The following is a 461,373-nucleotide window of genomic DNA, read 5'->3' on the forward strand; positions in this document are numbered from 1 at the left end:
GGACGGGTCGAGGCTTCTGCAGGGGCCACCACGGCGAACTCCTCCAGGGAGTCGCCTGGAGCCCACGCCGATCCGAGAACGTGCCCGCGCTCGTGACGATTCCCCTGCCCCGCCATGGATCCTTTGCCGTCTTCCGTCCCCACCGAACCCGCGACGGAGTGCGCTCGGCCGGTGCCCGCAGCAAGTCTGTGAGGGCCGCGGAGATCGTGCTTCGAACCTGCGACGACCATGGCCTTCCTCGGCCGCCGGGCGGCACCCTGCACCTGCGCAGCGACCTTCCGCCGGGATGTGGGATGGGGTCCTCGACCGCCGACGTCGTCGCGACCATTCGATCGGTCTGCGACTGTTGCGGACTGCCCCTGGACGATCTGCATATCAGCGCGATAGCGGTCCAGGCGGAGACGGCCTCGGACCCGTTGGCCTTCGACACCGTGCCCGTTCTCTTCGCCCAACGCCACGGCGAGGTGCTTCGCCGGTGGAACCGCCCGCTGCCGCCCGTTCGCCTGGTGGGATGCCGACTGCCCGGGCAGGCGGTGGACACACTCGGGGTGAGCCCGCCGGCCTATACGTCCGACGAGCATGCCGAATTCGCTCATTTGACGAGCGCGCTGGAGACGGCCGTGCGCACCGGCAATGCGAGGACTCTGGGCAGAGTCGCGACTGGCTCCGCGTTGATCAATCAGAGGTACCTGCCCAAGCCGGACCTACCGCGTGTGCTCGAGATCTGCGAGCGTACCGGCGGGGTGGGGGTTCAGGTCGCCCACAGCGGCACCGTCTGCTCCATCATGTACGACCCCACCGATGCGGCGGTTGACCAGCGAACCGTACGGGCTCGGCGGGCATTGGACGCCGCCGGTTTCTCCTCGACCGCGCGCTATCTTCGGGAGGACCCTTGAGCAACGACATCACGACCCCGACCTCCGATCTTCCGCAGGCGATAGCCTCTCACGCCGGCGTGGCCCTGGGCGCCCCTGATGTCATCGAGCTGGCCCCCGATCTCTTCGCCCTCCGGTTCGAGGTCATGAAAGCGCGGTCCGCCCGGGGTGCGCTGCTCGAGCTCATGCGTCGCGGCACCATTCGGCGAGGCGGCACGGTCATCGATTCGTCGAGCGGAATCTACGCCTGCGCTTTGGCCATGGCCTGCCACGAATTGGGGCTCCGCTGCCACATCATCGGCTCGACGACGATCGACCGCACCCTCCGCGCACAATTGGATCTGTTGGGCGTCGAACTCGAACAGATGCCACCCAGCACCTCCCTGCGGGCCGATCAGGACCGACGCGTCGCCCGGGTCCGCGAGCTCCTCGAGGCCCATCCGGACTGGCATTGGATGCGTCAGTACCACGACGCCATCCACTACGCGGGCTATCAACCCATTGCGACTCGGTGCGGCGACCTGCTGCGGGGTCGTGGGTACCGTTCCGTGGACCTCGTGGCTCCGGTGGGATCAGGGGTTTCCAGTGGGGCGCTCGGTCTCGGGTTGGCAGCCTCGGGACTGAAGGTGCGTCTCGTGGGAGTCCAGCCCTTCGGGTCGGTGACCTTCGGCTCGGAAGAGGTGGAGGACCCGGACATGCTGATCGCGGGCATTGGCAGCTCGATTCCCTTCGAGAACGTCCGCCACGATCTCTACGACTCCGTCCACTGGGTGTCCTACGAGGTGGGACGCGCGGGTACCCTCGCTCTGTGCAGGAGACATGCGCTCTTTGCCGGGCTCAGCTCCGGGGCGGCCTACGCGGTGGCCGACTACCTCGACCGAGATCGCGTTTCCTCGGCGCACTGCACCCTGCTGACGTGCCCCGACACGGGTCATCGTTATCTCGAAGACGTCTACGAGGACGCCGATGACGTGCCGGAGGTGTCCGTTTTCGAGCCCCAGGTGCTGGGCTCCCCGAGCGAATCACCGCGGTTGCCCTGGTCGGCCGTTCGCTGGGGAGGATCGGTCACTCGCGAGGCAGGACCATCCCCATCGAGTGGGGCATCGCGTCCCTGAAGCCCACGCTGCGATACAGGGGACGGCCGGGTTCGTCCGCCATCAACGTGATGTAGGGGTCTTCCGGGGCATGCGCCCGGATCCTGTCGATCAGCGAGGTGATGACGGCGCGCCCGATGCCTCTCCCCTGGTGCGCGGGGAGGGTCGCCATGTCAGCGATGTGGAAGTACCACCCACCGTCGCCGAGGACTCGTCCCATCCCCACCACCTCAAGGGTGACGCGGTGCTCGATGTGCGCCCAGGCCCACGACCCGGTCAGCGCCGGGCCCGCCTGCGCCTTCGTCTTCGGTGAGAGTCCGGCCTCGGCCCGTAGCCGCACGTAGTCCTCCACCGTCGGTGCCGCCGGGATCAGCCGGTAGTCCTCGTGCATGCGTTGCTCCTCACTCGCGGACATTGTCGCCTGATCGCACGTCACGGGCCCGCAACCGCTGATAACTACTGGTCAATCTTTCCATCCACCAGTCGCGGCGCCCACCGTCCGCCCGGAATTCTTCGAGTCGCCCCGGGTCGGGACTGACCCGGCGCACCGGAAGGCAGCCGTCCTCGGGAATCAACGGCTCGGCGGTCAGGTCCCCTGCCAGGAGTGAGGCCGTGCCCAGACCGCATCCGTGTTCCAACCGTGGCAGGGCTGCCGCCAGCGCGAGGCCGCTGTACATGCCCACGGACGTCTCCAGCGCCGAGCTGACGACGGCCGGGAGCCCGGCGTTCTCGATGATGTCCAGAGCGTTCCGCGGTCCGCCCAGGGGCGCAGCCTTGACCACGATCAGATCGGCGGCCCCGAGACGAGCGACTCTCAACGGGTCGGATTCCTTGCGGACGGATTCGTCGGCTGCGACAGGCACTCGCAACCCTTCCTTGTCGGCCGCCTCGCGCAGACGAGCCAGCCCTTCGATATCGGCAACCGGCTGTTCCACGTACGCAGGTTCGAACTCGGCCAGAGCGCGGAGCGCCTCGAGGGCTTCCCGATGGTTCCAGCCTCCATTCGCGTCCATCTTCACCACGGCATCGGGTGCAACCCTGCGGACCGCACGCACGCGGGCGACGTCGTCGGCCAGGCTCTGCCCCTTCTCGGCGACCTTGATCTTGACCTCACGTACCGCCCCGCGGGAGCGCCCCAGCACCTCCGGGACCTTCTCGGGACCCACGGCGGGCACGGTCGCATTGACCGGAATACGGTCACGATGAGCTTCCGGAGAGGCCTCCCACGCGGTCTCGATCGCGCAGGCCAACCACCGGGCGGATTCGTCGGGTCCGTATTCGAGGAAAGGACAGAATTCTCCCCACCCCTGGGGGCCTCGGAACAAGAGCGCTTCCCGATGTTCGACCCCTCGGAACCGCACGTTGAGGGGCACGGAAACCACCACCGCGGTGTCTTCAAGCTGTTCCAGGAGGGGCAGTTCTCGCAAGCTCATGGATCCACTGTGCACCTTCGGGAGGGCCGAGGCCATTCGAGCACGGACCGCCCAGGAAATGCTCAGGAAAATTCCGACGAACGGGCAGGTCGCACTGGCATGCTGAACTGCAATGGGTGGATTGACACGACGTACAGGGGGTCCTGGGCCAATGAGTACCGAGCCAACGCGAGATCAGGGCGAGACGCCCGTACGCGATTGGCCTTCCACGAGGCGCGGAACCTTCCACCCGCCGACGGTCGGGGTCGTGATCAAGCACTTGGTCGTGATCGGCATCATGATCTTCGGTCTGTGGGGCACGGTCTGGACGTTCCTCTACAGCTATTCCGGGCAGTGGATCGACCAGACCGCAACCTCCGAGGTGAGCAACAACCTGCGCCGGTACAGCAGGGACTCGGATCACCTGCTCAACGCACTCCCGGCCATAGCCGGCGTACTGGCAGTCATCGGAATCCTTTTCGTCCTCGTTCGCAGGCACCGGTTCCTGCCCGCCCTGATCGGGCTGGCCATGGCCGCAGGGGCCAACGGGACGGCCCAGGCGCTCAAGTACCTGATCCTGGCCAAGCCGAACTACGGCGTCCAGGAAGCGACCATGAATTCCCTGCCGTCGGGCCACACGACCTTCGCCGCGGCGGCCGGAGCGGCATTGTTCATTGCGGCGCCCAAGAAGTGGCGTCCGTTCATGTCCCTGGTCATGCTCATGTTCGGGACTCTCGCGGGGGTGGCCACCGTGATCAACGAATGGCACCGGCCGGCGGACGTCGTCGCCGCGCTGTTCGTGGTCGCGGCCTGGACGGCCTTGGCATTGCTTGTGCTTCGGTTCGTTCCGGCCGAGGACCAGGACACCGCAAGCACCCGTCACACCGGGATGCTCCTGATTCCGCTGATGGTCATCACCGGGCTCTTCCTGGCCTTCTGCGCGGTGGCCACGTACATGATCGCGGCCCAGCAGCACTTCGCTGGGGCCGCCCTCCTGGGCAGCCTGTGCCTGATTTTCGCCGTCGGACTCCTGTCCACGGCCCTGCTCGTCTGGCTCCTCCGCCGCAAGCAGCCGACCGAAGAACGGCCCTACACGAAGGTGTGGTCGTACTGACCCACCGGGGCGGGCCGTCTAGGCGTGCTCGCCCGTGGTGATGGGGCCGGTCACGCCGGTCGGGGTGTCCTCCACGGACAGGTCCTCACCCATCATGCCCTTTTCCTCGAGGTAGGCCAGGCGGTCCAGCAGAATGCGGGTCACCCCGGCGTCGTAGGGAAGTTTGTACATCGCCGCGGTCGTGGGTCCGGCCTCCGGATTCGAGGTCGACGCCGCAATCCTGTCGATCGCTTCCCTCATGGTTTCGGACTGGCGCTGCACGAAGGTCCGCTCCACGGGTGTCCCGTGTCCCGGGACGAAGACGTGGTAACGGTCCAGGCCGGCGACCGTGGCCAGGGTCTGGACCCAGACTTCCGGGAAGGAATCGTCGAAAGCGGGGTCGGCCCCCTGCTCCACGATGTCTCCGGTGAACAGCACTTCGTCGACACCCGCGAGGACGTCGTTGTCGGTGTGTCCGAGACCCAGGTAGAACAGCGTCACGGCCCGATCTCCCAAGTCGACGCGGGTGAATGAGGCGCGTCCGCCGTCCCCCGGCAGGAGGCGAGTCGGCGGGATGATGTCGGTGTTCGGCCCCTGGTGATGAGCCATTTCCGGCTCCAAGGTCTCCACGTAGCCGCGCTGGCGGTCGGCGTAGCGCTCCATCGCACGCTCGGCGTTGGGGTGGGCCCAGAAATCCGTGGTGCCGTCCGCCGCGAAGACGGCATTGCCGAAGAAGTGGTCGTAGTGCGCGTGGGTATTCACGACCACGAAGGGAAGGTCCGTGATCTTGCGCGCGGCGCGGAAAATTTCGGCGCCCTGGCGGGGGCCGGCACCCGTGTCGATGACCATGGCCTTGTCCGCGCCAAGGATCAATCCGGTGTTCAAACGGTAGTCATCGGTCGCGATGACATAGATCCCGTCGGCAATTTCTTGTGTTCGAGCCATATGCCTACGGTACTTGATCGGAACGGATCACAGGGCGACCGCCTCCGAAAACCCTCGTTCGCCCGATGCGATCGGGTCTTGCCCGCCTCGTTACTATGGGACCATGCCCACCCCCTCCGATGTGTCTGCCTCCCCCTCTGGTGCGGGCCGTTACGCCCCGTCGCCGTCGGGAGACCTTCACCTCGGAAACCTGCGCACCGCTCTTTACGCGTGGCTGTTCGCTCGGTCCACGGGGCGCGCCTTCCGGCTCAGGATCGAAGACCTCGATCGCGTCAGAGAAGGCTCCGCCCAACGCCACATGGACGACCTCGCGGCACTCGGCATCGATTGGGACGGCGAACCGTTGATCCAGTCGACGCGCACCGTCGCGTACGAGGACGCCGTCTCCCGTCTCCGCGAACGCGGAATGGTCTACGAGTGCTTCTGCACCCGAAGAGAAATCCAGGAGGCCTCCTCCGCCCCGCACGGAGCCCCCGGCGCCTACCCCGGCACGTGCCGAAATCTGAGCTCCGACGAACGGGCCGAACGCGCACGGTCACGTCCGGCGGCTCTCCGCCTGCGCAGCGAAACCCACGAATGGACGGTTCTGGACCGCTACGCCGGCCACTACACCGGGATGGTTGATGACATGGTCCTGGTCCGCAATGACGGACGCGCGGCCTATAACCTGGCCGTCGTCGTCGACGACCATTTTCAAGGCATCGACCAGGTGGTTCGCGGCGATGATCTGCTCTCCTCCGCTCCGCGGCAGTCTTGTCTCGCCTCCCTGTTGGGGCTCGACCGCGTGGAGTACGTCCATGTTCCGCTTGCCCTGAACCGAGAGGGCAAGCGACTGGCCAAGCGCGACGGGGCAGTGACCCTGGCCGAGCTCCGGGAAACCGGGATGGCTCCGGCCGAGGTCGCGCGCATGATTGCCTCCTCGATGCCGCTCACAACCGTTCGGACCGATGGGGCCGAGTCTCTTCCCGCGTCGGCCTCGCAGATGCTGGAGGTCTTCGACCCGGACACGATCTCCCTCGACCCCTGGACGGTCCCTGATCCCGCGGCGGAGGTGCCCCGTGTCTCTGTCTGAACGGATTCCGCGGCGCCATCGGGGAACCACCGCTCTGATCGCCGTGCTCATCGGCTCCACCGGCATCCAGACCACGTCCGCGGTGGCGACGACGCTTTTCGAGAAGTTCAACCCCGTCTCGGTGTCCGGCCTGCGGATGACGACGGCCGCCGTCGTTCTGTTGCTCATTGCTCGGCCAAAATTCTGGCGATTCACCCGCAAGGACTGGCTCTCCGTGGTCTCCTACGGCGTCGTTTCCTCCCTGATGAACGTGTTCTTCTACCTCGCGGTGGACCGTATCCCCCTGGGCGTGGCCGTGACGATCGAGTACCTCGGTGCCTTCGCTGTGGCCATGTTCGGCGTACGCAAGGTCAAGGACGGCGTGTTTGCTGTGGGGGCCTTGGGGGGCGTCGTCCTCATCGCCGGGCCGACCTTCGGGAGCACGGACCTTCTGGGCTACGTCTTCGCCCTCATGGCCGCCGCTTCCATGACGGGTTACACGCTGTTGTCCGGCAAAATCGGCAGCGGGACGGAAGCGACCGCGGGCATCCGCGGACTTGCCGTGTCGATTGCGATCGGTGCCATCATGTGGTCCCCGGCGACGGCACTGGCCCTTCCCCACATGACCGTGGGCGACTGGGGCATCGCCGTGTTCATCGGCGCCGTGGGCCTCGCTCTGGCCTTTTCCTGCGACGCGTTCGCGGCGACCATGACCAACCCTGCGGTCGTGGGAGTTTTCTTCTCACTGGATCCCGTGGTCTCCTCCCTGGTCGGACTCGCCCTCCTCGGTGAACTGCTCTCAACCCCGGCCTATATCGGCATCGCGCTGATCGTCCTGTCCGGTGCGGCCGTCACGTGGCGAGCCAACCGTTCGGCGGCCATCATCACCACGCACACCGAGGCGCTGCAGGTCATCCGCACCGCCCAGATGCCGCAGACGCGGCGGGAATGACTGCTGCACGTTCCTTCAGATTCTCCCCATCCTTCGCGTGATCTGGCATACTCGGGTGCTGAGCTCGTGGTTCCCATCACGCCCGAGACCTACACTCGTCAATCGACGCACCGGAGAATATGACAATGTCCGACCAGACATTCCAGTACATCGCCCTGGGAATCTATTTCCTGGGGATGATCGCCATTGGCCTATGGGCCAGCACCAAGAACACTGACAACGAGGACTACATGCTCGGAGGCAGATCCCTCCGACCCGGAGTCGCGGCCCTTTCCGCGGGCGCTTCCGATATGTCCGGCTGGCTCGTCATGGGCCTCCCCGGCGCCATCTACGTCTCCGGGCTCCTCGACGCCTGGATCGCCATCGGCCTGACCATCGGCGCGTGGGTCAACTGGAAGGTGGTGGCCCCGCGCCTGCGCGCCTATTCCGAAGTCTCAGGCAATGCGATCACGATCCCCTCCTTCTTCGACAACCGTCTCAAAGCCGATGGCCTCTCGAGTCGGGTCCTGCGCGTGACCTGCGGGCTCATTATTCTGATCTTTTTCATCTTCTACGTTTCCTCAGGCATGGTCGCCGGCGGCAAGTTCTACCAGACCACCTTCGACGGCAATTACCACGTGGGCATGATCATGATCGCCGCGATCACGGTGCTCTACACGTTCTTCGGCGGCTTCCTGGGCGCAACCTTCACGGACGTGGCGCAGGGAATCCTGATGCTCGTCGCACTGATCATGGTTCCCGTCGTCGCCGTCATCCAGTTCGGCGGCCCCGGCCATGTCCTGAACGCCGTGTCCGAGGCCAATCCGGACGCCCTCTCACTGGTCAGCGGGGCCACCGCCATCGGCGTGATCTCGTCGCTGGCATGGGGGCTCGGATACTTCGGCCAACCGCACATCGTGGTTCGCTTCATGGCCCTCCGCTCCCCCCAGGACGCCCCGGCCGGACGCCGCATCGGCATCTCGTGGATGGTCCTGTCCGTGGTCGGCACGATTGCCACGGCTCTGACCGGCATCGCCTATTTCTCGACCCACCCCGAGGCCAGCCTGACCGACTCGAAATCCGCGGAGACAGTCTTCCTGGACCTCTCCCAGATCCTGTTCCATCCGCTCGCCGCCGGTTTCGTGCTGGCCGCTGTGCTCGCGGCGATCATGTCCACGGTTTCCTCACAGCTAGTGGTTTCTTCTTCGGCCGCGGTCGAAGACTTGGCCATGCTGCTCATCAAGCGGCGGCCCACCCCCAAGGTCCAGCTCTGGATGTCGCGCGGTGCGGTCCTGACCGTGTCCGTGATCGCGGCCTTGATTGCCCTGGACTCGGACTCCGCAGTTCTCGAGCTCGTGGCCTTTGCATGGGCTGGTTTCGGCGCGGCCTTCGGTCCACTGATGCTGATGTCGTTGTTCTGGAGGAAACTCACGGCCTCGGGAGGACTCTCCTCGATGATTGTCGGAGCCGTGGTCACCATCGTGTGGCGATACGTGATCCAGGACCCGGAGTCGACAGGGATCCTCGCGCTCTACGAGATCGTCCCCGGCTTCGCTGCCGCGCTCGTGGTCGGCGTCGTCGTCTCACTGATGACGCACCGCCCCTCGGAACGCGTGGAACGCGAGTTCGCCGAGGCCAAGGAACTGGCCACGGCCCGCTGACCCGAATCCCTCTCTTCACGTGACCTGCCCGCTCGGTGACACCCGAGCGGGCAGGTCTTTCCGTCCCGGCTAGAATCGCACTGATGACTACGACTGAGAACTCCGTGTTGCCCGATTCCGTATCCGACGTCTTCGACCCCCACCGCTGGAGAAAGGTCGAAGGCTTCGAGGATCTCGAGGACATCACCTATCACCGTCAGGTCGAAAGGGACCAGGCGGGACGCATCGTGAGGGACCTGCCGTGCGTCCGGGTCGCCTTCGACCGCCCCGAAGTGCGCAATGCTTTTCGTCCGGGAACCGTGGACGAGTTGTACCGGGTCCTGGACCACGCCCGGATGACCAGTGACGTCGGCACCGTATTGCTGACCGGCAACGGGCCTTCCCCGAAGGACGGCGGGTGGGCCTTCTGCTCCGGTGGGGACCAGCGCATTCGCGGGAGGGACGGATACCGGTATGCCGAATCCGAAACCGCAGACTCCATCGATCCGGCACGGGCCGGCCGCCTGCACATTCTTGAGGTGCAGCGTCTGATTCGCACCATGCCGAAGGTGGTCATTGCCGTAGTCTCCGGCTGGGCCGCCGGCGGCGGACACTCCCTCCACGTGGTCTGCGACCTGACGATCGCATCCCGCGAATTCGGCAAGTTCAAGCAGACCGACGCCACCGTGGGCTCCTTCGACGCGGGGTACGGATCGGCTCTTCTGGCGCGTCAGGTCGGCCAGAAGGCCGCGCGCGAGATCTTCTTCCTGGCCAGGGAGTACGACGCCCAGCGCATGCACGAGATGGGTGCCGTGAATCAGGTTGTGCCCCATGCTGAGCTCGAGACAACCGCCCTGGAGTACGCCGCCGACATCGCACGCCAGTCCCCGCAGGCCATCCGCATGTTGAAATTCGCCTTCAATCTTCCCGACGACGGCATGGTCGGGCAACAGGTCTTTGCCGGTGAGGCCACGCGCATGGGGTACATGACGGACGAGGCCGTGGAAGGCCGCGACGCCTTTCTGCAGAAACGGGATCCCGATTGGAGCGCGTTCCCCTACTACTTCTGACGAGTGCAGGCCGCGGTCGAGCGACCCGAGACCGGGACTAGGCTGGAAGCGACATGGATTTTTCTCAGCTCTCTCCCGTTTCTCCCGCTCCCGAGGCTTCCGAGTCTGCGGTCTTTCTTGAAGGGCCGGGGTCCGTCGACGTCGATCGCCTCCGCGACGCCCTCTCCCGAACGATCACGCGCGAGACCAGAATCGGCGAAGACGTGGCGGCGCTCGTGGTGAGCACCTCGGGATCCACGGGGCGGCCGAAGCGGACGGTTCTTTCCGCGGGAGCGCTCAGGGCCTCGGGCCTGGCTACCGAGACGGCGACGGGTACCGACGGCGGCGCCCACTGGCTGCTCGCGCTGCCCGTGCACTACGTCGCCGGGGCGCAAGTCGTGGCCCGCTCGGTTCTCGCCGCGACCCGACCTGCGGTGACCGCATCCGTTCAGGACGGCGGCCGCTTTACCGCGCGCGATTTTCTCGACGCCGCGAACCGCCTGCCCTCCGGGCACAGGATGACCTCACTCGTGCCGACTCAGCTCCACACCCTCATGGAGGACGCGGAGGCCGACGCCGCAGCCCTCGGGAACGAGATACTCGAGGCACTGAGGAGTTTCGACGCGATTCTACTGGGCGGAGCGCCGGCCTCGGCGGCACTCCTGCGCCATTGCGAGGAGCTGGGCATCCCCCTGGTACAGACCTACGGCAGCGCGGAGACTGCGGGAGGATGCGTGTATGACAACCGTCCCTTGCCAGGGACCCGTGTCGCTGTGGAGCCCGGCACAGATCCGTCGGCCCCAGGACGCATTTGGTTGGGCGGGTCGACCGTTGCCTCGGGCTATCTGGGCGACCCCGAGCGGACGGCCAGCTCCTTCCGACGGAGTCCTGACGGCACCTGGTGGTATCGGACCGATGATCTCGGCACGTTCTCCGGCCATGACGGGCTCTCCGTGGCCGGGCGGACGGACGACGTCATCCTCACCGGCGGGATCAAGGTTTCGGCTCGTGCCGTGGCTGCCGTCCTGGAGCAGGACCCGTCCGTGCGGGAGGCCGTCGTCGTCGGCGTCGAGAGTCCACGATGGGGCCAGGAGGTTCGGGCGGCCGTCTCGCGCAGACCGCACCGTGAGCCCGACGTGACCAGCCTGGTCGATCGTGTCCGTCAGGACCTCGGCCGGGCCGCTGCGCCCAAGACGATCCGGGTCCTGGACCGACTGCCTCAGACCAGCACGGGGAAGCCGGATCGAGCCGAGGTGCACCGGTTGCTCGCCCCGGACGACGTGAAGTGAACGCGTGCGACTGGCGCGATTCGGCCGAAGTGAGACAATGAATTGTCATCCCAAGCTTTCCGCCCGGCACGAGCGTGCCCGGCACACCCGAGAGGAGCGCTCGTGGCAACAGTTGCACAGTGGGTGGAAGGGGCACGCTTGCGCACGCTGCCCATGGCCGTCGCTCCCGTCATCGCCGGCACCGGAGCCGCCATCCAACTGTGGCAGTTCCGACCGGTCTGCGCCGTTCTTGCGCTTGTGGTGGCCCTGTTCCTCCAGATCGGTGTGAACTACGCCAACGACTACTCGGACGGGATCAAGGGCACAGACGATTCGCGTGTCGGCCCGATGCGCCTGACTGGATCGGGCGTGGCTCCCGCGCGGCACGTGAAGTTCGCGGCTTTCGCTTGTTTTGGTCTCGCCATGCTCTCGGGGCTCGCGCTGGTGATCATCACCGGCCAATGGTGGTTCCTGCTCATTGGGCTCTCAGCGGTGTTCGCCGCGTGGGGCTACACCGGAGGACGCCGCCCGTACGGCTACATGGGTTTGGGAGACCTTTTCGTCTTTCTCTACTTCGGGCTCGTCGCGACGATGGGCACGACCTTCACCCAGGCCTCGCAATTGTCGCTCACCGCCGTGGTGTCCTCCGTTTCCCTGGGTCTCATCGCCTGCGCACTCCTGATGGCGAACAACCTGCGCGACATCCCCACGGACACGGAAGCGGGAAAGTTCACGTTGGCGGTCCGGCTGGGCGGTTCCCGCGCCCGTCTGGCCTACGCGGCAGAGGTCGGCCTCGCTTTCGCGCTGATGCTCTTCACGGTCCCGGAGAATCCGTGGAATCTTCTGGTCCTCCTGGCACTGCCGCTGGCCTGGCCCGCCGTCCGGACCGTTCTGTCCGCCACGGACATGAGAAGGCTCATTCCCGTCCTCAAACAGACCGGTTTGCTGAGTTTGCTGTTCGCTCTCCTGCTTCTGGTCGCGTCAATCATTGGAGCATAACCAGGTGACCGATACTCCCGAGAATTCCCCATCGGATCGCCCCCGGAACCCTGACCTCCCCACCTCGGACGGCCCCGGGACCACCTCAGGCGCCCGCCAGGTCACGGCCGCGTGGTGCATCGTCGTCCTGCTCATCGCTTCATGCCTCAGGCCGGCGCTGACCACGGTCGGACCGGTTCTCCACTTGATCGGCCACGACACAGGCCTGGGATCCGGCGGACTCGGGCTGGTCGGGGCTTTGCCGCTCCTGGCCTTCGCGATCCTCTCCCCCATCGTGGCCATTCCCGCCCAACGCATCGGGATCGAGCGGGTGGTCCTGGTGGCTCTCGCGGTCCTCGGTTTGGGCATCCTTCTGAGATCGACCCCGGGCATCGGCTGGCTGTGGGTCGGAACGCTGCTGATCGGCGTCGGAATCGCTACAGGGAACGTCCTGGTTCCGGTGATCGTCAAACGTGATTTCTCGAAGCACGTGTCCCTCATGACCGGCCTCTACACGGCCGTGCTCTCGGTCGGTGCCGCGACCGCCTCAGGTATTACGGCGCCTTTGTCCCACACCCTGCCGGGGTCGTGGCGCTCGGCCCTGGCCCTCTGGGCCGCCGTGCCAATCGTGAGTGCCGTGTGGTGGTTCTTCCTGACGCGCTCGACCCGGCGCCGCGAGTACGAACGCTCGGGGTCATTCGCCAAGGCCATGACCGGTTCCATGCCGACGATCCCTTCGCCCGCCGAACCGAACGCCTCGCGCAAGGTCTCGCTGCTCAAGTCCCCGCTGGCCTGGCAGGTCACGATATTCATGGGACTCCAGTCGCTGATCTTCTACACGGCCGCCAACTGGTTGCCGACGGTGGAAGCCAGCGTCGGGATGGATCCCGCGACGGGCGGATTCCACCTGTTCCTGTTGCAGTTGCTGGGCATCCTCGGGAATCTGAGCGTGAGCTTCCTTGCCGAACGGCGGGCCTCGCAGAGTTGGCTCGCCATGATCATGGCGGGGTTCCTGATCGTCGCCCTGGGTGGGGCCCTCGTTCTGCCTCAGGCCGCGGCGCTGTGGGCCGCTTTCATCGGTATCGGTTGCGGTGGCAGCTTCTCGCTCTCCCTCGCCATGATCGGTCTCAGGACGATGAGCTCCGCCCAAACGATGAAGCTCTCCGGCATGTCGCAATGCCTCGGCTACCTGATGGCGGCTCTTGGCCCGCTGCTTGCTGGATGGTTCGCCGACGTTCTCGGTGGTTGGGTCATGGTCATCGTGATCCTGCTGGTCCTGATGGTGGTCCACCTGGTCGCAGGCGCTCTGGCCGGCCGCAACCGCAAGATCGGTGCGACAGCCTAGCCTCCGATTCGATGCCGGCCCGATGGGCTCGCGCCGGAACCGGGGCAGTCAGGCTACACGTGGGTCAGACGTCGCGGCCTTCACGACGAAGCTGTTCGTCGACGTACTGGTCCTCGACCTCGATGTTCTCGTCCTCGACGGTCCTCTTGGTCTTCTTGCCGCGCAGCTTGCGCCAAAAGCGTCCGAAGTCCCTGCTGGCTTGCTCGTGGAGTCCAGGAAAGCCCAGGTACGCGACGGCGAACGCGATGAGGATGGCGAACACCCCGGCCAGGATCGCACCTGTCCCCAGGTAGACGCAGGCTACGAAGACGACGGCCATCAGGCCGAAGCGGAGCAGGGTGTAGTACAAGAATTTCACGGTCACCGAGTCTACTCTCCGGACCTGGGGATCCGCTCAGTGACCTGGCCCTCGCGACACCGGTAAGCTGATATACATGCGAGCAGTACTGATCATCGTCGCGGCCGCCGTCGTCGTCGGCATGACCATCTATGCCCTTCTCGACATCGCCCGCACGGAAAAGCGCCACATCGTGGCCCTGCCCAAGGCGTTGTGGTTCATGATCGCGCTGATATTCCCTGTGCTCGGACCGGTGCTGTGGTTGGTCTTCGGTTTCCGACGGTACAGGCCAGGGCGACGAACCGCCGCCGGCCAAGGCCAGCCGTCGGGGGGCGCTCCCGACGACGACGAGGCCTACCTCAAATTCCTGGACCACCAAGCGGAACGCAGGAAGCGAGACGAAGAGCGACGCCGTCGGGAAGAGGACCACGACGATACAGACCCCGATGTATCCTGACCGGCCTGTCGTGGCCCGGCCAGCGGAGCCGAGGACCGGCCCTTACAGGCCGGAGTAGGAATGCAGTCCGTTGAAGACCACGTTCACTGCGGTGAAGTTGAAGATGATGCAACCGTAACCAATGATCGACAACCATGCGGAACGGGGCCCGGTCCAACCGCGCGTGGCACGAGCGTGCAGGTACGCCGCATAGACGACCCAGATCACGAAGGTCCACACTTCCTTGGTGTCCCAGCCCCAGTATCGCCCCCAGGCCTTATTGGCCCAGATTGCGCCCATGGCCAGGGTGAAGGTCCACATCACGAAGCCCACCGTGTTGAGACGGAAGGCGAAGTTCTCGAGCGCCTGGGATGACGGGACCAGCCGCATGAAGCCCAGTCCGGCCTTTTCCCCCTCGATCAGCTTCCGTTCGCGCCGGGACTGGAGCAGTTGGAGCACGGCCATTGCGAAGGTAATGGTGAAGACGCCCGAGGCCATGACCGCCACTGATACGTGGATCACGAGCCAGTAGGACTGGAGAGCGGGTTTGAGGTGGCCTACCGGCGTGGGGAACCCGATCGTGGCGGCGACCATCATGATCAGGGAAAGCCCGGTGACCAGTGCACCGACAAAACGCAGGTCGCGGAAGATCAGCGCGACGAGGAAGACCACGGAGACCACGAGTGCACCCGTGGTGCAGAACTCGTACATGTTGCCCCAGGGGACACGGCCCGCGGCCAGACCACGGGTCACGACGCCGATCACGTGGATCGCGCACGCAATGATCATGACGGCGACGGCGACGCTTGCGGCCGCCCGCCGTTCACCCGTATAGGTCATCGAATCGTCGGCGACGTAGTTGTTCAGCTTCGCCCTGGTTCGGGCGTTGTAGGCGCGCCCTCGGCTGCCGCCTCCCCCACCCTCCAGGAGGGCCGTCGAGACACCGGACCCGGATTTCTCGCGGTTCCGAGCGACCGAGCTCGCCCCGACCGTGGCCGGTACGCCGGTTTCATCGGCAGAGCCGGAAGCCGCCTCCGCCTTGCGCGTGGCGCGGGAATGGGACGCCAGGTCCCAGGTGAAGGCGACGAAGGACACCAGGTAGGTCACCGCGGCCAGCAGCATGAAGGTTTCGCTCCACTGGCCCAGGTTCTCGTTGATGGTCATGCTTCCCTTTCTGGAAAGACGAGGCGAGGGAGGCTCGGATGGGGCACTCCCGCGACCAGTCGGTCCGATGCGAGGAAATTATCCCTCGCTGAATTCTAGTCCCCATTCCTGGGCGAAGATTTCGGTCAGTTTGTCGGCCTCTGCCGCAAGTCTCGGGTCCTCCCCGCGCGCCAGCAACCCGTATTCCACGACGACGGCCTTGGTCCCCCCGTCGAGGGTCGTCTCGCGGGCCTTGACCCACAGTCGACGACGGGCCACGAAGAGCGAGATGATCAGGCCTCCGAAGGCGAGCAGGAAGGAGACCAGGACCACGGGCTTGCCCGGGTCGTAATGAATATCCAGGCCGGCGTACCGTTTGACTCCTTCGAACTCGATACTTCCCTTGTTGTCGGGCAGGTCGAGTTTGTTGTTCTCCTCGGTCAGCACGATTCCGCCGTTCTCCGACTTCATCGAATTGAGCTCGTTGAGCTTGTCCGTGTCGAGCACGTACACGTTCTGCGGCTTGCCGTCGTCGAGACCGAGATCCCCGGAGTACGAGGACAGGACCAGAGCCGGATTCGCCGGAGCCGCGTCTGCCGAGTACGGCATCTGTCCGGGTTGGATCACCGCGGTCGGGAGGAACATCCCGACGAAACCGAGCTGATCCGGCCCGGCGTCGGGGACCTTGAGGACCATGGACGAGGTGAAGACCTTGTCCGTCGGGAGGGAGACGACCGGGCCCTCGTAGGCCACCTTCCCGTCGCCGCCGGTGACCTTCACGATCGGCGCATAGCCATTGCCCTGGAGGTAAACGTTGTTGCCATCGATATTCAGCGGCTCGTTGACCTTGAGGGATTCCTTCTTTGCTTTCGCCCCGGGGCTGTCCTTGACCGTCATCTGTGCGTCGTAGCTGAGGTCCTGACCGTACGTCGAGGATGTTTTGTCCCGGTCGTAGGTGACATTCAGTTTGTCCAACGTGACCGAGAAATTGCGCAGCCAATCCGGGTTGTAATTGGTCCCGGGTTTGAAGGAGTCGTAGCTGATGAGGGTGTTCACATGCGATTCGCCCTCGGCCACGATCTTCTGCCCGCTGTAGCCGAATTGGCCGCCGATCGCCACGCCGACCAGCACGCCGATCATGGACGCGTGGAACAACAGGTTTCCGATCTCCCGAATGTAACCGCGTTCCGCACCGACGCTCGGTGCCGTGGAATCCTCACGGACCTCCGTCCGGTAATGACGCTTGCGCAAGATCTTGTTGGCGGCACGAACCGCACCGTCGGCCGTGAGGCCCCCCTCGACCGAGTCGACGGGGATCGTCAGAACGCGATGCTGGGGCAACCGTTTGAGGTTACTGGGTGTTCGGGGCGGCTTGGCCCTGAAGGCCTTGGCGTGCTTGATAGTCCGCGGGACGACGCACCCGATGAGAGAGATGAACAGCAGAATGTAAATGGCCGAGAACCAGGCCGAGGAGAACACGTCGAAGAGCTGCAGTTTGTCAGCGATCGGGCCCCACGTGGTGTGGGAATCCTTGTACTCCTGGACCTTCTGGGGGTCCTGAATGTTCTGGGGGAACATGGATCCCGGGACCGCGGCGACCGCGAGCAGCAGCAAGAGGAACAGCGCGGTGTTCATCTTGGTCAGTTGGGTCCAGGCCCACCTGAGCATGCCAATGGGCCCCAGGACCGGAGCGTCTTTCTTGGCTGCCTTCTTCTTGTTACTCATGCCATCCATCTTCGGTAGCGGATTTCTGCCGTGGTGGTTCGGGGACCTTCCTGGTCTCGATCACACCGGTAGCTCGTACCCCGGGCTCGATGCTTGGAGCCAGGACATCATTGCCGCCCAGAGCCCGGTCGCCATCAGCACGCCGACGACGACGAGTGCGATTCCCCCGACGATTTGCAGTGCCCGACGGTGCTTCCTGAGGAAGTCGAACATTTCTGCCGATTTCCTGAACCCGAGGGCGATCAGGAGAAACGGAACGCCCAGACCGAGGCAGTAGGCCAGTGTCAGGCCGATGGCCTTGAGACTGTTGGGGCCCTCGATGAAGACCAGCGCTTGTACCGCCGCGAAGGTCGGTCCGATGCAGGGTGCCCACCCGAGCCCGAAAGTGATGCCCAGGATCGGTGCGCCCCACAGCCCGGCGGGTGGTTTGGAGTGGATTTTCCTGTCCTTCTGGAACCATGACAGGCCGCCCATGAAGACGACGCCGAGCAGGATCACCACAAGTCCCAGAACCACTTGGATCCAGGTCTGTCCGCGCACCCACGGTGCGGCCCCGATCTGCGCGAGCACCACGGACATCAGGACGAACACGACCGAAAAACCGAGGATGAAGAGGGCCGTGCCGGCGAACATGCGTCCGCGACGCTTTCGCTGGAGATCGTTGCCGGTCAGTCCCGTGACATAGGCCAGGTAGCCCGGCACGAGGGGAAGAACACAAGGCGACGCGAAGGAGATGAGTCCCGCGAGCGCCGCCAGGGGAATGGAGGCCCAGAGCGAGCCTTCCAGCACGACGGAACCGAAGGAAGAATCTGCGGCTAGATCCAAAGCTCAACCTACGAATTCTTCGACGAGGAGTCTTTGCCCTCGACCTGGTCCTGCAGAAGCGTACGAACCACCGACTCATCGATCTGCCCGAGGACGCGTGCGGCCACACGCCCCTGGGAGTCCAGCACGAGCGTGGTCGGTACGGCCTGGGCGGGGACGTATTCGGAGAGATCCATCAGCACTCCACCCGCACGGTCTTCCACGGAGGGGTACTGGATCCCGAAGTTGCGTTCGAAGGCCTCCGCCGTTCCCTGCTCGTCCCGGAGATTGATTCCGTAGAAGTTGGCGGCATCGCCGAACTCCCCGAAGAGCTTCTGCAAGTGCGGGGCTTCGGCACGGCACGGGGCACACCCTGCGTACCAGAAATTCAGCAGACTCGGTTTGCCGGGCAGATCCGAGCCCTTCAGGGGGGTTCCGTCGAACAGCTTCCCCTCGAAGTCCACGGGCTCGCCGCGGTCCTTCTCCTTGAATTCGGTCACGGATCCGTCCCCCGAGACGTACCCTTTGCCATCTGCTGAGTTCGCCTGGTCGGCCAGCTCCGAGTTGTCCTTGTCGGAGCAAGCGGTCAAGGCGGCCAGTCCGAGCACCGAGGCCGCCGACAGCAGGCCTCGGCGCGTCATCGGCTTGGAATAAGAACTGGGCATGGGTGACTCTCTGGAAGATTTCACGATGTTGGTTCGGGGTCCGACGGCACGTTCCTCGGAAAGGTTGCCTCGAAGTCATTGTCCTCAGGCGGGGCTGGGATCGACCACGGACCCACGTATCGAATTATGAGCCCGGAAGCTGAATGACCCCTGAGTAGAGCTCGGCCGCCGGTTCACAATATTCGATCCGAGGGCGCGTTCCGGCGCTGATGTCGTCGAAGTGCAACGAAGTCAGTGACGCAAGATTGCATTGGCGCGTCCGCGGATCGTGAGGGAGGGGACGACCTTCGATGCTCGACCGAGCCATCCAGATGGGCAACTGGTGAGAGACGATCACGGCCTCGGCGCCGTCGCCTCCCCTTTCAACCGCCTCGGCCACGGCGGACTTGATCGCCTCGGCCATGCGATCGACCTGATCGCGATACGGTTCGCCCCAGGACGGACGCAGAGGGTTGACCAATTTGGGCCAGTGGCGTGGGTTGCGCAACAGTTCAGATCTGTTCACGTGCATTCCCTCGAAGTGGTTTCCCGCTTCGATGACACGCCCGTCCGAGGCGACGGGAAGCCCGAGCTTCTCGGAGATCGGGGCAGCAGTCTCCTGGGTACGCGTCAGCGGCGAGGCCGCCAGATAGGTGATGTTCGCGCCGTCGGCGGCCCTGCGCTCAAGCTCGCGGGCCGCCAGTTCGGCCATCGCCCGGCCGGTCTCGGACAGATGAAAATTGGGGAGGCAACCATAGACGATGCGATCCGGATTGTGGACCTCACCGTGCCTCAGGAGGTGAACAGTTGCACGTTGACTCATGTTTTCAGTCTCCCAGATCGGCCGACCAGCGGCCATTCGAGGAGGGCCGTGCGCAACGAGCGATGTCTCATAGTTCTTCCGGGTCGCGGCCTGCCATCATCCCCTGAAGAATCCGCCGGAGGCGAGACTTGTCGACCCGCCAGAAGTCCCGCGGAACTCCGTTGACCCGGACGACCGGAATGTCCTCGGCATGCTGCTTGAGCAGATCCAGGTGGTCCTCGACGTTGATCTCTGTCCATTCCAGGCCCAGAGGACCTGTCACCTCGTCGAGGTCTCTTTTGGCGTCCGCGCAGAGATGGCATCCGGGGCTGGTCAGCAGTTCCACGGAAATGCTCTGCTCGAAATCGCTCTCTCGCGTCATATCGGGCCCTCCGCCCGGTAAATATTGGTGCCCGATACGCATTCGGCCGCCCCTCGCTCGGTGGAGGCGGCGGCCGAAGATGCTGGGCACAAAAAGTGTCTACTTCTTGTTGCGGCGCTGGTGACGGGTCTTGCGAAGCAGCTTGCGGTGCTTCTTCTTCGCCATGCGCTTGCGGCGCTTCTTAATAACTGAACCCATAGGATCCCTACCTTGATAGTCGGACATCGATGGACGACGCGCTCTCGCACGCTCGCACCACCGGATGGCGTCCCTGCCGTCCCGTACCGAGGACAGCGGAGGCTTGCGGTCAAAACGTTCGCTCACGAAGTCTCTGGCGGGGAAAGACAAGCCCCACAGTGAGAACGTTCCTCCAATACCCTACAAGGTCGGGTCAACGATCCTCGAATCGAAGGGCAGGGGTTCCACGGCGCCGATCATTGGGCCCGCGACGAGCCGCCATGCGCACCGGATTCGTCCGCCGGTTCCATGGAGTTCAGAGTCTCCGCAACCTCCGGGGCGGAGTCCGGCATATCGGCGTCGCGCTCCTTGGTGTCCGCCACGCTGTGCGCGAGGGTCGAGGACGGCTCCAGGGGGTGGACCTCGCCGTCGGCATCTGCTTCGGGCTGGACGAAGACCGACCCCGAGGACCGTTGCTTGCGGTCAGGGTCCACGCCCGCTTCCAGGTAATGGCCTTCGATGTGTTCGGCCACCATCCGTGCCGCGAGCTCGTTGTCTCCGGCTTCGAGCGCGGCGTAGATGGCCCGGTGCTCCGCGCACAAACGCGTCGCGGTGGTCGACCACAACGGGACGTAGCCCACGAGCGAGAGGGTGTACTCGTAGATCGAGTCACGCAACCCGGTCATCAGCCCGGTCACGAGCGAATTCCCCGCCAGCCTGGTCAGGGCCACGTGGAAGGAAACCTCGAGATGATGGAAATCCTTCAGGGAAAGATCATCACGGGCCATTTCGTCCATGATCTTCGTGAGCTCGCGCATCGCCGGGTGTTCCCGGTCGGCGCGGCGCAACGCCCAAGTCTCGAGGAGCACACGGGTGTGGACGATGTCCCTCAGGGGGTACTCGGCCGTTGCCATGTGGAGCTTGAGGGCCGGGCCGGCACTCGCGGCGGGTTCGCGCACGAGCTGCGCAATCATCTGGTGCCTCTTGCCCTCATACAGCCTGAGGATTCCCATCGACTCAAGGGTCTTCAACGCCTCGTGAGTTGCGCTGCGGGAGGCCCCGACGGCCTCGGAGATTCTGCGTTCGCTCGGAAGCTCTTGTCCGAGGACGAGGTTTCCGTCGAACAGCTCGTTCTCCAGCCATTGGAGGATCTTACGGTCGGTAGCCATACGGTGGTGTGTCTTTCACTCTCGTCAACGATGAAGGTACCAGGCCGGAGGGGACTCCCCTCCTATCGCCCACGCTTCCTGGAAAACAGGTTAGCCAAAAATCCTGATTGTTTGGTCTCTCCCGCCACGTGCTGGGCTCCCGCGTACTCCCTAGTGCGGCGCACCTCCGGGTCGAGAGGCTCCCACTCCGTGGACCGCGTCTGTTCTTCGCTTTGGGGCAGGTGGGCGACGTCCTCCCGTGCGGATGCCTCGTCCGAGGCCTGCTCGCCGGGCACGACCGCCGGCGCCAGGTCCGAGGTGAGCTCCTTGATCTCGTCGGCTTCCGTTGGTTCACGAGCACTCAAGGGAGCGAGCGGGGCGAAGACCACGCCCTGGCGGACACGCCGGTGTGCGGGTCCGGGCTCCTGCACCGTCGAGGGCGCAGATGCCGGTTCAGCCCCCGAGGGCGACGCCGGCACGTCGTCGGTCCGAACGACATCGGGGGCTTCGACCTCCGGGGGCTGGGACGCCGCGACCTCGGGGGCACCCGTCTCTGGGTCGCCCGTCTCGGCGGTTTCGGCCTCGGTTCCTGCCAGTTCTGTCGCTTCCGCATCCGGGGTTTCCGAGACCAATTGGTCGGCCCATTCTCGAACCGATTCCAACGGCACGGGGTTCAGCGAGTAGAGCCGTCTCTGGCCCTGTGCCTTCATGGTCACCAAGCCGGCTTCGCGCAGCACCTTGAGATGCTTGGACACGGTCGGCTGGCTCACTCCCAGCTCGGTCACGACGTCGTTGACCGGACGGGGCCCGTCCTTCACGACGGTCAGGATCCGACGACGGGTGGGGTCTGCCACCACAGCAAACACGTCATTGCTCATGCATCCACCATAACGGTGTATTCCGTACCAAGTATGCGCACACGCCCGCCCGTTCCCTCCATGAATGTTCCGAACTCAGCGGATGGGATCCTCAGTCGAACCAGGGGTCGAGGCCCCAGAGAGGGAAAACTTCCTTGCGGGTTGCCATGACCGACCTGTCCAACACATTTCCGGGGTCGAAGCCGATCTCCCAGGACCGCCACCAGATGTCGGCCTCGTCCCCCATCAGCCGGGGCGCCCGGACCCCGTATTTTTCGGTGATGTAGCGGCGCCACGACTCCGGGGTCGGCGTCGCGACCTCGATGGGCCGATTGGCCACGATGCCGATCAGGTGCGTCCACGCACGGGGCACCGCATCCAAGCAGTTGTACCCGCCCCCTCCGGTCGCGATCCACCGGTCTTCGCAGAGTTCGTTCGCCAGGTCGGCGATCGACAGAGCCGCTTCACGCTGCGCGTCCACGCTCAAGCGCATGTGGGTCATGTCGTCTTTGAAATGTGAGTCGCACCCGTGCTGCGAGACGATGATCTCCGGCTCGAAGGCCCTGGCCAGCTGTGGCACGACCGCGTGGAAGGCCCTGAGCCAATCGGCATCCGCGACCGTCGTCGGGAGCGCCACGTTCACGGCGGTTCCGTCCGCGGCCCCCTCCGGTCCGGTCTCCGCCGCGAAACCGGTCCCGGGGAAGAGAGACATGCCCGTCTCGTGGAGGGAAATCGTCAGTACCCGAGGATCGTCCCAGAAGATGCTCTGTGTGCCGTCGCCGTGATGGGCGTCGATGTCAATGTACAGAACCTTCTCGACCCCGTGGTCCAGCAAGTACTGAATTCCGACCGCACAATCGTTGTACACGCAGAATCCGCTCGCGTGATCCCTGTGGGCGTGGTGCATGCCTCCGCCGAAGTTGATCGCGCGAGCGACCTCCTGGTCTCTGACCGCGGCTGCCGCGCGCAATGTCCCACCGGCGAGTTTGGACGCCGCCTCGTGGACCCCTGCGAATCCGGGGGTCTCCTCGCCGTCCAAACCACTGCCCGGAACCTTCAGGGCAGGGTTCTCGCTGACGGCCTTGACGATGTCCACGTACTGTTGCGAATGCGCGGTCAGCAGAGCAGCCTCGTCGGCGGCCTCGGGCTTCTCCACGGTGACGTGGCTAAGGCCGAAGAGTCCCAAGTCCTGCGCGAGATGCGCCGTCGCATCGAGGCGTCCTGGGTGCATGGGGTGGTAGTCGCCGAAGAAATATGCGGTCATCGCCGGATCCCACGTCACCAGCGAGGTCGGATCCGCACCCTGCCCACTTCCGCGAAAGTTTGTAAGTGACGTCACAGGGCTATTGTGGCACGCGTTCCGGCTCCATGCGTATTCGGGCCAGTCGGAGAGCGGGTCAGCCGCTACGCTAGGGAAGGTCAGACTGTCGTCGTCAGGAGTGTGCGTGTTGAGCAAGGACACCACCCTGACCGCGGAGCCCCGCCGCCCCGTGGATCAGGTCAGGGACCTGGTCAATCGCATCTTCGGGACCACTCCCTCACGCATTTCCATCACGTTGTTCTTCCTCGTGATCGTGCTGTGCTCGCTCATGCTCATGCTTCCTGTGGCCAGCCGATCCGGACATCCACCGGCCCTGGAGCAGGCCACATTCACGGCGACGTCAGCCGTGACCGTCACCGGCCTCACCACGCTGACCACGTCGACCCAGTGGTCCCTGTTCGGGCAGTTCGTGATTCTTCTGGGCGTCCAGATCGGCGGTCTGGGAACCCTGACCATGACGTCGTTGCTGTCCATGGCGCTCGGACGGAAGCTGGGTTTGCGGACCAAGCTCTTCGCGCAGGAAGGCCTCAACATCACCAGCCGACAGGGCAAACTCGGCGAGGTCGGCTCTCTGTTGCGCACCGTCGTGCTGACCTCCGCGAGCATCGAGGGTATCATTGCGGCCATTCTGGCTCTACGTCTCATGACGCTCGGCGAAGATCTCCCCCAGGCTCTGTGGCACGGAGTGTTCTACGGGATCTCTTCCTTCAACAACGCTGGATTCACTCCGCACACGGACGGCCTGGTTCCTTACGGCAACGACTGGTGGATTCTCTTGCCGTTGTGCGCAGGCGTCTGGGTCGGTTCCCTCGGTTTTCCCGTGATCCTCGTGGTCAGGATGTTCGGGCTCCGGCTCCGGCATTGGAACCTGAATGCACGCATCACCGTATTCGGGTCCCTGTTGTTGGTGGTTCTGGGATCATTCCTCTGGGGTGCCGCCGAGTGGAACAACCGGGACACGATCGGCAACGAGGGCATCGTGGAACGATTGCTCCATTCGGTCTTCGCTTCGGTCATGACACGGTCGGGCGGGTTCAATCTCGTGGACATGGATCAGACGAACTCGATCACCAAACTCCTGACCGACTTGCTGATGTTCGTGGGAGGAGGTTCGGGCTCAACCGCGGGTGGCGTCAAGATCACGACGATGGCGGTCATCTTCATCGCCATCGTGGCGGAGGCCCGGGGCGACCAGTACGTGATCGCCTTCCGCCGCACCATCCCGGACACCGTGTTGCGCATCGCCATCTCGGTGGTCATGATGAGCGCGACTATTGTCGTGCTCGGCACCGCGGCCCTCATGCTGATCACGCATCACCCGTTGGACGAGATCTTGTTCGAAGTCATCTCGGCCTACGCAACGTGCGGTCTGTCCGTAGGACTGTCCGCCGAGCTTCCCGCGACCGGCCTGTACGTCCTGTCCGTCATGATGTTCATCGGTCGTCTCGGAACCATCACCGTGGCCACGGGTTTGGCCCTGAGGACCCGCAGTCGCCTGTACAAGTACCCGGAAGAGAGGCCCATCATTGGCTGATCGTTCACCCCACAATGCGCCGGTTCTGGTCATCGGTCTGGGCCGTTTCGGCGCAGCGACCGCCCAGCAACTGCGCCGCCAGAACAAGGAAGTCCTGGCCATCGAGCGCGACCCGGACATGGTCCAGAAATGGTCGGGTCTCCTCACGCACGTGATCCAAGCCGATGCTTCCGACATCGATGCGTTGCGCCAGGTCGGGGCGGGCGACTTCACCTCCGCGGTGGTCGGGGTCGGCACCTCGATCGAGTCGAGCGTACTGATCACGGCGAATCTGGTGGACCTGGGGATCGAGAGAATATGGGCCAAGGCGATCACGCCGGCTCACGGCAAGATCCTCTCCCGGATCGGAGCCCATTACGTGATCTTCCCGGAAGCCGACGCCGGACGGCGCACCGCTCACCTGGTCTCGGGACGGCTCCTGGACTACATCGAATTCGACGACGACTTTGCCATCGTCAAGATGTACCCGCCCAAGGAGACGCATGGGTTCACCCTGCAGGAATCGGACGTCCGGAACCGCTACGGGGTCACGATTGTCGGCGTGAAGTCACCCGGTGAGGAATTCACCTACGCCACGGCGCGCACCAAGGTCACATCCCGCGACGTGCTGATCGTGTCAGGGCAGGTCGATCTCATCGAACGGTTCGCTGCTCGGCCATAAGGCCGTGGAGACCGCCGACCGCGCCATCTGCGGGCGTGGCCGGCGGGTTCCGGTCCGGCGAAGTTCTCAGCGGCGGAATTCCTCGACCATTTCGGCGCCCCGGCTGGCTGAGGCCTTGGCGGCCTTCTCCGTGAGTTCGATCAGGCCGCCTTCGGCGAACACGTTGATCGCACGTTCCGTGGTCCCGTTCGGGCTCGAAACCGCCTTGCGGAGGGCTTCCGGGTCGGCGTCACCCGCATGGAGCAGTTCACCGGCCCCTGACACGGTCTCCTTCGCCAAAAGGCGGGCCGTCTCGCTGTCGAGCCCCATGGCTTCCCCCGCCTTCTGCATGGCTTCGGCGAGGAAGAATGCATAGGCCGGACCGGACCCGGAGACACCGGTCACGGCGTTGATCTGGTTTTCCTCCACGTCCAGGACGGTCCCCGAATTGGCCAGGACCTCGTGCGCCAGCTGCAGCTGCTCAGAAGTGCAGTGCGACCCCGCCGCGAGGGCGATCACGCCTCGACCGACACGAGACGGAGTGTTGGGCATGGACCGGATGACCGGCTGGCCTTCGCGCAGCTCACCTTCCAGCATCGCCAGGTCAATGCCCGCGGCCACCGAAATGACCAGAGCATCCTCCTTGAGGGCGTCCTTGATCTCCGCGGCCAGGTCCAGAATTCCCTTGGGTTTGACCCCGAGGAGGACGACGTCGGCGTCCTTCACTGCCTCGAGGTTGGCCGATTCGTTGTCCTCCCCCGAGTACACGGTCACGTCCCGCTGGTCTTCCGGTAGAGATTCCTTCAGCTTGCGAGCGCTGGCTGCCGAACGGGTCGTGGCGCGGACCCGTTCCGGGGCCGTCCCGCCGGCGAGCAGGCCGGACATGATCGAGCCGTTCATGGACCCCGTTCCCAGGAACGTGATGATGGGTTCGGACATAGTTCCTCCTCTAGAGTTTCTTGCGCGGTCTGCTCCTACGTTATCGAAGGTGGCGTCGGGCGAATTCGAGGGATTCGGCCAACCACTCGTCGATCTGCCCGGTGTCCTTGGCCTTACGGGTCGAGACCTCAACCGCAACAACGCCTTTCCAGTCGGTCTCGACGAGATGGTGAAGCGTTTCTGCGACGGGTTGGGTCCCCATCCCCGGGCGGGCGTGTTCGTCCATGACGGATTGCCCGGAACCGTCGGTCAAGTGGACGTGGCCCAACCGATCGCCAAGCTGACGGACGGCGTCCAAAGAGTTCGTTCCGGAGGCGGCTGCGTGGGAGAAATCCCACGTGACCCACTCGTAGTCTTGGCCCAGCGGTGACCAGTGGGGTGCGTACATGAGAACTTCCCGTCCGGCTACACGCCACGGGTACATGTTCTCGACCGCGATCTTCACGCCTTCTTCGTCCGAAATGCGCCGCACCCCGTCCGGGAATGTTTTTGCATATTTCCGCTGCCACACGAACGGCGGGTGGGCGACCATGACGTCTGCCCCGACCCGGTGCACCATTTTTGCCGCAAGGCGTATCTTGTTCCAGGCATCGCCCCACACGTGTTGGGTCAGCAAGAGGGTTGGGGCGTGGATCGCGGCAATCGGCAGCTGATACTCCTGCACGTAGTCCAGCAACTCGTCCGGATCACGGCTGAGGGGGTTGCCCGTGATCATGACCTCCACGGCGTCGTACCCCAGGTCCCGGGCGACGGCGAACGTGTCCTTGACCCCCATCGGGAACACCGAGGACGTCGAGAGAGCAACGGGCCTCGAGGGCGACTCGGACCCCTGGGGGGCTACCGTTTCCGGAACAGATTCCTCCACCGTGATTACTCCTTGGCGATCGATGTCAGTGTTTTTGGATCGACCGTGGCCATCGAATCCTGTGAATTGAGTCGGTCCATGCGCCGGAGGATGAGCCCTTCCCTGAGTGCCCAGGGCACAGACCGCATGATCGTGATGCCGTACAGATCCATCGCGGTCTCGGCGACGATCCCTCCCGCGAGGATCTGGGCCGCTCGCTTGGAGGACACGCCGGGAAGATCGGCGCGTTCCTTCGGCGTCATCGCCTCCATCCGTCGCGTCCACAGTCGAAGGTCTTCCAGATGGAACTCACGTTTGACGTATGGACCGGCCGCGTAGGGCGCGGCCCCGCAGATGCGTGCCAAGGAACGGAACGTCTTGGACGTGCCGACCACCATGTTCGGGGACCCCGCTTTCTTCACGGTGTCGACGGCCGGCTTGAGCGTCTCCTTGACGTGCTTGCGCAGAGCCTTGATCTCCTTGGGCTTCGCCTGTTCATGGTGGATGAATTGCCGCGTGAGGCGGCCTGCACCCAGCGGAGTCGAGACGGCCACATCAGGCAACGCGTCGTCGCCTATGGCCATTTCGAAGGAACCACCGCCGATGTCCAAGTCGAGAATCGTTCCTGCACCCCAGCCTTGCCATCGTCGGACGGCGAAATAGGTGATGGCAGCTTCCTGGTCTCCGGAAATCTCGGTGAGCTTGACCCCACTGGTCGATTTGACGAAGTCCAGGACCTCCGCGCCATTGCCCGCTTCCCGGATGGCAGAGGTCGCGAAGGCCAGCAAGTCCTCCGCGTCATGCTCCGCTGCGAAGTCTCGCGCTTCGGTAACGAATGTCGTCAAGGCGTCCCGGCCGGCGTCCGAGATGTTTCCGTCCTGGTCAAGGTACTGGACCAGTTGCAACGGCATCTTGTGCGATGCATACGGTTCCGGTCGGGAACCCGGTTGCACGTCCAGCAGGAGCAGATGAACCGTGTTGGAGCCAACGTCCAGGACAGACAGCCTCATCCTATTGGTCCTTGGTTGCCGTGGACTTCGACGCCGCGGATTTCGACGCCGACTTCGAAGTCGCGGACTTAGTCCCGGAAGACTTCGCGGCCGTGGATTTGGCCGCGGATGTCTTCTTGGTTCCGGACGCAGACGAAGACTTCGTGGTCGAGGTCTTCTTGGTCGAGGCTGAGGTCTTCTTTGCCGCGGTCTTCTTGGTCGTGCCGTTCTTCTTCTTGGCCGGGCCCTTGGCTCGTTTGTCGGCAAGCAACTCCACTGCCCGGGTGTGAGTCATGGACTCAACGGTCTCGGACCTGGGAACCGTGACGTTTGTTTCCCCATCCGTCACGTACGGCCCGAAGCGCCCGTCCTTGATCACAATCGGTTTGTCGTTGCTCGGATCCTTTCCGAGTTCGGCCAGGGGCGGCTTGGCGGCTGCCCTCCCCCTCTGCTTGGGCTGAGCGTAGATCGCCAACGCCTCGTCCACGGTGATCGAAAAGATCTGCTCCTCCGAACTCAGCGAGCGCGAGTCCGTCCCCTTCTTGAGATAGGGGCCGTACCTGCCGTTCTGGGCCGTGATCTCCGTGCCTTCCTCGTCGGTGCCAACGACGCGTGGCAGTGACAGCAGTTTGAGAGCGTCCTCGAGCGTCACGGTCTGGAGCGACATCGACTTCAGAAGCGAGGCCGTTCGCGGCTTCTCCTTCTTGGGCTTCTTCGGCGGCTTGGGCTTGCCGTTCTTGTAGTACTCGACTGGTTGATTCGCCAGTTCCTCTTCGGTGAGCTCGGGAACCACTTCGGTCACGTAGGGCCCGAAACGGCCGTCCTTGGCCAGAATCGTGCGACCGTTCTCCGGGTTGGTTCCCAGCTCCCTGCCGTCCGCCTTGCCCTGCTCGATGAGTTCGGCAGCTTTTTCGGCCGTGAGCTCGTCAGGTGCGAGATCGCTGGGCACGTTCGCCCGGATCGGGTCCTTGATCTCCCCGGTCTCCTCGTCCACCGTTCCACCGGTCTCGAGGTAGGGGCCGTATCGTCCGACCCTGAGCGTCACGCCATCCGCGATCTCGATGGAGTTCACGGCCCGAGCGTCTATCTCGCCCAGGTTCTCCACGATCGGCTTCAGCCCGTTCCTGGACGCATTTCCGAAGTAGAAACCGGTCAACCAGTCGGTTCGTTGCTCTTCGCCCCGCGCGATCCTGTCGAGGTCCTCCTCCATTTCCGCGGTGAACTCGTAGTCGACGTAGCGGGAGAAGTGTTCCTCCAGGAGCCGGACCACGGAGAAAGCGGTCCAGGAAGGCACCAATGAGCCCGAGCGGTTGTTGACGTATCCGCGATCCATGATCGTCGAAATGACCGCTGCATACGTGGACGGACGTCCGATCCCCAAGTCGTCCATGGCCTTCACGAGGGAGGCCTCGGTGTAGCGGGGAGGCGGGGACGTCTCGTGGGCGTTCGCCTCGATGTCGCGGCCGGTGAGCCGGTCGCCCTCGACCATGTTCGGGAGTCGTTTGTCGTCGCCGTCCTTGGTGTCGTCCGCATCCCGAGCAGCGTCCTTGCCTTCCTCGTAGGCGGCCATGAATCCCCGGAAGGTGATGACGGTACCCGATGCCGAGAACTCCGCCGTCCGGGAATCGCTGGTCTGCGCTGCGAGCTTGATGGACGCCGTCTGCCCCTTGGCGTCGGCCATCTGCGAGGCCACGGTGCGCTTCCAAATCAATTCGTAGAGCCGGAATTCGTCCGAAGACAGCCTGGACTTGACCGCGGCCGGTGTGCGAAAGGAGTCACCTGCGGGACGAATTGCCTCGTGGGCCTCCTGGGCATTCTTCGACTTCGAGGCATAGAGCCGCGGCTTGGAGGGGACGTGATCGGCGCCGTAGAGCTCGGTCGCCTGCGCACGCGCAGCGTTCACGGCCTGGTCCGAGAGCGCGACCGAGTCCGTACGCATGTAGGTGATGTAACCGTTCTCGTACAGACGCTGAGCGACCTGCATGGTCGATCGGGAGGAAAACCGCAGCTTTCGGGCGGACTCCTGCTGCAGAGTCGAGGTCGTGAACGGCGCGGCCGGACGACGGGTATACGGCTTGGTCTCCACCGAGGAGACCGAGAACTCCGAGCCCTCCAGGGCAGAAACCAGGCCGCGGGCCGTCTCTTCGTCGAGGTGCGCGACCTTGGATCGAGCGCTCTGCTTGAGCTCCCCGGAATCCGCGAAGTCCTTGCCGGACGCCACGCGCATCCCGTCCAGTGCCGAGAGCTTGGCCTTGAAGCTCTCCGACGCCTTCGTCTCGAAGACTCCCGCCAGGTCCCAGTACTGCGCCGACCGGAATTTCATGCGTTCCCGCTCGCGCTCGACGACCAGGCGGGTTGCGACCGATTGCACGCGGCCCGCGGAAAGGCCCTGGGACACCTTGCGCCACAGAACCGGCGACAGCTCGTAACCGTAGATCCTGTCAAGCACGCGCCGAGTTTCCTGCGCGTCGACGAGAGAATCGTCAATCGATCGCACGTTCTCGAATCCGCGCTCGACAGCTTCCTTGGTGATTTCGGGGAAGGTCACGCGGTGAACTGGCACTTTGGGCTTGAGGACCTCGAGAAGATGCCACGCAATGGCCTCGCCCTCGCGGTCCGCATCGGTGGCCAGATACAAGGCGTCACATTCTTTGAGCAGACGCTTGAGTTCGGTGACCTTCTTCTTCTTGTCAGGGTTGACCACGTAGTACGGCTCGAACCCTTGGTCGATGTCCACAGCGAACTTGCCGACGGGGGTCTTCTTGAGCTCGGTGGGCAATTCCGAGGGCTGGGGAAGGTCCCGGATGTGGCCCATGGACGACTCGACGACATACGCGTCCCCCAAGTAACCCCCGATGGTTTTGACCTTCGAAGGAGACTCCACAATGAGGAGGCTCTTGCCGGTCGTCTTGCCCTTGCCCTGTGTTGGCACGTCGCTCCTTGTGTCCGTACTGGTCGATACGCCCCCACAATAGCCGAGGATCAGAAGGCTCTCGTCATGTATCCACAGACTCGAAGGAACGAGCCTGTTTCGACCTGAAGGGGTTCGGGCCCAGGCTACCGCGCACTCGGAACTCGCAACTGCGGGGGCCCAGCGGTTCGCTCACCGCGTGCAATGGTCCGGATAGGCCCTACTCGTCGATGTCGAGGAACCCACCCTCGGTCAAGGCGCGGACGCGGGCAAACAGCTCGGAACGTTGTTCCTCGTCATTCCATTCGAGCAGGGCAGCCAAGGCATCCGCAATCTGGCCGATACTGAGCTGTCCATCACATGCGGAGACGAAACCGGCGGCTTCCGTGGTCATCACCTCGGTGCGACGCAGCCCCGCCCCCTGTCGGAGCAGAATGACTCCGGGATGTTCGGCGCCCGGACGCTGATGCCTCTCCTCCGTCACGTCCTCGGACACCGTCAGATGCAAGGTAGCAAGGTCGTCATCGCTGATACCCGCCAGAGCATCGTGGGCGTCGACCGCGCTCGAGAGGAACGGCGCAATGGGTTGCTGGATGGGGTGCTCGATCGTTTCGAACCTGCGCATCGAGGGGGATCCCGGCGCACGCCTAAGCCACACCATTCCGAAGCCGATGGCTGCGATGCCGCGGTTCGAGAAGTCGGCCATGTAGTCCAGATAGGCCGTCTCGTAGGATTCCCGGTCCCTGTTCTGGCTCGCATCCCGCAACCACGTTTCCGCATACTGCTCAGGTGATGTCTCTTCGCGCTGGATGAACCAGGCGTCGCTGTCATCGGACAACCATGCGCGCGGCCGGCGGTCCCAGGACTCGCGCCCCTGCTCCGCTTCGGGGTCCGAAAGAATCTCCCAGTTCCCCAGCATCTGTGCGCGCCCGCCCGGGTTCAATACTTCGGGAACGCGGCGCACCAGGGTCGAGACGATCTCATCGCCGGGCAGACCCCCGTCCCGATACGTGTAGAGGTCTGTCTCACCTGTTCTCCGTGGGGTGATGACGAACGGTGGGTTCGAGACCACCAAGTCGAAGGTTTCCCCTTGGACCGGCTCCAGGAGACTTCCCAGCCGCAGGCTCACCCGATCATCGATCGCGGCCGGGTCCAGGCCCAGGGCGGATGCGTTGAGCACCAGGTTGAAACGGGTCATGGCGAGTGCGCGAGCGGAGATATCGGTTGCCGTCACGTGGTCGCAGTGCGCCAGCAAGTGAAATACCTGGATTCCGCATCCGGTCCCCAGGTCCAGGGCCCTCTTCACGGCTCGACGCTCCGTGAGCTGAGCCAGGGTCAGTGATGCCTGTCCGATTCCCAGCACGTAGTCCCTCGGCAGGGCGCCGTCCGTCTGGTGCGACCCCAGATCCGAGACGACCCAGAGATCCGTTCCGTCGTCGGCCGAGTGGGGCCGGAGGTCGAAGGCCGCACGGAATCTTCCCCGACCTGCGTCGTCGTGCGTCTCCGCCGGCAAGAGCATGTTGAGTCGCTCAAGGACACCGGAGGCGCCTTCGCCCAGGGTCGCATCCAGAGCTTCGGCGGTCATCACGCCGCCCAGCATGAAGAATTCGACGACGCCGGCGAGTCGTCGCTGCCCGGCCCGCGCCGTCGCACGCCCGCTGAGAAGCTCGTCGATCCTGTGCTGGGCGGGAACCATCTGTTCCCTGGCCATGGCCTCGAACGGACCGTCCCCGAGGGGTCGCAGCACCCCCTCGTGGGAATAGTCGACGGCGGCCAACGCCTCGGCCAGGCTTTCCACGGCGTCGGCGTCGTCGCTGAACGGGGTCGCGGATACACGGGAGAATTCGGGTGCGGAAGTCACGGTCCCAGTCTACGAGGTCCTTAATTGGTTTACGTCGCAATCAACTCGGGGCATAGTTGGGGGCATGAACGGGAATCAGGAAAGCCACACGACTCGCGGCGCGTACGTGACCCAGGGGAAAGAATTCACACGGGACACCCAATACATCGAGGACCGCGTCGTCTCGGATTCCGGGCTCGAGCCCGGCGCCGACCAGAGAGAACAGGGGATCTGGCCCGTCGAAGCCGGCAGGTATCGGCTCGTTGCGGCACGGGCGTGCCCGTGGGCCAATCGCACGATCATCGTCCGTAGGCTCCTGGGCCTGGAGAACGCCATCTCGATCGGTATGCCCGGACCGACTCACGACGTCCGTTCTTGGACATTTGATCTGGACCCGCAGGGGAAGGACCCGGTGCTGGGCATCGAGCGGCTTCAGGAAGCCTACTTCCGCCGTTTCCCCGAGTACCCTCGCGGCATCACCGTTCCGGCGATCGTGGACATTCCCTCGGGAGAAGTGGTCACGAACAACTTCCCCCAGATCACTGAGGACTTCGCCAAGCAGTGGAGGGCGTTCCACCGCCAGGGAGCTCCGAATCTGTGGCCGGAGGACCAGGAAGAAGAGATGAGGGACGCCATGCACCGCGTCTTCACGGAGGTCAACAACGGGGTGTACCGATGTGGTTTCGCGGGGTCCCAAGAAGCCTACGAGAACGCGTACCGGAGGCTCTGGACCGCCCTCGACTGGCTGGAGGAGCGCTTGTCCGACCGCCGCTTCCTCATGGGCGATCACATCACCGAAGCAGACATTCGACTGTTCACGACCCTGGCACGGTTTGACGTCGTCTATTTCTCCCATTTCAAGGCAAATCGACAGTTGCTCGCGACCCTGCCCCATCTCTGGGGATACGCCCGCGACCTGTTCCAGACCCCCGGCTTCGGGGACACCATAGACTTCGTGCAGATCAAGGAGCATTACTACGGGGTGCAGAAAGACATCAATCCGACGGGAATCGTGCCGGTCGGACCGGACGTCTCCGGCTGGCTGACCGACCCTGGCCGTGACCACCTGGGCGGCAGCCCCTTCGACGCCGCAGCCGGTGCGACGGCACCCGGTCCGGTCCGTCCCGAAGAACGTGTCGAACCGGGACACAATCCGCTGTACCCGACAACCTCTTAGGCCACGGTCTCATCGCTCGAGGGTTCCACGGTCGCGACGTCGCCCGATGCGCACCCACTCGGGCAGGTGGGGCTCCCCTGCCGACAATCCGGGCACAACAGGATCAGGTCTCGACACTGTTGATTGCTGCAGTTCTCGAACCGGTTGGCTCCTGCACCGCAGGACTCGCATTCGCCGATGGTCACGGCGTCGGGGGTGAACTCCATGTGCATTCGCCGGTCGAAGACATAAAGGGATCCTTCCCAGAGCCCGGCATCCCCGTATTCCTCCCCGTATCGGACGATCCCGCCGTCGATCTGGTAGACATCCTCGAAACCGCGGTTCTTCATGAGCGCGGACAGGATCTCGCACCGAATTCCGCCGGTGCAGTAGGTCACGACCTTCTTGGACTTGAGGTCGTCATACTTGCCCGATTCGAGTTCGTCCAGGAAATCGTGCGTGGTCCTGGTGCTCGGGACGATCGCGTTCTTGAATCGACCGATTTGGGCTTCGAAAGCGTTCCGGCCGTCGAAGAAGACGACGTCGTCGCCCTCGCGTTCGACGAGTTCGTTGACTTGTTCCGGGCTCAGGTGGGTTCCGCCGCCGACCACCCCGTTCTCGTCCACGGCAAGTTCGTCCGCTGCGCCGAAGGCCACGATCTCGTCCCGCGCCTTGACGGACAGTCGTGGAAAGTCCTCGGCTCCGCCGTCCGACCACTTGAATTCCATGGTGCGGAACCCGGAGTACTGGCGCGTGGTTCGCGCGTACTGCTTGACGGCATTGATCTCGCCCCCGACGGTCCCGTTGATGCCGTGCTCGGAGACCAGGATCCGGCCCCGCAAGCCCAGCTTTTCGCATAGGGCCCGCTGCCACAGCACCACGGCCTCTGGATCCGCGATCGGGACGAACTGGTAATAGAGAACGATTCGAGAAATTGCCACGACAGCAGTTTAGGCGAGGCGGTGTACTGGACCGAGGCCTTTTCCCGCCACTCGGATGCATCTCACACGGCCCTCATGGCCAGGCGCTGAAGGCAGAGGACCGAAGGCCGAGGGACCGCAGGTCTGCATCAGTCGCCCAGGCGGAAGCGACGTCCGGTAATCCTCTGCGGCGTGATCTCCACGAAGTCGAGCTTGTCCGTGTGGACCCACGGGGACAGCGGGAGGGACGCGACCCTGTCCGTTTCGTCCGGATCCGTCAGCAGTCGGGCACTTCCACGGACGACGACGCTGTGGGCCACGGCCCCCTCGATCTTGTCCGTTTCCAGTGCCACGTTCGGGTTCAACTGGAGCTTCGTGAGTTTGTTGCCGGGAGCCGTTCTGAAGTAAACCCGCCCGTCCGTGGCGAAGATGTTCAGCGGAGTGATATCGATCTCCCCCTCGTCGACGGTGACGCACCGCGCCACACGGGCCTCGGAGAGAATCTGCCAGCTCTCCTCTTCGGTCAGGTCCCGGATCCGGGGCTCGTGGTCCTCCGGGCGCTTTTCCCCCTTGATGTTCATCGGCATGCTCATGCCTCCATTGTGCCACGAATCACCCCCGAACGACCGGTCCGGAGACGTCCTGTGCTCCAGCACTGCGGGGCGGATCGAAGGGTGCCACAATGGTCTGGTGTCGGAACCGAACCATTTGCTGAGGGCGCTCCATCGGGGCGACGATCTCCCCGAGATCGTGCATGCCCGCGTGCTGCCCGAGCGGGAAGCGGTCGCCGCACCGTGGCCGACTTGGGCCCACCCGAGCGTCGTCGAAGCATTCCAGGGACTCGGGGTACCCGAGCCCTACCGTCACCAGGTTCTGGCCGCGGACGCCGCACATTCTGCCCAGGCGGAATCCCTCGACGAAGCAATGCAATGCCGCGCCGCCGGACGAGCCGTCTCTCCGGCACGGGGAAATCACGTCATCATCGCCACCGGCACCGCTTCAGGCAAGTCGCTGGCATACCACTTGCCCACGCTGGATGCGATCGTCCGAGGCTCCACGGAGCAGGGGTCGAGTCTGCATTCGCGCGAAGCAACAGTCCTGTATCTGGCCCCGACCAAGGCCCTTGCCGCGGATCAGTTGTCTGCCCTGCGCGCACTCGGGATTCCTCAACTCCGGGCGGACACCTATGACGGCGACACCGAATTCGGAGAGCGTTCGTGGATCCGTGACCACTCGAATTTCGTGCTCTGCAATCCGGATATGCTTCACGCCGGTGTGTTGCCGAATCACGAACGATGGGCACGTTTCCTCCGACAATTGCGTTACGTGATCGTGGACGAAGCGCACGGGTATCGCGGCGTGTTCGGCGCTCACGTCTCGATGATTCTGAGGCGGTTGCGCCGCATTTGCGCACTGCACGGTTCCTCGCCCACTTTCATCGGCGCTTCCGCGACGTCCGCGGATCCGCAGCACTCGTTCGCCAAATTGCTCGGCGTCGAGGCTCCTCGTGTCTCGGCCTGCTCTCAGGACGATTCCCCGCATGGTTCGGTGACCGTGCTTCTGTGGGAGCCTCTGTTGGAGGATTCGCTGCCGCAGGACGACTTGGCCGCAAAGACACGGGACAACGGTGAGGCGCCCGGTCTGCCGGAGGCTTCCTCGCCGACCGCACCCTTGCCTTCACGGGGGTTCGGCGGCGCGGGCGAGAACGGGGCCCCGCGGCGACGCTCGGCCCTCTCAGAGGCCGCCGGGATGCTCACGGACCTGGTTGCGGAGCGGATCCGGACCATTGCCTTCATCAAGTCCCGTCGCGGCGCCGAGACCATGGCGGGACAGGCCCAGGACTATCTTCAGGACATCGACCCTGCGGTCGCTCACCGGGTCTGTGCCTATAGGTCGGGCTATCTCCCCGAGGAGAGGCGCGAGCTCGAACGTCAGGTCCGGTCGGGCGAAATGCTGGGGGTTGCCTCGACTCCGGCTCTCGAACTCGGTATCGACGTCGCCGGTTTGGACGCCGTACTCGTGGCCGGCTGGCCGGGCACTCGCGCATCCTTCTTCCAGCAGATTGGGCGAGCGGGTCGGGCGGGCCAGGAGTCCCTGGCGGTGTTCGTGGCCAGCGACGATCCCCTCGACACCTATTTGGCGCACCATCCCAGGGACATCTTCGACACCGTGGTGGAGTCCACGGTGTTCGACCCCGGCAATCCCTACGTTCTCGCGCCCCATCTCTGCTCTGCTGCCGCCGAGAGGCCGATACGTCCAGAGGAATTGGGCCTCTTCGGCCCGGGCACGGAGGCCGTTCTGGAAACGCTGGTCCGAGACGGGTATTTGCGCAGACGCCCGACGGGCTGGTTCTGGACCCACCCCGAATCGGCCGCCGACCTCGTCGACATTCGGAGCGGAGGCGGGCACCGACTCGACATCATCGAAGCCGAGACCGGCGGAATCATCGGGACGATGGAATCCGGTCAGGTCCACTACCAGGCCCATCCCGGAGCCATCTACGTGCACCAGGGCAGAACATGGCATGTCGAGGAGCTAGACGAAGAGGGCCGGGCCGTCGTCGTCAGTCGTGCCCACCCCAACTTCTATACCCAGGCGCGGGATGTGACCGAGGTCAGCGTGCTCGAGATCGAGTCCAGTTGCGTTTGGGGACCAGTCACGCTGCACCGGGGCATGGTCCGCGTGCGCACGCAGGTCGTGTCCTTCCAACGCAAGGCGGTCATGAGCAATGAGCTGATCGATGAGGAACCCCTCGATCTGGAGGCTCAGGAGCTCGTGACTCGGGCGGTCTGGTGGACCATCCCCCAGGAACTCATGAACTCGGCCGGCGTCACAGAGCCGCAGGTTCCGGGTGCGCTCCACGCGGCCGAGCATGCCGCCATCGGTCTCCTTCCCCTGATGGCCACGTGTGACCGTTGGGACATCGGCGGCCTGTCCACAGCGCTTCACGTGGACACCGAGTTGCCGACGATTTTCGTGTACGACGGTTACCCAGGTGGCGCGGGTTTCGCCGAACGTGGTTTCGACGTCGCACGATCCTGGCTCGAAGCCACTCTGGAGGCCATCCTGTCCTGCGAATGCGATCACGGGTGTCCCTCGTGCGTACAGTCCCCCAAATGCGGCAACAAGAACAATCCTCTGAGCAAGCAGGGAGCCATCGCCCTGCTCCGGGGAATGCTCAGGGAGGCCACCGCGGATCCCGGCAGATAGGCCTCAGCGGGGTTCGCTCGACGACTCAGCAGGCGGACCAGCGCGAGCCATGCCACGGGCCGGTCCGAGAACCTTGACCCAGGAATTCAGGTCAACTTCCACATCGACGTCGATCGCCCCGGCCAGACCGGGGACCTCGGTGCAGGAGACGAGTCGCGCCCCATTGCCTCGGGCGACGCTGGTGGCGACGTCGCAGGGATCCCCCGTTGTCAGGCCCCTTGCGGCATCGGCGGCAGACAGCGCCGCCAGGTCGGCCGCCGTGGCCGCGCGGCAATTCATGACGGCCACGTGCGCAATCCCCGCCACGACAGCCACGGCGGCTACGGCCGACATCATGAGCATCGCACCGACCACGCTCGCTGAGCCGCGATCGTCCTCGCCCGCGGGACATGAGGCAACCCGGGGGTCCTTCACCTGCGGCCCCCTGATTCAGGGCCCGTTTCAGCCTGTCCGGTCAGGACGATGCCTCCCCATTCTCCGATCGGTCCAGGAGCAGGCGATGTAACGGTCACCTGAATGCGATGACCGCCGTGCAGGATGCCCACGCGGGCATGCTGTCCAGCGATGTCCCGTGCAATTCTCACGGCCTCGGTCTTGCTGTCTCCCCGGGCAAGCGACCGCGCGGCCAAGCGCGCCGCCTCCTCCGTACGCACTGACATCGTGCCGACCGCCGCGACGCCGACGACCAACGAGACCACCACGGCAATGACCGGCATGATCACAGCGAACTCTGCCGTCACCGCGCCGAGATCGTCGTCATGCAGTCGCGCCGCGCTGGGCCCCGGAGTCGCCGAGCGCGACCGCCGCGCCGGCCCTCGGCGTGAGGTCGATTCGCTCCGTCCAACGACACCATGACCCGCTCTCATGGCCAACACCCCGTGTGCTCCGCAATGTTCATTGTCTTCCTTCCTCGACCTTCCCCGGGCAGTGCCGGAGGCCCCGACCAAGGCCTCCGGCGCCGCCACCGACCCGTCACATCGATCCGTCAACCTGTCGAGAGCGCGGTCCGGATAACGCCGAGAAGGAGTTCCTTGACTTCTCCGCTTTTGAGTATCGCCACCAGTAACCCGGCGAATCCCACGGCCGCGAGCATGACGATTCCGTACTCTGCGGTCGTAGCCCCGAGCTCGGGGTGATCGTCCTCTGGTTCCACTCGCTCAAGCGGTTTGGTGGCGGGCAATGTGTGCGGACCCGTGCTTGGCGGTTCCGCGGGAACATCTTGGGTGATGTCCGTGGTTTCCATCGATCTTTCCTTTCCCAACCGGCATGTCCGATGCCGGAGCTCTGGTCGCATCGCCGGTCACGACCACACGCGTGGCATGAAGCCGATGAGTATCGGGACCACTCCCAAACAGACGAACGAAGGAAGTGAGCACAGGCCCAGCGGAACAACAAGCTTCACACCGAGGGCGGCTGCCATTTTCTCCGCCTCCCGATGCTCGGACCGCCGCAACTGCATGGCTCTGGCTCTCAGCATCGACGCCGTTGGTGCGCCGGTCCGGACGGCCAGGGTCAAAACCTCGCGAAGAATCCGCATGGCTTGCTGTTCGTCCGAGTCGCCACCCCCAGCATTCGCCTCAATCGGCCACGCGTTGTCCCAGGGCAGTCCAAGACGGAGCCGATGCGCCACCCCCTGAAGTGCAGAAGATCCGGCCGATTCCGCCACGATGCGCAATGCCTCGGCGAGTGGAACACCTGACTCGAGCACGGTGGCCGTCAGCTCGAGCCACACTCGGATGCTCAGGTGCGTGCTTCCGGTCCGACCCGCCTCGCGCCCCAGCATGCGCCGTCGCGTTCCGCGATGACCGCCCCATCCGTTCAACGGGTCGCGGGGGGACGTCTTGGGCTTCACGATTGCCACCGCCGCCTTCGCTTTTTCATGCCGCGGGACCGAAGGAAGGACATCTCCTGCGATAACGAAGCCCCCATTGATTCGGTCGGGCGGTTGTCCCGTGCCGATGCGATCAGACGTCGGGTCCACAGTGCTCCCGCCGCACCCAGCACCGTCCCGAGTCCGAGCGCGACGCGTCCCCAGAGACTCCCCACGAGTACGCCGATGGGGTCGGCATCGAGGATTAGTCCGATGGCCAAACCCACCAGTGGCAGGGCCGAGAGCAGCCTGGCCGTGGCGCGTGGACCGGACATCGCCGCCTCCCGCGCGGCGTGGGCGTCGAGGTCGTCCTCGACCGCCTCCGCGATCCTGACCAGCGCTTCCGAGATCGAGGAGCCGGTCTGTTTCGAAACCGACCACGTGGCGATCAGGGCATCGATGACCGCCTGGGACGAGAACAATTGGGGCCTGGCCGCTTCCAGGGCCCGGACGGCATCCATTCCCGCTTCGGACACGCGGGCGGCCTGACCGATCGTTCTCACGACGTCTCGCGCCACGCGGTCGCCCGAGGACATCGGATATGGCCCTCGATTCGACGTCCATGCCTGCTCCAGTTCCGACCACACGCGATTCTGCGGTATTCCTGCCGCTGTCAGAGCAGAGAGCTGCCTGATGGCTTCGGGCCAGCATCCGAGGCTCACCGCATCCGCGCGAACCCGCAACGACCGGACCGCCGAAAAGGCCCGGAACAACAGACGTTTCGTCGCGGATGAGTCCGAAGATCCCACACGAGGTGCCAGAATTGCCCCGGCCCCCATCAGAATGATTCCGCAAACGCCACAAGCCGTCAGCCAGATCGTCACGGCCTTACACCACCCGTCAACGGTCCTGAATCTTGCGTCGAAGGTGGCAACGAAACTGGGCGTCCCCCATCCAGGCCGGCCAGAGCCGCAAGGGATGACCAGGCCCGAGTGTGCGTCGCATCGCCGTCGACACCGAATTCGACCGCGAGGACAACCACCAGGTCGTTGCCTTCGATGCTGAGCAGCCCCATCTGGCTGACCCACCGACGTACGCCTGACCGTCGCACATGGACAACGACGTCGACAGCATTCGCGGCTTGGTGGGCCACCGCATCACGTCCCAAACCGGCCAGGGCACCGAGGGCCAAGAGTCGCGATGGTACGGACGAAGCAGAATTGGCGTGCAATGTCACGCCACCGCCTTCGTGGCCGGTGTTCATGGCCAGGAAGAAATCCTTGACCTCTGCACCCCTGCATTCCCCGAGGATCAGCCGGTCTGGGCCCATTCTCAGCGCCTGGCGTATCAAGGAGGTCAGTGTCACCTCCCCAGCCCCTTCAGCATTCGCGTGTCTGGAACGCAAAGAGACCACGTGGGGGTGATCAGGTTCGAGCTCTGGCGAATCCTCGATCAGGACCAGACGCTCCGTCGGCGGACAGAGTCCCAGAACTGCATTCAGCAGGGTCGTTTTGCCAGTGCCCGTCCCGCCACTGATCAACAATGACCGTTTCCTGCGGACCAATGAACGAATCAACGCTCCGGTTTCCTCGGAGAACATGCCCGACTTCTGCAAAGCGAAAAAATCCGGCCTCAGAGCGGGCTGGAGCCGGATCGACAGGTGCGTCTGCCGTGCGGCCACAGGTGGGAGCACGGCATGGAGCCGGTAGCCGTCCGGAGTCTGCACATCAGCGCAGGGACGGCTTACGTCCAGGCGTTGGCCTTCGGAGGCGATGATGCGTGTCGCAAGATCGCGCACGGCGGCGTCGTCGGGAAAACAAAGACCGGTCCGTTGCATCCCCTGTGCGCCGTCCGTCCAGATCTCACGAGGACCGTTGACATAAATGTCCGTGATTCCGGGGCTCTCCAGCAACGGCTCAAGTATTCCCAGCCCTTGAAAGCGTGCCCGTCGTGCTTCCCAGGCGGCCAAACGTTCGGCAGCTGGGGACACCGGACTCATTCGGCGCCCCATCCGGCCGAAATGTCGTACCCACCCCGAACATCCGAGCACGAAGGCCCTGTCGTTACCTGGCCCTCCGACACATCGCCGGCCGGTCTCCGGTGCTGCGGCGACATCCTCGCAAATTGTTGGCCCGCAGAGTACCCGCGGCCACGCCCGCGTCCGGCGCGACTCTCGACGGCCGCGCCGACGGCATCGACGATCTCGCCGAGGGCCCGACGCAGCGGTCGCTTGTAGGCAACGTCCAGGACCCGACCGGCCTCATAGGAGTCATGCACCGGCACGACGTGCGGGATGGTGGCGGCCAACGGCATCCCTATGGCCTGAGCAACGTCCTGGTCGGAGACGTCGCACCATCTGGGGCCCGTTCCGACGGGGACGACGGGCAGGACCCCAGACCATCGATGGCATGCTGCTCTCGCCTGGCACAAGCCGCGGAGGGTGAACGGAACCAACAAGAGCAGCGCCGAACACCGGGCCACGGAGGTCGAGTTCATGGTTGACCATGTCAGCGGGATCGCGCCGAGATCGACAACGGGCAGGGCCTCACGGCTCAGGGCGTCGATGGTCGCCCAGAGGGTTGTCCCCGAATCCTGGGTCTGACCGGTCGTGTCAGGATCAGAGGAGAGGATGGGCAGCCCGTGCGGGGCCGGAACAGCGGAGACGATGTGGGCAGGCTCCGGCCTGTACGGCAATCGAGCGATGTCTTCCCATCTGAGCCCGCTCATCGGTTCGCCGGCGACGCAGCTTTCGAGGGCGGTGCTTCCCGGAACGGCATCGACGACGATCGGAGGCTTGCCGTCTTCGAGGAGTCTTGAGGCAACCCAGAGCGCCGTCGTCGTCGTTCCGACGCCACCGCACACGCCGAGCACACCGATCGTTGGGTGCACGTGTTCGGTTCCCGGGCTCCCGGCGATCCGGTCGGCCAGCCAGCCCCTCCCCTGCGGGAGCATCACGACGTCGGGTTGGTGCCAGAAGGCCGCGAGCCTCCGCGCGGCGACCCACGGATCAGCACCGCCCGCGAACCCGCAGACAATCACGGGCCCTCTCGGGCTCGGCGTCGACCTCAGATAGGCGTCCGGGCAACGGGCAGAATCTTCGGCCCGTTCCGCTTCCATCACCAAAGCGTCGCGCGGACCGATGATCGGCTGACCGTTTTCCGGCACCCGGCGCAGGCCTGTGCCCACCGCCCTGGCAACGTCCTCGGTGACGCGCAAGAAACTGCGCCGATCACCCCAGGCCAGGAGGGAGCCCGAAGCTCCGTTCGCGAGTTCCTCGGAAGGCGCTCGATCGATCAGTTCTCGGACGAAATCTTCCGCCTCCGAAACGGAGGGCTCAGTGACATGTCGGCGTGAATCGGTATCCATGCCGACATCGTGACGCCCGTAGGGTTCCGGCCCATCGGAATCCTGGCTCCGGGAATCTCCAGTGTGGAGAATTCGCAATGGCCCACGAGAACAATTCTCCTGTGGACGGGCCATGCTGGTCCATGCCCGGAGCTAGTCCACGTCGAAATACAGGTCGTAGTGAAGAGAACACCGTTCGTTGAACATGATCGCGCACCGAGGGCAACGGGAAGCGGCCATGTACTCCCTGATCGGAAGCTCGCTTCCGCATCCCCCGCACAGGATGGCCCGCGTCTCCCGTTCGTCGATGGGCCACTGGCGGGCCTCATGGTCCTCGGCCTCGGCGTGGCACAGATGGCACGGGTAGTACCTGTTGCAGCATTTGAAACGGATTGCTACGACGTCCTCGGGCTGGTGGTAATGAACGCACCGGGTCATGTCATCGACGGTGTCGCCCCACACCCGCGGAAGACCCGGGTTCCGAGAAATTGGCATTTCCTTGTCCACAGGGACAAATCTACGGGCTGCATGGGCCTGGATAATAGAGGCATGGTGATCGTGATCGGCCCCCAGGACCCTGGCTCGTCTGCGCAAGGCAACGACGCCGTCTGGCGCGCCGTCACGGTCGAGAACGGCGTGGCGGGTTCAACCCGCAGTTTCGCGCAGAATCAGTTGTCCGACTTCGTGAGCGCGGTGCAACGGACCTCACACGATTCCGACCTCATCCGGTGGGTTTGGTCGTCCACCAACGCGGTCTACCCGTCACTCCTGAAAGCAGGAGTCTCGGTCTCCCGTTGCTGGGACCTCGCGCTGAATCAGACCATCCTTCGGAACGCCGCAACGCTACCGAGCAATCACGTCCGGTACAGCCCGGCCGTGGACCTGGTGTCCTCAGAGTCGGCCCCCGCAGGCCACATACCTCCTCGCCATGATCCTCAGCAGGTTTCGTTGTTCGACCCGCCGTCTCGGCCCGGGTCGCGTGCCGGACCCGGCATCGACCAACTCGTGGAGGAGTTCACGGTCCAGAAGCGCGCCGTGGACGAGTCCCCGGGGCGCAAGCGCCTGACCCTGCTGCTGGCCGCTGAATCCCAAGGCGCGTTGATAGCCGCCGAGATGTACCACGAAGGGCTCCCCTGGAACGCGGACATCCACCAACGGATTCTTCAAGAGCTTCTCGGTCCCCGGCCCGCAGAGGGACACCGCCCTGTCCTGATGCAGAAATTGGCCGAGGACATCGGACGAATCCTGGGGTCGAACCGGCTCAATCCCGATTCGCCCCAGGACCTTCTCCGTGCGCTCCACTCGGCCGGAATCGAGGTTTCTTCTACACGAAAATGGGACCTGATGGCGTGGGCGGATCGTGGAGGCTCGAGTTCGGACCAACGCAGAGCGATGGTCGGCCCCGTCCTGCGGTACAAGCAGCTGTATCGGCTCTGGACCGCCAACGGGTGGCACTGGCTGGACGAGTGGGTCCGGGACGGAAGATTTCACGCGGCGTACGTGGTCGGCGGCGTCGTGACCGGTCGGTGGGCCGCACACGGAGGAGGTGCGATGCAGATCCCTCAAACGGTACGCGACGCCGTGCGCGCAGACCCAGGGAACGTCCTGACGGTCGCCGACGCTTCGCAGGTCGAACCTCGCATCCTCGCAGCGATGTCGTCGGACCGGGCCCTGACCGTGGCCGGGCAGGGCAAGGATCTGTACGTCGGCATCGCAGAAATCGGGCAACGAACTGGTTCCGCGTTGAAGGACAGGCCCGCGGCCAAAGTCGCTCTTCTCGGGGCGATGTACGGGGCCACATCCGGGGAGGCCGGATCGCTGGCCCCACACCTCAAGAGATTGTTCCCCGAGGCCATCGGCGTCGTCGAGAATGCTGCGGCTCTTGGCGAGCGAGGTGGTCAAGTCACCACGTGGCTCGGCCGGACCTCCCCGCCCCCGGAGCAACGGTGGTTCGACACGGTGAAAGACGTCAGCACGGCCGCTGCGGAAGCCCGTTCGAACACGATGTCCCGTTCTCAGGGTCGCTTCACCCGAAATTTCGTGGTTCAGGGAACCGCCGCAGAGTGGGCGCTGTGCTGGATGGGAGAAATTCGCAGGCGCCTGCGATCCGGTGGAGAAAACGGCGGACCGATGAGCACGTCGTTGGTCTTCTTCGTGCACGATGAGGTCGTGCTCCACGGCCCTGAGTCCGAGGCACAGGTTGTCGCCGGTATTGTCAGGGACTCTGCGGCATCGGCCGGCCGGTTGTTGTTCGGGGACTCTCCAGTGGATTTCCCGCTGACGGTCGAGACGGTGAACTCCTACGCCGAGGCCAAATAGTTTCCTTCGACGATGTGGCGGGGTGCGCTGGGCCGAGCATCCCGCCGAGGACGCAGTTCAGCGAGGAGCCGGTTTCGCGCGGGTGCGGTCCCATTCCTGATCCCATCCGAGCTCGTGGAGGACCCGGTCAAGAACGACGCCCGTGAATCCCCAGATCGTGACCCGCCCCGTGGATTCCACAATGTCGAAGGCGGGAGACTTGTAGGTCAGCCGGCCGCGGGTCACCGTGGCGTAGTGGCGGCTGCTCGGATCGATCAGATCGCGTACCGGCACCCGGAAGACCCTGGACGACTCTGCGCTGTCGACGACGGCGACCCGTGAGGGATCCTTCCACCACCCGATCACGGGGGTGACCATGAAGTTGCTGACCGGGAGAGGCACAGGCGCGAGCTTCCCCACAACCTCGACGCCGTCCCGATCGAGACCGGTCTCTTCGACGGCCTCGCGGAGCGCCGCCTCGACAAACGGGTCCTCGGCCTGGTGGTCCTCCGGGTCCACTTTGCCGCCGGGGAAGGCCGGCTGACCGGCATGCTGCCGCAGCGTTCCCGCCCGGACCACTATCAGCACGTCCAAGTCAGCACCCACTCCTGCTTCGGCACCGCTCGACGAGGCCGCGAGGGCGTCGTCGAGTACACCGAACAGGATGAGGACCGCCGCGTCTTTGGTCGACTCCGGATCCATGGCACCGATCCGCCACGGCTCGCGATCGTCCATGACAATAGTGCTCCCCCGCCGGCCAAGGTCCCTGAGGTCCTCGAGGGCGGTCGTCGTTGTATCGATCTGACGTTCATCGACCAAGGCTGTACCCCTCCTCGCGCAGCTCGCGGCGAGTCGCGCCTTCCAGATACCGGCGGTGCAGCTCCTCACGTCCGGGGGCGAACTCGTACTGGAGGAGCTTTGCCGCCGCCCGCTCGTCGGTCTCCCCGGATCCGTAGGACGGGCAGAGGTCGGCCACAGGACATACTCCGCACGCAGGAACCTTGGCGTGGCAAATTCTGCGCCCGTGATAGATGAGTCGGTGCGACAGCATCGTCCAATCTCCGGGCGGGAACAAGCCGGCGACATCCTTCTCGACTTTGACGGGGTCCTGCTCCTCGGTGAATCCGAGCCGGCGAGACAGGCGGCCGAAATGAGTGTCAACGGTGAGCCCGGGCAGGCCGAAGGCATTTCCCATCACCACGAACGCGGTCTTTCGGCCGACCCCTGCCAGGGCCGTCAGTTCCTCGAGAGTCTCGGGCACGCGGCCATCGTGCTCGTCGACGAGCTGTCCGGCCAACGTAATGATCGATTTGGCCTTCGAACGGTAGAACCCCAGAGGGCGCACGATCTCCTCGACCGCCGAACGATCGGCCGTCGACAATGCCTGTGCATCCGGAAAGGCCGAGAACAACGTGGGGGTGACCATGTTGACCTTGGTGTCCGTGGTCTGCGCGGAGAGAACCGTCGCCACGACGAGTTCAAAGGCGTTGTCGAAATCGAGCTCCGCCACCGCATAAGGATAGGTCTCGCCAAGAATCCGGTTGATCTTTCGCGCACGCCGCACGGTTCCGAGATGGGTTTCCGCTGTCCCGGAGCGACGCCGCCGTGCGGCACCCGCACGCGCCTTCTCCTCGGGAACGTGCCGTATCTCCGGACCGACGCCCTCTTGCCCTACTGCACTCGTCATATCGACCCAGCCTACCCAGGGATGCGCGCACGGGCGACGTCGGCCCCACGAGCCGTTGATGGGCTGACCTGGGGATTTTCCTGCCTGCGAAACCCCTGCAGCCAGTGATTCGAGTCACGAGATGTCTATTACAGTAGAACTGAACGATCTCGCGGTCCGTCGACCGCATCCACCAGAAAGGACGCACAGTGAGCGAGACTTACCACACGTTCGACCCGCCCCAGGAGTTCGCCGCCCAGGCGAACGCCGGGAGCGACCTCTACGAACAGGCTTCTTCCCAAGGAACCGAGTTCTGGGCCGAACAGGCCAAGCGGTTCCTCCACTGGGACAAGGAATTCACACAGACTCTCGACTGGACCAATCCCCCTTTCGCCAAATGGTTCGAGGACGGCGAGCTCAACGCCGCATATAACGCCGTTGACCGCCATGTCGAGGCAGGCAACGGCGACCGGGTGGCCATTTACTTCGAGGGCGAGCCGGGAGACAGCCGGACGTACACCTACCGAGACCTCAAGGACGAGGTGTCGAAGGCGGCCAACGCGTTCCAGGAACTCGGAGTCGAGAAGGGGGACCGCGTTGCGGTCTACCTCCCCATGATCCCGGAGGCTGTCATCACGATGCTGGCCTGCGCACGCATCGGCGCGGTCCACTCCGTGATCTTCGGAGGATTCTCGGCGGAAGCGATTCGGTCCCGTGTCGAGGACGGCACGGCCAAGCTGATCGTGACCGCAGACGGCTCCTACCGGCGTGGTCAGCCGACTCAGCTCAAGCCCACCGTGGACAAGGCGCTGTCGAAGGGTGCAGAGAGCATCGAGCACGTCCTCGTGGTCAAGCGCAACGGTGAGGATGTTGCTTGGACCGAGGAACGAGACGTCTGGTGGCACGAATCGGTCGACAAGGCGTCCGCGGAGCACACTCCCCAGCCGAACAACGCCGAGGATCCGCTGTTCATCCTCTACACGTCCGGCACCACGGGCAAGCCCAAGGGAATCCTTCACACGACGGGCGGTTACCTGACTCATGCCGCCTACACTCACTACAACGTCTTCGACATCAAGCCGGATACGGACGTGTACTGGTGCACCGCCGACGTCGGATGGGTCACGGGACACACGTACATCACCTACGGTCCCCTGCTCAACGGCTCGAGCCAGGTCATCTACGAAGGAACTCCGAATTCCCCGCACCGCGGCCGTTTCTGGGAGATCGTCGACAAGTACGGCGTGACGATCATGTACACCTCTCCCACCGCCATCAGGACCATGATGAAGTGGGGCGAGGACATCCCGGCACAGTACAAGCTGGACTCGCTCCGACTCCTCGGCACAGTCGGCGAGGCCATCAACCCCGAGGCCTGGCTGTGGTTCCATCGGGTGATCGGCAAGGAGCGTTGCCCCATTGTCGATACGTGGTGGCAGACCGAGACCGGCGGCATCATGATCTCCCAGTTGCCAGGGGTCACGGTGGCCAAGCCCGGCTCCGCCCAGCACGCTTTGCCCGGGATCCACGCTGAGGTCGTGGACGACTCCGGGAAGAAACTCCCCAACGGGGAGTCCGGACTGCTGGTGCTGAGTCAGCCGTGGCCGTCCATGCTGCGCACCATTTGGGGAGACGATCAGCGTTTCGTCGATACCTACTGGTCGCGATTCGACGAGAAGACCTACTTCGCGGGCGACGGTGCAAAAAGGGACGAGGACGGCGACATCTGGGTACTCGGCAGAGTCGACGACGTCATGAACGTCTCCGGCCACCGCCTATCCACCCCGGAAATCGAGTCGGCGCTTGTCTCCCACGATTCGGTGGCCGAGGCCGCGGTGGTTGGCGCAACCGACGAGACCACCGGCCAAGCTGTGATCGCTTTCGTGATCCTGTCCGATGACGCGACCGCGGAGGGACGTGACCAGGAGGATCTGGCCGCAGAAATCCGTGCCCACGTCGGCGAGGAGATCTCTCCCATCGCCAAGCCGAAGAAGGTCCTGATCGTTCCGGAGTTGCCGAAGACCAGATCCGGCAAGATCATGCGCCGTCTGCTGAAGGATGTCGCAGAGGATCGTCCCGTTGGCGACGTCTCGACCTTGGCGGACCAGACCGTCATGGACCAGATCACCGAGTCGCTCGGTCGATAACCGATCACGTCGGCGCCCGGGCGGCCGGGTTCCCTGCGCAGGGAACCCGGCCGCCCGGGCGCCGAGCTGTCTCGTGGAAGAATGATCTTATGACCAAACCTATTTTTGTGTTGAATGGCCCCAACCTGAATATGCTCGGGGTTCGCAAACCGGAGGTCTACGGAACGACGACGCTCCGTGACATCGAGTCCTCTGTCCGGTCCCACGCCGAAAAGCTTGGTCTGGACATCGAGTTCATGCAATCGAATCACGAAGGCGATCTGGTCGACGTCATCCAACGCGCCCGTTCCGAGGCGTCGGCGATCATGATCAACCCGGCCGCCTTCACGCACTACTCCATTGCTATTCATGACGCTCTCGAGGCGGCCGAATTGCCCGTCGTCGAAATCCATCTTTCGAACGTCCATCGCCGGGAAGAGTTCCGTCACCGGTCTTTCGTGTCCCTGCAGGCCGAGACGGTCATCGCCGGTGCCGGCGCCTTCGGATACATCATGGCGCTGGATTATCTGGCCCAGCGCTGACGGAGCGGTGGTGAGTCCCCTCGATCAGCCCGAGGTGCACTCGCCGCTGGGGACAGGCTGGTTCATGGATCCGATGTCCTGGAGCACGGGTTCGAGCTCGGTCATCGACAGGGCGTAACCTGTCTCCCCCTGCGTGGCCTTCGCAAAAATCAGACCGATGAACTGCCCTTGGTCATTCAGCAAGGGACCGCCGGAGTTCCCCTGCTGGACGTCTGCCGCCAGCTGGTAAATCTCTCGTGGCTGGGTCGTTGCCCCATTTTCGGAGGTCGTCGAGTTGTAGCCGAGGCCCTGGATCGAGGCCGAACGCGAGGTGAAAGGCCCGCCCAGGGGATACCCCATGAAATTGGCCAGGTCGCCAGCTTTTCCGTTTTCCCCAGCCTTCAGTGGCGAAGCGTCGAGTCCGGGGACGTCGAGGACCGCAATGTCCTTGTCGGCATCGAAGTAAACGATATTTCCCTCATAGCTCTTGCCCTGACGGGTTTGGACCAACGGGCTGTCCACGCCCGAGACCACGTGGGCATTGGTGATGACCTTGTGCGAGGCGGCAACGAAACCAGAACCGGACTGGTTCTGGGAACAGGCTTCCGCGGTGCCATTGATCTTCAGCACGGAGTCTTCGGCCGCTCGCAACGAATCCGAGTCGGAGGTCTCGGTGGGAGCCGCTTCCTGGGGGAAGAGTCGCTCGTCCAACCGAGGAATCCCCGACTGCTCGAGGACGGCAGCCCTGGCCTCAGCGATTCCCCTTTGTACGGGTTGCGGAGTCGCCGCTTGGAGACCGGTGATCACCGTCGACTTGTTCACGGCGGAGGAAATCGCCGCGACCCCCAGCTGCGAGGCCGAAAAGCTGAGCACCACGATCACGAAAGCGCAGGTCAGGGTGTTCAGCAACGCCCCGCCGATGCGGTCGACGATCCCAAGCCCCGTCCTTTCGGTGATTCTTCTCAAAGGCCGCCCAATGGCCACGCCCAGTGCCTGACCGATCAGGATCAGTATGCCGATGCTCACAATGGCCACTACGATCCACCAACCGCCCTCGGCCCTTTCGACCAGCCATGGCGTCACGTAGAAGGCGGCGACGGCCCCCAGAACGAATCCGACCACCGATCCCAGGGTCAGAAAAAACCCGCGTGCATAGCCAGATACGAAGTACGCCAGCAGAATCAGGATGAGGATCCAGTCCAGCAGTGTGAAGTCTGTCAGCATGATCACCAATCGTCGCGGTCATCTCCCGACAACGCAGGCAGTCGGGAAGACTCTCCATATTAGGTGCGGCACCTGATAAGAACCTTAGTCAATTCGACGTTCAGGAACCTTTATGCAAGGATATGGGCTCGTCTGTGGCGGATTCGACACACAACTTATACAGTGGATTTCAGATAGGTTGAATTTGTCACACGATCAGCCGGCGTCGCGCCCATCCCGAGTCAATACCTGAGATGGTGTGGACGCGTGCGGCGGGCATCGAAGTCCCGGATCACTGAGGAGAATTATGGATATCGAGGTTCTGCGTAGGGCTCCCCTCTTCGCAACCCTGGACGACGAAGCATTTGGCGCGCTCACCGAGGAATTGACCGAGGTGGACCTCTCGCGCGGTGCAACGTTGTTCTACGAGGGCGACCCGGGGGACCAGCTGTATTTCGTGGTCTCCGGCAAGATCAAACTCGGCCGCACCGCGTCGGACGGACGCGAGAATCTGGTCGCGATCATGGGACCCGGCGAAATCTTCGGTGAAATGGCGCTCTTCGACCCGGGCCCCCGCTCGACCTCGGCGACAGCGGTGTCGGAATCCCGCCTGGCCGGAGTCAAGCACTCCAGCCTCAAGAAGGCCATGGACCGCAGCCCCTCGATTTCCGGACAGGTCCTCCAGGCCCTGGCGCGTCGTCTCCGCCGGACCAACGAGAACCTTGCCGATCTGGTCTTTTCCGACGTCCCCGGGCGCGTCTCCAAGGCACTCCTTGACCTGGCGGACCGTTTCGGCCGCCCTGCCACGGACGGCATCCTGGTTGCCCACGAGCTCACCCAGGAGGAACTCGCGCAACTCGTGGGTGCTTCTCGCGAGACCGTCAACAAGGCCCTCGCCGAGTTCGTCCAGCGCGGCTGGATTCGGCTCGAAGCCCGGGCCGTCGTCATCCTCGATCTGCAGCGGTTGCGACAGAGGAGCCGCTGATCGGTGTTTCGGGCGCTCTCGCGTCGTGACTTGAGAAGGAGCCGGGTGCTTGCGCACCCGGCTCCTTCTTTTATACGGACCGTCGCCCGACCTTGCGCTAAGCTCCTTTGGCTCTGGTCCTGACGGCGTCCTTCGGGGGCGTGAAGGCCAGCATGAGCTCCCCGTTCTTCTCCACGAGCTCCGGCTTCTTGACGTGAACCTGACGCTTTTTGGTCAGAAAAGCGATCGTCGTCTGGCACGTGGCCAAAGACTCCAGCACGGACAGTGTTCCCGGCGTCATGAGTTCTTCGAGAGCACGTCCTACCGTGTCCTCTCGACCGATTTCGTCACCCAAAGCTGTGGAAGAACGGTCCGCGACCACGTCGCGCGCGGGAACCCATCTGCCCCAGACACCCTTGGAGGACAGAAGCTTGGGACGTTGGCCCACGGGAACCACCGACGCGAAGAAGTGGGTATCGAAGCGTCGGTGCGAGAAATCAGGGGTCTGCCACCGGCCAAGAGGTTTGAGAAGGTCTGTGCGGAGCTTGAGTCCTCCGCGTTTGAGGTAGGCGATGAAGCCCAGGTCGTGCCCGGCAATCGCTTCCCGCGAAGCCATCGTCTCGCTCGCCTCGGTGTATTCGACCGTGTCCTGCTCGTTGGGACCAGACAGCAGGACGCCGACCTCTTCAAAACTCTCCCGCACGGCAGCCACCACGGCGCTGCGTGCCACCACGACGTCGTCGTGCCCCAGCTTCTGAGCCCACTGCGCGGGAGTCGGGCCATACCACCCCACCGGCTCGTGATCGTCCTGTTCGACGACGCCGCCCGGGAAGCAGATGCGACCCATCGGCGACTCGGGGGTCGGGCGGTACGTGAGAAAAGTCTCGAGCCCTTGGGCACCCTCACGGATGTACACCACGGCGGCCGCCGTCTTCATCTGGCAGCAGGCTGTCTTGTCTTCCTCTGCCATCCATGCCCGGGCGGCCGTCGCCTCGCGCGGAGTCAACGGATAGTACGAAGCACCGCCAGCCCGCGGATCGGCAGCCGGACCACTTTTCGCGGTGACCCGGTGAATAGGCAGCGTCAGAGGGTTAGGCAAATTCAACGATGAGTTCCACTTCAACGGGCACGTCGAGGGGAAGGACCGCAACTCCCACAGCCGATCGGGCATGGACGCCAGCGTCTCCGAACGCCTTGCCGTAGAGCTCGGACGCCCCATTGAGAACCTGGGCTTGGCCTGTGAAGTCGGGGGCCGAGCTGACGAAGCCCGTGACCTTGACGATCCTGGACACACGGTCCAGGTCTCCGATCACGGATTTGACGGCCGCCAAGGTATTCAGCGCGCACACTCGGGCCTGCCCCTGGGCATCCTCCAACCCGACGGTTCCTGGCTCGCCGCCATCCGACACCTTGCCCTTGAAAGCAAAATCACCGTTCTGCACCGGGATCTGTCCAGAGGTGTAAACATAGTTGCCGGAAATCACAGCCGGAACATACGAAGCAACCGGTACGGCAACGTCAGGGACCTGCAGACCTTCGGCGGCCAGCCGTTCCTCAACCTTGGAATCTGCCACGATCTCAGCCCTCCTTGGGACGCTTGAAGTAGGCAATCGGGTTCGACTGTGTTGGGGCGACCATGTTTCCCGAAGGGGCGTCGCCCGCGGGAGCCGCACCGGGAAGGACCGTGACGAGCTCCCATCCGTCCTGTCCCCAGTTGTCGAGGATCTGCTTGGTCGCATGGATCATGAGCGGAACTGTTGCGTATTCCCATTGAGTCATGGCCCCAGCCTATCCACCGCCGCAAGACCGCGCTATTCCAGTCGGCGACACCACGGATGCTTGGTCGATTCACGTCTCACACAGTGCGGTTTCCGGGCACGCGTCCAGGGGGCTCTCAGCGCGGTCCGTGACACGCCCAGTTTTGTCCACAGTGGGACCGTTGACGCGCACGTTTTGTCTCATCGACTTGTATGCTGTTGGAATGGCTTCACCCAAGAAATCAGCTCGGCGGCGTGAACGGCGAGCCCCGAGCGACTTCATCCAGTTCATTGCCCTCAGTATCGTTGCGGGGTTCGTGACTGCCGGCATCCTCATCCCGCCGGCGGCCACAGCCGGTCTGACGGCGAGTGCCTCGATCAACTGGTTCAAGGGACTCCCCGACGACCTCTCCGCGGGTCCGCTGTCCAAGCCGTCCACCATTCTGACGAGCGACGGACAGAAGCTGGCAACGTTCTACTCGGAGAACCGCACGGAAGTATCGTTCGACCAGATCTCCGACAGCATGAAGGATGCGCAGCTGTCCATCGAAGACGACACCTTCTATGACCACGGCGGTGTCGATGCCTTTGGTATAGGACGAGCCTTGCTGAACAACTTGGTGCACCCCGGAGCACGTCAGGGCGCCTCGACGATCACCCAGCAGTACGTCAACAACCTGCTGATCGATCAGGCCACCCAGAGTGGTGCCGACGCGACCACCACCATGGGGTCCAACAAGGGCATGCTGGACAAGATCAAAGAAATGAAGCTTGCCATTTCGATGGAGCAGAACAAGTCGAAGGACGACATCCTCAACGGCTATCTGAACCTCGTGAACTACGGCGGCAGCAATTACGGTGTCCAGGCCGCCGCCCACTATTACTGGGGCATTGATGCGAAGGACCTGAACGTCCAGCAGTCGGCTCTGCTGGCCGGCATGGTCCAGTCCCCTTCCTATTACGATCCTCAAGCGAACCCCAAGGCAGCGACGGACCGGCGCAATACGGTGCTCCACACCATGTTGCAGCACGGGAAGATCAATCAGGAACAGTTCGACCAGGCTTCGGACGCTCCGCTGGACTTGGACATCCACACCACGGATTCGGGCTGTGAAGCTGCAACCGATGCCCCATATTTCTGTGATTACGTGCGTAACGAGTTCCTTCAGGACAAGCGCTTCGGGGACAACAGCGACGAGCGTCGGGCTCTGCTGACCCGCGGTGGACTGACCATCAAGACGACGCTGAAGAGCAAGGACCAGGGAACCGCCCAGGACCAGGTGAACCAGACCCAGCCGACCGACGACAACCCCGACTCAGTCAGCTCCTCTATGGTCTCTGTCGAACCCGGTACCGGCAATATCCTCTCGATGGCCCAGAACTCGAATTACAACAACGGCGAGGGTGTCGGAAACACGGTCTACAACTACAACGTGGACTCCGGCATGGGCGGGACCCCCGGTTTCCAGCCCGGTTCAACGTTCAAGCCCTTCTCTCTGACCCAATGGATCAAGGAAGGCAACGGCGTCGACGCCAACATCGACGCGTCTCCGCTGAGCTATCCGGCCGGAACCAAATGGCGAGCAAGTTGCAAGCCCGGCGGCACGGTGGAGAATCCCGGCGCGAACGGCGCCTGGTCCTTCCAGAACGCCGAAGAGGGCTACAACCGGCCCATGACAGTCAACGAGGGTATCTACAACTCGATCAACTCCGCGCTGTACGCGATGGACAACTACCTGGACCTGTGCGGTATCGGAAAGACTGCGCAGGACCTTGGCATCGTCAAGGGAGATGGCACAGGGGATCAGATCAAGACCCAGGATTCCCTCGCATCCCTGATCGGTACGGAGAACGTTGCTCCCATGGCCATGGCCAACGCCTTCGCAACCTACGCCTCGGAGGGCAAGTACTGCTCCCCGCGCTCGATCGAGTCGATTACCGATCGCCGAGGTCAGCCCATGGACGTGGCACCGGTCAACTGCCATCAGGCCATTGACACGGATGTGGCTCGGGGCGTCAACTACGTCCTGAAGAACGTTCTGACCAAGGGTTCGGCCCACGACCGAGGAATCGGGTTGGAGAACGCGTCGGCCGCCAAGACGGGTACCACTGACGATTCGACCCAGACCTGGACCGTCGGTTACACCCGGGGCGTCTCCACGGCTTCCTGGGTCGGCAACGTGGACCTGGGTTCCCGCTCCCTGAACGGGCTGCGCATCGGTGGCCAGACCAAGGACTACGTCGATGGTGCAACCTACGCAGGCCGCCAGTGGCAGGACTACATGAAGGCCGTGTCCCGCGACTACAACACGGACCCGTTCACGGATCCTTCGGACAGCGTCAAGGGCGACGAGATCAAGTCGCAAAAGGCGAAGTAGTCCACGGTGAACACCACTCACCGACCGGCGGCCCCCGCAACGTCGATCGTCTCATTGGCTCTGAGGAGCATGGGACTTTCGGCCGCTGCGGGGGCCGCCGTGCTTGCGTACGGGCACTTCGTCGAGTTGAACCGCTTCCATGTGCGGGAGGAAACCCTCCCGATCCTGCCTCCCGGAAGTCCATCCCTGTCCGTATTGCACATTTCGGATGTGCACATGATTCCGGGGCAACGGCGCAAGACGCAGTTCATGCACTCCCTCGCGGACTTGGACCCGGACTTGGTCGTCTCCACGGGAGACAACTTCAGCCATACCGAGGCCCTAGCCCCTTTGCTGGATGCCCTGGATCCGTTGCTGGACCTGCCCGGTGTCTACGTGCCGGGATCCAATTGCTACTTTGCGCCCAAACTCAAGAACCCCGCCCGATACCTGTGGAAACACACCGGTGACGAGAAGAGGGACCGCGATGCCCCGGACATCCTTCCGTTCCGGCGCATGCACCAAGCCTTCGACGAACGCGGTTGGATCGGACTGGTCAACCGGGCGGACAGCATGGAGATCGGAGGCGTCCGCCTCGACTTCTCCGGCGTGGATGACCCTCACCTCGGCTACGATCGCCATCCAGGATTTCCGCAGGCGGATATCGGACTGGCCGGCGACGAGGCCGCGGCCGGCCCGAGGGCGCCCAAACCGTCATTGCGCGTCGGAGTCATGCATGCGCCCTACAAACGAACCATTGACCGGTTCGTCGCAGACGGCGCCGACGTCATGTTCGCCGGCCACACGCACGGTGGACAGATTTGCCTTCCGGGAGGGCACGCAGTGGTTTCCAACTGCGATCTCGACCCCGCCAGGGCTCACGGGATTTCCTACGACGAAGGTATCCCGTTGGAGGTGACCGCGGGCCTGGGAACGTCTCGATTTGCTGCTGTCCGGCTGTTCTGCCCGCCCGAGGCCGTCCTCCTCCGCCTGACCGCCCGGGAACGGGGAAGCCGCGACCGGTAAGGCCCGCATCCGCCACGCGCGGGACGGACCGCGCCATGCCATATACCGGCCCTTGCCGTTCTCTCCGTTGCCCTGTCTTGCCTTGGTCGTTCTTGAGGAATGGTAAACCTCCGTGGCACGCCGAACGTCATGATCCTAGGATGGAAACATGACCTCCACCACATCGTTGCCCTCTTCCCCGCCTTCCGCGCTCACGGTGCCAACGGCCCCGCCGAGCCCCGCATTCGACGCCATGGCTGCGGGAATGGACTCGAGCCACGCCGGCACGGCGTCGTCCAAGGAAATCGACCGCTTGGCGATGGCCCACGATGCGTCTCACTACCTTCTCGTCCCGCAGGGCATCGTGCGCCCCGAATCCGCGGACGGGGTAGCAGCCGTGATGGCCGCGGCCTCTCGGGCCGGACTGCCGGTGACTTTTCGATCAGGGGGCACAAGCCTTTCCGGCCAGGCCGTATCGGACGGTGTCATGGTGGACACCCGTCGGGCCTTCCGCGGCATCGAAGTCCTGGACGGCGGGAACAAGGTGCGGGTCCAGCCCGGTGCGACGGTCGGGGCCGTCAACGGGGCCCTCCGTCGTTGGGGGCGCAAGATCGGTCCGGACCCGGCGTCGTCGTCCGCCTGCACGATCGGCGGAGTCATCGCCAACAATTCTTCGGGCATGTCCTGCGGAACTGAGTTCAACACGTACCGCACCTTGGACTCCATGGTCCTGATTCTGCCGTCGGGGACGACCCTGGACACCTCTGAACCGGACGCAGACTCCCGTTTGCGCGACCAGGAGCCGGAGCTCCACGAGGGTCTGTTGCGTCTGCGCCGTCGGGTCGTCGAGAACCCGGAATCACGACGGACCATCGAGCATCAGTATTCGATGAAGAACACGATGGGGTACGGAATCAATGCCTTCCTGGATTTCCGCGATCCCGTCCGCATTCTGGAGCACTTGGTGATCGGTTCCGAAGGCACCTTGGGTTTCGTCGCCTCGGCCACTTTCCGCACGGTGGAGATCCTGCCGGCCGCTTCGACCGGCCTCCTCGTCTTCCCGGACCTGATCTCCGCGACGTCAACGGTCCCGAGCCTCGTCGAAGCCGACATGGCGACCGTCGAGCTTCTGGATTCGACGTCGATCCGCGTCGCCCAACGATCGGGGAAGGTCGCGGACTCGCTCGCTCGAATCGACGTTGACCAACATGCTGCACTCCTCGTCGAGTTCCAGGCCAAGACCTCGCAAGAGGTGGCCGAGCGTCACGAGGCCGCGCGTTCCATGTTGGAAGGGCTCAAGCTGTCCTCCCCCGCCGAAATGACGACGGACCCGTCCCAGCGCGCCCTCCTGTGGTCCGCGAGGAACAACCTGTACGCGACGGTGGCGGGGAATCGCCCGTCCGGAACCAATGCGTTGCTCGAGGACGTTGTGGTCCCGGTCGATGCGCTGGGCGAGACGTGCCGCGACCTCGGCACCACGTTCGACACCCACGGATATCAGGATTCCGTGATTTTCGGCCATGCCAAGGACGGCAACATCCATTTCATGCTCAACGAGCGTTTTTCCGAGACACAAAAACTCGACCGTTACCGTGACTTCACGGAGGACATGGTCTCCCTCGTGCTGGGCAACCGGGGGTCTCTCAAAGCGGAACACGGCACCGGCCGGATCATGGCCCCGTACGTGCGTCGCCAATTCGGGGACGAGCTCTACGAGGTCATGTGCGAGGTCAAGCGGCTCGTGGACCCGGGGGCCATGCTGAATCCCGGGGTCGTGATCAACGACGATCCTGACTCCTACGTCAAGAACCTCAAGGTCGCCGAGACGGTTGAGGAAGAGGTTGATCGCTGCGTGGAGTGCGGCTACTGCGAACCGGTCTGCCCGTCCAAAGACTTGACGCTGACCCCTCGGCAACGAATCGTGATGCGCCGGGAGCTCGAGGCAGCGCGCGCCCGCGGAGACCACGATCTGGTCGAGAAGATCGAAGCCGACTGGGACTATCAGGGAGAACAAACCTGCGCGGTGGACGGTATGTGCGTGACCCGGTGCCCCGTCGACATCAATACGGGTGACCTGATTCGTCGATTGCGTTCCGAGCACCAGCGCCCCGCCGAGAGCTCGGGCTGGAAGATCGCGGCGCAGCACTGGGAGGCCGCGAATAATCTGGCCAACTATGGCCTGAGGACCGCGAAAATGCTTCCTTGGCCCGTGCCGAGAGCCGCGACCGACGTCGGTCGCACCGTCGTGGGCGAGGACGTCGTGCCCCGATACAACAAGCATCTGCCCTCGGGCGGAAGACGCCGCGCCGGGAGAACCGATCCTGCTGCGGACTTCGTGTTTTTCCCGGCCTGTGTGAACTCGATGTTCGGCGCGGTTGATTCCTCCGGGTCAGCGGCTGATCAGAGCGCGGGCTCGTCGCTGATGAGCGTGGCTCATCGCGTCGGGTTGCGATGGAACACCCCGGAAGGGATCGGTTCCATGTGCTGCGGTACCCCTTGGAAGTCCAAGGGGTTCACGGAGGGGTACTCCGTCATGTCCGACCGTGTCCTCGACGGTCTGTGGACCGCCTCGGACGGCGGACGGTTGCCCGTGGTCTGCGATGCCTCCTCATGTACAGAAGGTCTCGAAACCATGAAAGCCAAGGTGCTCGACGCCGCGGCCGCCGGTCCGCAGCACGCATCCGACGGGGAAACTCGGGATTTCTCCCGGATCCGTTTCGTGGACTCCGTGGAATTCGTGGCGACGACGGTCCTTCCGATGCTGACGATCCGGCGCAAGGTCGAGTCTCTGGTACTTCATCCCACGTGCTCGCTGACTCATTTGGGACTCGGACCGCACCTCGAGGAACTCGGTAACGCCGTGGCCGAGAAATGCGATGTCCCACTCGCGTGGGGATGCTGTGCCTACGCCGGGGACCGCGGAATGTTGCATCCTGAGCTCACTCAATCGGCCACGCGCGACGAAGCACGCGAGGTCAACCAACGACGGTACGCGGCCTACGCCTCGTCGAACCGAACGTGCGAGCAGGGAATGACCGAAGCCACGGGGCACACGTACCAGAACATTCTCCAACTGGTGGAGTGGGCCAGTCGGTGACCCGTGATGCCGGCGTGTCCGTCGCCACGAACCACTGGTTTGCCGCGATATAGCCGATCCGCTATTCTAGAGAAGTTGCTTGACGCGATACCGGGTTTCCCGAGCGGACAAGTCAACATCGGGATGTGGCGCAGCTTGGTAGCGCGCGTCGTTCGGGACGACGAGGTCGCAGGTTCAAATCCTGTCATCCCGACCCTCGCTGAGTCGCGGCACCGTTCGTACGGTTCCGCGACTCAGGTTTTTAAGCGGGCACTGGCCATGTGCCCCCGCGCCGCGGCTCCGTCGATGACGGACCCGCGGCTTTCTTGTCGGCGCTGCTAGCGCCCCGCCCGGAACGTCCGGCGTCCGGGCCGTGCCTTTTCGAGACCCGGTTGGCGCTCTTCACCCGGACGACGTGGTGGGGGTCCAGTCGTCCTGCGTTAAGCCGCGTGGGCCTCGCGTCGGCTCGTCACGACGTCGCGCACACCGATGATTCCCGCCAGGATCACGACGACGGCGATGACCAGCAACCCCACGACCATGGCCGTAGGCCAGCTGGAGTGGGCGACGATCGCGAAGACGATGCCCGTGATAGCGGCGATTCCGATCGAGGTGCCGACTCGTTGACCGGTCTGCAACACGCCTCCCGCCGAACCGGCATAGCGCATCGGCACGTCGGCAAGGGTCAGGGTCTGGTTGGGGCTCACGACGAGCCCCTGTCCCCCGCCGACGAAGGTCAGGCTGAGAAGCATCCACCATTCACTGAGACCGACCTGCCCGTGGAGGTACACCAGGAGAGCGGTGGTCAGGAGGCCGAACAAGACCGAACCCATACCGATCAGCACGAGCGGTCGTCCCATGCGTACGATGTGCCGGCCGGCGAGCGGCGCGCTGATGGCGCTGGCGGCCGCCGCGGGCAATCCCATGAGCCCAGAGGCGAGCGCGGTATGCCCCAGGCCGGACTGCATGTAGAGCGCCACGAGCACCCAGATGCTGGTCACACCGACGAAGTAGAGTCCGATGAGCATGGTCCCGTTCGCGAAAGAGCGAGTCCTGAACAGCTCCATGTCGATCATGGGCTCGCCGCCACGTTGACGGTATTTCTTCTCCCAGAACGCCCAGAAGACGAACAGGGCCGCGGCCACCACGATGGAACCCCAGATCCAGCGGCCGACCGAGGACTCGACGAACGGAAGCATGACGAGCAGGACCGCCAGGCCGAAGGAGACGAGCCCGACCGGGTCGAGGTCAGCCTTGGGACGCGGGGCCGATCCGTTCTTCGACACGACGGGCATCGACGAGGTCGAGTGCTCCGCGGGTACGGGTTCCCACGCAGAATCGGGCAACCACGCCTTGGCCAGCAGAATCGCGACCACGCAGATCGGAACGTTGACGAGGAAGGCGGCCCGCCAACCGATTTCCTGGCCGAACAGGCTGATGAGCACACCGCCCAGCACCGGCCCGATAGCCACCGAAGCGCCGACGACGCCGCCGAAGAGGCCGAAGGCTTTGCCTCTCTGGGCTCCCTTGAAGTACTGCTGAATGAGGCCGATGGCCTGGGGGTTCAGAAATCCGGAGCCGAGACCCATGGCCACGCGAGCAATGTTCAGAACGATCGGCGTGGGCGCCAGCCCGGAGACGAGGGCTCCCAGACCGAACAAGCTCACGCCGAGGATAAACAGTCTGCCGCGGCCGTACACGTCGCCGGCACGTCCGGCAGCAACGAGCAGCACGCCGAAAGCGAGGGCGTACCCGGAGAGAACCCACTGCAACTCGGAACTCCCGGCATGGATCGATTCCTGAACGGCGGGCAGAACCACGTTGACGATGGAGACGCTGAGCAGGGACATGAAGAGCGGCACCAGCGTAAGGGCCAGTATCCTCTTCTGCTCCGCGTCGAATTTTCCGGGCAAATCTGTAGGCATATCTCCTACTTGTACTCGCACCTCAAGGATGCGTCCATGAGCCCATCCACATCGGGGGTCACAATCCTGAGCAAGATCACAGCCGATAATGCGCATGGCGAACTTTCCGGACATGGCTCAGATATAGCCGTACATTTATACATATCCCATCAGCACGACGTCAGGAGGCATTCATATGCCCATTGCAGTCAAAGCACTTCAGAAGACCGGACCGGACGCACCGTTCAAGGTCGCCACCATTCACCGCCGGGATCCGCGGCCCGACGACGTCCTGATCGATATCAAGGCCGCAGGCATTTGCCACAGCGACATCCACACGATTCGCAACGAATGGGGCGAGGCTCACTTCCCGCTGACCGTGGGTCACGAGATCGCCGGCGTCGTCGAAGCCGTGGGCTCCGAGGTCACCAAGTACAAGGTCGGCGACCGCGTGGGCGTCGGATGCATGGTCAACTCCTGCGGAGAGTGCGAGGAGTGCCGCGACGGGCAGGAACAGAACTGCACGCGTGGCGCCATGGTCGGCACGTATGATTCCGAAGACGTCGACGGCAGCATCACTCAGGGTGGCTACGCCGAGAAGGTCGTCGTCAACCAGGACTTCGTTCTGCGGATCCCCGATGCTCTGGACTTCGACGTCGCCGCTCCCCTTCTCTGCGCAGGAATCACCACGTATTCGCCTCTGGCCACGTGGGATGCCGCACCGGGCAAGAAGGTTGCGGTGCTTGGTCTGGGTGGTCTCGGACACATGGGCGTCCAGATCGCTGCGGCCAAGGGCGCTGAGGTGACCGTCCTTTCCCGTTCCCTCAAGAAGGAGCAGGAGGCCAAGGAGCTTGGCGCGACCCGTACGTTGGCCACGTCCGAAGAGGACTTCTTCAAGAATCACCGCGGTGAGTTCGACCTGATCCTGAACACCATCTCCGCATCCATCCCGGTGGACAAGTACATGAGTTTGCTCAAGCCGCGCGGTGTCATGGCAGTAGTCGGTTTGCCGCCCGAGAAGCAGGAGTTCAGCTTCGCCTCGGTCATCGGCGGCCGCAAGGCGATTGCCGGTTCGAACATCGGCGGTATCCCCGAGACCCAGGAGATGCTGGACTTCTGCGCCGAGCACGGGTTCGGTGCGAAGATCGAGACGGTTTCGGTTCAGGAGGTGGACGACGCTTACGATCGCGTCGTCGCCGGTGATGTGAAGTTCCGTTGCGTCATCGACACGTCCACATTCGCCGATGTTGAGGTCGAGGCCTGATCACCGAAACTTGAGGCACTGACGGTGCCTGCTTTGCGGACGATCACGTGAGAGCGCCGCGTGAACGGGACAGCCCTATGGGCGGTCCCGTTCACGCGGCGCTCCTTTGCGTGCCGAGACCTTCTGCCGACTGTGTTGGGCGGTAATCGGCGAAGGCACGGTCTTGCCCGACCAGCGTTGTTGTGTGGTCGGGCAAGCACCCATCGAAGCACCGTTTTGGATATACATGGCCTCTGCTTGCGGCAGAATGGAGCAGGACAAATCGAGCATCGGGAGCAGTTCACGCATGAAACCACTGGTCATCGGCATCGCCGGAGGCACCGGATCCGGTAAGACAACCTTGACCCGCGAGCTGGCTTCCAGCTTCGACGAACACGTCTCCGTGGTGTATCACGACAACTATTACAAGCGCCGCGACGATCTGTCCTACGAGGAGCGGTGCCAGCTCAATTACGATGCCCCGGAAGCCTTCGACAACGAGCTCCTGATCCACCATGTGGATCAATTGGTTGCCGGAAAGAGCATCGAGTGCCCGATGTACGATTATGCGACGCACAACCGGGCCGAAGAAACCATGCTCATCCGCTCCCAACCGATCGTGATCCTCGAGGGAATTCTCATATTCGCCGAGCCCGAGGTCTGCGAGCGCTGTGACATCAAATTGTTCGTGGACACGGATGCCGACGTCCGCATCCTTCGCCGCATCAAGAGGGACGTCTTGGAACGCGGCCGTTCGGTGGAATCGGTGGAGAGCCAGTACCTTTCAACCGTGAAACCCATGCATGAGCTGTACGTCGAACCGTCCAAGAGGCGTGCGGACCTGATTATTCCTGAGGGAGGCGGAAATCTGGTTGCCTTGGACATGCTGATTCACCGGATCAACCGCCAGCTGGAGACCAGCCGCTGAACCTGTGAAGGATGCGGGCCCACGCCCTGCACCGAGATCAGCACATGGCCAGACCCGTCATCGGACCTTCGAACGCAGCGACTGTTCGTTCCTCCTCGTTCGATCCGGGGAGCGGGACCAGTCGGATGGTCCCGGACAAGTCTGAGACGAACACCGCCTCGCGTTCCACGTCAACGGCGAGGCCGATCGCCTCCTTGAACCCGTGGGCCAGGATCTCACGTCCCGCGCCTTTCGTGGCCGGCTCGGGGATCGCACCGCGGTTGAGGGTGTTGCCCTCCGGCCCTGCTCCCCTGTCGGTCCAGTAGATGTATCCATCGCTGAGCTCGAGATCAATGGGTTCCGGCAGGTCTTCCCACAGCGTCTCGACGTCGGGCAGATCTGCTCGGCTGTCGGTCCGGTCCCATGGTGCACGCAGGATGCGCCCGAGGCCTCCCTTGGAAGGACCTTTCTGCGTCCAGTAGATCCATCCGTGCTGCTCGTCGACGGCCACGCCGACGCATTCATCGAGTGGATCCCCGGGCTCTTTCGAGACCAGATCCGCCCGTGCGGTCCCATCCGTCCGGCAACTCGTGACGCGGCATCCCTCGCGGTCGGACCAGTAGAGTCGGTGGCCGTGTCCTGTGAGTTGTTTTCCGGTGGTCATGCTCCCTTCGGGAACGAGGTCCCGGAATCCGGTTCCATCCGGACGGATGGCGTGGAGACCGCCGTTGCTCCGTGAAAAGTCGAGGCCGGCCTCGCCGGCGAGGGTGAAGTCCCCGACGGGATCACCCATCGTCGTCCAATACACCATGCCGTCCACAACGATGATGCCGTCCGGGAACGGTCCTGCGTCCTCGACGAGAACTTCCGCCTGGCCGGTCGACGTGTCAATGCGGTAGATCCTGGAGGGCACAAGCTGAAGGGCCAGGAGATACGTCATTTTGCGTTGCCTCCGAGCCACTGCGGTTTGTGCGATCCCCGTGGGACCAACGGGTGCGCGTAGGCTCCCGGCGTCCGGGACATACTGACTTGTTCGGCGACGCCTTGGTACCGCCCGAGAGGTGTCTCCTCCGTGAAGGTTTCCGGAGGCAGGTACTCGTGGCCCGGCGCCTTTCCCGCGGTCGCCCGGGCGTAGTCCTTGTCGAAGATCCCGAGACTGCGCATCCAGAGGGCCGTACGGGTCAGGGAGACGGACACCTTGTAAGAGCCTCCGTGCTCGGCTCGCAGCATGAGCGCACGCAGGATCCCGAGTTCCAGGAACCACGAGGTGATGTAGTCATTGACCACCGGCACCTGAGGAAGCGATGGCACCCCGTCCTGGCCTTCATCGATCAGGACACCGGCCAGCGCCCCGGCTGTCTGGTCGAAACCGACGCGGTCCGCCCAGGGGCCGGTCTCACCGTTGAGGTTGACACTTGCGTGGATAATCCCGGGCCGAACGGCTGACGCGTTCTCGGCGTCCAAGTTGTGTCGACCCAAGTACCCTGGTCGGCGGTTGGCAAAGAAGATGTCGGCGCCGCGAAGAAGTTCCTGCATGGTTGCCTCATCGTCCTCGCGTTTGAGGTCCAACGTGGTCGAGCGCATGCCGACATTGGACGTTCCGTAGAGCAACGGGAGCTCGTATTCGTTCGGATCCCATACGTTCAGGACATCTGCCCCGTGAAGGGCAAGGGCGCGTCCGGCTCCGGCGCCCGCGATGATGTGGGCCCGGCCCAGGGCACGCACACCTTCGAGGGGATGTTCGACGCCACCGGGGAGGGGCTCAGGGTCGCTGTCCCCGATCTTCTCCACCACGACGGGAGGCATACTGGACAGGACCTGCTCGTACTGTTGGGTTGCAATCAGCTCGTCCGTGGTCCTGCACATCGGCATGATCACTCCGGCCTTTTCACCGGCCTCCTCGAGATCGAGGGCCTTCCACTGTGATATCGCTTGTGCCACACGGTCCCGATGCTCCGGTACATCCAGAAGCTCCGCGGTATCGTGGCGAAGTTTCGGATAGGGCCCCATGGGGTGCATCCAGCGTCCGTCCGCGGTCCGGTAGAAGCTCGATGTCGAGAATGCGTCGCTGACGGCCACCGGGTCACCCATAGGGTATCCATTGAGCAGTTCCCACCGTTTCTCGTAGAACGGGCACAACCGGCGAGGCGCGGTACGCAGATCCATCGAAATATCTTGGCCTCGGCCGCCCCTCATGCGCCATAGTGCCGCAACAGCGACCGATTTGGCGACGAGAGCTATCGAGGTTCCGCCTGCCAGGCGCAAAACGTCGGGAAGCACGGGATCGCTTCCCACGAAGTCGATCGTTCCGCCGGAGTCTTTCGGGGAGAGTCCCACACTTCCGAGGAGATCCGCCAGAGCGGCGTGCGGGTCGAAATCATCTCCTGTTGCCGGGGCGCTTCGCAGGCTGGCTGTCAGTTCGTTGGGGTTTGTCTGGCTCATCGGGTCTCCTTCTCGTTGTCCGCCTTGGTCAGTGCGTCCAGCACGGCTCTGGTCCGGCGGTCCCGCCTTTCCGCCAATTGGGCGTACGCGGCCTCACCGACCCCGTAGGCATCTTCGACGGCTTCGTGTAGTTCGTCTTTGCGCGTCGGGTCCGGATGTCCGTCGCTGAAATCCATCTGGGCTCCGACGTGCGCGTCCAGATGTCGGATGCCTCCCGGTCCGCCGCCAAGATGACGGGATTCGAACGGCCCGATGGTCGACCACCTCAAACCGAGTGAATTTCGTACCAGGGTGTCCAGCTCGTCGGGAGCGATGATGTCCTCCTGGACCAGGTAGGCTGCCTCGTCGTTGAAGGCCTTCTGCAGCCGGTTCCCGACGAATCCACGAATTTCCCGTTTGAGACGCACGGGTTGGCGTCCGAGTTCGCTGTATACCTCGACGGCTCGTTGGACCGATTCCGCGGATGTGCTCGCCGAGGGGACGACCTCGACCAGAGGCATGAGCTGCGGCGGGTTGAAAGGATGTCCGACAAGGATTCGTTCGGCGGCCGGATTGCCCTCACTCATGGCCGAGGGCAAGAGAGAAGATGAGGACGATGCGAGAATCGCGTGCGGCGCCGCATGCTCGGCGGCCGCTCCGAAGAGCTCTTTCTTGACCTCGATCCGCTCGGGTCCATTCTCTTGAACGAAGTCAGCGCCCTCCAACGCACGGGCCAGATCCGGCTCAGCTGTCGCGTGGATTCCGGTCAGGACCTCTTCCAGGTCGGGTCGCGGATCGGTGACCCGCACTTCCCAGCCGGCGTCCGAGAACAAGCGTGCCCAGGACTGGCCGATAACCCCGGCCCCGATAATCGTGACAATTGACAATTCTTTGCGCTCCTTCCAGCGATGGGAGCAGAGGCGCCGACCGGGTCCGTCATAGGGGGCGGGCACTGCGTTTCCTCTCGCTTCCGGTACTGAATCTAGGCCGCCGGCGTGTGGGAGGGAATGACCAAGTTTGCGGTTCGATTATGATCAATGCGATAACAATGATGTGGACGTCAAACATTTGCGCTATTTCTTGGCCGTCGCTCGCGAGCTGAATTTCACCCGAGCGGCCCGTTCTCTCTACATCTCGGTGCCTCCGTTGTCCCAGCGAATCCGTGAGCTGGAAGCCGAGCTGGGAAGCAGCCTGTTCGAACGCAACACACGCCACACCAGCCTCACCCCCGAGGGAGAGCGATTGTTGCCCTTGGCCGCACGTATCGTCGCGGACATGGATCGCGTTCCCGAAACCGCGCAGGGCACGGATCGGCGTGTGCACGTGAGTCTTGGAATACCCGACCTCCTGGGCATGCCCCAGCGGAAACGGCTCGGGGAGCTGATGGACAGAACATCACGCGACTTCGAAGTCGGAGTGCGTCACACCGCTTCGCTCGATATCGACAGAGCGCTGATAACCCGCACCATCGACGCGGGGCTTTCCAGGGTCCGCTCGACCCACCCCGATCTCAGCGAGGAAGTGATTCTTACCGAGCGTTTGTCGATCGTCTGCGATGCCGCGCATTTCCCCGAGATCCGCACCATCCGCCCGCAGGACCTGACCGGTTTCACTGTGGTGGAGGGACCTCCGTACTGGGACCTGAGAACGGAAGTCGAACGCGCCCCTCTCCGCAATGCCGGCATCCGATTCGACCCGTCCCTCACGTACACGGATCTGGGCGGAATGCTGTTGTTGCTGCGGAAACATCCGCGGTTCAGCATCGTCCCGACGGACGCCGACATGATCCGAGGTCTGGACCCGAACGAGTTTTCCGTGCATCCGCTGAGCGGGGATGTTCCTCCGATGACGCTGAGCCTCGTACGACGCAGGGCGGACGGCTGGATCCAGGACTTTGCGAGACAATGCGTGATCATGCTCGGTGAGGACGAAGGCTGAGAGCCGGTACTCGGGGCATTCCCCCAAGACCTTGAGAATCGCTTCTTTCTCCTCGGGCGTTACGCTCAGGCTGTACCGCGCCTTGATCTTGAGCTGCCGCATCACATACGAGCAGTGAAATTCTCGACGGGGCGGAAGCCAGCGAGAGGCATCGCTCCCGCCCTTGTCCTGATTCGCGCGGCCGTCCACGGCCAGGAGATTGTCGGGGTCGTTGGCGAAAGTCCGTCGCTTCTCGTCCGTCCACTCCGATGCCCCGGAGGCCCAGGCATTCGAGAGGGCCACCACGTGATCGATCTGGACTTTTCGCGATTCTTTCCCTGCGACGAATTCGATCGACTGACCCGTGTATGGATCCTCAAGCGTGCCTTTCGCGACAACGCACAGCCCACGATCGCGAAAAGTCGCTCTGGCCAGGCCCCTGGCCAGAATGTCATTTCGCGTGTCGCAACCGTTCCGGTCCTCATCCGACCAGGCTCGTCCGAAGGATTCTCTGTCGTATGCATCCTGGGCACCCTGGTTTTTGACGGACAGGGCAGCCAAGTATCCGGCCGATTCCTCCGAGAGGATGACATGTCCCGCACCACCCTGGATCCATGTGCGGATCCGTTTCCCGGGCCGCTCTCCATCTGGGCCGATGAGAAGCCCTAGGCACGCCGGCACCACAAGGGCCAGAGCAACGACCACGGACCAGACCGATCCCCGGACAATTCGACCGCGAGACTTCACCTTTTTCGACCTCATGGACAAAAAATTTGCACGATTCCGGGAATCCGGCCTCTAGATCACGCTGATATAACCGCTTCCTGTGTCTACGTTGCACCGATCGCCAATTTCTGAGGGCCTGTGGAGGCAATGTGGGCAAGAACCGCCCCCGACTCGCCGCAGCTGCTGAGCTGCCGGGAACCGGGGGCGGTGCTCTATCTTTTCAGGGGAGACGTACCCGCGCCTGACCTATCGATCGAGAATGATCACGTCCAGGGTCCTGGGCCCGTGAACCCCTTCGACGCGCTGGAGCTCAATATCCGAGGTTGCCGACGGTCCGGAGATCATCGTGATCGGGCGCTCGGGATCCACGCGCCGCACCGATTCGGGAATCAATTCCACGATCGACTCCGCCGGAACGATGCAGATGTGATGATCCGGGACCAGGGTGATCGCCCGTCGCCCCTCTTCGTCGGACGCGTTGAGGAAGATCGTTCCGGTCTCGGCGCAGGACACGGTCGACGAGGTGACGACGGCGTCGACGGCGTCCAGTTCGCGGTCGGTCAAGGACCCCGCTCTCTGACCATTGCCCGAATCCACCAGGTGACGCCGCGCAGCGCTGTCCTCGGGCAACCAGTCGAGGTTCAGACCCTTGGGAATCACGTACCGGGCGGACTTGCCGAGAAGTTTCTCGATGCGCTCGGCCACACTGTCCGTGGTCTCCTCGTAGACGTTCGCCTTGTAGTCGAGCAATCGATCGATCAACATGGCCCGCACGTCCTGCGCCGATTTCTCCGATTCCGTCCTGTACGCGCGCGTGACCTCAGGAGCTTCCGGGCTGTCGGCCAGGGAGGCCCTGACTCGTCTGAGTATCTCTGCCTTTGCTTCTGACATGGTCAGTCGTTCCCCTCCTGGGACGAGGTCCCCTCGCCGGTGGTGCCTTGGGAGGAACCGTCCTGCCCCTTGAGCAGGTCCTCTTCGCGCCGAACCATATCGGGCTCCCGGCGCTGCTCCTTCTTGAGCTCAGCGGCCTGCTCCTGGGCCCCCTCACGCTCTTCCTGGGCCTCGCCCGCATGCCGACGATGGAGCTCTTCGGCCAAACCGGAGTTCTTGGCGATCAAGGCGTCGACGTCGACCCGGTCGGAAACGGCCCTTTGCTTGGGGCCGTTCTTCTTGTTCTTCTTCCACCAGTGCCGAAAAGCTTGTTTCGGAGGCTCCGGGATGTCCCGGTATTTGGTCCATCCCCCGATCAGGCCCGGCAACCAACTGATCTTGTGATCCCGGCCTGCCGCGAGGCCCCCCGCGGGCAGACCCCGCTCGGCGATGCTGAGCAATGTCGAATTGGAGAACATCGCTTTGGCACCACCCATGATCGCGTCCATCTGGTCCGGGGCCTGGCGCTTGGTTCCCTCGTCACCCTTGCCGTGTTTGGCGTCCACGTCCTTGCCGCGCAGGTGAACCAGGACGTCCGGGATGTTGATCTTCACCGGGCAGGCCTCGTAGCACGCCCCGCACAACGACGATGCATAGGGCAGAGAGTTGTTCTCTTCGGCCTCCACGCCCGTGAGCAGCGGCGAGAGAATCGCGCCGATCGGTCCCGGGTAGACCGATCCGTAGGCGTGGCCGCCGGCCCGCTCGTAGACGGGGCACACGTTCATGCATGCCGAGCAACGAATGCAGTGCAGTGCCTGGCGGCCCACCTGGTCCGCGAGAGCGGCGGTGCGGCCATTGTCCATGAGGATCACGTGCAGGTTCTGGGGCCCGTCTCCCGGCGTCGCGCCCGACCACATCGAGGTGTACGGGTTCATCCGCTCTCCGGTCGAGGACCGCGGCAACAACTGCAGGAAGACCTCCAGATCCTGGAACGTCGGCACCAATTTCTCGATTCCCATGAAGGAGATGAGGGTATCCGGGAGGGTCAGGCACATCCGGCCGTTGCCCTCGGATTCGACGATGCTGAGCGTGCCCGAATCGGCGACGCCGAAGTTGGCCCCCGAAATCGCGACCTTGTTCCGGAAGAACTTCTCGCGCAGGTGGTGCCGCGACGCCTCGGCGAGCTCGGCGGGGTTGTCCGAAATGTCCTTGTCGATGTGCGGCATCTTCTTCAGGAAGATGTCGCGGATCTCCGAGCGATTGCGGTGAATTGCGGGCACCAGAATGTGCGAGGGCTTGTCCTCGCCCAACTGCACGATCTCCTCCGCAAGGTCGGTCTCCACGGCCGAGACGCCGTTTTCCTCGAGGTACTCGTTGAGGCCGGTTTCCTGGGTCGCCATCGACTTGATCTTGATGACTTCTTCGGCCTGCTGTTCGCGGATGATGTCCAGAGCGATCTGGTTCGCTTCATCGGCGTCGCGCGCCCAGTGGACCTTCCCTCCGCGCTCGGTGAAGTTCTTCTCGAACTGTTCGAGCAATTCGGGCAGGCGTGCCATGACGTCCTGTTTGATCTCGGATCCGGCGGTGCGGAGGAGCTCCCAATCCGGCAATTCCCCGACGACCTGTGCACGCTTGTCGCGGATCGTGTGCGTGGCGAAACCAAGGTTCGCACGCAACTGTTCGTTCTTGAGCTCTCGCCCGGCGAAGGACGTGAACGACTCCTCGGCGGCGATATTGCCGGTACCGTGAAAGACCTTGGGCATCCCCAACTGTGTGACGGTCATGCTTATTTCCCTCCCGTGGTGGTGGTCAGGGCCACCGGTCCGGAGACTTCGAGCGGATTGTCTTTGGTGCTGGCGAGGATCTCGGCGAAGTGCAGGGTCGTCACGTCCGAACCCTTGCGCGAGAGGGCACCGCCAATGTTCATCAGGCAGGAGACGTCTCCCCCGGCGCACATCTCCGCGCCGGTCGATTCGATGTTCTTGACCTTGTCGGCGGTCATGGCCCCCGAGGTGTCAGCATTCTTGAATGAGAAGGTGCCGCCGAAGCCACAGCACTGGTCAAGGTCGGGCAGCTCCGCGAATTCGAGGCCCTCAACGGTTCGCACCAAATCGGACTGGCGGCTGCCCAACTGCATGATCCTCATGCCGTGACAGCTCGAATGGAATGTGACTTTGTGGGGGAAATACGAGCCGAGCTGCTCGGCCGCATCGGTGATGCCCAGGACGTCGATCAGAAGTTTCGACAGTTCGAAGGTCCTGCCCGCAACGTCCTCGGCCGCGATTGCGGTTCCTTCGTCGCCCGCGTGTCGCGCAATCATGGGCTGCTGGTGCCCGAGGGAGACGACGCAAGAAGCGGAGGGGGCCACGGCGACGTCGTAGTCCCAGTCTGAGAACGCATCCACGTGGTTCTTGACGATCGAATACGCATCATCGAAGTACCCGCTGTTGACGTGCATTTGGGAACAACACGTCTGACCGGGTGGGAAAACAACGTCGTGACCGAGGCGTTCCAGGATGTCCACGGTCGCTCGAGCGACCCGCGGGTACATCGCGTCGACGATGCACGTTGAGAAAAGTGCGATCCGCATGGCGTCTCCATTCCGATTAGTGCGGGCCCGCTCCCGGAGTGGGGCGGGAGGATGCCCACCAGTCGTTCCCACCTTAGTGACAATTTATTAACCACCTCCAATAAGGAGCCCCTAACTCACCCCGATCGAGGCAGTTTATGAGTGTCCGGCGCGTAATTTCAGGCAACACGGCCGAATTAGCGCATCTTTTCCTTACCTAAAAACCATCTTGTTGTGTGCCGCGCCATGGCCGCGTCCAACCACCCTCGCACCCTGTTTTGATTTCCTCTCGCCCATCGGTATGGTATTGGTCTGACCACACTGTAATGCGGGACACATAGCACCAGAATAAGTCTCACAGACGTGGTCACCTCACTCATTGCATCAGCGTTGATGCTCGTTCCAGGACGCGCGTCAACCCATCACAAGGAGACCGCGTGGATACATTCACAGCCACCACCACCGCCGTCGGCGGCTCGGTCGGGCTCTCGGCGCTCGTCGCTATCCTTCCGCTGCTGACGTTCTTCATCATGTTGCTCGGGGTCAAAGCCAAGGCCCACACGTCGGCGCTCAGCGCGTTGCTGGTGTCGATCATCGTCGCGGTGATCGGCTTCAAGATGCCCCTGGGACTCACCCTGATGTCCGGAACACAGGGCTTGGCCTATGGGGCCTTCCCCATCGTCTGGATCATCGTCACGGCCCTGTGGTTCTACCAGGTCACCGTCGAGTCGGGCAGATTCGAGGATTTGCGGCTGACCTTCGACCGCATCGGAGGAGGTGACATCCGCATCCAGGCGATTCTGATTGCCTTTTGCTTCGGAGGTCTCCTCGAGGCCCTGGCCGGCTTCGGGGCGCCCGTAGCCATCACGGCGACTATGATCCTCGCCCTCGGGGTCAAGCCGTTGCGCGCGGCCGTGACTGTTCTGGTCGCCAACACGGCTCCCGTGGCCTTCGGAGCCCTGGCCATTCCGATTACGACCGCGGGAACGCTGACCGGCGAGGACCCCGCCCACATCGGGGCGATCGTGGGGCATCAGGCTCCGTTCGTGGCCGTGTTCGTGCCCTTCGTCCTGCTCTTCCTCCTCGACGGTTTCAAAGGCGTCCGCGACGCGTGGCCCGCGGCTCTCGTCATCGGACTTTCCTTCGGTATCGCCCAGTGGTGGTCGGCGACCCATTTCTCCTACGAGCTGACCGATATCGTCGCTTGCCTCGTCTCCCTGGGAGTCGCGGTGCTGTTCCTCAAGGTGTGGAAGCCCCGCGGAACCGAAGCATTTCGTGAGCGCTTCGGAATCGAGACTCCTCGGGCCACGGAGGGACTGCGTCCGGTCCGGGTCTGGATGGCCCTCTTGCCGTACCTCGTGGTCGTTGGCGTGTTCGCCGTCGGGAAGCTCTGGAAAGCGGGTATCGATGTTCCCCTCGCACTGAAGAAGACGGACATCAAGATCCCCTGGCCGGTCACGTCCGGCCACATTGTCACCTCGTCGGGCAAGCCCATTTCGGGCACGACCTTCAATTTCCAATGGCTCTCCAACCCGGGCACCATGCTTTTGATTGCCGGACTGATCGTGACCGTGCTCTACATGATCTTCCACGAGAACGGCAGGTACAGGCTCGGTTTCGGTCAGTCCGTTGCCCAGCTCTGGCACTGCTTCTACAGGATGCGCTGGTCGGCCCTGACCATCGTGTCGGTCCTGGCCCTCGCCTACGTCATGAACTTCTCGGGGCAGACCGTATCCATCGGTACGTACCTCGCATCCCTGGGTGGCGTCTTCGCCTTCCTGGCTCCTACCCTCGGCTGGCTCGGTACCGCCGTGACCGGATCGGATACTTCGGCCAACGCGTTGTTCTCCAACCTGCAGCACACGGCCGCAACCAACGCCGGGCTCAATCCGGATCTGATGCTGGCGGCCAACACGAGCGGAGGCGTGGTCGGCAAGATGATTTCCCCACAATCCCTGGCGATCGCCGCGACCGCCGTGGACATGGAGGGCAAGGAGTCCGAGATCTTCAAGCGCGTGATCCCGTGGTCCCTTGCCATGCTCGTGATCATCTGCACGTTGGTGTTCCTGCAATCGAACCTGCTCTCCTGGATGCTCCCCTGACCGACGACGCTTTGCGCAGCTAAGGTTGTGTTCTGTGGAGAAGAAGACCTACACCATCGTCCTGCAGAACATCGAGGATCGACTGCGCAACGGGGAACTCGCCGTGGGCGACAGACTTCCGGCGGAGCGCGCCCTCGCAGAGGAATTCGGGATATCCCGTGCCTCGGTCCGTGAAGCCATCCGGGTCCTTGACGCGATGGGACTCGTACGTTCGGGAGTCGGATCAGGTCCCAGCGCGGGGGCGGTCGTGGTCTCGGAACCATCGGCCGCCCTCGGCTGGGGCCTTCGCATGCACCTGGCGTCGAATTTCCTGCCCGTGGGAGATGTGGTTGCGACCCGTGAACAACTCGAGTCGCAAGCCGCCGCCGACGCGGCAGCTCGGTGGTCGACGACCCAGGACAAAATAGCCCTGACCAGGGCCAAGAGGTATCTGGATGAGATGGATGATCCGATGCTTCCCGATATGCGCTTCCACGAGCTGGATGCACACTTCCACCTGGTGGTCTCGGGGCTCGGTGGCAACGTCGTCGTCACCACGATCCTGGACTCGTTGCGCCAGGCTACGGTCGGTTATGTTCAGGAGGGCGTACCCCGCCTCGGGGACTGGCCCTCGGTTCGTCGAACCCTGCAGGAGCAGCACCGCGGAATCCTCGAATCGGTCCAGGGGCGCAGCCCCGAAGAGGCTTCACAGAGGGTCCGGGAGCACATCCGGTGGTTCTACGGAGTGGCCTATGAGGAAAATTCCGTTCCGGTGAGTTTCTCGTAGGCCTCGACGTACCGTGCACGGGTCCTATCCACGATTTCAGAAGGAAGTTCGGGTGGTGGCGTCGCCCTGTCCCACCCCGCGGCGTCGGACAGCAACCAGTCGCGCACGAACTGTTTGTCGAAACTCGCCTGTGCGCGCCCCGGGGCCCACTGGGCCCCGTCCCAGAATCTCGACGAATCGGGGGTCAGGACCTCATCACCCAGCGTGACCTCCCCGCGGTACGAGTCGAGACCGAATTCGACCTTGGTATCGGCGACAATGATTCCTTGTTCCCGGGCGATTCTTTCGGCAGTGCCGTAGATGTAGAGGGTCAGCTCACGGATGCGCTCCCCCATCGCGCGACCGACGGCGTCGGTCATCTCCTCGTACGTGATGGCTTCGTCGTGCTCACCGACCTCGGCCTTGCCCGTCGGCGTGAAGATCGGAGCTTCGAGCCTGGAGCCGTCGACCAGGCCTTCCGGTAGTTCGATGCCGCACACCGTGCCGGACCGCTGGTACTCCTTGAGGCCGGTACCGGTCAGGTACCCCCGGGCGATGCACTCGACCGGGAACATCGACAAGGACTTGCAGATCATGGCGCGTCCGGAGACTTCTTCCGGGACGTCGGTCGAGAGCACATGATTGGGAACCTGGTCGAGCTGCTCGAACCACCACAGGCTGAGCTGGGTCAGGATCTTGCCCTTGTCCGGAATGGGGGTGGGCAGGACGTGGTCGAATGCGCTGATCCGATCGGTGGCCACGACCATCACGGATCCCGCACGGGCCTCGGCGTTGTCCGCGAAGGAGCAACCGATGACGTCGTTGCCCTCCTCCGGGACGTAGAGGTCCCTGACTTTTCCCGAATAGATGTGCTTCCAGCCCGGAATGTCGGTGGGCTCTGGGGACATGCGCTGCGCTCCTGTGTGTGAGTGATGTGCGGGCCCCACGCCGCACGCGCGAGGCCGACAATGTGTGGTCTAGGGGCAGGGAACCTTGACCTGGCCTGCTGCGGCTTTCTCCGCAATATCCCGGCGATACTGTGCGCCGTCCCAGGAAATCTTGTTAACGCCTCGGTAGACCTTTGCCCTCGCGTCGTCCAGATCATCTCCGAGCGCGACGACGGCGAGCACTCGGCCCCCGGAGGTCACCACCGAGTCCGTCCCGGACAGCGTCCGCTTGTTGCTGGTCCCGGCGTGCAGAACGGAGACGTCCTCGAGGGCCTCGGCGTCGGCGATACCGGTGATGACGTCGCCCTTGCGCGGGGACTCCGGGTAGTTCTCAGCAGCCATGACGACCCCCACGGCGGTCCGGAGATCCCATCGCAGAGATTCTCGACCGTCGAGCCCGCCCTGGGCGGCCCCCAAGAGAAGTTGGCCGAGCGGGGTTTTCAATCGGGCCAGTACTGCCTGGGTTTCCGGATCGCCGAAGCGGGCGTTGAATTCGATGACTCGAATGCCGCGGCTCGTCAGCGCGAGTCCGCAGTAGAGGACGCCCACGAAGGGGGTTCCGCGATCGGCCATCACGTCAATCGTCGGCTGGGCCACGCGCCGGACGACTTCATCGGTGAAGTTCTCGGGCAACCACGGCAACGGGGTGTACGCCCCCATGCCGCCCGTGTTCGGTCCCTCGTCGTTGTCGTAAATCCTCTTGAAGTCCTGGGCCGGGGTGAGGGGCACGGTGCGGCGCCCATCGCTGATCACGAAGAGCGAGACCTCCGGGCCGTCCAGGAATTCCTCGATGACCACGGAAGAGCCTGCGTCGAAGCAGGCCTCGGCGTGGGCCAGTGCGGCGTCGCGGTCCTCGGTGACGACGACACCTTTGCCCGCCGCCAGACCATCGTCCTTGACGACGTACAGTGCCCCAAAGGAATCGAGGCATTCCTCGACCGTCGAGAGGTCGTGAGCGACGCGGGCCATCGCGGTCGGGACGTTGGCGGCGGCCATGATCTCTTTGGCGAATGCTTTGGAGCCCTCCAGTTGGGCGGCGTCGGCGTTGGGGCCGAAGACCGGGAACCCAGCCTCTCGCAGAGCGTCCGCAACGCCAGATACCAGGGGAGCCTCCGGACCGATCACGATCAAGTCCGCATCCAGGCGTTCGGCGAGAGCAGTGGTTTCCTCCGGACTGTTCGCGTCCACGGCATGGGTCCGAACAATCTCGGCGATCCCGGCGTTCCCGGGTGCCGCGTGGACCTCCGTGACCGCCGGATCGCGCAGGAGCGCGGTGATGATCGCGTGTTCGCGCCCGCCCGGGCCCAGCACCAAAATCTTCATGGAGCAACCATAGCTAATCGGCAACGATGAGTACGCATCGTTTCCGACTTCCCGGACGATGTTGCGCGTTCAACCCTGTCGGGCAGGTTTACAGGAGCCCTTCGTTCTCAAGGAGCGGACGTACGCCTTCGCCGAACCAGTAAGCCTCTTCAAGGCACGGATACCCGGAGAGCACGAATTCGTCGAACCCGACCGCAATGTATTCCTTGATGAGGTCGGCAACTTCACGGTGGGACCCGACGAGCGCTGTGCCGGCTCCCCCGCGCACGAGCCCCACTCCTGCCCAGAGCCCAGGGTAGATTTCAAGGTCCGAGACCGACCCACGGTTCAGGTCCAGCATCCTCCGTTGGCCTTCCGATTCGGACCGGCGCAACGCATCCTGTTGCTTCCGAATCAGCTCCGGAGCGAGCCCGTCCAGCATCTTCTCGGCGACCGCCCAAGCTTCCTCCGAGGTGTCCCGCGAGATGGTGTGCAACCGGATTCCGAACCTGACGTTGCGTCCCTGCTCGTTGGCCAGCCCCCGGATCCAGTCGATCTTTTCCTTGGCTTGCTGCGGGGGTTCACCCCAAGTGAGGTAGACGTCCGAGTGGGCGGCGGCAATTCGGCCCGCGGCCGGGGAGGAACCACCGAAATAGATCTCGGGACGCGGCTCGGGAGCATGGGCCAGTCGTGCCTGTCCGACCCGGATGTGATCGCCCTCGTAGTCGAACGGTTCGCCGTGGTCCCACAAACGGCCGACGACGTCGAGGAATTCACCCGTCTGCGCGTATCTCGCGTCCTTGTCGTTGAAGTCGCCGAATGCTTGCTGTTCCGCGGACTCCCCTCCGGTCACGATGTTGACGTTCAATCGCCCACCGGTAATGTCCTGGTAAGTCGCGGCCATCTGCGCCCCAAGAGTCGGCGAAATGGCGGCAGGGCGGAACGCGACGAGGAATTTGAGGGTCTCGGTGTGCTGGGCGATTGCGGCCGTGGTCAGCCACGAGTCCTGGCACCACAGACCGGTCGGAGTCAGCACGGATTCGAAGCCGTTGTATTCGGCTGCCTGGGCAACTTGAGTCAGGTACCGAAGGTCGGGCCGCCTGGTTGCCGCGGTTCCCACGACGTCGGCGCCGTGACCTCCCCCGACGATGCCCCGGGAGTCGGAGCTCGTCGGCAGGAACCAGTGAAGTTTGAGCGCGTTCATATCATTCCCCCGGAGTCGTTGTCTGGACGTTCTCGTCACGGTACTGCCCCGCTCACGGCGAGGCATCGGGGCCGACATTCGGGGCAAAAATACGTCATACATGACCTGCCGCCAGGCTGTCTCCCTCCCCTGGACGACCGTCGGGGCGACGGTCGACTCGGGAAGAACACGGTCGAGTGGTGCGTGGGTCAGGACCTCGACGCCGGCCCGTTGTCGAGCGCGGAAAGACTGACGTTACGTAGCGGTGCTGTCATGGCCGCCGCGATACTCCGAGGGCCCGAATGGGGACGCCCCAGTCGTGCTATTGGCCCCGAGGGGGCGCCACCGATCCCCTCTCCACCAGCGGCATCGGACGCTCAAGGCGATCATTGACTGGGTTCAGGGCCTCCTTGACCCCGGCCATGCCCATGTCGCGGTAGGGAAGGCGCATGGTTGTCAACCCGGGGCGCACGTAGTCCGCCAAAGCCTCGTCGTCGAAAGACATGACCGAGACATCGTCGGCGATCGCGAGTCCCAGCTCTGCCGCCGCTTGGTAGACGCCGAAAGCCACGCGGTCGTTCGCCGCAAGGATGGCGGTAGGGCGGGACGGCGACTCAAGCACGGAGATGGCGGCCTCGCGGGCTGGACCTGGCTCCCACTCGGGCAGGTCACAGGTCGTGGTGAAATGTAGCCCTGCGTCCGCCATGGCACGGTCAATACCTTGGTAGCGGCGCCCAACCGTTGCCGAGACCACGGGATCCAGCATGCGTTCAGACCGACCGACGAACGCGATGCGACGGTGCCCCGCTCGAATCACATATTCGGCGGCGGCTCGTCCCGCCGCGAATTCGTCCGGAAGCACGCTCGGGAGCCCGCCCGAAAGACCGTTGACGATCACCGCCGACATCCCGGCAGGCATAGGCGGCAATTCGATCTTGCGGGCGACCATGAGACCGATGACGATGGCGTCGACTTTGCGGTCCGAGAGGTCGACAACGGCCCTCTCCCAACGGTCCGGATGGTCGTCCACCTCGGCCATCATGACGCTCTGCCCCTTCGATTCGGCCGCGTCCAAGACTCCACGGATCATCGCTGAGGCATATCGGGTGACCGTGACGCCGTCGGAGACGAAGCCGAGGGTCTTGGTCCGTCCCGTGCGCAGACTCAGAGCGGTCGGATCCGGGGAATAGCCGAGCGCGTCCGCGGCGGCCCGTACCCGGCGTGCGGCGTCGTCGGAGATCCTCGTTCCGGTCCTGCCGTTGAGCACGAAGCTCACGGTGGTCGGAGACACCCCCGCACTGCGGGCGACGTCGGCCTGAGTAGGGCGCTTGCTCATGGATCTCCTCATTGCCACCGGCTCTCGCCCGTCCGGGCACGACCGTAGCCCATCCTACGTGAGACGTGGACCACGCGAGAGATCGGTGATACCGTTCTGCTAAATCGATTTAGCATGACAACCGACATGCCCGACGACGAATCACAAGGAAGTGGCAGCGTGGCCGACTCCTCCAGAATCAAGCAGCAGCTCACGAATCCCGCGTACCAGCAGAGCTCCCTGGCTCTCCTCCTCTTCTTCGCCTCGTGGGGCGTCTGGTGGTCGTTCTTTCAGATATGGCTGACGGACGAGAGCTCGGGGCTGGGACTCAGCGGCGGGGCGGTCGGAACCGTCTACTCGATCAATTCCGTCGGAACCCTGGTCATCATGCTCGCCTACGGCGCCGTCCAGGACCGACTGGGCATCCGACGTCACCTGGTGATCGGGGCCTCGATCATCATGTCGTTGATCGGCCCCTTCATGATCTGGGTGTACCGGCCGTTGTTGGAGAACGCGTTCATAGTGGGGACCATCGTGGGTGCGGTCGTGCTCTCGGCGGGTTTCGTCGCCGCGGCGGGGCTGATGGAGGCGTTCTCCGAACGCCTGTCGCGCACCTACAACTACGAGTACGGCCAGGCTCGCATGTGGGGCTCTTTCGGATACGCGGTGGTGGCCCTGATTGCCGGGTTCCTCTTCACGGTCAACCCGAATCTGAACTTCTGGCTCGGATCCGTGTTCGGCATTCTGTGCCTCTTCGTCCTGACGTTGTGGAAGGCACCGGCCACCCCACCGCGGGAAGAGATGACCACCACCATGGATCCCACCAGAGCGGACACCACACCGGGGCTCCGCGAGTTGCTCGGCGTACTGCGCCTCCCCTCGCTGTGGGCGATGGTCGTGTTCGTTCTGCTCTCCTGGACCTTCTACACGGTATTCGACCAGCAGATGTTCCCGGATTTCTACACCAAGCTCTTCGACACCCCGAGCCAGGGTCAACAGGTCTACGGAGTGCTGAATTCCGTGCAGGTTTTCCTGGAAGCCATCATGTTGGGCCTGGTACCCATCCTGATGCGGAAAATCGGGGTCAAGAACACTCTGATGCTGGGGATGATGGTCATGTTCCTGCGGATCCTTGGGTGTGCCGTCTTCCACGACCCGGTGATGATCTCTTTCGTCAAGATGTTCCACGCGCCCGAAGTCGCCCTCTGCATCCTGCCCGTCTTCCGGTACTTCACGGTTCACTTCAACCCTGCCCTGTCCGCAACCATGTACATGGTCGGTTTCCAGCTGGCATCCCAGATCGGGAACATCCTCCTCTCCCCTGTTCTGGGAAACCTGCGCGACGCGATCGGATACCAACCGACGTTCTACGTCATCGCCGGCATTGTTCTGGTCGCCGCCGCGTACGGATTCCTGGTCCTCAAGAGGGACGACCAGGACGTACAGGGCGACCCCTTCCTCCGCGATGCCCCACGAGAATCCCAGAAAGCGTAATCTCTCATGCCCGACTCCACTTTGATGACCCGTATCGACGCCGCACAGTCCGCGAACCGTGCTTTGGCGGAACAACGCAACGACCGGTGGTATCCGCAGTTCCACATCGCGGCCCCCGCAGGATGGATCAACGATCCCAACGGCCTGTGCTTCTACCAAGGTCGGTACCACGCCTACTTCCAGCATCACCCCTATTCGACCCAGTGGGGACCCATGCATTGGGGGCACGTTTCCAGCGAGGACCTCGTCACCTGGACCAGGGAACCGATCGCCCTGGCGCCTTCCCTCGAAGAGGACCGTGACGGCGTATTCTCCGGTTCGGCGGTGGAGGGCGACGATGGCCGCCTCTATGCCTTTTACACGGGCCATCGTTGGCGCAACGGGATCAACGAGGATGAAGGCAACCTTCAAGTCCAGTGCATGGCGGTTTCCTCGGACGGGGTGACCTTCGAGAAGCACGGCGTCGTCGTCGAAGGCCCCGCGGATCTGCTCCACTTTCGTGACCCCAAGGTCTGGCGCGCGGAGGGAACCTGGTGGATGGTCTTCGGCGCATGTTCGGCCCGGAACCGTGGCGAGGTCTGGTTGTACCGGTCCGACAACCTGACCGACTGGGTGTTCGACCGGATCCTCTACCGGGATCCGAACCGGGACTCGTTCATGCTGGAGTGCCCAGATTTCTTCCCGCTGGGCGATCACTGGGTCCTCCTCATCTGCCCCATGGGCCACAAACCGCGCGGGCACACCGGGCGCAATGGTCACCACGCCGGGTACGTGGTCGGCGAGTGGACACCCGGAGGCGACTTCTCGCCGCTGACCGAATACCGCCACCTCGACTGGGGCCACAATTTCTATGCCCCGCAGACCTTTGCGGCTCCCGACGGCAGAAGGATCCTGTTCGCGTGGATGGGTGCGTTCGACCGGGAACTGCCGACACAGGCCGACGCCTGGGCGGGTCAGCTGACCGTTCCGCGAGTCCTCTCCTTGGACGACCGCCTGCATCTGCACAACCGACCGGCAGCCGAGATCGCGCTCCTGCGAAAAGATTCCCACGCTTTCGGGGCCTTCACTGCCCCGGAGGGAATGCGCGATGTGATTGCCGGAATCGACACGGCCGAAATCGAACTCGTGCTGGACCTGCGCGCCACGACGGCCGAACGAGCGGGGCTGTCCATTGGTCGTACCGGTGACGGGGCGGAAGCAGCGTTCGTGGCCTATGACGACCAAATCGAACGCGTTGTCCTGGACCGTCGCGGGTCAGCAACTCCCGACCGCGGAATACGTTCCGCTCCTGCCCGGGCGACGGAGGACGGCAACCTCAAGCTGCGTGTCCTGGTGGATCGCGGATCGGTCGAGGTGTTCGTGAATGAGGGCGAGGAATCGATCTCATCCTTCGTTTTCCCCGGTGCTGGCGAGCGCCGCGTAGCCCTCACCGTGGAGTCAGGAGACGCCGCCGTGAAGGAACTGACGATTCGACCGATGAGTGGGCACTGGGGCTAGTCCGGAACCCGGCTCAGGGCCTCAGCGCCCGAACATTCTGTGATCGCGGCTTCCTGCCCTGATGGGGCCTCACGCGAGACGCCATGTCCCTGGCGTCCCATGATGGGAATACCGTCGGCACAGTTCGGCACCGGGAAGCCGAGAGAGTCACGCGACCTCGGGGTGTGCGATGAGCCGTCTCCGGCGAGCCAGGCATTCACGATAGACCTCCGCCGGGGCCGCTCCGGGCCGTTGGCTGACCGACTCTCCCCAGACCATCCAGGCCGTGCGCCATCCAGTCAGTGCCAATTCGGCGACGAGAAGTGCGTCAGGTTCCGACCAATCGGACGCGGTTGCCCGGATGCGTCCCAACAATTTCTCGAGGACCGCCCTTTCCTGCCCGGTGGCCGCCATATCAAATTCGGCATCAGTGGCGAACAAGCGAGAGATGCGGCGATGATCCTGGGCCTCGGGAGACGAGTCCTCCGACATGATCTCGACCATGGCGTCCTCGATCTTCCCGAGCGCGTCACCCGGGGAAGTATCGGAAAAGTCCAGGCTGTCGATCGCGCGTATCAGCCTGCGTTGCACCGGCATGGCGGCCTCTTCCTTCGAGGAAAAATATCGGAAGAAGGTTCGGGAGGAAATGCCTGCCAGGTCGGCGATGTGGCGAACCGTCGTCGCTCGCACCCCCTGGTCCTCGAATAGACTCAGGGCCGCCCGGTGGACTTCGCGTTCGGTCTGCAGCCTGCGGCGGGTTCTCAAATCCGTCGACTCTTCCATGGTGGCCTCCTTGATCCTCGCGACCGTGCCGGACATCACACATTCATGGCACTTACGCCAAAGTGGCACACTGTGACAATATCGAGGGCTCCACCCCTCACAGAAATCAGGTACGTGCATGTCCTCAGACGCCTCGCACACGAATTCCCGGACCCGGCCCGTCCAGCAGGACGAGGCCACGCCGCGGCCGGAGTCGGACTCGGATCGCCCTCCCGAGGTACTGACGACAAGGCACATCGTGAGTGTCCTGGCAGTCCTGGTCGTTTCGGCGCTCATCATGATCCTCAACGAAACGGTTCTGTCCGTGGCGATCCCGGACATCATGAACGACTTCGGGATCAGCGCGGCCACGGCTCAATGGCTCACCACGGGCTTCCTCCTGACCATGGCCTGCATTATTCCGACCACAGGGTGGATGCTCGAGCGGTTCACGATCAAACGGCTTTTCGTCGTCGCGCTCAGCCTCTTTGTGGTGGGGACGGCGCTTGCGACTTTTGCTCAGAACTTCCCGACGATTCTCGCCGGACGCATCATCCAGGCCGGAGGCACGGGAATCGTTCTTCCCCTGCTCATGACCTCGACCCTCATCATGGTCCCTCCCGCACGCCGCGGAACGGTCATGGGCCTCAACTCCGTGGTCATCGCGGTCGCACCGGCCATCGGCCCCACACTGTCGGGCATCATCGTGAATGCGCTGAGCTGGCATTGGGTCTTCGGCCTCATGCTCCCCATGGGCGTGCTCGTTCTCCTCATCGGCAGCTTGGTCCTCAAACCCACCGGGCAGACTCGTGCTCTCCCCCTGGACGTGCCCTCCGTATTTCTGGCGGTCGTCGGCTTCGGGGGCGTCGTCTATGCGCTCGGCTCCGTGAGCACAATCGTCGCAGGAAACCTGACGCCTTTGATCGGGCTCGTCCTCGGCGTCATCGGGCTCAGTCTTTTCGTGTCGCGGCAACGCCGGTTCCAGAGGAATTCCGAATCGGCGTTCCTCGACCTGCGCCCCTTCGGTGTCCGCAATTTCCGCCTCGGGGTGTGCGTTCTCATGATCGCCATGGCCGTGATGCTGGGGTCGGTCATGGTCCTGTCGATTCTCCTGCAATCGGGCATGGGCTTCAGCGTGCTGACCGTCGGCCTGGTCATGCTGCCGGGCGGTCTGATCCAGGGCCTTCTTTCACCGCTGATCGGCCGAGCCTACGACAAGTTCGGCCCCCGGCCGGTGGTGATTCCCGGGACGATCCTGCTCGCGGCGGGCGAATGGCTGTTTTTCCTGGTCGCCCCGGGCACGGGAATTGCCTACATCGTGGGCGTCCACATCGTGTTCAGTCTCGGCATGGCCATGATCATGACGCCGATGATGACAGTTGCCCTCGGTTCCTTGCCGCACCATCTGTACGGCCACGGTTCGGCCATCATGAACACTCTCCAACAGCTGGGCGGCGCCACCGGTACAGCGCTGCTGACCGCAGCGCTGAGCCTCGGCGCAGCCGTCGCGGTCGTCGGGGGCGCGTCTGCAGACGATGCCCAGATCAGCGGAGCTCATGTTGCCTTCTGCTTCGGGGGCGTCCTCGGCCTTGTCGCCATGGTCATCGCGCCCTTCATCAGCAAGGTCAAGGAGGCGAACGACGTCGCACGGTAGTCCACGGGCGTTCCCCGACCGTGGAACAATGTCCCGTATGCAGACTTTCAGCTGGGACAACGCGGTCGAGTTGGCCGTCATCGAACGGAGCGGTTTTGTGGAGTCCCGCCACATCGGGGCCGCGTCGGTCGTCTCGCCCGAGGGCGAAGTCGTCGACTCCCTCGGCGACACATCGGCCCCGATCTTCCCTCGGTCGACCCTCAAACCGTTCCAAGCGATCGCATCCCTCAAGGCCGGGGCTCCCCTGCGCGGTGCCGAAATAGCCATTGCGGCCGGATCCCATGAGGGCTCTTTCGAGCAGATGCAGGTCGTCGCGAACATGCTCGAAGCCGCGGGTCTCTCCCCGAGCGATCTGCAGTGCCCGGAGGCCTACCCCAAGGACGAGCGGGCACACTCGTATCTTCTGGCCCATGGCAAGGGAAAACAACGAATCGCTTTCAACTGTTCCGGGAAGCACGCGGCCTTCCTCTCCGCGTCGGCGGAGAACGGCTGGGACCCGGCGACGTATTTGGACCCGGATCATCCCGTTCAGCGGATCGTCATGGAGATCGTCGAGGAGCTCACGGGCGAGTCCGCGGGACTCGTCGGCGTCGACGGTTGCGGGGCCCCCGTGCCGACCATCAGCCTCAACGGGCTGGCCACGGGCTACGGCAAACTGGGCGCCGGCATCCGCAACATCGGCGCCGACGCCCGGCTTGCGACCGTGGCCACCGCGATGGCGGATTACCCGGAGATGGTGCAGAACCACGGCAAGCCGAACACCGTGGTCATGGAAGAGCTCGACGTCGTCGCCAAATTCGGTGCCGAAGGCGTGCTGAGCGTGGGAACCCGCGACGGAGCCGCAGTAGCGGTCAAGTGCTTGGACGGCTCCTTCAGGGCCGCAACCCTGGTGGCCCTGACCCTCCTGGACAGAAACGGATACGTGCCGCACGACGTCGTCGAGTCGCTCTTGCCGCGCGTGATCCTACCGATCACGGGCGGAGGGCGCACGGTCGGCGGCGTACGACTGGGATCGGCGTTCGAGGAGGCCTGACGTGGCACGGCGCAAGATTTCGGACGATGTCGGCCTCGCCGCTCTTCGGTCCTGGGAGGCGGATCCGGACGCCGCCGGCCGCAAGACCACGGCAACCGCGGTCCGCTATGCCCTCGAGGAACTCGCGCATCGCGCCCCCGGCAATTCGGTCGAAGTCCGAGTTCCGCCCTTCGGCGTGACTCAAGCGATCGAGGGGCCACGACACACGCGCGGCACGCCGCCCAATGTGGTCGAGACGACGGCCCAGACGTGGCTCGGACTCGTCACAGGGCGCCTGACGTGGGAGGAAGCACGAGCGAGTGGGTCGGTCGATGCATCCGGCAATCGGAGCGACCTGTCGGTGCTTCTCCCGCTCTTTGCAACACGGACGTCGATGAAGCGCACCGCCCAGAACAGGTAACCTTGAGCCATGACCGAACCCCCTACTTCGCCCGGCGGCCCCGACGAGTCCGAGGTCCCCGCAACGTCCCCCGATCCAGACCGTCACGAGCCTGAGAACGGTCCGGCAGAAGACCAGTCGACCGACCGCGGTCCCGCCGAACGAGAGGTCGTCGTGCGCCGGGCTCCCTCGGTCATCGCGTTCCTGATCACCGGACTCGTCATCGGCCTCATCGTCGCCGTCCTCTCGACCGTTCTCGGTCCGGCCGACCAGAAATACACGACCGGCGCCATCTTCGGGATGATGGCGGTGATCTTCGGAACCGCCGGGGCCGTCCTCGGTGCCCTCGTCGGCCTGATCGCCGACCGCAGGTCCCGCAAGAAGGCCACCCGATTCCGCGCGGTCCGGATCGATGATGACGTCGAAAAATAGTCGGCCTCCGCGGACTGGGCAGTTGCGGCTAGACTTGCTTTCGTCCCCGTTGTTCCGCACCGGCGGCAACGGCCCGATCCTCCAGACCGCACATTCAGGAAGTAGCTTTCGTGGTTCGACCCGACGGTAAACTCACACACGATATCGACCCCGGAGAGAGAGCCCCCCAGGACGAATGCGGCGTCTTCGGCGTCTGGGCTCCGGGCGAGGACGTCGCGACCCTCACTTATTTCGGCCTCTATGCCCTGCAACATCGTGGCCAGGAATCGGCCGGGATCGCGACGAGCAACGGCGAGCGCCTCTCGGTGTACAAGGACATGGGCCTGGTGTCCCAGGTCTTCGACGAAACCATTTTGGGGACCTTGGGCGGCCACATGGCGATTGGCCACTGCCGCTATGCGACCACGGGAGCGACCACCTGGTCGAATGCCCAACCGACCCTGGGATCGACGCCTCACGGCACGGTCTCACTCGCCCACAACGGCAACCTGACCAACTCGGCGGATCTCTACGACCGGCTGATCGACAAGTCCGGGTTCCCGTCGGCCGGTGAAGTCGCCCAGGGGAACACCACCGACACTGCTCTGGTCACGGCTTTGCTGGCCGAGCATCCTCATGACTCCCTCGAGGAAGCGGCAATGGAGCTGCTTCCGACGCTCCAAGGCGCTTTCTGCCTGACCCTGATCGACGAGAACACGCTCTACGCGGCCCGCGATGCTTATGGTGTCCGCCCACTGGTCCTCGGAAGGTTGGACCGGGGCTGGGTCGTCGCCTCGGAATCGGCCGCCCTCGATATCGTTGGAGCGACGTACGTCCGCGACGTCGAGCCCGGTGAATTCATCGCGATCGACGAGGACGGGGTACGCTCCCGCCGCTTCGCGGAACCGACTCCGGCCGGGTGCGTTTTCGAACACGTGTATCTCTCCCGTCCTGACGCGGTGATCAACGGCCGAGCTGTCTACGAGTCTCGGGTCGAGATGGGGCGGCAACTGGCCCGCGAGCATGCGGTCGACGCCGATCTGGTCATGCCGACTCCCGAGTCCGGGGTCCCTGCGGCCATCGGCTACGCGGAAGAATCCGGGGTTCCGTACGGGAACGGGTTGGTCAAGAATTCCTATGTTGGCCGCACGTTTATCCAGCCGACGCAGACCATGCGCCAGATGGGCATCAAACTCAAGCTGAATCCTCTGCGCACCGTCGTCGAGGGAAAAAGACTGGTGGTTGTGGACGATTCGATTGTCCGGGGAAACACCCAGAGGGCACTGGTGCGGATGCTGAGGGAAGCCGGCGCCGCCGAAGTCCACGTGCGGATTTCGTCCCCGCCGGTCAAGTGGCCCTGCTTCTACGGCATCGATTTCGCTTCTCGCGCGGAGCTGATTGCGAATGGGATGTCGATCGAGGAAATCGGACAGTCGCTCGGTGCCGATTCTCTCGGATACATTTCCGAGGACGGCATGATCGAGGCGACCGAGCAACCCCGGGAGCGCCTCTGCACGGCCTGCTTCACCGGAAATTACCCCATCGATCTTCCGGATGCCGATCGTCTCGGCAAGAACCTCTTTGACGTCCACCGTTCCTCCTCGGCGGGGACCTCCCGCCCGGGCCGGGCTTCGAGGGCGTCGTCGGCACCGAAGAGCTCCTCCGATGCTCAGACCGAGGCGACGACGGCGAAGAACTCTTCGTGCGAGCCCGGACCGGATTCGGACCTGGAACCCCTGGTTCTGCCGCAGGACCGCGGGTCCAGCACCAAGTAACAGCACACCACCGATCCAGAAGGACCAGAGATGGCTCAACCCCACCAGACCACCGCGGGCCTGACGTACGCGAGTGCCGGCGTCGACGTCGAGGCCGGCGATCGCGCCGTCGAGCTTATGAAGGAAGCCGTCCGGGAGACGCACAAGCAGGGTGTCGTCGGCGGCGTGGGCGGTTTCGCCGGGCTCTTCGACGTCTCGGCGCTGACTGCTTATTCGAAGCCGTACCTCGCGACCTCGACGGACGGTGTGGGAACAAAGGTGGCCATCGCCCAGGCCCTGGACGTGCACGAGACCATCGGATTCGACCTGGTGGGCATGGTCGTGGACGACATCGTCGTCGTTGGCGCCGAGCCCTTGTACATGACCGACTACATCGCGTGCGGGCGCGTCGTGCCCGAACGGATCGCGGACATCGTCCGCGGCATCGCCTCGGCCTGCTCCGCGGCCGGGACCGCCCTGGTCGGCGGGGAAACGGCCGAGCACCCGGGTTTGCTGGGCGAGCACGAGTACGACGTCGCGGGTGCCGCAACCGGCATCGTGGAGGCCGACCAGTTGCTGGGGCCGGACCGTGTCCGCGAAGGCGACGTGGTGATCGGCATGGCGTCCTCCGGGATCCACTCGAACGGCTATTCGCTGGTCCGCAAGGTGATCAACATGGCGGGTTGGTCCTTGGACCGTGAGGTCTCGGAATTCGGGCGCACGCTCGGCGAGGAACTCCTGGAGCCTACCCGCGTCTACGCAGCCGACGTCCTCGACCTCGCCCGGACGTTCCCGGTCCTCGGTGACGACGGCGCACAAGGTCACGGTGTCCGTGGATTCTCTCATGTCACCGGCGGAGGCCTCGCCGCGAACCTCGCCCGCGTCCTGCCACAGGGCCTCGAGGCCCGGATCGACCGTTCGTCCTGGGAGATTCCGGCGATCTTCCGTGTGATCGGCGAGCTGGGCAAGGTCCCGGAAGCGGATATGGAGCGCACTCTGAACCTGGGGGTCGGCATGGTCGCGATCGTCGATCCTTCGGTCGCCGACGCCGCGGTGCGCCATCTCAACGACCGCGGCTCCAACGCGTGGGTTCTTGGCACGGTGGCCAGGGCCGATGCGCCCGCCGACCAGGACCCCGATTATGTCCAGGGCGCCAAGGGAGTCGACGGCGGCGCCGTGCGCATGGTGGGTTCCTACGCCTGAGTGACCCCTCTCCCAGAGACACCCCCGGAAGTTATAGGCCACAAGTGCGCCTGCCAGGTGCCCGGATCCCTGGGGCAACGTGCGACCAGCCCGGCCTGCAAGCTCCAGACTTACGCCTCCCGGAGTTCGTACGACCGTTGCAGCTATCCGACACCAGTCTGACCTGCGACGCTGGAGTGGATAGCACCGGCATTCCGGCACCGGAGACACGTGAACCCGGTCCGCGCGCCTGACGCCGGCAGCCCACCACACCCCCGATCCGCCTCTCGCAAACCAACGGTTCACCGCGGTTGTTGCCCCCTCGGCTGGCCGAACCTCTGTCGAGAGGCGGTAGCCCGATTCGGAGGCGGTTGCCCGATTCAGTGGCGGTTGCCCGATTCAGTGGCCGTTGCCCGGCGTGAACGGGCCGATTCCACGGCTGTCAGGCCCCCGGTTGGGAGGCGGTTACCCGACTCAGTGGCGGTTACCGGCGTGAACGGGCCGATCCCCCGGATGCCTGACGGCCTATTGGGAGGCGGTTACCCGGTTCAGTGGCGGTTACCCGCAAGAACGGGCCAATTCCACGGCTGTCAGGCCCCAGTTGGGAGGCTCTTACCCGATTCGGAGGCGTTTTCCCACGTTAGGTGGCATTTGAACCGCCACCTAACAACGCCAATCGCCACCCAATCGGGTAACCGCCACGCAGACGGCGAGAGCCCCATGCACAGGGGGCAAGACCACCCAGGGGGGGGGACAAGCACGACGGCCAGGGAGGGCAAGACCGCGCAGTGGCAAGACCGCGCACGCGCGGCGGAACCGCACACGAGCAACGACGGCGCCCGGCCCCAATCGCGGGCGTCACGGCCGATCGAGGGGGCGGGTGATAGGCAACGACCGGCCACGCCCTTTTATCCGATGCCCCCGAGATATCCGATGCCCCGAGGTACTCGATGCCCTGACCGACCATCCTCGCTCACGTCGCGCACATACAGAAGCGCACCGGTTGATGGATCAACCGGTGCGCTTCCGACGTCAAGACGGCAGGTGTCACTGCCGAGCGGCTTTATCGCTCCCCAGCGGGATCGTCGTACTCGTCCGCGTAGTCCGAGTACTCGTCCTCTTCAGGATGGACGTCTTCTCGTTCGGCTCGCCGACCCTTCGCCGCACTGAGTTCTCGTTCGAGCGCCGAATAATCGGTTTGCGGGCTGAAGTATTTGATCTCCCGCGCCTGCCTCGTTGCCTTAGCCTTCTGACGGCCGCGCCCCATGGCGTGACCCCCTTTAATCGCTCGCTCCGTTGGCGGCACTGTGATGGGCACACAGTACGACCCCGGAATGTCCGTCAATCTTCCGTGCATTAAGGGTACATGGTTTGGAAGTAGTATGCCCACCGAGGAACGTACGTGACACGGGGATACGGTTCAGCCCTCAAAGAAAGGCGCCTACACATCCAGTTCGTCGAGAAGATCGAGAAAAGCCGGTTCCACCTCGCTCCTCCAGAGATACGTGGCACGAGTATCGGCCCGTCCCGGTCCCCCGTTGATGACGGCGAGTGGCTTCCCCTGGCGCAGTCCGTCGAGGATGATCCTCAGGCCGCTCATGACGGCCAACGAGGACCCTGCCACGAGCACCGAGGCGCAGTCCTCGAGCATCGAACGCGCCCGCTCCTTCCGCTCGACCGGCACCGGCTCCCCGAAGTACACGACGTCGGGCTTGAGCAGGGTCGACCCGCACACGGTGCAACCGACCATTCGAAATCGATCGACCCATTCCGAGGAGAGCTCGACGTCGCCGTCCGGATTGACCAGACTCGGATCCAGACTGACCGATTCCAAGTAGCCAGGATTCGCGGCCCGGAGCCTCCGGTCGAATGAGGTCCGGTCTTCGACGTGCCCGCACACGAGGCATGCCACCGAGCTGAGGTCTCCGTGCAGGGCCACGAGATTCCGACTCCCTGCCCGGGCATGGAGGCCGTCAACGTTCTGCGTCACGACGCCGCCCACCATTCCCTCTTGCTCGAGCTCGGCCAGCGCATAGTGGACCACGTTCGGCGCTGCACGGTTCATGAGCCGCCAGCCGACGAAGGATCTCGCCCAGTAACGATGAGAGGCCTCCCGATCGTTCCGGAACTCCTGGTAGGTCATCGGTCGATGACGTCGCAACGAACCCTGCGGCCCCCGGTAGTCCGGAATGCCGGATCCCGTGGACACACCCGCACCGGTGACGACCAGCGCGGGTCCCCGGCGCAGCAGTCCCGCAATCCCCCGGCGGGCTTCGCCGTGTGGGGTCGGCGTCGCGGTCTCGTCCACGACTCTCGCGATGGACCTCAGCGCAGCCTGGTGTGCATCGCCGAGTCCGGCGCCGAGCCCGGAGCCGGTTCCCTGCACAGGGTCCGGCCCGAGCGCCGCGCCGGACCCTGAAGAGCTGTCTTCCATACCGGTTCCTAGCGGGTCGCGGTGACGGTCAGCCCGTCGGCCGCTACGTCCGGGTTGACGTCCACGTGGACGACGTCGCCATCGTGGATGTCGCCCGAGAGGATTCCCTTGGCGAGCCGGTCGCCGATCTCCCTCTGGACGAGCCGGCGCAACGGCCGGGCACCATAGGCGGGATCGTATCCCGTCATGCCGAGCCACTCCGTCGCCGCCGGGGTGACGTCCAACGAGAGCCTCTTGTCCCCCAGGCGCTTGCCCATCGCCTGAACCTGCAGGTTCACGATCTTGGACAGGTCCTCGGTCGAGAGCGGGTCGAACATGATGATCTCGTCCAACCGGTTCAGGAACTCTGGCTTGAAGGACGCGTTGACCACGTTCATCACGGCCTCGTTCTTCTCCTTGTCGTCCAGCTGCTGGTCGACCAGGAACTGGCTCCCCAAGTTGGACGTCAGAATCAGGATCACGTTGCGGAAGTCCACGGTCCGGCCCTGGCCGTCGGTCAGGCGACCGTCGTCGAGCACCTGGAGCAGGATGTCGAAGACCTCAGGATGCGCCTTTTCCACCTCGTCCAGAAGGACCACGGAATAGGGACGGCGCCGCACGGCCTCGGTCAGCTGGCCTCCTTCCTCGTACCCCACGTATCCGGGAGGAGCACCGACCAGGCGGGACACGGAGTGTTTCTCCGAGTACTCGCTCATGTCGATGCGCAGGAGCGCGTGCTCGTCGTCGAACTGGAATTCAGCGAGGGACTTCGCCAGCTCCGTCTTCCCCACACCGGTCGGCCCCAGGAACAGGAACGAGCCGATCGGGCGGTCCGGGTCGGCGACCCCGGCTCGCGAGCGACGCACTGCGTCCGCCACGGCGCCAACCGCGGTCTTCTGCCCGATGAGTCGCTTGCCGAGTTCCGATTCCATGTTGAGCAGCTTCTCGGACTCGCCCTGAAGCATCCTGCCGGCCGGGATCCCGGTCCAATTGGAGATGACCTCGGCGATGTCGTCGGCGGTGACCTCCTCCGAGACCATCGTTTCCCTGGTCGTCTGCTCGTTCTCTTCCTTCTGTGCGGCGTCCAGCTCCTGCTGCTTGGCAGGGATCTCTCCGTACAGAAGGCGGGACGCCTCGGCCAGGTTGCCGTCCCGCTGAGCCACTTCGGCCTGCGAGCGCATCTCGTCGATCTGCGACTTGATGTCACCTACTCGGTTGAGCCCGGCCTTCTCCGCCTCCCACCGCGCGTTCAGTGCAGCCAGTTCCTCACGCTTGTCCGCGAGGTCGGAACGAAGAGCCTCGAGCCTCTCGATCGAGGCTGGATCCTTCTCACTCGTCAGGGCCAGCTCCTCCATGGTCATACGGTCGACGACCCGACGGAGCTCATCGATCTCCTCGGGGGCAGAGTCAATTTCCATGCGCAGACGGGAGGCGGCTTCGTCGACGAGGTCGATGGCTTTGTCGGGCAGCTGGCGACCGGTGATGTACCGGTTGGACAGGGCTGCCGCCGCGACCATCGCGGAGTCGGCGATCTGAACCTTGTGGTGGGCCTCGTACCGTTCCTTGAGGCCGCGCAGGATCCCAACGGTGTCCTCAACCGTCGGTTCACCCACGTAGACCTGCTGGAAGCGCCGTTCGAGGGCGGCGTCCTTCTCGATGTTCTCGCGGTATTCGTCCAAGGTGGTGGCGCCGATGAGCCGCAATTCGCCGCGCGCCAGCATCGGCTTGAGCATGTTGCCCGCATCCATCGAGCCCTCGCTCGCCCCCGCGCCGACGAGGGTGTGCAGCTCATCGATGAAGGTGACGATCTGACCTTCGGACTTCTTGATCTCGTCCAAGACGGCCTTGAGCCGTTCCTCGAATTCGCCGCGGTACTTCGCGCCGGCGATCATGGATCCGAGATCGAGGGCAATCAGGGTCTTGCCGCGCAGGGATTCCGGGACGTCGCCCGAGACCATTCTTTGCGCAAGGCCCTCGACGACCGAGGTCTTTCCCACGCCGGGCTCCCCGATGAGGACCGGGTTGTTCTTGGTCCGACGAGACAGGACCTGGACCACGCGGCGGATTTCGGAATCGCGCCCGATCACGGGGTCGAGCTTCCCGGAACGGGCGACGGCGGTGAGGTCGGTCCCGTACTTCTCGAGGGACTGGAAGGTTCCTTCCGGGTCCGGGGAGGAGACAGTCTGATCGCCGCGCACGGACGGAAGGGTCTTCTCGATCGCATCCGCAGTGGCCCCTGCGGATGCGAGTGCTCGGGCGGCGTCACTGTCCTCGGCCTCGGCCAGACCGAGGAGCAGAACCTCGGTGGAAATGTAGTCATCACCCAGCTTGGTCCCGGCTTCCTGGGAATTCTGAATGACCATGAGCGACTGCCGAGAGAACTGGGCCTGCGAAACCGACGTCCCAGAGGAGGACGGCAGCTTCTTGATGAGGGTACTGGCTTCGGTGGACAGAGAGTCGATGTCGACGCCGAGAGACTTGAGCACCGCGACGGCGACGCCCTCGCGCTGATCGAGCAGCGCCTTGAGGATGTGCGCCGGCTCGATGTGTGGATTGCCCGCGGTCTGGGCGTTCATGTTCGCGGCGTTCAGAGCCTCTTGGCTCTTGGTGGTGAATTTGGTGTCCAAGATGGGCTCCTTTGCTATGTACGTAAGTTTGCGTCGATCTTTTGCAGTTAACTTGAGTCTACTACGCTCAAGTCTATGTGTATAGGCATGGGGTGAAGTTTTCCACAGGTTTTTCGGCGAATCGGCGGTGATCGGGGAGGTCACGCATCCGACGTCGCACCCCTCAGTACTGGCCGTCGTTGTAGTTCAGCGCATCCAGGATTTCGTCCTCGGTCGCCGGTCGGCCGGACGACTTACGATCGCTGAACCTTTCCTGGCCAATGGCGATGATGAGCGTCGCGAACGCCCCAACGAACGTCAGGATCGCGAAGGTGTTACCGAAGCCCGCCGAGAGCCCCACGAGATCCTGTCCGAAGACCTGGGACAGGCCGGAGACTGTCTTCCCGTCCACGCGATCGGGGATGAGGAAACCGAAGATGCCGGCGAGGACCCACGTGAGCGTCTGCACCACGGAGAGGAGCGCCGACGTCGTTCTCGTCTCGTACCGCCGTGCATCCTTACGCATCCTCCATGAGGCGATCAGCATGACAACGAGAAACAACGGCCCGACACTGACCAGGAATGTCGGGACCAGGGAGCCGCCGGCGCCGAAGAGAGACCGCCCGAAGCAGATCCACAGGGCCCCCACGCATGCCATGGGAAATCCCAGCCACGCCGAAGCGCGCAACCAAGCGCTCGCTCGCCTGCCGGGCAGATGCCCCGCAGTGAAGGTCCGGTCGTCGGAAGTTCTGGGTTCGGCGGAGTTCACCCTTCCAGTGTAGGAGAGCCGGCATGCAATCGCTCACGGGCTCTCGCCCGTGCGGGGCCAGTGGGTTCAATGTTCCCGACTCCCAGTAGGGTGTACAGCATGACGATTCCCTTCCCCGCAGCAGTATTTTTCGACCACGATGGCACCCTGGTGGACACGGAGCCCCTCTGGGCCCGAGCCAAAACGGAGATTGCTGCCGAATTCGGCCTGACGTGGTCCGAAGAGGACACGCTCGCGTGCCTGGGTCGCCCCATGGTGGAGACCCTCATCCGGCTCCAGGAGCTGGGCATTCCGCTGTCGCGGGAGGAGCTGCTATCGCGCCTGACCACCGACGCGAGGAATCTCGTTTCCCGCACGGACGTCCCGTTCCTCCCCGGAGTCCAGAACGTTCTCGATGAGCTGGCACGGGGAGGCATCCCCGCGGCCATCGTCACCAACGCGACCGCAGAAATCGCCACCATGACGGCAGGCCGCGCGCCGGAAGGGCTGGTCCGCACCGTGATCGGCAACGAAGACGTCACCGAGCCCAAGCCCGACCCCCAGCCGTACCTGATGGCCGCACATCGCCTCGGCGTGGATCCGACCGAGTGCGTTGCCGTCGAGGACTCCCCCTCCGGCGTCACGAGCGCAGTGGCGGCCGGAATGAAAACCGTCGTCGTCCCAGGTATGCAGACGGTCGACGACGACCAGGGAACCGTTCACCTGGACCACGAGCAACTGAGCCTGGAGAAGTTCCGAGACCTGTTCGCCGCGCGCCCGTCCTGACCCCTGCCCGTTGCGAGTGTGACGCGCACCTGACGGGCATCCGGCGCACGGTATAGGGTTGTGCCCAGGTGGACCGCCTGGGTATCGACCCAGGTCGGACCGGACCTGCAACCCTTGACGAAAGGAAACGACCATGGCCTTTTCTCTCTCCAACCTGGCCCTCCGCGCCATCCCCGGTGCTTTCATCCTGAATTCGGGCTACGGCAAGCTCAACCTCGACGAGCAGACCGCCGGACAGTTGCAGTCCATGGCCGCGAATGCATTCCCCGCGGTCAAGGACCTCGACGCCGAGACCTTCGGCAAGGCTCTCGCCTACTCCGAGTTCGTCGTCGGCGGCGCCCTGGTCATCCCCGTGGTCCCCAGCCGCGTTGCGGGTCTCGCGCTCGGCGCGTTCGCCGGCGGCCTGCTGACCATGTACTTCAAGACCGACGAGATGACCGAGGAAGACGGCATCCGCCCGTCCCAGGCCGGTACCGCCGTGGCCAAGGACTCGTGGATCGCGGCCATCACTCTCGCTCTGATCCTCCAGAGCAAGGGCAAGAAGAAGAACAAGAAGAAGTAGTCTTCGACCCACGCCGACGACGCCGCTCGCGCGCCCCCGCACCAGGTGCGGTGGTTCCGCGAGCGGCGTTTTCGTTGCCGCCAGGACCCGCCGAGCCGCGGCTCGGCGGAACGGGCCAGTAAATATTGCTACTCTCAGTAGACTTTTCTGGATCCGGAAAGGGCCGCTGACCAGCGGCGATATTAAATACGTTGCGGGGAACGAGGAATTCCAGTGGAGCACATCAGTTCCATCATCGACACGGCAGACAGTTTCGTCTGGGGCCCGTGGCTGTTGCTGCCGCTCCTTCTCGGAACCGGCCTGTTCCTGACCTTCCGGTTGTCGGGCATCCAATTCCGGTACTTCGGCAAGGCCATGTCCTTGGCCTTCGGACGCCGCAGCCGCCAAACCGGGGAAAAGGGAGAGATCTCTTCCTACCAGGCGATGTCGACCGCCCTGGGCGCGACGGTCGGGACCGGAAACATCGTCGGCGTCGCCCTGTCGATTCACATGGGCGGCCCCGGCTCCCTGTTGTGGATGTGGGTCACCGCCTTGGTCGGGATGGCGTCGAAGTACAGCGAATGCTTTCTCGGCGTCCGTTTCCGGACCCGGGACAAGAAGGGTGAGTTGACGGGCGGGCCCCAGGTCTACCTCATTCGGGGCATTCCGAACAGATTCGGGTGGCTCCTGTCCGTGACCTTCGCCGCCTGCGCGGTCGTCGCCACATTCGGAGTCGGCAATATGACCCAGTCGAATGCGATTTCGGCGAACTTGGAGAACACCTTCTCGGTGGCGCCGTGGGTTACCGCCGTCGTCATTGGCGTGATGACCCTGATCGCACTGCTCGGCGGCATCAAGTCCATCTCAAAAATCACGGTCTTCTGTGTGCCGCTCATGATCGGGCTGTACGTGTTCGGGGGCCTGTACATCATCGGGGTCAACTACGAATCGTTGCCGCACGCGATCTCCCTGATCTTCGGCAACGCCCTGACCCCGCACGGCGCCGGCGGCGGACTCGTGGGCTCGCTGCTCATGACGGTCCAGATCGGTGTGTCCCGGTCTCTGTTCTCCAACGAGTCGGGAATGGGGACGGCGTCCATCCCGTCGTCGATCGCCCAGACGTCGCACCCAGTCCGCCAGGGGCTTGTTTCCATGACCCAAACATTCGTGGACACCCTGGTGGTCATCTCGATCACCGGATTCGTGATCATCACGACCGGAGTCTGGGAGAAGGACGACCCGGACGTCATGACCTCTCATGCGTTCGCGACCGGGCTGCCAGGGAACTGGGGCGGCATCGTCGTAACGATCTGCCTGGTGCTTCTCGGATATTCCACCGTTCTGGGCTGGGCCTACTACGGCGAACGGTGCATCGAGAGGCTCGGCGGCGGAACCTTCGGCATCACGACGTATCGCGCCGTATTCGCGGTGGCCTGCGGCATGGGTGCGGTCGCGCCCCTGACCCTCGTGTGGCAGTTCTCGGACGTCATGAACGGCATCATGGCGATCCCCAATTTGATCGGGCTGCTCATCCTGTCAGGTTTCGTGGTGAGGGAAACGCGTCGATATTTGAGAGAGGACCCATCCTTCGACGCCACGACCGAGGAGATCGACCGGTTCATGGGGTCACATCCCGGAGCCCTCGACGCTCAGATCGACCATCAGGTCGACCTGTCGAGCGATCACCCGGCGCTCGAGGCCGTCGAGGAATCAGGTGACCCGCAGTGGCCGGACGACCCCAACAAGGTGAGGGCCGGCACCCCGGGGCACTGACCCGCCGTGCGATAAGCTGTTCCGGCAACCAGACCTCCGGCGGAGCCGCCCCAGTGCCCAGTGGGGGTGTCTCGCCCCGTCCTGGTTCGCCACCCAGACGCTTTCACAGATCACCGGAGCATCCTTGAGCGACGTACCCCAGAAGTTCCATCGACAACCGTATTCGTTCGTTCGTCGCGGCGACCGGCTCACCGCCAGGCGCCAGAAAGCTTGGGACACGTACGCCCCGACGCACGTGATCGATGTCCCCCGCGAGGTCACGGACACGTCGGTCGCGGAGACCGCTGAGTTCGACCCCGAGGCGGTGTACGGGAGACAGGCCCCGCTCGTCGTGGAGATCGGTTCCGGACTGGGAGAGGCCATCGTCCACGCCGCGGCAGAACATCCCGAGAACAATTACCTTGCCGTGGAGGTCTACAAACCCGGCATCGCGGACCTGCTGCTCAAGATGGGCCAGGCCGAAGTCACCAATGTGCGGTGCGTCCAGGCCAATGCCCCCGAGGTGCTGGACAATCTGCTGACACCGGCGTCCGTGGACGAGCTCTGGGTTTTCTTCCCCGACCCCTGGCACAAGTCAAGGCATCACAAGCGACGGTTGGTCTCGCCAGGGTTCGCAGAGAAGGCCGCCCGCGTGCTCAAGCCTGGAGGTATTTGGCGGCTGGCCACCGACTGGGAGGAATACGCCCTGGTCATGCGTGAGGTCATGGAATCGGCGCCCGACTTCGAGAATCTTCATCCCGGAGAAGGCGCCACCGAGGAGGATCCGCAGGGCGGTTGGGCCCCGAGGTGGGAAGGCCGTATCCTCACGAGCTTCGAGAGAAAGGCCGGCGAGGCCGGGCGCCGCGCGCACGACCTCGCCTTTCGACGCCGCTGATCAGTTCCACCGACCAGCTCCCCCGCCGGCCGGTGGATTGGCGCGCGCGGGCAACTGGGGCCTGCTGATGACCAGCGCCTTGCCCTGCGGCTGACGACTGGGCCTCTGCCCCCGGCCCAATTTCACGACGTCGCCACCGATGGTCGCGGCAAAAACACGGGAGGACTCCTCGAGACGGTCCCGGGCTTCCTGCAATTCATCGGTCAGCTCACGAACCCGCGATTGCAACGCATCGACCTGGTTCTCGAGCTGGAGGACCCGTTTGATGCCTTCGAGAGACACGCCTTCCTGCGAGAGCTGCTGGATCTGTCGCAGGCGTGTGACGTCCTTCTGCGAGTAGCGACGGGCCCGTCCGGGCAATCGCGACGGTGTCACCAGTCCGAGCCGGTCATACTGCCTGAGCGTCTGGGGGTGCATCTCCGCGAGCTCGGCTGCCACCGAAATCACGAAGAGCGGCTGGTTCACGTCGCTGAATTGCATGGATTACACGACCTTTGCCTTCTCTGCCAGACCCTCCCGCGGATCTCCTTGGGAGGCCAGCTCTGTGAATTTCTTCAGGGCATCCTCCGCCTCGGCGGACAGGTCCTGAGGTACCTGGATCTCCGGAATCACGTAGAGATCTCCTGCATGCTTCTTGGTCTTCACGCCTCGGCCTTTGACTCGCATCCTGGTTCCCGGTTCCTGACCCGCTTTGAGACGCAAACGTACCACCGAACCATCGGTCGTGGGCACAGCCAGGACGGTTCCGAGGGCAGCTTCCTCGTAGGTGACGGGGACACGAATCGTGAGATTGTCGCCGTCCCTCTCGTAGACTTCGTGCGGCCTCACGTGGACGGTCACGATCAGGTCCGATTTCCCGCCGGGGCCGATGCTGCCCTTGCCCCGGAGCCGGACCTTCTGGCCGTCCCGAACACCTTCCGGAAGTCGGATCGTGGTACTTCGCTGGTCGGGCCGATTGACCTTGACCTTGGCCCCTTCCAAGGACTGGCCGAAATCGATCGTCACGCTCGCCTCGACATCCGGGTTGCGAGGCTGTTGCTGGGCGCCGAACGGGTTCTGGCCTCCGAAGCCGCCCCCGCCGAACAGGTCCGCGAAAGGATCCCCGCCGGATGAGCCGTACTGCATGCGGGGTCCGCCCCCGTACGGGTTGCCTCCGTACGTGGTCCTGGTGCGACCGCCGAACATGTCACCGAACATGTCCTCGAAGCCCCCAGCGCCGCCGGCGCCTCCCGGCCCACCCGGGCCGCCCGCACCGGCGCTGAACCGGGCACCCGATCCCATGGCACGGATTGCATCGTACTGCTTCCGTTGTTCCGGGTCGGCGAGAACAGTATTGGCCTCCGAGACCTCTTTGAACTTCTTCTCTGCGGCCTCGTCCCCGGGGTTCTGGTCCGGGTGGTACTTCCGTGCCAGCTTTCGGTAGGCCTTCTTGATATCGGCCTCGCTGGCGTCCTTGGAGACGCCCAGAACCTTGTAGAAGTCTTTCTCCAACCAATTCTCGCTAGCCATTGACGCCTCCTTTCAAAGCGTTGGGTATGTCTTCGTCGTGGCTTTCGTCGTTGTTCCCGCTCTCCACGGGATTGGCTTCAGGAACGAACGACGCCGGGCCGCTCCCCCACCGCTGGAGCGGAGGAGCGTCGTCCCGGCGTCGTCATCGCGCTGGGCAGGGCCAGGTTTCCCCAAGCCGCCCTCAATTTCCTTGATCAGTCCTCGGCAACGGCCACGGCCACCTGGGCTGGACGCAACACCCGGTCCTGAACCCGGTATCCGCTGCGGAACACCATGGACACCTGGTCCGGCTCGACCTCACTGGTCGGCTGCTGCATCACGGCCTCATGGACCTTGGGGTCGAACTGGTCGCCGGTATCGCCGTACCGCTCCAGGCCGTGCTTGGTCAGCGCGTCCTCGAACTTGGTGGCGATGGCGGCGAACGGCCCGTCGTCGAGGTCACCCGCCTTGCGGGCAGCGTCGATGTCATCGATCACGGGCAACAACGAGCTGACCACGTCGGCGACAACGAACTCCCGAAGCTGGTCCCGTTCCTTCTGGGACCGGTTCTTGAAGTTCATGAACTCTGCCTGGAGGCGGCGAAGGTCCTCGAGTCGCTCGTTGGCGAGCTTCTCGGCCTCCGTGGTGGGGTCCTCGATGGGCTCCCCCTCGGAGGGGTCCGCGGCGGCTTCCGCCGCGGACCCACCCTGACCGTCGGCCTCAGCACCTACACCCTCGGCGTCTTCCGCCTGGGGAGCTCCTTCCGCGTCGGGAGCGTTGAAGGCGTCCTCCAGCGGGTCGTTCCCTTCAGGGTTATTGGTGTTGTTCGGCTCAGTCATCAGTTCTTCTTCTCATCCTCATCGTCTACGACCTCGGCGTCGACGACGTCTTCCTCATTGGCATCGGCGTTGGCCTCGGAGGTGTCCTCCGTGTCGGCCCCGGCCTGCGCCTGCGAGTAGATCGCCTCGCCGAGCTTGGTCTGGGAAGCCTGAAGCTTCTCGTACGCGGACTTCACCGCGTCGTCGTCATCGCCCTCGAGAGCCTTCTTGACCTCGTCAACGTCGCCCTGGACCTCGGTCTTGATGTCCTCGGAGACCTTGTCGTCGTTGTCCTTGAGCAGCTTCTCGATCTGGTAGGCGCTGGACTCCGCGTTGTTGCGCAGGTCCGCGGCCTCACGGCGAGCCTTGTCCGACTCGGCGTTGGCCTCGGCGTCCTTGACCATGCGGTCGATGTCGTCCTGGGACAGCGAGGTACCGCCGGTAATGGTCATCGACTGCTCCGTACCGGTGCCCTTGTCCTTCGCGGAAACGTTCACGATGCCGTTGGCGTCGATGTCGAACGTCACCTCGACCTGGGGCACTCCGCGGGGAGCCGGTGCGATACCGGTGAGCTCGAAGGTGCCGAGCGACTTGTTGTCGCGGGTGAATTCGCGCTCGCCCTGGAAGACCTGGATCGACACGGAGGGCTGGTTGTCCTCCGCGGTCGTGAAGGTCTCGGACCGACGGGTCGGGATCGCGGTGTTGCGCTCGATGAGCTTGGTCATCACGCCACCCTTGGTCTCAATACCCAGCGACAGCGGGGTCACGTCGATCAGAAGGACGTCCTTGCGATCGCCCTTGAGGACGCCGGCCTGCAAGGCCGCACCCATGGCGACGACCTCGTCCGGGTTGACGCCCTTGTTGGGCTCCTGACCACCGGCGAGGTTCTTGACCTCTTCGACGACGGCCGGCATGCGAGTCGAACCACCGACGAGCACGATGTGCGCGATGTCGCTGACCTTGATGCCGGCTTCCTTGATGACGTCGTTGAAGGGCTTCTTCACGCGATCCAGAAGATCCTGCGTCAGATCCTGGAACTTCGCGCGGGAGAGCTTTTCGTCCAGGTGGACCGGGCCGTCCTGGGTCACCGACAGGTACTGCAGGGAAATGTTGGTCGAGGTAGCCGAGGAGAGTTCCTTCTTGGCCTGCTCGGCCGACTCGCGCAGACGCTGGAGAGCGATCTTGTCCTTGGAGAGGTCGGCACCGGTCTTGGACTTGACCTGCTCGAGCAGCCAGTCCACGACGCGCTGGTCCCAGTCGTCGCCGCCGAGGCGGTTGTCGCCGGAGGTGGCACGGACCTGAATGGTCGAGAAGCCGTCCTCGTCCTTGCCGACTTCCAGCAGGGAGACGTCGAAGGTACCGCCACCGAGGTCGAAGACCAGAATGTGCTCGTCCTCGTTGCCCTTGTCCAGGCCGTAGGCCAAGGCTGCCGCGGTGGGCTCGTTGACAATGCGCAGCACGTTGAGGCCGGCGATCTCTCCGGCTTCCTTGGTCGCCTGGCGCTCGGCATCGTTGAAGTACGCGGGGACGGTGATGACGGCGTCGGTCACCGTGTCGTTCAGGAAGGCTTCGGCGTCGCCCTTGAGCTTCTGCAGGGTACGGGCCGAGATCTCCTGCGGCGTGTACTTCTTGCCGTCAATCTCGGTATTCCAGTCGGTGCCCATGTGGCGCTTGACCGATGCGATCGTGCGATCCACGTTGGTAACGGCCTGGCGCTTGGCAATGTCACCGACCAGGGTTTCGCCGTCCTTGCCGAAAGCGACGACGGAGGGAGTGGTGCGAGCGCCTTCGGCGTTCGCGATGACGACGGGCTCGCCGCCTTCGAGAACGGCAACCACAGAGTTGGTGGTGCCGAGGTCAATGCCTACTGCACGTGACATACGGGGTTCTCCTTAATTTGTCCGAAAACCGGGGCGCATTCGGGTCCTCACCGCGAGGATCTGCGGCGTGGGCACTCCATCTTGCACACCCGGAGGTCTCACTTCTTGAGTTGTCCTGACTCAAGTCTGCCACAGCCAGGACATATGTCAAGAGAGTTGAGTGAACCAAACTCAACTTTCTATCGGCAGCTCGGCCCAAGATCCCTCGTCAGCGGGATTACCAGGCGTCTCCTCCCAAGGCCTTCTTGGCCTCGCGGGAGGTGCCGACGTTTCCGACCACGGCCCAATGATTCGATTCCAGGGCCCAGGATTGGCTCTGACCATCCGCTGACACCGTGTCCACCGTCTGACTCATGGGCGATTTCATGTCGGACTCCTCTCGGGAGTACGCGCCCACCAGGAGCTTCGTGTCCTCGTCCGCGGAAGAGACCGCCGCAGGATCGGTCAGATCAACGTCCGAGCAGAGATAGATCTCGGTATCCTCGGGAAAAGCCGCGGACGAGAAAGAGGAGGCAAGGACCGTGTCGTCGACATCGCTGCACTGCTCGGCGTCGTGCTCCTCGCCCACCTGCTTGACCTTGGCACGGAAGTCTGCCGCGTCGTCGACCTTGCCACCGCTCAGCAGTCCGGTGACGACGAATGCCCCAGCGATCACCAGCGCCAGGAGCACTGCACCACCGATCGAGAGGGTCACGATCAGGCCGGTGCGAGGTTTGCGCGCCCCCTCGCCATAGACCTGGCGCCCAAGGTGCAGGTCTCCGCGGGCGTCTCCAGGACGCGCCCCATTCGGCTCCGGGGCAGGACTATGGCTCATGGGATTCGCCTTCCCTGATTCTGCACTTTCGGGTGCTCGGGTCTCGACAGCAGGTCTACGTTCCAGGGTACGTTCACCCGGGCGCCTCCCACAGCTCCCCACGGGGGCGTCGGCCCGGTAACGTGGACGGCATGTATCGCATCGTGACCGTTTGCACAGGAAACATCTGCCGTTCCCCCATGGCCGAATACCTCGTCCGTGAGGCCGCCCGCGAGGCCGACCTGGACGACGTCGTCGTCACCTCCGCCGGAGTCAGCGACGAGGAGCAGGGCAACCCCATCGATCCACGGGCCCGGAAAGTCATGGACAGGCTGGGGATCGACACCAGCGGTCACCGCGCCCGGCAGGTCACCAGGGAAGATCTCGAGAACAACGATCTGGTTCTCGCACTCGACGTGCCCCACTATCGCGCTCTCAGAACCATGGCCGCGAACGAGAATCAGGCAGACAAGATCCACCTGATGCGCGAGTACGATCCCTCCGCGGCGGGAGAAGCGCTCGAGGACATCGGGATCTACGACCCCTGGTACGGAGACGCGTCGGATTTCGACCGAACCTTCGGCATGATCGAGGACTCGGTCCAGGGCGTGATCGAGGACGTCTCTCGGCACACGGGATCTCGGCGCGAGGAACCGTGACGGCAGCAGCCAGGAGCTCAGCGCTCGCGCACCAGCCCATTTGGGTCATGCCCTCCCATACCATCGATACCCGGCGCGAGGACGACCTGTGGCGGGCCATCGGGCTGGCTCGATCCCTGGCCGCGGGGCCCGAGCCCTTCGTCATAGCCATCGACGGTCGCTCGGGCGCGGGCAAGTCGAGCCTTGCCACCCGGCTCTTGGAGCGCATCACCTCGGAGGAGGGCAAGGACGCGGCCGAGCTGTTCCGCCTCGAGGATCTCTACCCGGGGTGGGAAGGTCTGGAATCCGGAGTGGACGAATACGCCGCGATCCTCGGGCGGGTTCTGCGCAATGAGGACGCCACGTGGCACGCCTGGGACTGGGCCAGAAACCGACGGGAACCGAGGGGACGGACGCTGAGCGCGGGCGCGAACGTCATCATCGCCGAGGGCGTCGGGGCCATCGCCCCCGGCCACCAGGAAGTTCGGCCCCATTTCGGCATCTGGCTCCACCTGGAATCAACCATCCGCAGGTACCGGGCACTGACCCGGGACGGAGATCTCTACCGGCCCTACTGGCAGGTCTGGGCCGAGCAGGAGGAAAGACTCTTCGCGCGGTAACCTGCGGAGGTCCCACTCTTGTCCCTCCTGCACGCCCCTGCATCACCCGTCGTCGAGAATCCTGAGGTCAACTTGCACTCCGCCGCTTCGCGCATATCGGTGCCCCTTGTCATCCTGTTGGGGACCCTGACCGGCATAGCCCCCTTGGGCACCGACATGTACCTGGCGGCTTTCCCACAGATGACTCACGACCTCGGGACGACGGCGTCGCAAGTCCAACTCACCCTCTCGGCCTTCATGGCGGGGCTCGCAATCGGGCAGATCGTCGTCGGGCCCCTCTCGGACCAGTGGGGACGACGCCTTCCCCTCGTTGTCTGCTCGCTGGTCTGCGTCCTGGCCACGGCGGGGTGCGCCGTCGCCCCGACGGTGCACCTGCTCATCGCCCTACGGTTCCTCATGGGTTTCTCCGGGGCGGCCGGAGTGGTCCTGGCCAGGTCCGCCGTCACGGATCTGACCGAGGGGCACCAGACGACCAGATACATGAACTTCATGATGATGGTCAACGGCATCTCGCCCGTCCTGGCCCCGACCCTCGGTGGCATCATCCTCGGGTTCGCGCCGTGGCGGACGGTGTTCTGGGTTCTCACCGCCATGACGCTTGCCATGGCCCTGGGGGTTCTCTTCCTCTTTCCCGAATCCCTGCCGCGGGAACGTCGTCACGGCGGCGGCCTCAGGGCCTCCGGCCACGGGATCGCCCGGATACTCCGGCGCCCTGCATACGTCACGTACATGCTCGCCTTCGTCTTCTCGTTCGGAACCCTGTTCTCCTACATTTCAGGGTCTACCTACGTGCTGCAGAACAACCTGGGCATGTCCGCGACGGAGTACGCGTTGGTCTTCGCGGTCAACTCCTTCGGGATCCTGGCGTTCTCCTGGGTGTCCAATGTCCTGCTCCGGAAATACCGGCCTCAGGGCATCGGCTTGGCCGGAATTCTGGTATCGAATGCGGCCACGCTCGTGTTCTTGGCCCTCGCGTGCTTCGGATTGTCCCTGGTGCTCACGCTCCTCTGCCTCTTCGCCACCGCCGCCGCCCAGGGCCTTGTTTTCGGCAATGCGACCTCGTTGGCACTGCAACAAGGCCGCGAATACGCGGGCGCGAGTTCCGCGCTGCTCGGCGGCCTGCAAGCCCTGATGGGGGGCCTCGTGTCACCGCTCGTGAGCTCCGCCGGCGAACACGCCGTGTTGCCCATGGCCGGGATGATGGTCGGGTGCAGCGGCGTCGCCCTCATCCTCTTTCTCCTCGCTTCCCGGGTTTTCGAACCACGGACATGATCTGCGCCCCTCGTGCGACCGGCGAAGATGACGTTTAATGAGACGCATGGCACCCACGGTTGTACGCATTGACCACAATTTCCCCACGGGAACCCTCCTCGACGCCTCGGCGCCGCTGATCAGGATCGACGACGAAGGCTACACGCGGGGAGACGGAGTCTTCGAGACCATGCTCGCCGTGGACTCGCAGGTGCGGAAATTCGACCTCCACCTCACTCGGCTGGCCAATTCCGCCAGGCTCCTGAAAATATCCGACCCGGACGACGCCGCGTGGCGGCAGGCCACGGCCCTCGCCCTGGAATCCGCAGGGCCGGGCACCAGGACGGAACTCGGCGTCGAACATACGGTAAAACTCCTCATCAGCCGGGGCACGTCGGATGAAGGTCCCTACGGACTCGTGATCGTCAGCGGGGTACCGGCCTCAACGATCGAGCAGCGGGAGAACGGGGTCAGAGCGATGCTGCTTCCGCGAGGCCATGACCCCGCCGAGGACACGTCGTACCCCTGGCTCCTGGCGGGAGCCAAAACCCTCTCCTACGCGGTCAACATGGCCGTACTGAGACACGTGAAATCACTCGGTGCGCAGGAAGCGATCTTCACGGCGTCGGACCGGCGGATCCTCGAGGGGGCGACGAGCTCGGTCGTGGTCGCGAGGAGAGACCAGGGCAGGCTGACGCTGTTCACCCCGGAGCCGAATCACGGGATCCTTCCCGGCACCACGCAAGGGGCGCTCTTCGAAGGTGCCAGAGACTCGGGGTGGGACGTGGGGTTCGGTCCGCTCTATCCGAAAGACCTCATGGAGTCCGACGGCGTCTGGCTGACTTCCTCGGTCCGATTGCTTGCCCCGGTCACTCATCTCAACAACCAGGCGCTCGCCACGAGCCCCGACATCACCGAGACACTCATGGGTTTCCTGCGCTCCCGCTGAACCTCACGGCTCCGTCGTTGACCGGACATGGCGCCGGGCGTAATCTCGAAGCACGAAGTGCTTGATATCACTCATCATTCTTGAGGTGCGAATGCCCCTGTACGAATTCCGATGCCCGCACTGTGGAGTCTTCGAAGCCATGCATCGCATGTCGGAGGTTCCCGGATCGAGGACGTGCCGCAACTGCTCCGAGACGGCAGTACGGGTCTTCTCCCCCATCGGGCTGTCCGCCCTCGCCTCCGACCGCGCGAAGGCCATCGGGGACGCCGAGCGCTCCGCGCACGAGCCTGAGATCGTCACGCGCGTCCCCAACCATCCCGGCGGCTCTCAGCCAAGGACAACCCAGGACCCACGGCACCTCAACCTTCCGCGACCCTGACCTCTCGCGGAAGGCGCGGGCCGACCGCCCCGCCGGCGCGAGCTCCATCGAGTTACCCCCACCGAAAGGAATCTCATGCCGGACGTCATTTTCCCCCTCGACTCGAACAAGCCCTTCTCCGACCAGGAGAAGATAGGCCACAACCGCTGGCACCCCGAGATCCCGCCCATCGAAACGCTGAAGCCTGGAGACTCATTCAGGGTTGATTGCCGGGAGTGGTTCGACGGCGCCATCAAGAACGACGACTCGGCCGACGACGTCAGGGACGCACCGATCGACGTCGTTCACGCGCTCTCCGGGCCGTTCGCCGTCGAAGGCGCGGAACCCGGCGATTTGCTCGTCGTGGACATCCTCGATCTCGGGCCGATCCCCCAGGAAACGGGCCCCCTGGCGGGACAAGGGTGGGGCTATACGGGGATTTTTCCCAAGAACAACGGAGGCAGTTTCCTGGTCGACCAGTTCCCGGACGCTTACAAAGCCGTCTGGGACTTCTCGGGCGATACGGCGACGTCGCGCCACATCCCCGGCGTCAGTTTCACCGGTATCACCCACCCAGGGTTGATGGGCACGGCCCCGTCCGCGGACTTGCTGGCTTCGTGGAACAAACGTGAAGGAGATCTGATTGCCACAGATCCCCACCGCCTTCCGCCACTGGCCCTGCCTCCCGAACCCGACAGCGCCATCCTGGGCACGCTGGAAGGCGAGGACTACCGACGTGTGGCCTCGGAGGCCGCACGCACCGCTCCCCCTCGGGAGAACGGAGGCAACCAGGACATCAAGAACTTCACCAAGGGTTCCAGGGTCTTCTACCCCGTGTTCGTCAAGGGTGGAAACCTCTCCGTCGGAGATCTCCACTTCTCGCAGGGGGACGGGGAGATCACGTTCTGCGGCGCCATCGAGATGGGCGGGTACATCGATCTGCGTGTCGACGTGATCAAGGGCGGCATGGAGACCTATGGGGTCAGCGAGAACGCGATCTTCATGCCCGGCAGAACGGCCCCACAGTATTCCGAGTGGCTCGCCTTTTCCGGGACCTCCGTGACCCTCGACGGCGAACAGCGCTACTTGGATTCGCAGCTGGCCTACCAGCGTGCCATTCTCCACGCGATCGACTACCTGACGACCTTCGGCTGGTCCCGCGAGCAGGCTTTTCTCCTGCTGGGCGCGGCACCCATCGAGGGCAGGTTCTCCGGCGTCGTCGACGTCCCGAATTCCTGTGCCACGGTCTACCTCCCCACGGAAATTTTCGACATCGACATCGCCCCGTCGGCCTCCGGCCCCGGACGCATCGACCCCGGAATGGGAGCACCGCGCTCGGCGAACCCGGCATAGCGTGACGGGCGTTCCACCTGCCCCGAGGTCGGAAACTACAGCCAGCTCTACCCCGATCTAGCTCCAGCTCCACTGTCCGTGACGACCGCACGCGGAACAGTAGAGGTTGTACCAAGAAGCAAACCTCATGGAGTTGCAATGTCACACCCGAACCTCACCCACCAGGCTCCCGGCGGGGCACCCCGAGCGGTCATGCCCATCGCCCGCGCCGAGAGCGTCAGCAAGTCCTACGGCGAGGGCGGGAACGCGGTTGCCGCCGTCCGCGACGTCGACCTGGAGGTGGCCCCCGGAGAATTCGTCGCGGTCATGGGTCCCTCAGGGTCCGGCAAGTCCACGCTGATGCACCTGATGGCGGGACTCGAGACCGCCACGGGCGGCAGAATGTGGATCGGCGAGCAGGAAATCACGCACCTGGACGACAACGAACTGACCGAGGTGCGACGCCGCCGCGTGGGGTTCGTCTTCCAGGCATTCAACCTGATGCCCACGATGAACGTGCGGGAAAACATTCTTCTCCCCTTCGACCTGGACGGCCGTTCACCGAATAAGCAGGAACAGGCATGGATCGATCAGCTCCTCGACCGGTTGGGCCTCGCCGAACGCGTGGAGCACCGGCCGAGTGAGCTCTCGGGCGGACAGCAACAACGCGTCGCGATCGCCAGAGCGCTGGCAACCCGCCCCGCCCTGATTCTGGCGGACGAGCCCACCGGCAATCTCGACTCCCGTTCCGCTCTGGAAGTGCTTCAACTCCTGCGGGTCGCGGCGCAGGAACTAGGACAGTCGATCGTCATGGTCACCCACGACCCGAAAGCAGCGGCCCACGCCCAGCGCGTCGTGTACCTCGCGGACGGCAAAATCGTCCACCAGAGCGAAGGCTCGCCCCGCGCCGAGGACATCGCACAGATGATGCTGTCTCTGGAGGTGAACTGAAGTGCAGAACGCACTCCTCGAACTGGCCCGCCGACCGGGCCAGCACGTCTCGACCCTCCTCGTGGTCACGATCGGTTCGCTCTTCGGTTCCGGTCTGATCGGGGCCGTCGGCCTCCTGGACAAGCTCCTGGACCCGGATGGCCAGGCCGGCGGAAGTCTCCTTGCCATGCTGGTCCTGACGTCGATGACCTTCTTCGCGGTCGCCCTCTTCGTCGCAGGGACGGTCGTCGTCAATACCTTCTCGATCGTCGTCGCCGGACGGACCCAGCAGCTGGCGATGATGCGACTGATCGGTGCCAAGGCATCGGCCCTCCGTCGCGGCGTCGCTGCCGAGGGTCTCGTCATCGGGATCCTGGGTTCCGTGGTCGGTCTCGCCCTCGGTGCACTGACCACATGGATCCTCGCGTTGGTCGCGGAGGCAAAGGACGCAGGCACGAGCTTGCAGTCCACAGCGCTCAACCCGTGGATGCTGGTTGCGGCTGTCCTGGTCGCGCTGACCAGTTGGATCGCCGCCTGGAATGGGGCGCGCCCCGTTCTGTCGGTCTCGCCTCTCGAAGGGGTCCGGCGCAGCGGTGAACCCGCGTCGAAGGCTCTCCGGAACCGAAAGCTCACGCTGGCCGCCTCGATCGCGTTCGTCGTTGTGGGTCTTCTGTTCCTGATCGGTGGCCTGGTCCTGGGAATCGGCAGCCCGGTCGGAATCCTGCCTGCCGTCCTGGGAGGGTTCCTGAGCTTCACCGGTATCGCCCTGGGGTCCGCCTGGGTCATGCCCCCGTTCTTCGCCCTCTCAGGTTCCGTGGTCGGGCACAGGACCCCCGGTCGCATGGCGGTGGCGAACTCGAGGCGCTACCCGCTCAGGTCGGCACGCACATCCATGGGGCTGGTTATCGGCATCACGCTCGTGGTGATGTTCGGGACCCTCGGATCCACTCTCAAGTCGGCGGTGCACGGCATGGCCGAGAGCGGTGAGTACGAATTCGGCCAGGTGGCCATGATCAACGTGATGATCGACAACACCTTGCTGTTCGTCTACGGCATGGTCGCCTTCTCCGTGGCCATCGCCGTGATCGGCGTCGCCAACAACATGAAATCCTCCATCATGCAGCGCCGGAGGGAACTGGGCATGCTGCGGACGGTCGGCCTCTCGACCCGGCAGATGTGGCAGATGATCTTTGGGGAGACTGCCCAGCTGACCGTGTCGGCGGCGTGCGTCGGTATCCCGCTGGGCATCTTCTACGGTTGGGCGGGCACCTTCTGCATGTTCGCCTCGGTCAAGGGCGCGGGCATTTTCGGCCCGACCCCTCCCTGGGGCGTTCTGCTGATGGTGGTCATCGGATGCCTGGCGATCACGGGCCTGGCCACGGCCTTGCCCGCCCGGCAGACGGCCAAGGAGCCGCCGGTCCGTGCGCTGGCCATGGACTAGGGAATCGAGACGACGCCCGGTGGGACATCCACCGGGCGTCGTTGTCTCCCGGGACAGGAGCCGGGCCGTCTAGTGGAAGAACCGGTAGGTTCCCAGGACCACGGACAGGCCGATGGCGACCACCGGTATCCCAAGGCCGATGACCAGGGCGGCCGCGTCACGCCACGAGTACTCCGGCTGATGGACCCACGTCCGCGGTCCCGCGCCGAAACCCCGGGCCTCCATCGTCACGGCAAGACGGCTCGCCCTGCGCAGTGCCTGGACAATCAGGGAGAAGGCCTGCGTTGCGAAGCCCCCAACGTTACCGAGGATGCCTCGGTCCGGCCCCAGGCCACGGGCCCGCCTGGCCGCCGCGAGAGTCTCCCATTCCGTGATCATGATCCCGACCAGACGAAATGCGGCGACTGCGGATAGCACGAACCGCGAGGGAAGCCGAAAGGTCTGGGCGAGACTGTCCCCGATTTCTCGCGCATCGGTGGTCAGCAGCAACAGCACCGAGATCATCGCGAGTGCACATCCACGCAGCGCAATGGCAACCCCCGCGTCCACGGAATCAGTGGTGAACAGGAACGGGCCGACGTCGAGCAGAACATCCCCCGTCTTGGACGACAGGAGCGCCGTGGCCCATCCGCTGAAAACCGCGGCGGTGAAGACCGGCCAGAGTCGGACCAGTACGTTTCGCGGGTCGATGCGGCACCCGATCATCACAAGCACCAGGAAGAGCACGCCGGAACCTGAGGTCACCCAGTCGGCGCTCGCCAGAAACGCGACAGTGAGGACAACGAGCAGGAGAATCTTGACCGCTGGATTGACGCGGCCCAGACCTGAATCGGCCGCCGTGGCATTGTTCAAGAGGTCCATGCCTCACCTCCTGCCACCGCGTCGACCGGCTCTGCCTCGGGCTCATGGGGGTGGTCCCCCAGACGCAGTTCCTCCCCGCCGAGGGCCTCGAGGAACGCGCGATCATGCGTCACGGACACGACCGCCGATCCCGCCGCCAGAACCTCTCGAAGCAGATCGACGAGATTCGCCCACGTGCTGGCGTCCTGGCCGAACGTGGGTTCGTCGAGAACCAGAATCCGTGGCCTGGCGGCGAGAGCCGTTCCGACCGAGAGGCGACGTTTCTCACCCCCGGAGAGCGTGAAGGGATTCGCGTCCCTCACATGCTCCAGGCCGAGACGTTCCAGGAGCTCCTGTGCGCGCACTTCCGGGTCTTCGCCGTCGTGCGGCGGCCCGTTCCTGGACAGCCGACGTCCGGCGCCGTCTGCGAGCCGCGCCCCCAGCGCCAGTTCTTCCCCGACCGTGGCCCTCACGAATTGGTGCTCGGGTTCTTGGAAAACCGTGCCGATACGGGCAATCAGCTGTCCGGAGGTCCACGCCCAAGGGTCCCATGATGGGGACCGATCTACTCCGGTGGGATCACGGAGGTACCTCAGTTCCTCCGACGCGGCGACATATCCCGCCGCCGGCGGAATCAGACCCGCGAGGGTCAGGGCGAGCGTGGATTTTCCGGCACCGTTCGGCCCAGTCACTGCCAGGTGCTGGCCTCGATGCACCCGAAGACCGATGTTCTCCGATGCTCGGAGGGCATCCCTCGCGGCCGGAATCGGCGTGGCCGGAGATTTCCTGACCGCACGACGTCGACCCCTGCTCCACGACCGGGAAGGCTGCTGTCTGGTCACCGCGAGACCGCATGCCTGGAGAAGCGGCCCCTCCCGATCCACGGGAATATTGCCGCCCGTGGAAGCCATGGGCCGTCGCGGAACATGGTCAGGGACCCAAACGCCGGCGTCGAGCAATTCTTCGCGCGCTCTTCCGAGAACTTCGGAGGGAGCGCCGTCGTGGCTGATCCCGCCATTCGGTGACAGGACGATGATCCGGTCGACGAGGTCCGCCCACACGGCAACGCGGTGTTCGACGACCACCAGGGTCGATCCGTATTCCTGTGCGGCCGTGATCACGGCGTCCCGGACCTCGACGACGCCGTCCGGATCGAGGTTCGCCGTCGGCTCATCGAGCAGAAGGAGACCGGGTTCCATCGCGAGGATCCCGGCCAGCCCAAGACGTTGTTTCTGTCCGCCGGACAGCGCCGACGTGGGATGCTCCCACGGAAGATCGAGTCCGACCGATTGCAAGGCGCGCCGGCATCTCCCGACGATCTCGTCCCGTGGCACCCCGAGGTTCTCCGGCCCGAACGCGAGGTCATCGCCGACCCGAGACAAAACGATCGAGGATTCCGGGTCCTGCTGCATCAGACCGACCGATGCCCTCGCGTCCCGGGGGTCCATGCCGTTGACGGTCACCCTCCCGAGGGCGGCTTCGCCGTCGTCGTCGTCGAGCACCCCGGCCAGGGCATGGAGAAGGGTCGATTTGCCCGCGCCGGACGGGCCGAGCAGGAGAACCTTCTCTCCGGACGCGATATCCAGGTCCACGCCGTTGAACGCGGGCTCATCCCGTCCCGCATGGTGCCATCCGAAGCCTCGGGCACTGATGGACGCACCGCCGGCGCTCACGCACGCCGCCGCATCTGCCGGGCATCGCGACCTGCCGCGACCGATCCGAGGACACCGGTCGAGATCAGGGCGCGCATCAGGGCCCACGAGAGGAAACCGGCGATGAGGAGCCCGGAGACCACGGCGCACATCACGTAGACGACCTGGTACTGGGGTTCCCAGAATGCGTAGTACATGACGACTTCGCTGACTCCCATGAACAGACCCGAGACGGCGCCGGACAGGAGCGCCGTGGGCAGTCCGAAGCGACGGTACAGCAACGCGGCGAACACGATTTCGGCGCCAATGCCCTGAATCGCGCCCGAGAGCAGGACCCCGGCGCTGTAATGCGTGCCGAGGAGGGCCTCAATCACCGCAGCGACCATTTCGCAGTAGATCGCAGCGCCCGGTTTCCTGATCACGAGTCCACCGATGACGCCGGCGAGGAGCCAACCACCGCCGATCAAGCCTGACAAGGGCGGAAACCCGACGGTCGCAGTCTGCGTCGCCGGTGAGACGGCATTGGACCAGATCCAGAAGATGACGCCGCAAACCACCGCCAAAACGGATGCGATGACGATGTCGATCACGCGCCACGATGCTCGCCGTCGGTGTGATGCCGCCCCGGTTCCTGCGGGTCCCCGGTCCAGAGATTCGGATGAGGGTGTGGTGTTCATTGGTCTTCCTCCTGCACAGATCAGGAGGGGAGGTCGCACGCCGTTCTTCTTTCGGGTACGCCCGAGATCTCGACTCCCTACGTCGGTGCTAACCGCATCAGGTCGAGGGTCTGCTTTCGCACTCTCAGCCTCGTTCGAGGCTCCCCTGTCGTTCGTGAACGCCGCCCAGTCTATCCGATCATTTCACTTCGGGTGAATCTCCAGCCCGTTGCGGACAAAGGCAAACCAGTGCGATTAGGCTGTAAGAAGCTGTACGTGACCGGCCGCACCGCCGGTGCGAATGAAGAGGAGAGATGCATGAGCAACCCCGCAATCAAGATCGGTTCCACGGTGGCTTCCTTGGCGGGAGTCTTTGCCGCCAACAAGGTCATGACTCTCGGGTGGAAGAAGGTCACGGGCAATGAACCGCCGTCGAACAACCCTGATCCCGAGGAGAGCGTGCGGGACATCGTCATCTGGACCGCGATCAGCGGTGTCGTGGCGACTCTGATCAAACTCGGTGTTACTCGCCTGGCCAACAGGATGGAACACAAGGAAGAGATCGAGACGGGCGGTCAGGCCGAGGTCTAGCTCCACGGAGGTTGCCTGCGTGCGCGGGCGATGAGCCGATACGGTGCCGAGAGTCGTTCTGCGGCGGGACGTGGTTCCCGCTGCGAACGACAATCGGCACCGTCGTCTTTAACAGCCACTATGGGTGCCGCACGAAGCGACGGCCGGCGAGGCCCGGCCGCGTCACCGGTCGTGGCCGTCCGATCCTTTGGCCGGCCGTTCCTGTCCGTCCTCCTCGAGGCCGGCGGCTTCGGCGTCGATGTCCTTGGGTTCGTCCGTCGCCTGCACAGGCGCCTCTTCCTGTTCCTCCTCGCGGTTCATTTGCTCCACGAGGTCAGCCAGTTCGTTGACGGTCAGGGCCGAGGCGGTGAAGTGCCGGTTGCGGAAACCGGACCGGCCGACCATGTGCGAGGAAACGGGAACGGCCAGAATCTGGAGGGTCCAGGCGAGAATGAGCGCCGGGACCAGTGCCCAGGACCGCGAAGCGATGCCGAGCGCCACCAGGAGCAGGAACAAGCCGAAGACCTGAGGCTTCGCGCCGGGGTGGAGACGCGAGAGCACGTCCGGGAACCGTACGATGCCGACGGCGGCGCCCAGCGACATCAGGCACCCGCCGATGAGGCAAATACCGGTCACCGTATCGAGTACGAGGTCCATCTACCGATCACCCCGCCGTGCCGTCGGCCTCGATCCGACGGTCTTGCCGGATTTGCGGGAGCGTCCGTGCCCGTACGGACGCTCGGGCGAGGTGGTCGCCGCCGAGGACTCGGTCTTTTCGAGTTGGTCCTTGCGTTCGCGCTTGTTGTTGGCAAAGCGTGCGACCGTCACGGAACCCAGGAAACCGACGAGCGAGATCACGATCAGCATGGTGACGTTCTCGTAACTGTCCCTGTACACCATGTCCACGACGAGTCCGGCCCCGACGATCGCCAGCAGTACATCGGAGGCGATCACTCGATCCAGCAGAGACGGCCCCTTGGCCAAGCGGACAATGGTTCCGATGGCGGCCAGAACGAGCACCACACCGCAGACGACCATGACGATATTCACGATGTTCCCTCCCCCAGGTGACCGGATTTCAGGGCGCGATGGCTTTCTTTGGTCCCCATCACGCGAATCACCAGGTCCTCGATCTTCCGCACACCGTCCTGGAACTTGCGGACTTCCGCTTCGTCGTTGACGTCGATGACGTGGAAGTAGATGGTCGCGGTTCTCCGGTCCACCTCGACCACCAAGGATCCTGGGATCAGGGAGACGATGTGACCGACCACGGTGATAAGCAGGTCGCTGTTGATACGGAGTCGCACCGACACCACGGCCGAACGTGGGGCACCTTGGGGCCTGACGGTGAACCAGAGGATCTCGAAACTCGCGTGGGCGATCCACCACACGAATTTCGTCATCAGCACGGCCGCCCAGAACACGTTGAACCTACCGGACAGCTGCACCGGGGGCAGATAGAAGATGCGTACGATCACCAACGCGATGATCAGTCCGAAGACCAGGTTCCCGATCGAGAAGTCCTGCCACAGAGCGCCCCACACCAGGACCAACCAAATGATCAGCGGCAACTCGGTGCGCAAAGTGTTCTTGGGCCGGACGCGCGGGGCCCGGTGCGCCGAAGGACTCATGTCAGTGGCTCCCTTCCGCAGAGGCTCCGTGGTCCGAGCCGAGAACGGCATCGATGTAGACCTGCGGGTTGCTCAGGTTCTCAGAGGCCTGATCGGACAGGTCGAACAGGGGTCCCGCGAAGACCGTGATGGCGACGCCGACCACCACCAGGCCGATGGTCGAAGCCATCATCGGTCGGGGCAGGAGAGTGACGTCCTTGCCCTTGTAGCGCCTCGATTCGACGTCGAGTCCGCCCGAAGTCCTGACGCCGTACTTGCCGTCCTGGTCCTTGGCCAACAGGATCGGATCCGGGAATTCGGCGTCCTCCGGTTTGCGCCAGAATGCGCGGTTCCAGATTCGCGTGAGGGTCAACAGGGTCAGCAAGGACACGAAGACTCCGACACCGGCCAGCACGTAACCCTGCCACGTTCCGGCCTGAACGCTCGCGTCGATCAGGCCGACCTTGCCGAGGAATCCTGAGAACGGCGGGATACCGCCCAAGTTGATCGCCGGGATGAAGTAGAGGACGCCCAGGATCGGGGCGATCTTCGCGAGTCCCGCGAGTCGGTCCGTATTGGCTGATCCGCCGCGTCGCTCGATGAGACCGACGACCATGAACAAGCTCGTCTGGATCACGATGTGGTGTGCGATGTAGAAGACCACGGCCATCAGGCCTTCGGGCGTGGCCAAGGAGATGCCCCAGATCATGTAGCCGATGTGGCTGATGAGGATGAAAGACAGGGTTCTCTTGATATCGCTCTGCGTGAGCGCGCCCAGGATTCCGACGACGAGCGTGGCCCCGGCCACGAGGGCCAACAAATTGTCCACTCGACTCTCGGGAAAGAGGAGGGTTTCGGTGCGGATGATGGCGTACACGCCGACCTTGGTCAGCAAACCCGCGAACACCGCCGTGACGGGCGCGGGAGCCGTCGGATAGGAGTCCGGGAGCCACAGCGACAGGGGGAAGACTGCAGCCTTGATCCCGAAGGCCACCAACAGCATCAGGTGCAACTGCACTTGGGTCCCCACCGGTAGATGCCCCGCCTTGACCGCGATATCGGCCATGTTGACCGTACCAACGGCCCCGTAGATCATGCCGATCGAGATCAGGAACAACATCGACGAGATGACCGAGACGACGGTGTACGTGATACCCGCGCGGATCCTCGGCGCGGAACCGGACATGGTCATCAGCACGTAACTGGCGGTCAGAAGAATCTCGAAACCGACATAGAGATTGAACAGGTCACCGGCGAGGAACGCGTTCGAGACCCCGGCGAGCAGAACGAGGTAGGTCGGGTAGAAAACGGAGATGGGCGCGTCCGAATCTCCGTCCGCGAGGCCCTGTCCCGTCGCGTAAATCATGACCGCAAAGGAAACGAGCGTGGAGACCACGAGCATCAGTGAGGACAGCTGATCCACGACCATCACGATGCCGAAGGGCGCGGCCCATGCTCCCAAGGTGACCGATTGGGGTTCGCCACCCCAGGTGGAAACGAGAAGGACTGACTCGAGGCACAGGGTGGCCAACATGGCCACGACCGAAAGGAGTCGTTGCGCATTGGGGTGCTTGTACAGGGTGAAGCTCGCGCCGGCCGCCATGAGGGGCAGGACGACCGCGGCCGGGGCAATGTCAACGATGCTCATGCGTGCCACTCCCCTCTGTCGCGGTCGCCTTGGTCGAGATGGGGGTGATGTTCACCCGAGAAGCCGGGCATCTCGTCGGGAGCCTGCGGCCGTGTGCCCTCCTTCTTCGCTCGCTCGGCCTGTTTACGCTGACGATAGGCTTCCTCTCGTTGTTCCTCGGATCCCTCGAATTCGGAAGGCTCGATCGGCGCGGCGTCGTCGTCCTCCGGATCGTAATCCGGCTGGGCAGCGACGCGACGGTCCTCGGCGTCGTCCTGGATGTCATCCCTGCGAGAGAGGACCCAGCTGCGATAGATCATTCCGAGCATCAGCGCCGTCACGGAGAAAGAGATCACGATCGCGGTCAGCACGAGCGCCTGAGGCAGTGGATCGAAGTAGTCGTCCGCGGCGACCTCCGAATCGAAGAATGCGGGAAGTCCCGAAGCCCCGCCGGTGTGGAGGATCAGGATGTTGGTCGCGTTGGTGATGAGCATCAGACCCAGAAGCACCTTGGTCAGCGACTTTTCCAGGATCAGGTAGACCCCCACGGCATAGAGGACTCCCATGACCAACAACAGGGCTGCATCGATCATCGGTTGTCCTCCCCTGCGCTGTCGGAGAGCACCGTGTCCGGCCGATTCCTCGCGCGGTCCTGGTTCTCGTCCGTCGGCTCGTCTTCGCTGGTTGCCATGACCGGGCCAGAGGGGATGACCGAGGTCTGTGGTCCGCCGGAACGGCGAACCTTGATGCGACGACGTTTGCGTCCGCTGATCTTGGCCTTCTCGCGCTCTTTCTCCCGCTCCTCTTCGAGCACCGAGTCGATGCGTCCTCCGAGGCTGCGGATCACGTCAAGAACCAGTCCGATCACGATCAGATAGACGCCGACATCGAAGATCGTGGATGTCACGAAGTGCACTTCGCCGAACAGCCACATCTCGAGATCGACGTTGTAGGACGTGAACACGGTTCCGCCCCAGGCCAGCGGGAGGAGGGCGTAGAGGGCGGCGACAATCATTCCGATACCGAGCAGGACCCCCGCGTTCAGCGGCGTGGCTTCCTCAAGCTCGTATCGGCCTCCCGCAAGGTATCGGAGTCCGAGCGCCAGACCGGCGAGAAGACCACCCGCGAACCCTCCACCCGGCAGGTTGTGCCCCGCAAGCAACAGATAGACCGAGGTCAGCATGATGGTGTGGAAGAGCAACCGCGTGATGACCTCGAGCATGAGCGACCGGTTCTCCGGTGCCAACGTCCGCCCGGCGACCAGGAACGGGTCCCGTTTGACGTTCATGAAACGCCCGGCGACGCGAGCCCCGGCGCTCAGGCCGGTGCGTCCCGCATACCGTTTGCTCACGGCACGGATGCGTCCAGTGTCCAAGTTCTGGCTGCTGGCTCCTCCGTCCTGCCTCCCCGCGATGAAGATCAGGCTGGCCACGCCCGTGGCCGCGAGGGCCAGAACCGAGATTTCGCCGTAGGTGTCCCAGGCACGCATGTCGACCAGGGTCACGTTCACGACGTTCTTGCCGTGCCCTACTTCGTATGCCAATCGCGGCATATCCAACGAGATCGGCGATTCCGTCCGAGAAGAGATGGAAAAGGCCGTCAGCGCCATCATGAACAGTCCGAACCCCGCGGCAATGGCAATGCGAACCGGTTTCCTGGTGGTCTTCCGCTGCCCCATTCCGGACGGGAGCATTCGCAGGGCCAGGACGAACGCGATCAACGAAATCGTCTCGACCAGCAACTGTGTGAGCGCGAGATCCGGTGCTCCACGGAGCGCGAAAATCAGAGCAAGTCCGTAACCGGTCACCGAGACCATGAGGATCGCCAAAAACCTCTTGGACGCCCGGACGGCCACCAGGGCCGCGCCGACCATCACGACGGCGATGGCCCACTGCGCCGGGGAATCGGACCAGTTGAACGAATTCAGTGGAGGTGTCTCGACCAGGAACAGCCCGACGGTGGGAACCACCACGGCAGTGACCAGAATGACCGCGAGGTAGAAGCTCAGCGAACCTCGTTGCGTGAAGCCCGTGACGCGGACGGCGACGTAGTCGATGGCGCCGATGACGGCGCGGTACACGGTGTCCGCCGTCGGCAGGCTCGGAAGAGCGGTTTGGAATCTTTCTACCGGAGACCGGAGCGCGAAAAGGAGGAATCCGAGAAGGACGATGACCGCAGACAGGCCCAGGGCGGGTGTCAGCCCGTGCCACAGGGCCAAATGCTGCTCAACGTGTCCGGCGGCGCGTGCAGCGTCGTACACCATCACGTGAAGCGGCTCGGGGAACAATCCCAAGGCAACCGTGAGCACGGTGATCAGCCCGGGTGCAAGAGCGAAGTTGAACGGGATGACGTGGAAGTCAGTCGAATGGACCGATCCCCCTTGGACCAGGTCCGGATGGGCGTCCGCGACGCGCTTGGTTGCGAAGGCGCCCCAGATGAACCGGGCGCTGTAGGCGAGGGTCAGGACCGAGCCGAGAGCAATGCAGATGAGGACAACCAGTCCTTGCGTCGCATCCAGATCGCCGACGCCGTGTTTCACGGCGCCGAGACCGAGCTCGAGAATTCCTTCCTTGCTCACGAAACCCACGAGCGGAGGGATACCAGCCATCGAGGCCGCCGAAAGAACGGCCATGACGAACAGGCCGGGGGCCTTGTGCCAGATTCCGGAGAGCCGGGTGATCTCACGGGTTCCGGCCTGGTGGTCGATGATTCCGGTCGCCAGGAACAGGACCGATTTGAACAGGGAGTGGGCCACCATCATCGCCAGTCCGGCATACATCGCATCGGGAGTGCCGATACCCACCACGGTCATGATGAAACCGAGCTGACTCACGGTGCCATAGGCGAGAATCAGTTTGAGATCGAACTGCTTGAGGGCCTGGTAGCCGCCGAAGAGCATCGTGAACAAGCCGAAGCAGACCACCAGCGCGGTCCATGGAGCGACGTCAGCGAACCCGGGGGCGAGACGGGCCACGAGATAGATCCCCGCCTTGACCATGGCCGCTGCGTGCAGGAAGGCCGAGACGGGGGTGGGCGCGGCCATCGCGCCGGGCAACCAGAAGTGGAGGGGAAACAACGCGGACTTCGACATTGCTCCGACCAGGATCAGGACGAGCGCGGCCCCTACTGCGACTCCGCCTCCCGGGCTTGCCACTGTCTCCGGTGCCCTGGCCACAACGTCCGACAGGAGGTAAGAATCGCTGGCCACGCCCAGCATGATGATGCCGATGAACATGGCCAGTCCCCCGGCCGTGGTGACGATCAGCGCTTGGAGCGCGGCGCGTCGGGCGAAGAACCGGACGTGGGCGTAACCGATGAGGACGTAGGAGAGAATGCTCGTGATCTCCCAGAACACGAACATCACGATCATGTCGTCGGCAGTGACGAGCCCGAACATCACGCCGGCGAAGAGAACCAGTTGAGCACCGAATGTACCGGAATACTGGTTGGTGTGCTTGAAATAGGAGGCACAGTAGAAAAGGATCGGGGCCCCGATGCCGAGGATCATTGCGGAAAGAATCCAGGCCAGCGGATCCATCCTGAAGGTCAGGCTGATGCCCAACTGTTGGATCCACGGGTAGCTCTCCGCCAGGTCGGTTCCGCCAAAAACCGCTGGGGCCTGCGCACACAGCCACACGAAGGAAACCGCGGGAACGACCGCCAGTCCGTAGAAGCACGTACGACCCCACCGACGAAAACATGCTGGGGCGACGAGAGCCGCAAGGCAATGGACCAGGATCACGAAGCTCACGCGGTGGGACCTCCTCATTGGGCCTCGGGGTCTGGTCTTTCACAAGAATACCAGCGCCGGCATGTGCACATGTCCGCGCATGCTGAGAGCTGACAATTACGTCTGACTATTCACATACCCAGAATGTCGTAGGATTCCGCCGGCGAAGGCCCGCGCCGTGATCGGGTTCACCTGGGGCCGCTTGTATCCTGAGCCCATGAGCTATGCGCCGCCCTCGCAGTCGTCGCTCCGGTCCGAGGAGCACAAGCCGGTGATCCCGTGGGCGCTCTGGGATGCGGGTGCCTCGAGCTTCCACGCCGTGATGACGACGTTCGTGTTCAACGTGTACCTCACCAGCGAGCTATTCGGCAGCAAGAACCAGACATCCCAGGCACTGTCCATCGGACTAGCCGCAGCAGGGCTGATCATTGCCGTAACGGCCCCCGTCACCGGCCAGAGAGCGGACCGGGGCGGGTCCCGTCGCACAGCATTGGCCGTGACCACCGCCGCGGTGGCCGTCTGTGTGGCCCTGTGCTTCTTCGTCCGTCCGGACCCGGCTTTCTTGTGGCTCGGCGTCGGACTGATTGCCATGGCCAACGTCTTCAGCGAGATCGCGACCGTGCATTACAACGCCGTCCTTCCCTCCATCTCGACCCCCCGCACGGTGGGACGGGTCTCCGGCCTGGGGTGGTCCTTCGGCTACTTCGGAGGCATCGTCGCCTTGGTCATTGTGCTCTTCGGATTCGTCTCTCCCGGCCTCCTCGGAATCCCCGAGGACGATTCGCTGAACCTTCGCGCCGTGGCGCTGTTCTCCGCGATCTGGTTGGCCTGTCTCTCCCTCCCGATTCTGCTCCGTTTTCCGGGAGCCACCGCGCCCGAGAGCGGCTACGGTTCGGCCACGGGCCGGACAGTCTCCGACCACAAGGAATCATGGGTCGACTCGTACCGACGCCTCGGACGCACCATTCGACGTCTGTATCGCTATGAACCCGTGACCCTGAGGTTTCTCATCGCTTCGGCGGTCTTCAGAGACGGGCTCGCGGGCGTGTTCACCTACGGAGGTGTGCTGGCTGCCGGGACTTTCGGTTTCTCCACGAGCCAGGTCATCGTGTTCGCGATCGCGGGGAACGTCGTCGCCGGTCTCGGCGCGGTGATCGGAGGCCGCCTCGACGACGCGCTGGGACCCAAGCGAGTGATCATCGGTTCGCTGTCTGGGCTGCTGATCGCGGCGGCACCATTGTTGTTGGTGCAGGGCCCAGGACTCTTCTGGGTCTGCGGTCTTGCGTTGTGCGCATTCGTCGGACCCGCCCAGTCCGCCTCGCGCACCTACCTGTCCAGACTGACCGAGCCAGGCGACGAGGGAGAATACTTCGGCCTCTACTCCACCACGGGACGTGCCATGAGTTTCCTGGCCCCCGCACTGTTTGCCCTGTTCGTGGGCCTCCTCGGGGACCAGGTGTGGGGCATTCTCGGAATCATGATCGTTCTGGCCGCAGGTCTGGCCCTTGCGGTGCGGCTTCCAGCTCGGCCTTGATGTCCTTGACGAAGGCAGAAATGTCCTCCGGTCCCCGGACCGGGCCTCCGGCCAGCAATCGGTCTGCTCCGAGCAGTACCCCCGATGGTGTCGCCCGCATGCCCATCAGGTCATCCAGGAAGTGCTCGACGTCGTACAGCACCGAGTCCCACAGTTCCTCGTCCACCACGCTCTCCAAGGCTTCTTGACGGGCGAAGGTCACCAGGTGGACTTCGACCGCGGGAGACAACTCATCGCGCCATCTCCGGGCCGAACGGATCACCTCCGTGCAGGACCCGCATCCGGGTGAAACGAGGAGAAGAAGCCGCGCCCGGGTCGCTGCCAGACGTGTCAGAGCCACCCATTCCCCGTGGGAGTCCTTGAGCACGATTCCTGGGATGGGACGGCGCACGTAGTCGTCGTTTTCCGGATTCGGGAGGTCGACGTCGCCATGAGGGCTGGATGCCGTCACCGGCCCGGGAGCGACGCCTTCCTGGCCCGGGTGCCGGGATTCGTGAGCAGCCCGGCGTGCTTCTGCGGCGCGGCGCGCTCCCGGCGCGATCGAGAGGAACAGGGTTCCACTCGCTGCCGCGATTCCCAGAATCCAGAGAAGGTCCGACCCGGAGAGGGACGCCACGAGTTCAGGCACGGAGACCCGGAACGAGGCAGCCAACCAGAGAACAGCGAGCAACAGGAACGCGGTATTGCGCCAGAGGGTCCAATGGGTCACCGGCTCGGCGTTGGCTCTGCCGAAACAATTGCACGAGACGGGTTCGTCAAATCCCAGCGCACGGTAGATCAGAGCCCAGTAACTCACGAACAAGGCGAACACGACCAGCGCCGCGATCGGAGCGGTCCGTCCCGGAGAACACAGGAGAACAAGACCCAGGACGACTTCACCCCAGGGGAACATGCGTTTGATCCAGCCCCGGTCCAGCAACGGTGGAACACCCAACTGCTCGAAGGCCGCGGACACACTGCCTCGGGCACGCAATTTCGAAATCCCCGATATCCCGAGCACGACGGCCAGGATGATCGGCGGAGCAAGAAAAGCTGTCATGGTTGCTCCTTCGGGTCACTGAGTCGGGTTGCGGTACTGGACGGGTTCGAAGCGACGAGGCCGCCGTCCTCGAGAATCGTGTCGAGAACGGCGTCGAAAGCCCCCGGCGGTGGGGGCCCGTAGATTTCGGACAGCCTTTCTTCGAGGTGATGCCTGCTTCGGCCGGCTCCGGCTTCGATCCACAGATCCGCGCCGAGCTGCGAATAGATCACCGTACGCTCCGGGTGCATGAGGAGCATCCCGTGGTCGGTGACGATTCCGCAGGTCCCGACGCTCCGCGAATACAATCGCTCCGATCCTGATGGCTCCCGAACGACCATGTCGGGCCGGTCGGAGCGCGGGAGATCGTGCCGCGCCGGTTCCACGGGCGCGGACCCCGCGATGTATTTCCAGGGCTCGGCACCGGCGTCCCGTCGGGTTTCGAGAAGGTCTGCGAGGAGCTCGGGCAACTGCGAGGAATCCGTGTAGGTCACGGCGTCGATTCCGCCGAACCGATCCGCCAATTCGGCGAGCCTCAGCAGGCCGTCTCTCGTCCGCGCCAGCCCGGAGGACTGTTCCGCGAGAACCTGCAACGCTTCCAGCAGTGGCAGACGGCGCAGCCCTGCCGCCGCCGCGTCCTCGTGCGGTCGGCTCTCGGCGTCGACGCGGTCGAGAACGACGACTCGCGCGAGCTCCGGGCTCAGGGATGAGGCCGGGTCGTGGTGCCGCAGCCCAAGCGCCGACGCAGCAGTTTGGGTTTTGGGCTCCCCTGGTTTCTCGATGATCGACAACGGTTTCGGATACGGCAGAACGACCAGAGTCTCCGGGTCGATCGCGCATGTTTCGTCGCTGAGGTACACCCATCCCGCCCGGGCAAGGGCACGCGAGGCTGTTGTCTTACCGCGCCCGGAAGGGCCGACGAGGGCGATCACCTGGCCGGTTTCGGGCCGCATCAGGGCCGCGGCGTGAAAGAGGTGCATCCGGCCGATGTGTCGGCGGATCAGTTCGAGCGTGACCAGAGAGGTGAATTCCTGGGCGACACGGGGAACGTCGGCGTCGACCGTCAAAACAGGCACCTCACGACCCCCAACGGCCGTCGCGGGCACGGGATTCTTCCGGGCCGCGAGAACAATGCTCACGTGCTCGGGGTCCCGCACAGATGAAGGCTCCGGGGCCGGGCACACTTCACAATCGGTCCAGGCGGATACCAAGGTCTCGATCAGCCTTGGGGACACCCCCGGACCCGCGAAAACATCGACGACCGCCCCCATAGCCCTCATGGTGAACACGAGGGTTTCGGTCATTGTCCGTATCTACTTCTCGAAAACGTCTGTCGTATGGAAGTTCTGGTAGCTGCGGGACGCCGTCGGGCCTCGCTGACCCTGGTAACGGTTGCCGTAGGTCCCGGAGCCATAGGGATGGTCAGTGGGCGAGCTGAGGCGGAAGAAGCACAGTTGGCCGACCTTCGACCCCGGCCACAGCAGAATCGGCAAAGTCGCCATGTTCGACAGTTCCAGAGTCACGTGTCCCGAGAAACCGGGATCGATGAAACCCGCGGTGGAATGGGTCAGCAGGCCGAGACGGCCCAAGGACGATTTCCCTTCCAGGCGGGCGGCGACGTCGTCGGGAAGGGTGACCTGCTCGTAGGTCGAGCCCAGCACGAACTCCCCCGGGTGCAGGATGAACGGCTCGTCCGGTTTGGTCTCGATCAATCGAGTCAGCTCGGGCTGGTCCTCACGAGGATCAATGTACGGATACTTGTGGTTGTCGAACAGCCGGAAGTACCTGTCCAAGCGCACGTCAATACTCGCGGGTTGCATCATCGCCGGATCATAGGGATCCAGCTGAATGCGTCCGCGGTCGATGTCCTGGCGTATATCGTGATCTGAAATCAGCACGGTTAAAGAATAAGACATGCTCGGAGTGAACCTGCCACCGGTTCGCACCGCTTCCGATGATGCGCTACGATAATTTCTGGTCCTTTGAGGATCATGCGGCTGTAGCTCAATGGTAGAGCGCACGCTTCCCAAGCCTGATACGCGGGTTCGATTCCCGTCAGCCGCTCCCATTCCGCCGATCCAATTCCACAAGGTCAATTGATCCCGTGCCACACGGCCGGTGAGTGATCGGCAACGACGACGGGCCGCAGAGGTTTCTGCGGCCCGTCGTCGTTTTCCATGGGCCCGGCCCTGGAAGAACATGCCGAAGCGCTCAGTGCCCCTTGCCCAGGAGCCTGGACCCAGGCCCCAAACCTGGGACTCGCCGTTCAGCCGAGCAGGTTGGTCCTGGCACCTGGTTGCTGGGCAGGGTCTTCTGGCTTGCGGAGCAGGGCCACCAGGAAGTTGGAGTCCGGGCCCAACGGTTCGAGCTCCCAGGTCGACAACCTGAGGTCCACGTCCAGCCCGGCGCTCTCCACGTCCCGGAAGAAGTCGTCGAAGAGATATCCTCGGCCAGCGCCGAACCCGACCGCTGCACGTCCGCCCGGCGTGAGGGCGCGCCCGAAGCCTTCCAAAACCGCCCGGCGTGTGGACGGAGCAAGAAAAGTCATCACATTGCCCGCGCAGACCACGGTATCGACCGCGCCCAGGAATTCGGCCGGCATCGCCGTTTCCAGGTCGGCGAGGTCACCGGTCAGCCAAGTCGCCTCCGGGTGGTCGATGCGGGCTTGGTCGATGAGTTCGGGATCGACGTCGATCCCGATCACCTGGTGTCCGCGGCGTGCGAGTTCGCCGCCCACACGGCCCGGTCCGCACCCTGCGTCGAGAATGGTCGAGCCTCGCGATGACATGGCGTCGATCGTCCGGGCTTCCCCGTCCAGGTCGGCTCCCTGCGCGCGCATCGTCTCGAACCGTTCGATGTACCACCGGGAGTGACCGGGGTTGTTCTTCTTCTGGACTTCCCACAGTGAAGGTTCGCGCATGCGTCGAGTCTAGCCTGCCCCGTGGGTCAGTCCTTCGCTGGCCCCGAAGACCTCGGGCCAGACACCCAGGACCACAATCAGTGCCAGGAACACCAGGCCCATGACCGCGATCAGGGTCGACCGGAAGGCCGGGTGCAATTCGTGCCACGAGACGAGGCCCTTGTGCTTCGCGGCCAACTCCGTGACGTTGATCGACGAATACACGGTGGTCTGGGGCGTGACCTTTCCGGACAGGGCCCGGAGCGTCTTGGCGTCCCAGACACGTCCGTCAAAACGCATCAGGGATTTTCCTTTGGGGCCCGTGAACCACAGTCCGGGGATCCCCCTGTACCTCAGCCGTGCCCATGCGCCGTCCCCAGCCGAGAGGGCGGCCTTGGGCCTCAGCCTTTCCACGAATATCGTGTGCTCGATGCTGTCTCTGGCCACGGCTTTCCACCCGAAGAGCCGCCCTCTCAGGACGTGAGTTTCGGTGATGACGGCGACGGCGGGTTTCAGGATCGAGTACACGGCAGCGGCGGCCACGACTTCCATGACCAGAACCACGATCACGAAGGCCGCTGCCGGGCGCTTGAAGTACAGGATCGCGAGCAGAGCCACGGCCAGCAGGACGGTGGGCAGCACGGCAAGGATCCTGCGCCCGTAGGAGTGAATGCGCGGATAGAAACCTTCCTCGAGCCGACCGTACTTCGCGGGAACATCCCTTACGTTTTCTGCCATGATCCCCAGCCTATTCGATGCCTGCTCCGTGGCTTCCGACACCCTATATGCTGGTACCCATGTTCCCCCGCTCTCCCGTAAACCGAGCACTGGCGACATTTTGCGTCGGGTTGCTGGCGACGGCGGGTTTGGCCGTGGCTGCCATGGCCCTGATTTCGCACTATGCGTTCGGACCCACGGCCCCGGTCAGAAGCTACATGCAGGCCATCCAGAACGGGGACGGCGGCAAGGCCATGGACCTGATGAACGCCGATGTTCCCGATTCGAATGGGGCCATGCTGAACGGACGGTCGCTCTCCGAGGCGACACGCACCCTGGACCATCTCAGCTACAGCGTTCACCAGGGGTCGGAGGATTCCGCGGTCGTCACGGTCGAGTACAGGCTGAACGGGGCGACGTCGAGCACCGAATTCCCCGTTCACCGGACAGGGGTCCACGCGGGGTTCTTGGAGGACTGGTCCATCGATTCGCGCACTCTGCCCACCGTCAAGGTTTCGACACCCGGGGTGGAAACCGCCACGGTCAACCGGCAGAAGGTTGGCGTGCAGGGCGGAGACCAGAACTTCGCCGTCTTCTACCCCGGCGTCTATACCGCGGAATACACATCGTCCCTGGTGACAGCGCCCGAGACGACAACCACCGTGACGGATCCCGAACCCGGCCACGACGATTCGAACAAGGCGTCGCTGTCGCTTAAACCCGCGCCGAGCCAACACGCCAAGGACTCCATCAAGTCCCAGGTCTCCGGGAAGCTCGACGAATGCGCCCGACAGAACACCCTGTATCCGAAGGGATGCCCCTTCGAATATGAATTCCCCGGCCGCGTCCAGGGCGACGTGCACTGGAACATCAGTGAGTACCCGGATTCCTCGGCCACCGTGGATCAGCAGGGGCGATGGAAACTGACAAACCCCAAGGGCAAGGCCCAGATCGAGTTCCAGTCCCTCGATCTCTACACGGGAAAGGTCAGCACCGTGAAAAAGACGGTGCCCTTCCAACTGAAGGCCGCGTTACAGGTCAAAGGTGACCAAGTCGTCGTCAACACCCACTGAACCCGTACTGGCTCAGTTCACGCCTCGCAGGTCCAGGGTCATGGTGTGTTCATCTTCCTCGTTGCCCGTCACGCGAACCGGTATCCCCCAGTCCTGCTGGTAGAGGTGGCACGCCGCGTGATCGGGGATTTCCCCGCCGGGTTCGCCGTCACAGGCTGCCGCGCGAGCGGTGACGTGCAGGACGGCGTCGGTGATGTCTGGGTTCAACGTCAACGTTCGTGTGAGGCCCTGTTGCGCGCCGGATCCCTCGACGATGAATTCGGGAGGAGTCGCCGAGACTTTCAACTGCGTGGGATCGCCCCAGCGATCGTCCAGTTTCTGGCCGGTCGGGGCTGAGAACCGAGAGACGATCTCGAGCGTGTCCCCCGCCAGCAAGGACGGCGGACGCTGCGTCTGAGACGCTCCTTCGTCGACCCTCTGGGCCTCCTTCGGGGTCGGGAGCCGAACGACTTGGTGCGCGTTGGCCTCGACCACGAGCAACAACGGATCGTTGCCTTCTCCGCGGTCTTCGAGCAGAACATCGGACGGTTCCGCGAGGTCGCGGGCCAAGGTCGTCAGTTCTTTCGCTACGGGATCCCAACGGCGGACCGCGCCGTTGTAGGTGTCAGCAATGGCCACGGACTGGTCGGGCAGAACCGCGACTCCCAGACAGTGCTGCAACCGGGCTTCCTCGGACGAACCATCGCGGAAGCCGAAGTCGAACAGTCCTTGTCCCACGACCGAGGTCACGGTGGGTCCGCCCTCGTCGAAGGCGATCTTCCGCACGGCCGACGTCTCGGAATCGGCGACCCATACGGTTCCGTCCGGCGCCTGCGCCAGACCGGAGGACTGCGCGAACCACGCGTCGGCGGCGGAACCGTCGAGGAGGCCTTCTGCACCGGTTCCGGCCAGCACCTGGACGGTTCCCGTCACGGGGTCGAAGGAGAAGATCTGGTGGGTGCCGGCCATGGCGATGACGAACGCTTCGATGGCATCCGACCAGAGAATGTCCCACGGTGAGGACAGCGAAACAGTCAGGGGGTCGGCCGCAGGGTCGATGACATTGGGGTCGCCGGTGCGAGCACCCTCGGCGTCGAGCAACCTTTGGACACCGTTGCCGGCGACAGTCGAGACCTTGCCGGAGCCGAGCTCGATTCCGCGCAGACGGTGGTTGACGGAATCGGCCACCACGACGTCGTACCCAACGCTTTCCCGGAGCTTTTCCGGAACGATCGCGAGGCCCTGTGGTTCGTTGAACCGGGCGTCGTCCGAGCTTCCGTCCTGATAACCCTTGACGTTGCCGCCCCAAGTCCGCAGGACCTTCTCGAGGGACGAATCGAGCTCGACCACGCGGTGCCGGCCAGTGTCCGTCACCAGGTAGGTCTGGTCCTCGGCGTCCGGCGACCTCAGCTCGGCCGGGAGAGCATTGATCTTCCCGGGAAACGACAGCACGCCCTCTTGCTTGGGTCGCGGAACATAGGGGCCGCTCCCCCGGTGCAGTGTGCCTTTGGCCTCGTGTTCCTCGGCGAGCTCGTGAACCAGCGACACCAGCCCTTGAACGTGTCCCTCGCCGGAAAGGTGCGCGACGACATAGCCCTCCGGGTCCACGACGACGAGGGTCGGCCATGCTCGCGCCGTGTAGGCCTGCCACGTGCCCAGTTCTGGGTCGTCCAGAACCGGGTGGCGCAGGTCGTAACGGTCCACGGCTGCGGCGAGCGCCTCAGGATCGGCCTCATGCTCGAACTTCGGGGAATGGACTCCCACTGTGACGAGGATGTCCGAGAACTCGTCCTCGAGCGGACGCAGTTCGTCCAGAACGTGGAGGCAGTTGATGCAGCAGAAGGACCAGAAGTCGAGGATGACGATCTTTCCGCGGAGGTCGGACCACGTCAGTTCTTTCCCACCGGTGTTCAGCCAATTGCGGCCGGTCAGCTCCGAGGCGCGTACACGGGGCGCGCGTTCAACCATCGAATCCTCATTTCTGTGTGGGCGCGGCCCGCTGGGGCCGACTGCGCGGATGCTTGCGGAAAGAGTAACAACCGGCGGGACGGAGATGTTCCTTGTGTCGCCGTCGCGTCATTCACCTGTGTGCAGACGTCATATTCGAACACATCAGGGTTCATTGTGGATGGAACTAGCGACGATCTCTCGACGAGGAAGTGCCGTCTTCGTTGAGGCGTTCGAACATCTCGTTGTACGCCTCCAGTTCGGCGTCGCCATCTCGGTCGGCCTGGCGGTCGATGCGTTTGGCCAGGCGACCGTCGGCAATGGACCACTGCACACCAACGACCACGGCGATCAACATGGTCGGGATCTCGCCCATACCCCACATGATCGAACCGCCGAGCTTCTGGTCCCCGAGCGCGGAGAGGCCCCACGGACGCCCGACGTTGCCGAACCACGAAGCCTGCAACAGCGCATTGGAGCTCATCAGCGCGATACCCACGAAAGCGTGATATCCCAAGGTCGCGATGAGGACGACGAGGCGAATCGCGTACTGCGGACGACGCGGGATCGGATCGATTCCGATCAGAACCAAGAGGAACATGTACCCGGTCATCAGGAAGTGGGCCATCATGAATTCGTGGCCCACGTGGAAACGCAGGGCGACCCCGAACAAGGGGGTGAAGTAGAAGATCACGATCGATCCCGCGAAGTTCACGGCCGCAACGATCGGGTTGGTGACAATCTTCGCCCAGGTCGAATGCGTGAACCACAGGATCCACTCGCGCGGCCCGCGAGTACCGTCCTGTCGCGGTTCCAACGCTCTCAGGAACAAGGTCACTGGGGCCCCCAGCACCAGGAAGATCGGGATGATCATCGTCAGCAGCATGTGCTCGACCATGTGCGCGGAGAAGAGAACCCGCGAGTAGACGGGCAGTGAGCCCGACGTCGCGAAGGTCAGGAATGCGAGGCCCACGATCCAGGAGACCAGTCGCAACGGGTTCCAGTTGCCGCCTCGGGACCTGACTTTGAGAAAGGCCCAAGCGTAGAACCACACGGCCAGAACCGCGACGGCGACCCACAGCCAGTCCCAACGCCACGTGGTGAACCATGTGGCCGTCGTGGGTTCACCCGGCATTTCGTACCAGGTGATGATGCGTGCGGGGGACGCGTCAGGTTTCAGCTCCTCCGGAACGGGCGGTGCGCTCCGGGAGAGTGTCACGGCAACACCGGACACGGTTCCCATGATCACCAGCTCGGCCAGGATCACCTGCCAGATGCCGCGGAAGGCACTCACCGCCCCCGACTCGATCCGCGGAATCAGATACAGGCGGTGTGCGGCCCCGGCGATACCCAACAGGAGGGTGAGCACCGCCTTGGTCACGATCAGGGCCCCGTACGTGGTTCCGAGATCGGAGAGACCGTAAATGCGGATGTCGGCGTTGATGATTCCCGAGAACAGAACCATCACGAATCCGGCCAGTGCGACGGCCGAGTATCGCCTGAGCACGACCACGGCCATGGGGGCTCGGCGGTCACGTGCGCTGAGAGCGCCGCGTTTCTTCTGCGGTACCGTGCCCGTCCCGGCGTCGGGCCCTGAGAGCTGACGGGACAGGTAGGTCAGGACGACGAGGCCCCCGAACCACAGGCTCACACCCAACAGGTGAAGACCGAGCGAGTTGACGGCCCCCATGTGGTCGTCACCGCCCGAGGAGTGACCGCTGAGGGCAAGAGCCACGAGCGCGACCATGGACAGCCCGAGGGTCAGCAGAAGACCGAGCAATTGCCGCACCGCGAAGATCAAGGTGGTCACCACGGCCGCAACAACGATGATCGTCGTCTGCTCCTGGCCGCCCGCGATGCTCTGCATGTAGCTGAGCAACTGACTCGTGAAGGCCTTGTCGCTGCTCACGGCGGTTCCGGCGACATCGGCGTAGGAAAGAATCAGCACCGCAACTGCTGCGATGGTCCAGGTCATGGACGCGACGGCGCCGAAATTCAGCGCGGCAACGAACGGAGGGTACTCATCGGTCGCGGAAGCCTCTCTGTCCCGGATGCCCTGCGCTTCGTCCGCGGTGGCGTGGGCCAGGTCCTCGCTGGTGGAATACTCCGAATCGGCTATCATTCGGCCACTGCTTCGCCGGCGACCCGTGCTCTTTGCGTCGGCAGCGTAGCGGGGAATGAAGAACACCGTGAACACCAGCGCACCCATGGTCGCTGCCATGGAGATGTTGTGGATCGACGTCGCGACAGGCAGAGCCCACCGTACGAATGGCCCGGGGTCGTTCAGGCTCGTTCCTGCCGCGGTACCCGAGAGAATCAGCGACACGACGAGGAACACGAGGGTCGCGCCCGGCACCACGAGCAACCACGGGCGGTGGAGTCCTCTCGCGAGTCCCTGTGGTACCTCCCGCCTCGGCGCGGTTTTCCGACCGCCGGCCTTCGGCTTGCTGCTCGTCATCAAATCCTCGGTTCGAAAAGTGGGTGAAGTCGTTGCCTTGCCCCTCCCTCCGGGGCAGGGACAAGGCAGTTTCGAGCGCTACGTCTCGAAAAGGAAGTCCCCGATGAATCCGCTCTGGTCGCATCCCGGAGGAATCGCGAAGACTGCGGAACCGATGGGGACGGTCCACGTGTTGAGCATGTCCAGTTCGGCCAGTCGTTCCTGGATGGGCACGAATTGTTTGACCGGGTCAGCCTGGTAGGACGCGAAGATGAGCCCTGTTCGGCTCACCCCACCCTCGGACGATCCGGACTGGGACAACCCGGACGCATTCGAGACCGGCAGGTCATAATTGTACGGCCGTCTCAGGATGCGTTCGACCGGACTTTGGGCCGTCGCCCGGCGAACGTGCGCGTAATCCGCGACCACGGGGAAACCCACCGGGGTCTTGGCCGTCAGGTCCACCGGGTCGGTCTCCTTCGTGCCGGTCAGGGGTGCGCCGTTGGAAAGTTTTCTTCCGACGGCGTCCTCCCGCCCAGGATTGTCGACTTCGTCCCACGTGTCCAGGTTCATGTGTATTCGCCGGATCACCAGCGAGGTTCCACCCTCGATCCAGGGTTCCAGTCCGTCCGCCGATCCGTAGACGACGTCGTCCATGCTCGAGTCCTCGGTGCTGGGGTTGATCGTTCCGTCGACCTGACCGAAGAGGTTCCGCATGGTAGTCCCCTTCTTCAGGGATCCCGCCGCATTGCGAAAACCTTCCTGGACCCAGTGGACTCGCCCGAAGCTGCGGATTTCCTTGAGCAGCATGCGCTGGGCGTGCGCCAACGTCATTCTGTCGTCGCAGCAGATCTGCAGAAGAAGATCGGCCGGCCCGTATTCGTCGGTCAGCCGGTCGATCTTGTCAAAAGCCGGAAGCGGTTTGAGCCAGGACGGTTTGGCCCCGGGATTGGCCAGGTCGAAGATTTTTTCCCCGAACCCGAAGGTAATCGTGAGATTGGCAGAGATGCTCGCCAATTCGGGTTCCTGGTCGTTGATCGGCCCTTTCCCGGACGTCAGAGACGCGGCGTCGTCGGTGAGGATCCGAAGCATGCGCCGGACGTCCGACGACGTCGTCCCCTCCCTGAGACGAAGCCCGATGAAGTTGCCGTACGCGGGAGCCGGCGTCGCGACGCCGGCCTGACGCTTGCCGTGGAACGCCACAGTCGAGGCCGCAAGCGAGGTACCTCCCGAAGCGGCCTGGGGGTTTCCTGAGTCGTCCGAGGCGTCCGAAGAGCCGTGGTGGCCGCCGCGGCGGGCGAGCGAGACGCTCGCCCCCGCGGCGGCACCGACGGATGCAGTCGCCCCGCCGACGAGCAGATTCCTACGGCTCCACAACCCACGGCGTGGAGCCGGATCCTTCGTGCTGTCGATCATGGGCTCGTTCCCCTACGATGAGCAGCTGGGCAGCTTGCTCGAACTCTCGCTCATTCCGCCCATATCGTGGTCGGAGTGCTCACCCATGTCGTGACTGGAATGCTCACTCATGTCGTGACCGGAGTGATCGTCCGGAGCCTGGCTCGAGTCCTGTCCGGCCGACGATCCGGATCCTTCCGCCGGGTCGTAGTTCTCCTTCGCACCGCTGTAATCCCGGATCGGGGCATCGATGTCCATGCTCTTCCCGTCCGCGGTCTTTACGGTGACCTTGATGCTGTCGCCGGCAAGCAAGGAGCACTTCAGATCCATGAGCATGATGTGGTTGCCCCCGGGCTTGAGCTCGATCGACTTGCCCTTACCGATCGTGAACCCGTCTTCCTTCTCCTTCATGGACGAAGCCCCGGTCTTCGGGTCGGTCACGGTTTCGTGCAGCTGGGTCTTGCCGGCCGCCTTCGTCTCGGCGGACACCACAGTGACGTCGTGGTCGGACGTGTTCTCCAGCGTCCCGAACACCGCAGTCATGCCGGAATCAGCCGCCTTGGCCCAGGGATCCTTGACGGACAGCCCGGCCCCGGAGCCCTTCGCTTCGGAGGAGGCCGAGGCCGAACTCGTGCTGCTGGCGTCCTGAGAGCCCCCGCATCCGGTGAGGGCCAGGGTCGCACTGGCGGCGAGAACAGCAGGCGCCAGGAGAATGCGTGTCTTCTTGAAAATCGACATTGTTCCTACCGCCCTTCGTCGTTCTTCTTCGCGCGGACCCGTGCGATCAGGAGCGCAACGACGGCCAGCACGCCCACGGCGATGACCGCGCCGATGAGGGCGCTCACCCACACAGGAAGTCCGGAATCCTTGGTCTCCGAATCGCTCGAGCCGGCATCCGAAGAATCGGAACCACCGCTCGAATCGGAAGAAGCTTCGTTGCTGGGCTTCGCCTGGTCGCCGGAGCCTCCGTCGCCCACGGTGAAGTTGTAGACACCTTCGATCGGGTGGCCGTCCTGGGAGACAACACGCCAGGCCACCTTGTAGGTCTCGTTATCGGCGTCCGACGAGATCTTCTGGGTGACGTCCTTCCCCTCGACGGTCGTCTCTCCGTTGCTCACGGTCTTGCCGTGCGAATCCGTGACAACGACCTTATTGCCGTTGTCGACCTGGGTGATGTTCCCGGAGAAGGTCAGGGTGACGTGATCCGGGGCTGTGCTGACCGAGGTGTCCTGGGCGGGATCGGACTGCACGAGCTGGTCGTGGGCCTGGGCGGCCGTGGGGCTCATCAGGAGCGCGAAGGCCGCCAGGGCGATCATGGTGGGAATGGTCATGGCGCGTCGGAGCGCCACGGCACGGGTCGTTGTCTTTTTCTTGATGGGTTCGGCAATAGCCATGGTCTTCTCTCTTGTGTCGCTGAGTGCTCCGGGCACGGCAGGGCTCAGCGCCCCCGGCAGGACCCGGAGTGATTGGTTTCAGACGGAAGCGAGGAGAGAAGGCGGACCGCGCAGAGGCACCGGTCCGGCGTAGGCCTTCCTGACGAGCACACGGACCGTGCGACCGACCGGCAGCGGCCGGAAGACCGGAGCGATTGACTTCGCTCGGGGAATCGAGGAAACGACTCGGTCCAGGCCGAGGCGGATGGCTTGTGACAGCGCCGCCAGTGCGGCATCGCCCCGGCGTATCGCGAGGTAGGTCAGCCAGGCCGCCGCGAGGTGTGTCGTCACCATGGTGAAGGACATCCCGGGCGCGTGCCCACTGACGGTCGCTGTCAGGGACCCGGTGCCGTGCATCATGTGATGACTGTGCGCGGGCATCGCTTCCCCGCCGGTGGGCGCCATGACGACGCCGTGGCCCGTCTGCGCGAAGAGCCAGTGGAGGATCCCCTGGGAAGAGACGACGCTCAGGATCGTGGAGAAGGCCGAACGCCGGACTCCACACAGGAGTACGCACGCCAGGCCGGACAGCGCCCAGCACACGGCGACGAGTGACGCCGGTGGGACGTGCCCCATCGCGAGAACGTGTGAGACCACGCCGGAAAAAGTGGAGATGGTAGCCAGGGACCAGCCCCGGACGAGACGCGGGATACGGTGCGACGCAGCGCGAGAAGCCACAACGTCCACCCCCTGAGCCCCTCCGTGCGAGGCAGTCGACCGGGACGACGCGGTCGCGTCGCCCCGACCAGTCTACCAACGGTTCTGTTCATCCCGACCTGCCTGTCAGCGCAATCACTCGGCTCACACGGACGAGGCCCGACCCCTGAAAAGAGAAAGGCCCCGCATCCCTGGTTAGGGATGCGGGGCCTTCAAGCGTCTGCAGTCGGATGACTACTTCTTGGCAACAGCTGCCTTCAGCTTGGAACCAGCGCTCAGCTTGACTCCGTGGCCGGCGGGGATCTTGATGGCCTCGCCGGTCTGGGGGTTACGACCGGTGCGTGCTGCACGATCGGTGCGCTCCACGGACAACCAACCGGGAATGGTGATCTTCTCGCCCTTGGAAACCGAGGATTCGAAAACCTGGAAAACAGCATCCAGAACGCCGTTGACGGCGGCCTGGCTCATGCCCGACTTCTCGGCAACCTCGGAAACGAGTTCGCTACGGTTCTTAGCCATATCTGTGTCCCTCCTGAGACTTGAATTTTCTTGGCTCCAGCCGACTATACCGGCCTACACCCGAAAAATTACCAGCTTGACTTGGTAATTCCCGGCAATTCGCCCCGATGCGCCATCTGGCGGAAGCGGACGCGGGAGATACCGAACTTCTGGAAGGTACCGCGCGGACGACCATCGATCTGATCGCGGTTACGGATACGGATGGGGGAAGCATTGCGGGGAAGCTTCTGCAGACCCAGGCGGGCCTCCTCGCGCTCCTCCGGGGTTGCGTTCTCGTCCACAAGGGTCTTCTTGAGGGCGGCACGCTTTTCCGCGTAGCGCTCAACGATGACCTTGCGCTGCTCGTTACGAGCGATCTTGGACTTCTTGGCCATAGCTCTTAGCGCTCCTCTCGGAAATCGACGTGCTTGCGGACGACCGGGTCGTACTTCTTCATGACCAGGCGGTCCGGGTTGTTGCGGCGGTTCTTGCGGGTCACGTAGGTGTAACCGGTGCCGGCGGTGGACTTGAGCTTGATGATCGGACGAACGTCCTTGGTATTCGATGCCATGCTTAAATCTTCTCCCCGCGTGCAAGGATGTCGGCTACGACGGCGTCGATCCCGCGGCTGTCGATGACCTTGATGCCCTTGGCGGACACGTTCAGCGTGACATTGCGGCGAAGGGACGGGACCCAGTAGCGCTTCTTCTGAATGTTCGGATCGAACCGACGCTTGGTGCGGCGGTGCGAGTGCGAAATGCTGTGTCCAAAGCCGGGAACAGCTCCGGTCACCTGGCAGACGGCTGCCATAGTTTCTCCTCCAAATGTTGACACGATGACGGTGCGCAGTTGTGGCTTCCACGAGGGCTGCCTTCCGAGCGCTCCGTCACCTACTTAGAGCACCGGGTTATTCGCCGGGACAGAGTGTGGAACAGGCGCCTGCGTGAGATTTTCAGGCCCTGCCCCCGCCGCGGGATAACGGTGAAGCTTTATTCGGTGCCGAGAGGTGGACTCACCACTACGACAGCGTTAAATACTATGGAATTGGCGCACCAATCGCAACCTGCGGTCCGCGGAACATGGCCTTAATCACCGGATTCTGACGCCGCGCCCGGCTCGGATTCGGTCACCGTCATGCTCTGCAATTCCGGGTATCTGGGTGACATCGAGTCCCCCGACGACGTTCCTCGCAGCCTCCGCCCGACCCAAGGAAGAGCGAATTCTCGGACCCATTCGACGTTCGCTCTGGTGGTCTGGACGCGCGAAACCTGTCGCATCTGCGGCAAGGGCTCCAGCCCCAGGTCCACCGCCGGAGTCACCTCGAGGGCCTCCAGGACCTTGCCCGCCAGTTTCCTGTGACCGCGGGTGTTCATGTGCAGGCGGTCCGGAGCCCAATACCGGGAGTCCGAGAATTCCTTGCTCATGCGCCAGTAGTCGACCAGGATCAGCCCATGACGATCCACGATTTCCCGGAGCAACTCGTTGTATATTGCGGCGCGCCCACGGGTGCCCTTGAAGACTCCGTAGAAGTTCTTGGCGTCGAATCCGGTGAACGTCAGCACGTGCGCGCCGCTCGAACGCAACCTTGAGATGGCGTCCTCATAGCCGACCATCATGTCGTCGATGTCCACGCTGGGTCGCAGAATGTCATTGCCGCCCGCGTAGATGCTCACGAGGGTCGGCTCGAGCGCGAGGGCGGCATCGATCTGCTCATCCAGGATCGGCGCCATGGTGCGCCCCCTGATGGCGAGGTTCGCGTACGTCGTCCGGGGGAAGCGGAGCGTGAGCTGTTCGGCCACCCGGTCGGCCCACCCACGGACGCCGTTGGGACGGTCGGCGTCGACGTCCCCGACGCCTTCGGTGAAGGAGTCGCCGACGGCCACGTACCGAATGGGGGCCCTTTCTGTGCGGTCCTCGGACCCCTCCCGGTTGGCGTCGGACATAATTCTCCCTACGATGCGACCTACGTTGTTTCCGGACCTTTCCTCATGTCGGAAAGCCCCTCGTCATTGACGTTATGCCTGCGTGCAACGCATCGCAATACGGACGGTTCCGACGCCGTCGGGATCAGGACTCGGCGTGGCCCGCCTTCCAATAGCCCATGAAGGAGATGCTCGACTTCGGGATTCCGGCTTCGTTGGCGCAGACGCGCCGGGCCGCGCGCACGACCGAGGCCTCCCCGGCGAGATATACGTATGTGCTTCCGGGGTGGTCGGCCGTCTGCCACACGAATTCCTCCGCGGGGAGCCTGACCCCGAGAGGACTGTCGGCGTCCTCCTCCTTGGGCTCGAGCTCCAGGATTTCGCGCAGGGCCTGAAGAGTCAGTGCCCCACGGACGCGGTTTTCTCCCCGCTCCAGCCAGTGGAGTTCGACGTCGCTGTTCTCACGTGCGCGAGACAGGAGCGGCTCGGCGTGCTCGACCAAATCGCCGTTGCCTTCCGGAACTTCGAGCAGAAAACGGGCTTTGCAGCCCGTGGGGAGCGTGCGCAGAACCGACATGGCCGCGGGAACGGCCGTTTCGTCCGCGCACACGATGACGGTATCGGCCTGCTCCGGCTTCCACATGGCCCAGAGCTGCCCGTCCCGGGGCGGACCGATGAAGCTCAGGCCGTCTCCGACCCGAGCGGACGAGGCCCACGACGCTCCGGGCCCCATGGCCGGCGGTTGGCCCTCTTCGCCCGCGCCCTCGGGGGGATGAAGGACGAAGTCGACATCGATTTCCACACCGTTCTTGCCCTCGGCCGAGATCCAGGGTCGCGAATCCCGCAACGTATAGGTTCGAATCCACCCACCGCGCTCCTCGGGCGACGCCGCGAACCACTCTTTCCGCCACGCGTCGTGAAGATCCGGGACCACGGGGTCCGTGCGGTCCGGGTGCGGGATAAAGAGCTTGATGTACGAGTCCAGGACCTGCTCGTTGCCGTCGCCGGCGGGAGCCGCGAGCCGGCTCAGTTGCTCGGAGGCCAGGCTGATTCGCACGAAGTCGCGGCTCAGCTTCTTCGCGGAGGTGACCTCCACTTGGAAGAGCTCCATGGGAATTCTGCTCACGACATTTCCTTCCTTGGGCTGGGGACGACGACGGGTGAGCCGCTCGCATCCGGTGACACGACGGCGTCAAGGCCGAAGACCTCCGCCAGGTTGTCCCGGGTGAGGACCTCTGACGGCGCACCGGACATCATGATCTGCCCCTCCTTCATGGCCACCAGGTGATCCGCACACCGCGCGGCGAGATTGAGTTCGTGGAGGACGAGCAGCATGGTCGTGCCGCGCGACCGGTTGAGACGGACCACCAAGTCCAACAGGTCCACCTGGTGAGCGAGGTCCAGGTACGTGGTCGGCTCGTCGAGGAGCAACACGTCAGTTTCCTGGGCCAGTGACATCGCGATCCAGACGCGTTGACGCTGACCACCCGAGAGCTCGGCCACCGGCTGGTCGGCCAGTTGCTCGGTGTGCGTCGCCTCGAGTGCCCAGGCGACGGCGGCGTCGTCCTCGCGCGACGCCTTGGAGAACATTCCCTGATAGGGATATCTCCCGCGAGAGACCAGATCCGCGACCGTGATGCCGTCCGGGGCGATCGGGTGCTGAGGCAGGAGGCCGACCCTCCGGGCGAAGTCGCGGGAACCGTATTTGGAGACGTCCTTCGAGTCCAGGCGGACTCGACCGCCCGCAGGCTTGAGCAGCCTCGAGAAGCCGCGCAGGAGCGTGGACTTGCCGCACCCATTGGGACCAATGATCGCGGTCACCTGCCCCGAAGGAACCTCGAAGTCCAAGTTCTCGACGATGTTCCTGCCCCCGTAATTCAGGGTCAGGGATTCGGCGCACAGGCGGAGGCTCTGGGCCGGTTTGGACGTACTGGTCATGATGGGAGCCTGGGTCGCGGTCATGGGATCAAGACCTCTCTTTCTGGGCTGCGGCGACAAGCCAGAGCAGGATGGGCGCACCCACGATGCCTGTCACGACGCCGACGGGGAGTCGACCGCCCGGAATCAAGTTGGCGGCCACGAAGTCTGCGAGCACCACGATGATCGCGCCAATCAGCGCGGACGCGGTGAGGGAATGCTTGCCGCCAACGCATTTCCGGGCGATCGGACCGGACACGAAAGCGACGAAAGTGATGGGACCCGTCATGGCGACGGCGAAGGCCACGAGCAGGACGGCCAGGACGACGTAGAGCCACCGGGTGCTCGCCACAGGGACGCCCAAGCCCGACGCCATCTCGTCCCCCACTTCGAGCGCATGGAGGTTCCTGGAAAACAGCGCGATCAGCGGCAGCACGATCACCAGGACGAGACCGAGGACGGAGATCCGTTGCCAGGAGGATGATCCGAGGGACCCGGTCAACCAGATCGCGGCGTCGGCGGCCTTGTAGATGTTGACTCGGGACAACAGATAATTGGTCAGGGCGACGGCCAGAACGGAAATTCCCAGACCGATCAGGATGAACCTGTTTCCGACCATGCTCTCCCGCTGCACCGAAAGCCCGAAGATCACCGCAACACATGCGACGGCTCCGATGAGGCCGCCTGCCGCCATGCCCGTTCCGGCAGCGCCGAACATCGAGACGGCCACCACGGCCCCGAGGCTCGCCGAGGTGTTGATCCCAATGATGTCCGGGCTAGCGAGCGGGTTGCGGAGGAGGAGCTGGAAGACCGCGCCGGAGCAACCGAAGGCCAAGCCCGCCAGAGTTCCGAGGACGGCGTGAGGCAGTTTGTCCTGCAAGACGCTGAATTTCGCGCCGGCCGCCCCAGGAATGGAGTGACCGGCAAGAATCGAGAAGAAGTCGGGGATCGCGACCGTGTAGGTTCCGAGAAGAACGCGGATCGCGAAGACCCCCACCAGCCCGATGGCGAGGGCGACGACAATGGCCACCGGACGAACGCTCCTCCGCCGACGCAGGAATCCGACCTCGCGTCGGACGGCTTCTGCCGCCGGGGCATCCGGTCGCTGATCGGTTGCGGTGCTCACAAGTTCACCGCCTTCCGGGTACGGATGAGGTAGATGAAGATCGGGACGCCGACGATCGCCATGGTCACGCCGACCTCGATCTCCGTGGGAGGCAGGAGCACACGCCCGACCACGTCGGCCCACAGCAGGATCACGGGGCCGGCCCCAAGACTGAGCGGCATGATCCACCGGTAGTCGGGCCCGAGGACGGCACGCAGAGCATGAGGAATCATGAGGCCGAGGAATGCGATCGGTCCGGCCAGAGCGACGGCCGCTCCGCAAAGGAGGGTGATGCCCACGAAGATCACGAATCTCTTGAGGGCAACCTTTTCTCCGAGGGACTGAGCCATATCGTCGCCCAGGGCGAAGTTGTTGATCGAGGAAGCGAGACCCACCGTCAGCACGACGCCGATGACAACCAGTGGCAGAACGGACACGAGGTCCCCGTAGGTCGAACGGGACAGCGAACCGATCTGCCAGTGGCGGAACTCGTCGAGAGTGTCCTGGCCCTGCAGGATCATGGCGTTGGTGATGGACATCGCTCCCGCGCTGAATGCGGCCCCGACCAGGGCGAGCTTGACCGGCGTCGCCCCTGATCGCCCGATGCTTGCGATCGAGTACACCAGAACGGCTGCGAGGGCGGCACCGATGACCGCCCACACCGCGTAGGTTCCGGCGCCGGAGGCGCCGACGGTCGCGATACCGACCACGACCAAGCAGGTCGCACCGGAATTGATACCGAGAATCGCCGGATCACCGAGGGGGTTCCTGGTGACACCCTGCATCGCCGCACCGGCGGCGGCGAGCACCGCGCCGATCACGATTCCGATGACCGTGCGGCTCAGGCGGTTGGCCATGAGGACGGATTCGGAGGAACCTGCATCCGGGTGCAAGAGGGCGCGTCCAGCGGTGACCGGGTCGACCGGTTTGGACCCGATGAGCAGGGACCCGATTACGGCGACGACGAAGAGTGCAAGCACGCCGACCAGGACCAATCCCCTCCGGGACCGGCGCCTGACCGGCGTACTCTGCCGAACGGATTCGACGGCTACGGACATCAACCCTCGGAACTACTTCTTGCCGTTCGACACGGCGTCGGCAATCTTGTCGATGAAGTCGGTGTTGTCCACCAACCATTCGATACCCAAGGGGGTATTTCCCATGCCGAGCCCGTTCTTCTGGTCGTAGTCCAGAACTGCCGCGTCCTTCGCGATCGCGGGGATCTGCTTGAGGACGTCGTTGGACTTGATCTTCTCGACGTCGTCCTTGGACTCGACCCAGGAGTAGATCATGTCGGAGGTCAGCTCGGAGGCGCGTTCGTTGGACCACGTTCCGTAAAAGGTGTCGGCCTTGACGGACTCGGCGGCCTCCGAGTTCTTCATGCCGAGGCTCTCGAGGAAGTTCACCCGCCCGTCACCCTGGGTGTACACGGAGATGGTCGGCTGGGCCTCGGAGACGGACAGGTTCGAAGCGACGAACGTGGCGTCCTTGATCTGACTGTGCTTTTCGCCGGCCTCGCTCAACTTGGACTCGACCTTCTTAACGACGTCATCGGCTGTGGACGAGCGGCCGAGGGCCTTGCCGATGGTCCTGGTCGAGTCCTGCCACGGAACCGCCCAGCCGTCCTTGTGGTCCTTGGAGTAGACCACGACGGGAGCGATCTCCTTGAGCTTGTCGAAGGTTTCCTGGTCCATGCTGCCGACCGCTGCGAGGATCAGGTCCGGGGAGAGCTTGGCAATCTCCTCGAAATTGGTCCCATCGGTCTCCGAGAACCGGGTCGGCTGATCGCCGCCGAGCTCCTTGACCTTGTCATCGAACCAGTCGGTCGAATGGTTCTTGTTCTCGCCCCACCCGACGTACCCGGAACCGATGGGAATGACGCCCAGCGAGAGCGCGATCTCTGCGTTGATCCAGCCGAGACCAACGACCTTCTTCGGCTCGGAGTCGATCTTCGTCTCGCCGAACTGGGATTCAAGGGTCACGGGGAACGCATCGGGATCTGCCGACGAGCTGCCGCCGGCCGCGGACGAATCCTTTCCGTCATTGGAGCCCGTCGAGCATCCGGCCAGGGCGAGCGCCGCGGCGGACGCGGCGGCTGCTTTCAAGAAGGTGCCACGGGAAATGGAAACCATAATGTGATGTATCTCCTAAAAAGGTGGGGCTGCGGCAGATCGGGGGAATCGATCGCCTGTCCCCCTGGGGTGCGGGTGTTCGTGACCGTCGGGTGCGAACTCGCCCCCAACATAAGGCAAGCCTCATCATACTATGGCCCCGCCCGAATTAGGACAGTCATTTGTGAGTGAATCCATGCCATCAGTCGTGACGGCCCCGTCCTCGCCGCAGGTACGCGGGGAATCCCGAGCACGGCCACGAGGCTCGCGGTGAGGAAATCATCTGAAATGATGGCTTCATGACTTTCTCTCGACGCTCCACACCGCTGGGCTCTTCCGTTTTCCCCTCTGACTGGGCTCCCACCGCGGTGGTCTTCGACTGCGACGGCGTCCTCATGGACACGGAGAAATCGTGGGTCACCACTATCGCCCGCGTGAGCCATGACCTGGGTCTGGCGAGCCCCGAGCATCTCGCCGACCGGCTGACCGCCCTTCCGGCCGCGACCATCGCCGAAGCCCTGGCGGCCGAGGAGCTGCCCAAGAACGCCCCGAAAGCGGAGATCGAGGGGCGCGGTCAGGAAATCCTGTCGATGCTCTCCGACCTGGACGTTCAACGCATCGAGCGAGGCGTCGACCTCATCCCCGGCGCCATGGACCTGGTCCGCGAGTTCTCAGAGGCCCTGCCGGTCGGCGTCGCGTCGAATTCGACGCGAATGATCCTCGACGCCAAGTTGGAGACCACAGGATTCAAGAAGTATCTCGGGACCTGGGTTTCCTGCGACGACGTCGCCCAGGGAAAGCCCGAGCCGGACATGTACATCCAGGCTGTCGACAACCTGGGAGGCGCGTGCGACCGGGCACTGACCTTCGAGGACTCCGCGCCGGGTGCCGCGGCGGCCGTGGCAGCCGGGACGAGAGTCACGGTGCTCGCGGAGGATGTCGAATCCGCACCTCCGGCCCACTTCGCGGTCTCGAGCTTCGAGGACCCCGAATTCCGCCAGATGGTCCGCGCCTGGCTCGGGACCGGATCCTAGAGGCTCCGCTCTTCGGGCAGCGTCGGGACATGGTGGGTGCACGACGCAAGGCAACACCCGGCGTTGCGGGGCTCGCACTTCCTCGCATCACCGGGTGTTGCCTAGTCAGGTTATCCAACGGAGCTGACAGTTCGGTGCATTGGGCCTGAACCTATCCTGAAAATTGCTGATCTCCGACGTATCCACAGGCCGTTCCACGCGGCGCTCGGGGCGCCTACCATGGAAGAAGCAGTCGAGCCCGAGCACGAGGTGCCACGGGGCCTGAGGGGAGGCACGGAATGAGCAGCACCAGAGGCGCCGGCGGAATGCATGCCGGCGACGAGGAGCCACCCGCCTACGGGATCAGGGTCAACGGCCCCGATGGTCCTGGCGCGGACCACGAGACCTCTGGTTCCCGTGGACCTGCCGCGAGCATGCACAATGGCTCGACCGCGCCCCACACCATTCGCCCACGCGCGAGCGCCTATCGCCGTATGGTCGGCGGACTTTCCTTCGCGAGTTGCATGCTGGGGATCCTGGTGGTCTTCGGCCTCGCGGCGGCCGCGCACCCCCGGTGGGCCGTTCTCGGGGCCCTGCCCCTGTTGGTGGGGTCCGCCGGGCTGATATCGGTCCGCTGGCGGCTGGCCCCGGCCTTTCGGGATCGCGAAGGTCGGCAACAAGCCCGTCGCGGCACACGATGGTTCTGGCTCCCCGCGGGCTTGGTTGCGCTCAGCATCGTTTTCTTCGTGATCGGGTACATGGTTCCCCACTGGATGCACGGATCCAACGACGTCCTCGTGCGGAATCACGTCGTGATGTGGACCGAGTTGGGGTTCTTGTTCCTTCTCATGGCGAGCCTCGCCGCCGGCCTCGTCGCCCTCGGCCTGTGGAGCACTCCCGACGACGACGATGCGATCCTGCGCCGCACGGACTATGCCGAGCGCGACAGGCAGAAGCGGGGCGGATCGACCGGGGATCTCTACGATTCGGACTGGATCCAGGGACACGGCTGAGGACTCTCAGGCCACCCTGTATGGCCCCGAGCTGTGATCTGTACCAATATGGTTCCCATGGCAACCAGCGCATTCTTCGGTCTCGATGTCGGCACTTCCAGCACCAAAGCGGTCTTGGTGAGCCACGACGGTTCGGTCCTCGACTCCCGAACCCGGGAACACGAGGTCGAGCGTCTCGCTCACGGTGTCGTCCAGATGGACATGACCATCTGGTGGAAAGAATTTCAGGAACTCTACGGCGACCTGGTGCGCAGCAATTCCGTGCGGATCGGGGGCATCGGAGTTTCCGGGATGGGGCCCTGCATCGGCGTCGCGAGCGAAGGCCGACCCATCGCACCTGCTGCACTCTACGGCGTGGATTACCGGGCCCGGACCGAGATCGAGGAGCTCGCCGCGGAGCTGGGGCAGCTGGAACTCCTCAAGCGGTACGATTCGCAGCTCACGTCCCAGGCGGGCGGGCCCAAATTGCTGTGGTTCGCCAAGAGGTATCCGGAAGCATTCGCGAGGGGCGTCCGCTTCTATATGCCCTCGAGCTGGATCATCCAGCATCTCACCGGTGAATACGTTCTGGATCGTCATTCGGCGAGCCAGTGCACTCCTTTGTACGATCCCCAGACCCAGGAGTGGGACACCGACATGGCGGAGCGCCTCGCTCACGGCACCGAACTGCCGCGCCTCGGCTGGAGCAACGAGGTCTGCGCCCGGACGCAGGAACTCTCCGACCTGCCGGAGCTCGAGGCCGGCATACCGGTGATCTTCGGAAGCATCGACGCCTGGGCCGAACAGGAATCCGTGGGAGCGACCGAGATCGGCGAGTTGTTCCTGATGTACGGGACCACGCTGTTCCTCATCGCGAACTCCGGGGACAGGTTGCGGCACGCCTCGATGTGGGGAACCACCGGAACCCGCCGAGGCACCCGCAATCTCGCCGGCGGGCTCGCCACCTCCGGCGCGCTGACCCAGTGGTTCCGGGAAATCTCCGGGGTGCGCGAATACACGGCCCTCATCGAAGCGGCCGAACAGGTCGCCCCCGGGTCGGACGGCCTGCTGACCCTGCCCTACTTCGCCGGAGAGCGGACACCGATCCAGGACCCGGATGCGCGCGGCGTGATGATCGGACTCACCCTCGAGCACGGCCGGGGACACCTCTACAGGTCTCTCCTGGAGGCAACCGCCTTCGCCGTTCGGCACAACATCGAGGTCATGGAGAGGGCAGGCGCTTCCATCCACTCGATCACCGCCGCGGGCGGCGGTGTCGGTTCGGACCTGTGGCCGCAGATCGTTTCCGACGTCACCGGCCGGCCACAGCACATCCACCGCTACTCCGTGGGCGCGGCCTACGGGGATGCGTTCATGATCGCGGAGGCCCTCGGTGTCGTCGACGACCTGGATGAATGGAACCCCGTCGAAAAGACCATCGAGCCCCGCGAGACCCCTGTGTACGACGCGCTGTACGAGGACTACCGGAGCCTGTACGAGGCAACCGCAGAAATCCAGCACCACATGGCGGGGGTCGCCGAGAGAACCGGCCACACGCCCGACCAGCCGGAGCACATCACTTCCCCCAACACCACGACCGAGGAGCAAGCATGAGTGAGCAACCGTTCGCTGACAGGATCGCCGTCGTCACGGGCGCGGCAAGCGGTATCGGCGCGGCCATCGCCGAACACCTGGCCGCAAAGGGCGCACGGATCGCCGGAGTCGACGTCTCACCAGCACTCGAGGAAGCCCTCGACTCTTTGCCGGGAAGCGGTCACCACGGCATTCGTGCAGACCTGTCCGATCCGGCAGAAGCCGGCAAGGTGGCCGACGACGTCGCCTCGAGCCTGGGGACACCGCAGATTCTCGTCAATTCCGCCGGGGTGGTCTTCCTTGATCCGGCCACCGAACTCAGCGCCGGGGACTGGAAGAAGACCATCGACATCAACCTCAGCGGCTCCTTCTACATGGCCCAGGCCATCGGACGGCTCATGACGGACGCCGGGTACGGCCGCATCGTCAACCTCGCGTCCCAGGGCGCGGTGGTCGGGTTGGACCAGCATGCCGCATACTGCGCTTCCAAGGCCGGCATTGTCGGCCTGACCAGGGTCCTCTCCCTCGAGTGGGCCCCGAAGGGAGTCACGGTCAACGCGGTCTCGCCGACCATCGTCGAAACTCCCCTCGGCAAGAAAGCATGGGCTGGGGAAAAGGGAGAGGCGGCCAAGCGGCAGATTCCCGCCGGCCGCTTCGCCCAGCCCGAGGAGGTCGCGGCCATGGTCGGGTACTTGGTGTCTGACGAGGCTGCCATGGTCACGGGCACCAATATGGTCATCGACGGCGGCTACACGAGCGTATGAACAGCCTTGACGGCTCGACCGCGATCGTCACGGGGGCGGGACGCGGCATAGGCCTCGCCATTGCGCGTCACCTGGCCTCGCGCGGCGCGTGCGTCGTCGGCGTCGGGTCCTCGCAGCAGGTCGAGGACTCCGTGGCCGACCTTCCCGGGAACGACCATGTGGCCGTGCGTGCCGACCTGTCGGACCCGAACGCCGCTCGCCATGTCATGGATCGGGTGGTCGCCGAGCGAGGAACGCCCCAGATTCTGGTGAACTCCGCGGGGATCTCCAGGGTCGGTCCGGCTGCGGAGGTTCCTTCCGAGGACTGGCGCGCCGTCATGGATGTGAACCTCGGCGGCACATTCTTCATGGCGCGTGAAGCCGCACGGGCCATGTTGGGGGTCGGGTACGGCCGCATCGTGAACCTGGGTTCCCAGGCGGGCGCCGTCGGGCTCGAGGACCACGCGACGTATTGTGCGTCGAAGGCCGCGGTAGCGGGACTGACCAGGGTTCTGGCCGCCGAATGGGGGCCGCACGGGATCACCGTCAACACCGTCTCCCCCACCATCGTCGCAACCGACATGGGCGCAATGGCCTGGTCCGGCGCAAAGGGCGACGAAGCCAGAAGCAAGATTCCCGCAGGGCGCTTCGCGGATCCGGAAGAGGTCGCGGCCATGGTCGGATACGTCGTATCCCCCGAAGCCGGAATGATCAACGGGGCGGACCTGCTGATCGACGGCGGCTACAGCAACGTCTGACCGCCTCTCAGGCCGTCTCCGGGTAGATCCGGTCGCGGTATTCGACGTATCGATCGAGGAGCCACGGCGTCGGGTCGGACGTGACCTCCTCGGTGTCCGCGGCCTCCCAGCGAGGAGGCTCGCTCGCGCCGGACAACGCCCACGCGGCTTGCCGAGCCGCTCCGAGGGCCACGAATTCCCGAGTTTCGGGCAGGAGCACTGGGCCCCCGATCACACCGGACAATATCTGTTGGAAGGCCCGTGACTGGGCGCCCCCTCCGATCAGGAGGACACGTTGAGCCCGGGTCCCGGTCTGTTGCTCGACCTTCCTCAGGCTCTCGGCCATGGAGCAAGCAAGCCCCTCGATCATCGCCCGGGCCATCGTCTCCCGTGAGAAGTCGGCACCGATGTCCAAGAACTGGCCCCTGGCCTCCGGGAGGTTGGGGGTCCGCTCGCCCGCGAAGTAGGGGACGAACACGGAACCGCCGGACCCGGGCTCGGCGGACAGCGCCATATCCGAGAGCTCCTCGTGGGAGACGCCCAGCAGGTCCGCGGCTTTGTCGAAGACCTGGGCCCCGTTGAGCGTGGTCGCCAACGGCAAGTACCGCCCGGACGCATCGGCGAACCCCGAGATGGATCCTGTCGAGTCCTGCGACGGAACGTCGCTGACCACGGCGACCACTCCCGAGGTCCCGATCGACATGCTGACGTCGCCCGGTCCCATACCGAGACCCAACGCAGCAGCGGCGTTGTCCCCCGTTCCCGGGGCGATCAGCGCACCCGTGGAGGTCTGCCCCACGGCCTGATTCGGCGAAGCCAGGCGGGGCAGCTCGACCGCGTGGCCGGCCGCCCATTCCACGACGTCGCTCAACCACTGTTTGGACTCGGGATCGTAGTACGCCGTCCCCGATGCCTCTCCGTGATCCGTCCAGAGTTCCCCGGAGGCGTTGAGGGTCCAGGTCAGGTAGTCGTGCGGCAACGCGATCCGGTGAATTCTTTCGGCGTTCTGCGGCTCGTTCTCCCGTACCCACCGGACCTTGGTCGCGGTGTAGGAGGCCACCGGGACGCTACCGATGCGGCGTGCGGCCTCGGCGGGGCCGCCCAACCATTCGATCAGCTCCTCCGCCTGGGGCGCCGATCGGGTGTCGTTCCACAGGAGGGCGGGGCGGATCACGTCGTCGTTCTCGTCCAGGAGAACCATGCCGTGCTGCTGGCCGCCGACCGCCACCGCCGAAGCCCGGGGAAGAAGTTCTTCGGTCACCGTCCTGAGCGCGGCAACCCACTCCCTGGGGTCCACTTCCGTCCCGGCGGGGTGAGCGGCCCGGCGTTCCTCGACGACCTCTCCGGTGGCGGCGTCGACCAGCACCGCTTTGCAAGATTGCGTGGAGGAATCCACACCCACGACGTACGTACTCATGCCGAACGCTCCTTCACGACTCTTACTGGCACCACGAGTCCCCCGGCGCAGACCGATGGAACCCGCCGGGGACGCGCACATCCACGCTATATCAATCGGCCAGGAGCTTCTCCAGGGTCTTGAGGCTGCCGACCTCGTGCAATGACCGCAGGACCGCGACGTACGCCTCCGTGAACCGGGGCTGATCGACCAAGTCTCCGAAGAAGTCCTTGTCCCTCAGGAACGCGAGTTCGTCCTCCTTCTGGGCCTGGGCGGCGGCTCGGACCTTCTCCTCCGCATTGTCCACGATCGTGATCGGGTTGCCCTGCTCGTCGATGCCTTCGGCGTAGCGCGCCCAACTGGCCACGATGGCCGCCGCCATGCGCACCTCGCCACCACTTCTCAAGTTGTCCTGCACCACCGGAATGAGCCACTTCGGTATGCGATCCGAGGACTCGGCACAGAGCCGGGGCACGGTGTCCTTGACGTACTTGTTGGTGAACCGGCTGATGAGCGTGCGGGCGTATTCGTCCACGTCGATTCCCTCCACGGGATCGAGTGTCGGTTTTGCCTCGCGCATCATGTAGGCCATGAGGAAGTCGGCGATCAGAGGGTTCGACACGGCTTCGTCCACCTTGTGGTATCCCGCGAGGTGGGCGAAATAGCACAGGCCCTGGTGCGAGGAATTCAGCATCCGGAGCTTGAGCTTTTCGTACGGCTCGACGTCGTCGACCATCTGGACATCGACGTCTTCGTAGGGCGGACGACCGTTGACGAAATCGTCCTCCATGACCCACTGGATGAAGTCTTCGGTGACGACCGGCCAGCCGTCCTCGTATCCGAACTCGTCTCGGACGTACTGCCTGTCCTCGTCCGTGGTCGCCGGGGTGATCCGGTCGACCATAGAGTTCGGGAAGCTGACGTTCTCCTCGATCCAGGAGGCCAGCTCCGGGTCGACGGCCCGGGCATGAGCCGTGAAAACACGCTTGGCCATGTCACCGTTGGCCTGGATGTTGTCACAGCTCCGGACGGTGAACGGGGTGATGCCCCGTTCGCGGCGCACCTTCAGCGCCTGAGCGACCAGCCCGAAGACCGTACGCGGATGCTCCGGATCGGCCAGATCCGCGGCCACCAGCGGATTCTCGAGATCGTATTCGTGCGTGACCTGGTTGAAGTTGTATCCGCCCTCCGTCACGGTCAGGGACACGATCTTGATGTTCTCCTGGGCGAGGTACTCGACCGCGCCGGCCGGGTCTTCCGGGGCCCAGATGTAGTCAACGATCGATCCGATGACCCGGATGTCCTCATGTCCGTCCGGGAAACGGGCGACCAGGGTGTACAGGTAGTCCTGCTCGGCCAGGGTGTCACGCATGAATTTGTCATTGGGCAGAACACCCATGCCACAGATCGCGAAGTCCTTCGCCTCACCCTGCGACAAGAGTTCGTCCAAGTACCTCGCCTGGTGAGCACGGTGGAAACCACCGACCCCGAAGTGGACCACGCCGACGTCGAGCTCGCTGCGGTCGTACGACGGAACACGCAAGGTGCTGCCTTCGGGAAGTCGTGACGTCGCAGACCGTTCGATGTCCTGGAGCGTCGAATTCTTGAGTCTGACCATGATGTCGGCCTTTCGGTAGGCTGCGATCTGTTCCGACCGCTGGACGTCGTTCCGATGAATCGGAATGGAATTACAAGGATTTGCCGAGCAGTTCCAAGATCATCGCCATCGAAATGGCTCCTGGGTCCGGGTGACCAACCGACTTCTCCGCCAGGGGCCGTGCCCTTCCCTTCTGCGGCCGGAGTTCGGAGGTCTTCTCCGCGCTCTCCTTGGCATCCGCGACGGCGGCCGCCCATGCCTCGTGCAACGAACCACCGTGTGCCTCGAGGCTGTCCGCAAAAGGAAGCAACGCGTCCAAAAGGGTCTTGTCACCGACCGAGGCACCACCGAGGGTGACCATGGAGTCCGCGAAGGCCCTGACGGCACGAATGAGGTCGGCGTCCGCGAAGTCCTCCGCGGCGTCGTCGATCGTGTTCGCCGCCGCCTCCAACGACGCTCCCCACAGCACACCCGACGTGCCACCGGCCTGCATGGCCCAGGAACGTCCCGCAGACTTCACGAGCGACGCCGGACCTGCCTTCTCCGGCGACTCCTCGATGGCGTTCAGGGCCGCATCGCTCCCCCGGACCATGCCGCGCCCGTGGTCACCGTCTCCCGCGTAGGCATCGATCTCCCCGAGGTACGCCTCCTGCTCGTGCATCAGGTCGGCCACGGCCGAGGCCGCGGTTCTGACGCGCTGGGCAATCTCGAGCGCTCTGGCGCTGGCCTCCACGAGGGAGTCCTCGTCCACGGCAGTCGTTTTGCCTTCGTACGTCTCGTCGATGGTTCCCAGCGGGGCACCCTGCTTGCGGTAGGCCGCGGCGTAGGCATCCGCGGTCCACAACGGCTCCAGCTCGTCGTCGAGCCAGAACACGGTCAGGGACACTCCCCCCATGTCCAGACTGGTCACGAGCTCACCGACCTCGGGGTGGACGATCTCGTACCCGGCATCGCGCAGCAGGGGTGCAATGGTCCTGTAGAGGAGGAACAGCTCTTCGTACTTCGTGGTGCCCAGGCCGTTGACGATCACGCCGATCCGACCACCGGGTTCCTCCGGAGCGTCCTTGAGGACCGTGCGAACCAGGAGCCTGCCCAGCTCCTGCGCCGAGGGCCGGACATCGTCACGGATCCCCGGCTCCCCATGAATCCCGAGCCCAACGCCCATCTGGCCGGTCTTGACCTCGAAAAGAGGGGTCTTCGCGCCCGGCATCGTGCACCCCGAGAAGGCGACACCGAGGGTCCGGGTACGGCGGTTGGCCAGGTTGCCCAGGCGTTCGACGTCGTCGAGGCTCTTGCCCGCGGCGGCCGCCGCACCCATCGCCTTGAAAACGGTGAAGTCGCCGGCGATCCCGCGGCGGTTGTCGAATTGGGGGTCGGAGGCGATGTCGTCCTTGACGACGACGATGCGGGTGTCGATCCCCTCGGCACGCAGCATCTTCGCGGCGATGCCGAAGTTCATGTTGTCCCCGGCGTAATTGCCGAACGTCAGCACGACACCCTTGCCCTGGTCTGCGGCCTTGGCCACGGAGTAGACGTGGGCGGCGGAGGGTGACGTGAAGATATTGCCGACCACGGCACCGGAGGCGAATCCCGGGCCGACGAGACCGGCGAAAGCCGGATAGTGCCCCGAGCCGCCGCCGACGATCACGGCGACCTGCGGGGTCTTGGGCGGAAGCGAGATCACGCCACCGGGCACTTGGGCCAACCGGTCCGAATACAGGTCGACGAACCCTTCGAGCTGCTCATCGGAGAATTCGGCGGGATCGTTGTAGAGCTTGGTCATGGGAGCGGTCTCCTCCTGGTGGTCGCCGAACTGCGCGCGAGCCGTCGACCTGGTCGTCCGGTGCAGGGGCCTGATGTTCGTGCCCCAAGGGGTGGCCGAAGGGTGCGGCCCGTGGTGAACCGGGTCGCACCCGATGGCGGTTACTGCTGGGGGAAGATCGAGACCTTGATGGACGAGCCTGCCGAGTCGGCAACGCTGTCCAGGGCCTCCTGGAACTTCTCCAGCGGGAACTGATGGGTGCACACTTCGTCGAGGGGCAGCTTGCCCGACTCGATGAGGCTGATGGCCTTGGGCCAGGTGTACGGCCCGAGGTGCGCGCCGAGGACGCTGAGTTCCTTGTCGTCCGAAATGATGGACCAGTCGACGGAGACGTCCTGGCCGAAGACGGAGTACTCGACGTAGGTTCCGAGCTTGCGCAGGAGGTTGAGGCCCTGACCGACCGCGGAGGGGTGACCGGTGCACTCGATGTAGACGTCGGCGCCGTAGCCGTCCGTCATCTCCTTGATCTTGGCGATCGCGTCTTCCTCGGCGATATTGATCGTGATGTCCGCGCCGCACTTCTTGGCGAGATCGAGCTTGGCGTCGTCCATATCCAGGGCGACGATCGTGAGCGGGTTCTTCTCCCGCGTACCCATGATTGCGCCCAGGCCGATGGGGCCGGCCCCGGCGATCACGACGACGTCCTCGAACTTGATGTTGGCCCGCTCGACGGCGTGCAGCGAGCAGGCCAGGGGCTCGGCAAAGGCTGCATGCTGGGGCTTCACGTCCGAAGAAATTTTGTGCACCCGCGCGCGCTTGGGAACGAGCATGTACTCGGCCATGCCACCGTCGAAATTGCGGAATCCGAACATGTCATGTGGGCCGCACATCCAGTACTCGCCGCGGAGACAGAAACGGCATTCCTCACAGGGAACGATCTGCTCGATGACGATGCGGTCTCCCTCATGGACACCGTGGTAATTGAACGCTTGGTCCGTACCGGAGACGATCGTGCCGGTGATCTCGTGCCCGGGGATGGTGTCTTCCTTGGCCCACTGGGGTCGGTTCTCGTCACCCCAGAACTTGACGGCCCCGTGGTAGCACTTCAGGTCCGACGCGCAGACACCCACGGCTTCCACCTGGATGATCATGTCGTCGGAACCGAGTTGCGGTACCGGACGCGTCTCGAGGGTGTAGTCCTCTGGCTTGTTGCAGACGATGGCTCGCATCTCGGTCGGTAGAGCGGTGGTGCTCATGGTCACTCCTTCGTGTCGCACGCGATGTCACGCACAACACATTGTTTTAGACCTCAGCACACATGTCAAGCACAAATGTTCACACTGCGAGTGATCGGCGTTACGATGTAGCGAAACCTGAAACCCGTCAAGCGAGTACCCATGGACGAGAAGAAGAATCTCAAAGACCTCTACGACGCCGACCGCCTCTACGCCGTCGCGCGGATGTACTACGAAGAGGGCAAGGGCCAATCCGCGATCGCGGAAGCCTTCAAGGTCTCGCGCCCCACCGTCAGCCGCATGCTGACCCACGCACGGACCAGCGGGATGGTCCAGATACGCATCATCCATCCCGATGCGGAGGGCCGGTCGGACCTGGCCGAAAGGCTTCGTTCGGCCCTGCACCTGGAAGAGGTGTACCTCGCCCGCGGCATGCAGCCGTCGACCATGGGGCAGGGAATGCTTCCCCCGGTCCAGCGGGCCGTGGACGCGATGCGACTGACCTCGGGGGACGCGCTCGTGATCTCCTCCGGGATGGCCCTCTACGGCATCGCGCAGATGAGGCTCTCCCGCATGGACGGGGTCAAGCTGGTGCCGTCGGTGGGCGGCGTGTCCGAGCCGGAGGCCTGGCACCAGACCAATGAAATCGTGCGGATGCTCTCCCAGAACACGGGGAGCACCCACACCCCATTGTTCGCGAGCGCGATTCCTTCGAAAAGCATCTACCAGGCACTGCAGAAGGACGAGTCTTTCGCGGAAGTGCGCAGGCTGTGGCGCTCCGCCAAGGGAGCCATCGTCGGCATCGGGTCCCCCACCACGGGACGCACCTCGCTGTCCTCGGCGATTCCGAAGGACAGCCTCCCCGAGTCGATCGGAGACGTCTGTCTGCACTTCTTCAATCGCGACGGGCGGGAGCTGACGTTTCCCGGTTCGGACCGCATTGTGCGCATCCCGACCGAAGATCTGTCCACGATCCCCTATTCCACGGCCGTGGCCGTGGGCGAAGAAAAGTGCTGGTCGATTGTCACTGCGGCGTCGATGAAGTTTTTCCGCCGCCTGGTCACGGACGAGGCGACCGCAACCCACATTCTGCGGGCGTTACGGGTCTAGGTGGACTCGGTATTCGGCCCCATTCGGGCCGCATGCGATCCAGCACGTTCTGCGGCAGGGTCACGACGACGTCGCCCGACCGGGCCTCCCGCCCACCCCCGAACCAGGGCAGTCCAACGGATCACGGGGAGGGCCCACGGGGTTCGTCGCCGGTCCAGCCCGGCAGGACGGTCCGGAAACCCCGAGGAATGCGGAGCAGCCCGCGCCTTTCTCTGCTCTGCGGACGCCGGGTACCTCACGGGCCAGAACCTTCTTCTCGATGGGGGACGCCTACCCGGGCACGTTCTGAGGGCACACCAACGACGCCCCCGCAACAACCGAAGAGGTTGCGCGGGGGCGTCGTTGGCGAACGTCACCGGGACCGCTCAAGCGCGGCCCGAGCAGTCAGTCTCGGCTGGCCGAGTCCTGAATGGTCACGTGATTCTCATTGGCCTCCTGGATCGCAAGGGCCTGAGTATCCGCTTCCTTGATCTTGCGGCGGTGCTCCGGGTCGTCCTGCTCGGTACGCAGGTGGCCGACCATGATGAACGCGCAGCCGTACAGGGCGACGAACGCCCAGATCACGGTCGAGTTCTGGGCGAAAGTGCTCATGCCCATGGCTCCCGTGATATTGAGGACCACGGCAACCACGGCCGTGCCGAGGAACGTCGCGCCACCGGCAGCCGTCGTGTACATCGCCATGGCCGCACCTCGGTGTTCGGGGGCGTTCGCCGGCATGATCGCCCCCATGGGCACGAACCCGGCCAGGAAGATGCCGTAGCAAATACCGGCGATCACGGAGAGGATGTAACCCCAGTTCGATCCCGCGGGCACCATATGGGGCACATACCACCAGGCCAGCAGCGAGACGGCCGATGCGAACACACCGAACCAGCGCACCGTCGTGACCCAACCGAGCCGGTCGCCCAGGTTGCCGAAGAACGCGTTGAACAGAATGTTGCCCGCGTAGACGCACACCGTCATCGCGAGCCACCGGGACTGTCCCCACCCCAGCGACGTGCTGATGACCGCCGGCATGATGATGAACATGCCGAACTCCGGCGCGGTGTTGATCAGACGGACCAGGAAGCCCTGGAGAACCTTGGAGTTGGTGAAGGTCAGACGCAGGCCCGAGAAGATCACCTGGGAAGCGGTTTCACCCTCGGGGGCGATGCGACGCTTGCCCTTCGAGTCGTGGCAACCGAACCAGACCAGAAGGAAGCCGATGACGTTGAGGAGGCACGAGAAGATGATCGCACCGGTCTCACCGACGGTGCTCCCACCGAAGGCGGGGATGGCGCCAATTGCCACCAGCGAGCCAAGGGTCGGCAGACCACCGGTGAACATGACGTAGAACCAACCGATCGCCGTACCCGCCTTGGACTTGAGCGCCGTGATGTTCACCCACACCAGGAACGAGAAGGTGAAGAGAGGCATCCCGAACCCACGCAGGAAATAGGTGACCGCAACGAGCCAGAAAATCCCGCTGGCCATCGCCAAGATGAATCCGACCTGGAAAACAGCCCAGACCAGGAAGCCGATGAGCATGACCCTCTTGGGTCCAATGAGGTCGGACAGCGCACCCGAGAGGTAACTGCCCACGGCCACGGCCAGTGAATACGACGCGATAATGCCCGCGACTGCACTCTCGGGGCTGTGCAGGACTTCGACGAGGTGAGGGGTGAGGATGTTCGACTCGACACCCAAACCGGTCATGAACAGAAGGACTCCGAGGAAGCCCCATTTGAGGACCGAAGGTATGCCGATACGGTCGAGGTAATGGCCCTCGACCTTGAGAGGTACCGAAGAATCGGCAGTGGAAGACATAAGGTGCTCCTTCTTGGGGGCTCGACGCTCGTCCCCGTTGACAAACTCCGCGGTGAGTCACCCGTCATTCACGAAGAACCGAACGACGTGAGACGTCCCACACGCATGCGGTTAGCCTAAACGCGAATCGCGGCATCGCACAACCGTTCTGAACACATGTTCACGGCGCCGAGGCGCCCAACGCGTCGACCCAACGAAAAATTCACACGCCGCCTCGGGCATCATCCCGGGAGCCAGCTCCATCCTGAACCAAATATTTCCTATTGTGACGTGAAGTGTAAGGCGGCGCTACACATCCCCACGACTCGTGGCACTGGGGGCGACGCGTGATGTAATTGGGGCTGACAGGCGGGCCCTCCGGGCCACCGGTCGTGCCCCCGTCGAATCACCCCGCAGATCATCGCACCGAGCAGAGAGTTTCATAGCCGTGAAGAAAAAACTTGGCGCCCTCCTGGCGATCGTTCCCCTGGCCCTCGGGCTTGCCGCGTGCGGCGGCAATGACACTCCCAGCGGCCCGGAGACCAAAGACGGAAAGACGGTCGTGAAGATCGCCATCGCGAAGGAGATGGAGGTCAACAAGGTCCTGAAGGAAGAAGCCGCCAAACAGGACATCGACATCGAGTACAAGGAACTGGACAACTACACCGAGGCCAACCCCCAGCTGACGCAGGGGCAGGTGGACCTCAACTGGTTCCAGCACATCTCCTACCTGGCGAACTACAACGTGGACAACGACGACGACCTCCAGATCGTCGGCCCCACGGCGATCTTCCCGATGGGTCTCTACTCCAAGAACCACAAGTCGGTCGATGAAATCCCCGAAGGCGGCAAGATCGCCATTCCGAATGACGCCGTCAACGAGGCCCGTGCCATCAACGTTCTCAAGTCGGCCGGCCTTCTGAAGCTCAAGAGTGATACCCTGCAGCCGACCGAGAACGACATCGACAAGGACAATTCCAAGGTCAACGTCACCGCGGTCGAGGCCAACCAGACCGTCACATCGATGTCGTCGGTCGATGGCTCCGTGGTCAACAACGACTTCCTCGACGACGCCAACTTGGACCCGAAGAATGCCCTGTTCCAGGACGACGCTTCCCAGGATTCCGCTCTTCCGTACGTCAACCTGTTCGTCGCCCAGAAGGGCCAGGAGGACAACGAGACGTACAAGAAGATCATCGACATCTACCGCAGCCAGCCCGTTCAGGACGCACAGCAGAAGTCGTCCAAGAACACCGCCGTGGTCGTCGACACCGACGTCCAGAAACTGCGCGATGTCCAGAAGAAGCTCGAGGACGAGAACAAGGACAAGGAAAAGGACAAGTAGTCGACCCTTCGTCCCAGGATTCCTCCTCCGCGTTCGACGCCGGTCAGGCAGCGCCACTGCCGACCGGCGTCGAACGCGCTCACGGCACCGCAACCACGCAGGCCGAAACCACCGACAAGCAAGGAAAGCACATGACCGAGCACACGAGTCCCGTGTCCGAGGCGCACTCCTCGGACATGGTGGTCCTCGATCACGTCACCAAAGTGTTCAGGACCGGGAAGACCCCCGTCAGAGCCGTGGACGACGTCTCGCTCAGGATCGGACGAGGACAGATCTACGCGATTATCGGCTATTCGGGGGCGGGGAAGTCCACCCTGGTCCGCCTGATCAACGGCCTGGAATCGACAACATCCGGGACCCTGACCGTGGAGGACACCACGATCTCGGGAGCCACAGAACCCGAGTTGCGCAAGGCCCGAACGAACATCGGCATGATCTTCCAACAGTTCAATCTGATGAATTCCAAGACGGTCGCCGGCAATGTCGAGTTCCCGCTCAAGGTCGCCGGGTGGCCTGCTGCCCGGCGCAGGAAACGGGTCCAGGAACTGCTGGAATTCGTGGGGTTGGGTTCACGGGCCAAAAGCTATTCCGAACAGCTCTCGGGCGGTCAGAAGCAGAGGGTCGGCATCGCTCGTTCGCTCGCGAACGAGCCGTCACTCCTGCTCGCCGACGAGTCGACGTCCGCCTTGGACCCGGAGACCACCGAGGAAGTCCTGGGACTGCTCAAGAAGGTCAATGACGAACTCGGGATCACGGTCGTCGTGATCACGCACGAAATGGACGTGGTCGCATCCATCGCCGATCGGGTGGCAGTCATGGAGAACGGGAAGGTCGTGGAGGAGGGAAACGTCTACGACGTCTTCTCGAACCCGCAGACCGCCCCGGCACGCCGCTTCGTCTCGACCACGGTCAAACCCACACCGTCGGGCGACCGGGCGGCGGAACTGATCGAACGGCACAAGGGGTACCTCGTCAGCGTCGAGGTCACGGACCAGACCGATCTCGGCAACGTCCTGTCGAAACTCGGTGACCGCAAGGTGCGTTTCAACATTGTCGAAGGCGGGCTCGAAACCCTTCAGGGCCGCACCTACGGCAAACTCACTCTCGAGCTGCTGGGCGAAATCTCCGCCGTGGACGCCGCCGTCGAACAGCTCAAACTCGTGACCAACGTCCAGGAGGTGCGCGCCTGATGACGCTGAATTCCCACTCCCTCATCGCGGCCACGCTCGAGGCGAAGCCCAAGACCGACTGGGCGGAAGTCCGCCCGGACCTGGTCCAGGCCACGCTCGAGACCATCCAGATGGTCGCCATCACGATGGTCATCGCCGGCATCGGAGGCTTCCTGATCGGGCTGCTTCTGTACACGACCCGGCGCGGCAACATTCTCCAGAATCGGCCGTTGAATTTCGTGCTGAACCTCGTGGTCAATTTCGTTCGCCCGATCCCCTTCATCATCCTGCTGGTCGCGCTGGGTCCGGTCATGCTGGCCACGATCGGGACGACCATCGAAATGAAGGCCGCGGTCTTCGGCATGGTCGTCGCGGCCGTCTTCGCGGTGGCCCGCATCGTCGAGCAGAACCTCGTCTCGATCGACCCCGGTGTGATCGAGGCGGCCAGGGCCATGGGCGCATCCAAGACGCGCATCATGTACTCGGTGATTCTTCCGGAAGCTCTCGGCCCCCTCGTGCTGGGCTACACGTTCCTGCTGATCGGCGTCGTGGACATGTCCGCCATGGCCGGTTACATCGGTGCCGGCGGACTCGGTGACTACGCCCTGTCCAAGGGGTACCAGCGGTTCAACTGGGACATCACGATGGCGTCCGTGCTGATCATCATCGTGATGGTCCAGTTCGTGCAGCTCTTCGGCAACTGGCTCGCCCGCAAGATCATGCGCCGATAGATCTACCAGGGGACGCCCTCCGCCACAGAATGAGGCCCGCAGCACTTCCCGAGGAAGGTGCTGCGGGCCTCATTCCATTCCGGGCGTCTGCCACCGGATCAGAGCCTGTCCAGGACCAGCTGCCTGACTTCCCGCCGCAGGGTCTTGCCGAGCATCGAGCGCGGGAAGTCCTCGACCTCGACGATGCGCCGGGGAACCTTGTAGCGGGTCACCTTGGTGTAGCAGTGCTGACGCAACGCATCGACGTCGAGGGCGTGTCCGGGCGCCATGATGACGGCCGCGACGACTTCTTCGCCTCCGCCGTCGGCCGGGATGCCCACCACGGCGGCGTCCTTGACCGTGTCGAAAGTCTTCAGGGCTGTCTCGACCTCGCTCGGTGCCACATTGAACCCACCAGTGATGATGATTTCTTTGAGACGGTCGACGACGAACAGGAAGCCGTCCTCATCCATGGTCACGACGTCGCCGGTCCGCAACCAGCCGTCCTCCGTGACGGTCAAGCGGGTGGATTCTTCGTTTTTCCAGTAGCCGCGGAACCTCTGCGGGCCCTTGACCCACAGCTCCCCCGATTCCCCATGGGCGACGTCCTGGAGCGATTCCGGGTCGACGATGCGGATCTCGGTCGAGGGGAAAGGGGTACCGATCGATCCGGTCCGGCGGGTGTCGTTGAGCGGGTTGCACGCCACGAGCGGTGCGCACTCCGTCAGGCCATAGCCTTCGACCAGGTATCCGCCCGTCTTCGCTTCCCAGTCCGCGACGAGCTGGGGCGGCAGATTCATGGCCCCGGAGACCGAGTAGCGGATCCCGGACAGGTCTGTCCCTTTCTCGTTGGCCATGTCCAGCATGCGTTGGTACACCGGGGGCACGGCCGGGAGGATTGTGGGCTTGGACTTCTTCAGGGCGGCGAACACCAGGTCCAGGTCCACGGTCGGGAACAGCACGAGCTTGGCACGCACCGCGATGGCAATACCCAGGCCGAGAGTCATGCCGTAGGCGTGGAAGAGCGGCAGGAGACCGTAGATGACCTCGTCGTCGTCCGGGCTGATCCATTCCTCCCCCATGCGGGCATTGGACTCCAGATTCCGGTGGGTCAGCATCACCCCCTTGGGATCCCCAGAGGTCCCGGATGTGTAAAGAAGAAGCGCCGTGTCGTGGGCGGTGGGCCGGTGGTGGTCCTCTGCGATCGGATCGTTCTTGAGGAAGGTCTTCCACGGTGTGGTGCGCGGGGCCGAACCCGACAGCTTCCCGCGGGACGCACGGGATTTTTTGAGGGGCAGTTTGAGAGCAAGCCGGAGGCGACCGGGCATGGCCTCGATCAGGTTGACGGAAACAATCTCGCGCGGGCGCAGGTCATCGGGCTGATTCGTGATCTTGTCCGCGATCTTGTCCCAGACGAACGCGACCTTCGCCCCGTGGTCCTCGAATTGGTGGCGGAGCTCGCCCTCCGTGTACAGGGGGTTGTGCTCGACGACGACGGCGCCCAACCTCAGCGTCGCGTAGAAGGCGACGACGTGTTGCGGGCAATTGGGCAGGATCAGCGCGACACGGTCACCGGCCTGAACTCCCATGAGCCGCAACCCTTCGGCCACGCGTGAGACCTGGTCTCCGAGGTTCGTGTAGCTCGTGGTCGCACCGAAGAATTCCAGGGCCGTACGGTTTCCGGCCTCCCTCACGGATTTCTCCAGGACGTGGACCAGAGAGGTTTCCGGGAGATCGAGAGTTGCGGAGGTGCACGAGTTGTAGTTCTTCAGCCACGGCCGCTGCATCGTCTGGGGCTCGTGGGCCTGCTCCTGAGGTTCTGCCATGTACGAGATTCTGCCATGCCGCCTTCTGACCTGGAATACTGGCCATCATGAGTGCACGCCGCAAATCACAATGGACGGAAGAAGAAGTTCGCGAGGTACTGAGAGAGATCAACAAGAGGATGCTGATCGGCGTCGGCATCGCCGTGCTGGTCGGGGTGATCGTCATCGGACTCGTCGCGATCTTCTCCTGAGCGCCGCTCCATTGCCCCTTCCCCACTCGGGCGCACCTCGTGCGGCCGGGAAAGGTTCGACCGAATGAATGAGACCGTGAACAGCCAGGACGACCTGACCATGCGGGAACGCATGCACGCCGGGCTCCCGTACCACGGATCGGGGACGGCGAACGAGACCAACAACGAGCCTTCCGGCACGTACCGGACGTCGGCCGAAGCGGCGCGCATGACGGATCGATACCGGCGCCTGGACCTGGACGGCGACCCCGCTGCCCAAGAGGTCCTCGGAAACCTCCTGGGCAGCATGGGCGAGGAAGTTCGCATCCGACCCCCGTTCTACGTCGACTACGGGTACAACATCCACATCGGCGACAGGCTCTTCGCGAACTTCGGCCTCACGATCCTCGATGTCTGCGAAGTCCGGATCGGCAACGACGTCCAGATCGGGCCCCACGTGCAGATGCTGGGTCCGACCCACCCGCTGAACCCCGTCGACCGCGCCCGGGGTTGGGAAGGCGGCTACCCCATCACGATCGAGGACAATGTTTGGCTGGGAGGCGGGGCCATTGTTCTTCCCGGAGTCACCGTCGGTCACGGCTCCGTGATCGGCGCGGGTTCGGTGGTCAGCAAGGACGTTCCGCCCTTGTCCGTGGCGGTCGGATCGCCAGCGAAGGTGGTTAGGACCCTGCACCCGGACGAGCGCTCAGGCCAGTATGCTGTCGAGAACTTCCCCGAGGAATACCGACAACAGATCGCAAAGGAATCGCATCCTAGGGAGAACGACCGCACGAGGACGAGCGAGGAGCTTTCATGACGCAACGACCAACGGAACCCTGGGAGGACCCGTACGGCGAGGATTCGGCCGCGAATCGAACGATGCCTCTGGACGGGGACGCGACCGAAGTGCTCGACGATCGTGGAGCACACGGACTCGATGAAGACCGTACCGAAGTCCTGGACGGAGGCAGGACGGAAGTCCTCGACGACCGCACGGACATCCTGTCCGCCTCGGACCAACGCACGCAGGTCCTGGACCACGGGTCCTGGGGGTCCGCGACGCAGGACTCGAATGCTACCCGGCCGCTGCCGTCCTACGGCGAAGGTTCTTCTGCCCCGAGCGCGCAGAAGCGTTCGGGCCTTGAGTACGACGAAGAGACCGAACGCACCGGGGGACCCCGCAGCTTCCGGCCGACGTCGCCGGAGGACGCCCCCAACGCGCCAGCAGGAAGGCCCGGCTACGCCAACGGTCCTGCGGGCCAAGCCCCGGCACCGTCCGGCTCCGACCTGCGCGGCATGGTCATCAGACGGCAGAAGGCGGAGTACGGACGGCTGCAGCTACTTCCCGGTCTGCTCGGGTGGCTCGTCGCGACGGCGTTGGTCGGCTTCCTGACGTGGGCGCTCGGTGTCCTCGCCCCCATTGCGGGCGCGTCGGACCTGCCGATGCACTTGGGGAATTCGGTGAGGGACCTGGCCGATGGTTCGGGGCCCGGGGCGTTGTGGTGCGGCGTCTTCGGCGTCGTGTTCTTCGTGTCCTACGTCGTCGGCGGTTACGCGGCGGGCCGAGCCGGACGCTTCTCCGGCGCCAAACAGGGCGTGGCCGTGTGGCTGTGGCAGCTCATGGGCACAGCCGTCACCACCGTGCTGACCTTGTTCTTCGCGGACAGGATGGGCGAGAGCCTTCCGCTCGGCTCGGTCCAGTCCCTGGGCGGCCCCTCTTTCGTGTGGGGGCTGGTCGCGGCGGTCTGCGTGCTCGTGATCGGGCTTCTCGGCGCGATCCTCGGTGGGCTCTGGGGAACACGGTTCCACCGGAGCGTCGACCGTTGGGGCTTCGAGGGGCGCTGAACCCACGAAGAGTCGAGGCCTCGATCGCGGGGCCTCAAGTGTAGGCACGCTGGTCTCGGGGCGCCTCTGGCGGCGGCTGGGTCCTGCGGGTACGACTGCGCCCTCTTAGGCCCTCCGCTGGTGGCCGCTGCCGCCCTCCTGGGCAACGGACACGGCCACCACCGGTGAAGGGCCGCCAGGGTTTGCCTACATGTCCAGCAGGAGCGCGGGCTCCTCGAGGACGGAGGCCACATCGGCCATGAACCTGGCCGAAAGGTCGCCGTCGACGATGCGATGGTCGAAAGACCCTCCCAGCGTGGTGACCCACCGGGGGATGACTTCGCCGTCGACGACCCAGGGCTTCTGTTTGATGGTGCCGAACGCGAGGATTGCTGCTTCCCCGGGGTTGATGATGGGGGTGCCCGTGTCTATGCCGAGGGCGCCGATGTTCGTGATGGTCAGCGTTCCACCAGACATGTCGCCGGGCTGGGTCTTTCCTTCACGCGCCGTCTTGGTCAGCGCATTCAGGGCCACGGCCAGTTCGCGCAGGGAGAGGTCCTGGGCGTCCTTGATGTTCGGGACCATCAGGCCTCGCGGAGTCGCCGCGGCGATGCCGAGGTTGATGAACCTCTTGATCAGGATCTCGGAATCCGTCCACTGCGAATTGACCTGGGGGTTCCGTGCCGTCGCCCAGATCACGGCCTTGGCCAGGATCAGCAGTGGCGTGACTTTGACACCCTCGAAGGTCGGCGAGGATTTGAGCCTCTTGACGAATTCCATGGTGCGCGAAGCGTCCACGTCCACGAAGATCGACACGTGCGGTGCCTCGAACGCGGACTTGACCATGGCCTTGGCCGTCGCCTTGCGCACGCCCTTGACCGGAACCCGTTCGATCCGATCTGCCGGGCTGCCCTGTTCGACCCAGAAGTTCGAGGGCTTGTGGCTCTCGACATCCTGCGCGTGGGCGGCGTAATTGACCAAGTCCTTCTGGGTCACTTGGCCGTTGGAGCCGGTGGCCGGCACGTCCGCGAGGTCGATCCCGAGGTCCTTGGCTGCTTTCCGTACGGGAGGCTTGGCCAGGGCGGGGCGACGAGGCGGCTCCGAACCGACGGTTCGGTGCGCTTCCGCCTGCGCCATGGGTTGGTCCGCGGCGCGGCCCGGGAAACGCTTGAGCGCACCACGGCCTTCCTCTGCCAGCTTTCTGGCGCGTTCCGCGATCCCTGAGCCAAAGGTTCCGCCCTGAAGCGGCGCACGGTTCAGGATCTGGGTCAGGAGTTTCTCCGACGGCTGGGTGGTACTTCCCGGGACGGGATCGCTCTCTTCGATGCCACCCGGTGCGGCGCCCCCGGAGGACCGTCGCTTACGAGCCCGCCTCTTGACGGGGTCGGCCTTCGGTCCCGAACCCACGAGCGCGGCCGTCTGCTCGTCGGATCCCTCGCCCTCGGACGTGTTACCGGAGGCGGCCGCCTTGTCGGCGTCGCCCTTGGCCGGAGCCGCCTGCGCAGCGAGGCCGTCGGCTTCCTTCTCCGCAACGGTGGTCGTGGAGTCGGCATCGTCGGCGGGCAAGTCCCGTCCCGGCGCCGCCCCGGTGGTGTCCGCTTCCGGTTCGGGTTCCGCGCCGTCGGCCGAGGCCGTAATGGTCACGGAAACCAGTGGGGCACCGACTTCGACCGTGGCCCCCTCTTCGGCGATGATCTTCTCCACGGTGCCGGCGAACGGTGAAGGCAACTCGACCACGGATTTCGCGGTCTCGATCTCGACCAGCACGTCATTGATCTGGACCGGGCTTCCCGGGCCGACCTTCCATGACAGGATCTCTGCTTCCGTCAGGCCTTCGCCGACGTCCGGGAGGTTGAAAATCGAAGACATAAGGGCTCCTGAGTTCCGGGCTGATTAGTAGGCCAGCGAACGGTCAATGGCCTCGAGCATGCGGTCGATGCTCGGGAGGTAGTCCTCCTCGACTCCGGCCACGGGGTAAGGCATGTGGTACCCACCGACTCTGAGAACGGGGGCTTCCAAGCTGTAGAAGCATCGTTCGGTGATGACGGAGGCCAGTTCGCCACCGATGCCGCCGAAGGTCGGCGCCTCGTGCGTGACGACCAGGCGGCCGGTCTTCCGCACGGAAGCCTCGACCGCGTCGAAATCGAGCGGGGAAATAGATCGCAGATCCACGACTTCAACGCTCATTCCGTCCTCGCGTGCCGCGTCCGACGCCGCGAGGGCGACGGGGACCAGGGGGCCGTACGCGGCGAGAGTCACGTCGCGCCCTTCCCGAACGATCTGCGCGCGCTGCGTGGAGGGGGCGGATACCGAGCGGTCGACGTCGCCCTTGAGCCAGTAGCGGCGTTTCGGCTCGAGGAAGATCACCGGATCGTCGGATGCGATGGCTTCCCGCAACATCGTGTAGGCATCCTGGGCATTGGACGGGGACATGACCCTGAGGCCCGCGGTATGGGCGAACAGGGCCTCCGGGGATTCCGAATGGTGTTCGATGGAGCCGATGTTGCCGCCATACGGGATGCGGATGACCACGGGCAGTTTGACGTCGCCCCGAGTCCTGGCGTGGATCTTCGCCAGTTGCGATGTGATCTGGTTGAACGACGGGTATACGAATCCGTCGAACTGGATTTCGCAGACGGGCCGGTACCCGCGCATGGCCAGGCCGATGGCGCTACCCACGATTCCGGCCTCCCCGAGAGGGGTGTCCATCACGCGTTCGGGGCCGTATTCCTCCTTGAGCCCTTGGGTCACGCGGAAGACACCGCCCAAGGTTCCAATGTCCTCACCCATGAGCAGGACGGCCTTGTCTTCGCCCATGGCATCGGACATGGCCGCGTTGAGAGCCTTGGCCATGGGCATCGATTCGACCGGCATTGCGCTGTGTTGTGAAACGTCGCTCATGATCAGCGACCGCCCTCCTGCGTCTCGGCATCTTCGAAGCCGGCTTCGTACTCGTGGAACCAGGCTCGCTCTTCTTCGACGAGCGAGTTCTCTTCGGCGTACACGTGGTCGAAGACGCCGTCGAAGGTCGGTGCTTCCATGGCGAGGACGGCTTCGCGGATTTCCGCACCGTACTCCTTGGCCCGCTGATTGGCTTCTTCGAAGAAGTCCTCCCCAACCCCTTCCAGCCGCAGGTGCTTCTCAAGCCGGACGAGAGGATCCTTGGTGGTCCATTCGTCTTCTTCGTCCCGCGTCCGGTACTTGGTCGGGTCGTCGGCGGTAGTGTGCGCGCCCAGGCGGTAGGTCTCGGCCTCGATCAGGACGGGTCCTTCGCCCCGATGGATCTTATCCATGGCGTAGGCGGTGACCGCCTGGACACCCAGCAGGTCATTGCCGTCCACACGGATGCCCTCGAAGCCGTACCCCGCGGCCCGCTCTGCCAATGGGAGGCGCGACTGCGTCGAGAACGGCACGGAGATCGCCCACTTGTTGTTCTGGACGAAGAACAGGACCGGAGCGTCGTAGGAAGCGGCAAAGACCATGGATTCGTGCGCTTCGCCCTCGGTCGAGGCGCCGTCACCGAAGTAGACGACTGTCGCCTCGGTGTCGCCGGCCTCGGCGTCGCCTGAATTCTCTTCCTGTACAACGCCCAGTTGCCGGTCCAGCTTCTGCCCCATGGCGTAGCCCACGGCGTGAGGAATCTGGGATGCCAGCACGAAGGAGTAGAGGTTGAAGCGGTGTTCCCTGGGGTCCCATCCTCCCGGCGCATAGCCGCGGAATACCCTCATCATGTCCTTGAGATCGACGCCCCGCTCGTACGCGAGCGCGTGCTCGCGGTAGGAGGGGAAGATGTAGTCGTTCTTCGGGATGGCGCGAGCGGATCCGACCTGCGCGGCTTCCTGCCCCTTGGAAGGGACCCAGAGGGCAAGTTTTCCCTGGCGTTGCAACGACGTGGCTTCGTCGTCGAACCGCCGAACCGTCAGCATGGTGGCGTACGAGCTCTTGAGGTCGTCGAGGGTGACGTGCTCGATGTAGGGGTCGAAGTCCGGGTCCGATCCACGGTGACCGTTCTCGTCCAGTATGGTCACCCGGTTCAGACGGCCCTCGGTAGCCCCGGGGTGTGGGGTTTCCGCGGTTTCCATGAGTCCTCCCATGTGGCTAGGTTGTCCGGCACCCGGTTGGTCCGCCGGAGCACGGTATGCAGAGGTGCCCGCGGATCAAAAAATACACCCCTACCCTACCTTCCCGAGCCATCCAGGAATTCGCCGGCGATCCTGATGAATCGCGTGTTGGCTTCGTCCTCCCCGATGCTGACTCTGACTCCTTCGGGGTGGAACGCGCGCACCGAGAGGGCGTTCTCATCCGCCAATCGGGCGAAGTCCTGGGTCTTCTCCCCCAGCGGCAACCACACGAAGTTGGCTCGCGTGGCCGGGATGTCCCAGCCTTGGTTGGTCAGGGCCTCGACAACTCGTGTTCGCTCCGAGACGAGGTGCCGCACCTGGTCCGCGATCTCCTCGGAGTGTTCGAGCGAGGCGATCGCGGCTTCTTCGGCCACTTTCGTGACGGCGAAGGTCGTCGCGGAGACCCGCAGGTACTGGGTGATCTCCGGGTGGGAGATCGAATATCCGACGCGCAGCCCCGCGAGACCTGCGGCCTTGGAGAAGGTTCGGAGGATCACGAGGTTGTTGTACTCGCCGTAGAGATCGATTCCCTCCGCGAGGCCGCCTTCTGCGCGCTCCTCGTCGGTGATCTCGGAGGCCAGACAGAACTCGAGGTAAGCCTCGTCCAGGACCACCACGATGTCGGAGGGCACCTTGGCCATGAAGTCCTGGACCTTCTTCTTGGTCAACGCTGGCCCCGTGGGATTGTTGGGGGTGCACAGGATCACGACCTTGGTCCTGTCGGTGATCGCCGCGGCCATCGCGTCCAGATCGTGTTCTCCGTTGGAGAGGTTGGGCACGCGCACCTCCTTCGCCCCGGCCAGGCCGGTCACGATGGGATACGCCTCGAAGGACCGCCAAGGATAGATCACCTCATCCTGGCTTCCGTCCTGATTTCCCCCGGCAAAAGCGGCCAGGATCTGGCTGAGCGCCCCCAGGCTTCCGCCGCCGGTCACGATGTCCTCAGGATCGACCCCGAGTTTTCTTCCCAGGGCGTCCCGAAGATCCGTGCACAGCGGGTCCGGGTACCTGTTCGACGCCGAGAATTTCTGGATCACCGATTGCACCGCCGGAACCGGACCGAGAGGGTTCTCATTCGAGGACAGCTTGTACTGTTGCAACCCTTCGACCTTCTGCGGGGGTTTGCCCGCCGCGTATTTCGGGAGGTTGCCGAACACGTGGCGTGGAGTGATTTTCTGCGAGTCGGGGGTCAGATTCTCAGTCATGGATTCCACTCTATCCTTTCAATCGAGGCCAAAGTGTCAGGAATCACGTCGGTGACGTGCTGCTTGTTCAGAGCCTCGTTCGGCGGCAGATCTGCGGTCGTATGTCTCCGACGAAGCCTCGAAGGTCAGGGTGCGCACGGTGGACCCGGCCGGAACGGCTTCCTGGATCATGCGCAGGTGGGCTCGGCCCTCTGCGGTCCGGCCCAGTTCCCGATCCGCGGCGGTTGCTGCCTCAATGTAGGTTTCGGCTGAATGGGTCATCGGCACCGGCCCCTTGTTTCGTCCGGTGTTCCCGATGACGACGACCGCGTGGTCGTTCCCGGGATCGATTCCTCCCCCGGTCAGGGATGGCACGGGGTCGTCGATGTCCCTGAGGTGAAGAACCTTGGTTCTGGGATCGACGCCGCGGAAAGTCGACGTCGGGCTCCCTGTGGTCACGACGCCGCGCACGGCGTACCTGCGCCCGAAATCCCGGTTCGTCGCGAGCCCCATCGCGGCCATGCCACCCTGGCTGAACCCCGAGAGAATCACGGGGTCCTCGGCACCGGCCCCGGCTTCACGGAGGGCTCGGTCGACGAGCTGCATGAGACCTGAAGCCTCCTCCAGAGGGGTCTCCGGCGAGACGGTCATAGCGTCCAGGATGCTGCGGGCGCTGTTGGGATCCGTCCGGCTCGTGAGGTTGTCGAAGTCCGTGCCCGGTATGGATACGAGGTACGACCTCGTGCCGTCTGGCTTGTCCACGACCTGCACATCGATGTGCGCGAGAGACACCTGGTTCTGGGGCCCACGTTCGGCGTCGTGCACTTCATCGTGCTCCCCCGCGGACTTCAGGCTCTTCACGACCGTCGCGACACCGGCAGGTCCGCTGGTCATCCTGGGCTCCGAGGCCTCGACGGTACGGAAGCCCTTCAGCCGCACCAGGCCAAACCCCATGCCGCGTCGATACCGCACAGCCCGACCTACGCCCCGACGGAGGTTCTCGAGTGGCACGCCGCTTCCGGCGATCGTCGACCGGGTGGCGGCGCCGGATCCTCGTAGCGTCGCGTCCGCGACGAATACTGAGCCACCGACAACCGCGAAACTGCCGGCCGCGAGCATCAGACCCAGCGGGTTGCCGCCCGAATGCAAGGCGGTGCCGTACAGCAACCGGTAGGGAACCGAATGGACCGCGTTGAAGCCACCCACCAGGGTCTCGGCGAGGTGTTCGGCCTGCTCGTAGGACGTATGGGCAACGCGAAGTTTCGCCGCATCGTCCACTGCCGAGACACCCAGGGAAACCAGAAGCTCGCGGGCGTCGTCCAGGGCATGAGCGGCAGCTGCGGCCTCCGCCGCCACGTGGGCCCAGAAATGCTGGACTTCCGCGAGGAGTGGGGCCGTGGCCAACCAGACCTCCCCCAGGGTCTCGCCCACGGCGGCAATCTCCGTCTCGAGGCGATGGATCTCCTCGGTGTCTATTTTCTGCTGCGCCGACGAAGCGCGGACCGTGACCGTTCCCTCGGGCACCGTGCCGAAGTCAATCGAGAACGCACCGGTCGACCGGGCGGGGGCCATGGCAAAGGTTGCCCACGCCCTGAGCTCGGGCCCCAGTACACCGCTCACCGAGGACCACCCGGCCTCACACCGCCGATGGCCTCGACCGCCGCACGGTAGATGGAGTCGTTCACGACATTCGCGTATGCACCACGCGCGGATCGAAGCTCCTCTGAGGATTGAATTCCGAGGGTTCCGCGAGCGACTGCTTCCACGGCCTCGTGGATTCCGGTTTCGGCCCTCAATGCGACGCGGGCAACGGATTCCGTCACCCGATGTTCGAGTACGTCCAGCTCACCAGCAAGATCTTCCAGCTTCCGCCTGATTTCCGCTCCCGCTCTGCGCAGGTGGTGCTCAGCCCGGGTCAGGGCTTCCTCCGCGGTCAGGACCCGAGCGGTCTCGCGGCGAACCTTGGTCCTGAAGAGCTCGGCCGCGGGCGATTCCCACGATGTTCCGCTCGTACCGGCCCACCGTTCTCCCGCCGATCCGAGGTCCACCCGGCGCCTGGCCACGCCGTTCGCAAGCTCGGCGAGCCTGTGCTCCGCCGCGACTGCCACGCCCCGCACCGCCGCGGGGGCCACCAACCCCAAGGTCGCCACCATGTCCATGCTTCCACCTCCCCGAGAATCGACCCCGCGCTTCTCGCGGTCCCGATGGCGCTTATTCTGACCGGCGGCGGAACGCGGCGTTCACGTCGCCGAGCGGAATCGCTCGCGGTGTGGACGAGGCGAAAGCCAAGGGCCTTTCGGAAGCCCTGTGGACGAAACCGGTGCGGCCCTACGGCCATGCCACAATAAGGACATGGCCAATTCTTCGCAGAACACCAGTCCGTCCGATTCGTCGCTTCCGAACGGGCGCAACAGCTTGACCCAGGTTGACCCTCCGATCGCGCTCGGCCCCTTGGACGGTCGTTACCAGCCCCAGACGGCACCGCTGACCGATTATCTTTCGGAAGCCGCGCTCAACCGCGATCGTGTGCACGTCGAGGTCGAATGGTTCATCTACCTGTGCCGGAATGAAGTTCTGCCCGGACTGGAGCCGCTGAGCGGCGCCCAAGAGGCCAGCCTGCGGGCCATCGTCACGGATTTCGACGGCGAATCGATCAACGAATTGGCCGAGATCGAGGCCGTGACGGTTCACGACGTCAAAGCGGTCGAATACTTCATCGGCAATCGGCTCGAAGCCCTGGGCCTCACGCGCCTGAAACCCCTCGTGCACTTCGGGTGCACTTCGGAAGACATCAATAATCTTTCCTACGCGGTCGGGATTCGTGACGCGGTCACCAACGTGTGGTTGCCCGCCGCCCGGGAGCTCGTGGACGGTGTCTCGGATCTGGCGTCCTCGGCACGGGACATACCCATGATGTCCAGGACGCACGGCCAGCCCGCAACGCCGACGACGCTCGGCAAAGAGATGGCAGTCCTCGCTTTCCGTCTCCAGCGGCAGATCAAGCACGTGGAGAACCAGGAGTTCCTCGGCAAGATCAACGGGGCGACCGGGACATATGCTGCCCACTATGCCTCCGCACCCCAGGTCGACTGGCAGGAGGTCTCCCGCGGTTTCGTGGAGCACCTCGGGCTCACGTGGAATCCCCTGACCACACAGATCGAGTCCCACGACTGGCAGGCGGAGCTCTACTCGAGCATCGCCCACTTCAACAGGATCCTGCACAACCTCTGCACGGACATCTGGTCCTACATCTCCATCGGATACTTCCGCCAGATCCCGGTCGTGGGGGCGACGGGCTCCTCGACCATGCCGCACAAGATCAATCCGATCCGTTTCGAGAACGCCGAGGCCAACCTCGAGATCTCCTGTTCCCTCCTGGACACCCTGGGAGAGACGCTGGTGACTTCTCGCTGGCAACGCGACCTGACGGATTCGTCGTCGCAACGGAATATCGGGGTCGCATTCGGGCACTCGATCCTGGCCATCTCCAACGTCACCAAAGGCCTGGCGCGGCTCGACGTCGCCGAGGACGCACTCGCCGAAGACCTGGACCGCAACTGGGAAGTGCTCGCCGAGGCGATTCAAATGGTCATGCGCGCGGAATCGATCGCGGGCGTGGACGGCATGGACAATCCCTACGAACGGCTCAAGGATCTGACCCGCGGCCACCGCGTGGACCAGGCCAGGCTCATCGAATTCGTGTCGGAATTGGGCCTCTCGCCCGAAGCCGAAGAGCGTCTGAAGAACCTGACGCCGGCCACGTACAACGGCATCGCGAGCCGTCTGGTGGACTACATCCGGTAGCTCCGGGCGTTCCCGCCTCGGACATCCGAACGGTCAGCGCGGACACGGCGCGGGCCCGTTCCCTCGGGAGGGAACGGGCCCGCGCCGTGCGCATACCTGGAAGGACGTGGGTCAGCCCTTGGCGTCGGTGTCTCCCGAGGCATTATCGGAAGGTCCATTCACGGAATCACCGTGACCGCCGCCCTTCTTCGGAGAGTCTTCCTCCTTGTCAGCCCCCGCAGGCAGGTCGCCGGCGAGGACCTGGGCCTTCTTCTCCTCCTCGGGATCCTCGAACTTCGGGGCGCGCCCGTCCAGCTGGAGTGAATCGGGGAAGAGCTTGGGTGCTTGTCCGAAGGCTTCCTTCGTCGAATGGATGACCTGGCGCCCCAAGGCCAGGTTCGCTCCCCCGCCGACGACGGCGCCGAGACCGAAAGGCAGGGCACGGCCGAGCAGCGCCCCGGACTGTCGGGCCAGGAAGCGCTTGACGAACATGTTGCGGATCGTTTTGGAGACGCTGAATCCCTTGTCGTCTCCCTTGCCCATCATGAGGCCCCATTTGTTGGAGATCCCCGACGCCCGACCGGACTGGCCGAGAATCTGCTGCATGAGCACCTTGCCGTCGTCGCCCAGCATGAGGGCCATGACCATGGTCCGTGCCTTCTCGGGATCCTCGATGTGGGCCCCGTAGAGTTCGGCCACGGACTGGGCATAAATAGCCGTGCGCTCCAGGTAGCCGCCGACGGCGACGACCGACAGCCCGACCGACGTGGCCGTGCCGATCCCAGGGATGAACGCCGAGGCGCCGACCGCGCCGCCCCCGACGGTCACGTCCCTCAAGTAGAGGCGCTCGAGGCGGCGAGCGATCTGTTCCGGAGTCTCGTCCGGGTGCTTCTTCCGAAGCTTCTTGATCGAGGTGACGACCATGGGCCGCTGGACACGCAGAACCGTGTCCAGGGCCTTGTTGAGAGCGGGCTTCGGTTGCCCGTTGTCATCGAATGCATTCTTCATTGCGGAATCAAAGGGAAACTTCGGTGCCATGTTCACATCTAACCACGTGCTCATCGGGGGTCCACAGGTCTTAGCCGAGAGCGGAGAATCCCGGGCTCAGCGCGCCGAACCACTCAAGTTCCCAATTCTCGCACGAATTCCTGCGTCTGCAGAGGGTCCAGGACCTCGGCTGGGTGTGGCCCGGCGTCGAGCCACCGACGCTCGAATCCGAGTGCCCGGTCAACCAGGCCGGGCCCTGCCGCAAGGATCAGGTTTCCTTCGCCCTTCCTCCTGATGAGGCCGGCATCGGCCAGCGTCCACGCTCCCGAGGCGACGCCGACGCGTGGATCAGAGCTCGCGGCGTCGGCCAGGAACCCTGCCTGTCGGGCGAAGAAGTGCAGGCCGGCGTCGTCGCCCACGTTGATCACCAGTGCACCCCTGGGCGACAAGAGGTCGAGGCACTCCGCGTAGAACTCGCGGCAGGCGAGATGTTCCGGGGAGTCCTTGCCGGCGAAGATGTCGACGACGACCAGGTCGAACCATTTCCCGCCGTCGAGGCCCGCGGCGGAGGCGAGATGCGGCAGGGAATCCCGTGCATCATCGGTCAGGAGACCCAACCGTGTGCCCTCCGGAAGTGGCAGTCGGTCCACAACCAGCGAAGGCAGCTCTCGCTCGATATCGACCGCCACTTGGCGCGATCCCGGCCGTGTGGCTTGAATGTACCGGGGAAGAGTCAGTCCGCCCGCGCCGAGGTGGGCCGCGGTCACCGGCTCGCCGGGCGCCGCGATCGTGTCCACGACGTTTCCGACGCGGCGCAGGTACTCGTAGAAGATGTTTTCGGGGTGGTCCAGGTCCACGTGGGACTGCTCCGCGCCGCCGATCTCGAGCACAAACCCGCGGTCGCTGAAACCGTCCGGCAGGATTTCCGCTTGCAGACCCGAGAAACCGAGGTGAACCCGGTGGCCGCCGCTCATACGATGAATTCTCCCGCCTCGTGCCGGTAGTGGCTCTTGGGCTCAAGCTGGATCGTCGAGTGGGCGATCGACACCTCGAAATGCTCGGAAATGCAGTTCTGGAGGTCGCAGAGCTTCTGGGCGCTCTTCCCGTCCTCAAAGCACCGATCGTCCAGGACGATGTGTGCGCTCAGAACGGGGAGGTCGGTCGAGATGCGGCTCGCGTGAAGATCGTGGACCTTCACGACCTGTGGGTGGGATTCGAGATGGCGCCGGACCGCGTCCATGTCGAGCCCGGGAGGGGCGCTTTCCAGGAGCACGCTGACCGATTCGCGGAGAATGAAGACGGCTCGAGGAATGATCAGGACTCCGATGAGCAGAGCGACGACGGCGTCGGCCTGCATCCACCCGGTCCACGCGATCACGAGGGCCGAGACGATCACGGCGACGGAACCGAGCGCATCGTTGACGACCTCCAGGAATGCCGCCCGCAGGTTGAGGTTCTTCTCGCCCCCGAACAGCACGGCCATCGCGACGATATTTCCGAGCAGCCCGATCGCGCCGAATACGATCAGTTCACGATCGGCCACCGGTTGCGGGTCTGAGAAGCGTTGGATCGCTTCGATGACCACCATGATCCCGACGACGATCAGGACTGTCGCCTGAACGGCGGCGACCAGGATCTCGACCCTCTTCCACCCCCAGGTCCGGTGCTCCGTGGCAGGCCTGGCGGAGAGCACCGCGGCGCCCAGGGCCATGCCCAGGCCCGCGGCGTCGGTCAGGACGTGGACGGTGTCGAAGAGCAGCGCGAGGGAACCGGTGAGGACCGCGCCCAGCGCCTGGGCGAGGAAGATCGCGATGGAAATTCCGAACGCGACGGCGAGCCGACGCCGCCCTGCACCGGCCCCGTGCTGGTGACCGTGGTCGTGGTGGTTGCCCATCGGAACCCACACCCCCATTCATAAGCATTTGCTTATATTTTAGCCGAGGGCCCATGGCCGGTGGAAGGGTGTGGCCGTGCTGTTATCTCACATCGAACGCGCGGAATTCACCCGTGGGATCGGCGTCCCACCGCTCGACGTCGCTGACGTGACCCGCCGTGTCTCCCGACGTCAGCGCCGCGTAGAAAGCTTGGACTCCCTCCGAGGGGCCCTCGACGACGACTTCGACGCGCCCGTCCGCCAGGTTTTCCGCGTATCCGAGCACGTCGTGCTCTTTGGCGACGCCGCGGGCCCACCACCGGAATCCGACACCCTGGACCCTCCCGGAGACCAGCGCCTCGAGGCGCGCCTCCGGGAGATCGACGGCGGCGTCGTCCTCATCCTCTGACTGGCGTCTGCCACGGATGGAGTCCCAAAGTCCCATGGTGCAACTCCTAGGCCAGCTGGTCCGTGGCCGGGGCCTCCGCGATGGCTTGGGCGATCGGGGTGTCGCCATCCGTGAAGGGCAGGGCCTTGCGAATGGTCGAGTCGTCGGCCAGCACCGCAACCAGAACCCGTGCGACGTTGGCCCGGGAGGCCTTCGCGTCCGAGCGTTCGGTCGTGATGGTGATCTTCCCCGTCGGCTCGTCGAGGGACAGGGCGGTCGGGCCGACCAGGGTCCAGTCCAGATCGCTTTCGCGCAGGTGCTGGTCCGATTCCGCCTTGGACTGGGCGTAGGCGTAGAAGTCCTCGCTCTCGGGGACGCCGTGATCGAAGGACGCGCCCAGGTAGGAGACCATGAGGTAACGCTTGACCCCCGCGGTCTCGGCGGCATCCATCGAACGGTTCGCGGCGTCGCGATCGACCTCCCACGTGCGCTGAGGGTCTCCGCCGCCGGCACCGGCCGACCAGATGACCGCGTCGATGTTCTGATCCTTGAAGACCTCGGTCATCTGCTCCGTCGACAAGTTGGAGATGTCCTTGACCAAAGCGTTGGCGCCGGTTTCCTCGACGTCGGCGACCTGGTCCTGCGAACGGATGATCGACGTGACGGTGTGCCCGGCCTCGGTCAGCAGGGGTGCGGCCAGGAGCGCGACCTTGCCGTGTCCACCGATGATTCCTACATGTGCCATCTTCGTTCTCCTTCGCTCTGACGAGTGTCCTTGCTTCTGGTTCAACTGTTCCACACGCCGATCTATGCCCGAAAGGGTCCGTCGGGCGGAATGCCGGGGGTGGTGGTTACCCGATTGAGAGGTGGTTCCCGTCGTGGGGCGGCGGGAGACCCAGCGCACCAGCCGCACCACCAGCCGTCCGGATCACTCATCGCCCGGGCCATGAAGATGCCGTATTCAACCCGTCCGCACCGGATTGGAAGCCCCCGCTCCCCTCTGCTAAAGTGGCTCTCGCGCTGATCGGCGGCCAGGTGCCGCTGTGCTGATGCGCAGGCCTCCTTAGCTCAGTCGGTAGAGCGTTTCCTTCGTAACGAAAAGGTCGCCGGTTCGATTCCGGCAGGGGGCTCTCGTTGTGAAGGCCCCGGAACTACTAGGTTCCGGGGCCTTCATGCGTTCCGGCCCTGCACCGGTGGCGCAGCTCGCGCGGCGCTGTGGGATGGGCCGCGTCGGCGTCATCAGCGGAACAACAGGCCGCACCAAGGCGTTGGGGAGATGAGAGAACAATGTTGTCGAGACAGAGCGAGGTAATCAGTGTCCACAGACTTCCACCGCAATGAACGTGCCGCCAATCTCCCTGCGCGACTTTCCCGTTCGTGGTTGCTGACATCCGCCATCTCGTTGGAGTCCTACAAGACGAACTACGAGTCCGAAGCCGATTCCGTCATCCTCGACATGGAGGACGCCGTCCCGGCCGACCAGAAGGAACAGGCACGCAAGAACGTCGTCGAGGCGTTGGACAACGGAATGCGGGCCTGGGTCCGCATCAACGACATCAACACCGAGTTCTGGGAGGACGACCTCGCCGCCCTCTCCAAGGCCGAGGGCCTCCGCGGCATCGTGCTCGCCAAGACCGAGCACCCGCACCACGTGACCCGCACGGCCATGATGTCGCGCGCCGGTACGCCGGTCATCGCCCTGATCGAATCGGCGATCGGCATCGTCAACGCGGTCGACATCGCCAAGGCACCGGGTACGTTCCGTCTGGCCTTCGGCATGGGCGACTACCGCAAGGACACCGGCATCAGCAATGACCCGATGGCCCTCGCGTACCCGCGCTCCACGCTCGTGGTTGCATCCCGCGTGGGAGAACTGCCCGGCCCGATCGACGGACCAGCCAACGGTCTCGACGGCCAGGAGCTCCTCGACGCGAGCCGCCAGAGCGCCTCAATGGGCATGACGGGCAAGCTCACCCTCAACCCTGCCCAGACCGACACGATCAACCACGGCCTGGCGCCCTCCGAGGAAGAAATCTCGTGGGCCCGCGAAATGCTCGAGAGGGAAGAGGGCGGTGCCGTGCCCAAGGACGGCTCCTATCTCCCCCGTCTGGCGCGCGCCCGCAAGGTGTCCGAGCTCGCCCAGACCTACGGTATGTGGGGTCGCTGATCGAACGACGAGCCGCCCGGCCCGCTCCGGACGACGCCACACCAATGCCCCGGCTCCGAACTTCGGAGCCGGGGCATTGCGTTTTCCCTGACGTACGCCGCGCCGGGAGTTGGGTGAGTGCCGCGCCGGGTGGGGCGTTGGGCGTCCGGGCGAGGCGGTGGTTCCGGATGAGGTGGTGGTTCCGAGCGCGCCGGCAAATTCGGGTGGGGTTCGCGACGATCGCTCTGCGAGCCACCTGCGCTGCCCCCAGATCCCGCTTCAGACCCGCCTCAGATCCCGCGTTGCGAGGTGGTTGCCCGATGGGGTGCCGGATTCCCGCATGTGCGCGCCGTTGGCACCCCTGATTTCGCCCACGTGAGGTGGCGGTTACCCGATTGGGAGTCATTGGCCGGCCTCAGGTGGGGGTTAGAGAACCACGTATTGGGGGCAGATGCCTCTCAATCAGGCAACCGCCACCCAACAGCAGCTCGATACCGGCGGCGTCGTCGACAATCCCCTCCGGATCAGCACGAAACCGCCACCTCGATCCCGCGCCCCCTCGGCCGAACCGTTCAGGAGAGCCGGCCGTCCCGCATCGTGACGGTAGCGTCGACCGAGTCCAGCAGGCCGGTCTCGTGCGTAACCATCACGGTCGCGACGTCGAACTCCCGCGTGACCTCCCGCAGAAGGTCGACGATTTCTTGGGAGCGCTCGTGGTCCAGGGCGGAGGTGGGTTCGTCGGCCAGGAGCAGGGCCGGATCGCCCATGAGCGCCCGTGCGATGTTGACCCGCTGGCGCTGACCGCCCGAGAGCTGGTGGGGTCGCCGGTCCCCCACGCCCCCCAGGCCTACTCGCTCCAGGAGCGCGTCGGCGGCACGGGCCTTCTCCTTGAGCCGCGCGCCGCGCAGTCCGCGAATGTGCTCCGCGACCAGCAGCTGCTCCCGGGCCGTGAGCGAGGGAATGAGATTCGGCTGTTGGAAGACGACGCCGATCTGTTCCCTCCGCAACCCGGCCCGCGTCTTCTCCGACTGCCCCACGGCCTCGATCCCGTTGATCCGGACCGAACCGCTGGTCGGCTCGACGAGGGCGCCGGCGACCGCCAGAAGCGACGACTTTCCGGATCCGGATTCTCCGACGAGCGCGGTCATGGTTCCACGCTCCGCACGGAAGTCCACGGAATCCAGTGCCGTCACCGTCCGGGGCTTGCCGTCGGCGGTGGTTCCATCCGGGTACTCGAGAACGACCTCCCGAATTTCGAGAGCCGGACCCGTGCCACGGCCTGAGCGGCTTGATGTGGTTGCGTGTTCTGCGACGTGACTCATCATGATCAGTTGCCTCCTAGAGCAATGAGGGGATCGATTTTTGCGACCTTGCGTACTGCGACGAGGGAGCCGAGCATCCCGAGCACCCAGATCCCGGCGGCGGGCAAGAGGGTTGTTCCCGCGCTGAGCTCGAAGGGGACCCCATTCTGGGCCAACCAGCCGAGTCCGGCGCCGAGCCCGAGCCCGAGGACCGCTCCGACGGCAAGCACGATGCCCGCCTGACCGACCGCGTCCTTGACCAGGTACCGTCCGCCGGCGCCGAGGGCTCGAAGGATCGCGATGTCACGCGTCCGCTGAATGGTCCACACCGTCAGGAACGAGACGGTGACCAGGGCGGAGATGCCGTAGAGGAAGGCCTGCATGGTCAGCAACGACGAGTGCTCCGACGAATAGGCAGGCAGACCAGAGAAGGAGTCCTTGACCTTCGAGACCACGGTCCCGGATGTCTTGGCGGCGTCGTTCCAGGCATTCTTGTCCAGGTCTCCATTGAGGGCCATCGCGGTGCCGACGACGGCGTCGTCGCCCGTGGAGGGAACGTGCGCGATGCTCTGCCAGGCAGAGGTGTCGACCCAAGCGACCGGGCTGTGGCTGTAGTACTCGTCGGGGACCACGCCGCTGACCGTGAACTTCTGGCCCGAGATGCTCACCTCATCGCCGACACCGGCACCTTGGTCGTCAGCGATCGATTGGGACACGACGACGTCGCCCTGCCCGGGATCGGCCGAGCCCTCGATGGCCTCGCCGGCTGCGTGTCCCACGACGTCCGACTCGTCCGGGACACCGACGACGGCCACGCCCGCGGAGCTGTCCGCGGCGAGCTGGGTCTGGGTGAATCCGACCGGGACGGCGGAATCGACACCGTCGGTTTGCTTCCACTTCGAGGCCTGGGACTCGGTGATCTGCGAAGCGGCGAAATCGACTTTGGCGTCCTTGCCGGCATCTCCGGAGCTCTCGGAGTCTCCGGAGGCGGGGGCGCCGAAGGCGAACCGGTCGGGATTGATCGAGGTGAGGGCCGAGGTGTTCTGGGATGCCAGACCACCTGTGAGACCCGTGAGCATGACCAGGAGGAGCGTGATCAGACCGACCACGGACCCGATCAGGGCGAACCTCCCCTTGGCGTAGAAAACGTCTCTGATACCGACGAACATCGCGGTTCCTTTCCTGTGAATTTCGTTGGTACCAACTCTTCCGGGCCTGCCTCGCGCGCACATCGCAAGGATGGATGAACCTTCGATCAACCATTCGGTTGATGCCCCTCGACCGACTCGCCGCTAGGCTGATTCCTGTGAGTTCAGCCCAAACCCTCGAGCCTCGAGACGCCCCGAGCCGCGTTCTGCAGACTCTGCGCATCGCCTTGCACGTGATGTTCGCGTTCCTTCTGGGCTTCGGCCTGATTCGCTATCTCGTCGGCAGCTCCGACACCCCGAACCCGGCCCCCAAGATCTGCGCGGTGGCCACCGTGCTCCTGATGGGGGCGGTGTATCTCATCGGCACCGTCTGGGAGAACCGATACGCCCGGGCGCTGCGCTCGGGACGAGTTACCACGGCGTCGAACCCCCGACGATTCGCGGGCTGGTGGCTGACCTGCGTGACGCTCGCCTGGATCGCGCTCCTCCTCATTTCGGCAAACTTCGTGTGGGTCGTCTTTCCCCTGATGTTCCTGTACCTCCACTTGCTCCGGCTGTGGCGTGGGGTGATTGCGGTCGGGATCCTGTGGGTCCTCTCCTCGTTCGTACCCCTGTGGCAGCTCGCGAGCGCGGATCAGCTGGACCGCTTTTCCCCGGGGTCCTTCCTCGGCCCCCTCCTGGGTGCTGGCCTCGCGATCGTGATTTCGACGGCGTACCGCGCACTGCACCACGAGGCGCTCCACCACCAGCGTGTCGCGGAGGCACTGCGCATGGCCCAGGCCGAACTCGCCGAGAAGGAACACCAGGCCGGACGCATGGAGGAGCGGGACAGGCTTGCCCGCGAAATCCACGACACGGTCGCACAAGGTCTGTCCTCGATCGTCCTCATGTCACGAGCAGCCTCCGCGAGTCTCACCGGTGGACGACTCGACGAGGTCGGCTCCCGGATCAGCACGATTCAGGAAACCGCCTCGGACAATCTCGAGGAGGCAAGGCGCTTTGTGAGGGACTTGTCCTCTCCCGCGTTGGGACGGTCCTTGGTCTCTGCGCTCGGATCCGCGTGCGAACGGACGCAGGGACGGGCGGCTGCCGAAGGCGGAGAGTTGCGTTGCACCCTGCGCACGGAGGGCGCCGACCCTTCCGGACTTCCCGAGACGGTGGCCTCGGCCCTGTTGCGCGCGGCCCAGGAGGCCCTGGCCAACGTGGTCAAGCACTCCCGGGCGGACATTGCCGTGGTCACCCTGGCGGTATGGGACGCCGAAGTCGCTCTGGACGTCTACGACGACGGCCGCGGTTTCGACACCGCCTCCTCCGCATCTTCCGCGTCCTCCGCCTCCGGGGCGGACAACGCAAAAACCGAGGGCGGCGTCGGCGGCGGTTACGGTCTCCTGGGTCTGCGCCGTCGCCTCGAAACGCTGGGCGGGAGCCTCTCCGTCGATTCGGCGCCGGGCGAAGGAACCGTGGTGGGTGTCCGCATCCCGCTGACCTCGGCCCCAACCACCTCGACCCCAACGGCCTCGGCCCCAACCACCTCGGATGAGGGAGGAGAGCAATGACATCCCAGATCAAGGTTCTTTTGGTGGACGACCACCCGGTGGTCCGGGCCGGATTGCGTGCTCTTCTGGACGGATTCGAGGAGGTCGTGGTCGTGGCCGAGGCCGGCGACGGCGGGTCCGCGCTGCGGATCGCCGAATCCCACGCCGGGACCGAGAGCTCGATCGACCTGGTGGTGATGGACATTCAGATGCCGGACATGGACGGCATCACCGCCACGGCAAAATTCAAGGAGAAGCAGGGGCCTCCCGTACTGATTCTGACCACGTACGACACTCAGGCCGATATCGTCGCGGCCGTCCGCGCCGGAGCACTGGGGTATCTCCTCAAGGATGCGCCCCCGGAAACCCTGCGACGCGCCGTCGTCGATACTGCGGCCGGCAAGAGCACTCTGGCCCCGGAGGTCAGCGCGGCCCTCCTGGCCAGCATGCAGAAGCCCGAGCAGAGGCTCTCCGACCGAGAGACCGAGATTCTGCGCCTGTTGGCCACGGGGCTGAGCAACCGAGAACTCTCCAAGAAGCTGTTCATCTCGGAGGCGACGGTCAAGACCCACTTGGTGCACATCTACGACAAGCTCGAGGTCGAAAACCGCACCGCCGCAATTTCGAAGGCGCGCCAGAACAAACTGATCTAGACCCTCGCGGATGCGCGTTGCGGAAGATGGCGGGCCGTCGCCGCCGCGGCTTCAGGCCGGATTCCTCGGGGCTCCCGCAGGGCGACTCCCCGTGGGGCTACTCCCCGTCGTGGTCGCCGCCGTGCGCCTCGTTACTCGGCGCACCATCCTGCCCGTCGTTCTGTCGCTGCTCATGGAGGGCCTTCCTTCGTTCGTATTCCCTCTTGAGACGCTGACGCGGATCGCTCTGCGAGCTGCCCTGGGCCGGACCGACGAAGATCAGGAGAGTCCTGACAGCCCGGTTCTTGAGACGGAACATGAACGTGAACTCGTCATCGCGCGAAGAATCGGTCATCGGAACCCCTCCATTAGTTTGTACACAAATTCATTGTACGCAAACTATATGCTGGGTCGGAACCGCTTAGAATTTATTTCGGCCGACATGGAACCGGTCGTCATCAGAACAGGGAGCGCGAGGAATGGATCAAGAAGAATTTCCGGCCGAGGAGGACCCGCTAGCCCTCGAAAGCCAGGTCTGCTTCGCCATTTCCTTGGCGTCACGGAGCGTGATCGCGGCATACCGACCCGTGCTCGAACCGTTGAATCTGACTCACCCGCAGTACCTGGTCATGCTCGCCCTCTGGCAGCGCTCCCCGGCGTCGGTCAAGGATCTGGGCGAGCGGCTGAGCATCGACTCGGGGACCCTGTCGCCTCTGCTCAAACGCTTGCAGGCCCAGGGGTACATCACCCGCGAACGCAACGGGTCGGACAACCGTTCGCTGGATATCGCGCTGACCCCGAGTGGGCGGAGCCTACGCCGCGAAGCGGAGAAGATACCGGGCATCATGATGGAAAGACTCGGGATGGACAAGCAAGAGCTCCAGGCACTGCACGCGTCGATGATGAAGGTCGTAGACCACGTGCGCCATCAGCAGTAACCCACCGGCTCGGCCCGCCGAACGACGACGCTGGGCCGCCGCGGGACGACAGCACTCCCGCACGCCTCAATCTCCCGGGCCGCTCCCCACAGAGACCGCGAGCGATCACCGGCGTCCTCAGAAACTTCCCGTGGCTCCCCCACCGCTGAATCCGGCGCCCCCACCGAAGGATGTCCCGCTCGACACACTCCCACTCGAGGGGTGCGTTCCTGATCCCGAATAGAGTGTCGGCGACGCCGCATAGAGAGGCAACCACGCGCCAAAGGAGGACGCGTATTGGGTGAAAACCTGGGGGTCGTCCTTCGGGTCGAGCTCTTCGCCGTTCTTCCTCGCCTCTTCGCGGCGACGTTCCCGTTCGTCTTCGTCCCCGGGTCGCCGCGGATGGTTGAACCTGTACGTCCGAAACGCTTTGCGGGTCTCCGGGTCGACCTCCGCGCCAGGATTCTCCCTCAAGTATTCGCTGATTTCGCGGTCAGCCTTCCGATACATCCTGCGTTTGCTGTACCGATAGAGCAGGGCGACGATGAGGAGCAGGAAGAGGATCGTTCCCAGAGCAAGGTATATCGCATTCTTTTCCCAGAACCCTTGCTCCTTGCCCGGGGAAGAGATCCCCTGGACGTCGTCGTAGATGGCCCGGGTCGCATCCGAAAGGCCCTGAACGTAGTGGTCATCCTCGAGGGCAGGCTCCAGGACGTCTTCGGTGACGGTCGAGGCGTCGTCGTCCGTGAAGGTTTCGCGAGCGCCGTCGGCAACCTCGATGCGTGTGACCCTGTCATCGGTATCGACCGCAATGAGAATACCGTTGTCCTTGTCCTTGTCCCCGATTCCCCATTGTTCGGCGGCGTCTCTCGTCCAGTCCTCCCAATCGCCGTCGACACCGTCGATCGTCAGGATCGCCACACGGGCGCCGTCAGTGTGCGCATTGCGTTCGTCGATCCGTTGGTTCAGAGCCCGTTCATCATCGTCGTTGAGCACGTCCGCCTGGTCGAGAACATTGCCGTGGGCGGGCGGATCCGGTATTGCCGTCCTGTCCCCGCCGCACGCGGACAGACAAAAGGTGGCAAGAGACAGAAAGACGGCGCCGATGAGCGCACGAGACCTTGTCATGGTGGTTCCCTCGAGGTCGATGCGGAATGGGCGACACCAATTTTAGGCGATATCCCGCCTCAACCAGGCGTTATCCACAGCAACCCGGAGAGGTGGCTAGGCGGCAGAGATGCCGCCGTCGCTCGACCATTTCTCCGGTGGGGCGCCCGAACCCTGGGCCAGGCGGAGAATCCTTGCAGCCTCGGCCACCTGTTCCTCAACGGTGACGACGCGCCGCTCCACGGACTCCGTCTTGGAACAACCACCCGCGCAAGCGCCGTCGCACCGCATCATGGCAAGGGCTTCCGCGCAGAGGGCGAGGGAGTTTCCGGCCTTGGACAAGGCGCGATGGAGATCCGCGTAATGGCCGTCCGGCGAGGCGGGCACGTCGGTCGACTCGCTCGGCGCAAGACGGTGCGCCCCGGCCGCGACGGCGCGGACCTCGGGAAGAAGATCGGCGAGTCTGTTGGCGGAAGGAATCAGGGATTCGAGCGAGGTCTCGTCGTCCACACGCTCGAGAATCTGGTGGAAGCGATCGAGGCCACGGCGGAAACGATCATGGGCACGGCGCCAGACGCCCTGCCCCATGTCGGCAGAATCGCGTCTTCCTTGGACGAAGTCCTTGAGTCCCACGGCCCCTCCTCTCGCGCGCCTCAGTCACCGGGTTAGGTGTACCTCACCAGAATACAGGACCGGCGACTTATTGACACCCTGTCACTTCAAGGAGTGATATCCAATCCCTCGCCGCACATGCCCAGACCATTCACAGACCACCTCGCTATAACGCGCGCTGCCACGCAATCCGTGCAGGCCGGATGCGGGGGATTCCCAGTGAAACGCAACGCGGCGTCATACAGCGAACCTTCTTCATCCCTCAAGGAATTTTCCAGCACTGCCCGGTCGTTGAGCTGTCAGACCAATGGCTCCCCAGACCCCGAAAGGTGTGCACGACTATGGCTGGTTTCACGACCCGCACCATTCATGCGCTCGAAGGCATCCATCAGGGTGCCGTGACGCCGCCGATCCACGCGGCGTCGACGTTCCTCCAGCCCACCGAGGGCGGCGAGGGAGAATACGAGTACCAACGCGGCGGGAACCCCACGCGCGACGATGCCCAGCGGACGCTCGCGACCCTCGAGAACGCAGGACACAGCTACTTGTTTGCGACCGGTATGGCCGCGACCGCCGCGGCCCTGGGAACCCTCCACGCGGGCGATACCGTGCTCATGTCCCTGCCGGTCTATGGCGGAAACTACCGTTTCGCGACCATCGAATTGCCGAAGCGCGGGGTGGAACACCGTTTCGTCCCGGATCCCAACGCGCTCACCGACGAGGACTTCGACGACTCTGTGGCCATGGTCTTCCTCGAGACGCCCGCGAACCCGACCCTGCGCGTGGCCGATATCCGTCGCGCGGCCGATCTGGCGCACCGGCATGGGGCACTGCTGGTCGTCGACAACACGTTCCTGACCCCTTACCTGCAGCGTCCGCTCGAACTCGGTGCCGACATCACGGTGCAGTCGGCCACCAAGTACCTGGCCGGACACGGTGACCTGTTGGGTGGTGTCGCCTCGACCGACGACGACGCCCTCGCCGAGGAGCTGTTCAAAGCCCAGCTGATTTCGGGCGGGGTCCTCTCCCCGATCGACTCGTACCGCCTGATCCAGAACGTCAAGACCTTGGCCCTGCGCATGGATCGGCAGCAGGACAATGCCCGCCGCATCATTGATGCATTGCACGACCACCCGGCGGTGTCCCGGATCCATACACCCGGTTCGTTCAGCACCGAAGAATCCGAGATCCAGGAGAAGCAGGCGGACGGCCCCGGCGCTGTCTTCTCGATGGAAATCGCGGAAGGCAAGGACATCCGTGCGTTCCTGGGTGCGCTCCGAGTTTTCGGCTTCGCCGTGAGCCTTGGTGGAATCGAATCCTTGCTGTGCCTCCCCGCGAGCATGACTCAGGGCGCATACTCGGAGGAAGACCTCGCGACGGCGGAGATTCCGGATCATCTGGTTCGCGTTGCGGTGGGCATCGAGGACCCGGAGGACCTGGTCTCCGATCTCATCGGCGCCCTGGATGCCGCGTGAGGCCGGAAGGAAGACGATGACTGCTCTACCCACTCGTCGCCACGCGCTGGGGCTCGTCGGCCTGGGCGCTTTCGGAGCGCTCGTGGCCGCGTGCTCCTCGGATGAGTCGAGCGATGACGCCGCGACGTCAGGAACCGGCCTCCAGAGCATCCAGGACAAGGGCAAGCTTCGAATAGGCATGGAAGGGACCTTCCGCCCGTACGGCTACCACGACGGCGGACAGCTCGTCGGCTTCGAGAAGGAGATCGGGGACCTGATCGCCGCCGACCTCGGCGTCGAGCCCCAGTACGTCGAGACGCAGTGGGACTCGCTCATCGCGGGCGTGGACGCCGGTCGCTACGACATCATCATCAACAACATCTCGGCGACGAGCGAGCGCAAGAAGAAATTCGACTTCTCGGTCCCCTATGCCGAGAGTCGAGGCAAGGTCGGCGTCGCGAAGGACTCGAAGCTCACGTCCACCGACGAGATCCGCGGACACTCCGCCGCGCAGACAGAGACCTCGAATTTCGGCCAGCAGATGGCCGGTGAGGGCGCGACCCTGGTACCCGTGACCAGTTTCGACGAAGCCGCCATGTTGGTCTCCTTCGGGCGCGTGGACATGACCGGGAACGATTTCGTGACCTTCCAGGCGTTCTTCGACCAGCGCCCGGACCACAACCTTCGCCTTCTGGATGGCGACCTGGGCGAACCGTCCCAGGCCGCCGTCCTGATGGGCAAGGGCCAGACGCAGCTCAAACAGGCCATCGATGATTCTCTGAAGAAACACATCGACGCCGGCGACCTCAAGAAGATCTACGAGAAGTACGTCCGAACCGACCTGACTCCCCAGCCCTCCACCTCGTGAGCGAAGCGAAATCATGAACGAAACTCTGAATCTCTGGGCACAGTCACTGCCCCAGTTGCTGATGGCGACGATCAAGGTCACCATCCCGCTGAGCATCATCGCCTTCGTCCTGGCCCTCGTCGTCGCTGTCATCGCGACCGCGATGCGCATGGGCCGGATAAGGGTCCTGCAGTGGATCTCTCGGTTCTACGTCTGGCTGTTCCGCGGGACGCCGATCCTCGTGCAACTGTTCATCATCTTCTACGGCCTGCCCGCGATCGGAATCACGCTCTCGGCCTGGACCTCCGCGATCATCGCCTTCACCTTCAATACGGGTGCCTACGCGGCCGAGACGCTCCGTGCCTCGGTCCAGTCCATCCCACGGGGTCAGCTCGAGGCGGCCAAGACCTTGAACCTGACCAGCTGGCAGACCCTGCGCCACGTCGTCGCCCCACAGGCGATGAGGATCGCGCTCCCGCCCCTCGGCAATGACCTGATCGACCTGGTCAAGGGCACGTCGCTGGTCATGGTCATCACCCTGTCCGATGTTTTCCAGGTCGGCCGCCAGATCGCGGCAACGAATTTCCAGCCGCTGACGCTCTACATCGAGGTTGCGGTGATTTACCTCGTGATTTTCACGGTTCTGTCCCTGATTCAGGGCAGGGTCGAGAAGGCCTCGTCGCGCTACATCAGGAGCACCAATGCTTGAGTTGAAGAATGTGTCCAAGTCCTTCGGGGACAACACCGTGCTGGACGGCGTGGACCTGCAAGTCCGCGAGGGAGAGACGACCGTGATCCTCGGCCCCTCGGGGTCGGGCAAATCGACCCTTCTGCGCGTGATGGACCTGCTCGAGGTGCCCGAATCGGGATCGCTGCGCATCAATGAGGACGAGGCCGAATTCGGGTCGACCTTGCCTGATTCCCGGATCCGGTCGATCCGCAAGCATTCGGCCATGGTGTTCCAGGGCTACAACCTGTTCCCCAATCAGTCGGTGCTGAAGAATGTCTCCCTGCCGCCGGTTCTGAATGGGAAACTCTCCGCCGCCGAGGCCGAGTCCCGGGCCAAGGAATTGCTCGGGAAGGTCGGGTTGGGCGATCGGCTCAACGAGTACCCGGACAACCTCTCGGGCGGCCAGCAACAGCGTGTCGCGATCGCCCGGGTCCTGGCCATCGCGCCCGACTACCTCCTGTTCGACGAACCGACCTCGGCTCTCGACCCGGAGCTGGAGGCGGAGGTCATCAGGGTTCTGGTTGATCTGGCGGAGGAAAAGCGCTCACTCGTGGTGGTCACGCACAACATCCAGTTCGCGAAGAAGGTCGCGGATCGCGTCCTGTTCCTCGACGACGGTTCCATCGGTTTCGACGGCTCCCCCGACGAATTCTTCGGATCCTCCAACGAGCGGATCCGGCGGTACCTCACGACCTTCGAGGTCGGCTAGCCTCTCGAGGCGTCCGGCCAGCCGGACGCCTCGAGAGACCGCTCAGGCCGCCATCCGAGGAGCGCCTAGCAACACCTGGCGCCGGGGTTGGCCTCCTGGTGATCCGTCAACGAACGCCAATATTCCTTCTCCGACATGGGCGGTTCCGAGCACCCGTGCCGGCGCTGGTAGTCGAGATAGCGCTCGTACTTGTCCGCCCCCAGGACGCCGGATGCAAACCGTACGAACCCGGACCGACGAATCCTCGTGACCAGGTGATGTGCTGCGGACATGGTGTTCGCTCCTTTCCGCGGGCTATCGCTCGGACGCCCCGGCCGATGCTGGCTCCTTGGACCGGGACCGGTAATCCGACCATTCCTTCTCGAGCGCCCGTTCCGCCGGTGTCGCCACGAGCCCTGCAGGGGCGTAGAACGCCGACTCGACGAAGGGGTCTTCGTGGTCCCGGCCTCGTGTGCCGTTGATGGCCCGGATCGTGACGATCAGGGCGGTCACGACGACGATCAGCGTCAGCACCACGAACAACACGGACAAGGTCCCCTGAACGAACGTATTGCGGACGACCGCCTCGATCTCGGCGGGAGACTTGGCGGTGCCGAACTTCTCGGCCCCCGAGTCCAAGGCGTTCTTCGCCGCGGAGTAGTTGGCCCAGTAGCCGACCTTCGGGTCGCTCGAGAAGATCTTCATCCAGGAACCGGTCACAGTCACGACGACGTCGAAGGCCAACGGCAGGGCGATGATCCACAGGTATTTGAATCGACCCTTCTGCGCGGCGATGGCCAGGCAGACGGCGAGACCGACCGCGGCCAGCAACTGGTTCGCGATGCCGAACAACGGGTAGAAGGTGTTGATGCCGCCCAGCGGGTCCGTGACACCGAGAATCAGGATCGATCCCCAACCCGCGACCATGATCGCCGTCGTCAACCACGCGCCGACCCTCCAATGGGGGTCACGAAACTTCGGAATGAAGTTGCCCAGGGTGTCCGAGAGCATGAAACGCGAGACTCGGGTGCCGGCGTCGACCGCGGTCAGAATGAACAGGGCCTCGAACATGATCGCGAAGTGGTACCAGAAGCTCATGAGGTTGAGCGATGGGATCATCGAGTGCATGATGCCGGCCATGCCGACAGCAAGCGTGGGGGCACCGCCGGTCCGAGAAACGATCGTGTGCTCTCCCACCCCTTGGGCGGTCGCCGAAAGCTGATCCGGGGAAACATCCACACCGGTGAGACCCAACGAATTCACGAAGGCCGCCGCGCCTTCCACGGTTCCGCCGGTCGATCCGGGGCCCGCGTTCATCGCGAAGTAGATCCCCCGGTCCACGGTGATGGCTGCCACGAGGGCCATGATCGCCACGAAGGACTCCATGCACATGCCGCCGTAGCCGATGAATCGGGTCTGGCGTTCTTTCTCGACCATCTTCGGCGTCGTGCCGGATGCGATCAGGGCGTGGAACCCGGAGAGGGCACCACAGGCGATCGTCACAAACAGGAACGGGAACAGCGAGCCTGAAAACACCGGACCGTCAGACCGGGAGGCGAACTCGCTGAAGGCCGGCACGGAGATCTCCGGGCGAACCACGATGATTCCGACAGCGAGCAGAATGATCGTCCCTACCTTCATGAAAGTCGAGAGGTAGTCACGCGGCGCGAGCAACAACCAGACCGGCAGGATCGCCGCGATGAAACCGTAGACGATGACGAACCATGCCAGGCTCACGCGGTCGAGGGTGAAGAGCTGAATTCCGAGCTCGGTGTGCCCGACCCAGCCACCGACGATGATCGAGGCGAGCAGCAGCACGAACCCGATCACGGAGACCTCCATGACCTTCCCCGGCCTGATGTAGCGCAGGTAGACGCCCATGAAGAGAGCAATCGGGATGGTCATTCCGACCGAGAACACGCCCCAGGGAGACTCGCCCAGAGCGTTCACCACCACGAGCGCCAGGATCGCGGTAATGATGATCATGATGGCCAACGTGGCCACGATCGCCGCATAGCCGCCGACGACGCCGAGTTCCTCCCGAGCCATTTGGCCCAGGGACCGGCCGCCACGACGCATCGAGAAGAACAGCACCAGGTAGTCCTGGACGGCACCGGCGAGAATCACGCCGGCAATGATCCAAATGGTTCCCGGCAGGTACCCCATCTGCGCGGCAAGAACCGGACCGACCAGGGGGCCGGCACCCGCGATGGCCGCGAAGTGGTGTCCGTAGAGGACCCGGCGGTCGGTCGGCATGTAGTCCTTGCCGTCCTCGTTGTACTCCGCTGGGGTCGCGCGCCTGTCATTGGGTTTGAGGAGCTTGTTCTCGATGTATTTCGAGTAGAAGCGGTAGCCGATGAAGTAGCTGCACACCGCCGCGAAGACGAACCAGATTCCGTTGACCGTCTCGCCCCTGACCAGAGCGACCATGACCCAGCTGAACCCGCCGACGAGGGCGATCAGCACCCACACCACGATCTTCTTCCACGTCCAGGTCGAATGTTCCTTCTCCAGGACGTCCGGGTCCACGTGGTTGGCCGGGTGTTCGTCGGCGGGTTCCGGGGGTCTTTCGACCGACTGAGCAGATGCGCTGCTACCCATCGTGAGCCTCCATTGCCTCGATGTCTGAGTGATGTATGCGACTCAGATCATCATGGCACATGGCTGAGGCCACAATTTATTTATTTCAATTCATCACCAAGACGGTTTTGCCGAGCTGTTCTCCCGAGTCGAAGTACTCGTGCGCGGCCTGGACATCGTCGAGCGCAAAGCGGCGCTCGACGACCGGGTCGATGAGGCCGTCCGCGATCATCCGCCACACCGTGCCGGCCATGTCGCGCAGGATCTCCCCTTTTCGCTCCGAGGTACGACCACGCAACGTGGTTCCCCGAACCGTGGCACGCTTCGACATGAGGGTCGCCAGATTCAACTCGCCGGACGGTCCGCCCTGGACGGCGATCACGGTCAGCAGACCGTTGAGGCCGAGCGAGGCCACGTTGTCCTCCAGGTACTTGCCGCCGACGACGTCGAGGATCGCCCGCACCCCTTCGCCGTCTGTCTCCTTCTCGATGATCTCCGCGAAATTCTGCTCGCGGTAGTTGATGATCTCGAGGTTTCCCAGGCGGCGGGGCTTGGTCTTCTGGGCGTTGGCTTCCTCCTGCCGGGAGGCCAGGTCGCGAACCCAGTCCGCCTTGGCCTCGCTCCCGACCGTGGTGAACACGTGGTAGCCGAGGGCGCGGCACAGCTGCACGGCATGGGCCCCGATGCCGCCGGTTCCCCCGTGGACGAGCACCGACTGCTCGCCGTCCTTCTGCTCCGGACCGTTCGCTTTGAGGCCTCCGGGCCCGAACAGGTTGGACCAGACGGTCGCGCCGACCTCCGGGAGGGCCGCGGCGTCGGCCAGGTCGACTCCCGCGGGGGCGGGGAGAACCTGTGCGTGGTTGACCACGACCCGGGTCGAGTACCCTCCCCCGGCCAACAGCGCGACAACCTTGTGGCCTTCCTTGAGGAAGGAGGTTCGGGCGGCCTCATCGCCCAGCTGGACAACCGTCCCGGACACCTCCAGTCCGTAAACGTTCGAGGCACCCTCTGGCGGCGGGTACTTGCCCTTCCGCTGTATGGTGTCGGCCCTGTTCAGCCCGGCACCGCTCACATCGATCAACACATCGTCCGGGCCCACCTCTGGCGTCGGCTCCTCGGTGATGCGGAGCGCCTCCGGTCCACCGTGTTCGTTCTCGACGACGGCCTTCATCCTGTACCTGCCTTCCAACGGAGTCGAAACCTTGGACATGCCACAACGGCGATGTAGTATTGGCAATCGCGTCGCGGATCGCTCGCCAGTCTAGGCGGGCAACCTGAACGCAGGGAAGCTTGTCCGAGCGGCCTAAGGAGCCGGTCTTGAAAACCGGTGTGCGGCAACCCCGCACCATGGGTTCAAATCCCATAGCTTCCGCAGTACAAGGACCCCCCCCCGGTTCGTTGCACAAGCAGCGGTCCGGGGGCTTCCTCGCTCGAATACCGATGCCGGCGCAGGTCGAGAGGCGCAGCAACGTAGTCGTTGCCCTCTCTCCGACGCGGCCAGGGTCTCAAGAAAGTGCCGAGCGGGTTCGACAATCGTCCTTGCGTCACCGAGATCCCGGCCCTTCAGCCGCTTTCCGTTTCATGAGGCACGGCAGCGTACGTCCGCAGTCGAAGAGGAATCGCTTATGAGTCAGATAGCGCCTGACCGCATCTCGAAGGCGGATCGAATCCTCGTCCTGGGCCTCTCTGGATGCGGCAAATCCACCGCGACACGTCGGCTGGCTTGTGTGATCTCCGCACGACCTTTCGACTTTGACGACCATGTCCTCTGGGCACCGGCCTGCGACGGAGCCTGGACTCACCGGAGTCCGGCAGAACAGCGGCAACGGGCCCGATCCATCGCCACTCATCGTCGCTGGGTTCTGGCGGGTTTGGGGAGCGAATGCGCAGATGTGCTCCTGCCTCGAACAGACCTCATTGTCTATCTCGCCTATCCTCACCGGGTGACGCTGAGTCGTTTACTCCGGCGCACTCTGCGTCGCGTGCTCTTCCAGGAGGAAGCCTGCAACGGCAACCGGGAGTCCTTGTGGCGGCTGTTCACCCGGGACTCAATCATCGGCTGGTGGTGGCAGACTCGGAACAGATCCCGAACCGAAATCCCTCAGTACGACGCCGACCCAGCGGCCCCAGCAATGGTCGTGGTACATCATCCCCGAGAATTGAATCGCTTGGCAGAGGTCCTCGCCGCGACCTCACCCAACGAAGCAACCATGTCCGACGAATCCTGACCCTACGAAAGTCAGTTCATCATGAGCACCAGCCCCACCAACCCGGCACATGACCATCTGCTCCAGACAACGTGCGCTATCGTCGGCGGTGGCCCGGCGGGCATGGTCCTGGGGCTCTTGTTGGCCCGCGCAGGCATTGAGGTCACGGTGTTGGAAAAGCACGCGGATTTTCTGCGTGATTTCCGGGGCGACACGGTCCATCCGACCACCCTGACCCTCTTGGACGACCTCGGGCTCTTCGACCGTTTCGATCGCCTCCCCCAGTCGCATATCTCCCAGGTGAAGGTCCCAGCCGAGGACGGTGCCGAGGTTGTGGTCGGGGACTTGACGAGACTGCCCGTGCGTCACCGCTATATAGCTATGGTCCCGCAATGGGATCTGCTCAACCTCATTTCCGAAGCCGCCTCGCACGAACCGCGGTTCACCCTGCTCACCGAGCACGAGGTCACGGGAACCGTACGCGAGGGAGAACGCGTCATAGGAGTCGATTTCACCGAGCCGCAAGGCAACGGTCGACTACTGGCAGACCTGACTGTCGCCTGTGACGGCCGATGGTCCGCTGTTCGTGCGTCGGTCGACCTTCCGACCAAAGAGTTGCCCGTGGATTTCGACGTCTGGTGGTACCGCATCACGACGGAACGGAACATCGGGGAAGCTCTTCTGCCACGCACCCACAACGGACACGCGGTGATTGCAATCCCCCGCCGCGGATACGTCCAAGTCGCACAATTGGGCCGCAAGGGAACCGACAGCAGCATCCGTGCAAGGGGCATAGAGGTTTTCCGCGCCGAAACTGCGGATCTGCTGTCCGATGTCACGGGAGACGTCTCCAGCATCGAGTCGATGGACGACGTGAAGCATCTCGATGTGCGCGTGGATCGTCTTCGACGGTGGCATGCCCCGGGCGTCTTGTGCATCGGCGACGCTGCTCACGCCATGTCTCCGGTCGGTGGAGTCGGCATCAATCTCGCCGTACAGGATGCGGTGGCCGCGGCCCGGCTGCTCGCCGGGCCACTTCGCCAGGGGAAACTTCTGCGGGTTCACGGAGACCGAATACTCGCGCGCGTTCGCCGGAGAAGGCTGGTGGCCACGGTGCTCACCCAGAATGTGCAACGACTCATGCACGCCAAGATCGTCATGCCGGTGCTGAACGGAATGGAAATCCGGGTTCCGAAGTTCCTCAAGGTCCTCCTCAGACGTTTCCCGTCCGTGACGGCTCTCCCGGCCTACATCGTCGGGATAGGCGTCCGCCCCGAGAAGGTACCTACCTGGGCTCGGCGAGAGGACTTCTGAACCGAGGGCAGCTGCAATGACCGGGGAATCGATGGTTGTACCACCGGATACTCACCAGGCACAGATCCCACGCTCTCTCAGAAGGCTTCGACCCGCGCGTCACCAGCACATCGTCACCACCTCATCACCGTAGGGCCCGCCGGTCCGCCGTCTGACCCTGGCTGACGAATCAGAACCCTTGGGCCACGCGGTAGTAAACGGAGTTCCAGCGAAGAGTCTCCTCGAACCTGTTCACGGTAGTGTCCGCATCGATCTCCGCGAGTTCAACCTGAGCGATTTTGGCAAAATCTCGCCAAGCATCCAGGTCAACCTGCGTCGAAAGCACCGTGTGGTGGGCCGCACCGGCCTCCAACCAGCAGCTGACCGACGTCGGGAAATCCGGTTGGGGCTGCCATACCGCGCTGGCCACGGGCAAGTTCGGCATCTCTTCGTCGGGCTGGATGACATCGACGACATTGGCAGTGAGCCTGAACCGATCCCGAAGGTTGGACATCGGACGTTCGAGCGGGGTCGCCTCGTCGTTCAACTGGATCGGCTCCTTTGCGGTTGGTTTGCTCTTCCCGATCATGACGGCATCCATGCCACAAGAAGCCGTGTTCGCGATTTTCGGAGTCGTCTGCATCCTCGGGGTGCTGTTCGTGAAGTTCTTCGTCCCGGAGACACGAGGCCGCACATTGGAAGACATCGAGACCAACTCGATGCCGGTCCAACAGATCCGTCAGGAACAGGCGACGTTGATCAACGACTTCGACAGGACGGAAGAGACCGCCTCGGACCAGTCTCGTCCGTGACGTTCTTCGGCCGAGTAAGGACCGAGAGCGCGCCATGGCAGCATCCCGCTCCCGGTCCTTGCTCAGACCATCGTCGCGCAGGACAGGCGCGCAACGTGCAGAACGACTGTCCGGGGTCAGTTGGTCTGGACAAGCCCCATACCGCGGCCGGTTCACCGCCGCGAGGAAGACTTCTCTGAGCGTTCAGGAACGCTCAAGCAAGTTCGCGGATCAGACGCCTCGAAGTCGAGAGCCCCATTTCGATGGCCCCGTCCACGACGACGCCGCGCCACCCCTTGGCCCAGTCGGCTCCGGCGAAACGCAAGCGGGTCCCGGTCTCGCGGAAATGATGCCACCCATGGGTGAATTGTCCTTTCTTGAGTGTCGCCCACGCCTGTCCGCTCCAGGTGTCTGCGACCCAGTCGTGCCCGGTGCAGTCGACGACCTCGAGATCCGGCCTCCATTGGTCGACAATCCTCTGACCTGATTCTGGGTCCCCCAGCTCGACCCGGTCGTGCTGGGACCCGAAGCACACGCAGATCGTGTCCCCGTCCGGCAGGAAGTATTCGCTGCGTAGGAGAGCTCCCGTCGAGGGCGTCGGTGCGTACCCGAAAATATTGTGGTGGCCCTTGATCTTGATCCACATCTTGAATCCGGTCGAGTTCCACTTTTCCTCGAGCACGGACCTCATTCCGGCCGGGAGAGCGGGCTCGAAATCGATGTTCCCCAGTGCCCCCACCGGCACGGTGACGATCACGGCATCGCACGAGATGGTCTCCCCGTTCTCCAGAGTCACCGTGGCCCCCGATTCGTTGTGGCGGATCGCGCTGACCGGCGTGTTCATCCGCACCGGGCAGAACAGGTCGTCGGCGATGTTCTGGTAGATGCCCTTCATCCCGTTCGTGAGCTTGAATCGGAGCGTCTGGTCGTCCATGAGTGACTGGCGGTGATCCGAGAGAGCAGCCCATTGCTTGGCCATGAGCGAGGACCCTCGATTCGGATCACCGATGTACCCGGCCGACCAGTAGGAGTCGCACAGATCTATCTCTTCCTGAGTGAAGTCCCCCTCCCGAAGGATGTCCAGGACGCTGGTCCGATCCGCGGCGAGGAACCGTTCGCGCACCTCATCGGGCCCGGCGAAGTCGTCGGACAGCACGTGCAACGGATCGTGGGGATTGGGGAAGAATTCCCTGGACCCCTCGAAGATCGTGCTCATGGCTCGCGTCATCAGGCCATCGATATCCTCCTCTGTGCCCGAACGGACTTCGCCACCGGTGACCCAGTAGGCCTGATCTGCGAACGGACTCGGGTAGATGCCTTGGTCGTACCGCGTGATCTCGCTCCACACGTGCGGTTGCATCCAATGGACCCAGGTCGCGCCCATTTCGAGGGTGTGCCCCATGCGTTCGTCGGTCCAGGCTCGCCCGCCGACGCGGTCGCGTGCCTCCACGACGTCGACGTCGAACCCCACGGTTTGGAGCTCGCGGGCCGCCACCAAACCGGAGAAACCGGCCCCGACGACGACGATATGCGGGTTGCTCATGAGAGTGTCCTATCCTGCGATGTGTTGGTGTGAGAAGGATGGGGGTCGGCGGGACGCTGCGGGACGGCGTCGATGCCCTTGGTCGCGAGCCCCGCGTCGGGGCGCCGACGGAGGAGGATTTCGCCCCAGACGAGCCCGAAGACGCCCGACGCGATGATGATTCCCGGCATGACGAACACCAGTGCCGAAGGCTGGTCCGATCCGATCATCAGGTCGAAGTTGAGCAGGATGAGCGCCGCCACCGTGCCCAGCCCGACGGCGGCAAGGGCAGGGGCGACCCAGCGCGTGATCACGCCGTGGCCCTTGGGGTGGCGCACGAACCAGGCGAGAATCGCGACGGAGGTGACGGCCAAGAGGAAGACGAGACCGAAGGCGGCCGCGTTGGTCAGCCAGGTGAAGAGCGTGACGATGGGGAACATTTTTCCGAGTGAAGACCCCGCACCGACCGAGGCGAAGCCGACGACGACGATCAGCGCCAGGACCGATTGCGTCACGGACCCGGCCACCGGCGCACCGGTGGCCCCCGAGGAGGCCAGTTTGTGCGGCAGGACCCCCGACCGGCCGAGCGCGAAGAAGTACCTCGCCGCGGCGTTGTGGAAAGCAATGAGGGCGGCCAAGATGCTGGTGATGAAAAGGAGGTTCGCGCATTCGGATAGCGCGGGCGAGATGCTTGCCAACCACACGAACAACAGGTCGGGGCCGAGCTCCGAGGACTGCTCGTTGATTGCACCGGGACCCACGCCCATGGCCAGGGTCCACGCAGAGAAGGCATAGAACACCGCGATCACGCCGACCGCGATGAAGGTGGCCCGGGAGACGGTTCGGCGCGGATCCTTGGCCTCTTCCGAGTAGATCGCCCCGGATTCGAATCCCATGAATGCGGCGACGCCGAAGGCCAGGAGGACGCCGACCCCTTGGGTGAAGAAGTCGCCCGGACGCAGGGCCTCGAGGGACACGCCGTCCGGAGCCGTCCGGAGCCCGAGCACACCCACCACGATCACGATCAGGAATTCCAGGCTGACCAGCACACCCAGCACTTTTGCCGAGAGGTCCACGCTGTGAGTGCCCAACACCCCCCACGAGGACCCAGCCCAGGAGTGCGGCAACCCACCAAGGCACCGACACTCCGATCCATGCACTGAGAACGGTCGCCAGCGAGAACCCGAACAAACCGTACAAACCGATCTGCATCATGTTGTAGGCCACGAGTGCCAGGACGGCGGCGCCGATACCCTGCCTCCCGCCCAGCCCCTCGGTGATGTAGGCGTAGAACGCACCGGCGTTCTGGATGTGTCCGCTCATGGCGCCGTAACCGATGGCGAAGAGCATCAGGAGGATTCCGAGCACCACGTAGGTCACGGGAACACCGAGCCGACCGGACACGGCGAAGCTCGTCGGGACGCCGCCGGCCAGAACGGTCAGCGGCGCCGAGGCCGCGATGATCATGAAGACCAGGGAGCCGGTGGACAGGTGACGGGCGCTGAGCCCCGAGGTTTTCTCCGACATGAGAACCTTCCCAGGTGGTGAAAGCTGCACCATCCACTGTGCTCCACAACACACGCTGGGGATTGTGTGAGAGTGCTGGAAGGTTGGCCGTCAGCGCCTCTCGGCGAGGAGGCTTGGCCGGAGGAGAACGCTAATCCTCGTCATCCGGTTCGTCGTCTGCGTCCTGCGACGTGCGCACGCTGACCACACCGGGCAATTCGGTCAAGGTCGCCACGAGGGACTGTAGGGGCGGGCGACCCCTGAACCTCGCGCTGACCATGACCTTGTCCGCTTCCCTCTCGGTGGACTCGATCTGCGCGGTGTATCCCATCGACGTCGTCTCAGAGAGGATGTCGCGCAAAACGCCTTGCCCATCGACGTAGACGACCCTGAGCACTTTGCGGTCCGAGGCGCCCGGAAGACGGGTGACGATGGGCGTAAGGACCGTCGTCGCGATCAGATAGAGAAGAGTTCCCTCGGCAGCGATCCAGGGCATCCCGGCTCCCGCGGCCATACCCACCGCGGCGGTGACCCAGATCGACGCCGCCGTGGTCAGCCCCCGCACCAGATTCTTGCGGGTGAAGATCACCCCGGCGCCGAGGAAACCGATCCCCGAGGCGATCTGGGCCGCGATACGGGAGGGGTCCAGATCCACATCGGACCCGAGGACCGTGGCAAATCCGTACCCGGAGACGATGGTGAACAGCCCGGACCCGGTGCCGACCAGCACGATCATCCGCAGACCGGCTTGCTTCTGCCTCACTTGGCGTTCCAGCCCGATGATGCTCGACAGGATGAACGAGGTCAGGAGCAAACTCGATGTCACGCCGATATTCGCTTCCGCCCCGAAGCCCCAGATCTCCGACAGTGCGGCCATTGCGCCCAAACCCCGTCCCTTCCCCGAGACACGCTCGACCTCATACGGTGGCGTGTGCGGGTCGTCGTCCTAGTTGTTGATGGTAGCCGCTCTGCGGGCAGCCGAGGCGACGTCCTGGTTGGTCGACAGCTCCGGATGGTGCAGGTCCAGGGCCGGACGCTCGGAGCGGATCCTGGGGAGGGCCGTGAAATTGTGTCGTGGCGGCGGGCACGACGTCGCCCACTCGAGTCCGCTGCCGAAGCCCCACGGGTCGTCGACCTCGACCTTCTTGCCATTGCGGGTGGTGATGTAGACGTTCCAGAAGAACGGCAACATCGACAGCGCCAGGATCATGGCACCCACGGTCGAGAACTGATTCATCCAGGTGAATCCGTCCTCGGGCATGTAGTCCGCGTAACGGCGGGGCATACCGTCCACACCCAGCCAGTGCTGAATCAGGAAGGTGGTGTGGAAACCGATGAACAGCATCCAGAAGTGGATCTTGCCCAGACGCTCATTGAGCATCTTGCCGGTGAATTTCGGCCACCAATAATAGAGGCCGCCGAACATGCAGAACACGACCGTGCCGAAGACCGTGTAGTGGAAGTGGGCCACCACGAAGTAGGAATCGGAGAGCTGAAAATCCAGCGGGGGAACCGCGAGGATGATCCCGGTGACGCCGCCGAACAGGAAGGTCAGCAGAAAGCCGAAGATCCACAGCAGGGGCGTCTCGAAGGTGATGGATCCTTGCCACATCGTGCCGATCCAGTTGAAGAACTTCACGCCCGTGGGGACCGCGATCATCATGGACATGAAAGCGAAGAACGGGAGCATGACAGAGCCTGTGACGTACATGTGGTGGGCCCACACGGTCACGGACAACGCCCCGATCGCGATGGTCGCGTAGACGAGACCCTTGTACCCGAAGATCGGTTTCCGGGAAAAAGCGGGGATGATTTCGGAGGCGATGCCGAACATGGGCAGGGCCAGAATGTAGACCTCTGGGTGTCCGAAGAACCAGAAGAGGTGTTGCCACAGCATCGCACCACCGTTTTCGGCGTCGAAGATGTGGCCGCCGAGCCTGCGGTCCATACCGAGGGCGAACAGCGCCGCCGCGAGCGGCGGGAAGGCCATGATGATCAGGATTGCCGTGACCAGAGCCGTCCAAGTAAATGGGGGAACCCGCCACATCGTGAGCCCGGGTGCACGCATGCACAGGATCGTGGTGATGAAGTTGAGACCGCCCATGATGGTGCCGAAGCCCTGGAGCGCGAGACCGAAGACCCACAAGTCCCCTCCCACGCTCGGGGAGTAGGTGGCGGAACTCAGCGGTGAGTAGGCGAACCACCCAAAGGCCGCCGCGCCCTGTGGGGTGATGAATCCGGCGAGCGCAACCAGCGAGCCGAAGAGGAAGAACCAGAAGGCCAGGGCATTGAGCCGCGGGAAGGCGACGTCGGGGGCACCGATCTGCAGAGGAACGATGACATTCGCCATCCCCACGAACAACGGTGTGCCGAACATCAGCAGCATGAGGGTGCCGTGCATCGTGAACAGCTGGTTGAACTGTTCCTTGGTCTCCAGGATCTGCATCCCCGGCTCGAAAAGCTCCATGCGCATGATCAACGCCATGATTCCCGCCAGCAGGAAGAACGTGAAGGACGTAATGATGTACATGTAGCCGATGGTCTTGTGGTCCGTGGACGTGAGCCAGCTGACCACGATCCTGCCCCGAGTGCGCGGGACCTCCCTCGTGGAGGACCGACTGTCGGATGCTGTGTATTCGAGAGTGGACATCACAGAACCTTCCTGACGTTCGCGGCTTGAATCGTCCACGACGCTCCGCCGGACCATGTCATGCTTCCGGAATCACCGTTGATTCCGCTCCTTATCGAGTCGATCCCGACTCGCTCGGCGAGCCCTACTGGCTCGAGGAAATACTGCTGCCGAATTGTGGTGCCCATGAAACGCCTCCTCGAAGGAACACGAGCGGGCTGACTCCGCGCCAGCCGGCGACCGCGGCCCGTTGGTCCGCCGCGGCTCACCCCCATGCTCTCACTCGCCGCACCCGCCCAAAAGGCCTGGTCAGAAACAGATTTATCGTCATGAGCCGACGAGTTGGTCTCCCCGAGTCAGGCTTTGGGCTCTGTGCCCGCCTCGGCCGGCACCTTCACCAATCAAGGAATACTAAGTAGATAAACAGAGACCTTTGAGCTTACACGCAGGTTTCTATTTCACTTTTGGAAGGTTACCCGTGAGAAATACGACCCAAGCCCTGCCAGTCAGCGCCGATTCCGCAGGGAAGAAAAAGAAGAAGGGACTCTATGGGGGCCTCGGATGCCTGGGTCTCCTGATCATCGTCCTCCTCATAGCAGTGATCGGTCGACATGGTGGAGGCAAGGAAAAGACCGCTGCCCCCTCGGCGTCTTCCTCGCCCGCGGAAGCAACCTCGAGCGCGGACACCAGTGCTCCCGTGGTGGAAGAGACTCAAGCGGCCGAAGAATCCACCGCCCCGGAGAAGCCTGCGGAAGATTCGACGTCGTCTTCGGTGCCGGTCGAATACAAGTCGGCCCTGTCCAAGGCCAATTCGTATGCGAAGACGATGCACATGTCGAAACAAGGCGTCTACGACCAGCTCACCTCCGAGTACGGAGAGAAGTTCAGCCCGGAGGCCGCGCAGTACGCGATCGACACCATGACGGCCGACTGGAACGAGAACGCGCTCGAGAAAGCGAAAGATTACCAAAAGCAGATGCACATGTCCCCGGAGAAGATCCGTGATCAGCTGACCTCAGAATTCGGGGAAAAGTTCACTCCCGAAGAAGCCGATTACGCCGTGCAGCACCTCGAACCATAAACCTGGCCGGCCGGTGTGAGCCGGGGCGGTCGTCAACCGAAGACAGCCCCGGCAACCCGGTTCGAGTCCGCGACCGTACTCGATCCGAGGCCGAGGTCGGCGTCGGCCTCTGCTGCGATCGCGGTGCCCCACTGGGCGGAGGAGAGCTGCAGCCCCAGAACAAAGATCCCGGGTTCGGTTTCCCCGTCCGCCCTGACGACCCGGTACGGCGGTGTCGTGACGTCCAGGCCCTTGGCCGGGACCGGGGCCGGGGAATCCGCCAAGTGCATCTGCCACGGCCTCGCCAGTCCGTCTTCGAAAAGACGGCCAAGAAGAGGAGAAGTCGTCACGCGAACATCATTGGCCGGGGCCAGCGCTTCCACGAGCCACGACGAATGCACCGGCTCGTCCCGGACCCAGGGTGATGAAGCGATGAAGCACCCGGCGTCCTCATCCGCGGTGAACACCGGGTCGGGACCCAGGAAACGCACGACGCCGGCCCTCACCAGGGCGGCCATCTGTTGGATGCGCAGCACGGGCGGGCCGGACGCCAACCCCTCGACCAGGCCGCCGAATTTCCTTTCGAGGCCTCGAATCCACGACTCGTCCGAAATGCTCCGATTCGCGACGGCGTATTTGACCAGCGCACGAGCCTGGTTCATGGATCCTATGGCCATCTTGAGGGGGCTGTCCTCGCCGTCAAAGGAAGCGACGACGTCCCGGTCAAGGAAGTGCACGACGGCGGCCGCATACTCTTCGTGCGATTGGAAACTCTGCCCATCGAAGGGTCGCGGCAGCCGTTCCGGAGTGAACACGAATTTCTTGTCGACCCTGTCGGAGACGAGTCGGTCCAGTTCGTTCCACCAGGCGGCGTCCGCGGTATAGGAAAGAACCGCGTCGACTTGAGTCAGGAACTCGTCAGCCTCCCCCGCGATCGCCTCGGGATTGGTCCTCGCGAGAGTGCGGTAATAGTTCCACTGGGCGTCACGCCGGATCAGGGGCCAGTAATCGATCTCGAAGTCGATCTCGCGCCCTTCGGACCTCGCGGACTGTTGGATTCTTTCCACGGCCGCCTTGGTAAAGAACTTGTTGTCCGTGGACCGCGGGTAATAGGAATCCAGAACCGCTTTCGCGCGGTACGGCGTGCCCCTGCGGGATCCCGCCCACACCATCGGTTCGCGACCGCTCGGGGTGTAGAGCAACCGGTTCGGGTGGTTTTGGTCCTCGTCGAACCGGCCTCCCCGCCCTTCGGTCAATTGGGCCAGGACGTCGTGGAAATTCAGCCCCATCCCCCTGACCAGCACATTCTCACCCGCTGGAAGTGCGGACCAGCGGACGTCGGCCGGGACGGCAGGTGGCCAGTAGTGCAATCGGCGTCTTGCCGCGAATTCCATGAGATCTTGCTGGTCGTCACGCAATTTGGCGTCCGTGTGCCCCACAGCGAGCACGATGGAGTGCGCAGAGAGGATCACGCCGTCCCCCAATTCCACCAGATAGGGCCTGCCCGTGTTCTTCTCGCCGTGATCGATGCGCACGGCTTCCTGCGCGTGATAGGTCAGGGTCATGGTTTTCGGCAGGTCGGCGCGGAGCCGGGCAAAAACGTCCGAAAGGTACGTGCCGTAGATCTTCCGGGACGGGAACCCCTCGCGGCTCAGGTTTCGGGCTTCTTGTATGTCGTCGTCCGACAGCCCGATCAACGGGAACGAGGCGTCGTCGGCGACCTTGCGGCGCCACTGCTCGAATGTCAGTCCGCGAACCGCCGGTATCGGACGAGGGCACGAACCGTCCGAGGCGGCCGCGGAAATCGTCGAGTCGGAGGGCACGACCGTCGGGAAGAAAGAGGGCGTGTTCATGAGAAACAGGCGCGACTGATCACTGCGCCATACGTGCCCCGCTCCCGGAGGGAAGGGATCGACCAGGTGAACATCAAGGTTCTTCTCGGTACGGACCGCCGCGTGGGCTGCCAGTCTCTCCACCACAGAGAGCCCGCGCGGTCCGGCGCCTATGATCACGATGCGTTGAGTTCTTGCCATGGACTCCAGAGTACTGCCCCGCACGATGCCCCTTTTTGACCGGCACCCGCTGTTGTCGGTACGCTATTAAGGCTGTTCCGTGGTTACTTCGGCGTCGTCGAAGTATCCTGCGAACATCGTGGAGACGTGCCAGAGCGGCCGAATGGACTTCACTGCTAATGAAGGGTCGGGGTTAAACCCGACCGGGGGTTCAAATCCCCCCGTCTCCGCCAGCCAGGAACCCCCTGGATCGTTGAAATACCAACGATCCAGGGGGTTTCTTCATGACCGCGGGGTCTGTCCTGGGCCGCGCTTCCCACCTCTCAGGTGGTGGTTACCCGATTCGGTGGCGTTTTCCCCCGTTACGTGGCGGCTACAACGCCACCTAACGGAGGAATCCACCTCTCAATCTGGCAACCGCCACCGATCAGCGGTCCTCGCAGTGCGGCCGGGCCGCGGTCAAGGCAACCAGAGCCCCTGGGCTGGCCCGGCACTCGTCAGCGCGGCCGAGAAGGCCCCGACGTCGTGGGCGTGCTCGACGTCGTCGACGATCCGGACCGTTCCGAACCCTTGGGTTCTCCGGAGGGAACCAGCTTCAGTCCCACCGTTGCCCCCACGATCCCGACGATGCAGAGCACCTTGAGGGCGGAAACCGACTCATCGCCGGTGGCCATCCCATAGATCACGGTGAGAGCCGCTCCGATGCCTGTCCAGATCGCGTAGGCCGTGCCGATGGGGATGCTCTTGAGCGCGACCCCAAGACCGGCCATGCTTCCGATAATGGCGACGATGAAGACCAGAGTCGGTCCCAGCTCGCTGAATCCGTTCGAACGCCCGAGGGCGGTGGCCCAGACGGCCTCCAAAACGGCGCTGGCCAAAAGAATGATCCATGCCATGGTCAGCTCGCCACCTTCAGGCCGACGAGGGAAACGATGAGCAGCCCGAGCAGGCCGATACGTCCCCAACTCGATTTTTCCTGGCGGGTGACCAGGCCCCAGATCAGGGTGAGGGTCGCGCCGATGCCGACCCAGACTGCATAAGCGGTACCCACGGGAATCGAGGTCATCGCGTAGGAGAGGCCGGCCAGGCTCACGACCATCGCGACGACGAACAGAACGGCGGGCTTCCACCGGCGCAGGCCATGGGACGCAGAGAGCGCCGCCGCCCACACCATCTCCAGGCCGCCCGAGACAACAAGCACTAGCCATGCCACGACAATCTTCCTCCTTCGAGTCAGTCTTGTCGTGGTGCGGGTACTGCTCCCTCGTCCGCAGGCCCGTTGAAGACCTCAGTCGGAAGGTATCAACGATCCACGAAGAACCGCAATACCGCGTCCGCCCCATCCAGTGCGGCCCATGGTTTGTCCGTGCTCAGCACCGCGAGACCCGCGGGAGGAAAACCGGAAGAAATCCCCATCGTCGCCTCATAGTCCGAGTCCGGGGACGCGAGTGAGAGGACGGCGTCCTGAACCGCCGGATAATGCGCAATGACAAGGAGCGAACGGACGGTTTCCGGGGTCCGTCCGATCACCGACAACAACTCCCGCGTCGGGGCATTGTAGAGCCGGTCCTCCAGACTCGCGGTCGGCGCCTTCTCCCCCAGCTCATCGCAGACCCAGGTACAGGTCTGACGGGTCCGGAGAGCCGATGAGGACACCATCATTTCCGGCACCACACCATGTTCGACCATCCAGCGGCCGACTCGTGGGGCATCCTTGTGACCGCTCGGAGTGAGGGGCCTGTCGAAGTCGCTCGTGCCCCAGGGCATGTCGGCTTCCGCGTGACGCATGATCATCAAGGTCTTGGCCTGGGAACGGGGGTCGGTCAGCGCACTCATGGGCCAAGTCTACAAACCAGGTGACTGGGAACGGCGTCGCCCCAGAGAGCGCACGAGGGCGTACGGATACAGCAGGGGCCGGGAGGCGCCGTGTGGCACTTCCCGGCCCCTGCCGACGGTTGGGACGCTAGATCGAGTACTCGGGAGCCGCCCAGACGACGACCTCCGGGTGCTCGTAGAAGCGATAGCCCTGACCGCGCACGGTGCGAACAGTGTTGGACAAGCGCCCCAACTTGGAGCGCAACCGCCGGATGTGGACGTCGATCGTCCGCTCATTCGGCGTTTCGTCCGCGTCACGCCACAGGGCGTCAAGCAATTCCTCGCGACCAGCGGTGCGATTCGAGTTCTCGACCAAGTAGTTCAGCAGCTCGAATTCCTTGTACGTGAGGTTGAGGACATCCCCGTCCAGGAAGACCTCGCGCCTCGACAGGTCGATCAGGACGCCGGCGGGCTGGCTGGGCTTCGACTCCGGGGCGGGAGCGTGGCCCGCCGGCACGGCTTCGGCCTGGCTCTTCGGCGCGGTGGGATCACCCAAGGCGTCACGAACGACGTCGAGGTCGGATCCTTCGGCACCCGCCGGGGCGATCGCGACGGCGGCGTAGGACTCGGCCTGGGGAACCAGGGTCTGCGCATAGGCCCGGATGTCCTGGACCATGCGGACCAAGGACGTACCGTTCTGCGCAGCGACGTCTTCGTTGAGACCGACGTAGAGGACAAACCCTCGAGCCTCATTGTCGGCCGTCGTGGGTCGGATCGGCGAGCTGGCCTCGGGCTGTGCAATGGGCGTGGAAGGGTTCATGGCACGCAACGAACGGTAGTCGGAAGGTTCGCCGACCGTTCCACGGCCGGTCATGCCGCTGGCTCGCATGGCAGCAGCACCGTTGGCACGGTTGCGCTGGGAAATGTGCACGTATCCGGGTGCGCCTGACATTCGATCGCCGTCCTTCTGCAATTCGGGCCTCATACGGCCGGAGCCGCACGGATGATTGATGGCGGCCGCGGAAGGCACCACGACCTGACGGCCGACACTGCCGCACAGATCCTGACGGAACCTTCGGGGAGTGATCAGACCTTTCTTCCATGCTCTACCCGTTACTCGGTTCCTGCAAGTAACAATTGGTTCACGGGTCCGAATCGTGAGAAACTCCGTCTCAAATATGCAGAATATCATTCAAATCATGCATATCATGCGTTCAGCCGAGCTCACCCCGCCGGGTTGTATATGCAGGAAATCCGCTCATTGCAGGCCGGGGTTGCGTCAGACGCTCGAATATCCACGGGTTTAGCCATTTGTCAAGTAGCATCAGGCGCATAATTTTCGATTCGTGGCGGTCTTCCCAGGATTCCCCCAGGACCGCGCCGAATTGTCCGAACAAAAACTCGTGAGTACAGAATGTGGGTCGAGCCACTCGGCACCCGCGCAGGCCATCGGCCGTTCGCCATGCGAACGTTTCCGGCGAAGGCTGGACGCAGCGTGCGGCGTCGCGAGCGGACTTCACGACGAGACAACCGCCACATCGGCCCGCCCAAAAAATCTATGAAGCGTGGCTTTGGTCACATCCGAATGTCGGTCAGTCGGCGAGTCCGTACAAGCGGTCCCCGGCGTCACCGAGACCGGGGACGATATAGGCCTTCTCATTGAGGCGTTCGTCCTGGGCGGCCAGGAACAAATCGACATTCTCCATCCCCTCGACGCCCTCGGCGAGAGCCTTCATGCCCTCCGGCGCCGCAAGAATGCACAGACAGGTGATGTGGTCGGCACCGCGCTCGCGCAGGAATTTGATGGACTCGATGAGCGTGCCCCCGGTTGCGAGCATCGGATCCAGAACATAGACCTGGCGACCCGTCAGATCATCGGGAAGCCGCTCGGCGTAGGTGACGATATCGAGAGTTTCCTCGTGGCGAGCCATCCCCAGGAAGCCGACTTCCGCCGTCGGGATCAGTCGGGTCATGCCTTCCAGCATCCCCAAGCCGGCGCGAAGGATCGGCACCACGAGGGGGCGCGGCCTGGCCATCACCACGCCCTCGGTCTCGGTCACCGGAGTCCGCACGGTCTTGGGCTCAACGCGGATATTGCGCGTGGCCTCGTAGGCCAGGAGAGTCACGAGTTCGTCCACGAGCTGCCGGAACTGTGGTGAAGGGGTCTCCCGATCCCTCAGAACGGTGACCTTGTGGCTGACCAAGGGGTGGTCCAGAATCTTGACTCGCATGGCTCCAAACTACAGCAGACAATGGACCCATGACGCACTTTTCGCAGCTCCACTACGAGTGGATGGGTCTCGCCCTGGCCGAGGCGGAGCAAACGCGCCAGAGCGGCGATGTGCCGATCGGCGCCGTCGTCCTCGATGGGACCGGCCGAGTGGTCGGGCGCGGGCGAAATCGGAGGGAGGCGGATGCCGACCCCACGGGCCATGCGGAAGTGCTCGCCATCCGCGAGGCCGCCCGGCGACTCGGCCATTGGCGCCTGGACGAGTGCACGCTCGTCGTGACCCTCGAACCCTGCCCCATGTGCGCGGGGGCCATCGTCCTGGCCCGCATCCCACGGCTGGTCTTTGGCGCCTGGGATGAGAAGGCCGGCGCCGTCGGGTCGGTCTTCGACATCCTCCGCGAACGCCGCCTCAATCACTGGGTCGAGGTATTCCCAGAGGTCAGAACGCAAGAATGCGCCATACTCCTGCGGGACTTCTTCGCATCGAAACGCTCGCACTGTGACGCAACGGAAGACAATTCAGAGCCGAGTGCATAGCATCACCCTATAAATTCGCTGTGAATGACTAGAACTGACCAGTCAGTACAATTAGGATGACAGTGTCACGGTTCCTCCATCCCGGGATCCCCTCCGCCAATCACTCACCCATCGAGGAGACACACCTGTGCTCGAAGTCGAGGCAGTCCAAGCCAAGGGACGCCACGCGCCCCTGATCGAACGCACCTCCTTCACCGTGGAAGTCGGTGAGCTGATCCTGGTCCAGGGCAACAGCCAGCTACAGCGCTCAGGCCTGTCACTCGCCCTGACCGGGCGGCTGAGACCGGACAAGGGCACGATTTCCTGGGACGGCAGCGACAAGCGCAAGAACCTGCGCCGGCGATCCTCACTGATCGATTCCCCGCGCGTGAACCAGATGGAGGATCACATGCGGGTTCGGGACTACGCCGCAGAAATGCTCTCCTACATGCCGCACAAGATGCTGAAACGCCCCACGACCGAGCAATGGCTCCGCGATCACGGACTCGAGGATCTCGATAACCTCTGGGAAGAACAGCTGACCCCCGATCAGCGAATTCGCCTCGTCGTCGCCCTGGCCGGCCAGGAGAACCGGTCGGATCTCCTGGTCTTCGACACCCCCTCGCGTCACGCGAACCACACCGCGACCTGGCTCCCCCGCCTCCATCGATTGGCCAGGAACGAGAAGCATCCGCGCGCCGTCGTCGCCGTCGTCCCCCGAATCAGCACCTCGTGGCACGGGCTGACCGCGCGCATCGGTGAAACCGCCGCAAAGCCCTACGTACCGTCCGGACTGCCCCTCGACGAACTCTTCACACCTCGCACCGCTCAGGAGGACCTCGCGTGACTTCCCTTCGCCTCGCTCTCACGGAGCTCAAACGCATGACCGGTGGCGTCTTTCCGAAACTGGTCATGGTCGCTCTCGCCTGCATCCCCCTCCTCTACGGCGGCATCTACCTGTATTCCAACTGGGACCCGTACGGGAAAGTCGATCACGTCACCGGCGCCATCGCGATGGAGGACACCGGGGCGAACAAGCCGGACGGCTCCCCGGTCAATACCGGGCAGAGCGTGACGGACAAGCTCCACGACTCCAAGAATTTCGACTGGCACGATGCCGCCTCGCGCGATGAGGCGGTCAAGGAGGTCAAGGACGGCACGACCGACTTCGCCATCGTGATCCCGAGTGACTTCTCCGAACAGCTCCTCTCCACGTCCGAGTTCACCCCGGACAAGGACGGCACCCCGGGCACCGTCGATCCCCAAAAGGCGGGGCTCGAGATCGTGACCAACGACGCCAACAACTACCTCCTGACGAATATCGTCTCGAAGGCGGGAACCACCATTCGCGATCAGGTGGCCCAGGAGGTCGGGAACGAAACCGCCCAGCAAATGTTGGCCAGCTTCACGGACATTCACGGCCAGCTCTCCCATGCGGCCGACGGTTCGAAGAAGCTCTCTGACGGTGCGGTCAACCTCTCCACGGCAGTCGACCAGCTCAAACACGGGACCTCGACACTGGCCGACGGCGCCGTGCAACTCAACAGCGGCTCGCATTCGCTGCTCGACGGGGAGAACCAGCTGGTCGACGGCAACGCACAGGCCGTCGACGGCGCCCAAAAACTCGACGGCGGTGCCCAGCAACTCAACCAGGGCGCCAAGACATTGACGGGCGGAACCTCCCAACTCGCCGACGGCTCGGCGCAGCTCAAGGACGGAACCTCCCAATTGTCCTCGGGGTCCTCGCAGCTCGCCGACGGCACCTCGGAGCTTTCGGGAGGCGCGGCACAGCTCTCGCAAGGGGCCGCAACCCTGGACCAGACGGTCAAGGAATCCGGCATCGGCCAGGTCGGCAACGACCTGAACGCCGTGTGCCAGGATCTCTCCTCGGCCAACACGTCAGAGCCTTCCGGCAGGCTCGCGGAGGATGTCTCGAACTCCGTGGTCTCGGAAGTCGGTGCGGCCACCTCTGACCAAGTCCAGCAACTGGTCGACCAGGGCGTCCTGAATCAGGAGCAGGCACAGAAAGTCGTCTCCTCGGTCTCCAACGACCAGACAAAGTCGCGGATCGCCCAGGCAACCAGCCAGAACCTCGACTCCGTCGAGAACACGGACTCCGGTGCGTCGCTGCAGAAATTGCGGGACTCCTCATGCGCCGCCGACGGATCGTCGTCGGTCGCGGCCAAGATTTCGGAGCTGACCACCGGAATTTCGCAATTGAACGACGGCGCCTCCGGGGTGGCCGACGGTGCCAAGAGCGCCGACGACGCCGCGCAGCAGCTCGCCGGCGGCGCCTCGACCGTCGACCAGAAGACCGGGGAGCTCGCCTCCGGCGCCCAGCAGGTCGACACCGGGGCCCAGCAACTTGCCCAAGGCATCGGCAGCCTCGCAGGGTCGACCGGAAGCCTGGTGGACGGATCGCAGACTCTCTACGACAACCAGGTCAAGGCCCGCGACGGCGCTCAGCAGCTCGCCGACGGGACGAGCCAGGCGGTCGACGGATCGAACCAGCTGGACCAGGGGGCCGACCAGCTCAAGGGCGGGTCCGGGGACCTGACGAAGGGCTCGCAGGACCTGCACAAGGGCCTCGAGGACGGTCGAAACCAGGTGCCGAATCTGGACAAGGACCAGCAGTCCTCCCTGGCCTCGGTGATGTCGGACCCGGTCTCCGACAATCACAATTCTTTGGCCTCCGCCCGGAACTACGGCGAGGGCATGGGGCCGTTCTTCATTGTCCTGGCACTGTGGATCGGGATACTCATGGCGGGCCAGTTCCTGCGGGCCAACAACGACCGTGCCCTGGCTTCGCACACCTCGAGCTTCAGGATCGCGATCGGCTCGTGGATTCCGTTCCTGGTGGTCGGAATCGCCCAGGCGGTCGTGCTGTTCGCGGTGGTGAAATTCGCCATTGGTTTCCAGATGGAGCACCCATGGCTGGTGTTCTGGTTCTTGCTCCTGACGTCCGTCGCCTTCAGCGCCCTGGGGCAAGGACTGATCTCGCTCTTCGGGGCCCCGGGCAAGCTGCTGGTCCTCGTGCTGCTCATCGTCCAGCTGGTGACATCGGGCGGCATGATGCCCTACGAGACGTTGCCCCAGTCCCTGCGATGGCTGCACCATGCTCTGCCCATGGGCTACGCCATCACCGGAGTGCGTCGTCTCGCCTACGGGATCAATGAGAGTTCCGTACCCTGGCTGGTGCTGATCCTGGTGGCCAGCCTACTGATCGGATTGCTCTTCGGGTTCTTGGGGTCCCTCAAGGACCGAACCTGGACCCTCAAGAAGCTCAGCCCGGAGGTGGAACTGTGACGCCAGCGAAGAACCGAGGCACGGACGGTGAGTCGGACGGCATCCGTCGTCGGCCCGGTCGTACCAATCGGACCCAGCTCAGACTGTTCGAGTCGGCGATGGTGATCATGAGCGAGAGGGGGCCGACGGCGACGACGGTGGAGGAAGTCGCCGCCAAGGCCGGCGTCTCCAAGGGCACCGTCTACTACAACTTCGGGTCCAAGAAGTCGATGGTGGACGGACTCCTCCGCTACGGCGTCCAACTGGTCCTGGAAAGCATCGAGGATGCGGGCGAGGGCGTCAGAGACCCTCGGGAGCGGATTTCTCGCGGTGTGATCGCTTCGTTGAGATTCCTCGAAGGGCATCCCGGTTTCGCCCGCCTCGCTGTTGCGGAAATGTGGAGGCCAGACGGAGGCACGTCCGAAGTCCTGGCCCAGCAGCGCTCCGTGGTCATCGACAAGGTCACCGAACTGATCGATGACCTCGAGGAGTTCTACGAAACCGCTGAGCACCCGGACAACCCGTCGATCGCCATCGCCCTGTTCGGAGCGACCTTCATGCTTGCGATGGAACGGGAGATGAATTCGTCCTCCCGCACCACGCAGGACGCCGCCCGCGCAGTACTGAAAATCATCGACGGATACATCGTCGGCCCCCGGTACACGTGACGAAGCCAATATGATCCGCCCGGTTTTCGACGGCGCCCAAGTTGAGTCGACCCCTTCGAGCCGGTAAAGTTACCGAAGTTGGTGACGTGTCCGAGCGGCCGAAGGTGCGACACTCGAAATGTCGTGTACGGTAACCCCGTACCGAGGGTTCAAATCCCTCCGTCACCGCTCAGCGAGAAGCCCTCGCATCCCTGATATTCCGGGGATGCGGGGGTTTTTCTTTGTCTTGGGGGGGGACTGTGTGCGCGGGCGGGAGGGGCCACAGGCCAGGTTGTATGCCTCGAACGCCGGTGGGCGAGGTGGCAGTTTTGTGCGTGAATCTCCGCGAAGTCGCAGTTTTGTGCACCCATTCGGTGGAATTGATCCCACACTTGCCACCTCGGCGCGCGGGACGGGGGACGCACGAGATTGCCGCCTCATGGGCCGCGCGACGTCGGAGGCTCCCGAGTTGGGTGGCGGTTACCCAAATCGGTGGCAGATTCCGCCGTTGGGTGGCGGCTAAACCCCCACCTAACGGCGGCAACTTCCTCGCAATCGGGCAACCGCCTCCGAACAGCACCAGGCGGTAGCACGGGCCACGACGACGTCGCCCCCTCGAGGTGGCAATATGGTGCGCCCCCAGCATGCATCCGGGGCCCGCTCATACACTCTCATGCGCACTCATGGAGCTCCCCATGCACCCAGGACGCGATACCGGAGACCACCCACCGCACGGGCGAATTCTCGCGGAAGACGACCCCAGGAGTGCGCCAGGGCCTCAATAGTGCACCAGACTGCCGCGTCGGCCCCCACACATGCACCAAGCTGCCACCTCGCCGACCGCCCGGATCCCGGAACGCCTCACCTCGCCGGGCCAGACCTCGCAACCCTCGCACTCACATGCTAATAATTCTCATTACAGTGTATGCTTCTCCTGTCAATCACCTCGCGCACCGTCCCGGCACGCCGGGCTTCGTCCTCATGCCCCGGAGGTTGTACGGAGGCAAGGCAGGCCACGCCGACTGGACGCTTATGTGAAAGGACATCATGTCCCGGTTGCTCACCAGAGGCCACCGCACTTCTCCGCCGTCGTCGTCCGTGGGATCGGACGGCACCGAACAACGCCGCCTCACTCTCCCACGCTGGATTCGCACCGTCGCCTCACTCGCCTGCGCCGCGATGCTCGCCTTCGGAACAACCCCAGCCATCGCCGGGCCCGACGACGGCCGCCGGATCGCCACCCGGGCCCACGTCGACTCGCCGAAGACGTTTTGGGAAAACGGCGGCTTCTCCCTCAAGAGCGAGGACCACGGTGAGTCGCACCCGCTCGACGACGTCGTTGCCTGGGTGGGCAAGGGCTGGGGAACCAACAACAAGAACCAGTACCAGTTCCAGGTGCCCGACAACCCGCGCCTCACTTTCTTGGGCAAGCCCGGCGACACCTGGTACATGGCCCCGGCGAACCCCTGGGGCAATCACGACCCGATCTGGTGGGGCTTCGGCGCAGACACCGACATCCCCGTGGACACCTTCCGGGACGAGTCTTTCTTCCTCGACCTGTTGTCTGTGGACGGCCCCGGACGCGTGGAGCTGCTCAACTACGTACCCCACGAGGAGGACGACCCCGAAGATCCCATGGACGTCAGGCGGTTCCTCAGCTCATCCGTCGACGGACGCCGTTCCGGTCGTCTCACCGCCGGCCAGCACACACACACAATCAGACGCTGTTCTCCCGCCCTGGCCGCTACGAACTCACATACCGAGCGGTGGCCCGTGGAACGGACGGACGCACCATCGAATCCACACCGACCACGATGAGAATCCAGGTCGGCGGACAGCAACCCACGGCGAATCCGCAGCCTTCGACCAAGGAACGCTTCGAGGCCGCACCAGACGGGGATATCGGGAAGTCCTCATACGAGCTGTCGGTCGCACCCCGAGCCTCGACGGAAAGGGACGGCGACGAGAACCTCAGTACCATCTCCTTCGACGCCGGAACGAACACGGACGGCACGCTCACGCTGTTCGACCAGGGGTACTTCCTGACCGACGTCGACGTCCACCACGGAAAGGCCGCGTGGGACGAACTTCTGGGATCGCAACGATCCGCCCTCCAAGGAGTATTCACCCCCAGCGACGGATCGTCCCCGCGCTGGGTCAGCCCGACTCTGCCTTATGTTCCAGGCGAGTCGGCGAAAGTATCGTCGTCCCAAGGACATGGGACGTGGCCGACGACGAAGCCGGACCCCGCGAACACGCCTTTGCCCACCGAGCGCTACACGCCGGAGTCGGGCGACTACACCCTCCAGGTCGAACCTGCGGAGGCCCCCGGATTCACCAAAGTGACGACCCGCTTCCATGACCCGAAGATTCGAGGCCTGGTGACGGGCGGAATCTACAAGACGCCCGAGGCCCGGTACCCCACATCGGTGTTCTCCGACTACATCGAGAACGGCGTGGCCGTCGCCTATTACGAGACCGATTTCCTGACTCCGACCAGCCAATTCCGCATGTCCGTCTATCCCCACCCGGATATCGACGCCTTCAAGGGGACCGTGAGGCTCGAGGAGCCGGTCACGGCCGACCTCAAGGTCACCAGGCAAGGAACGCTGACGATCGACAATACGGGCAGCTCCACGGAGTCGCCGGAGCCGTCACCCGCACCCTCCCCAGAGCCTTCAGCAAGGCCGTCGGAACGAGCGACGTCGACGCCGAGTTCGAGTCCGTCTCCTTCTGGGGAACCCGGCGCGAACCCACCGACTCCGGCCCCGACGTCGCCCTCCGCGGCCCCGGGACCGACGAGGCCGGGCGCGAACGGCACCCAGAAGTGTGAGGACCCGGATCTCGCCCGGCGGCTGCCGCTCGACGACGGCCACGTGGACATCGTCGGGAAGACCGCCGACGGCGGCTTGAACATCGCGCTCAAGGACGATACCCGGCAGCACAGCACCACGACGGTCGAGAGGAAACTCGACGACGTGAAATTCATGGTGGGCGAGAATGCACGCCACAAGCGCCACGGTGCAGGAATGATGTCCCCCGAACTGGATTTCTTGGGACCGGAGAACTCCGTGTTCTACGGGATGCCCCAGACCCAGCAAGAAGGGGTCCTTTGGCCGGGGTACAACACCCAGGACATCGATTTCGGCACTCTGAACGAGGACGGCGTCCGCCTCTCGATCGAGCCGAAACGCATGCCCCACGAAGCCAATTTCGCCCTCTTCACGACCGATTACATTGGTCGCCCCTCGGTGCTGATCGATTCGACACAACGGAAGCACGCGCTGAGCTCGACCTTCGCGACGCATGTTCACGTTAACTGGGCCTTCACCAAGCCGGGAACCTACGCCTTCGACGTGGCCTACTCTGCAACGTTGAAGGACGGAACACCGATTTCATCGAAGAAGCAATCGCTCACCGTGGTCGTGGGAGAACCTGACACCAACGATTGCGCATCCGCACCCGCCGGCGGACACGCCCACCAGGCAGGCACCGGTGCCGGAGCCGGCGGGGTCGTTGACAAGGAGCCGGCCGGCGGCCAGCCGAACGCCGGGCCAGGCGCGGACGCCAAGGGTGGATTCGTTGCCGAGGTCGGCGGCCGCCGAGGGGACCAGGGTTTCGCGGCAGGCAATGACGCCTACGGCGCCTCCGCGTCGCATCCTGCCGACCCCGGAGCAGCCATGACTCAGACCTTCGGGTCCTCGGGAAGGACCGTTCAGCCACCGGGGTCCGGAAGCAGCGAATCGTCAGGCCGCCGCCCGGGAACTGGCGCTCTCGCGGCGACTGGGTCGCCGGGCCAATGGGTCCCGGCCCTTGCCCTCTGCGCGATAGCCGGCGGCATGACACTGATAGCCGCGACCAGATATCGCCGTGGCAAGTCCTCCCGGAACGCGTCGGACCACACGACGGAACACTGAGCGGAGTCGCGCCCGGAACGCCTACATGCGTGACAGGGAATGTACGCGTTCCGGGCCGCGACCAGTCATTGACGGTCAGGGAGCGTGGGAGTCCGGGCGGGCCCTAGATGAGGCGCGGGAAGAAACGAGCCCGCGCATCGCGGTGAATGCCCAGCACACAAGGAAGGCCGCGACCATGGTCAGAACGATCGTGCCACCCACCGGAAGGTCGATCGACCAGGAGATATACAGGCCCGTCGTCGCACACACCCCGGCAAAAACGGGTGAGACAACCATCATCGTGTGAAACCGCGTGCACATCAGACGCGACGCGGCGGCCGGGATGACGATCAGGGCGAGCACCAGAACGTTTCCGATGGTCTGCAAGGAAACCACCACACTCACGGTTACGACGACCGACAGCAAAATGTCCAGCGCCAGGACCGGAAGCCCCATGGCCCGCGCGGTCTCCCGGTCCACGCCGACCGCCACGATTTCCTTGTCGAACAAGGCCAGCACCACGATCAGCGCAGCCCCGGCCAATGCGCCCCACAGAACGTCGCGCTCCGAAACCCCGACGATCGAACCGAAGAGAAAGTCCTCGACCGACCCTGAATATCCGGGCGCGCGAGAAATGATCACGATCCCGAGCGCGAAGGCGCCCGCGAAAAATATGCCGATCACGGAATCCTCCGAGAGCTTGCGATTCTGGCTGAAAATGGCGACCAGTACCGCCGTGAGTACCCCCGCGATCAACCCTCCGAGCATCATGTTCCCGCCGACGACGAACGCCACGGCCAGCCCCGGGAACACCGAGTGCGCCACGGCGTCCCCGATGAACACCATCCCGCGCATCACCACGTGACACCCCACCACACCGCAGACGACGGACGAGATCACGACCGCGACCAGGGCACGCAGCAAAAATCCCAGGTTGGGGTTGAAAAGGTCTTGCACGAATTCCCACGGTGCGATCATTCGGGTCTCGCTCTCGTCGTCTCTGCGGCCGGAAGGGGCACGGAATCTTCTCGACCTCGCAACCAGGCATTGATGTACTCGGGGCCGACGTCGGCGGGGTCGACGTCGAGTGCAATGCGGCCGCGCAAACCACAGATGCGGGAACAACCGTCCAAGGCCCCCAAGACGTCGTGCGTGCTCATGACGATTCCCAAGCCATCGGCGGCAAGCTGCCGATACAGTTCGACGAGCATGTCCTGGGTCGGCACGTCGACGCCGGTGAACGGCTCGTCAAGCAGAAGAACCTTGGGCTCATTGGCCAAGACCCTGGCCAGCAGGACGCGCTGTCGCTGGCCACCAGAGAGTTCGCCGATGGGTCGGCGTCGCAACCGCCCCAGGTCGGCACGCTCGATGGCCTGGTTGACCCGCCGCCAATCAGCGACACGGGGCCTGCGCAGCCACCCCATGCTGCGCGTCCGGCCATTCATCACCGCATCCTCGACCGTCAGCGGAAAATCCCAGGCAAAGTGGTGCTTCTGCGGAACGTACCCGAGGGCTCCTCGCGCTCTCGACGCATGCTCTCCGTCCACTGTGATATTCCCGCCTGCCCGGGGAATCAGCCCGAGGATCGCCCGGAGCAACGTGGTCTTGCCAACCCCGTTGGGACCGATCAAGGCCACGAATTCGCCTGAAAGCACGGTCCAGTCGAGATGGGTGATGATGCCCCGCCCCGAAAGTCGGACGGTGAGGTCATCGACGGCAAGCCGTGGAGCGGTCACCGCCGACGCTCCTCGACCGACGCGGCCTCTTTCGCGCGTCGGCCGCGCAGGCTCACCCAGAACGCGGCTCCTCCGCCGAACAGAATCACGAATCCGGCGCCCAACAGGATCAGAGTCGCGGTGTCGACGCCCTCGTCGGTCCCCGAGGATGGGTCAGAAGATGCACCCGAGGACGCGTCAGCTTCTCTCACGGACTTCGGTTCGCCAAGAACCTTGGCCTGGGCGAAAACGGATTCGGCATCCGTGGAGTCCCCGACGGCGAATTGCAGACGCTGCGTGTCGGAGACCTCGGTACCGTCAGCGAGTTTGGCGTGTGCCCGAACTGTGACGAAGTAGGCTCCAGGACGGGTGAACACCCAGTTCGCGTGGGTGTGGCTGTTCTTGGGAACCCAGATGTCCTGGCCGGCGTCGTCCGTCGAATTCCACAGCACCTGGGGGCCGGCAAAGTTGCCGTTCTCGAGGTAGAGGCTGAACTGCCCCGGCCCTTCCACGCCTTCCATGGACAGTGTCGCGCCCGTGCCGAGTCGGCGCTCGGTCTCGGGGGCCTGGGTGTTCCACCCCGGCCACACGACGCCCGGCTTCTCGGTCTGCGGCACCACGTACACTTCCTCCCCCGGGCTGGCTTGCACGAAGTCGTAGGCGGCATCCTCTGGCTTGGGGAGGAGCGCGGCGTCTCCGGATTTCAGGACGACGTCTTCCGGCGACCGCCACACGGGGTCGGCCTCGTGGTCGTCATGAATCATGAGCTTCCACTGTCCGTCGACGAATTTGGGGCCGATATCCACATGTCCCTGGTCGATCGCGACGTGGCCGTGGGTGATCTGCTCCTGGTCGGATATCTGTTGTTCGAGAGCCTTTTCCTCGACTGTTTTCTCGGCCGGACCGGTCGACGACGGCGGTTCGGCGAACGCCGTCAGTGGGCCGCCGAGGGTCAGGGCAAGGGCCAGTGCAAGGGACGGAAGGATGCGGATGTGCTGATTTCGAGTAGTCACTTTTTCCTCTGGATGCGGTGCATAGTGAGTCGGATCCGGTCGGCCGGGGAGCTAGCCCCGGAGGTGATCCGTGATGGTTCGGGCGTTGTGGCGCATCATGTCCTCGTAGTTCGGGGCGTCGGCGTCCAACGTGTCGGAGTAGAGTTGCGCGACGCGCACGCCGGCGTCGTCGGCAACCTGTTGCAGGACGTTGCCGCGGCCCGTGGCCCCCTTGTCCACGAAGACCGTCGGGATGTGCAGGTCCCGGATGGCCCGTGCGAGCCGTTGCCGCTGTTGGAGCCCCGGCTCTGTCCCGGGGACGGGGGCAACGAAGCCTTCGACCTTGAGACCGTAATGCTCGGCAAGGTACCCGTAGCCGTCGTGTGCGGTAATGAGAGCGCGCCTGGATTCCGGGAGCGAGCCGTACGCCTCGCGGAGCTCTTGCTCGAGCCCGTCCAGGAACCCCAAATAGGCGTGGGCGTTCGCTTGGAATGCGGAAGCGTACTGGGAGAACACCTTCGCCATATGGTCACGCATCACCTGCGCGGCCGCCTTGACGTTGGGAACGGCGTGCCAGAAGTGGGGGTCGATGTCTCCGTGAACGTGCTTCCCCAACACGGCCTGTGCCAGAAGATACATCTGGTCTCCGGGTCGCCCCAGAAACCTGTACTGGCTGCCTCCCGGGAGCTCTTGGAGCGCTTTGGCCGGAACGACGACGACCGTCGACGCGGGGTCGTATTCCCGAGGCCCGTTCTCCGCATCCGCGCGGAGCACGATGGCGCGCCGAGCGACGTCGGCCGTGATGTCCGCGTGTCCGGCGTCCAGAACCTGCGCATCCGACCCCAGAGCCAGGGCGGCCTGCTTGGCGTCAATGCCGACCGCGAAGTGGATGACCCCGGTCGCGATCGTCTCGCCACGGAAGACCGCCCGGAGATCCATGGAGTAGCGTCCAGGCTCCGTGAAAGCCCAGGACAGGTGGGCGTGGGCCTGTTGGGGCAACTCCACCGCGCCGAGCCGCCCGACCGTGGACTCTCCTTCTGCGAAGACTCTCGCCGAGCCACGCGTCCCGCTTGTGCCGCCGCCGCGTCGGGCACCCTCGGTCGCGGAGTCGGCGACTCTCGTCACGCGGCCGAAGGTTTCGGTGACGAACGCGGCCGCTCTGCCCGGTCCTGTGATCGCGGTGGTTTCGAGCGTCACGGGTCGATCCTGGTCATCCACGGTTCCTTCGACGCGCATTCCGAGCCACACCGTGTCCATCGACAGGTCTTCGGTCATCGGCCGGAGCACCCCGCCGTACTTCTCGATGTTCTCGGCGACCGGAATGGGACCCGTTGCCCCGTCCGGAAGGTTCGCGGTAACGGTCCGCAGGAGTTTTTGCTGTTCGAGCAGCATCCCGTTGGTGAAGGCGAGATCCGCGTACGCGAGATCGCGAATATTTCGCAGGCTCGGTTCATGGGAGTGAGGATCCGCGCCCGAGGGGACCAAGGAGGTGACGGATACGTGTTCGCTCCCGACCCGACGTGCCACATCGGCGAGGATCGGCGTCGTGACGACGACGTTGACGCGCCCCGGTCCGGAGCGCCGCTCATGTACCGCGGACCCACGGGCGCCGCCCGAGCAGCTCGTCGTCGCGAGCACCCCGAGGGCTCCGAAGGCCTTCAGCGCACTTCTGCGCTTCACACGGAGCGGCGAGTGCGGCGGATCGTTCGGACCACGAGGGCACCGCACACGGTGAGCGTGATCCCGAACAGGGCACAGACGATCATCGCGTCCTCGCGCGGACCGGTTTCTGCCAGCTGCCCAGGGTTCTGCCCGGCGGCGTTGGCATGACCTCCAGCCGCACCGTTCGATCCGCCTCCCGCGGATACGCCATCAGCCGACTTGCCCTGAGTCTCGGCCCCGGACCCGTGCTGGGTGTCATGATGGCCCGGAGCCGAGCCCGCCGGACCTCCCTGTTCGGCGCTTGCTCCCCCGGCGTCCTCGCAGTTCTGAGCGGCAGAAGCGACGGTTCCGGGGTTGGCCCTGGCTTCCTCGATCGCATGGTCACCGACGGCGAACCGCAACGTGCCTGTGGCCTTCACCTGCCGACCATCCTTGAGGTTCACGGAATACGAGACCGTGGCGGTGTAGTGACCGGGTTACGTGAAGACCCAGTTGCCGTGCTGGTGGGTGTGGAGGGGCACGCGGTAGGACTTCTGGCCCTTGGTGGAGAAAACATCGGTACCGGGCGAACCGAAATTTCCGGACAGGAACACGCTCATGTCCCCGGGCCCGTCGAACGAGTCCAGGGTCATGGTCACGTCCCCATCGGCGTGCTCGGCCAGGCCCTGATCCTGCGTGTTCCACCCGAGCCAGGGGACGCCGCCGACCTGGGTGGCCCCGATCATGAATACGTCGGAACCGGCTGGGGCGATCTTCTCCATGTTCGCCGGCATCTTCTGCTTGGCGGCCGCGTCGCTCAGGGCGAAGATCAGGCTCTCACTGTTCTTCCACGAGCCGGGCGAGGATCGGTCGTCCTTGACCACGGCGTCCAAGGTATCGCCCTTCAGCCGGGCGCCGAAGTCGAAGTGTCCGTCAGCGACGACCTCGGCCAGTGCGGTCGTCGCGGGGGCCGACACGCAGGGGGCGCCCTGGGGCGCGTCGTCGGCTTGAGCGGGAACAACGAACGAGGATCCGGCCACGGCCAGTCCCAGGGCACCCGACGCGAGAACGAGGGACAGGGACTTCGGCGCTCGAGCAGAACGCCTGTTCTGACAGGTCATGCTTCTTCCTTCTCATGGGAGGTGCGAGTGGGGTGCCGATCGGCGCGATACCGGGGCTACTCAGCAGTAAATCTTAACTGACTATCATTCTCAACTGTGGCTATGCTCGGATATGCATCCCATCGAGCCGAGCACCCGGAACCGCTGGAAAGGACCCCATGACGCCGATCCCCCGACCCGTCCACCGACCCGGACCGCGGCGTCGTGACTCGGGAAACCGCACCGGAGCATGGACGACGGCGCTGAGCCTGGTCCTTGCCCTGGGGCTTGTTCTCGGACCGGGCATGCTTCCGTCTCCGGCCCAAGTCAAAACGGAGACCGAGCAGGAAAACGCCGTACGGGACGGGACAGCACCCACCAGACGGCAGATACTTCGCGGCTCCGTCGACGTGCGCGCGAGCCTTCGCGATGACGCGGCGGAGCTCTCTCTGCAACACAGCGATTCGCCCCGCGACGCCGCATTGAACCGGGAAGCCTTCCGACCCGAAGAAGTGTGTCTCGGAGTCCCGGACGAAGCGCGCCGCGAGCGAACCGGCCCACTCATGTCCTCGTGGACCGAATTTCTGGGGGCGGAGGGTGGGGGATTCTACGAGCTGCCTCAGGAACCCGACCCGGACCTGATTCACCTCGCCCTGGACACGGCTGATGTGGATTTTTCGGAGGTCTCCCCCGGCGGAGGCCACCTCTCGTTGGTCCCGGTATCGATGCCACAGGGCTCGCGGTTCGGCGTCTATGCACAGCACGAGAGCGACCCTCCGAATGTGCTCCTGGATTCGACCCGGGGGAAATGGTCGATCGCGTCCACGGGACCGTCACGGACCCCGGCTCACTGGGCGTTCACCGAACCCGGAACCTATGCTTTCGACATTCAATTCACCGCGGAGACGCCCCGCGGCGGGAAGGTGACCTCTGGCCGGCACCGGCTGACGTTCGCCGTCGGGAACCTCGCCATCGACGCATGCGCCGCCAGGCCCGCGGAGAGACAGCCTCCCGCGTCCAGTGGCCACAGCGCGACACCCCCACCCCGGCCCAGCGCTCACCCCTCGACCATCACGCCGGGCGCGGAGTCCACGGCCGCGGTTCCCGATTCCGCCCCCGACTCACCGACTCCCAGCTCCCAGCCTCCTCGCTCCCCGACCCCCGAGTCACCGACTCTCGGCGAGTCGACTCCTGCCGCAATGCCCGCCACGACGCCGTCGAGAGTCTCAACATCCCCCTCGGCACCGCCCCCTGCCTCGGGCCCGGAACATGGCGGCGTCCCCGGGGACGGATCGAACCGAATTCACGAGATCGTCAGGCCGAAACCCGCTGCCATGACCGAGCCGACGCCGCTGCCGACCGGCATTTCACCCGTCGCCCAGGGCCCGGTTCGGGGCTCCGACGGGTCGTCCCGCACGGCTCCTTCTCCGCAGGCCGCCCCCCCGCCCACAGACCGCCGCGAACAAAGCCGTCGTGCCCCGGGCGGCGGCCGTTTGCGCAGCCATGCTCGGCATGACCCTTGCGGGCTGCGCCCTCTACCGGCGTCGTCTGGCGTCGGCCGGTGCGGGCGAGAAGTGAGTCGCGAGCACGACGTCTCGAAGGCCGGTAGACTCGCGTGTGCAGTCAGACGCGCTAATGGGCCCGCGCACCAGCGCGAGCCGTGGAGGATCAATGTCCGAGTTGGCATCGCCCGAAGTCAGAAACATCAATGCAGAGCAGGTCCTGGCCCACCTGCCGATGAGAGCCGCAGTGGATGCTCTGAAACAGGCGTTGCTCCAGGGCTACGATCCTGCCCTCGCCCACCCCCGGACCTCGGCCGAGCTCGAGCACGGCGAGTTCCTCATGATGCCGAGCGAGTTCGGTGACTACGCGGGCATCAAGATCTTGGCTTTGGGACCGGACAACCCCCGCAAAGGCGCACCCCTGATCCAGGGCAGCTACATCCTCTTCGACTCGGATACCCTCAGCCCCCTGGCCGTGATCGACGGACCGGCCCTGACGGCCATCCGCACCCCGGCCGTCTCCGCCTTGGGTATCGAGATGCTCGCCGCACCCGATGCGAGCCGCCTCGTGGTCTTCGGGACCGGCCCGCAGGCCGAGTACCACGTCAGGGCGGCCGCTGCGGTCCGCGAAATCTCGAGCGTCCGGATCGTCGGCCGGAGCGCCAACAAGACCGCGCGTTTGGTGGAAACACTGATCTCGGAAGGCTTCAATGCAAAAGCAGGCGAGGCCGACGACGTCGAGAACGCAGACATCGTTGCCTGTTGCACGAGCTCCCAGGAACCGCTCTTCGACGGCGACAAGGTGCAGAACGGCGCCGTCGTCGTCGCAATGGGTTCGCACTCACCGGACGCCCGGGAAACCGACGATGCCCTGGCCCGTCGCGCGGCCTTCTACGTGGAGGACGTGGATACGGCCCTGAGGGAAGCAGGCGACGCCGTCATCGCCGTCCAACGGCACCTGCTCCGCCGCGAGGACCTCGGTGGTCTCTCGTCCCTCGTCCTGGACGGCAAGCGCGATCCGTCCCGCCCTGCGCTCTTCAAAACCGTGGGGATGGGCTGGCAGGATCTCGTGACCGCGAAAGCCCTGTTCGAGAATCTCCCGGGCTGAGCATCCTGCACGGACCCCGGGTGTGCACAGCTGACAGGCTGGAACGATGACTATTTTCGACGTCGACTCCATGGGCCGCTCCATGCCGGCCGCGGAACTCCTTCCTCGCTTGGCGGCGGCGGGTGATGACGCCGGAGCCCTCCGTGCCGTCGTCGAGGCCCCACCCGGCACGGGCAAGACGACCCTCGTCCCGCCCTTCCTCGCGAACTGGATCTCGCAGCACTCTGCCCGGATCCACCCGAACGAGAACCGCACCGAGCCGCGGCTCGGAGGCGCCGTCGGGCGGCCACGCCGCATCGTCGTGACCCAGCCGCGACGCATTGCCGCACGCTCGGCTGCCCATCGCCTATCGGCACTCTCGGGAGAGCGAGTCGGGGGCCGTGTCGGGTTCACGGTCCGGGGAGAACACAAGGTATCCGCTGAGACGCTGATCGAGTTCGTGACCACGGGAGTCCTCCTTCGGCGTCTGGTCCGTGACCCCGAACTGGCCGATACCGCGGGCGTCATTCTCGACGAGGTCCACGAACGGCACCTCGACTCCGACCTCGCTTTCGGCATGCTCCGGCAACTGGCGGAGTTGCGCGATGATCTGTCCCTGGTCGTCATGTCCGCGACCCTTGACGCGCGCACGTGGGCGGAACTGCTGGGCGACGACGCACGACCGGCCGCGGTGGCCAGCGCTTCCAGTGCCTCGTTCGAATTGACCGAGACGTGGGCGGCACCGCAGGCCTCTGCTCTGGATGCGCGCGGGGTCACCCCGGCTTTCCTGCACCACGTGGCGGCAACGATCTCCGAGCACCGGGCCACGACCGACGGCGACGTCCTCGTGTTCCTCCCCGGCGCCCGGGAGATCGACCGCGTCGCCGGAGAGACGAGGCGCTGGATCCGTGACGAGGCGGAGGTCCTGACTCTCATGGGGCGGACTCCCCCGCGCGAACAGGATCGAGTCCTGCGAGGTTCGGCGGCCGGACGGCAGCGCATCATCCTCGCGACCAACGTCGCCGAGTCCGCGCTCACCGTCCCGGGGGTTCGTCTGGTGGTCGACGCCGGTCTGGACCGACAGCAGCGGGTGGATGCGATGCGCGGAATGAGTGGCCTCGTGACCGTGGGCGCGTCCAAGGCGGCCATGGTCCAGCGGGCCGGGCGCGCGGCTCGGGAAGCTCCGGGCGAGGTCGTTCGGTGCATGTCGCCGTCGGACTTCGCCGCCCGGCCCGCGGTCACGCCGCCCGAGGTCGAGACCAGCGACTTGACGAGCGCTGTCCTCGATCTGGCCTGTTGGGGCGCACCTGGCGGGCAAGGGCTCCGGCTCCCCAACCCGTTGCCGGCACGTGCCCATGCCAACGCCCGGAACACCTTGACCGCTCTCGGAGCGATCGACGACGAACGGGCAACCCCGCTGGGACGACGCCTCGCGACGGTACCTGCCGATCCCAGACTGGCCCGGGCCCTGTTCGACGGCGCCGATCTCGTCGGCACACGCGCCGCCGCGGAGACGGTCGCGGCGCTGGAATCCGAGCAGCGCGCTCCGGGGGCCGATGTCTGGGCCCTGATCCGCCAGTTGCGACATTCCGGCGACAACCGATGGAAGCACGAGGTGCGTCGCTTGGAGAACGAGGTCGGCGCCCCCTCGACGTCGCCGCCTGCCACGGAGCAGGACGCCGCCCTCGTCACCGCACTCGCCTTCCCCGACGGAATCGCGCGGGTGAGAGCCCCGGGGAGCTCCGACTACCTGATGGCCTCCGGCACGGGTGCGTCGCTGCCCAGGGACTCAGGATTGTCAGGCCAACCATGGCTCGCCGTGGCCGAAGCCGGTTTGGCTCAGGGAACAGCGCTGATCCGGGCCGCCGCGGTTCTGGACGCCGACACCGCCCAGCTTGCGGGCGCCGAATTGCTGCGTGAGGAAGAGGTCGCGACCTTTGACCCGTCCCAAGGCGATGGCAAGGTCAGCGCACGCTGGGTACGGAGCCTGGGCGCGATCGAGCTCAGTGCCACCCCCTGCCGCCCATCGGCCGAGGGAGGCCGCCGCGCCGTGGCCCGGGCTCTGACCGACCTCGGTCTTCGTGACGTCCTTCGGCCGAGTGAGTCCTTTGAGGTTCTCCGCTCCCGCCTGGGTCTGGTGCGCGCCGTTTTCGGAGATCCCTGGCCTGATGTCCGGTTGGGCGAGCTCACGCGGACGGCGGAGACTTGGTTGGGACCAGAGCTGGAAGCCATCGCTCGGGGGGCTTCGCCCCGACGCGTGGATGCGACCTCGGCGCTGAGAAGGCTCCTGCCCTGGCCGGAGGCCTCCCGTTTCGACGAGATCGCGCCCGAACGTATCCGAGTGCCCAGCGGCTCAGCCGTCCGCCTGGAATGGCCCGCCGCCGAAGACCACGAGAACCAGGTGGCTCCACCCGTGCTCGCCGTGAAATTACAAGAATGCTTCGGCTGGCCCTCCGGCCCGACCGTGTGCGACGGCCGAGTGCCCGTGACCCTGCACCTGCTATCGCCGGCACGCAGACCACTCGCGGTCACCCAGGACCTCACGAACTTCTGGGAGAACGTGTATCCGCAGGTGCGCGCCGAAAACCGCGGCCGCTACGTCAAACACCCGTGGCCCGAGGACCCGTGGAACGCAACGGCCACGGCCAGGACCAAGACCAGGACTTCTCACCCCTGAAGGGCCAATGCGAAGGGAAGCACGCCGCGCGCCCCGGCCAGACGCAGCTCTCTGGCGGCGACCGTCATGGTCCACCGGGAATCGACGAGGTCGTCGACCAGCAGAACCGGCCCCTTGGCCTGATCGATCCGTTCGGCCAGCTCGTCGCCCACCCGGAATCTTCCCCAGACGGCAGCGACAGCGAACGCGCTGTTTCCCCCTCGCTGGCCGGCGACGGCCGGAGCGTCCGGTGAGACCTCGAGTTCACCCCAATACGGCAGTTTGCCGGCCGAGGCCAGCCCTCGCGTCAGAGATCGTGTCAGGAGCGGCCGGCCGGCTGACGGTATGGACACCACCCCGACGGGCCGTTCCGACCAGTCCCATTCGGCAAGAACCGCGATGCACGCTTTGCCGAGATCGGCGGGGACCTCGCAATCGATCGGCGCGCCGGCGTCGTCGTTGACGAAGACTTCCCGGAGCCTGTTGCCCCACCCGAGATCGGTGAGCCGGGCCAGAACCCTTCCTCGTTCGAAGCGTTCGTCTGCGGAGATCTTGCCCTTCATGTCGATACCGAGTTTGGGCAGCCCGCTCGGCCACTGGGCCCTGGGCTCGATCGGGACCCCCACACGGACCAGTCCGTGTTTTGCCCTGCGCGAGGCCTCGTCATCGACGTCCTGCGGGTACCAGGGCCCCGCACACACGTCACAGCGGCCACAAGGGCGTGCCGTTCGGTCATCGAGCTGATCCGCCAGGAACTGCATACGGCACATCTGTCCTGCTTCGTAGTCCAGCATCGCCGTCTGTTCCCGTCGCCTGGCCTCTGCGATGCGCTCGTACCGTGCGGCGTCGTAGGTCCACGGATTGCCCGTGGCCGTCCAGCCGCCCTGAGTTCGTTCCACGGCGTCCTCGACCGCCAGGACCTTGAGAAGGAGCTCCAAGGACGTGCGCTTGATATTGACCGCGGACTCGAGCGCCGCGACCGACAGTGCGGCCGAGGACCGAGCGAGCGTGTCGAGCACGGCCTCGGCGTTCTCCCGGGTAGGCATGGACGCGGTCGCAAAGTACTTCCAGATCTCGGCGTCCTCCTGACCGGGCAGGAGCAGGACGTCGGCGCTGTCCGTGGCGCGTCCGGCACGGCCGACCTGCTGGTAGTAGGCCACGGGTGACGACGGTGCCCCCAAATGGACCACGAACCGCAAATCGGGCTTGTCGAAGCCCATGCCCAGCGCGCTGGTGGCGACCAATGCTTTGACGCGGTTGTTCTTGAGGTCGTCCTCGGCCGACTCGCGGTCGGCAGAGTCGGTCCGCCCCGTGTAGGGCCGGACGCTGTACCCGGACTCGGTCAGGATCCGCGCGGTGTCCTCGGCCGCCGAAACCGTCAACGCGTAGACGATCCCGCTGCCCGGAAGGTCCTTCAGGTGTTCGATCAGCCACGCGACCCGGGAGGCGTTGTCGCGCAATTCAAGGACCCCCAACCGAAGGCTGTCCCTCGCGAGCGGCCCGCGGAGGGTGAACACGTCTCCCGAGCCCTCGACGTCCGACGCCGGATCGTTACGGACCCCCAGTTGTTCCTGGACGTCGGTGACCACCCGTTCGTTGGCCGTGGCCGTGGTCGCGAGGACGGGCACCCCATCAGGAAGCCGCCCAATGATGTCCTTGATGCGACGGTAGTCCGGACGGAAATCGTGGCCCCAGTCGGAGATGCAGTGGGCCTCGTCGACGACCACGAGGGAGCAGGTGCTCATGAGCGTGGGCATCCATTCGTCACGGAATCGGGGGTTGTTCAGCCGTTCGGGACTGATCAGAAGAACGTCGAGCTCACCGGCGCGGATGCTGTCCCGGATCTCGTTCCACTGGGTCGCGTTGGCCGAATTCACGGCGGCGGCCCGAACCCCGGCACGCTCGGCTGCGGCAACCTGGTCCCTCATGAGGGCCAGCAACGGCGAGATAATCAGGGCAGGACCGCCCCCGAGCTCCCTCATGAGCAGCGAAGAGATGAAGTAGACGGCGGATTTGCCCCACCCCGTCCGCTGGACGACCAGCGCTCGGGCCCTGTCCTCGACGAGGGCCCGGATCGATTCGAACTGTCCGGCGTGGAAATCGGCGTCCGGGTTGCCCGTCAGGGCGCGCAGGTGATGGAGGGCTCGGTCACGGAGATCTGAGGCAGGGTCGGCAACGGTCATGAGTCCAGTCTGGCAGGTCGCGCGGATCCGTACTGGGGGCCTGTGGACAACCCGGGTCACCGGCTTTTCGGTCTTCGCCCACAGCCGGCACCCAGGTTCTCTGCAGTAGAATATTCAGGGCGTTCCCCTTCCCATCGATACAAGGTAGCTTCATGTCAGCCATTGCGGACCTCGGCCTCCAGATGCCCCAGCACCTCACGACGCTGAGTGCGCTACCGACCCCGAGCCTCGGGCTCCTGGGATTCGATTTGGAGGAGGTTCTGGCACACGCGGGTCCGTGGGTTCTGGGACTCGTATCGTTGATCGTGTTCATCGAGTCGGGGGTCCTCTTCCCTTTCCTGCCGGGCGACTCCCTGCTGTTCACCACCGGCCTTCTCCATCATCAGCTCGGGCTGAACCTTTGGATTCTGCTGATCTGCGTGAGCGTCGCGGCTGTACTGGGTGACCAAGTTGGATACATGCTCGGCCACTTTTTCGGTCGCAAACTGTTCTCTGAGCACGGGCGCGTACTCAACTACGCGAATCTCGATCGCGCCCACACCTTCTTCAACAAGTACGGTGGAAAGGCGCTGGTCCTCGCCCGCTTCGTGCCGATCGTGCGCACGTACGTACCGCTGACGGCCGGGATCGCCAAATACCGGTATGCCGACTTCGCGAAGTGGAATATTTTCGGGGCGCTGCTGTGGTGCATCCTCCTGACCTTCGCCGGGGTCTGGCTGGGCAACGTGACCTGGATCCGCGAGAACGTGGATCTGATCGTCGTCGTCCTGGTCCTGCTCTCGGTGATACCGATTGGGCTCGAGGTCATGAGGGAACGCAAGAAGGCACAGAAGCGCGAGGCCGCCGCCAAGGACGATTCCGCAGGCGGTCCTGCGGCTTAGCTGTTCTTCGGCGGAGGGCCCGTCGCCTCGACGTCGAGCACGAATCCCCGGAGCCGATACCCGGCGATGACCGAGTCCCACTCGATCTCGGGCTCGCTCACGATCCGCGGGTTCATAGCCAGTAGCCTCGTCAGCAGGGCATCGGTTTCCCTGATCGCGAGATTCTCGCCGGGGCACTTGTGCGGACCGGCCCCGAAGCTCAGTCCCGCCGCCCGGGCGCGACCGCCTTTTCTCTCCGGGTCCAGCCGCATCGGGCATTTCCCGGTGAGCTCAGGGTCCGTATTCGCCGCCCGGACATCGACGTCGATCAGGTCTCCAGGCTCAAATTCCGAGGAGTTCGCCTCCGCGTCCCCCACGCGTCGGTACACGTGACCCACCACCGGCTCCAGGCGGATGATCTCGCGCAGGATGCTCTCACGGTCCGCCCGCTCGGCGGCACGGAACCGGCCGCAAAGCTCAGGGTCACGCATCAGATGCCAACATGCCATGACCATGAATTCTCGCGTGGTGACCATTCCCGCGGTCCCGTAGGTCATGCATTCGACCAGAATCTCCACGCGGCTGGCGCCCGAGCCCATGAGGTATCCCATGACGTCCGGTTCGGACTCACGCCGATGTTTCCGCATCGCCGGGGCCACATCGCAAACGTATAGTGCGGCCACGGCGCGGAGCCCGCGGAACGCGGCGAGCGCCCAGTCTGCCCGACTGCGACCGAGGTCGGGCCGTGAGTAGTCGGCGTGTGGTTGGTCAAAGAACAATTCGAGTCGCCGAGCCAACCCCCGGGTCGAAGACGCCGTCAGACCCACGATCCGGGCCGCTATGTCTACCGAGAACAGAAGGCTCTCCTCATCGAGCCGGATTCGCCCGCGCTCGGCCAGATCATTCGCGAGCGCTTCTGCCCGAGCGTCGATGGTCGACGTGTACTCCGAGTCGATGGTCGACGGTGCAAAGAACCTCGCGAGCTCGCGGCGCTGCCGGTCATGCAGTTCTCCGTCCGAGATGAGCAGCGGGCGACGCCGGAACAACCAGTCCGGGATCCGCTCGGCGGTGAATCCCGCCTGGGTCGATGCCCGACCCAGCCGGAGGAAACGCCGTGCCGCCTCGTAGGACCCGACGACCACGCGGTGCTTCTCTCGCCGTATTCCGTGGACCGGGCACCGGGGCTCGTCCGCGGGCTGCGCCCACCGCTGGTCGGGGCCGGTCCCTTCGCGGTCGGAGCGGCTGGAGCCGTCGGCGTCGCCCTCCTCGCGTGTCATGAAACCCTCGATGCGCTGTACCGAATCATTCCCGTGAGCGTCTCGCAGAGACGGCCCGGCAGTCCGGAGTCGGCCAATCGCACCTCCAGCGAGCGGCCGGAGTCCTCGATGAGCTTTTCGACACGGTGACGCGCCCCGGTAGAGCTCAGCACGGCACGGATCCTCTCGGCGTCTTCGGGCCGCAGGCCGGGATCGCCGAAGCATTCTTCGACGTCGCTCCACTCCTCATGACCCCGGGCATAGGCCACCAGGAGGGTTTGCTTGCCCTCCCGCAGGTCCGAGACCACGGACTTCCCCGTCCGCGATTCGTCGCCGAACACGCCCAGCAGGTCATCACGCAACTGGTAGATCGCGCCCAGATCGCCTCCTATATGCGCGAGGGACGCGGTGAGCTCGCTCTCCGCGCCCGCCAGGACCGCGCCGATCCGGACCGGCAGCTCGAAGGAGTAGACGGCCGTCTTGTCCTTCATCATCTCCAGGATTGTGGAGGTCGTGTTCTCCTTGGCGTCGAGGGCCAACCAGACGTCGGTGTGCTCTCCCGAGGCGCTGCGCAGGATCGCTTCATCGTAAATGTCCAGTACGGCCCGACGTCGTTCCTCCGGAACATCCAATCGGGCGAGGAGACCTTGTGCCGCCGACAACAGGATGTCACCGGCAAGAATCGCCGAGGCCTTCCCCCAGGTCTCCGCTTGTTGGGGCGTGCCGCCCCGGTCCAGCGCATCCGCATGGAAGCGGCCGTAGATGTTCGGGGCGCCGCGCCGGTACAGGTCGCCGTCGATGACGTCGTCGTGCGCGAGCAGCGCGAGGTGCAGCAGCTCGGAAGCGCATGCCGCTTCCACCGCCGACGCCGCATCGACTCCGCCCAGGTCGCGGAAGGTCCTCATCAGCAACAGCGGACGCACCTTCTTGCCGTCGAGGGCCATTGCCTCCAAACCGTCGAACAGATCGATGAGGGGCCGGGTCATGGTCGGCAAGCGGTGCGCGGCGGCCGCGAGAACTTGCTTGAGCCGCTGGTCAATGGCTTCGACGTCGCCCTCGGTCACGGGAATGCCGCTTCTGTGCGCCCCGGGCGGGCCGGTGGTCGATGATACTGCGCTCATGGGTGCTCCGTGTGGTTCGTGGTTCGTGGTGGCCGGTCGACGTTTGGACCAGACGTCGACCGCGTGCATTCCGGTGCAAAGTTCTCAGCGATGGCTGCCCCTGCCGGCCCGCCTGGGATGACGCAATCGCTCACCTGCTTCCAGCAGGGAACGAAGAGCTCCCGGATAGGCATGACGGGAAGTCAGCGGGGGCGTCCAGAGCTCGTGGCCGCGCACGGACCATCGGCCCAAGAGTTCGTTCGCGGCTTGCCATCCCGTGGTCGCGGCCCGTTCCATCAACGCGACGGGATATTCGCACCGGATCGTGTCCCCCGCGAGCACCAATTGGGGATGCGGTGTGGTCACGCTCGGTCTCTCGTCCCACGGTTCCAGCCCGACGAGAGGGCAGTCCCATTCGATCAGCAAGTTGTCTTCGAGGACACCCGAGAGTCGGGTTTCCGGGTAGACCCTCGCGAGTTCGTCACGCAAGCGACGCCGGAGCGATTCCCTGTTCACGGGCTCGTCGAGGGCATATGCGTGGAGCTCGACGACGCTGCCGCCATGCGCCTCGCTCCACTGAGCGGCCCCTTCCTCGAACCGTTCGAGAACACTGACGTTGTCGAGCGGGCCGAATCCTGCGGTACCGAGAAAAGCGGGGCGCGACGCATTGACCTTTCGGTCCATCCACAGCCGCCAGACCGCGAAGGGCGGCGCCTGCCGGATCGAGGCCATGCGTTCGGTCCACGCGGAGTCCTCCACGCCCGTCGCTTCCGACCCCAGGCGCCGGGTTGCCCCCGGCCCCGCTGCCAGCACGACGGCGTCGTACTCCCGAGTCGCACCGTCCTCCATGTGGACCATCGCGCCCTCGGATTTCATGGCCAACGACTCGACGCGCGTTCGCAGACGCCGCACGCCCAGCCCGGAGAGATAGTCCCCCAAGGGCTTCCACAGAGCGGTGTCGAAGTCGTCGGACGCCGTGTCGAAGAGGAGACCCTCGGACGATCCCAGGAAATAGGTGTGGAACATCGCGAGCATCTCGCCGGCAGAGAAATCGGTCGGATTCGCGAAGAAGCTGCGGGCGAAGACTTCGAGGGCCAAGTGCCTGGCCCGTTCCGGGAAACCCAAACGGTCCAGGAATTCCTGGGCGCTCTGTCCGTCGTGGCGTCGGAAGGTTTCCGGGAAGTCCACGTCGAGCAAGGACAGAGCCGTATCGAGGTCGACCCCGGGCAGATCACGCAGGCGAAAACTGGGGCTCTGCAGCACGAACCCGATGAAGCTCCAAGGCGGGGTCCGAGGGATACGGGCGAAGGAATCCGCGAGCCCGTCGGAGGACCTGAGCGGGTAGTCGGGCACGGCACGCAGAGGGTCTGACGAAGGGATGCGGTCCAACAACGCGCGAAGATTGTAGTACTGGCGGAAGAACGCGTGGAAGCCGCGACTCATCGTCACCGGGCCCGCGGCGCCGTCGACATGCCAGGACCGAACCCGCCCGCCGAGTTGCCGTTGCGGCTCGACCACGGTGACATCGACACCGCGTTCCGCGAGGCCGGTGGCCGCGGACAGGCCGGCGATTCCGCCGCCGACCACCAAGACGGAGCGAGCTTCGGCGACCTTGTCGGCACCTTCGGGCGCAGGGATTCTCTGCGCCTTGTCGTCACGAATGTTTGGACTCATGAGAACCTTCCTCGTGCTTCGGGCCCTGACCGGGGTCTCGCCGCGATCGGCGCAAGGCGGTCCACAGCATCAGCGTCAGCGTCATCATCGCGAACCCGAATCCGAAATCTTCGATCGGGATATCGAGGGGCCACCGAATACCGAGGAACTGGTCCGGGTTGTACCGAACGATCGGGTTCGACAGGCGGGTGAGAAAACCGTCCATGGGTATTTGGAATGCAAACATCACGGCCATGGCCAGCCAGTAATTGAGCGAACGGAAGATGCCGGTCTTCAGCCAGAAGAGTTCGATCGTGATCACCGCAATCATGGTCAGGACCGTCCCGATCGTGTATTCAGGCATCCTTGTCCCTACCCTTCGACCGCGACAGAATCCTGCGCACCAGAACGGTGACGCGCTCCACGGATTCGTACGTCAGCACGGCGCATATCGGGATGGCCACAAAGAAGAGGACCTCCTCGAGGGGCAACCCGCCAGGAAGCTCTACCGCGAGGGTCTGCAAGGGGTCGTAGGTCCAGTAATCGCGTCCGACGGCGATGGTGTCCCACACGGAGAAGATCAGGACCACAGGAACCAAGACCAGGAGCAACCTCAACGGATTGCGATAAACCCGCAACCGGAAAACGAACTCGAGGGGCAGCGTCAGGGCGAGACAGATTCCCAGAACAATCAGGTACGTCCAGGGCTGCATCACATGCACCGCTTTCCGATGGTTCGGGTACTCAGCGCCGTGCCCAATGCACCGATGTCTGCGGTTGTTTTCGACCGCCATGTAGCGTCAAACATAGCACCACGGTAGCAAAGAGCGCCTGGTCAGAATCATGTTTCGGCCTTCCTGGTTCCTTTTCGGGCCTGGAGGGGACGTCACCGCCGAGCAATATCCCACGTGCACAATTATATCGTGTACTACCTTTCTCGGCGCGGTGACGGGCCGGGAGTTTCGTCGTTTCATGGTCAGGTCTTGGATGGGCCGGCGAGGCGCGTGATGCCGAAAATGCTGCCCATTCCTTGGGGTTGGGCCGACCACCACCTCGAGTTGGGTGGGGGTTGCCCGATTCAGTGGATGTTTCCGCCGTTAGGTGGGGGTTGAGACGCCACCTAACGGCGGAAAACGCCTCCCCATCGGGTAACGCCCACCAAATAGCGCCCCGGACGTACACGACGTCGTCGGGAACCCCCTCGGGAACCCTTCGAGGCGGCGATGAAGTGCGCCAACGGCGACTGCCCACGCGCGAGGTGGTGGTGAGGTGGCAGCATTCTGCAAATTTGGCCGCGAAAACCGCACGGGACTGCCACCTCGACCCGCAGACCAGGCCCCACGGAAATCAGGCCGGTTCTTTACTTCGTCCTCAGGTCGCGGATCCGCCAGGCGACGCTGTGCCGCTGACCGGATTCGAGAGTGACCAGGTCGCGGCCCGAGCGGAACGAGTCGGCGGGCGCGGTCATGGGTTCCACGGCGACGGCCCGCCGCCCGGCCTCACCGGGAGCCTGGTCGTCCGTGTACACCTGGATCCACGAGGCCTCGGCATCGCACTCCAGGAGAACCCCGTCACCCGTCGCTGTGCTGAGCGAACAGGCGAACCGCTCGTCAGGGCTCCGTTCCGGATCGCCCAGGGCGACGTCGTAAGGCTCCCGGCCGAGACGCCGGCCCGCGCGAAAGTCGTAGGCGGTTCCCTCGACCGGGTGAACGCCGCGGGGCAGAAGCCGCTCGGGATCCGTCTCGACGTACGACGATGCCGGGACGGTCAAGGTCCAGTCGCCGATCGCGTCGGATGTGCTGCCCTCGGACCCGTCCGCCACGAGGTACGGGTGGCCGGCGACGGCGTAAGGAGCCGGACGACCCCCGGTGTTCGTGGTCGTCACACGGCATTCGAGGCCGCTCGCGGAGAGGGAGTAGACGACTTCCAGGCCGAGAGAGAAGGGGTACCCGGGTTGGGGAACCAGATCCAGGCTCATCACGAGCTCATGCGGGTGATGCGCGACGACGTCCCACCGTTCCCACAGGACCAACCCGTGGGCGGCATTCCCTCGTTCGGGCTCCGTCAGGGGCAGTTGGTGGGTCTCGCCGTCGAATTCATAGCGCCCGTCCCGAAGACGGTTGGGCCACGGAGCAAGGATCGCGCCATTGCACCCGGGACGCAGCCCTTCCGGAGGGGTGCGCCGGACCAGATGGCCCCGGAAACCGCGCAGGGACACAAGGCTGGCGCCGACCTCCGCAATCTCCGCCGAGTAGCCCCCGGCGGAGATCGTACGGATGGTTCCCTGCAGGCCGGACATCAGCCCAGCTTCCCTTCGCCTTCCGCCTTCTTGATCTCGACGGACTCGGCGCTGGCCACGATGTCTTCCTCAGGAACCGGTGCGAGTTTGTCCCACAGGAAGAACAGCCCTCCCGCCACGAGCATCGAGATACCGGTCCACAGGTTGATGTGCAGGCCTCCGGTCTTCGCGGCATCCGTGGCCGGATCCACGATTCCCATGATCGTCACCAGGACGCCGTAGATCAGGAACAGCCCGCCGATGATCCTGCGCAGATCCGTTCGACGGGTCGACCGGATGAGCTTCTTCTTCTCCGCCTCGCTGAGCTGCACGAGGTCCGGACTCTCCTTCGAGTTCTCGTTCATGATGTTTCTCCTCGTCGATGCGAATTCTTACAGGAAGGGCAGGTAGAGCAGGACGCAAAGCACCAGGGCTCCGGTGCCCAGGAGCGCCGGCGATCGGTACCACGCGGCGTCGCCCGCGACGACGTCGGACTTCATGTCCAGCGTACCGATGCCGTAGACAAGCCCCTTCAGCTCTTCCACCGGCTTGGGTTTGGTGAACAGCGTGACAACTACCGAAACCACGATCACCGCGACGAAGGACCAAATGGCTCCGTACATCGTTTCGGCCGTCGCCGAGCCGAAGAGCGACTCGTTGTTGAGATACGCGATCCACACGATCGTGGGCGCCACGATGCCGGCGAGGTACCCCCACAGGCCCGCCGCGGGAGTCATCTTCTTCCACAGGAGACCCAGGATGAACACACCGAACAATGGGGCATTGAAGAAGGAGAACAACGTCTGCATGTAGGTCATGATGTTGCCGAACTGCGCTGCCAGGAACGCCGTGGCGATTCCGACGACGACGCCGATCGCCGTGATCCAACGGCCCACGGACAGGTAGTAGTCGTCCGGCATCTTGGGCTTGATGTACTCCTGCCAGAGGTCGTACGTGAACACCGTGTTGAAGCTGGAGACGTTGGCGGCCATACCGGCCATGAACGAGGCCATGAGACCCGTGACCGCGACACCCAGGACGCCGTTGGGCAGGTACATCTGGATGAGCTTCGGGATCGCCTCGTTGTAGGTCAGCGAGCCGTCGGCAAACTGGTTACCGACCGTTGCCGCGGCGATCAGGCCGGGCACCACCACGATGAAGGGGATGAACAATTTCGGGAAGGCGCCGATCAACGGTGTGCGGCGAGCAGCCGACATGTTCTTCGCCGAGAAAGCCCGCTGAACCTCGGTGAAGTTGGTGGTCCAGTAGCCGAACCCGAGCACGAACCCGAGGCCCAGCACGATAGCGAGCCAGTTGGCACCGATCGGGTTGGTGACGTCACCGATTCCCGTGCCCTGCCAGGCGGAGAGGTGGAGTCGGCTGACACCCTCGGTGTGCATCAAGGATTCCTTGAGGCCCGACCAACCGTGCACGCGGTGCAGGCCGACGATCGTGAGCGGGACCAGCCCGGCAATGATCACGAAGAACTGCATGACCTCGTTGTAGATCGCTCCGGACAGACCGCCCAGGGTGATGTACAGGAGCACGAAGCCTGCCGAGATGATGATGGCTACCCACTGGGGCCAGCCAAGCATGGCCTCGATGATGATGGCCATGGCGTAGAGGTTGATCCCTGCGATGAGCACGTTGGAAATCGCGAAGGCGATCGAGTTGACCACGTGGGCCGGCTTCCCGAAACGCCGCAGCATGAACTGCGGGACCGAGCGAACCTTGGACCCGTAGTAGAAGGGCATCATCACGAGACCGAGGAAGACCATCGCCGGAACCGCGCCGACGATGTAGTAGTGCAACGTGGCCATACCGATTTCGGCACCGTTCGCGGCCATCCCCAGAATCTCGGTGGCTCCGAGGTTGGCCGAGACGAAGGCGAGGCCCGTGATCCATGCCGGCATGGACCGCCCCGAGAGGAAGAAGTCCATACTGGTCTTGACCTTGCGTTTGGCGGCGATGCCGATGGCAAGGACCGTCGCAAAGTAGAGGAAGAGCATCAGGTAGTCGACCCATGAGAGGGACAGCCGGATGCCGGAGCTGGCGTCTGCAAGCAGCATCGCTTGCCTCCTGGAGTATCGGGAACGCACACTCATGTGCGTTACTGTTCGTAATTGTTGAATTCTGGAGCTCAGCCTACACGGACACGTGACCTTGTCAACATTTGTCGGTGACATGGGCCGCAAGAGCGGCACGCCGAGCATGTTCTTTTTTGTTCACTTCAGATCTTTTCGTGACATACTGTGTGACGCTCACCCGTCAGCATCCGCGGAAAGGTGCTCATGCTCGCCGAACAGCGCAAGAGGCGCATCCTTCACGAGGTCCAGCAAAACGGAGCCGCCCATGTCCAGGACCTCTCCCGGCTGCTGGATGTCTCCCCCATGACCGTGCGACGGGACCTGGCCGAGCTGGACGAGCAGGGCCTGCTGACCAGAATCCACGGTGGTGCCGAATCCACGACGTCGACCCTTGAGCCCGCGTACTCGGAAAAGATGTCGCTGAATTCGGAGGCCAAAGGAGCCATCGCACGGGCGGCGGCGGACATGGTCGGAGCCAACCAGTCGATCGGATTCTCCGCAGGGACCACGTGCACCCGGATAGCCCAGGAGGTCACGGGCCGGCCGGAACCGTCCCGCCTGACCGTGCTGACCAATTCGCTTCCGGTCGCAGACGAATTCTTCAGGTCCCAAGCCGGCCCCGAGGCGGACCGCGCGAAAGCCTCCGATCCCCACCAGGTGCTCCTCACAGGCGGCGAGCGCACGCCCTCGGATGCCCTGGTCGGCCCCCTGGCGGACGCGACCCTGGGGTACCTCCACGTGGACATCCTGTTCCTGGGAGCCCACGGTGCCGGGGATGCCGGACTGACAACGCCCAACCTCGCCGAGGCACGCACCAACAGGGCCCTCGTCCGTTCGGCCCGCACCGTGGTCGCCGTCTTCGATCACACCAAGTGGGGCATCACGGGCTTGGCGGGCTTCGCCGATTGGTCGGAGATCGACGTCGTCATCACGAGCCCCGGCCTGCCTGAGGACGCCCTGGAATTCATGCAAGAGAAGATCGACAAGGTGGTCATTGCATCATGACGGATGATATTCAGCCCCGCGTGACCCGTGGGCTCCTCGCCGATGGGCGGGACATCATTTTCTTCGACGACTCCGAGCCCTATCTTTCGGGCGAGCGCACACGGTCGATCCACGACCCGAGGCCGCTCGAACCCCGACAGTCTCCCCCGCCCGAGTCGGCGAGTATCCGGGTCGACCCGCTGACCGGCGACCACGTCACGATCGCGGCCCATCGGATGAACCGCACTTTCCTGCCACCGGCGGATGAGGACCCCCTGGCCCCGGCGGGACAGGGAACCGTCCCGTCCGAGGTTCCGGAGCCGGAGTACGACGTCGTCGTCTTCGAGAACCGATTCCCCTCGCTCCAGGGACCGCTCGAGACCTACCGCGACGAGCCTTTGTTCCGGGAAACCTCGCCCGCAGGGCGGTGCGAGGTCGTCTGCTTCACCTCGGAGCAGGCGGGATCCTTCGCCCGCCTGGGCCACCGCCGTGCCCGGACCGTGATCGAAGCCTGGACGCACCGCACCCGGGAGCTGTCGGCGCTCGACGGCGTCGTCCAAGTGGTTCCCTTCGAGAACCGGGGTGAGGAGATCGGGGTGACCCTCCATCACCCGCACGGTCAGATTTACGCGTATTCGTATGTGCCTCCCCATACGGCCGCGGTTCAGCGCAGCGCCGAGCAGTGGAAAGCATCCACGGGAGGGGACCTGATCGCCGACGTCCTGGACGCCGAGCTCGAGGCCGGGGACCGCATCATCACCGAGACCGCCCACTGGGTCGCCTATGTCCCGTTCGCGGCCAAATGGCCGGTCGAGTTCATGGTCGTTCCCCGACGGGCGGCCCGCGACTTCACGGAATTGAGCGACCGTGAAAAGGACGAGTTGGCAGACCTCTACCTGGACCTCCTGGGCCGCCTGGATCGCTTCTTCGATGGCATCGAACAGTTGCCGTACATCTCGGCCTGGCACCAGGTCCCAGTCCGCGGCGGCGAGGACATCTCCCGCATGCGACTCCATGTGTTCTCCCTGCTGCGAGCCCCCGGCAAGATGAAGTACCTGGCCGGTTCCGAATCGGCGATGGCCGCCTGGATCAGCGACACGACCCCCGAACGGATCGCCCAGCGATTCAGAGAGGTGGCACCATGAGCGAGCTCGTCTGGAAGCCCGCCCCCGACGCACGCGAACAGATCGACGCCGCCCGCTCCCTGTTCCGGGAAACCTACGGCTCCGAACCGTGGGCCGTCTTTTCTGCCCCCGGTCGCGTCAATCTGATCGGCGAGCACGTGGACTACAACGGCGGAACGGTGGTCCCCCTGGCTCTGCCGCACCGGACCTACGTCGCGGTCGCTCCACGGGAGGATCGGCGGGTTCGCGTGACCTCCGCCGAGGAACCGGGCGACCCCGTGGTCACGAATCCGGACGACGTCGCCCCGGGTCGGGTCCACGGGTGGACCTCCTACGTGTTCGGGGTGCCGTGGGCGATGGCGCGCGAATCCCTCGGGTCTGGGGCGAACGGGGTCGAGATCCCCGGGGCAGACCTCGCAATCTGCTCGTCCGTTCCCTTGGGCGCCGGGTTGTCCTCCTCCGCGGCACTGGAGTGTTCGGTCGCCTTGGCCTTCGACGCCCTGGCGTCGCGGGAAGAAGCCGACCGCCCGCTCCTGGCATCATCCGACGAAGGACGCGCTCGACTGGCGACCGCTTGCATTCTTGCCGAGAACGAGATCGCCGGTGCAAGCACGGGCGGCATGGACCAGTCGATCTCGCTGCGGGCCCAGGAGGGCTCCGTGCTGACGATCGACTGCCGGGACTTCTCGTCCAGGCCGCTGCAGATCGACGTCGCCTCGGCCGGCCTGTCCCTGCTGGTCATCGACACGCGTGCACCGCACCGCCTCGTGGACGGCCAATATGCCCAGAGGCGCGAAGGATGCGACAGCGCGGCACGAGCTCTCGACGTCCCGACCCTGCGCGACGCGCTGGATGAGGTACCCACCGACGACGACGTCCAGCGCCTTCTGCGCGAGTGGGACGCGGCCGTGGAGAGTGGCACCCGAGACATACCCGATGGTCACACCGAGGCCTCGATGCGCGGACTCGTGCGCCACGTATGGACCGAGGTCCTCAGGACCCAGAAGTGCGTCGGTCTCTTCGCCGATGCCGAGCGCCCGGCCGGAGACCCGGCCTGGGCCTCGCTCGGGGAGATCCTCAACGGCTCCCACGATTCCCTGCGGGACGACTACCGGGTCAGCAGCCCTGAGCTGGACGCGGCGGTCGACGCCGCTCGCACGGCCGGGGCCCTGGGCGCCCGCATGACGGGCGGCGGCTTCGGCGGATCGGCGATCGCGCTGGTCCGGCGGGAGCAGATGGAAGCCGTCGCCTCGGCCGTCGCAGACGCCTTCGCCGACGCCGGTTTCGCTCCCCCCGAATTCCTCGAGGCCCTGCCGTCCGAGGCCGCGCGGCGGGACGTCTAGCTCCGCTCCGGGTCGTACCGTTGACCCTGCGCGGAGCCTCTGGTTTCCTGGGAACAGTCCGTCCATTCAAAATTCAATGACCAGCTGAGGCCTGTGATTGCCCCCCCCCTCGACGGACGAAGTTCCGTGGTCTCCTGCTGGAACGATCCCCGGGTGACCATGCTCTTCACACTCCTTCGCCGGTACACCAGGCCCTATCGGGGCCATATGGTCGCCGTCGTCATGCTCCAGTTGGTCTCCGTGCTGGCCATCCTGTACCTCCCCAGCCTCAATGCCCGCATCATCGACGAGGGCGTGGCCACGGGGGACACCGATTACATTTGGCGCACCGGCGGGATCATGCTCCTGGTCGCGCTGGCCCAGATCGTCTCCGCGGTTTCGGCGGTGTACTTCGGTGCGCAGGCCTCGATGGGTTTGGGCCGTGACCTCCGATCTGGCGTGTACACCTCGGTGGACCGTTTCGGCGCCCAGGAAGTCACGCAATACGGCGCACCGACACTGATCACCCGCGGAACCAACGACGTGCACCAAGTCGAGATGCTGTTCCTCATGATCCTGAATTTCATGGTCACGCTGCCCCTGATGGTGATCGGCGGCGTCATCATGGCCGTTCAGGAGGACGCCGGGCTCTCGTGGCTCGTGCTCGCGGCGGCGATCGTGGTCGTGGTCCTGATGACTTTCCTGATTCGCCGCCTGGTCCCGCTGTTCTCGGTCATGCAGGGCAAGATCGACAGGATCAACGGCGTGCTGCGCGAGCAGATCATGGGCATCCGAGTGGTCCGGGCGTTCGTGAGGGAGCCGTACGAGACCCGACGCTTCGACTCGTCGAACCGCCAGGTCACCGACGTCTCGGTCACGATCGGACGCGTCTTCGTGCTCATGGGGCCGTTGCTGACGATCGTGCTGCACGGCGCCGAGGTGGCTGTTCTCTGGTTCGGAGGCCACCGGGTCGAGGCCGGCCAGGTCGAGATCGGTTCGTTGACCGCTTTTCTCCAGTACCTGATGCAGATCCTGCTCGCCGTGATGATGGGATCGTTCATGGACATGATGTTCCCGCGTGCGATCATCTGCGCGCGGCGCGTGGGTGATGTCCTCGAGACCGTTCCCGCCGTCGGGCCGCCCGAGCGCACCGTCCCGCCTCAGGAGCATCGCGGGGTCGTCGAGTTCCGGAATGTCGGTTTCCGTTATCCAGGGGCCGAGGACCCGGTGCTCTCCGGGCTGGATTTTCGCGCCGAACCGGGAACGACCACCGCGATCATCGGTTCGACCGGGGCCGGCAAGACCACGGCGCTGCACCTGATACCCAGGCTCCACGATGCGACCGAGGGGGCCGTTCTGCTCGACGGAACCGACGTTCGCGATCTCGACAAATCCGAGATCACGCGTCGGGTCGGCGTCGTGCCGCAGAAGCCATACCTCTTCTCGGGGACGGTCGCGAGCAACCTGCGCTTCGGCAATTCTGAGGCCACCGACGACGAGTTGTGGGAGGCGTTGCGCATCGCCCAGGCGGACGACTTCGTTCGCGACCGGGTCACGGGCGACGGCGATTCCCGCGCCGTCGGCCTGGATTCGGCCATCGCCCAAGGCGGCACCGATGTATCCGGTGGCCAGCGGCAACGTCTCTGCATCGCGCGCGCTTTGGTGGCCGACCCCCTCGTGTACCTCTTTGACGACTCCTTCTCGGCCCTCGACGTCGCGACCGATGCCAGGCTCCGCGAAGCGCTGCGCCCGGTGACGTCGAACGCGACGCTCGTCATCGTCGCGCAACGCGTCTCGACCATCACCGAGGCCGATCAGATCCTCGTGATCGACGCCGGCCACGTCATCGCGCGGGGAACCCACCAGGAGCTCCTGGAGGAGTCGCCGACCTACCGGGAGATTGTGGAATCCCAGCTCTCCGCAGAGGAGACGTCATGAGCGAAAACCCTGTGGGACCCGAGCCCACGCCGGCCAAGGCGTTCTGGCCCACCGCTCTCCGCCTCGTCCGCGAGCTCGGCCGGCACCCCTGGCAGATGGTCATCATGACCGCCCTGCTCGTGGGCTCGGTCGTCCTCAACGTGATCGCGCCCAGGGTGCTGGGTCGCGCCATGGATCTGCTCTTCGCCGGGGTCATCGGGGCCGACATGCCTGCAGGGACCAACCCGGACGACGTCGTGAGCGGGCTCCGGGAGCAGGGCAAGGGCCAGATGGCGGACATGCTGACCGCGGTGGACTTCGTGCCCGGTCGCGGCATCGACTTTCCGGAGCTCGGCACGACACTCTGCATCGTGCTCGGCATGTATGTTCTTTCGGGTATATTTCTCTGGATCCAGGGGCGCATGCTCAACGACATCGTGATGCACGTGGTCTACGACATGAGGCGCCGGGTCGAGGCCAAGATCAACAATCTGCCGCTGAGCTACTTCGACACCCACTCGCGCGGAGACATTCTCTCCCGGACGACGAATGACGTCGACAACGTGCAGCAGGCCCTCCAACAGGCCCTGGCCAGCCTGTTTGCCGCCGTCATGATGGTCATCGGCGTGGCGGTCATGATGTTTGTGCTCTCGTGGCAGCTGGCGCTGGTGGCTCTGGTTGCGATCCCGATTTCGGCCCTGGTGGTCGGGATCATCGGCAAACGCAGCCAGCAACTGTACGCGGCCCAGTGGAAGTCCACGGGCGAGCTCAACAGCCACATCGAGGAGTCCTTCACGGGCCATGACCTCATCACGGTGTACGGCCGCACCGAGGACATGGACAGAATTTTCGATGACCACAATGAGAAGGTCTATCGCGCCTCGTTCAAGGCACAGTTCCTCTCCGGGGCGATGATGCCGATCATGCAGTTCGTCTCCTACCTCGGCTATGTCGGAATTGCCGTGCTGGGCGGGCTCAAGGTCGCGAGCGGTCAGTTGAGTCTGGGCGGCGCCACGGCATTCATCCAGTACTCGCGCGAATTCAACCAGCCCCTGGGCGAGATCGCGGGCATGGCCAACATGCTCCAGTCAGGCGTCGCGAGCGCGGAACGCCTGTACGAGGTCCTCGACGAGCGGGAGCAGGTTCCGGACCGTCCCGGAACGGAGAACGAGCACACAGGACGCGCGGGCGGCCACATCGAGTTCTCCCACGTGGGCTTCTCCTACGTGCCCGATCGGGACCTGATCCGGGACCTGAGCCTCACGGCGGCCCCTGGGCAGACGGTCGCTATTGTGGGCCCCACGGGGGCCGGCAAGACCACGTTGGTCAACCTCATCATGCGGTTCTATGACATCGATTCCGGATCCATTCTCCTCGACGGCGTCGACACCCGGGAGATGAGCCGACATCGCCTTCGTGCCGCAACGGGGATGGTGCTCCAGGACGCCGTGCTCTTCGAGGGATCGATCATGGAGAACATCCGTTATGGACGCCTCGACGCCACGGACGAGGAGGTCATCGACGCGGCGAAGGCGACCTATGTGGATCGCTTTGTCCATGCCCTTCCCGAGGGGTACGAGACCGTGATCGACCAAGAAGGCGGCACGGTCTCTGCGGGAGAGCGACAGTTGATCACCATCGCCCGGGCGTTCATCGCCGATCCGTCGGTCCTGATTCTGGACGAGGCCACGTCCTCGGTGGACACACGGACCGAGCTCCTGGTTCAGCAGGCCATGTCGGTCTTGCGCGCTTCCCGTACCTCGTTCGTGATTGCGCACCGTCTCTCGACCATCCGGGACGCGGACACCATCGTGGTCATGGAAGGCGGACGCATCGTGGAACAGGGCGATCATGCGCAGCTCATCTCCCGGCGGGGTGCGTACCATGCGCTCTACGAGGCCCAGTTCGCCATGCCCGACGTCGCCGTGGACGATCCCACGGAGGAGCACGGGTCCGCGTAGACGAAACGGCACTGTCAGCCCCTGCGGGTCTTCTCCGTGGTGTCCTGCTCGGGCAACGGCCCGGGCGATGTGTCCCCACGCAACCGCTTGATCACGTTCTCGGCGGAGATCAGGCACATGGGCAGTCCGACGCCGGGGGCCGTGGTCGAGCCCGCGTAATACAGGCCTTGGACTTTGCGGCAGGCGTTGGACCCGCGGAGGAAGGCCGACTGGCCCAATGTGTGGGCCAGGCCCAGCGCGTTGCCCCGCCATGCGTGGTACTCGGTTTCGAAGTCACCTGGGCCAGCAGTGTGACGAGAGACGATGCGTTCGGCGAGGTCGGGTATGCCGGTCCGGCGACCGATCAGATCGATCACCTGATCGACGATCCTCTCCACTGTGGGCTCCCCGGACGCCGGACCGTCGGAGCGGGCCGGGACCGGGATCAGCACGAAGAGATTCTCCTTGCCGGCGGGTGCGACCGACGGGTCAGTCGCCGAAGGCCGGCACACGTACACCGATTCGGAATGGCTGCCCCGGGCCGGACCGGTGGAACCGGACCCCGCCCCGAAGATCGCGCGGAAGTCGGGGTCCCAGTCCTTGCTGAACACCAGGGTGTGGTGGGCCAGTTGGGGCAATTCCCCGTCGACCCCCAGGTAGGCCAGAACGCATCCGATACCGGGGTTTCTGAGCTTCCACGTGTTTTCGGGGCGCGACCGGAGCCCGCGCGGCAGAAGGGACGTCTCGGTGTGGTGCAGGTCGGCGGCCGAGACGACGACGTCCGCCGCCTCATTCCGCTCCTGGCCGTCGGCACCCCTGACGCGGACTCCGTTGGCTCGGGCCGAGGGGCTCCCCCGCCGGGCCGCGGTTTTGCGCCGGCGTCCTGCGGAGCCTCGAGGCCGGTCCGTGGGCACCGTGTCGATCCCCAGGACTTCCGTCCCGGTCCGGATCTCGACGCCGGCCTCCTCGGCCAGCCGGACGAGAGAATCGATGAAGGTCCCGAACCCGCCTTGCGGGTACAGGACCCCTTGGACCAGGTCAGTGTGGCTCATGAGCCCATACATCGCCGGGGTCTTCCGGGGCTGGTTCGACAGGAAGACGGCCGGGTAGGTCAGGATCTGCCGAAGTCGCGGATCCTTGAACCGCCGGGACACGGCACCGTGCATGGATCCGAGCAGCAGAGTCATCAGCCGGGGAACCCGGCGCAGAATCTCGGGGTCGAGGGCGAATCGTGGCGTGGAAAACGTGGTGTACAGGAACTTCGCGACCGCGAGCCGGTAGGTTTCGGCGGCTTCCGAGAGGTACTTCTTCAGCCTCGCTCCGGCACCGGGTTCGATGCTCTCGAAGAGTTCGACGGCCGCGTCCTCCCCGGAGACGACGTCGACGGGTTCGTGGTCCCCGGAGTACACGCGGTACGCCGGATCGTTGAGCGGCACGAGGTCGAGCTCGCGGTCGGCGGACGTACCAAGAAGCCGGTAGAAATGCTCGAAAGCGTCCGGCATCAGATACCAGGAGGGGCCGCGGTCCCAGCGGAAACCGTCCGCCCGGAGGGTTCCGGCACGGCCGCCGACCACGCTGTTCTTCTCCCAGACGGTCACCGCGTAGCCTTCTCGGGCCAGCAGGATCGACGTCGCCAGCCCGGCGACGCCGCCACCGACCACGGCGGCCCGCGGGGCCCGGTTCGTTGTCTCGCCGTGTCGTCGGTCAGAGACCACGGTTCGTCTCCTTCCGAGGGGTCCTGGATTCGATGATGGCCCGAGCCAAGATCCTGGCTTTGGCCCCGTCGGGGACCCGCACCCTCCGGCTCCTCAGCTCGACGAGCGGGGTCCGCGCGAGCCGCCGCACGAGATCGTCGAAGAGCAGGTAGGCCGCGGTGACACCCGTACGGGATGACGCAGGCAGCCTGGGCAGGGAGCGCCGGGCGATATCGAGATCGTTGCGGATGTCCTCGAGTGCCGCGTCCTTGTCCTCTTCGGATTCGAGCCCCAGATAGTCGCGACCCAGTTCCTCACGGTCCTCGGCCAGGTCGCGCAGGAAGTTGATCTTCTGGAATGCCGCTCCCAGGTGCCGTGCTCCGTCGACGAGCGTGCGGTGCTCGTCGCCCCTCTTGTCCCGGCCCGCCAGGAAGATGTCCAGGCACATGAGCCCGACGACTTCGGCCGAACCGTAGATGTAGTCGTCCAGTTCGCCGTCGGTGTAGGTCTCCTTGTCGGTGTCCGCCCGCATGGAACGGAAGAACGCGCGGATGTGCTGGGGCTGGATTGCGCAGACTCGGACCGTGTCGGAGAAGGCCTGGATCACGGGGTTGGCCGAGAAGCCGGTCTCGATGGCTTGCGTAATGTCGGACTCGAATCGGTCCAATTCGGCGGCGATCTGGTCGGGGTTCATGCCGGCCTCGGCGGCCGGCCCATCGACGATCTCGTCGGCGACCCGGACGACGGCGTAGAGATCCCGCACCCGGGATCGCACAGGCCGGCCCAGGAGCCGCGTCGCTTGCCCGAACGACGTCGAGTACTTGCCGATCACGCGCGTCGAGACCGAGTGGCAGGTTGCGGTGTATCTGCTGAGATCACCCATGTGCTTGTCCTTCCGACCGGTGGGATGCGCCGGCGGTTTGTGGTTCTGTCTTGTGCGTTCGGGTACCGACTAGGCCCCCATAAGCGGAGGAAGCACCACGAGCATTCCCAGGCTCCACACCAGGTGCAGAGCAATGGGCGAATGGAGTCGGCGCGTCGTGCGCGCCTCGACGTATGTTGCGCCCCCGATAACCAGTGCCGCGAAAACCAGGAGGGGCACTCCCATCGCCACCGTCACGGCCGCATAGAGCACGACCGAGCTGATCGCGATGAGACGCGGGCTGCCCTCGATGCTGTGCGGGACGACGTCGCGGAAGAAGAGCTCTTCGGCCACACCGTTGACCGCCGTGGTGAGGATCGTGAGCACCAGCGGACCTTGGTGGACGTTTTCGAGGAGCGCCCCGACCGGGTCGGCGAGGACCGGGATGGGGCGGACCACTAGGGCACCGAGCGCGAAGACCGCCAGAAGCACCAGTCCGATCCCTGCGCCGCGCAACAGGCCTCGTGCCCGTCCGGGGCCGTCGAGTCCCCGGTACCTCCCGCGTTCGGCGAGGGACAGCGTCCGACTCGGTCCGAGCAGCCAGACGGTCACGTAGACGGCCGCCGTGAAGAACGTGGCGACGTAGAACAGGACCGACCCCTTGCCCGAGAGGGACGCGGTGAGCAACCCTGCGGCACCCAACGCGGCAGGGAGCAGCACGATGAGTGCGCGCGTGGTCCAGGGGCTGGCAACGGTGGGCATATTTGTCAGTATTCCACGCTCTGACCAGGCAATAAACTGATGCTCAGAGGAACCACGAGAGGAGAATCCATGAGCAAGGAAAACAAGGAGCACCGACTCGGACTGGTCACTGGGGCAACCGGCTACGTCGGCAGTCACGTGGTCACCGAGCTGCTGGAACGAGGATGGGCGGTCCGCACGCTCTCGCGCAGCCGCGACAAGGCATTGTCGATGACCTGGGGCGACCGCATCGTCCCACCCGGATCGCGGGCGACCCCGGGGCACGTCGAGGTGATCGAAGGAGACGCCTCCCGGAAGGAGGACGTCCAACGGGCCCTGTCCGGCACGGACGCCGCCTGGTATCTCCTGCATTCCATGTCCTCGGGCGACGATTTCATGGAGGACGAGAAACGCATGGCCGAAGCCTTCGGTTCCGCGGCCCGGGAGGAAGGCGTCGGCCGTATCGTCTTCCTCGGGGGCCTCCACCCGGAAGGAGGCGACCTGTCGGAGCACCTCGCCTCCCGGGTGGCGGTCGGCGAGATTCTGATGAATTCGGGCGTGCCCACGGCGGCCCTTCAGGCGGGGGTGGTCCTGGGAGACAAGTCCTCGTCCTTCCAGATGCTCCGCCATCTCTCCGAGCGTCTGCCCGGCGCGATAGGCCCCGCGTGGATCAAGCACAGGATCACCCCGATCTCGGTCCGGGACGCGGTCTTCTATCTGGCCAGCGCCGCGGACTTGCCAGCCGAACAGAACCGCACCTTCGATATCGGCGGCCCGGATACCCTGCCCTACATCGACATGATGAAACGCTACGCAAGGACCTGGGGGAAGATCCCCCGCGTCGTCGTGACGGCCCCCGTGACCACACCGAACCTGGCCTCGTACTGGATTTCCGGGGTGACCGGGGTCGACCGGTCGCTGATCAGCCCGCTGATCTCGAGTCTCCTGCACGACACGGTTCTGAAGGAGAGGGATCTCGAGACACTCGTCGGCACTCCCCCAGGTGGCAACCAGTCCTTCGAGGACGCCGTCCGGGACGCGGTCGAGAGTTCCGAGACCCGGCGTTGGACGAAGGTCTTCACCGGCGTCTCCGTGGGAGTCGGAGCGTGCGCCGTCGTCGGCTCCGTGCTCACCCAGCCGAAGAACGCCTGGTACAAGAGTCTTGACCTGCCCTCGTGGCAGCCACCGGCCCTCGCATTTCCCTTGGTCTGGACCACGCTTTACGCCGATATTGCCGCTACGAATGCCCTGGCGATCGCGGACCTTGCCGAAAGCGGCGACCGTCCCTCGGCTCGCAAGCATGCGACGGCGCTGGCGGCGAATCTCGTGCTCAATGCGGGCTGGTGCGGCATGTTCTTCCGGAGCAGGAAACCCGCGCTCTCGACACTATGGGCCGCCGGACTCACGGCGAGCTCGGTTGACCTGGTGCGTCGCGTCCACCGAACCGCCCCGGAACGCGGCTTCCTGTTGGCTCCGTACGCCGCGTGGACGGGCTTCGCGACCGTGCTCAATGCTGCGATCGCCCGCAGAAATCGCCGCTGAACCCAATCCAGGGGCGGTGAGGACCGCCGAAAAAGCCCGTGGGGCACCGGCTCGCTGCCAGTGCCCCACGGGCGGGTGGGATGCGCTCCGGACGATCAGTGTCCGGGTCTGTGGTTCTCGTTTCGGTGGAACAGCGTTCCGCGTTCGCTGATCATCGTTCCGACCATGATCGCCGCCCAGATGACGACGGTCCATGGAACGAAGAACGCGAATTTCGGAACCAGAACCGTGGCCCCGATAACGATCACTGCGGCGGCCGCGGTAACCACCGCCATCATGACGATGACCGCTTGCTTGCCGCCTCTGTCATTTTCTGTGTATCCCATGTCCAGCTCCCCGAAGGATTCGGCGTCTTCACTGGTCACGATACTCTTTTATGTGTTCTGCGCCACACCCCCCCTGCTCCTGTGCGGGATCAGTGCAGGCCGGGGCCGGTCCGCGTGTGGCCGGGGCCGGTCTGCGTGTGACCCGGAGCCAGAAGGCGGATGGGGACTCAGTCGCCTTCGTAGGCGCAGATGGCATCGACCTTGGCCGCCGAGGAGGAATTGGGGTCGAATTCAAGCCCCAGCCATTCCTTGACCAGCGTGCGCGCCAGCTCGAGGCCAATCACGCGCTCGCCCATGCACAGCACCTGGGCGTTGTTCGAGAGGACCGAGCGCTGAACGGAATAGATGTCGTGTGCCGTGACGGCGCGAATTCCCTTGACCTTGTTGGCAGAAATCGCGACGCCGAGTCCCGTCCCACAGATCAGGAGAGCCCGGTCCGCTTCTCCTCCGCTGACCTTTTCGCCTGCGGCGGTGGCCACATTGGGGTAGTACGTGTCGTCATCCGTGCCGGTCACGCCGACATCGATAACCTCGTCGACTCGCTCATCGGCCTCGAGATCAGCCTTGAGCGCTTCCTTGTAGTTGAAGCCGGCGTTGTCTCCGCCGACGACGATTTTCAGACCCATCATGTGCTCCTTTCCTCACGTGGCATAACCCGTGGGCGGCCACGAATATTTCTGTCCTGATCACGAGCCTACTGGAGTCTCGACGTCGTCGATCCAGGCTGCCCGCATTCCGAGAAACGCCGATCTTCATGACGTGACCCCATTGCAACGGGTCGCATACGGTCGCGCTGGGTCAGAGGGGTTGGCGGTTGCCCGATCCGGTGGCGATTACCGGCCCGAACCGGGCGCGACGGACACGACAGACGCTTCGCTCAGGTGGTGGTTACCCGATCCGGTGGCGATTACCGGGCCAATGTGGGGGTTAAGGCACCACCTAACGGCGGAAAACAGCTCTCATTCGGGTAACCGGCGCCTATTGGATTGGGGCGGACGACGTCGACAGCCCCGCACCCCGCCCCGCTGGACTGCACAAGGCTGCCCCGTCGCCCTGGTCACGGCGCGCCAACCACACCCCCGCCCCGGCGCCATGTATGACATCGGGGCGGGCGCGTCGGCCGGTACGGAATAGTATCGGTGAGGCATCTATCAGGAAGGACAACCGTTCATGGCCGAATACCCCGCATATGCAGAACCCCTCGAGATCCGCTGGTCCGACCAGGACCTGATGGGACACGTCAACAATGCCCGCGTACTGACCCTGGTGGAGGAAGCGCGCATCATGTGGTTGCAGTCCATTGACCATTGGAGCCGCGAGGTCAACCCGACCGTCGTCGTCCGGACGGAGATCAATTACCGCTCTCCCGTGCATTACGGGCCGGAGCTTGTGATCGAGCTCGGCGTGGGTCACGTCGGAAGTACGTCCTACACGATCACGTTCCGTGGCATCCAGGACGACGCCGTGGTCTTCGACGGGCTGAACGTGCTGGTCGGCGTCGACCCCGAAAATCTCCGACCCCGCAAGCTCCACGACCAGGAGCGCGACCTCTTGGGCCGCTACGGAACCTTTGACCCGGAGCGACCGACCGACCTGTCCGCCGAACCCGTGGCCCACTGACTTTCGGCGCGGACTTTCGGCGCGTCGGACACGACGGGACATCACGCGAAATTGTGTGCTGAATCACTAGGGCGTAGGGTTTTTCTACAAAATCCAGCGGCAATACCGCCCACCCGACCATGACGAGGACCCCATGCTCGAAGGACTCCGTGCCACCACCGGTGACGACTACCCCCTGAACATGACTTCGCTCTTGCGGTACGCCGCAACGACCTTTCCTGACAACGAAATCGCATACCGCGATCTGAACGGGTCGTGGAACCGGACGAACTATCGTGAGGAATACGCCCGCGTGAGCAAGATGGCGGGCGCGCTCTCACGCTTGGGAGTGGGCGCCGGAGACATGGTCGGGGTTCTCGATTGGAACTCTCGACGCCATCTGGAGCTCTACTTCGCCGTTCCCGGGCTCGCGGCCACGATGCTGCAACTCAACCTGAGGCTGGCCTCGGAGGATCTCGGATACGTCATCGAGCATTCGCAGGCGTCGTGGGTCTGCGTCGACGAGTCGTTGCTTCCCGTGGCCGAGGCCCACCGTGACGCCCCGGGAGTCAAGGGGTGGATCGTCCTTTCGGACAAGCCCTCGGAGCAGATCGAGACCACCCTGCCGAACGTCGTCTTCCTCGAGGAGCTCATGAAGGACGAGCCGGAGGACTACCCGTTCGAATGGGTCGAGGAGAAGACCGCGGCCTACGCCGGGTACACCACCGGAACCACAGGCCGACCCAAGGGAATTCTCTATTCCCACCGGGCCATGTACCTGCATTCGATGACGGTGATCAGTTCGGAGAACCTGAATTACAACGAGACCGTCATGCTCGTGACCCCGATGTTCCACGTGATGTGCTGGGGCTTCCCGCAGGCTGCGGTCGGCGCGGCGGCCAAGATCGTTCTTCCCGGGCGCTGGCAGGCGCAGGACATCGGGGTGCTCGCCGATGCCCTCGCTGAGGAGCACGTGACCCTCGCGAATGGGGCACCGTCGATTCTCACTCCGATGCTCGAATACTATCGGTCGTTGCCGGCCCCTCCGGATCTCACGGACCTCCGCATCGTCTGCGGGGCCAGTGAACCTCCGCTGTCGCTCATGCAGGGTTTCAAGGAGCTCACAGGGGGCGAGATCATCCACGCATACGGCGCGTCGGAGACCTCGCCGATGGCCACGAGCAACGGCGACTTTCCCCACATGCTCCCCGACATGTCGGAGGAGGAAGCATGGGATCTGAAACGGTACCAAGGCCTCCCGATGCTTGGCGTCGACATCAAAATCGCCGACTTGGACGGCAACCCCCAGCCCCACGACGGCGAGTCGGCCGGCGAGTTGCTCATTCGTGGACCGTGGGTGGCGACGTCGTACTACAACAGACCCGACTCCGAGGACAGCTTCGAGGACGGGTGGTGGCGCTCTGGCGACGCCGGGGTCATCTGCGAAAACGGCTATCTCAAGCTGACCGACCGCCTCAAGGACGTCATCAAGTCGGGAGGCGAGTGGATCTCGTCGATCGACATGGAGAACGCGATCCTCGACAACTCGCGGGTCGCGGAGGCCGCCGTCATCGGTGTTCCCGATCCGAAGTGGGAGGAACGACCGGTCGCCTACGTGGTGCCGAAGGAGGGGCAGGACCTGACCGAGGACAGCGTCATGGATTTGCTGGCCCAAAGGTTCGCCAAATGGCAATTGCCGGAGAAGATCATCGTCTCGGCCGAGCTCCCCCGGACCTCCGTGGGCAAGTTGAACAAGCGCCAGATGCGCGAGGACTACACCTCCGAGCATTCGAACTGAGAGTTTTCCCTCCGGTTTCTGAGGTTCTTGGAGACCTCTGCACAGACGAATCTCAGCCTCGATCCCTAGAGTCGTAACTACCTCATAGGTGCGAGTGATTGACGGAAAGCGGCCCCCGGATTCTTCCGGGGGCCGCTTTTCATGCTCGGGAGCGCTCTGGGTCAACCGTTCGAGATCGCCCCGGTACGGTTCTCGGCGTCCGCCACCGATTCCCCGCCCAGGGGAACGCCCTTCCGGGCGCCGCCCGCCAGGTCGATCACGAGTCCGACAATGGCTGCGACGAAGGTCGGCAGGAACCAGCCGAGGTCCTGCGCATGGCCTGGCGACCACCCAATCAGCGGAGAGATGACCCCTGTGCCCACGTTGAGGGACTCCAGGGTCATCAGAGCAGCCCAGATGCTGGCCACGATCAGCGCGCACACGAAAGTCCATTGGAGGCGGCGCCGGACCAGCGGCTCCAGCAGGGTCAGCAGGATCAGAGTGATGGCCGGCGGGTACAGGAACCCGACAATCGGGGCGGCGATGGCCAGCACCGTTTCGAGCCCCGTCGTGGAGACGGCGAAGGAGATCAGGCAGAAGATCACCAACCACGCCCGGTAGGAAACCTGAGGCACCATCTTGTTGAAGAATTCGGAAGTCGCGCCCAGAAGTCCCACGGCCGTGGACAGGCAGGCGAGCACCACGATCAGACCGAAAACGATGCCTCCCGGGATGCCCATGGTCTGCTGAGCGGCCTCGGCCAGCAGTGCGGCGCCGTCGGAGTACTCCGAGCCCTTGGGGATGATGTTTCCGACGTAGCCGAGACCCAGGTAGATCGCTGCCAGGAAGATACCGGCGACGACGGCCGACAAACCGACGCCGCGCACGAGCTTGGGTCCGGCGGGAATCCCCTTGTACTTCAGGGCAGAGACCACCAGGATGCCGAAGGCCAGGGCCGCAATCGAGTCCATGGTCAGGTAACCATTGACGAAGCCTGTCGAGGCGGGATGGCCGGCGTAGTCGTCCACGGCCGGCCCCGGGCGGTGGTCGATCGTGAAGATGCCGAGGAGGATCAGGAGCACGAGCAGGACCAACAGGACCGGGGTGAGGTACTTCCCGAGTTTGTCGGCCAGTCCGTTGGGGTTGAGCGACATGAGGAAGGCAACGATGAAGAAGCCGGCCGAGAATGCGGCTGCCGCCCAGGTCGAATGCCATCCGAGCAGCGGGGTGGCCGCCGAGGAGAAGCTCACGGTGGCGGTTCGGGGCAACGCGTAGAACGCACCGATGGACAGGTAGGCCAGGATCGGGAAGACGAGCCCGAAGATCCGACCGCCTCGCCGGGCGAGATCCTGGACGTCATTGCCCGTGACGGCCACGGCGATGACGGCCAGCACGGGAAGCAGAACTCCCGTACTGATGAACCCGAGAATCGCGGGCCAGAAGTTTTCGCCCGATTCAACGCCCGTGATCGGCGGGATGATCAGATTTCCCGCCCCGAAAAACATGGAGAACAGCATCATCGCCGCGATGGCGATGGAGATCCCGTGCCGGGACTTGTGCGGGGCCTTCTGTGCCATAAGCGGCCACATTCCTTCGTGCGATTGATGTTTTCAAGGGCAAGTCCACAGATGACAGCGTCTCGCCAGTTGCCAGAGTACTCTGCGTGAACCCGGGTCCACGAGAATACCCCTGTCGTGGGCCGAATCGTGACCGTGTACCGCCTATCGAGACAGCAGTCTGAGGCACCCTTGCCGACAGGTCCGACCCGGACGAAGGTGGACGGTGGATCGAGATGTCAGGGGAAGGATGCAATCATGACGCGACTTGCAGTAGCAGGGGCGACCGGTGCCATGGGAAAGCTCATTGTGCAGGCGGCCGAGGAGGACGGTTTCACCGTGGTTCCCCTCAGCCGGTCCCAGGGCGTCGACCTGTTGTCGGCCGATGGCTTGGACGCCAAGCTCGAAGGAGTCTCGGCGGTGATCGACGCATCTCAAGTCGTCAGCCCCGTCGCAGAGGATCCGGTGGCCCCGATCCTGAAGGGGGCAGACAACCTGGTCGGAGCCAGCCGCTCCGCCGGCGTGGATCGTCTGATCATGCTTTCGATCAACGGTGTCCAGGACGAAGGCCTCAGACAGTTCCCGTTCTACGATGCTCGTTCTCGACAGGAAGAGGTTGTGGCCGATTCCGGGCTCGCGCACACTATTGTTCGCAGTTCTCAGTGGTTCGAATTCGCTCTCAACCCGGCTGCGGTCGTCGAGGAAGACGACGTCGTTCGGGCACAGAATTGGCAGATCCAGCCGGCGGCCGCACTGAGCGTGGCTCGGTATGTGGTGCGGGCGGCCACGGGCGAGCATGGCGACGGCGTCGTCACCGTCTGCGGACCGGATCGCATGCGGCTTCCCGAACTGACCGAGGCGGTGCTGCGCCACCGGGGAGATGAACGACCCGTGACCATCGAGTCGGCACCGTTGCCCGGCATGGACAATGGGAGCCTCCTTGCCCCGGCCGACGCAGATCTTGTGGGGCCAGCCCTCGGGGAATGGCTCGACGCCCAAAACCAGAGGACCCCGGGGCGCCCGTTGTGAGGAACTTGTGAGACGATTGCCGATCTTTGAGGAGGCTCTCTGAAGCCCCCGTTCAGCTCGGCTTCCTATATTGGTGAGTACCTCATAGGTGCGAGTGATTGACGAGAAACGGCCCCCGGTTCGACGACCGGGGGCCGTTTTTCATGAGCGGACGGGCCCAAGCGGCCTTGTTACCGCAAGGGCGGCGGGCCACCGGGTGACCCGCCGCACCGGGCGGTTGCCTACTCTGGGTCGTTGCCTGCTCCGCGCTATGGCCTGCTCCGCGCCGGCCGCGCGGAGAGCCCAGGACTCGTCATAGAGCCGGCCTCCGGCGAGGGCCGTAAGGATGGCCTCGGGTCAGCCGAAGAACCCGCCTCCGCGGCGCCTGCCGCCCCGGCGCGACGTGCCGAACAAGCCTCGGACCAGTTCCCTGCCGACCTGTGATGCGACATTCGTCCCGACGCGCATCATGGCGTCATTGCGCTTGCGACGGTCCTTGTCCTCGTTCTTGCCTTTCCCGGCCTCTTCCTCGGCCTTGCCCTCTGATTCCTTGTCTTTCGCATCCTGGGGCTTCGCTGATTCTTCCGAGGCCTGCTTCTCCTTCTGTTCTTCCTGCTCATTGAGCTTTTCGAAGGCCGAATAGGAATCGATGGTCTCGGCGTACTTCGGAGCGAGTTCGCTGTTGTCCGTGATGCTCTGCACCGTTTCCGGGGCCGCGGGCGCCATGCGCGACTGCGGCGCGTACATCCGGGTCCAAACGACCGGCGACGGCGCCCCCGTGTCGGTCATGACCGTCACTACGGCTTCCCCGATTCCCGCGGAGGTCAGCAACGACTCGAGATCGTAGTCCGACTTCGGGAAGGTCGAGACTGTGGCTTTGAGAGCCTTGGCGTCCTCCGGGGTGAAAGCACGCAGAGCATGCTGGACCCTGTTGGCGAGCTGGCCGAGGACATCCCCCGGGACGTCCTTGGGAGTCTGGGTGATGAAGAAGATTCCCACACCCTTGGAGCGGATCAAGCGAACGGTCTGGGTAATGGACTCGAGGAACGCCTTGGAGGCACCGTTGAACAGCAGGTGTGCCTCGTCGAGGAAGAACACGAGTTTTGGCTTGTCGACGTCGCCGACTTCAGGAAGCTCTTCGAAGAGGTCCGCCAGGAGCCACATGAGGAATGTTGAAAAAAGCTGGGGCTTGGACTGCAGCTCGGAGAGTTCCAGCGCCGAAATGACACCGCGCCCGTCTTCGGCCGTGCGCAACAGTTCCTCTGTCTCGAACTGCGGTTCGCCGAAGAACTTGTCCATCCCGTCGGCTTCCAGGCCGACGATCTTCCGGAGAATGACCCCGGCCGTGGCCTTGGAGAGACCACCCAGGTCCGCAAGAGCTTCTTTTCCTTCGTCAGACGTGAGGAATTGGATCACGGCGCGGAGGTCGGCGAGGTTGTACAGCTCGAGCTCGTGCTGGTCGGCGTAGTGAAAGACGAGTTGCAGGCTCGATTCCTGGGTTTCATTGAGATCCATGACCCGGGACAGCAGGATCGGGCCGAATGAGTGGATCGTCGCGCGAATCGGGACGCCCGTCCCCTCACCCCCGAGGGAATAGAACTCGGTCGGGAATGACGTTGCTTCCCACTTCTGCCCGATGGCCGCATTCCGGGCGTCCAGCTTCTCGCTGTTTTCGCCCTTCTCAGCCAGGCCGGACAAATCGCCCTTGACGTCCGCCAGGAAAACCGGGACACCGTTCGAAGACAGTTGCTCGGCCATGGATTGGAGGGTCTTGGTCTTGCCCGTACCGGTGGCACCGGCGACGAGACCGTGCCGATTCATCATCGACATGGGGAGACTTACCGGGACGTCGGGCTGGGGCTCACCCTCGCTCATGGCGACGCCGAGGTCCACGGTTTCCCCCGAGAATTTGTATCCGTCCGCAATTTTCTTGAGCTGTTCGTCAGTAGCCATGTCCCATACGTTACCCATCACAGGCCTTCCAACAGGGGCATCGGAAGAATTTGTGGATATCGGATCGAGCTGGCCCTGTCCCCCGCCACCCCGCCGTGACCAGCAGCGACGTAACGATCCGAGGCAGTTAGGCTGTGAGGACGGGCGCTCGTCGTCCCGCACCGACCGTCCGACCGGCAACCGACCGAGTTCAGGAGACAGCCGTGAAAAACAAGTCCGACGTATTCCTGGTCTGCCTGTGCGTGCTCGGCATCGCATTCGTCGCCGAGCTCATCATGACGACCGTGGGCGGCGTCAACCCATGGATTCTCGTGATCATCGTGGTCCTCGCCGTACCGGCATCGATCCTGCTGGTCCGGTGGAAGAACCGCAGGGAGTGACCCTTTCCGTACGCCGTCCGATGTCGATCCCTCACACGTCGGACGAATGACGACGCCCTCGCGCCATATCGGCGTGCCACGTGGTTGCGCGTGACCTCCGCCTTCGCCACCTCGAACCGGTACATGTCGAGGAGGCAGATGCACGCCGGGAGCAAGGCGGAACGGCGCCAACCCATGTGCGACGCCGCCCCACCTCAGCCTCGGGCCCACGAGTGTCCGTCTCTTCTCTGAGCCGGACGATGGAATGAGGAGGGACCGTGACCCGAGGCCTCTCCGGCTCGTGGCCGAAGACCCCTGGGCAACCAGCAACCGGTGTTGTCGACCGATCGCCGTCGCCCGCTGATTTCATCAATGTGCTCACAGATTATCCGATCCAAGCCACCGCAGACCGCCTCTGAGGGATCGCGTAGGCTCCTCATCCCGCCCCCGTGGACACGTTCAGGACGGATGGATCATCGAGACCGTCGTCGCCGCGGAGGACCGCAGGAGGCACCGTATTCGCCAATCCACTTGCGCAAACCTTCTGGCTCTCGGGGTGGCACGATGCGGCGAGGACGAGTGACCGGCCCCGACGACGGCGACCCATCGAGAGCCTGGTCCCGCCCGCTCGACCAATCCGAGTGGGCAAGATCACTTAAAAAGTGTAGTTTCAACTCCTCCCGCGAATCCTCTTAAGGTAATTTTGACAAGAACTATTCCCCCTAGTCCCACCTGAGGTCCACCATGAGCACCACCGAGTCAGCCACCATGACCCGCACCGAGCGACTCGACCGCCTGCAGGTCTCCTCGAAGCACGTGCGTCTCCTGGGCGGGTCGGGGGTCGGATGGGCCCTCGATGCCATGGACGTGGGCCTGATTTCCTTCGTGATGGCCGCCCTCGTGGCCCACTGGGACCTGAGCGCCACGGAATCCTCCTGGCTCGGGTCGATCGGTTTCGCCGGAATGGCCCTCGGAGCGTCACTGGGCGGCCTTCTGGCCGACAAATTCGGACGTCGCAAGATCTTCGCGTTGACCCTCTTGGTGTACGGCTTGGCCACCGGGGCCTCAACCCTGTCCGCCGGCTTGGGGATGCTGCTGGCGCTGCGCTTCGTCGTCGGGCTCGGACTGGGGGCGGAACTGCCCGTCGCCTCGACTCTCATCTCGGAGTTCTCCCCACGATCGATCCGCGGTCGAATGGTGGTTCTCCTCGAGGCATTCTGGGCCATCGGCTGGATTGCGGCCGCCGTGATCGGAACATTCGTGGTCACGGCATCGCCGGAAGGTTGGCGGTGGGCCCTCGCACTCGGTTGTGTCCCTGCCGCCTACGCCCTCATCGTGCGCTTCGCTTTTCCCGAATCCGTCCGGTATCTGGAGTCCAAGGGCCGTCACGGCGAAGCCGAGCGAATCGTGACATCGTTCGAGGAAGCCGCTCCCCTCCGCCCCATTCGTTCGGACTCGCCCGCCCCTCCGGTCCAAGGACACCAGGGCACCGAGGCGGTCGATACTTCCGAGTCGATCTGGTCCCCTCGCATGCGGCGACGGACCATTGCCCTCTGGACGATCTGGTTCTGCATCAACCTGTCCTACTACGGGGCATTCATCTGGATCCCGTCCCTACTGCATGCTCAGGGCTTCACCTTGGTGCAATCCTTCGGATTCACCCTCGTCATGACCGTCGCCCAGATCCCGGGATATGCGCTGGCCGCCTACCTGATCGAAGTCTGGGGCCGCCGGGCGACGCTCTCCGCATTCCTGGCCGGCTCGGCCATAGCCGCCGTCTGCTACGGCGCGTCAAGCGCCGAATGGTCGATTGTGATGTCAGGGTGCTTCCTCTCCTTGTGCAATCTCGGTGCGTGGGGCGCGCTGTACGCCATCGGCCCCGAGCTCTACCCGACACCCATTCGCGGCACAGGCACGGGTGCGGCCGCAGGATTCGGGCGGATCGCGTCGATCGTCGCCCCTCTCATCGTTCCGCCGTTGATAGCCATCGGCGGCACAGGAATCCTGTTCGGAGTCTTCGCGGGAGCTTTCGCGATCGCCGGCATTGCCGCGCTGAGCCTCCCCGAGGCCAAGGGGCGGGCGTTGACGTAGCGATTCGTTGGCCGCGGGCGGATGGTCCCGGTGCGAGCCGTCCGACGACGTCGAACACCGGGCGGCGCGGCGCGAAGAAGGCCGCGTTAACGAGCTGAGCCGGAGCACCGTATCAACGATGCTCCGGCTCAGGTCCCATGTGGCGGAGGATGGGGGATTTGAACCCCCGAGGGCGTGAACCCAACACGCGTTCCAGGCGTGCGCCATAGGCCGCTAGGCGAATCCTCCAGGCGTTGCTTCGTCCCGTTGTTAACGGGATCTCACGAAAGCGAACGGATTCGAGCTTACACAAGCATGATCCACGGTGACAACTCAGGAACCCCGAAGGTGGCGCACAACACGGCGCCGCCGTGTGACAGCCTCACATCGGCTGGGCTAAGCTAGTACGAGCCCCTCGCGTGGCGTCATCCTGAAAAACTCCCCCAGGGCCGGAAGGCAGCAAGGGTATTTGGGCTCTGGCGGGTGCGCGAGGGGTCTTTTCGCATCGAGGCACGTCCGCCCCTCCTGGGTCCCTGTCGCTCCGCAGGCTGCAACCTTCCCACGCACGGCCGTCACCGCTGTCCCGCCCTCACCGAGGCCGAGACTCCACGTGTCTTCCCAGGCCCGCTAGGCCGCCGCGTGGTCGTCGTGTCCGGACCTTTTGTCCACAGGAACGGTCTCGCTTCTTAAAGTGTCAGTCGGAACAAGTAGGGTTTCCTATGTGAGCACAGCCCTGTACCGCCGTTATCGACCCGAGACGTTCGAGGACGTCATCGGGCAAGAACACGTGACCAACCCCCTCATGACAGCGTTGCAGAAGAATCGCGTGAATCACGCCTATCTCTTCTCAGGCCCCCGAGGATGCGGCAAGACCACGTCGGCTCGGATTCTGGCGCGCTGCCTCAATTGCGAGCAAGGCCCCACGGCACACCCGTGCGGGACCTGCGAATCTTGTGTGGATCTGTCGAGGGACGGGGCAGGATCCCTCGATGTCATCGAGATGGATGCGGCCTCGCACGGCGGCGTCGACCACGCGCGCGATCTGCGTGAGCGAGCCACCTTTGCTCCAGTCCGAGATCGCTACAAGATCTTCATCATCGACGAAGCCCACATGGTCACGCGAGAAGGCTTCAACGCGCTGCTCAAGATCGTCGAAGAGCCGCCGGAACACATCAAGTTCATTTTCGCGACCACCGAGCCCAATAAGGTCCTCGGGACCATCCGCTCCCGGACCCACCACTATCCTTTCCGGCTGGTCGCGCCGGAGGTTCTCCGCGGATACCTGAATCATCTGTGCGACGAAGAAGGCATCCGTGTGGACCAGGGCGTTCTCCCCCTGGTTGTTCGCGCGGGTGGCGGATCCGTCCGCGATTCGCTGTCCGTCCTCGACCAGTTGATGGCCGGGGCTTCGGCCGAAGGTATTTCCTACGACCTCGCCGTGGCGCTCCTCGGATTCACCCACGCGGAGCTGCTGGACGGTGTTGTGGACGCTTTCGCGGCGGGGGACTCGCCCGCCGTCTTCCACGCCGTGGACCGAGTCGTTCAGACCGGCCAGGATCCGCGTCGGTTCGTTGAGGACCTGCTCGAAAGGTTCCGGGACCTGATTATCGTCAAGGCCGTTCCGGACTCCGCAGCCCAGATCTTGCACGGCATGCCGGAGGACCAGATCGATCGCATGCGCGGGCAGGCCAACCAGCTCGGCGCATCGGAGCTCTCCCGCTCCGCTGACATCGCCAACACGGCACTGACCGAGATGACAGGGGCGACGAGCCCCCAGCTTCATCTCGAGCTCTTGTGCGCCAGAATTCTCCTCCCGACCGCGGACGACTCGTCACGCGGGGTCAACGCGCGGGTCGATCGCCTCGAGCGCCGCATCAACATGGGATCCGTCGGCGCGGTTCAAGCACCCCTGCAATCGGACCCGGCTGCGGTCACGACCCCGGAGACCCCCGCCGAACACGTCGCCGCTCAAACGGACGAGAGCAATGCACCCGGCGATGCATCGCAGGGCACCCCGGGGCAGTCCGCTCGCCAAGCCGCGCTCTCCCTCGCCCGGAAGAACCGGGACTCCGATCGAAACCCGGAGACCGCCCCGGACGGTTCCACCCCGTCGGAGGGTGCCCGCTCCGAACCATCGGACGACGCCAGGACGACAGAAGCCCCGGAGCCGGACGGAGGCTCCGAACCGACGAGCACTGCGCCCGGCACCACGACGGCGGAAGCCCCCGGAGCCCAACCGACGGCGACGTCGGAAGGATCTCACGCCGATATCTCGATGCCCCCGGAACCAGACGGGGCGGATCCTTCACAGCGTGACCAAACGCCCGAGGTCACGTCCGGGGACACCGCGGCGTCGCAGCCCTCTCCCGACGCGGGTCAGGTCAATCTCATCGAACGATCATGGGCCGATATCGTCGCCGCGGTCGGGAACTACTCCAAAGTCGGCAAAGCAACCTTCCGCGAATGCCGCCCGACCCGTTTCGACGGCGGCGTCCTGTACGTCGCTTCCTCGGGTCCCGGCATCGAGAGCCGCGTTGAGCGATTCGCCTCCGCTCTGAGCAACGCGGTCCGGGACACGCTCGGCCTGGAATGCACCGTCGCCCTCGACAACGGCTCCCCCGGCCCCGGCGGGAGCGGACCTGGAGGAAACGGTCCCCGCCAGGGCGGCTCCGGAAGCCAGAATCTTGGAGACGCCGCTCAGCCCGGCACCTCGTCGAACCCGAGCGGCGCCCCCGACGATTGGCCTGGTGAGGACGCATGGACCGATGCTGCCCGCCGCGCGCAGTCCTCACCGTCACCGGTCGATGCCCCGACCGCGAATTCGGCCCGCCCCGCCGACACCGGCGCGGCAGGGGACACTGCGATTCCCGAGGGCGATCGCGGTGGGGAAGAAGCCTGGCAGAAACACGGCATTCCTCGCTCATCTCAGGACGAGGACCGCGAGCCCGACTGGTCGGAGGATTCGTCCGGCGAATCCTTCGACGGATGGAAAGTGGCCAGGATTCCCGGCGACGAGACCACGCCCGAAGCGGAGACCCAGGAAGATCCCGGTGCTGAATTCGGGAACCTTCCGGGGAATACGGCTTCCCACCTGCGTGTTGTGCCCGAGGATGCAGGAGCCGAGCCGGACGGTTCAGGCTACGAGGACTCCGGTTCCTCCACGCCGGAGCCCGAAGGGGACACCGGAAATGCCCCTTCGGCATCAACCGGCGGATCGACGTCGAACAACCAGGATGCGAACGATGCGGCATCGACCCCCCCGGCGCCCGCCCCTGCCCCGGCGCAGGAGGCGTCCGAGTCCTCGGGTCAGGGCCAGGAACGACTGTCCTCCCACGACTGGTCCGTCGCGGCCAGACAAGCCGGCGCCCCCAGCGCTCCCTTGGACGGGAAGGACTGCGGCTGGGGCTATTCCGGACCGAAGGGCGCCGCCAATGCCAGCGAGCATCCTTCCATGTGGGGGCAGAGGGCCCCGCACCTCACGGAGGTCACGGGAGGAGCTGCACAAGCCACGGATCAGGACGTCGCCGCGGAGCCCCAGCAGCCGGGGCCGGGCCACGAGAAATCTCGTCACCTTCACGCCGTGCGAGATGATGAACAGGCCAACGACCAGCAAAACAACGCCCCGGTCGACCCGGGCGCACCCGAGCCTCCGGATGACGAGTGGGAGAACTTCGTCCCTTCCCCGCACGACGAAGACATCGAGGATTCCTCGGTCTTCGGCCAGGCGGCCATCGAAACGATATTGGGCGGTCGTGTCCTCGAAGAACGGCCGCACCACCAGGGGTAGCACTACCGTTTGAAACCACGCGGGCGCCGATACGGCGATGCCCAGGAGGAGCACAGACTCTTGTACCAAGGAGCAGTTCAGGACTTGATCGACGAACTCGGGCGTCTGCCCGGCGTCGGCCCCAAGTCGGCCCAACGCATTGCTTTCTACATCCTCAATTCGCCCACGGACGAGATGGAGAAACTGGCATCGGCCATCACGACCGTCAAGACCAAGGTGTCCTTCTGCGAGATCTGCGGGAACATCTCCGAGACCCCCAAGTGCTCGATCTGTCGTGACACACGCCGGGACTCCTCACTCATCTGCGTCGTCGAAGAGCCCAAGGATGTCTCTGCCATCGAGCGCACCGGCAGCTTCACCGGCCGGTACCACGTCCTCGGTGGCTCCATCAATCCGATGCAGGGTATCGGCCCCGAGCGTCTCCGCATCCGCGAGCTCGTGACCCGACTGGCCGACGAAGAGGTCCAGGAGATCATCCTCGCCATGGACCCCAATCTCGAGGGCGAGGCCACGGCAACCTACCTGTCACGCATGCTCACCCCGATCGGCATCACCGTGTCCCGTCTGGCCTCGGGTTTGCCCGTGGGAGGAGACCTCGAATACGCCGACGAAATCACCCTCGGACGCGCCATGGAAGGGCGCCGGGTACTCACCGCGGGGCAACGGCACCACGCCGCAGATGAGCCGGACGACGAAAACACCGATCATGACGGCACAACGGATGAGAACCGCGCCTCGGTCGAGAACGTGCCCGACGGCGACGCAGGGGAACCCGAGGGCGCCGCGACGAAGACAGGGCGCTCGGAGGCAGATCCTTCAGCCGGTGACCGACCCGGCGACCTCGATAACCCGGAGGGGCTGGGACGCCCCGAGGTTCCGGGCTCCGAGGACAGCACCCGAGAAGGACCGATCCAGGCTCCGGCCCAACAACCCGTCCAGCCGGCCGACCCGAACCGCAGGTACCCCACTCCGCGACGAGGCGAAAAATTCGCCAACCCCTGGGCCGACTGACGGCCGCTCCCGGAGCGCATGACTCACAGTGACTCAGATCCCATATATGACGCGGAGTGCGACCAATAATCCGAAACCGTGTCACATAGTGGAATTCCCGACTCAATTGAGCACCGGACAACCCCAGCGGATAGTGTGATACGCGGTCAGGATTCGCACGAATCCGGCCCCGAACGGCCCTCGCGACCGATCATGCACGCACCCAGACTCCTATTCTCGAAGGAGACACCATGAGCCTCATCGTTCAGAAATTCGGCGGTTCGTCTGTTTCCGACGCCGAGGGTGTCAAGCGGGTCGCTCAACGCGTGGTCGAGACCAAGAACCAGGGCAACGACGTCGTCGTGGTGGTCTCCGCCATGGGCGACACGACCGACGATCTGCTCGACCTCGCACAGCAGGTCACCACCAAATCCGGCCCCAGCCGAGAGCTGGACATGCTCCTGACGGCCGGCGAACGGATCTCCATGGCCGTGCTGGCCATGGCCATTCACGAACTCGGAGCCCCGGCCCAATCCTTCACGGGCTCCCAGGCCGGGATGATCACCGACGGAGTGCACGGTGCCGCCCGACTCGTGGAGGTCCGCCCGGACCGGATCCGCGACTCCCTGGAGAACGGGAACATCGCCATCGTCGCCGGATTCCAGGGCATGAACCGTCAGACCAGGGACATCACCACCCTCGGCCGCGGCGGGTCCGACACCACCGCGGTTGCGCTCGCTTCAGCCCTGGACGCCGATTACTGCGAGATCTATTCTGACGTCGACGGCGTGTTCACAGCCGATCCGCGCATCGTGTCCGCGGCACACAAGCTCAACGAGGTCTCCAGCGAGGAGATGCTCGAAATGGCTGCCAACGGCGCGAAAATCCTCCACCTGCGTTGCGTCGAGTACGCCCGCCGATTCAAAATAAAGCTTCACGTCCGTTCTTCGTTCAGCGACCTCGAAGGCACGTGGGTCATCCCCACGGAATCGGATGCAGACGCCCCCGACCTGACGAAGGAGATCCCCTTGGAACAGCCCCTCATCTCCGGTGTGGCCCATGACCGCACCCAGGCGAAGGTCACCATCGTGGACGTCCCGGACGTGCCCGGTTACGCCTCCAAGATCTTCGGCTCCCTCAACGACGCGAAGATCAACCTGGACATGATCGTCCAGAACGTCTCCACACGGTCCGAATCCCGCACGGACATATCGTTCACGCTCCCCCAGGACCAGGGCGACGCCGCCATCGAGGTCCTCAAGGGTGTCCAGGCCGAAATCGGTTTCGCCGATATCGAGTACAACGACGCCATCGGCAAGCTCTCCCTCGTGGGGGCGGGCATGAAGTCCAACCCCGGCGTCTCCTTCCATTTCTTCGACGCCCTGTCCAGCGCGGGCGTGAACATCGACATGATCTCCACCTCTGAGATCCGCATCTCGGTGATCACCAGGGCGGACCTGCTGGACGCCGCCGTGCGCGCTGTCCACACCGCTTTCGACCTCGACGCAGAAGGCGAAGCCACGGTGTACGGAGGCACCGGCCGCTGACCGGTGACTGACGTCCCGCCGACCCAGTCGCTCTCCGCCCGAGGCCCGGTCCACCTGACCGGGCCCGCGTGGCGTGACTTGGCAGAAGAGCATCGGGAACGGGCAGCCATCTACACAGAGCCCTTCCTGGAACGACGCCACGCAGGGCGCAAACACCCGGTGGAAGACTTCCTGTTCACGTACTACACCCTCAAGCCCGGCCAGTTGCGTCGGTGGCATCCGGGCCCCGGCGTCATCCTGCTCGACGCCGCGGAACGCCTCGAGTGGAAGTTCTACCGGCGCCCCACGGACACCGAATTGCGGATATCCGGTCTGTCCGAGGAAGAAGCCGAAGAACACCGGGACGCATCGGCCGTCCTCGACCTCGAGGAGTTCCTCCGGGCCCGGGCGGCCGCGGTGGATTTCACGCGGGACATTCTCGAGCGCACGTCGGCCAAGGCCGGAAATTTCGGGTGCTTCGGAATGCATGAGTGGGCCATGGCCTACCGTTCCGAGGAGAACGACATCCGCCACGAATACCTGGATCTGCGGCTGGGCGCGGAGGGAACGGACACCGTGGTCGAGTCCCACCGGATCCACTGCACTCATTTCGACGCATTCCGTTTCTTCCAGCCTCAAGCCGTTCCGCGCAATGAGCTCCAACCGACTCGGGAAGAACAACGCCACCTGGAGCAGCCGGCGTGCCTGCACGCCAATATGGACGTCTACAAGTGGGCATACAAACTACTGCCCCTCGTCGACTCCGTCCTGCTCATGGACTGCTTCGATCTTGCCTGGCAAATTCGGGAAATGGACATGCGGGCGGCACCGTACGACCTCACGGCGTGGGGTTACGAACCCATCGCCGTCGAAACGGCACAGGGCAAGAAGCAGTATGCGACACTCCAGAGGGAGTTCGCTGAGCGCTCAAATATTTTGCGTCAAAGACTCCTCAACGTCCTGAATTCGGTGCCCGAACCCGGCAACTGAACCCAACAGCTGATCCCCGTACTCCGGTGCCAGCCACCTTCGCCGGCCCGACACCACGGCGGTGCGTCGCTCCTTGGGCCCTTGGCCCGGGCCTGACATGCAAACGCACCTCAACACCCCCTCCTTGAAATCTGCATTTTTCGTGGGAACCTGGGACGGCCCCATAATTTTCCTCACGTCAACGGGAGCCATACCTGTGAAGATCAGCCGCCGGACCGCCGTCATCTCCGCATCAACGCTCGCGGGTGCCGCAATACTCAGCGCGTGCGGGTCCAAGGATTCCGAACCTGCCAATGATGCTTCGCACTCCGCCTCGTCAGGTGCCTCTGGTTCGGCTTCGGGGTCTGCCTCGGCTTCGCCGCAGGGCCCGGTGGCGACGTGGGCCGACAACACCATGGTCTCGCACTTGTTCTTCCATTCTTTGGTCGCCGACCCGAAGCGCGCCTTCGACGGCGACGATGAGGCCAAGGGCTACCTGGACTACATGGTCACCATCGACGAATTCAAAAAGATCATCCAGCAGGTCTACGACCGCAACTACATCCTGGTCAGCCCGCACCAGCTCTACACCACCGCCCCCGACGGCGGGATCGAGCTGAAACCACTGGAGCTGCCCGAAGGCAAGAAACCGCTGGTGATTTCTTTCGATGACCTCTCCTACTACGAGTACATGGACGGCGACGGGTTCCCCGACCGGTTGATCGTCAAAGACGGCAAGATCGTCAACGAATACCGCGACGCTGCCGGCAAGAAACAGGTCGGGGCCTATGACCACTTGCCGATCGTGGAGGAATTCCTCCAGGACCACCCGGATTTCTCCCACGAGGGGGCCAAGGGTGTGATCGCGATGACCGGGTACAACGGGGTCCTGGGGTACCGGACGTCGGATATCTCCTACAAGGACCAGAACAAGAACCTGAATCAGGACAAGAAGGATGCGACGAAGGTCGCGGATGCGATCAAGGCCGCCGGGTGGGAGTTCGCCAGCCACTCCTGGGGTCATATCAATTTCACGAAGTCACCGGTGGATCATATCCGGGCCGACAACGAGAAGTGGCAGGCCGAGGTCGCCCCGATCGTGGGCAAGACGGATCTGTTGATTTACCCGTTCGGGGCCGATATTGCCGGGATCGGTGATTACGAGAACGAGAAGTTCCAGTATTTGAAGTCGCAGGGATTCAACGCGTTCTTCAATGTTGATGCTTCGGTCCCGGCCTGGGGTCAGGCCGGGGGCAATTACCTGCGGCAGGCACGGATCAATGTGGATGGGATTTCGTTGAAGCACGCGATCGAGGGCACGTCGGAGACGCTGAATGAGTTCTTCGACCCGCACACGGTCCTGGACCCCCAACGTCCCAAATCAATTTCAGGAACCGACGAATAGGCCTCCCAGCCCCGATCGGTACGACCCGGACACAGCCGCCGCTTTCACCGGCTAGACTGGTGAAGCAAGCTCGCGGAGCGTCCGGGTCGTTCGCGTCCGGCGTGAGACGGCAACGGAATCCGCGCGCCTGAAGACCCCTCAACGCGTACAGGAGCGACGGATGCCCCGAATCATTGTCGACGTCATGCCCAAGCCGGAGATTCTCGACCCGCAGGGCAAGGCAATTGCCCGCGAATTGCCTCACATCGGTCTGAGCAGTTTCACCGAGGTCCGTCAGGGCAAGCGGTTCGAATTGACCGTCGAGGGCGAGGTCACCGAGCGGCACCTCGAGGAAGCTCGCCGGGCCGGAGAGGAATTGCTTTCCAACCCGGTGATCGAGGACGTCGTCAACGTTTCCGTTGCGGAGGACTGAACGAGCATGGCCGAATCACTGCCCTCCGCAGAAGTACCCCTGATCGCGGATCTGGCCCCCGACGTCTCCAATGAGCGCCTGGCCGACGTGCGCGTCGGCGTCGTCACCTTCCCGGGAACTCTGGACGACCGCGACGCCGCCCGCGCGGTCAGGATTGCGGGCGGGACTCCCGTACCGCTCTGGTACAAGGATTCCGACCTCCAATCGGTGGACGCCGTGATCATTCCCGGCGGATTTTCCTACGGCGACTACCTCCGTGCCGGATCCATCGCCGCCAAGGCCCCGATGATGCGCGAGGTCCATCGGGCCGCCACCGCGGACGGCACCTCCGGCTCCGAACCGCTGCCGGTCCTCGGTATCTGCAACGGTTTCCAGATCCTCACGGAGATGCATCTCCTCCCCGGATCCATGATCAAGAACGACCACCTCAAATTCGTTTGCACCGACCAGAGGCTCCGCGTGGAGAACACCGAGACACCCTGGACGGCCGAACTGGATCGAGGCGGCGAGATCGTGGTCCCGCTCAAGAACCAGGACGGCCAGTACGTCGCGGACGCACGGACACTGCGCCAGTTGGAGGAAGAGAACCGGGTGGTTTTCCGCTACGTCGGCGGCAATCCGAACGGCTCCCGCCAGGACATCGCGGGGGTGACCAACGAACGGGGCAACGTCGTGGGCCTCATGCCGCACCCCGAACACGCCGTCGAACCGGGCTTCGGCCCATCCTCCTCCGGCACGGAGGAAGTAGCGATGCGCTACGGTTCGGATGGTTTGCGCTTGTTCACATCCCTCCTGCGCCAGATCGTCGCCGCCTGAGCTCCCGCGCCCCGAGCCAAAACAAGGATTCACACTTTCATGAGCGAACAGCAGTTCAACCTGGACACCGTCGATCACGCACGGACCACCCCGGATACCGACCTCCCCTGGGCCGAGCTCGGCCTCAAGGAGAACGAGTTCGAGGACATCAAGAAGATACTCGGACGCCGCCCCACCGCCGCTGAGCTGGCCATGTACTCGGTCATGTGGTCCGAGCATTGTTCCTACAAGTCGTCCAAGGTCCATCTCAAACAGTTCGGCGCCAAGGTCACCGACGAGATGAAGAAGGACCTCATGGTCGGGATCGGTGAGAACGCCGGTGTGACCGACATCGGCAACGGCTGGGCCGTGACCTTCAAGATCGAGTCCCACAACCATCCTTCCTACGTCGAGCCCTATCAGGGGGCTGCGACGGGCGTGGGCGGCATCGTTCGCGACATCATCTCGATGGGCGCACGCCCGGTGGCCGTCATGGATCCCCTGCGTTTCGGCGCCATCGACCACCCGGACACGCAGCGGGTCGTCCACGGCGTCGTCGCCGGGGTGGGCGGATACGGGAACTCGTTGGGGCTGCCGAACATCGGTGGCGAAGTCGAGTTCGACGCCTGCTACCAGGCGAATCCGTTGGTCAACGCCTTGGCCGTGGGCGTCATGCGACATGAGGACATCCGTCTGGCCAACGCGTCGGGCGTCGGAAACAAGGTCATCCTGTTCGGTGCCAGGACCGGCGGGGACGGTATCGGTGGCGCTTCGGTGTTGGCTTCCGAATCCTTCGACGACGCCAAGCCGTCCAAACGCCCTGCCGTGCAGGTCGGTGACCCGTTTGCGGAGAAGGTCCTCATCGAGTGCTGCCTCGAACTGTTCAAGGACTCCGTGGTCGAGGGAATCCAGGACCTGGGCGCGGCGGGGATCTCCTGTGCGACGTCGGAGCTCGCCTCGAACGGCGACGGTGGAATGCACGTGGACCTCACCAAAGTGCTCTTGCGAGACAGCACCCTGACTCCCGGCGAGATTCTCATGTCGGAATCCCAGGAACGCATGATGGCCGTGGTGACTCCGGCCAACATGGCCCGTTTCGAGGAGATCATGGACAAGTGGGACGTCGAGTACTCGGTGCTTGGAGACGTCACCGACTCGGGCCGGTTGGTCATCGAATGGGACGGCGAGGTCATCGTCGACGTCGACCCGAAGACCGTGGCTCACGACGGCCCCACGTACGAACGGCCGTACAGCCGGCCGGCTGGGCAGGATGCCACACAGGCGGACCGGTTCTCCGAGTCCGAGGCGGGCAGGCATCGTCCGGCGGGCGCCGACCTCGCCCACGCCATCGTCGAGCTCATGGCCTCACCGAACCTGTGTTCCAAGGAGTGGGTCACCGACCAGTACGACCGTTACGTGCAGGGCAATACGGCGCTTTCCCAACCCGATGACGCCGGCGTGGTCCGCGTGGACGAGGAAACCGGGTTGGGTGTCGCCCTGGCGACCGACGCAAATCCCCGCTACGCATACCTCGACCCTTATGAGGGCGCCAAGGCGTCACTGGCCGAGGCCTACCGGAACGTTGCCACGGCGGGTGCGCGACCCGTCGCCGTCTCGGACTGCCTCAACTTCGGTTCACCCGAGGACCCGGACGTGATGTGGCAGTTCGCCGAAGCGGTCCGCGGCCTCGCCGATGGTTGCATGAAGCTCGGCGTGCCTGTGACTGGCGGCAATGTCTCGCTGTACAACCAGACCGGGGGCCAGGCCATCAACCCGACCCCGGTCGTCGCGATGATGGGTGTGATGGATGATGTGACCCGGAGGACCCCGTCGGGTTGGGCCCCGACCGAGGACGGCAACGCGATCTACTTGCTCGGGACCACGGCGGACGAGCTGGATGGTTCGGAGTGGGCCCGGCTCAAGGGGCACCTGGGCGGCCGCCCGCCCCGAGTCGATCTGGCTCAGGAGAAATTGTTGGGAGACATGCTCGTCAACATGTCCCGGGACGGCATGATCGACGCCGCGCACGACCTGTCCCAGGGCGGCCTCGCGGCCACCCTGGCGGACGCGTGCCTGCGCTTCGGCGTCGGTGCACGCATCGGTTTGGGAGAGGTCGCCGAGCGGGACGACGTCGACGAGTTCACCCTGCTGTTCTCTGAATCCCAGGGACGCGCGGTCTGCTCGGTCCCGCGCACCGAAGAAGTGCGGTTCAAGGACATGTGCACCGCACGCGGCTATGCCTTTGCCCGCATCGGTGTGGTCGACGCCGTCAATGACGCTCTGGATCTCCAGGGAATCGCCAGCGTGCCGCTCGCGGAGCTGAGAGAGGCGTGGTCAGGAACCTTGCCGAAATACTTCGGCTGACTCTCCACCACGTCTGGGGCGGGCCCCCGACCACGGTCGTGGTCGGGGGCCCGCCCCATTTCATGACACCGTCGGACACCCTACGGTGGCGTCACAACGTCTTGATCAGAATCGATGCGATCACGATCGATCCGGCGCTGACGCTGGTGAATCCGCCGATCAGCATGGGTGGAAGGATCCTGTCCTGAACTGACTTTTGCATTTCGGGGTCGTCCGAGGATGTCCGGGCAACTTCCGTGGTGATCAGGTAGTCCCCGGGGAAACCGAACATCGCGGTCAACGCCACCGGCATGCCCAAGCGCAGGTCCCACCCGAGGAGCTTCGTCGCGACCGCACCACCGATCAGTATCCCCACCATGCCGGTGGCCAAGATCAGCAGGACCGCTCCCAGCGAGGTCACGATCTGCGAGAGGGACGCTTCCATCAGCGGCACCGCGACCACGATGATGATGGCCACCATGCCCAGGGAGAATCCGCTGGCCTTCTCGAGAGACGCGCGGGGCAGGACCCCGGTCCAGACGCACACGATGCCAAGGGCCAGCCCCCAGATGCTGTAGGAGACCCCCGTGAGTCCTTGCAGGTACATGGCCAGCCCTCCGCCTGCGACGACCATGAAGAGAAGAACCAACTGGTTCTCCCGGATGGACGCCGGCAGTTTGACCCGGACTTTACGATCTGCTTCCGCCTGCGCTTCGGGAGAGAGCTGAATCGCCCCGGTGTCAGGGTCTCGTTCGACCCGGACCTCACCGCTGTCGATCAGGCGGCGCGCGTGACTCTTGAGGAAGAGCGCCGTGAGAGGCATCGCGGGGAGTGCCTGCAGCATAAGCACGAGGGTCGGAATGGTGGCCAAGGTGGTCAACCCCACCGAACTGAGCCCCTCGGTGGTCAGGAGGGTCGAGACGATCCCTCCGACCAACGGTCCCGTACCGGCCACGGCGGTCCCGTATCCGAAGACCAGCCCCACGACCAGCAGGATCAGGACAGTCGCGCAGGCCATTCCGGCCACCGAGATGACGATGGGCCGCCACTGTTTCTTCAACGAAGCGATCGGCAACAGCGTGCCCATGTGAACCATGATGGCCGGCTGCATGATGGTCGCCATGCCGACGAACATCGAGGCCTTGGCGATGGACGCCGGGAACACACCGGTCTGGGTCAACGCCGCCATCGCGAGCATGGCCACCAGGAGCGATGGTATTCGTGCGCGCGTCAGGGACGAGACCAACTCGCCCAGGGCAATGCAAGCCAGGAGGACGACTGCCGCGTACATGGTGTCCATGGATTGTCCGTTCTGTTGCGGGGCGATGGAAGGCCGCGGACGTCGAGCGACCCGCAGTGAATGTAATATGTATCACTTTCAAAGGCGTAGCCCGACCATAACACCCGATCTCCTCGACAAGAACCAGGAAACCCGAAGTAGAGCCTGGTCTACTCCGACTTCGCGGAACACGCCCGTAAACTGGATACCGCACGCCGCGAACCCCCGAGGAGATTGATGCCAAGTCGGACCAAGGACACCCCGCCCCGGCTTGCGCGCGCCGATGATGTGGACCTCGCCCGAAAAGGGCTGTCAGCCGAGGACGTCCGGGAACGCACCCAGCACGGCCTGACGAACGTCCAGCCGAACACGACCTCCCGCAGCGTATGGGCCATCGTCCGGACCCATCTGTTCACGCTCTTCAACCTCGTCCTGGGCGCATGCGCCGTCGTCATCATCCTCCTCGGACGCTGGCTCGACCTCCTCTTCTCCCTCGCGGCCCTCGCCAACATCATCATCGGGTTCGTCCAGGAATTCTCGGCCAAGCGGCAGCTGGACAAAATTGCCTTGCTCCGCCGGGACCCGGCCAGAGTGCTTCGCGACGGGGCCGCATCGGCCGTGCCGCTCGAGGAGATCGTGCTCGACGACGTCCTTCTTCTCTCGCGCGGCGATCAGGTTCCGGCCGACGCCGAGGTCCTGGCCGCCGACGGGCTGGATCTCGATGAATCACTGCTGACCGGGGAAAACGACCCCGTGGTCAAGAGACCCGGCGACAGGGTGTACTCCGCGTCCTCCGTGGTCGGCGGTTCGGGCAGGGTCCGTGTGACGGCCGTCGGCGACAAGTCCCATGCGTCCCGGTTGGCCAAGGAAGCCCGTCAGTTTGCCCCGATCAATTCGGAGCTCCGGGCCGCGACGGAGCGGGTGGTCAAATGGATCTCGATCGCGCTGGTTCCGATCATTCTGGTGGTGCTCAATGGCCAGATGCAGGCCGTCGGAGGATGGCATCGAGCATTCTCGAGCGGGGACTGTGAGGACGCTCTCGTCGTCGCGGTCTCCTCGGTCGCGTCGATGGTCCCCCAGGGGCTGGCCCTCATGACGACGATTTCCTTCGCCGTAGCGGCCGTCAAGCTCGCACGCGATGAGGTCCTCATCCAGGAGCAACCCGCGGTAGAGGTCCTCGCCAGGGTGGACACCGTGTGCTTCGACAAGACGGGCACCCTCACGGAAGGCGGGGTGACGTACGCGCGAGCCCACGGCCTGGGGACGCACGAGGGCCTCGACGATGCCGCCCAGGAAGCTCTGGCCTGGTTTGGGCACGACGAAAACGCGAACCCGACCGCCGCGGCGCTGGCCCACGACTTCCGGAGGCGCCCCGAAGAGCAACCGAGCGGCGTGCTCGGATTCTCGTCGGCCAACAGGTTCTCGGGCGTCGAGTTCCCGGGCACCGGCGCCTGGATCCTGGGGGCTCCCGAGGTGCTCCTCCAGGACACCGACAATCTCGACCGGGCGAGCGCTCTGGCCTCCGAGGGGTTCCGAACCATGGTCCTGGCCAGGGCCGACGCCTTGGCCAGGGACGACGACGCCCGCCCCATCCAGAAATTGCCCGAGGCCTGGAGCCCGGTGGCACTCCTGACCTTCCGCGAGCACGTGCGCGACGACGCCGAGGAAACCCTGCGGTACTTCACGGAGCAGGAAATCGATCTCAAGGTCTTCTCCGGAGACAGCCCCGCAACGGTGGCCGCCGCCGCCCGCCGCGCCGGAATGGACGCCGAGAACGGTGCAGTAGATGCGTCTCGGCTGCCCGACGACGGCCCGGAACTCGTCGAAGCGGCGCTGTCCCACAACGTTTTCGGCAGGGTCTCCCCCTATCAGAAGAAGAACATGGTGTCCGGGCTCCAGGAGCGGGGCCGAGTCGTCGCCATGACCGGTGACGGCATCAATGACGCCCTGGCCCTCAAGCACGCAGACCTCGGGATCGCCATGGGCAACGCGGCACCGGCGACGAAAGCCGTCTCCCGCCTGGTGCTTTTGGACGGGAAATTCTCGCGGTTGCCCTCGGTCCTCGCGGAGGGCCGGAAAATCATTGCGAACATCGAGCGGGTCACCAATCTGTTCCTGACGAAAACGAGCTTCGCCGTGATGATGGGCGTGGTCCTGGGGCTCCTCGCGTGGACGTTCCCTTTCCTGCCGAGGCAGTACTCCACGGCCGACCTGCTGATCATCGGTGGCCCGTCCTTCGTCCTGACCATGCTTCCCAACAACCGCCGGTACGTCGGCGGGTTCCTGCGCAGGGCATTGCACTTTGCCTTGCCGAGCGCCGTCGTCGTGACCCTGTGCATCGTCGCGGTGAATTTCTACGCCAAGCATCTGGATCCCAGCGGCCTCCAGGTGCAGCAACAGATCCAGACGGCGAACTTCATCGTCCTGGTCCTGGTCGGCCTGTGGATCCTGTGCGTGGGGTCCCGACCGTTGAGTCTTGCGCGAGGCGGATTGTTGCTGGCGATGTATGCCGCCCTGATTCTCGTGCTGATCATCCCGTGGTCGCTGATGTACCACGAGTTCCAGGTCCCGGAAGCGAACCTCCTCTGGGCCTCCTTGATTACTGCCGTGGCGGGCAGCGCGCTCATTGAGGGGAACTATTGGGTGCACCGGTCCTGGATGCGCAAGCACCAGTCGGAGGCCTTCCGGGCGGGCGTCGCCTCCGGCGAGGTCTGACTCTCTCCTGCGCGAGGGGCAGTCTTGTGCCCGATGCGCGACCGAATCTGCACAACTTTGCCACTTCACGGTTTGGCAACACCGAACAGCAAAACCCCGGATCCCGTAGGTTATGACCTGCCAACATTTCCCCGGCACTACATCCTTGCGCAGGTTATGACCAGCCGGTAGTGTCATTCTCGGCTCGGCGCGCAGCGTCGAGACCTCAGGGTTGTTACTGGAACAGCAGGCAAGACCTGAGTCGCATCACCGGGCACCGTCCCGGTGGCTTCACCATGAGGCCTGACCCGAACATTCGCTGTCGGGACTGGCGCCTCGTGACCCGTCGTACGCGAAGACGTGGTTGTGGTGGTGGCGTGCGGCTCGGGTCTTTTTTGTGTCTTAAGACGATCGGCATCCACTGTCGGTCGATGCATCAAGGAGTCATCTGTGGACTACAAGAAGACGGCGAAATCCGTTCTGGACGGACTGGGCGGGGCCGACAACGTCGACTATTTCACCCACTGCGCGACCCGTCTAAGGGTCACCATCGGCGACAGGACCAAGGTCGACAAGTCGCAGATCGAGAAGACCGACGGTGTCCTCTCGGTCATCGAGCAAGCAGGCCAGACCCAGGTCGTCATCGGCAACGAGGTCTCAGAGGTCTACACCGAGATGACCAAGCTTCCCGGCATGGACCGGGAGGCCGGGTCGTCGTCGAGCGGGTCGAAGAGTGCGGAGAGTTCCGGCGAGAAGAAGGCCGGAATCATCACCCGAATGTTCGATGTTCTCTCGGACTCGTTCCGCCCAGTCCTCTGGGCCCTCTTGGGCTCCTCGATGATCCTGACGCTGATCGTGCTGCTCCAGCAGCTGGGCGTGTTCGGTCACTACACCAATTTCGCGGGGCAGAACGTGACCGTGGACCTGGTCAATGGCCCCAAGGTGGGCGACGACGCCGCCAATGAGGACCTGATGAACACGTGGCGCTCACAGTTCCCGTTCTGGTTCATCCTCCTCGGCGCGGCCATGTCGGTTCTGAATTTCATGCCGGTCTTCATCGGGGCGACGGCCGCGAAGAGGCTGGGGGCCAACATGTGGGTCGGGGCCGCGATCCCGGCGGCCCTCATGACGGATGCGTTCCGTGGCCTGTCCACGATGGCTGGCGACGCCGGGCATCTCACGCTCTTCCACATCGGCGACTGGGGCGTTCCCCTGTACCTCTTCAACTACACGGGCCAGGTCTTCCCGCCGCTGTTCGCCGTTGCGGTCCTGGCGCCGCTGGAACGGTTGCTGAAGAAAATCATTCCGAACATGCTGCACATGGTCTTCGTTCCCATGATCTCGATCCTGATCATGGTTCCCCTCACCGCGCTGATCATCGGTCCGATCGGCGTCAACCTCGGGTTGGGCATTTCGAACGTGTTCCAGTGGCTCAATGACATCAATCCGGCGATCGTGGGGGTCGTCGTCGCCGGGTCGTACCTGTTCATGGTTCCCCTCGGCCTGCACTGGCCCCTCAACGCCGTGATGATCTCGAACCTCTCGACCCTCGGGTACGACTTCATCCAGTCCCCCATGGCCGCCTACAACTTCGCGGTCTTCGGGGTCGTCACGGGCGTGGCCATTCGTGCGGCCCGCGACAAGGAACTTCGCCAGGTCGCCACGGGCGCCGCGGTCTCGGGGCTTCTCGGCGGGATCTCGGAGCCTTCGCTCTACGGCGTCGTCCTCCGGTACAAGCGCGTCTTTCCGCTGATCCTGGTGCCGGCGATGATCGCGGGCGGCCTGATCTCCTGGCTCGGCGTGCGTTCCTACGCCTTCGCTTTCACGTCCTTGCTCTCGATCCCGGCAATGCAGCCGATTCCGCTCTTCGCCATCGGCCTGGCCATAGCCTTCTTCGGCGGTCTGGCCGGCGTCTTGGTCTTCGGGTTCCGTTCTCGGGAGCAGCGGGAGACCGACTTGGCCAAGCAGAGCGTCGCGACCGACGAGGTCCCTACCGGCGACAGGATCCGTGCGGCCGCGGATGAACCAGAAGCCTCAAGGCCGACGCCGGCCGCCGTTTCTTCCGGCGGGGCCACGGCAACGAACGCGACAGGCGCAGGGGTCGCCACTGAGCCCTGGGCCGAGAGCCGGGGGCAGGAAGCGGCGACCAGAGAGTCGGGCTCGCCCCAGGACGACGACGCCGTGACCGTCGGGGCGCCGCTCGAGGGCGACGTCGTGGCCCTGTCGGAGGTACCCGACCCGATTTTCGCGGGCGGGAAGCTGGGTCAGGGTGTGGCCATCACGCCAACGGCAAATACTGTGGTCGCACCCCAGTCCGGAACGATCATCGCGACGCCCGCTTCGGGCCACGCTCTCGGTCTTCGGCTGGACTCGGGCGTCGAGCTGCTGATCCACGTCGGCATCGACACCGTTGGTCTGGACGGACGAGGGTTCACGCCGGAGGTTGCCAAGGGGGATCGTGTCGAAACGGGCCAGAAGCTCCTGACCTTCGACCGGGACGTCATCACGGAGGCCGGGTGCTCCCTGATCACGCCGGTCGTGGTCACGAACACCCCCAAATTCGCCGACGTCGAGGGGCTTCCCGGCGGTCGGGCGGGGCTGGGCACCCCGATCATCCGGGTCACCACGGCCTGACCCTCTGCGATGGTCGACGCTGCCCGGATCGGAGGCGTTGACCCGATCCAGTGGCGCTTACCTCTCCCTTGTGGGGGTTGAACCCCCTCGAAAGAGGGGTAGATGCCACCCCATCGGGCAACACCCTCTCAACGCGACCACCGACCCGCACGCCGGCCGGAGAAAAGCACCTGAAACGGATGCTCGGCCCGGGCCCGGTGCGCCTCCGCCCGCGACGCGGACACGCACGAAACTGCCACCTCGGCCGGAAAGCACCACGTCGATCCGACGACGTATTTCAGGCCCTCAGGAAGCAGTCTCCTCGAGGAGTTGCCGCTGCTCGGGCGAGATGCGCACGATCCGGCTCGTGGGTTCGTTGAAGAATGCCAGCACGGTGGAGGCATCCACACACCGCACGCCGCTCTGGGGATCATAGATCCGGTATTCGATGGTCAGGCTCGCTGCGGTGATCTTCTCGACCCAGACCTCGACCTTGGCGGGCTGCCGACTGTAGGACAGCGGGGCGCGGTATTTGATGTGGTTCTCCGCTACCAGCGCTTGGGTGCCGCTGGGCAACTGGGTGAACAGCGGGATCGGAGCATCCGTGAGCTCGGCGCCGGGTGCCGCGGGAGGGGGACCGAACGCGGCCACACGGGCTTCCTCCATGATCCGAGCCATCTCGACATTGTTGATGTGCCGATAGGCGTCCATGTCGCCCCAGCGAAGGGGCACTTCCACAGTCAGGATTCGCGAACTCATATCACTAGCCTATCGATATTCCGGGCGACGACGCCGCCGGGAACGGCTATCCGCTCGTCGCCACCTCGGCTTCGTCGAATGCGTCCATGTCACTGCCGACGAACCGACGGACGAAGAAGTAGTAGACGGCCGTCAGGAACGCGTAGAAGCACAGTGCCACGAAGCCCGGGAGACGCATGTCGGGGCTCGAGAGCACGGCGGCGAAAATTGCGACCAGCCCGAGGATTCCGAGTACCGCCGTCGGCGCCCCGCCCAGCAGCCGGAATTCGGAGGAGGCACCGTTCTTCCGTCGGTAGCTGACGTAGGAACCGAGAATCAGCATCCACACCACCAGAATGAACGTGGTGATCACGGACATCATGATCAGGAAGACATTCTCGGTCACGAGGGCCAGCACGATCACCACCAGGATGCCGACACAGGACATGGCGAGCGACCGCGCCGGGCTGCCGAGCCGCGTCGTCCGTTGCAGCGCGCGGGGCGCCATGCCCTGGTAGGACAGCGAATGGATGAGCCGTGTCCCGGCGTAAACATTGGCGTTGGCCGCGGAGAGTGCGGCGATGAGAACGATGAAATTGATGACGGCAGCAGCCGCCGGGATCCCGACCTCCGAGAAAACCATCACGAACGGACTCGAGGACAAGTCCCCGGTGCCGGCAGCCGCGGACCAGGGCATGAGTGCCATGACCACGAAGAGTGCCAGCACGTAGAACGTCGCGAGCCTCCAGATCGTTGCCTTCCCCGCGCTGCGGACCGACCGCACGGGATCTTTCGCCTCCGCGGCCGAGATGGAGATCAACTCGACGCCGCCGAAAGAGAACATGACCACGGCCATTCCGAGCCAGATCGAGCTCGGTCCGTTGGGGATGAACCCGTTCTCGGTCAGGTGACGCATCCCCTCGGCAGGGTGACTCGGCAGACCGAAGAAGACAATGATCAAACCGATGACGATGAAGGCGATGACCGCAATGACCTTGATCCCCGAAAGGAAGAATTCGACCAATCCGAAGGACTTCACGCTGTACGCATTCAGGAAGACGATGACGAGCGCGAACACCAGGATCCCGACCCACAGCGGCAGTTCGGGCCACCAGAATTTGAGGTACGTCGCCACGGCCACGAGTTCGGCACCGGCCACGCACACCGTGGTCGCCCAATAGGCCCAACGGGTCATGAAGCCCGCGAAGGGCCCGAGAAAACGACCGGCCATCGTGCCGAAGCCACCTCGGACGGGATATTTGACCGCCATCTCCCCTGCGGCGCAGGCGATGATGGCCGCGATCAACGAACCGATCGCGTAGCAAATGATCACCGCGGGGCCGGCGACACCGATGGCCGCGCCCGACCCCAGGAAGAGGCCCGTGCCCAACGCGGAGCCGAGGGCGATCATCGTCATTTGTTCATGGGACAACGAGCGCGCGAGAGCTCCGTCCTTCGTAGTCTTGTCCATAGAGCGGCCGAGGCCCTTCCTCCGTGATGCGAGCAACTGTTCAGCTATTATCACGCGAATTCACGCGGTCACGCCACACGAGCGGGTCGGTGCCGCGCCCACGCGCGCAACACGGTCCTGCCGACCATCGGTATTCGCTTCATGACAGGCGCCTTTTCGCGGGAGGACCCGATGGGATCAGGTGTCTCGCCCCCCCCCTGCGGCCCGACCGCGACGGGACGATTCCCGATGAAACCGCAAGATGTCGCGAGGTTTCCGGGCCGGAGACAGGCGTGCCGAGGCGAGGTGTGATGAACTAGTGCCATGAGTGCTTCTTCGAGCTGCATGTCTTCGTCCCCCGTGCCGGAATCGCACGCGTGGGTTCGAACGAGCGCCCACACGGCATTCCTGACCGTCGACAACCCCAGCGCCATGACCTTGGAAGGGACCAACACCTACGTCATCGGCGACCTGGGCGAGTCCTTCCCGCCCGAACCAGGGGCACCCAAGCCGCGCGCCGTCGTCGTCGATCCGGGGCCCGCCGACCAGCACCATGCCGAAGCGATCGCGGCGGCGGTCGATGTCGCTCTCATCGTCGTGACGCACTGGCACCAGGACCACGTCGGAAACGTCCCCGCGCTGCACGACCTGACCGGAGCCCCCGTGCGGGCCTGGGACCGGGAATTGTGCATCGGGGCCGGCCGGCTCCAGGACGAGGAGGTGCTCAAAGACGTTCCCGTGGAAATCAGCGTGTGGCACGCTCCCGGGCACACCGCGGATTCGATCTGCCTGAGCATTTTCGACGACGGCATGATCCTCACCGGCGACACCATCCTCGGCCGCGGAACCACGATGCTCGATTACCCGGACGGCGACCTGGAGGACTACCTGGACACGCTGCGCGTGTTCAAGGACGAACCCGGTTTCACCGTCCTCCCCGCCCACGGGCCCCACGGCGAATTCCTCGAGGAGGCCTGCGAGCGCCTCCTGGACCACAGGCTGAATCGCATCCATGATCTCCGCAGGCGCCTCAAGGCCTCCGACGACGACCTGGGCCCCTCCGCCTCGACCCTGGCGGCGGAGATATACGCCGATGTCCCGGAAGAGGTCCGGGGCCCGGCGGTCAAGACGCTCAAGGCGCAACTCGCCTATCTCATGGACATCGGCGAGATCGCCGGATTCACCGACTGACCGCGCCGGGGTACGTGGGTTCGTGCCTCTTGAACCATCCGATGGTCGGATACGTGATCGGCAACAGGACGACCTCGATCAGGCACTTGTAGAAGTAGCCAACCACCACGTAATTGGCGAAGTCGCCGAACTGCTGGATGCCGAGGATCGGCGCCGCGACCGTGCAGAAGATCAGGGTGTCAGCGAACTCTCCCACGAGGGTCGAGCCAATGAGCCTGACCCACATGAACCGCTCGCGGGTCCATTTCTTGATGAGAGCCATGATCCATGCGTTGAGGAGCTGGCCAACGAGGAATCCGAGCAACGATCCACCGATGATCCTGGGGACCGGACCGAGAACCGTTTCGAAGGCCGTCTGGTTCTCATAGAAGTCCGCAGAGGGCAGCATGATCGTGATCCAGAAGCTCAGGGAGGCGAAGGCCCCGGCGCAGAAACTGGTGATGATGGCTCGGCGTGCGGCCTTGAACCCGTAGACCTCGGTGACAACGTCGCCTAGAACATACGCGAGCGGAAAGAGGAAGAATCCTCCGTCGGTCAGAATCGGCCCGAAGGCGACGCCTTTGGTGGCGCCGATATTCGAGAGGATCAGGAGCACACAGTAGAGCGCCAGGAGCAGGTCGAAGTATGTTTTCGGACGTCTCGCGTACGTCGGTCCGTTCGGCGCACCGGGTGTTGTGTCGTGGCCGGGTGTTCCCGGCGTGCCGGGCCCTGTGGGGGTGGACTGCATTGTGGTCACCAATCTGTATTGACGCGGCTTCGCCCCGAGCAGGGAAACCGTGGTTCGACTGTTCCGATGCGGCGCCGAGCGCCGTCAGGGCTCGTCTGCCACCCGAGCCGTGAAAATCTTACCCGGCGGTTGGATAATGGAGGTATGACTACAACTTCTCAGACTCCCGTTGCCATGACCATCGCAGGTTCCGAGGCCACGGGCGGTGCGGGCGCCTTGGCGGACATCAAGACGTTCCAGGCGCTCGGGGTTTACGGGTGCCTCTCGCTGACGTGCATCGTTTCCTTCGATCCGAAGAACGACTGGGGCCACCGTGTCCTCCCGATCGACCAGCAGACGCTGGCGGACCAGCTCGAGGTCAACACGACCGCGTACGACCTGGACGCGGTCAAAATCGGGATGCTCGGGTCTCCCGACACGATCGACACCGTATCCGCGACGCTGCGCCGGCAAAGCCCGAAGAACATCGTGCTGGACCCGGTGCTGATCTGCAAGGGGCAGGAACCGGGCGCCGCTCTGGACACGGACAAGGCCCTGACCTCAAAGATTCTTCCGCTGGCAGATTTCGTCACGCCCAATCACTTCGAGTCTCTCTCCCTGTCGGGGATGGACCGGATCAACGACGTCGCCGATCTCGAAGAGGCCGCGCGGCGGATTCACGAGCGGTCGGGTGCCGCCGTTCTGGCCAAGGGCGGGGTCAGGATCGAGGGGCCGGACGCCGTCGACGTCTTCTACGACGGCGAGACCACGGAGATACTTTCCTCGCCCAAGATCGGAGAGGTCGCAGTGGCCGGGGCGGGCTGCTCTCTGGCTGCCGCCGTCACGGCCGAACTCGCCAAGGGGGCGACGCCGCTCCAGGCCGCCCGCAACGCCAAGTCATTCGTGACCCGAGGGATCGAGGCCCGCATCAGCTCCCATGCACCCTTCGACACGCTGAAGCAGGTCAACGAGGCCTCCTGACGCAAACGAGCCGCCGGCCCGACCGCTTGTCAGAGCGATGGACCTGGCGGCTCGTTCCGCTCACGGCGTTCTGTCGTTCAGGATGCCCATGGTCAGGAGGCCACGGAACGGAGCCTCGCGCCTTCTTCCCTCACACGATCCGCATAAGCGGCGACCGGGCGGCCGTCGGCGTCGAACTGCGCCCCGAGCCCGAGCTGGATGAACGAGATCGTGTGTCGGATTCGCTCGTTGCGGACCTCGTCCTCCTCGTTCTTGCCCCGGTCCGCGGCCGAGCTGAGCGAGCCGTGGACCAATTGCGCGAGTTCGGTGATGTCCGACGGCGGCAGGTAGCCCTGGTCGATGCACGCGGTCAGTATCCTTGCGAGCACCGCCTGGAGCTCTCCCACGTGGTCGCCCAGTTTCGCGAAGGCCTCGGGAGAAAGAACCGAACGCATCGCGGGTCCGGGCGGGAGATGCCTGCGGGACATGTCCTCGATCTGCATGCGGACGTAGACGGCAAGCTGGTCCACGGGATTCGTGACGCTGGTCAGCTCCGTGCGGAGGTCGTTGATGAATCGCTCGGTCTCGTCCAACGCGTAAGCGACCAGCAGCTCACCCATATCGGCGAAATAGTTGTACACGGCCGTCCGACCGATCCCCGCGTTCTTGGCAACGTGAGTCATGGTCAGCCCGGTCAGGCCGCGGGTATAGAGGAGTTCACCGAAAGACTTCAGGATCGCATTCTGGGTGTTCTCCCGTTGCGCGGCGTTGGAGGGTGCGGAGATACGAGGCATATCGACAGTATAGGACCGGATGTCACCAAATCACGACCGGGAAGGCAAGATCACAGTGACCTGCCAGTCTGCACTCAGCTTCCGTCGCTCACTAGGCCTCTGGATTCCCCGATCCGTCATCAAGGTCGAGAATGCGTGCGTACATCACGGGCCGGTGCTGCAGGGCGGAACGCAGAGCGCGATGCACTCCGTCTTCGAGGTACAGGCGACCTTTCCACTTCACGACGTGCGGAAAGATGTCGCCATAGAAGGTGGCCTCCTCACCGAAGAGGGTCGCCAGATCAAGCATTCGCTGCGTGGTCGTCAGTTGGTCCAGCCTGACCTGACACGGGGCGAGCATCGCCCACTCTCGTCGGTCCTTGAACGGATGCTCAGGATACGGCCGAGTCTCGCCCACCGCCTTGAAGATCATGGGTCCATGGTAATACCCGAAAGTGTGCGATCCGTTACTTTTTGACCCAACCCGCCGAAGTTACCCCTTGTCATGACGGCATTTGCGACCCACGCGCCATATGCCCCCTGCGGAATATCCGAAGTGGATCGATCCCACGCACCCTTGCAGCAGCGCGGAAATTGTAATTACGGAACATGCCGCAAGGCCCTCGCACCTGAAGGCCCTCGCACAGCAATGACGCCGCCCGTTCGCCATCTCCAAGGATCGCGAGCGGGCGGCGTCATGTGTCACCACGCAGGGGGGGCGAACCCGGTATCGGGCTCGGGGACTCAGCTACTTCCGGTTGACCTGCATCATGGAGCCGGTCTCAGGGAGAGGGAATTCGCCGGTTCGCGGACGCACCTCTTCCTCCGACTCCTCTCCCGGAGCACGGTGGCGGGGACCGGAGGCCTCCGACTCCTGGGCGTCCGAGGCACCCTGCTCGGAGGTCGACGGCTCGGCATGGCCCGCGTCGTCGGCGCCCTCCTCGGAGATGTCACCCGTCCGACCCGAGTCCGAGACGCTGGTGGCCAGCGCCTTCTCGCGGATGAACAGCAGAATCAGCGCGGCGAGGATGCCCAACGGTGCGATCCACAGGAAGATCGGAACCAGAGCGTCGTTGTACGCGCCGATCACGACGTCCTTGATCGGGCCGGGCAGCTTCTCCACGAGGCCGGGGGTCAGCGAGTTGGACCCGCCGCTACCGGTGGCCGCCATGGCCTGAGGCGGCATGCGGTCCTGCAGGAAATCCTTGAGGCGGGAGGTGAACAGGCCGCCGACGAGGGCCGACCCCATGGTCGCGCCGACCTGACGGAAGAAGTTGTTCGCCGCCGTCGCCGTTCCGACCATGCTGATCGGGAAGGAGTTCTGGACGATCAGGGTCAGCAGCTGCATCGACATGCCGAGACCCAGACCGATGACCGCCAGGCAGATGCAGATGATGTAGGCCGGGGTATCCACCTCGAGGTGGGAGAGGAGGAACAGCCCGAGGGCGAGCAGCACCGAACCCACGACAGTGAAGATCTTGTACCGACCGATCCGGGCCACGATGAATCCGACCGTAATCGAAGTGATGAGCAACATGCCCATCATCGGAATCATGAGCAGTCCCGCCTGCGTCGCGTCGACCCCGAGGACCATCTGCATGTAGGTCGGCATGTAACCGACGGCACCGAACATTCCGATACCCATGCACAGGTTGGCGATCGTGGTCAGGTTGAAGTTGCGGTCCTTGAACAGGGCCAGCGGCATGACCGGCTCGGTCACCTTGGATTCGATCGGGATGAAGATGGCCACGCAGACGACAACCGCGATCAGCAGGCCAATGATGGTCGGCGAGTCCCAGTCGTACTGGTTGCCGCCCCAAGTCATCGCAAGCACGAGGCATGCGGTCGCCGCGCCGAGGAAGGCCATGCCGAAGACGTCGATCTTTCGACGTTCAGCGCCGGCTTCCTTGTTGGTGTGGGGAATCAGGAAGATCGTCGCCAAGAGCGCAATGACGGCGAGCGGGATATTCATCCAGAACGCCCAGCGCCAGCCGGGCCCTTCGGTCAACCAACCGCCGAGGAGCGGGCCCGCGACCGAGGAGAACGCGAAGACACCCATCAGGGCACCCATGTACTTGCCGCGCTCACGGGCGGGAATCACGTCCGCGATCACGGACTGGGACAGAATCATGAGGCCGCCACCGCCGAGCCCTTGGAGGCCACGGGCGATGATGAGGGTCGTCATGTCCTGGGCGACGGCGCCCGTCACGGAACCCGCCGCGAACGCGATGATCGCGAAAATCAACATGGGTTTGCGACCCCAGAGGTCGCCCAGCTTGCCGTATGCCGGCATCATGATGGTCGAGACCATGATGAATGCGGTGATGACCCAGCTCATGTGCTCGACGCCGTTCAGCTCACCGACGATGGTCGGCAGGGACGGCGAGAGAACCGTCTGGTTCAGTGAGGACATCAACATGATGATCATCAGGCCGATGAACAGCAGGAGAATATTGGTGTTGGGGGTGGGGCGACCGAATCCGCCCTTCTGGGCCGAGTGAGCAGATGGCATCTCCCCGGTTGCGGGTGAGGCCGGATCGGTCTGAGCCGCTCCGGTTCCGCTCTTGCCACCCCCAACGGCGTGACGCGGTGTGTAGGTGGTGCTCAACGAGGCTCCTTGATCATGGTGGAGAACAGTGTCACGGTGCGATTGATAGATGCGGCAAACTCATCCCGGGAAGCTCGGGCGCCATAGTCGACGTAACGGAGAACAGCGGTGGCCATCAGGACGATCGCGCGGATGCGCTCTTCCTGCTCGGGTTCCGGCTCGCTGTTTTCGTCTTCACGACGCACGAACCGGCCGGTTTCCTGATACACGGCCCAGTCCATGGCGAGCAGGAAGTCCTTGAGCTCCTGCTCGCACCGAAGCATGTGGATCTTCATGCGTTGCCGCATGTCATCCCGGTCTTCGGTGAGCTCGTTCATGATCCCCCTGATGTCACTGGCGAACGAGTCGTACAGGACGCTGGCGAGGAGTCGGGCCGCCTGCGCGAGCAGGCCCCCCGACTCATCCGCCTGGACCTGTGCCAACATGTCTTCGGTCATCTGAGGGGGACGCAGCCCCATGACGGCGTCTTCCTTGGTCGCGAAGTAGTTGAAGAACGTTCGCGGTGAGACGCCAGCTTTCTCCGCGATGAGTTCCGCGGTGGTCTGCCTGATTCCGCGTTCTGACGCAAGTTCACGCGCGGCCGCGTGGATCGAGTCCCACGTCCGTGCCCGGCGTCGTTCGCGAAGGGATGGTTCTGTCGTTTGCACCTATGCATCTTATGCAGTTCTGCAAAAAATGCACAACTGCACTATTTGTGTCCTTGATCTCTAAGGTTTGCCTAACTATGTAAATGGACGAGGTGGGTGGATTGTTCGCGCGGACTGTCGGATGCTCAGGGGCGAGGGCCGCGGGTCGAGATGGCAGTCTCGTGCGGGCAAGCGCGCGAGGTGACAGTTTTGGGACTGGATCCGGCCCAATCGGCCCCAAAACTGCCACCTCGTGGGAAAAACAGTACGAGATTGCCACCTCGCGAGCAGTACGGCACAAAACCGCCACCTCGCCACAAAAACGGCAGGTCCCGGAGCGCACTCGCCCGAGCCGCGGCACCGTTCCAGCCAATCAGCCCGCGGCGCCGTTCCAGCCAATCAGGCCGCGGTGCCCTCCTCGACGGGGCGCACCGGGGTGTCCTCGGTCGACGGCTTGCCGACATACGAACCCTTGTACGCCGCTGCCGGGTGGTGCTCGTCGATGGCAACCTGACCTTCGCCGTAGAGGTTCTCGCGGAAGGTGGACCCTTCGTAACTCGTCCGGTAGCGGCCGCGCTTCTGGAGCTCGGGGACCACGAACTCGACGAAGTCCTCGAAGGACCCGGGCGAGACGTGGTAAGCCAGATTGATTCCATCCAGGCCGCCCTCGTCGATCCAGCGTTCGAGCTCGTCGGCGACCTTTTCCGGACCACCGATGATGACGTCGCCCATTCCGCCGATCGCGCAGTGCTTCGCAATGTCCTCGCGCGTCCACTCCTTGTTCTTGGACTGGAGGGTGAACGGGGTCAGGAAGGACTGGATGGAATCGGTCTCGATGTAGTTGAGCACTTCGTCCTCCCCGAACTGGGACAGGTCGACACCGGACCAGCCGCCGATGATCGCCTGGGAAGTCTCAGGAGACACGTACTGGAGGTACTCTTCGTACTTGGCCTGGGCCTTTTCGTCGGTCTCGTCGACGATCACGGACAGCATCGCAAAGATCTTGATGTCGCCGCGCTGCCGCCCTGCCTTCTCCGCCTCATCACGGATCTTGTCGGTCACGAACCGGGTCAGGTCCGGGCGCAGTCCGCCTACGAACACGGCCTCGGCATGCTTTCCGGCGAAAGCCTGACCGCGCGAGGAAGCGCCTGCCTGGAAGATCACGGGAGTTCGCTGCGGGGACGGCTCGGTGAGTCCCGCCCCAGGGACCGTGAAGTATTTGCCCTCGTGCTGGATCGGGTGGACCTTGGACGGGTCCGCGTAGACGCCGGTTTCGCGGTCCTTGACCACGGCGTCGTCCTCCCACGAGCCCTCCCAGAGCTTGTAGCAGACGTCGAGGAACTCGTCGGCAATCTCATAGCGCTTGTCGTGCTCGATTTGGCGCGGCAGGCCCTGGTTCTCCGCGGCCGACGGAAGGTAGGACGTGACCACGTTGAAGCCGACCCGCCCCTTGGTCAGGTGGTCGAGCGTCGCGTATTTCCTGGCCAGCGTGTACGGCTGTTCGTAGGTCACGGCACTGGTCACGCCGAAGCCGAGGTTCTCCGTCACTGCGGCCATCGCCGAGATCTGCATGAACGGGTCGTTGACCGGAACCTGCGCCCCACCGCGGATCGAGGGCGCCGCCGAGTTGCGGTACACGTCGTAGATCCCGACGACGTCGGCCAAGAAGATCCCGTCGAAAAGACCCTTTTCGAGCGTCTCGGCCAAGTCGGTCCAGTACTCGAGGGTGTTGTACTCGGTGGCCCGCGAACGAGGGTGACGCCACAGGTCAAAGCTCTGGTGGCCCACGCACGTCATGTCGAAGGCGTTGATGGCGATGCGCTTCTTGTCCGACATCGGGATTCCTTTCGGTGCCTGGAGGGACTCCATGGGTCTCCGCGTGCCCGAGCCCTGCGCCAACTTCCCGTGTCCCGAGAATCGACGCAACCATTCACGCGGTGGCGCCGGTTCTCGCGCCGTACTTGCATGTCCGCCGGTCGTCGCGCCGACGGTGCCAGATCATCATCTGGGGCACCCCGCTACGGGAGAGGGTTGCCGCCCAACCAGCCAGAGCTTGCGCGTTGGGACTCTTGATCTTTCCTCCTCCGAGCGTATGCAACGCCTAGGATTCCGGGCCATCCTGTGTGCTTTTGTTACTCGGTTTGCACTGTGTTACGCGGCCGCTCGGCGCCGTACCCGCCGCATCGAGACAACGACCCGAGCAGCCAGCGCCCCGGGCACTACTCCCCCTTGAAGCGCGGCTTCCGCTTCTCCTGGAACGCCGAGAACCCTTCCGCGTAGTCCTCGGTCGAGCACAGCCGTGCCTGCTCGGCGGATTCGGCCGCCATGGAATCCCAGAGACCCGCTCGCTCGTCGCGCAACTGACCGACCAGGGCCTTCGAGACCAGGTACGCCTGAGTCGCCCCCTGGGACACCTTCCGGACCCGTCGCATCGTGAAGTCCACCAGTTCTTCCGCGGGAACGGCGCGGGAGAAGAGCCCGGCGGTGACCGCTTCGGCCCCGCTCATCATCTCCCCGGTATAGATCAGGTCGAGGGTCCGGTGCGCACCGAGCCTCTCGTAGAACAGAGCGTGGCCGCCGGAGTCGAGCGTCGCCCCAAGGTTGGCGAACGGCGACCCGATCTTGGCGTTCTCGGCCACGTAGACGACGTCGCTCGCGATCGCTAGGCCGAGCCCGACGCCGAGGCACGCACCGTGCACCACGGCAAAGGTCGGTGCCGAAAAGGCCGCGATCTGGCGGAAGAGCGCGGTGGCCCGATGCCCCAGGTAACCCTCGACGTCGTCGTGGGCCGGGTCCACCGACGAGATGTCTCTGCCGGCGCAGAACCCGCGCCCCTCGCCGCGCAGTACGAGAGCCCGAACCTCGGCGTTCTCTGCCTCCCGATAGGCCTCGGACAACTCAGCGAGGTCCTCGGCGTCCAGGGCGTTGAGCTTGCTCGGAGCGTTGAGCACGATCTCCGCGATGTCATCGGAAATGGTCAGGTCGATCATGGTCGAGGTCCTTTCAACTGGCCCGAAGCGGTGTCCCACTCACGAGCTATGCGTCGTAGTCGACGTCCAAGGCGTCAGAGGTCGGTCGGGTCTGGCACGTCAGTACGTAGCCGGCCTCGATCTCATCCTTCTCCAGGGCGAAGTTTTCTTCCATCGTGAAATCGCCGCAGAGGACTTTGGCCCTGCAGGTTCCGCACACACCACCGGCACACGCGAAGGGCACGTCCGGGCGGACACGAAGCGCGGCGTTGAGCACGGTTTCGTTGGCCGACTTGGGTGTTTCGACCTTTCCGGTATTGCCGTCCAGGTTGAAGGTGATCTTGATGTTCTCGCCCTCGGGGTCCGCGACCACCTCTCGCCCCTGCTGCCCGGTGGGTTTCTCCGGTTTACCGGTCGTGAACAGCTCGAAACGGATCTTCTCTTCCGGAACCCCTCGGGCCGTGAGCGCGTCACGGCAGAGCTGCACGAGCTCGAACGGTCCGCACAGGAACCACTCCTGGGTCGCCTCGACCGGGATCACCTTGTCCAGGAGCTCGTCCAGCTTGTCGGGGTCGATGCGGCCGGACATGAGGGGCGACACGCGCTGTTCGCGGGACAGGACATGGTGCAGGGCGATCCGCGAGGGGTACTTGTCCTTGAGGTCGCCCAGCTCCTCGGCAAACATGACGTCCATCGAGGATTTGTTCGCGTAGACGAGGTCGACGCTCGCAGTGGGAGAAGCCTTCATCAGGGACCGGGCGATCGCCATGATGGGCGTGATGCCGGATCCGGCGGCGATGGCCACCACATGGGCGCTCCTGTCCTCGCGAACCTTTTGCCGGGCCAGTTCGTCCGGGTGGTTCATCGAGGTGACTCTGGTCTTGGAAGTGAAGGCGCCCTGCGGGTTCATGACCTCGAGCCGGTCCCCGACGGCCAACTCCTCGTTGGCCCACGTGGAGAACAGTCCGCCCATGTCCTTCTTGATCGCGACTCGGATCTCTCCGGGGCGCGGCTCGGCACAGATCGAGTACGAGCGGCGGACTTCCTGGCCGTCGATCTCGGCGCGGAGCGCGACGTACTGTCCGGGGAGGTAGTCGTAATCCTCCACCAAGTCGTCCGGGACGCCGAAAGAGACTTCAACGGATTCGTTGGTCAGCTTCCGCAGGCCAGTGACGGGGAGCTTGTTGAACGTGGCGCGACGTCGCCCGCTCCCCTCAGGTGCGGAGCCTTCGTTCTCGACGTCGGAACGGTGGTTGCTGGTCTGGGTCATATCAGTGAACCTTGAAGTAGTCGAAGGGCTCGAGGCACTCGTTGCAAACCCAGAGGGCCTTGCACGAGGTGGAACCGAATCGGGTCATCTCGCGCGTTCGGAGGGAACCGCAATGCGGGCATTTGACGGACAGCGTCAGCCTGACCGGGCCGCTGTTGTGCCCAGGGGCGCTCTCACCGGTCGGCGGCGCGATCCCGTACTCGGCCAACTTGGCTTTTCCGGCCTCGCTCATCCAATCGGTGGTCCACGCGGGTCGCAGAACCTTCTCCACACGCACGCCCCTGTACCCGGCGGAAGAGACGGTCGCGACCAGATCGTCGGCCATGGTGTCCATCGCGGGGCACCCCGAATAGGTGGGGGTGATGACGATAACGGCCTGGCCGCCCTCGACGTAGGCGTCCCGGAGAACGCCCAGATCGGCGAGGGTCAGGACAGGAATTTCCGGGTCGCAGACCGTCGCGGCCCGGTCCCACAGGGCGGCGTCGGCGGCATCCTGCGGCCGACGCGATGGGCCCAGGGGCAACTCGCGCGCCAGACCGGCCGAGTCTTTGTCCGGGGCTGTGTGGATGCTCGTGGCTACCATCGCGATCACCACGTCGCTCCGGGGTGCTGCCTGGCCAGGGACTGCATTTCGGCCAGAATGTACCCGCGGTGCTCCGAGTAGGAACCGACACGCAATTCGGTGGTGAGCCTGGCCTGGGCGACCTCGGGCACCTCGAGTTCGGCCTCCGCGAGGACCGACCGGATACCGCGCATCGCCGCTTCCTCAAGGCTCGACGGACGCACCGCGACGCCGTCCAGGCGGTCGATCAGTTCGTCGTCGGTGAACAGTTCCTCGGCGTAGGGCCACATGTATTCGAGACCCGCAACGATGCGTCGTCGGGATTCCTCGGTGCCCAGCCCCAGGCGGAGGACCCACTGCGAAGCGTGGTCGACGTGGTACTCGACTTCCTTGACTGCCTTGTCCGCGATGGCGGCGAGCGTCGGATCGGAGGAGTTGGCCAGGGCCTTGTACAGCTCGTACTGATACATCGAGAAGATCAGTTGCCGAGCAATGGTCTGGCCGAAGTCTCCGTTCTCCTGTTCGACGAGCCGGCAGGAACGGAACTCCTCCTCGGGCCGGAAGTATGCGAGGTCGTCCTCGCTCTTGTCCCAGGCGGTTCCCGCGTAGGTGAGCAGGAATCGGGCATGCCCGATGAGGTCCAGTGCGATATTGGACAGCGCAATGTCCTCCTCCAGCTCGGGGGCACGCGCGATCCACCACCCGAGACGCTGGGAGAGGATCAGGGCGTCGTCGCCGAGGCGCATCGCGTACTGAGCGACGTCCTCGGAGGCCGTGGCTCCGGATTCAGCGATGGATTCGGAGCTGATGGACTCACCCGCGCTGATCTTGGTGGCCGACTCGTGGGATGCGAAGGTACTCACAGGTGCTTCACCCCTTCGGACTTGGTGTAATACGTTGCGTGGCGGTAGGCCTTGCCCTGGGCGGATTCGAAATACCCGCCCTTGGAATCGGGGTCGGACGCCGTGATCGCGTCGGCCTCCACGACCCACACGCTGGTTCCCTCGTTGCGCCGCGTGTAGAGATCGCGCGCATTGCGGACCGCCATGGTGGCGTCCGGGGCGTGCAACGACCCTGCGTGCACGTGGGACAGGCCGCGCGAGGAGCGGACGAAGACCTCCCAGAGAGGCCAGGCCGTCTGCTGATTCTGGTGGGTTTCTTCGGCCATGGCGGTCAGGCTCCGATCAGTTGGGCGGCCGGTCGTTGCGAGCTCGGCGCGGTTTCGTGGTCTTCGTTGTTTGCGGCCTCCGCCGCACGAGAGTCCTGCCGTTCGGCATAGGCCGCAGCCGCCTCCCGGACCCAGGCTCCGTCCTCGTGGGCCTCACGACGCCGTTTCATCCGCTGGACGCTGCACGGGCCGCGTCCCTTGATCACGGACATGAATTCGTCCCAGTCCAGCTCCCCGTAGTCGTAGTGCTGACGCTCCTCGTTCCAGACCAGGTCGGGGTCCGGGAGGGTCAGCCCGAGTGCTTCGGCCTGGGGCACGATCATGTCGACGAAGCGCTGGCGCAGTTCGTCATTGCTGAAACGCTTGATGTTCCAGGCCATGGACTGCTGAGAGTTCGGCGATTCCGCGTCCGGGGGCCCGAACATCTGCAAGGCGGGACCGTAGAAGCGGTCGACGGCGTCCTGCGCCATCTTCTTCTGTGCGTCCGTCCCGTGCGAGAGCTCGTACAGAATTTCCCACCCTTGCCGCTGGTGGAAGGACTCCTCCTTGCAGATGCGCACCATGGCTCGGCCGTAAGGGCCGTAGGACGCCCGGCAGAGCGGGACCTGGTTGCAGATCGCGGCGCCGTCCACGAGCCAACCGATGGCGCCCATGTCCGCCCAGGTCCGCGCCGGGTAGTTGAAGATCGAGGAGTACTTGGCGCGTCCGGTGAGCAACTGATCGTTGAGGACCGGGCGCGGGGTACCGAGGGTTTCGGCCGAGGAATAGAGGTACAGGCCGTGGCCTGCCTCGTCCTGCACCTTGGCCATGAGGATCGACTTGCGCTTCAGGCTCGGGGCCCTCGTGATCCAGTTGGCCTCCGGTTGCATGCCGATGATCTCCGAATGGGCGTGCTGGGAGATCTGTCGGGTCAGCGTCTTTCGGTAGGCCTCGGGCATCCAGTCCCGGGGCTCGATGCGGGAGTCGTCCGCGATGAGCGCGTCGAAGTGTTCCTGCTCGGGGGCGACGGCGTCGTCGGTGTGGGTCATGACGTCCTCCAATGAAATAAATACCGAACGTTCGTTCAGGATATAGGGGTAGACTGTGGTCGTCAACACAAGAAGCCCCCGGTTGACACAGTGTCAATTTAACGATTCCCTACTGACCATTCGGTCATATATTGTGAGGAGAACAACATGCCAGATCACCCCATGCTGGCGGACGACCGCACTTCGGAATGGCTGGGCATTCGTGTCCACCGTTCGGAGTTCGGTCACGCGGTCATCAGCATGACGCTGCGGGACGAGATGCTCAACGGATTTGGGATCGCCCACGGTGGCATGGTGTTCTCCCTGGCGGACACCTGTTTCGCCATGGCCTGCAACGACCCCGAGGGGGACGGCAGCACGATCACCGTCGCCCAAGGCGCTCAGATCGATTTCGTCCGTTCCGGGCGACCGGGTCAAGTCCTGACGGCAGAAGCCAAAGAGGTAGTCCGCACCGGTCGCAGCGGCCTCTACGACGTCACCGTCACCGCCGACGACGACGTCGTCGCCCACTTCCGCGGCCGCAGCCGGACCATCCCCCAACGCCAGAAAGTGTGAACCCCATGACCACGTGTTCCATTGACAACCCGTACTCCCCCACCGCCTCCGCCGATCCCACGCAGCCCGACCCCGAGGAGCTGATGAGCAGGGACGAGATCGAGGCTCTCCAGGTCGAACGCCTCAAGTGGACTCTGCATAACGCCTACGAGAACGTTCCGGCCTACCGCGAGCTCTACGACGAACACGGCGTGCATCCGAGCCAGTTCCAGGAGCTTTCGGATCTCAGCAAGTTCCCCTACACGGACAAGGAATTTCTCCGGAACGCCTACCCGTTCAAGTCCTTCGCGGTTCCGATGAGCGAGATTCGGCGCGTGCACGCATCGTCCGGCACCACCGGGCTGCCGACCGTGGTCGGCTACACCCAGGACGACCTCGATACGTGGGCGGGCCTCGTGGCACGCTGCTTCCGGTTCTCGGGCGTCGAACCCGGGCAGAAGATCCACAACGCCTACGGGTACGGCCTTTTCACCGGCGGGCTCGGCGCGCACTACGGCGGCGAGAAGCTCGGGTGCGCGGTCATCCCGATGTCCGGCGGACAAACCGACAAGCAGGTCCAACTGATCCGCGATTTCGAACCCGACGCGATCCTGGCGACCCCCACGTACCTGTTGGCCATCGCCGACGGGTTTCGCAAGGCAGGCGTGGACCCACGGGACACCTCTCTCAAACGCGCGGTGCTCGGGGCCGAGCCCTGGACCGACGAGATGCGTCGGGAGATCGAGCGGACCTTCGACATCACCGCGTGCGACATCTACGGCCTGTCCGAGGTCATGGGACCCGGCGTCGCCGGCGAGTCGGCCGAGACCCGGGACGGTTCTCACATCTGGGAGGACCACTTCCGCCCCGAGATCATCGATCCCTTCGACGACCGCGTGTGCGACATGGGTGAACCCGGCGAGCTGGTCTTCACGTCCTTGACCAAGCAGGCTCTTCCGATCATTCGGTACCGGACCCACGACCTCACCCGGTTGCTTCCCGGCACGGACCGTCCAGGGCACCGGCGCATGGGGCGGATCACGGGTCGTTCGGACGACATGATCATCCTCCGCGGGGTCAATCTCTTCCCGACGCAGATCGAGGAGCTCGCCCTCAACCTTCCCTCGCTCTCGCCGCACTTCACGCTCGAGATCGACCGTCCGAACAGGATGGACCAGATGACGATCCACATCGAACGGCGCGAGGATGCGACCCGCGAGGAAGCGGTCGAGGACGGGAAGAAGCTGCTGTCCGAGATCAAGACCAAGATCGGCTCGTCGGCGCTCATCGACATCGCGGAACCGGAGACCCTGGCAAGATCCTCGGGCAAGATCCGCCGCGTCTACGACCACAGGAACAAGTAGCCTCGAGAGGCCTCGTACAGGCCGGGGACGCCACCCGGGCCCGACGGCGTCGTGCACCCGACCACGCGGTGCGCGCGACGCCGTCGGGTAATCTCGTGATGGACCCTGCAGAAAGACGAGACAGAACATGCCCACAGTGCCCGCCACCCAGGACCAGGAAACCGGCACCTCCGCAGCACCGAGCAACGGTGCGCGGCGAGGACGCCCGGGATACGACCGAGAGAAGCTCATCTCGGTCTGCGTCCAGGTCTTCAACGAGTACGGGTACGACACGACGTCGATGGGCATGCTCTCGAGCCACCTCGGCATCTCGAAATCTGCGATCTACCACCACGTGAATTCCAAGGAGGAGATTCTCGAGGAAGCGCTGCTCCGGGCGCTGGACTCGCTCGAGAAGGCCATGGACGAGGTGCGAACGCCGGACTCTCGCGGCATCGACCAGCTCGAAGGCGTGATCCGCGGTTCGGTCCAGGTGCTCGTGGACCAGATGCCCTACGTGACTCTCCTCCTGCGCCTGCGCGGCAACTCCCCCGTGGAGATCGCCGCCCTCGAACGGCGACGCCGCATCACCCGCACCGTGGAAGAACTCGTCCGGCAGGCTCAGGACGAGGGAGACCTCCGTGAAGACATCTCCGGAAAATCCACCCCGCGCCTGATCCTCGGGATGATCAACTCAATCGTCGACTGGTACCAGCCCGGAGGCCCGGGAACCACCGACCAGCTGGCCGACACGGCCGTGAAGATGGTCCTGGACGGACTCCGGGCGTAGCCAACGGGCGGGATTCCCGGCGGCGCAAGCCGACGCAGGCCGGCACAGGCCGAGGTGACAGTTTTGTGCAGCCCCTCCCTCGAGACGGCAGTTTTGTGCATCTTCCGCCACGAAATTCGCACATCATCGACACCTCGCGCCGTATTTCGCACAGGATTGCCACCTCGACGGCTCGGAAGGGCGCTGCCGACAAGACCGTCAGATTCCGGGCTTGCTCCTATGTGGCGGTCATCCGACGGGGCGGGGTTCGCGCCGTCGTGTCACGAGCGCACCGGACTGTTTCCAGGCTCTCGCCAGGCCCTCCTACGTGGCGCTTCCCCGAATGCGTGGCGCTTGCCCGCCGCTCCCAGACACGCAACAGCCCTTCGCGAGGCACTCCTACGTGGCGTTTCCCCGAATGCGTGGCGCTTTCCGCCGTTAGGTGGGGGTCACACCGCCACCTAACGGCGGAAAGCGCCACTGAATCGGGCAACCACCGCCCAACGCAAGCCCCAGCCAAGTCAACGCAAGCCCCAACCGACGCTCGGGCCGGGCACCGCCATTTTCAGCTCCGACCCCGGACCTAGTGTTCCGGCCCCGTCCTACTGTTCGGGGCCCCCTCCCCGCTACTCCTTCTCGACGAGCGTCAGCACGTCGTACGTCGCCACGACCTCGTCGTCCTGGTTGGTCAGGCGGGCGTCCCAGGCGACCTCGCCGTAGTCGTCCGTGACGCGCGGGGTGATCCGCTTGGCCGTGAGGGTCACGCGGAACGAGTCGTCATAGGTGACGGGCGTGATGAACCGCAGATTCTCCAGACCGTAATTGGCCAGAACCGGTCCCGGCGCGGGCTCCACGAACAGGCCCGCGGCCCAGGAGACCAACAGATAACCGTGGGCGACCCGTCGGGGGAAGAACGGATTGGCGGTCGCGGCCTCCTCATTGGTGTGCGCGTAGAACGTGTCCCCGGTCGACTCCGCGAATTCTGTGATGTCGTCCAGGGTGACCTTGCGCAGGTCGGAGCGGAACTGGTCGCCGATGCGAAGTTCGGCCAGTGACTTGCGGAACGGATGCGTACCGGTACCGTTCTCGACGTCGTCGCGGGTCACCGTCTGCGCTTTGGCGCCCCAGTGCCACACTCCGGTCACGCCGGTCAGCAGGTCGGGCGAGCCCTGCACGGCCGTGCGCTGCATGTAGTGCTTGATGCCGCGGACGCCACCCAGCTCCTCACCACCGCCGGCTCGACCCGGCCCCCCGTGCACCAGCTGGGGCATGGGCGAGCCGTGGCCGGTCGAGGTCTTGGCGTCGTCGCGGTCCAGGAAGAGCACGCGGCCGTGGTGGGATCCGATCCCGGCCGCGAAGGCTCCGGCCGTCTCAGGGTCGTGGGTGCAGACCGTGGCCACGAGCGAACCCGAACCCAGAGCGGCGAGCTCGACTGCCTCGTCGACCGATCCCGAATAGCCCAGGACCGAGGTGACCGGGCCGAAGGCCTCGACGCTGTGGACCTCGGGGGTGCGCGCGTCGTCGAACTCGAGCACGGTCACGGGGAAGAACGCGCCCTCGGACGGCACGCTGTCCAGTGCGTCCAGACCACCGACGCGCACGGTCCCCCCGGCATCGGTCAGCCGGCGTACGGCCTTCACGACCTCTTCCCGCTGGTCCGGGGAGGCCAAGGCACCGACCGTCGTCGTCTTGTCTCGCGGGTCGCCGACGACGCCGCGCTCGGCAATGCGGGCCCTGAGCGCTTCCACCACGGGCCGACGCATCGTGTCGGGCACGATCACGCGACGGATCGCGGTGCACTTCTGTCCCGCCTTGGCGCTGATCTCCAGGACCACGGACTTGATGAACGCCGCGAATTCCGGGGAATCCTCGGTGACATCCGGCCCCATGATGGCGGCGTTGAGAGAGTCGGTTTCGGCGGTGAAGCGCACGCCGCCCTCGAGCACGTTGGGGTGCTGGCGCAGGGCCTGGGCAGTCGCGGCCGATCCGGTGAAGGCCACGTGGTCACGCATGTCCAGGTGGTCCAGCAGGTCGCGGGCGGACCCGGACATCAGCTGAATGGCGCCGTCGGGCAACAGGCCCGAGTCGACCATGAGCCGTACGCACTTCTCGGTCACGTATGCGGTCGGCGTCGCAGGCTTGACCACGCTCGGCACGCCCGCGATGAACGCCGGGGCGAACTTCTCGAGCATCCCCCACACCGGGAAGTTGAAGGCGTTGATCTGCACCGCGACGCCGGGGAGGCGAGTGTAGATGTGCTCACCGAGGAAACTCCCATCCGCCGAAAGCTGTTCGACGTTGCCGTCCACGATCACCCGGGAATTGGGCAACTCGCGGCGGGCCTTGGAGGAAAAGGTGAAGAGGGTTCCGATGCCGCCGTCGGTGTCGATCAAGTGGTCCTTGGCGGTAGCACCGGTCCGGAAGGAGACCTCGTAGAGCTCGTCCTTGTGCTCATTGAGATGCATGGCGAGCTTCTTGATGATGAGCGCGCGCTCGTGGATGGTCAGTTCCCCGAGTGACTTCTGGCCGCGATCCCGCCCGTAGCGAACCACCTCGGCCGTCGAGAGCCCCTCGGTGCTGACGCGAACCAGGGGTTCGCCGGTCGCGGCGTCGACGACGTCGGCCGCTCGCTCGGGATCTTCGGGTCGCCACCACTGGCCCCGGACGTAACTCGGCAGTATCTCGGTGGCCTGGGTGGTTGTAGCCTCATTACGGGTTTGGGTGGTCACGGGTGAAGTCACTCCCTGCGATATAGTAGCCGAACGTTCGGTCAGTAATTATTCTCAGGATAGCCCACGTCACAGTCACGCGCCACAACCCGGCGCGGCCGAGAGTCACAAGGAGGTCCCATTGGACGACCACGCGAGCAGGACAGAACACCGGAGTCCGGAGGAGCGCGAGCGAGACACACCGGTGGGTCGCATCGATCCCGGAGAGCTGGATGACAAGCTCGGGATCGAATTCGAGGAGCAGACACCCGAGCGCGTGGTGGCCACCATGCCGGTCGGCGGAAATCGGCAGGGCCACGGAATCCTGCACGGTGGAGCGTCAATTGCCTTAGCCGAATCCTGCGGCTCATGGGCCGCGGTCCTGCACGCGGCGCAGTTCGGGAAGATCGCCGTCGGCATCGAGGTCAACGCAACCCATCATTCGTCGGCCTCGGAGGGTACGGTGCGCGCCGTCGCGACCCCCATCAAGCTCGGGCGGTCCATGACGAGCCACGAAGTCGTCATGACGCACGTGGACAGCGGGCGGCGCCTCTGCACCGTACGGATCAGCAATTACCTCAAACCCGCGCCGGAGGGGTTCTTCGACTGAGCCGACCGGGGCCAGGATGCGAAATACCGCACCTGGCCCCAGCTTCTACTCGTACGTGTAGAAGCCCTTGCCCGATTTCTTGCCGAGGTCGCCGCGTTCGACCATGTCGCGCATGAGCTGGGGCGGGCTGAACCTCGGACCCAACCGGGACTCGAGGTACTCGGCGATGTCCAGTCGCACATCCACGCCCACGATGTCGGTCAGCGCCAGCGGACCGACGGGGTGCTTGTAGCCCAGGGTCATGGCGTGGTCGATGTCCTCGGGCGCCGCCACGCCCTCCTCGACCATGCGAATGGCCTCCAAGGACAGGGCGATCCCGAGCCGGGAAGAAGCGAAGCCCGGGGCGTCATGCACGGTGACCGGGGTCTTGCCCAGCCCGCTGACCCAGTCCTGGGTCAGAGAGGTCAGCTGCTCCGAGGTCTTCTCACCGATCACCACTTCCACGAGCTTGGACGCGGGGACGGGGTTGAAGAAGTGCAGGCCGCAAAAATGATCGGGTCGTTCGAGCTCCTCTGCCAAACCGTCCACGGACATCGACGACGTGTTGGTCGCCAGCCACGCATCCTGGCCCATGTTCGACTCGGCGCGGCGCAGGGATTCGACCTTGAGGTCCCAGACCTCCGGAACGGCCTCGACCACCAGGTCGCGGTCGGCAAATGCGGCGGCTTCCGTGGCCACCTCCAGATTGGTACTCCACTCCTGGACCGCGCCCTCGATCTTTCCGCGGTCGATGGACGCGCCGAGATCCTTCTCGATGCGGTCGCGGGCGGCCTGTGCGGCGGCATCGTCAACCTCGACGACGACCACATGGGCCCCCGAGATCAAGAACGCGTGGGCAATGCCGGAGCCCATGCGGCCCCCGCCCAACACACCGACACGTTCGGGGACGTTCTGGCTATTCAGAGCGTTCACTGTGTGCGCTCCTTTCTGCGGTCCAGGAAGGACTGCATGCGATCGAATTTGGCGGGGGACTCGAACAGAACCGCCTGAGCGAGCTCGTCCACGTACGGGTGGGCCTCGCGGGGCGCGTGGAACACGCCCTTGGCGATGCGAACCGCAAGGGGATCCTGCTTGGCGATGCGATCCGCGAGCCGATGAGCGGCGTCGAGAAGGTCTTCGGGCTCGTGAATTTCGGTGATGAGGCCGGCGTCGAGGGCTTCATCGGCGTCCAGCATACGACCCGCAAACAACAGTTCCTTGGCCAGAGGCTCTCCTGCCAGCTCTTTGAGGCGCCACATAGCGCCGGCTGCTGCCACGATCCCGAGTCCGGTTTCGGGCTGCCCGACCTTGGTTTGGGGTGTTCCGATGCGGAAGTCCGCCGCCCACGCGAGTTCGGCGCCGCCGCCGAGGGCGTATCCGTCCAGCGCCGCGACAACGGGCATGGGGAGGCTTCCGAGCCGGTCGAACAGCCGGGAATTGATCCCTCGCAGCGCATCATCACGACGCCGTTCGCGCAGCTGGGCGATGTCGGCGCCGGACGCGAAAACCCCCTTGCCGTTGACCTCCGTCCCGGACAGGATCAGGATCTTGGGTTCGGCCTCGAGGTGGGCGCACACCCTGTGCAACTCCTCGATCATGGTCGCGTCGATCGCGTTGCGGACTTCAGGTCGATTGAGGCGGACGTGAAGCCTGTCCTCGCGACTCTCGATCTCGATTGCGGTGAAGTCTCCGGTCAATTCCATGGTTTAAGCCCTTTCGAGAAGCAGCGCCGCACCCTGGCCGACGCCGATGCACATGGTCGCGAGGCCCTTGGACGCGCCTTCGCGTTCCATGCGGCCCAACAGGGTGATCGTGATACGGGACCCGGAGGATCCGAGGGGGTGACCCAGGGCGATGGCCCCGCCGTCCCGGTTCACGATGTCGGGGTTCAGCCCGAGGCGGCGGATCGAGGCGAGGGACTGCGTCGCGAAGGCTTCGTTGAGCTCCACCGCCCCCAGATCCTCAATGCCCCACCCCGAACGTTCGAGCACTTTCCGACTCGCCGGCACGGGACCGATGCCCATGATCTCCGGCGGGACACCGGCGGATGCACCGTCCACCACGCGTGCGCGCGCCGTGAGGCCGTATTTCTCGACTGCCTTCTCGCTGGCCACGATGATGGCCGACGCGCCGTCGTTGAGCGCGGACGAGTTGCCTGCGGTGACCACGGATCCCCCACCGACCACGGGCCTGAGCTTGCCCAGGGCCTCGGCGGTCGTGCCAGGGCGGGGGCCTTCGTCCGTATCGACCACGGTGATATCGCCCTTCCTGCCGGCAACCTCGACCGGGACGATTTCGTCCGCGAACCTCCCGGCCTCGATGGCCGCCGTGGCGTTCTCCTGCGAGCGCACCGCGAATTCGTCGGCTTCTTCGCGAGTGATTCCGTCGGTGCGGGCCACCTCTTCCGCGGTCTCGGGCATCGAATAGGTGGCCTTGCCGTCGCGGGACAAGGGGCCATCCACGAACTTGGGGTTCACGAAACGCCACCCGATCGAGGTGTCGAACACCTCCCCGGGTTTGGCGAAGGGACGGGTGGGCTTTTCCATGACCCAGGGTGCGCGAGACATCGATTCCACGCCGCCGGCGACGACGATGTCCGCGGCCCCTGATGTGATCATCTGCGAAGCCGTCGTGATGGCCGACATTCCGGAGGCGCACAGGCGGTTGACGGTCATCCCCGGCACAGTGTCCGGGTACCCCGCAAGCAGCCAGGCCAGGCGTGCGACGTTGCGGTTCTCCTCGCCCGCTCCGTTCGCATTTCCCAGGATGACCTCGTCGACGTCGGCGGGGTCGATGTTTGCTTCCTCCACGACGCTCTTGATGCAGAGTGCCGCGAGGTCGTCGGGCCGGACCGAGGACAGTGCACCCCCATACCGCCCGACCGGGGTGCGGGCTCCGCCGACGAGGAAGGCTGCTGGCATTTCGGGCATGGAAGCTCCTGTTCAGGCGTTCGGTTTCAGCTGTTCGGCCCGTGGGGAATTACCGACCGTTCGTTCACTAATATGGCACCTGGTGTGATGTGCGTCAATTCAGACTCGGTGCGGCGTGAACGAGCGACGAGGCGAGACCCCCTCGGAGGAGCCGCGAACTGCCCAGCCTCCACGCGGGCCGGCCAACCGCCCGGATGACGCACTTTGACGCACGCCGTTTCATCTCCCGAAACAGTCCGGGCCGAGTTGGAGCGGCCCCGGAGGACGCGCTTAATCTGGAGGGGAAAACCATCCAGAGCGACCGAGAGACCTGGCTCGACGACGTCGCAGCAACCTTCTCCCCGCAATGGCCGCATGTCCCACAGGGCCTAGGGAGAATACGGTGCTAACGCCAGGGTTCGATGGAGTGATTGATTGTGAGTTCGGCCCGCGCCTCGGAGGCCACCCGTGCCTTGGAGGCCGACGCCGCGTCGGTCCGATTCCACGATGTCGGGAAGTCTTTCCGCACCTCGTCCCGTAGCGGGGCGCGCACTCAGGTCCTTCGGGACGTGAGCTTTACGGTGCAACCGGGTGAGATCGTCGCCGTCGTCGGGCCCTCCGGGTGCGGTAAGTCCACTCTCCTGCGCGCGACGGCGGGCCTCGACACCGCGACCGAAGGCTCGGTCACGATCGACGGCAGCCCGGTTCGGGACGTCGATCCTCGGTGCGCCGTCGGATTCCAGGAACCCCGCCTGTTGCCCTGGCGTTCGATCACGGACAATGTCGCCCTCGGTCTGCCGAGAAAAACCCCCGCTTCCCGCGGCCGGAAACGGGTTGCCGAACTGATCGAGCTCGTTGGCCTGACCCCGCACGCGAGCCACCGCCCGGGCGAGGTCTCCGGTGGCATGGCCCAGCGCGCGGCCCTGGCCAGGGCACTGGCCCGGAATCCGCGGGTGCTCCTGCTCGACGAGCCCTTCGGCGCGCTCGATGCCCTGACCCGGCTCAAGATGCAGGACCTGCTTCTCGATCTCCATCGGCAGGACCCCACCACGGTTCTGCTCGTGACGCACGACGTCGACGAGGCACTGTACCTCTCCGATCATGTGATCGTCCTGGGGCGCCCGACCCCAGGAGAGCCCGCGGGGATCGTGGAGAGCATCGAGGTCGGCCTCCCCCGACCCCGTTCTCGCGAGGACTCGGATCTGACCCGAATGCGCGGACACCTCCTGGGGCTGCTCGGCGTCGACACCACGGCGCACTAGCCCCCACGACGTCGAACCCGTGAACTCCCCATGCCCAGCAAGGACCCGATCCCGATGACCACCGTTTCCCGTCGCGATGCCTTCAAGGGCGTCGGTCTCGGCGCTATCGCCCTGACTTTGTCCGGATGCATGTCCGGCGAAGGTGCCGGCCGTGGCGTCATCAACGCGGATGCTTCCGGAAGCATCACCCTGGACTACGCGACGTACAACCCGTTGTCGTTGATCATTCGCAAAAAGAAGTGGCTCGAGACCGCCGCCGAAGGGCTCGGGCAGTCCGTCTCATGGTTGAAATCTGCCGGATCCAATAAGGCCAACCAGAGTCTGATCGGCGCCGCGATAGACGTCGGCTCGACGGCGGGCTCGGCCGCCCTTCTGGCACGTGCCAACGGCGCGCCGATCACAACGATCGGCCTCTTTTCCCAGCCGGAGTGGTCAGCCCTGGTCAGGACGCCGGACTCTCCCCTTCGCGCGGTCGAGGACCTCGCCGGTCGCAGTATCGCGGCGACCCTCGGCACGGACCCCTACTTCCTCCTGATCCAGGCCCTCGATGAGGCCGGGCTGTCCGCCGATGATGTGACCATCGTGAATCTCCAGCACGCCGACGGTCGATCCGCGTTGGACACGCACCAGGTCGACGCCTGGGCCGGGCTGGACCCCATCATGGCGACGGCCCAGGAGGAAGGCGGCGACCAGTTGTTCTACCGGAATCTCGACTTCAACACCTGGGGATTCCTCAATGCCCGTGAGGAATTCCTCGACCAGAACCCGGAAGGAGCCCAACTCGTCATCGACGTGTACTCCTTCGCGCGCGAATGGGCCATCGCCCACCGGGAGGAAGCCATCGCGGTCTTCGCCGAGGAGGCAGCCATATCGGACGACGTCGCCCGCACGGTCTGGGATCGCACCCACCTGGATATCGACCCGGTACCGGGCGACGACCAACTCCGGGTGCTGCGCAAGATCGCGCCGATCCTGGTCAATTCGGGAGATGTGTCCGAGCGAAAGGATGCGGACGACGCCGTCGAGAACATCATCGAGAAGAAGTACGCCCGAGCCGCCGATGCATCCGCGGCCGCCCGGCGAATCAAGGGGAAATAGAGCGTGACAAGCCTTCCGAAAAACCGTTGGACCACGGCCGGCCTGGGGATCGTCCTTCCCCTGCTCGTCCTCGTCGCGTGGCACCTCCTCTCGACAACCGGCGTCTTCACGCCGATTCAGCTGCCGAGCCCGTCGAAGGTCGCGAACGCGGGCGTCGAACTGATGCGTCGGCACGAACTCTGGCAGCACGTCGGGATCTCGACCCAGCGCGTGATCCTGGGCTTCGTGATCGGCAGCGCACTCGGGCTCGCGGTCGGCGCCCTGATCGGTCTCTCTCGATGGACCCGCATCCTAGCCGGGCCAACCATCGGCGCGGTCCGTGCGGTGCCTTCCCTGGCCTGGGTCCCGCTCATGCTCCTGTGGGTCGGCGTCGGTGAGAATTCCAAGGTGATCCTGGTGGCGATCGGCGCGTTCTTCCCCGTCTACACCACGGTCGCGGGGGCCCTGAAGCACGTGGACCACCACTTGATCGAAGCGGCACGGTCCTTCGGCATCCACGGGATCAGGCTCTTCACCACGGTCCAGTTGCCGGCCGTGATGCCGTCCGTGGTTTCGGGTCTCCGGCTCGCCCTTGCCCAGGCCTGGCTCTTCCTGGTGGCCGCGGAACTCGTGGGGGCCTCGATGGGCCTCGGGTTCCTCCTGACCGACTCCCAGAGCAACGGCCGCACCGACCGGCTCATCCTGGCGATCATTCTGCTGGCAATACTGGGCAAGATCACCGATGCCCTGATAGGAATCTTTGAACGATGGACTCAGCGCCGGTGGGGTACCGCCCCGACCGCGTCGTAGAGCATCCGCAACGGATAGGAACGATCATGACTCTTCCGAAGAACTTTGTGTTCTCCGACCCGCATTCCCCGACCCCGAACCCGGCGGAGGAATCCGACGACGCCCGGGTTGCCTTCTGGGAGAAGCAGGCCGCCCGCCTCGACTGGGCCGAGCCGTGGCACACCGCGCACCGATTCGAGAGGCCGCGCATCGTCGGCACGGACGACGACGGCCTTCCCGAATTCAGCGTCCCCGAGATCGCCTGGTTCGGCGGCGGAAAATTGAACGCGGCCTACAACTGCGTGGACCGTCACGTCGAGGCCGGCCGTGGCCAGCACGTGGCCCTCTATTTCGAGGGCGAACCCGGCGACCGCGAGGTATACACCTACGCTCGCCTCAAGGACGAGGTCTCACGGGCTGCCAACGCCCTGCTGTCCCTGGGCGTCGGGAAGGGCGACCGGGTGGTGATCTACCTGCCTGTGATCCCGGAGACCGTGATCATCACCCTCGCCTGTGCCCGCATCGGCGCCGTGCACTCCCTCGTGTTCGGTGGTTTCTCCGCCGAGGCGCTCAGGTTCCGCGTCGAGGACACCGGGGCCAAGGTCCTGGTCACCACGGACGGACAGAATCGGCGCGGACACGTGGTTCCGGTCAAGCAGAACGCCGACGAGGCGTGTGCCGGCGAGAATTCGATCGAGCACGTGGTCGTCGTGCGCAGGACCTCCCGGCCCGGGCGCAAGACCCCGGCTGGGGTTCCCCTGTCCCCCTCCGACAAGGGCTTCCGTTCCAAGGACGAACAGGCCGTGCCGTGGACGCCAGGTCGCGACGTCTGGTGGCACGATCTGCTCGAGGCATCCTCCACGGTCCACGAGCCGGAATTCTTCGACGCCGAAACCCCACTGTTCATCATCTACACCTCCGGAACCACCGGACGGCCCAAGGGTCTGGTGCACACGACGGGCGGGTACCTGACCCAGACTGCGTACACCCATGCACTGCTGTTCGACCTGCTGCCCGAAACGCTGGACGAACAGGGCGAGGTGCGCCCGGACGAGTTGTCCGCCGAGAACGACATGTCCAAGGTGGATTCGACCGTCCACTGGTGCACGGCCGACCTGGCCTGGGTCACGGCCCACACCTACGAGATCTACGGCCCGTTGCTCAACGGCGTCTCCGAGGTCATCTACGAGGGAACTCCCAACACCCCACACTTCGGGCGCCACTTCGAGATCATCGAACGCTACGGGGTCACCAACTACTACACGGCACCGACGCTGATTCGCTCTCTCATGGGCGCCTTCCCGAACGGTTTGCCCGCGAGCTACAACCTGGCCTCGGTCCGCCTGCTCGGATCTGTCGGCGAATCCATCAACCCTGAGGCGTGGCGGTGGCTGCGGGAAAACGTCGGCAACGGAGAGGTTCCGTTCATCGATACGTGGTGGCAGTCCGAGACCGGTTCGACCGTGTGCTCACCACGGCCCCACGACCCCCAGTTCGCCCCCGTCGGGACCTTTCCGGACAATGCACCGCACACGCGGACCAAGCCGGGGTGCGCCACGCGCGCCGTCCCCGGCGTTTCGACCCGCGTCGTGGACGAGAACGGCGACGACGTGCCGGCCTCGACCCAGGGATTCATCGTGGTGGACGGGATCGGCCCCTCGATGGCGCGCACCGTATGGGGAGACCCCCAGCGGTACCTGGACTCGTACTGGAAGCACTACGGCGAGCGCGGCTGGTTCCTGGCCGGGGACGGGGCCAAGGTCGATGAGGAAGGCGACACCTACATCCTGGGGCGGATCGACGACGTCATCAACATCTCGGGGCACCGGCTCTCGACGATCGAAATCGAATCGGCACTGGTGACTCACCCGACGGTCGTCGAGGCCGGGGTCTGCCCCGTAGAGGACGAGCTCACCGGCCACGCGGCCATCGCCTTCGTGACGATCACGAACCCTGAGAACGTGGACGAGGCCGGGCTGTGCGACACGCTCCGCGCCCACGTGACACGAGAGATCGGGCCGATTGCCAAGCCGAAGGACGTCGTCGTGGTTCGTGACATTCCCAAGACGAGGTCAGGGAAAATCACTCGCCGTCTGCTGGGAGAGCTGTACCAGGGACGGGACCTGGGAGACCGCTCCTCGCTGCAGAACGAGGAAGCCTTGGATCACATCGCCGAGGTGCTCACGCGACGCCGAGCAGTCTGAGCCCGGCGCATACGGCCATCCCGAGGATCACGCAGATCAGAAGCGGAACCTTCACGATGGCGGCCACAATCCCGACCGAGGTTCCAATGATGCGTGAGGGCCCGGAGAGGTCCTGCCCTTCGAAGACCATCGTGGTCGCGGCGACCGCGCAAATGAGAACCACGGTGGCCCGGTCCATCCAGAGCCGGGCCACTGTGGGCTCCTCGGCGTCTTCGTCGGTCCCGGACAGCGCGCCGATGCGCACGCCCAGATAACGGAGAAGATACGTACCGAGGACCAGCCCGGCCAGGGCCACCAGGAAAGGAAAGACACTCATACTTCGCTCCTCTCGAGCGTCCTGTCGCTACGGCGCAAACGATTCTTGGTCCACAGGAAGGACGCGGCGGGAATCAGAACCACAAGCGAGGCAACGGCACCGAGGCCCATCGGAAGCACGGGAGTGGCTGCGACGGCCAGGACGGCACCGCCACCGGCCATGATTGCCAGGAGAGGGTTCTTGAGGTCCTGGACGACCAGGCAGAACAGAATGATCGGGAAAGCGGCGTCCAGACCGAGGGCATCGGCGTCCACGACCGAACCGAGCAACTGGCCGAGCGCCGCACCCCCGACCCAGGCCGGAAAGAGCAGAATGGCCATGAACACGAAGTGCTGCCACCTGGCCTGTCTGCCTCTGACAGAGCGAGCGAAGGCAATGGTCTCGTCGTTGACGAGGTGAGAGGCCAGAAGCCGGCGCCACCCCCGCGGAACATACTCCCCCGCGCTCAGGCCGAAGGCGAAGTTGCGGGAGTTGACCAGCAGGCCCCCGAGGACGGCGAAGACGGGAGCACCGCCCGCGGCGATGACGCCGACGAACGTCAGTTCGGCGGCCCCACCGGTCGCGAGAGCGGCCAGCAGAACGGTCTGCCAGAGAGCGAAACCCGAGGACTGCGAGAGCGCGCCGTAGGACAGACCCACCGCGGCGAGCGTCAGAAATATGGCCAGCGCGCTGCGTCGCTGGGCGGGAGCTACGGTTCGGGGGATCTTTCCGAAGACCGTTCTACATATCGAACGCATGGATATTATGGTGCCCCTCGGAGAGAACGTTCGTCAAACCCTACAAACGTCCAATATATTGGAGGCATGAACTTCGACGTTGAGCTTCCTGGCACACCCGATACCCCCGAGGAATCGGAGGCACAGAAACTCCGGATGGCACAGGCTTTGCAGAGGGAACGCGCCCGCCACGGGCTCAGCTTGAGCGAGGCGGCAAAAAGAGCCGGGGTCAGCAAGTCCACCCTCTCCCAACTCGAGGCGGGAACCGGGAACCCGAGCGTAGAGACGATGTGGGCGCTCGCGACGTCGTACGGCGTGCAGCTCGCCCAGCTCCTCGATCCACCGAGGGGCCGCATCTCCCTGGTCAGGCTCGAGAACCTGCCCCAGTTGCCCTCATCCACCGCGAGCTACTCCGCGGCGCTCTTGTCCGCTGGGCAGACCGGCCAACGGCGCGACGTCTACTTGATCAGCGCCGAGCCCGGGCTCGCCCGAGAGTCGAACCCCCATACCACGGGAACGGTCGAGCACATCGTCCTCGCCTCCGGAAGAGCCCGCGCCGTGTGCGACGGCGAGGAGGCCGTTCTGGAGCCGGGAGATTTCCTGACCTTCGCGGGCGACGTCGAGCACAGCTTCGAGGCGCTCGAACCGGGCACACGAGCCGTCTACGTCATCGACAGCTGAGCCGCACCTCGGTGGTCACTCGGGGTGATGCTCGCCCCGGGTTTCGACGAACTGATTGCCGTCCCAGTGGTGATCTTTCGCTGTGCCGTCTTCGTCAAAAGTCAGCGTGGGTTCGCCCGAAGGGTCGATGTTCAACGAAGCGTTCTCGAACGCGTTGGGCTCGCTCGGAAGCGACTCGTAGGAGTTGTAGCCCTGATCCGTCGGCGTCAGGACGGTGACCCCTCCGTTGTAGCTGAGGTACACGTTCCCGTACTTGTCGACGTTGGAATTGTTCTCGAGGTTCCACGTATCCAGATTCGGTTCCCCCACCGGCCTCGTGCCGAACCAGAGAAGTTGCCGGTCGGTGTCCTCCACGTACCCCACGGATTTGCCGTTCTGGTACAGGGCGTAGGCCGCGCTCCCCCGTGGGGACTCCTGGTCGTCGGACTGCTTCTTCCAGTACGGCACGACCGTCATGCCGCCGTACACGGGGTGATCGACGTCGATGCTTCCGCCCTTGACGCATTCATCAGCACACGGGTCATCGATGACCTGGAGTTTCTTGGGCTTGCCCGATGAGTCCTTCTCGGAGTTGTTCGACGGGGACGAGGAATCCCCGGCGGGTTCGGACGCCGACGCACTCGACTCAGCGGGAAGGCTCGCGACGCTCGAGTCACTGGTCGCGTCGGTGCATCCCGCCGTGGCCCATGCCGACAGCGCCAGGATGAGTATGCACGCCCCGGTTTTGTTGTATTTCGTCGACACCACCGTTCCACGTCCTCCACCGCTTGACCGGCAAGCCGGAATGCTTTTACTAAGAATTTCAACGACGGGGTGCCAAGTCAACGCTTCGACCCGAGACCACGGGGGTTCGACGGAATATGACCCGAGCAGGTGCGTCCTCAGTAACCGAGCCGGGCGTTCTCCAGCACGGGTATCGCGGTGCGCGCTTTCTCAACCACGTCGAGGTCCAGGTCCACGACGCGCATCTCCTCGTTCTCGCCGAACGAGGCGATCGTGTGCCCGAAGGGATCCGAGACGATGCTGTGCCCCACCCCGGTGGGAGCCTTGGGGCTGACTTGCACGCCCGAGACCTGGGGGTCCGCCTGGTCCACGGCCGCGACAATCGTATTGCTGTCCAGGGCACGCGCGCGTGCCAAGGTTTCCCACTGTTCGACCTTTCCCGGGCCCGCACCCCAGGAGGCCGCGACCAGGCAAACCTGCGCTCCCTTGCGTGACATTTCGGCGAACAGCTTGGGGAATCGGATGTCGTAGCAGAGCGCGAGCCCCACCGGCACACCGTCGACGTTGATCACGAGAGGGTCGTTGCCCGGAGCGACGTCGTCGGATTCCTTGAACCCGAAGGCGTCGTACAGGTGGATCTTCGCGTAATCGAGCCGCTCTCCCGAGGGGGTGTAGGCGGCCAGGACGTTGCGCACCTTGCCGTCGTCGGCAGGCGCGAATTCGCCCGTGACCACGGTGATCTCCTGTTCCGCCGCGAGCCACTGCATCTCGGTCTTCCACGTCTCGGCGTGTTGCACGGCGACATCGTACAGGGGGCTCCCGAAGGCCACCATGGTTGCCTCCGGGAAAACCACGAGGCCGGCGCCTTCTTCGGAGGCGCGGCGGACGCCGTCCTGAACCTTCCGGAGGTTCTCGGGGACGTTCTCGGTGCTGTTGATCTGCGCTACGGCGATCTTCATGGGTCTCCTTAGGGCTGGCTTCTCAGCACGAGCTTACGGTCATGCTCGCCAGCCCGCATCCGTGACGAGCCGAAAATTCTTCTTTGCCGCCCTCGGGCTCGCCGCGGCACAGGGTTGCATCAGTCCAGGAGCGTTCGCAGCACGTGGGCCGCGCCGTCGTCGTAGACCGAGGTCGTGACCTCAGAGGCAGCCTGCACGACTTCGTCCGGGGCCTGCCCCATCGCGATGCCGCGGGCGGCCCATTCGAGCATCTCGATGTCGTTGCGGCCATCGCCCATCGCGATCGTGTGCGCCGGGTCCACTCCAAGGCGCTTGCGAATCTGTTCCAGCGCCGATGCCTTCGAGACGCCGCGGGCTGCAATGTCCAGCCACGGGGTCCAACCGACCGAGTAGGTCACTCCGTGCAGGCCGACCTCGTCGATGATCCGCGCGAACGAGTCGATGTCCGTTTCGGTCGAGAACACGACCACGCGGACTGCCTCCATCTCGAGCAGGTCCTCGAGGGAAACCGTCTGCGCCTCCATGCCGAAGCTGCGGTCCTGGAAGTGGGCGGTCGAGAAGAAGGACCCGTCGGCCGCTTCGAGGGCAAATTTTGCGTCCGGCAACTTCTCGCCCAGCGCCGCGAGCGCGTTCGCGGGCTTGAAGGTCACGGCGTCGACGATCTCGTACCCACTCGGGTACCGCGGATCGATCTCCAGGGTCACGCCGCCGTTGGAGCTGACCGCGTACCCGGATTCCATGCCGGCGAGTTCCACGATCGGCAATGTGGCACCCTTCGAGCGGCCGGTCGAGACAACGACGTGGTGCCCTTCCTTCGCCACGGCGCGTACCGCGTGCTTGACGTCTTCCGTCATGTGGCCGTCGTGGTCGACGAGTGTGCCGTCCACGTCGAGGGCCACCAAATACTTCAACCCTGCTTCTTTGTGCCAGCGCTCCTGCACCGGCGGGCGAACTGTTTCTTGAGTCATCAATTCCATGCTTTCATCTGATCCACCCGGTATAGCGGGTGCGTGCCGATCCAGCGAATCCGCGATGAATCGGCGGTTAAGTGTTCTGTTCAAAATACGCCTCGCCGCCCGGTCGTACGCGGACCCTGTTCCTCATGGAACCCGGGGTCCGGACGAGCGGGCGGCGTGCCGGCGACATCCCTACTTCTGGGCGACCACGGGAATCACGTCCATCCCACCCATGTAGGGGCGCAACGCCTCCGGGACGCGAACCGACCCGTCCTGCTGCTGGTGCGTTTCGAGAATCGCAACCAGCCAGCGCGTGGTTGCCAGCGTCCCATTGAGGGTCGCCACCGTGCGGGTGCCGCCCTTCTTGGTCTTGCCGTTGGGCCCGACGACGTCGGGCTTGCGCTCACGGATGTTGAGCCGCCTGGCCTGAAAAGTGGTGCAGTTCGAGGTCGAGGTCAGTTCTCGGTAGGTTCCCTGGGTCGGGATCCAAGCCTCGCAGTCGAATTTGCGGGCGGCCGAGGAACCGAGATCACCCGCGGCGGTATCGATCACGCGGTAGGAGAGGCCGCATTTGGTCAGCATCTCCTCTTCCCACGCCAACATCTTCTCGTGCATCGCCTCGGCTTCTTCCACCGGGCAGTACACGAACATTTCCGCTTTGTTGAACTGGTGGACACGGATGATTCCGCGGGTGTCCTTGCCGGCGGAGCCGGCCTCTCTCCTGTAACACGTGGACCAGCCCAGATATTTCCGGGGGCCCGACTCGAAGTCGATGATCTCGTCCGCGTGGTACCCCGCAATGGCTACCTCGGACGTTCCCACGAGGTACAGGTCGTCTCGTTCCAGGCGATAGATTTCGTCGTCGTGCTTGACGTTGAATCCGGTTCCGGCCATGGTTTCGGGGCGGACCAGGGTCGGTGTGGTGAGCATCGTGAATCCGGCCTTGGTCGCCTGGTCGAGGGCCATCCACAGCAGCGCCTGTTCGAGCCTCGCGACCGCACCCTTCAGGAAATAGAACCGTGCCCCGGAAACCTTGGCACCACGGGCCATGTCGATGCCATCGAGCAGCTCCCCGATCTCGAGGTGATCACGCGGTTCGAACCCTTCGGACGCGAAATCCCTGGGCTCCCCCACGGTCTTGAGGGTCACGTAGTCCTCTTCGCCGCCCGTCGGAACGCCGTCGATGACGAGATTCTCCATGCGCGACAAGAGCTCGTCCTGTGTCGCCTGGGCTTCATTCGACGCGTTCTCCGCGGCCTTGACCTTCTGGGCCAGCGTCTTGACCTCGGCCAGGAGGGTTTCCTTCTCTTCCCCCTGCGCCTGAGATACCTTCTTGCCGAAGGACTTCTGCTCTGCCCGCAGGGATTCGAATTCATTGATCGACTGCCGGCGTTGCGCATCGGCCTCGAGGATCTGGTCCACGAGCCCGACGTCGGACTGACGGGCCCGCTGAGAGGCCCGGAACAGGTCTGGATTTTCGCGAAGAAGATTAATGTCGATCACGACCCCTAACCTACCGCAACGCCGACGAGGTTCCCACGCCGCGGGACCGGCCTGTGGACAACCTCTCGCGGTGAACAACGAGCGATACGCTGGTTCCCATGAACAGCTCCAACCTCGTTCCGCCTGCCCCGGATACCCTGACGGCACCAACCCTCGATGGTGAGACCGTCCGCCTGGAACAGTTACGTCCGGAGCACTGCTCCGACCTGCAGGACGCCGTTCGCGACGGCGAACTGTGGAACCTCTGGTACACCTCGGTGCCCGAGCCCGATGGTGTTGCGGCCGAAATACGCCGTCGTCTGGATCTCCAGGACAAGGGGTCCATGATTCCGTTCGCCGCGCGGCGCCTCTCGGACGGCAAGATCACGGGAGTGACCAGTTATTACGACCTGGACTGGGAAGCTCCGCGGGTGGATATTGGTCACACCTGGAATGCCGCATCCACGCACCGGACCGGGATGAACATCGAGTCGAAATTGCTTCTGCTGACCCACGCCTTCGACGCTCTCGAATGCATCAGCGTGCGCTTCGAGACCCACAAATTCAATCGACAATCCCGGCGTGCCATCGAGGACCTGGGGGCTCAGCTGGACGGAATCCTGCGCAATGATCGTCGCATGCCCGATGGCTCCCTGCGCGACACGTGCTCGTATTCGATCGTTCGCGAAGAGTGGCCCGCGGTTCGCAATCACCTGAACCACCGGATCAAACGTTCGCGAGGCCGGTAACCTGGGGACCATGCGACCTTCTGGAAAAGCCCTAGGTGTGGTGGGCTTCCTGAGCCTGGCCGCGGCCGCCGCGGCCAGCGTCGTCACCTCGTGGCGCGGGCGCCCTCCCGTACTGACCCAACCCGTTCCGTGGCGACCGCGCCTTGAGCCGGGCGTGCCGCGACAGGTGGGCGTGGTGTACAACCCCGCAAAATCCCTCGCCCAGTTCTCCTGCGACGCGTTGGCCCACGCCACACGCTCGATCGACTGGCCGGAGCCCAGGTTCTACGAGACCACCCCCGAAGACCCCGGACAGGGAATGACCGAGCAGGCCGTCGAGGACGGGTGTGACCTGGTCATCGCGATGGGCGGTGACGGAACGGTGCGCCAGGTCGCGGGTGTCCTGGAGAATTCGACCGTGGGCATGGGAATCATCCCGTTGGGAACCGGAAACCTGCTGGCACGGAACTTGGAGATGAGCATCTCCGACCTGCACTCCTGCATCGATACCGCCTTGCACGGCCGACCGCGGCGCATCGACATGATCAGTCTCCAGGCGACGCGCACGGACGGAACCCGCGACCACCTGACCTACCTGGTGATGGGCGGCGCCGGTTTCGACGCCCAAATCATGACCGACACCCGAGATGATCTGAAATCGAAGTTCGGGTGGCTTGCCTATGTGGAGGCCGGGTTGCGCAACCTGGTCTCCGTGCGGCATCCCGTGGTCATCCAGATCGACGACCAGGACCCGATTCGCCGGAAGATCCGCTCGGTTCTGGTTGCGAACTGCGGGGAAATCACGGCGGGCCTGCACCTCGCGGCGGATTCCACGGCCGACGACGGCCTCCTGGAAGTCATTCTGATGACTCCCCGGAATCTCATCGGTTGGGTCTCGCTGACCAGCCAGGTCATTTCGAGGCGCAGGAACGGCCTGCCCGTGATCGAACATATCCACGGCAAGAAAGTGGTCGTCGATTTCGGAGGCAGCCCCCAACCGGTCGAGTTGGACGGCGACCTGCTCGGGACCTATGGGCGTCTCGAGGCCGAGGTCAGACCGGCCGTCCTGGCCGTCAACACGTACCCGGAAAACATCACGCCGTTCCGCAGCCTGGCCAACCTGCGCAGAACCGGCGCCTCAGGCTCACCGCGGTGGCGTTGGGGACGATTCGTCAGCTGAACGGGACGCGGACGTGACGGCTGCTTCCTCGGAACGCTTGTCCATCATGTCCTCGAAATGCCATTTCTCCGAGATGATTCCGGTGATGGTCATGCCAAGACCGACCGCGAGCAGGGGGACCGAACACAGCATCATGATCGGCGAGGCAATCTTCGCACCGCTGTCGGCGTCCGTGTCCTGTCCCAGCACGAGCGCCCAGATGCCGACGCCGTAGGCGCCCACGAAAATACCCAGGACGAGCATAATGACGCCCGCCTGCAACCAACCGGTAACTCGCATGTGGTCTCTCCCTCGTGTTCGTCGCCCTTAAGTGTTCAGTATCCGCAAAATCGGGTCAAACGGAGCGTGCCCGCGGGACCCGTCGGATTGGCTCAGAGATTGTCCACCCACTCGTCCGCACGGGAAAAGGCCTCGTCCGAGTGGTGGGTGTCGAGGAGAGGTTCCTTGCCATCGGCGCGGGGATACGAACCGAGGAATTTCACGCCCGGTGAGACCCGGTGCAGCCCACGCAGAGCGTTGCGCATTCTGAGGTTGTCCAGGTGTCCCTCGGCGTCGATCGAGAAGAAGTACGAGCCCAATGCTTCGCCCGTGGGTCGCGACTCGATGCGGGAGAGGTTGACCCCTCGGGCGGCGAATTGTTCGAGGAGGCCCATCAACGCGCCCGCGCTGTCCTCGGGCAGAGGGATCACCACGGTCGTCTTGTCGGCCCCCGTCGGTTCCGGCCGCGGCAGCCCGTTTCGAGCCGCAGTCACCAGGACGAAACGGGTGACCGCGTTGACGTTGTCACCGATGTCCGTCGCCAGCAGGTTCAGCTCGGGGTGCTGCTCGGGAACAATCGGGGAGCACACGGCGGCGTCGTAACCCGGCGCTTTATTGCCCAAGAAGGCGACCGCGGCCGCGGCCGTTGAGCTGGACGGGAGGTAGTCGACCTCGGGCAGCGCCTCGTCCATCCAGCCGCGAACCTGGGCCCAGGCGTGGGAATGGGTCGAAACCACGCGCACGTCGTCGAGGGTTTTGCCTGGGGCGCCGATGAGGACGAAGCGGATCGGAACCAGAACCTCCCGGATAATCCGAAGGTCGTCGCCCGCCCCGATGGCATCCAGGGTGGCTGTGACGCCGCCCTCGACAGAGTTTTCGATCGGAACCATGGCGGCGTCGACCGAGTGGTCGCGCACCTTGGCCAACGCGGCCGGGACGGAGACCGAGGGGATGCGCTCGGCGTCATCGGCTCCGGGGACTGAAAGCAGTGCGGCCTCGGAGAACGTCCCCTCGGGCCCCAGGTAGGTGTACTTCATCGAGTGGATTCTCCGCCTATCGAACCTGCGGGGGCTGACCGTTTTCGGAGACCATGGGCTTTTCCGCATCCTGCCATGCGCCCATGCCTCCCACCACGTTGAAGGCGTCGAATCCGTACTGGTTGAGGTAAGCGGTGGCCCGGAGGGAGCGTCCTCCACTGCGGCAGATCACGAATACATCCTCGTCCAAGGGGATCTCGCCGTACCGCGCAGGAACCTGATCCAGAGGAAGGTGCTGGGCCCCGTCGATGTGCCCTTCTTCCCACTCGTAGTCCTCGCGGACGTCGAGGATCTTGGCGCCCTCCGGGATGTCGTCGACTTTCACGTTCGGAACGTTCTCTTCCATGCTTGCTCCTCACCCGAGGCGGAGAACCGCACTCGTCGTTTGCTCTTCGTCCAACTTACCCCGCGACGCCGGCGCGCCACGAGGGTGTACGCCCCCGTCCCAGATTGCGAAGAAATCGCGATTGGTCCCAGGATTCGGGACGACACGGGCCCGCTACTTGCCTTTTGCGTCACACTGAGTGTTATCTGTGGTCAATACAGGCGACATTTCAGATTCGGAGGAACTGGTCATGGAGACGACACCGTGGATGGGAAGAGACGAAGGCCCGGGAGCAATCCACACCCGGTGGCACCACATGGTCTACGCAGGCCAGGTCCAGAAAGAAGACGACTCCAAGGGCCTCGCGATCTTCGGTTTCGAGTCTCACGAGGGAACGATCCGGAACCAAGGCCGACCCGGCGCGGCCGAGGGTCCGTTCCAGATCCGCCACGCCCTGGCCGAACTGGCTTTCCACGGCGGACAGATCGTCCATGACCGCGGCAACGTGGCCGTGGACGGACACGACATGGAGAAGGCCCAGGCCGAAGCCGCGGACAAGTTGGCTGAGATCATCCCCGAGCACAGAATGACGGTCGTCCTCGGGGGTGGTCATGAGACCACCTACGCGGCATACTCCGGACTCGCCGCCTCCGGCGAACTGAACGGCGTCAAGAAGTGGGGCATGATCAGCTTCGATTCCCATTTCGCGGTGCGCAACACACCCCAGCCCACCGCGGTCACCGCCGTCCGCCAGGTCATCACGGACGAGAAAAAGGCCGGACGGGACTTCTCGTGCAGCGTCGTCGGCGTCAGCGAAGTGTCCAACACCCGCGCCCAGTTCGAGCACGCGCGCGACCTCGAGCTTTCCTACCTCAAGGACGAGGAGTGCGCCGAGTGCCGCATCCAGAACGTGCTCGAATACGTGGACCGGCAGCTGGCGGACCTGGATCTCGTGTACCTCAGCGTGGACATGGATGTTCTGCCCGGCTATCAGGCGCCCGGGGTCAGCTCTCCATCGTCCCTCGGGGTGCCCATGATCGTGCTCCAGGAGGCCGTGAAGAGGATCGCTCAGAGCGGCAAGCTGGCCATCATGGACGTCGTCGGCGTCATTCCGGAGTTGGACCTGGATCATCGGACCGCTCGCGCGGCCGCTCGACTGGTCGACCAGGCAACGCTGACCGCCTTCGAGCGCCCGGCCGCCGACGCCGAGGACACCCCGGAACATCGCGAGCTGCTGGCCGAACGCCAGCGCGCACTCCATTCCCAGGGCCTGTCCTGACACCCCGGGTCGCCACCCAGGGTGGAGGCCACCGCAACAGTTCGGGCGGCCTTTCGAGCCGTTTCTCAGCGGCGGCACAGCCGCAAGGAGTTAGGTTTAAGACATGGCTAACCGTGCAGGAACTCCAGCTCGACCCGAGGATCTCGTTGACCTCGAAGAATTGACCCAGGCGTACTACTCCGTGGTCCCCGACTCGGCCGACCCGGGTCAGCGTGTCGCCTTCGGCACCTCGGGACACCGGGGAAGCGCGCTCAAGGGCTCCTTCAATGAGGCACATATCGCCTCGATCACCCAGGCGATCGTCGAGTATCGATCCGTCCAGGGATACAAGGGACCGGTCTATATGGGGCGCGACACTCACGCCCTGTCCGGCCCTGCCCAGGACACGGCACTCGAGGTCCTGGCCGGCAACGGGGTCCGAGTTCTGGTCGACTCCAACGACGGGTACGTGCCCACACCGTCTCTGTCCCACGCGATCCTGACGCACAATTCCGATCCCTCAGCAGAACGTGCGGACGGCATCGTGATCACCCCGAGTCACAATCCCCCGACAGACGGCGGATTCAAGTACAACCCGCCCCACGGCGGTCCCGCCGATTCGGACGCCACGAGCTGGATCGCCGATCGCGCCAATGACCTGCTCGAAGACGGACTGAAGGAGGTGCGGCGCGTTCCCCTGGCACGCGCCAAGGCCGCGGATACGACCGGTCGTTTCGACTTCATGACCTCCTACGTCTCGGCGCTGCCCGAGATCATCGATCTGGACGCAATCCGTGATTCCGGCTTGCACATCGGGGCCGACCCGATGGGATCCGCAGCCGTCGAATACTGGATCACGATCTCCGAGCGCTTCGGCCTCAACATGAGCGTCGTGAATCCGGAGGTCGATCCCCGCTGGGCTTTCATGACCCTGGACTGGGACGAGAAGATCCGCATGGATTGCTCCTCCCCCGATGCGATGGCCTCACTCGTCGCCTCCCGGGACCAGTTCGACATCGCCACCGGCAATGACGCCGATTCGGATCGTCACGGCATCGTGACTCCCGACGCCGGGCTGATGAACCCGAATCATTACCTTGCCGTCGCGATCGACTATCTGTATCGCCATCGTCCGCAGTGGTCCGGCAACGCCGGGGTCGGCAAGACTCTGGTGTCCTCCCGCATCATCGACAAGGTCGCCGAATCTCTGGGACGACCGCTGGTCGAGGTACCCGTGGGCTTCAAATACTTCGTCGAAGGACTCCTCGACGGCTCGCTCGGTTTCGGCGGCGAGGAATCGGCGGGGGCTTCTTTCCTCCGCAGGGATGGTTCGGTGTGGACCACGGACAAGGACGGCATCATTCTGGCCCTGCTCGCGGCCGAAATGACCGCGGTCACCGGCAAGACTCCTTCTCAGCGTTACGCGGAGCTGACCGCGGAATTCGGCGCTCCCAGCTACGCGCGCATCGACGCTCCTGCAGACCGGGAGCAGAAGGCTCGGCTCAAGAAGTTGTCCGCGGCCGATGTGACGGCCACCGAACTCGCCGGTCAGCCCATTACCGCGAAACTCACGGAGGCTCCGGGCAATGGTGAACCGATCGGCGGCCTGAAGGTCGTCACGGACGACGCCTGGTTCGCAGCCCGCCCCTCCGGAACCGAGGACGTCTACAAGATCTACGCGGAATCCTTCCGGGGCGACGAACATCTGGCCGAGGTTCAGAAGGAGGCCAAGGCGCTCGTCGACGACGCCCTGTCCTGACCCGCGGGCCACGACACGCCCGGGGGTGGCCCGGGCGGCGACGTCCCCGTTCATTCTCCGCCGCAGGGCCCCGCATCCCAAGGATGCGGGGGCCCTGCGGCCTTTTTTCCTCTCCGGCCCAATATCATATAAATCGAGGCGGAAAAACCTCATGACACAACTATCGGCAGAGTCTGAGTTTAGGAGAAAACAATGAAGGCTCTTGTTTACCACGGCCCCCAGTCCAAGGCATGGGAAGAGGTCCCCAGCCCGCGCATCGTCGATCCCACCGACGTGATCGCCCGGGTGGACACGACCACGATCTGCGGCACCGACCTCCACATCCTGAAGGGCGACGTCCCGGCGGTCACCGACGGCAGGATTCTGGGACACGAGGCCGTGGGAACCGTGACCGAGGTGGGGTCCGCAGTCACCGATCTCGAACCCGGCGACCGCATCATCATCCCGGCCGTCACGAACTGCGGCAAGTGCTCCTACTGCAAGGTCAATCAGCCGTCACACTGCCAGACCCTCGGTGGCATCGGTTGGGTCTTCGGCCACCTCATCGACGGCACGCAGGCCGAGTACGTGCGAGTGCCCTTCGCGGAAACCTCGGTGCATCGCGTTCCCGAGGGGCTCGACGACGAAGACGTCCTCTTCCTCACGGATGCGTTGCCGACCGGATTCGAGATCGGCGTCCTGAACGGCCGCACCCAGCCGGGTGATAGCGTCGCGGTCGTCGGCGCAGGCCCGGTGGGTCTCGGCGCGGTCATGACGTCGGGTCTGTGCGGTGCGGGACGCGTGGTCGCCGTCGACATGGATCAGAACCGTCTCGACCAGGCGCTGGAGATGGGTGCCACGGATGCGGTCAACGCGAGTGACCCGGACGCCGTCGAGCAGATCAAGGCCCTGTCCCGGGACGGTCTCGGCGTTGACGTCGCGATCGAGGCGGTGGGTATACCCCAGACCTTCCGCACCTGCCTCGACATCGTCCGCCCGTACGGGACCGTGGCCAACGTCGGAGTGCACGGCAAGCCGGTCGACCTGCCGATCCAGGACCTCTGGATCTCCAACGTGACCCTGACCATGGGTCTCGTGGATTGTTCGACCGTCGACAAGCTGCTCAGCATGGTCTCCTCGGGCAAGCTGGAGGCACGCAAGATGGCCACGCACCGTTTCGGCTTCGACCAGTTCGAGGAAGCCTATGATTTGTTCGCGAACGCGGCCGATCACCAGGCGGTCAAGGTAGTGATCTCCCGCTAACCACGCGACCGGGAACCGCTGCGCCCACTTCGCCACTCGCCAGCACGTATGCCCTTCGATGACTGCGGGGAGGTGCGGTGGGCAGCACGCGGCCCGAATCGATCATGTGCCGAAGCAACCGGTTTGCCGCCGACTGGGACAGACACAGAGCGTCCTGGACCCGCTGGCACGTGACCGGATCGCGTCCGCGAGCCAAGAGCTCGATCAGTTGCTCCTCCCGGGAATCCGACGCCATGTTTGCCTCGGAGACGTCGACACATTCATTCGCTCGTGGCGGCGTACCGGGGACGGACGGGGCAGGAGCCAGCCGCAAGATCACGGTGACCGATGTCGGCGTCACCCTGAATTCGGGTGCCGGCTTGCCAGCCCTCTGCATCGCATAAGCCATGCGGGCGATACCCGATCCCCGGTTCTCGCAGACCGATGCCCCAGTCCGAGGCATCTCGACTTCCTCGAGCAGCTTCGCCAGCGCCGCGTTGCGCGACGACGACGTGAAGACCCGTCCCAGTTCCTCGACACGCACTCCCCCGTACAAACCGCCCGGGTTCCGTATCTCGAGTCGGTCCGAGTACAGCTCCATCTGCACCTGAATACCGCGCGCGTACGGGCTGTAGTCCCGGTGCATCAGGGCGTTGGTCATGGCCTCGCGCACGGCGACGTCCGGATAGTCGTACACGTCCCGGCGACCCTCGGCGGAAATGATCGCCGCGCGATTGGAATTTCGACGCACCGCATCCACGGACGCGTTGATCAACGACGGGATAGGTCCGTTGAAGGACTGGTTGTCCGTGAAGGCGACACCGCCGGCATCCACCTCGCCGAGAGAAGTTCCTGGAACCGCCACGAAAGTGACGTTGAGCTGGGGGTAGAACTCCTGAGGGTAGACGCCCAGCGCCAGGAGACCCGCGAGGGTCGGTCGGGCCCGTCGAGCGGAATCGTGCGTGACGTTCAGACGCTTGAGGGCAATGCGGGGTTCGACGCCGCTGAAGGCCGCCGGAGTTCTGGCCCGAGCCTTGGCCAGCAGGTTGTCGACCGCCTGGGAGTGGAGAATGTCCTGGTTTCCGTTCTCGACCGGTTCCCGGTCGTATCCCGGTTGGATCCGGTTGTCCCTGAGTTGGCTGACCTCGTACTCGGAGAGCTTGTGATCGCCTTCTCCGATACGTATGTACGAACCGCCATATGCGCCTTTGGCCGCGACGAAACAGGGCTTGTCGAAGTATGGCAGCTCCTCGACGTCGGCGCGGACGACCCTGACCCCTTCGAATTCCTCGACCGACAATTCCACGGAGGGGTGCGGGGTGAGCTTGGACCGAACGGCGTTGGACACGGCGTCGTGGACCCGCTGAGCATCGAACCCCTTGACGGGCCGGAACGTCTTGTCGGTGAGGCCGAAAAGGATGGTTCCGCCGGTCCCGTTGGCGAAGGCACTCATGGTTTCCAAAGCCGATTTCGGGAAGCCGTGCAGGCCCGACTTGACCTCGACCTCGGTCGATTCCGAGCCCGAGGCCCGGAGCTCCTTGACGAGTTGCCTGGTACCTCTCATAGTCATGATGCTAATCACATAGTCGCTCATCGTCATCCAAAATTTTGGTGACCATGAGGCGAAATGGCCGCTAGAGCGGGAGGAATCGCCACCGGCACCGGGCCTCGCCAAGGGCTCCGCGCTCCGCTCATACCACATCCGATTATGCGCCGCTTCACACTTTGGGGTTAGAGTTGCGGACGGCAAACTTAAACATCCAACAAACGAACGGTGCTACCCGATGTCCAGTCACATCGCTGAAGGCACAGAAGCAGACCCTCGGAACCCGAGCGGCAAAACCTTCTTCGGCCACCCGCGAATGCTCGCCAATCTCTTCTCCGTGGAGATGTGGGAGCGCTTCTCCTTCTACGGGATGCAAGGCATTCTCGTCTATTACCTGTACTACTCGGCCGCCGAAGGCGGCCTCGGCCTCGACAAGGCCGCGGCCACCGGCATCATCGGCGCCTACGGCGGCATGGTCTATCTCATGGCCATCCTCGGCGGATACCTGGGTGACCGGGTCTTCGGCCCGGAACGGACGCTGTTCTATTCCGCGGTCGCGATCATGTTCGGTCACCTGGCTCTTTCCCTGATCCCCAACTTCGCCGGCGTGATCATTGGACTGATACTGATCGCGGTGGGTTCCGGCTGCCTCAAGACCAACGCGTCGGTTCTGGTGGCCTCCCTCTATGACGTCAAGGACATGCGACGGGAAGCGGGATTCACGGTCTTCTACATGGGCGTCAACATCGGCGCTCTCGTGGGACCGCTGTTCACCAATACCGGTTGGGGCGTTTTCGGCTTCCACTTCGGCTTCCTGCTCGCCGCAATCGGCATGGCGCTGGGACTCCTCCAGTATGCGATGACCCGCAAGAACCTGCCCGAGAGCGTCCACTACGTCAACAACCCGGCGAACGGACGACAGAAGGGCATGTTCGTCGGCGGCCTGGTCGTGGCAATCATGATCGTTCTAATCCTGTGCCTGCTCGGACTGATTACGCCCGGCAATATCTCCAACTGGGTGATCGGCCTGACCCTGGCCGGCGCGATCGTGCTGGGCTACATCCTGATCAGCAGCAAGAAGACCGACGAGACCGAGCACTCCCGGGTCCTGGCCTTCATCCCGCTGTGGATCGGCAACGCCGTGTTCTGGTCCCTGTACCAGCAGCAGTTCACCGTCATGGCCGTGTACTCGGACAGCCGCCTCGATTGGCACCTGTTCGGGCTCGAGTTCAAGCCGGGTCTGTTCCAGTCGATCAACCCCGTCTTCATCATCCTGTTGGGGACCGTCTTCGCGACCATGTGGACCAAGCTGGGGAACCGCCAGCCGTCCACGGTCACGAAGTTCTCGCTGGGCATGGTCGGCGTCGGCATCGCATTCCTGATCTTCCTGCTCCCGGCGGGTCACCACATCGTGAGCCTCTGGTGGCTCGTGCTGATCCTGTTCGTGTGCACGATCTCCGAGCTCACGCTCTCACCGACCGGCACGTCCGCGACCACGCGCTTCGCTCCGGAGGCACATAAGTCGCAGATGATGGCGTGGTACTGGACATCGGTCGCGATGGGCACCGCGATGTCGGGCTGGCTCGCACAGTTCTACTCCGAGCCGAACGAGATTCCGTACTTCCTCACGATGGGTCTGATCAGCATCGTCGCGGGCGTGATCCTGTGGTTCTTCCGCAAGCCGATCCTGTCGATGATGCGCGGGCTGAAGTAGGGCCGACTGCCTGATATGCCAAGGGCGGGATTCCCGACAGGGAGTCCCGCCCTTGGCATATTCGTTCGGAAGCGTCATCGGCCGTCGACGCCGAAACGGCCCCTGACCTGCGGACAACACGATGAGCGGGCCCGCGAGTCCGTAGAATTGTTCGAGCACCATTGGCCCGAATCGCATCACGGTGCCCGGCCATCGACCCATGAAACGACTCAGGAGTACGCGTGAGCGCTGCACCCTCATCCGATTCGACGTCCCAGAAGCTGGGCCTGAAGTGGTCGCTCCACGGGGACGGGAAGCATGTTGCCCCGGGGCAGGTCGTCGCTCCCCAGGAGAGGCTCACGTGGGGGCGCACCGTCAGCATCGGCGCCCAACATGTGGTCGCCATGTTCGGGGCCACGTTCTTGGTTCCGCTGCTCACCGGTTTCCCTCCGGCCACCACCTTGTTCTTCTCCGGCATCGGAACGGTCGTGTTCCTTATCCTCACGGCGGGACGAGTCCCTTCCTACCTGGGGTCGTCCTTCGCGTTCATTGCACCGATCGGCGCGGCCATGAACCAGTACGGGCCCGGGGGCGCTCTCGGAGGCGTCGCCATGTCCGGACTGGCCCTCTTCGTCATCGGTCTCATCGTCCAGGTGGCCGGAACAGGCTGGCTCCAGGCGCTGATGCCTCCCCTGGTCACGGGCTCGATCGTGGCCCTGATCGGCTTCAACCTCGCGCCCTCGGCCAAGGACAACTTCATGAAGGCGCCCGTGACCGCGCTCGTGACCTTGTCTTCGATCGTTCTGGTCTCAGTCCTGTTCCGCGGCATCCTCGGGCGGCTGTCGATCCTGTTGGGTGTGGTCATTGGGTACATCACCGCGGTGTGCCGGGGTGAGGTCGATTTCGGGTCGATCCGGCAGGCGTGGGAGACCGAGGGCCTCTTCGGCCTTCCACACTTCCACGCCCCCGAGTTCCATCTCGCCCTCGCAGGGCTTTTCGTACCCGTGGTCCTCGTCCTGGTGGCCGAAAACATCGGTCACGTGAAGTCCGTGGCCTTGATGACGGGGACCAACCTGGACCACTATGCGGGACGTGCCATCATGGCCGATGGCCTGGCAACCACGATCGCTGGAGCCGGGGGAGGCTCAGGGACCACCACCTACGCGGAGAACATCGGCGTCATGGCCGCGACCAAGGTCTATTCGACGGCCGCGTACTGGGTCGCGGCCGTCGTCGCTCTCCTCCTGTCGGTCATGCCGGTCTTCGGTGCCGCGGTCGCCACCGTGCCCGCGGGAGTTCTCGGAGGAGCCGCGACCGTCCTCTACGGCATGATCGGAATGCTGGGCGTGCGGATTTGGGTGCAGAACCGTGTTGACTTCTCCAACCAGGTGAACCTGACCACGGCAGCCGTCGCCCTGATCGTGGGCATCGCCGACTACACCTGGGACATCTTCGGTCTCCAATTCGCAGGTATCGCCCTGGGTACGGGGGCCACCCTCGTGGTCTACCACCTGATGACCTTCATCGCGCGCCGACGTCGCTCGGTGGGCCACGACCCCCTGGAGCCGGACGCCACGGAACACCCCTCGCCACTGGGATAGACCCCGGAACTACTCCCCCAGCACGCTCGCGCGCTGCTCTTCGAAGAACGCCTGGTCGGAGGGGTCCGGGCGGTCCATACCGTTGAGGAGCCGGTGCCACACAGGATAGTAGGCCGGCAACTGGGAAGCTTCTGTGATGCGCCGGCGGGCGTCGTCGGGCAGCGAAAGCTCTGCGGCGTCCAGGTCCTCGATCAGGTGGTCGAATTCGCGTGCCGCAATGGCGACGCCGTCGACCCCCGGACGACCCAGGAGCCAGGAAATGACCACCTGGGGCAGGCTCCACCCGAGCTCGCGGGCCGTCTCGTCGAGAACATCGATCAGGCGGTAGGCGCGGTCCCAGTCCGTCACGTGGGGCTCGGGCCAACCTGTTCCCTGCCTCGTTGCGGACGAGGTCTCTTGCCCTCGTCGAACCTTCCCGTTGAGCAGGCCCTCGCCCAGCGGCGACCAGCCCCAAGTCCCGACTCCAAGGTCCCGTGCCGCGGGCAGGATCTCGTATTCGATCTCGCGCGCCTCGGGCGTGTAGTAGACCTGCTGCTCAATCGGCGGGGTGAGACCCAGGGCTTTTGCCTCGTAGACCGTTTTGGTCAGTTGCCAACCGGTGTAGTTGGAGACGCCCCAGTACCGGATCTTGCCGGAGGCGATCAGTTCGTTGGCCGCCTCGACCGTTTCGCGAACCGGGGTCTGCCCGTCCCACTGGTGGATATACAGCAGGTCCAGGTGGTCCGTCCCGAGTCGTGTCAGGCTGTTCTCCACGGCCCTCGTCAGATGGTAACGACTCGCGCCCGAATCGTTCGGGCCGTCACCGACGGGGGACCTGGCCTTGGAAGTCAGGATCACGTCATCACGTCGACCATCCAGAGCTCTGGCCAGGACCTTCTCGGCGTCACCGCCGCTGTAGATGTTCGCGGTATCGATGAAGTTGACGCCGCGATCGAAAGCGGCATCCAGTTGTTTGCGTGCTTCTTGCGCATCCAGACCGGCAATTTTCTCGAAACCTCCACCCTGGCCATAGGTAATGGTTCCCAGGGCCAGACGTGACACGTACAGACCGGAGTTGCCGAGACGGGTGTATTCCATAGTGTCGCTCCTCACGCATCGTTAGGTGACCTCATGGTGTGCACACGCCCGAGGCAATGGCCAGGGTTTGGGACGAACAGCGAACGTCGAGATCTTCTCCGCTCCAGACCATGCGGCGGATTCGAGGGGTCGATAGCGACCCGCGGGTCTGGCACGCAGCCCACTGGGTCGGGTTCAGCGCCCGCCGAGGACAGTCACGGCCACGTCTGGCCTATTGGTCACGATCCCGTCGACTCCGAGTTCGACGAGGCGCTCCATGTCCTGCGGATCGTCCACGGTCCACACGTCGACGCGCATGCCGCAGGCGTGGGCCGCCCGGACGAATCTGCGGTCCGCAACCGGAATCCGGAAGGGGCCGACCTTTTGCGACATCGGAACCTGCATGGCCTGGAAAGCAGCGATCCACGGCCCCAGGAATCGACGGACCACGGGCCACACGCGCACACATGCCTTGACCGGCATAAAAGCGCTGACTAGGCGAAACGCCGCGATTCCGCCGTATCCGGCGCTCGAGGGGACCCCATCGGGGGCATGTCGCATCGCGCGACGACGTCGGGACTCGGAAAAGGACGCAATGAGCACTCGATCCCATGCCTCGGCTCGGTCGATGACCCGCGGCAGGGCAAGAACCGACGCTTCGTCCTTGATATCAATGTTGAAGCACAGGTCGGGGCAGGCCTCGAAGACGGAGGCCATGGTCGGAATCGATTCCCCGCCGACCATACGAAGCGCGGTCAGGTCCGAGGCATCGGTCGTCGCGACGTCGCCCGGCCTCCCGGCAACTCGCGCGATGTCCGGATCGTGGATCGCGACGACGACGCCATCGGATGTCGTGTGAACATCCGTTTCGATCCACCGCGTTCCCACGTCGCCCGCGGCCCGGAAAGCCCGGATCGAGTTCTCGTCCGTATCCACGGCCAGACCTCGATGAGCAAGGATCCGGACGGCCCGTGCACTCTCCCGATCAGCCACGCCCGAGCAGCTCCTCGATGACCTGTGCGACGCCGTCTTCTTCGAAACCGGGACACGTCCGGCCTACGGCCTGGATAACATCGGGCCACCCCGAAGCCATGGCATAGCCGTGGCCGGCCCATTGGAGCATCGTGGTGTCATTCGGCATGTCACCGAAGGCCAGGACCTCCTCCGCGCCGATCCCTTCGACGGCACACCAACGCGACAGGGTCCGCCCCTTCGAGAGGCCCGGTTGCCCGATTTCCGCGAGCGGCATATTCGCCACCGCGTGCGTGACGGAGACCTTATCCTCGGCCGCATCGCACACGACGTCGTAGAGGACGCGAGGGTCCATGGAGTCGTCGCGGACCAGGAACTTGATGATGCGGGACTTCTCCGACAGGAGGTCGTGCAGGTCGCCGACGGTTCGCTTCCCGGTTTCGAGCAGATTCGTCTGCGGCCATCCGGGCTCACAGACCACTCCCTCAAGGGTCTCGGTCGAATAGTGCGCATTCGGCAGGACCCGCCGGAGCGCCGAATGCAGATCGAGGATCACGTCCGTGGGCACCGTCTCGGCCTGGACGACCTCTTCCCGCGCGACGTCGTAGATCACGGCCCCGTTCGAGCAGATCGCGACCGAGTCGTATTCGAGTTGTTCGCGGACAGGATCGAGCCAACGGTGCGGCCGCCCGGTGACGTAAACGATCTCCACGCCGGCGGCCCGGGCGGCACGCAACGCATCCAGCGTGCGATCGCGAAACTTGAAGTCCGGGCCGAGGACGGTCCCGTCCAAGTCGGTCGCGATCAATTTGATCACGCGGTGACCTCGTAGGTCCCCGTCAGGAATGCCCGACCGATTCCGTGGAAGAACAGGTTGAAGTTCACGACGGCGGGGCTGGCATTCTCATCAAGATCGAGCTTCTCGGTGTCCACCGCAGTCACGCAGAAGATATACCGGTGTGCGCCGTGGCCGGGAGGGGGCGCAGCCCCGGTGAATTCGCGATTTCCTCCGTCATTGAGGTGCTTGACGGCGCCGTCGATCGCCTCCGAAGCCCAACCGCTCGGCAGCTCCGTGACGTCCGCGGGAATGTTGGACACGCACAGATGCCAGAAGCCGGAGGGCGTGGGAGCATCGGGGTCGAAGCAGGTGACCACGTAGCTCTTGGTCCCTTCCGGGGCTCCCGACCATGAGAGATGGGGAGCGATGTCCTTGCCGCCTTCGATTCCCATGGCGCCCGAGGCCTGGTCGAGTGCAAGAGGCTGGCTTTCGGCTACATCATCGGAGGTCAGCGTGAATTCGGGCAGTTGTGGCAGATCGGCATACGGTTCACGATCCAGCATTCTCGTTCTCCTTCTCTCGCTTCAGATACTCTTCCAGTTCTTCGCGGCTCGGCGAGTCGGCGCCTTCCCGGGAAACCGTCACGGCGGCCGCCACTACCGCTCGCCGCAGCACGTCCTGCAAGTCCTCCGCCGTCAGGGCGTCGAGCCCTTCTCGGCTCTGCGGGCCGCAGATGCCCCGATCCACCAGTGCCGACAGGAGGGCCGCCATGAAGGAGTCTCCGGCGCCCACGGTATCCGAAACCTCCACGCGCGGAGGCTGGACACGAACCCCGTTCCCGCCGGAGCCCCGGCTGATAGCCCACGGGCCCCACTCTCCGCGAGTGACGACCACGAGACCCGCCCCGGATTCGAGCCAGGCCTGGGCAGATTCCTCGACCGTACGATGAGGATAGAGCCACAGCAGGTCCTCGTCCGATGCTTTCACGACGTCGGCGCAGGTGACCACGGATTCGGCCCGCTCCCGAGCCTCGGACGAGTCGGGAATGATCGTCGGACGGCAATTGGGGTCGTAGGCAATCAGCGCGTGCGGCGAGGCTTGTCGGACGGCCTCGATAACGGTCGAGGCTCCCGGCTCGAGCATCGCTCCGATCGAACCGACGTGCAGCAGGTCGGTCTCCTCCAAGAGCTCCCCCAACCTGTCGCGAGCCGCCTCGAGATTCCAGTCCAGCCGGAAATCGTAGGATGCGGCGCCGGTTTCGTCCAGGGCGGATTCGGCGATCGACGTCGGCTCGTCGTCGGGCCCGATCGGCAGTTCGACGCCGGAGTCCCGAAGATGCTCGTCGATGACGTTGCCGTGCTCGTCCCGGCCGTACCTGCCAATGAATCTGGTCCTGTGCCCCAGCCGAGACAGCCCCACGGCAACGTTCAGGGGGCTGCCTCCGGGGTGGGTTCTGGGAACCTCCCCGCCCTTCTTCACGATGTCTACGAGTGCCTCGCCGATCACAGTTAGCATGCGCTCAGTCTATCGAGGCCGGAAGCCGAGGGACCATCCTTGTGAAGGGTTGCGGATACCGATCTCCAAATGTGGCACGTGACACGTTGTTTTCCGTCCACAAAACCCACATTTCGCAAAAATTGCCTGCTTCGATCATCTACGCTGGAAAATGCTCAGCACGAGCATGAGTTCGAAGATCACGTCCGGGTCAGCGAAGCCCCGGAACGAGAAAGTGAAGGTCTAACTGTGACCAGCCCTGTCACCCCCACCGAATGGTCCCGCCGCGAAGAGCTCGCCGAAGCCATGATCCCGCTGATCGGCCGGTTGCACCGCGAGAACCGCGTGGTCGTGAACATTCACGGCCGCAGCCTGCTCAACCAGTCGGTCACCGACATCATCAAGGCCCACCGTTGGGCCAGGCAGATCGATACGGTCGAGCTCAGCCTCGAGGAGACGTACCCGCTGGTCGAGGCGCTGGACGAACTCGAGCTGGGTCCGGCCTCCGTCGATCTGGCCAGGCTCAACAAATTGCACAAGACCCAAGGAAATGACTCCGATGTCAAAGGGTGGTTGCGCAACCAGCTCGCCGACGTCGTCGGCCTCCAGGGCCAGGAGGAACGCAAGAGCCAGGACATCGTTCTCTACGGTTTCGGGCGAATCGGCCGACTTCTGGCTCGCATACTGATCGAGCGCGGCCTCGGTTCGGGACTGAACCTGCGTGCCGTCGTCGTTCGCAAAAACGGCGAAGAAGACTTGTTCAAGAGGGCGTCCTTGCTTCGTCGCGACTCGGTCCACGGGGCATTCCGCGGAACCATCCAGGTGGACCCCGAGACCAACATCGTGACCGCCAATGGCGTGCCGATCCAGTTCATCTACTCGTCGGACCCGGCCACCGTGGACTACACCGAGTACGGTATCGACAACGCCCTGATCATCGACAACACGGGCCGCTGGCGGGACGAAGAAGGCCTGTCCCAGCATCTCCGGGCCAAGGGCGCGGCGAAGGTTCTCCTGACCGCTCCCGGCAAGGGGGAGCTGAAGAACATCGTCTGCGGGGTCAACCACGACATCCTTTCCGATGACGACCGCATCGTCTCCGCCGCCTCCTGCACGACCAACGCGATCACGCCGGTACTCAAGGTTCTGGATGACGAATACGGCGTCTCGCACGGACACGTCGAAACCGTTCACTCGTTCACCAACGACCAGAACCTCATCGACAACTTCCACAAGGGAGACCGCCGAGGCCGATCGGCAGCATTGAACATGGTGTTGACCGAGACCGGGGCGGCAAAGGCCGTGGCCAAGGCGCTCCCCCAGCTCAAGGGGAAGCTCACGGGCAACGCCATCCGCGTTCCCACCCCCGACGTGTCGATGGCTATCCTGAACCTGCAACTGGACGAGGCGCCCGATTCGAAGGATTCGCTGAACGCCTATCTGCGTGACATGTCCCTGAACTCGACCCTGCGGAAGCAGATCGACTACACGGACTCGCACGAAGTCGTCTCGACAGACTTCGTCGGATCGCGCCGGGCCGGCATCGTCGACGGTTTGGCGACGGTCGTCTCCGGCAACTCCGTGGTCGTCTACGTGTGGTACGACAACGAGTTCGGGTACTCGTGCCAGGTCATTCGCGTAGTCGAGGAGATGGCCGGAGCTCATCCGGCCAGCTTCCCCAAGGAGTAATCGACACATCGCACGACGCCGCCCCGGGCCAATCTGGTTCGCGAGAACAATTCGCGACAGTCAGCCCCGGGGCGGCGTCGTGCGCTGCCGGCGCTCAGTCGTTCCGGTAGAAGCCTCCGATAGCCTGGCCCAGGGCCCAGAGGTCTTCGACGTGGCACATTTCGCGGGCAGAGTGCATCGACAGAAGCCCGAGTCCGACGTCGATGGTCCGTATGCCCAGGCGCGTGGCGGTGATCGGTCCGATCGTCGAACCGCAGGGAACATCGTTGTTGGACACGAATTCCTGGTACCCGACTCCGGCACTCTCACATGCCCGCGCCCAGATCGCCGCGCCGACGGCGTCGGTCGCGTACCGCTGGTTCGCGTTGATCTTGAGCAAGGGGCCCGCCCCCGGTTTCGGCTGGTTCACGGGGTCGTGATGTCCGGGGTAATTCGGATGCACCAAGTGACCGGCATCCGCAGAAAGGCACACGGAACCAGCGAGCGCGCGTCGGTATTCGGCCGGGCTTCCGCCGCGAGCGGCCGAAATCCGGACCAGGATGTCGTCGAGAATCGGACCGGCGGCCCCGGACCGCGATGCCGACCCGATTTCCTCATGGTCGAAAGCGGCCAAGACCAGGGTCTCGTCCCGTGTTGCTTCACCGTCGGAAGCCCGGACGAGTGCTTCGAGCCCGGCATGGACCGAGGAGAGGTTGTCCAGGCGGCCGGATGCCAGGAACTCGTGGTTCTGGCCAAAGAGTCGGCCCTCCTGGGTGTCGGCGAGGACAATCTCGTACCCCATCACCGACCCCGGATCGATCGATTCGCCGTTCACCTCGTGAGCGGCGAGATAGCCCAGCACGTCGCTCGGCGGGTTTCCCGCGCCCCACACGGGCTGAACGTGGTTCTGGCGGTCCAAGGTGAGGCCTTCGTTGGCGGAGCGATCGAGGTGGATCGCCAGCTGGGGGATGCGGGCCACCGGCCCTGTCGCGACGAGCTTCTCCTCGATTCGCCCATCGTCCTGTCTCACGCTCAGCCGTCCGGCAAGGCACAATTCACGGTCCAGCCACGAGTTGAGAAGCGCGCCTCCGTACACTTCGACGCCGACCTGGTGCCACCCGAACCGATCGATCGACGATTGCGGTTTGACCTTGAACGTCGGCGAATCGGTGTGTGCCCCCACGATCCTGAAGCCCTGATCCGGTGTCACCGCGGCCGGGGTGTACCAGGCGACGACGGCTCCGTCACGGACCACGTACCGTCCGCCGGGGCCACCGTCGAAATCTTCCGTTTCGTGTTGTTGAACGAAGCCTGCCGCCTCCAGGCGCCGGGCCGTCTCCCGAACCGCATGGTAGGACGAGGGTGAGGCGGCGACGAATTGTGCGAGATCCTCCGCATTGCCCCGCGGGTCGAGGGTTGTGGTTCCGGTGCCGTGCTCGGTCATGGGTTCCTCCTGGTTGTCAGTGAGTTGTGGGGACGTGGGAACCGACGCCCGCATTCTGCAGGGCCCAGCCCGGCCAGGCCCGCCAGGTGGCGGCGGGGTCGCGCCGGGCAGGAATGCGGCGACGTCGTGCGGCCCAGAGAACGAGGACCGCGTAGAGCCCTTCGACCACCAGGGTCACGATTGCATCCGACGGGCCGGTTTCGACGGCTCCGAACGGATCGGCGAGCCCGAAGAGCCCCAACAGGACAGTGGTCACGTTGTTGCTGACGTGCAGACCGATCGAGGCCTCCAGCCCGCCCGTGGCGATACACAGCACCCCTGCGATCACCGCCAGGATCCCGACGCTGATAAGCCCCCACAGACCGTACCCGTGGCTCAGGACGAAGAACGGCGCCGGAATGAGGACCGCCCAGAGGGGATGCTTGAGCCAGCGGCCGACCGTTTGCATGAGGAACCCTCGGAACACCATTTCTTCCGCGGCGCACTGAATCGGCACCACGATCAGGATGATCAGGAGAATCCACACACCGGTTCGGGCGTCGAAACTCGGCGTCGGCATCTCGGAGCTCGTGGCCGCCGACAGCAGGACCGTGAGCCCCTGGACGATGACAAAGAGTACGAGTCCGATGGTGAGACAGGTTGCCAACCAGGTCCATCTCAGCCTGCCGGCGACCGAAAAGAGCAGACCCAACGGCCGGGGCCCCATGATGAGTCGCCCCAGGATCACGCACGGGGCCATGAGGGCAATGCTCAAGAACATGATCAGGAAAGTGAAGGGACTCGAAAACATCCCTTCCGGATATCCATTGGGTCCGATGGTCACAGGTGCGGATCCGGTCAGCAGCGGTGCCACGAGCATCGGTACGGAGACAAGGATGGCCAGCACGAGATAAAGAGGGCCCGAAATGCAGAATTCGACCACTGGCTTCCACCACCGATGAAAGGGATCCGCTTTCCACAAACGGTGGTACGGCAAAGGTTCCACCGGGACATCGTTGAATTTGGGGGCTCCGGCTGATTGGTAGGCGCGAGCCGCTTCTTCCGTGCCGTCACCGCGCCCCAACCCTGCCTCCCGGGCCGCTGGGGGCCATCCGGTCTGCGAGGCCGGGATCGGCTGTTCTCCGGATACCCACGGGGGCGTTGAGGACTTCGGGGAGATGGGGTCTTCCATACACTCCACTCTATGGGGTGGCGGGCTGCGGTTCCCACGATCTGCGACCTTTGGGAGCAGATCCCAGGATTCCGGTTGGGTCCACACCGGCGCCGGCGTCGTCATACGTCCAGGAATGCCCCGCCTGACCTGGACGGGACTCTGAGAAAGTTTTGAGCATACATGCCACACTTGAATCGTTAATCACATTTCTTTCCGAAGGAATCCTCCTATGTCACTACGGTTCAATCCTCCGCCGCATTGGCCGCCCCCGCCCGAGGGATGGAGGCCGGACCCCGGGTGGCGCCCCGATCCCAGCTGGGGACCCGCGCCCCAGGGATGGCCCTTCTGGGTCGACAACAACGGCAACCCTGTTCCCTCCGATCACCCCGACGACCCCTCATTCGTCCCGCCGGAACCCGGAGCGGACGGTTCATCCCCCAAGGACCAGGGCGAGTTCGGCCACGACGCCCAGGATGCCCAGCTCCCCTCGGAGGACAAAACCCTGCAGGGAGATGCGGACAGACCCCAGCAGCCCATGGCGGGGCCCTCACCCCATGGCACGTCCGACAGCTGGCACAACGGCCAAGGCGGCCCGGGCCAGGGTGGCAGCACCCAGTGGAACGGCTATCCCGGCGGCCAAACACCGCGAAAAAAGAACTTCTTCACGACGACCGCAGGCATCCTGTCCATCATCGGCGCGATCCTGCTGGTCCTGATCGTGGCCCTGGTTCTCGTTCTGGCCGGGATCATCGGAAAGTCCGGGGACCCGGAAGAATCACAGACGGCGTCGTCGTACGCCACGGAGTCCAGCACGGCCAGCGGCTCGCCCCAAGCCTCCGGGACGGGTTCCGCCCCGTCAGGCTCACGCCCGGACCAGGCCAACATTCCCGGAAATGATGCCGAACCTGTCGAGACGATCTCCGGCGAGGGCGATCAGAGAGTCAAGACGGACAAGCTCAAGGACGGCCACGTCTACTACGCCGAATACTGGTACGAGGGCGAGTCCAACTTCGCCGTCTGGGGAATGGACGACAAGGGCGAGGATTCAGGCCTGTACGCCAACGACATCGACACCTCGGCCGGATCGAGCTGGATCGATCTGGACGGCCTCTACGGCAACCCCCAGGGATTCCACGTCGACGCGACCGAAGGTTCTTGGGAGGTCAAACTGTACGACAAGAATGCCATCAAGTCGGAAGGGGACCAGCCTCTGGAGAGCAACGGGACCGTTGCTTACGTCTATCAGGGACCGAAGAAGGACGCGACCTTCGAGAACTTGGGTCACGAGTCCTTCGAGATCGAGGCCTACGACCTGAAGGGCAACCGGACCTTCCACGAGAACGTCTCCGAGGGGCAGAAAAAGGATGTTTCCTTCCCCGACACGACCAAGGACGATGACAACGTCCTCGTCCAAGTGAGGACGACGCATGTCGAGGAAAAGTGGAAGATGTCCTACCACTGATCGGGTCTCGCTCTGTACCAACGATGCTCCCCGACGGCCGCCCCCGCACTTCGCGCGGGGCGGCCGTTGGCCTGTGGACAACCCGGTCTCACGGTCGTCCCGTCGTTTACGATGAAACAAGCAATGTCGGCGAGATGTCAGGAGCAAGGATGCCGGATCAGCAGCCCCGTCGGATACATCCCACGGGCCGCTCCGCCCTTCTGGTCGATTGCGACGGAATCGAAGACGTTCTTTCCCTGCACACGGCTCTGTCCGAAGACCCCTTGCGGGGTCAGCTCGAACTCATTCCTGCGGCATCGACCTTGCTCGTACGGTTCCGTTGCCCTCTCTCGCCGGCGGAAGAACGGGCGTGCACGCGTCGCCTGTCGAGCATGCGCGGGAAAGAAGGTCTCTCGGCCGGAGCGAGCGTTGTCGAGATCCCGGTGGAGTACAGCGGAGAGGACCTGGACGACGTCGCACAGCACGTGGGTGCCTCCGTGGAGGAGGTCGTGCGTCGCCACAGCGAAACCACCTGGAGGGCCGCCTTCTCGGGTTTCTCTCCGGGATTTGCCTACCTCGTCGCCGCCGAGGGCGAGGCTCCGCTGACCGTTCCCAGACGCAGCAGTCCGCGGACCAGGGTTCCAGCGGGGTCCGTCGGCCTGGCCGGTGAATTCTCCGCGGTGTACCCGAGCGCTTCGCCCGGCGGCTGGCAGCTGATCGGAACCACCGATGCTGACGTCTGGGACCTCGAACGAGACGTTCCGGCCCTCATCACACCCGGCACGACCGTTCGATTCTGCCCTCGTCGGAAGTCTGTGACAGTCCGGGACAAGGCTGACGCATCACGGGGAATCGGCCCCGGCGATGACCACCACTCGACCGGGAATCCTGTCGCCGCCCTGACCGAGGAGAACGACGGCGCGAGCGACGCCTTGCGCATAGACAGCCCCGGACTCGCGACTTTGATCCAGGACCGGGGCCGCCAGGGACACACCGGCTGGGGAGTGAGCCCCTCGGGCTGGGCCGACCCCGCGGCCGCCGAATCGGCGAACCGATTGGTCGGCAACGACCTCTCGGAGCCCGTCCTCGAGAACACGGCCGGGCAATTGTCAGTCACCGCTCTCCGTGACGTCGTCCTGGCTGTCACCGGCGCCGAAGGAGACCTGAGGATCCGCGACTCGGGCACCGCTGACCGGGTGCCCGGGAACCGCCCCTTCGCTCTTCTCGCCGGACAAAGACTCACCATCGGCTCACCGGACCGAGGGTTGCGGTTCTGTCTTGCCGTGCGCGGCGGGATCAGGACCTCACCCGTTCTGGGCAGCTCCGCCACGGACACGTTGGCTTCTCTCGGTCCGAAACCGCTGGCCAAGAACGACGTCGTCCGTTGTGGTCCACAGCCACGTCGCTCCGTCGGCTCGCCGGTGTCCGGCGCTGACCTTCCACTGGGGCGGGAGGTCACGGATATCCGGATATCGCCCGGTCCACGGCTCGACTGGTTCACCTCCGCATCGGTGCGCAAGCTGACGGAAACGACGTGGAGCGTCACGGAGGCCAGCAACAGGGTGGGCGCCCGGCTGGCACGATGGTCATCGGACCAAGCGACGGACGAGCTGCCTTCTCCCCTTGAACGTACGGCCGAGGCCCAGGGCCGCGAACTGCCCAGCGAAGGCATTGTGGAGGGGGCCGTCCAGGTTCCGCCATCCGGCAATCCCGTGATCTTCATGGCGGACCACCCCGTGACCGGCGGCTATCCCGTGATCGGAGTCGTGGAGCCGGACCACCTTCGCCTCTTGGCCCAAGCGCCTCCCGGCTCGCTGATCCGTCTCGTCCTCGATGCTTCCTAGCTCGTACCCATCACACACATCGGAGAAAACACCATGCGCAAAGTCATGATCGCGAATCGGTCCGAGATCGCAATCCGTGTGCTCCACGCCTGCGCCGAGCGGGGCATCGGCACCGTCGCCGTGTACGCGGATTCTGATGCCGAGTCCCCGCACGTCCACCTCGCCGACGAGGCCTATGCCCTCGAAGGGGATTCTCCTGCGGACACGTACCTGAATATCGACAAGCTCATCGGCATCGCGCAACGTTCCGGGGCGACCGATGTTCATCCCGGGTACGGCTTTCTGGCCGAGTCGGCAGATTTTGCACGAGCCGTCTCCGGCGCCGGTCTCACCTGGATCGGGCCCTCCCCCGAAACCATCGAGGCGCTCGGAGACAAGATCCGCGCCCGGGAGATCGCGACGTCCGCGGGAGCACCGCTCGCTCCCGGCACCGATGGCCCACTGGCCGATGCCCACGAGGCCCGAGCCTTCGCGGAAGAGCACGGCTTGCCCATCATCATCAAGGCCGCTCACGGCGGCGGTGGCCGGGGCATGCGCGTGGTCAAGGACATCACCGAAGTCGAGTCCGCCTTCGAATCCGCCGCCCGCGAGGCCCAGGGCGCCTTCGGTCGCAGCGAATGCTTCGTGGAGCGCTTCCTGGACAAGCCCCGTCACGTGGAGGCCCAGGTGGTAGCGGACTCGCACGGTGGCGTCGTGGTGGTGGGCACCCGTGACTGCTCGCTCCAGCGCCGGAACCAGAAGCTCGTGGAGGAGGCCCCGGCACCATTCCTGACTGATGAGCAGGTGACCGAGATCGAACGAGCCTCTGCCGCGATCTTCCGGGAAGCCGGATACGTCAATGCCGGGACCGTCGAGTTCCTGGTGGCTTCCGACGGTCTGATCTCGTTCCTGGAAGTCAACACGCGCATCCAGGTCGAGCACCCGGTCACTGAGGAAACCTTCGGAGTCGACCTGGTGGGCTTGCAGCTCGACGTCGCCGCAGGCGGACACCTGCCTTTCGAGGAGGCACCGCGTGCGCAACGGCACTCCCTCGAGTTCCGCATCAACGCGGAGGATCCCGGCCGTGGGTTCCTTCCGGCCGGCGGCACGATCTCGGGCATCACTGTTCCCACGGGGCCGGGCATCAGATGGGACGCGGGGGTGGTGGCAGGGTCCACGGTTGCCGGTGACTTCGATTCCATGCTGGGCAAGCTCATCGTCACCGGAACAACCCGCGATGCCGCGCTCGCGCGGGCCCGACGCGCCCTGGCGGAATTGACCGTCTCCGGGGTTTCGACAACCCTCCCCTTCCACCGGGCTGTCCTCGAACAGGAGGACTTCACGAGTTCTCCGTTCTCGATCTCCACGACCTGGATCGAGGAGGTCCTGACGCCGAGCCTGGAACCGGATGGTGGATACGCGGCACCCCGGCACGCGGACAACACGTTGTTCGGAGACCAGAACACGGGACCCCGCGGCTCGGTGACGGCAGGGGTAGAGGTCGAAGGCAGGTTGACCAGAGTCAGATTCCCCGCCGACGCCTTGTCCGCGATAGGCCGCGGTCTGGCCGATGGACTCGGAGGGGTACGGTTCTCGCCCGACGACGGGGCCCAGGGCACTTCCTCGAGCGGCGCCGATGCCTCGGAGGTCGAGGTCAGCGCGTCCTTGAACGGTTCCTTGGTCAGGTGGGAGGTCGAGGACGGAGCAACCGTCGACGAAGGTCAGACACTCGCGACGTTGGAAGCCATGAAGACCGAGATGCCACTGGAGTCACCGGCCTCGGGCGTCTTCCGCCGCGGGTCCGTCGAGCCGGGCGAGAAAATTGCCGCCGGGACCGTGATGGGCGTGTTCAGCAACGCCGGGTAGGCCACGACCCGAGCCGACGTGGTCGCGGCGAAGCGGGTTGGCTCCGGCGAGCCGACCCGCCTACCCGTTCCACAGGGTCGAGATTTGCCCAACGGCCCCCGCGCCGAGGTAGAGGGTCAGCAACCACACCAGAACGCCGGCACAGACCAACCACTTGGGGTACTTGTAGCCACCCAGCAGGTCACGCCGGAAGACGGCGACCACCAGAATCACCGTGAACCCGAGCGGGAGGATCAGTCCGTTGATCGTTCCGGCGATGACCAGCAAGGTTCCGGGAGCCTTCCCCAGGGTCATGAACACGATGGTCGACAGCACGATCATGCCGACCGTCAGAGCATTGCGGATCCAGGTCTTGGTCTCCCGAGTGGTCATGAAGGAAACCGAGGTGTAGGCGGCTCCGATGACGCTCGAGATCGAGGCGGCCCACAGGATCACGCCGAACAAGCGCAGACCGATGTCGCCCGCGGCGTGCTGGAAAGCCTCGGCGGCGAGGCTCGAGCTGGTCAGTGCGGCGCCCCCGGCCACGACACCCAGGATGGCCAGGAACAGGAGGTAGCGCATCACACCGGTCACGACGATCGAGGTGATGGACGCGTTGGATATGGAACGGACGTCGTCGGGCCCGGAGACTCCCGCATCGATCATGCGGTGCGCGCCAGCATACGTGATGTAGCCGCCCACGGTTCCCCCGATCAGGGTCGTGATCACGGCGACATCCACGGTGTCGGGCAGAACGGTCTGGCGGAGCGCATCACCGATGGGCGGCCCGGAGACAACCGCCACGTACCCGGTAATCAGGATCATGACGACGCCGAGGACCACCACGATCTTGTCGAGAGCGACCCCGGCCTTCTTGGACAGGAAAACCAGAACCGCAAGCACCGCGGTCAGGATCCCGCCCCACGTGGAATCGAGCCCGGTCATGGCATTGATGCCCAGGCCGCCGCCCGCGACGTTGCCGACGTTGAACACGAACCCGCCGAAGACCACGAAGATCCCCAGCAGCACACCCACTCCGGGCAGGAGCTTGTTCCCGAGTTCGCCGGCCCGGAGACCGCTCACTCCGATCACGCGCCACACGTTCAACTGGACCGCTATATCTACGATGATCGACAGGAAGATCGCGAACGCGAAGGCGGCCCCCATCTTCACGGTGAAGGTCGCCGTCTGGGTGATGAATCCCGGGCCGATGGCCGAGGTGGCCATGAGGAACAGGGCACCCAGAAGGATGGAACGCTTGGACTCCGGTTTGGGCAACCGACTCTTGGTGACGACGTCGCCGACGGCCGTCTGGGCATTCTCCGGATCGTGGCCGCCCGAATCGTCTGCCCACGGCATGTCTTGGGCATTCCCGGAACGATTGTTGTTGGTCATGTGAGCCTCTCAAGGGGGCGGTCGAGCTGGACCGGGATAGGCCAGCGACGAAATCGTACCAAAGAGTCAGTGGCCCCAGACACAGACCCCCATGAGCCGAGCCATCCGTGAACCCGGACGGTCAGGATGCACCGGCCTGCCTCGCGCGGCGCACCGCCCGGCGATACGTCCGTGCGGCCCGCGCGGCGTCGATGATGAGCAGGACGATCGCGACCCACACGATGGCGAAGCCGAACCATTGGCCCGTGGTCATTTCCTCCCCCAGCAACAGGTACCCGGCCAGAAACTGCATGATCGGGTTGAAATACTGGACCATCCCCACGTAGGACAACGGAAGTCGGGACGCGGCACCGGCGAAGGTCAGCAGCGGCACCAGGGTCATCGCACCGGTGCCCACCAGCAGGGTCGTGCGCAGGGCGCCGATATGGCCGAAGGCAAGTCCTCCGCCCACGGTGTGGACCAGGACCAGCACGACGACGGCCGGAATGAACAACCACGCGGTCTCGAAGGTCAACCCGCTGAGGGAGTCAACGCGACCACCGACGTTCTTCTTGACGAGCCCATAAAGCGCGAAGCTGCCCGCGATCACCAGGGACATCCAGGGCAACGCGCCGTACTCCACACTCAGAACCACGATGGCGACGAGGCTGACACCCACCGCCGCCCACTGGAGCCGACGAAGCTTTTCGTGCAAAACGAAGACCCCGAGGACGATCGTCGCGACGGGGTTGATGAAGTATCCGAGCGAAGCCTCCAGGACGTGCCCGGTCGTCGTCGCGATGATGTAGACCAGCCAGTTGATGGACACGATCCCGCCGGCCAGACCGAGCGTGAAATTGACCCGCTTGTTCCGGAACACGGCCGCGACCTTGCCCCAGGAGCGCGTCACGGTCACCAAGAGGGCGCACAGGATCAACGAGAAGAAGATGCGCCATCCAAGGATCTCGAATGCCCCGGTCGGTTTGATCGCCGCGAAGTAGAGAGGCAGAAACCCCCAGAGCCCATAGGAGACGAACGCGAGGATGAAGCCGGTCCTCAGGTTGTTGGTCGCCTTGGGTGCGTCCGTTTCGTCCGAGACGATGACCTCGGGCAGCGCTCCGGTGATCGTGGCGGGCTCGTTGGGCGACGCCGTGGAGTCAGGGGCATCGCCGCCCGGGAGGCCTTCGGATGACGGCCGGTTCCCGCACGGTTCGTGCGATGGGGTCAATGAGCCGTCCTTCCCAGTGTGTGTCGGAGCGCTGACTCCAGTTGGTCGAATCGGAACGTGTACCCGCGGTTCTCCAAGACCCGGGGCACCAACGCGGCCGAGCTCAGCGCGAGTTCGCGAGCGCCCTGCTTCCCGAGAAGGAGGCCGGGGGCCTGCCTGGGCGTGGGCACCGCGCTCGGACGATGCAGGATCGAGGCGAGGGTCTTCGCGAATTCCTTCTGCCGCACCGGGTGGGGCGCCGCCGCGTTAAGCGGACCGTTCACCTGGGGGTCGGCGACGGCGAAGGCGTAAATCTGCGCGAGATCCTCGAGGCTGATCCAGGGCTGCCACTGGTCGCCGCCACCGAGCGGCCCTCCTGCGCCCGCGAAGTACAGCGGCAGTTGCGCGGCCAGGAGGCCACCCGATGAGCTGAGAACAAGACCCGTCCTGACCGGGACCACGCGTGTGCCGAAGTCTTCGGCTTTCAGGGCGGCCGCTTCCCACTGGGTGCAGACGTCGGCGAGGAAATCTTCGCCGGGACCGTCGTTCTCGGTGACGACGTCGGCGTCGTGCCCGTAGTATCCGCTGGCCGATGCGTTGACCAGGGTCCGGGGCCCGCCGTTGTCGGCGACCTCGCGCATCGCGGCGACGATCGTTTCGGTGCTGTTGAGGCGGGACTCCAGCACCGCGCGACGATGCTTGTCCGTGAAGGGTCCGGCGATTGCCGCGCCGGCAAGGTTGATCACGGCGTCGACGCCGACGAGCGTTTGGGGGTCCAACCTGTGCTGGTCCGGGTCCCAGGCGATCTCGTCCGACCCGATGGTTCCGCTGAACCCATTGCGCCGCCTGAGGTGCAGGACCCTGTGTCCGGCCGCACGCAAGAGCGCGGAGACCTGGGTCCCCACCATTCCGGAGGCTCCCGCGACGGCCACGGTCAGCGTTCCGGCCGCGGCCCCTGCTCGGGTGCGGACGTCGTCCAGGAAGGAAGCGAAGTCGAGGTCCGCCTGCGTCTGATCGGTTCGGAAGGCGAAGACTCGATCGAGTTCCTTCGCGAACGCGGTCGCGCCGAAGGAGAACTTCCGGTCCAATCCACCCGGCAGCTCGTAGGTGACCGTGTCGGAGACGATCGTGCTTCCCGGCCCTCCGTCAGCGAATTCGTGGTGGTGGGTCCAGGACTTCAACGGACCCTTCTTCATCTCGTCGGTGAAGCTCCGGCCGGGCGCGTACTGGGTGTGTTCCGCCGTCCAACGGGTTCCCGGCCGCACGGGGATGCTTCCTGGCAAGAGCCCTTCGGCCCACTGCACCCCCATCAGCAGTTGCGTCTCCGAGCCGACGTCGAGCCCGTTCGTCGGCTCCGTGAGGACCTTGGTGTTCCAGGGCGGACTCAGCCGGACGACGGCGCCGGGGCTCGCATACCATTCGGTGACGACCGAACGTGGGTGGGTGATGTCGGATGTGTTCCGAAACGTGCTCATAGGTCGTCTCTCACTTTCTCCCAGGGTTCGATGCCGCCCGGGACGGTCGTGAACAGGGGATGGATCTCGAGTCGTGCGTTTCTCAGGTCGGTTTCGAGCCGCGCGACCAGTTTCGGTGCGCGCAGGCGCAATTTGAAGGTCAGCAGTTCCGCCTCGTAGTCGAGTTGCCCCTGGCGGACGGGGATCAGAGGAACGGTCCGGGTATCCGTCGTGGCCTGTGCCCTTTCGGGAGCCGAGGCCGCACGTGCCCGCACGGGGGCGGCGTCCTCCCCCGCGGCCGCGGCCGCCGGGGCAGGAGACGAAGCGTTCTCGGGAACGTCGATCCAGTCCGGTCCCGGCTCGGCGAGCTCGGTCTCCCCGGCCAGGAGAGGTCCCCGGATGATCTTCTCGACGTCGAACTTGTATCCGCGTGCGGTGGCTTCCCGATGGATACCGCGGAGGAATGCGGACATCGCCGCCCGGGGCTCGTCCGTGCCCCTGAACCGGACCAACTGCGGGTGCTGACGGTACCCGTGGGTCGCTCCCGCGAGGACCTTCTGCGCCAGCAGGGCCTCACGCCAGGCGGCAACGAGCCCTTTGGCGTCCAGGTAGGACGGGTGAAGGGACCAAAGCCTCACAAAGACCTCCTGTTGTGGTTCGCAGGCCGGGGCCTCGCTGCCCCGCGCGCCGTCTGCCCCACGTTACTCGCTCCGCTCCTCCTCGTGGCCCCGTCCCAGCCCGGTCTATGCGTCCCGGAATTCTCGTTCAATGCGTTCGAGGGACTTGTCCTTGGTTTCCGGAACCTTGAGTCGGACCCACGCGAGAGCCACGATCTGCAAGACCACGAAGACCGCGATGGTCATGCCGAACCCCCACGCCGCGGAGAGCAGGGGGAAGAACAGCGCGACCAGGAAGTTCACTGTCCACTGGACGCCGGTGCTGATTCCCATGGCCGCCCCTCGCACAGTGAGCGGGAAAATTTCGGACATGTAGAGCCAGGTCATCGTGCCGATCGCGCACTGGGAGATCCCCACGAACACGACGATCGAGAAAAGGACGATCCACCGCTTGGCCACGACGTCATCGCTCATAAACACGGAGGTAGCGGCCAGCACGGAGAGCATCACGATGGTCCCGGTCAGGCCCGTGCTGAGCATGAGCTTGCGCCGCACCCGGGTCATGATCGCGAGCGCGACGCCGACGCCGACGACGCCCGCCAGCCCAATCAGCAGGTTCACCACGAACGCCGTATTGCCGGTGAATCCTGCGTCGGTCAGGATCGTGACGCCGTAGTACTGGACCACGTTGATGCCTGAGATCTGGTTGATGATCGCCATGCCGACGCCGATCACCAGGATCCGCCGAATCCAGGGGGTCCGCACGAGGTCGGACACGGTGCCCTGGGCCGCCTGCTCGTCTCGTTCGGCCAATTCCCTGACGTCGTCGAGCTCGACGGAGGTGAACGTGTGCTCCCGGACTTTCCGCAGGACCTCGAGCATTTCGTCGACCCGTCCGCCCCTGGCCAGCCAGCGGGGTGATTCCGGGACCGCAATCATTCCGACCCACAGGGCGATGGCGGGGGCGATGCAGATCGCGAGCATCCAGCGCCAGGTGCTGGCCTGCTCGGCGTCGGCTACCCCGGCGATTCCGGCATTGAAGGCGAAGGCCAGGAGCTGGCCGAAGACCACCATGAACTCGTTCTGCGAGATGATTCTTCCGCGCAGGTGGGTCGGTGCGAGTTCCGCCAGATACACGGGAACGGTCACCGATGCTCCGCCGACGGCCAGCCCCAGGACCACACGAAAGAGGGAAAGGACCCACCAGTGCGGCGAAAGGACCGATCCGATGGCACCGACCGTGAACAGGGCGGCGACCAGGACAACCGTGCGATGCCTCCCATGTCGGTCCGAGAATCGACCCCCGAAGACTGCACCGAAGATGGCGCCGAACTGGAGAGCAGAGGTCACGAACCCCTCGTACTTCTCGTCCATCGAGAAGTCTGCGGCCATGGACGGCAGGGCACCGTTGATGACCCCGGTGTCGTAACCGAACAGGAGGCCGCCCACCGTGAGCACCATCGCGGCCAGGCGCATGGGTCCGGTCATCTTCTTCTCGAGCGGCGCCGCGCCGTCGGACCCGTTTCTTCGTGTCGATACCGAACGGGAAGACATCACGGCAGGACCTCCTGGGGCAGGGTGCGTGGGGGACTTCTTATGTCTACTCCAAAGCAGTATGTTCGACCTCATACGCCGAGTCACAGTGTGGAAATGTACTGGTCAAAGGCTGGTGCAGGAGCTGTTCAGGCCACGCGTCGAGTCGGCGTGCTACGATCAAATCCTATTGTCCTGACAAAGGACACAGTCGGGAACCAACGACGGAGCTAGACCATGACAGCATCTATCGACGTGACGATCGACCGCTCGTCGCCCGTGCCGCTGTACCACCAGCTGGTCCACGGGATCGAAACAGCCATCGCGGAAGGAAATCTTCCGCCCGGGACGATGCTCGACAATGAGCTCTCCCTGGCCAAGGACCTCCACCTCTCCCGCCCCACGGTGCGCAAGGCAATGGATGAGCTCGTTCGATCAGGTCTGCTCGTTCGGAAACGCGGCGTGGGGACCCAGGTGGTCGCCTCGGAGATCCGTCGCTCCGTCGGATTGACCTCGCTGTACGAGGACCTGAATGACGACCGGGCCCAGCCCACGACCAAGGTCCTGGAATTCGAGGAGATCGAGGCACCGGACGACGTCGCGGCCCGGCTCAACCTGAAACCGGGCTCGACCGTGTACTACTTCAAGCGCGTCCGCAACCGGGCAGGGACCCCCTTGGCGATCATGGAAAATTGGGTTCCGATCGAGATCGCCGAGTTGACTCGGGAAGGCCTCGAGAGCCGAGGCCTCTACACGCTCCTGCGGCAGCAAGGCATCAATTTCAGGCTGGCCCAGCAGAAAATCGGTGCGGCCGTCGCGACGAACGACCAGGCCCAGTTGCTCCAGACCAACTCCGGTTCCGCGCTGGTGACCATGTCCCGTACCGCGACGGACGATATCGGCCGTCGAGCGGAAACAGGACGGCATGTGTATCGGGCCGATTCCTACTCCTTCGAGATGACGCTCTCGGCCTGACCACAGATTCCTCCGATCCGGAAGACCAATCGAAAGGATGCACACATGACGAATTGGGTATATCCATTGGGCAAGGCGGCCGACGGTCCGTGGGATGTCTCCCTCGGCGCCTACGACTCGGCCCAGCAGGTCGAGGGCTGGGAGCACACCGGCCTCAAGACGGCGACTCTCTCGGGCGAGACCGTCACCCTGGACGCCGTGGCCGAAGAACGCATCATCATTCCCCTGTCCGGGGACGTAACCGCCGTGGTCGACGGCCGGACCTACGAGCTCTCCGGCCGGGAATCCGTCTTCCACGGTCCCACCGATGTCCTCTATACCGGCGTCAACAAGGCCGTCCAGCTCTCCGGCGCGACCGGGGTCCGTGTGGCCATCGCTTCCGCACCGGCCTCGAACGAATTCCCGACGCGGCTGATCACCAAGGACGAGGCACCGCTCGAACTGCGCGGTGCCGGCAACTGCTCCCGAGAGGTGCGCAACTTCGGCACACCCGCAGCGCTCGAAGCGGACCGTTTCATCGTGTGCGAGGTTCTGACACCAGCGGGCAACTGGTCCTCCTACCCTCCGCACAAGCACGACGAGGAGAAGGAAGGCGAGGAGACCCGACTCGAGGAGATCTACTACTTCGAAACGCGGGTGACCCCGGATGCACCGAAGGAAGCCACCGATGCGATCGGTTACCAGCGCGTCTACGCGTCCGACGATCGACCCATCGATGTCAACGCTGAGGTGCGGACCGGCGACGTAGTCCTGGTCCCGTACGGCTGGCACGGCCCAGCCATGGCCCCTCCCGGATACGACCTCTACTACCTCAACGTGATGGCCGGCCCGGGGCCGGTCCGCAAATGGCTCATCAGCGACGACCCCCACCACGGCTGGGTCCGTCAGCAGTGGGACGAGCAGGAGATCGACTCACGTCTGCCTTTCGGCAGCTAAGCAACCGTGCTACCCGAATTGACCTGGCTCGCTTGGACCGGCCTGGCCCTGGCCGCCGCATTGGTGGGGTTCTCCAAGACTGCGCTCCCAGGGTTCAACACGCTCGCCGTAGCAATCTTCGCGGCGGTACTGCCCGCGAAACCGTCCACGGGGGCACTGCTGGTCCTTTTGCTCGTCGGTGACGCATTCGCCCTGTGGACCTATCGCCGACACGCCGACTGGCCGACTCTGGTGCGCATGATTCCCGCGGTTCTGATCGGCCTGACGATCGGCGGCGTGTTCCTGGCATTCGCCGGTGACGCGGTGGTCCAGCGCGTGATCGGCATACTGCTGCTGATGCTGATGGGACTGACCTTGTGGCAACGCAGGAAAAAAGTCAGGATCACGGATGACCCCGTATCCGCGTCATGGGCAGCCGCCACCGGTTACGGATCCCTGGGCGGCTTCACGACTATGGTCGCGAATGCCGGCGGACCCGTCATGTCCATGTATTTCCTCGCGGCCCGTTTCCCAGTCAATGCCTTTCTGGGCACGGCCGCGTGGTTTTTTGCGACCATGAATGTACTCAAGCTCCCCGTATCGATCGGGCTCGGCCTCATCACCTCGCACACGCTGCTCATGGACCTCATTCTGGTTCCCGGTGTGGTCGCGGGCGCCCTCTTCGGACGGTGGGCTGCACAGAAGATTCAGCAGAAGACCTTCGACCTCGCCGTGATCGTGGTGACGGTCCTGGGCGCCGTCTATCTCTTAATATAATTCCGCTCGCGGCATGACCTTTGGGCTGCAGACCGTCGAAAGATAGAGTGAGGTAAGCCTAAGCAAACTGCGGATCGGAGCCTTATGCCATCGCCCAAGCGCAAACCCCAAACCGTCCTCGAGGTCCTCGAACGCCGCGAACTCACCCCTCACATGGTTCGGCTCGTTCTGGGTGGGGAAGGGTTCTCCTCCTTCGAGGACAACGGGTGCACGGACCAATACGTCAAGCTCGTTTTCGCGAAACCCGAACTGAATCTCACGGCCCCCTTCGACATGATGGAACTGCGGGAGACGCTGCCGCCCGAAGACGTCCCCGTGACCCGCACTTACACCGTCCGTTCCGTGGACCACGAGGCGGGCCGGCTGACGATCGACTTCGTGACCCACGGGACCGAGGGGCTCGCCGCACCTTGGGCCGCTTCGGCCTCCCCCGGTGACCCGTTGCTTCTGATGGGCCCCGGCGGCAAGTATTCCCCGGACCCCACCGCGGACTGGCATCTCTTCGCGGGCGACGCGTCGGCCCTGCCCGCGATCGCGTCCGGCATCGAGGCCCTCCCGTCCGACGCCCGCGGGTACGCTTTCATCGTTCTCGACGACGACGAAGACCGCCAGGACATCACCGCGCCGGAAGGCCTGGAGATCGTGTGGCACGCCAAGGAGGGCGCAGGCGCCGACCCGAACCGGCTGGCCACGTTGATGACCGAACGGGAATGGCCCGAAGGCAAAGTTGACGTCTTCGCCCACGGTGAGCGGGAATCGATCAAACAGGTGCGCCGTCTCCTCAAGGAACGCGAGATCCCGCGCGAGCAGATCTCGATCTCCGGCTACTGGGCCTACGGCCGTACCGAAGACAGATTCCAGGCCGAAAAGCGTGAACCGATCGGCAAGATCGAGGACTGAGACTTCATCAGGAACCCAGGTCGACCGTAACCTTCCGACCGGTTTCCGCCGAGTTCTGAGCGGCGTCGGCGAGGATCAGTGCGGCTCGCCCGTCTTCGTACGTGGGGCTTCGCGATTCCTCGCCCTTGATCCACTTCACGAATTCTTCCAGCTCGAGAAGGTACGCCGCAGCGTAACGCTCCAGGAAGAACTCCTGATAGGTGGCCTTGGACTCGACCGACGCCGCGTTGGACAGGGTGACCAGCGACGTCGACGAGTTGAGCACGTTGAGAGCACCGGCGGACCCGAAGGCCTCCAAGCGCTGGTCATGCCCTGTTGCACTGTGCCGAGAATTCGTGATCGAGATCAGTGTGCCGTCCTCTGACGTCAGGGTGACGACCGCGCTGTCGAAATGTCCGTGCAGGCGAGCGCCTTCGTCGAAAAGGCAGGATCCCGTCGCGCTCACGTCCACGATGTTGGGCGCGAAATACCGTGCCATGTCGAGGTCGTGAATGGTCATATCCCGGAAGATTCCGCCGGAAACGCCCAGGTAGGCTGCGGGAGGCGGCGCCGGGTCGCGACTGATGATGGTCACCTCTTCAAGGTTCCCGATCTCCCCTGCCTGGACCCTTTGCCGCACCTCAGCGAATGCCGGATCCATTCTGCGGTTGAACCCCATCGCCACCGGAACCTCGGAGGCGGCCACCTTGCTCCTCAGAGCATCGACACGTCCGATATCGAGGTCGATCGGCTTCTCGCACAGAACGGCGACTCCGGCGTCGACGGAGGCCTCGATGAGTTCCACGTGCGTAGGTGTCGGGGACGCTATGACCACGCCGTCCACGTCGCCCGAATTGATCAGTTCGAGGGGGTCCGCGGTGACCTTGGCGCCGATGGTCTCCCCCAATGCGCGCGCCGTCTCCGGGAAAGCATCCGCGATCCAGGTCAATTCTGTGTCCGGGGATGCAACCAGATTCTGGAAATGAACCTGACCGATTCGGCCTGTTCCGATCAAACCAATGCGAATTTTCTGCGTCATGGGATCCCCTCTCAGATCAGTTCTTTGATGAACTGGGCGGAATATCGGGCATCCTCATGGGCTTTGGCGGCGTCTTCTTCAGTGTCCAGAACGGTATCCTGCTCGAGGACATACCACCCCTTGTAACCAGCGTCCTGAAGACCCTTGACGATGTCTGCGATCTTCGCGTCGCCTTTGCCCAATGCTTGGTACATTCCGCGACGGCACCCTTCCCGGTAGTCGAATTCGCCGTCGGCAACTTGCTTGGCCACGGAAAGATCCACATCCTTGAGGTGGATGTGGGCGACCCGATGAGGGTGCTCGCGCACCAGCGCCAGCGGGTCACCGCCGGCCAGGGTGTAATGCCCGGTATCCACGCAGAGGCCAATGGCCGACCCGGCGAGAACCCGTTCGGTTTCCTCAGGAGTCTGTACCAGCGTTCCCATGTGCGGGTGCAGAGTCGCGGTGACGCCCACCTCAGCGGCTGCCTCATTGATGGTGTTGAGGTTGCGGAGGAGGGTATCCCACTCGGCCTCGCTGAGATCCGGACGAGTGTCATATCCGGCCTGTCCGGAGTTCGCAGACAGGACCATCACGTCGGCCCCTGCTGCCGCGTACGCTTCAAGTTCTTTGTGGATCTGCGGCAACGGGTCCTGGTCCTCACGGTGCAGAACCGCGGGGAAGAAACCTCCGACGGCCGAGAGACCGTGCTCCTTCAAGACCCTCGAACGGCCTTCGGGATCGTCCGGGAGGAAACCCTCCGGCCCGAATTCCGTGGCCGAGAATCCGAGCTCCGTCATGTCCTGGAGGACCTGCTCGGGTTTGAGCTGAATTCCCCAGTCCGGCACCTCGATAACGCCCCAAGTGATGGGGGCGGTGGCCAATTTCGTCATGATGATTCCTCTTCCTTGAGGTATGTGTTTCAGTCGTGCGTTCCCAGGATCATCTGATCCCAGTCAATGATCGATCCCGTGACGACACCGCTGCGCTCCGAAAGGAGGAAGACCACAGCGTCCGCGATTTCGTCGGGTTGGCCCAATTTGCCCATGGGCTGCGATGCGGAAGCCTCCGTCAACCAAGAGTCCGAAGCATCGTGGAACGTTTTCTGGATGACCTCTTCGCCCGGAGTCTGTGTCCACCCGATGTTCAACCCGTTGATACGGATCCTGTCCCACCGGTGCGAGTAGGCAGCGTTCTTGGTTGCCGCGGCCAGTCCGGCCTTGGAGGCCACGTACGGAGCGAGGTACGGCTGACCGCCGTGCATCGACATCGTGAGAATGTTGAGAATCGTCCCCGGCTCCCCGCGGCGCTTCATATCGGAGACCGCGGCCTGCATCGTCATGAACGGCGCCACGAGATTGACCGCGAGATGCTGGCCGAGGAGCTCACGGCTCGTGTCCTCCAGCGCCCCCCGCGTGGTGACCCCCGCGGCGTTGACCAGGGAGTCGATCTGGCCGAATTTGTTGACGGTTTCGGCGACGACGCGCTCGGCCTCCCCAGGGGACTCCAAATCGGCGACGACACTGAAGGTCTCGGCAGCGAATTCCCCGAGGCTCCTTTCGGCTGTGGCCAGTTTGTCCTCATGACGCCCGACGATTGCGACGCCACGGGCGCCTTCCCGAGCCGCGGCCTGCGCGATGGCAAGCCCCAGGCCCTGAGAACCGCCCGTGACCAGGACGACTTTGTCCTTCAAAAGTTCTTGCACGACTATTTTCCGCCCTTCCCCTGCGCGCTGGTGTTGGAAACCTGGTCGACCTTCTGCCAGCTGCCGCTTTCCGCCGACTTCTCGGCCGCGGAAACCACACGGTTGGCGGACAGGCCGTCCTTGATATCTGCGTGCTGGGAGTCCTGTCCCAGGAACGCGAGGAGGAACTTCTTGGCCTCGATGGTCTTGAGGTCGTCATATCCCATGGGAGTCCCGGCGCCTGGCTGGAAAACTGAAAAGTCTCCGAATTCCGCGCCAGCCATGACCGTGGTGTAACCAACGTGGGGCGCGGTGTTGAGCGCGAGCTGGAGCTCATTCATCCTCTCGAAGTCCCAGCGGAAAGACCCTTCGGTTCCGTAGACCTCCACGCCGTAGGACGCACGCGGACCGTTGGCCACGCGGGAGGCCTCCAGCGTTCCGATAACGGGCGATGCCGAGCCCGAGGAATCGGGCTGGGCGTAGCGGACGATCATCGAAGCGTAGTCCTCGTTCTCCACGGGCTTCATGTCGCCGTTCTCCACGATGGCAAAGTGGGTTCCGCTGCCCATCGGCAGTTCGGGACGCTCGGAGTAGACCGTCGAGGTCGCGGCCGTGACTTCCTGGACGGGTCCCACCACGTAGTGCGTCAGATCGATCAGGTGTCCCATCAGATCTCCGAGAACACCGGAGCCCGCCAGATCGCGGACAAAGCGCCATGACAGGGCACCTCGGGGGTCCGCAGAGTAGTCGGCGAAGAACGCACCGCGAACGTTGGTGATTCTCCCCAATTTGCCATCGGCCACGAGTTGGCGCGCATATTCGATGGCGGGCGCGTTCCGGTAGTTGAACCCCACGGCGCTGACCACTCCGGCCCGATCCGCCGCGTCGGAAATGGCTTGCGTCTCCTCTGCGGATCGCCCGGCGGGCTTTTCGAGCCAGAAGGCCTTGCCCGCGGCCGCGGCGTCCTGGGCAATCTGGGCATGCAGGAAGTTCGGCGCACAGATTGAGACGACATCCACGTCGGGATTGTTAAGGACCTCATGGTAGTCGGTGGTCCCTTTTTCATAACCCAGTACGTCGACCGCGTATTCGGCACGGTCCTCAGCCGTATCGGCGGCGATCACCAAACGAGGTTTGATCCCCAGCTCCGGGTAGAAGACTGGAATGTTGGCATAGGCCCGGGAATGGACTTTGCCCATCCAACCAACACTGATGAGCCCCACTCCAACGGTTTGCTGTTCTGCCATGATTTCTCCTCGTTGAGATCGTCCGACCGGAGAATTGGACCGGTCCATCGTTGATTCAGCTTATTTTTCGGCTTGTTCTAATGTCAATACAAATAGCGGGAGGGCGGTGCCCCTGGGGATAGCGACCGCCCTCCTCGGGTCTACGCCACGGCAGCGGGTTGACCACCGTCCAGAACGGCACGAACCGCGACGGCCGCATCGTGGAAGGTCGCGCTGGCTGCGTTCTTGCTCAGTCCCATCACGTGCGGGGTCAGCACCGTATTGGGGTGGTGATAAAGCGGGTGGTCCTGGGCCGGCTCAGGGTCGAAGGCATCCAGTCCGGCACCGGAAATGCGCCCTTCCTCCAAGGCCTCCAAGAGCGCATTCTCATCCACGATCCCACCACGACTGACGTTGATCAGCACCGCCCCGGGGCGCATGGTAGCCAAGGCGTCCCGGTCGATGAGGTTTCTGGTTTGTTCGACCAACGGAAGATGCAGAGAAACGACGTCGGAACCCTTGAGGAGCTCTTCCACGGTTTCTGCGCGGATCTCGGGGTCGACCGGGGCCACGGGGTCGTAGGCCAGGATCTCCATCCCGAAGGCCCGAGCGATGTGGGCCACGCGCCGGCCGATACGCCCGTAGCCCACGATGCCCAGGGTCGCGCCCTCGAGGTCACCCACCGGAACTCCGGATCGCTCGGCCCACCGGCCTTCGCGCACCAACCGTGTCAGCGGGTCCAACGACTTGACCAAGTGCAGGATGTGGGCGAAAGCCCCTTCGGCTACGGCATTGGTATTGGTTCCCGGAGTGATGGCAACAGGAATACCCCGCCGCTGCGCCGCGGGCACGTCGACGTCGTCGACTCCCACTCCCGTTCGGGCAATGACTTTGAGCTCGGGCATGCGCTCGAGTTCGGCCTCGCCGACCGTCACCGCGGCTCGGACTATCGCGCCTTCCGCGACGGCGAGGTCCTGCGGTCCGGGCTCCGCGACGAAATCCACGTCAGGTCCGAGTACGGTCTCGACTTCTTCGGGCGGAACCGGTCCCAGCCCTATGACGACGTGACGGTTCTGCTGAGCGGATTCAGTCATTGTGCGATCCCTCCAGGCGAGTGACGACGTCGCGAGCTGCATTTGCCAAAAGGGTCGAATCCGACCCCACCGGGAGGAAGGTGAATCCTTGTGCGGCACGCTTTTCCGCCACATCGGTGTTGGCACTGAGAATCCCTGCGGAAATCCCGGCCTTCCGCGCGGCATTGAGGACGCGGTCCACGGCGTCCTTGAATTCCTCCGACTCGAAATTGCGCGGTGTTCCCAAGGCGTAGGAGAGATCGAGCGGTCCGATGAACAGCACATCGACTCCGTCCAGCACGGCTATCTCTTCCACCTCATTGAGGGCGCCAAGAGTTTCGATCTGGACAATGCACAGGGCTTCACTGTTCGCGGTGTCCAACGCACCCGTATCAAGACCCCACCGGACGGAACGGTTGTACGTAGCAACCCCGCGCATCCCCTGGGGTGGGTACCGGAAGTAACGCAACGTTTCCTCGACCTGGATGGCATCGTTGATTCGGGGCAACATGATTCCGGCCGCACCCGCGTCCAGCGCCCGACCGATACGAATACGCTCCAAGGACTCGACGCGCACCAGTGTCGCCGTACCGTAGCCGCCCGTGGAAGCCACAACTTGGCCGATGTGGGATTCGTCCGATCCGCCGTGCTCGAGGTCCAGCAGAACCCAGTCCAGGCCGGCGGCTGCCATGATTTCCGCGGCCGCGGGATGCCCGATGCCGCAGAAAGCACCATGCGTCAGTTCACCCGAGCGGATGCGCTGGGCCAACTTTCCCTTGTCCAATGGAGTCGGACTCATACGTGCCACCTCTGATCCCGCAGTCCCTCTTCGTACTCGGTCCGCAAGGGCGAGACCCACTCCTGTTCGCTGACTTCAGCCGGTGCCACGTCCCAGAAAACTTCCGATCCGGGCAGGTCCACCAGGGGAACGGTGGGCACAACGATCATGACTGGGCCCTCGTGGCTTCTGGTTTCGTCCAGGGCGGTACGAACCTCCTCGGCAGAGGTCGCTCGAATCACCTTGGCACCGAGACCTTCACCGATGTTCTCGAGCCCCACCTGGAGGTAGTCGCCCGAGAGCCGCCCCTGCTCGTCGTGGCCGCGATACCGGAAATCGTTCCCGAATTGTTCGCCGAATTTCATCATCTGGAGACGGCGGATCACCTGGAAACCGTGGTTTTCCGAAACCACGTAGGTCACTTTGAGACCTTCCTGGGCCGCGGTGAGGATCTCCGTGGGGTTCATGAGGAACGTACCGTCCCCGATGAATACCGAGACGCGCTTTTCTTCCTCGGGATTCGCCAGCCGCACCCCGATACCGGCAGGAATCTCGTACCCCATGCACGAGAAACCGAATTCGAGGTGTGCATGGCGCCCTTCGGTCGCGTCCCAGACCTTGAGGAGGTCCCCGGGAGGGCCGCCCGCCGCGGCGATCACGACGTCGCCGCTCTGGGAGTGCTCCTGCATCAGGCCGATCAGCTGCCCTTGGGTCAGCACGGCGTCCGTGTCAGGGATGTTGAGATCGGCGTGTTCGGGTGCGTTCTTGTCGAACACCGTGTCAGGGTCCAGCGCTGCGGCACGCTGCGGACGCCATTCGTCCTTCTGACTACGGATCTCGCTGGACCAGTCCTGGGAGACCCCGTAGTCCTCGAGGTCGGACAGCAGATCCTCGATGCCTCGCCGAGCGTCGGAGACGGCGGCGATGCCGCCCTGTTTGATGGCGTCGATTTCCGCGATATTGATTGCGGCGAATCGCACATCGGGGTTCTTGAACATGGTCTGTGAACCCGTGGAGAAATCGGTCAGGCGAGTACCGATCGAAAGGATCAGGTCAGCCTGGGCCACGAGTCGGTTGGTGGCCGGATTGCCCTCCAACCCGAGACCCCCGAGGAACCAGTCCGCGTCGTGCTGGATGGCGCCCTTGCCCCCGAAAGTTTCGGCAACGGGGATGCCGGTGGCCTCCCCGAGTTGCTGCAGCTTCTCCTGCGCCAACGAGTAGTGGACCCCGCCGCCGGCAATAATCAAGGGCTTCTCCGCACCACGGATCGCTTCTGCGATCGCATGAATCTCCTCCGGCTGAGGAGCGGTGCGTCGAATGGGCCAGTCCCGCTCGCGGAAGAGCTCAACCGGGAAGTCATACGCCATGGACTGCAGGTCCTGCGAGACAGAGAGCACGACAGCGCCGGTCTCGACCGGGTTCGCAAGGACCCGGAAGGCCTGGGGCAGAGAAGTGATGAGCTGCTCGGGTCGGGTGATCCGGTCGAAGAAACGGGACACGGGCCGGAATGCGTCATTCACGGTCAGACCCGGATCGCTGGGGTCCTCGAGCTGTTGTAGGACCACACCCTGTCGTCGCGTCGCGTACGTGTCGCCCGGCAGGAGCAACAAGGGCAGCCGATTGACGGTGGCCAAAGCCGAGGCCGTCACCAGGTTCATGGCCCCGGGACCGATTGAGGCCGTCACGGCGAGGGTCTGGCGTCGCTGAGTCGCCTTGGCGAGGCCCGAACCGATGTGCCCGAGAGACTGCTCATTGCGCCCCTGGATAAACGGGATCGAATCCGAGTACTGGGAGAACGCCTGGCTGAATCCGGACACGTTTCCGTGCCCGAAGATCCCTCCGGCGGCCGGGATGAAACGGCGCCGTTCGCCGTCCATGATCGAATACTGGTTGCTGATGAATTTGACGATGGCTTGGGCGACGGTGAGTCGAATCGTCGGGTCCTGATGAGTCATGATGCTTCCTTGCATTCAACGAGTGGTCTGTCAGGGAAAAAGATGGGGTTACTGGTCCCAGGGCCGGCCATGCAGGATCACGGCCTTTTCCTCGGTCATTTCGGCTACCGCCGCACGGGGGCCTTCTTTGCCGACGCCGGAAGCCTTCAACCCTCCGTATGGCATGAGGTCCGCACGCCACAAGGGCGTCCAGTTGATATGTACAACGCCCGCGTCGATCTCACGCGCGGCACGAACTGCATTGTCGTTGTCCTTGGTGAACACGCCGGCCGCGAGACCGTAGTCGGTCGAGTTCGCGAGATCCAGTGCTTCGCCGACATCCTGGGCCACGGACACGGCCACGCCGGGGCCGAAGAGTTCTTGCTGGGCGATTGAGGATCGCGGATCCACGTTGGAGAGGATCGTGGGTTGCACAATCGCACCGTCCCGCTCGCCGCCCTGAGCCAAGGTCGCGCCTTCGTCGACGGCCAGACGGAAGGCCTGTTCAACGCGCTGGGCTTCTCGCTCATCGATGAGCGTGCCCACGGTTGTCTTGTCGTCCGAGGGATCGCCGGTTCGGTGCTCGGAAACCTTGGCCTTGAGGGCATCCAGGAAGTCGGTCGCGACATCGCGATGAGCCACAACTCGCTGGACCGAAATACATACCTGGCCTGCGTTGATGTATCCGCCCGCCGCAACGGCGCTGGCCGCGAGATCGATGTCGGCGTCCGGCAGCACGACCACGGGTGCGGAGGAGCCCAATTCGAGGGAAAGCTTTTTCACCCCGGCGGTAGCAGCGATATGCTCCCCAACCGCGGTGGACCCGGTGAAGCTGATCTTCCGAACCCTGGGGTCCGAGGTGAGTGCATCGCCAATGGTTTTTCCTGATCCGGTCAAAACGGACAGAACGCCCTCCGGCAGACCCGCATCCACGAAGCACTCCGCGAGCGCGAGCGCCGTCAACGGGGTTGCTCCGGCAGGTTTGAGAATGACTGCGTTGCCTGCGGCCAGAGCGGGAGCAACCTTGTGATTGACCAACAGCGCCGGATAGTTGAAGGGACTGATCGCAGCGACCACTCCGACTGGCTGACGAATAGTGAAGCCGAGCTTGTCCAGTCCGGTGCCTCGGTTGGCGTCCAAGGGCAGGGACTGCCCATAGAGCTGCGTTCCCTCGAATGCGGCGAGACGGATGATGTCCCCCGAGCGTTTGGCTTCGCCGGTGGCCTCACCCAGCGTCTTTCCGTTTTCCGCGCTCAGTATGCGGCCGATCTCTTCCGCCCTCTGGTCCGCAAGGTCAGCAGCTTTGAGGAGGATATCCGAGCGCTCGTGGGCCGGGGTCCGGCGCCATTTCGCAGCGCCGTGTTCCGCCGCACGGATGGCTCGCTCGACGTCCTCGGCGGCGGCAGACTCCACCTGCCCGACGACTCGCCCATCGAACGGAGACGTGACGTCCCGAGGCGCGGAACCGTTACTCGCTTTCTCCCAGATGCCTCCGATCAGGAGTTCCTTGCTGACCATGGTGTGCCTTTCGGTTGACGTCGACGTCGTACAAATACGTCATTCCAGATTTTGGACCGGTCCAAAATTGGGCTCCAAAGCACCCTTGCCTATCGAACCGAAGTCACTGTGGACCGGTCCAACACACTTTAGGGTGACCCAATGCACAGGTCAAGGTGAGACTTTTCCCTGTGCCGGAGGCCTACCCGGCCGTCGAGCGTCGGACCACCAGTTCCGGCACAAGGGTTACGTTTTCGCTGTTACGACCGGTCCGGGCGATCGATTCCGCAATCGTATCCGCCGCCAGTTGCCCGATGTCGCGGTTTCTGGGGTCGACCGAGGTTAACGAGATACGCGACATGGCGGCAATCGACGTGTTGTCGAATCCTGTGACGGCAAGATCCTCGGGAACTCGCAAACTCATGGAGTCGGCGGCAGACTGCACACCCAGGGCCACCAGATCGCTGACCGCTACGATCGCCGTCGGCCGGGAGTCAGAAGTCAACATCATGGTGGCGGCCTCGAAACCTTCTTCTTCGGAGAAGGCCGCCCTCATGGCTCGCTCCGGCAGTCCCCGCTCGCGGACGAACCTCAGGTACGCCGCGTGGCGCCCTCTCGAGACCCCACCTCCCTCGCCTCCGACGAAACCGATGTCCCGGTGTCCCTGTTCGACCAAGTGATCCATGACCAGGCGAATGCCCGCCTCGTCGTCCGCACGGATAGATGGGTGGTCCGACCCGGGCTCGGCCGCCGCACTGGCAAAAACCACAGGCATCCCGACCGGCAGGCGCGCATCCTCGACGGACGTTCCAACAATCACGAGACCGCGCGGGCGGAGGTCACGAAACATATCGAGAACCTGTTCGTTGATCTCTCCATATCTTTCACCCCGGTAGGCCGAGCCGACGTCGGTAGCGCTGGCCACCAGGCCGTAGCGACCGTGGCGGTGCAGCTCCGCTCTCGCGGCCTCGGCGATTTCGGTCAGCACCGGATTCGCCATATCGACCACCAGTATTCCCACGAAAGGCGACCCCTCCGTGGCCAGTGTCCTGGCCAGGAGATTGGGCCGGTACCCGAGGCGGTCCGCGGCGGCGCGGATTCTGTCCAGACGTTCGGAGCTCACGCGCGACGAGTCCTGGAATGCAAGGGAGACCAAGGACTTGGAGACTCCCGCTTCGGCCGCCACATCGCGGATCGTCGGGCGATCATTCCGGTCAGAGGTCTTTTCCATGCTCCATATCCTGGCACAGGATCCCCCGCACGACCGGAGTCGGCGGAGGCACCGCACGCTTTTTCGCCGCTTCGCCGAGGTACCCGCGGCGGGCAGAACGACACACGATGTGCGGCTATCGCCCCAGGAGATTCGGGTAGATTCCGCGCATGACGTTCACGATCTCATCCGCTTGGTCGGGTGAGACCGCGAAGTCGAGGATGGCGAATTCGTACCACGTGATCGTCCCGTAGGATGCACCGAACATGGACTGGAAATCCGGCTTGTTCCCCGCGGACAGGTCACCGAACGCACGCTTGCCGTTGACCGTCAGATGACTGTTCGCCCCGTCGAAACTGGCGACGAGAACGACATTCCGGTCGCGCGATTCGACATGGATCAGATCCTTGTCACGTTGCAGAGAGTAGGTCCCTGTCCTCTGTAACCGGCACGGTCCGAAGTCCGCGATGGGTCCCGTCGGACCGGGGCATGAGAAGACGCCGATCATCGTGAATGCCGCGGTCCGCGAGTGCCGAAAGGCAAACTGCCCCGATTGATACGACCCCTTGGTGATCTGGAGTGCTTTGCCGTCCGCACTGTCGATGACTCGCACATCCGCGGGCGTGGTCCGGACGACGGCCGTGCGGCTCAGCCCCATGGCATCGGGAATCCGGCTGGGGTCCTCAGCGTTCATGGTCGACGCGACCCAGCGGGCCGCAACGGGTACTCCAAGATCCGGCAGAAGGTACTCGGCCAGGTCATTGCTGATTTTCGATTGAGTTCGAATCATGGTGGTCATGAATTTCCTCCTAGTCGGAAACCTGATCGAGGATCCGCCCGTTGCCCAGAACAAAGTTCCGGCCGGTGGCGCCCCCTCTAATGACCTCGCCAGAGGGCCGATTTTCGGTCAGTGAATGGTGTGACACCGTGATCATGTTTTCGCGCGCCTCGGCCCCGAAGGCGAGGGCATGCTTCTGCCATCCGTAGAAAGTTCCACGATCCTGCTCCGCTGCTGTGTTCGACGAAATGTTCAGAACGTTTCTCGACCCTTCGATGAAGGCTCCGACGTGCCCGGAGGAAGTTGTGGCACGTACCGGGTTATCGGCTCGGGTTCGGCCGTCATCACCATAAACCTGGCGCTCTATTGTCTCTTCGTTGGTCAGCCACGGTTCCAGGTCATCGTCGGCTCGCATGGCCCACGGCGGCACCGTATTGTTCGCGTCCACGGAGATCTGGATATTCGCGCCTTCCCTTCCCGGGGTAATCCACAGACCGTGCCCGGAATGGTTCTGGGATGAGGACGAGGAAACGGTGACGTCGGCCCCATTTCCACGGAATTCCCAGCCATTGGCCCACCGCCGCCGATACGCATTTCCGTCCGGCGCCGGGTGTTTGAGAACTGCGGTTCCGGACATCCACGTTTTGACATTCGAATAGTTCACGGATCCGTGCAGGGAACGGACTCCGGTGAATTCCGCTTGCCCCACGGTGCAGTCCGACCAGGAACAATCAGGCGGCGAGATGAAGCCAACACCAGGCCTGTTGGCCACCACATTGTGGAAAACAGTACCCCCATTCCCTCTCCACCCGAAGACGGCCGTGCCGTAGACATCGTTGATTCTCACGTTGACAACCAAGTTGTAGAGATCGAGGCCTTCGTCGTCCTGGTCGGGCTTGGGTTCTGATCGTATAATCCAAATTCCATGGGGCATGGTTGCCGGGTTCTCAAGAGAGTTCCGGGCCCATTTGACCCCCTTGGACCACACCGTTTGGTTGAACCTGTTTCCCTCCAAGGTCACGTCACGAACCTCTGTGCGGTAGTTCTTGTGGCCGGAAGCGGATGGTGTCACGGCGACGATGGGTCTGTTCGCTCCGTTGGGGAGAACAAGCTTCGTGATTCGCTGACCGGATCCAGCCAGTGAGACTCCTGGAGCGAGGGTCACGCTCGCCAGCGTCGCACCGGGAGGAAGAACCACCGTGCCTCCACCGTTCTCGGAGACGGAGACCACCAGGCGACTCAACGCTTCGGTATCATCGGTTCCGCTCTTCGGTTCCCATGCCATGCCCATGTTCGGATTGCGCTCGAGCACGGCGTCGGACTTGACGCCACCGGCGGCAGCCGGGATCAGACCACCGTTGTGCTTGGACGAATACCGGAGAAGCCGAGGTGAAAGCGATCCCGAAGAATCGAGAATGTCCACCCTCCGCACGCCATCGGTCACCGCCAGGAGGCTGTCGCCTGGAGCCTCGGGGTCAAACCCGAACTTCTCATAGGCCGCCGGCGTGGGATGTCCGTCCGGCTTCCGTGCCTCGATCCAGGTTGGCTCCGCATTCTTTCCGGTCGCGGCAAAGACGAGATCTTCTCGCGGACCGTTGTTGCCCCGTGTGGGATATCCGCGAAGAGACCGTTCTTCTTTCATCGCCCGTTTTCCTTCCTTTTCATCTGAAGACAACCTTCCACGAGTGGCGCCCGCATCAGACCAAGTGCAGACGCTTGAATTCCTCGAACAAGCCCGCGGCCCACGCTTTTCCTCCGGGAATGCTGAGATGACCGCGGTCGTCCAGGGTCAGGGAGGCAGGAATGACTCCGTTGTCCTCGGCGGCCCGGTCCTTGCCTGTCATCCTCTGATCCGCCACGGCGAATGACTTCTCCCGGTGTTCGATCAGCCACCGGAAGGGCTCGATGAACGCGTCCTCGAATTCCTGTTTGAGCCTTCCGTTCCACGCATCGACCTTCGCGCGTTCCGGGGTGCCGAACTTCTCCGCCTGCCACGCGGGGATCTCGGTCACCACATACGTCAGTTCCTCAGCCGGATGCTTCTCGATCATGGTGCGAATGTTCTTCACCAGACCATCGACGGATCCGCCGGTGTCTATCTCGTTTCGGCCGAGGGCGAAGACGACGGAAAAGTTTCGGTGGAACCCTAGTGTCCCGATGGACTGCTCGTGGTGCGGGTCCACTGCGATGTCGACGGATCCCGAGATCTCGAGTTCCTCGCCGGGCCAGGCGCGTCTGAACCACGTCTTCTTCGAGGACCTTGGCCGAATGATCGCTCCCCGAACACCATTTATTTCGACCCGGAGTTCCACTCCCTCGTGCATCTGAAAGGCTGAGGGCTCGAAGTCGAGCACCTCGATGCTGCCCTTGGGCGGAATTCTGCCGCCGTCGAGCCGTGCCCTCAGAGGCTCGCAGCCGGATCTGATCGCCACGACCAGCGACGTGTCTTCGATCGTGCTCGCATCCATGTGCTCGTAACCGGTGAGTTCCGCACAGGCTGGAACCAATCTTGAAAGATTCGTGAAGGAATCTCCGAAGTGCACCCACTCACCTGGGGAGGAGAGTCGACGAGTCTGCCCACTCGGAGACGTGCTGCTCGCAATCGGGCTCGGCGAAGCGGTCCTTCCCAACGGCTCCTGCGCGCACCCCGTGGCCATGACCCCGATCGCGCCCATGCCTACCGCCCGGAGCAACGAACGCCGCGAGGCCAGTCGGCAGGGGTCAGCGACCGATTCAGCCATCACTGGTTTGCTCTGAATCATGGCTATTCCTTCTCCTGGGGACACAACTCAGTCAACGAGGGGGCACTGCAACCACAATCCGAATGGCCGCAGAGGTCGGCGTGGCGCGAATCCGGTTCTCTTTCCAGTATTCGGACTTCTCCAAGACCGCCATGTGACGACCATTCGGCATGCCCGCCGTCCTCTCCCCTGGCGCAGAAGGTCATTCGGCGAGCTGTGATCGAGCATCACACCAAGTGCAGGCGTTTGAACTCTTCGTACATTCCCATGGCCCATGCTTTTCCCCCATCGATGCTGAAGTGCCCGCGCTCGTCCTCCTTCAGCGACACGGGTATGACTCCGCTTTCCACGGACGGCCTGTCTAGGCGGGTCATTCTCTTGTCCGCCAGCGACAAGGACTTTTCCAGGTGCTTGAGTACCCACTGGACCGGCTCGATGTATCTGTCTCCGAACTCCTCCTTGAGGCGGTTGTTCCATGCGTCGAGCTTTTCGCGTTCAGGGGTTCCGATTTTCTCGTTCTGCCACGGGGGTATCTCGGTCACCACGAACTCCACCTGCTCGGCGGGATGCTTGTCGATCATGACCCTAATATGGTCGACCAAGCCGCCAACTTCCTGTTGAGTGTCGAGATCGTTGCGTCCGATCGCGAACACGATCGAAGAATTCGTATGGAACCCTTGGCCCAAATGCTGCTGTTCACGGGTCGGGTCCAAGATAATTTCGGAAGCTCCCGGAGCATCCACTTCATGACCGGGGCGATTCCGTTCAAAATGAACTTTCCCGTCTGTCGAACGTAGAATCAGAATTCCCCGAACCCCCAAAATTTCTGCGTTATAATCCCATTGCTCCAGCATTTTGTATCCATGCGGTGCAAAGTTGAGCACTTCAATATCGCCGGAAGAGGGAATCTTACCTCCAAGAACCTCACCTTTGAGACCGATGCTGCCGGACCTAATAGCCGCGGTCAGGGAATTATCACCAGGAACACTCGCATCCAGGTGCATGTAACCAGTTAATTCTCCGAGAGCCGGAGCGACCTTGGAGACTCGGGTGAAGGAATCGCCGAAATGCACCCACCGTTTGCGAGAAGACCGTTTTGGTGTTGCCACGGTTGAGGGCTCAGGCGTGGCCTCAGGGGTAGGGGTTGAAGACCTCTTCACAGGTTCCTGGGCGCACCCTGCCGTGGTGACCACCGTTGCGCCTATACCCAGGGATCGGAGCACTGAACGCCGCGAGATCCGCTGCCCGAGAGCATTCGCCGATGCATCTGGCACTGATTTGCCATAAACCATTGTTGTTCTTTCTTCTCGAGTGAAGGCCAGTCGATGAAGGGTTCCTCTGCGGCCGGATACCGAACCTCCTCAGGGGTCAGCGCGGCGCGGACCTGGAGATCATTCCCGGATCCGGATTTCATTGTCAGCGACCCTTCCTCATCATGTGGTGAGAATTTTGGGTACTAAATCTCTCACCGCACGAGGTTCAGGCGTTTGAGTTCTTCGACGACGCCCGCGGCGCATGCTTTTCCGCCGGCCTCGCTGAGGTGGCCCCGATCGCCCAGGGTCAGGGAAACAGGTATGACGCCCTCGTCCCCGGCGGCTCGGTCCTCGTCGGTCATCTCCTGACCGGCCAAAGCGAATGACTTTTCCCGGTGATCGATAAGCCACCGGAAGGGTTCAATGAATGCATCCCCGAACTCCTGTTTGAGCCTTCCGTTCCAGGCATCGAGTTCTTCACGCTCCGGAGTACCGTTCTTCTCGTCCTGCCAGGCGGGAATCTCGGTCACCACATACCTCAGCTCATCGGCCGGGTGCTTCTCGATCATGGTCCGAATGTTCTTCACCAGGTCATCAACGGGCTCCCCGAGATCGATGTCGTTGCGTCCCAGCGCGAAAACAACCGAATAGTTATGGTGGAAACCCTCGGTACCTATGCCCTGTTCGTGGCCCGGGTCCATGAGGATGTCGACCCGCCCGGTAGCATCGACCGCCTCGCCTTCGCGTTCGCGCGTGAACAGAGTCTTCTTCGTGGGCGGTTGCAAGATCATGACTCCCCGAACACCATGTATTTCGACCTTGTACTCCCAACCCTCCAGCATCCGAAAGCCCGCCGGATCGAAGTCGAGAATTTCCACACTTCCCTCGGCCGGTATCTTGTCGCCGTCTACCCGTGCCCTTAATGGGTCGCTTCCCGTTCTAATTGTCGCGGTGAGCGAATTGTCCGCCGGGATACTCGCGTCCATGTGTTGGAAACCGGTCATGGCTGCGCACGCTGGGACCAAGTGGGACAATCGGGTGAACGAGTCCCCGACGTGTACCCACTTCTTGCGGGACGATCGACGTCGGGCATCCTCGCTCGGAGACGCGCTGCTCGACAATGAGTTGGGAGACGAGCTCCGCTTCAACGGTTCCTGGGCACAACCCGCTGTGCCCAGTACCGCGGCCCCTACGCCTAAAGCCCGAAATAGGGAACGCCGTGAGGGCAGTTGCCAGGGGGCATCGGCCGATACATCTTTCAATGACATGCCGTGAACCATTGCCGTTCTTTCTCCTCGGAGTGAAGTTCAGTCGATGACGGGGGCCTCGGCGGCCAGAACCCGAATATCCTCGGTGGTCAGTGTTGCGCGGATTTGGGCATCGTTGCCGTTCTCGGCCACGTTGCTCTGGTGCAGGGAGGATTTCTGCTGGAGCCCGGGTATGGAAATGTAAGTCAGACCCGTCGGAGAGACGAATCGCGCTTTGATACCTGCCCGGATCGCCTCAATGTTGATCCAGATGTCGTCCGCACGCGGGCAAGTCTTCGTGAAGTCCGTGCCATCCCGCAGGATGCGTTCCTGTAGAGCCAGGGGAAAGACGGCGCCGCTTCCCCCTGTCACGAAATTGGCGTGACTCAGGCTGGGCGCTTGAGCAGTGCCCCAACGCGAATACGGGGCCGCCTCGGTTCCGCCCTTCGCCAGAGTCCATTGATGGCACCGCACAGCAATCAGGTCGTGGGGATACCGCTGATGAGCGATGCTCATTCGCTCCAACCAGCCGGCCGGATACAAGAGGTCGTCGTCGGCCGTGACCAGGGCGAGTCCTTGCGCCTCCGTCATCCGGATATAGGGATAGAACTTCTTGAAAGGGCCGAAGTTCTCACACGTGAGAATCTCGAGACCGCGTCGTTGCAGGCGAAGGAGCTGGGGATAGTTCTTGACGTCGAAAGTATCGTCGTCGATCCACAGAATCATACGTTGTGGTTTAACACGTCCCTGAGCGATGGACTCGATCGCGAGCCATACCGTCGAGAGGCGGTGCCCGTACGAGGTGATATTCACGGCGACAGGGGCCTCTCCCAGAACGGTCGTAGAGGAGAACCTGTTGATCAGGCGAAGTCTCGCCATGGCCGCCCCCTTCCACGGGATGCGCAACGGCCGAGAGACCTGCAAATCCAAAGGCGTTTCTGTCATCGTGTGACTCCCATTCTCTGAAGGATTTTCCCCGCCGCCTTCGTCATCATGGCGACGTCCCTACGAGAGACCGCGTAAAACGCCGGGAGGCTGAATCCGAAATGACGGCACAAATAATAGATATTCAGGTTCCCGGCCACAGCACTCCCGACGAGGGTGGACAATGCCGCTCCCATGCCGCCCAGGAAGGGCGTTGCCCCTAGAAGCACGATGAGGTTGAAGACGGCCCCGGTGGCCATGGACCTGCTCCGCAAATCCGGACGGCCCCGGCCCGAGAGTCCCGCACCCGCCACTGAGCCGGGTGCCCCCATCACTGCGGCGGCAAGGAGCACCAGGAGCATCGGGATCGACGCGGAGAACTCCGCCCCGAAGACCGGCCCCACCCAGAGGAACGACGTCGCAGCGATCGGCAACGCGGTCAGGACCGTCAGAATCAAGGTAATCCGCGCCATCGTGGTCAGGCGTTGATCGGCACACTCCGAGGTGGCACCGTCCCCCGTATCCGCGGAATCCGCGGCGAAAACCACGTTGCGGAACGCGTTGGAGAGCACAGACGGAATCTCCCCGATGGTCACGGCAACGGCGTACAGCCCCTGCTGCTCCAGGGTGGTCAACTTGATCATGACCGTCTGGTCGATCCGGCTGAGAATGATGCCGGAGAGAGAACCGAGCCAGATCTTCGACCCGTAGGCCCACATCTCCCCCGCCCTCTGAGGTTCTTCCCGGTCGGGCGGCGCCCCGCCGCCTCGAAACCCCCGGAGCACGGGCACGTAGGAGAGGGCACCGAGCACGGGAGAAGCCAGTGTCACGAGCACGGCGTTGAGCACCGTCAGATGTCCGGTCCAGAGCAGAACCACCAACGCGACCAGCCGGAGCACCGAGAACAACCCTTGTTCCAAGGCCTGGTACTTCCACTGACCTGTCGCGGCGGCGTACGCCCTCGGGAGGAGGATCAGCATGTTCGGGACCAGCGCCACGGCCGTGAGCAGAAGGAGTGTCCGATACTCCTCCCCGTGACCACTCGAGAGGAACGGGCTCAGACCCCACACCGCGAGGGCGCAGAGCGCCCCGAGAGACAGCAGTGTCCAGAGGGCCAGGCGCAGCACAGAACGACGTCGCCGAACGTATCGCGCGGCAAAGAAGGTGAGAGCTTCGGGCATGCCGAAGGCACCCGCTGAAGAGGCGACCAGCACGATGGAGGTCACTCCCCCGAGCGCCCCTCGACCGGCCTCGCCAAGCCCATGGGACAGAATGGGGGCAATGGCCAGGCCGGCGACGGGCGCCAAGAGGTTACTCAGCAGAGAATAGAAGAGCCCCGACCCCATGGAGGTCGGATTCTGTACTGAGGTGTTCTCGGGGGCCCGCCCCTTCGAGGGTCCGCGAGCCGATTCGGATTCGGACATGATCGGTGCCTGGGCGACGTCAGACGCCGCTCTTTGCCTTTCCAGTCTTCCGGTCTAAACCCTTCTTCCGCGAACGCCTCCCGCTCCGCGTGGACTCCTTCTCAGCCTCGTAGTAGTAGTTCTTTCCGTAGTAGCTGTAGTAGCCGGCCTCGCTACCCCGCGTGGGCACCTTGTTCAACACCGTGCCCAACAACTGTGCGTTGATCTGTTCGAGATTCTGCAACGACTTTCCGAGCTGATCGCGCGTGGTGCCGCCGGCCTCGACGACAACCAGGGCTCCGTCGAATTTCGTGGCAATGATTGCCGAGTCGCTGACCGGGAGCAACGGCGGAGCATCCATGATGACCGTGCCCTTCTCGGCCAGCCGATCGATCATGGTTGAGAAACGTTCCGAAGCGAGGATCTCCGACGGATTCGGCGGAGTGTGCCCCGCCGCCAGGACGAACAGGTTCGGATACGTATGCACTTCCTGGATGACGTCGTCCATGTCGGCCCGGCCGATGATGACGTCGGTCAGCCCGACATCCGTGATCAGACCGAACCTCTTGGCAACCGTGGGACGCCGCAGATCGGCATCCACGAGGTAGACCGGGTCACCGCCCTGGGCGAGGGCAATAGCGAGGTTGTCCGCCACGGTGGACTTCCCGTCCTCGGGGAGGCAGGAGGTCACCACGAACCGCCGGGGAGGCCGGTCCGGATTCATGAATTGCAGATTGGTCCGGATCTCTTTGAACGACTCCACCACGCCGAAGTCACGCCGATGCGCTTGGGCGCCCAAGGACTCAGGTGGGATCAATCGCGATTCGCTCAGCGAATCGGACAACGGCACGGTCCCCAGCAAGGGGGAATTGCCCATGACCTCTCGGAGGATCTCGACCGAACGGATACTGCGGTCCCGGAAGGCCTGCAGCAGGAGCAGAAGCAGAACCACAACCAGCAGAACCAATGCCCCCAGCGCAGCGTTCAACTTCACGTTCGGGGATATAGGCGAGGTCGGGGTCTCGGCTTGAACGTATTCGATGAATTTGAGCACCGAATTGGCCGGATCGGCCTGTGATTCTTCAGATTCCTCAGAATCGGAAGAATCCTTGGGCGCGGCCGTGTTGCCTCCGGTCTCGACCCGTTCGACGTTCGTAGACAGGGACTTGATCCACGCATCCGCGAGTTCCCGAGCGCTGTCGGGGTCCTGGGACCGAACCGTGACCTGGATCTGCGCCGTGTCCAAAGGGACGGCGACCGAAACCATGCCGAGCGCCTGCTGCGGCGTGAGGTCGAATCCGGTGGACCGGATGGCGTCCTCGGCCACACCGCGGGAGGCTGCGAGACTCTTGTACTGGGTCGCCTTCGACTTGGCGAGGGTGTCCGTGGTCGAGGCCAGACCAATGCTGTTGTTGTTGTCGGTTGTGACAATCCCCGTAGCGTCGGCCGCGTAAACACGTGGTTGGAGGACCGAAACGCCGACGCCGACCAACGCACCGACGACCACACCGATCACCAGAAAGTACCAGCGGCGGCGAACAGTGCGCACAAACGCCTGAACCAGCCCCGAACTCTTTTCCGACGCGGTTCCATCGATCAATACTGGGTTCTTCTCGCCCATACCTACTTGTCTCTCCAATACGTTTTGTGGTTCCCGCTCTCCGCAGCGCCTCAGCGGAACATCTTTCGCAGGAACTGGTCGATGGCCATGAAGACCTCTTCCCCGGTTTGGCGGTAGACCGCCGCGTCCTGGAGATAGGGGTCGACGATGTCCAGATCGGCCTCCGCGTCCCGACCGACCTGGGAGCGGCGGGAGGAAGCCTCCGCAACGAACGCGGAGCACTTCTGGACGAGGTTCTCCGCGGAGCTGAAGGAATCCACGGGTTCCCACTCGACGAGCTCTGCCAACCGCGCGAATTCCTTCAGCGTGAAGGTCTTTTTCAGCGCCCTTGGAGTCGCGGACAGAACCTCGGATCGCTGCTCGGTGGTCGCAGTCAGCACCAGGTCTGCCTCGTTGATTCCATCCACGGTGATGGCCCGTGGCCGGTGAGCGGACAAGTCAAATCCACGGGAGGAGGCGATGTCCAGGATCTCCTGGGGCACCTCGACCTCCGGGTTGGCTCCCGTACCCCCGGACTCTGCTCGCACGGTGATGTCTCCCGTGATGTCGTTGAGGTATCCCATGGCCAGCGGCGACCGGCAGACATTTCCGGTGCACACGAAGCACACCTTGAACTCCGTTGGGGCGGCTTCCTCCTCCGTGCCTGGTTCCGGCGAACTAGAGACGGACGGCGTGGGACCGGTCGGTACATCCGCGGGTGTCGAAGAATCGCCGCGATTTTTGTGCCAGGGAGTCAACATCGAATTCTCCGTGCTTCTGCAAAAGAATGGCCAAGTCTGCGTCGCTCAGCGCTTGGTCCAGATGGTCGTTTTCGGTCTTGGTCACGAATCGCGGGCCGGACTTCCAGGCCTCGACGTGGGGGTCGAAGTAAGACAGGTCCGCACCGCGTTTGGCCAGTTCCCGGGCCACGGGAACCGCCGGGGACTCGCGCTGATCCGCGATATCCGGTTTGTACGTGACGCCCAGAAGGAGGATCTTGGCCGATTTCACGGATTTTCCGTCCTCGTTCAGGATCTCCGCCGCTCGTTCGGCCACATATCGGGGCATCGACTGGTTGATTTCCTGCGCCAGTTCCACGAACCGGAAGGGGTATCCGAGAGACTTCTTAACCTCGTAGGAGAGATAATTCGGGTCGATCGGGATGCAATGACCGCCAACGCCGGGTCCTGGGTAGAAGGGCTGGAATCCGAAGGGTTTGGTCGAGGCCGCATCGATGACTTCCCAAAGATCAATGTTCAATTCGTGGCAGAACTTGGCCATCTCATTGACCAGCGCGATATTGATGTGCCGGTACGTGTTCTCGAGAAGCTTCGCAGTTTCCGCTTCGCGAGCTCCTCGCACCGGAACGACGGTATCGACGACGCGCTCGTACAGTGCGACGGCGCGTCGCCCCGACTCCTCGGTCACGCCACCCACGACCTTGGGGGTGTTCCGCAGCCCGAAAGTCGAGTTGCCGGGGTCGATCCGTTCCGGGGAAAAGGCAAGGAAGTAGTCTTCGTCGATGGTCAGGCCCTGATCATCAAAGATGCCCTTGACCAACACATCCGTGGTTCCCGGATAGGTAGTCGATTCCAGGATCACCGTCGTTTCTCGGACGAGGTTCTTCGCGATCGACCGCATCGAAGCTTCGACCGGTGCGAGGTCCGGGTTGCCGTCAGCGCTCAGGGGAGTGGGGACGCAAACCACCACGTAGTCCGCACTCCGGACGGCCGAGTAATCCGAGGTCGCCTTGTAGCCGGCATCGAGCATTTCGGAAACATCCGCATCCGAGAGGTCGTCGACATGGGAGCGCCCCGAGTTGAGCCCGTCGACGACGGCCATGGAAAGGTCGAGTCCGACCACGGTGATTCCCGCCCGTGTGGCCTCGCGTGCCAAAGGCAGACCGACATATCCCTGCCCGATCACAACCAAACTGATGTTATCCATGTGTTTGTCCCCCAACTAACACTGTTTCGTTCGATGGTGCTGACCCGGTGTTCTCCGGCCGAGCTGATGGTGTGTTTCTTCGCCACTGAGCAAGTAAGCCCGGTCGACAGCCCGCGTATCCGTACTCGGAGCCGTGCTTCCCGATCGTCGCGAATCCCAGAGCGATCCAGAGCAGGTACGCCCCCGCCTGATTCGACGTAAAGCCGCTGTTGGTCAGGTTGTTCACCACAAGATCCAGGGCACCGACTGCCATCACGATTCCCGCGGTGTTGCGCATGTTCCGAACAGCAAGGAAAAACTGCAGAAGAAGAAGCACCGCCGCGGTGATGAGGCCGTAATCCGCTCCTACGATCAGATACGCGTTCTCGAGGGAAGACCCCAGGATCCCCGACCCCCGGAAATCACGACTTCCCGGGTACCCAGAGAAGGTGAAGAGGTGCCAGTGGCCCTCGACCCATCGGTAGGCTTCTTCCCTGAGCTCGGAAGACCCGCCGTCGTCCTCAATCTTCGCGTTCAGCGCCTGACCAGCCTCGGTCCCCAGCAACCAGACGGCAGTTCCGCCCATGAGGACCAGCCCTGCGAGCTTTGTCGGGATGCGTTCCTTCCCAGCTAGAATCACCACCACCGCCGTGACCGCGGCGGCCACAACGGATGCGCGACCATTACCGAGCAACGCGCCGTATAGATACAGACCGATGAATACCCACCGAAGGATGGGATTCCGGATGAAGTAGGTCAGGGCAACCATGAAGGCGCAGAGCGCGGTGAAGTCCAGTCCCGTCTCCACGAAACCCTGACTGCGCTCGATCTCGTCAATTCCTTGCAGTTGCCACAGAGCCGACTTGGCGGTCTCCTCGAAGACGATAATGTGTCCGGTGATGTGCTGCCGGATGGCCATATACATCTGCACCAGCATCGCCAGATGCATGGCCCAGGCGACCTTGCGCAAACCCTCGAATCCCGATCTGAAGACGACCATCTTGAACATCAGGTACAGCACGAAGGGCGGAAGATAAACAACCGCGATGTTGATCAGGCTGCCCGTGAACGAGTTGAAGATCGACAGCACGTTGGCCATGATCAGGGCGCAGAACAAGAGGAAGACGGCAATCTCGAGGTACGACGACCGCAAAACCTTCTTCACCCGGGGCCAGTAGAAAATGGTCTGGACGAGTGCCGATGCCATGACCATGTATCCGGCGGGGTGCAGCCCGTTGAACCATTCGCTGGCCTGGTACGCCGGGAGAAACAGGCGTATCAGGATCGGGGCCGAGACGAGAATCAGGGGCCGGGAGGCGAACAGTAACGCGAAAATGAGGGAGGCCCCCATAAGGATCAGGGTAAGCGTCATTCAGTCAGCCACGCCCTCGTACAGGTGAGCGAGTTGTTGGGCGATGCGCTCCATGGTCGCGTGACCGGCCACGAACGCTCTTCCCGCGGCCCCTATGCGCCGGCGGTCCTCTGAATTGTCCAGCAGACGGTCGATCACGTGGACGAGCTCATCCGGCCCGAATCCAACCACCAGACCGCCCCCGGAAGTCGTGACGTCCGGGGCCAGTCCGCAGTCCTCCATGACAACGACGGGCAGACCAGTGCTCATCGCTTCCAGAACCGACATAGGGAAGGGTTCTTTGCGGGAAGGGAGAACGTAGACTGCGGATTCGGCCATGCGATCGAGGGTCTGGTGGGCGGGAAGGGATCCGACCCATCGGATGCGCCCCGCGGCGTCATCGGACCTGAGCCGGGCCCGGACCGCATCGCCTTCACCCTCATCCGGTCCGACAAGGGTGAAGGTCGCGTCAGGATGCCGAGGGGCCAAGCGCTGGGCTGCTTCGACGAAAACAAGCGGACGCTTGCGCTCCTGGACACGGGCAAGGAACAGGACATCGGGAGACGGGCGCTCAGGCCGGGCTCTGACGGGAGCCATGGGGACGCCGTTGCGGACCACCTCAACAGAATCGGACGTGAGCCGGGAATCAACGGCACACAGGTCTTCGGTCTCTGCGTTCGTGAGCGCCAGGATCTTTTTTGCTGCATTGAGTGCCGGTCGCGTCATGAAGGAGTCCAGGGGCTTGGCCAGTTTCCGGGAACTCGGGTCGATCATCCCGTGGGTCTGCAACACGGTCGGCACGCGAAACATCTGGAGAAGCCTGGCCGCCGGGAGTGTGACGAGGTCACGAGCCATGTGTATGTGGGCGACGTCGAAGGACCGCCCGTGAGCCACGAGCCAACGGAGCAGTCCGGGTGAAGAGACGCCCGCGAAGCTGTCTCGCACAAGACGCAGAGCAGGAAACAGCTTGACGGGCACCCCGCAGTATTCGCTGGGCACGTTGCCTTGGTAACCTTCCGCGGCGGCAAGAAGGAGAACCTCATGCCCCTGTTCTTTCAGCTCCGAAAGCTGGTTGCAGGACACCCGCAGGGGCCCGCCCAACGAACCATGAGGGTCAACCATCGTGACCACGTGAAGAATTCTCAAATTGTTCCCCCAGAACCCGATATTCGCTGCCTCGAATGTTCCCCCAAGTCGGGCCAACGAAATATTCGCCGAAAATCTTATAACAGCTCGATATTGTCAACAAACGACCTAGTCAGCCCAGGGAATCTTTCCCGCTGGCCCTTGAACGAACCACATCCTGGGGAGAAATCGATTCCGCATCCTCACCCTTTCCGGCCACAATCCTGCCCAGGGGCGCCAGCACTGTGGAGCCCTCGGGCACGGACTTCGCAACCAGCGCCTGCGCCCCGACCAGTGAGTCGTCGCCGATCTCGACACCGCGCAGTACCGTGGCCCTGGCGGCAATCCAGCAACGGTCGCCAACGGTGATCGGCCCGTTGTCGAACTCGAAATTCGGGTGATCGAATTGATGTGACCCAGTACACAAAAAGGTGTGCTGGCTGAGGCACGTGTTTTCGCCGATCGTGACCGGTTCGAGATTCAGAATCCACGTTCCGACGCCGACCCATGAATTCTTCTTGATATGCAGTTTCCACGGCCAGTGAATGGTTACCCCGTGGCGAATGAGAACGTTCTCCTCGATTCTTGCCCCGAAGGCGCGCAGTATCGCTGTACGGATTTTCGGCGGACACCACCAGCGTTGGAGAACCGTGCCTTGGACGGCCAGCCACAGGGCCTGAACCGCTTTGGGCCGACCCTTGTCGTAGCCGTACCCTTGGAAACCCGTCAGGTCCCTCATCGGTCGCCCTCCCTTTGCAGTTTTCGGGCCAGGTGGTCGGCCAGTCGGATGGACAGGGCCACATCCGTGAGCGTCGGGCCCGCCATACCGGCGGTCGGGAAGGTTCCCGTGGTCGCCAGATAGAGGTTCGGAGACGACCACACGCGCAGATTCGGGTCCACGACCGAACGCGTGGGATCGAACCCCATGCGCACCAGACCCATCTGATGGGTCGCGTCCACGAGAGTCATCCCGAGCATGTCGTCCAGGGTCGGCGGGGTATACGTTCCCCACCCGGACTGCTTGATCCCTTGGGCCAGGATCTCCAGGGATCGGTGGTAGTTGCGGCGGTCGGCATCGGACACCCGGTGGCGGACATCGAGGCGCGGAACCCCAAAGGCGTCCCTTTCCGTCGTGGACAGAACCACGCGCTGTTCCGGATCGGGCGATTGCTCGGCGTCGAATCGGATGCGGTAGACGCCCTGTTTCGAGTAGCGCGAGAACATGGGAAGGGTGCGTGGATCGAGAATCCTGTCCCGAACCCATCGCACACCGAAGGCACCGATCGCAGGGAGCCCTCTGAGGACATTGAGCACATGACCGCGAGGATCCTCGAGTCTGGCGTACCTGCGGTGCATACCCGTGCCCTTGAACCCACCGGTCATCGTGAGCAGTTTGCGGACCAGCGCGAACGAAGACAGGAGCGGGTCGCCGTGGTCGGGAGTCCGGGGATCCTCGTACCACACGGCAAACCCCATGTTGAGAAGACCCTGTTCGCGCCGAACCTGCTCCTCGAGCTGCAGCAGGCGGCGGACCCACACACCGTCGTGACTCTTGGTCGGGGTCACCGAGTGTCCGACGGCCTTGGGGTCCCTGACCCGGAGCTCGCCGACCTCAGCAATCGGATGGATCATGTAATGACGGCCGATCTGGTCGTGATCGTCCCGGACCCCGGAGTTCAGGAGAATGCGGGCGGTCTCCAGACCACCCGCGGCAATGACCACGTGCATGCCCCTCGCGGTGAAATGCCGGCCCGGTTGCGTCTGGCCCTCGACGCGATCAATGACGCCGGTTTCAGGATTCTGCACCACGTGGGTCACGTTCGCGTGGTGCATGACGCGAATGTTCGGGTAGGAGGCAAGATCCTTGCTGAGAGCTCCGGCGAAGCGAATGGGTGGCGACCACCGCCACACGGCCTTCGAGTTGATGGTCTTCGACGGGCCGATCAGGTCCTCGGGGTCCCCGGGGATGGCCTGCGCCCCGGTCCACTCGAAGGATCGCAGATCGAGGGCCTGGGCCGCGCGGCGATAGTACGGAAGCAACTGGTCCCGTGTGACCGGCCATGCCTCGGTCGAGAAGTCATCGTGGCGACGCTCTTCGAAGTCCAGCCGGTCGAAGGGGTAGGCCCGGCCACCCCACTGCATCGAGGCTCCGCCGAGCCTCTTGGTTCGTGCCTTCTCCAGAGGCTCGACGGCCTGGGACGAGGCCTCACCCTTGAGGGTGTCGTCCGCTTCGGTGGATCCGCGCACGTCACCGCCTTCGAGCATCAGGATGTCGACGCCGGTCGGCGCCAGTTCCCGAGCCACGGTGGCTCCAGCGGGACCGGTGCCGACCACCAGGACCGTGGCGGACAGACGGGCTCCGGCGGGCAGGTCCCGTGCGTCCGTCAGCTGATTCTTCGACATTGTTGTTTTCACAGCGTCTCCTCCAGGCGTCTGATGTCTTCCTCCAGCGCTCCCCGCATGATGGCGCCCACGTTGTCCCTGACGTGCCGCGGGTTGCTCATGCCCAGCAGAACCGCGTCCACGCCGTCCATCCCGTGAACTCCTTCGACCAGCGCGGCGACGATTCGCGAGCCGTCCAGGCCCGACGCTGCGGCTCGCCGCATGAGCGATCCGTCGCCGAGTACCGCGATCCCGACGGTCGTGACGCGTTCCCGCCCCGGATGGGACCGCACGGTGTCCAGAATCGAGGTGTCACCGAGATTGACGGGGATCTGGAGCCAGGTGGCACCCGGTGCATCCACAAGCGCCTTCGCAGCAGTAGCGTCCCGGACGGACGCCCCCCATGCCCGGATCATCCCGGACTGTTTCATGCGGTTCAGCTCGCGGACGACGTCGTCACGCCGCACATCCGCCGCACGGGGTTCGTGTAGCAGCAGGACGTCCAGTTCGTCCCGGCCCTGTCGTTTCAGACACCGATGGGCCGCCGCGCGAAGGTATTTCGGGGTAAAACAAGTATCCGCCCGTCCGGCAGCGCGCAAACCGGTGAACCCCGGACGGTGCTCTCCGCCGAAGGCCGCGGAGGCCAGACCGAGGGGGGTCTTGAGGAGACCGACCTTGGTCATGACCACCGTGCTCGGCCGGGTCCTCACCACGCGTCCGACGATCCTCTCGCTGATCCCCCGAGCGTAGACATCCGCCGTGTCCACCAAACCGATACCCAGGTCGAGTGCCTGACTCAAAGCGGCCGTGCCCTCCGGGATTCCACGCTTCTGCCAGAAAGCACCGAGCCGTGCGGTTCCCACACCGAGAGCCGTACTCTCGAATTCGCCCAGTCGTCCATTCTCCAAAAGGTCAGTGCGCATCGCTCTCCTCACCGACGGCCTGTTCGACGGCCGCTCCCCAGGCGTTGTAAATGTGTTCGGGCGCCATACGCATTCCGAGCAGGTCGTATCCGGCCCGGCCGATGTCGCGCGCTCGTTCGGGATGATCCAGGAGGTCCTCGACTGCGTCGGCCAGGCCGTCCGTCGTGTCCGCGATCAACGCGCTGACGCCGTGCCGCACTGGGATGCCCGCCACGCCCATCGTGGTCGCCACGACGGGTAGGCCGATGCTCAGCGCATCGAGGACCTTGGTCTTGACCCCTGTCCCTGCCTGGATCGGCGAGATGAGCATGCGGCTCACCGACATCTCGGTCGGCAGATTCTCCACATACCCCAAGAACTCGAAGGGTGCGCCCGAGAACTCCTGGATCTGGTCCCGGGTCGCCTTGCCGATGACGCGGATCCGCACGCGCCGGCCGCGCCTCTCCAGTTCCGGCACCAGCTCGTCCCTGATGTAGCGCAATGCCGCAATATTGGGTCCGTAATGCAGGACTCCCAGGAACGTCAGGGTTCCGGCATCAGCCTGATCGGGCGAGCAGAGTCGCCCTTGCTGCACCGCCATGGGGATTCCCAACACTTCTCGCCCCACCCGGAGCGACAGACGCTGTGCTTCCTCATGGCTGGTCAGTGCCACAACGCTGGCTTCACGAGCAATCGCGTCCTCACGCCTGCGAGCCAGTTTCGCTTCGACACCGAGCAGGCACTTGGCCACGGCCTCGACCCCGGGACGCGCGAGGCGAGGAATCCGGTCCCCGAAATACCCCAGGACGGAATCGTTGTTGTCGCGGAAAGTCGCGGAGGAATACCGCTCGGAGAGAAGATCATCCAAGTGCATGACCACGGGCAGCCCCACGGTTCGTGCGAGTTCCCACGCCCTCAGACCGTCCCCGACGACGACGTCGCTGTTCAGTTCTCGGGCGATCTCCCGAACCTTGTGGATCAGTGCCCGGCCACTGAACAACGCCTCATTGAGAGACCGGCCCCTGAGGAGAGCGCAAGGCACGAGCGCGGCGAGTGCGCGGAGGCGCGGGGGATGAACCCTGCGGACCTCGCATCCCAGCCATGCAGCGGGTCCGTCCTCGTGAGTGATGGCGAGGACGTCGACGTGGTGCCCGTGCCGTTGCAGACCATGGACTGCGGATTCGAGCACCGCGATGCGCCCCGTGCGGACTCCGGTAACGTTCCGGACGGCCAGGAGAAGGATTCTGCGTGGCTCAGCCCTATCTGCCACGGCGCGCCTTCCGAACCGTACGCTCCAGGGCGTCATAGAAATTGTCCACGAAAGCGGCGACGCTGTACTTCTGCACGTGCGCCGGAACGCGAGCCCTGATCGATGCGAGGTATTCATCGTCGGTCATCAACCGCTCGAGCTCATCCGTCAGGGAGCCGACATCGTTGGGGCGGAATCGTGCCCCCGCGTCCCCAATGGCTTCAGGCAGACCACCGTGGTCGGCCACGAGAGTGACGCATCCGGATGCCGCATTCTCGAGCACGACCGTTCCGAAGGGCTCCGGAATTCGGGAGGGGACCACGCCGATCGCATGGCGATTGAGTTCTTCGGAAATTGCTGCGCCCTTCATCGAGCCGAGAGGAGTCACGTCCTCGTGAAGCCCGAGGTTGCGGATCAAGGACTCGATCGTCGGCCGGTAATCGCCGTCACCAATGACGTTGAGCTTGGGGGAAAGACCCTTGTCCTTGAGGTTCTTCATAGCTAGGAGCAAGAGATCGACTCCCTTGTCCGCGCTCAGCCTCCCCACGTAGACGAGCGAAGAAGGATCCCTGGGATCCGTATTGGTGACACGAAAGATGTCTTCCCGGAAGCTGTTATAGATAACTTCGACGTCGCCGCGGACGTGGCCGGCCAGCACCTGGGAATTCGAGACCAGAGTGTCTGCCCGTTCCACGAGACGATATTTGAACCAATACTTGATCGTGTTCAGCGGCCCGAACTTCTCGCCCGGAAGCGTGATCCAGGTACGGAGCGCCACGAGCCACGGCTTTCGAAGGAACAGCTGGGGCCAGTAGAACTGCATGCACGGGTTGTTGTGGAATACGACATCGGCTCCAGCGATGGCCTTCCACAGCTGCAACGGGCTGGGCTCACGCAAGACCGTGAACGGAAAGTCCTTGTGCGGCCCGGTCTCACGAGTATGTGTGACCACCACGACTTCGGCCTGATGGCGCTCGACGAAACCCCTCGCAAGAAGCTCCGCCGTGACCTCGACTCCGCCGAAGTCCGGGTGGAATCGATGAACCATGATGAGCACACGCATGGCTACTCTCCCTTCCTGACCGCAGCAGTGTGGCCGGTGTCCATAGGCAACCCTGCGCCCTGACGAACTTTCCTTCGGAAACCGCCCCAGGAAAGTCTCTCCGAATGTTCGAAAAGCGCCTCCCGGTAGGACCTCCGATGGTCGTAGGTATCAACAATTCGTTGGAGTCCCTCGACCAGGGAGCTGACAGACCCCGGGTCCACGACAACCCCAAGGTCTTCTGGCAAACCCATGTCCATCAGCCCTGTGTGGGAACTCGCCAGAATCCTGCACCCCCGGGACAGCCCCTCTCCCAGGACCAGGCCGAAACCCTCAATGAGAGACGGCAGGACCAGAGTGTCCGCCACCTTCATGTGGCGGCTCAGTTCCTCCTCGGAAAGGCGACCGACGAAGCGGATATTCGGTACGTTCCGTCCGAAATCCGCGATCTCCGGGTCCAGACGCGAAGCGACTATGGTCAGATCGGCATTTTTCAGACATGCCCTACGCCAAGCTTCAATGAGGATATGCAAACCCTTGCGGGCAACCCCCTGTCCCACGAACAAGAATGAACATTTCTCCCCGCGCGCGGGATCTTCGATCGTGCGGACCGCGGGGGGGTCCTCCGTAAGGAGCCACCGTAATGTCCTCGCCGCCCATGCCTTGGCGGATCAGTCCGTTCTTGGTGAAGGTCGAGGCGCAGATGGCGCTGTCCGCCAAGCGCACTTCCTCTTCATGCAAGCGTTGCATGGAGGGGTCCAGCACCTCAGCCTCACGCTGCCATGGACGGGTTCCTGCGAGCTCATCGACCGAGGAGAGAGTATCCACGATGAACTGGGGTGAGACGTGATACTGGAACAGAATCCGGCGCCCGGTGGACGGACCTTGGAAAGCCTGGAGGGCCGAGCCGGAGTACAGCAAAAGATCCGCCTCGGGCTTCTGCGCGGCCACCCGGGCAATCGTCGCCCCCAGGCGGGCCTCGACCAGGACCGTCGGGAAGTCGACCGATCTGCTGATCCGTCGCTTGACCTCGTACGGAAGCTGAGCCGCGAAAGCCCCGAAGGACTGACGGACTCGTGACGGCTCGATGAGTGGTGTGCGTCGATGACTCAGTGTGGGCACGGAGAATCCGCGACCCTCGTAATAGTCGGTGACGAAAGTATCCAACACGGACACTTCGGCCAACGCAGCCGGAACCTGATAGGAATCGCGATCCCGGTTATGCCCGACAACAAAATTCAAGGCCCCCACCTCAAAAAGAATTAACGCCACCGACACGGAGAAACGGCAGACGTCCCGCTTGCGGCAACACAGCGGGACAGAGAATCCGGATCGATTTTACACGCGACGAGGAGGTACGGAGGTGCACCTCGGAGGCCGGAACGTCGACCGCTCCGGGCTCCATCATGCCGCCCGAGATGCGCAATGTTGGTTTGACAAGGAAATACAGTCGGAAGTCCAAAATTTCCGATGAGGTGGGTTGACTCAACTCACGTGTTTCACCTCATGCGCGACAATCTTCTTTCCCCGCAAAGAATGCTCATCGGCAGGAGGGGGCAACTCAGCATTCCCCGCAAGGGAACGTGCACGGCAAACAATTCAGGCAATTTCGGCGTTTCCCCCAGTAGGTGCAGAGATCCACCTCTCGGCGGCGTCGGAGGGCGGCCCCGCGGACGTCGAAGGTGACCGCACCGGCAGCGTGGCCTGGCACCTACCACCCATCGTGTTCACCCCTCATCCGCGACCGACCCGGAAACCATGCCCCCACCCCTTGAACTGTGATCTGCAACTCAGAATACTTGTCCTGACAATCGGTCATTATGTTCAAGGAGGATCCATGAGCGACAAGAAGCTCTCAGTTGCCGTCATCGGCGCCGGAATGGCAGGGCGGGCCCACGCCTACGGGTATCGGCAGGCGGGTTCGGTCTTCGACTCCGCATTCCCCGATGTCCGCCTCGCCGCGATTGCCGACATGAACGTCGAACTCGGGCAGGACACCGCACGCCGGTACGGGTTCGAGAAGACGTACTCGGACTGGACCGAGGTCGCTCAGGACCCTGAGATCGACGCGGTGAGCGTCGTCGTCGGCAATGCGTTGCATCTGCCGATCGCACAGGGGCTCCTCGAGGCGGGCAAGCACGTCCTTTGCGAGAAGCCGCTCGCTGGCACCCTGGAGGACGCCGAAGCAATGGTCGAGCTGGAGAAGGAATACGGCCAGAAGACCGATGCCGCCGGCCGGCCCCTCATCACCTCCGTCGGCTACACGGTCCGCAGAATGCCGGCCCTCAACGCGATCAAGCAGAAGATCGACTCCGGTGATTTCGGCCCCGTCACCAACTTCATCTCGACATACCTGTGCGACTACTCGTGCGACGAGAAGGCCCCAATGTCCTGGCGTTACAAAGGCGGCCCCGGTTCCGGCGCGCTGGGCGACCTCGGGTCTCACGTGATCGACACCGGCGAATATCTCAACGGTCCGGTCACCTCCGTGCGCGGCGCCTCCATGGACACGATCTACAAGCAACGGCATTTGCCCCTGGGCGCCGTCGTTGGCCATGGTCACGTGGAGGTCTCGGATGAGGTCGAACCCGTCGAGAACGAAGACTTCCTGACCTTCACCTGCACCTTCGCCAACGGCGCGGTGGGCACCTACACGATCTCCCGCGTGGCCTTCGGGACCCCGAACTCGCAGACGTACCACGTGGTCGGCCCCCGAGCCCAGGCATCCTTCGACATCACCAAGCCCGGGGAATACATGTACGACGACGCCCAGACCGCGCCCGACACTCGGGGCCAACGACGCGTGATCCTGAACGGCGACACCCCGCTGTACCCGGATTCATGCGCCATGGACGCCCCCGGCGTCGGATGGAATTACAACGACAACTTCGCCATCCAGGCCAGGGCATTCCTCGAACAGGTCTCGGGCACCCGGAGCGACCTGGCACCGTGCGGGTCCTTCGCCGAAGGCCTCCACACGCTCAGGATCATTCAGGCCATCGCGGAGTCCGCTGAACAGTCCGGCGCCGAAGTGGAGGTCCGCTGATATGAGGATCGCCATTGTGGGAGCCGGAACCATCGGTCAGATGCACGCCGCCAACCTGATGCGAACGGAGGGCGTCACCGAGGTCGAATTGATCGGGCGCGACGCCGCCCGCGTGCGTGACCACGCGACCCGGGTCTCGGAGCGCGCGGGGTTCGAGGGAGCGGGTGTGCGGCTGAGCACCACCACGGACGCCTCCGCTGCACTCGACTCTGCCGACGGCGTCGTCATCGCGACCCCCGGGTCCACTCATCCGGAGCTCGTCAGACACGCGGTCCGCCGCGGGCTGCCCGTGTTCGTGGAAAAGCCGCTGGCTCTCACGGCGAAAGAGTTCACCTCTTTGGTGCAGGACATCGATGCCGCAGGAGCGGAGGACACCGTGATGGTCGGGTTCCATCGCCGCCACAGCAGGGAGTACCGAACCCTCAAGGGCTTGGTGGACGCCGGCCGTGCAGGACGGTTGCGATCGATCGTGAGCGTCGACCACGACAAGTACGCCGCCGATCCCGCAGGACTCTCAGGGTCTGGCGGGATCTTCGCGGACATGATGGCCCACGGCTTCGACCTCGTCCCATGGCTCGTGGGCGAACAGGCGGAAACCGTGTACGCCACGGGTTCCGCGGAAGCCTTCGGATCCTACGAAGACAACAACGAGTTCGACACGGCCGCCGCGTTCCTGACCTTCCCCAGCGGCTTCACCGCCACGCTGTCCGCTATGAGGGGGCACGCGGTGGGGCAGGATGTCAGGACCGTGGTCCACGGAACCGAGAATTCCTATTCCGTGGGCGAGACGGACCGGGTCGCCATGACCCGCATCGCCCCGGACGGCCGCATCGAGGCCCCCGGGGAGACGTTCGAGAGCTATCAGGACCGGTTCGCCGAAGCCTTCGTGCTGGAGATGCAGGACTTCGTGGCCATGGTGGCCGGCGAGGGGCTCAACGAAAGCCCTCCGACCTCGGGGACACACGGCGTCGAACTGCTCGATGCGGCCCGGCGGTCCCTGGCATCCGGTCGCCCCGAAGAGGTCAAGCCACTTCGCTAGGGCCCGTGGCTCTCAACACAGCAGCCTGTGGCTCGTGTAACGTTGTATAGACAACTGTTGGTGAGTTCTCAGGGGTTCGGTGATGACTGAAAGAACACGGGCGGAGACGCAGACCGCTGCCATGGTCCCGGTCGGTACGCCCGGAGTATGGAAGGACGCCGCCAAGCTGATCGTGCTGTCGCTGATCGGCCTGGTGGTGTTCTTCGTTCCGGTGACCATGGACGGCAAATCCTCCATACCCCTGGACCACTTGGTCACGCTCGTCCGGCAGTACGCCGGTCCCGTGGTCCCGTGGTTGATGCTGGCTCTGATCGTGGTCGGCTCCGCCCGGCCTTTCGTCACGGGAAGCTGGAAGCAGACCCCCACCAAGATTGTCTTCTCACTGCTCAACGTCGTCGGCCTGATCGCGGCCCTGCTGATGGTGACCCGTCCGCCATCCTGGCTCGCCGACCCCGATATCGGCCCCTTTCTCTGGAAAACCCTCGTGCAATCGGTGGGGCTGATCGTCCCGATCGGAGCGATCTTCCTCGGTTTCCTCATCGGATTCGGCCTCATGGAATTCGTGGGCGTCTTCGTTCGCCCCGTCATGAGGCCGATCTGGCGGACACCCGGCAGATCAGCGGTCGACGCCGTCGCAAGTTTCGTGGGCTCCTACTCATTGGGCCTCCTCATCACCAACCGCGTCTACAAGTCCGGCGGATACACCGCCAGGGAGGCGGCCATCGTCGCCGCCGGGTTCTCGACCGTGTCCGTGACGTTCATGGTCGTGGTGGCCAAGGCCCTGGACCTGATGGACCACTGGCTGATGTACTTCTTCGTCTCCCTCGTGGTGACGTTCGTGGTCACGGCGATCACGGTCCGCATTCCCCCCGCTCTCACGCGTGCCGGACGAATACTGCCCCGGATCGGTGCCGACACCGGAGCAGAAGATCACGCGCAACCGTTTTGGCGTCGCTCTGGGCCAGGCCCTCGGAACCCTGCGCGAGTCCCCTGGCGTGGCGCGAGTCATCTGGGCGAATTTCAAGGACGGCGTGCTGATGACGGCCTCGATCCTGCCGTCCATCATGTCGGTCGGTCTGATCGGACTGCTGCTGGCCAAGCACACACCGATCTTCGATTGGATCGCCTGGATCTTCTATCCGATCGCGTGGCTGGTCCGGCTGCCCGAACCGTTGCTGGCCGGCAAGGCCGTGGGCGTCGGTCTGGTAGAGATGTTCCTTCCCTCGGCACAGGTAGGCCCCGACGAGAGCATCATCCTCCGATTCGTGGTCGCCGTGGTCTCGGTGTCCGGCATCATCTTCCTCTCCGCGATGGTCCCTTCCATCCTGGCCACGGAAATCCCGCTCAAGTTCTGGAAGCTGATCGTGATCTGGTTCGAGCGTGTGGTCATTTCGCTGGTCATCACGACGCCGATTGCGTACCTGCTCCTGTGACGGTGCCTGCGGCAGTTCTTGTGTCATTCTGAGAGAAACACCGTCTGCCAACGGAGGGGGGGGACCATGCCGGCGGAACACGACCCGGCCGCGGGGCGGCACCGTTTTACCGGGCACATTGCCGGGGTCGGAACGGCCGGTGGGACCCGCATGGTTCTGGGGTCCTGGTCCAGAACTCCGCACGGCCCGTTCGCGGATGTCATGGTCGCGCATCCCGACGGCGCCCGCGAGCTGATCGCCCCCGACCAGTGGGTCGCGGACTTCGTCTCGGCGACCTACACCTTCGACAGAATCCGCATCGCTCCGGTACGAGTCGATGCTGGGGACAAGGCTCCGGGGGCATCCCCCGGAGCCCGGTGGTCGGTTCGGGCCGGGCCTCTGGAATGGACCTTCGACGTCGGGGCCCGGCGTCCCCTCGGGTGGGCCCTCCGTGGGATTCCTCGAAAACTCGGGACGAGCCTCGCCTTCGCCAGGGTCACCGACCGCGTGGCCCCCTGGATTCTCCCCGGCGTGCGCACCCTGGGGACCGCGGGCAACGGGAGAACCGAGTGGTACGCGGCCACCGACCTGCACGCGATACACCATTCGTTCGGTTCCTGGGCGGGTTGCGCCCTCGGGGACATGACACCGGTCGACCCCACCCCCGACTTCGGATTCGGGTCGACGCCGCGGGAACCGAGTCTGACCTCACTGACCAGCACCGTCGTGGTGCCCTGAGAGCAGGCGGGGGGCGGGGCTTGGCTGGGGCTGGGTCGGTCGAGGTGGCAGTTTCGTGCGGCACCTCCACACGAGGTGGCAACCTAGTGCGGAGATCACCCATCAAACCGCACAACAGTGCCACCTCGGGCCAGGACACAGCCCCAGATCCGCCGCATCAGGCCGGCGCGCCCGCCGTGGTCGGGGTCCCGTTCGCGCCCGACGCATCGGGGGCTTCCTTCGCCAAGTCCGGGAACGCGGCCATGACGCCCGGCTGCACCAGCCGGCCGCTCGCGGTGTTGACGCCCTTGGCGATGGCCGCATCCGAGACGATCGCGTACTCCGCCCCGTTGCTCGCGATTGACTTGATGAACGGCATGGTCGCGTTGGTCAGCGCCTTGGTCGCGGTCTCGGGAACCGTGCCGGGCATGTTGGCCACGCAGTAGTGCCGGATTCCGTCGACCTCGAAGATCGGATCGTGGTACGTCGTTGCGTGCGAGGTCTCGAAGGCACCGCCCTGGTCGATGGCGACGTCGATGAGCAGCGCATCCTTCTTGAGCAAGGACAGCTGATCCCTGGTCACGACCTTCGGGGCCGCTCGACCGGGAACGAGCACGGCACCGATCACGACGTCGGCGTTCTTGAGTTCTTCCTCGACGGTGACCGGGTTGGACATCAGCACGCGAGCGCGCCGATCCAGGATGTTCTCGAGTTCACGGATCCGCTTCGGCGACATGTCGAGGACCGTGACCTCGGCTTGCATGCCCAGGGCCAGCAGGGCCGCGTTGGCACCCACGGCGCCACCGCCGATGATCACCACGCGCCCCGGAGCCACGCCGGGCGCTCCGCCCAGCAGCTTGCCCGGTCCGTTCCCGTCACGAGTGAGGTGGCGCGCGGCGGCGTGCACCGCGAGCCGACCCGCGATCTCGCTCATCGGGGTGAGCAGCGGGAGCCCGGTCTCGTCCTGGACCGTTTCGTAGGCGATGGACAGTGTGCCGGCCTCGAGCAGGGCCTCCGTCAGGGCCCGGTCCGCGGCCAGGTGCAGGTAGGTGAAAAGTGTCAGGTCTGAACGCAGGTAACGGTATTCGGCCTCGATCGGCTCCTTGACCTTGATCAGGAGCTCGGCCTGGGCCCAGGCATCGTCCTGGTCCGTCATCGTCGCGCCGACTTCCTGGTAGGCGGCATCCCCGAACCCCGCCGAGACACCGGCTCCGGACTCGACGAAAACGGTGTGGCCGCTCCGGACCAGTTCGGACACATTCGCGGGAGTGAGGCCGACCCGCTCTTCCTGCGGTTTGATCTCCTTGACGACCGAAATGCGCATGGTTTCTCTCCTTCTGATATTGCCTGTGTTCCCTAGCGGGACGCGATGTTGTAGAAGCGAATGTTCTGGTATTCCTCGAGGCCTTCGGCCCCGCCCTCTCTGCCGAGTCCCGACTGCTTGACGCCGCCGAAGGGGGCCGCAGCGTTGGACGGGACGCCCTGGTTGATCCCCACCAAGCCGGTTTCCAACCGGTCGGCCGCCCGGAACGCTCGGTCGAGACTCTCCGTGAAGACGTACCCGGCCAGCCCGAACTCCGTATCGTTGGCCCGCGCGATGGCTTCGTCCTCGTCGTCGAAGCGCTGGATCGCCGCGATCGGGCCGAAAATCTCCGTGCCCGTGATTCGTGCCTTCGAGGAGACGCGGTCCAGCACGGTCGGCTCGAAGTAGTTGCCCGTGCCCTCGGGTGCGTGACCGCCGGTCAGCAATTCGGCCCCGTCCTCAACAGCGCCCTCGACCAGCCCCGCCATGTCCCGCACGGCGGACTCGTTGATCAGGGGGCCGATTCCCACGCCCTCGGTGAGGCCGTGACCGATGCGGACCGACTCCATCTGCTCCCGGAATGCGGACACGAAATCGTCGGCGATCCCGCTCTGCACGTACATCCGGTTGGCCGCGATGCAGGACTGACCGCCGTTGCGGAGCTTGGCAGCGGCGGCACCGGCGGCGGCTCGTTCCACGTCGGCGTCGTCGAAGACGATCAGCGGGGCGTTCCCGCCAAGTTCCATGGACGTCCGCAGGACCCGCTCGGAAGCCAGGCCCAGCAGGGTCCGTCCAACCTCGGTGGACCCGGTGAAGGAGACCTTCCGGGTGTACTCGTCCCGGAGCGCGGTCTCACTGAACATGCTCGAACTGGACGTGGTCACCACCTGGACAAGGTCCTCCGGGACTCCGGCCTCGTGCGCGAGCTGGACGGCGTAGTACGCCGTCAGCGGGGTCGCCGTGGCCGGTTTGATCACCGCGGGACATCCAGCCGCGAGTGCGGGGGCGATCTTCCGGGTCGCCATGGCCAACGGGAAGTTCCACGGTGTGATGAGGACCGCCAGACCCACAGGGCTTCGACGGGTCACGATACGAGATCCGCCGTCCGGAGCCTCCTGGAAGTTCCCGCCCGAGCGCACGGACTGCTCGGCATACCACCGGACGAAGTCGTTGCCGTACTTGACCTCGCCCCTGGCCTCAGGGAGGGTCTTACCCATTTCCCTGGTGATCAGCAGCGCGATCTCCTCGGCGTTCTCGTTCAGCAGTTCCCACCAGCGGTGCAGGACGTTCGACCTTTCGCGAGGCGTGGTCTGCGCCCAATCGGCACCGGCCCGGTGGGCCGCGCCCAGGGTCCGCGTGATGTCGGTGTGATGCGCGTCCGGGACGTGCGCGATCGTCTCCCCCGTCCCGGGATCCGTGACGGCGATCCCGGTGTCGGCCAGGTCGAGGCCGCGAACGACGTCGTCCGCCCTCTCGACTCCGGCACTATCGGGTGGGGCCACGGTTGCGGTGCTGGTCCGTGCGTTCACGATGCTGCCTCCTCGCGGATGGCCTCGTCCATGGCGGCGAGGAAGTCGTCGAGTTCCTGTTCGGTCATGATGAAAGGTGGGCTGACCTGGAGGGTGTTGCCGCGCAAGGGCCTCGAGACGAATCCCTTGTCGACCATGCGGTCGCAGACCGCGCCCGCCGAAACCTCGTCGCGGAGGGTCACTCCGCCCAGCAGTCCGGCGTACCTGACCTCGACGACGTCATCGTTACGGGAGGCCAAGGAGTCCAGGGCCGCACCGAACGTGGGCTCCAGATCGTGCACCCGCTGGACCAGGTTCTCGTTCTGCAGGATCTCGAGGTGCTTGATGGCGACGGCGGATGCGGTGGCGTGCCCCGCATAGGTCGAACCGTGCCGGAAGATCGGAGTGTCGGGGGAATCCTCGTAGAAGGGCTCCCAGATGCGGGGGCTCACGAAGATCCCGCCCAGCGGGGCATAGCCCGAGGTCACGCCCTTGGCGAAGGTCACCAGGTCGGGTTCGAGCCCGTAGCGTTCCGTGGCGAACATCGTGCCGAGGCGCCCGAAGCCGGTGATGACCTCGTCGAGGATCAGCAGAATGTCGTTGTCGCGGCAGAGTTCCTGAATTGTCTCCAGGTATCCCTCCGACGGCGGATTCACACCGCCGGTCCCCTGAACCGGTTCGGTCACGATGGCGGCGATGTTCTCCGCACCGATCTCCTCGACCACACGACGCACCTGCTCGGGGTCGTCCAGCGAGATACGGGCCGTCTCCGGGACCAAGGACTCGGTGCCGTACCCCTCACGATTGAACTCCAGTCCGGCGATGCTCGTGCCGTAGGCGTGCAACCCGTGGTACGCGAATTCTCGGCTCAGGATGATCTGTTTCGAGGAGCGCCCCTCGCGCTGCCAGTGCCTCCGGGCGAGCTTGCAGGCGACGTCGATCGCGTCCGACCCGCCGCTGTTCAGGATGATCTTGGGGTCCGGGATGGGCGAAACCTCGGCCAGCTTCTCCGCGAGGGTATCCGCCTTGTCGTTCGTGAAGCGGGCGAAGGTGTGGTACGTCTCCAGCTTCATCATCTGGTCGTAGGCCGCCTGGGCGAGCTCGGGCCGGGAGTGGCCGATATTGGCGTGCCACAAGCCGGCCGTCCCGTCGAAGAGCCGTTGGCCCTCCCGCGTGACGATGTAGGAGCCCTCGCCGCCTTCGATCACGAGCTGTCGCCCGATGACCTGCGGCGCCTGCGCCTGGGCAGGCCACAGGGCGGGGCCGTCGACCGGAGCCCTGTTCGTGGCTTCTGAGGCGTTGTTCTCGATAGTGGTGGTCATGATCGTGGTCCTTTCTGACTCAACGGTGTTCATTGCGAGATGTATCCGCCCTCGACCGGAATCGTGGTTCCGGTGACGTACGCTGCGCCGGAACTGGCCAGGTAGGAAACGGCGGCCGCGACGTCCGAGGGCTCGGCGATCCGTCCGAGCGGGATCTTTCCGGCGACGTCTTTCTCCGTGCCCTCCGGGTCGTCCTGGTCGGCGACCCAGCTGTCGTACAACGGGGTCCGTGCCATGCCCGGGGCCACGGCGTTGACCCGAATGTTGTGGGGTGCGAGCTCGACGGCGGCCGCCGTCGTCAATGACTGGATCGCACCCTTGCCGGCGCCGTAGAGGCTCATGGTGGGAACACCGATCAGGGCCAAGCGCGAGGTGATGTTGATGATCGCCCCGCCGTCCCCCTGGTCCCGCATGACGCGGCCAGCCGCCTGCAGCGCGGAAATGGTCCCGAAGACGTTGATCTCGAAGTTCTCGCGGAGTTTTTCCTCCGGGAGATCCAGAACCGAGCCGACAAGGTCCACCCCGGCGTTGTTGACCAGGACGTCCAGGCGCCCGCCCATGGACACGGCCTCGCCCACCAGCCGCTGGATGTCCTCGGAATCGGACAGGTCGGCCCTGACCCACCGGGCGTTCTGGCCGAGCTCCGAGGTCACCGCTTGGCCCCGTTCATCGTTACGACCGGAGAGGATCACCAAGAATCCGTCTTCGACCAGGCGCCGGGCAATTTCCACGCCGATTCCGGAGTTCGCCCCGGTCACCAGGGCCACTGGTTGCTGTTCCGTCACTGTCTATCCTTTCGTCGAATTCTCGTCGGAAGCGTCGGTCCGGCCGACCGTCGGCGTCGAACCGGTCTTGGCACCGATCAGTTCTTCTCCGCGGGCCGTCCGCAGGTCGTCGTCCGTGCCAGGAACCACGTTCCCCCGCAGGGACCGGCCCGCAGTCTCCCGGAAGGTGAGGACCGCGATCAGCCCGACGACGCCCGCGGCCGCGAGGTACCAGCCCGGAACCAAGGGGTTCCCGGTCTTGTTGATCAGCAGCTCGTTGACCATGCCGGCCGTGCCGCCGAAGATCGCAGTCGAGATGTTGTACCCGACGGCGAACCCGGAATACCGGACCTTGGTCGGGAACAGCGCAGGCAACGTCGCCGAGATCGTAGAGATGAGCATGACCAGGAAGAGCCCGAGGATCCCGATGCCGAGCAGTTGGGTCACGAAGGAATCGACCTGAATCAGCATCATGGCCGGAACCGAGAGCAGCACGAACCCGGACGAGGCGACGATGAGGATCGGACGCCGCCCGATCTTGTCGCTCAGTGCGCCGAAGGGAACGATGACCGCGATCATGATCAGCTGGATGATGACCAGGGAGAAGTTCGACTGGGCTGTGCTGTGGCCGAGTGTCGCGGAAAGGTAGCTCGGCATGTAGGTCAGCACGAGGTAGAACGCGATGTTGAGCAGCGTCACGAACCCAATGAGCTTGAGCACCTGGAGCGGGTAGGTCTTCAACAGGTTCCCGAGGGCCTTGAGGGCGGAGGGCTGATCGCCCTCTTCCTCGACGTCCTCGGTGAACGTCTCCGGGTCGTGCAGGTGACGCCGCATCCACAGGGCAAGGATGCCCATGAGAATCGTGAGGACGAAGGGGAGCCTCCACCAGCCCGCCATCATGCCGTCCTCACCGACAATCAGGGTCAGGACGGTGCAGAGGATAGCGGCACCGCTGTACCCAACGAGCGTCCCGAATTCGAGGAAGCATCCGTAGATCCCGCGGCGGTTGTCCGGAGCGTGTTCGGCCATGAAGACCGCCGCGCCGGCGTACTCGCCGCCCGCCGAGAATCCCTGGATCGCGCGCAGCAGGATCAGTGCGATCGGCGCCAGAAAACCGGCCGTGTCGTAGGTCGGCAGCAGCCCGATACACGCCGTGGACGTACTGATCAGGGCGATGGTGAGAACCAAGACCTTCTGACGTCCGAACTTGTCGCCCAACGGGCCGAAGATGAACCCGCCCAGGGGCCGGACGAGGAAGGAGACGGCAAAGGTCCCCAGGGCCATGACGCGCGCGAGCGCGCTGCCGTCGTCGTCGAACGTGAAGAAGAGGTCCGAAATGTAGACGAGCAGGTAGCCGTAGATGCCGTAGTCGAACCATTCGATGGCATTACCGATGGCCGAGCCGGCGACGGACTTTCGCGCCGTCTTCTTCTCGTCGACCGTCATGTCGATCTCGGAAGTGATCGGGGGCGGTTCGTAGACAGGGCTCTGGGACATGGGGTCCTCCCGAAGGTGCAAGGGTGGGTGTCCACCCGTTCAGTGGGGGTTGGTCAGGTGGTCATGGACTTCGATGAGCGGAGGGCTATCAGCGCGTAGGTTCTCGCCGCCTCCAGCAGTTCAGGTATCTCCACGCTTTCGTCGGGTTGATGGGCTTGGTTGTTGACGTCGCCGGGGCCGAGAACCACCGTGGGGATCTGGTGGACGCGGTTGACGAAGCCGCCTTCGCACGCGGCCGTCCACACCCCGGTCTCTCCGCTGCCGCCAGCACGCCGTACCGCGTCCTGGCACCCGGTCACGAAGTCGTCCTCGGGGTCCGTTCTGAACCCCGGCATGATCATGTCGATGGAACCGGTCAGCGAGATCCGTTCCGCTCCCGCACGGTTTCGTCCGCGCACGGCCCGCGTGGCCCCGGCCAGGATCTCGGACAGGATCGTGGCGGGGTCCTCGCCGGGTAGCGTCCGGCGGTCCAACGCGAGCTCGCACTGGTCCGCAACGATCGAGGTTCCGTGACCGCCGCGGATCGACCCCACGTTCCAGCACGCCCGGCCAAGTTCCGTATCCGGGTGGGCCCTCAGGGCGACATCGTCGGCCTCGATCGTGCCGATGACGTCGCTCGCGGCGAGGATCGCGCTCGCGCCGTCGTCCGGGTTGCCGGCATGGGCGCTGACGCCGGTGATCTCGAGCCTGAGATTGGTTGCTCCCCGGCACGCCGTGATGATCTTCATGCCCGTCGGCTCGGCGGCCACACAGCCGGTGTACTCCCCCGCCGGTTCGGAGGCCACGTAGTGTTGTGCCCCGGCCGCGTCGCATTCTTCGTCGACCGTGACCAGCAGCGTCATGGGGACCTCGGGCGCGACCGCGTGAACGGCGTTCATGGCGACCACGAGAGAGGCCAGCCCGCCCTTCATATCGGAGGACCCGCGTCCTATCAGGCGGTTTCCCCACCGACGCGGTTCGAACGGGTCGGCTGTCCACCCGGCACCGGCGGGGACCACATCACTGTGGCCGAGGAAGAGGACGCCGCCGTTCCCGGTGCCGTCTCCTCCAAGCCTGGCCGTCAGGTTCGAACGGCCTGGAGCCACCTCGTCTACCTCGATCCGGGCCCCGATCGCGGCGAGCGCACCGGACAAGGAGACGACGGTCGCTTCCTCGGTGCCGCCGGGGTTCTCGCCACCGGCACGAATCAGTTCCTCCGCGAGCGCGACGATGCTCTCGGCGTCGATCCTTTCGGTCACCTTCTCCGCGCGCCGCGTGTCCGTGGCGGCGAGGTCGGTCGATGTCATCAGAGGGTCCCCCGTTGCTGCTCCGCGAACTCGTCCAGTGCGGTCCCGAGCCTCTCGACACCCTCGCGGATCCGTTCGGGCGAGGATGTGGCGAAGCACAGACGCAACGAATGGCGCTGGCTCCCCGAGTCGGTGAAGGCCGGCCCCGGGATGTAGGCGACACCGTGGCGCAGCGCGAGCGGGAACAGTTCTTCGGTGTCGATCCCTGAGTACTTGCCCTGGAGATCGATCCACAGGAAGAAACCGCCGTCGGGGTCCGTGGAACGGATGTCGTCACCGAAACGCTCCGCGAGGGCCTGAGTCATCGCTTCCTTGCGCTCCCGGTAGATCGAACGCAGCCAGTCGATGTGCTCGTCCAGTTTCCCTTCCGCGAGGTAGTCCGAGACGACCTTCTGCATCGGAACACTGGTGCACGTATCCATGGCCGGTTTTGCGTTGACCGCGATGTCCCGGAGGGAGGGGTCCAGCTCCATCCAGCCCACGCGCAGGCCCGGGGCCAGTGTCTTGGAGAACGTGCGGACCTGGATGATCCTGGGATTTCCGGGGCTGAGTTCCAGGAATCCGGGAACTTCCTCGCCCTCGAACCGAAGGGCGCCGTAGGGGTCGTCGTCGACGATGTACGCATCCCACTTCTCGGCGAGCTCCAGGAGCATTTCGCGGCGTTCCCGCGTCATTGTGGTCCCGCTCGGGTTCTGGAAATTGGGGATCGTGTAAATGGCCTTGGGGGTCTTCCCGAAGTTGTCGACCAGATCGGGCAACGCTTCGACCACGAGCCCGTTCTCATCCATCGGCGCCTCGATCACGGAGGCCTGATAGCTCAGGGCCGTACCGATGCCGTTGGTGTACGTGGGGCATTCCACGATGACGCCGTCGCCCGGGTCCACAAGCATTTTGAACGCGATGTCGAGCCCCTGCATCCCGCCCGTCGTCACGACGATGCGTTCGGGGCTGGTCTCGATGCCGCGCGAAGCCTGGTAGCGAACGATCTGGTCGACCAGGTCGGCTTCTCCCTCGCTCGCGCCGTAGCCGAAGCGACCCTCCGCGGCGGTCCCGAGGATGCGCCCGAAGTCTTCCGTGGGGATCAGCTCGTCATTGGGCGCACCCATTGCAAAACGGACGATGTCATGGGTCTGACTGGCGAGGAGAGCCGTCGAGGCATCGATCACGGACCCCTTCAGCTCGCTGGCTCTGCTGGCCAGGCGGGTCGTGGAGATGGTTGAGGTTGTCATGGTTACCTCCCTGAGTCGAGTCTGATGAGGCCGTGCGGAATGCTGCTGAAGGTCTCGCATCCGGTGGGCGTGACCCTGATGGATTCCGAGACCTCGTATCCCATGCCGGTCAGCCACATGCCGGCGATGAGATGAAAAGTCATGTTGGTGTGCAGAACCGTGGTGTCGCCTTCCCTGATGCTCACGGTCCTTTCGCCCCAGTCCGGCGGATAGCCGACGCCGATCGAATAGCCCAACCGGGAATTCTTGGAGTACCCGTTCCGGTCAAGCACGGCGGTGAATGCTCGGGCGACGTCGTCGCTGGTGCTCCCCTCGCGGACGACCTCAAGGGCCGCTTCCAGTGCCTCGTCCGTGACGCCGGCCAGGCGCTCGAGGTCCGGTTGAGGACTGCCGATGATGGCGGTCCGGGCCAACGGCGCGTGGTACCGACGGTGGGCGCCGGCCAATTCGACCGAGATCGGCAGCCCCTGAGGAGTGGGAGTATCCGCCCACGTCAGATGCGGGGTATCCGCGCCGGCGCCGGTGGGGAACATGGGGACAATCGATGCGTAGTCGCCGTCCACGTCGCCGTCGCCCCTCGCCTGGGCCGCCATGACGTCTGCGGCGATCTGGTTCTGGGGGCGACCGGGACGGAGCCCGGCGAAGGCAGTGTCCATGGCGATCTCACAGATCCGGCCTGCCTTTCGCATATAAGCGATCTCGGCGTCGGACTTGATGAGGCGTGCCCAATTCACGAGGTTGTGGGACTCGACGAGGTTCCAGCTCGGCAGGCCGTCCACGAGGGATCGATACGTGCGGACGGTGAAGAAGGCGGCGTCGCCCTCATAGCCGACGCGCAACGCCCCGCCGTAGCCCAATTCACGCAGGGACTCGGCAATCCAGTCGCCAGGATGGACATCGACCTGGTGGATGTACGTCTCCGGATAGCCGAAGATCCGATCCCCGGGAACCTGGGTGATGGTCCTGTGGGCGCCATTGGCGTCCATCTCCCGGGCGAAGAATCGGAGCTCGCCGTCAACCGGGACGAACAGCAACTGCGGCGTATAGAAGGACCAGGCATCGTAGCCGGTCAGGTAATAGATGTTGGCCGGATCCGCGACCAGGAGGGCATCGAAGCCCTCGGCGACGGCCAGTTCCCGGACCCGCTGGCGACGAGCTTCGAACTCTTCCGCGGAAAACGGGGCCTCCCTGGTGCCGTCCACGTTCTGTCGGGACAATTCCCCCTCCTCTCGAGCTCTGTGAGCCACCTCTCGCTTCGTGGTGATATCGATGCTATGCGTGGCTGACAAGGGGAAGAAGAAGGGGCAACTTGCCCATAGGGTTAAGTTGTAGTTAAAGATTCCCCTTTCCCCGATAAGGACCGACCATGCTGAACGTCCAACGACTGATCCAGTTGCGCGAACTGGACTCCCGCGGGAGCCTCGCCGCCGTCGCCCGTGCCCACGAGATCAGCCCCGCCGCCGTATCCCAGCAACTCGCCCTGCTGGAGAGGGAAGTCGGTATCCCCCTGACCGAGCGGGTCGGCCGCCGAACCCTCCTGACCCCGATGGGCAAGAAACTGGCACGGAGGGCGGATCAGGTGGTCGGCATCCTGGAGAGCGCGGAGGCCGATGTCGACGCCGCGCTCAGCGACGTCCACGGAACGGTGCGGCTCGCGTCCTTCGGATCCTTCGCCGTCTCGTACTTCGCCGAGATCCTGCACCGGATGAAGGCCTCGTATCCGCAGGTCACGGTCGAGTTCGCGCTCCAGGAGCCGACGGCGGCGATTTCGAGCCTGGTCGGCCGGCGCATCGACGTCGCCATCACGGACGAATTCTCGGGCCGGCCGCAGCCGGTCGAGACCGAGTTGAATTCGGTGCACCTGTTCCGGGACCGCATCGTCGCCTACTCCCCGTGGCCGGTGGACTCTCTCCAGGACCTGGCGGAGGTGCCGTGGGTCCTCGAACCCGCCGGGAGCACGGCCGCGGAATGGGCCCTGAGCACGTGCCGTCGCGCAGGCTTCGAGCCCCGGGTCAGTTACGAATCCTCGGACCTGCGCTTCCACCACGACCTGGTCTGCGCGGGCATGGCCGCCGCGTTCCTTCCCGACATGGTGTTCGACAACGGGCTGACCCCCATCGAGCGGCCGGCCCACGCGATCGAGTGGCCCGCGGACAACTCCCCCGATCTGTACCGGGATGTGCACGCGCTGACCCGACGCGGGGCCCAGCTCAAACCGGCAACGAAGGCCCTGGTCGAGCACACGATGCGAGTGACGGCCGGCTAGGCGAGCCGGCCGGAGGGGGTGCGGTGCCGGCGGGAGAAGTGGGTGCGGTGCGACCTAGTGCCGAGGCGGCATTTTCAGCTCGAGGAGAATCGGCGGAGATTGAACAGCCCCGCCAGCGCGGCAAGGCCCAGGACCGAGAACGAGAGCAGACCCGTGGCCGCCAGCCCGAGAACGGGGATCAGCAATCCGGCCGTGACGGAGGGGACCGAGATGGACAGGTACGCGACGACGAAATAGCTCGTGGTGACCTCGGTTCGGTGTTCGGAAGCGGCCGCGGCGGTCACGACCCGCAACCCGGTCATGAACAGCAGGCCCTGTCCCGCCCCGTTCAGGATCGCCGCGAGAACAAGCAACGGCAAGGACTCGAAGCACAGCGTCAGGATACCGAGAAGCATCCCGCAGGCCAGGGACAGCGAACCGCAGAGAATGAGCCAACGATCGGACAGGCTTTTCAACGCAACCTGCGCCGCGGCCGAAGCCAGGAAGACGGCGCCGATGACCAGGCCCAACGCGGCGGGGGCCGTCACGGCGAGCATCTGGGACAGCACGTTGGGCACGACCGACGAGTAAATGCCCATCGTGGCGAATCCGACCACGGCACCCAGCGACGCCGGACCGAAAACGTGCCGGGTCTCGGCCGGAACGCCGGGCATCTGGAGGCGGAAGGCACCGCGTCGTCGTTCGATCGGGTCCCGCATGGGAAGCAGGGCCAGACCGGCGAGGACCAGCATCACCACGTGCAGCACGTACGGTGCACGCAGTGACCAGCCATCCGGAAACGCGACCAGCGCGACTTGCGATGCGACGCCGGCCAACACGATACCCAGCCCCAGGCCACCGATGTTGGCGGCCGTTGCCACCGCCCCACCGAGCCGTTCGCGGCCCACGGGGGCATTCTCCATAACGCTGACGGTTCCGGTGGATGTCAGCAGGCCGGCGGCGAACCCGGAAAGCACCCTGCCCACAAACAGCAACCATTCCTGAGTGCCTATGCAGAACAGCACCGCGGAAGCGATCGAGAGGATCACCCCGACCAACAGGACGGGTCGCCGGCCGAGCATTTCCGAGAGTCTGCCGAAGAGAATCAGGCCGAGGATCACGCCGCCCGCGTAGATCGCGAACAACTCGGTCGTGACCGTGCCGCGAAATCCGAATTCCGACTGGTATTGCGGATACAAGGGGGTTGGAAGGGTCGTGCCCAGCATGACCGTGGTGAAGACATAGGCGGCCGCTGCCAGGGACGCAACGGTCGCGGCTTTCGGTCTTGTGCGTGTGCTCATGGCTCCATTGTGGTCCGCCCACGACCGACCCCGGCCCCTCGCTTCACGACGTCTCACATGACGACAATCGCGCGTCCGGTGATCTCGCCCCGATCGAGGGCCTGATATGCCTCATCAACGTCCTCCAGGGAGTAGCGCCTGGTCACCGCCTCTTTCAGACGGTATCCGCCATCCGCTGCGAGCTGGGCGACCGCGGGAAGGTCCACCCTGGTCACGGCTCCGAAGGACCCGGTGACGGTCTGGCCTCGGCGCACCAGCGGACTGATCTCGACCTCCCCGTAGACCCCGCCCGGGGCAATGCCGATGGCGATCATCCTGCCTCCTTCGCGCAGGAGGGACGCCGCTTGCGTGAAGGTCTCGGGCCGGCCCAGTGCCTCGAAAGCCACATGGACACCCTTGCCATCGGTCATCTCCCGAACCGCTTCCTGAGGATCCGTGGTGGTCGAGTTGACGACTTCATCCGCGCCGAGACGGCGAGCAGCTTCGAGCTTCTCGTCGGCGACGTCGATCGCGATGACCTTGGATGCCCCCTGGTGTTTCGCGACCTGGATCAGGCTGGTGCCGACGCCGCCGACGGCCACAACCGCGACCGTCTCTCCTTCCACCAGACCGGATTTTCGCACGGCCCCATAGGCCGTGAACGCGGCGCATCCGAGAATTGCACCCTCTTCCGCCGGGACGTTTTTGGGGCGCGGGGTCAGGGCGGAGATCGGCACGACCGAGTATTCGGCCATGCCGGCCATCGAATACATGGAAAGACGCCGGCCGTCGGCCGCGGTCAAGCGAGAGGTCCCGTCGAACAGATTGCCTTTGAGCCGGTTTTCTCCGAAGAACTTCTCGCACAGGTCGTCCCTTCCCTGGAGGCACTGTTCGCACTCCGTGCAGGGCATGATGAACGCGCCGATCACGGGAGTCCCCACCTCGATCCCGCCGGCGTCCACGGTGCCTTCGCCGATCGCGACGACATCGCCGCTGACCTCATGGCCGATGACGCCCGGAGCGGGGAAGGCGACTTCACCCTTGAGCACGTGGAGGTCCGTGTGGCACACCCCGCAGGACGTGATGCGCACGAGTGCTTCGTCTCGCGAAGGGACTGGAACGGGGATGTCCTCGGTGGTGAGTCGGGGAGAATCCCCTTGCCAGATGGCGGCGCGCATGGTTTCCGGAATGGTGATGCAAGTCATGTACTGATGCTCCGTCCGTAGCCTCGGTATTGCAAGAATGACGCCGACACACGACGCGGCGGCCCTCCCCGCCCGGGTCATCGGGTGGGGTGGACCGCCGCGTCAGTGCATCGTGGTGGCTACTACTTCTTTCGTCCCACCGCGAAGATGGCGCCTGTCGTGACGTCTTCCTCGACCGATTCGAGGGTCCGGCCGCGGGTTTCGGGCAGGTACTTGAACATCACGAGGATCGCGATCGCGTTGATGACGGCGAAACCGAAGAACGACCCCGTCAGGCCCACCGCCTCGAGAGCGACCGGGAAGAAGTAGCTCACGAGGGCGTTGGCGATCCACATGCAGAAGACGGAGAATCCCATGCCCACCGCGCGCATGTGCAACGGGAAGATCTCGGAGAGCAGAACCCAGGTTGCGACGTTCAGGAAGGTCTGCATGGACCCCACGAAACACACCACCAGAATCAGGATGATGTAGGGGCGGGCGGCGGAGTCGGCAGGAACGGCAAAGGACGCGATACCGATCAGCACGTGGAACAGGGTCACGAGCGTGTACCCGGTGATGACCGTGGTGCGACGATTGATCTTCTCCATCATCCACAGAGCGATGAACGCACCGATCACTGCGATGACACCGGGAGCGATGTTGGCGACGAGCGCCGCGTTGAGCGCGAATCCGGACTGCTCGAGAACGATCGAACCGTAGTACATGATCGAGTTGATGCCGGTGAGCTGCTGGAAGACCGCGAGCGCAATGCCGACCAACAGGATGCGCAACAACCACTTGTTCTTGAGGACCGATTTGAGCCCGGTCTCGCTCTCCTTCTTCTCGAGCTCGCTGACCTGCTGGACGTCCTCGATCTCGGCGATGGCCCGCTCCTCGGAGCGGATGGTCTTCAGGACGGTCAGGGCTTCATCGTGACGTCCCTGGTTGATCAACCAACGGGGCGACTCGGGCATGCGGAGCATCCCGAAGAACAGGCAAATGGCCGGGAGGGCACAAATCGCGAGCATGACGCGCCAGACGTGATCCATGTGGCCGAGCGTGTTGCCCAGGACTGCGTTGACCACGAAGGCCGCGAGCTGGCCCACGACGATCATCATTTCGTTGCGCCCTGAGAGCGAGCCACGGATCTCGTACGGTGCGAGCTCCGCGAGGAACACGGGAACCACTGTCGATGCGCCGCCCACGGCCATGCCGAGGAGGAAGCGACCGATGAGCAGGACAATGATGTCCGGCGCGAACACGCACACGGCCGTTCCGAGGAAGAACAGGACGGCGAGCATGATGATCGTCTTGCGACGCCCCCAGGCGTCCGAGAGCTTGCCGATGCTCACGGCACCAACGGCCGCACCCACGAGCAAAGAACTCGTGACGAGACCCTGGGTATCGGCCTTGAGCCCGAGCTCCGCCGACATCGGTTCGAGAGCTCCGTTGATGACGCCGGTGTCGTAGCCGAACAGCAGGCCGCCAAAGGTTGCGACGAGGGCGACCAGACCCAGGCGCCGTTTGTGTGCCCCTTCGGTCAGGGGCGGAAGCGGTCTGGAGGGTTTCTCCGTTGCAGGGCCACTCATGATGACTCCTTCGATAGCGCCCGAGAGGCTTCCTCGCCCCTCGGAGCGGTTGTTGATTATTGGTGATTAGTGGGCATGACGCCCTGGCGAGCCGCATCAACCATGTCCGTCATGGTGTCCAGTTGATAGCGGGAGACTGCGGAGGCGTCTTCGTTCTCTGCGAAGACGCTCGAAACCATGACCGTGTCCTCGGAGTCGAGGAAACCGATCTCATTGAGGCCACCGAAGAATTCCTGCCAGTCGACGTCGCCGTCGCCGATCTTGAGGTGCTGGTGGACTCGGGCGGGACTTCCGGGAGGGTTGGTGATGTACCGCAACCCGTTGGAGCGGTGGTGGTCCATGGAGTCCGCCACGTGAGCGACCCTGATGCGGTCTCCAGCAGCGCGCATGATCTCCAAGGGTTCGTCCTCCATGTGGAAGGTGTGGCAGGCGACGTAAACCATGCCCAGGTTCTTGGAATTGGCCCCGCGGATCACCCTCCAGGCGTCGAGGCCCCGCTCGACGAAATCATCGGGGTGGGGGTCGATAGCGATGTGCAGGCCTTCGCGCTCGATGATGGGGAGCAGCTCCTCCATCGACCGGTAGAAAGCACGCTCGGATTCCTCGGCGAGTTCCGGGCGCCCCTGGAATTCCGTGTTGAGCTGTTGGACACCCAGGTCGACGGCGATCCGGATGATCCGCTTCCAATTCCGGACGGCGGCCTCACGAGCGTCAGGGTCCGGGGAGGACCAGCGCATCACGGGCAGGATCGAGGCAATTTCGACGCCGGCGTCCTTGCAGGCCGCACCCAACTGACCGACGAGGTCGTCGTCAGCCTTGGGATGGTTGAAGAATGGGATGAAGTCGGGGTGCGGGGTCATTTGCAGGTAGTCGTACCCAAGGTCGTTGACCAAGCGGGGGAACTCGAGCAGGGAATGCGTTGCGTGGAAAGGGGTGGGATCGAGGGCGATCTTCACGTGTTCTCCTCATCCAGTGTCGGCGGGCGACCGTTCATGCCTGTGATTTGGGTCGCAATGCAAAAGTGATCCGAAAATGGGGCTTGCCGCGGTGACGCGGACAAGCCCCGGTTTTCGGGGTGACCCTTATTTGTCCTATCATATGCACAATAAGGGTCAGTTCAAAGTTTCCAACGAAGAAATCGAGTCAGTTGGGGACAGGGACCGGGATCAACGGTAGAGACCCGGTTTCGGCTTGAGTTTCACGTCCACCGAGGTCCCCGGGTCCGCGATCGCCTCGAGGCCCGCTTCGCAGCCGGCCGCGGCCGCGTAGCCGTCCCAGGCGTCGGGTCCGGCGACCTCGCCGGCCAGACATCCGTCGATCCATTCCTGGATCTCGGTGTCGTAAGCGTCCACGAACCTCTCTTCGAAGCCGGGAGTCACCTGGTCGACGCCTTCCTCCAGGTGGTTCCTCTCGAACACGGCCCGGGTGGTCACGGCGTACCCGTATTCGGCAGTCACATGGGTACTGACGGACACGCGGATCCCGGATTCGGTCTCCATGAGAACCTGCGCGGGGTCCACGAGCCCCTCTTTGGCTCGGGAAGAGCTCTTGCACGCCCGCACTTCGACCGAGGTAACCTCCTCGCCCGTCAGATAGCGGACAATATCGAATTCGTGGACCACGGTGTCATCGATCAGGTTCCGCCCGGTGTAATCGTCCGGAACGCCGGGATTGATGTGCTCGCAGTCCAGGGCGAGCAACTCGCCGTGTTCCCCCGAGCGAACGGCCGAGCGGATCGTGCGGTAGCCCTGGTCGAATCGCCGCATGAAACCGACCTGGATCAACCTCTTGCCCATCGACTGCTCGGCCTCGACCACGCGCCACGCCGACTCGGAATCGGGGGTCAGCGGCTTCTCGCAAAACACGGGGAAGCCCTTGGCCAGCGCGGGAAGAAGAACCTGCTCGTGCAGGAACCCGGGGGTCGCGACCATCACGGCGTCGACCTCTCCCGAATCGAGGGCCTCGGTGAAGTCCGTGAAGACCTTCGCCCCCTCGATCCCCTCGATGGCGGCCTGGGCCTTGGGTTCGTCGATATCGACGACGGCGGCGACGCGCACGTTCTTCATACGATTCTGGAGACGCACAATGTGGTCGGAGCCCATTCGGCCCGCCCCGACGACTCCGACGCGCAGGATTTCGTTCATGGTGGTTGTTCCTTTCGAAAGTTTCGGATCCGTGGACCCGTGTCAGGCGACCACGGTGCGTGCGCCGCAGCTCAGAAGGTACTTGCGGGTGCGCGATGCGATCGGCAGAGGATCGTCGAAGCTGGCCACGGGGTACATGTCCTGTTCCACGATGCCGTACAGCGGACGCTCCAGCTTCTCCGAGGCTTCGATGACTGCGCGCAGGTCGGGAAGCCCCTTCGGGGGCTCACACATGACTCCGGCAGCCGTCGCATCCTTGAAGGTCATGTCCTCGGCGCGAACCTTGGCCAGGGTATCCGGGTGGACCTGCTTCAGATGGAGGTATCCAATGCGCTCAGGGTACTTCTCGATCAGTTCGACCGACGACGCCCCACCGTATTCTGCGTGACCGGTGTCCAGGCAGAGGGTCACGAGCTTGGGGTCCGTCATGGCCAGGAATTTCTCAATCTGGTCCATGGTCTCCACGTGCGAATCCGCGTGGGAATGGAATTGCTGGAAGAGACCGTACTCGCTCTGGAGACGCTGCCCGAGCTTGTCGTGCCCGGCGGCCAGGTCGTCCCATTGGTGGTCGGTCAGCGTTCGGTCCTCGAGGGCGCGGCCCGTCTTGTCGTCCCGCCACAGGGCGGGAATGACGACCACGTGTTGCGCTCCCATGGCCGCGGTCAGCTCGGCGACTCGGCGCGCCGGCTCCCACGCGGCGTCCCACTGGTCCGCGCCACGGTGGAATGCGGTGAAGACCGTGCCGGCGCTGATGCTCAGATCGCGTTCCTTGAGCTCCTTGGCGAGCGTTTCCGGCTCCGCGGGGAGATACCCGTACGGTCCGAGCTCGATCCATCGGTAACCGGACTCGGCCACCTCATCGAGGAATCGCTGCCACGGGGTCTGCTGATCGTCATCGGGGAACCACACGCCCCATGAGTCGGGGGCCGTTCCGATGATGAGGTTGTTTTCGAGGGTGGGAGCGGTCATCGCTGGCACTCGCTTTCGACGGTGAAAGTGCGAAAAGAGGGGTGCTCGGGCACCTCGCGACCTGAAAGGCCGCGAGGTGCCCGAGCGTTGGTGGCGCGGAGCCCAGGGCCACCGGAGGCGGTGTCCCTGGGCCCGCGACGCGGATTAGCCGTCGGAGCTGGCGGGCATCGCGAACGATGCGCCGGAGACCGCCTTCGGCTCGGGCCACCGCTGGGTAACGACCTTGCCGCGGGTGTAGAACTTGATTCCGTCCGGCCCATAGATGTGCAGGTCGCCGAACAACGAGTTCTTCCAGCCACCGAAGGAGTGCCAGGCGACCGGCACCGGGAGGGGAACGTTGATGCCGATCATGCCCACCCGGACCTTGCGCTGGAAGGTGCGGGCCACGGCCCCATTGGACGTGAAGACGGCGGTGCCGTTCCCGTAGGGGTTCGCGTTGATGATCTCGATGGCTTCTTCAAGGGATTCCGCGCGGATGACCACGAGGACCGGCCCGAAGATTTCCTCCTCGTAGGCGCTCATCTCCTTGTTGACCTTGTCGAGAATGGTCGGGCCCACGAAGAAGCCTTCCTCGTGGTCCTTGACCACCAGGTCTCGGCCGTCCAGGACGACCGCGGCGCCCGATTCCTGCGCCTCCCCAACGATGCGGGTGATGCGCTCCTTGGAGGCCGGGGTGATGACCGGACCCATATCCGCCTCGGGGTCGGTGCCCTCGGTGACCTTGATCCCGGAGGCCAGATCCTTGACTCGGGAAACGACCTCGTCGGCGGCGTCGCCCACGGCAACCGCCACAGAAATGGCCATGCACCGCTGGCCCGCGGACCCGAACGCGGCCGCGTTGAGGTGTTCCGCAGCCATGGTCATGTCGGCGTCCGGCATGACGACGGCGTGGTTCTTCGCGCCTCCCAGGGCCTGAACGCGCTTGCCGTTCTGGGTTCCGGTCTCGTAGACGTACTTCGCGATCGGGGTGGACCCCACGAAGGAGATCCCGTCCACGTCCGGGTGGGTCAGCAGCCCGTCGACCATTTCCTTGTCGCCGTGCAGGACGTTGAAGACACCGTCCGGGAGCCCGGCTTCCTTCCACAGCTTGGCGAGCAGCATCGACGCGGAGGGGTCGCGCTCGGACGGCTTGAGGATGAAGGCGTTGCCCGTGGCGATCGCGACCGGTGACATCCAGAGCGGGACCATGACCGGGAAGTTGAAGGGCGTGATGCCCGCAACCACGCCGAGCGGCTGCCGGAACGAGAACACGTCAACACCGGTCGACACCTGATCGGAGTATTCGCCCTTGAGCTGTTCGGAGATGCCGCACGCGAACTCGATGACCTCGAGACCGCGGCTCACTTCACCCTTCGCGTCCGAAAGCACCTTGCCGTGCTCGGCGGTGATGATGCGGGCGAGTTCGTCCGTATTGGCATGGACCAGCTCGCGGAACTTGAACAGCACCGCGGACTTCTTGGCGAGGGACATCTCGGCCCACGCCTCCCCGGCCTTCTTGGCCGAGGCGACAGCGGCTTCCAGGTCCTCCTTGGCACCCAGGTGCAGGTTGCCGGTCACGGCACCGGTGGCAGGGTTGTAGACGTCCTGGCGGCGCTCGCCCGATCCATCGGTTTCACTTCCATTGATGAAGTGCTTGATGTCTGTGGTCAACTTCTTCTCCTTACGGGGATTGGTGCCAAATTCTTGCACTCGGCGGGGGTGTTCGTATCCGTCCGTCAGCCCAGAAGGGGCTTCTGTGTGGATTTCTTGCTTTCGTAAACCTTGTACGCCTCCTGTGTGGAGGACAGGTCCGAGACCGATGCCACCGGAACGTCCCACCAGGACTCCGAGTCGGGCGCATCGATCAGGGGGTCCGAATCAACATGGATCAGGATGGGGCCGGAGCCCTCGGGAGCGGCCTTGGCCCGCTTGACGGCCTCGCCCAGGTCCTTCCCCACGTTCTCCCCCGGTTCCACGCGGATCACGTGGACACCCAGGGACTCGGCGTTCGTCGCAAGATCGATGGGCAGGGTCTCTCCGGAGTCGAAGGACATGCCCTCGTCGTCGTGGTAGCGATACTTGGTCCCGAACCGTTGGGATCCGAGGGACTCCGAGAGGGCCCCGATCGAGGCGTATCCGTGGTTCTGGATCAGCACGACGATCAGTTTGATTCCCTCGGCGACCGCGGTGACCAACTCGGTGTGCATCATCAGGTACGAACCGTCACCGACCATCACGACGACGTCGCGGTCGTCCTGTTCGTGGAGGCTCGCGCGCTTCACGCCCAGACCGCCCGCGATCTCGTAGCCCATGCACGAGTAGGCGTACTCCACGTGGTAGCCGTACGGATCCTTGACGCGCCAGAGTTTGTGCAGGTCACCAGGCAGGGATCCCGCAGCGCAGATCACGACGTCGCGATCGTCCATCGCTTCGTTCACGGTCCCGATGATCTCGTTCTGGGAGGGAAGCGGCCGGTACCTCTCGGCGAACGCGGCGTCGGCAATCGAGTCCCACCGCTTCTTCTCTTCGGCGACGCGACCCGAGAGCTCCTCCGGGACGAGGATCCCCGAGACGGCGTCGTTCATCTTCACCAGTGCCTTGCGGGCATCGGCGACCACGGGAACCTGCGTTCCCTGCTTGTACGCGTCGAAGGAGGCCACGTTGATGTTGACGAAGGAGACCTCCGGATTCTGGAAAGCCGTCCGCGATGCGGTCGTGAAGTCCTCGTACCGCGTTCCGATCCCGATGATCAGGTCGGATTCGGCCACGAGAGCGTTGGAAGCAGTCGAACCGGTCGAACCCACAGCCCCCAGGCACAACGGGTGGTCCCAGTCCATGACGCCGACACCGGCCTGCGTGTACGCGACCGGGATGCCGGTGGACTCGGCGAACTGGCGCAGTTCGTTGACCGCGAAGGCATAGTGCACCCCGCCGCCGGCGATGATCACGGGCTTCTTCGCGGACCGGATCTTGACCATGGCCTCGCGGATGTCTTCGTCCTCGGCCTCGGGCCGGCGGATTCTCCACTCTCGCTCCGCCAGGAATTCCTGGGGAACATCGATGCGTTCGGCCTGGACGTCCTGGGGGAGGGCGATCGTCACGGCCCCCGTTTCGACCGGGTCGGTCAGCACCCGCAGGCCGTTGAGTAGCGCGGAGAACAATTGCTCCGGGCGCCACACGCGGTCGAAGTACCGTGAGACCGGCCGAAGCGTGTCATTGACGGTGACGTCATAGGCGTCGGGACGCTCGAGTTGCTGCAGGACCGGGTCCGTCGTCCGCGTGGCGAAGACGTCGGACGGGAACAGCAGTGCCGGCAGGCGATTGGTGGTCGCGAGCGCCGCGCCGGTCACGAGGTTGGTGGAACCGGGGCCGATGGAGGTGGTCGAACCGTAGGTTGCCCGACGCCTGGTATGACGGGCGTAACCGGTGGCCTGGTGAACCATCGCTTGCTCGTTCCGCCCCTGGTAATAGGGCATGATGCTGGGATCCTGCCCCTGGAACTGACGCAGGGCCTGGCCCACCCCGGCAACGTTGCCGTGACCGAAGATGCCGAACATGCCGGGAACGGTCCGCTCGCGGTACTCCTCGGACCCAATGCGATCCACGGTGTACTGCTGGCTCAGGAAGCGAACGAGCGCCTGCCCTACGGTCATGGTCTGAGCAGTCATGAGGCCCTCTCTTTCGCGCTCTGGTCTCGTCTGTCGCTCAGGAGCGACGCCGCGGTGGCAACGGCGCCTTCGACGTCGTCGTCCTCCGGGTACAGAAGTGTTCGACCCACCGTGAGGCCCTGGACGCCTGGTAGGGCGAGAGCGTCACGCCACGTCGAGAAGATCTCGTCGGGTGCGGCCGTCGGGTCTCCGCCCAGGAGCACCGTGGGGAGGGTGGTCGACGCCATCACGCGCTCCATGTCCTGGACCACCGGCAGCTTCATCCAGGTCCAGGCGCTCGAAGCGCCCAACGAGGACGCGATACCGACGGACTTGATCACGGCCTCCGTGCTGAGGTCGTTGGCGACCCCGCCGTTGCGAGTGGTCGAGATGAAGGGCTCGACCATCGCGTACAGGCCGTTCTCGGCGAGATCGTTCACGGCATGTGCACTGGCCTCAAGGGTCGCGGTGGTGTTCTCGTCCCCATAGTGGATCCGGGTCAGCATTTTGCCGCCGTCGGCCCCGAGCCTTTTCAGGGTCTCCGCATTGTGGGCGGTGAAACGGTCGTCGATCTCGTTGACCAGTCCCGACAAGCCACCACGGTTCATGGAACCGAAGACGAGCTTGCCGTCGAGCGCGCCCAGCAGGAGCAGGTCGTCCAGCACGTCGGGAGAGGCCAGGACGCCGTCGACGTCGGGGTTCTGGAGCGCCGTTCGCAAACGATCGAGGAGGTCACGCCGGTCGGCCATGGCCTCATGATCGCCCCTGACTTTGAGGGCACCGCGGGCCGGATGGTCGGCGGCAACGATGAAGTTCTGCTTGCCGTAGACGACGCCGGGGTGGCGCGTCCGCGCATCGGCGGCCCGTTGCACGGCCTCGGGGTCTTCGAGACGAATCCGCGTGAGGTCTTCGTACCTGGTCGGATCGTCCGAGCCGATCTCGGGAGCGGGGAATCGGGGAATCCCGTGCCCGCGGTTGTTTTCGGTGCTCATGCCGCAAAACCCCTTCCGCGCTCGTTGAGCAGCCCCAGGACCTCGGCCGTGGACGGCATGTCCTCCGAGCAGGCGATGCGCGAGGCGACGATCGCGCCGGCAGCGTTCGCAAAGTCCAGCACGTTCTGCATGTCCCACCCGGAGAGGATCCCGTGGCAGAAGGCCCCACCGAAGGAGTCACCCGCTCCGAGCCCGTTGCGGGTCTCCACAGCGACCGGCTCCGAAATCACCGTCTCATTCGCGGTCTTGGCCATGACCCCCTTGGAGCCCATTTTCACGACGGCGATTTTGACGCCGGCGTCGAGCAACCGATCCGCCTGCTCTTCAGGGGATCCGTCCCCGACTGCGACCGCGCATTCCTCGCGGTTGCCGATCGCGATGGTCACGTACTTCAGGTTCTCCCGGACCTGTTCTGTGGCGTCATCGATCGAATCCCAGAACATCGGCCGGTAGTCGAGATCCAGGACGGTGTGCTGGTCCTCCCCCAACTCTTCGCGAGGACGGGCCCGGTGCGCCTCGAGCTGAGCGGAACGGCTGGGGTCCTGACAGAGGCCCGTCACCGTGGACCAGAAGATACGGCTGTCCTTGACCGCCTGCACGTCGATCTCCTCCGGTTTGATCTGGAGATCCGGCGCGGTCGGGAACCGGCCGTAGAAGTAGAGCGGGAAGTCTTCCGGGGGTTTGATCGCACAGAACGTTGCCGGAGTCTGGAGTCCTGCCACGGGGGCGACATGGGCGTCATCGACGCCGTACCGACGCAGTTCGCGGTGGAGGTATTCACCGAAGGGGTCGTCCCCGGTGCGGGTGATCACGGCCGGATTCCGCCCGTGCTTCGCGGCGGCGACGGCCACGTTGGACGGCGAACCGCCCAAGTACTTGCCGAATGAGGTCACATCCTCCAGGCCCACTCCGATGTCGTTGGGATAGATGTCAACACTGATCCGTCCCATGGTGAGCAAGTCGTAGCTCATGAGCTGGCTAGTCCTTCCCGCGGTTCGTCTGCTACCGGAACGTCGGTCCGCTGTTGGACCAAACGCCCCCTTCGGCGCCTCGCCTCGGACCACCCATGGTGATCCGTCTTACTCATTACAGAGTGCCCTATGGTCTTTGTCCTGTCAATGTTTTGTGCAGACAAAGTCCGTTGCTCAGTGTACCGTGACGTGACGGGGGTTACGTTCGCGGGGTCGACACTTCCCCGAGCCGCCCTCCTCGACCGCATCTTCTGCACGACCGCAAAGGAGCCCTCAATGAAAATCGGCGTCTACAACGCGATCCTCCACGACCTCTCCCTGGACGAAGCACTCGACGAAGTGGTGAAGCTCGGACTGGACGGCGTCGAGGTCAATTCCGGCGGCTTCCTCCCGCCGAATCACCTCCCGATCGACGAGATCCTCTCCTCTGATGCAGCCGCCAAGGACTACTTGAAACGATACGAGGACCGCGGGCTGGAGATCCTGGGGCTGAATTGCAACGGGAATCCGCTCAATCCTGACCCGGCCATCGGCCCCGACGACGCCGACGACATCCGGCGCTCGATCCGCGCGGCCGCCGCCTTGGGACAGAAGCGGGTCGTCACGATGTCGGGTCTACCGGGGTCGGACCCGGACGCCCACTACCCCGCATGGAACATCAACGCGTGGGGGTCGCGCGCCCTGGACTCGTTGGAGTGGCAGTGGGATCGGGCCAGCGAGTTCTGGACCGAGATCGACGAACTCGCCAGGCAGAACGACGTCAAAGTGGCGCTCGAACTCCACCCCCAGAACCTTGTCTTCAACCCGGCGACGGCTCGACGACTGGTGGATCGGATCGGAGCCACCAATATCGGCGTCGAGCTCGATGCCTCCCACCTCTTTTGGCAGCAAATGGACCCGGTTGCCTGCGTCCGGTGGCTGGGGCCGCTGGTCTACCACGCGGCCGCCAAGGACGTGCGGATCAACCGTGAAAACGCGGAAATCCACGGGGTCCTGGACGAACGGTTCCGCCGCCTCGGCCCCGAGGAACCCCGCACCCACATGGGCGGTGACGAATACGCCAATGAATGGCCACAGGATTCCGCATGGGACTTCGTGACCGTCGGCATCGGGCACGACGCCGACTACTGGGCCGAATTCCTGCGCGCGCTGGCCGAAACGGAAGAGGCCACGGGCGAGGAGATGTGCGTCAACATCGAGCACGAGGACACCTCGATGGGCGCCATCGAAGGCCTCGAACTCGCGTCCCGCACCCTGTTCGACGCGGCACAGCGAGCCGGCCTCCGCTGACGGGCAGGAGCCGGGTGCGGCGGTCGGTCGCTGGCGGGTCGCTGGCGGGGTCGGCCGGTCGGTTGCTGGCAGGCGGGGGATCGGCCGATCTTCGTAGTAGAGAGTCGGCCCATCACTGTCGAAATGTCGCCGCACCCGCAGCATCCCGCGTTAGGTGGGGGTTACCCGATTCGGTGCTGCCAACCGCCGTTAGGTGGCGGTTAAACCCCCACCTCACGGCAGATAACTCCACGTGATCGGGTAACCGCCACCCAACAAGCGACGTCATGCGCACGACGTCGGCGGGCAACCCACTCTCGATCGGGTAACCGCCACCGAACAGGCCTTCGCAAGCGCGCGACACCGACATCGGCCCTTTCGATACCCCCGCGAGGTGGCAATCCCGTGCGAATTCTGTAGCCAAACTCGCTCAAATCTGCCACCTCGCGGAAGGAGGCTGCACAGAGTTGCCGCCTCGACCCTGAGGACCCCGTCCCAGGCACCCAGGCACCCAGGGCCCGAGACGCCCAGAACCCGAGAGGCCCAGACTCCCACAACCCCAGAGCCCTCCCCAAGGGCCTCCCGCGAACCGACTATTTCTTGACGACGTAGATCTGGCCGGTGGTCACGTCTTCCTCCAGGCCCTCCAAAGTGCGCCCGCGGGTCTCAGGAACCTGCGTCCTCACAAAGATCAGAGCCACCAGGTTGATGCCGGCGAACAGGAAGAACACCACGGTGATCCCCAAGCTCGCGACCATCTGCGGGAAGAAGAGGGCCAACAGTCCGTTGGTCAACCACCCGAAGAAGACCGAGACGCCAATCGCGACGCCGCGCATGTGGAGGGGGAAGATTTCGGCCAACCAGACCCAGGCTGCGACGTTGAGGAATGTCTGCATGGACGCCACGAAGGCCACGATCAGGAAAAGGAGGACCCAGGGACGGATGGGGTTGTCCTCGGGAATCCAGCGGGAGGAAACGCCGATGAGGGTGTGGCAGACCGTCGTCAGGGTCAGGCCCAGCGTGAATACGGTCCTCCGGTCGACCCGGTCCATCATGTACAGGGCGATGAATCCACCGATCACCGCGACGATTCCGGGAGCAATGTTGGCGATCAGCGCCGCATTTGCCCCGAATCCGGACTGGATCAGCACGATCTGGCCGTAGTACATGATCGAGTTGATGCCGGTCAGCTGTTGGGCCATGGCCACTCCGATACCGACCAGAAGGATCCGGAGCAACCACTTGTTGGCCAGGATCGCTCCGAGACCGGTGCGAGCCTCTCGCTCTTCTTCCGTGACATCCTCGACGTCGAGGATCTCGGCTTCCGCCCGACCCTCAGGGCGCACGGTTCGGAGGACTTCGAGTGCTTCCTGGTGACGTCCGCGATCGACCAACCAGCGAGGTGATTCGGGCATGCGGAGCATCCCGATGAACAGGCACACCGCGGGGATCGCGCAGACTGCGAACATGTACCGCCAGACGTGGTCGAGGTGACCCAGGGTGCTCCCCAGAACCGCGTTGACGACGAAGGCGGAGAGTTGCCCGATGACGATGGCGACTTCGTTGCGCCCCGAGAGGGAGCCGCGAATTTCGTAGGGGGCGAGTTCGGCGAGGAACACCGGGACCACCGTGGAGGCGCCACCCACGGCGAGTCCGAGGCAAACGCGGCCAGTGACCAGCAATCCCACGTTGGGGGTGAGGACGACGACGACCGTACCCAGGAAGAACAGCACGGCCAGGATGATGATGGTTTTGCGTCGTCCGATGGCATCAGAAATTCTGCCCCCGAAGAAGGCGCCGAAAGCGGCCGCGAAAACGAGCGAGCTCGTCGCGACCCCCTCCGTAAAGGCCGTGAGACCCAGTTCGTCCGCCATGGGGCGCAGCGCCCCGTTGATGACCCCGGTGTCGTACCCGAAGAGCAGTCCACCGAAGCAGGCAACGACGGACATCAGCCCCAGACGTCGCCGGTACGGCCCGGGTGTCAGTGGGGGAAGATGGGCACTGGTGGTATCGGTTGCTGAGTTCGTCATCGGAGACTCCTTTGTCCGTTGTCTCGTCGGGGAAAGAATTCTCCCGAGTGACCGGCCGCTCTGGACGGCCTGGCGTTGCAGAACAACCTAGCGTGACTCAGCACACGTGTCTAGGGTTTGTCCTGACATCTGGACTTGTCGGGGTCACATACGACGCCCCTCAGAACAGCGCGATCTTCTCCGGTGCGGGGAAAATCTCGTCCAGCTCCGCCAGGTCGTCGTCGCCCGGAATCCACGACGTCGCCGCAGCGTTGGTGCGCACCTGCTCGGCCGACGTCGCCCCGGCGATGACCGAAGCAACCTGCGGGCGGGATGCCAACCACGAGAACGCAACGTCCAGCGGACTCAGATCGCGTTCCGCGGCGAAGGCAACGAAACGCTCGATCTGGTCCCAGTCGGTCGATTCGAGCAGACCCGGCTTCGAGTGTGACAGCCTCGACCCGTCCGGTGCTGTCCCATGGCGGTATTTGCCGGTCAGCAGACCATTGGCCAGCGGGAAGTAAGGAAGAACGCCGATTCCGAAGCGCTGGGCAGCGGGCAGAACCTCGAGTTCGGCCCGGCGGTCGAGCAGGTTGTAGTGGTTCTCGGCCGCGACGTAGCGGGTCGCTCCCGTCTCGGAAGCCAGGTGGTCGGCGTCGGCGATCTGCCACCCGGCATGGTTGGACGTCCCGATGTAACGAACCTTGCCGGCGCGGACGACATCGTCGAGGGCCGCGAGGGTCTCCTCGGGAGGAGTCACCCCGTCGGGCGTGTGGTAGAAGTACAGGTCGATGTGGTCGCGCCCCAAACGCTCGAGGGAGGCATCCAGGGCCCTGTTGATGTAGCGGCGCGAACCTCGCGCACCGTGGTCGGCACCGTTGGTGCCCTTCATGTCCATCCCGAATTTGGAGACCACGACGACGTCGTCCGCGGCCTTCCCCAGACCGCGCAGGGCCTGGCCGAACATCCGCTCCGAGGTCCCGGGCTCCTTGCCGTAGACATCGGCGACGTCGAACAGCGTGATGCCCGAGTCGACCGCCGCCGAGACAACGGAGTCGGTGCCTTCCTGCGTCTCGGTCGGGGTGCCTGCACGCCCGAAGTTGTTGCACCCCAGCCCCACGGAGGAGACCATGAGTCCCGAATTGCCCAGTGAACGATATTCCGGAGTAGAAGTCATGCGTCCACACTAGATGCCGGGCAGGTGGGGCGGAAACGCCAAGCCTTCCCGAGAACAGACGCTTGCGGACTCCGACCCGTCAGGTGGCGGGGTGATCGGTGAAGAAGTCCCAGATCAGGTCCGTCGCGTGCAGGTCCGGGGTGTTTCTCCCCTGGCCCACGTGCACGGGAGCACCCGGCCAGGTGTGCCCGCCGCCGTCGATGCGATACTGCTGGACTTCCGTGTCGGAACGGCATTTCTGGTCGTACAGCCGGTGTTCGACCCCGTCCACGGGGTGGTCGACCTCGGCGTCGCGAGAACACCCGTTCCGGACCACCCACTCGTCCACGAAGTCCTCGGCCGAAAGGTACTGGCCGCCCTTGCCGTCGCCGCCACGATAGGTCATGACGCCGTCCTCGGTTCCGTGGAATTCCATGAACGGCTCCGGGGAGGCCTTTTGGCACCCGTCTCGCGTTCCCTCGTAGTAGGCTCCCGCGACGGAGGCGAACGCGGAGATGCGGTCCGACATGCGGCAGGCCAGCAGGTTGACGAATCCGCCCCCATTGGAGAACCCGGCCGCGAAGACTTGGTCCTTGTCCACGCACAGGTCCGATTCGACCCGGTCGAGGATGTCCTCCGTGAACTTCACGTCGTCGGTCTTCGGCGAATAGCCGGCTCCCTGCCAGGCCGTTCCCTGACCACCGTCGAGGCCCTGCGGGTAGACCGCGATGGCCGGTTTGTCCGAGAAGCCGGAGAGCTGCTTCATGGTGTCGGAGTGCTCGTACATGCCGTGGAAGGCCAGCACGACCGGCGACTGGGCATCCGCCTGGTAGCCCTCGGGCGTCGTGACCTGGTACATCCGGTGTTTCCCGCCAGATTCGATGGGCACGGTCCACGATTCCCCGGCCCGCATGGTACTGGCCCCGCAGCCCCCGGTCTTCCCCGAGTCCTTGCCGCCCGACGATTCAGCCTCGGAGGACGAGGCGGAACCGCTCGCTCCGGAACCGCTTCCTTCGCCGTCGACGTCGGGCGCCGAACAGGCAACCAGGCCGAGACCAAGCACGGCCACGGCACCGAGTGCACGGTTGGTTTTCTTCACGGAGGACCACGACCTTGCGGTGTTGGGGTTGTCGATGCTCGGGACTCTTCATCAATAGCACGCCACGGCCCGGGGTCAACCACCTGACCCTTCTGCTGTCTTCGTTGCCGACCAGGCACGACGCACCGGACCCCGGGTGGACTAGAATCGGTACGAGCGTCGGAGCTGCCGGAGACGGCGAGTGCGACGCTCAATCTTTTTGAGGCGGCCGCATCGGATCACGCCGGGCCCCGAGAGGGGGGCCGGTCGGCGTCGGGACCGGACACCCCAAACCCACCCATTGAGAGAGTATCTACGGATTTTCACGAATGACTTCTGAGAACACCGCGGCTCCCAGCCGCCCCCACCCACCCCGCAACGGCTTCGACTCGTTCTTCAAGATCACGGAGCGCGGATCGACCGTCGCTACCGAAGTCCGAGGCGGCCTGGCCACCTTCTTCGCGATGAGCTACATCGTGGTCCTGAACCCCTTGGTCCTCGGGCTGATCGCCGACGCCAACGGTTCCGAACTCGGCCTGGCCCGAGTCGCGGCCGCCACCGCGTTGATTTCCGGTGTCATGACCATCCTGATGGGAGTCATCGCCAACCATCCCTTCGCCATGTCGGCGGGTCTCGGCATCAACGCTTTCCTGGCCGCGACCATTTCGACGACGCCGGATCTCACCTGGGAGAACCTCATGGGCCTGGTCGTGTGGGCCGGCGTCATCATGTTCTTCCTGGTCCTGACCGGATTCCGGACCGCTGTCTTCAACGCCGTGCCGTCGTCGCTCAAGACGGCGATCGTGGTCGGCATCGGTCTGTTCATTTCGCTCATCGGATTCGTCAACGCGGGGTTCATTCGCCGCATGCCCGATTCGGCCGGAACCACCGTGCCCGTCTCGTTCGGCGTCAACGGCGACCTCATCGGTTTGCCCATCCTGGTGTTCGTGATCGGTTTGTTCGTCACGATCGCCCTGATGATCCGTAATGTCCGCGGGGCCATCCTGATCGGCGTCATCGTCTCGACGATACTCTCGGTCGTCCTCGAAGCGATCCTTCCTTCCGGATCCTCCACAGACAAGCCCACCGGTTGGTCTCTGGTCGCCCCGCAGATTCCCGACCAGTGGCTCGGGCTGCCGGATCTGTCTCTGATCGGTAACGTCAACCTGTTCGGGGCTTTCCAGACGCTGGGCGGGATGGCCGCGACCCTCATGGTCTTCGCGATCCTGCTCTCGGTGTTCTTCGACGCGATGGGCACGTCCGTGGGCCTCGCGACGGAAGCCGACAGCATCGACGAGAACGGCAAGATCCCGGGAATCAATCGCGTGCTGGCCGTTGACGCCGTCGGCTCGATCACCGGTGGCGCCGGGTCCGCCTCGTCCTCCCAAATCTTCGTGGAGTCCGCGACGGGTATCGGCGAGGGTGCCCGGACAGGTTTTTCGGTGGTGATCACTGGCCTCATGTTCCTGTTGGCGATGTTCGTCTCGCCGCTGGTCAACATCGTGCCCTTCGAGGCCGTCGCTCCGGCCTTGGTCGTCGTCGGGTTCCTCATGGTCCGTCAGGCCGTGCACGTGCAGTGGGACGACTGGGGCCTTGGCATCCCCGCGTTCTTGACCATCGCGATGATGCCGTTCACGTACTCCATCGCGGACGGCATCGGCGCGGGCTTCGTGTCCTACACGTTCATCCGGATCGTGCAAGGACGGGCCAAGGAGGTGCACCCCCTGATGTACCTCGTGTCGGTCGCGTTCGTCCTCTACTTCGGCATGGGAGTCATCGAGGGCTGGACGAACTGAGCCCCCTTCGGGTCCGGCCCCCTTCTAGTCCGGCCCCATCTGAGTTACGTGGCGGTTACCCGATTGGGAGCCACTCACCGCCGTTAGGTGGTGGCTTAACCGCCTCCAAACGACGGCAATCGCCACCGAGTCGGGTAACCGCCACCCAACGGCACCGCGCCAAGGGCGTTCAGCGCCACGACGACGCCGCCACCCAACTCGATTCGGCGATCCCGTGCAGTTGAGATCCGGGCCGCGGCACGAGGTGGCAGATCTGTACATGGTGCGAATCGTTGCAGTACCTCACGCTATCCGCATACCCACCCCTCCCAACCGAACCTAGATCCAGTCAGGGCGCCTCCGACTTCCAGCGCGAGACCATCCCCGGCGACAACTGGGGTGTGGCTGTCGCACCCCGCGCCGAACATGCCCACATCCCCGAGCTCACCGTCAATGGTTCTACGGTCGAGTGGCACCACGTCGACTGGCTCCACGACGACGGCAGCATACAGCAGGAAGAAAAACCGCATGACATCTCGCTCCTGTCCCGGCTGAAGGCCCCCGGTGACTCCCTGACTTTCAGAATCTCTAGCCGCATTCACCCGGCCGAACTCTTCGTTGACGTGGGCGAAGGGGCGGTGACCGAATCGACGGATTTCGAAAACCCCGGAACCATGCACCGCCCCTTAGAAGAGGGAAAACTGCGGCTCGACGACACTTCCGCCACTTTCACCATCCCCATCGCCCCGGGAAAACCCCTCTTCCACAACGTCTCTTGCAGCTACTACACCCCTCCGGCAACGAACCACGAACGGTGGGCCAACGAGGTCAGCTGACCTCTGCTCGTCAACCAGCCCGAACCGTAGTTCCCCGGTCCGGGCCAGGGGCAGATATCCTGTTCACCATGACCGCGATCTCCGACGACACACGCTGCCCCTGCGGCACCGGCGAGGTATTCGGCGCGTGCTGCGGGCCGTTCATCACGGGCCGCAGCAACGCGCCGACCGCCGAGGCACTCATGCGTTCGCGTTTCACGGCATTCGCCGTTGCGGAACCGGAGTACCTGCTGGCCAGCTGGCACCCGAGCACGCGGCCGGCGTCGTTGGAGCTGGACGAATCGATCCGCTGGCAGCGGCTCGACGTCCTTCGCACCTCCGGCGGCCCGTTCGACGACGCCGCTCGCGTCGCCTTCGCCGCCCACTACCGCTCCGAGCCGGGCACACCGGAGCACCGTCGGGTCAAGGGAGTCCAGAGGGAGGACAGCCGGTTCGTCCGAGAGAACGGCCGCTGGTACTACGTGGACGGGGAGTCGCTCACCCCGTCCCGGTAGCCACCGAGATCCAACCGGGGCCAATCGCTCAGGTCGGCCAGCATCTGCTGATCGTGGGTTGCGACGACGACCGCAGCATCCGTCGCTCGCAGGGCCGCCGTCAGCTCATCGACCAGGGCCGGCGAGAGGTGATTGGTCGGCTCGTCGAGCATGAGCAGATCCGGGCGTCCGGCCAGGCACAGGGCCAGATGCAGGCGCCTTTGCTGCCCCTGGGACAGTTTTCCGACCGGAGCCCCGACCGACGCCGAATCCAACAGCCCCAGGCTCCGCAACGACGGTGCGTCGGGACCGGTCGGTGCAGAATCACCCACGTCCATCCGGGCGATGTGGTCCCGGTACGTCTCCGACGCCGTTTTCGACGAATCCCACGCGGGAACCTCCTGGGAGAGCAGAGCGACACGAGCGCCCTGATGAACGGTCAGGTCCCCACTCGTGAGCCGAAGCCGCCCGGCCAGCGCGGAGAGAACGGTGGACTTGCCGGCCCCGTTCGGACCGGTCAGCAACAACCGGTCACCGCCGTCGATCCTCAGACCGACCGATCGGTCCAGTCGACCGGAAACCATCATGGCCTCTCCGTGCAGAAGGGGTTTGCCCCTGGTGCCCAGCGAATCCGGCAGGGCGAAGTGCAGAGGGGGCTCGGGGACCGTGATCCGGTGACTTTCGAGATCCTCGAGCCGACGGTTGAAGGCCTGAACGACGCCGTCCGAGCGCGTGGCCCGTTGGTGTTTGCCTGTCCCCTTGTCCGGTCTCCAACCCGTTCGGAGCCTGCCCCTGGCCTCGTCGGCGGCCTCGGCGAGCCGCGACTGTTCACGAACCTGGTCTCGGTGCTCCTGCTCCCACCGGTCTCGCTCGCCGTCCCGACCAGCGACCCACCCGTCGTAGCCGCCCGAATACAATCGGGGCCGCCCGTCCCTGGTGGGATCCAGGTCAAGAAAGCTGATCCCGACCTCGCGCAAGAGGCCGCGATCGTGGCTGACCAGGACCAGGCCGCCCCGGTGCTCCTGGAGACGCCAGGCCAGGTAGCGCAGCCCCTCGGCGTCGAGGTGGTTCGTCGGCTCGTCCAGAAGCAGGAGGTCCGAACCGGAGCCGAGCGCGACGGCCAGCCTCACCCTGTATCGCTGCCCCACGGACAGCGTCGAGAGTTTCCGCTCGCGGTCCGAGCAGGCACCCAGCCCTTCCAGGTCGACGTCGACACGTCGCTCCGCATCCCACGCGTCGCATCGGGTCGCCGCATCCAGAGCTGCGGTGTACCTCGCCTCGGCACCCGGCTGCCCGCGGGCGAGATCCTCGGTGGCCGCCTCGAGGTCATCGAGGGCCGCAAGAGCCTCGGCGATGGAGCCGTGGATGAGGCCGCCGACGGTCCGCTCAGAACCGGCCTCGAGATGTTGCTCGATGAGCGTCAGGGTCCCGACGCGGGACACCCGCCCGTCGTCGGGCACCAGGGTTCCGGCCAGCACGTGCAGCAACGTGGTCTTGCCCCGACCGTTCTCGCCGACGACGGCGAGTCGGGAACCGGCCGAGACCGTGACGTCGACGCCGTCGAGCACGGTCCGGTCTCCGAGGGTGACGCAGATTCCTTCGGCCCTGATCTGGGCCGAACCTCCCGCCGAGACCATGGTGCTCACGGAGGGGTTTGAAAGAGATGAATTCGACATGGTGTTCTCTCAGCTCGTCGTGGAGCCGGGCAGAACCAAATGGCCGCCCGGCAGTTGACCAGGACGGCGAACGAGAAGTCAGAGGAAACTCGCCGCCGTCAGCGGCGAGTGCGGAGCTTCATCGAAGCAATGCCGAAATACATGTTGCTACCGTAACCCGAGGGGGCCTGCCTCCGCGAGGTCTGCGTTTCCGGCCACGGCGGAGTTCGTGTCAGGTTCGCCTTCGGAATCGCTCCGGGTCTCCACCGGGGTCGCCGGCACGAAATCGGTGGACAGCGCGGAGACGTACGAGTTGAAGTAGCTGGAAATCTCCACGGGGGTCACGCTCGGGTCCCGTTCCGAGGAATAGACCCAATACCCCATGGTCGCCACGGCCCCGCCCGCGATGAACATGACCCTCTGGCGGGGCTCGGCCGCGAGGGTCTCGTACGGCGCATCGAAGTAGGTTTCCGACAAACGCCCGGCGACCCACCGCATGAATGAACGGCGAGCATTGCCGAAGACCTCGGTCTCGCCGAGAATCGGCTCGTAGAATCCGGGTTCGGCACGGAGGTCCTCGAAGAGCGCGACCAACGCGCCGCTGCGGGGAACACCTGCACCACGGCTCCACTCACCGGGGCTCACCAGGTCGACGAGGCGGTCGCGAAGCAACTCGGTGTAGACGTCGTCGACCGCCGCGAAATGTTGGTAGAACGTCGGTCGGGACACCCCGGCCCGCTTGCACAGCTCGGAGACCGACACCTTCCAGTTCCACTCCGGTGCGGCGGCGTCGTACAGAGCCGTCTTGAACGCGCGTCGGGTCTGCGCGATCCGGGGGTCGGTGGCCTCGGCGCCGCACTCGCTCGTCATGATCTGTTCCTCACATTCGTGCATCTTGCGCTTATCTTACACCTGACAGGCTGGATTACGAGTGTAAAGTGATGGTCATGTCAGTTCAGCCCCAGCAATTGTCTGCGAAGAAGATCCCGACCAAGTTCGTGCTTCTCGCCATGCTCTTCCCCTTGTTCATGGCCTTTGCCTATCCCGGGTCCTATGTGTCCGCGTTCTACAACCCCCACCCCCGGGACATGAAGGTCGAGGTCATCGAGACATCGCCCCAGGCTTCCCAGATCAGCCAGGAGATCACCTCCGAGGCCGACGACGCCACGGACGTGTCCACGGTTCCCGACATCGATACCGCGAAGGACGACCTGCGCCATCTGGATACCCGCGCCGCGTACGACCCGAGCACGGGAGATCTGTATGTGGCATCCGCCGGAAGCCGACAGGCGACCCAAGCCGCCCAAGGGATCTTCGAATCCGTGGCCAAACAGTCCGGGACCTCGCTGAACGTCAAGGACATCAAGGCCCCGAACGAGAACGACTCGACCGGGACGTCCTTCCTCTACTTGATCATCGGCGCCACGATCGCCGGATACATGACGGCAACCATGCTCAACACCTTCGGGCCGCGAACTCGCGTCCGCACCCGGATGGCCGTCCAGGCGATCATGGCCGTAGCAGCCGGCGTCGTCGAAACCGCGATCTCGTACGCCGTCTTCGGCTCCTTCGACGCCCACATCATGCCGGTCGCACTGATCATTACTGGCACGTTCTTCACCGCGTCGGTGGTCCAGATGGGGCTCTTCGACATACTCGGTCAGGCGGCCTCCCTGATCGGGCTGACGATTTTCGTGATTCTGGGGATTCCCGCCACGGGGGTTGCGGTGTCGTACGACATGATGCCCGGCTTCTTCCGTGTCATGAATCAGCTTCTTCCCACGGGAGCCAGCTCCGAACTGATGAGGAGATCCCTGTACTTCGACGGCAATGGTGTCGGAACCCCGATCCTCGTACTCGCGGTCTGGTTGCTCATCGGTGCCGGGCTCCTCTGGATGGGAACCCTCCGGTCGCGACCGGTTCCGCCCGTGGGCTCCGGTGAGGACCGCCGACCGCGGCGCACCAGCGACGAACCACTCCTGACCGCGTACGCGGACGACGCCCCCTCCCCCGATGACGAGCCCCGCACCGCTTCCCAGCCCGCTCGATAGGAACAGAGACTTCTATGAATGACAACGATTCCTCGATGGATGCACCGCAGCACAACTCCAACGGGTCGACGTCTGCCCGTCACCGGTCGAGCGCGCACCGCCAGGCGACCCGCGCCGAGAGTCTTCGGTCGATGCCGCCTGCATCCGGCATCGGGGTGCACACTGATCCCACGAAGCCCGCACGACAGGTGGACCAGGCCCTGACCACCAAGAGAATGGTCACCCTCGGGATGCTGTTCCCGCTGTTCATCATGGTCATGATGCCCCTGGTTATGACGGGCATGACCCACCACCTGTCGCCTCACGACATGAAGGTCGCGGTGATCGGCTCGGGAGACCGCGTCGAGCAGGCCGAGAAAGACCTCGACAAGCAGACCGCGAACTCCTTCGATGTCTCGCGCGTGGACTCCGTGAACCAGGCCAAGGACGACATCAAGGACCATAGCCTCCGCGCCGCATACAACCCCGCAACGGGCGACATGTACTTCGCGGGGGCCAACGGGTCACAGGTCAAGTCCGCGGTGACCAACCTGTTCTCCTCGACGGCCCAAGAATCACAGACCACACTCTCGACCCACGACGTCGCACCGGCGGCCTCGGAGGACAACCTCGCGAACATAGCGGTGTATCTCGCGCTCGGCGCCGTTCTCGGCGGATTCATGGCAGGAATGATCCTGGGGCTCATCCCCGTCTCGAAGTGGCTCAGAGTGATTCTGGCCCTGGTGATGCCCGCCATCGTGGCCTTCGGCGAGGTCCTCTACGGATGGGGCATGTTCGGGATCTTCGACTCCTCGGCCCTCGCGCCGTGGTTCATGTTCTACCTTTTGGGCCTGTCCTGCCTGGCCGTGACTGCGGGCGGAATGTTGCTCATCGGCCCGGCCATGATGCCGATTTCGATGTTGCTCATGCCGTTCCTGGGGATGTCGGCATCCGGGATCAACGGGCCACTCGACATGATCAACGGCTTCTACGGCGGCGTGAACCCGTGGCTGTTCTCGGCCCAGGGCATCGAGGCCGTCCGAGACGCCATCTACTTCCCCGAGGCAGCGCTGACTCAGCCGGTTTGGGTCATGATCGCGTGGACGGTCGGAGGCGTGCTCCTGGCTGCCCTGGGCACGATGCGGCAGAAGCGACGTCATCTCTTCGCCCAGATGAACGACGTCCAGGAGGCGACGTCGCTGATTCCGGCCGTCGCCGTGGCCCCGTAAGCCGGACCGGGCGACGGCGGGGCGGCCGGCGGGGCAGCTGGTGGCGGATGGCCAGGCAGCACGGCACCGCCGGCCGTTCGGGCCAGGCGGCACCGCCGGCCGTTCGGGCCGGGCGGCGCCGCTCTTGATCAGCCCTGATCCCTTCGGGGCACCGCACCGGAGGCAAAGCGCCGCGTCCAGTTTTCGTCCTTGAAGTGGGCAGGGACCCCGCCTCCCAGGAGTTCGCGGGTCAGTGCCGCGGCGTCGGGGTCGAGGGCGTCCGGGAACGGCGTATCCGAGGCCAGAAGAATGATGTTGCCGAACCGGCGACCTTTGAGCATGGGCGGGTCGGCAACGCACGCGACGTGGGCGAACACCGCGCAGAGACCGGCGACCTCGGACCGGGCAACGGCGAGCTCCCTGGTGTCTCCGCAGTTGGCCACGTACAGACCGCCGGGAGCCAGCGAGCGGTGTACGTGTTCGAAGAATTCGACGGTCGTGAGCGGGCGGGGCGTCCTGGCCCCCGCGAAGACATCACGCACGACGACGTCGCGCGAGTCGTCGACAAAGGATTCCGTCACTTCGCGCGCCTCCCCCACCCGGACGCGAACGGTGGGGGCACGGGGAATATCGAACCAACCGCGGACGTATTCCGCGAGTTTGCCGTCGAGCTCGACCACGGAGTGGCGGCTGCCGGGCCAGACGTGCGCGAAGTACCGCGGCATCGAGCAGGCACCGCCGCCCAGGTGGGTCATGCGCAGCGTGGACGGATCGACGTGCCGTTCGACGAAGTAGTTGACCACCGCGGCGATCCACCGCATGTACTCGAAGGCGAGCTCCCGCGGGTCCCCCACGACCACGTGGCTCGACTGGACCCCATTGATCCTGAGCATCCAGGCACCCGGGCGGAACGTGTCCCGCTCCAACTCCGCGGTGCCTGTGTCGATCGCGTACTCGCCCTCGACCGGACCATCCGCGACGGCCCGCTCAGACGCGCCGCCCTTGCGGTTCCTGCTCTTCCTGCTCACGGCCCCACCCTACCCGGGCCGGCCCCTCGGGCGGACGCGGAACCGGTCCCGGGGTCAGTGTTCGTCCGTCTCCTTGGAATCGGTCAGGGTGCGGATACCGATCGCGGACATCACGAGCACCAGACCCGCAAGAATCCAGAGCGAGATCTGCTGGGAGTGCACGAATCCGTCGATCGTTGCGGCGTCCCAGGCCCCGTGCGGGAGCGTCTTGCCAACCACGGTGGCCATCACCGTTCCGACGATCGCGACTCCCACGGCATTGCCGAGTTCCTGGGCGGTGTCGTTCATGGCCGACCCGATCGAGGTGTGCGTTTCCGGGAGTGCGCCCAGGAGGGCCACCGCACCCGTGGTCATGATGGTTCGCATGCCCATCGTCATGATGAGCATTCCGACGGCGCACCACAGGTACCCGTGGGAGACCGCGTAGATCCAGAGGAGCAGGCTCACGAGGACCAACGAGATGCCGACCGTCGACGTCTTCCGGTGACCGAGCCTGATGACCATGCGATCCACGAACGGACCGACCAGCAGCATCCCGGCGACGAACGGAAGATTCGCCAGGCCCGCCTTGAAAGCCGACCACCCCCACGCGTACTGGTACAGCTGCGTCGAACCGAACATCACGCCGACCATCGCGATCATGACCGCGGTCTGCAAGACCGCCGAACCGCGCACGGTCGGAATCGCGAGCAGCCCGAGATCGAGCATGGGGTCCTTGGCGGTCTTCTCACGCCAGATGAATGCGACGAGGCAGAGGATGCCCGCAACCAGGATGCCGAGCGTCCTCGGCGAGGACCAGCCGTATTCGGTCCCTGCGGTGAACGAGTAGAGGATCAGCCCCAGAGCCCCGACCGAGAACAGACCACCGGGGATATCGGTGCCTCCTCGACGGCGATCGGCCGGGTCGTCCTTGACGACGCCGAAACGGACGCCGACCCAGGCAATGAGAGCCATGGGAGCGTTGAGCACGAGGAGCGACTGCCACGGCCAGCTCTGGACGGCCAGACCGGCCAGAGTCGGGCCGATCGCGAAACCGATCATGGACACGACCATGATCACGCCGATGGCCTTGGTTCGCAGATCCTCTCGATCGAAGAGCCTGAACACGAGAGACATGGTCAGTGGAGCCATGAGTGCGGCAAATGCTCCGGACAGCGCCCGGACGGCAATCAACTGGGCCGGGGTCTGCACCAACAGGACCGCGAGTCCGGCCGCACCGAACAGTGCCAGCCCGGTCAGCAGGGTACGACGCCGCCCGAGCTTGTCGCCGAGGGTTCCGCCGACCATCAGCAGACCACCGAAGGTCAACGAGTAGGCGCCGACGATCCACTGCAAATCCGTCGGATTGGCCTGGAGGTCGCGCCCAACGGTCGGCAGGGCGACGTTGAGGATCGAGTTGTCGACCATCTCCACGAGCATGGCGAGGCAGAGGCCGAGCAGAGCGGGCCAGGCGGCCCGCAGACTCTGGGGTTTGCGGGAGGGCAGTGGCACGCCCTCCGTGGCGGTGAGTTCTTGAGTTGTCATGGGAAAACCTTTCGCTGGATCGAACGTCGTTCGGTCAATGGAACGTTGTTCGATGATCGAACCATGTTCGAGAATAGAACGGTGTTTGATAGTGCGCAAGGTCCTGCGTAGATTTTGAGGAATGACACCGCCCACACCCCGCCCGGATCCCCGGAAAAGAAGCAATGCCGAGTCCGCGCACCAGCGCGAAGTCCGGCTGAATGCGATGAGAAATGCTCAACGGAATGCCCGTCGCACGGCCCAGGAGACCAACTCACGCGGAGGGGGCCGCGGCGGTTCCACCAGGGGGTCGGGCCGAGGCGCCGGCCGCGCGAACGCACGCCAGCGGGCGTCGTTGTCGTTGGACTCGATCCTCGAAACGGCCATCGCGACCTTGGACCGTGAAGGGTCGGACAAACTGACCCTGAGAGGTCTCGCGGCCGAACTGGACAGTGGCGTCGCTAGCCTCTACTGGTACGCCAGCGGCAAGGACGAGCTCATGGGGCTTGCGGCGGACGAGGTGATCGGCCGATCCTTGCGAGAGAACCAGGCCCTGGACTCGGCGGGCAGTTCCAGCCCGCGCGACTTCGCCGACTTCCCGCCACCCGAACCGGACCCTCGAACGAGCCGACAGACCAAGGACGCTCTCCTCAAGATCAGACGCCTGATTCTCTGCCTCTTTGCGCAGATGATGAAGCATCCGTGGCTCGCCGGACAGCTGATCAAGGCCGGCCCGGACGGGCGCAACGCGTTCCTCTACTGGGAGACCGCCGGTCAACAGATCATGCGCATGGAGCTGACGCCGTCCGAACAGTTCCACGCGTCGGTCGCCGCCATAAATTACGCGCCGGGCATGGGCGCGGAGATCTCGGAAGGCATCAAGGAACTGGCCGGCGAACAGGACAGAGAGGCCGGCGCCCGAGAACAGATTCGGGAGTGGGAGGCCTCCGATCCCGACCAGTACCCGTTCATCCACTCGGTCCTCGGAGTCGTGGGGCTCTTGGACCACCGTTCCGAGTTCATCGCCGGTTTGGACATGCTCCTCAGCGGCCTGGAGCGGCAGACCTGGACGGCGTCAGGGCGCAGCGCGGGCTGATGCGGGCCGCGCCGGAACCGACCAAAGCATCACAGGGGGTCTGGATCATCGGGAACGCGCTATGCACCCTCGAGACCACGGACCATGCGTCCGGTCGTCGAGGGCGCCCACGCTCCCTCGGTCTCAAAGGCTTCGCCCAGGTCACGGAAACCGTGCCGGCGGTAGAAGCGAGCGGCGGCGGCATTGCCGTTGATGATCCAGAGGAATGCGGGGGCGTCGGTGGGCAGTGCCGCCCGGAGCAGTTCGGAACCCAGGCCGTCGTTCTGGGCTTCGGGGAGGATGTACAGGTTGATGAGCTTGCGTAGTCGTAGGCCTGCCGGGGATTCGATCGGTATCGCGCCGATGTCCTTCTCCCAGGGTTCGAGCGGGCCGGCGTCGGCAGAGAGGGCAATCCCCACAGGTCGGAACCACAGGTCCGGGTCCGCACCCAGGGCGCAGCACCCGTAGTCATTGGTTTCGTCCAGGGACGGGTTCGACCACGCGATGAAACCGGTCGCGTCCGGTTGGGCCAGATACTGCCGATCCTCGGCTGCGATCTCGTCAGCATGGTCGCGCATGCGTGACCCGAAGTCGGGACCGATGATGTCCCGGTAGGAGGCCGCGAGCGCGCTCACATGCACCTGGGCGTAGGCGGAAGTGTCTTCGGGACCGGCGGGAGAGAGGAAGAATTTGCCGTCGCAGACGAAGGTCATTCTTCGCCCTCGAGTGCCCTTTCGAGTCGCTCGATCTTGCCCGTCAGCTCGCCCTCGTGTCCGGGTCGGATGTCGGCTTTCATGACCAGGGAGACCCGGGTGCCGTATTCTCCCACCGCTTCCGTGGCCCGTTTGATGACGTCCAGGCACTCGTCCCAGTCGCCCTCGATGGTGGTGAACATGGCGTCGGTGCGATGCGGAAGTCCGGAGTCGCGAACGATACGGACGGCCGCGGCGACGGCGTTGTGGACGGAGGCGTCGGGTGAGTCGCCGCCGGACGGGGCGACCGAGAATGCAAACAACATGGTTCCAGAATGCCACTGACTGCGTCCGGAGGACAGAACCGCATGGCAACGCGCGGTTCCTTCCGCATGAGGGGCCCACGTACCGCCTCGAGGCGACTCCGCCTAAAATTGGTGTCGACGGTGATCGCTTCAGGGAAGGAAACCCATGTCCACCGGTATTTTTCTCGATGCCATGACGCCTCGGGCGGGCAAGACCCTCATCGCTTTGGGCCTCACGGATTCCCTGATCCGCCGAGCTGATTCGGTCGGCTACTTCCGCCCGGTCTTCGAAACCGATTCCGTGGACACGGACCCGCGCATTCGGCTCATGAGAGAGACCTTCGATCTGGACTCAACGTCTGCCCGTGGCGGCGTTTCGCTCGCTCGCTGCAGGGAGCTTCTGGCCTCGGGAGATCTCAACGAATTGGTCAATATCTCCTTGTCCATCTATTCGGAGATGAGTCAGCAGTTCGACGTCGTCGTGGTGGACGGGACCGATCTGCTCGCCCACAACGCCGCGACCGCCGAATTCGACATGAACGCACGTTTGGCGAACAACATGGGGTGTTCCGTGTTGGCCGTGATCTCGGCCGCCGAGGCCGGAAGCGTGGAGGACATCGTCAATTCCGTGGAGGTCACGCGCGCCGAACTCCACGCGGCCAAGACGGACCTTCTGGGCATCATCGTCAACCGGGTGGACCCCCAAATGGCCTCAGAGGTGGAGGAGCGGGTCCCCGCAGGGCGCCGCGGTGGCCATGTGTACGTCGTCCCGGAGACGCCGGCGATTTCCCAGCCGACGGTCGCCGAAGTCGTACACGAGTTGGAGCTCGAAGCAGACGGCGTGGAGGTGTCCTTGGACCGCGACATCCAGGCGGTCAAGGTCGCGGCGATGACGGTCGGAAATTTCCTGGAACAGATGTCCGACGGGGATTTCGTGATCACCCCGGCCGATCGCTCGGACGTGGTCATGGCGACCCTCGCTTCCGCTCTGTCCCCCTCCTTCCCGGTTCCTTCGGGGGTCCTGCTTTCGGGCGATCTGCACGTCAACGCCGCGACCCAGGCGTTGATCTCGGCCGCGCCCTTCCCCATCCTTCGCACCTCGGGAGACACGTTCTCTGCGGCCCAGGCGGTGGGCTCGGTGCGCGGCGAACTTCGTGCGGGGGCTCCGCGCAAGATCGCGGCCGCCATGGGCGAATGGTCGAAAACGGTCGACGAGAGAGAGCTTCTCGGTCGACTGGATCTCCCCCGGCCCGCGAGTATGACTCCTTTGCGCTTCCTGCACGAGTTGATCGAGAAGGCTCGTTCGAACAGGCGCCGCGTGGTCCTCCCCGAGGGCGAGGACATCAGAATCCTGCGTGCCGCCGAGATCATCGTTCGCCGCGACTTCTGCGACATCACCATCCTGGGCAGAGAATCGAAGGTCAAGGAACTCGCGCAGTCCGAGGGCATCGACCTCGGTTTCGTCGACGGAGAGGTCCCGGGGCGGGGCGAGGTGCGGCTCGTCGACCCGGAAACGTCTCCGTTGCGGGACGAGTACGCGGCCGAGTACGCCAAGCTCAGGGCCCACAAGGGGGTGGAGATCGAGCAGGCCAAGGAGCGCATGCTGGACGGCTCATACTTCGGAACCATGATGGTCCAGCTGGGGCACGTAGACGGTATGGTTTCGGGGGCCGCGCACACCACGGCCAACACCATTCGGCCCGCGCTCGAATTCGTGAAGACCAAGGAAGGCGTGAAGATCGTCTCGTCGGTATTCTTCATGCTCCTTGAGGACCGGGCCCTCGTGTATGGAGACTGCGCGGTCAACCCCAACCCCGACGCCGCCCAACTGGCCGACATTGCCAAGGCGAGCGCGGATACCGCCCGCCAGTTCGGTGTCGATCCCAAAGTTGCGATGCTTTCCTACTCGACGGGCGGCTCGGGGTCCGGTGAGGACGTCGATCGCGTCCGCGAAGCCACCGACATCGTGCGTGCTTCGGCCCCGAACTTCGAGGTCGAGGGGCCCATCCAGTACGACGCCGCGACCAATGCTTCGGTCGCCAAGTCCAAATTGCCAGATTCCCAGGTGGCAGGGCATGCCACGGTGTTCGTTTTCCCTGACCTGAATACGGGCAACAACACGTACAAGGCGGTCCAACAGTCTTCGGGTGCCGTGGCGGTCGGGCCGGTCCTTCAGGGACTGCGGAAACCGGTCAACGACCTCTCGCGAGGCTGCACGGTCGATGACATCGTCAACACCGTGGCAATTACGGCCATACAAGCCCAGGAGAACCACGGTATGCACTAGCCGCCGCGGATTTCGGGCCATAGACTGCACCTAACCGGCGCAAGGAGAGCCTGCCATGAATGCCCCGAAGCCCGAATACATTGATTTTCCCGGTTCGAGAACCGTGGTCGTTCGCTTCAGCGAACTGCCCATGTCCCGGATGCCCGACGAAATGGACCGGGCGTACCGTGCACTGGGCGAGGCCATGCAACAGGGCGCGTTCCGTCCTGCGGGTCCGGCATTCTCGCGCTACGAATCCGTGCCCGGTGAGACGGCAACTTTCGAAACCGGTTTTCCCGTGGAGGAACCGCTCGCGGAGGCGATGATGGTCGACGATATCAGGGTCGTCCCGTCTGAGTTGCCCGCCTGCACTCTGGCGATATCCCAACACGTCGGCCCGTACGACGGACTCGGCGAGTCGTGACGTTCTTTCGTCGAGCAGGTGGAATCCGAAGGGCGAACAACCCTCATGCCGTTCTGGGAGGCCTACGACACCGAGCCAGGACCCGACGTCGACCCCGAGTCCCTGATCACCGGGCTCGCGGTGCCGGTCAAGGACGACCCGAACACCGCCTAGGCGCAAACTGCACCCAAGGTCATCGACGGCCAGCAGCTCCCTCAGCTCGGGCGCGCGGTAGAGACCCTTCTCGAGTGCGGTCACGAGCGGAGCCAGCGCGCGATCGGCCAGAAACTGTTCCCCGTTATGATCGCAGCCCGCCCGTACCAGCTCGGCCCTGGTCCTGCAGTAATACTGCCCCTGTGCCGGTGATACATCCGCCTCAGCGGCGACGCCCAAGACGGCGATGAGCATGATGACTCCTGCGAGAAATCCCAGCGCGTGTTGACCAGAAGCTTGGGGAACAGATATTCCGGAAATATATCGGTAGTTCAAACATCAGCAAACAAATACAATCAAGAACGAAAACCGGCAGACAAAAATCGGGGCAGTCGCCATGATGGCGACTGCCCCGACCCAAAGTACAGTACAGAGGGTTGGGACTAGGCTCCGATGCCGAGCAGGCCGGAAACAAGCCCAATCACGGGCTCCGCAATTTCTCCCACCGTGCTCACAAGACCATTGACGAGGTCTCCGACGACCGGGAGATCCTGTACAGCATCGACAACATTTGCAGCGAACACAGTTATCACCTTTCATCAGTGTTATCCGCAGCCCACCCTTTTGGTGTTCCACTTCACTTAGTTCATCTGACGCCCAGACGGAAAACAATGGTTGTTACACAATGTTTCAGTTACTATCAAGTAAATGTACGCTTCAGTATCGTAAACTCCCCGAATTGCCGCGCGAGAAATAAATAACCGACCAGTATCGAATCGATATTTTCTTGCAGAGTGATATCAATCGAATATTGCGGAGTGAGAACTAGGGGTGACTCCTTTGCTGAGGTCATTCGCTCTTCCACTTCTTCCGGGGGTCCAGCCGTTCCAGACTCCAGTCGTATCGTTCTGCCCAGACTGCGGCATGGATCCACGTCTCGGCCGAGCGAACTCCAGGAATACCTCGCAGGTCTCGAACGACGTCGTTGTACTCCTCGAGCGATCGGACGCCAATGGTTGCCACGTGGGTGAAGCGCCCCATGGTCCTCGCGGTGAATTCGAGTCCCGGAAGGGACGTCAGCGACTTTTCGACCGCCTCTGCCGTAGCCGGATCCCCGGCGCAGTCAACACCGACCCCGAAAAGCAATCCTTTGTCTCCGGCTCCGCGTCCGCGGATCCCACCGATCTGCACGACCCGAAGGGTGACCAAACGTTGCATCCTCTTGCGACAAGTCGATGCAGCGGCCCCGGTGCGACGTTGCATTTCGCCGAAGGTCATTCTTCCGTCCCGTTGGAGATTCTGGATAATCGCCAAGTCCAGGTCGTCGAATCCGATATCAGTTGTTTCTGGCTCCTCGCCCAACATCAGGGTTCGGAGGACTTGGTCGTAATAGGTGACATGCATGCTGGAAACGCCGCCGACCGTGCGGATCCGGTTCAGCGAGACGCCCAGATCATGGGTCGACCGTGCCCAGACCTCGGCGACCGCCTGAGTTGGTCCGGTGGTCTCGGACAGGTACGCCACGCTGTCGATTCTCCGAAGTTCTTCAAAGACGCAGTCAGTAGGGCCCTGAATGCTCAGCATGAGGTGGGCTTGAACTGAAAGACCGAGAAGCCGGGGATGGATGACCGCGACGATCTTCAACTGGCCGGTCTGCCTCAAATGGTGCAGTCGCTGCGAAATGAGGGACCTGTCCACCCCCAACCGTGCGGCCAGGGTCGAGTGCGCGGCACGGCCATCGTGACGCAGTGCCCGATACAAGTCTTCGTCGAAATCCATCACGTCACGATCCTGCCACAGTCAGCCGAGATCCCGATCGACAAAAAGAGCAGACAAGCACCCCTAAACTACGGAACTGATGACGATGTGATGGATTCAGACCGCAGATGAGTACCTAACCAAAGATAACTTCGTTTTTATGTATTGGCGGCGGCGCTTGGCCGGCTAGCCTGAGGGCGCGACCGGAGAAGGAGTACCACATGCGAAAGCTGTCCCACGTCCAGGACCCAGGAATCAGGGTCCCAAAGATCATCACGGCTGAGACCATCTATTGCCTGGACCGGGACGGCACGAGCCCGGAAGCCTTCCTGTGCATTGACGGATGGATCCGACACCTAGGCACCGAACAATCCTGCCGCACGGCGTCCGCACGGATTAGCGCGATCGAGCCTGAAACCATCGACATGGGCACATCAACCGTGGTCCCAGGCTTCATCGATGCCCACGCACACCCGCTCATGCTGGGGCAGATGATGAGTTGGGTCGACTGCGGGCCGGACAAGGCCTCCAGTATCCCCGAGATCGTCGACCTGCTCCGTGAGGGCGCTGTTTCGCTGCCCGAGGGACGACCGGTCCGCGGGTACGGCTACGAACAGAGGAACCTGGCCGAACGGCGCCATCCCACCCGATTCGAGCTCGACGAGGTCGCCACCGACCGGGAGGTCTATCTGATGAACGCCTCCGGACACGGCGGTGTGGTCAACTCGTACACTTTCCGGCTGCACGGTGTGAACGCGTCGACACCGGACCCCGTCGGAGGGAAATTCTTCCGCGACGACGATGGTGAGCTGACCGGCGAGCTCTCGGACGCTGCCTGCAATATCCTGACCGGCTTGGAAGGTGTGAAGATCGGGCACCACGGCCCGAACTTCCACCTGGCTGACGAACCGGCCGAGCACCTGCGACAACTCCAGGTGGCACAGGAAAATTTTCTGGCCGGAGGAGTAACGACCATCGGAGACTGCCAAGTCAGTCGCCGCGAATTCAACATGTATCTCAGACTTGCGGAACAAGACCAGCTGAACGTCAGGGTCAGCATGTACCTGCTGTCCCACCTGCTGGACGAGGCCCTCGAGATGGGCCTTCACGGGCAGTTCGGCAACGAATTCCTCAGTTTCGCCGGCATCAAGCTCTACGCTGACGGAACCCTGGGCGGATGGACCGCGTACTTTCCCGATGGGTACGTCGGCGACCCCTGCCGAACCGGTCAGCTCTATCACGATCCCGAAGAATACAAACTGCTCGTCGAAAAGGCCCACGCCGCCGGACTCCAGACAGCCACCCACTCCCAGTCTCCAACGGCGTTGGAAATGGTGATCGGCTCACTGGAATCGGTCCTGCGTCAGCGACCGGATGCAGATGCCCGACACCGCATCGAACACTGTGGACTGCCCACACCCGAACAGATCACACGGATGGCCTCAGCCGGGATCTACCCCGTCAACCAGCCCCAACACCACTTCAACTGGGGCGAGGGTGTCGAACAAGCGATTGGTACACCAGGCGAACGATTCAACCCGCTGGGCGAATTCCAGCGCGCGGGAGTACCCATCACGATCTCATCGGATGCCCCCGTGGCCGATCCTCGACCCATGGAAGCCATCCAGGCAGCATCGTCCCGGATCACCCGGAGAGGTGCCCAACTCGGACCGGACCAGCTGGCTATCGACGTCGACACCGCCCTGAGGGCCCACACGATCAACGCAGCCCACGTGCTCGGCCGTGAGCACGACATCGGAAGCCTCGAAGTCGGCAAACGCGCTGATTTCACGGTTCTGGACCAGGATCCGTACGCCACTGACGTCGATCTGCTTGCCTCGATCAAGGCCCTGGCCGTCTGGGTCGGTGGCGAGCAGGTCCACACCGCATAACGGACTCGAACCGACCACCGTTTGAAGGACACACGATGAGTACCTCTCCAACCCAGCAGCACCAGAAATCGAGGGCGAAAAAGGCTGCCTTCGCAGCATTCATCGGCACCACCATCGAATGGTACGACTTCTACATCTATGCCTTTTCGGTCCCGATCGTCTTCGACGTCCTCTTCTTTCCAGAGGGGACAGACCGGCTCACAGCCATCGCTGCCGGGTTCGCCGGAACCGCCGTCGGATTCCTCGCCCGCCCCTTGGGTGCAGTGATCTTCGGACATATCGGAGACCGATGGGGCAGGCGCCCGGCACTAGTGATGACTCTGACCCTGATGGGAACAGCGACCTTCATGATCGGGGTGCTGCCGACCTACGCCGCCGTCGGGGTCGCGGCCCCGATCTTGCTGGTTCTCCTCCGTCTGATCCAGGGCCTGGCCGTGGGTGGTGAATGGGGAGGGGCGGTTTTGATGTCCGTCGAGCACGCGGACCAGAACAAAAAGACCTTCTACGGCTCCTTCACCCAGCTCGGCAACCCCGCCGGTGCCCTGATGGCAACGTCGCTGCTGTCTTTGCTGGTCGGCGTCTTCGGAGAGGACAGCTTCGCCGACTTCGGATGGAGGATCCCCTTCTTGCTCTCAGCGGTGCTGGTCATTGTGGGATTCATCGTGCGGCAAAAAGTCGAGGAATCTCCGGTTTTCAAGACCGAAACGGCAGCCGTCCAACAACAGAACATCCGACAGAAAGCCCCGCTGATATCAGCCCTCCACGAGAATTGGGCGAACATGTTGCTGGGCGTCGGCGCCCTACCTGTGGCCACCGGCGGCTACTATCTCATCACCACCTTCGCAACGACCTATGCGACCGACCCCTCCGTGGGGCATTCGGAGACATTGATACTCAACGCCTTGAGCGTCGCCTCGATCGTGGAGCTGGGGGCCACGATCCTCTTTGGGTGGCTGGGCGACAAACTGGGCAGAAAACCCGTGATCATCGGCGGTTCGATCGCTACCGCCTTGCTGGGTCCGCCCATGTTTCTCGGACTCGGCGGAGACAACGTGGTCTTGATCTTCCTCCTGGTGGCCGTCCTGCGGTTGGCCATGTCAGCCACCTATGGGCCCATGGCTGCGGCGATGTCCCAGATCTTCCGACCCCTATCCCGGTACACCAGCGTCTCGTTGACCTACCAAATGGCAGGCGCGATCTTCGGAGGCCTGATCCCCATCGCCGCCACGCTGAGCTTCCAGGCCACCGCAAGCATTTGGCCGACCATCGGAATGCTGGCAGCCATGTGCGCACTCGGGGCTGTGTGCATGGGCTTTGCACCCCAGCGGCAAGATACCCCGTCCCAACCCACGCTCAGAACCGGGGAAGCGACAGCGTGACGGACTCCGTCTCGCCGTGGCGGACACATCATGCGTCAACGCCAAACATCACAGCGGGGCAAGAGCGGGTTTCAGCACGGGTCGACTCGGGGTCTTCAACAAAATCGGGACCAGCGAGCAGCAAGCGATTGCCGTGATGAGCCCCAAGCCCGCGGAAAATCGGGGGGTCCAAGGAGTTTGTTCACCCTTTCGCTTTCATCCGGAAACCTCCTCCTGAGGAAGGGACAGCCACCGGACCACAGCCGTGAGCGAGTTGCAGGAGTCAGTGCACGCGCAGCGCTCGATCGATCAACCCCGGCACATCGGCCAGCGCCTCGAATGCTCCGGCCAGGACCCCGTCCGGCCGAACGAGATGTCCTGCAGCCTGACCATAGGTGTGGGCCCAGAGGTCCCGCTGCCCCGCAGCAACGTCTTGCATTCCCAGTGCCACAAACTCCGCACGGGTGTCGGTTCTCGTGACGGGCCCGTCGACGATCACGGTGAATTGTCTCGGGCTCAGAAGGTCATGCACACTTCCCCCGCCACGCAGCGTCAGGTGCGGGGCCCGAGTCCCGACGGCCATGCTCGGCTCATGGGGGTCTTCGAATTCATCACCAGGAGGGGCGCCGTAGCGTGACCCCAACGCAAGGGTCAGGGCGTCGATCTCTCCGCTGGGTTTCTTCTGGCCAGGGGTTTTCCGGGAACGGAGAAGGGCCTGGTCGACTATGGCCTGATCGATGGGCCGACGCTCCCCTTCGTACGTGTCGAGCAGTCGGTGCGATGCGTCCCCACGTATCACCGCGGCGAGAATCCAGGCCGCATCGTGGACGTCGTGAACACCGGTGTTGCCACCCATCCCACCGTAGGGCGGCATGATGTGGGCGGCATCGCCCGCCAGAAAGATCCGGCCGGACCGGAACCGGTCGGCCACGAACGCCCCGGTACTCCATGTAGCGACGTCCTCGAAGTCCGGTTCCAGGCCAGAGAGACCGGTGGCCTGTCGCAGGAGGTCGGACAGCTCATCAGTGAGGTCCTCGGTGCGTCGGTCCTCCCACTCCGGGCGCACGTAGGTACCCATCTGCCAGCGTCGATGACCGGAATTTCCCCTGGCAAAGAGAAACGTGCTGGCCGCACGGCAGAACACGGCGTCGACGAATCGCCCACGCAAGGCCGGTGAAAGGTCGGCCCGGAATACCGCGCTGACGGACCGCCCGGGAACCTCCGTTCCGGTCATGCCGACGCCCAGGTGCCGGCGTATAGCGCTACCGGCTCCGTCCGCGGCGATCACGTATCGGGCGCTAACGATTCGTTCCTGTCCGGCGTGACGGACGGTTGCCTCCACGCGATCTGCACGTTCCCCGAGCTCGAGAACGGCGGAATCGAATTCGACGTCTGCGCCGAACCGCCGTGCGGCTTTCAGCACGATGGGCTCCAGAACCTGCTGATCGCAGGAATAGGGGGTTGTCGGGCTCAGGTTCTGGGATTCGACGTCTTCGGCCGGGGGCGCAATCCACGTCGATAGGTCGTCGGACAGGGTCTGACCGATCACGAACCCCTTGCCCGGATCACCTGCGTCGCGGATCTCCTCTTGGATACCCAACGAACGGTAGAGCTCCATACTGCGTATCGTCACCAGGCGAGCTTTGGGATGTGTGGACGTCGACGGGTGCTTTTCGAACACCGTGGTCCTCACTCCGTGCTGAGCGAGAAACGCCCCAGCGGCCAGGCCGACGAGCCCGCCGCCGACGACAATGACGTCTGTGTCCGTGGATGCGCTCATATCCCGAGGCTACCTTCGGGGCAATCATGACGTCGTCACCCATCGTGATGCCGCCCTGGTCCTGGAAGGCGCTTCCGGAATTGACGAATGTGCGCTCCCCGAACGTCGTGTTCTGCCCGAAGTCCGTGCGGAACGGCAGGAAGAGCATGAACGTTTCGGGTACCGTTGCCCCGCCGAGCTCACTCATGAGACGACGCAGTTCGGCCGGGTCACGGTAGTTGCCGTCGATTTCCGCGGTGATGCGGAGTGCTCGCTGGCTGACCTCGTGCAACGGCCAGGTCAGAATCGGGGAACGAGCTCCTCCTGAATCCAACCACGCAAGGGGGTCGGAGTCGTCGTGAGCAGCGAACGGGTTTGCTCTGCTTCGAAGCCTTCGCGCAATCCGGTGGACATCCCCAGAATCGCGTCAGCCATCCCGGGCGACATGCCGACCTGAAGGTACTGCTCACGCATTTGTTCGTCACTGATGTGCTCAACCCGAACTTCCCAGCCAAGCTCGTCCGACAAGATCTCCGCGGCTTGTGGCCACGTCAGGTCCTCAGGGCCATGAACCGCCCGGACGTGTCTCCCGGTCCAGTCGGGATTAAGCAGGGTGAGCGCCGCGACCTCGGCAATATCCCTCGGGGCCACCCAGCTCAAGGGCGCGTCTGGTGGCAACACCGTCTGAAGACATCCCGTTCTGATCGAGGAAAGGTCCATGAGCACGTTGGTGAAGAAAAAGCCGCAGCGAAGATGGGTGACATCCACGCCGCAGGCATCGAGAGCTACCTCCGTCTCGGCCAATCCATCGATTTCGCCGGCCCCGTGGCGCTTTTCCGCGCCAACGCTGCTCTGGAAAACAACCCGCCCGATCCGGTTCGCCTCGACCGCGACCACGACTGACTCCGTCGCACGACGGTAGTCCCCCAGAGGATCCGGCGAGGCGGTCGGCGGGTCGACCCAATAGATCGCGTCAACACCAGCGGTGGCTGAAACAATCTGGTCCGGATCAAACGAATCCGCTTGCATCACGTCCGCATACTCTGCAACGGACGCGGGGATGTTTTCAGGATGACGGGTGAGCAACAACGGTCTGACTCCCGACCGTATGAGCATGCGCGTCAGGTGTTGACCAACGTTTCCTTGTGGGGTCGTGATGGCGATCTTCATGATGATTCCTCTCTTCCCTTCGTGCTTCCACGCTAGGTTCAGATACGGCCTGATCCTGTCCGCATTGCGTGGAATCATGGAGCCATGGATTCCCCCTCGACGCGATCGCTCAGACTGCTGGCACTGCTCCAGTCGGGAGGAGAATGGGGTGGTCGCGAGCTGGCTGACCAGCTTCAGGTCAGCGAACGGACCGTGCGCCGGGATGCCATGCGTCTCCGCGACATGGGTTACGAGGTCCGGTCCCGCCCGGGCCCCGGCGCCACCTACGCGCTGCGGCCAGGCATGAAGATTCCGCCGTTGCTGCTCACAGCGGACGAGGTCTCGACGATGATCACAAGCCTGTTGGTTCTCGAAGCGTGGTCACCCGGCGACGCCACCGCCGCGACCGCACGGGCCAAGCTCGAGCAAGTGCTGCCCAGAAAGCTGAAACAGCGCGCCGCCGCGGTGGCCCTCTCGACGCAGGTCTCTCGGGAGCCTCCGGCCCCCGTGGACTGGAACCTCGTGGGAAAGATCGCCGACGCCGTTGCGACGGGTTCGCGGGTCACTTTCGACTACACCGATCAGTTCGGTCGCGGTTCGCATCGGACCGTCGAACCGTATCGGCACCTCCTGCGCCAACAATTCTGGTACCTCATTGCCTACGATCTGATGCGCGAGGACTGGCGCATCTTCCGCCTCGATCGGATCGAGGGGGCCACAGCCTCCCCCGGACCGCACGACCCGCGCGTCTTTCCGTGGACATCGATCGATGAATGGCTCACCAGCGACGACGGACCAAACAACCGCACCGTGCCTCCGGATGAGTAGGACCGGCGAATGCGGGCGCTCCAGCGTCCGCCTCGAGACAGTCATCCCACGGTTCAGGAGGCCGCACGCAACGCCTCGTCGTCGGCCTTCGTATCATCGTCGGTCCAGTACGTGTCGGGCGGATTGTCCAGGTGCCACTTCACCGACTCCGCGACTCGCGTGGCCGGGCCGGAGGGCGCCCAGGACAAGAGGTTCTGAGCCAGGGCGGACGACGTCAGGATGTGCTGCCGCGGCGATCCGGTCAACCTGTTCATCCCAACGAGCCTGGTACTGACAAGGCCAGGCGCAATGATTCAACGGCTGGTTGTGTGGATGGTGTCAGAGCTGGTGAGAATTCATCAGTTGCCTCATGCAGAAGTGAAGGAAGATTCCCACATGGTCATTCTCAACGTTTTCTTCGACGTCAAGCAGGAACACGAGGGCGCCTTCGTCAAGCTCCTCCACCACATGGTTGTTGAGTCCAACAAGGAGCAGGGTTGCACTCTGTACCAGTTGCACCGGAACGTCGCGGAGCCCCTGTCCTACAACCTCATCGAGCATTGGGACACCCAGGAGGACCTCGATGCACATGCGCAGACGACACACTGGAAGCACTTCGACGCAACGGTCAACGACTACCTCAATTCCCAGTACGAAGAGCACCACTACCAGGAAATCGACTTCTGAGGCGATCCTCCGCGAACGAAGAGGTCGGCCTCGACCCGGCAGAGAAGGAGTTACATCATGAGCGATCCGAAGAAGATCCTCGTCATCGCCACCTCATACGGTGTGGAAACAGACGAGCTCATCAAGCCCAAGGAGTATCTGGAGGAAAACGGCCATCGTGTGACGGTCGCTACCCCGGAGAACGAATCGATCCAGACCCTGGTCATGGATTACGACTCGGGCGCCCGGGTTCCCTCTGATGCACTGCTCTCTGAGAGCCAAGCGGATGACTTCGACATCCTGATTGTTCCAGGAGGGACAATCAACGCCGATGCGTTGCGGCAGGATGATCACGCTCAACGACTGGTGAAAGCCTTTGCGGCAGCGGGCAAACCAATAGCAGCGATCTGCCACGCACCGTGGCTGATCGTGGAAGCGGACCTCGTGGTCGGGAAAACCCTCACGTCGTTTCCTTCCCTGCGCACCGACGTGAACAACGCCGGCGGGGCATGGGTGGACAAGCCCGTGGTGGTTGACGATACGAACGGGTTCATCCTGATCACCTCGAGGACTCCCAAGGACATGGAGCAGTTCACGGCGGCCATCAGTGGTCAGCTCGACTGATGGCCTCTCGGAGTCTCGCGCAACCGACCTTCTTTCGGAAGGAGCCCGTACGCGCCTCTGAAGAGTATCGACATACGGCGTTGGCCGGTTTTCTCCGCACGCGTCGTGCCCGCATCGGCCCGGACCCTTGCTGGCCGGTTGTCGAGGCGGGCACGCCGCGTCGGGTACCCGGTCTTCGCCGTGAAGAGCTCGCCTGGGCCGCGGGTGTCAGCACGGAGTATTACACGAAGCTCGAACAGGGCCGGGCGGCCCACCCTTCCGCCTCAGTGGTGAGTTCGCTGTCGGAAGTTCTGCAGCTCAGTGAATTGGAGTCCCGGTACATCCAGGCCCTCGCGACCCCCGGTCCAGGGCAGGGTGATGAGGAGGACACAGCGACTGTCACTCACGCTGAACAGATTTTGCGCAGTCTGGGAAACCAGCTGCGTGATCCGGTGATGCTGCACATTCTCACGGAAGACCTGACGATTCGGGGAGTTGCCCCGGCGACCGCCGGAATCCTGTTCCCCGACGGAGCATCTGAGCCCGGTCACGGTTTCGATCTCTCGCTTCTCACCTACATCTTCACCGATCCGCAGAGTCGTCAGGTGTATGTCGACTGGTCCGACAAAGCCCGAGAGGTGGTCGGGCTGACGCATTTGGCCCTGGCCAGGTCCATTCCGACGCACCAGCTTCTCGAAGCACTTCGCACCGCATGGGACAACAGCTCCGCGTTCCGATACTTGTGGTCGCGGTACGAACCGTATGAGAAAGCCTACGGTTCGTGGCGGCTTCAGGTGGAAGGCCGGGGGATCGTCGTCTGCAACTACACGACCTTTCAGGTCCCTTCGAGCCGCAACGTCTCCCTGGTGGTGTACACCGAGGCGGAGACGGGCTGAACAGGTCCGAGGTGGAACGTCGAATCGACGATGTCGGCTCCGCGCGCGATCAGCCGTCGGCCGGTCACGTGAGCCGGCGTCGTCGGAATTCTTGCCAAGGATCGTTGTCCCACGCCGCTGGACTATGGGTATGGTTCGTCGTGACACCGTTGTGGACCCCAATCCGCAACGGGCGCCACTGTCGAGGGGGGGGAAAAACGTGACGGCGACCGAAAGCGACAGTGGGAGCGCATCGTCGAACTCGGTGGTATTTGCTCTCAACCGCGCTGACATCGCGATCATCAGCGTGGGCTGCGTGGCCATCGGGGTTGCCCTCGGCGTTTTCCTCCCGGCTATCGGTGGGGAGAAATCTGACCGCCGCCGTACTCCAGCGCCCAGAGGAAGAGCGATCGCCCCATGACAAGCCACATGATCCACCTCAATGGTTCGCCTGCATCTGCCTCGACACTTGCGGCAGTGGCGTTCTCGGGCGATGCCCATTTCACGGCGATGCAAATACGCGACAACGCGGTCCGCGGCCTGGACCTCCATCTTGACCGTCTGCGTCAAAACAGCGACACCGTCTTTGGCCGACACCTCCCCGACGAGACAATCTTGGACTGCCTTCGGACGGGGCTCACGGCATTCGACGCCGACTCCGCATCGATGTTCTGTTTCATCACACCGAGCCATGCGAAAACTCCACTGGGCCTCGACGTTTACGTGAGGACGGCTGGACCGGCATCTGCACCAGATGGCCCTCTCTCCCTCGATGTGGCAGGGCACGAGAGGTACCTTCCTGATGTAAAACATGCCGGAGAAATCAGCTTGGCGAGGTTCTTCGCACGCCAGGCGGCATCGCTCGGTTTCGACGACACTGCGTTCGAAGACCGGGACGGCAGGCTCAGCGAGGCGACGAAGTGGAACCTCGCCTTTTGGGACGGCGAGACCGTGACCTGGCCGCACGCCGAGTACCTCCCGGGCATCACGATGCAAGTCATCCGCCGCCAACTTCGCCTCCGGGGTGTGGCTCAGCAAACCCGTAGCATCCGTCGTGCCGACCTGAGCGATCGATGGTCTGCAGTATCCATGAATTCGACGACGCCCGGAATCCCGATATCTCGGATCGGAGACATACACCTGGCTCAGGACGAATCCTTCTTCGAAATCCTCCGCAGCGCCTATGCCGAAGAAGAATCCGTGGCGTTGGTCTAACGACGAACGCGGCCAGCGTGGGCCAGGACGTTGGGACAGTAGTACGACATCACCATCGCCGGTGGAGTGGGATCACCGTCCGGCGTTACCGGGCGTGCTCTCCGCCGTGGCCAGGTTCTGCGCGGCAGTCACCACCGTGGCACGACGCCGTTGTTGCTCGGTTTCATTGTCCGGGCCAGTGCCGGTGAGCATCTGCGCGAGTTGCGGAACACAAAACCACCATGCGGCCAAGCCGATCACCAAGAGCACCAGGTGATCGGCGGGAATAGCAGTCCCCACAGCCCCGTTGTCCTGGGCCGCAGTGTAAGCCGCAACCTTCCGTCGGTAATGCTCAGTACGGTTCGCCTCATCCGCGATGGGCCCGTCTGCGAGCCCCTCCCAGAGCAAGAGCCGCGCAAGGTCGGGGTGGTCGGCGTAGTAGTCATAGGTCCTCCCCGCGAATTCGCCAACCCGCTCGAAATCCCCGCCTTCAGGGGGGACCACCGATGCGGACAGCCGAGCGAGTTCGTCAGCGAGCACGGTATGAAACAACGCCCGCTTGTCACCGAAATAGTTGTACAAGCGTTCCTTGTTGATTCCTGCCCGTTCGGCGATGCGCGCCATGGACGTGCCGTCGGGGCCGTGCGCGGCAAATTCGACTGTTGCCGCCTCTTTGAGTCGTCTCCGCGTTCCTTCGGTATCCCAGGCCATGGAGACAAGCATACCAACTCCAACGGTGTGGTTGTATTCCACCCCGCGGACAACATAGACTGCAACCACATCGTTGGAGTTGGGAGGACATGGTGAACCACATTGATCGCACTAGCTACACAGAGGACCTGCATCGCGTGGCCGACCATTGTTACGCCTGGCTGGAACCCCCTGGCGGTTGGGGCCTGAGCAATTCCGGCGTTGTCATAGCGGGAGATGAGGTGCTGGTCATCGACACGCAGAATGACATGCGCATGGCCCGGGCCATGCGAGCAGCCCTCGACCAATGCTTCGACAGCCGAAATCCCGCACACACCACGATCGTCAATACGCATCACGACCTCGACCACTGGACAGGCAACGGCGTCTTCGACGCGGGTCGAATCATCGCGACGGACGCCGCGGTCAAAGAGATGCGCGCGACACCGGATCCGGAATCACTTCCGGATCTCGTGGAACCGGATACCGCGGTGGGCGCATGGGCACGTGGGCAAGCCGAGACTTTTGATTACACCGCCTGGACCCGCGTGGAGCCCAACGAATCATTTGCCGGATCGCGGACGATCTCCCTCGGAGACATCGCGGTACACCTGGTCGAGGTCGGACCCGCGCACACGCCCGGTGATGCAATCGTCCACGTACCGCACGACGGCGTCGTATTCGCCGGCGACATCATATTCCATCGCACAACACCCATCTCCTGGGCCAGCATTTCGGGTCAGATCCAAGCGTGCGAGACAATCCTGGCCCTCGCTCCGGACGTCGTGGTTCCCGGGCACGGTTCTGTCACAGACCAGGAGGGCGTTCGTGAGGTGCGCGATTATTTCTCGCTTGTGCAGGAACACGCGAGGCGTTCCCAGGCGGCCGGTATGCCGCTGGAGACGGCCTATCAGGACATCGATCTTGGCCCTTATGGGAACTGGCCACACTCCTCTCGTGTGTACGCGAATCTCGCTTGCGCATATGCCGAGGCCGAGGGGCGCCCGTCACCGAAGCCGACCCAGGTGATGGAACGGGTCATCGCTGATGACCACGCGTTGACAAGACAATCAGAACAGAGCACAGGAGGCAGAGAATGACTGCAGACCAGCGCGCCACCGAGCACACAGGTATCGTGCCGTTTGCTCTGAACGTTCCTACCGAGGCGATCGACGATCTTCACTCACGTCTGCGTGCCTCGCGTTTTCCGGAGCACGAGACGGTACTCAGCAACCACGATGAGTGGGCACAGGGCATCCCGCTGACGTATGTCCACGAACTGTGCCAGTACTGGCTGCACGATCATGACTGGCGTCGCCTGGAAACCGAGCTGAATGGCCTCGGCCAGTGGACCACTGAGATTGATGGCCTGGACATCCATTTCCTGCACGTCCGGTCTTCACGCGCAGATGCGCGCCCTCTGCTGATCACTCATGGGTGGCCCGGCTCGGTCCGTCGAAGCCCTGGATGTGGTCGACGGTCTGGTCAACCCGCCGGACGATGAACCCGCATTCCACGTGGTTCTGCCTTCTCTCCCCGGGTTCGGGTTCTCGGGGAAGCCCAGAACTCCCGGTTGGGATCTTCGCCGGATCGCCGACGTCTGGGCCGAACTCATGACTCGCCTCGGTTATGAGCGTTTCCTCGCCCAAGGGAGCGACTGGGGCGCGATGGTCACGATCACTCTGGCGATACATCACCCCGATCGGGTCGCCATGATGCACACGACCGTTCCTCACGCGACCCGTCCCAGCGGATTTTCGGACGATGAGCTCACCGCCACCGAGCGCGATTGGCTGGACCATGAAGAACAATTCCGGCGTACAGGCATGGGCTACGCGGCGATTCAATCCACGAGACCTCAAACCATCGGATACGGGCTCGTCGATTCACCGGCCGCTCAATTGGCCTGGATCATCGAGAAGTTTCACGATGCCGCCGATTGCCAGGGCCACCCGGAGAATGCGGTATCGCGGCACCGTATGCTCGACAACGTCGCCTTCTACTGGTTCAGCGCCTCCGGTGCATCCTCGGCCCGCCTCTATTGGGAAAGCGCTCGGAACGGCTCGGGCCTGGACATGACCACTCCGGTCACGGTTCCCACCGCGGTGTCCGTATTTCCCGAAGAGCTGCGCAAACTTCCCCGGTCCTGGGTCGAACGACGCTTCGTCGACCTCCGCCGCTGGAACGTCCTGGACCGCGGCGGACACTTTCCGATGCTGGAGACACCCACAACGTTCGTGGCCGAGCTTCGCGCCTCATTCCGCGACGCCCCCGATGAATGAGCCCTGGCGAGACTGGCCGTCTAGATCTCGGTAGACATCATCACGTCGCTCGTTGGAGCCTTGGATCCCCCTTCAGGCTCAACCGTGACGGCCACGGCGTCGGAGTCGCCCACATTTCCGGTCAACCAAACACTGGAGTCGCCACCGTTGAAGGTCTTGTCAGGCACGGGGCTGCCATCTTTCATCAGCCAGAGCTGATACTGCTTGCCCTGCCCTGGGTCCGTGAAATTCGACCCGACAAACATGGCGTCGGTTCGTTCACGGGAAGCGACCACCGTGGCAGAGGCTCCTTCCTGACTGATGTGTTTCACGGCCACGTCAGGAGCGGCCAACAGATCATCCTGACGTTGTTGCTCGTGCTGCCGCTCTGCGGTGACCTGTTGGCCATCGTTCCCGGCCTGATGGCCGAGACTCCAGCCTCCTAGTGCCAGGCCAGGCGCCAGGATGATAGCGGCCGCCGCGAGCAGCCAGCGGTTGCGACGAGCTCTCTTCGTCTCGAACCTATACAGCTTGGCCTGTGAATCGGTCTCGGAATTCCGGTCGGGGTGGCGCGTTCGTTGCCGGGCCCTTTCGGCTTCTCGGCCCGTATCACGGTCAATCGCACGGAAGACTTGTGCCTTCAGCTCCGCGGGCGGTTCCACCGCCACCGCTTCGGCCAGCCCTTCGGCGGTTCTCTGGAATGAGCTGGCTTCTTCCCGGCACCTGGAACACGTGTCCAAGTGCGCTTCGAAAGCTCGCACTTCTTCTGGCTCGAGGGCATCAACAGCGTACAGTGCAGCGTCCGAATGGACGTCGCCACTCCGATGAGCCCCCTCCATACTGTGATCTAGCACTGTTCCCCCAATACTGCCCGGAGAGTGACCAGCCCGTTCCTGATCCTGGATTTCGCTGTCCCCAACGGAATCCTCAGGTAGTGGGCCATTTGCTGATGGGTCAATCCCCGGAAATAAACCAACTCCAAGGCCTGCCGCTGAACCGGGCTCAACTGAGACAACCCCGAGTCCACGTCCTCTCTGTCCAAAGCACTTTGGACTCCGTCCCACGTCTGGTCTGCGGGGCCGCCTTCCCCCTCCCTGACTTGGTAGTACTCCTCGCGGTCACGACGTCGCGCGCTGGAACGGATCATATCCACTGCGCGGCGGTGGGCCATCGTGGACAACCAGGCTTTGGTCGTTCCACGAGCGGGATCAAATTTCACCGCCTGCTGCCAGGCCATGAGATAGACATCTTGAACAATTTCGGCGGTCAAGTCACTGGAACGGAGCAAACGAATCACGACACCGTAGACCACCGAGACGGTGGCATCGTACAGGTCAGCAAAAGCTGAATCGTCGCCTCGGGCGCTACGAGCGACCAAGGCAGCCCGATAGGCCTCGTCCGCGTCGTTCAGACCTCTCTTCGATGCCCCACGACGACCTCCCGGGGCAGCTGAGGAAGAACTCACATGATCTCTCTAACTTCTCGAGGTGCTGCACGCCCGATACGACGGCAGCATTCGCCCCGCAGGGCAGTCCTCTCCCGGCCCACGCCACTCGTCCGCCGGGCGGCGTTTCTGTGTGATCCCGGGTGGGATGTACCTCTGATTCGGTACCGCCGCGCATATGGATGTGTGTTCCCGGCCTCTGAATCCGGCCGCGTCGGAACGAGACAGACGGCACTGCAACGACGCGCGCCACCCATCAGGCGCTGAAGGACGGGACCGCGGTAGTGGTTCTAGACGGCGTTGGCCCCATGAATCTGAGCCAGACCTACCAGCAGGAAATGAGCCCGCTGGACGACTCATTGCCGTTGGCGGCAACCCTGCCTGCAGCGTGCGGGCCCTGAACGCCTCGCAAATGGGCGCTGTCCCTGAGGGCGGCGTCGATGCCGAGGTCGGCCAGAAAACCGACCCTTCCTCCACCGCAGTAGGCATTGGTGCCGGTGCAGTCGGGCTGGCGGCAGTAGGTAGAGGGGTCGTGTATCTGCAGCGTCGCTACCGGACCTGAGCCCAAACCCAGGACGACAGCACCATCATGAGTCATACCAAGTTCGGCACCCGCGGATTCATCAGAGAAGACACCTACGTGGTCTACGCCGTGTTCGAGAGCCACAACGGCTGAATTCGCCCCACCACGTGGCGACACCTCACCACTGGTGTCCGGGCGAAGGAGTGCGCTCGACGTCGATGGATCCCCGATACGTCCGCTGACTCGACTTTGTGCTCGCCACCGCCAATCCAACAACGGCCTCGCTCCGAATACCTGGGTATCTGCACCCGATGTGAGTACAAGGTACCCCGAATCGAAAATCATCTGATGGATACGACCACTGCACCGGCGCCCTCGGCCCGGGCAACCGAGACCTCGACGCGCAGAACCGAGCTGACGCCCGCCCAGCGGGGCATCTGGTATGCCCAGCAACTGGATACGGGCAACGCGACCTACCAGATCGGCCAGTACCTGGAGTTCGACGAACGGATCGATGCCCAGGTGTTCAGCATCGCCTGGACGAAGACTGTCCGGGACATCGACGCACTCTCCTTGCGATTCGACGCGGACCGCGATGGGCCCTTCGCGACGATGGAGCGTCCCGACCCGTCGGACCACTTGGTGTCCACCGTGGACCTCAGCGACCTGAGCCCTCGCGAAGCCCGCGACGTCGCAGACCAGCGGATGACCGAGGACCTCGCCACTCCCCGGGTTCCCGGTTCCGAAGATCTCAGCGCCGCCGTGTTGTTCCAGCTTCCACGTGGACAGAGCCTCTTCTACCAACGCATGCATCACATCATGGTGGACGGATACTCGGCCGTCATGGTCACCAGTTACCTCTCACGGGTTTATTCGGCCTTGATCCAGCGGGTCCCTCCCGAGAGCCTCAGCAACCGGCTGGGTTCACGCATCGCTCAGGCGGCTGCCGCTATCCCCTCGCCGTTCCCCAGTCACGAGGACCTCCTGGCCGACCTTCACAGCTACCACCGTTCCTCCCAGCATACGGAGGACGAGGCGTTCTGGCGCCGTGAAATCCAGGACGACGCCGCGATCGAGGGGCTCGAGGGAACCCCGAACGGTCCGGCGAAAGAGGTCGTGCGGGTCCGGAGAGCGCTGACCGAACGTGAGGCGAAGCCGTTGCGCGAGCTCGGCCGCGATATCCCTCGCACCGTGATCGCGGTGGTCGGCATGTACCTGGGACGGATCACCGGCCAGGAAGAGATCTCCGTGGGCCTGCCTGTGACCGCCCGACGCGGCCGCATCGCCAAGTCCATCCCGTCGATGCTCTCCAACATCCTTCCCCTGCGGCTGAAGGTGTCTCCCGGCCAGAGCATCGAGGACACCGTGCTGCGTGCCGGAAAGACTGTGCGCAACGCCGTCCGCCATCAGCGCTTCCGGCTCGAGGAACTCCCACAGGCTCCCAGCATGTCCGGCACCTCCGTGAACTTCCTTCCCGTGAGCGAGGACCTGGAATTCGGCAGGGCCTCGGCGCGCGTCAATATCCTCGCCACGGGTCCGGTCCACGATCTCTCCGTGGTCCTCTCCGGACTGGGCAGCACCGATGCCGAACCGACTCTCCTCCTGGAGGGTGACGCCGCCCTGCACAGCGCGGAGACCCTGCAAGAGCACGCGGATCGGCTGCTCCGGTTCATTGCCTCCGCCCTGGAGACGCCGACCACCACCGTGGATCAGGTCCAACTCACCACGGAGCACGAAGGCGCCCGGCTGTTGGAGCACGGAGCCGGGTCTCGCCGCACCATCGAGCCCCTCAGCATCGTGGAGTCCTTCGCCTCGATCGCCGCCGATCGCCCAAACGAGACAGCCGTCGTCGCCCCAGACGGGACGCTGAGCTTCGGGAAGCTCGAGGAAGACTCCACCCGGTTGGCCAACTATTTGCTCACGTGCGGAGCGGGTCCTGGCAATGCGATCGCCGTACGCGTGGAGCGCAGCGCAAACCTTCCCGTGCTTGTGCTCGCCGTGCTCAAATCCGGCAGCGCCTATGTGCCCCTGGACCCGGAGTACCCCGTGGAGCGCGTGGCCGAGATGATCGAAGACTCCGACCCCGCGCTCATGCTGACCAGCCATTCGCAAGCGGCAAAGGACCGACAGGCGGGTACGCCGTGGAGCTTGCGGACGCTGGCAACGGATGCGGACACCGAACAGGGATGGCACCAATGTTCCCCCAACCCTCGAGGGCTTCCAGAGGCCTCCCAGCACGATCTCGCCTATGTGATCTTCACGTCCGGAAGCACCGGACGTCCCAAGGGGGTCGGCGTCGAGCGCATAGCGTTGCGCAATCTCTACCAGGAGCATCGGGCCGAACTCTTCGAGCCGACCCGGGCCCGCCTCGGTCGGCGCGTGCGGGTCGCGCATACCGCCGGTCTCTCTTTCGACGCCGCCTGGGACCCTTTGCTGTGGCTCTTCGCCGGACACGAGCTGCATCTCGTGGACGATCAGGCCCGGCGGGATCCTCAGGCTCTCGCCGCGTTGCTCAAGGACCACGAGATCGATGTCATCGAGACCACCCCGTCCTTCGCGGAGGCCCTGCTGGACACGGACCTCCTGAACGCCACCACCGACGACTCTCCCCAACCTCACCCGTCGCTCATTGCCGTGGGCGGCGAAGACCTTCGCCAAGACCTCTGGGACCGGCTGGCTGACCTGTCCGGCGTCCGGGCCGTGAATCTCTATGGGCCGACGGAAACAACGGTGGACAGCATGGTCACCGACGTCGGCGCCGAGGATCAGCCGCACATCGGTTCCTCGGTGCGCAATAGCCGACACTATGTCCTGGACAGCGGCCTGCGTCCGGTCCCGGACGGTGCCGTGGGTGAGCTCTACCTGGCGGGTGTGAACGTGGCCCGGGGCTACGTGGGCCAGCCCGGCTCGAGTGCTTCACGGTTTGTCCCCGACCCCTTCGCCGACGACGGCTCGCGGATGTACCGGACCGGCGACGTCGTGCGTCGCCGCCGGGACTCGACGTTGCGGTTCATGGGGCGCGCCGACGACCAGATCAAGATCCGCGGCTATCGGGTCGAGCTGAGCGAGGTGGAGACGGCGCTCAGCTCTCTTCACGACGTCGGCCGGGCGGCCGCGGTGGTCCACGGGGACGGGCCGACGACCCGAATCATCGGTTACGTGTCCAAGACCGGGGACCGCTCGGAAACCGTCCTGGACGGGTACCAGCTGAAAGAGGAGCTCCGGCACCGGTTGCCTGAGTACATGGTTCCCGCCGGGGTGGTTGTGCTGGACGACTTTCCGCTCACGGTCAACGGCAAGCTCGACCGCAAGGCGCTGCCCGAGCCACGGACGCAGGATGCCGAGACGCAACGCCCGAGGACTGTCCTCGAACGCGACGTGGCCGCCGAGTTCGCCGACGTCCTGGGGCTCGACGCCGACGGGCTGGGCATTGACGAGGACTTCTTCGCAGCCGGCGGACACTCGCTCCTGGCGACTCGTTTGGCTGCACAGCTGACCGACCGGTTGGAGATCGACGTCCGGGTACGCGACGTCTTCGACCGCCCCACGGTGGCCGCCATGGCTGCGCGACTCCAGCATGCAGATTCCGTGTCCGCCGTCGACACGCTGCGGCGACGGACGCGTCCGGACACGGTGCCGGTTTCCTTGGCCCAGCGCCGGCTGTGGTTCCTGGCCCAGCTCGAACCGGACTCGCCGGCCTACAACATTCCCGTGGTCCTGCACCTGACGGGCCGCCTTGACGCGACCGCGCTGGAAGAGGCGCTGGCCGATATCGCCTGGCGCCACGAACCGCTACGCACGATCTTCCCCGCTCGCGACGGTGAGCCGGAGCAGAAGGTCTTGAACGGAGAGGCCGGTCGGCCCCGATTCACCGCGGTGACTGTTCCTGCCGATCGCTTCGAGTACGTGGTGCGGCAGGAAGCCTCACGCCCCTTCGACATCACGCGGGAGACGCCGCTGCGCACCGTGCTGCTCAGTACATCACCCGAAGATCACACACTGGTGATGGTCATGCACCATATCGCCTCGGACGGTTGGTCGCTGGCGCCCTTGGCTCGCGATCTCTCGGCAGCCTATGCCGCCCGGGTTCGGAACGAAACGCCCCAGTTCGATGAGCTCGCCGTGACCTACGTCGACTTCAGCCTGTGGCAGCGGGAGCATCTGGACGCGAACACGGACCGATCCGGCGAAGTGCATCGGCAGATCGCCTTCTGGCGGGACAGGTTAGAAGGAGCGCCGGCGGAAATCGGTCTGCCTCGGGACCGCCCGCGGGGCCTGGCCCCCGAGGGAATGGTCGAGAACGAGGAGCAGGGAACGGAAGAAGCCATCGCGAACGTCGGTCCGTCGATGGGCCGCGTAGAAAAACTCGAAAGCTCGCTCGACGCCGCCGCCCATGCCGCTCTGCGCGAGGTCGCGGCCGATCACAGGGCAAGCCTCTTCATGGTTTTGCACACCGCGCTGGCCGTGGCCCTGAAGCAGCACGGGGCAGGCGAGGACATCGTGATCGGCGCTCCCGTCGCCGGCCGCACCGATCCACGGTTGAACGAACTCGTCGGGTTCTTCGTCAACACGCTGGCGCTTCGTACTTCACTGGATCGGGACCCGGAGCTCGGCGAACTCCTCGACCGCGTCCGGGAATCGGATCTAGCTGCTTACGCGCATCAAGACCTGCCCTTTGACGCGGTCGTCGATGCGGTCAGTCCCCCACGCACACCGGATATGCACCCGGTATTCCAGGTCATGCTGACCCTGCAAAACACCGAGCCCGCCGTCATATCCCTCGATGGGGTCGAGGTCACGGTGCCTCCCCAGGTGACGAGTGCCGGGGTGAAGACAGATCTGATGATGGACGTGGACGCTCCCGCGGGCGAGGACGGACCGCTCGGTCTGTCCTTGGGCTTCGACCGGTCCCTGTTCGACAGGGGCACGGCGCAGAGCATTCTCGACGGCGTCGTCCGAGTACTCGAGGTGTGGCAGCACTCCTCGGCGCGCCGAGTCTCTGAGTTGTCCTCGGTGCATCCGAGAACGTCGGCCTGGCTCGAGGAACACAGTTCCGGCGCACCAGTGGAGGCCTCCGGCACGATCATCGACACGCTCGCCGCAACCGCACGCCGCTGGCCGGACTCACCGGCGCTGTCCGATCGGAACAGGGCACTGGACTTCGTCCAATTGTCGGCGTCCGTGGACGATGGCGCCGCGCACTTGGCCGCAGCGGGCGTGGAGCCCGGAGACCGCGTGATCATCGCTCTTCCGCGCACGGTCCACGCGCTCATCGGCGTCCTGGCGAGCTTGCGCGCCGGCGCGGTCGCCGTGCCGGTCGATGTCTCCTATCCCCCGCCCCGTATTGCCCGGATCGTCTCGGGTTCGGAGCCCAAGGCCGCGATCGTGGACGCTGGGACCCTCTCCGAGGTTGTGCAGGATGCACTGGCGTCCACGCCGACACCCGTACGGTTCCTCGATCCAACGGACCTGGAGGGTCCGGCCGAGCACCCGGTCCCGGCACACCCGGCACCGGGAGACACCGCCTACCTCGTGCACACGTCGGGGACAACGGGCGTGCCCAAGGCCGTCCAGGTGCCGCATCGTGCGCTGCAGAATGTCTATGTCCACCACCACGAACATCTGGTGGAACCCCATCAACGAGCCTGCGCCGAAGGTTTGCCTCGCATGCTTCATCTCAGCGGGCTCGGTTTCGACGCCGCCTGGGACCCGCTGCTGTGGCTCGTCGGTGGGACCACGCTGGAGATTCCCTCGGAAGAACAACGGGTCAATGCCGAAAGCGTTGCCGCCCTTCTGGTCGATGGCGATATTGCCGTCCTGGAGACCACTCCGTCGTATCTTCGCCAGCTGATCGCCGTCGGGTTGATCGACTCTCTCCGCGAGCGCAGCAGCAGACTGACCGTTGCCCTCGGCGGTGAGGCCGTGCCGGCTGCGCTGTGGCGAAAGATCGTCGACACCCCGGAACTGTCGGGGTGGAATCTGTACGGGCCCAGTGAATTCACCGTGGACTCCGTGCTGGGCCGGATGACCGGAACTGAACCTCATATCGGTCGGCCGATTGGCAACGTCACCGCACGCGTCCTGGACCCGTATCTCTCAGTCGTGCCGCCCGGGGTCGAGGGGGAACTGTATCTCTCGGGTCTGTCCGAAGCGCACGGCTATCGCGGTCGCCCAGGGGAAACTTCCGTCCGGTTCGTACCTGATCCGTGGACGTCCGGGGGCAGGTTGTACCGCACCGGCGATATCGTTCGCCGTCGTGCGGACGGCACGCTCGATTTCCTTCGGCGTGACGACGACCAGGTCAAGATCCGTGGCTACCGCATCGAACTTGCTGAGGTGGAATCAGTGCTCGGTACCGTCG

General features: G+C 64.3%; 409 protein-coding genes, 7 tRNA genes, 1 other RNA gene, 5 pseudogenes and 4 riboswitches (1 of these 426 only partly in view). Of the genes and pseudogenes, 167 read left to right on the top strand and 255 right to left on the bottom strand.

What is annotated here, in order from left to right:
- Window positions 1–92: 92 nt before the first annotated feature.
- Both AB0Y14_RS04795 and AB0Y14_RS04800 read left to right on the top strand, forming a co-directional pair.
- Entirely contained in the window at window positions 93–896 is an 804-nt protein-coding gene (locus AB0Y14_RS04795) for a GHMP family kinase ATP-binding protein (RefSeq protein ID WP_436588067.1), read from the top strand.
- Window positions 893–1,990 carry a pyridoxal-phosphate dependent enzyme gene (locus AB0Y14_RS04800; protein WP_436588068.1) on the top strand — a complete coding sequence of 366 codons (1,098 nt, stop codon included), beginning with the start codon at window positions 893–895 and terminating at the stop codon, window positions 1,988–1,990. The genes AB0Y14_RS04795 and AB0Y14_RS04800 overlap by 4 nt, the downstream gene beginning before the upstream one ends.
- Here AB0Y14_RS04800 and AB0Y14_RS04805 read toward each other — a convergent pair.
- A complete protein-coding gene (locus AB0Y14_RS04805) occupies window positions 1,941–2,360 on the bottom strand; it encodes a GNAT family N-acetyltransferase (protein WP_436588069.1) in 420 nt (139 codons plus the stop codon). The two genes, AB0Y14_RS04800 and AB0Y14_RS04805, sit on opposite strands and share 50 nt — an antisense overlap.
- 10 nt (window positions 2,361–2,370) lie before the next feature.
- Window positions 2,371–3,402: an o-succinylbenzoate synthase gene (locus tag AB0Y14_RS04810; protein ID WP_436588070.1), complete on the bottom strand. Its 1,032-nt coding sequence runs from the start codon at window positions 3,400–3,402 to the stop codon at window positions 2,371–2,373.
- Window positions 3,403–3,553: 151 nt separating this feature from the next.
- On the opposite strand from AB0Y14_RS04810, the gene AB0Y14_RS04815 reads away from it, so the two are divergent.
- On the top strand, window positions 3,554–4,495 hold the full coding sequence (locus AB0Y14_RS04815; RefSeq protein WP_436588071.1) for a phosphatase PAP2 family protein: 942 nt from the start codon (window positions 3,554–3,556) through the stop codon (window positions 4,493–4,495).
- Between the two features lie 18 nt (window positions 4,496–4,513).
- On the opposite strand, the gene AB0Y14_RS04820 is transcribed toward AB0Y14_RS04815, so the two are convergent.
- Window positions 4,514–5,419 carry an MBL fold metallo-hydrolase gene (locus tag AB0Y14_RS04820; RefSeq protein WP_129314751.1) on the bottom strand — a complete coding sequence of 302 codons (906 nt, stop codon included), beginning with the start codon at window positions 5,417–5,419 and terminating at the stop codon, window positions 4,514–4,516.
- 103 nt (window positions 5,420–5,522) lie between these two features.
- On the opposite strand from AB0Y14_RS04820, the gene gluQRS reads away from it, so the two are divergent.
- From gluQRS to AB0Y14_RS04855, 7 genes are all read left to right on the top strand, one after another.
- Window positions 5,523–6,491: a tRNA glutamyl-Q(34) synthetase GluQRS gene (gluQRS, locus tag AB0Y14_RS04825; RefSeq protein ID WP_436588072.1), complete on the top strand. Its 969-nt coding sequence runs from the start codon at window positions 5,523–5,525 to the stop codon at window positions 6,489–6,491.
- A complete protein-coding gene (locus AB0Y14_RS04830; protein ID WP_436588073.1) occupies window positions 6,478–7,422 on the top strand; it encodes an EamA family transporter in 945 nt (314 codons plus the stop codon). The genes gluQRS and AB0Y14_RS04830 overlap by 14 nt, the downstream gene beginning before the upstream one ends.
- A 125-nt stretch (window positions 7,423–7,547) precedes the next feature.
- Window positions 7,548–9,062, top strand: a complete 1,515-nt coding sequence (gene putP, locus AB0Y14_RS04835) for a sodium/proline symporter PutP (RefSeq protein ID WP_436588074.1) — start codon at window positions 7,548–7,550, stop codon at window positions 9,060–9,062.
- A gap of 83 nt (window positions 9,063–9,145) precedes the next feature.
- Window positions 9,146–10,111 carry a 1,4-dihydroxy-2-naphthoyl-CoA synthase gene (locus AB0Y14_RS04840; protein WP_436588075.1) on the top strand — a complete coding sequence of 322 codons (966 nt, stop codon included), beginning with the start codon at window positions 9,146–9,148 and terminating at the stop codon, window positions 10,109–10,111.
- Between the two features lie 53 nt (window positions 10,112–10,164).
- Complete coding sequence (locus AB0Y14_RS04845) at window positions 10,165–11,379, top strand: AMP-binding protein (RefSeq protein WP_436588076.1); 1,215 nt, start codon at window positions 10,165–10,167, stop codon at window positions 11,377–11,379.
- A gap of 102 nt (window positions 11,380–11,481) precedes the next feature.
- Window positions 11,482–12,357 carry a 1,4-dihydroxy-2-naphthoate polyprenyltransferase gene (locus tag AB0Y14_RS04850; RefSeq protein ID WP_436588077.1) on the top strand — a complete coding sequence of 292 codons (876 nt, stop codon included), beginning with the start codon at window positions 11,482–11,484 and terminating at the stop codon, window positions 12,355–12,357.
- A gap of 4 nt (window positions 12,358–12,361) precedes the next feature.
- Entirely contained in the window at window positions 12,362–13,681 is a 1,320-nt protein-coding gene (locus tag AB0Y14_RS04855; RefSeq protein WP_436588078.1) for an MFS transporter, read from the top strand.
- Between the two features lie 64 nt (window positions 13,682–13,745).
- On the opposite strand, the gene AB0Y14_RS04860 is transcribed toward AB0Y14_RS04855, so the two are convergent.
- Window positions 13,746–14,039, bottom strand: coding sequence for a DUF4229 domain-containing protein (locus AB0Y14_RS04860; RefSeq protein ID WP_436588079.1), 294 nt, complete (start codon window positions 14,037–14,039; stop codon window positions 13,746–13,748).
- Window positions 14,040–14,115: 76 nt separating this feature from the next.
- Between AB0Y14_RS04860 and AB0Y14_RS04865 the strand changes: the two genes are divergently transcribed.
- Window positions 14,116–14,475, top strand: a complete 360-nt coding sequence (locus AB0Y14_RS04865) for a PLD nuclease N-terminal domain-containing protein (RefSeq protein ID WP_436588080.1) — start codon at window positions 14,116–14,118, stop codon at window positions 14,473–14,475.
- Window positions 14,476–14,517: 42 nt separating this feature from the next.
- On the opposite strand, the gene ccsB is transcribed toward AB0Y14_RS04865, so the two are convergent.
- The 10 genes from ccsB to AB0Y14_RS04915 all read right to left on the bottom strand — a co-directional run bounded on the left by ccsB (window position 14,518) and on the right by AB0Y14_RS04915 (window position 23,400).
- Window positions 14,518–15,618, bottom strand: coding sequence for a c-type cytochrome biogenesis protein CcsB (ccsB, locus tag AB0Y14_RS04870; RefSeq protein WP_436588081.1), 1,101 nt, complete (start codon window positions 15,616–15,618; stop codon window positions 14,518–14,520).
- Window positions 15,619–15,696: 78 nt separating this feature from the next.
- On the bottom strand, window positions 15,697–17,322 hold the full coding sequence (gene resB, locus AB0Y14_RS04875; RefSeq protein WP_436588082.1) for a cytochrome c biogenesis protein ResB: 1,626 nt from the start codon (window positions 17,320–17,322) through the stop codon (window positions 15,697–15,699).
- A gap of 60 nt (window positions 17,323–17,382) precedes the next feature.
- Complete coding sequence (locus AB0Y14_RS04880) at window positions 17,383–18,147, bottom strand: cytochrome c biogenesis CcdA family protein (protein ID WP_436588083.1); 765 nt, start codon at window positions 18,145–18,147, stop codon at window positions 17,383–17,385.
- 8 nt (window positions 18,148–18,155) lie between these two features.
- A complete protein-coding gene (locus AB0Y14_RS04885; protein WP_436588084.1) occupies window positions 18,156–18,791 on the bottom strand; it encodes a TlpA family protein disulfide reductase in 636 nt (211 codons plus the stop codon).
- Between the two features lie 124 nt (window positions 18,792–18,915).
- The gene (locus AB0Y14_RS04890; protein ID WP_436588085.1) at window positions 18,916–19,593 is read right to left on the bottom strand and encodes a histidine phosphatase family protein; all 678 of its coding nucleotides are present in this window, start codon (window positions 19,591–19,593) and stop codon (window positions 18,916–18,918) included.
- Between the two features lie 67 nt (window positions 19,594–19,660).
- Window positions 19,661–19,954: a glutaredoxin family protein gene (locus tag AB0Y14_RS04895; RefSeq protein WP_436588086.1), complete on the bottom strand. Its 294-nt coding sequence runs from the start codon at window positions 19,952–19,954 to the stop codon at window positions 19,661–19,663.
- Window positions 19,955–20,053: 99 nt separating this feature from the next.
- Window positions 20,054–20,152 carry a 30S ribosomal protein bS22 gene (locus AB0Y14_RS04900; protein ID WP_003792170.1) on the bottom strand — a complete coding sequence of 33 codons (99 nt, stop codon included), beginning with the start codon at window positions 20,150–20,152 and terminating at the stop codon, window positions 20,054–20,056.
- Between the two features lie 236 nt (window positions 20,153–20,388).
- The gene (locus AB0Y14_RS04905; RefSeq protein ID WP_129314714.1) at window positions 20,389–21,300 is read right to left on the bottom strand and encodes a FadR/GntR family transcriptional regulator; all 912 of its coding nucleotides are present in this window, start codon (window positions 21,298–21,300) and stop codon (window positions 20,389–20,391) included.
- 62 nt (window positions 21,301–21,362) lie between these two features.
- Complete coding sequence (locus AB0Y14_RS04910; protein ID WP_436588087.1) at window positions 21,363–22,157, bottom strand: metalloregulator ArsR/SmtB family transcription factor; 795 nt, start codon at window positions 22,155–22,157, stop codon at window positions 21,363–21,365.
- Between the two features lie 91 nt (window positions 22,158–22,248).
- Window positions 22,249–23,400 carry an acetoin utilization protein AcuC gene (locus AB0Y14_RS04915; protein WP_436588828.1) on the bottom strand — a complete coding sequence of 384 codons (1,152 nt, stop codon included), beginning with the start codon at window positions 23,398–23,400 and terminating at the stop codon, window positions 22,249–22,251.
- 181 nt (window positions 23,401–23,581) lie between these two features.
- On the opposite strand from AB0Y14_RS04915, the gene AB0Y14_RS04920 reads away from it, so the two are divergent.
- Both AB0Y14_RS04920 and AB0Y14_RS04925 read left to right on the top strand, forming a co-directional pair.
- Window positions 23,582–24,991 (top strand): TrkH family potassium uptake protein, encoded by a 1,410-nt coding sequence (locus tag AB0Y14_RS04920; protein WP_436588088.1) that lies wholly within the window; start codon window positions 23,582–23,584, stop codon window positions 24,989–24,991.
- A complete protein-coding gene (locus AB0Y14_RS04925) occupies window positions 24,984–25,652 on the top strand; it encodes a potassium channel family protein (protein ID WP_129314710.1) in 669 nt (222 codons plus the stop codon). The genes AB0Y14_RS04920 and AB0Y14_RS04925 overlap by 8 nt, the downstream gene beginning before the upstream one ends.
- Before the next feature lie 66 nt (window positions 25,653–25,718).
- Here the strand turns inward: AB0Y14_RS04925 and proC are convergent, their stop codons facing one another.
- The 5 genes from proC to AB0Y14_RS04950 all read right to left on the bottom strand — a co-directional run bounded on the left by proC (window position 25,719) and on the right by AB0Y14_RS04950 (window position 33,175).
- Entirely contained in the window at window positions 25,719–26,570 is an 852-nt protein-coding gene (gene proC, locus AB0Y14_RS04930) for a pyrroline-5-carboxylate reductase (protein WP_436588089.1), read from the bottom strand.
- Between the two features lie 40 nt (window positions 26,571–26,610).
- Window positions 26,611–27,345 (bottom strand): sugar phosphate isomerase/epimerase family protein, encoded by a 735-nt coding sequence (locus AB0Y14_RS04935; protein WP_436588829.1) that lies wholly within the window; start codon window positions 27,343–27,345, stop codon window positions 26,611–26,613.
- A gap of 95 nt (window positions 27,346–27,440) precedes the next feature.
- Window positions 27,441–28,424 (bottom strand): Ppx/GppA phosphatase family protein, encoded by a 984-nt coding sequence (locus AB0Y14_RS04940; protein ID WP_436588090.1) that lies wholly within the window; start codon window positions 28,422–28,424, stop codon window positions 27,441–27,443.
- Window position 28,425: 1 nt separating this feature from the next.
- A complete protein-coding gene (gene topA / locus AB0Y14_RS04945; RefSeq protein ID WP_436588091.1) occupies window positions 28,426–31,335 on the bottom strand; it encodes a type I DNA topoisomerase in 2,910 nt (969 codons plus the stop codon).
- A 199-nt stretch (window positions 31,336–31,534) separates the two neighbouring features.
- On the bottom strand, window positions 31,535–33,175 hold the full coding sequence (locus tag AB0Y14_RS04950; protein ID WP_436588092.1) for a methyltransferase: 1,641 nt from the start codon (window positions 33,173–33,175) through the stop codon (window positions 31,535–31,537).
- A gap of 64 nt (window positions 33,176–33,239) precedes the next feature.
- On the opposite strand from AB0Y14_RS04950, the gene AB0Y14_RS04955 reads away from it, so the two are divergent.
- Window positions 33,240–34,331, top strand: a complete 1,092-nt coding sequence (locus tag AB0Y14_RS04955; protein WP_436588093.1) for a glutathione S-transferase C-terminal domain-containing protein — start codon at window positions 33,240–33,242, stop codon at window positions 34,329–34,331.
- Here the strand turns inward: AB0Y14_RS04955 and trhO are convergent.
- Both trhO and AB0Y14_RS04965 read right to left on the bottom strand, forming a co-directional pair.
- On the bottom strand, window positions 34,328–35,251 hold the full coding sequence (gene trhO, locus AB0Y14_RS04960) for an oxygen-dependent tRNA uridine(34) hydroxylase TrhO (protein WP_436588094.1): 924 nt from the start codon (window positions 35,249–35,251) through the stop codon (window positions 34,328–34,330). The genes AB0Y14_RS04955 and trhO overlap by 4 nt on opposite strands.
- 128 nt (window positions 35,252–35,379) lie before the next feature.
- Entirely contained in the window at window positions 35,380–35,823 is a 444-nt protein-coding gene (locus AB0Y14_RS04965) for a pyridoxamine 5'-phosphate oxidase family protein (protein ID WP_436588095.1), read from the bottom strand.
- Window positions 35,824–35,920: 97 nt separating this feature from the next.
- On the opposite strand from AB0Y14_RS04965, the gene AB0Y14_RS04970 reads away from it, so the two are divergent.
- Entirely contained in the window at window positions 35,921–38,440 is a 2,520-nt protein-coding gene (locus tag AB0Y14_RS04970; RefSeq protein WP_436588096.1) for a DEAD/DEAH box helicase, read from the top strand.
- A gap of 3 nt (window positions 38,441–38,443) precedes the next feature.
- Here AB0Y14_RS04970 and AB0Y14_RS04975 read toward each other — a convergent pair whose 3' ends face one another.
- From AB0Y14_RS04975 to AB0Y14_RS05010, 8 genes are all read right to left on the bottom strand, one after another.
- Window positions 38,444–38,854, bottom strand: coding sequence for an Rv3654c family TadE-like protein (locus AB0Y14_RS04975; protein WP_436588097.1), 411 nt, complete (start codon window positions 38,852–38,854; stop codon window positions 38,444–38,446).
- Window positions 38,851–39,180 (bottom strand): TadE family type IV pilus minor pilin, encoded by a 330-nt coding sequence (locus AB0Y14_RS04980; protein ID WP_436588098.1) that lies wholly within the window; start codon window positions 39,178–39,180, stop codon window positions 38,851–38,853. Before AB0Y14_RS04980 ends, AB0Y14_RS04975 begins: the two co-directional genes overlap by 4 nt.
- 245 nt (window positions 39,181–39,425) lie before the next feature.
- Window positions 39,426–39,683 (bottom strand): DUF4244 domain-containing protein, encoded by a 258-nt coding sequence (locus tag AB0Y14_RS04985; RefSeq protein ID WP_436588099.1) that lies wholly within the window; start codon window positions 39,681–39,683, stop codon window positions 39,426–39,428.
- 57 nt (window positions 39,684–39,740) lie between these two features.
- Entirely contained in the window at window positions 39,741–40,301 is a 561-nt protein-coding gene (locus AB0Y14_RS04990) for a type II secretion system F family protein (RefSeq protein ID WP_436588100.1), read from the bottom strand.
- Window positions 40,289–41,134 carry a type II secretion system F family protein gene (locus tag AB0Y14_RS04995; protein ID WP_436588101.1) on the bottom strand — a complete coding sequence of 282 codons (846 nt, stop codon included), beginning with the start codon at window positions 41,132–41,134 and terminating at the stop codon, window positions 40,289–40,291. Before AB0Y14_RS04995 ends, AB0Y14_RS04990 begins: the two co-directional genes overlap by 13 nt.
- Window positions 41,131–42,249, bottom strand: a complete 1,119-nt coding sequence (locus AB0Y14_RS05000) for a TadA family conjugal transfer-associated ATPase (RefSeq protein WP_436588102.1) — start codon at window positions 42,247–42,249, stop codon at window positions 41,131–41,133. The genes AB0Y14_RS04995 and AB0Y14_RS05000 overlap by 4 nt, the downstream gene beginning before the upstream one ends.
- A complete protein-coding gene (locus tag AB0Y14_RS05005; RefSeq protein ID WP_436588103.1) occupies window positions 42,246–43,616 on the bottom strand; it encodes a hypothetical protein in 1,371 nt (456 codons plus the stop codon). Before AB0Y14_RS05005 ends, AB0Y14_RS05000 begins: the two co-directional genes overlap by 4 nt.
- Before the next feature lie 132 nt (window positions 43,617–43,748).
- The gene (locus AB0Y14_RS05010; RefSeq protein WP_436588104.1) at window positions 43,749–44,090 is read right to left on the bottom strand and encodes a CHY zinc finger protein; all 342 of its coding nucleotides are present in this window, start codon (window positions 44,088–44,090) and stop codon (window positions 43,749–43,751) included.
- Between the two features lie 54 nt (window positions 44,091–44,144).
- On the opposite strand from AB0Y14_RS05010, the gene AB0Y14_RS05015 reads away from it, so the two are divergent.
- A complete protein-coding gene (locus AB0Y14_RS05015; RefSeq protein ID WP_436588105.1) occupies window positions 44,145–45,914 on the top strand; it encodes a bifunctional 3'-5' exonuclease/DNA polymerase in 1,770 nt (589 codons plus the stop codon).
- 57 nt (window positions 45,915–45,971) lie between these two features.
- Here the strand turns inward: AB0Y14_RS05015 and AB0Y14_RS05020 are convergent, their stop codons facing one another.
- Complete coding sequence (locus AB0Y14_RS05020; RefSeq protein ID WP_436588106.1) at window positions 45,972–46,712, bottom strand: NUDIX hydrolase; 741 nt, start codon at window positions 46,710–46,712, stop codon at window positions 45,972–45,974.
- Complete coding sequence (nth, locus tag AB0Y14_RS05025; RefSeq protein ID WP_436588107.1) at window positions 46,702–47,580, bottom strand: endonuclease III; 879 nt, start codon at window positions 47,578–47,580, stop codon at window positions 46,702–46,704. Before nth ends, AB0Y14_RS05020 begins: the two co-directional genes overlap by 11 nt.
- Before the next feature lie 188 nt (window positions 47,581–47,768).
- Between nth and acs the strand changes: the two genes are divergently transcribed.
- Window positions 47,769–49,706 carry an acetate--CoA ligase gene (acs, locus tag AB0Y14_RS05030; protein ID WP_436588108.1) on the top strand — a complete coding sequence of 646 codons (1,938 nt, stop codon included), beginning with the start codon at window positions 47,769–47,771 and terminating at the stop codon, window positions 49,704–49,706.
- Window positions 49,707–49,795: 89 nt separating this feature from the next.
- Window positions 49,796–50,227 carry a type II 3-dehydroquinate dehydratase gene (aroQ, locus tag AB0Y14_RS05035; protein ID WP_436588109.1) on the top strand — a complete coding sequence of 144 codons (432 nt, stop codon included), beginning with the start codon at window positions 49,796–49,798 and terminating at the stop codon, window positions 50,225–50,227.
- Window positions 50,228–50,251: 24 nt separating this feature from the next.
- Here aroQ and AB0Y14_RS05040 read toward each other — a convergent pair whose 3' ends face one another.
- Complete coding sequence (locus AB0Y14_RS05040) at window positions 50,252–51,430, bottom strand: MarP family serine protease (RefSeq protein WP_436588110.1); 1,179 nt, start codon at window positions 51,428–51,430, stop codon at window positions 50,252–50,254.
- A 286-nt stretch (window positions 51,431–51,716) separates the two neighbouring features.
- On the opposite strand from AB0Y14_RS05040, the gene AB0Y14_RS05045 reads away from it, so the two are divergent.
- Window positions 51,717–52,394 carry a Crp/Fnr family transcriptional regulator gene (locus tag AB0Y14_RS05045; protein ID WP_129314673.1) on the top strand — a complete coding sequence of 226 codons (678 nt, stop codon included), beginning with the start codon at window positions 51,717–51,719 and terminating at the stop codon, window positions 52,392–52,394.
- 97 nt (window positions 52,395–52,491) lie between these two features.
- Here AB0Y14_RS05045 and AB0Y14_RS05050 read toward each other — a convergent pair whose 3' ends face one another.
- The 3 genes from AB0Y14_RS05050 to AB0Y14_RS05060 all read right to left on the bottom strand — a co-directional run bounded on the left by AB0Y14_RS05050 (window position 52,492) and on the right by AB0Y14_RS05060 (window position 54,152).
- The gene (locus AB0Y14_RS05050; RefSeq protein ID WP_436588111.1) at window positions 52,492–53,310 is read right to left on the bottom strand and encodes an NUDIX hydrolase; all 819 of its coding nucleotides are present in this window, start codon (window positions 53,308–53,310) and stop codon (window positions 52,492–52,494) included.
- A gap of 154 nt (window positions 53,311–53,464) precedes the next feature.
- Window positions 53,465–53,947: a RidA family protein gene (locus tag AB0Y14_RS05055; RefSeq protein ID WP_436588112.1), complete on the bottom strand. Its 483-nt coding sequence runs from the start codon at window positions 53,945–53,947 to the stop codon at window positions 53,465–53,467.
- A gap of 4 nt (window positions 53,948–53,951) precedes the next feature.
- Window positions 53,952–54,152: a hypothetical protein gene (locus AB0Y14_RS05060; RefSeq protein ID WP_436588113.1), complete on the bottom strand. Its 201-nt coding sequence runs from the start codon at window positions 54,150–54,152 to the stop codon at window positions 53,952–53,954.
- Between the two features lie 202 nt (window positions 54,153–54,354).
- Here AB0Y14_RS05060 and AB0Y14_RS05065 point away from each other — a divergent pair, with 202 nt between their 5' ends.
- The 4 genes from AB0Y14_RS05065 (at window position 54,355) to AB0Y14_RS05080 (ending at window position 60,782) form a co-directional block, all read left to right on the top strand.
- On the top strand, window positions 54,355–56,508 hold the full coding sequence (locus AB0Y14_RS05065; RefSeq protein WP_436588114.1) for a transglycosylase domain-containing protein: 2,154 nt from the start codon (window positions 54,355–54,357) through the stop codon (window positions 56,506–56,508).
- Between the two features lie 69 nt (window positions 56,509–56,577).
- Entirely contained in the window at window positions 56,578–57,513 is a 936-nt protein-coding gene (locus tag AB0Y14_RS05070) for a metallophosphoesterase (protein WP_436588830.1), read from the top strand.
- A gap of 148 nt (window positions 57,514–57,661) precedes the next feature.
- On the top strand, window positions 57,662–60,589 hold the full coding sequence (locus tag AB0Y14_RS05075; protein WP_436588115.1) for an FAD-binding and (Fe-S)-binding domain-containing protein: 2,928 nt from the start codon (window positions 57,662–57,664) through the stop codon (window positions 60,587–60,589).
- Window positions 60,590–60,708: 119 nt separating this feature from the next.
- A tRNA-Pro gene (locus AB0Y14_RS05080) sits at window positions 60,709–60,782 on the top strand.
- 226 nt (window positions 60,783–61,008) lie between these two features.
- Here the strand turns inward: AB0Y14_RS05080 and AB0Y14_RS05085 are convergent.
- Window positions 61,009–62,493, bottom strand: a complete 1,485-nt coding sequence (locus AB0Y14_RS05085; RefSeq protein ID WP_436588116.1) for an MFS transporter — start codon at window positions 62,491–62,493, stop codon at window positions 61,009–61,011.
- A gap of 175 nt (window positions 62,494–62,668) precedes the next feature.
- On the opposite strand from AB0Y14_RS05085, the gene AB0Y14_RS05090 reads away from it, so the two are divergent.
- Window positions 62,669–63,736: an NAD(P)-dependent alcohol dehydrogenase gene (locus tag AB0Y14_RS05090; RefSeq protein ID WP_436588117.1), complete on the top strand. Its 1,068-nt coding sequence runs from the start codon at window positions 62,669–62,671 to the stop codon at window positions 63,734–63,736.
- 286 nt (window positions 63,737–64,022) lie between these two features.
- Window positions 64,023–64,643: a uridine kinase gene (gene udk / locus AB0Y14_RS05095; RefSeq protein ID WP_436588118.1), complete on the top strand. Its 621-nt coding sequence runs from the start codon at window positions 64,023–64,025 to the stop codon at window positions 64,641–64,643.
- A gap of 37 nt (window positions 64,644–64,680) precedes the next feature.
- Here udk and AB0Y14_RS05100 read toward each other — a convergent pair whose 3' ends face one another.
- Genes AB0Y14_RS05100 through AB0Y14_RS05110 form a run of 3 tightly spaced genes read right to left on the bottom strand, consistent with a single transcriptional unit; the run spans window position 64,681 to window position 67,930 of the window.
- Entirely contained in the window at window positions 64,681–65,562 is an 882-nt protein-coding gene (locus tag AB0Y14_RS05100) for a hypothetical protein (RefSeq protein ID WP_436588119.1), read from the bottom strand.
- The gene (locus tag AB0Y14_RS05105) at window positions 65,559–67,064 is read right to left on the bottom strand and encodes a CoA transferase (RefSeq protein WP_436588120.1); all 1,506 of its coding nucleotides are present in this window, start codon (window positions 67,062–67,064) and stop codon (window positions 65,559–65,561) included. Before AB0Y14_RS05105 ends, AB0Y14_RS05100 begins: the two co-directional genes overlap by 4 nt.
- Window positions 67,061–67,930: a 3-hydroxyacyl-CoA dehydrogenase NAD-binding domain-containing protein gene (locus tag AB0Y14_RS05110; protein WP_436588121.1), complete on the bottom strand. Its 870-nt coding sequence runs from the start codon at window positions 67,928–67,930 to the stop codon at window positions 67,061–67,063. The genes AB0Y14_RS05105 and AB0Y14_RS05110 overlap by 4 nt, the downstream gene beginning before the upstream one ends.
- Before the next feature lie 166 nt (window positions 67,931–68,096).
- Here AB0Y14_RS05110 and AB0Y14_RS05115 point away from each other — a divergent pair, with 166 nt between their 5' ends.
- Window positions 68,097–68,981, top strand: a complete 885-nt coding sequence (locus AB0Y14_RS05115) for a LysR family transcriptional regulator (protein WP_436588122.1) — start codon at window positions 68,097–68,099, stop codon at window positions 68,979–68,981.
- Between the two features lie 39 nt (window positions 68,982–69,020).
- Here AB0Y14_RS05115 and AB0Y14_RS05120 read toward each other — a convergent pair.
- From AB0Y14_RS05120 to AB0Y14_RS05135, 4 genes and pseudogenes are all read right to left on the bottom strand, one after another.
- Window positions 69,021–69,722: pseudogene (locus AB0Y14_RS05120) on the bottom strand (HNH endonuclease family protein); the annotation flags it as partial.
- A 210-nt stretch (window positions 69,723–69,932) separates the two neighbouring features.
- On the bottom strand, window positions 69,933–70,577 hold the full coding sequence (locus tag AB0Y14_RS05125) for a LutC/YkgG family protein (RefSeq protein WP_436588123.1): 645 nt from the start codon (window positions 70,575–70,577) through the stop codon (window positions 69,933–69,935).
- A gap of 2 nt (window positions 70,578–70,579) precedes the next feature.
- The gene (locus AB0Y14_RS05130) at window positions 70,580–72,340 is read right to left on the bottom strand and encodes a lactate utilization protein B (RefSeq protein ID WP_436588124.1); all 1,761 of its coding nucleotides are present in this window, start codon (window positions 72,338–72,340) and stop codon (window positions 70,580–70,582) included.
- A 2-nt stretch (window positions 72,341–72,342) separates the two neighbouring features.
- Entirely contained in the window at window positions 72,343–73,146 is an 804-nt protein-coding gene (locus tag AB0Y14_RS05135) for a (Fe-S)-binding protein (RefSeq protein WP_436588125.1), read from the bottom strand.
- A 416-nt stretch (window positions 73,147–73,562) separates the two neighbouring features.
- On the opposite strand from AB0Y14_RS05135, the gene AB0Y14_RS05140 reads away from it, so the two are divergent.
- Window positions 73,563–75,227 carry an L-lactate permease gene (locus AB0Y14_RS05140; RefSeq protein WP_436588126.1) on the top strand — a complete coding sequence of 555 codons (1,665 nt, stop codon included), beginning with the start codon at window positions 73,563–73,565 and terminating at the stop codon, window positions 75,225–75,227.
- A gap of 34 nt (window positions 75,228–75,261) precedes the next feature.
- Complete coding sequence (locus AB0Y14_RS05145; RefSeq protein ID WP_436588127.1) at window positions 75,262–75,993, top strand: FadR/GntR family transcriptional regulator; 732 nt, start codon at window positions 75,262–75,264, stop codon at window positions 75,991–75,993.
- On the opposite strand, the gene AB0Y14_RS05150 is transcribed toward AB0Y14_RS05145, so the two are convergent.
- From AB0Y14_RS05150 to AB0Y14_RS05165, 4 genes are all read right to left on the bottom strand, one after another.
- Window positions 75,957–76,880 (bottom strand): phosphoribosylaminoimidazolesuccinocarboxamide synthase, encoded by a 924-nt coding sequence (locus AB0Y14_RS05150; RefSeq protein ID WP_436588128.1) that lies wholly within the window; start codon window positions 76,878–76,880, stop codon window positions 75,957–75,959. The two genes, AB0Y14_RS05145 and AB0Y14_RS05150, sit on opposite strands and share 37 nt — an antisense overlap.
- Before the next feature lie 69 nt (window positions 76,881–76,949).
- Window positions 76,950–78,242 carry a phosphoribosylamine--glycine ligase gene (gene purD, locus AB0Y14_RS05155; RefSeq protein ID WP_436588129.1) on the bottom strand — a complete coding sequence of 431 codons (1,293 nt, stop codon included), beginning with the start codon at window positions 78,240–78,242 and terminating at the stop codon, window positions 76,950–76,952.
- A gap of 88 nt (window positions 78,243–78,330) precedes the next feature.
- On the bottom strand, window positions 78,331–79,425 hold the full coding sequence (locus tag AB0Y14_RS05160) for an LLM class flavin-dependent oxidoreductase (RefSeq protein ID WP_436588130.1): 1,095 nt from the start codon (window positions 79,423–79,425) through the stop codon (window positions 78,331–78,333).
- 301 nt (window positions 79,426–79,726) lie between these two features.
- The gene (locus AB0Y14_RS05165; RefSeq protein ID WP_436588131.1) at window positions 79,727–80,740 is read right to left on the bottom strand and encodes a LacI family DNA-binding transcriptional regulator; all 1,014 of its coding nucleotides are present in this window, start codon (window positions 80,738–80,740) and stop codon (window positions 79,727–79,729) included.
- 114 nt (window positions 80,741–80,854) lie between these two features.
- Between AB0Y14_RS05165 and AB0Y14_RS05170 the strand changes: the two genes are divergently transcribed.
- The gene (locus tag AB0Y14_RS05170) at window positions 80,855–82,213 is read left to right on the top strand and encodes an MFS transporter (protein ID WP_436588132.1); all 1,359 of its coding nucleotides are present in this window, start codon (window positions 80,855–80,857) and stop codon (window positions 82,211–82,213) included.
- 6 nt (window positions 82,214–82,219) lie between these two features.
- Window positions 82,220–83,710, top strand: a complete 1,491-nt coding sequence (locus tag AB0Y14_RS05175) for a glycoside hydrolase family 32 protein (RefSeq protein ID WP_436588133.1) — start codon at window positions 82,220–82,222, stop codon at window positions 83,708–83,710.
- A 147-nt stretch (window positions 83,711–83,857) separates the two neighbouring features.
- On the opposite strand, the gene AB0Y14_RS05180 is transcribed toward AB0Y14_RS05175, so the two are convergent.
- Window positions 83,858–84,472 carry a TetR family transcriptional regulator gene (locus AB0Y14_RS05180; RefSeq protein ID WP_436588134.1) on the bottom strand — a complete coding sequence of 205 codons (615 nt, stop codon included), beginning with the start codon at window positions 84,470–84,472 and terminating at the stop codon, window positions 83,858–83,860.
- Between the two features lie 118 nt (window positions 84,473–84,590).
- Between AB0Y14_RS05180 and AB0Y14_RS05185 the strand changes: the two genes are divergently transcribed.
- The 6 genes from AB0Y14_RS05185 to purM all read left to right on the top strand — a co-directional run bounded on the left by AB0Y14_RS05185 (window position 84,591) and on the right by purM (window position 90,885).
- Window positions 84,591–86,105 (top strand): MDR family MFS transporter, encoded by a 1,515-nt coding sequence (locus tag AB0Y14_RS05185; protein WP_436588135.1) that lies wholly within the window; start codon window positions 84,591–84,593, stop codon window positions 86,103–86,105.
- Window positions 86,106–86,142: 37 nt separating this feature from the next.
- Entirely contained in the window at window positions 86,143–87,138 is a 996-nt protein-coding gene (locus tag AB0Y14_RS05190) for an asparaginase (RefSeq protein WP_436588136.1), read from the top strand.
- A 1-nt stretch (window position 87,139) separates the two neighbouring features.
- Entirely contained in the window at window positions 87,140–87,538 is a 399-nt protein-coding gene (locus tag AB0Y14_RS05195; RefSeq protein ID WP_436588137.1) for a sterol carrier family protein, read from the top strand.
- Window positions 87,539–87,547: 9 nt separating this feature from the next.
- Window positions 87,548–87,949 (top strand): hypothetical protein, encoded by a 402-nt coding sequence (locus AB0Y14_RS05200; RefSeq protein ID WP_436588138.1) that lies wholly within the window; start codon window positions 87,548–87,550, stop codon window positions 87,947–87,949.
- 110 nt (window positions 87,950–88,059) lie between these two features.
- Window positions 88,060–89,703, top strand: a complete 1,644-nt coding sequence (gene purF, locus AB0Y14_RS05205) for an amidophosphoribosyltransferase (RefSeq protein ID WP_436588139.1) — start codon at window positions 88,060–88,062, stop codon at window positions 89,701–89,703.
- A gap of 30 nt (window positions 89,704–89,733) precedes the next feature.
- Window positions 89,734–90,885: a phosphoribosylformylglycinamidine cyclo-ligase gene (gene purM / locus AB0Y14_RS05210; RefSeq protein ID WP_436588140.1), complete on the top strand. Its 1,152-nt coding sequence runs from the start codon at window positions 89,734–89,736 to the stop codon at window positions 90,883–90,885.
- A gap of 1,042 nt (window positions 90,886–91,927) precedes the next feature.
- On the opposite strand, the gene AB0Y14_RS05215 is transcribed toward purM, so the two are convergent.
- The 4 genes from AB0Y14_RS05215 to AB0Y14_RS05230 form a co-directional block, all read right to left on the bottom strand.
- Window positions 91,928–92,131: a DUF3073 domain-containing protein gene (locus AB0Y14_RS05215; protein WP_436588141.1), complete on the bottom strand. Its 204-nt coding sequence runs from the start codon at window positions 92,129–92,131 to the stop codon at window positions 91,928–91,930.
- Between the two features lie 174 nt (window positions 92,132–92,305).
- Window positions 92,306–93,298, bottom strand: a complete 993-nt coding sequence (locus AB0Y14_RS05220) for a Sir2 family NAD-dependent protein deacetylase (protein WP_436588142.1) — start codon at window positions 93,296–93,298, stop codon at window positions 92,306–92,308.
- Between the two features lie 8 nt (window positions 93,299–93,306).
- Window positions 93,307–95,904: an ATP-dependent chaperone ClpB gene (clpB, locus tag AB0Y14_RS05225; protein WP_436588143.1), complete on the bottom strand. Its 2,598-nt coding sequence runs from the start codon at window positions 95,902–95,904 to the stop codon at window positions 93,307–93,309.
- Between the two features lie 163 nt (window positions 95,905–96,067).
- The gene (locus AB0Y14_RS05230) at window positions 96,068–96,652 is read right to left on the bottom strand and encodes a hypothetical protein (RefSeq protein WP_436588144.1); all 585 of its coding nucleotides are present in this window, start codon (window positions 96,650–96,652) and stop codon (window positions 96,068–96,070) included.
- Between the two features lie 99 nt (window positions 96,653–96,751).
- Here AB0Y14_RS05230 and AB0Y14_RS05235 point away from each other — a divergent pair, with 99 nt between their 5' ends.
- The 4 genes from AB0Y14_RS05235 (at window position 96,752) to trmB (ending at window position 100,605) form a co-directional block, all read left to right on the top strand.
- Window positions 96,752–97,417: an HAD family hydrolase gene (locus AB0Y14_RS05235; RefSeq protein ID WP_436588145.1), complete on the top strand. Its 666-nt coding sequence runs from the start codon at window positions 96,752–96,754 to the stop codon at window positions 97,415–97,417.
- Window positions 97,418–97,550: 133 nt separating this feature from the next.
- The gene (locus tag AB0Y14_RS05240; RefSeq protein WP_436588146.1) at window positions 97,551–97,979 is read left to right on the top strand and encodes a hypothetical protein; all 429 of its coding nucleotides are present in this window, start codon (window positions 97,551–97,553) and stop codon (window positions 97,977–97,979) included.
- Window positions 97,980–98,192: 213 nt separating this feature from the next.
- On the top strand, window positions 98,193–99,731 hold the full coding sequence (locus AB0Y14_RS05245) for an alanine/glycine:cation symporter family protein (RefSeq protein ID WP_436588147.1): 1,539 nt from the start codon (window positions 98,193–98,195) through the stop codon (window positions 99,729–99,731).
- 124 nt (window positions 99,732–99,855) lie between these two features.
- Window positions 99,856–100,605: a tRNA (guanosine(46)-N7)-methyltransferase TrmB gene (gene trmB / locus AB0Y14_RS05250; RefSeq protein ID WP_436588148.1), complete on the top strand. Its 750-nt coding sequence runs from the start codon at window positions 99,856–99,858 to the stop codon at window positions 100,603–100,605.
- Here the strand turns inward: trmB and AB0Y14_RS05255 are convergent, their stop codons facing one another.
- The 5 genes from AB0Y14_RS05255 to AB0Y14_RS05275 all read right to left on the bottom strand — a co-directional run bounded on the left by AB0Y14_RS05255 (window position 100,606) and on the right by AB0Y14_RS05275 (window position 105,605).
- Window positions 100,606–101,085: a heat shock protein transcriptional repressor HspR gene (locus AB0Y14_RS05255; protein WP_436588149.1), complete on the bottom strand. Its 480-nt coding sequence runs from the start codon at window positions 101,083–101,085 to the stop codon at window positions 100,606–100,608.
- A gap of 3 nt (window positions 101,086–101,088) precedes the next feature.
- Complete coding sequence (locus tag AB0Y14_RS05260; protein WP_436588150.1) at window positions 101,089–102,114, bottom strand: DnaJ C-terminal domain-containing protein; 1,026 nt, start codon at window positions 102,112–102,114, stop codon at window positions 101,089–101,091.
- Between the two features lie 194 nt (window positions 102,115–102,308).
- Window positions 102,309–102,932, bottom strand: a complete 624-nt coding sequence (locus AB0Y14_RS05265) for a nucleotide exchange factor GrpE (RefSeq protein ID WP_436588151.1) — start codon at window positions 102,930–102,932, stop codon at window positions 102,309–102,311.
- A complete protein-coding gene (dnaK, locus tag AB0Y14_RS05270; protein ID WP_436588152.1) occupies window positions 102,932–104,791 on the bottom strand; it encodes a molecular chaperone DnaK in 1,860 nt (619 codons plus the stop codon). Before dnaK ends, AB0Y14_RS05265 begins: the two co-directional genes overlap by 1 nt.
- A 217-nt stretch (window positions 104,792–105,008) precedes the next feature.
- Window positions 105,009–105,605: a hypothetical protein gene (locus tag AB0Y14_RS05275; protein ID WP_436588153.1), complete on the bottom strand. Its 597-nt coding sequence runs from the start codon at window positions 105,603–105,605 to the stop codon at window positions 105,009–105,011.
- 131 nt (window positions 105,606–105,736) lie between these two features.
- Here AB0Y14_RS05275 and AB0Y14_RS05280 point away from each other — a divergent pair, with 131 nt between their 5' ends.
- From AB0Y14_RS05280 to AB0Y14_RS05315, 8 genes are all read left to right on the top strand, one after another.
- Window positions 105,737–106,243, top strand: a complete 507-nt coding sequence (locus AB0Y14_RS05280; protein WP_436588154.1) for a low molecular weight protein-tyrosine-phosphatase — start codon at window positions 105,737–105,739, stop codon at window positions 106,241–106,243.
- Window positions 106,240–106,842 (top strand): hypothetical protein, encoded by a 603-nt coding sequence (locus AB0Y14_RS05285; RefSeq protein WP_436588155.1) that lies wholly within the window; start codon window positions 106,240–106,242, stop codon window positions 106,840–106,842. The genes AB0Y14_RS05280 and AB0Y14_RS05285 overlap by 4 nt, the downstream gene beginning before the upstream one ends.
- Before the next feature lie 18 nt (window positions 106,843–106,860).
- Complete coding sequence (locus tag AB0Y14_RS05290) at window positions 106,861–108,114, top strand: multidrug effflux MFS transporter (protein WP_436588156.1); 1,254 nt, start codon at window positions 106,861–106,863, stop codon at window positions 108,112–108,114.
- A 46-nt stretch (window positions 108,115–108,160) separates the two neighbouring features.
- Entirely contained in the window at window positions 108,161–109,042 is an 882-nt protein-coding gene (locus tag AB0Y14_RS05295) for an aminotransferase class IV (RefSeq protein WP_436588157.1), read from the top strand.
- A gap of 91 nt (window positions 109,043–109,133) precedes the next feature.
- Window positions 109,134–109,421, top strand: a complete 288-nt coding sequence (locus AB0Y14_RS05300; RefSeq protein ID WP_436588158.1) for an FmdB family zinc ribbon protein — start codon at window positions 109,134–109,136, stop codon at window positions 109,419–109,421.
- Window positions 109,422–109,496: 75 nt separating this feature from the next.
- On the top strand, window positions 109,497–110,753 hold the full coding sequence (gene fmdA, locus AB0Y14_RS05305) for a formamidase (protein WP_436588159.1): 1,257 nt from the start codon (window positions 109,497–109,499) through the stop codon (window positions 110,751–110,753).
- A gap of 138 nt (window positions 110,754–110,891) precedes the next feature.
- Complete coding sequence (locus AB0Y14_RS05310; RefSeq protein ID WP_436588160.1) at window positions 110,892–111,683, top strand: ABC transporter ATP-binding protein; 792 nt, start codon at window positions 110,892–110,894, stop codon at window positions 111,681–111,683.
- Window position 111,684: 1 nt separating this feature from the next.
- Window positions 111,685–113,103, top strand: coding sequence for an FtsX-like permease family protein (locus tag AB0Y14_RS05315; RefSeq protein WP_436588161.1), 1,419 nt, complete (start codon window positions 111,685–111,687; stop codon window positions 113,101–113,103).
- A 69-nt stretch (window positions 113,104–113,172) separates the two neighbouring features.
- Here the strand turns inward: AB0Y14_RS05315 and AB0Y14_RS05320 are convergent, their stop codons facing one another.
- Genes AB0Y14_RS05320 through AB0Y14_RS05330 form a run of 3 tightly spaced genes read right to left on the bottom strand, consistent with a single transcriptional unit; the run spans window position 113,173 to window position 116,272 of the window.
- On the bottom strand, window positions 113,173–113,964 hold the full coding sequence (locus AB0Y14_RS05320; RefSeq protein ID WP_436588162.1) for an energy-coupling factor transporter transmembrane component T family protein: 792 nt from the start codon (window positions 113,962–113,964) through the stop codon (window positions 113,173–113,175).
- Window positions 113,952–115,616 carry an ABC transporter ATP-binding protein gene (locus tag AB0Y14_RS05325; RefSeq protein WP_436588163.1) on the bottom strand — a complete coding sequence of 555 codons (1,665 nt, stop codon included), beginning with the start codon at window positions 115,614–115,616 and terminating at the stop codon, window positions 113,952–113,954. Before AB0Y14_RS05325 ends, AB0Y14_RS05320 begins: the two co-directional genes overlap by 13 nt.
- Complete coding sequence (locus tag AB0Y14_RS05330) at window positions 115,613–116,272, bottom strand: ECF transporter S component (protein WP_436588164.1); 660 nt, start codon at window positions 116,270–116,272, stop codon at window positions 115,613–115,615. The genes AB0Y14_RS05325 and AB0Y14_RS05330 overlap by 4 nt, the downstream gene beginning before the upstream one ends.
- Before the next feature lie 57 nt (window positions 116,273–116,329).
- A riboswitch (TPP riboswitch) is annotated at window positions 116,330–116,429 on the bottom strand.
- A 140-nt stretch (window positions 116,430–116,569) separates the two neighbouring features.
- Between AB0Y14_RS05330 and AB0Y14_RS05335 the strand changes: the two genes are divergently transcribed.
- Window positions 116,570–116,842 (top strand): DUF4235 domain-containing protein, encoded by a 273-nt coding sequence (locus AB0Y14_RS05335; protein ID WP_436588165.1) that lies wholly within the window; start codon window positions 116,570–116,572, stop codon window positions 116,840–116,842.
- A 162-nt stretch (window positions 116,843–117,004) separates the two neighbouring features.
- On the opposite strand, the gene AB0Y14_RS05340 is transcribed toward AB0Y14_RS05335, so the two are convergent.
- From AB0Y14_RS05340 to AB0Y14_RS05365, 6 genes are read right to left on the bottom strand one after another with little or no spacing between them, the layout of a single operon-like run.
- Complete coding sequence (locus AB0Y14_RS05340; protein ID WP_436588166.1) at window positions 117,005–117,478, bottom strand: cation:proton antiporter; 474 nt, start codon at window positions 117,476–117,478, stop codon at window positions 117,005–117,007.
- On the bottom strand, window positions 117,479–117,871 hold the full coding sequence (locus AB0Y14_RS05345) for a monovalent cation/H+ antiporter complex subunit F (protein WP_436588167.1): 393 nt from the start codon (window positions 117,869–117,871) through the stop codon (window positions 117,479–117,481). It abuts the gene before it with no gap.
- Complete coding sequence (locus AB0Y14_RS05350) at window positions 117,868–118,452, bottom strand: Na+/H+ antiporter subunit E (protein WP_436588168.1); 585 nt, start codon at window positions 118,450–118,452, stop codon at window positions 117,868–117,870. Before AB0Y14_RS05350 ends, AB0Y14_RS05345 begins: the two co-directional genes overlap by 4 nt.
- A 1-nt stretch (window position 118,453) precedes the next feature.
- Window positions 118,454–120,079: a Na+/H+ antiporter subunit D gene (locus tag AB0Y14_RS05355; RefSeq protein WP_436588169.1), complete on the bottom strand. Its 1,626-nt coding sequence runs from the start codon at window positions 120,077–120,079 to the stop codon at window positions 118,454–118,456.
- Window positions 120,076–120,651, bottom strand: coding sequence for a Na(+)/H(+) antiporter subunit C (locus AB0Y14_RS05360; protein WP_436588170.1), 576 nt, complete (start codon window positions 120,649–120,651; stop codon window positions 120,076–120,078). The genes AB0Y14_RS05355 and AB0Y14_RS05360 overlap by 4 nt, the downstream gene beginning before the upstream one ends.
- Entirely contained in the window at window positions 120,648–123,809 is a 3,162-nt protein-coding gene (locus tag AB0Y14_RS05365; RefSeq protein WP_436588171.1) for a Na+/H+ antiporter subunit A, read from the bottom strand. The genes AB0Y14_RS05360 and AB0Y14_RS05365 overlap by 4 nt, the downstream gene beginning before the upstream one ends.
- 196 nt (window positions 123,810–124,005) lie before the next feature.
- On the opposite strand from AB0Y14_RS05365, the gene AB0Y14_RS05370 reads away from it, so the two are divergent.
- On the top strand, window positions 124,006–125,322 hold the full coding sequence (locus AB0Y14_RS05370; RefSeq protein WP_436588172.1) for an MFS transporter: 1,317 nt from the start codon (window positions 124,006–124,008) through the stop codon (window positions 125,320–125,322).
- On the opposite strand, the gene AB0Y14_RS05375 is transcribed toward AB0Y14_RS05370, so the two are convergent.
- Genes AB0Y14_RS05375 through dcd form a run of 3 tightly spaced genes read right to left on the bottom strand, consistent with a single transcriptional unit; the run spans window position 125,264 to window position 128,238 of the window.
- On the bottom strand, window positions 125,264–126,361 hold the full coding sequence (locus AB0Y14_RS05375; protein ID WP_436588173.1) for a MauE/DoxX family redox-associated membrane protein: 1,098 nt from the start codon (window positions 126,359–126,361) through the stop codon (window positions 125,264–125,266). The two genes, AB0Y14_RS05370 and AB0Y14_RS05375, sit on opposite strands and share 59 nt — an antisense overlap.
- Window positions 126,358–127,644, bottom strand: coding sequence for a hypothetical protein (locus AB0Y14_RS05380; protein ID WP_436588174.1), 1,287 nt, complete (start codon window positions 127,642–127,644; stop codon window positions 126,358–126,360). Before AB0Y14_RS05380 ends, AB0Y14_RS05375 begins: the two co-directional genes overlap by 4 nt.
- Before the next feature lie 9 nt (window positions 127,645–127,653).
- Window positions 127,654–128,238 carry a dCTP deaminase gene (dcd, locus tag AB0Y14_RS05385; protein WP_436588831.1) on the bottom strand — a complete coding sequence of 195 codons (585 nt, stop codon included), beginning with the start codon at window positions 128,236–128,238 and terminating at the stop codon, window positions 127,654–127,656.
- Window positions 128,239–128,333: 95 nt separating this feature from the next.
- On the opposite strand from dcd, the gene AB0Y14_RS05390 reads away from it, so the two are divergent.
- Window positions 128,334–128,404, top strand: a tRNA-Gly gene (locus tag AB0Y14_RS05390).
- Window positions 128,405–128,606: 202 nt separating this feature from the next.
- Here the strand turns inward: AB0Y14_RS05390 and AB0Y14_RS05395 are convergent.
- Window positions 128,607–129,260: a class I SAM-dependent methyltransferase gene (locus tag AB0Y14_RS05395; protein ID WP_436588175.1), complete on the bottom strand. Its 654-nt coding sequence runs from the start codon at window positions 129,258–129,260 to the stop codon at window positions 128,607–128,609.
- 9 nt (window positions 129,261–129,269) lie between these two features.
- Entirely contained in the window at window positions 129,270–129,977 is a 708-nt protein-coding gene (locus AB0Y14_RS05400) for a hypothetical protein (RefSeq protein ID WP_436588176.1), read from the bottom strand.
- A gap of 59 nt (window positions 129,978–130,036) precedes the next feature.
- Between AB0Y14_RS05400 and AB0Y14_RS05405 the strand changes: the two genes are divergently transcribed.
- Window positions 130,037–131,029, top strand: coding sequence for a hypothetical protein (locus AB0Y14_RS05405; protein WP_436588177.1), 993 nt, complete (start codon window positions 130,037–130,039; stop codon window positions 131,027–131,029).
- 12 nt (window positions 131,030–131,041) lie between these two features.
- Here the strand turns inward: AB0Y14_RS05405 and AB0Y14_RS05410 are convergent, their stop codons facing one another.
- The 16 genes from AB0Y14_RS05410 to AB0Y14_RS05485 all read right to left on the bottom strand — a co-directional run bounded on the left by AB0Y14_RS05410 (window position 131,042) and on the right by AB0Y14_RS05485 (window position 146,451).
- Complete coding sequence (locus AB0Y14_RS05410) at window positions 131,042–132,976, bottom strand: NHL domain-containing thioredoxin family protein (protein ID WP_436588178.1); 1,935 nt, start codon at window positions 132,974–132,976, stop codon at window positions 131,042–131,044.
- Window positions 132,977–133,142: 166 nt separating this feature from the next.
- Window positions 133,143–135,413, bottom strand: a complete 2,271-nt coding sequence (locus AB0Y14_RS05415) for a cytochrome c oxidase assembly protein (protein ID WP_436588179.1) — start codon at window positions 135,411–135,413, stop codon at window positions 133,143–133,145.
- 78 nt (window positions 135,414–135,491) lie between these two features.
- Window positions 135,492–136,808 carry a Dyp-type peroxidase gene (locus tag AB0Y14_RS05420; protein ID WP_436588180.1) on the bottom strand — a complete coding sequence of 439 codons (1,317 nt, stop codon included), beginning with the start codon at window positions 136,806–136,808 and terminating at the stop codon, window positions 135,492–135,494.
- 12 nt (window positions 136,809–136,820) lie between these two features.
- Window positions 136,821–137,525 carry a copper chaperone PCu(A)C gene (locus AB0Y14_RS05425; protein WP_436588181.1) on the bottom strand — a complete coding sequence of 235 codons (705 nt, stop codon included), beginning with the start codon at window positions 137,523–137,525 and terminating at the stop codon, window positions 136,821–136,823.
- Window positions 137,526–137,530: 5 nt separating this feature from the next.
- A complete protein-coding gene (locus AB0Y14_RS05430; RefSeq protein WP_436588182.1) occupies window positions 137,531–138,181 on the bottom strand; it encodes a copper resistance CopC family protein in 651 nt (216 codons plus the stop codon).
- A gap of 78 nt (window positions 138,182–138,259) precedes the next feature.
- A complete protein-coding gene (locus AB0Y14_RS05435) occupies window positions 138,260–138,817 on the bottom strand; it encodes a hypothetical protein (RefSeq protein WP_436588183.1) in 558 nt (185 codons plus the stop codon).
- A 294-nt stretch (window positions 138,818–139,111) separates the two neighbouring features.
- Complete coding sequence (locus AB0Y14_RS05440; RefSeq protein WP_129314580.1) at window positions 139,112–139,396, bottom strand: HU family DNA-binding protein; 285 nt, start codon at window positions 139,394–139,396, stop codon at window positions 139,112–139,114.
- A 68-nt stretch (window positions 139,397–139,464) separates the two neighbouring features.
- The gene (rpsN, locus tag AB0Y14_RS05445) at window positions 139,465–139,770 is read right to left on the bottom strand and encodes a 30S ribosomal protein S14 (protein ID WP_129656619.1); all 306 of its coding nucleotides are present in this window, start codon (window positions 139,768–139,770) and stop codon (window positions 139,465–139,467) included.
- 5 nt (window positions 139,771–139,775) lie between these two features.
- Window positions 139,776–139,946 carry a 50S ribosomal protein L33 gene (gene rpmG / locus AB0Y14_RS05450; protein ID WP_030015328.1) on the bottom strand — a complete coding sequence of 57 codons (171 nt, stop codon included), beginning with the start codon at window positions 139,944–139,946 and terminating at the stop codon, window positions 139,776–139,778.
- Between the two features lie 2 nt (window positions 139,947–139,948).
- Window positions 139,949–140,185: a 50S ribosomal protein L28 gene (gene rpmB / locus AB0Y14_RS05455; protein WP_129314578.1), complete on the bottom strand. Its 237-nt coding sequence runs from the start codon at window positions 140,183–140,185 to the stop codon at window positions 139,949–139,951.
- 275 nt (window positions 140,186–140,460) lie between these two features.
- Window positions 140,461–141,318, bottom strand: a complete 858-nt coding sequence (locus AB0Y14_RS05460; RefSeq protein WP_436588184.1) for an SGNH/GDSL hydrolase family protein — start codon at window positions 141,316–141,318, stop codon at window positions 140,461–140,463.
- Window positions 141,319–141,442: 124 nt separating this feature from the next.
- Window positions 141,443–142,423 (bottom strand): siderophore-interacting protein, encoded by a 981-nt coding sequence (locus AB0Y14_RS05465; RefSeq protein ID WP_436588185.1) that lies wholly within the window; start codon window positions 142,421–142,423, stop codon window positions 141,443–141,445.
- A complete protein-coding gene (locus AB0Y14_RS05470) occupies window positions 142,420–143,235 on the bottom strand; it encodes an ABC transporter ATP-binding protein (RefSeq protein ID WP_436588186.1) in 816 nt (271 codons plus the stop codon). The genes AB0Y14_RS05465 and AB0Y14_RS05470 overlap by 4 nt, the downstream gene beginning before the upstream one ends.
- 28 nt (window positions 143,236–143,263) lie before the next feature.
- A complete protein-coding gene (locus AB0Y14_RS05475; RefSeq protein WP_436588187.1) occupies window positions 143,264–144,340 on the bottom strand; it encodes a FecCD family ABC transporter permease in 1,077 nt (358 codons plus the stop codon).
- Window positions 144,337–145,377 carry a FecCD family ABC transporter permease gene (locus AB0Y14_RS05480; protein WP_436588188.1) on the bottom strand — a complete coding sequence of 347 codons (1,041 nt, stop codon included), beginning with the start codon at window positions 145,375–145,377 and terminating at the stop codon, window positions 144,337–144,339. The genes AB0Y14_RS05475 and AB0Y14_RS05480 overlap by 4 nt, the downstream gene beginning before the upstream one ends.
- A 12-nt stretch (window positions 145,378–145,389) precedes the next feature.
- Window positions 145,390–146,451: an ABC transporter substrate-binding protein gene (locus tag AB0Y14_RS05485; RefSeq protein WP_436588189.1), complete on the bottom strand. Its 1,062-nt coding sequence runs from the start codon at window positions 146,449–146,451 to the stop codon at window positions 145,390–145,392.
- A 278-nt stretch (window positions 146,452–146,729) separates the two neighbouring features.
- On the opposite strand from AB0Y14_RS05485, the gene AB0Y14_RS05490 reads away from it, so the two are divergent.
- The 5 genes from AB0Y14_RS05490 (at window position 146,730) to AB0Y14_RS05510 (ending at window position 151,529) form a co-directional block, all read left to right on the top strand.
- Window positions 146,730–147,464 carry an HAD family hydrolase gene (locus AB0Y14_RS05490; RefSeq protein WP_436588190.1) on the top strand — a complete coding sequence of 245 codons (735 nt, stop codon included), beginning with the start codon at window positions 146,730–146,732 and terminating at the stop codon, window positions 147,462–147,464.
- A 278-nt stretch (window positions 147,465–147,742) separates the two neighbouring features.
- Window positions 147,743–148,456, top strand: a complete 714-nt coding sequence (locus tag AB0Y14_RS05495) for a hypothetical protein (RefSeq protein ID WP_436588191.1) — start codon at window positions 147,743–147,745, stop codon at window positions 148,454–148,456.
- Between the two features lie 57 nt (window positions 148,457–148,513).
- On the top strand, window positions 148,514–150,049 hold the full coding sequence (locus AB0Y14_RS05500) for an FGGY-family carbohydrate kinase (RefSeq protein WP_436588192.1): 1,536 nt from the start codon (window positions 148,514–148,516) through the stop codon (window positions 150,047–150,049).
- Window positions 150,046–150,792, top strand: coding sequence for a GolD/DthD family dehydrogenase (locus tag AB0Y14_RS05505; protein ID WP_436588193.1), 747 nt, complete (start codon window positions 150,046–150,048; stop codon window positions 150,790–150,792). Before AB0Y14_RS05500 ends, AB0Y14_RS05505 begins: the two co-directional genes overlap by 4 nt.
- On the top strand, window positions 150,789–151,529 hold the full coding sequence (locus AB0Y14_RS05510; protein ID WP_436588194.1) for a GolD/DthD family dehydrogenase: 741 nt from the start codon (window positions 150,789–150,791) through the stop codon (window positions 151,527–151,529). Before AB0Y14_RS05505 ends, AB0Y14_RS05510 begins: the two co-directional genes overlap by 4 nt.
- 7 nt (window positions 151,530–151,536) lie before the next feature.
- On the opposite strand, the gene xylB is transcribed toward AB0Y14_RS05510, so the two are convergent.
- The 4 genes from xylB to AB0Y14_RS05530 all read right to left on the bottom strand — a co-directional run bounded on the left by xylB (window position 151,537) and on the right by AB0Y14_RS05530 (window position 157,519).
- Window positions 151,537–152,925 (bottom strand): xylulokinase, encoded by a 1,389-nt coding sequence (gene xylB / locus AB0Y14_RS05515; protein ID WP_436588195.1) that lies wholly within the window; start codon window positions 152,923–152,925, stop codon window positions 151,537–151,539.
- 91 nt (window positions 152,926–153,016) lie between these two features.
- Window positions 153,017–154,522 carry a mannitol dehydrogenase family protein gene (locus AB0Y14_RS05520; protein ID WP_436588196.1) on the bottom strand — a complete coding sequence of 502 codons (1,506 nt, stop codon included), beginning with the start codon at window positions 154,520–154,522 and terminating at the stop codon, window positions 153,017–153,019.
- A 70-nt stretch (window positions 154,523–154,592) separates the two neighbouring features.
- Window positions 154,593–156,284, bottom strand: a complete 1,692-nt coding sequence (locus tag AB0Y14_RS05525; protein ID WP_436588197.1) for a dihydroxyacetone kinase family protein — start codon at window positions 156,282–156,284, stop codon at window positions 154,593–154,595.
- A gap of 140 nt (window positions 156,285–156,424) precedes the next feature.
- Window positions 156,425–157,519, bottom strand: a complete 1,095-nt coding sequence (locus AB0Y14_RS05530; protein WP_436588198.1) for a zinc-binding dehydrogenase — start codon at window positions 157,517–157,519, stop codon at window positions 156,425–156,427.
- Window positions 157,520–157,660: 141 nt separating this feature from the next.
- On the opposite strand from AB0Y14_RS05530, the gene AB0Y14_RS05535 reads away from it, so the two are divergent.
- Together AB0Y14_RS05535 and AB0Y14_RS05540 are read left to right on the top strand one after the other, a co-directional pair.
- Window positions 157,661–158,608 (top strand): sugar-binding transcriptional regulator, encoded by a 948-nt coding sequence (locus tag AB0Y14_RS05535; protein ID WP_436588199.1) that lies wholly within the window; start codon window positions 157,661–157,663, stop codon window positions 158,606–158,608.
- Window positions 158,609–158,863 (top strand): annotated as a pseudogene (locus tag AB0Y14_RS05540) (SDR family oxidoreductase); the annotation flags it as partial. It lies immediately after the preceding gene.
- 129 nt (window positions 158,864–158,992) lie between these two features.
- Here the strand turns inward: AB0Y14_RS05540 and AB0Y14_RS05545 are convergent.
- Window positions 158,993–160,414, bottom strand: a complete 1,422-nt coding sequence (locus tag AB0Y14_RS05545) for an RbtT/DalT/CsbX family MFS transporter (protein ID WP_436588200.1) — start codon at window positions 160,412–160,414, stop codon at window positions 158,993–158,995.
- A gap of 427 nt (window positions 160,415–160,841) precedes the next feature.
- On the opposite strand from AB0Y14_RS05545, the gene AB0Y14_RS05550 reads away from it, so the two are divergent.
- The 3 genes from AB0Y14_RS05550 (at window position 160,842) to AB0Y14_RS05560 (ending at window position 163,638) form a co-directional block, all read left to right on the top strand.
- The gene (locus AB0Y14_RS05550; protein ID WP_436588201.1) at window positions 160,842–161,738 is read left to right on the top strand and encodes a MetQ/NlpA family ABC transporter substrate-binding protein; all 897 of its coding nucleotides are present in this window, start codon (window positions 160,842–160,844) and stop codon (window positions 161,736–161,738) included.
- Between the two features lie 131 nt (window positions 161,739–161,869).
- Window positions 161,870–162,928: a methionine ABC transporter ATP-binding protein gene (locus tag AB0Y14_RS05555; protein ID WP_436588202.1), complete on the top strand. Its 1,059-nt coding sequence runs from the start codon at window positions 161,870–161,872 to the stop codon at window positions 162,926–162,928.
- Complete coding sequence (locus AB0Y14_RS05560) at window positions 162,928–163,638, top strand: methionine ABC transporter permease (RefSeq protein WP_436588203.1); 711 nt, start codon at window positions 162,928–162,930, stop codon at window positions 163,636–163,638. The genes AB0Y14_RS05555 and AB0Y14_RS05560 overlap by 1 nt, the downstream gene beginning before the upstream one ends.
- A gap of 98 nt (window positions 163,639–163,736) precedes the next feature.
- Here AB0Y14_RS05560 and AB0Y14_RS05565 read toward each other — a convergent pair whose 3' ends face one another.
- Window positions 163,737–165,443: a long-chain-fatty-acid--CoA ligase gene (locus AB0Y14_RS05565; RefSeq protein WP_436588204.1), complete on the bottom strand. Its 1,707-nt coding sequence runs from the start codon at window positions 165,441–165,443 to the stop codon at window positions 163,737–163,739.
- A gap of 47 nt (window positions 165,444–165,490) precedes the next feature.
- Between AB0Y14_RS05565 and AB0Y14_RS05570 the strand changes: the two genes are divergently transcribed.
- The 3 genes from AB0Y14_RS05570 to AB0Y14_RS05580 all read left to right on the top strand — a co-directional run bounded on the left by AB0Y14_RS05570 (window position 165,491) and on the right by AB0Y14_RS05580 (window position 167,458).
- A complete protein-coding gene (locus AB0Y14_RS05570) occupies window positions 165,491–165,634 on the top strand; it encodes a hypothetical protein (protein ID WP_436588205.1) in 144 nt (47 codons plus the stop codon).
- Between the two features lie 64 nt (window positions 165,635–165,698).
- A complete protein-coding gene (locus AB0Y14_RS05575) occupies window positions 165,699–166,430 on the top strand; it encodes a sugar O-acetyltransferase (protein WP_436588206.1) in 732 nt (243 codons plus the stop codon).
- Entirely contained in the window at window positions 166,427–167,458 is a 1,032-nt protein-coding gene (locus AB0Y14_RS05580; RefSeq protein ID WP_436588207.1) for a hypothetical protein, read from the top strand. Before AB0Y14_RS05575 ends, AB0Y14_RS05580 begins: the two co-directional genes overlap by 4 nt.
- A 186-nt stretch (window positions 167,459–167,644) precedes the next feature.
- Here the strand turns inward: AB0Y14_RS05580 and AB0Y14_RS05585 are convergent, their stop codons facing one another.
- The 6 genes from AB0Y14_RS05585 to AB0Y14_RS05610 form a co-directional block, all read right to left on the bottom strand.
- The gene (locus tag AB0Y14_RS05585) at window positions 167,645–169,306 is read right to left on the bottom strand and encodes a dihydrolipoamide acetyltransferase family protein (protein WP_436588208.1); all 1,662 of its coding nucleotides are present in this window, start codon (window positions 169,304–169,306) and stop codon (window positions 167,645–167,647) included.
- A 24-nt stretch (window positions 169,307–169,330) separates the two neighbouring features.
- Window positions 169,331–170,338 (bottom strand): alpha-ketoacid dehydrogenase subunit beta, encoded by a 1,008-nt coding sequence (locus AB0Y14_RS05590; RefSeq protein ID WP_436588209.1) that lies wholly within the window; start codon window positions 170,336–170,338, stop codon window positions 169,331–169,333.
- Between the two features lie 2 nt (window positions 170,339–170,340).
- Complete coding sequence (locus tag AB0Y14_RS05595) at window positions 170,341–171,519, bottom strand: thiamine pyrophosphate-dependent enzyme (protein WP_436588210.1); 1,179 nt, start codon at window positions 171,517–171,519, stop codon at window positions 170,341–170,343.
- 95 nt (window positions 171,520–171,614) lie between these two features.
- Complete coding sequence (locus AB0Y14_RS05600; RefSeq protein WP_436588211.1) at window positions 171,615–172,763, bottom strand: histidinol-phosphate transaminase; 1,149 nt, start codon at window positions 172,761–172,763, stop codon at window positions 171,615–171,617.
- Window positions 172,764–172,799: 36 nt separating this feature from the next.
- Window positions 172,800–174,362, bottom strand: coding sequence for a hypothetical protein (locus AB0Y14_RS05605; protein ID WP_436588212.1), 1,563 nt, complete (start codon window positions 174,360–174,362; stop codon window positions 172,800–172,802).
- Entirely contained in the window at window positions 174,359–174,895 is a 537-nt protein-coding gene (locus AB0Y14_RS05610) for a hypothetical protein (protein ID WP_436588213.1), read from the bottom strand. Before AB0Y14_RS05610 ends, AB0Y14_RS05605 begins: the two co-directional genes overlap by 4 nt.
- 199 nt (window positions 174,896–175,094) lie before the next feature.
- Here AB0Y14_RS05610 and purB point away from each other — a divergent pair, with 199 nt between their 5' ends.
- Entirely contained in the window at window positions 175,095–176,546 is a 1,452-nt protein-coding gene (gene purB / locus AB0Y14_RS05615) for an adenylosuccinate lyase (protein WP_436588214.1), read from the top strand.
- 111 nt (window positions 176,547–176,657) lie between these two features.
- On the opposite strand, the gene AB0Y14_RS05620 is transcribed toward purB, so the two are convergent.
- The 5 genes from AB0Y14_RS05620 to AB0Y14_RS05640 all read right to left on the bottom strand — a co-directional run bounded on the left by AB0Y14_RS05620 (window position 176,658) and on the right by AB0Y14_RS05640 (window position 180,518).
- Window positions 176,658–177,533 (bottom strand): di- and tripeptidase, encoded by an 876-nt coding sequence (locus AB0Y14_RS05620; RefSeq protein ID WP_436588215.1) that lies wholly within the window; start codon window positions 177,531–177,533, stop codon window positions 176,658–176,660.
- 113 nt (window positions 177,534–177,646) lie between these two features.
- Window positions 177,647–178,486, bottom strand: a complete 840-nt coding sequence (locus AB0Y14_RS05625; RefSeq protein WP_436588216.1) for a spermidine synthase — start codon at window positions 178,484–178,486, stop codon at window positions 177,647–177,649.
- Window positions 178,483–179,406, bottom strand: a complete 924-nt coding sequence (locus tag AB0Y14_RS05630; RefSeq protein ID WP_436588217.1) for a cation diffusion facilitator family transporter — start codon at window positions 179,404–179,406, stop codon at window positions 178,483–178,485. Before AB0Y14_RS05630 ends, AB0Y14_RS05625 begins: the two co-directional genes overlap by 4 nt.
- Before the next feature lie 82 nt (window positions 179,407–179,488).
- Window positions 179,489–179,830 (bottom strand): acylphosphatase, encoded by a 342-nt coding sequence (locus AB0Y14_RS05635; protein ID WP_436588218.1) that lies wholly within the window; start codon window positions 179,828–179,830, stop codon window positions 179,489–179,491.
- 10 nt (window positions 179,831–179,840) lie between these two features.
- Entirely contained in the window at window positions 179,841–180,518 is a 678-nt protein-coding gene (locus tag AB0Y14_RS05640) for an SDR family oxidoreductase (RefSeq protein WP_436588219.1), read from the bottom strand.
- 312 nt (window positions 180,519–180,830) lie between these two features.
- Between AB0Y14_RS05640 and AB0Y14_RS05645 the strand changes: the two genes are divergently transcribed.
- Together AB0Y14_RS05645 and AB0Y14_RS05650 are read left to right on the top strand one after the other, a co-directional pair.
- Window positions 180,831–180,903, top strand: a tRNA-Thr gene (locus AB0Y14_RS05645).
- A gap of 185 nt (window positions 180,904–181,088) precedes the next feature.
- On the top strand, window positions 181,089–181,940 hold the full coding sequence (locus tag AB0Y14_RS05650; RefSeq protein WP_436588220.1) for an HpcH/HpaI aldolase/citrate lyase family protein: 852 nt from the start codon (window positions 181,089–181,091) through the stop codon (window positions 181,938–181,940).
- Window positions 181,941–182,491: 551 nt separating this feature from the next.
- Here the strand turns inward: AB0Y14_RS05650 and AB0Y14_RS05655 are convergent.
- A pseudogene (locus AB0Y14_RS05655) lies at window positions 182,492–183,082 on the bottom strand (ABC transporter ATP-binding protein); the annotation flags it as partial.
- Between the two features lie 164 nt (window positions 183,083–183,246).
- On the bottom strand, window positions 183,247–184,389 hold the full coding sequence (locus tag AB0Y14_RS05660) for an ABC transporter permease (RefSeq protein WP_436588221.1): 1,143 nt from the start codon (window positions 184,387–184,389) through the stop codon (window positions 183,247–183,249).
- Window positions 184,390–184,526: 137 nt separating this feature from the next.
- Here AB0Y14_RS05660 and AB0Y14_RS05665 point away from each other — a divergent pair, with 137 nt between their 5' ends.
- Window positions 184,527–185,924 (top strand): sensor histidine kinase, encoded by a 1,398-nt coding sequence (locus AB0Y14_RS05665; RefSeq protein ID WP_436588222.1) that lies wholly within the window; start codon window positions 184,527–184,529, stop codon window positions 185,922–185,924.
- Window positions 185,921–186,556: a response regulator gene (locus AB0Y14_RS05670; protein WP_436588223.1), complete on the top strand. Its 636-nt coding sequence runs from the start codon at window positions 185,921–185,923 to the stop codon at window positions 186,554–186,556. Before AB0Y14_RS05665 ends, AB0Y14_RS05670 begins: the two co-directional genes overlap by 4 nt.
- A gap of 97 nt (window positions 186,557–186,653) precedes the next feature.
- Here the strand turns inward: AB0Y14_RS05670 and AB0Y14_RS05675 are convergent, their stop codons facing one another.
- Window positions 186,654–186,890, bottom strand: a complete 237-nt coding sequence (locus AB0Y14_RS05675; RefSeq protein WP_436588224.1) for a hypothetical protein — start codon at window positions 186,888–186,890, stop codon at window positions 186,654–186,656.
- A gap of 124 nt (window positions 186,891–187,014) precedes the next feature.
- Here AB0Y14_RS05675 and AB0Y14_RS05680 point away from each other — a divergent pair, with 124 nt between their 5' ends.
- A complete protein-coding gene (locus tag AB0Y14_RS05680) occupies window positions 187,015–187,473 on the top strand; it encodes a MarR family winged helix-turn-helix transcriptional regulator (RefSeq protein WP_436588225.1) in 459 nt (152 codons plus the stop codon).
- Window positions 187,474–187,590: 117 nt separating this feature from the next.
- Here the strand turns inward: AB0Y14_RS05680 and AB0Y14_RS05685 are convergent, their stop codons facing one another.
- Together AB0Y14_RS05685 and AB0Y14_RS05690 are read right to left on the bottom strand one after the other, a co-directional pair.
- A complete protein-coding gene (locus AB0Y14_RS05685; protein ID WP_436588226.1) occupies window positions 187,591–188,580 on the bottom strand; it encodes a TPM domain-containing protein in 990 nt (329 codons plus the stop codon).
- 96 nt (window positions 188,581–188,676) lie between these two features.
- Window positions 188,677–189,192 carry a dehydrogenase gene (locus tag AB0Y14_RS05690; RefSeq protein WP_436588227.1) on the bottom strand — a complete coding sequence of 172 codons (516 nt, stop codon included), beginning with the start codon at window positions 189,190–189,192 and terminating at the stop codon, window positions 188,677–188,679.
- Between the two features lie 320 nt (window positions 189,193–189,512).
- Between AB0Y14_RS05690 and AB0Y14_RS05695 the strand changes: the two genes are divergently transcribed.
- Genes AB0Y14_RS05695 through AB0Y14_RS05710 form a run of 4 tightly spaced genes read left to right on the top strand, consistent with a single transcriptional unit; the run spans window position 189,513 to window position 192,911 of the window.
- Window positions 189,513–190,646: a trans-sulfuration enzyme family protein gene (locus AB0Y14_RS05695; RefSeq protein ID WP_436588228.1), complete on the top strand. Its 1,134-nt coding sequence runs from the start codon at window positions 189,513–189,515 to the stop codon at window positions 190,644–190,646.
- Window positions 190,647–190,662: 16 nt separating this feature from the next.
- Window positions 190,663–191,493 (top strand): transporter substrate-binding domain-containing protein, encoded by an 831-nt coding sequence (locus AB0Y14_RS05700; protein ID WP_436588229.1) that lies wholly within the window; start codon window positions 190,663–190,665, stop codon window positions 191,491–191,493.
- Window positions 191,494–191,506: 13 nt separating this feature from the next.
- Window positions 191,507–192,181 carry an amino acid ABC transporter permease gene (locus AB0Y14_RS05705; protein WP_436588230.1) on the top strand — a complete coding sequence of 225 codons (675 nt, stop codon included), beginning with the start codon at window positions 191,507–191,509 and terminating at the stop codon, window positions 192,179–192,181.
- A complete protein-coding gene (locus tag AB0Y14_RS05710) occupies window positions 192,174–192,911 on the top strand; it encodes an amino acid ABC transporter ATP-binding protein (RefSeq protein WP_436588231.1) in 738 nt (245 codons plus the stop codon). The genes AB0Y14_RS05705 and AB0Y14_RS05710 overlap by 8 nt, the downstream gene beginning before the upstream one ends.
- A gap of 65 nt (window positions 192,912–192,976) precedes the next feature.
- Here AB0Y14_RS05710 and AB0Y14_RS05715 read toward each other — a convergent pair whose 3' ends face one another.
- From AB0Y14_RS05715 to AB0Y14_RS05725, 3 genes are all read right to left on the bottom strand, one after another.
- Window positions 192,977–193,183 (bottom strand): YbdD/YjiX family protein, encoded by a 207-nt coding sequence (locus tag AB0Y14_RS05715; RefSeq protein WP_436588232.1) that lies wholly within the window; start codon window positions 193,181–193,183, stop codon window positions 192,977–192,979.
- Between the two features lie 22 nt (window positions 193,184–193,205).
- Complete coding sequence (locus AB0Y14_RS05720; protein WP_436588233.1) at window positions 193,206–195,491, bottom strand: carbon starvation CstA family protein; 2,286 nt, start codon at window positions 195,489–195,491, stop codon at window positions 193,206–193,208.
- 85 nt (window positions 195,492–195,576) lie between these two features.
- Window positions 195,577–196,641 carry an NAD(P)H-quinone oxidoreductase gene (locus AB0Y14_RS05725; protein ID WP_436588832.1) on the bottom strand — a complete coding sequence of 355 codons (1,065 nt, stop codon included), beginning with the start codon at window positions 196,639–196,641 and terminating at the stop codon, window positions 195,577–195,579.
- 113 nt (window positions 196,642–196,754) lie between these two features.
- Between AB0Y14_RS05725 and AB0Y14_RS05730 the strand changes: the two genes are divergently transcribed.
- The 3 genes from AB0Y14_RS05730 to AB0Y14_RS05740 all read left to right on the top strand — a co-directional run bounded on the left by AB0Y14_RS05730 (window position 196,755) and on the right by AB0Y14_RS05740 (window position 198,991).
- A tRNA-Ser gene (locus AB0Y14_RS05730) sits at window positions 196,755–196,842 on the top strand.
- Between the two features lie 571 nt (window positions 196,843–197,413).
- Entirely contained in the window at window positions 197,414–197,698 is a 285-nt protein-coding gene (locus tag AB0Y14_RS05735; RefSeq protein ID WP_436588234.1) for a hypothetical protein, read from the top strand.
- A 21-nt stretch (window positions 197,699–197,719) separates the two neighbouring features.
- Window positions 197,720–198,991, top strand: a complete 1,272-nt coding sequence (locus AB0Y14_RS05740) for an FAD-dependent oxidoreductase (protein WP_436588235.1) — start codon at window positions 197,720–197,722, stop codon at window positions 198,989–198,991.
- 169 nt (window positions 198,992–199,160) lie between these two features.
- Here the strand turns inward: AB0Y14_RS05740 and AB0Y14_RS05745 are convergent, their stop codons facing one another.
- Window positions 199,161–199,559 (bottom strand): hypothetical protein, encoded by a 399-nt coding sequence (locus AB0Y14_RS05745; protein ID WP_436588236.1) that lies wholly within the window; start codon window positions 199,557–199,559, stop codon window positions 199,161–199,163.
- On the opposite strand from AB0Y14_RS05745, the gene AB0Y14_RS05750 reads away from it, so the two are divergent.
- Window positions 199,453–199,782 (top strand): MFS transporter, encoded by a 330-nt coding sequence (locus AB0Y14_RS05750; RefSeq protein ID WP_436588237.1) that lies wholly within the window; start codon window positions 199,453–199,455, stop codon window positions 199,780–199,782. The genes AB0Y14_RS05745 and AB0Y14_RS05750 overlap by 107 nt on opposite strands.
- A gap of 193 nt (window positions 199,783–199,975) precedes the next feature.
- Here the strand turns inward: AB0Y14_RS05750 and AB0Y14_RS05755 are convergent, their stop codons facing one another.
- The 5 genes from AB0Y14_RS05755 to AB0Y14_RS05775 all read right to left on the bottom strand — a co-directional run bounded on the left by AB0Y14_RS05755 (window position 199,976) and on the right by AB0Y14_RS05775 (window position 205,606).
- Entirely contained in the window at window positions 199,976–201,304 is a 1,329-nt protein-coding gene (locus tag AB0Y14_RS05755; protein WP_436588238.1) for an NAD(P)/FAD-dependent oxidoreductase, read from the bottom strand.
- A complete protein-coding gene (locus tag AB0Y14_RS05760; RefSeq protein ID WP_436588239.1) occupies window positions 201,301–202,374 on the bottom strand; it encodes an APC family permease in 1,074 nt (357 codons plus the stop codon). Before AB0Y14_RS05760 ends, AB0Y14_RS05755 begins: the two co-directional genes overlap by 4 nt.
- A 566-nt stretch (window positions 202,375–202,940) precedes the next feature.
- Complete coding sequence (locus AB0Y14_RS05765) at window positions 202,941–203,666, bottom strand: MgtC/SapB family protein (protein ID WP_436588240.1); 726 nt, start codon at window positions 203,664–203,666, stop codon at window positions 202,941–202,943.
- A gap of 69 nt (window positions 203,667–203,735) precedes the next feature.
- Entirely contained in the window at window positions 203,736–205,439 is a 1,704-nt protein-coding gene (gene ctaD, locus AB0Y14_RS05770; protein ID WP_436588241.1) for an aa3-type cytochrome oxidase subunit I, read from the bottom strand.
- Window positions 205,439–205,606 carry a hypothetical protein gene (locus AB0Y14_RS05775; protein ID WP_436588242.1) on the bottom strand — a complete coding sequence of 56 codons (168 nt, stop codon included), beginning with the start codon at window positions 205,604–205,606 and terminating at the stop codon, window positions 205,439–205,441. Before AB0Y14_RS05775 ends, ctaD begins: the two co-directional genes overlap by 1 nt.
- Window positions 205,607–205,896: 290 nt before the next feature.
- Here AB0Y14_RS05775 and AB0Y14_RS05780 point away from each other — a divergent pair, with 290 nt between their 5' ends.
- On the top strand, window positions 205,897–206,499 hold the full coding sequence (locus tag AB0Y14_RS05780; RefSeq protein WP_436588243.1) for an Ltp family lipoprotein: 603 nt from the start codon (window positions 205,897–205,899) through the stop codon (window positions 206,497–206,499).
- 32 nt (window positions 206,500–206,531) lie between these two features.
- Here the strand turns inward: AB0Y14_RS05780 and AB0Y14_RS05785 are convergent, their stop codons facing one another.
- The gene (locus AB0Y14_RS05785; protein WP_436588244.1) at window positions 206,532–208,511 is read right to left on the bottom strand and encodes an FAD/NAD(P)-binding protein; all 1,980 of its coding nucleotides are present in this window, start codon (window positions 208,509–208,511) and stop codon (window positions 206,532–206,534) included.
- A gap of 120 nt (window positions 208,512–208,631) precedes the next feature.
- On the opposite strand from AB0Y14_RS05785, the gene AB0Y14_RS05790 reads away from it, so the two are divergent.
- Window positions 208,632–208,723: transfer RNA gene (locus AB0Y14_RS05790), tRNA-Ser, on the top strand.
- A gap of 264 nt (window positions 208,724–208,987) precedes the next feature.
- Here AB0Y14_RS05790 and AB0Y14_RS05795 read toward each other — a convergent pair.
- The 5 genes from AB0Y14_RS05795 to upp form a co-directional block, all read right to left on the bottom strand.
- Window positions 208,988–209,386 carry a DMT family transporter gene (locus tag AB0Y14_RS05795; protein WP_436588245.1) on the bottom strand — a complete coding sequence of 133 codons (399 nt, stop codon included), beginning with the start codon at window positions 209,384–209,386 and terminating at the stop codon, window positions 208,988–208,990.
- Between the two features lie 2 nt (window positions 209,387–209,388).
- A complete protein-coding gene (locus AB0Y14_RS05800) occupies window positions 209,389–209,703 on the bottom strand; it encodes a DMT family transporter (RefSeq protein WP_436588246.1) in 315 nt (104 codons plus the stop codon).
- A 14-nt stretch (window positions 209,704–209,717) separates the two neighbouring features.
- Window positions 209,718–209,783, bottom strand: a riboswitch (guanidine-III (ykkC-III) riboswitch).
- Window positions 209,784–209,792: 9 nt separating this feature from the next.
- Window positions 209,793–210,326, bottom strand: coding sequence for a SixA phosphatase family protein (locus AB0Y14_RS05805; RefSeq protein WP_436588247.1), 534 nt, complete (start codon window positions 210,324–210,326; stop codon window positions 209,793–209,795).
- Between the two features lie 127 nt (window positions 210,327–210,453).
- Window positions 210,454–211,257, bottom strand: a complete 804-nt coding sequence (locus AB0Y14_RS05810; RefSeq protein WP_436588248.1) for a winged helix-turn-helix domain-containing protein — start codon at window positions 211,255–211,257, stop codon at window positions 210,454–210,456.
- 640 nt (window positions 211,258–211,897) lie between these two features.
- Complete coding sequence (gene upp / locus AB0Y14_RS05815; RefSeq protein WP_436588249.1) at window positions 211,898–212,536, bottom strand: uracil phosphoribosyltransferase; 639 nt, start codon at window positions 212,534–212,536, stop codon at window positions 211,898–211,900.
- Window positions 212,537–212,565: 29 nt separating this feature from the next.
- Between upp and tadA the strand changes: the two genes are divergently transcribed.
- The 7 genes from tadA to AB0Y14_RS05850 all read left to right on the top strand — a co-directional run bounded on the left by tadA (window position 212,566) and on the right by AB0Y14_RS05850 (window position 220,900).
- Complete coding sequence (tadA, locus tag AB0Y14_RS05820) at window positions 212,566–213,072, top strand: tRNA adenosine(34) deaminase TadA (RefSeq protein ID WP_436588250.1); 507 nt, start codon at window positions 212,566–212,568, stop codon at window positions 213,070–213,072.
- 127 nt (window positions 213,073–213,199) lie between these two features.
- Entirely contained in the window at window positions 213,200–213,898 is a 699-nt protein-coding gene (locus AB0Y14_RS05825) for a multidrug ABC transporter ATPase (RefSeq protein WP_436588251.1), read from the top strand.
- On the top strand, window positions 213,895–216,357 hold the full coding sequence (locus tag AB0Y14_RS05830; RefSeq protein ID WP_436588252.1) for a YhgE/Pip family protein: 2,463 nt from the start codon (window positions 213,895–213,897) through the stop codon (window positions 216,355–216,357). The genes AB0Y14_RS05825 and AB0Y14_RS05830 overlap by 4 nt, the downstream gene beginning before the upstream one ends.
- Window positions 216,354–217,004: a TetR/AcrR family transcriptional regulator gene (locus tag AB0Y14_RS05835; RefSeq protein WP_436588253.1), complete on the top strand. Its 651-nt coding sequence runs from the start codon at window positions 216,354–216,356 to the stop codon at window positions 217,002–217,004. Before AB0Y14_RS05830 ends, AB0Y14_RS05835 begins: the two co-directional genes overlap by 4 nt.
- 80 nt (window positions 217,005–217,084) lie before the next feature.
- Window positions 217,085–217,172 (top strand) — tRNA-Ser (locus AB0Y14_RS05840).
- A gap of 858 nt (window positions 217,173–218,030) precedes the next feature.
- A complete protein-coding gene (locus AB0Y14_RS05845) occupies window positions 218,031–218,801 on the top strand; it encodes a choice-of-anchor M domain-containing protein (protein ID WP_436588254.1) in 771 nt (256 codons plus the stop codon).
- Window positions 218,708–220,900: a choice-of-anchor M domain-containing protein gene (locus tag AB0Y14_RS05850; protein WP_436588833.1), complete on the top strand. Its 2,193-nt coding sequence runs from the start codon at window positions 218,708–218,710 to the stop codon at window positions 220,898–220,900. Before AB0Y14_RS05845 ends, AB0Y14_RS05850 begins: the two co-directional genes overlap by 94 nt.
- A 75-nt stretch (window positions 220,901–220,975) precedes the next feature.
- Here AB0Y14_RS05850 and AB0Y14_RS05855 read toward each other — a convergent pair whose 3' ends face one another.
- From AB0Y14_RS05855 to AB0Y14_RS05880, 6 genes are read right to left on the bottom strand one after another with little or no spacing between them, the layout of a single operon-like run.
- Window positions 220,976–221,857 (bottom strand): anchored repeat-type ABC transporter permease subunit, encoded by an 882-nt coding sequence (locus AB0Y14_RS05855; protein ID WP_436588255.1) that lies wholly within the window; start codon window positions 221,855–221,857, stop codon window positions 220,976–220,978.
- Window positions 221,854–222,615: an anchored repeat-type ABC transporter ATP-binding subunit gene (locus AB0Y14_RS05860; RefSeq protein ID WP_436588256.1), complete on the bottom strand. Its 762-nt coding sequence runs from the start codon at window positions 222,613–222,615 to the stop codon at window positions 221,854–221,856. Before AB0Y14_RS05860 ends, AB0Y14_RS05855 begins: the two co-directional genes overlap by 4 nt.
- Window positions 222,612–223,607, bottom strand: a complete 996-nt coding sequence (locus tag AB0Y14_RS05865) for a choice-of-anchor M domain-containing protein (protein WP_436588257.1) — start codon at window positions 223,605–223,607, stop codon at window positions 222,612–222,614. The genes AB0Y14_RS05860 and AB0Y14_RS05865 overlap by 4 nt, the downstream gene beginning before the upstream one ends.
- A 51-nt stretch (window positions 223,608–223,658) precedes the next feature.
- A complete protein-coding gene (locus AB0Y14_RS05870; protein ID WP_436588258.1) occupies window positions 223,659–225,266 on the bottom strand; it encodes an anchored repeat ABC transporter, substrate-binding protein in 1,608 nt (535 codons plus the stop codon).
- Entirely contained in the window at window positions 225,263–225,667 is a 405-nt protein-coding gene (locus tag AB0Y14_RS05875; protein WP_436588259.1) for a hypothetical protein, read from the bottom strand. Before AB0Y14_RS05875 ends, AB0Y14_RS05870 begins: the two co-directional genes overlap by 4 nt.
- A gap of 57 nt (window positions 225,668–225,724) precedes the next feature.
- Window positions 225,725–226,348 (bottom strand): choice-of-anchor M domain-containing protein, encoded by a 624-nt coding sequence (locus AB0Y14_RS05880; protein WP_436588260.1) that lies wholly within the window; start codon window positions 226,346–226,348, stop codon window positions 225,725–225,727.
- Window positions 226,349–226,632: 284 nt separating this feature from the next.
- Here AB0Y14_RS05880 and AB0Y14_RS05885 point away from each other — a divergent pair.
- Window positions 226,633–227,274 (top strand): annotated as a pseudogene (locus AB0Y14_RS05885) (choice-of-anchor M domain-containing protein); the annotation flags it as partial.
- A 110-nt stretch (window positions 227,275–227,384) separates the two neighbouring features.
- Here the strand turns inward: AB0Y14_RS05885 and AB0Y14_RS05890 are convergent.
- Window positions 227,385–227,537: a hypothetical protein gene (locus AB0Y14_RS05890; RefSeq protein WP_436588851.1), complete on the bottom strand. Its 153-nt coding sequence runs from the start codon at window positions 227,535–227,537 to the stop codon at window positions 227,385–227,387.
- Window positions 227,538–227,998: 461 nt separating this feature from the next.
- Here AB0Y14_RS05890 and AB0Y14_RS05895 point away from each other — a divergent pair, with 461 nt between their 5' ends.
- Both AB0Y14_RS05895 and hrpB read left to right on the top strand, forming a co-directional pair.
- Entirely contained in the window at window positions 227,999–228,937 is a 939-nt protein-coding gene (locus AB0Y14_RS05895) for an ornithine cyclodeaminase family protein (RefSeq protein WP_436588261.1), read from the top strand.
- 46 nt (window positions 228,938–228,983) lie between these two features.
- A complete protein-coding gene (gene hrpB, locus AB0Y14_RS05900; RefSeq protein ID WP_436588262.1) occupies window positions 228,984–231,593 on the top strand; it encodes an ATP-dependent helicase HrpB in 2,610 nt (869 codons plus the stop codon).
- Here the strand turns inward: hrpB and AB0Y14_RS05905 are convergent.
- Window positions 231,584–233,755 carry a RecQ family ATP-dependent DNA helicase gene (locus tag AB0Y14_RS05905; protein ID WP_436588263.1) on the bottom strand — a complete coding sequence of 724 codons (2,172 nt, stop codon included), beginning with the start codon at window positions 233,753–233,755 and terminating at the stop codon, window positions 231,584–231,586. The genes hrpB and AB0Y14_RS05905 overlap by 10 nt on opposite strands.
- Window positions 233,756–233,907: 152 nt before the next feature.
- Between AB0Y14_RS05905 and AB0Y14_RS05910 the strand changes: the two genes are divergently transcribed.
- Complete coding sequence (locus AB0Y14_RS05910; protein WP_436588264.1) at window positions 233,908–234,636, top strand: VTT domain-containing protein; 729 nt, start codon at window positions 233,908–233,910, stop codon at window positions 234,634–234,636.
- Here AB0Y14_RS05910 and AB0Y14_RS05915 read toward each other — a convergent pair.
- From AB0Y14_RS05915 to AB0Y14_RS05950, 8 genes are all read right to left on the bottom strand, one after another.
- Window positions 234,633–235,892 (bottom strand): cytochrome P450, encoded by a 1,260-nt coding sequence (locus tag AB0Y14_RS05915; protein WP_436588265.1) that lies wholly within the window; start codon window positions 235,890–235,892, stop codon window positions 234,633–234,635. The genes AB0Y14_RS05910 and AB0Y14_RS05915 overlap by 4 nt on opposite strands.
- Complete coding sequence (locus tag AB0Y14_RS05920; RefSeq protein ID WP_436588266.1) at window positions 235,889–236,992, bottom strand: polyprenyl synthetase family protein; 1,104 nt, start codon at window positions 236,990–236,992, stop codon at window positions 235,889–235,891. Before AB0Y14_RS05920 ends, AB0Y14_RS05915 begins: the two co-directional genes overlap by 4 nt.
- A gap of 84 nt (window positions 236,993–237,076) precedes the next feature.
- Window positions 237,077–238,645 (bottom strand): FAD-dependent oxidoreductase, encoded by a 1,569-nt coding sequence (locus tag AB0Y14_RS05925; RefSeq protein ID WP_436588267.1) that lies wholly within the window; start codon window positions 238,643–238,645, stop codon window positions 237,077–237,079.
- The gene (locus AB0Y14_RS05930; protein WP_436588268.1) at window positions 238,626–238,988 is read right to left on the bottom strand and encodes a lycopene cyclase domain-containing protein; all 363 of its coding nucleotides are present in this window, start codon (window positions 238,986–238,988) and stop codon (window positions 238,626–238,628) included. The genes AB0Y14_RS05925 and AB0Y14_RS05930 overlap by 20 nt, the downstream gene beginning before the upstream one ends.
- Window positions 238,981–239,337 carry a lycopene cyclase domain-containing protein gene (locus AB0Y14_RS05935; RefSeq protein ID WP_436588269.1) on the bottom strand — a complete coding sequence of 119 codons (357 nt, stop codon included), beginning with the start codon at window positions 239,335–239,337 and terminating at the stop codon, window positions 238,981–238,983. The genes AB0Y14_RS05930 and AB0Y14_RS05935 overlap by 8 nt, the downstream gene beginning before the upstream one ends.
- Before the next feature lie 647 nt (window positions 239,338–239,984).
- On the bottom strand, window positions 239,985–240,923 hold the full coding sequence (locus AB0Y14_RS05940) for an aldose 1-epimerase family protein (protein ID WP_436588270.1): 939 nt from the start codon (window positions 240,921–240,923) through the stop codon (window positions 239,985–239,987).
- On the bottom strand, window positions 240,923–241,267 hold the full coding sequence (locus tag AB0Y14_RS05945; protein ID WP_436588271.1) for a hypothetical protein: 345 nt from the start codon (window positions 241,265–241,267) through the stop codon (window positions 240,923–240,925). Before AB0Y14_RS05945 ends, AB0Y14_RS05940 begins: the two co-directional genes overlap by 1 nt.
- 27 nt (window positions 241,268–241,294) lie before the next feature.
- Complete coding sequence (locus AB0Y14_RS05950) at window positions 241,295–242,971, bottom strand: sodium:solute symporter family protein (protein ID WP_436588272.1); 1,677 nt, start codon at window positions 242,969–242,971, stop codon at window positions 241,295–241,297.
- A 222-nt stretch (window positions 242,972–243,193) separates the two neighbouring features.
- On the opposite strand from AB0Y14_RS05950, the gene AB0Y14_RS05955 reads away from it, so the two are divergent.
- The 5 genes from AB0Y14_RS05955 to AB0Y14_RS05975 all read left to right on the top strand — a co-directional run bounded on the left by AB0Y14_RS05955 (window position 243,194) and on the right by AB0Y14_RS05975 (window position 250,297).
- Window positions 243,194–243,994 (top strand): DeoR/GlpR family DNA-binding transcription regulator, encoded by an 801-nt coding sequence (locus AB0Y14_RS05955; RefSeq protein ID WP_436588273.1) that lies wholly within the window; start codon window positions 243,194–243,196, stop codon window positions 243,992–243,994.
- Window positions 243,991–245,118, top strand: a complete 1,128-nt coding sequence (galT, locus tag AB0Y14_RS05960) for a galactose-1-phosphate uridylyltransferase (protein ID WP_436588274.1) — start codon at window positions 243,991–243,993, stop codon at window positions 245,116–245,118. Before AB0Y14_RS05955 ends, galT begins: the two co-directional genes overlap by 4 nt.
- Window positions 245,115–246,440, top strand: coding sequence for a galactokinase (gene galK, locus AB0Y14_RS05965; RefSeq protein WP_436588275.1), 1,326 nt, complete (start codon window positions 245,115–245,117; stop codon window positions 246,438–246,440). Before galT ends, galK begins: the two co-directional genes overlap by 4 nt.
- Window positions 246,441–246,599: 159 nt before the next feature.
- Complete coding sequence (locus AB0Y14_RS05970) at window positions 246,600–248,357, top strand: ABC transporter ATP-binding protein (protein WP_436588276.1); 1,758 nt, start codon at window positions 246,600–246,602, stop codon at window positions 248,355–248,357.
- Complete coding sequence (locus tag AB0Y14_RS05975; RefSeq protein WP_436588277.1) at window positions 248,354–250,297, top strand: ABC transporter ATP-binding protein; 1,944 nt, start codon at window positions 248,354–248,356, stop codon at window positions 250,295–250,297. Before AB0Y14_RS05970 ends, AB0Y14_RS05975 begins: the two co-directional genes overlap by 4 nt.
- A 14-nt stretch (window positions 250,298–250,311) precedes the next feature.
- Here AB0Y14_RS05975 and crtI read toward each other — a convergent pair whose 3' ends face one another.
- The 3 genes from crtI to AB0Y14_RS05990 all read right to left on the bottom strand — a co-directional run bounded on the left by crtI (window position 250,312) and on the right by AB0Y14_RS05990 (window position 253,594).
- On the bottom strand, window positions 250,312–251,991 hold the full coding sequence (crtI, locus tag AB0Y14_RS05980) for a phytoene desaturase family protein (protein ID WP_436588278.1): 1,680 nt from the start codon (window positions 251,989–251,991) through the stop codon (window positions 250,312–250,314).
- Window positions 251,981–252,853, bottom strand: a complete 873-nt coding sequence (locus AB0Y14_RS05985) for a phytoene/squalene synthase family protein (protein ID WP_436588279.1) — start codon at window positions 252,851–252,853, stop codon at window positions 251,981–251,983. Before AB0Y14_RS05985 ends, crtI begins: the two co-directional genes overlap by 11 nt.
- A gap of 69 nt (window positions 252,854–252,922) precedes the next feature.
- Window positions 252,923–253,594, bottom strand: a complete 672-nt coding sequence (locus tag AB0Y14_RS05990) for a CPBP family intramembrane glutamic endopeptidase (protein ID WP_436588280.1) — start codon at window positions 253,592–253,594, stop codon at window positions 252,923–252,925.
- 69 nt (window positions 253,595–253,663) lie between these two features.
- On the opposite strand from AB0Y14_RS05990, the gene AB0Y14_RS05995 reads away from it, so the two are divergent.
- Window positions 253,664–255,115, top strand: coding sequence for a tryptophan-rich sensory protein (locus AB0Y14_RS05995; RefSeq protein ID WP_436588281.1), 1,452 nt, complete (start codon window positions 253,664–253,666; stop codon window positions 255,113–255,115).
- A 95-nt stretch (window positions 255,116–255,210) separates the two neighbouring features.
- On the opposite strand, the gene AB0Y14_RS06000 is transcribed toward AB0Y14_RS05995, so the two are convergent.
- Both AB0Y14_RS06000 and AB0Y14_RS06005 read right to left on the bottom strand, forming a co-directional pair.
- Window positions 255,211–255,480 carry a hypothetical protein gene (locus tag AB0Y14_RS06000; protein ID WP_436588282.1) on the bottom strand — a complete coding sequence of 90 codons (270 nt, stop codon included), beginning with the start codon at window positions 255,478–255,480 and terminating at the stop codon, window positions 255,211–255,213.
- Window positions 255,481–255,608: 128 nt separating this feature from the next.
- Window positions 255,609–256,067 carry a ribose-5-phosphate isomerase gene (locus AB0Y14_RS06005; protein ID WP_436588834.1) on the bottom strand — a complete coding sequence of 153 codons (459 nt, stop codon included), beginning with the start codon at window positions 256,065–256,067 and terminating at the stop codon, window positions 255,609–255,611.
- A 544-nt stretch (window positions 256,068–256,611) separates the two neighbouring features.
- Here AB0Y14_RS06005 and AB0Y14_RS06010 point away from each other — a divergent pair.
- Window positions 256,612–257,061, top strand: coding sequence for an acyl-CoA thioesterase (locus tag AB0Y14_RS06010; RefSeq protein WP_436588283.1), 450 nt, complete (start codon window positions 256,612–256,614; stop codon window positions 257,059–257,061).
- A gap of 133 nt (window positions 257,062–257,194) precedes the next feature.
- Window positions 257,195–258,838, top strand: coding sequence for a long-chain-fatty-acid--CoA ligase (locus tag AB0Y14_RS06015; RefSeq protein WP_436588284.1), 1,644 nt, complete (start codon window positions 257,195–257,197; stop codon window positions 258,836–258,838).
- A 161-nt stretch (window positions 258,839–258,999) separates the two neighbouring features.
- Here AB0Y14_RS06015 and brnQ read toward each other — a convergent pair whose 3' ends face one another.
- Entirely contained in the window at window positions 259,000–260,394 is a 1,395-nt protein-coding gene (gene brnQ / locus AB0Y14_RS06020; RefSeq protein ID WP_436588285.1) for a branched-chain amino acid transport system II carrier protein, read from the bottom strand.
- A 237-nt stretch (window positions 260,395–260,631) separates the two neighbouring features.
- Here brnQ and AB0Y14_RS06025 point away from each other — a divergent pair, with 237 nt between their 5' ends.
- Window positions 260,632–261,402, top strand: coding sequence for an SDR family oxidoreductase (locus AB0Y14_RS06025; protein WP_436588286.1), 771 nt, complete (start codon window positions 260,632–260,634; stop codon window positions 261,400–261,402).
- A gap of 336 nt (window positions 261,403–261,738) precedes the next feature.
- On the opposite strand, the gene AB0Y14_RS06030 is transcribed toward AB0Y14_RS06025, so the two are convergent.
- Window positions 261,739–263,334, bottom strand: a complete 1,596-nt coding sequence (locus AB0Y14_RS06030) for a helicase HerA-like domain-containing protein (protein ID WP_436588287.1) — start codon at window positions 263,332–263,334, stop codon at window positions 261,739–261,741.
- A gap of 203 nt (window positions 263,335–263,537) precedes the next feature.
- Between AB0Y14_RS06030 and AB0Y14_RS06035 the strand changes: the two genes are divergently transcribed.
- Both AB0Y14_RS06035 and AB0Y14_RS06040 read left to right on the top strand, forming a co-directional pair.
- Window positions 263,538–263,714: a hypothetical protein gene (locus AB0Y14_RS06035; RefSeq protein ID WP_436588288.1), complete on the top strand. Its 177-nt coding sequence runs from the start codon at window positions 263,538–263,540 to the stop codon at window positions 263,712–263,714.
- A 723-nt stretch (window positions 263,715–264,437) separates the two neighbouring features.
- A complete protein-coding gene (locus AB0Y14_RS06040) occupies window positions 264,438–265,784 on the top strand; it encodes an MFS transporter (protein WP_436588289.1) in 1,347 nt (448 codons plus the stop codon).
- 140 nt (window positions 265,785–265,924) lie between these two features.
- Here AB0Y14_RS06040 and AB0Y14_RS06045 read toward each other — a convergent pair.
- Window positions 265,925–266,012: transfer RNA gene (locus AB0Y14_RS06045), tRNA-Ser, on the bottom strand.
- Window positions 266,013–266,172: 160 nt separating this feature from the next.
- Between AB0Y14_RS06045 and ffs the strand changes: the two genes are divergently transcribed.
- From ffs to purL, 9 genes are all read left to right on the top strand, one after another.
- An RNA gene (gene ffs, locus AB0Y14_RS06050) (signal recognition particle sRNA small type) lies at window positions 266,173–266,263 on the top strand.
- Between the two features lie 221 nt (window positions 266,264–266,484).
- The gene (locus tag AB0Y14_RS06055) at window positions 266,485–269,550 is read left to right on the top strand and encodes a DNA polymerase III subunit gamma and tau (protein ID WP_436588290.1); all 3,066 of its coding nucleotides are present in this window, start codon (window positions 266,485–266,487) and stop codon (window positions 269,548–269,550) included.
- A 60-nt stretch (window positions 269,551–269,610) separates the two neighbouring features.
- Window positions 269,611–270,561: a recombination mediator RecR gene (gene recR, locus AB0Y14_RS06060; RefSeq protein ID WP_436588291.1), complete on the top strand. Its 951-nt coding sequence runs from the start codon at window positions 269,611–269,613 to the stop codon at window positions 270,559–270,561.
- 230 nt (window positions 270,562–270,791) lie between these two features.
- On the top strand, window positions 270,792–272,087 hold the full coding sequence (locus AB0Y14_RS06065) for an aspartate kinase (RefSeq protein WP_436588292.1): 1,296 nt from the start codon (window positions 270,792–270,794) through the stop codon (window positions 272,085–272,087).
- A gap of 3 nt (window positions 272,088–272,090) precedes the next feature.
- The gene (locus tag AB0Y14_RS06070; RefSeq protein WP_436588293.1) at window positions 272,091–273,056 is read left to right on the top strand and encodes a 3-methyladenine DNA glycosylase; all 966 of its coding nucleotides are present in this window, start codon (window positions 272,091–272,093) and stop codon (window positions 273,054–273,056) included.
- 196 nt (window positions 273,057–273,252) lie between these two features.
- Entirely contained in the window at window positions 273,253–274,440 is a 1,188-nt protein-coding gene (locus tag AB0Y14_RS06075; RefSeq protein WP_436588294.1) for a polysaccharide deacetylase family protein, read from the top strand.
- Between the two features lie 160 nt (window positions 274,441–274,600).
- Complete coding sequence (gene purS / locus AB0Y14_RS06080; RefSeq protein ID WP_129316205.1) at window positions 274,601–274,852, top strand: phosphoribosylformylglycinamidine synthase subunit PurS; 252 nt, start codon at window positions 274,601–274,603, stop codon at window positions 274,850–274,852.
- 6 nt (window positions 274,853–274,858) lie between these two features.
- On the top strand, window positions 274,859–275,668 hold the full coding sequence (gene purQ, locus AB0Y14_RS06085; protein ID WP_436588295.1) for a phosphoribosylformylglycinamidine synthase subunit PurQ: 810 nt from the start codon (window positions 274,859–274,861) through the stop codon (window positions 275,666–275,668).
- 39 nt (window positions 275,669–275,707) lie between these two features.
- Window positions 275,708–278,011: a phosphoribosylformylglycinamidine synthase subunit PurL gene (gene purL / locus AB0Y14_RS06090; RefSeq protein WP_436588296.1), complete on the top strand. Its 2,304-nt coding sequence runs from the start codon at window positions 275,708–275,710 to the stop codon at window positions 278,009–278,011.
- Window positions 278,012–278,102: 91 nt separating this feature from the next.
- Here purL and AB0Y14_RS06095 read toward each other — a convergent pair whose 3' ends face one another.
- Entirely contained in the window at window positions 278,103–279,290 is a 1,188-nt protein-coding gene (locus AB0Y14_RS06095; RefSeq protein ID WP_436588297.1) for a hypothetical protein, read from the bottom strand.
- 216 nt (window positions 279,291–279,506) lie between these two features.
- On the opposite strand from AB0Y14_RS06095, the gene AB0Y14_RS06100 reads away from it, so the two are divergent.
- Together AB0Y14_RS06100 and AB0Y14_RS06105 are read left to right on the top strand one after the other, a co-directional pair.
- Complete coding sequence (locus AB0Y14_RS06100) at window positions 279,507–281,984, top strand: HAD-IC family P-type ATPase (protein ID WP_436588298.1); 2,478 nt, start codon at window positions 279,507–279,509, stop codon at window positions 281,982–281,984.
- A 429-nt stretch (window positions 281,985–282,413) separates the two neighbouring features.
- Window positions 282,414–284,597, top strand: a complete 2,184-nt coding sequence (locus AB0Y14_RS06105) for a glucose PTS transporter subunit IIA (protein ID WP_436588299.1) — start codon at window positions 282,414–282,416, stop codon at window positions 284,595–284,597.
- Window positions 284,598–284,882: 285 nt separating this feature from the next.
- On the opposite strand, the gene AB0Y14_RS06110 is transcribed toward AB0Y14_RS06105, so the two are convergent.
- A complete protein-coding gene (locus AB0Y14_RS06110; RefSeq protein ID WP_129316211.1) occupies window positions 284,883–285,335 on the bottom strand; it encodes an acyl-CoA thioesterase in 453 nt (150 codons plus the stop codon).
- A 46-nt stretch (window positions 285,336–285,381) separates the two neighbouring features.
- Complete coding sequence (locus AB0Y14_RS06115) at window positions 285,382–286,785, bottom strand: amino acid permease (protein WP_436588300.1); 1,404 nt, start codon at window positions 286,783–286,785, stop codon at window positions 285,382–285,384.
- Between the two features lie 303 nt (window positions 286,786–287,088).
- Between AB0Y14_RS06115 and AB0Y14_RS06120 the strand changes: the two genes are divergently transcribed.
- On the top strand, window positions 287,089–287,955 hold the full coding sequence (locus tag AB0Y14_RS06120; RefSeq protein WP_436588301.1) for an MBL fold metallo-hydrolase: 867 nt from the start codon (window positions 287,089–287,091) through the stop codon (window positions 287,953–287,955).
- Here AB0Y14_RS06120 and AB0Y14_RS06125 read toward each other — a convergent pair.
- Window positions 287,945–288,682, bottom strand: coding sequence for a queuosine precursor transporter (locus tag AB0Y14_RS06125; RefSeq protein ID WP_436588302.1), 738 nt, complete (start codon window positions 288,680–288,682; stop codon window positions 287,945–287,947). The genes AB0Y14_RS06120 and AB0Y14_RS06125 overlap by 11 nt on opposite strands.
- A gap of 144 nt (window positions 288,683–288,826) precedes the next feature.
- On the opposite strand from AB0Y14_RS06125, the gene AB0Y14_RS06130 reads away from it, so the two are divergent.
- Window positions 288,827–289,642: a hydroxymethylpyrimidine/phosphomethylpyrimidine kinase gene (locus AB0Y14_RS06130; RefSeq protein ID WP_436588303.1), complete on the top strand. Its 816-nt coding sequence runs from the start codon at window positions 288,827–288,829 to the stop codon at window positions 289,640–289,642.
- Between the two features lie 92 nt (window positions 289,643–289,734).
- Here the strand turns inward: AB0Y14_RS06130 and AB0Y14_RS06135 are convergent, their stop codons facing one another.
- From AB0Y14_RS06135 to paaA, 11 genes are all read right to left on the bottom strand, one after another.
- A complete protein-coding gene (locus tag AB0Y14_RS06135; protein WP_436588304.1) occupies window positions 289,735–290,415 on the bottom strand; it encodes a TetR/AcrR family transcriptional regulator in 681 nt (226 codons plus the stop codon).
- 91 nt (window positions 290,416–290,506) lie between these two features.
- Window positions 290,507–290,827 (bottom strand): type II toxin-antitoxin system VapB family antitoxin, encoded by a 321-nt coding sequence (locus AB0Y14_RS06140; protein ID WP_436588305.1) that lies wholly within the window; start codon window positions 290,825–290,827, stop codon window positions 290,507–290,509.
- Window positions 290,828–291,142: 315 nt separating this feature from the next.
- The gene (locus AB0Y14_RS06145; protein WP_436588835.1) at window positions 291,143–292,906 is read right to left on the bottom strand and encodes an MDR family MFS transporter; all 1,764 of its coding nucleotides are present in this window, start codon (window positions 292,904–292,906) and stop codon (window positions 291,143–291,145) included.
- Between the two features lie 92 nt (window positions 292,907–292,998).
- The gene (locus AB0Y14_RS06150; RefSeq protein WP_436588306.1) at window positions 292,999–293,649 is read right to left on the bottom strand and encodes a helix-turn-helix domain-containing protein; all 651 of its coding nucleotides are present in this window, start codon (window positions 293,647–293,649) and stop codon (window positions 292,999–293,001) included.
- Between the two features lie 378 nt (window positions 293,650–294,027).
- Window positions 294,028–295,464 (bottom strand): LLM class flavin-dependent oxidoreductase, encoded by a 1,437-nt coding sequence (locus tag AB0Y14_RS06155; protein WP_436588307.1) that lies wholly within the window; start codon window positions 295,462–295,464, stop codon window positions 294,028–294,030.
- Window positions 295,465–295,580: 116 nt separating this feature from the next.
- Window positions 295,581–295,703, bottom strand: a riboswitch (SAM riboswitch).
- 144 nt (window positions 295,704–295,847) lie between these two features.
- Window positions 295,848–296,618, bottom strand: coding sequence for an enoyl-CoA hydratase/isomerase family protein (locus AB0Y14_RS06160; RefSeq protein ID WP_436588308.1), 771 nt, complete (start codon window positions 296,616–296,618; stop codon window positions 295,848–295,850).
- Window positions 296,619–296,664: 46 nt separating this feature from the next.
- Window positions 296,665–297,867, bottom strand: a complete 1,203-nt coding sequence (gene paaE / locus AB0Y14_RS06165; RefSeq protein ID WP_436588309.1) for a 1,2-phenylacetyl-CoA epoxidase subunit PaaE — start codon at window positions 297,865–297,867, stop codon at window positions 296,665–296,667.
- Window position 297,868: 1 nt separating this feature from the next.
- Entirely contained in the window at window positions 297,869–298,450 is a 582-nt protein-coding gene (paaD, locus tag AB0Y14_RS06170) for a 1,2-phenylacetyl-CoA epoxidase subunit PaaD (protein ID WP_436588310.1), read from the bottom strand.
- A gap of 5 nt (window positions 298,451–298,455) precedes the next feature.
- A complete protein-coding gene (paaC, locus tag AB0Y14_RS06175) occupies window positions 298,456–299,292 on the bottom strand; it encodes a 1,2-phenylacetyl-CoA epoxidase subunit PaaC (RefSeq protein ID WP_436588311.1) in 837 nt (278 codons plus the stop codon).
- Window positions 299,289–299,597, bottom strand: coding sequence for a 1,2-phenylacetyl-CoA epoxidase subunit PaaB (paaB, locus tag AB0Y14_RS06180; RefSeq protein ID WP_129315217.1), 309 nt, complete (start codon window positions 299,595–299,597; stop codon window positions 299,289–299,291). Before paaB ends, paaC begins: the two co-directional genes overlap by 4 nt.
- Window positions 299,598–299,602: 5 nt before the next feature.
- The gene (gene paaA, locus AB0Y14_RS06185; protein ID WP_436588312.1) at window positions 299,603–300,625 is read right to left on the bottom strand and encodes a 1,2-phenylacetyl-CoA epoxidase subunit PaaA; all 1,023 of its coding nucleotides are present in this window, start codon (window positions 300,623–300,625) and stop codon (window positions 299,603–299,605) included.
- A gap of 147 nt (window positions 300,626–300,772) precedes the next feature.
- Here paaA and paaI point away from each other — a divergent pair, with 147 nt between their 5' ends.
- The 3 genes from paaI to AB0Y14_RS06200 all read left to right on the top strand — a co-directional run bounded on the left by paaI (window position 300,773) and on the right by AB0Y14_RS06200 (window position 303,292).
- Complete coding sequence (gene paaI / locus AB0Y14_RS06190; RefSeq protein WP_436588313.1) at window positions 300,773–301,180, top strand: hydroxyphenylacetyl-CoA thioesterase PaaI; 408 nt, start codon at window positions 300,773–300,775, stop codon at window positions 301,178–301,180.
- Between the two features lie 5 nt (window positions 301,181–301,185).
- A complete protein-coding gene (locus tag AB0Y14_RS06195) occupies window positions 301,186–302,523 on the top strand; it encodes a phenylacetate--CoA ligase family protein (RefSeq protein WP_436588314.1) in 1,338 nt (445 codons plus the stop codon).
- A 127-nt stretch (window positions 302,524–302,650) separates the two neighbouring features.
- Window positions 302,651–303,292 (top strand): TetR/AcrR family transcriptional regulator, encoded by a 642-nt coding sequence (locus AB0Y14_RS06200; RefSeq protein ID WP_436588315.1) that lies wholly within the window; start codon window positions 302,651–302,653, stop codon window positions 303,290–303,292.
- Window positions 303,293–303,897: 605 nt separating this feature from the next.
- Here AB0Y14_RS06200 and paaZ read toward each other — a convergent pair.
- Window positions 303,898–306,000, bottom strand: coding sequence for a phenylacetic acid degradation bifunctional protein PaaZ (gene paaZ, locus AB0Y14_RS06205; RefSeq protein WP_436588316.1), 2,103 nt, complete (start codon window positions 305,998–306,000; stop codon window positions 303,898–303,900).
- 121 nt (window positions 306,001–306,121) lie between these two features.
- Between paaZ and AB0Y14_RS06210 the strand changes: the two genes are divergently transcribed.
- Window positions 306,122–306,589 (top strand): PaaI family thioesterase, encoded by a 468-nt coding sequence (locus AB0Y14_RS06210; RefSeq protein WP_436588317.1) that lies wholly within the window; start codon window positions 306,122–306,124, stop codon window positions 306,587–306,589.
- A gap of 45 nt (window positions 306,590–306,634) precedes the next feature.
- Here AB0Y14_RS06210 and AB0Y14_RS06215 read toward each other — a convergent pair whose 3' ends face one another.
- Genes AB0Y14_RS06215 through AB0Y14_RS06225 form a run of 3 tightly spaced genes read right to left on the bottom strand, consistent with a single transcriptional unit; the run spans window position 306,635 to window position 309,498 of the window.
- Complete coding sequence (locus tag AB0Y14_RS06215; RefSeq protein ID WP_436588836.1) at window positions 306,635–307,441, bottom strand: 3-hydroxyacyl-CoA dehydrogenase family protein; 807 nt, start codon at window positions 307,439–307,441, stop codon at window positions 306,635–306,637.
- A gap of 56 nt (window positions 307,442–307,497) precedes the next feature.
- A complete protein-coding gene (locus tag AB0Y14_RS06220; protein ID WP_436588318.1) occupies window positions 307,498–308,271 on the bottom strand; it encodes an enoyl-CoA hydratase/isomerase family protein in 774 nt (257 codons plus the stop codon).
- Window positions 308,272–308,274: 3 nt separating this feature from the next.
- Window positions 308,275–309,498 carry a thiolase family protein gene (locus tag AB0Y14_RS06225; protein ID WP_436588319.1) on the bottom strand — a complete coding sequence of 408 codons (1,224 nt, stop codon included), beginning with the start codon at window positions 309,496–309,498 and terminating at the stop codon, window positions 308,275–308,277.
- A 285-nt stretch (window positions 309,499–309,783) separates the two neighbouring features.
- Window positions 309,784–309,906: riboswitch (SAM riboswitch) on the top strand.
- Between the two features lie 8 nt (window positions 309,907–309,914).
- Between AB0Y14_RS06225 and AB0Y14_RS06230 the strand changes: the two genes are divergently transcribed.
- From AB0Y14_RS06230 to AB0Y14_RS06245, 4 genes are read left to right on the top strand one after another with little or no spacing between them, the layout of a single operon-like run.
- On the top strand, window positions 309,915–310,739 hold the full coding sequence (locus tag AB0Y14_RS06230; RefSeq protein WP_436588320.1) for an ABC transporter ATP-binding protein: 825 nt from the start codon (window positions 309,915–309,917) through the stop codon (window positions 310,737–310,739).
- A gap of 54 nt (window positions 310,740–310,793) precedes the next feature.
- Entirely contained in the window at window positions 310,794–311,837 is a 1,044-nt protein-coding gene (locus AB0Y14_RS06235; RefSeq protein WP_436588321.1) for an aliphatic sulfonate ABC transporter substrate-binding protein, read from the top strand.
- Between the two features lie 3 nt (window positions 311,838–311,840).
- Window positions 311,841–312,626, top strand: a complete 786-nt coding sequence (locus AB0Y14_RS06240; protein WP_436588322.1) for an ABC transporter permease — start codon at window positions 311,841–311,843, stop codon at window positions 312,624–312,626.
- Between the two features lie 26 nt (window positions 312,627–312,652).
- Complete coding sequence (locus tag AB0Y14_RS06245; protein WP_436588323.1) at window positions 312,653–314,809, top strand: AMP-binding protein; 2,157 nt, start codon at window positions 312,653–312,655, stop codon at window positions 314,807–314,809.
- On the opposite strand, the gene AB0Y14_RS06250 is transcribed toward AB0Y14_RS06245, so the two are convergent.
- Together AB0Y14_RS06250 and AB0Y14_RS06255 are read right to left on the bottom strand one after the other, a co-directional pair.
- A complete protein-coding gene (locus AB0Y14_RS06250; protein WP_436588324.1) occupies window positions 314,787–315,125 on the bottom strand; it encodes an AzlD domain-containing protein in 339 nt (112 codons plus the stop codon). The two genes, AB0Y14_RS06245 and AB0Y14_RS06250, sit on opposite strands and share 23 nt — an antisense overlap.
- On the bottom strand, window positions 315,122–315,862 hold the full coding sequence (locus AB0Y14_RS06255) for an AzlC family ABC transporter permease (RefSeq protein WP_436588325.1): 741 nt from the start codon (window positions 315,860–315,862) through the stop codon (window positions 315,122–315,124). The genes AB0Y14_RS06250 and AB0Y14_RS06255 overlap by 4 nt, the downstream gene beginning before the upstream one ends.
- Before the next feature lie 66 nt (window positions 315,863–315,928).
- Here AB0Y14_RS06255 and AB0Y14_RS06260 point away from each other — a divergent pair, with 66 nt between their 5' ends.
- Complete coding sequence (locus tag AB0Y14_RS06260) at window positions 315,929–316,522, top strand: helix-turn-helix domain-containing protein (protein WP_436588326.1); 594 nt, start codon at window positions 315,929–315,931, stop codon at window positions 316,520–316,522.
- Between the two features lie 15 nt (window positions 316,523–316,537).
- Here the strand turns inward: AB0Y14_RS06260 and AB0Y14_RS06265 are convergent, their stop codons facing one another.
- The 4 genes from AB0Y14_RS06265 to serS form a co-directional block, all read right to left on the bottom strand.
- Window positions 316,538–317,269: a hypothetical protein gene (locus AB0Y14_RS06265; RefSeq protein WP_436588327.1), complete on the bottom strand. Its 732-nt coding sequence runs from the start codon at window positions 317,267–317,269 to the stop codon at window positions 316,538–316,540.
- A gap of 134 nt (window positions 317,270–317,403) precedes the next feature.
- Window positions 317,404–318,204, bottom strand: a complete 801-nt coding sequence (locus AB0Y14_RS06270) for a carbon-nitrogen hydrolase family protein (protein ID WP_436588328.1) — start codon at window positions 318,202–318,204, stop codon at window positions 317,404–317,406.
- Window positions 318,205–318,323: 119 nt separating this feature from the next.
- Window positions 318,324–319,172 (bottom strand): HAD family hydrolase, encoded by an 849-nt coding sequence (locus AB0Y14_RS06275; RefSeq protein WP_436588329.1) that lies wholly within the window; start codon window positions 319,170–319,172, stop codon window positions 318,324–318,326.
- Window positions 319,173–319,352: 180 nt separating this feature from the next.
- Entirely contained in the window at window positions 319,353–320,663 is a 1,311-nt protein-coding gene (gene serS / locus AB0Y14_RS06280) for a serine--tRNA ligase (RefSeq protein ID WP_436588330.1), read from the bottom strand.
- Between the two features lie 98 nt (window positions 320,664–320,761).
- Here serS and AB0Y14_RS06285 point away from each other — a divergent pair, with 98 nt between their 5' ends.
- Both AB0Y14_RS06285 and AB0Y14_RS06290 read left to right on the top strand, forming a co-directional pair.
- The gene (locus AB0Y14_RS06285) at window positions 320,762–321,391 is read left to right on the top strand and encodes a GNAT family N-acetyltransferase (protein WP_436588331.1); all 630 of its coding nucleotides are present in this window, start codon (window positions 320,762–320,764) and stop codon (window positions 321,389–321,391) included.
- 10 nt (window positions 321,392–321,401) lie between these two features.
- The gene (locus tag AB0Y14_RS06290; RefSeq protein ID WP_436588332.1) at window positions 321,402–322,550 is read left to right on the top strand and encodes a diacylglycerol/lipid kinase family protein; all 1,149 of its coding nucleotides are present in this window, start codon (window positions 321,402–321,404) and stop codon (window positions 322,548–322,550) included.
- Here AB0Y14_RS06290 and AB0Y14_RS06295 read toward each other — a convergent pair.
- From AB0Y14_RS06295 to AB0Y14_RS06305, 3 genes are all read right to left on the bottom strand, one after another.
- A complete protein-coding gene (locus tag AB0Y14_RS06295) occupies window positions 322,515–322,829 on the bottom strand; it encodes a hypothetical protein (RefSeq protein WP_436588333.1) in 315 nt (104 codons plus the stop codon). The two genes, AB0Y14_RS06290 and AB0Y14_RS06295, sit on opposite strands and share 36 nt — an antisense overlap.
- Window positions 322,830–322,921: 92 nt before the next feature.
- Complete coding sequence (pheA, locus tag AB0Y14_RS06300; RefSeq protein WP_436588334.1) at window positions 322,922–323,845, bottom strand: prephenate dehydratase; 924 nt, start codon at window positions 323,843–323,845, stop codon at window positions 322,922–322,924.
- Between the two features lie 16 nt (window positions 323,846–323,861).
- Window positions 323,862–324,191 (bottom strand): rhodanese-like domain-containing protein, encoded by a 330-nt coding sequence (locus AB0Y14_RS06305; RefSeq protein WP_129315241.1) that lies wholly within the window; start codon window positions 324,189–324,191, stop codon window positions 323,862–323,864.
- Window positions 324,192–324,420: 229 nt separating this feature from the next.
- On the opposite strand from AB0Y14_RS06305, the gene hutG reads away from it, so the two are divergent.
- From hutG to AB0Y14_RS06320, 3 genes are all read left to right on the top strand, one after another.
- Window positions 324,421–325,449 carry a formimidoylglutamase gene (gene hutG / locus AB0Y14_RS06310; protein WP_436588335.1) on the top strand — a complete coding sequence of 343 codons (1,029 nt, stop codon included), beginning with the start codon at window positions 324,421–324,423 and terminating at the stop codon, window positions 325,447–325,449.
- Window positions 325,450–325,552: 103 nt separating this feature from the next.
- Entirely contained in the window at window positions 325,553–327,187 is a 1,635-nt protein-coding gene (gene pgm / locus AB0Y14_RS06315) for a phosphoglucomutase (alpha-D-glucose-1,6-bisphosphate-dependent) (RefSeq protein WP_436588336.1), read from the top strand.
- Between the two features lie 192 nt (window positions 327,188–327,379).
- Window positions 327,380–328,429, top strand: a complete 1,050-nt coding sequence (locus AB0Y14_RS06320; protein WP_436588337.1) for a zinc-dependent alcohol dehydrogenase family protein — start codon at window positions 327,380–327,382, stop codon at window positions 328,427–328,429.
- Here AB0Y14_RS06320 and AB0Y14_RS06325 read toward each other — a convergent pair.
- Window positions 328,407–329,972: an ATP-binding protein gene (locus tag AB0Y14_RS06325; RefSeq protein WP_436588338.1), complete on the bottom strand. Its 1,566-nt coding sequence runs from the start codon at window positions 329,970–329,972 to the stop codon at window positions 328,407–328,409. The genes AB0Y14_RS06320 and AB0Y14_RS06325 overlap by 23 nt on opposite strands.
- Before the next feature lie 220 nt (window positions 329,973–330,192).
- On the opposite strand from AB0Y14_RS06325, the gene AB0Y14_RS06330 reads away from it, so the two are divergent.
- Together AB0Y14_RS06330 and AB0Y14_RS06335 are read left to right on the top strand one after the other, a co-directional pair.
- Window positions 330,193–331,668: a peptide MFS transporter gene (locus AB0Y14_RS06330; protein WP_436588339.1), complete on the top strand. Its 1,476-nt coding sequence runs from the start codon at window positions 330,193–330,195 to the stop codon at window positions 331,666–331,668.
- Between the two features lie 221 nt (window positions 331,669–331,889).
- Window positions 331,890–333,248, top strand: coding sequence for a uracil-xanthine permease family protein (locus AB0Y14_RS06335; RefSeq protein WP_436588340.1), 1,359 nt, complete (start codon window positions 331,890–331,892; stop codon window positions 333,246–333,248).
- A 9-nt stretch (window positions 333,249–333,257) separates the two neighbouring features.
- Here the strand turns inward: AB0Y14_RS06335 and AB0Y14_RS06340 are convergent, their stop codons facing one another.
- The 5 genes from AB0Y14_RS06340 to AB0Y14_RS06360 form a co-directional block, all read right to left on the bottom strand.
- Window positions 333,258–334,325, bottom strand: coding sequence for an aldo/keto reductase (locus AB0Y14_RS06340; protein WP_436588341.1), 1,068 nt, complete (start codon window positions 334,323–334,325; stop codon window positions 333,258–333,260).
- A 174-nt stretch (window positions 334,326–334,499) separates the two neighbouring features.
- Window positions 334,500–335,297 (bottom strand): glycerophosphodiester phosphodiesterase family protein, encoded by a 798-nt coding sequence (locus AB0Y14_RS06345; RefSeq protein ID WP_436588342.1) that lies wholly within the window; start codon window positions 335,295–335,297, stop codon window positions 334,500–334,502.
- Window positions 335,290–336,093, bottom strand: coding sequence for an HAD family hydrolase (locus AB0Y14_RS06350; protein ID WP_436588343.1), 804 nt, complete (start codon window positions 336,091–336,093; stop codon window positions 335,290–335,292). Before AB0Y14_RS06350 ends, AB0Y14_RS06345 begins: the two co-directional genes overlap by 8 nt.
- On the bottom strand, window positions 336,090–336,617 hold the full coding sequence (locus AB0Y14_RS06355) for a YbhB/YbcL family Raf kinase inhibitor-like protein (protein WP_436588344.1): 528 nt from the start codon (window positions 336,615–336,617) through the stop codon (window positions 336,090–336,092). Before AB0Y14_RS06355 ends, AB0Y14_RS06350 begins: the two co-directional genes overlap by 4 nt.
- A complete protein-coding gene (locus AB0Y14_RS06360; protein ID WP_436588345.1) occupies window positions 336,604–337,569 on the bottom strand; it encodes a carbohydrate kinase family protein in 966 nt (321 codons plus the stop codon). The genes AB0Y14_RS06355 and AB0Y14_RS06360 overlap by 14 nt, the downstream gene beginning before the upstream one ends.
- Window positions 337,570–337,797: 228 nt before the next feature.
- On the opposite strand from AB0Y14_RS06360, the gene AB0Y14_RS06365 reads away from it, so the two are divergent.
- Complete coding sequence (locus AB0Y14_RS06365; RefSeq protein ID WP_436588346.1) at window positions 337,798–339,237, top strand: glyceraldehyde-3-phosphate dehydrogenase; 1,440 nt, start codon at window positions 337,798–337,800, stop codon at window positions 339,235–339,237.
- 94 nt (window positions 339,238–339,331) lie between these two features.
- On the opposite strand, the gene AB0Y14_RS06370 is transcribed toward AB0Y14_RS06365, so the two are convergent.
- A complete protein-coding gene (locus AB0Y14_RS06370) occupies window positions 339,332–340,660 on the bottom strand; it encodes a M18 family aminopeptidase (protein WP_436588347.1) in 1,329 nt (442 codons plus the stop codon).
- Between the two features lie 16 nt (window positions 340,661–340,676).
- Window positions 340,677–341,831 carry a CPBP family intramembrane glutamic endopeptidase gene (locus AB0Y14_RS06375; protein WP_436588348.1) on the bottom strand — a complete coding sequence of 385 codons (1,155 nt, stop codon included), beginning with the start codon at window positions 341,829–341,831 and terminating at the stop codon, window positions 340,677–340,679.
- Window positions 341,832–342,042: 211 nt separating this feature from the next.
- On the opposite strand from AB0Y14_RS06375, the gene AB0Y14_RS06380 reads away from it, so the two are divergent.
- The 3 genes from AB0Y14_RS06380 (at window position 342,043) to AB0Y14_RS06390 (ending at window position 346,943) form a co-directional block, all read left to right on the top strand.
- Window positions 342,043–343,275 (top strand): hypothetical protein, encoded by a 1,233-nt coding sequence (locus tag AB0Y14_RS06380; protein ID WP_436588349.1) that lies wholly within the window; start codon window positions 342,043–342,045, stop codon window positions 343,273–343,275.
- A 149-nt stretch (window positions 343,276–343,424) separates the two neighbouring features.
- A complete protein-coding gene (locus AB0Y14_RS06385; RefSeq protein WP_436588350.1) occupies window positions 343,425–345,098 on the top strand; it encodes a carboxyltransferase domain-containing protein in 1,674 nt (557 codons plus the stop codon).
- Window positions 345,099–345,131: 33 nt separating this feature from the next.
- Entirely contained in the window at window positions 345,132–346,943 is a 1,812-nt protein-coding gene (locus AB0Y14_RS06390) for an acetyl/propionyl/methylcrotonyl-CoA carboxylase subunit alpha (protein WP_436588351.1), read from the top strand.
- Between the two features lie 60 nt (window positions 346,944–347,003).
- Here AB0Y14_RS06390 and AB0Y14_RS06395 read toward each other — a convergent pair whose 3' ends face one another.
- The 5 genes from AB0Y14_RS06395 to AB0Y14_RS06415 all read right to left on the bottom strand — a co-directional run bounded on the left by AB0Y14_RS06395 (window position 347,004) and on the right by AB0Y14_RS06415 (window position 353,128).
- Entirely contained in the window at window positions 347,004–348,317 is a 1,314-nt protein-coding gene (locus tag AB0Y14_RS06395) for an NRAMP family divalent metal transporter (protein ID WP_436588352.1), read from the bottom strand.
- Window positions 348,318–348,438: 121 nt separating this feature from the next.
- Window positions 348,439–349,524 (bottom strand): EamA family transporter RarD, encoded by a 1,086-nt coding sequence (gene rarD, locus AB0Y14_RS06400; protein WP_436588353.1) that lies wholly within the window; start codon window positions 349,522–349,524, stop codon window positions 348,439–348,441.
- Complete coding sequence (locus AB0Y14_RS06405) at window positions 349,521–350,978, bottom strand: TIGR01777 family oxidoreductase (RefSeq protein WP_436588354.1); 1,458 nt, start codon at window positions 350,976–350,978, stop codon at window positions 349,521–349,523. The genes rarD and AB0Y14_RS06405 overlap by 4 nt, the downstream gene beginning before the upstream one ends.
- Window positions 350,975–351,595 (bottom strand): pyrimidine dimer DNA glycosylase/endonuclease V, encoded by a 621-nt coding sequence (locus tag AB0Y14_RS06410; RefSeq protein ID WP_436588355.1) that lies wholly within the window; start codon window positions 351,593–351,595, stop codon window positions 350,975–350,977. The genes AB0Y14_RS06405 and AB0Y14_RS06410 overlap by 4 nt, the downstream gene beginning before the upstream one ends.
- A gap of 105 nt (window positions 351,596–351,700) precedes the next feature.
- Window positions 351,701–353,128, bottom strand: a complete 1,428-nt coding sequence (locus tag AB0Y14_RS06415) for a sugar porter family MFS transporter (RefSeq protein ID WP_436588837.1) — start codon at window positions 353,126–353,128, stop codon at window positions 351,701–351,703.
- A gap of 216 nt (window positions 353,129–353,344) precedes the next feature.
- On the opposite strand from AB0Y14_RS06415, the gene AB0Y14_RS06420 reads away from it, so the two are divergent.
- From AB0Y14_RS06420 to AB0Y14_RS06435, 4 genes are all read left to right on the top strand, one after another.
- Window positions 353,345–354,082 (top strand): GntR family transcriptional regulator, encoded by a 738-nt coding sequence (locus AB0Y14_RS06420; RefSeq protein WP_436588356.1) that lies wholly within the window; start codon window positions 353,345–353,347, stop codon window positions 354,080–354,082.
- A gap of 45 nt (window positions 354,083–354,127) precedes the next feature.
- Entirely contained in the window at window positions 354,128–355,018 is an 891-nt protein-coding gene (gene iolB / locus AB0Y14_RS06425; protein WP_436588357.1) for a 5-deoxy-glucuronate isomerase, read from the top strand.
- A 6-nt stretch (window positions 355,019–355,024) separates the two neighbouring features.
- Window positions 355,025–355,774, top strand: a complete 750-nt coding sequence (locus AB0Y14_RS06430; protein ID WP_436588358.1) for a sulfite exporter TauE/SafE family protein — start codon at window positions 355,025–355,027, stop codon at window positions 355,772–355,774.
- A gap of 84 nt (window positions 355,775–355,858) precedes the next feature.
- Complete coding sequence (locus tag AB0Y14_RS06435; protein ID WP_436588359.1) at window positions 355,859–356,674, top strand: siderophore-interacting protein; 816 nt, start codon at window positions 355,859–355,861, stop codon at window positions 356,672–356,674.
- A 7-nt stretch (window positions 356,675–356,681) separates the two neighbouring features.
- Here the strand turns inward: AB0Y14_RS06435 and iolG are convergent, their stop codons facing one another.
- The 28 genes from iolG to AB0Y14_RS06575 all read right to left on the bottom strand — a co-directional run bounded on the left by iolG (window position 356,682) and on the right by AB0Y14_RS06575 (window position 388,238).
- Window positions 356,682–357,692, bottom strand: coding sequence for an inositol 2-dehydrogenase (gene iolG / locus AB0Y14_RS06440; RefSeq protein WP_436588360.1), 1,011 nt, complete (start codon window positions 357,690–357,692; stop codon window positions 356,682–356,684).
- A gap of 11 nt (window positions 357,693–357,703) precedes the next feature.
- On the bottom strand, window positions 357,704–358,564 hold the full coding sequence (locus AB0Y14_RS06445) for a TIM barrel protein (protein WP_436588361.1): 861 nt from the start codon (window positions 358,562–358,564) through the stop codon (window positions 357,704–357,706).
- A 29-nt stretch (window positions 358,565–358,593) separates the two neighbouring features.
- Window positions 358,594–359,376 carry an SDR family oxidoreductase gene (locus AB0Y14_RS06450; RefSeq protein ID WP_436588362.1) on the bottom strand — a complete coding sequence of 261 codons (783 nt, stop codon included), beginning with the start codon at window positions 359,374–359,376 and terminating at the stop codon, window positions 358,594–358,596.
- A gap of 2 nt (window positions 359,377–359,378) precedes the next feature.
- Window positions 359,379–360,602: a Gfo/Idh/MocA family protein gene (locus tag AB0Y14_RS06455; RefSeq protein ID WP_436588363.1), complete on the bottom strand. Its 1,224-nt coding sequence runs from the start codon at window positions 360,600–360,602 to the stop codon at window positions 359,379–359,381.
- Between the two features lie 140 nt (window positions 360,603–360,742).
- Window positions 360,743–361,675, bottom strand: coding sequence for a hydroxyacid dehydrogenase (locus tag AB0Y14_RS06460; RefSeq protein WP_436588364.1), 933 nt, complete (start codon window positions 361,673–361,675; stop codon window positions 360,743–360,745).
- Window positions 361,668–362,453, bottom strand: a complete 786-nt coding sequence (locus tag AB0Y14_RS06465) for an HpcH/HpaI aldolase family protein (protein WP_436588365.1) — start codon at window positions 362,451–362,453, stop codon at window positions 361,668–361,670. Before AB0Y14_RS06465 ends, AB0Y14_RS06460 begins: the two co-directional genes overlap by 8 nt.
- A complete protein-coding gene (iolD, locus tag AB0Y14_RS06470; RefSeq protein ID WP_436588366.1) occupies window positions 362,450–364,387 on the bottom strand; it encodes a 3D-(3,5/4)-trihydroxycyclohexane-1,2-dione acylhydrolase (decyclizing) in 1,938 nt (645 codons plus the stop codon). The genes AB0Y14_RS06465 and iolD (AB0Y14_RS06470) overlap by 4 nt, the downstream gene beginning before the upstream one ends.
- Window positions 364,388–364,435: 48 nt before the next feature.
- A complete protein-coding gene (locus AB0Y14_RS06475; RefSeq protein ID WP_436588367.1) occupies window positions 364,436–365,884 on the bottom strand; it encodes an aldehyde dehydrogenase family protein in 1,449 nt (482 codons plus the stop codon).
- A gap of 181 nt (window positions 365,885–366,065) precedes the next feature.
- Window positions 366,066–367,094, bottom strand: coding sequence for a LacI family DNA-binding transcriptional regulator (locus tag AB0Y14_RS06480; RefSeq protein WP_436588368.1), 1,029 nt, complete (start codon window positions 367,092–367,094; stop codon window positions 366,066–366,068).
- A 115-nt stretch (window positions 367,095–367,209) separates the two neighbouring features.
- Window positions 367,210–367,872 carry a hypothetical protein gene (locus AB0Y14_RS06485; protein ID WP_436588369.1) on the bottom strand — a complete coding sequence of 221 codons (663 nt, stop codon included), beginning with the start codon at window positions 367,870–367,872 and terminating at the stop codon, window positions 367,210–367,212.
- Window positions 367,873–367,882: 10 nt separating this feature from the next.
- Complete coding sequence (locus AB0Y14_RS06490) at window positions 367,883–369,493, bottom strand: hypothetical protein (RefSeq protein WP_436588370.1); 1,611 nt, start codon at window positions 369,491–369,493, stop codon at window positions 367,883–367,885.
- Window positions 369,494–369,548: 55 nt separating this feature from the next.
- Window positions 369,549–370,613 (bottom strand): hypothetical protein, encoded by a 1,065-nt coding sequence (locus tag AB0Y14_RS06495; RefSeq protein WP_436588371.1) that lies wholly within the window; start codon window positions 370,611–370,613, stop codon window positions 369,549–369,551.
- Between the two features lie 206 nt (window positions 370,614–370,819).
- Complete coding sequence (locus AB0Y14_RS06500) at window positions 370,820–371,701, bottom strand: hypothetical protein (RefSeq protein ID WP_436588372.1); 882 nt, start codon at window positions 371,699–371,701, stop codon at window positions 370,820–370,822.
- A gap of 356 nt (window positions 371,702–372,057) precedes the next feature.
- Entirely contained in the window at window positions 372,058–372,849 is a 792-nt protein-coding gene (locus AB0Y14_RS06505; RefSeq protein ID WP_436588373.1) for an SGNH/GDSL hydrolase family protein, read from the bottom strand.
- Between the two features lie 303 nt (window positions 372,850–373,152).
- Complete coding sequence (locus AB0Y14_RS06510; RefSeq protein WP_436588374.1) at window positions 373,153–374,037, bottom strand: hypothetical protein; 885 nt, start codon at window positions 374,035–374,037, stop codon at window positions 373,153–373,155.
- Entirely contained in the window at window positions 374,034–375,440 is a 1,407-nt protein-coding gene (locus tag AB0Y14_RS06515) for a lipopolysaccharide biosynthesis protein (protein ID WP_436588375.1), read from the bottom strand. The genes AB0Y14_RS06510 and AB0Y14_RS06515 overlap by 4 nt, the downstream gene beginning before the upstream one ends.
- A 19-nt stretch (window positions 375,441–375,459) precedes the next feature.
- Complete coding sequence (locus AB0Y14_RS06520; protein WP_436588376.1) at window positions 375,460–377,040, bottom strand: polysaccharide biosynthesis tyrosine autokinase; 1,581 nt, start codon at window positions 377,038–377,040, stop codon at window positions 375,460–375,462.
- Window positions 377,041–377,090: 50 nt separating this feature from the next.
- On the bottom strand, window positions 377,091–377,639 hold the full coding sequence (locus AB0Y14_RS06525) for a hypothetical protein (protein WP_436588377.1): 549 nt from the start codon (window positions 377,637–377,639) through the stop codon (window positions 377,091–377,093).
- Between the two features lie 58 nt (window positions 377,640–377,697).
- Window positions 377,698–378,966, bottom strand: a complete 1,269-nt coding sequence (locus tag AB0Y14_RS06530; protein WP_436588378.1) for a nucleotide sugar dehydrogenase — start codon at window positions 378,964–378,966, stop codon at window positions 377,698–377,700.
- Window positions 378,959–380,317 (bottom strand): hypothetical protein, encoded by a 1,359-nt coding sequence (locus AB0Y14_RS06535; protein ID WP_436588379.1) that lies wholly within the window; start codon window positions 380,315–380,317, stop codon window positions 378,959–378,961. The genes AB0Y14_RS06530 and AB0Y14_RS06535 overlap by 8 nt, the downstream gene beginning before the upstream one ends.
- Window positions 380,318–381,418, bottom strand: a complete 1,101-nt coding sequence (locus AB0Y14_RS06540; protein ID WP_436588838.1) for a glycosyltransferase — start codon at window positions 381,416–381,418, stop codon at window positions 380,318–380,320.
- A gap of 136 nt (window positions 381,419–381,554) precedes the next feature.
- Window positions 381,555–382,160, bottom strand: coding sequence for a DapH/DapD/GlmU-related protein (locus AB0Y14_RS06545; RefSeq protein WP_436588380.1), 606 nt, complete (start codon window positions 382,158–382,160; stop codon window positions 381,555–381,557).
- On the bottom strand, window positions 382,157–383,836 hold the full coding sequence (locus AB0Y14_RS06550; protein ID WP_436588381.1) for an FAD-dependent oxidoreductase: 1,680 nt from the start codon (window positions 383,834–383,836) through the stop codon (window positions 382,157–382,159). The genes AB0Y14_RS06545 and AB0Y14_RS06550 overlap by 4 nt, the downstream gene beginning before the upstream one ends.
- Window positions 383,833–384,726, bottom strand: coding sequence for an aldo/keto reductase (locus AB0Y14_RS06555; RefSeq protein WP_436588382.1), 894 nt, complete (start codon window positions 384,724–384,726; stop codon window positions 383,833–383,835). Before AB0Y14_RS06555 ends, AB0Y14_RS06550 begins: the two co-directional genes overlap by 4 nt.
- A complete protein-coding gene (locus tag AB0Y14_RS06560; RefSeq protein WP_436588383.1) occupies window positions 384,716–385,975 on the bottom strand; it encodes a glycosyltransferase in 1,260 nt (419 codons plus the stop codon). The genes AB0Y14_RS06555 and AB0Y14_RS06560 overlap by 11 nt, the downstream gene beginning before the upstream one ends.
- Complete coding sequence (locus AB0Y14_RS06565; protein WP_436588384.1) at window positions 385,965–387,017, bottom strand: glycosyltransferase family 4 protein; 1,053 nt, start codon at window positions 387,015–387,017, stop codon at window positions 385,965–385,967. Before AB0Y14_RS06565 ends, AB0Y14_RS06560 begins: the two co-directional genes overlap by 11 nt.
- A gap of 2 nt (window positions 387,018–387,019) precedes the next feature.
- Window positions 387,020–387,556 carry a glycosyltransferase gene (locus AB0Y14_RS06570; protein WP_436588839.1) on the bottom strand — a complete coding sequence of 179 codons (537 nt, stop codon included), beginning with the start codon at window positions 387,554–387,556 and terminating at the stop codon, window positions 387,020–387,022.
- Entirely contained in the window at window positions 387,513–388,238 is a 726-nt protein-coding gene (locus AB0Y14_RS06575; protein ID WP_436588385.1) for a hypothetical protein, read from the bottom strand. The genes AB0Y14_RS06570 and AB0Y14_RS06575 overlap by 44 nt, the downstream gene beginning before the upstream one ends.
- A 595-nt stretch (window positions 388,239–388,833) precedes the next feature.
- Here AB0Y14_RS06575 and AB0Y14_RS06580 point away from each other — a divergent pair.
- Window positions 388,834–390,042: a Gfo/Idh/MocA family protein gene (locus tag AB0Y14_RS06580; protein ID WP_436588386.1), complete on the top strand. Its 1,209-nt coding sequence runs from the start codon at window positions 388,834–388,836 to the stop codon at window positions 390,040–390,042.
- Window position 390,043: 1 nt separating this feature from the next.
- Complete coding sequence (locus tag AB0Y14_RS06585) at window positions 390,044–391,081, top strand: Gfo/Idh/MocA family protein (protein ID WP_436588387.1); 1,038 nt, start codon at window positions 390,044–390,046, stop codon at window positions 391,079–391,081.
- A gap of 12 nt (window positions 391,082–391,093) precedes the next feature.
- Here the strand turns inward: AB0Y14_RS06585 and AB0Y14_RS06590 are convergent, their stop codons facing one another.
- Entirely contained in the window at window positions 391,094–391,471 is a 378-nt protein-coding gene (locus tag AB0Y14_RS06590; protein ID WP_436588852.1) for a hypothetical protein, read from the bottom strand.
- A 28-nt stretch (window positions 391,472–391,499) separates the two neighbouring features.
- On the opposite strand from AB0Y14_RS06590, the pseudogene AB0Y14_RS06595 reads away from it, so the two are divergent.
- A pseudogene (locus AB0Y14_RS06595) lies at window positions 391,500–391,805 on the top strand (nucleoside recognition domain-containing protein); the annotation flags it as partial.
- On the opposite strand, the gene AB0Y14_RS06600 reads toward AB0Y14_RS06595, so the two are convergent.
- Window positions 391,766–391,927: a hypothetical protein gene (locus AB0Y14_RS06600; protein ID WP_436588853.1), complete on the bottom strand. Its 162-nt coding sequence runs from the start codon at window positions 391,925–391,927 to the stop codon at window positions 391,766–391,768. The pseudogene AB0Y14_RS06595 and the gene AB0Y14_RS06600 overlap by 40 nt on opposite strands.
- A gap of 35 nt (window positions 391,928–391,962) precedes the next feature.
- Here AB0Y14_RS06600 and AB0Y14_RS06605 point away from each other — a divergent pair, with 35 nt between their 5' ends.
- Window positions 391,963–392,514 carry a hypothetical protein gene (locus AB0Y14_RS06605; RefSeq protein WP_436588854.1) on the top strand — a complete coding sequence of 184 codons (552 nt, stop codon included), beginning with the start codon at window positions 391,963–391,965 and terminating at the stop codon, window positions 392,512–392,514.
- A 66-nt stretch (window positions 392,515–392,580) separates the two neighbouring features.
- On the top strand, window positions 392,581–393,231 hold the full coding sequence (locus AB0Y14_RS06610; RefSeq protein WP_436588388.1) for a hypothetical protein: 651 nt from the start codon (window positions 392,581–392,583) through the stop codon (window positions 393,229–393,231).
- Window positions 393,232–393,388: 157 nt separating this feature from the next.
- On the opposite strand, the gene ald is transcribed toward AB0Y14_RS06610, so the two are convergent.
- Genes ald through AB0Y14_RS06650 form a run of 8 tightly spaced genes read right to left on the bottom strand, consistent with a single transcriptional unit; the run spans window position 393,389 to window position 403,336 of the window.
- Complete coding sequence (gene ald, locus AB0Y14_RS06615) at window positions 393,389–394,534, bottom strand: alanine dehydrogenase (RefSeq protein WP_436588389.1); 1,146 nt, start codon at window positions 394,532–394,534, stop codon at window positions 393,389–393,391.
- A 32-nt stretch (window positions 394,535–394,566) separates the two neighbouring features.
- Complete coding sequence (locus AB0Y14_RS06620) at window positions 394,567–396,042, bottom strand: NAD-dependent succinate-semialdehyde dehydrogenase (RefSeq protein WP_436588390.1); 1,476 nt, start codon at window positions 396,040–396,042, stop codon at window positions 394,567–394,569.
- A complete protein-coding gene (locus AB0Y14_RS06625; RefSeq protein ID WP_436588391.1) occupies window positions 396,039–397,343 on the bottom strand; it encodes an aminotransferase family protein in 1,305 nt (434 codons plus the stop codon). Before AB0Y14_RS06625 ends, AB0Y14_RS06620 begins: the two co-directional genes overlap by 4 nt.
- Before the next feature lie 29 nt (window positions 397,344–397,372).
- On the bottom strand, window positions 397,373–398,128 hold the full coding sequence (locus AB0Y14_RS06630; RefSeq protein WP_436588392.1) for an SDR family NAD(P)-dependent oxidoreductase: 756 nt from the start codon (window positions 398,126–398,128) through the stop codon (window positions 397,373–397,375).
- Between the two features lie 3 nt (window positions 398,129–398,131).
- Window positions 398,132–399,604 carry an MFS transporter gene (locus AB0Y14_RS06635; RefSeq protein ID WP_436588393.1) on the bottom strand — a complete coding sequence of 491 codons (1,473 nt, stop codon included), beginning with the start codon at window positions 399,602–399,604 and terminating at the stop codon, window positions 398,132–398,134.
- 53 nt (window positions 399,605–399,657) lie between these two features.
- Window positions 399,658–400,890 carry a M20 family metallopeptidase gene (locus tag AB0Y14_RS06640; protein ID WP_436588394.1) on the bottom strand — a complete coding sequence of 411 codons (1,233 nt, stop codon included), beginning with the start codon at window positions 400,888–400,890 and terminating at the stop codon, window positions 399,658–399,660.
- Window positions 400,890–402,119, bottom strand: coding sequence for a PLP-dependent aminotransferase family protein (locus AB0Y14_RS06645; protein ID WP_436588395.1), 1,230 nt, complete (start codon window positions 402,117–402,119; stop codon window positions 400,890–400,892). The genes AB0Y14_RS06640 and AB0Y14_RS06645 overlap by 1 nt, the downstream gene beginning before the upstream one ends.
- Window positions 402,120–402,121: 2 nt before the next feature.
- Window positions 402,122–403,336, bottom strand: coding sequence for a M24 family metallopeptidase (locus AB0Y14_RS06650; protein WP_436588396.1), 1,215 nt, complete (start codon window positions 403,334–403,336; stop codon window positions 402,122–402,124).
- A 149-nt stretch (window positions 403,337–403,485) separates the two neighbouring features.
- Between AB0Y14_RS06650 and AB0Y14_RS06655 the strand changes: the two genes are divergently transcribed.
- Window positions 403,486–404,385, top strand: a complete 900-nt coding sequence (locus AB0Y14_RS06655; protein WP_436588397.1) for a LysR family transcriptional regulator — start codon at window positions 403,486–403,488, stop codon at window positions 404,383–404,385.
- Window positions 404,386–404,459: 74 nt separating this feature from the next.
- Here AB0Y14_RS06655 and AB0Y14_RS06660 read toward each other — a convergent pair whose 3' ends face one another.
- From AB0Y14_RS06660 to iolC, 10 genes are all read right to left on the bottom strand, one after another.
- Window positions 404,460–405,665: an MFS transporter gene (locus AB0Y14_RS06660; RefSeq protein WP_436588398.1), complete on the bottom strand. Its 1,206-nt coding sequence runs from the start codon at window positions 405,663–405,665 to the stop codon at window positions 404,460–404,462.
- Window positions 405,666–405,718: 53 nt separating this feature from the next.
- Window positions 405,719–406,849, bottom strand: coding sequence for a zinc-binding dehydrogenase (locus tag AB0Y14_RS06665; protein ID WP_436588399.1), 1,131 nt, complete (start codon window positions 406,847–406,849; stop codon window positions 405,719–405,721).
- A 122-nt stretch (window positions 406,850–406,971) separates the two neighbouring features.
- Complete coding sequence (locus AB0Y14_RS06670) at window positions 406,972–408,417, bottom strand: sugar porter family MFS transporter (RefSeq protein ID WP_436588400.1); 1,446 nt, start codon at window positions 408,415–408,417, stop codon at window positions 406,972–406,974.
- Between the two features lie 56 nt (window positions 408,418–408,473).
- Window positions 408,474–409,373, bottom strand: a complete 900-nt coding sequence (locus AB0Y14_RS06675; protein ID WP_436588401.1) for a sugar phosphate isomerase/epimerase family protein — start codon at window positions 409,371–409,373, stop codon at window positions 408,474–408,476.
- Between the two features lie 210 nt (window positions 409,374–409,583).
- Window positions 409,584–410,561: a Gfo/Idh/MocA family protein gene (locus tag AB0Y14_RS06680; RefSeq protein ID WP_436588402.1), complete on the bottom strand. Its 978-nt coding sequence runs from the start codon at window positions 410,559–410,561 to the stop codon at window positions 409,584–409,586.
- A 42-nt stretch (window positions 410,562–410,603) separates the two neighbouring features.
- Window positions 410,604–411,530, bottom strand: coding sequence for a sugar phosphate isomerase/epimerase family protein (locus AB0Y14_RS06685; RefSeq protein ID WP_436588403.1), 927 nt, complete (start codon window positions 411,528–411,530; stop codon window positions 410,604–410,606).
- A 144-nt stretch (window positions 411,531–411,674) separates the two neighbouring features.
- Window positions 411,675–413,180, bottom strand: a complete 1,506-nt coding sequence (locus AB0Y14_RS06690; protein WP_436588404.1) for a CoA-acylating methylmalonate-semialdehyde dehydrogenase — start codon at window positions 413,178–413,180, stop codon at window positions 411,675–411,677.
- A 65-nt stretch (window positions 413,181–413,245) separates the two neighbouring features.
- Window positions 413,246–415,162, bottom strand: coding sequence for a 3D-(3,5/4)-trihydroxycyclohexane-1,2-dione acylhydrolase (decyclizing) (gene iolD / locus AB0Y14_RS06695; RefSeq protein ID WP_436588840.1), 1,917 nt, complete (start codon window positions 415,160–415,162; stop codon window positions 413,246–413,248).
- A gap of 11 nt (window positions 415,163–415,173) precedes the next feature.
- A complete protein-coding gene (locus AB0Y14_RS06700; RefSeq protein WP_436588405.1) occupies window positions 415,174–416,148 on the bottom strand; it encodes a Cgl0159 family (beta/alpha)8-fold protein in 975 nt (324 codons plus the stop codon).
- Entirely contained in the window at window positions 416,145–417,119 is a 975-nt protein-coding gene (iolC, locus tag AB0Y14_RS06705) for a 5-dehydro-2-deoxygluconokinase (protein ID WP_436588406.1), read from the bottom strand. Before iolC ends, AB0Y14_RS06700 begins: the two co-directional genes overlap by 4 nt.
- A 276-nt stretch (window positions 417,120–417,395) precedes the next feature.
- Between iolC and AB0Y14_RS06710 the strand changes: the two genes are divergently transcribed.
- Entirely contained in the window at window positions 417,396–418,409 is a 1,014-nt protein-coding gene (locus AB0Y14_RS06710; RefSeq protein WP_436588407.1) for a sugar phosphate isomerase/epimerase family protein, read from the top strand.
- 572 nt (window positions 418,410–418,981) lie between these two features.
- Here the strand turns inward: AB0Y14_RS06710 and AB0Y14_RS06715 are convergent.
- The 3 genes from AB0Y14_RS06715 to AB0Y14_RS06725 form a co-directional block, all read right to left on the bottom strand.
- Window positions 418,982–420,418: a sugar porter family MFS transporter gene (locus AB0Y14_RS06715; RefSeq protein ID WP_436588408.1), complete on the bottom strand. Its 1,437-nt coding sequence runs from the start codon at window positions 420,416–420,418 to the stop codon at window positions 418,982–418,984.
- Between the two features lie 160 nt (window positions 420,419–420,578).
- A complete protein-coding gene (locus AB0Y14_RS06720; RefSeq protein WP_436588409.1) occupies window positions 420,579–421,574 on the bottom strand; it encodes an aldo/keto reductase in 996 nt (331 codons plus the stop codon).
- A 79-nt stretch (window positions 421,575–421,653) separates the two neighbouring features.
- Window positions 421,654–422,652, bottom strand: coding sequence for an alpha/beta hydrolase family esterase (locus tag AB0Y14_RS06725; RefSeq protein ID WP_436588410.1), 999 nt, complete (start codon window positions 422,650–422,652; stop codon window positions 421,654–421,656).
- 308 nt (window positions 422,653–422,960) lie between these two features.
- Between AB0Y14_RS06725 and AB0Y14_RS06730 the strand changes: the two genes are divergently transcribed.
- The 3 genes from AB0Y14_RS06730 (at window position 422,961) to AB0Y14_RS06740 (ending at window position 425,736) form a co-directional block, all read left to right on the top strand.
- Window positions 422,961–424,427 (top strand): NCS2 family permease, encoded by a 1,467-nt coding sequence (locus AB0Y14_RS06730; RefSeq protein ID WP_436588411.1) that lies wholly within the window; start codon window positions 422,961–422,963, stop codon window positions 424,425–424,427.
- A gap of 380 nt (window positions 424,428–424,807) precedes the next feature.
- The gene (locus AB0Y14_RS06735) at window positions 424,808–425,242 is read left to right on the top strand and encodes a hypothetical protein (RefSeq protein ID WP_436588412.1); all 435 of its coding nucleotides are present in this window, start codon (window positions 424,808–424,810) and stop codon (window positions 425,240–425,242) included.
- A gap of 68 nt (window positions 425,243–425,310) precedes the next feature.
- On the top strand, window positions 425,311–425,736 hold the full coding sequence (locus AB0Y14_RS06740; RefSeq protein ID WP_436588413.1) for a YchJ family protein: 426 nt from the start codon (window positions 425,311–425,313) through the stop codon (window positions 425,734–425,736).
- Here AB0Y14_RS06740 and AB0Y14_RS06745 read toward each other — a convergent pair.
- Together AB0Y14_RS06745 and AB0Y14_RS06750 are read right to left on the bottom strand one after the other, a co-directional pair.
- Window positions 425,700–427,391 (bottom strand): ATP-binding cassette domain-containing protein, encoded by a 1,692-nt coding sequence (locus AB0Y14_RS06745; protein WP_436588414.1) that lies wholly within the window; start codon window positions 427,389–427,391, stop codon window positions 425,700–425,702. The two genes, AB0Y14_RS06740 and AB0Y14_RS06745, sit on opposite strands and share 37 nt — an antisense overlap.
- Before the next feature lie 147 nt (window positions 427,392–427,538).
- On the bottom strand, window positions 427,539–428,240 hold the full coding sequence (locus AB0Y14_RS06750) for a TetR/AcrR family transcriptional regulator (RefSeq protein ID WP_436588415.1): 702 nt from the start codon (window positions 428,238–428,240) through the stop codon (window positions 427,539–427,541).
- 77 nt (window positions 428,241–428,317) lie between these two features.
- On the opposite strand from AB0Y14_RS06750, the gene AB0Y14_RS06755 reads away from it, so the two are divergent.
- On the top strand, window positions 428,318–429,421 hold the full coding sequence (locus tag AB0Y14_RS06755) for an ABC transporter permease (RefSeq protein ID WP_436588416.1): 1,104 nt from the start codon (window positions 428,318–428,320) through the stop codon (window positions 429,419–429,421).
- A 14-nt stretch (window positions 429,422–429,435) separates the two neighbouring features.
- Window positions 429,436–430,629, top strand: coding sequence for an ABC transporter permease (locus AB0Y14_RS06760; RefSeq protein WP_436588417.1), 1,194 nt, complete (start codon window positions 429,436–429,438; stop codon window positions 430,627–430,629).
- A 128-nt stretch (window positions 430,630–430,757) separates the two neighbouring features.
- Here AB0Y14_RS06760 and AB0Y14_RS06765 read toward each other — a convergent pair whose 3' ends face one another.
- Both AB0Y14_RS06765 and AB0Y14_RS06770 read right to left on the bottom strand, forming a co-directional pair.
- A complete protein-coding gene (locus tag AB0Y14_RS06765; protein WP_436588418.1) occupies window positions 430,758–431,636 on the bottom strand; it encodes a spermidine synthase in 879 nt (292 codons plus the stop codon).
- Window positions 431,637–431,690: 54 nt separating this feature from the next.
- Window positions 431,691–433,160: an MFS transporter gene (locus AB0Y14_RS06770; protein WP_436588419.1), complete on the bottom strand. Its 1,470-nt coding sequence runs from the start codon at window positions 433,158–433,160 to the stop codon at window positions 431,691–431,693.
- 121 nt (window positions 433,161–433,281) lie between these two features.
- Here AB0Y14_RS06770 and AB0Y14_RS06775 point away from each other — a divergent pair, with 121 nt between their 5' ends.
- Window positions 433,282–434,235 (top strand): TetR/AcrR family transcriptional regulator, encoded by a 954-nt coding sequence (locus tag AB0Y14_RS06775; protein WP_436588420.1) that lies wholly within the window; start codon window positions 433,282–433,284, stop codon window positions 434,233–434,235.
- Between the two features lie 59 nt (window positions 434,236–434,294).
- On the opposite strand, the gene AB0Y14_RS06780 is transcribed toward AB0Y14_RS06775, so the two are convergent.
- Window positions 434,295–434,927 carry a GNAT family N-acetyltransferase gene (locus AB0Y14_RS06780; RefSeq protein ID WP_436588421.1) on the bottom strand — a complete coding sequence of 211 codons (633 nt, stop codon included), beginning with the start codon at window positions 434,925–434,927 and terminating at the stop codon, window positions 434,295–434,297.
- Complete coding sequence (locus AB0Y14_RS06785; RefSeq protein ID WP_436588422.1) at window positions 434,924–435,232, bottom strand: thiamine-binding protein; 309 nt, start codon at window positions 435,230–435,232, stop codon at window positions 434,924–434,926. Before AB0Y14_RS06785 ends, AB0Y14_RS06780 begins: the two co-directional genes overlap by 4 nt.
- Window positions 435,233–435,377: 145 nt before the next feature.
- Between AB0Y14_RS06785 and pta the strand changes: the two genes are divergently transcribed.
- Both pta and AB0Y14_RS06795 read left to right on the top strand, forming a co-directional pair.
- Window positions 435,378–437,498 carry a phosphate acetyltransferase gene (gene pta / locus AB0Y14_RS06790; RefSeq protein WP_436588423.1) on the top strand — a complete coding sequence of 707 codons (2,121 nt, stop codon included), beginning with the start codon at window positions 435,378–435,380 and terminating at the stop codon, window positions 437,496–437,498.
- A gap of 55 nt (window positions 437,499–437,553) precedes the next feature.
- On the top strand, window positions 437,554–437,901 hold the full coding sequence (locus AB0Y14_RS06795; RefSeq protein WP_436588424.1) for a hypothetical protein: 348 nt from the start codon (window positions 437,554–437,556) through the stop codon (window positions 437,899–437,901).
- Between the two features lie 575 nt (window positions 437,902–438,476).
- Here the strand turns inward: AB0Y14_RS06795 and AB0Y14_RS06800 are convergent.
- Together AB0Y14_RS06800 and AB0Y14_RS06805 are read right to left on the bottom strand one after the other, a co-directional pair.
- Window positions 438,477–438,617, bottom strand: a complete 141-nt coding sequence (locus AB0Y14_RS06800; protein ID WP_436588425.1) for a hypothetical protein — start codon at window positions 438,615–438,617, stop codon at window positions 438,477–438,479.
- 265 nt (window positions 438,618–438,882) lie between these two features.
- The gene (locus AB0Y14_RS06805) at window positions 438,883–439,812 is read right to left on the bottom strand and encodes an Lrp/AsnC family transcriptional regulator (RefSeq protein ID WP_436588841.1); all 930 of its coding nucleotides are present in this window, start codon (window positions 439,810–439,812) and stop codon (window positions 438,883–438,885) included.
- 200 nt (window positions 439,813–440,012) lie between these two features.
- On the opposite strand from AB0Y14_RS06805, the gene AB0Y14_RS06810 reads away from it, so the two are divergent.
- Window positions 440,013–441,683 (top strand): amidohydrolase, encoded by a 1,671-nt coding sequence (locus AB0Y14_RS06810; RefSeq protein ID WP_436588426.1) that lies wholly within the window; start codon window positions 440,013–440,015, stop codon window positions 441,681–441,683.
- Window positions 441,684–441,718: 35 nt separating this feature from the next.
- Window positions 441,719–443,062, top strand: a complete 1,344-nt coding sequence (locus tag AB0Y14_RS06815; RefSeq protein ID WP_436588427.1) for an MFS transporter — start codon at window positions 441,719–441,721, stop codon at window positions 443,060–443,062.
- A 262-nt stretch (window positions 443,063–443,324) separates the two neighbouring features.
- On the opposite strand, the gene AB0Y14_RS06820 is transcribed toward AB0Y14_RS06815, so the two are convergent.
- On the bottom strand, window positions 443,325–444,821 hold the full coding sequence (locus AB0Y14_RS06820) for an FAD-dependent oxidoreductase (RefSeq protein WP_436588428.1): 1,497 nt from the start codon (window positions 444,819–444,821) through the stop codon (window positions 443,325–443,327).
- On the opposite strand from AB0Y14_RS06820, the gene AB0Y14_RS06825 reads away from it, so the two are divergent.
- A complete protein-coding gene (locus AB0Y14_RS06825) occupies window positions 444,802–445,128 on the top strand; it encodes a hypothetical protein (RefSeq protein ID WP_436588429.1) in 327 nt (108 codons plus the stop codon). The genes AB0Y14_RS06820 and AB0Y14_RS06825 overlap by 20 nt on opposite strands.
- Here AB0Y14_RS06825 and AB0Y14_RS06830 read toward each other — a convergent pair.
- Complete coding sequence (locus tag AB0Y14_RS06830) at window positions 445,101–445,970, bottom strand: NAD(P)H-binding protein (RefSeq protein WP_436588430.1); 870 nt, start codon at window positions 445,968–445,970, stop codon at window positions 445,101–445,103. The two genes, AB0Y14_RS06825 and AB0Y14_RS06830, sit on opposite strands and share 28 nt — an antisense overlap.
- Window positions 445,971–446,054: 84 nt before the next feature.
- Here AB0Y14_RS06830 and AB0Y14_RS06835 point away from each other — a divergent pair, with 84 nt between their 5' ends.
- Complete coding sequence (locus tag AB0Y14_RS06835) at window positions 446,055–446,777, top strand: helix-turn-helix transcriptional regulator (protein WP_436588431.1); 723 nt, start codon at window positions 446,055–446,057, stop codon at window positions 446,775–446,777.
- Window positions 446,778–446,830: 53 nt separating this feature from the next.
- On the opposite strand, the gene AB0Y14_RS06840 is transcribed toward AB0Y14_RS06835, so the two are convergent.
- Window positions 446,831–447,031 carry a hypothetical protein gene (locus tag AB0Y14_RS06840; protein WP_436588432.1) on the bottom strand — a complete coding sequence of 67 codons (201 nt, stop codon included), beginning with the start codon at window positions 447,029–447,031 and terminating at the stop codon, window positions 446,831–446,833.
- Window positions 447,032–447,152: 121 nt separating this feature from the next.
- On the opposite strand from AB0Y14_RS06840, the gene AB0Y14_RS06845 reads away from it, so the two are divergent.
- The 4 genes from AB0Y14_RS06845 to AB0Y14_RS06860 all read left to right on the top strand — a co-directional run bounded on the left by AB0Y14_RS06845 (window position 447,153) and on the right by AB0Y14_RS06860 (window position 450,115).
- Complete coding sequence (locus AB0Y14_RS06845) at window positions 447,153–447,443, top strand: antibiotic biosynthesis monooxygenase (protein WP_178980603.1); 291 nt, start codon at window positions 447,153–447,155, stop codon at window positions 447,441–447,443.
- A gap of 57 nt (window positions 447,444–447,500) precedes the next feature.
- Window positions 447,501–448,046 (top strand): type 1 glutamine amidotransferase domain-containing protein, encoded by a 546-nt coding sequence (locus AB0Y14_RS06850; protein ID WP_436588433.1) that lies wholly within the window; start codon window positions 447,501–447,503, stop codon window positions 448,044–448,046.
- 80 nt (window positions 448,047–448,126) lie between these two features.
- Entirely contained in the window at window positions 448,127–448,921 is a 795-nt protein-coding gene (locus AB0Y14_RS06855) for a helix-turn-helix domain-containing protein (protein WP_436588434.1), read from the top strand.
- A 408-nt stretch (window positions 448,922–449,329) separates the two neighbouring features.
- Window positions 449,330–450,115, top strand: a complete 786-nt coding sequence (locus AB0Y14_RS06860) for an aminotransferase class IV (RefSeq protein ID WP_436588842.1) — start codon at window positions 449,330–449,332, stop codon at window positions 450,113–450,115.
- A gap of 72 nt (window positions 450,116–450,187) precedes the next feature.
- Here AB0Y14_RS06860 and AB0Y14_RS06865 read toward each other — a convergent pair whose 3' ends face one another.
- A complete protein-coding gene (locus AB0Y14_RS06865; protein WP_436588435.1) occupies window positions 450,188–450,805 on the bottom strand; it encodes a TetR family transcriptional regulator in 618 nt (205 codons plus the stop codon).
- Between the two features lie 89 nt (window positions 450,806–450,894).
- Here AB0Y14_RS06865 and AB0Y14_RS06870 point away from each other — a divergent pair, with 89 nt between their 5' ends.
- The 3 genes from AB0Y14_RS06870 to AB0Y14_RS06880 are packed head-to-tail and all read left to right on the top strand — an operon-like array spanning window position 450,895 to window position 453,066.
- Window positions 450,895–451,884 carry an MBL fold metallo-hydrolase gene (locus tag AB0Y14_RS06870; protein WP_436588436.1) on the top strand — a complete coding sequence of 330 codons (990 nt, stop codon included), beginning with the start codon at window positions 450,895–450,897 and terminating at the stop codon, window positions 451,882–451,884.
- On the top strand, window positions 451,881–452,288 hold the full coding sequence (locus AB0Y14_RS06875; RefSeq protein WP_436588437.1) for an epoxide hydrolase N-terminal domain-containing protein: 408 nt from the start codon (window positions 451,881–451,883) through the stop codon (window positions 452,286–452,288). The genes AB0Y14_RS06870 and AB0Y14_RS06875 overlap by 4 nt, the downstream gene beginning before the upstream one ends.
- Window positions 452,218–453,066, top strand: coding sequence for an alpha/beta fold hydrolase (locus AB0Y14_RS06880; RefSeq protein ID WP_436588438.1), 849 nt, complete (start codon window positions 452,218–452,220; stop codon window positions 453,064–453,066). Before AB0Y14_RS06875 ends, AB0Y14_RS06880 begins: the two co-directional genes overlap by 71 nt.
- Window positions 453,067–453,086: 20 nt before the next feature.
- Here the strand turns inward: AB0Y14_RS06880 and AB0Y14_RS06885 are convergent, their stop codons facing one another.
- From AB0Y14_RS06885 to AB0Y14_RS06895, 3 genes are all read right to left on the bottom strand, one after another.
- The gene (locus AB0Y14_RS06885) at window positions 453,087–453,884 is read right to left on the bottom strand and encodes an anti-sigma factor (protein WP_436588843.1); all 798 of its coding nucleotides are present in this window, start codon (window positions 453,882–453,884) and stop codon (window positions 453,087–453,089) included.
- A gap of 8 nt (window positions 453,885–453,892) precedes the next feature.
- A complete protein-coding gene (locus AB0Y14_RS06890; protein ID WP_436588439.1) occupies window positions 453,893–454,510 on the bottom strand; it encodes a sigma-70 family RNA polymerase sigma factor in 618 nt (205 codons plus the stop codon).
- 304 nt (window positions 454,511–454,814) lie between these two features.
- Entirely contained in the window at window positions 454,815–455,087 is a 273-nt protein-coding gene (locus AB0Y14_RS06895) for a hypothetical protein (protein WP_436588440.1), read from the bottom strand.
- A gap of 273 nt (window positions 455,088–455,360) precedes the next feature.
- Between AB0Y14_RS06895 and AB0Y14_RS06900 the strand changes: the two genes are divergently transcribed.
- Window positions 455,361–461,373, top strand: partial view of an amino acid adenylation domain-containing protein gene (locus AB0Y14_RS06900; protein ID WP_436588441.1) — the 5' portion only. 4,709 nt of this gene lie beyond the right edge of the window; the window shows 6,013 of its 10,722 coding nt (coding positions 1–6,013); it begins with the start codon at window positions 455,361–455,363; its stop codon lies beyond the right edge, outside the window.

Origin of the sequence: Rothia sp. HC945 (genome assembly GCF_051370785.1) — a bacterium.
Lineage (GTDB): Bacteria > Actinomycetota > Actinomycetes > Actinomycetales > Micrococcaceae > Rothia.

Excerpts from the sequence above, each read along its gene's own strand:
- AB0Y14_RS04805 (WP_436588069.1), bottom strand. The coding sequence starts at position 2,360 with ATGCACGAGGACTACCGGCTGATCCCGGCGGCACCGACGGTGGAGGAC.
- AB0Y14_RS04810 (WP_436588070.1), bottom strand. The coding sequence starts at position 3,402 with ATGAGCTTGCGAGAACTGCCCCTCCTGGAACAGCTTGAAGACACCGCG.
- AB0Y14_RS04815 (WP_436588071.1), top strand. The coding sequence starts at position 3,554 with ATGAGTACCGAGCCAACGCGAGATCAGGGCGAGACGCCCGTACGCGAT.
- AB0Y14_RS04820 (WP_129314751.1), bottom strand. The coding sequence starts at position 5,419 with ATGGCTCGAACACAAGAAATTGCCGACGGGATCTATGTCATCGCGACC.
- gluQRS (WP_436588072.1), top strand. The coding sequence starts at position 5,523 with ATGCCCACCCCCTCCGATGTGTCTGCCTCCCCCTCTGGTGCGGGCCGT.
- putP (WP_436588074.1), top strand. The coding sequence starts at position 7,548 with ATGTCCGACCAGACATTCCAGTACATCGCCCTGGGAATCTATTTCCTG.
- AB0Y14_RS04840 (WP_436588075.1), top strand. The coding sequence starts at position 9,146 with ATGACTACGACTGAGAACTCCGTGTTGCCCGATTCCGTATCCGACGTC.
- AB0Y14_RS04845 (WP_436588076.1), top strand. The coding sequence starts at position 10,165 with ATGGATTTTTCTCAGCTCTCTCCCGTTTCTCCCGCTCCCGAGGCTTCC.
- AB0Y14_RS04865 (WP_436588080.1), top strand. The coding sequence starts at position 14,116 with ATGCGAGCAGTACTGATCATCGTCGCGGCCGCCGTCGTCGTCGGCATG.
- ccsB (WP_436588081.1), bottom strand. The coding sequence starts at position 15,618 with ATGACCATCAACGAGAACCTGGGCCAGTGGAGCGAAACCTTCATGCTG.
- resB (WP_436588082.1), bottom strand. The coding sequence starts at position 17,322 with ATGAGTAACAAGAAGAAGGCAGCCAAGAAAGACGCTCCGGTCCTGGGG.
- AB0Y14_RS04885 (WP_436588084.1), bottom strand. The coding sequence starts at position 18,791 with ATGCCCAGTTCTTATTCCAAGCCGATGACGCGCCGAGGCCTGCTGTCG.
- AB0Y14_RS04890 (WP_436588085.1), bottom strand. The coding sequence starts at position 19,593 with ATGAGTCAACGTGCAACTGTTCACCTCCTGAGGCACGGTGAGGTCCAC.
- AB0Y14_RS04895 (WP_436588086.1), bottom strand. The coding sequence starts at position 19,954 with ATGACGCGAGAGAGCGATTTCGAGCAGAGCATTTCCGTGGAACTGCTG.
- AB0Y14_RS04900 (WP_003792170.1), bottom strand. The coding sequence starts at position 20,152 with ATGGGTTCAGTTATTAAGAAGCGCCGCAAGCGCATGGCGAAGAAGAAG.
- AB0Y14_RS04905 (WP_129314714.1), bottom strand. The coding sequence starts at position 21,300 with ATGGCTACCGACCGTAAGATCCTCCAATGGCTGGAGAACGAGCTGTTC.
- AB0Y14_RS04910 (WP_436588087.1), bottom strand. The coding sequence starts at position 22,157 with ATGAGCAATGACGTGTTTGCTGTGGTGGCAGACCCCACCCGTCGTCGG.
- AB0Y14_RS04915 (WP_436588828.1), bottom strand. The coding sequence starts at position 23,400 with ATGACCGCATATTTCTTCGGCGACTACCACCCCATGCACCCAGGACGC.
- proC (WP_436588089.1), bottom strand. The coding sequence starts at position 26,570 with ATGTCCGAACCCATCATCACGTTCCTGGGAACGGGGTCCATGAACGGC.
- AB0Y14_RS04935 (WP_436588829.1), bottom strand. The coding sequence starts at position 27,345 with ATGGGGGTCAAGGACACGTTCGCCGTCGCCCGGGACCTGGGGTACGAC.
- AB0Y14_RS04940 (WP_436588090.1), bottom strand. The coding sequence starts at position 28,424 with ATGAGGCTGTCTGTCCTGGACGTTGGCTCCAACACGGTTCATCTGCTC.
- AB0Y14_RS04955 (WP_436588093.1), top strand. The coding sequence starts at position 33,240 with ATGAACGGGAATCAGGAAAGCCACACGACTCGCGGCGCGTACGTGACC.
- AB0Y14_RS04965 (WP_436588095.1), bottom strand. The coding sequence starts at position 35,823 with ATGAGCATGCCGATGAACATCAAGGGGGAAAAGCGCCCGGAGGACCAC.
- AB0Y14_RS04985 (WP_436588099.1), bottom strand. The coding sequence starts at position 39,683 with ATGGAAACCACGGACATCACCCAAGATGTTCCCGCGGAACCGCCAAGC.
- AB0Y14_RS05000 (WP_436588102.1), bottom strand. The coding sequence starts at position 42,249 with ATGAGTCCGGTGTCCCCAGCTGCCGAACGTTTGGCCGCCTGGGAAGCA.
- AB0Y14_RS05005 (WP_436588103.1), bottom strand. The coding sequence starts at position 43,616 with ATGGATACCGATTCACGCCGACATGTCACTGAGCCCTCCGTTTCGGAG.
- AB0Y14_RS05010 (WP_436588104.1), bottom strand. The coding sequence starts at position 44,090 with ATGCCAATTTCTCGGAACCCGGGTCTTCCGCGGGTGTGGGGCGACACC.
- AB0Y14_RS05015 (WP_436588105.1), top strand. The coding sequence starts at position 44,145 with ATGGTGATCGTGATCGGCCCCCAGGACCCTGGCTCGTCTGCGCAAGGC.
- nth (WP_436588107.1), bottom strand. The coding sequence starts at position 47,580 with ATGACGAGTGCAGTAGGGCAAGAGGGCGTCGGTCCGGAGATACGGCAC.
- aroQ (WP_436588109.1), top strand. The coding sequence starts at position 49,796 with ATGACCAAACCTATTTTTGTGTTGAATGGCCCCAACCTGAATATGCTC.
- AB0Y14_RS05040 (WP_436588110.1), bottom strand. The coding sequence starts at position 51,430 with ATGCTGACAGACTTCACACTGCTGGACTGGATCCTCATCCTGATTCTG.
- AB0Y14_RS05045 (WP_129314673.1), top strand. The coding sequence starts at position 51,717 with ATGGATATCGAGGTTCTGCGTAGGGCTCCCCTCTTCGCAACCCTGGAC.
- AB0Y14_RS05050 (WP_436588111.1), bottom strand. The coding sequence starts at position 53,310 with ATGAAGACGGCGGCCGCCGTGGTGTACATCCGTGAGGGTGCCCAAGGG.
- AB0Y14_RS05060 (WP_436588113.1), bottom strand. The coding sequence starts at position 54,152 with ATGACTCAATGGGAATACGCAACAGTTCCGCTCATGATCCATGCGACC.
- AB0Y14_RS05065 (WP_436588114.1), top strand. The coding sequence starts at position 54,355 with ATGGCTTCACCCAAGAAATCAGCTCGGCGGCGTGAACGGCGAGCCCCG.
- AB0Y14_RS05070 (WP_436588830.1), top strand. The coding sequence starts at position 56,578 with ATGGGACTTTCGGCCGCTGCGGGGGCCGCCGTGCTTGCGTACGGGCAC.
- AB0Y14_RS05075 (WP_436588115.1), top strand. The coding sequence starts at position 57,662 with ATGACCTCCACCACATCGTTGCCCTCTTCCCCGCCTTCCGCGCTCACG.
- AB0Y14_RS05085 (WP_436588116.1), bottom strand. The coding sequence starts at position 62,493 with ATGCCTACAGATTTGCCCGGAAAATTCGACGCGGAGCAGAAGAGGATA.
- AB0Y14_RS05090 (WP_436588117.1), top strand. The coding sequence starts at position 62,669 with ATGCCCATTGCAGTCAAAGCACTTCAGAAGACCGGACCGGACGCACCG.
- udk (WP_436588118.1), top strand. The coding sequence starts at position 64,023 with ATGAAACCACTGGTCATCGGCATCGCCGGAGGCACCGGATCCGGTAAG.
- AB0Y14_RS05100 (WP_436588119.1), bottom strand. The coding sequence starts at position 65,562 with ATGACGTATCTCCTGGCCCTTCAGCTTGTGCCCTCCAGGATCTACCGC.
- AB0Y14_RS05105 (WP_436588120.1), bottom strand. The coding sequence starts at position 67,064 with ATGAGCCAGACAAACCCCAACGAACTGACAGCCAGCCTGCGAAGCGCC.
- AB0Y14_RS05125 (WP_436588123.1), bottom strand. The coding sequence starts at position 70,577 with ATGTCAGAAGCAAAGGCAGAGATACTCAGACGAGTCAGGGCCTCCCTG.
- AB0Y14_RS05130 (WP_436588124.1), bottom strand. The coding sequence starts at position 72,340 with ATGACCGTCACACAGTTGGGGATGCCCAAGGTCTTTCACGGTACCGGC.
- AB0Y14_RS05135 (WP_436588125.1), bottom strand. The coding sequence starts at position 73,146 with ATGCGGATCGCACTTTTCTCAACGTGCATCGTCGACGCGATGTACCCG.
- AB0Y14_RS05150 (WP_436588128.1), bottom strand. The coding sequence starts at position 76,880 with ATGTCCCCAGAGCCCACCGACATTCCGGGCTGGAAGCACATCTATTCG.
- purD (WP_436588129.1), bottom strand. The coding sequence starts at position 78,242 with ATGAAGATTTTGGTGCTGGGCCCGGGCGGGCGCGAACACGCGATCATC.
- AB0Y14_RS05160 (WP_436588130.1), bottom strand. The coding sequence starts at position 79,425 with ATGAACGCGCTCAAACTTCACTGGTTCCTGCCGACGAGCTCCGACTCC.
- AB0Y14_RS05165 (WP_436588131.1), bottom strand. The coding sequence starts at position 80,740 with ATGAGCAAGCGCCCTACTCAGGCCGACGTCGCCCGCAGTGCGGGGGTG.
- AB0Y14_RS05170 (WP_436588132.1), top strand. The coding sequence starts at position 80,855 with ATGACAACCGACATGCCCGACGACGAATCACAAGGAAGTGGCAGCGTG.
- AB0Y14_RS05175 (WP_436588133.1), top strand. The coding sequence starts at position 82,220 with ATGCCCGACTCCACTTTGATGACCCGTATCGACGCCGCACAGTCCGCG.
- AB0Y14_RS05180 (WP_436588134.1), bottom strand. The coding sequence starts at position 84,472 with ATGGAAGAGTCGACGGATTTGAGAACCCGCCGCAGGCTGCAGACCGAA.
- AB0Y14_RS05185 (WP_436588135.1), top strand. The coding sequence starts at position 84,591 with ATGTCCTCAGACGCCTCGCACACGAATTCCCGGACCCGGCCCGTCCAG.
- AB0Y14_RS05190 (WP_436588136.1), top strand. The coding sequence starts at position 86,143 with ATGCAGACTTTCAGCTGGGACAACGCGGTCGAGTTGGCCGTCATCGAA.
- AB0Y14_RS05200 (WP_436588138.1), top strand. The coding sequence starts at position 87,548 with ATGACCGAACCCCCTACTTCGCCCGGCGGCCCCGACGAGTCCGAGGTC.
- purM (WP_436588140.1), top strand. The coding sequence starts at position 89,734 with ATGGCTCAACCCCACCAGACCACCGCGGGCCTGACGTACGCGAGTGCC.
- AB0Y14_RS05215 (WP_436588141.1), bottom strand. The coding sequence starts at position 92,131 with ATGGGGCGCGGCCGTCAGAAGGCTAAGGCAACGAGGCAGGCGCGGGAG.
- AB0Y14_RS05220 (WP_436588142.1), bottom strand. The coding sequence starts at position 93,298 with ATGGAAGACAGCTCTTCAGGGTCCGGCGCGGCGCTCGGGCCGGACCCT.
- AB0Y14_RS05235 (WP_436588145.1), top strand. The coding sequence starts at position 96,752 with ATGACGATTCCCTTCCCCGCAGCAGTATTTTTCGACCACGATGGCACC.
- AB0Y14_RS05240 (WP_436588146.1), top strand. The coding sequence starts at position 97,551 with ATGGCCTTTTCTCTCTCCAACCTGGCCCTCCGCGCCATCCCCGGTGCT.
- AB0Y14_RS05255 (WP_436588149.1), bottom strand. The coding sequence starts at position 101,085 with ATGCAATTCAGCGACGTGAACCAGCCGCTCTTCGTGATTTCGGTGGCA.
- AB0Y14_RS05260 (WP_436588150.1), bottom strand. The coding sequence starts at position 102,114 with ATGGCTAGCGAGAATTGGTTGGAGAAAGACTTCTACAAGGTTCTGGGC.
- AB0Y14_RS05265 (WP_436588151.1), bottom strand. The coding sequence starts at position 102,932 with ATGACTGAGCCGAACAACACCAATAACCCTGAAGGGAACGACCCGCTG.
- dnaK (WP_436588152.1), bottom strand. The coding sequence starts at position 104,791 with ATGTCACGTGCAGTAGGCATTGACCTCGGCACCACCAACTCTGTGGTT.
- AB0Y14_RS05275 (WP_436588153.1), bottom strand. The coding sequence starts at position 105,605 with ATGAGCCATAGTCCTGCCCCGGAGCCGAATGGGGCGCGTCCTGGAGAC.
- AB0Y14_RS05280 (WP_436588154.1), top strand. The coding sequence starts at position 105,737 with ATGTATCGCATCGTGACCGTTTGCACAGGAAACATCTGCCGTTCCCCC.
- AB0Y14_RS05295 (WP_436588157.1), top strand. The coding sequence starts at position 108,161 with ATGGCACCCACGGTTGTACGCATTGACCACAATTTCCCCACGGGAACC.
- AB0Y14_RS05300 (WP_436588158.1), top strand. The coding sequence starts at position 109,134 with ATGCCCCTGTACGAATTCCGATGCCCGCACTGTGGAGTCTTCGAAGCC.
- fmdA (WP_436588159.1), top strand. The coding sequence starts at position 109,497 with ATGCCGGACGTCATTTTCCCCCTCGACTCGAACAAGCCCTTCTCCGAC.
- AB0Y14_RS05310 (WP_436588160.1), top strand. The coding sequence starts at position 110,892 with ATGTCACACCCGAACCTCACCCACCAGGCTCCCGGCGGGGCACCCCGA.
- AB0Y14_RS05320 (WP_436588162.1), bottom strand. The coding sequence starts at position 113,964 with ATGGACCTCTTGAACAATGCCACGGCGGCCGATTCAGGTCTGGGCCGC.
- AB0Y14_RS05330 (WP_436588164.1), bottom strand. The coding sequence starts at position 116,272 with ATGAACACCACACCCTCATCCGAATCTCTGGACCGGGGACCCGCAGGA.
- AB0Y14_RS05335 (WP_436588165.1), top strand. The coding sequence starts at position 116,570 with ATGAGCAACCCCGCAATCAAGATCGGTTCCACGGTGGCTTCCTTGGCG.
- AB0Y14_RS05340 (WP_436588166.1), bottom strand. The coding sequence starts at position 117,478 with ATGGACCTCGTACTCGATACGGTGACCGGTATTTGCCTCATCGGCGGG.
- AB0Y14_RS05350 (WP_436588168.1), bottom strand. The coding sequence starts at position 118,452 with ATGAGTCCTTCGGCGCACCGGGCCCCGCGCGTCCGGCCCAAGAACACT.
- AB0Y14_RS05355 (WP_436588169.1), bottom strand. The coding sequence starts at position 120,079 with ATGAGCATCGTTGACATTGCCCCGGCCGCGGTCGTCCTGCCCCTCATG.
- AB0Y14_RS05360 (WP_436588170.1), bottom strand. The coding sequence starts at position 120,651 with ATGATCGATGCAGCCCTGTTGTTGGTCATGGGAGTCCTCTATGCCGTG.
- AB0Y14_RS05370 (WP_436588172.1), top strand. The coding sequence starts at position 124,006 with ATGAGCTATGCGCCGCCCTCGCAGTCGTCGCTCCGGTCCGAGGAGCAC.
- AB0Y14_RS05375 (WP_436588173.1), bottom strand. The coding sequence starts at position 126,361 with ATGACAGCTTTTCTTGCTCCGCCGATCATCCTGGCCGTCGTGCTCGGG.
- AB0Y14_RS05380 (WP_436588174.1), bottom strand. The coding sequence starts at position 127,644 with ATGACCGAAACCCTCGTGTTCACCATGAGGGCTATGGGGGCGGTCGTC.
- AB0Y14_RS05395 (WP_436588175.1), bottom strand. The coding sequence starts at position 129,260 with ATGCGCGAACCTTCACTGTGGGAAGTCCAGAAGAAGAACAACCCCGGT.
- AB0Y14_RS05400 (WP_436588176.1), bottom strand. The coding sequence starts at position 129,977 with ATGGCAGAAAACGTAAGGGATGTTCCCGCGAAGTACGGTCGGCTCGAG.
- AB0Y14_RS05405 (WP_436588177.1), top strand. The coding sequence starts at position 130,037 with ATGTTCCCCCGCTCTCCCGTAAACCGAGCACTGGCGACATTTTGCGTC.
- AB0Y14_RS05410 (WP_436588178.1), bottom strand. The coding sequence starts at position 132,976 with ATGGTTGAACGCGCGCCCCGTGTACGCGCCTCGGAGCTGACCGGCCGC.
- AB0Y14_RS05415 (WP_436588179.1), bottom strand. The coding sequence starts at position 135,413 with ATGACGAGCAGCAAGCCGAAGGCCGGCGGTCGGAAAACCGCGCCGAGG.
- AB0Y14_RS05420 (WP_436588180.1), bottom strand. The coding sequence starts at position 136,808 with ATGATCGACAGCACGAAGGATCCGGCTCCACGCCGTGGGTTGTGGAGC.
- AB0Y14_RS05425 (WP_436588181.1), bottom strand. The coding sequence starts at position 137,525 with ATGTCGATTTTCAAGAAGACACGCATTCTCCTGGCGCCTGCTGTTCTC.
- AB0Y14_RS05430 (WP_436588182.1), bottom strand. The coding sequence starts at position 138,181 with ATGGCTATTGCCGAACCCATCAAGAAAAAGACAACGACCCGTGCCGTG.
- AB0Y14_RS05440 (WP_129314580.1), bottom strand. The coding sequence starts at position 139,396 with ATGGCTAAGAACCGTAGCGAACTCGTTTCCGAGGTTGCCGAGAAGTCG.
- rpsN (WP_129656619.1), bottom strand. The coding sequence starts at position 139,770 with ATGGCCAAGAAGTCCAAGATCGCTCGTAACGAGCAGCGCAAGGTCATC.
- rpmG (WP_030015328.1), bottom strand. The coding sequence starts at position 139,946 with ATGGCATCGAATACCAAGGACGTTCGTCCGATCATCAAGCTCAAGTCC.
- rpmB (WP_129314578.1), bottom strand. The coding sequence starts at position 140,185 with ATGGCAGCCGTCTGCCAGGTGACCGGAGCTGTTCCCGGCTTTGGACAC.
- AB0Y14_RS05460 (WP_436588184.1), bottom strand. The coding sequence starts at position 141,318 with ATGTCCGACGCCAACCGGGAGGGGTCCGAGGACCGCACAGAAAGGGCC.
- AB0Y14_RS05470 (WP_436588186.1), bottom strand. The coding sequence starts at position 143,235 with ATGACCAGTACGTCCAAACCGGCCCAGAGCCTCCGCCTGTGCGCCGAA.
- AB0Y14_RS05480 (WP_436588188.1), bottom strand. The coding sequence starts at position 145,377 with ATGTCCGTAGCCGTCGAATCCGTTCGGCAGAGTACGCCGGTCAGGCGC.
- AB0Y14_RS05485 (WP_436588189.1), bottom strand. The coding sequence starts at position 146,451 with ATGGTTTCCATTTCCCGTGGCACCTTCTTGAAAGCAGCCGCCGCGTCC.
- AB0Y14_RS05490 (WP_436588190.1), top strand. The coding sequence starts at position 146,730 with ATGACTTTCTCTCGACGCTCCACACCGCTGGGCTCTTCCGTTTTCCCC.
- AB0Y14_RS05495 (WP_436588191.1), top strand. The coding sequence starts at position 147,743 with ATGAGCAGCACCAGAGGCGCCGGCGGAATGCATGCCGGCGACGAGGAG.
- AB0Y14_RS05500 (WP_436588192.1), top strand. The coding sequence starts at position 148,514 with ATGGCAACCAGCGCATTCTTCGGTCTCGATGTCGGCACTTCCAGCACC.
- AB0Y14_RS05505 (WP_436588193.1), top strand. The coding sequence starts at position 150,046 with ATGAGTGAGCAACCGTTCGCTGACAGGATCGCCGTCGTCACGGGCGCG.
- AB0Y14_RS05510 (WP_436588194.1), top strand. The coding sequence starts at position 150,789 with ATGAACAGCCTTGACGGCTCGACCGCGATCGTCACGGGGGCGGGACGC.
- xylB (WP_436588195.1), bottom strand. The coding sequence starts at position 152,925 with ATGAGTACGTACGTCGTGGGTGTGGATTCCTCCACGCAATCTTGCAAA.
- AB0Y14_RS05520 (WP_436588196.1), bottom strand. The coding sequence starts at position 154,522 with ATGGTCAGACTCAAGAATTCGACGCTCCAGGACATCGAACGGTCTGCG.
- AB0Y14_RS05525 (WP_436588197.1), bottom strand. The coding sequence starts at position 156,284 with ATGACCAAGCTCTACAACGATCCCGCCGAATTCTCCGATGAGCAGCTC.
- AB0Y14_RS05530 (WP_436588198.1), bottom strand. The coding sequence starts at position 157,519 with ATGAGCACCACCGCTCTACCGACCGAGATGCGAGCCATCGTCTGCAAC.
- AB0Y14_RS05535 (WP_436588199.1), top strand. The coding sequence starts at position 157,661 with ATGGACGAGAAGAAGAATCTCAAAGACCTCTACGACGCCGACCGCCTC.
- AB0Y14_RS05545 (WP_436588200.1), bottom strand. The coding sequence starts at position 160,414 with ATGTCTTCCACTGCCGATTCTTCGGTACCTCTCAAGGTCGAGGGCCAT.
- AB0Y14_RS05555 (WP_436588202.1), top strand. The coding sequence starts at position 161,870 with ATGACCGAGCACACGAGTCCCGTGTCCGAGGCGCACTCCTCGGACATG.
- AB0Y14_RS05560 (WP_436588203.1), top strand. The coding sequence starts at position 162,928 with ATGACGCTGAATTCCCACTCCCTCATCGCGGCCACGCTCGAGGCGAAG.
- AB0Y14_RS05565 (WP_436588204.1), bottom strand. The coding sequence starts at position 165,443 with ATGGCAGAACCTCAGGAGCAGGCCCACGAGCCCCAGACGATGCAGCGG.
- AB0Y14_RS05570 (WP_436588205.1), top strand. The coding sequence starts at position 165,491 with ATGAGTGCACGCCGCAAATCACAATGGACGGAAGAAGAAGTTCGCGAG.
- AB0Y14_RS05575 (WP_436588206.1), top strand. The coding sequence starts at position 165,699 with ATGAATGAGACCGTGAACAGCCAGGACGACCTGACCATGCGGGAACGC.
- AB0Y14_RS05580 (WP_436588207.1), top strand. The coding sequence starts at position 166,427 with ATGACGCAACGACCAACGGAACCCTGGGAGGACCCGTACGGCGAGGAT.
- AB0Y14_RS05585 (WP_436588208.1), bottom strand. The coding sequence starts at position 169,306 with ATGTCTTCGATTTTCAACCTCCCGGACGTCGGCGAAGGCCTGACGGAA.
- AB0Y14_RS05590 (WP_436588209.1), bottom strand. The coding sequence starts at position 170,338 with ATGAGCGACGTTTCACAACACAGCGCAATGCCGGTCGAATCGATGCCC.
- AB0Y14_RS05595 (WP_436588210.1), bottom strand. The coding sequence starts at position 171,519 with ATGGAAACCGCGGAAACCCCACACCCCGGGGCTACCGAGGGCCGTCTG.
- AB0Y14_RS05600 (WP_436588211.1), bottom strand. The coding sequence starts at position 172,763 with ATGACTGAGAATCTGACCCCCGACTCGCAGAAAATCACTCCACGCCAC.
- AB0Y14_RS05610 (WP_436588213.1), bottom strand. The coding sequence starts at position 174,895 with ATGGTGGCGACCTTGGGGTTGGTGGCCCCCGCGGCGGTGCGGGGCGTG.
- purB (WP_436588214.1), top strand. The coding sequence starts at position 175,095 with ATGGCCAATTCTTCGCAGAACACCAGTCCGTCCGATTCGTCGCTTCCG.
- AB0Y14_RS05620 (WP_436588215.1), bottom strand. The coding sequence starts at position 177,533 with ATGAAGAATGCATTCGATGACAACGGGCAACCGAAGCCCGCTCTCAAC.
- AB0Y14_RS05625 (WP_436588216.1), bottom strand. The coding sequence starts at position 178,486 with ATGAGCGGCGGCCACCGGGTTCACCTCGGTTTCTCGGGTCTGCAAGCG.
- AB0Y14_RS05630 (WP_436588217.1), bottom strand. The coding sequence starts at position 179,406 with ATGGGCAACCACCACGACCACGGTCACCAGCACGGGGCCGGTGCAGGG.
- AB0Y14_RS05635 (WP_436588218.1), bottom strand. The coding sequence starts at position 179,830 with ATGGGACTTTGGGACTCCATCCGTGGCAGACGCCAGTCAGAGGATGAG.
- AB0Y14_RS05640 (WP_436588219.1), bottom strand. The coding sequence starts at position 180,518 with ATGGCACATGTAGGAATCATCGGTGGACACGGCAAGGTCGCGCTCCTG.
- AB0Y14_RS05660 (WP_436588221.1), bottom strand. The coding sequence starts at position 184,389 with ATGTTCGTCGGTATCAGAGACGTTTTCTACGCCAAGGGGAGGTTCGCC.
- AB0Y14_RS05670 (WP_436588223.1), top strand. The coding sequence starts at position 185,921 with ATGACATCCCAGATCAAGGTTCTTTTGGTGGACGACCACCCGGTGGTC.
- AB0Y14_RS05675 (WP_436588224.1), bottom strand. The coding sequence starts at position 186,890 with ATGACCGATTCTTCGCGCGATGACGAGTTCACGTTCATGTTCCGTCTC.
- AB0Y14_RS05680 (WP_436588225.1), top strand. The coding sequence starts at position 187,015 with ATGGATCAAGAAGAATTTCCGGCCGAGGAGGACCCGCTAGCCCTCGAA.
- AB0Y14_RS05685 (WP_436588226.1), bottom strand. The coding sequence starts at position 188,580 with ATGACAAGGTCTCGTGCGCTCATCGGCGCCGTCTTTCTGTCTCTTGCC.
- AB0Y14_RS05695 (WP_436588228.1), top strand. The coding sequence starts at position 189,513 with ATGGCTGGTTTCACGACCCGCACCATTCATGCGCTCGAAGGCATCCAT.
- AB0Y14_RS05700 (WP_436588229.1), top strand. The coding sequence starts at position 190,663 with ATGACTGCTCTACCCACTCGTCGCCACGCGCTGGGGCTCGTCGGCCTG.
- AB0Y14_RS05705 (WP_436588230.1), top strand. The coding sequence starts at position 191,507 with ATGAACGAAACTCTGAATCTCTGGGCACAGTCACTGCCCCAGTTGCTG.
- AB0Y14_RS05710 (WP_436588231.1), top strand. The coding sequence starts at position 192,174 with ATGCTTGAGTTGAAGAATGTGTCCAAGTCCTTCGGGGACAACACCGTG.
- AB0Y14_RS05715 (WP_436588232.1), bottom strand. The coding sequence starts at position 193,183 with ATGTCCGCAGCACATCACCTGGTCACGAGGATTCGTCGGTCCGGGTTC.
- AB0Y14_RS05720 (WP_436588233.1), bottom strand. The coding sequence starts at position 195,491 with ATGGGTAGCAGCGCATCTGCTCAGTCGGTCGAAAGACCCCCGGAACCC.
- AB0Y14_RS05725 (WP_436588832.1), bottom strand. The coding sequence starts at position 196,641 with ATGAAGGCCGTCGTCGAGAACGAACACGGTGGACCGGAGGCGCTCCGC.
- AB0Y14_RS05740 (WP_436588235.1), top strand. The coding sequence starts at position 197,720 with ATGAGCACCAGCCCCACCAACCCGGCACATGACCATCTGCTCCAGACA.
- AB0Y14_RS05745 (WP_436588236.1), bottom strand. The coding sequence starts at position 199,559 with ATGATCGGGAAGAGCAAACCAACCGCAAAGGAGCCGATCCAGTTGAAC.
- AB0Y14_RS05755 (WP_436588238.1), bottom strand. The coding sequence starts at position 201,304 with ATGAGCAACCCGCATATCGTCGTCGTCGGGGCCGGTTTCTCCGGTTTG.
- AB0Y14_RS05765 (WP_436588240.1), bottom strand. The coding sequence starts at position 203,666 with ATGGCCGCACTGTCGGAGATCTGGGGCTTCGGGGCGGAAGCGAATATC.
- ctaD (WP_436588241.1), bottom strand. The coding sequence starts at position 205,439 with ATGTCCACTCTCGAATACACAGCATCCGACAGTCGGTCCTCCACGAGG.
- AB0Y14_RS05775 (WP_436588242.1), bottom strand. The coding sequence starts at position 205,606 with ATGGGCACCACAATTCGGCAGCAGTATTTCCTCGAGCCAGTAGGGCTC.
- AB0Y14_RS05785 (WP_436588244.1), bottom strand. The coding sequence starts at position 208,511 with ATGGCAAGAACTCAACGCATCGTGATCATAGGCGCCGGACCGCGCGGG.
- AB0Y14_RS05795 (WP_436588245.1), bottom strand. The coding sequence starts at position 209,386 with ATGGCATGGATCATTCTTTTGGCCAGCGCCGTTTTGGAGGCCGTCTGG.
- AB0Y14_RS05805 (WP_436588247.1), bottom strand. The coding sequence starts at position 210,326 with ATGAGTGCGCTGACCGACCCCCGTTCCCAGGCCAAGACCTTGATGATC.
- AB0Y14_RS05810 (WP_436588248.1), bottom strand. The coding sequence starts at position 211,257 with ATGTCAGGCGCACCCGGATACGTGCACATTTCCCAGCGCAACCGTGCC.
- upp (WP_436588249.1), bottom strand. The coding sequence starts at position 212,536 with ATGCGAGTCAAGATTCTGGACCACCCCTTGGTCAGCCACAAGGTCACC.
- tadA (WP_436588250.1), top strand. The coding sequence starts at position 212,566 with ATGACGCACTTTTCGCAGCTCCACTACGAGTGGATGGGTCTCGCCCTG.
- AB0Y14_RS05845 (WP_436588254.1), top strand. The coding sequence starts at position 218,031 with ATGTCCCGGTTGCTCACCAGAGGCCACCGCACTTCTCCGCCGTCGTCG.
- AB0Y14_RS05855 (WP_436588255.1), bottom strand. The coding sequence starts at position 221,857 with ATGATCGCACCGTGGGAATTCGTGCAAGACCTTTTCAACCCCAACCTG.
- AB0Y14_RS05880 (WP_436588260.1), bottom strand. The coding sequence starts at position 226,348 with ATGACCTGTCAGAACAGGCGTTCTGCTCGAGCGCCGAAGTCCCTGTCC.
- AB0Y14_RS05895 (WP_436588261.1), top strand. The coding sequence starts at position 227,999 with ATGTCCGAGTTGGCATCGCCCGAAGTCAGAAACATCAATGCAGAGCAG.
- hrpB (WP_436588262.1), top strand. The coding sequence starts at position 228,984 with ATGACTATTTTCGACGTCGACTCCATGGGCCGCTCCATGCCGGCCGCG.
- AB0Y14_RS05905 (WP_436588263.1), bottom strand. The coding sequence starts at position 233,755 with ATGACCGTTGCCGACCCTGCCTCAGATCTCCGTGACCGAGCCCTCCAT.
- AB0Y14_RS05910 (WP_436588264.1), top strand. The coding sequence starts at position 233,908 with ATGTCAGCCATTGCGGACCTCGGCCTCCAGATGCCCCAGCACCTCACG.
- AB0Y14_RS05915 (WP_436588265.1), bottom strand. The coding sequence starts at position 235,892 with ATGACACGCGAGGAGGGCGACGCCGACGGCTCCAGCCGCTCCGACCGC.
- AB0Y14_RS05920 (WP_436588266.1), bottom strand. The coding sequence starts at position 236,992 with ATGAGCGCAGTATCATCGACCACCGGCCCGCCCGGGGCGCACAGAAGC.
- AB0Y14_RS05925 (WP_436588267.1), bottom strand. The coding sequence starts at position 238,645 with ATGAGTCCAAACATTCGTGACGACAAGGCGCAGAGAATCCCTGCGCCC.
- AB0Y14_RS05930 (WP_436588268.1), bottom strand. The coding sequence starts at position 238,988 with ATGCCTGAATACACGATCGGGACGGTCCTGACCATGATTGCGGTGATC.
- AB0Y14_RS05935 (WP_436588269.1), bottom strand. The coding sequence starts at position 239,337 with ATGCAGCCCTGGACGTACCTGATTGTTCTGGGAATCTGTCTCGCCCTG.
- AB0Y14_RS05940 (WP_436588270.1), bottom strand. The coding sequence starts at position 240,923 with ATGTCCGGCCTGCAGGGAACCATCCGTACGATCTCCGCCGGGGGCTAC.
- AB0Y14_RS05945 (WP_436588271.1), bottom strand. The coding sequence starts at position 241,267 with ATGAACGAGAACTCGAAGGAGAGTCCGGACCTCGTGCAGCTCAGCGAG.
- AB0Y14_RS05950 (WP_436588272.1), bottom strand. The coding sequence starts at position 242,971 with ATGCTGCTTGCAGACGCCAGCTCCGGCATCCGGCTGTCCCTCTCATGG.
- AB0Y14_RS05955 (WP_436588273.1), top strand. The coding sequence starts at position 243,194 with ATGCTCGCCGAACAGCGCAAGAGGCGCATCCTTCACGAGGTCCAGCAA.
- galT (WP_436588274.1), top strand. The coding sequence starts at position 243,991 with ATGACGGATGATATTCAGCCCCGCGTGACCCGTGGGCTCCTCGCCGAT.
- galK (WP_436588275.1), top strand. The coding sequence starts at position 245,115 with ATGAGCGAGCTCGTCTGGAAGCCCGCCCCCGACGCACGCGAACAGATC.
- AB0Y14_RS05970 (WP_436588276.1), top strand. The coding sequence starts at position 246,600 with ATGCTCTTCACACTCCTTCGCCGGTACACCAGGCCCTATCGGGGCCAT.
- AB0Y14_RS05975 (WP_436588277.1), top strand. The coding sequence starts at position 248,354 with ATGAGCGAAAACCCTGTGGGACCCGAGCCCACGCCGGCCAAGGCGTTC.
- AB0Y14_RS05985 (WP_436588279.1), bottom strand. The coding sequence starts at position 252,853 with ATGGGTGATCTCAGCAGATACACCGCAACCTGCCACTCGGTCTCGACG.
- AB0Y14_RS05990 (WP_436588280.1), bottom strand. The coding sequence starts at position 253,594 with ATGCCCACCGTTGCCAGCCCCTGGACCACGCGCGCACTCATCGTGCTG.
- AB0Y14_RS05995 (WP_436588281.1), top strand. The coding sequence starts at position 253,664 with ATGAGCAAGGAAAACAAGGAGCACCGACTCGGACTGGTCACTGGGGCA.
- AB0Y14_RS06005 (WP_436588834.1), bottom strand. The coding sequence starts at position 256,067 with ATGGGTCTGAAAATCGTCGTCGGCGGAGACAACGCCGGCTTCAACTAC.
- AB0Y14_RS06010 (WP_436588283.1), top strand. The coding sequence starts at position 256,612 with ATGGCCGAATACCCCGCATATGCAGAACCCCTCGAGATCCGCTGGTCC.
- AB0Y14_RS06015 (WP_436588284.1), top strand. The coding sequence starts at position 257,195 with ATGCTCGAAGGACTCCGTGCCACCACCGGTGACGACTACCCCCTGAAC.
- brnQ (WP_436588285.1), bottom strand. The coding sequence starts at position 260,394 with ATGGCACAGAAGGCCCCGCACAAGTCCCGGCACGGGATCTCCATCGCC.
- AB0Y14_RS06025 (WP_436588286.1), top strand. The coding sequence starts at position 260,632 with ATGACGCGACTTGCAGTAGCAGGGGCGACCGGTGCCATGGGAAAGCTC.
- AB0Y14_RS06030 (WP_436588287.1), bottom strand. The coding sequence starts at position 263,334 with ATGGCTACTGACGAACAGCTCAAGAAAATTGCGGACGGATACAAATTC.
- AB0Y14_RS06040 (WP_436588289.1), top strand. The coding sequence starts at position 264,438 with ATGAGCACCACCGAGTCAGCCACCATGACCCGCACCGAGCGACTCGAC.
- AB0Y14_RS06065 (WP_436588292.1), top strand. The coding sequence starts at position 270,792 with ATGAGCCTCATCGTTCAGAAATTCGGCGGTTCGTCTGTTTCCGACGCC.
- purS (WP_129316205.1), top strand. The coding sequence starts at position 274,601 with ATGCCCCGAATCATTGTCGACGTCATGCCCAAGCCGGAGATTCTCGAC.
- purQ (WP_436588295.1), top strand. The coding sequence starts at position 274,859 with ATGGCCGAATCACTGCCCTCCGCAGAAGTACCCCTGATCGCGGATCTG.
- purL (WP_436588296.1), top strand. The coding sequence starts at position 275,708 with ATGAGCGAACAGCAGTTCAACCTGGACACCGTCGATCACGCACGGACC.
- AB0Y14_RS06095 (WP_436588297.1), bottom strand. The coding sequence starts at position 279,290 with ATGGACACCATGTACGCGGCAGTCGTCCTCCTGGCTTGCATTGCCCTG.
- AB0Y14_RS06100 (WP_436588298.1), top strand. The coding sequence starts at position 279,507 with ATGCCAAGTCGGACCAAGGACACCCCGCCCCGGCTTGCGCGCGCCGAT.
- AB0Y14_RS06110 (WP_129316211.1), bottom strand. The coding sequence starts at position 285,335 with ATGAGTTCGCGAATCCTGACTGTGGAAGTGCCCCTTCGCTGGGGCGAC.
- AB0Y14_RS06115 (WP_436588300.1), bottom strand. The coding sequence starts at position 286,785 with ATGGACAAGACTACGAAGGACGGAGCTCTCGCGCGCTCGTTGTCCCAT.
- AB0Y14_RS06120 (WP_436588301.1), top strand. The coding sequence starts at position 287,089 with ATGAGTGCTTCTTCGAGCTGCATGTCTTCGTCCCCCGTGCCGGAATCG.
- AB0Y14_RS06125 (WP_436588302.1), bottom strand. The coding sequence starts at position 288,682 with ATGCAGTCCACCCCCACAGGGCCCGGCACGCCGGGAACACCCGGCCAC.
- AB0Y14_RS06130 (WP_436588303.1), top strand. The coding sequence starts at position 288,827 with ATGACTACAACTTCTCAGACTCCCGTTGCCATGACCATCGCAGGTTCC.
- AB0Y14_RS06135 (WP_436588304.1), bottom strand. The coding sequence starts at position 290,415 with ATGCCTCGTATCTCCGCACCCTCCAACGCCGCGCAACGGGAGAACACC.
- AB0Y14_RS06140 (WP_436588305.1), bottom strand. The coding sequence starts at position 290,827 with ATGATCTTCAAGGCGGTGGGCGAGACTCGGCCGTATCCTGAGCATCCG.
- AB0Y14_RS06145 (WP_436588835.1), bottom strand. The coding sequence starts at position 292,906 with ATGCCATCTGCTCACTCGGCCCAGAAGGGCGGATTCGGTCGCCCCACC.
- AB0Y14_RS06155 (WP_436588307.1), bottom strand. The coding sequence starts at position 295,464 with ATGTCGGACAAGAAGCGCATCGCCATCAACGCCTTCGACATGACGTGC.
- AB0Y14_RS06160 (WP_436588308.1), bottom strand. The coding sequence starts at position 296,618 with ATGATCGACCTGACCATTTCCGATGACATCGCGGAGATCGTGCTCAAC.
- paaE (WP_436588309.1), bottom strand. The coding sequence starts at position 297,867 with ATGACCCAGACCAGCAACCACCGTTCCGACGTCGAGAACGAAGGCTCC.
- paaD (WP_436588310.1), bottom strand. The coding sequence starts at position 298,450 with ATGGTAGCCACGAGCATCCACACAGCCCCGGACAAAGACTCGGCCGGT.
- paaB (WP_129315217.1), bottom strand. The coding sequence starts at position 299,597 with ATGGCCGAAGAAACCCACCAGAATCAGCAGACGGCCTGGCCTCTCTGG.
- paaA (WP_436588312.1), bottom strand. The coding sequence starts at position 300,625 with ATGACCCACACCGACGACGCCGTCGCCCCCGAGCAGGAACACTTCGAC.
- paaI (WP_436588313.1), top strand. The coding sequence starts at position 300,773 with ATGCCAGATCACCCCATGCTGGCGGACGACCGCACTTCGGAATGGCTG.
- AB0Y14_RS06195 (WP_436588314.1), top strand. The coding sequence starts at position 301,186 with ATGACCACGTGTTCCATTGACAACCCGTACTCCCCCACCGCCTCCGCC.
- AB0Y14_RS06200 (WP_436588315.1), top strand. The coding sequence starts at position 302,651 with ATGCCCACAGTGCCCGCCACCCAGGACCAGGAAACCGGCACCTCCGCA.
- AB0Y14_RS06215 (WP_436588836.1), bottom strand. The coding sequence starts at position 307,441 with ATGGGCTCCGGCATTGCCCACGCGTTCTTGATCTCGGGGGCCCATGTG.
- AB0Y14_RS06220 (WP_436588318.1), bottom strand. The coding sequence starts at position 308,271 with ATGGAATTGACCGGAGACTTCACCGCAATCGAGATCGAGAGTCGCGAG.
- AB0Y14_RS06225 (WP_436588319.1), bottom strand. The coding sequence starts at position 309,498 with ATGCCCGAAATGCCAGCAGCCTTCCTCGTCGGCGGAGCCCGCACCCCG.
- AB0Y14_RS06235 (WP_436588321.1), top strand. The coding sequence starts at position 310,794 with ATGACCACCGTTTCCCGTCGCGATGCCTTCAAGGGCGTCGGTCTCGGC.
- AB0Y14_RS06245 (WP_436588323.1), top strand. The coding sequence starts at position 312,653 with ATGACTCTTCCGAAGAACTTTGTGTTCTCCGACCCGCATTCCCCGACC.
- AB0Y14_RS06250 (WP_436588324.1), bottom strand. The coding sequence starts at position 315,125 with ATGAGTGTCTTTCCTTTCCTGGTGGCCCTGGCCGGGCTGGTCCTCGGT.
- AB0Y14_RS06255 (WP_436588325.1), bottom strand. The coding sequence starts at position 315,862 with ATGCGTTCGATATGTAGAACGGTCTTCGGAAAGATCCCCCGAACCGTA.
- AB0Y14_RS06260 (WP_436588326.1), top strand. The coding sequence starts at position 315,929 with ATGAACTTCGACGTTGAGCTTCCTGGCACACCCGATACCCCCGAGGAA.
- AB0Y14_RS06270 (WP_436588328.1), bottom strand. The coding sequence starts at position 318,204 with ATGAAGATCGCCGTAGCGCAGATCAACAGCACCGAGAACGTCCCCGAG.
- AB0Y14_RS06275 (WP_436588329.1), bottom strand. The coding sequence starts at position 319,172 with ATGACTCAAGAAACAGTTCGCCCGCCGGTGCAGGAGCGCTGGCACAAA.
- AB0Y14_RS06285 (WP_436588331.1), top strand. The coding sequence starts at position 320,762 with ATGAACAGCTCCAACCTCGTTCCGCCTGCCCCGGATACCCTGACGGCA.
- AB0Y14_RS06290 (WP_436588332.1), top strand. The coding sequence starts at position 321,402 with ATGCGACCTTCTGGAAAAGCCCTAGGTGTGGTGGGCTTCCTGAGCCTG.
- AB0Y14_RS06295 (WP_436588333.1), bottom strand. The coding sequence starts at position 322,829 with ATGCGAGTTACCGGTTGGTTGCAGGCGGGCGTCATTATGCTCGTCCTG.
- pheA (WP_436588334.1), bottom strand. The coding sequence starts at position 323,845 with ATGAAGTACACCTACCTGGGGCCCGAGGGGACGTTCTCCGAGGCCGCA.
- AB0Y14_RS06305 (WP_129315241.1), bottom strand. The coding sequence starts at position 324,191 with ATGGAAGAGAACGTTCCGAACGTGAAAGTCGACGACATCCCGGAGGGC.
- hutG (WP_436588335.1), top strand. The coding sequence starts at position 324,421 with ATGGAGACGACACCGTGGATGGGAAGAGACGAAGGCCCGGGAGCAATC.
- pgm (WP_436588336.1), top strand. The coding sequence starts at position 325,553 with ATGGCTAACCGTGCAGGAACTCCAGCTCGACCCGAGGATCTCGTTGAC.
- AB0Y14_RS06320 (WP_436588337.1), top strand. The coding sequence starts at position 327,380 with ATGAAGGCTCTTGTTTACCACGGCCCCCAGTCCAAGGCATGGGAAGAG.
- AB0Y14_RS06325 (WP_436588338.1), bottom strand. The coding sequence starts at position 329,972 with ATGAGAGGTACCAGGCAACTCGTCAAGGAGCTCCGGGCCTCGGGCTCG.
- AB0Y14_RS06330 (WP_436588339.1), top strand. The coding sequence starts at position 330,193 with ATGTCCAGTCACATCGCTGAAGGCACAGAAGCAGACCCTCGGAACCCG.
- AB0Y14_RS06340 (WP_436588341.1), bottom strand. The coding sequence starts at position 334,325 with ATGGAATACACCCGTCTCGGCAACTCCGGTCTGTACGTGTCACGTCTG.
- AB0Y14_RS06355 (WP_436588344.1), bottom strand. The coding sequence starts at position 336,617 with ATGCTGGATCGTGAACCGTATGCCGATCTGCCACAACTGCCCGAATTC.
- AB0Y14_RS06360 (WP_436588345.1), bottom strand. The coding sequence starts at position 337,569 with ATGCTAACTGTGATCGGCGAGGCACTCGTAGACATCGTGAAGAAGGGC.
- AB0Y14_RS06370 (WP_436588347.1), bottom strand. The coding sequence starts at position 340,660 with ATGACCGAGCACGGCACCGGAACCACAACCCTCGACCCGCGGGGCAAT.
- AB0Y14_RS06375 (WP_436588348.1), bottom strand. The coding sequence starts at position 341,831 with ATGGAAGACCCCATCTCCCCGAAGTCCTCAACGCCCCCGTGGGTATCC.
- AB0Y14_RS06380 (WP_436588349.1), top strand. The coding sequence starts at position 342,043 with ATGTCACTACGGTTCAATCCTCCGCCGCATTGGCCGCCCCCGCCCGAG.
- AB0Y14_RS06385 (WP_436588350.1), top strand. The coding sequence starts at position 343,425 with ATGCCGGATCAGCAGCCCCGTCGGATACATCCCACGGGCCGCTCCGCC.
- AB0Y14_RS06390 (WP_436588351.1), top strand. The coding sequence starts at position 345,132 with ATGCGCAAAGTCATGATCGCGAATCGGTCCGAGATCGCAATCCGTGTG.
- AB0Y14_RS06395 (WP_436588352.1), bottom strand. The coding sequence starts at position 348,317 with ATGACCAACAACAATCGTTCCGGGAATGCCCAAGACATGCCGTGGGCA.
- AB0Y14_RS06405 (WP_436588354.1), bottom strand. The coding sequence starts at position 350,978 with ATGAGCACGTTTCGGAACACATCCGACATCACCCACCCACGTTCGGTC.
- AB0Y14_RS06415 (WP_436588837.1), bottom strand. The coding sequence starts at position 353,128 with ATGTCTTCCCGTTCGGTATCGACACGAAGAAACGGGTCCGACGGCGCG.
- AB0Y14_RS06420 (WP_436588356.1), top strand. The coding sequence starts at position 353,345 with ATGACAGCATCTATCGACGTGACGATCGACCGCTCGTCGCCCGTGCCG.
- iolB (WP_436588357.1), top strand. The coding sequence starts at position 354,128 with ATGACGAATTGGGTATATCCATTGGGCAAGGCGGCCGACGGTCCGTGG.
- AB0Y14_RS06435 (WP_436588359.1), top strand. The coding sequence starts at position 355,859 with ATGCCATCGCCCAAGCGCAAACCCCAAACCGTCCTCGAGGTCCTCGAA.
- iolG (WP_436588360.1), bottom strand. The coding sequence starts at position 357,692 with ATGACGCAGAAAATTCGCATTGGTTTGATCGGAACAGGCCGAATCGGT.
- AB0Y14_RS06445 (WP_436588361.1), bottom strand. The coding sequence starts at position 358,564 with ATGACGAAATTGGCCACCGCCCCCATCACTTGGGGCGTTATCGAGGTG.
- AB0Y14_RS06455 (WP_436588363.1), bottom strand. The coding sequence starts at position 360,602 with ATGGCAGAACAGCAAACCGTTGGAGTGGGGCTCATCAGTGTTGGTTGG.
- AB0Y14_RS06460 (WP_436588364.1), bottom strand. The coding sequence starts at position 361,675 with ATGACTGAATCCGCTCAGCAGAACCGTCACGTCGTCATAGGGCTGGGA.
- AB0Y14_RS06465 (WP_436588365.1), bottom strand. The coding sequence starts at position 362,453 with ATGAGTCCGACTCCATTGGACAAGGGAAAGTTGGCCCAGCGCATCCGC.
- iolD (WP_436588366.1), bottom strand. The coding sequence starts at position 364,387 with ATGACTCATCAGGACCCGACGATTCGACTCACCGTCGCCCAAGCCATC.
- AB0Y14_RS06475 (WP_436588367.1), bottom strand. The coding sequence starts at position 365,884 with ATGGTCAGCAAGGAACTCCTGATCGGAGGCATCTGGGAGAAAGCGAGT.
- AB0Y14_RS06480 (WP_436588368.1), bottom strand. The coding sequence starts at position 367,094 with ATGGAAAAGACCTCTGACCGGAATGATCGCCCGACGATCCGCGATGTG.
- AB0Y14_RS06485 (WP_436588369.1), bottom strand. The coding sequence starts at position 367,872 with ATGACCACCATGATTCGAACTCAATCGAAAATCAGCAATGACCTGGCC.
- AB0Y14_RS06490 (WP_436588370.1), bottom strand. The coding sequence starts at position 369,493 with ATGAAAGAAGAACGGTCTCTTCGCGGATATCCCACACGGGGCAACAAC.
- AB0Y14_RS06495 (WP_436588371.1), bottom strand. The coding sequence starts at position 370,613 with ATGATTCAGAGCAAACCAGTGATGGCTGAATCGGTCGCTGACCCCTGC.
- AB0Y14_RS06505 (WP_436588373.1), bottom strand. The coding sequence starts at position 372,849 with ATGACCGGTTTCCAACACATGGACGCGAGTATCCCGGCGGACAATTCG.
- AB0Y14_RS06510 (WP_436588374.1), bottom strand. The coding sequence starts at position 374,037 with ATGACAGAAACGCCTTTGGATTTGCAGGTCTCTCGGCCGTTGCGCATC.
- AB0Y14_RS06515 (WP_436588375.1), bottom strand. The coding sequence starts at position 375,440 with ATGTCCGAATCCGAATCGGCTCGCGGACCCTCGAAGGGGCGGGCCCCC.
- AB0Y14_RS06520 (WP_436588376.1), bottom strand. The coding sequence starts at position 377,040 with ATGGGCGAGAAGAACCCAGTATTGATCGATGGAACCGCGTCGGAAAAG.
- AB0Y14_RS06530 (WP_436588378.1), bottom strand. The coding sequence starts at position 378,966 with ATGGATAACATCAGTTTGGTTGTGATCGGGCAGGGATATGTCGGTCTG.
- AB0Y14_RS06535 (WP_436588379.1), bottom strand. The coding sequence starts at position 380,317 with ATGACGCTTACCCTGATCCTTATGGGGGCCTCCCTCATTTTCGCGTTA.
- AB0Y14_RS06540 (WP_436588838.1), bottom strand. The coding sequence starts at position 381,418 with ATGGTTGACCCTCATGGTTCGTTGGGCGGGCCCCTGCGGGTGTCCTGC.
- AB0Y14_RS06545 (WP_436588380.1), bottom strand. The coding sequence starts at position 382,160 with ATGAGGGACCTGACGGGTTTCCAAGGGTACGGCTACGACAAGGGTCGG.
- AB0Y14_RS06555 (WP_436588382.1), bottom strand. The coding sequence starts at position 384,726 with ATGCGCACTGACCTTTTGGAGAATGGACGACTGGGCGAATTCGAGAGT.
- AB0Y14_RS06565 (WP_436588384.1), bottom strand. The coding sequence starts at position 387,017 with ATGCGTGTGCTCATCATGGTTCATCGATTCCACCCGGACTTCGGCGGA.
- AB0Y14_RS06580 (WP_436588386.1), top strand. The coding sequence starts at position 388,834 with ATGAGCGACAAGAAGCTCTCAGTTGCCGTCATCGGCGCCGGAATGGCA.
- AB0Y14_RS06585 (WP_436588387.1), top strand. The coding sequence starts at position 390,044 with ATGAGGATCGCCATTGTGGGAGCCGGAACCATCGGTCAGATGCACGCC.
- AB0Y14_RS06610 (WP_436588388.1), top strand. The coding sequence starts at position 392,581 with ATGCCGGCGGAACACGACCCGGCCGCGGGGCGGCACCGTTTTACCGGG.
- ald (WP_436588389.1), bottom strand. The coding sequence starts at position 394,534 with ATGCGCATTTCGGTCGTCAAGGAGATCAAACCGCAGGAAGAGCGGGTC.
- AB0Y14_RS06625 (WP_436588391.1), bottom strand. The coding sequence starts at position 397,343 with ATGACCACCACTATCGAGAACAACGCCTCAGAAGCCACGAACAGGGCT.
- AB0Y14_RS06635 (WP_436588393.1), bottom strand. The coding sequence starts at position 399,604 with ATGTCCCAGAGCCCTGTCTACGAACCGCCCCCGATCACTTCCGAGATC.
- AB0Y14_RS06640 (WP_436588394.1), bottom strand. The coding sequence starts at position 400,890 with ATGACATCGACCGACCTCGCCGCCACGGACACGCGGCGCGCGGAGAAG.
- AB0Y14_RS06645 (WP_436588395.1), bottom strand. The coding sequence starts at position 402,119 with ATGACAACCTCAACCATCTCCACGACCCGCCTGGCCAGCAGAGCCAGC.
- AB0Y14_RS06655 (WP_436588397.1), top strand. The coding sequence starts at position 403,486 with ATGCTGAACGTCCAACGACTGATCCAGTTGCGCGAACTGGACTCCCGC.
- AB0Y14_RS06660 (WP_436588398.1), bottom strand. The coding sequence starts at position 405,665 with ATGAGCACACGCACAAGACCGAAAGCCGCGACCGTTGCGTCCCTGGCA.
- AB0Y14_RS06665 (WP_436588399.1), bottom strand. The coding sequence starts at position 406,849 with ATGACTTGCATCACCATTCCGGAAACCATGCGCGCCGCCATCTGGCAA.
- AB0Y14_RS06670 (WP_436588400.1), bottom strand. The coding sequence starts at position 408,417 with ATGAGTGGCCCTGCAACGGAGAAACCCTCCAGACCGCTTCCGCCCCTG.
- AB0Y14_RS06680 (WP_436588402.1), bottom strand. The coding sequence starts at position 410,561 with ATGAACGAAATCCTGCGCGTCGGAGTCGTCGGGGCGGGCCGAATGGGC.
- AB0Y14_RS06685 (WP_436588403.1), bottom strand. The coding sequence starts at position 411,530 with ATGACCGCTCCCACCCTCGAAAACAACCTCATCATCGGAACGGCCCCC.
- iolD (WP_436588840.1), bottom strand. The coding sequence starts at position 415,162 with ATGACCGTAGGGCAGGCGCTCGTTCGCTTCCTGAGCCAGCAGTACACC.
- AB0Y14_RS06700 (WP_436588405.1), bottom strand. The coding sequence starts at position 416,148 with ATGAGCACCGAAAACAACCGCGGGCACGGGATTCCCCGATTCCCCGCT.
- iolC (WP_436588406.1), bottom strand. The coding sequence starts at position 417,119 with ATGAGCTACGACTTGCTCACCATGGGACGGATCAGTGTTGACATCTAT.
- AB0Y14_RS06710 (WP_436588407.1), top strand. The coding sequence starts at position 417,396 with ATGAAAATCGGCGTCTACAACGCGATCCTCCACGACCTCTCCCTGGAC.
- AB0Y14_RS06715 (WP_436588408.1), bottom strand. The coding sequence starts at position 420,418 with ATGACGAACTCAGCAACCGATACCACCAGTGCCCATCTTCCCCCACTG.
- AB0Y14_RS06720 (WP_436588409.1), bottom strand. The coding sequence starts at position 421,574 with ATGACTTCTACTCCGGAATATCGTTCACTGGGCAATTCGGGACTCATG.
- AB0Y14_RS06730 (WP_436588411.1), top strand. The coding sequence starts at position 422,961 with ATGACTTCTGAGAACACCGCGGCTCCCAGCCGCCCCCACCCACCCCGC.
- AB0Y14_RS06740 (WP_436588413.1), top strand. The coding sequence starts at position 425,311 with ATGACCGCGATCTCCGACGACACACGCTGCCCCTGCGGCACCGGCGAG.
- AB0Y14_RS06745 (WP_436588414.1), bottom strand. The coding sequence starts at position 427,391 with ATGTCGAATTCATCTCTTTCAAACCCCTCCGTGAGCACCATGGTCTCG.
- AB0Y14_RS06750 (WP_436588415.1), bottom strand. The coding sequence starts at position 428,240 with ATGACGAGCGAGTGCGGCGCCGAGGCCACCGACCCCCGGATCGCGCAG.
- AB0Y14_RS06755 (WP_436588416.1), top strand. The coding sequence starts at position 428,318 with ATGTCAGTTCAGCCCCAGCAATTGTCTGCGAAGAAGATCCCGACCAAG.
- AB0Y14_RS06760 (WP_436588417.1), top strand. The coding sequence starts at position 429,436 with ATGAATGACAACGATTCCTCGATGGATGCACCGCAGCACAACTCCAAC.
- AB0Y14_RS06770 (WP_436588419.1), bottom strand. The coding sequence starts at position 433,160 with ATGACAACTCAAGAACTCACCGCCACGGAGGGCGTGCCACTGCCCTCC.
- AB0Y14_RS06775 (WP_436588420.1), top strand. The coding sequence starts at position 433,282 with ATGACACCGCCCACACCCCGCCCGGATCCCCGGAAAAGAAGCAATGCC.
- AB0Y14_RS06780 (WP_436588421.1), bottom strand. The coding sequence starts at position 434,927 with ATGACCTTCGTCTGCGACGGCAAATTCTTCCTCTCTCCCGCCGGTCCC.
- AB0Y14_RS06785 (WP_436588422.1), bottom strand. The coding sequence starts at position 435,232 with ATGTTGTTTGCATTCTCGGTCGCCCCGTCCGGCGGCGACTCACCCGAC.
- pta (WP_436588423.1), top strand. The coding sequence starts at position 435,378 with ATGTCCACCGGTATTTTTCTCGATGCCATGACGCCTCGGGCGGGCAAG.
- AB0Y14_RS06795 (WP_436588424.1), top strand. The coding sequence starts at position 437,554 with ATGAATGCCCCGAAGCCCGAATACATTGATTTTCCCGGTTCGAGAACC.
- AB0Y14_RS06805 (WP_436588841.1), bottom strand. The coding sequence starts at position 439,812 with ATGGATTTCGACGAAGACTTGTATCGGGCACTGCGTCACGATGGCCGT.
- AB0Y14_RS06810 (WP_436588426.1), top strand. The coding sequence starts at position 440,013 with ATGCGAAAGCTGTCCCACGTCCAGGACCCAGGAATCAGGGTCCCAAAG.
- AB0Y14_RS06815 (WP_436588427.1), top strand. The coding sequence starts at position 441,719 with ATGAGTACCTCTCCAACCCAGCAGCACCAGAAATCGAGGGCGAAAAAG.
- AB0Y14_RS06820 (WP_436588428.1), bottom strand. The coding sequence starts at position 444,821 with ATGAGCGCATCCACGGACACAGACGTCATTGTCGTCGGCGGCGGGCTC.
- AB0Y14_RS06830 (WP_436588430.1), bottom strand. The coding sequence starts at position 445,970 with ATGAAGATCGCCATCACGACCCCACAAGGAAACGTTGGTCAACACCTG.
- AB0Y14_RS06835 (WP_436588431.1), top strand. The coding sequence starts at position 446,055 with ATGGATTCCCCCTCGACGCGATCGCTCAGACTGCTGGCACTGCTCCAG.
- AB0Y14_RS06840 (WP_436588432.1), bottom strand. The coding sequence starts at position 447,031 with ATGAACAGGTTGACCGGATCGCCGCGGCAGCACATCCTGACGTCGTCC.
- AB0Y14_RS06845 (WP_178980603.1), top strand. The coding sequence starts at position 447,153 with ATGGTCATTCTCAACGTTTTCTTCGACGTCAAGCAGGAACACGAGGGC.
- AB0Y14_RS06850 (WP_436588433.1), top strand. The coding sequence starts at position 447,501 with ATGAGCGATCCGAAGAAGATCCTCGTCATCGCCACCTCATACGGTGTG.
- AB0Y14_RS06860 (WP_436588842.1), top strand. The coding sequence starts at position 449,330 with ATGATCCACCTCAATGGTTCGCCTGCATCTGCCTCGACACTTGCGGCA.
- AB0Y14_RS06865 (WP_436588435.1), bottom strand. The coding sequence starts at position 450,805 with ATGGCCTGGGATACCGAAGGAACGCGGAGACGACTCAAAGAGGCGGCA.
- AB0Y14_RS06870 (WP_436588436.1), top strand. The coding sequence starts at position 450,895 with ATGGTGAACCACATTGATCGCACTAGCTACACAGAGGACCTGCATCGC.
- AB0Y14_RS06875 (WP_436588437.1), top strand. The coding sequence starts at position 451,881 with ATGACTGCAGACCAGCGCGCCACCGAGCACACAGGTATCGTGCCGTTT.
- AB0Y14_RS06880 (WP_436588438.1), top strand. The coding sequence starts at position 452,218 with ATGGGTGGCCCGGCTCGGTCCGTCGAAGCCCTGGATGTGGTCGACGGT.
- AB0Y14_RS06885 (WP_436588843.1), bottom strand. The coding sequence starts at position 453,884 with ATGGAGGGGGCTCATCGGAGTGGCGACGTCCATTCGGACGCTGCACTG.
- AB0Y14_RS06895 (WP_436588440.1), bottom strand. The coding sequence starts at position 455,087 with ATGACTCATGATGGTGCTGTCGTCCTGGGTTTGGGCTCAGGTCCGGTA.